At 63.1% G+C, this 364,525-nt stretch carries 333 protein-coding genes, 2 tRNA genes, 1 other RNA gene, 2 pseudogenes and 1 riboswitch; of the genes and pseudogenes, 170 read left to right on the top strand and 168 right to left on the bottom strand.

Translation table 11 applies throughout. From position 1 onward, the window contains the following. From D0Y60_RS14875 to D0Y60_RS14850, 6 genes are all read right to left on the bottom strand, one after another. On the bottom strand, positions 1-484 hold a 484-nt coding region (locus D0Y60_RS14875), incomplete at its 3' end, for an aldehyde dehydrogenase family protein (protein ID WP_117370728.1). A gap of 10 nt (positions 485-494) precedes the next feature. Next, complete coding sequence (gene hpaD / locus D0Y60_RS14870; RefSeq protein ID WP_117370727.1) at positions 495-1,475, bottom strand: 3,4-dihydroxyphenylacetate 2,3-dioxygenase; 981 nt, start codon at positions 1,473-1,475, stop codon at positions 495-497. Positions 1,476-1,592: 117 nt separating this feature from the next. Then, positions 1,593-3,110 (bottom strand): 5-carboxymethyl-2-hydroxymuconate semialdehyde dehydrogenase, encoded by a 1,518-nt coding sequence (hpaE, locus tag D0Y60_RS14865; protein WP_117370726.1) that lies wholly within the window; start codon positions 3,108-3,110, stop codon positions 1,593-1,595. A gap of 11 nt (positions 3,111-3,121) precedes the next feature. Continuing rightward, positions 3,122-3,508, bottom strand: coding sequence for a 5-carboxymethyl-2-hydroxymuconate Delta-isomerase (locus tag D0Y60_RS14860; protein ID WP_117370725.1), 387 nt, complete (start codon positions 3,506-3,508; stop codon positions 3,122-3,124). 74 nt (positions 3,509-3,582) lie between these two features. Further along, positions 3,583-4,095, bottom strand: a complete 513-nt coding sequence (locus D0Y60_RS14855; protein ID WP_117370724.1) for a flavin reductase — start codon at positions 4,093-4,095, stop codon at positions 3,583-3,585. A 10-nt stretch (positions 4,096-4,105) separates the two neighbouring features. Further along, a complete protein-coding gene (locus tag D0Y60_RS14850; protein WP_117370723.1) occupies positions 4,106-5,665 on the bottom strand; it encodes a 4-hydroxyphenylacetate 3-hydroxylase N-terminal domain-containing protein in 1,560 nt (519 codons plus the stop codon). A gap of 94 nt (positions 5,666-5,759) precedes the next feature. Here D0Y60_RS14850 and D0Y60_RS14845 point away from each other — a divergent pair, with 94 nt between their 5' ends. Then, positions 5,760-6,641, top strand: coding sequence for a helix-turn-helix domain-containing protein (locus D0Y60_RS14845; protein ID WP_117370722.1), 882 nt, complete (start codon positions 5,760-5,762; stop codon positions 6,639-6,641). On the opposite strand, the gene D0Y60_RS14840 is transcribed toward D0Y60_RS14845, so the two are convergent. Both D0Y60_RS14840 and D0Y60_RS14835 read right to left on the bottom strand, forming a co-directional pair. Further along, positions 6,642-6,926, bottom strand: coding sequence for a DUF2218 domain-containing protein (locus tag D0Y60_RS14840; RefSeq protein WP_117370721.1), 285 nt, complete (start codon positions 6,924-6,926; stop codon positions 6,642-6,644). Continuing rightward, entirely contained in the window at positions 6,926-7,486 is a 561-nt protein-coding gene (locus tag D0Y60_RS14835; protein ID WP_199564194.1) for a PadR family transcriptional regulator, read from the bottom strand. Before D0Y60_RS14835 ends, D0Y60_RS14840 begins: the two co-directional genes overlap by 1 nt. 144 nt (positions 7,487-7,630) lie before the next feature. Here D0Y60_RS14835 and D0Y60_RS14830 point away from each other — a divergent pair, with 144 nt between their 5' ends. After that, on the top strand, positions 7,631-8,464 hold the full coding sequence (locus D0Y60_RS14830; protein WP_117370719.1) for an amidohydrolase: 834 nt from the start codon (positions 7,631-7,633) through the stop codon (positions 8,462-8,464). Here D0Y60_RS14830 and D0Y60_RS14825 read toward each other — a convergent pair whose 3' ends face one another. From D0Y60_RS14825 to D0Y60_RS14740, 18 genes are all read right to left on the bottom strand, one after another. Then, positions 8,465-9,070 carry a thiamine phosphate synthase gene (locus tag D0Y60_RS14825; RefSeq protein ID WP_117370718.1) on the bottom strand — a complete coding sequence of 202 codons (606 nt, stop codon included), beginning with the start codon at positions 9,068-9,070 and terminating at the stop codon, positions 8,465-8,467. It abuts the gene before it with no gap. Then, positions 9,067-9,840, bottom strand: coding sequence for a thiazole synthase (locus tag D0Y60_RS14820; protein WP_117370717.1), 774 nt, complete (start codon positions 9,838-9,840; stop codon positions 9,067-9,069). Before D0Y60_RS14820 ends, D0Y60_RS14825 begins: the two co-directional genes overlap by 4 nt. Position 9,841: 1 nt before the next feature. Then, the gene (gene thiS / locus D0Y60_RS14815; protein WP_117370716.1) at positions 9,842-10,039 is read right to left on the bottom strand and encodes a sulfur carrier protein ThiS; all 198 of its coding nucleotides are present in this window, start codon (positions 10,037-10,039) and stop codon (positions 9,842-9,844) included. After that, positions 10,036-11,016, bottom strand: coding sequence for a glycine oxidase ThiO (gene thiO, locus D0Y60_RS14810; RefSeq protein WP_199564193.1), 981 nt, complete (start codon positions 11,014-11,016; stop codon positions 10,036-10,038). Before thiO ends, thiS begins: the two co-directional genes overlap by 4 nt. A gap of 2 nt (positions 11,017-11,018) precedes the next feature. After that, positions 11,019-12,830: a phosphomethylpyrimidine synthase ThiC gene (thiC, locus tag D0Y60_RS14805; RefSeq protein WP_117370714.1), complete on the bottom strand. Its 1,812-nt coding sequence runs from the start codon at positions 12,828-12,830 to the stop codon at positions 11,019-11,021. 91 nt (positions 12,831-12,921) lie between these two features. Further along, a riboswitch (TPP riboswitch) is annotated at positions 12,922-13,037 on the bottom strand. Positions 13,038-13,172: 135 nt separating this feature from the next. Beyond that, on the bottom strand, positions 13,173-13,889 hold the full coding sequence (locus D0Y60_RS14800) for a Bax inhibitor-1/YccA family protein (protein WP_117370713.1): 717 nt from the start codon (positions 13,887-13,889) through the stop codon (positions 13,173-13,175). Between the two features lie 27 nt (positions 13,890-13,916). Next, complete coding sequence (locus D0Y60_RS14795; RefSeq protein WP_117370712.1) at positions 13,917-14,690, bottom strand: anti-sigma factor; 774 nt, start codon at positions 14,688-14,690, stop codon at positions 13,917-13,919. After that, on the bottom strand, positions 14,677-15,222 hold the full coding sequence (locus tag D0Y60_RS14790) for a sigma-70 family RNA polymerase sigma factor (protein ID WP_117370711.1): 546 nt from the start codon (positions 15,220-15,222) through the stop codon (positions 14,677-14,679). The genes D0Y60_RS14795 and D0Y60_RS14790 overlap by 14 nt, the downstream gene beginning before the upstream one ends. 53 nt (positions 15,223-15,275) lie before the next feature. Continuing rightward, a complete protein-coding gene (locus tag D0Y60_RS14785; RefSeq protein ID WP_117370756.1) occupies positions 15,276-15,713 on the bottom strand; it encodes a YqaA family protein in 438 nt (145 codons plus the stop codon). Positions 15,714-16,167: 454 nt separating this feature from the next. Beyond that, on the bottom strand, positions 16,168-16,392 hold the full coding sequence (locus D0Y60_RS14780) for a hypothetical protein (RefSeq protein ID WP_117370710.1): 225 nt from the start codon (positions 16,390-16,392) through the stop codon (positions 16,168-16,170). 106 nt (positions 16,393-16,498) lie between these two features. Continuing rightward, positions 16,499-17,227 carry a TfuA-like protein gene (locus D0Y60_RS14775; protein WP_117370709.1) on the bottom strand — a complete coding sequence of 243 codons (729 nt, stop codon included), beginning with the start codon at positions 17,225-17,227 and terminating at the stop codon, positions 16,499-16,501. Continuing rightward, complete coding sequence (locus D0Y60_RS14770; RefSeq protein WP_117370708.1) at positions 17,224-18,408, bottom strand: YcaO-like family protein; 1,185 nt, start codon at positions 18,406-18,408, stop codon at positions 17,224-17,226. Before D0Y60_RS14770 ends, D0Y60_RS14775 begins: the two co-directional genes overlap by 4 nt. Before the next feature lie 54 nt (positions 18,409-18,462). Continuing rightward, on the bottom strand, positions 18,463-18,723 hold the full coding sequence (locus D0Y60_RS14765; RefSeq protein ID WP_117370707.1) for a hypothetical protein: 261 nt from the start codon (positions 18,721-18,723) through the stop codon (positions 18,463-18,465). Between the two features lie 30 nt (positions 18,724-18,753). Further along, on the bottom strand, positions 18,754-20,565 hold the full coding sequence (locus D0Y60_RS14760; RefSeq protein ID WP_117370706.1) for a hypothetical protein: 1,812 nt from the start codon (positions 20,563-20,565) through the stop codon (positions 18,754-18,756). Positions 20,566-20,572: 7 nt separating this feature from the next. After that, the gene (locus D0Y60_RS14755; RefSeq protein WP_117370705.1) at positions 20,573-21,016 is read right to left on the bottom strand and encodes a helix-turn-helix transcriptional regulator; all 444 of its coding nucleotides are present in this window, start codon (positions 21,014-21,016) and stop codon (positions 20,573-20,575) included. 134 nt (positions 21,017-21,150) lie between these two features. Beyond that, complete coding sequence (locus D0Y60_RS14750) at positions 21,151-21,912, bottom strand: amino acid ABC transporter ATP-binding protein (protein WP_117370704.1); 762 nt, start codon at positions 21,910-21,912, stop codon at positions 21,151-21,153. Beyond that, positions 21,909-22,589 (bottom strand): amino acid ABC transporter permease, encoded by a 681-nt coding sequence (locus tag D0Y60_RS14745; RefSeq protein ID WP_117370703.1) that lies wholly within the window; start codon positions 22,587-22,589, stop codon positions 21,909-21,911. Before D0Y60_RS14745 ends, D0Y60_RS14750 begins: the two co-directional genes overlap by 4 nt. Positions 22,590-22,700: 111 nt before the next feature. Further along, complete coding sequence (locus D0Y60_RS14740; protein ID WP_117370702.1) at positions 22,701-23,474, bottom strand: amino acid ABC transporter substrate-binding protein; 774 nt, start codon at positions 23,472-23,474, stop codon at positions 22,701-22,703. 278 nt (positions 23,475-23,752) lie between these two features. Between D0Y60_RS14740 and D0Y60_RS14735 the strand changes: the two genes are divergently transcribed. The 5 genes from D0Y60_RS14735 to D0Y60_RS14715 all read left to right on the top strand — a co-directional run bounded on the left by D0Y60_RS14735 (position 23,753) and on the right by D0Y60_RS14715 (position 30,311). Continuing rightward, complete coding sequence (locus D0Y60_RS14735; RefSeq protein WP_117370701.1) at positions 23,753-25,348, top strand: peptide ABC transporter substrate-binding protein; 1,596 nt, start codon at positions 23,753-23,755, stop codon at positions 25,346-25,348. Positions 25,349-25,407: 59 nt separating this feature from the next. Then, positions 25,408-26,331: an oligopeptide ABC transporter permease OppB gene (gene oppB / locus D0Y60_RS14730; protein WP_117370700.1), complete on the top strand. Its 924-nt coding sequence runs from the start codon at positions 25,408-25,410 to the stop codon at positions 26,329-26,331. Then, on the top strand, positions 26,324-27,448 hold the full coding sequence (locus D0Y60_RS14725; protein WP_117370699.1) for an ABC transporter permease subunit: 1,125 nt from the start codon (positions 26,324-26,326) through the stop codon (positions 27,446-27,448). The genes oppB and D0Y60_RS14725 overlap by 8 nt, the downstream gene beginning before the upstream one ends. 1 nt (position 27,449) lies before the next feature. Beyond that, positions 27,450-29,063 (top strand): ABC transporter ATP-binding protein, encoded by a 1,614-nt coding sequence (locus D0Y60_RS14720; RefSeq protein WP_117370698.1) that lies wholly within the window; start codon positions 27,450-27,452, stop codon positions 29,061-29,063. A 105-nt stretch (positions 29,064-29,168) separates the two neighbouring features. Continuing rightward, on the top strand, positions 29,169-30,311 hold the full coding sequence (locus D0Y60_RS14715) for a gluconeogenesis factor YvcK family protein (RefSeq protein ID WP_245409182.1): 1,143 nt from the start codon (positions 29,169-29,171) through the stop codon (positions 30,309-30,311). Here the strand turns inward: D0Y60_RS14715 and D0Y60_RS14710 are convergent. Further along, positions 30,289-32,955 carry an EAL domain-containing protein gene (locus D0Y60_RS14710; protein WP_117370754.1) on the bottom strand — a complete coding sequence of 889 codons (2,667 nt, stop codon included), beginning with the start codon at positions 32,953-32,955 and terminating at the stop codon, positions 30,289-30,291. The genes D0Y60_RS14715 and D0Y60_RS14710 overlap by 23 nt on opposite strands. Before the next feature lie 203 nt (positions 32,956-33,158). On the opposite strand from D0Y60_RS14710, the gene paaX reads away from it, so the two are divergent. From paaX to D0Y60_RS25030, 11 genes are all read left to right on the top strand, one after another. Further along, positions 33,159-34,052: a phenylacetic acid degradation operon negative regulatory protein PaaX gene (gene paaX, locus D0Y60_RS14705; protein ID WP_117370697.1), complete on the top strand. Its 894-nt coding sequence runs from the start codon at positions 33,159-33,161 to the stop codon at positions 34,050-34,052. A 183-nt stretch (positions 34,053-34,235) separates the two neighbouring features. Beyond that, positions 34,236-35,441, top strand: coding sequence for a 3-oxoadipyl-CoA thiolase (pcaF, locus tag D0Y60_RS14700; protein WP_117370696.1), 1,206 nt, complete (start codon positions 34,236-34,238; stop codon positions 35,439-35,441). A gap of 22 nt (positions 35,442-35,463) precedes the next feature. After that, positions 35,464-36,468 (top strand): 1,2-phenylacetyl-CoA epoxidase subunit PaaA, encoded by a 1,005-nt coding sequence (gene paaA / locus D0Y60_RS14695; RefSeq protein WP_117370695.1) that lies wholly within the window; start codon positions 35,464-35,466, stop codon positions 36,466-36,468. A 12-nt stretch (positions 36,469-36,480) separates the two neighbouring features. Next, complete coding sequence (gene paaB, locus D0Y60_RS14690; protein ID WP_068399310.1) at positions 36,481-36,765, top strand: 1,2-phenylacetyl-CoA epoxidase subunit PaaB; 285 nt, start codon at positions 36,481-36,483, stop codon at positions 36,763-36,765. Continuing rightward, positions 36,765-37,520 carry a 1,2-phenylacetyl-CoA epoxidase subunit PaaC gene (gene paaC / locus D0Y60_RS14685; RefSeq protein ID WP_117370694.1) on the top strand — a complete coding sequence of 252 codons (756 nt, stop codon included), beginning with the start codon at positions 36,765-36,767 and terminating at the stop codon, positions 37,518-37,520. The genes paaB and paaC overlap by 1 nt, the downstream gene beginning before the upstream one ends. Before the next feature lie 9 nt (positions 37,521-37,529). Further along, complete coding sequence (paaD, locus tag D0Y60_RS14680; RefSeq protein WP_117370693.1) at positions 37,530-38,054, top strand: 1,2-phenylacetyl-CoA epoxidase subunit PaaD; 525 nt, start codon at positions 37,530-37,532, stop codon at positions 38,052-38,054. A 121-nt stretch (positions 38,055-38,175) separates the two neighbouring features. Continuing rightward, complete coding sequence (gene paaE, locus D0Y60_RS14675; RefSeq protein ID WP_117370692.1) at positions 38,176-39,252, top strand: 1,2-phenylacetyl-CoA epoxidase subunit PaaE; 1,077 nt, start codon at positions 38,176-38,178, stop codon at positions 39,250-39,252. 11 nt (positions 39,253-39,263) lie between these two features. Then, entirely contained in the window at positions 39,264-40,019 is a 756-nt protein-coding gene (locus D0Y60_RS14670) for a Phenylacetic acid catabolic protein (RefSeq protein ID WP_117370691.1), read from the top strand. Between the two features lie 12 nt (positions 40,020-40,031). Continuing rightward, positions 40,032-42,089: a phenylacetic acid degradation bifunctional protein PaaZ gene (gene paaZ, locus D0Y60_RS14665; protein ID WP_117370690.1), complete on the top strand. Its 2,058-nt coding sequence runs from the start codon at positions 40,032-40,034 to the stop codon at positions 42,087-42,089. A gap of 4 nt (positions 42,090-42,093) precedes the next feature. Then, positions 42,094-42,594 (top strand): acyl-CoA thioesterase, encoded by a 501-nt coding sequence (locus tag D0Y60_RS14660; RefSeq protein ID WP_117370689.1) that lies wholly within the window; start codon positions 42,094-42,096, stop codon positions 42,592-42,594. A 104-nt stretch (positions 42,595-42,698) separates the two neighbouring features. After that, positions 42,699-42,947: a hypothetical protein gene (locus tag D0Y60_RS25030; protein WP_117370688.1), complete on the top strand. Its 249-nt coding sequence runs from the start codon at positions 42,699-42,701 to the stop codon at positions 42,945-42,947. Positions 42,948-42,959: 12 nt separating this feature from the next. On the opposite strand, the gene D0Y60_RS14650 is transcribed toward D0Y60_RS25030, so the two are convergent. From D0Y60_RS14650 to paaG, 4 genes are all read right to left on the bottom strand, one after another. Next, a complete protein-coding gene (locus D0Y60_RS14650; protein ID WP_117370687.1) occupies positions 42,960-43,556 on the bottom strand; it encodes a TetR/AcrR family transcriptional regulator in 597 nt (198 codons plus the stop codon). Positions 43,557-43,652: 96 nt separating this feature from the next. Beyond that, entirely contained in the window at positions 43,653-44,963 is a 1,311-nt protein-coding gene (paaK, locus tag D0Y60_RS14645) for a phenylacetate--CoA ligase PaaK (protein WP_117370686.1), read from the bottom strand. A gap of 45 nt (positions 44,964-45,008) precedes the next feature. Beyond that, positions 45,009-45,449 (bottom strand): hydroxyphenylacetyl-CoA thioesterase PaaI, encoded by a 441-nt coding sequence (gene paaI, locus D0Y60_RS14640; protein ID WP_117370685.1) that lies wholly within the window; start codon positions 45,447-45,449, stop codon positions 45,009-45,011. Beyond that, positions 45,446-46,234 (bottom strand): 2-(1,2-epoxy-1,2-dihydrophenyl)acetyl-CoA isomerase PaaG, encoded by a 789-nt coding sequence (gene paaG, locus D0Y60_RS14635; protein ID WP_117370684.1) that lies wholly within the window; start codon positions 46,232-46,234, stop codon positions 45,446-45,448. The genes paaI and paaG overlap by 4 nt, the downstream gene beginning before the upstream one ends. A gap of 100 nt (positions 46,235-46,334) precedes the next feature. Here paaG and paaN point away from each other — a divergent pair, with 100 nt between their 5' ends. The 10 genes from paaN (at position 46,335) to D0Y60_RS14585 (ending at position 59,140) form a co-directional block, all read left to right on the top strand. Beyond that, complete coding sequence (gene paaN, locus D0Y60_RS14630) at positions 46,335-47,996, top strand: phenylacetic acid degradation protein PaaN (RefSeq protein ID WP_117370683.1); 1,662 nt, start codon at positions 46,335-46,337, stop codon at positions 47,994-47,996. A 48-nt stretch (positions 47,997-48,044) separates the two neighbouring features. Further along, on the top strand, positions 48,045-49,184 hold the full coding sequence (locus tag D0Y60_RS14625; protein WP_117370682.1) for an ABC transporter substrate-binding protein: 1,140 nt from the start codon (positions 48,045-48,047) through the stop codon (positions 49,182-49,184). Positions 49,185-49,254: 70 nt separating this feature from the next. Beyond that, positions 49,255-50,127: a branched-chain amino acid ABC transporter permease gene (locus tag D0Y60_RS14620; RefSeq protein ID WP_117370681.1), complete on the top strand. Its 873-nt coding sequence runs from the start codon at positions 49,255-49,257 to the stop codon at positions 50,125-50,127. A gap of 1 nt (position 50,128) precedes the next feature. After that, positions 50,129-51,085 (top strand): branched-chain amino acid ABC transporter permease, encoded by a 957-nt coding sequence (locus D0Y60_RS14615; protein ID WP_117370680.1) that lies wholly within the window; start codon positions 50,129-50,131, stop codon positions 51,083-51,085. Beyond that, positions 51,082-51,867, top strand: coding sequence for an ABC transporter ATP-binding protein (locus tag D0Y60_RS14610; protein ID WP_117370679.1), 786 nt, complete (start codon positions 51,082-51,084; stop codon positions 51,865-51,867). Before D0Y60_RS14615 ends, D0Y60_RS14610 begins: the two co-directional genes overlap by 4 nt. Continuing rightward, complete coding sequence (locus D0Y60_RS14605; protein WP_117370678.1) at positions 51,854-52,555, top strand: ABC transporter ATP-binding protein; 702 nt, start codon at positions 51,854-51,856, stop codon at positions 52,553-52,555. Before D0Y60_RS14610 ends, D0Y60_RS14605 begins: the two co-directional genes overlap by 14 nt. A 4-nt stretch (positions 52,556-52,559) precedes the next feature. Next, on the top strand, positions 52,560-54,620 hold the full coding sequence (locus D0Y60_RS14600) for a 3-hydroxyacyl-CoA dehydrogenase NAD-binding domain-containing protein (protein WP_117370677.1): 2,061 nt from the start codon (positions 52,560-52,562) through the stop codon (positions 54,618-54,620). Between the two features lie 69 nt (positions 54,621-54,689). Next, positions 54,690-55,613 (top strand): helix-turn-helix domain-containing protein, encoded by a 924-nt coding sequence (locus tag D0Y60_RS14595; RefSeq protein ID WP_117370676.1) that lies wholly within the window; start codon positions 54,690-54,692, stop codon positions 55,611-55,613. 115 nt (positions 55,614-55,728) lie between these two features. Continuing rightward, a complete protein-coding gene (locus D0Y60_RS14590; protein ID WP_117370675.1) occupies positions 55,729-57,135 on the top strand; it encodes an aldehyde dehydrogenase family protein in 1,407 nt (468 codons plus the stop codon). A gap of 25 nt (positions 57,136-57,160) precedes the next feature. Continuing rightward, positions 57,161-59,140, top strand: a complete 1,980-nt coding sequence (locus D0Y60_RS14585) for a tyramine oxidase (protein ID WP_199564192.1) — start codon at positions 57,161-57,163, stop codon at positions 59,138-59,140. A 58-nt stretch (positions 59,141-59,198) separates the two neighbouring features. Here D0Y60_RS14585 and D0Y60_RS14580 read toward each other — a convergent pair whose 3' ends face one another. Together D0Y60_RS14580 and D0Y60_RS14575 are read right to left on the bottom strand one after the other, a co-directional pair. Further along, the gene (locus D0Y60_RS14580) at positions 59,199-60,575 is read right to left on the bottom strand and encodes an FAD-containing oxidoreductase (RefSeq protein ID WP_117370752.1); all 1,377 of its coding nucleotides are present in this window, start codon (positions 60,573-60,575) and stop codon (positions 59,199-59,201) included. Continuing rightward, complete coding sequence (locus D0Y60_RS14575; protein WP_117370751.1) at positions 60,572-61,039, bottom strand: DUF4126 domain-containing protein; 468 nt, start codon at positions 61,037-61,039, stop codon at positions 60,572-60,574. The genes D0Y60_RS14580 and D0Y60_RS14575 overlap by 4 nt, the downstream gene beginning before the upstream one ends. A 322-nt stretch (positions 61,040-61,361) precedes the next feature. Here D0Y60_RS14575 and D0Y60_RS14570 point away from each other — a divergent pair, with 322 nt between their 5' ends. Genes D0Y60_RS14570 through D0Y60_RS14555 form a run of 4 tightly spaced genes read left to right on the top strand, consistent with a single transcriptional unit; the run spans position 61,362 to position 65,163 of the window. Beyond that, positions 61,362-62,273 carry an ABC transporter substrate-binding protein gene (locus tag D0Y60_RS14570; protein WP_117370674.1) on the top strand — a complete coding sequence of 304 codons (912 nt, stop codon included), beginning with the start codon at positions 61,362-61,364 and terminating at the stop codon, positions 62,271-62,273. 54 nt (positions 62,274-62,327) lie between these two features. Next, entirely contained in the window at positions 62,328-63,488 is a 1,161-nt protein-coding gene (locus tag D0Y60_RS14565) for an ABC transporter permease (RefSeq protein ID WP_117370673.1), read from the top strand. Continuing rightward, positions 63,485-64,423 (top strand): ABC transporter ATP-binding protein, encoded by a 939-nt coding sequence (locus D0Y60_RS14560; protein ID WP_117370672.1) that lies wholly within the window; start codon positions 63,485-63,487, stop codon positions 64,421-64,423. The genes D0Y60_RS14565 and D0Y60_RS14560 overlap by 4 nt, the downstream gene beginning before the upstream one ends. Continuing rightward, positions 64,420-65,163: an ABC transporter permease gene (locus tag D0Y60_RS14555; RefSeq protein ID WP_117370671.1), complete on the top strand. Its 744-nt coding sequence runs from the start codon at positions 64,420-64,422 to the stop codon at positions 65,161-65,163. The genes D0Y60_RS14560 and D0Y60_RS14555 overlap by 4 nt, the downstream gene beginning before the upstream one ends. Here the strand turns inward: D0Y60_RS14555 and D0Y60_RS14550 are convergent. The 8 genes from D0Y60_RS14550 to D0Y60_RS14515 all read right to left on the bottom strand — a co-directional run bounded on the left by D0Y60_RS14550 (position 65,160) and on the right by D0Y60_RS14515 (position 73,720). Further along, a complete protein-coding gene (locus D0Y60_RS14550) occupies positions 65,160-65,477 on the bottom strand; it encodes a Dabb family protein (RefSeq protein WP_117370670.1) in 318 nt (105 codons plus the stop codon). The two genes, D0Y60_RS14555 and D0Y60_RS14550, sit on opposite strands and share 4 nt — an antisense overlap. An 8-nt stretch (positions 65,478-65,485) precedes the next feature. Beyond that, a complete protein-coding gene (locus D0Y60_RS14545; RefSeq protein WP_117370669.1) occupies positions 65,486-67,141 on the bottom strand; it encodes a GMC family oxidoreductase N-terminal domain-containing protein in 1,656 nt (551 codons plus the stop codon). A 20-nt stretch (positions 67,142-67,161) separates the two neighbouring features. Continuing rightward, positions 67,162-67,932: a 3-ketoacyl-ACP reductase gene (locus D0Y60_RS14540; protein ID WP_117370668.1), complete on the bottom strand. Its 771-nt coding sequence runs from the start codon at positions 67,930-67,932 to the stop codon at positions 67,162-67,164. Beyond that, a complete protein-coding gene (locus D0Y60_RS14535) occupies positions 67,929-69,428 on the bottom strand; it encodes a GMC family oxidoreductase (RefSeq protein WP_117370667.1) in 1,500 nt (499 codons plus the stop codon). The genes D0Y60_RS14540 and D0Y60_RS14535 overlap by 4 nt, the downstream gene beginning before the upstream one ends. A gap of 9 nt (positions 69,429-69,437) precedes the next feature. After that, on the bottom strand, positions 69,438-70,553 hold the full coding sequence (gene ugpC / locus D0Y60_RS14530; RefSeq protein WP_117370666.1) for a sn-glycerol-3-phosphate ABC transporter ATP-binding protein UgpC: 1,116 nt from the start codon (positions 70,551-70,553) through the stop codon (positions 69,438-69,440). A gap of 5 nt (positions 70,554-70,558) precedes the next feature. Then, entirely contained in the window at positions 70,559-71,440 is an 882-nt protein-coding gene (locus D0Y60_RS14525; RefSeq protein ID WP_117370665.1) for a carbohydrate ABC transporter permease, read from the bottom strand. Continuing rightward, positions 71,437-72,318, bottom strand: a complete 882-nt coding sequence (locus D0Y60_RS14520) for a sugar ABC transporter permease (RefSeq protein WP_117370664.1) — start codon at positions 72,316-72,318, stop codon at positions 71,437-71,439. The genes D0Y60_RS14525 and D0Y60_RS14520 overlap by 4 nt, the downstream gene beginning before the upstream one ends. Positions 72,319-72,469: 151 nt before the next feature. Next, the gene (locus D0Y60_RS14515; protein WP_117370663.1) at positions 72,470-73,720 is read right to left on the bottom strand and encodes an ABC transporter substrate-binding protein; all 1,251 of its coding nucleotides are present in this window, start codon (positions 73,718-73,720) and stop codon (positions 72,470-72,472) included. A gap of 332 nt (positions 73,721-74,052) precedes the next feature. Here D0Y60_RS14515 and D0Y60_RS14510 point away from each other — a divergent pair, with 332 nt between their 5' ends. Further along, the gene (locus tag D0Y60_RS14510; RefSeq protein WP_245409181.1) at positions 74,053-75,105 is read left to right on the top strand and encodes a LacI family transcriptional regulator; all 1,053 of its coding nucleotides are present in this window, start codon (positions 74,053-74,055) and stop codon (positions 75,103-75,105) included. A 47-nt stretch (positions 75,106-75,152) separates the two neighbouring features. On the opposite strand, the gene D0Y60_RS14505 is transcribed toward D0Y60_RS14510, so the two are convergent. Genes D0Y60_RS14505 through D0Y60_RS14485 form a run of 5 tightly spaced genes read right to left on the bottom strand, consistent with a single transcriptional unit; the run spans position 75,153 to position 81,101 of the window. Further along, positions 75,153-76,658 carry an aldehyde dehydrogenase family protein gene (locus D0Y60_RS14505; protein ID WP_117370661.1) on the bottom strand — a complete coding sequence of 502 codons (1,506 nt, stop codon included), beginning with the start codon at positions 76,656-76,658 and terminating at the stop codon, positions 75,153-75,155. After that, complete coding sequence (locus D0Y60_RS14500) at positions 76,658-77,437, bottom strand: enoyl-CoA hydratase/isomerase family protein (protein WP_117370660.1); 780 nt, start codon at positions 77,435-77,437, stop codon at positions 76,658-76,660. Before D0Y60_RS14500 ends, D0Y60_RS14505 begins: the two co-directional genes overlap by 1 nt. Continuing rightward, positions 77,430-79,043: an acyl CoA:acetate/3-ketoacid CoA transferase gene (locus D0Y60_RS14495; protein ID WP_117370659.1), complete on the bottom strand. Its 1,614-nt coding sequence runs from the start codon at positions 79,041-79,043 to the stop codon at positions 77,430-77,432. Before D0Y60_RS14495 ends, D0Y60_RS14500 begins: the two co-directional genes overlap by 8 nt. 19 nt (positions 79,044-79,062) lie before the next feature. Further along, entirely contained in the window at positions 79,063-80,064 is a 1,002-nt protein-coding gene (locus D0Y60_RS14490) for a Gfo/Idh/MocA family oxidoreductase (RefSeq protein WP_117370658.1), read from the bottom strand. Beyond that, on the bottom strand, positions 80,061-81,101 hold the full coding sequence (locus D0Y60_RS14485) for a LacI family DNA-binding transcriptional regulator (RefSeq protein ID WP_117370657.1): 1,041 nt from the start codon (positions 81,099-81,101) through the stop codon (positions 80,061-80,063). The genes D0Y60_RS14490 and D0Y60_RS14485 overlap by 4 nt, the downstream gene beginning before the upstream one ends. Before the next feature lie 303 nt (positions 81,102-81,404). On the opposite strand from D0Y60_RS14485, the gene D0Y60_RS14480 reads away from it, so the two are divergent. Both D0Y60_RS14480 and ung read left to right on the top strand, forming a co-directional pair. Then, positions 81,405-82,571 (top strand): dihydrodipicolinate synthase family protein, encoded by a 1,167-nt coding sequence (locus tag D0Y60_RS14480; RefSeq protein WP_117370656.1) that lies wholly within the window; start codon positions 81,405-81,407, stop codon positions 82,569-82,571. Between the two features lie 96 nt (positions 82,572-82,667). Beyond that, complete coding sequence (gene ung, locus D0Y60_RS14475; protein ID WP_117370750.1) at positions 82,668-83,363, top strand: uracil-DNA glycosylase; 696 nt, start codon at positions 82,668-82,670, stop codon at positions 83,361-83,363. A 46-nt stretch (positions 83,364-83,409) separates the two neighbouring features. Here ung and D0Y60_RS14470 read toward each other — a convergent pair whose 3' ends face one another. Both D0Y60_RS14470 and D0Y60_RS14465 read right to left on the bottom strand, forming a co-directional pair. Beyond that, positions 83,410-84,360 (bottom strand): nucleoside hydrolase, encoded by a 951-nt coding sequence (locus tag D0Y60_RS14470; RefSeq protein WP_117370655.1) that lies wholly within the window; start codon positions 84,358-84,360, stop codon positions 83,410-83,412. Between the two features lie 41 nt (positions 84,361-84,401). After that, entirely contained in the window at positions 84,402-85,637 is a 1,236-nt protein-coding gene (locus D0Y60_RS14465) for an FAD-binding oxidoreductase (RefSeq protein WP_117370654.1), read from the bottom strand. Positions 85,638-85,861: 224 nt separating this feature from the next. On the opposite strand from D0Y60_RS14465, the gene D0Y60_RS14460 reads away from it, so the two are divergent. After that, complete coding sequence (locus D0Y60_RS14460) at positions 85,862-86,152, top strand: hypothetical protein (RefSeq protein WP_117370653.1); 291 nt, start codon at positions 85,862-85,864, stop codon at positions 86,150-86,152. Here the strand turns inward: D0Y60_RS14460 and D0Y60_RS14455 are convergent. From D0Y60_RS14455 to D0Y60_RS14440, 4 genes are read right to left on the bottom strand one after another with little or no spacing between them, the layout of a single operon-like run. Then, entirely contained in the window at positions 86,146-87,027 is an 882-nt protein-coding gene (locus tag D0Y60_RS14455) for a metal ABC transporter permease (protein WP_117370652.1), read from the bottom strand. The genes D0Y60_RS14460 and D0Y60_RS14455 overlap by 7 nt on opposite strands. Then, positions 87,024-87,896 carry a metal ABC transporter permease gene (locus D0Y60_RS14450; protein ID WP_117370651.1) on the bottom strand — a complete coding sequence of 291 codons (873 nt, stop codon included), beginning with the start codon at positions 87,894-87,896 and terminating at the stop codon, positions 87,024-87,026. Before D0Y60_RS14450 ends, D0Y60_RS14455 begins: the two co-directional genes overlap by 4 nt. After that, complete coding sequence (locus D0Y60_RS14445; RefSeq protein ID WP_281048145.1) at positions 87,893-88,762, bottom strand: manganese/iron ABC transporter ATP-binding protein; 870 nt, start codon at positions 88,760-88,762, stop codon at positions 87,893-87,895. Before D0Y60_RS14445 ends, D0Y60_RS14450 begins: the two co-directional genes overlap by 4 nt. After that, a complete protein-coding gene (locus D0Y60_RS14440; protein WP_281048149.1) occupies positions 88,759-89,601 on the bottom strand; it encodes a metal ABC transporter substrate-binding protein in 843 nt (280 codons plus the stop codon). Before D0Y60_RS14440 ends, D0Y60_RS14445 begins: the two co-directional genes overlap by 4 nt. A gap of 260 nt (positions 89,602-89,861) precedes the next feature. Here D0Y60_RS14440 and D0Y60_RS14435 point away from each other — a divergent pair, with 260 nt between their 5' ends. Then, positions 89,862-90,620: a hypothetical protein gene (locus D0Y60_RS14435; protein WP_117370649.1), complete on the top strand. Its 759-nt coding sequence runs from the start codon at positions 89,862-89,864 to the stop codon at positions 90,618-90,620. 125 nt (positions 90,621-90,745) lie between these two features. Here D0Y60_RS14435 and lysS read toward each other — a convergent pair whose 3' ends face one another. The 4 genes from lysS to D0Y60_RS14415 form a co-directional block, all read right to left on the bottom strand. Next, positions 90,746-92,242, bottom strand: coding sequence for a lysine--tRNA ligase (gene lysS, locus D0Y60_RS14430; RefSeq protein ID WP_117370648.1), 1,497 nt, complete (start codon positions 92,240-92,242; stop codon positions 90,746-90,748). Continuing rightward, complete coding sequence (locus D0Y60_RS14425) at positions 92,239-92,535, bottom strand: hypothetical protein (RefSeq protein ID WP_199564191.1); 297 nt, start codon at positions 92,533-92,535, stop codon at positions 92,239-92,241. Before D0Y60_RS14425 ends, lysS begins: the two co-directional genes overlap by 4 nt. Then, entirely contained in the window at positions 92,532-94,001 is a 1,470-nt protein-coding gene (gltX, locus tag D0Y60_RS14420; RefSeq protein ID WP_117370647.1) for a glutamate--tRNA ligase, read from the bottom strand. Before gltX ends, D0Y60_RS14425 begins: the two co-directional genes overlap by 4 nt. A gap of 130 nt (positions 94,002-94,131) precedes the next feature. Next, positions 94,132-95,904 (bottom strand): SLC13 family permease, encoded by a 1,773-nt coding sequence (locus D0Y60_RS14415; protein WP_117370646.1) that lies wholly within the window; start codon positions 95,902-95,904, stop codon positions 94,132-94,134. 385 nt (positions 95,905-96,289) lie between these two features. Here D0Y60_RS14415 and D0Y60_RS14410 point away from each other — a divergent pair, with 385 nt between their 5' ends. After that, positions 96,290-97,447 carry a porin gene (locus D0Y60_RS14410; RefSeq protein WP_117370645.1) on the top strand — a complete coding sequence of 386 codons (1,158 nt, stop codon included), beginning with the start codon at positions 96,290-96,292 and terminating at the stop codon, positions 97,445-97,447. 55 nt (positions 97,448-97,502) lie between these two features. Here D0Y60_RS14410 and D0Y60_RS14405 read toward each other — a convergent pair whose 3' ends face one another. The 3 genes from D0Y60_RS14405 to D0Y60_RS14395 form a co-directional block, all read right to left on the bottom strand. Then, on the bottom strand, positions 97,503-98,252 hold the full coding sequence (locus tag D0Y60_RS14405) for a TerC family protein (RefSeq protein WP_117370644.1): 750 nt from the start codon (positions 98,250-98,252) through the stop codon (positions 97,503-97,505). A gap of 99 nt (positions 98,253-98,351) precedes the next feature. Beyond that, positions 98,352-99,203 (bottom strand): AraC family transcriptional regulator, encoded by an 852-nt coding sequence (locus D0Y60_RS14400; protein WP_117370643.1) that lies wholly within the window; start codon positions 99,201-99,203, stop codon positions 98,352-98,354. 110 nt (positions 99,204-99,313) lie between these two features. Next, complete coding sequence (locus D0Y60_RS14395) at positions 99,314-99,973, bottom strand: TetR/AcrR family transcriptional regulator (RefSeq protein ID WP_117370642.1); 660 nt, start codon at positions 99,971-99,973, stop codon at positions 99,314-99,316. 144 nt (positions 99,974-100,117) lie between these two features. Between D0Y60_RS14395 and D0Y60_RS14390 the strand changes: the two genes are divergently transcribed. Together D0Y60_RS14390 and D0Y60_RS14385 are read left to right on the top strand one after the other, a co-directional pair. After that, complete coding sequence (locus tag D0Y60_RS14390; protein WP_117370748.1) at positions 100,118-101,308, top strand: HlyD family secretion protein; 1,191 nt, start codon at positions 100,118-100,120, stop codon at positions 101,306-101,308. 74 nt (positions 101,309-101,382) lie between these two features. After that, positions 101,383-102,975 (top strand): DHA2 family efflux MFS transporter permease subunit, encoded by a 1,593-nt coding sequence (locus tag D0Y60_RS14385; protein ID WP_117370641.1) that lies wholly within the window; start codon positions 101,383-101,385, stop codon positions 102,973-102,975. Here D0Y60_RS14385 and D0Y60_RS14380 read toward each other — a convergent pair whose 3' ends face one another. Further along, positions 102,976-103,854 carry a PhzF family phenazine biosynthesis protein gene (locus tag D0Y60_RS14380; RefSeq protein WP_117370640.1) on the bottom strand — a complete coding sequence of 293 codons (879 nt, stop codon included), beginning with the start codon at positions 103,852-103,854 and terminating at the stop codon, positions 102,976-102,978. Between the two features lie 202 nt (positions 103,855-104,056). Between D0Y60_RS14380 and D0Y60_RS14375 the strand changes: the two genes are divergently transcribed. The 5 genes from D0Y60_RS14375 to D0Y60_RS14355 all read left to right on the top strand — a co-directional run bounded on the left by D0Y60_RS14375 (position 104,057) and on the right by D0Y60_RS14355 (position 110,866). Further along, on the top strand, positions 104,057-105,091 hold the full coding sequence (locus tag D0Y60_RS14375; RefSeq protein WP_245409188.1) for a metallophosphoesterase: 1,035 nt from the start codon (positions 104,057-104,059) through the stop codon (positions 105,089-105,091). An 85-nt stretch (positions 105,092-105,176) separates the two neighbouring features. Next, positions 105,177-106,217 carry a LacI family DNA-binding transcriptional regulator gene (locus D0Y60_RS14370; RefSeq protein ID WP_117370638.1) on the top strand — a complete coding sequence of 347 codons (1,041 nt, stop codon included), beginning with the start codon at positions 105,177-105,179 and terminating at the stop codon, positions 106,215-106,217. Between the two features lie 9 nt (positions 106,218-106,226). Beyond that, the gene (gene xylB, locus D0Y60_RS14365; RefSeq protein WP_117370637.1) at positions 106,227-107,681 is read left to right on the top strand and encodes a xylulokinase; all 1,455 of its coding nucleotides are present in this window, start codon (positions 106,227-106,229) and stop codon (positions 107,679-107,681) included. Between the two features lie 27 nt (positions 107,682-107,708). Continuing rightward, the gene (xylA, locus tag D0Y60_RS14360) at positions 107,709-109,019 is read left to right on the top strand and encodes a xylose isomerase (protein ID WP_117370636.1); all 1,311 of its coding nucleotides are present in this window, start codon (positions 107,709-107,711) and stop codon (positions 109,017-109,019) included. A 338-nt stretch (positions 109,020-109,357) separates the two neighbouring features. After that, complete coding sequence (locus D0Y60_RS14355; protein WP_117370635.1) at positions 109,358-110,866, top strand: globin-coupled sensor protein; 1,509 nt, start codon at positions 109,358-109,360, stop codon at positions 110,864-110,866. Positions 110,867-110,875: 9 nt separating this feature from the next. On the opposite strand, the gene D0Y60_RS14350 is transcribed toward D0Y60_RS14355, so the two are convergent. Further along, positions 110,876-111,907: a LacI family DNA-binding transcriptional regulator gene (locus D0Y60_RS14350; protein ID WP_117370634.1), complete on the bottom strand. Its 1,032-nt coding sequence runs from the start codon at positions 111,905-111,907 to the stop codon at positions 110,876-110,878. Between the two features lie 208 nt (positions 111,908-112,115). Between D0Y60_RS14350 and D0Y60_RS14345 the strand changes: the two genes are divergently transcribed. The 7 genes from D0Y60_RS14345 to D0Y60_RS14315 all read left to right on the top strand — a co-directional run bounded on the left by D0Y60_RS14345 (position 112,116) and on the right by D0Y60_RS14315 (position 122,175). After that, on the top strand, positions 112,116-113,642 hold the full coding sequence (locus D0Y60_RS14345; RefSeq protein ID WP_117370633.1) for a sugar ABC transporter ATP-binding protein: 1,527 nt from the start codon (positions 112,116-112,118) through the stop codon (positions 113,640-113,642). Between the two features lie 47 nt (positions 113,643-113,689). After that, positions 113,690-114,700, top strand: coding sequence for an ABC transporter permease (locus tag D0Y60_RS14340; protein ID WP_117370632.1), 1,011 nt, complete (start codon positions 113,690-113,692; stop codon positions 114,698-114,700). A 104-nt stretch (positions 114,701-114,804) separates the two neighbouring features. Further along, complete coding sequence (locus tag D0Y60_RS14335) at positions 114,805-115,755, top strand: substrate-binding domain-containing protein (RefSeq protein ID WP_117370631.1); 951 nt, start codon at positions 114,805-114,807, stop codon at positions 115,753-115,755. A gap of 193 nt (positions 115,756-115,948) precedes the next feature. Next, positions 115,949-117,001 carry a sugar phosphate isomerase/epimerase gene (locus D0Y60_RS14330; RefSeq protein ID WP_117370630.1) on the top strand — a complete coding sequence of 351 codons (1,053 nt, stop codon included), beginning with the start codon at positions 115,949-115,951 and terminating at the stop codon, positions 116,999-117,001. Between the two features lie 13 nt (positions 117,002-117,014). Then, entirely contained in the window at positions 117,015-118,199 is a 1,185-nt protein-coding gene (locus tag D0Y60_RS14325; protein WP_117370629.1) for a Gfo/Idh/MocA family oxidoreductase, read from the top strand. A 315-nt stretch (positions 118,200-118,514) separates the two neighbouring features. Then, positions 118,515-119,891, top strand: coding sequence for a GH1 family beta-glucosidase (locus D0Y60_RS14320; RefSeq protein ID WP_117370628.1), 1,377 nt, complete (start codon positions 118,515-118,517; stop codon positions 119,889-119,891). A gap of 91 nt (positions 119,892-119,982) precedes the next feature. Beyond that, on the top strand, positions 119,983-122,175 hold the full coding sequence (locus D0Y60_RS14315; protein ID WP_117370627.1) for a bifunctional diguanylate cyclase/phosphodiesterase: 2,193 nt from the start codon (positions 119,983-119,985) through the stop codon (positions 122,173-122,175). Here the strand turns inward: D0Y60_RS14315 and D0Y60_RS14310 are convergent, their stop codons facing one another. Both D0Y60_RS14310 and D0Y60_RS14305 read right to left on the bottom strand, forming a co-directional pair. Then, positions 122,176-123,123 (bottom strand): rhodanese-related sulfurtransferase, encoded by a 948-nt coding sequence (locus D0Y60_RS14310; RefSeq protein ID WP_117370626.1) that lies wholly within the window; start codon positions 123,121-123,123, stop codon positions 122,176-122,178. A 61-nt stretch (positions 123,124-123,184) separates the two neighbouring features. After that, on the bottom strand, positions 123,185-123,670 hold the full coding sequence (locus D0Y60_RS14305; RefSeq protein WP_117370625.1) for a CYTH domain-containing protein: 486 nt from the start codon (positions 123,668-123,670) through the stop codon (positions 123,185-123,187). Between the two features lie 154 nt (positions 123,671-123,824). Here D0Y60_RS14305 and D0Y60_RS14300 point away from each other — a divergent pair, with 154 nt between their 5' ends. From D0Y60_RS14300 to D0Y60_RS14285, 4 genes are all read left to right on the top strand, one after another. After that, the gene (locus D0Y60_RS14300) at positions 123,825-124,463 is read left to right on the top strand and encodes a 2-dehydro-3-deoxy-phosphogluconate aldolase (RefSeq protein WP_117370624.1); all 639 of its coding nucleotides are present in this window, start codon (positions 123,825-123,827) and stop codon (positions 124,461-124,463) included. Positions 124,464-124,594: 131 nt separating this feature from the next. Then, positions 124,595-125,293: a tellurite resistance TerB family protein gene (locus D0Y60_RS14295; protein ID WP_117370623.1), complete on the top strand. Its 699-nt coding sequence runs from the start codon at positions 124,595-124,597 to the stop codon at positions 125,291-125,293. A gap of 100 nt (positions 125,294-125,393) precedes the next feature. Beyond that, positions 125,394-126,086: a GNAT family protein gene (locus tag D0Y60_RS14290; protein WP_117370622.1), complete on the top strand. Its 693-nt coding sequence runs from the start codon at positions 125,394-125,396 to the stop codon at positions 126,084-126,086. Beyond that, the gene (locus tag D0Y60_RS14285; RefSeq protein ID WP_117370621.1) at positions 126,083-126,295 is read left to right on the top strand and encodes a hypothetical protein; all 213 of its coding nucleotides are present in this window, start codon (positions 126,083-126,085) and stop codon (positions 126,293-126,295) included. The genes D0Y60_RS14290 and D0Y60_RS14285 overlap by 4 nt, the downstream gene beginning before the upstream one ends. Here the strand turns inward: D0Y60_RS14285 and D0Y60_RS14280 are convergent. The 3 genes from D0Y60_RS14280 to D0Y60_RS14270 form a co-directional block, all read right to left on the bottom strand. Further along, positions 126,292-127,317, bottom strand: a complete 1,026-nt coding sequence (locus tag D0Y60_RS14280; protein ID WP_117370620.1) for a nickel/cobalt transporter — start codon at positions 127,315-127,317, stop codon at positions 126,292-126,294. The two genes, D0Y60_RS14285 and D0Y60_RS14280, sit on opposite strands and share 4 nt — an antisense overlap. After that, entirely contained in the window at positions 127,311-127,952 is a 642-nt protein-coding gene (locus D0Y60_RS14275) for a DUF1007 family protein (RefSeq protein WP_117370619.1), read from the bottom strand. The genes D0Y60_RS14280 and D0Y60_RS14275 overlap by 7 nt, the downstream gene beginning before the upstream one ends. Positions 127,953-128,073: 121 nt before the next feature. After that, a complete protein-coding gene (locus tag D0Y60_RS14270) occupies positions 128,074-128,979 on the bottom strand; it encodes a LysR family transcriptional regulator (protein WP_117370618.1) in 906 nt (301 codons plus the stop codon). Between the two features lie 599 nt (positions 128,980-129,578). Here D0Y60_RS14270 and odc2 point away from each other — a divergent pair. After that, positions 129,579-130,712 (top strand): ornithine/lysine decarboxylase, encoded by a 1,134-nt coding sequence (gene odc2 / locus D0Y60_RS14265; RefSeq protein ID WP_117370747.1) that lies wholly within the window; start codon positions 129,579-129,581, stop codon positions 130,710-130,712. A 93-nt stretch (positions 130,713-130,805) separates the two neighbouring features. Then, on the top strand, positions 130,806-131,393 hold the full coding sequence (locus D0Y60_RS14260) for an N-acetyltransferase (RefSeq protein WP_117370617.1): 588 nt from the start codon (positions 130,806-130,808) through the stop codon (positions 131,391-131,393). A gap of 57 nt (positions 131,394-131,450) precedes the next feature. Here the strand turns inward: D0Y60_RS14260 and D0Y60_RS14255 are convergent, their stop codons facing one another. After that, complete coding sequence (locus D0Y60_RS14255) at positions 131,451-132,083, bottom strand: LysE family translocator (protein ID WP_117370616.1); 633 nt, start codon at positions 132,081-132,083, stop codon at positions 131,451-131,453. Positions 132,084-132,319: 236 nt separating this feature from the next. Between D0Y60_RS14255 and D0Y60_RS14250 the strand changes: the two genes are divergently transcribed. Beyond that, positions 132,320-132,766: a glyoxalase superfamily protein gene (locus D0Y60_RS14250; protein ID WP_117370615.1), complete on the top strand. Its 447-nt coding sequence runs from the start codon at positions 132,320-132,322 to the stop codon at positions 132,764-132,766. A 4-nt stretch (positions 132,767-132,770) separates the two neighbouring features. On the opposite strand, the gene D0Y60_RS14245 is transcribed toward D0Y60_RS14250, so the two are convergent. After that, a complete protein-coding gene (locus D0Y60_RS14245; protein ID WP_117370614.1) occupies positions 132,771-133,934 on the bottom strand; it encodes a hypothetical protein in 1,164 nt (387 codons plus the stop codon). A gap of 249 nt (positions 133,935-134,183) precedes the next feature. Here D0Y60_RS14245 and D0Y60_RS14240 point away from each other — a divergent pair, with 249 nt between their 5' ends. Then, on the top strand, positions 134,184-134,486 hold the full coding sequence (locus tag D0Y60_RS14240; RefSeq protein ID WP_117370613.1) for a hypothetical protein: 303 nt from the start codon (positions 134,184-134,186) through the stop codon (positions 134,484-134,486). A gap of 62 nt (positions 134,487-134,548) precedes the next feature. On the opposite strand, the gene D0Y60_RS14235 is transcribed toward D0Y60_RS14240, so the two are convergent. From D0Y60_RS14235 to D0Y60_RS14220, 4 genes are all read right to left on the bottom strand, one after another. Then, positions 134,549-134,944, bottom strand: coding sequence for a VOC family protein (locus tag D0Y60_RS14235; protein ID WP_117370612.1), 396 nt, complete (start codon positions 134,942-134,944; stop codon positions 134,549-134,551). A 25-nt stretch (positions 134,945-134,969) separates the two neighbouring features. Continuing rightward, the gene (locus tag D0Y60_RS14230; protein ID WP_117370611.1) at positions 134,970-135,959 is read right to left on the bottom strand and encodes a WD40 repeat domain-containing protein; all 990 of its coding nucleotides are present in this window, start codon (positions 135,957-135,959) and stop codon (positions 134,970-134,972) included. Next, positions 135,959-137,083, bottom strand: coding sequence for a GTP-binding protein (locus tag D0Y60_RS14225; RefSeq protein ID WP_117370610.1), 1,125 nt, complete (start codon positions 137,081-137,083; stop codon positions 135,959-135,961). The genes D0Y60_RS14230 and D0Y60_RS14225 overlap by 1 nt, the downstream gene beginning before the upstream one ends. A gap of 91 nt (positions 137,084-137,174) precedes the next feature. Beyond that, positions 137,175-137,978 carry a creatininase family protein gene (locus D0Y60_RS14220; RefSeq protein WP_117370609.1) on the bottom strand — a complete coding sequence of 268 codons (804 nt, stop codon included), beginning with the start codon at positions 137,976-137,978 and terminating at the stop codon, positions 137,175-137,177. A gap of 92 nt (positions 137,979-138,070) precedes the next feature. Between D0Y60_RS14220 and D0Y60_RS14215 the strand changes: the two genes are divergently transcribed. From D0Y60_RS14215 to D0Y60_RS14200, 4 genes are read left to right on the top strand one after another with little or no spacing between them, the layout of a single operon-like run. Next, complete coding sequence (locus tag D0Y60_RS14215) at positions 138,071-138,607, top strand: MarR family transcriptional regulator (protein WP_117370608.1); 537 nt, start codon at positions 138,071-138,073, stop codon at positions 138,605-138,607. Between the two features lie 48 nt (positions 138,608-138,655). Next, a complete protein-coding gene (locus D0Y60_RS14210; RefSeq protein ID WP_117370607.1) occupies positions 138,656-139,684 on the top strand; it encodes a LacI family DNA-binding transcriptional regulator in 1,029 nt (342 codons plus the stop codon). Between the two features lie 25 nt (positions 139,685-139,709). Further along, on the top strand, positions 139,710-140,699 hold the full coding sequence (locus D0Y60_RS14205) for a 2-hydroxyacid dehydrogenase (RefSeq protein WP_117370606.1): 990 nt from the start codon (positions 139,710-139,712) through the stop codon (positions 140,697-140,699). Positions 140,700-140,759: 60 nt separating this feature from the next. Beyond that, entirely contained in the window at positions 140,760-141,164 is a 405-nt protein-coding gene (locus tag D0Y60_RS14200; protein ID WP_117370605.1) for a hypothetical protein, read from the top strand. Here the strand turns inward: D0Y60_RS14200 and D0Y60_RS14195 are convergent. Next, the gene (locus D0Y60_RS14195) at positions 141,142-141,606 is read right to left on the bottom strand and encodes a helix-turn-helix domain-containing protein (RefSeq protein WP_117370604.1); all 465 of its coding nucleotides are present in this window, start codon (positions 141,604-141,606) and stop codon (positions 141,142-141,144) included. The genes D0Y60_RS14200 and D0Y60_RS14195 overlap by 23 nt on opposite strands. 105 nt (positions 141,607-141,711) lie before the next feature. Here D0Y60_RS14195 and D0Y60_RS14190 point away from each other — a divergent pair, with 105 nt between their 5' ends. Beyond that, positions 141,712-142,911 (top strand): MFS transporter, encoded by a 1,200-nt coding sequence (locus D0Y60_RS14190; RefSeq protein ID WP_117370746.1) that lies wholly within the window; start codon positions 141,712-141,714, stop codon positions 142,909-142,911. On the opposite strand, the gene D0Y60_RS14185 is transcribed toward D0Y60_RS14190, so the two are convergent. Further along, the gene (locus D0Y60_RS14185) at positions 142,898-143,695 is read right to left on the bottom strand and encodes a gamma-glutamyl-gamma-aminobutyrate hydrolase family protein (protein ID WP_117370603.1); all 798 of its coding nucleotides are present in this window, start codon (positions 143,693-143,695) and stop codon (positions 142,898-142,900) included. The two genes, D0Y60_RS14190 and D0Y60_RS14185, sit on opposite strands and share 14 nt — an antisense overlap. 455 nt (positions 143,696-144,150) lie before the next feature. Here D0Y60_RS14185 and D0Y60_RS14180 point away from each other — a divergent pair, with 455 nt between their 5' ends. The 6 genes from D0Y60_RS14180 to D0Y60_RS14155 all read left to right on the top strand — a co-directional run bounded on the left by D0Y60_RS14180 (position 144,151) and on the right by D0Y60_RS14155 (position 150,946). Further along, positions 144,151-146,460, top strand: a complete 2,310-nt coding sequence (locus D0Y60_RS14180; protein ID WP_117370602.1) for an EAL domain-containing protein — start codon at positions 144,151-144,153, stop codon at positions 146,458-146,460. Positions 146,461-146,638: 178 nt separating this feature from the next. After that, positions 146,639-147,409: a hypothetical protein gene (locus tag D0Y60_RS14175; protein ID WP_117370601.1), complete on the top strand. Its 771-nt coding sequence runs from the start codon at positions 146,639-146,641 to the stop codon at positions 147,407-147,409. 248 nt (positions 147,410-147,657) lie between these two features. Further along, positions 147,658-147,882 carry an aa3-type cytochrome c oxidase subunit IV gene (locus tag D0Y60_RS14170; protein WP_117370600.1) on the top strand — a complete coding sequence of 75 codons (225 nt, stop codon included), beginning with the start codon at positions 147,658-147,660 and terminating at the stop codon, positions 147,880-147,882. 88 nt (positions 147,883-147,970) lie between these two features. Next, positions 147,971-149,125, top strand: a complete 1,155-nt coding sequence (locus tag D0Y60_RS14165; protein WP_117370599.1) for a Re/Si-specific NAD(P)(+) transhydrogenase subunit alpha — start codon at positions 147,971-147,973, stop codon at positions 149,123-149,125. Beyond that, positions 149,125-149,535 (top strand): NAD(P) transhydrogenase subunit alpha, encoded by a 411-nt coding sequence (locus D0Y60_RS14160; RefSeq protein ID WP_023515780.1) that lies wholly within the window; start codon positions 149,125-149,127, stop codon positions 149,533-149,535. Before D0Y60_RS14165 ends, D0Y60_RS14160 begins: the two co-directional genes overlap by 1 nt. A gap of 10 nt (positions 149,536-149,545) precedes the next feature. Next, entirely contained in the window at positions 149,546-150,946 is a 1,401-nt protein-coding gene (locus D0Y60_RS14155; RefSeq protein WP_117370598.1) for an NAD(P)(+) transhydrogenase (Re/Si-specific) subunit beta, read from the top strand. A 123-nt stretch (positions 150,947-151,069) separates the two neighbouring features. Here D0Y60_RS14155 and D0Y60_RS14150 read toward each other — a convergent pair whose 3' ends face one another. Both D0Y60_RS14150 and rpsU read right to left on the bottom strand, forming a co-directional pair. Then, positions 151,070-151,900: a tetratricopeptide repeat protein gene (locus D0Y60_RS14150; RefSeq protein ID WP_245409187.1), complete on the bottom strand. Its 831-nt coding sequence runs from the start codon at positions 151,898-151,900 to the stop codon at positions 151,070-151,072. A 279-nt stretch (positions 151,901-152,179) separates the two neighbouring features. Continuing rightward, complete coding sequence (rpsU, locus tag D0Y60_RS14145) at positions 152,180-152,410, bottom strand: 30S ribosomal protein S21 (RefSeq protein WP_117370596.1); 231 nt, start codon at positions 152,408-152,410, stop codon at positions 152,180-152,182. A gap of 438 nt (positions 152,411-152,848) precedes the next feature. On the opposite strand from rpsU, the gene D0Y60_RS14140 reads away from it, so the two are divergent. The 4 genes from D0Y60_RS14140 to D0Y60_RS14125 all read left to right on the top strand — a co-directional run bounded on the left by D0Y60_RS14140 (position 152,849) and on the right by D0Y60_RS14125 (position 158,045). Then, positions 152,849-154,102, top strand: coding sequence for a sarcosine oxidase subunit beta family protein (locus tag D0Y60_RS14140; protein WP_117370595.1), 1,254 nt, complete (start codon positions 152,849-152,851; stop codon positions 154,100-154,102). 67 nt (positions 154,103-154,169) lie between these two features. Then, the gene (locus tag D0Y60_RS14135; protein ID WP_117370594.1) at positions 154,170-154,514 is read left to right on the top strand and encodes a sarcosine oxidase subunit delta; all 345 of its coding nucleotides are present in this window, start codon (positions 154,170-154,172) and stop codon (positions 154,512-154,514) included. After that, on the top strand, positions 154,511-157,504 hold the full coding sequence (locus D0Y60_RS14130) for a sarcosine oxidase subunit alpha (RefSeq protein ID WP_117370593.1): 2,994 nt from the start codon (positions 154,511-154,513) through the stop codon (positions 157,502-157,504). The genes D0Y60_RS14135 and D0Y60_RS14130 overlap by 4 nt, the downstream gene beginning before the upstream one ends. Further along, the gene (locus D0Y60_RS14125; RefSeq protein WP_117370592.1) at positions 157,497-158,045 is read left to right on the top strand and encodes a sarcosine oxidase subunit gamma; all 549 of its coding nucleotides are present in this window, start codon (positions 157,497-157,499) and stop codon (positions 158,043-158,045) included. The genes D0Y60_RS14130 and D0Y60_RS14125 overlap by 8 nt, the downstream gene beginning before the upstream one ends. A 2-nt stretch (positions 158,046-158,047) precedes the next feature. Here D0Y60_RS14125 and D0Y60_RS14120 read toward each other — a convergent pair whose 3' ends face one another. From D0Y60_RS14120 to D0Y60_RS14050, 15 genes are all read right to left on the bottom strand, one after another. Continuing rightward, positions 158,048-158,572: a GNAT family N-acetyltransferase gene (locus D0Y60_RS14120; RefSeq protein ID WP_117370591.1), complete on the bottom strand. Its 525-nt coding sequence runs from the start codon at positions 158,570-158,572 to the stop codon at positions 158,048-158,050. Beyond that, positions 158,569-159,057 carry a MaoC family dehydratase gene (locus D0Y60_RS14115; protein WP_117370590.1) on the bottom strand — a complete coding sequence of 163 codons (489 nt, stop codon included), beginning with the start codon at positions 159,055-159,057 and terminating at the stop codon, positions 158,569-158,571. The genes D0Y60_RS14120 and D0Y60_RS14115 overlap by 4 nt, the downstream gene beginning before the upstream one ends. Before the next feature lie 63 nt (positions 159,058-159,120). Then, entirely contained in the window at positions 159,121-161,091 is a 1,971-nt protein-coding gene (gene glgX, locus D0Y60_RS14110; protein ID WP_117370589.1) for a glycogen debranching protein GlgX, read from the bottom strand. 1 nt (position 161,092) lies between these two features. Beyond that, positions 161,093-162,724: an alpha-D-glucose phosphate-specific phosphoglucomutase gene (locus tag D0Y60_RS14105; protein WP_117370588.1), complete on the bottom strand. Its 1,632-nt coding sequence runs from the start codon at positions 162,722-162,724 to the stop codon at positions 161,093-161,095. A 9-nt stretch (positions 162,725-162,733) separates the two neighbouring features. After that, the gene (glgA, locus tag D0Y60_RS14100) at positions 162,734-164,167 is read right to left on the bottom strand and encodes a glycogen synthase GlgA (RefSeq protein WP_117370587.1); all 1,434 of its coding nucleotides are present in this window, start codon (positions 164,165-164,167) and stop codon (positions 162,734-162,736) included. A gap of 7 nt (positions 164,168-164,174) precedes the next feature. Beyond that, positions 164,175-165,437 (bottom strand): glucose-1-phosphate adenylyltransferase, encoded by a 1,263-nt coding sequence (glgC, locus tag D0Y60_RS14095; protein WP_117370586.1) that lies wholly within the window; start codon positions 165,435-165,437, stop codon positions 164,175-164,177. 19 nt (positions 165,438-165,456) lie between these two features. After that, positions 165,457-167,655 carry a 1,4-alpha-glucan branching protein GlgB gene (gene glgB, locus D0Y60_RS14090; protein WP_245409186.1) on the bottom strand — a complete coding sequence of 733 codons (2,199 nt, stop codon included), beginning with the start codon at positions 167,653-167,655 and terminating at the stop codon, positions 165,457-165,459. Between the two features lie 26 nt (positions 167,656-167,681). Continuing rightward, positions 167,682-170,138 (bottom strand): glycogen/starch/alpha-glucan phosphorylase, encoded by a 2,457-nt coding sequence (locus tag D0Y60_RS14085; RefSeq protein ID WP_199564196.1) that lies wholly within the window; start codon positions 170,136-170,138, stop codon positions 167,682-167,684. Positions 170,139-170,346: 208 nt separating this feature from the next. After that, positions 170,347-171,558, bottom strand: coding sequence for a pilus assembly protein (locus D0Y60_RS14080; RefSeq protein WP_117370583.1), 1,212 nt, complete (start codon positions 171,556-171,558; stop codon positions 170,347-170,349). Between the two features lie 137 nt (positions 171,559-171,695). Next, positions 171,696-172,583 (bottom strand): transglutaminase family protein, encoded by an 888-nt coding sequence (locus tag D0Y60_RS14075; protein WP_117370582.1) that lies wholly within the window; start codon positions 172,581-172,583, stop codon positions 171,696-171,698. Between the two features lie 22 nt (positions 172,584-172,605). Continuing rightward, positions 172,606-174,999, bottom strand: a complete 2,394-nt coding sequence (locus D0Y60_RS14070; protein WP_245409185.1) for a circularly permuted type 2 ATP-grasp protein — start codon at positions 174,997-174,999, stop codon at positions 172,606-172,608. Between the two features lie 33 nt (positions 175,000-175,032). Then, complete coding sequence (locus D0Y60_RS14065) at positions 175,033-178,353, bottom strand: transglutaminase family protein (protein ID WP_117370581.1); 3,321 nt, start codon at positions 178,351-178,353, stop codon at positions 175,033-175,035. 127 nt (positions 178,354-178,480) lie between these two features. After that, positions 178,481-179,257: a VOC family protein gene (locus D0Y60_RS14060; protein ID WP_117370580.1), complete on the bottom strand. Its 777-nt coding sequence runs from the start codon at positions 179,255-179,257 to the stop codon at positions 178,481-178,483. 25 nt (positions 179,258-179,282) lie between these two features. Continuing rightward, a complete protein-coding gene (locus tag D0Y60_RS14055) occupies positions 179,283-180,017 on the bottom strand; it encodes a thioredoxin family protein (RefSeq protein WP_117370579.1) in 735 nt (244 codons plus the stop codon). Between the two features lie 81 nt (positions 180,018-180,098). Next, positions 180,099-180,560, bottom strand: a complete 462-nt coding sequence (locus tag D0Y60_RS14050) for a MarR family transcriptional regulator (protein ID WP_117370578.1) — start codon at positions 180,558-180,560, stop codon at positions 180,099-180,101. Positions 180,561-180,645: 85 nt separating this feature from the next. Here D0Y60_RS14050 and D0Y60_RS14045 point away from each other — a divergent pair, with 85 nt between their 5' ends. Further along, positions 180,646-181,050 carry a GFA family protein gene (locus D0Y60_RS14045; protein ID WP_117370577.1) on the top strand — a complete coding sequence of 135 codons (405 nt, stop codon included), beginning with the start codon at positions 180,646-180,648 and terminating at the stop codon, positions 181,048-181,050. A 44-nt stretch (positions 181,051-181,094) separates the two neighbouring features. Here the strand turns inward: D0Y60_RS14045 and ilvD are convergent, their stop codons facing one another. Then, positions 181,095-182,930 carry a dihydroxy-acid dehydratase gene (gene ilvD / locus D0Y60_RS14040; RefSeq protein ID WP_117370576.1) on the bottom strand — a complete coding sequence of 612 codons (1,836 nt, stop codon included), beginning with the start codon at positions 182,928-182,930 and terminating at the stop codon, positions 181,095-181,097. A gap of 205 nt (positions 182,931-183,135) precedes the next feature. On the opposite strand from ilvD, the gene D0Y60_RS14035 reads away from it, so the two are divergent. Together D0Y60_RS14035 and D0Y60_RS14030 are read left to right on the top strand one after the other, a co-directional pair. Then, positions 183,136-184,173, top strand: a complete 1,038-nt coding sequence (locus D0Y60_RS14035) for a GntR family transcriptional regulator (protein WP_158565491.1) — start codon at positions 183,136-183,138, stop codon at positions 184,171-184,173. Between the two features lie 10 nt (positions 184,174-184,183). Then, a complete protein-coding gene (locus tag D0Y60_RS14030) occupies positions 184,184-184,537 on the top strand; it encodes a VOC family protein (RefSeq protein ID WP_117370574.1) in 354 nt (117 codons plus the stop codon). Here D0Y60_RS14030 and D0Y60_RS14025 read toward each other — a convergent pair whose 3' ends face one another. Then, the gene (locus tag D0Y60_RS14025; RefSeq protein ID WP_117370573.1) at positions 184,538-186,067 is read right to left on the bottom strand and encodes an altronate dehydratase family protein; all 1,530 of its coding nucleotides are present in this window, start codon (positions 186,065-186,067) and stop codon (positions 184,538-184,540) included. It abuts the gene before it with no gap. A 161-nt stretch (positions 186,068-186,228) separates the two neighbouring features. Between D0Y60_RS14025 and D0Y60_RS14020 the strand changes: the two are divergent. Continuing rightward, positions 186,229-186,974, top strand: a pseudogene (locus D0Y60_RS14020) (FadR/GntR family transcriptional regulator). 139 nt (positions 186,975-187,113) lie between these two features. On the opposite strand, the gene D0Y60_RS14015 reads toward D0Y60_RS14020, so the two are convergent. Further along, a complete protein-coding gene (locus tag D0Y60_RS14015) occupies positions 187,114-187,518 on the bottom strand; it encodes a GFA family protein (protein WP_117370572.1) in 405 nt (134 codons plus the stop codon). Positions 187,519-187,767: 249 nt separating this feature from the next. Here D0Y60_RS14015 and D0Y60_RS24760 point away from each other — a divergent pair, with 249 nt between their 5' ends. After that, on the top strand, positions 187,768-187,905 hold the full coding sequence (locus D0Y60_RS24760; protein ID WP_158565489.1) for a hypothetical protein: 138 nt from the start codon (positions 187,768-187,770) through the stop codon (positions 187,903-187,905). 28 nt (positions 187,906-187,933) lie between these two features. On the opposite strand, the gene D0Y60_RS14010 is transcribed toward D0Y60_RS24760, so the two are convergent. From D0Y60_RS14010 to cpdR1, 4 genes are all read right to left on the bottom strand, one after another. Next, the gene (locus tag D0Y60_RS14010) at positions 187,934-188,962 is read right to left on the bottom strand and encodes a histidine kinase (protein ID WP_117370744.1); all 1,029 of its coding nucleotides are present in this window, start codon (positions 188,960-188,962) and stop codon (positions 187,934-187,936) included. 151 nt (positions 188,963-189,113) lie between these two features. Continuing rightward, positions 189,114-190,598: a nucleobase:cation symporter-2 family protein gene (locus D0Y60_RS14005; RefSeq protein ID WP_117370571.1), complete on the bottom strand. Its 1,485-nt coding sequence runs from the start codon at positions 190,596-190,598 to the stop codon at positions 189,114-189,116. A gap of 675 nt (positions 190,599-191,273) precedes the next feature. Further along, a tRNA-Val gene (locus tag D0Y60_RS14000) sits at positions 191,274-191,348 on the bottom strand. A gap of 95 nt (positions 191,349-191,443) precedes the next feature. Beyond that, the gene (cpdR1, locus tag D0Y60_RS13995) at positions 191,444-191,806 is read right to left on the bottom strand and encodes a response regulator CpdR1 (RefSeq protein WP_069061148.1); all 363 of its coding nucleotides are present in this window, start codon (positions 191,804-191,806) and stop codon (positions 191,444-191,446) included. Positions 191,807-191,997: 191 nt separating this feature from the next. Here cpdR1 and D0Y60_RS13990 point away from each other — a divergent pair, with 191 nt between their 5' ends. Beyond that, on the top strand, positions 191,998-192,882 hold the full coding sequence (locus D0Y60_RS13990; RefSeq protein WP_117370570.1) for an N-formylglutamate amidohydrolase: 885 nt from the start codon (positions 191,998-192,000) through the stop codon (positions 192,880-192,882). 270 nt (positions 192,883-193,152) lie between these two features. Then, positions 193,153-193,926, top strand: coding sequence for a histidinol-phosphatase (gene hisN / locus D0Y60_RS13985; protein ID WP_117370569.1), 774 nt, complete (start codon positions 193,153-193,155; stop codon positions 193,924-193,926). A 5-nt stretch (positions 193,927-193,931) separates the two neighbouring features. Here the strand turns inward: hisN and D0Y60_RS13980 are convergent, their stop codons facing one another. Beyond that, a complete protein-coding gene (locus tag D0Y60_RS13980; RefSeq protein ID WP_117370568.1) occupies positions 193,932-194,894 on the bottom strand; it encodes an alpha/beta hydrolase in 963 nt (320 codons plus the stop codon). A 284-nt stretch (positions 194,895-195,178) separates the two neighbouring features. Next, positions 195,179-195,712, bottom strand: coding sequence for a GNAT family N-acetyltransferase (locus tag D0Y60_RS13975; protein WP_117370567.1), 534 nt, complete (start codon positions 195,710-195,712; stop codon positions 195,179-195,181). A 248-nt stretch (positions 195,713-195,960) separates the two neighbouring features. Between D0Y60_RS13975 and D0Y60_RS13970 the strand changes: the two genes are divergently transcribed. Continuing rightward, a complete protein-coding gene (locus D0Y60_RS13970; protein ID WP_117370566.1) occupies positions 195,961-196,422 on the top strand; it encodes an Hsp20 family protein in 462 nt (153 codons plus the stop codon). Between the two features lie 61 nt (positions 196,423-196,483). On the opposite strand, the gene D0Y60_RS13965 is transcribed toward D0Y60_RS13970, so the two are convergent. Next, entirely contained in the window at positions 196,484-197,530 is a 1,047-nt protein-coding gene (locus D0Y60_RS13965; RefSeq protein WP_117370565.1) for a low specificity L-threonine aldolase, read from the bottom strand. A 517-nt stretch (positions 197,531-198,047) separates the two neighbouring features. Here D0Y60_RS13965 and gltB point away from each other — a divergent pair. Together gltB and D0Y60_RS13955 are read left to right on the top strand one after the other, a co-directional pair. Then, positions 198,048-202,769: a glutamate synthase large subunit gene (gltB, locus tag D0Y60_RS13960; RefSeq protein ID WP_117370564.1), complete on the top strand. Its 4,722-nt coding sequence runs from the start codon at positions 198,048-198,050 to the stop codon at positions 202,767-202,769. Between the two features lie 135 nt (positions 202,770-202,904). Next, positions 202,905-204,362 carry a glutamate synthase subunit beta gene (locus tag D0Y60_RS13955; protein WP_117370563.1) on the top strand — a complete coding sequence of 486 codons (1,458 nt, stop codon included), beginning with the start codon at positions 202,905-202,907 and terminating at the stop codon, positions 204,360-204,362. 68 nt (positions 204,363-204,430) lie between these two features. Here the strand turns inward: D0Y60_RS13955 and D0Y60_RS13950 are convergent, their stop codons facing one another. Continuing rightward, complete coding sequence (locus D0Y60_RS13950) at positions 204,431-205,396, bottom strand: calcium-binding protein (protein ID WP_117370562.1); 966 nt, start codon at positions 205,394-205,396, stop codon at positions 204,431-204,433. Positions 205,397-205,442: 46 nt separating this feature from the next. Next, positions 205,443-205,706 carry a PepSY domain-containing protein gene (locus D0Y60_RS13945; RefSeq protein ID WP_117370561.1) on the bottom strand — a complete coding sequence of 88 codons (264 nt, stop codon included), beginning with the start codon at positions 205,704-205,706 and terminating at the stop codon, positions 205,443-205,445. Positions 205,707-205,817: 111 nt separating this feature from the next. Between D0Y60_RS13945 and D0Y60_RS13940 the strand changes: the two genes are divergently transcribed. From D0Y60_RS13940 to D0Y60_RS13930, 3 genes are read left to right on the top strand one after another with little or no spacing between them, the layout of a single operon-like run. Next, on the top strand, positions 205,818-206,162 hold the full coding sequence (locus D0Y60_RS13940) for a PepSY domain-containing protein (protein ID WP_158565487.1): 345 nt from the start codon (positions 205,818-205,820) through the stop codon (positions 206,160-206,162). Beyond that, positions 206,162-206,827 carry a response regulator transcription factor gene (locus D0Y60_RS13935; protein WP_117370559.1) on the top strand — a complete coding sequence of 222 codons (666 nt, stop codon included), beginning with the start codon at positions 206,162-206,164 and terminating at the stop codon, positions 206,825-206,827. The genes D0Y60_RS13940 and D0Y60_RS13935 overlap by 1 nt, the downstream gene beginning before the upstream one ends. After that, entirely contained in the window at positions 206,824-208,167 is a 1,344-nt protein-coding gene (locus D0Y60_RS13930; protein WP_117370558.1) for a HAMP domain-containing sensor histidine kinase, read from the top strand. The genes D0Y60_RS13935 and D0Y60_RS13930 overlap by 4 nt, the downstream gene beginning before the upstream one ends. 1 nt (position 208,168) lies before the next feature. Here the strand turns inward: D0Y60_RS13930 and D0Y60_RS13925 are convergent, their stop codons facing one another. Next, positions 208,169-209,302 (bottom strand): DUF459 domain-containing protein, encoded by a 1,134-nt coding sequence (locus tag D0Y60_RS13925; RefSeq protein ID WP_245409180.1) that lies wholly within the window; start codon positions 209,300-209,302, stop codon positions 208,169-208,171. A 143-nt stretch (positions 209,303-209,445) separates the two neighbouring features. Further along, positions 209,446-210,666 (bottom strand): lytic murein transglycosylase, encoded by a 1,221-nt coding sequence (locus tag D0Y60_RS13920; protein WP_117370556.1) that lies wholly within the window; start codon positions 210,664-210,666, stop codon positions 209,446-209,448. Positions 210,667-210,865: 199 nt separating this feature from the next. Between D0Y60_RS13920 and galU the strand changes: the two genes are divergently transcribed. Beyond that, positions 210,866-211,753: a UTP--glucose-1-phosphate uridylyltransferase GalU gene (gene galU / locus D0Y60_RS13915; RefSeq protein ID WP_117370555.1), complete on the top strand. Its 888-nt coding sequence runs from the start codon at positions 210,866-210,868 to the stop codon at positions 211,751-211,753. Here the strand turns inward: galU and D0Y60_RS13910 are convergent, their stop codons facing one another. After that, positions 211,754-213,235 carry an outer membrane beta-barrel protein gene (locus tag D0Y60_RS13910; protein ID WP_158565485.1) on the bottom strand — a complete coding sequence of 494 codons (1,482 nt, stop codon included), beginning with the start codon at positions 213,233-213,235 and terminating at the stop codon, positions 211,754-211,756. A 166-nt stretch (positions 213,236-213,401) separates the two neighbouring features. Between D0Y60_RS13910 and D0Y60_RS13905 the strand changes: the two genes are divergently transcribed. Next, entirely contained in the window at positions 213,402-214,397 is a 996-nt protein-coding gene (locus D0Y60_RS13905; RefSeq protein WP_117370553.1) for a KpsF/GutQ family sugar-phosphate isomerase, read from the top strand. 3 nt (positions 214,398-214,400) lie between these two features. Here D0Y60_RS13905 and D0Y60_RS13900 read toward each other — a convergent pair whose 3' ends face one another. The 9 genes from D0Y60_RS13900 to D0Y60_RS13860 form a co-directional block, all read right to left on the bottom strand. Beyond that, positions 214,401-214,856 carry an NfeD family protein gene (locus D0Y60_RS13900; RefSeq protein ID WP_117370552.1) on the bottom strand — a complete coding sequence of 152 codons (456 nt, stop codon included), beginning with the start codon at positions 214,854-214,856 and terminating at the stop codon, positions 214,401-214,403. A 2-nt stretch (positions 214,857-214,858) separates the two neighbouring features. Continuing rightward, on the bottom strand, positions 214,859-215,887 hold the full coding sequence (locus D0Y60_RS13895) for an SPFH domain-containing protein (protein WP_117370743.1): 1,029 nt from the start codon (positions 215,885-215,887) through the stop codon (positions 214,859-214,861). A 106-nt stretch (positions 215,888-215,993) separates the two neighbouring features. Next, entirely contained in the window at positions 215,994-217,025 is a 1,032-nt protein-coding gene (hemH, locus tag D0Y60_RS13890; protein ID WP_117370551.1) for a ferrochelatase, read from the bottom strand. A gap of 136 nt (positions 217,026-217,161) precedes the next feature. Further along, positions 217,162-219,093: a 5'-nucleotidase C-terminal domain-containing protein gene (locus tag D0Y60_RS13885; protein WP_117370550.1), complete on the bottom strand. Its 1,932-nt coding sequence runs from the start codon at positions 219,091-219,093 to the stop codon at positions 217,162-217,164. Between the two features lie 212 nt (positions 219,094-219,305). Further along, entirely contained in the window at positions 219,306-219,677 is a 372-nt protein-coding gene (gene omp10 / locus D0Y60_RS13880) for an outer membrane lipoprotein Omp10 (protein WP_117370549.1), read from the bottom strand. Positions 219,678-219,847: 170 nt separating this feature from the next. Then, positions 219,848-221,299, bottom strand: coding sequence for a homospermidine synthase (locus D0Y60_RS13875; RefSeq protein WP_117370548.1), 1,452 nt, complete (start codon positions 221,297-221,299; stop codon positions 219,848-219,850). Positions 221,300-221,429: 130 nt separating this feature from the next. After that, positions 221,430-222,080: an aminotransferase class IV family protein gene (locus D0Y60_RS13870; protein ID WP_117370547.1), complete on the bottom strand. Its 651-nt coding sequence runs from the start codon at positions 222,078-222,080 to the stop codon at positions 221,430-221,432. Continuing rightward, positions 222,065-223,222 carry an aminodeoxychorismate synthase component I gene (locus tag D0Y60_RS13865; RefSeq protein WP_117370546.1) on the bottom strand — a complete coding sequence of 386 codons (1,158 nt, stop codon included), beginning with the start codon at positions 223,220-223,222 and terminating at the stop codon, positions 222,065-222,067. The genes D0Y60_RS13870 and D0Y60_RS13865 overlap by 16 nt, the downstream gene beginning before the upstream one ends. Before the next feature lie 17 nt (positions 223,223-223,239). After that, positions 223,240-225,093 carry a M3 family oligoendopeptidase gene (locus D0Y60_RS13860; protein WP_117370545.1) on the bottom strand — a complete coding sequence of 618 codons (1,854 nt, stop codon included), beginning with the start codon at positions 225,091-225,093 and terminating at the stop codon, positions 223,240-223,242. A gap of 163 nt (positions 225,094-225,256) precedes the next feature. On the opposite strand from D0Y60_RS13860, the gene D0Y60_RS13855 reads away from it, so the two are divergent. Together D0Y60_RS13855 and D0Y60_RS13850 are read left to right on the top strand one after the other, a co-directional pair. After that, positions 225,257-226,795 carry a sigma-54 dependent transcriptional regulator gene (locus D0Y60_RS13855; RefSeq protein WP_117370742.1) on the top strand — a complete coding sequence of 513 codons (1,539 nt, stop codon included), beginning with the start codon at positions 225,257-225,259 and terminating at the stop codon, positions 226,793-226,795. Between the two features lie 196 nt (positions 226,796-226,991). After that, on the top strand, positions 226,992-228,785 hold the full coding sequence (locus D0Y60_RS13850; RefSeq protein WP_117370544.1) for a DUF882 domain-containing protein: 1,794 nt from the start codon (positions 226,992-226,994) through the stop codon (positions 228,783-228,785). A 139-nt stretch (positions 228,786-228,924) separates the two neighbouring features. Here the strand turns inward: D0Y60_RS13850 and D0Y60_RS13845 are convergent, their stop codons facing one another. The 5 genes from D0Y60_RS13845 to D0Y60_RS13825 all read right to left on the bottom strand — a co-directional run bounded on the left by D0Y60_RS13845 (position 228,925) and on the right by D0Y60_RS13825 (position 232,494). Continuing rightward, a complete protein-coding gene (locus D0Y60_RS13845) occupies positions 228,925-230,022 on the bottom strand; it encodes a hypothetical protein (RefSeq protein WP_117370741.1) in 1,098 nt (365 codons plus the stop codon). A 147-nt stretch (positions 230,023-230,169) separates the two neighbouring features. Then, positions 230,170-230,787 (bottom strand): histidine phosphatase family protein, encoded by a 618-nt coding sequence (locus D0Y60_RS13840; protein ID WP_158565483.1) that lies wholly within the window; start codon positions 230,785-230,787, stop codon positions 230,170-230,172. A 184-nt stretch (positions 230,788-230,971) separates the two neighbouring features. Beyond that, a complete protein-coding gene (locus D0Y60_RS13835; RefSeq protein ID WP_117370542.1) occupies positions 230,972-231,238 on the bottom strand; it encodes a DUF2312 domain-containing protein in 267 nt (88 codons plus the stop codon). Between the two features lie 117 nt (positions 231,239-231,355). After that, positions 231,356-231,661, bottom strand: coding sequence for a DUF1244 domain-containing protein (locus D0Y60_RS13830; protein WP_117370541.1), 306 nt, complete (start codon positions 231,659-231,661; stop codon positions 231,356-231,358). A gap of 2 nt (positions 231,662-231,663) precedes the next feature. Continuing rightward, positions 231,664-232,494, bottom strand: a complete 831-nt coding sequence (locus D0Y60_RS13825) for an N-formylglutamate amidohydrolase (RefSeq protein ID WP_245409179.1) — start codon at positions 232,492-232,494, stop codon at positions 231,664-231,666. Positions 232,495-232,717: 223 nt separating this feature from the next. Between D0Y60_RS13825 and D0Y60_RS13820 the strand changes: the two genes are divergently transcribed. After that, positions 232,718-233,125: a DUF1036 domain-containing protein gene (locus D0Y60_RS13820; protein WP_348627861.1), complete on the top strand. Its 408-nt coding sequence runs from the start codon at positions 232,718-232,720 to the stop codon at positions 233,123-233,125. Further along, positions 233,125-234,564, top strand: a complete 1,440-nt coding sequence (gene pyk / locus D0Y60_RS13815; RefSeq protein ID WP_117370539.1) for a pyruvate kinase — start codon at positions 233,125-233,127, stop codon at positions 234,562-234,564. Before D0Y60_RS13820 ends, pyk begins: the two co-directional genes overlap by 1 nt. Positions 234,565-234,571: 7 nt before the next feature. Here pyk and D0Y60_RS13810 read toward each other — a convergent pair whose 3' ends face one another. The 6 genes from D0Y60_RS13810 to D0Y60_RS13785 form a co-directional block, all read right to left on the bottom strand. Further along, positions 234,572-235,579, bottom strand: coding sequence for an alpha/beta fold hydrolase (locus D0Y60_RS13810; protein ID WP_117370538.1), 1,008 nt, complete (start codon positions 235,577-235,579; stop codon positions 234,572-234,574). A gap of 93 nt (positions 235,580-235,672) precedes the next feature. After that, positions 235,673-236,290, bottom strand: a complete 618-nt coding sequence (locus D0Y60_RS13805) for a tetratricopeptide repeat protein (RefSeq protein WP_117370739.1) — start codon at positions 236,288-236,290, stop codon at positions 235,673-235,675. An 81-nt stretch (positions 236,291-236,371) separates the two neighbouring features. Next, positions 236,372-236,497, bottom strand: a complete 126-nt coding sequence (gene ykgO, locus D0Y60_RS13800; RefSeq protein ID WP_024271182.1) for a type B 50S ribosomal protein L36 — start codon at positions 236,495-236,497, stop codon at positions 236,372-236,374. Positions 236,498-236,667: 170 nt separating this feature from the next. Continuing rightward, on the bottom strand, positions 236,668-237,726 hold the full coding sequence (locus D0Y60_RS13795; protein WP_117370537.1) for a 5-(carboxyamino)imidazole ribonucleotide synthase: 1,059 nt from the start codon (positions 237,724-237,726) through the stop codon (positions 236,668-236,670). Next, positions 237,723-238,190 (bottom strand): 5-(carboxyamino)imidazole ribonucleotide mutase, encoded by a 468-nt coding sequence (gene purE, locus D0Y60_RS13790; protein WP_117370738.1) that lies wholly within the window; start codon positions 238,188-238,190, stop codon positions 237,723-237,725. The genes D0Y60_RS13795 and purE overlap by 4 nt, the downstream gene beginning before the upstream one ends. A gap of 51 nt (positions 238,191-238,241) precedes the next feature. Then, on the bottom strand, positions 238,242-238,445 hold the full coding sequence (locus tag D0Y60_RS13785; RefSeq protein WP_117370536.1) for a DUF465 domain-containing protein: 204 nt from the start codon (positions 238,443-238,445) through the stop codon (positions 238,242-238,244). Between the two features lie 214 nt (positions 238,446-238,659). On the opposite strand from D0Y60_RS13785, the gene D0Y60_RS13780 reads away from it, so the two are divergent. Further along, positions 238,660-238,833, top strand: coding sequence for a DUF465 domain-containing protein (locus D0Y60_RS13780; RefSeq protein ID WP_117370535.1), 174 nt, complete (start codon positions 238,660-238,662; stop codon positions 238,831-238,833). A 186-nt stretch (positions 238,834-239,019) separates the two neighbouring features. Here the strand turns inward: D0Y60_RS13780 and D0Y60_RS13775 are convergent, their stop codons facing one another. Next, on the bottom strand, positions 239,020-239,280 hold the full coding sequence (locus D0Y60_RS13775; protein ID WP_117370534.1) for a metalloregulator ArsR/SmtB family transcription factor: 261 nt from the start codon (positions 239,278-239,280) through the stop codon (positions 239,020-239,022). 62 nt (positions 239,281-239,342) lie between these two features. After that, positions 239,343-240,113 (bottom strand): sulfite exporter TauE/SafE family protein, encoded by a 771-nt coding sequence (locus tag D0Y60_RS13770; protein ID WP_117370533.1) that lies wholly within the window; start codon positions 240,111-240,113, stop codon positions 239,343-239,345. 93 nt (positions 240,114-240,206) lie between these two features. On the opposite strand from D0Y60_RS13770, the gene D0Y60_RS13765 reads away from it, so the two are divergent. The 6 genes from D0Y60_RS13765 (at position 240,207) to D0Y60_RS13740 (ending at position 246,993) form a co-directional block, all read left to right on the top strand. Beyond that, the gene (locus D0Y60_RS13765) at positions 240,207-240,860 is read left to right on the top strand and encodes a thiamine phosphate synthase (RefSeq protein WP_117370532.1); all 654 of its coding nucleotides are present in this window, start codon (positions 240,207-240,209) and stop codon (positions 240,858-240,860) included. Between the two features lie 51 nt (positions 240,861-240,911). Then, positions 240,912-242,012 carry a tetratricopeptide repeat protein gene (locus D0Y60_RS13760; protein ID WP_245409177.1) on the top strand — a complete coding sequence of 367 codons (1,101 nt, stop codon included), beginning with the start codon at positions 240,912-240,914 and terminating at the stop codon, positions 242,010-242,012. Between the two features lie 183 nt (positions 242,013-242,195). Further along, the gene (locus tag D0Y60_RS13755; RefSeq protein WP_117370737.1) at positions 242,196-242,996 is read left to right on the top strand and encodes an inositol monophosphatase family protein; all 801 of its coding nucleotides are present in this window, start codon (positions 242,196-242,198) and stop codon (positions 242,994-242,996) included. 112 nt (positions 242,997-243,108) lie between these two features. Then, a complete protein-coding gene (locus tag D0Y60_RS13750; RefSeq protein ID WP_117370530.1) occupies positions 243,109-244,191 on the top strand; it encodes a MotA/TolQ/ExbB proton channel family protein in 1,083 nt (360 codons plus the stop codon). Positions 244,192-244,193: 2 nt separating this feature from the next. Further along, positions 244,194-245,225, top strand: a complete 1,032-nt coding sequence (locus tag D0Y60_RS13745) for a peptidoglycan -binding protein (RefSeq protein ID WP_117370529.1) — start codon at positions 244,194-244,196, stop codon at positions 245,223-245,225. 124 nt (positions 245,226-245,349) lie between these two features. Further along, positions 245,350-246,993: an FAD-binding dehydrogenase gene (locus tag D0Y60_RS13740; RefSeq protein ID WP_117370528.1), complete on the top strand. Its 1,644-nt coding sequence runs from the start codon at positions 245,350-245,352 to the stop codon at positions 246,991-246,993. Between the two features lie 19 nt (positions 246,994-247,012). On the opposite strand, the gene D0Y60_RS13735 is transcribed toward D0Y60_RS13740, so the two are convergent. Next, positions 247,013-248,005 (bottom strand): tripartite tricarboxylate transporter substrate binding protein, encoded by a 993-nt coding sequence (locus D0Y60_RS13735; RefSeq protein ID WP_117370527.1) that lies wholly within the window; start codon positions 248,003-248,005, stop codon positions 247,013-247,015. Positions 248,006-248,098: 93 nt separating this feature from the next. Continuing rightward, positions 248,099-249,922: an ABC transporter transmembrane domain-containing protein gene (locus D0Y60_RS13730; RefSeq protein ID WP_117370526.1), complete on the bottom strand. Its 1,824-nt coding sequence runs from the start codon at positions 249,920-249,922 to the stop codon at positions 248,099-248,101. 190 nt (positions 249,923-250,112) lie between these two features. On the opposite strand from D0Y60_RS13730, the gene rpmE reads away from it, so the two are divergent. After that, complete coding sequence (gene rpmE / locus D0Y60_RS13725) at positions 250,113-250,334, top strand: 50S ribosomal protein L31 (RefSeq protein ID WP_117370525.1); 222 nt, start codon at positions 250,113-250,115, stop codon at positions 250,332-250,334. A gap of 128 nt (positions 250,335-250,462) precedes the next feature. Here the strand turns inward: rpmE and D0Y60_RS13720 are convergent, their stop codons facing one another. The 3 genes from D0Y60_RS13720 to D0Y60_RS13710 form a co-directional block, all read right to left on the bottom strand. After that, on the bottom strand, positions 250,463-250,981 hold the full coding sequence (locus tag D0Y60_RS13720; RefSeq protein ID WP_117370524.1) for a DUF1465 family protein: 519 nt from the start codon (positions 250,979-250,981) through the stop codon (positions 250,463-250,465). Between the two features lie 368 nt (positions 250,982-251,349). Then, positions 251,350-251,538 (bottom strand): DUF1192 domain-containing protein, encoded by a 189-nt coding sequence (locus D0Y60_RS13715; RefSeq protein ID WP_117370523.1) that lies wholly within the window; start codon positions 251,536-251,538, stop codon positions 251,350-251,352. Beyond that, positions 251,535-252,818, bottom strand: coding sequence for an MFS transporter (locus tag D0Y60_RS13710; protein ID WP_117370522.1), 1,284 nt, complete (start codon positions 252,816-252,818; stop codon positions 251,535-251,537). Before D0Y60_RS13710 ends, D0Y60_RS13715 begins: the two co-directional genes overlap by 4 nt. Before the next feature lie 152 nt (positions 252,819-252,970). Between D0Y60_RS13710 and D0Y60_RS24870 the strand changes: the two genes are divergently transcribed. Continuing rightward, positions 252,971-253,126: a hypothetical protein gene (locus D0Y60_RS24870; protein WP_199564188.1), complete on the top strand. Its 156-nt coding sequence runs from the start codon at positions 252,971-252,973 to the stop codon at positions 253,124-253,126. Positions 253,127-253,448: 322 nt separating this feature from the next. On the opposite strand, the gene D0Y60_RS13705 is transcribed toward D0Y60_RS24870, so the two are convergent. The 3 genes from D0Y60_RS13705 to tkt form a co-directional block, all read right to left on the bottom strand. Then, complete coding sequence (locus D0Y60_RS13705; protein ID WP_117370521.1) at positions 253,449-254,648, bottom strand: phosphoglycerate kinase; 1,200 nt, start codon at positions 254,646-254,648, stop codon at positions 253,449-253,451. Positions 254,649-254,729: 81 nt separating this feature from the next. Next, entirely contained in the window at positions 254,730-255,740 is a 1,011-nt protein-coding gene (gene gap, locus D0Y60_RS13700) for a type I glyceraldehyde-3-phosphate dehydrogenase (RefSeq protein WP_117370520.1), read from the bottom strand. 85 nt (positions 255,741-255,825) lie between these two features. Continuing rightward, positions 255,826-257,808 (bottom strand): transketolase, encoded by a 1,983-nt coding sequence (tkt, locus tag D0Y60_RS13695; protein ID WP_117370519.1) that lies wholly within the window; start codon positions 257,806-257,808, stop codon positions 255,826-255,828. A gap of 329 nt (positions 257,809-258,137) precedes the next feature. Between tkt and D0Y60_RS13690 the strand changes: the two genes are divergently transcribed. The 4 genes from D0Y60_RS13690 (at position 258,138) to D0Y60_RS13675 (ending at position 259,567) form a co-directional block, all read left to right on the top strand. After that, positions 258,138-258,410: a DUF4164 domain-containing protein gene (locus D0Y60_RS13690; RefSeq protein ID WP_117370518.1), complete on the top strand. Its 273-nt coding sequence runs from the start codon at positions 258,138-258,140 to the stop codon at positions 258,408-258,410. Between the two features lie 18 nt (positions 258,411-258,428). Next, positions 258,429-258,800: a cell division protein ZapA gene (locus D0Y60_RS13685; RefSeq protein ID WP_117370517.1), complete on the top strand. Its 372-nt coding sequence runs from the start codon at positions 258,429-258,431 to the stop codon at positions 258,798-258,800. Positions 258,801-258,891: 91 nt separating this feature from the next. Next, a non-coding RNA gene (gene ssrS, locus D0Y60_RS13680) (6S RNA) lies at positions 258,892-259,050 on the top strand. A gap of 301 nt (positions 259,051-259,351) precedes the next feature. Continuing rightward, positions 259,352-259,567: a hypothetical protein gene (locus D0Y60_RS13675; protein ID WP_117370516.1), complete on the top strand. Its 216-nt coding sequence runs from the start codon at positions 259,352-259,354 to the stop codon at positions 259,565-259,567. 121 nt (positions 259,568-259,688) lie between these two features. Here D0Y60_RS13675 and D0Y60_RS13670 read toward each other — a convergent pair whose 3' ends face one another. Both D0Y60_RS13670 and tal read right to left on the bottom strand, forming a co-directional pair. Then, positions 259,689-260,090 (bottom strand): hypothetical protein, encoded by a 402-nt coding sequence (locus tag D0Y60_RS13670; protein WP_117370515.1) that lies wholly within the window; start codon positions 260,088-260,090, stop codon positions 259,689-259,691. 155 nt (positions 260,091-260,245) lie between these two features. Further along, a complete protein-coding gene (gene tal, locus D0Y60_RS13665; RefSeq protein ID WP_117370514.1) occupies positions 260,246-261,208 on the bottom strand; it encodes a transaldolase in 963 nt (320 codons plus the stop codon). A gap of 288 nt (positions 261,209-261,496) precedes the next feature. Here tal and D0Y60_RS13660 point away from each other — a divergent pair, with 288 nt between their 5' ends. Further along, on the top strand, positions 261,497-262,483 hold the full coding sequence (locus tag D0Y60_RS13660) for a sugar-binding transcriptional regulator (RefSeq protein WP_117370513.1): 987 nt from the start codon (positions 261,497-261,499) through the stop codon (positions 262,481-262,483). 6 nt (positions 262,484-262,489) lie between these two features. On the opposite strand, the gene D0Y60_RS13655 is transcribed toward D0Y60_RS13660, so the two are convergent. Then, complete coding sequence (locus D0Y60_RS13655; protein ID WP_117370512.1) at positions 262,490-262,711, bottom strand: transcriptional regulator; 222 nt, start codon at positions 262,709-262,711, stop codon at positions 262,490-262,492. 185 nt (positions 262,712-262,896) lie between these two features. On the opposite strand from D0Y60_RS13655, the gene D0Y60_RS24865 reads away from it, so the two are divergent. Further along, positions 262,897-263,481 carry a 5-formyltetrahydrofolate cyclo-ligase gene (locus D0Y60_RS24865; RefSeq protein ID WP_199564187.1) on the top strand — a complete coding sequence of 195 codons (585 nt, stop codon included), beginning with the start codon at positions 262,897-262,899 and terminating at the stop codon, positions 263,479-263,481. A 9-nt stretch (positions 263,482-263,490) separates the two neighbouring features. After that, on the top strand, positions 263,491-264,315 hold the full coding sequence (locus tag D0Y60_RS24860; protein WP_199564186.1) for a YmdB family metallophosphoesterase: 825 nt from the start codon (positions 263,491-263,493) through the stop codon (positions 264,313-264,315). A 7-nt stretch (positions 264,316-264,322) separates the two neighbouring features. Here D0Y60_RS24860 and D0Y60_RS13645 read toward each other — a convergent pair whose 3' ends face one another. Then, entirely contained in the window at positions 264,323-264,859 is a 537-nt protein-coding gene (locus tag D0Y60_RS13645) for a pyridoxamine 5'-phosphate oxidase family protein (protein ID WP_117370511.1), read from the bottom strand. A 167-nt stretch (positions 264,860-265,026) separates the two neighbouring features. On the opposite strand from D0Y60_RS13645, the gene D0Y60_RS13640 reads away from it, so the two are divergent. Then, complete coding sequence (locus D0Y60_RS13640) at positions 265,027-265,521, top strand: hypothetical protein (RefSeq protein ID WP_117370510.1); 495 nt, start codon at positions 265,027-265,029, stop codon at positions 265,519-265,521. A gap of 144 nt (positions 265,522-265,665) precedes the next feature. After that, positions 265,666-266,412, top strand: a complete 747-nt coding sequence (locus D0Y60_RS13635) for a YebC/PmpR family DNA-binding transcriptional regulator (protein WP_117370509.1) — start codon at positions 265,666-265,668, stop codon at positions 266,410-266,412. A gap of 61 nt (positions 266,413-266,473) precedes the next feature. Here D0Y60_RS13635 and D0Y60_RS13630 read toward each other — a convergent pair whose 3' ends face one another. Continuing rightward, positions 266,474-267,475 (bottom strand): LLM class flavin-dependent oxidoreductase, encoded by a 1,002-nt coding sequence (locus D0Y60_RS13630; RefSeq protein ID WP_117370508.1) that lies wholly within the window; start codon positions 267,473-267,475, stop codon positions 266,474-266,476. A 159-nt stretch (positions 267,476-267,634) separates the two neighbouring features. On the opposite strand from D0Y60_RS13630, the gene ruvC reads away from it, so the two are divergent. From ruvC to serA, 19 genes are all read left to right on the top strand, one after another. Next, a complete protein-coding gene (gene ruvC, locus D0Y60_RS13625) occupies positions 267,635-268,147 on the top strand; it encodes a crossover junction endodeoxyribonuclease RuvC (protein ID WP_117370507.1) in 513 nt (170 codons plus the stop codon). 55 nt (positions 268,148-268,202) lie between these two features. Next, positions 268,203-268,463: an AbrB/MazE/SpoVT family DNA-binding domain-containing protein gene (locus D0Y60_RS13620; protein WP_117370506.1), complete on the top strand. Its 261-nt coding sequence runs from the start codon at positions 268,203-268,205 to the stop codon at positions 268,461-268,463. Further along, positions 268,444-268,860 (top strand): type II toxin-antitoxin system VapC family toxin, encoded by a 417-nt coding sequence (locus D0Y60_RS13615; RefSeq protein WP_199564185.1) that lies wholly within the window; start codon positions 268,444-268,446, stop codon positions 268,858-268,860. Before D0Y60_RS13620 ends, D0Y60_RS13615 begins: the two co-directional genes overlap by 20 nt. A gap of 12 nt (positions 268,861-268,872) precedes the next feature. Beyond that, positions 268,873-269,490 carry a Holliday junction branch migration protein RuvA gene (gene ruvA, locus D0Y60_RS13610; RefSeq protein WP_117370504.1) on the top strand — a complete coding sequence of 206 codons (618 nt, stop codon included), beginning with the start codon at positions 268,873-268,875 and terminating at the stop codon, positions 269,488-269,490. A 40-nt stretch (positions 269,491-269,530) separates the two neighbouring features. Further along, positions 269,531-270,571 (top strand): Holliday junction branch migration DNA helicase RuvB, encoded by a 1,041-nt coding sequence (gene ruvB, locus D0Y60_RS13605; protein ID WP_117370503.1) that lies wholly within the window; start codon positions 269,531-269,533, stop codon positions 270,569-270,571. A gap of 2 nt (positions 270,572-270,573) precedes the next feature. Further along, on the top strand, positions 270,574-271,065 hold the full coding sequence (ybgC, locus tag D0Y60_RS13600) for a tol-pal system-associated acyl-CoA thioesterase (protein WP_117370502.1): 492 nt from the start codon (positions 270,574-270,576) through the stop codon (positions 271,063-271,065). Between the two features lie 304 nt (positions 271,066-271,369). Continuing rightward, positions 271,370-272,086: a protein TolQ gene (tolQ, locus tag D0Y60_RS13595; RefSeq protein WP_117370501.1), complete on the top strand. Its 717-nt coding sequence runs from the start codon at positions 271,370-271,372 to the stop codon at positions 272,084-272,086. Positions 272,087-272,113: 27 nt separating this feature from the next. Next, entirely contained in the window at positions 272,114-272,566 is a 453-nt protein-coding gene (tolR, locus tag D0Y60_RS13590) for a protein TolR (protein WP_117370500.1), read from the top strand. Positions 272,567-272,575: 9 nt separating this feature from the next. Next, the gene (locus tag D0Y60_RS13585) at positions 272,576-273,688 is read left to right on the top strand and encodes a cell envelope integrity protein TolA (RefSeq protein WP_117370499.1); all 1,113 of its coding nucleotides are present in this window, start codon (positions 272,576-272,578) and stop codon (positions 273,686-273,688) included. 22 nt (positions 273,689-273,710) lie between these two features. Beyond that, complete coding sequence (tolB, locus tag D0Y60_RS13580; RefSeq protein ID WP_117370498.1) at positions 273,711-275,015, top strand: Tol-Pal system beta propeller repeat protein TolB; 1,305 nt, start codon at positions 273,711-273,713, stop codon at positions 275,013-275,015. A gap of 303 nt (positions 275,016-275,318) precedes the next feature. Then, positions 275,319-275,855 (top strand): peptidoglycan-associated lipoprotein Pal, encoded by a 537-nt coding sequence (gene pal / locus D0Y60_RS13575; RefSeq protein ID WP_117370497.1) that lies wholly within the window; start codon positions 275,319-275,321, stop codon positions 275,853-275,855. Positions 275,856-276,009: 154 nt separating this feature from the next. Continuing rightward, positions 276,010-277,020, top strand: a complete 1,011-nt coding sequence (gene ybgF / locus D0Y60_RS13570) for a tol-pal system protein YbgF (RefSeq protein ID WP_117370496.1) — start codon at positions 276,010-276,012, stop codon at positions 277,018-277,020. 20 nt (positions 277,021-277,040) lie between these two features. Next, entirely contained in the window at positions 277,041-278,330 is a 1,290-nt protein-coding gene (tilS, locus tag D0Y60_RS13565; protein WP_158565481.1) for a tRNA lysidine(34) synthetase TilS, read from the top strand. A 198-nt stretch (positions 278,331-278,528) separates the two neighbouring features. Continuing rightward, the gene (gene ftsH / locus D0Y60_RS13560) at positions 278,529-280,451 is read left to right on the top strand and encodes an ATP-dependent zinc metalloprotease FtsH (RefSeq protein ID WP_117370494.1); all 1,923 of its coding nucleotides are present in this window, start codon (positions 278,529-278,531) and stop codon (positions 280,449-280,451) included. Between the two features lie 285 nt (positions 280,452-280,736). After that, the gene (glmM, locus tag D0Y60_RS13555) at positions 280,737-282,089 is read left to right on the top strand and encodes a phosphoglucosamine mutase (protein WP_117370493.1); all 1,353 of its coding nucleotides are present in this window, start codon (positions 280,737-280,739) and stop codon (positions 282,087-282,089) included. 262 nt (positions 282,090-282,351) lie between these two features. Then, a complete protein-coding gene (locus D0Y60_RS13550) occupies positions 282,352-283,185 on the top strand; it encodes an outer membrane protein (RefSeq protein WP_117370492.1) in 834 nt (277 codons plus the stop codon). Positions 283,186-283,394: 209 nt separating this feature from the next. Next, a complete protein-coding gene (locus D0Y60_RS13545) occupies positions 283,395-284,231 on the top strand; it encodes an outer membrane protein (protein ID WP_117370736.1) in 837 nt (278 codons plus the stop codon). Positions 284,232-284,409: 178 nt separating this feature from the next. Then, positions 284,410-285,591, top strand: a complete 1,182-nt coding sequence (locus tag D0Y60_RS13540; protein WP_117370491.1) for a phosphoserine transaminase — start codon at positions 284,410-284,412, stop codon at positions 285,589-285,591. A 78-nt stretch (positions 285,592-285,669) separates the two neighbouring features. Beyond that, positions 285,670-287,265: a phosphoglycerate dehydrogenase gene (gene serA / locus D0Y60_RS13535; RefSeq protein WP_117370490.1), complete on the top strand. Its 1,596-nt coding sequence runs from the start codon at positions 285,670-285,672 to the stop codon at positions 287,263-287,265. 82 nt (positions 287,266-287,347) lie between these two features. Here the strand turns inward: serA and D0Y60_RS13530 are convergent, their stop codons facing one another. After that, entirely contained in the window at positions 287,348-289,159 is a 1,812-nt protein-coding gene (locus D0Y60_RS13530; protein ID WP_117370735.1) for a methyl-accepting chemotaxis protein, read from the bottom strand. A 132-nt stretch (positions 289,160-289,291) separates the two neighbouring features. Then, the gene (locus tag D0Y60_RS13525) at positions 289,292-290,185 is read right to left on the bottom strand and encodes a DMT family transporter (protein ID WP_117370489.1); all 894 of its coding nucleotides are present in this window, start codon (positions 290,183-290,185) and stop codon (positions 289,292-289,294) included. A gap of 224 nt (positions 290,186-290,409) precedes the next feature. Here D0Y60_RS13525 and D0Y60_RS13520 point away from each other — a divergent pair, with 224 nt between their 5' ends. Together D0Y60_RS13520 and D0Y60_RS13515 are read left to right on the top strand one after the other, a co-directional pair. Beyond that, a complete protein-coding gene (locus D0Y60_RS13520; RefSeq protein ID WP_117370488.1) occupies positions 290,410-291,705 on the top strand; it encodes an adenylosuccinate synthase in 1,296 nt (431 codons plus the stop codon). Positions 291,706-291,774: 69 nt separating this feature from the next. Beyond that, positions 291,775-294,036 (top strand): hypothetical protein, encoded by a 2,262-nt coding sequence (locus tag D0Y60_RS13515; protein ID WP_117370487.1) that lies wholly within the window; start codon positions 291,775-291,777, stop codon positions 294,034-294,036. Positions 294,037-294,106: 70 nt separating this feature from the next. On the opposite strand, the gene rpoH is transcribed toward D0Y60_RS13515, so the two are convergent. Together rpoH and D0Y60_RS13505 are read right to left on the bottom strand one after the other, a co-directional pair. Beyond that, a complete protein-coding gene (gene rpoH, locus D0Y60_RS13510) occupies positions 294,107-295,012 on the bottom strand; it encodes an RNA polymerase sigma factor RpoH (RefSeq protein ID WP_117370486.1) in 906 nt (301 codons plus the stop codon). A gap of 239 nt (positions 295,013-295,251) precedes the next feature. Further along, positions 295,252-296,295 (bottom strand): RluA family pseudouridine synthase, encoded by a 1,044-nt coding sequence (locus D0Y60_RS13505; RefSeq protein ID WP_117370485.1) that lies wholly within the window; start codon positions 296,293-296,295, stop codon positions 295,252-295,254. Between the two features lie 35 nt (positions 296,296-296,330). On the opposite strand from D0Y60_RS13505, the gene D0Y60_RS13500 reads away from it, so the two are divergent. Both D0Y60_RS13500 and D0Y60_RS13495 read left to right on the top strand, forming a co-directional pair. After that, positions 296,331-296,726 carry a hypothetical protein gene (locus tag D0Y60_RS13500; protein ID WP_117370484.1) on the top strand — a complete coding sequence of 132 codons (396 nt, stop codon included), beginning with the start codon at positions 296,331-296,333 and terminating at the stop codon, positions 296,724-296,726. Positions 296,727-296,732: 6 nt separating this feature from the next. Further along, on the top strand, positions 296,733-297,563 hold the full coding sequence (locus tag D0Y60_RS13495) for an RNA methyltransferase (RefSeq protein WP_117370483.1): 831 nt from the start codon (positions 296,733-296,735) through the stop codon (positions 297,561-297,563). A gap of 6 nt (positions 297,564-297,569) precedes the next feature. Here the strand turns inward: D0Y60_RS13495 and D0Y60_RS13490 are convergent, their stop codons facing one another. The 3 genes from D0Y60_RS13490 to D0Y60_RS13480 all read right to left on the bottom strand — a co-directional run bounded on the left by D0Y60_RS13490 (position 297,570) and on the right by D0Y60_RS13480 (position 299,808). Beyond that, positions 297,570-297,953, bottom strand: coding sequence for a hypothetical protein (locus D0Y60_RS13490; protein ID WP_117370482.1), 384 nt, complete (start codon positions 297,951-297,953; stop codon positions 297,570-297,572). Between the two features lie 18 nt (positions 297,954-297,971). Then, complete coding sequence (locus tag D0Y60_RS13485) at positions 297,972-299,114, bottom strand: hypothetical protein (protein ID WP_117370481.1); 1,143 nt, start codon at positions 299,112-299,114, stop codon at positions 297,972-297,974. Between the two features lie 169 nt (positions 299,115-299,283). Then, positions 299,284-299,808, bottom strand: coding sequence for an EipA family protein (locus D0Y60_RS13480; protein ID WP_245409176.1), 525 nt, complete (start codon positions 299,806-299,808; stop codon positions 299,284-299,286). Positions 299,809-300,081: 273 nt separating this feature from the next. On the opposite strand from D0Y60_RS13480, the gene D0Y60_RS13475 reads away from it, so the two are divergent. Together D0Y60_RS13475 and D0Y60_RS13470 are read left to right on the top strand one after the other, a co-directional pair. After that, positions 300,082-300,735, top strand: coding sequence for a histidine phosphotransferase family protein (locus D0Y60_RS13475; protein ID WP_117370479.1), 654 nt, complete (start codon positions 300,082-300,084; stop codon positions 300,733-300,735). Positions 300,736-300,849: 114 nt separating this feature from the next. After that, entirely contained in the window at positions 300,850-301,212 is a 363-nt protein-coding gene (locus tag D0Y60_RS13470; protein ID WP_117370478.1) for a response regulator, read from the top strand. A 138-nt stretch (positions 301,213-301,350) separates the two neighbouring features. Here the strand turns inward: D0Y60_RS13470 and ctrA are convergent, their stop codons facing one another. Next, positions 301,351-302,049 carry a cell cycle two-component system response regulator CtrA gene (gene ctrA / locus D0Y60_RS13465; RefSeq protein WP_117370477.1) on the bottom strand — a complete coding sequence of 233 codons (699 nt, stop codon included), beginning with the start codon at positions 302,047-302,049 and terminating at the stop codon, positions 301,351-301,353. 529 nt (positions 302,050-302,578) lie between these two features. On the opposite strand from ctrA, the gene D0Y60_RS13460 reads away from it, so the two are divergent. Continuing rightward, positions 302,579-302,929, top strand: coding sequence for a flagellar export protein FliJ (locus D0Y60_RS13460; protein ID WP_117370476.1), 351 nt, complete (start codon positions 302,579-302,581; stop codon positions 302,927-302,929). A 127-nt stretch (positions 302,930-303,056) separates the two neighbouring features. Here D0Y60_RS13460 and D0Y60_RS13455 read toward each other — a convergent pair whose 3' ends face one another. After that, entirely contained in the window at positions 303,057-303,338 is a 282-nt protein-coding gene (locus tag D0Y60_RS13455) for a GNAT family N-acetyltransferase (RefSeq protein ID WP_117370475.1), read from the bottom strand. 141 nt (positions 303,339-303,479) lie between these two features. Between D0Y60_RS13455 and D0Y60_RS13450 the strand changes: the two genes are divergently transcribed. Beyond that, positions 303,480-303,932, top strand: coding sequence for a paraquat-inducible protein A (locus D0Y60_RS13450; protein ID WP_117370474.1), 453 nt, complete (start codon positions 303,480-303,482; stop codon positions 303,930-303,932). A gap of 67 nt (positions 303,933-303,999) precedes the next feature. On the opposite strand, the gene D0Y60_RS13445 is transcribed toward D0Y60_RS13450, so the two are convergent. After that, positions 304,000-304,275, bottom strand: coding sequence for a DUF1153 domain-containing protein (locus D0Y60_RS13445; RefSeq protein ID WP_007769470.1), 276 nt, complete (start codon positions 304,273-304,275; stop codon positions 304,000-304,002). A gap of 438 nt (positions 304,276-304,713) precedes the next feature. Between D0Y60_RS13445 and D0Y60_RS13440 the strand changes: the two genes are divergently transcribed. From D0Y60_RS13440 to D0Y60_RS13430, 3 genes are all read left to right on the top strand, one after another. Beyond that, the gene (locus tag D0Y60_RS13440; RefSeq protein WP_117370473.1) at positions 304,714-305,463 is read left to right on the top strand and encodes a LuxR family transcriptional regulator; all 750 of its coding nucleotides are present in this window, start codon (positions 304,714-304,716) and stop codon (positions 305,461-305,463) included. Positions 305,464-305,682: 219 nt separating this feature from the next. Continuing rightward, positions 305,683-306,879, top strand: coding sequence for a tRNA 2-thiouridine(34) synthase MnmA (gene mnmA, locus D0Y60_RS13435; protein ID WP_117370472.1), 1,197 nt, complete (start codon positions 305,683-305,685; stop codon positions 306,877-306,879). A gap of 133 nt (positions 306,880-307,012) precedes the next feature. Then, a tRNA-Met gene (locus D0Y60_RS13430) sits at positions 307,013-307,089 on the top strand. Positions 307,090-307,378: 289 nt separating this feature from the next. Here the strand turns inward: D0Y60_RS13430 and D0Y60_RS13425 are convergent. Continuing rightward, positions 307,379-308,812 (bottom strand): recombinase family protein, encoded by a 1,434-nt coding sequence (locus D0Y60_RS13425; RefSeq protein ID WP_199564184.1) that lies wholly within the window; start codon positions 308,810-308,812, stop codon positions 307,379-307,381. Further along, on the bottom strand, positions 308,713-310,059 hold the full coding sequence (gene lhgO, locus D0Y60_RS13420) for an L-2-hydroxyglutarate oxidase (RefSeq protein ID WP_199564195.1): 1,347 nt from the start codon (positions 310,057-310,059) through the stop codon (positions 308,713-308,715). Before lhgO ends, D0Y60_RS13425 begins: the two co-directional genes overlap by 100 nt. A gap of 286 nt (positions 310,060-310,345) precedes the next feature. Here lhgO and D0Y60_RS13415 point away from each other — a divergent pair, with 286 nt between their 5' ends. The 4 genes from D0Y60_RS13415 (at position 310,346) to D0Y60_RS13400 (ending at position 314,243) form a co-directional block, all read left to right on the top strand. Next, positions 310,346-311,422, top strand: coding sequence for an MraY family glycosyltransferase (locus tag D0Y60_RS13415; protein WP_117370470.1), 1,077 nt, complete (start codon positions 310,346-310,348; stop codon positions 311,420-311,422). Between the two features lie 11 nt (positions 311,423-311,433). Continuing rightward, positions 311,434-312,267, top strand: coding sequence for a glycosyltransferase family 2 protein (locus tag D0Y60_RS13410; protein WP_117370469.1), 834 nt, complete (start codon positions 311,434-311,436; stop codon positions 312,265-312,267). A gap of 180 nt (positions 312,268-312,447) precedes the next feature. After that, positions 312,448-313,659: a hypothetical protein gene (locus D0Y60_RS13405; protein WP_117370734.1), complete on the top strand. Its 1,212-nt coding sequence runs from the start codon at positions 312,448-312,450 to the stop codon at positions 313,657-313,659. Beyond that, positions 313,656-314,243: a putative colanic acid biosynthesis acetyltransferase gene (locus tag D0Y60_RS13400; protein ID WP_117370468.1), complete on the top strand. Its 588-nt coding sequence runs from the start codon at positions 313,656-313,658 to the stop codon at positions 314,241-314,243. The genes D0Y60_RS13405 and D0Y60_RS13400 overlap by 4 nt, the downstream gene beginning before the upstream one ends. Before the next feature lie 5 nt (positions 314,244-314,248). Here the strand turns inward: D0Y60_RS13400 and D0Y60_RS13395 are convergent, their stop codons facing one another. Genes D0Y60_RS13395 through D0Y60_RS13385 form a run of 3 tightly spaced genes read right to left on the bottom strand, consistent with a single transcriptional unit; the run spans position 314,249 to position 317,942 of the window. Then, entirely contained in the window at positions 314,249-315,454 is a 1,206-nt protein-coding gene (locus D0Y60_RS13395; RefSeq protein WP_117370467.1) for a glycosyltransferase, read from the bottom strand. After that, positions 315,451-316,683, bottom strand: a complete 1,233-nt coding sequence (locus D0Y60_RS13390) for a glycosyltransferase family 4 protein (protein ID WP_117370466.1) — start codon at positions 316,681-316,683, stop codon at positions 315,451-315,453. The genes D0Y60_RS13395 and D0Y60_RS13390 overlap by 4 nt, the downstream gene beginning before the upstream one ends. Beyond that, complete coding sequence (locus tag D0Y60_RS13385; protein ID WP_117370733.1) at positions 316,680-317,942, bottom strand: glycosyltransferase family 4 protein; 1,263 nt, start codon at positions 317,940-317,942, stop codon at positions 316,680-316,682. The genes D0Y60_RS13390 and D0Y60_RS13385 overlap by 4 nt, the downstream gene beginning before the upstream one ends. Positions 317,943-318,236: 294 nt before the next feature. On the opposite strand from D0Y60_RS13385, the gene gmd reads away from it, so the two are divergent. After that, positions 318,237-319,307, top strand: a complete 1,071-nt coding sequence (gene gmd, locus D0Y60_RS13380) for a GDP-mannose 4,6-dehydratase (RefSeq protein WP_117370465.1) — start codon at positions 318,237-318,239, stop codon at positions 319,305-319,307. Next, positions 319,291-320,280, top strand: coding sequence for a GDP-L-fucose synthase (locus tag D0Y60_RS13375; protein WP_117370464.1), 990 nt, complete (start codon positions 319,291-319,293; stop codon positions 320,278-320,280). The genes gmd and D0Y60_RS13375 overlap by 17 nt, the downstream gene beginning before the upstream one ends. Here D0Y60_RS13375 and D0Y60_RS13370 read toward each other — a convergent pair. Continuing rightward, entirely contained in the window at positions 320,271-324,590 is a 4,320-nt protein-coding gene (locus tag D0Y60_RS13370; RefSeq protein WP_117370463.1) for a chemotaxis protein CheB, read from the bottom strand. The genes D0Y60_RS13375 and D0Y60_RS13370 overlap by 10 nt on opposite strands. 428 nt (positions 324,591-325,018) lie before the next feature. On the opposite strand from D0Y60_RS13370, the gene D0Y60_RS13365 reads away from it, so the two are divergent. The 4 genes from D0Y60_RS13365 to D0Y60_RS13350 all read left to right on the top strand — a co-directional run bounded on the left by D0Y60_RS13365 (position 325,019) and on the right by D0Y60_RS13350 (position 329,652). Continuing rightward, positions 325,019-325,642, top strand: a complete 624-nt coding sequence (locus D0Y60_RS13365) for a response regulator transcription factor (protein WP_117370462.1) — start codon at positions 325,019-325,021, stop codon at positions 325,640-325,642. 103 nt (positions 325,643-325,745) lie between these two features. Continuing rightward, positions 325,746-327,122: a glutamate-1-semialdehyde 2,1-aminomutase gene (locus tag D0Y60_RS13360; RefSeq protein WP_117370461.1), complete on the top strand. Its 1,377-nt coding sequence runs from the start codon at positions 325,746-325,748 to the stop codon at positions 327,120-327,122. A 130-nt stretch (positions 327,123-327,252) separates the two neighbouring features. Continuing rightward, complete coding sequence (locus D0Y60_RS13355) at positions 327,253-328,323, top strand: SDR family oxidoreductase (protein WP_117370460.1); 1,071 nt, start codon at positions 327,253-327,255, stop codon at positions 328,321-328,323. A gap of 9 nt (positions 328,324-328,332) precedes the next feature. After that, positions 328,333-329,652: a DUF4910 domain-containing protein gene (locus tag D0Y60_RS13350; RefSeq protein ID WP_117370459.1), complete on the top strand. Its 1,320-nt coding sequence runs from the start codon at positions 328,333-328,335 to the stop codon at positions 329,650-329,652. Here D0Y60_RS13350 and rfbC read toward each other — a convergent pair. Continuing rightward, positions 329,643-330,188, bottom strand: a complete 546-nt coding sequence (gene rfbC / locus D0Y60_RS13345; RefSeq protein ID WP_117370458.1) for a dTDP-4-dehydrorhamnose 3,5-epimerase — start codon at positions 330,186-330,188, stop codon at positions 329,643-329,645. The two genes, D0Y60_RS13350 and rfbC, sit on opposite strands and share 10 nt — an antisense overlap. Before the next feature lie 289 nt (positions 330,189-330,477). On the opposite strand from rfbC, the gene D0Y60_RS13340 reads away from it, so the two are divergent. From D0Y60_RS13340 to D0Y60_RS13315, 6 genes are all read left to right on the top strand, one after another. Continuing rightward, on the top strand, positions 330,478-331,773 hold the full coding sequence (locus D0Y60_RS13340) for a class I SAM-dependent methyltransferase (RefSeq protein ID WP_117370457.1): 1,296 nt from the start codon (positions 330,478-330,480) through the stop codon (positions 331,771-331,773). Next, positions 331,770-332,582, top strand: a complete 813-nt coding sequence (locus D0Y60_RS13335) for a glucose-1-phosphate cytidylyltransferase (protein WP_117370456.1) — start codon at positions 331,770-331,772, stop codon at positions 332,580-332,582. The genes D0Y60_RS13340 and D0Y60_RS13335 overlap by 4 nt, the downstream gene beginning before the upstream one ends. After that, complete coding sequence (locus tag D0Y60_RS13330) at positions 332,579-333,232, top strand: PIG-L deacetylase family protein (protein WP_117370455.1); 654 nt, start codon at positions 332,579-332,581, stop codon at positions 333,230-333,232. Before D0Y60_RS13335 ends, D0Y60_RS13330 begins: the two co-directional genes overlap by 4 nt. A 67-nt stretch (positions 333,233-333,299) precedes the next feature. Beyond that, the gene (locus D0Y60_RS13325; RefSeq protein ID WP_117370454.1) at positions 333,300-334,103 is read left to right on the top strand and encodes a response regulator transcription factor; all 804 of its coding nucleotides are present in this window, start codon (positions 333,300-333,302) and stop codon (positions 334,101-334,103) included. 28 nt (positions 334,104-334,131) lie between these two features. Next, complete coding sequence (locus D0Y60_RS13320; RefSeq protein WP_117370453.1) at positions 334,132-335,655, top strand: GumC family protein; 1,524 nt, start codon at positions 334,132-334,134, stop codon at positions 335,653-335,655. Between the two features lie 13 nt (positions 335,656-335,668). Then, positions 335,669-336,913: a polysaccharide biosynthesis/export family protein gene (locus D0Y60_RS13315; protein WP_117370452.1), complete on the top strand. Its 1,245-nt coding sequence runs from the start codon at positions 335,669-335,671 to the stop codon at positions 336,911-336,913. Between the two features lie 3 nt (positions 336,914-336,916). Here D0Y60_RS13315 and D0Y60_RS13310 read toward each other — a convergent pair whose 3' ends face one another. The 3 genes from D0Y60_RS13310 to D0Y60_RS13300 form a co-directional block, all read right to left on the bottom strand. Continuing rightward, positions 336,917-337,888, bottom strand: a complete 972-nt coding sequence (locus D0Y60_RS13310) for a glycosyltransferase family 2 protein (RefSeq protein ID WP_117370451.1) — start codon at positions 337,886-337,888, stop codon at positions 336,917-336,919. 3 nt (positions 337,889-337,891) lie between these two features. Beyond that, positions 337,892-339,367, bottom strand: a complete 1,476-nt coding sequence (locus tag D0Y60_RS13305; protein WP_117370450.1) for an oligosaccharide flippase family protein — start codon at positions 339,365-339,367, stop codon at positions 337,892-337,894. A gap of 111 nt (positions 339,368-339,478) precedes the next feature. After that, positions 339,479-340,714, bottom strand: a complete 1,236-nt coding sequence (locus D0Y60_RS13300; RefSeq protein WP_117370449.1) for a polysaccharide pyruvyl transferase family protein — start codon at positions 340,712-340,714, stop codon at positions 339,479-339,481. Positions 340,715-340,932: 218 nt separating this feature from the next. Between D0Y60_RS13300 and D0Y60_RS13295 the strand changes: the two genes are divergently transcribed. The 3 genes and pseudogenes from D0Y60_RS13295 to D0Y60_RS13285 form a co-directional block, all read left to right on the top strand. After that, entirely contained in the window at positions 340,933-342,132 is a 1,200-nt protein-coding gene (locus D0Y60_RS13295; protein ID WP_117370448.1) for a glycosyltransferase family 4 protein, read from the top strand. Between the two features lie 27 nt (positions 342,133-342,159). Continuing rightward, complete coding sequence (locus tag D0Y60_RS13290; RefSeq protein WP_117370447.1) at positions 342,160-343,506, top strand: DUF4038 domain-containing protein; 1,347 nt, start codon at positions 342,160-342,162, stop codon at positions 343,504-343,506. 676 nt (positions 343,507-344,182) lie between these two features. Then, a pseudogene (locus D0Y60_RS13285) lies at positions 344,183-344,515 on the top strand (hypothetical protein); the annotation flags it as partial. 144 nt (positions 344,516-344,659) lie between these two features. On the opposite strand, the gene D0Y60_RS13280 reads toward D0Y60_RS13285, so the two are convergent. The 4 genes from D0Y60_RS13280 to D0Y60_RS13265 form a co-directional block, all read right to left on the bottom strand. Then, positions 344,660-344,947 (bottom strand): hypothetical protein, encoded by a 288-nt coding sequence (locus D0Y60_RS13280; RefSeq protein WP_117370732.1) that lies wholly within the window; start codon positions 344,945-344,947, stop codon positions 344,660-344,662. A 609-nt stretch (positions 344,948-345,556) separates the two neighbouring features. Then, on the bottom strand, positions 345,557-346,600 hold the full coding sequence (locus D0Y60_RS13275; protein ID WP_117370446.1) for an HWE histidine kinase domain-containing protein: 1,044 nt from the start codon (positions 346,598-346,600) through the stop codon (positions 345,557-345,559). Positions 346,601-346,689: 89 nt separating this feature from the next. Beyond that, on the bottom strand, positions 346,690-347,043 hold the full coding sequence (locus tag D0Y60_RS13270) for a response regulator (RefSeq protein WP_245409174.1): 354 nt from the start codon (positions 347,041-347,043) through the stop codon (positions 346,690-346,692). Positions 347,044-347,220: 177 nt separating this feature from the next. Next, the gene (locus tag D0Y60_RS13265) at positions 347,221-347,550 is read right to left on the bottom strand and encodes a hypothetical protein (protein ID WP_117370445.1); all 330 of its coding nucleotides are present in this window, start codon (positions 347,548-347,550) and stop codon (positions 347,221-347,223) included. Between the two features lie 378 nt (positions 347,551-347,928). Between D0Y60_RS13265 and D0Y60_RS13260 the strand changes: the two genes are divergently transcribed. From D0Y60_RS13260 to D0Y60_RS13250, 3 genes are all read left to right on the top strand, one after another. Then, positions 347,929-348,219 (top strand): hypothetical protein, encoded by a 291-nt coding sequence (locus D0Y60_RS13260; RefSeq protein ID WP_117370444.1) that lies wholly within the window; start codon positions 347,929-347,931, stop codon positions 348,217-348,219. A gap of 144 nt (positions 348,220-348,363) precedes the next feature. Continuing rightward, a complete protein-coding gene (acpP, locus tag D0Y60_RS13255) occupies positions 348,364-348,612 on the top strand; it encodes an acyl carrier protein (RefSeq protein ID WP_117370443.1) in 249 nt (82 codons plus the stop codon). Between the two features lie 56 nt (positions 348,613-348,668). Then, a complete protein-coding gene (locus D0Y60_RS13250; RefSeq protein ID WP_117370442.1) occupies positions 348,669-348,863 on the top strand; it encodes a hypothetical protein in 195 nt (64 codons plus the stop codon). Positions 348,864-348,992: 129 nt separating this feature from the next. Here D0Y60_RS13250 and D0Y60_RS13245 read toward each other — a convergent pair whose 3' ends face one another. After that, positions 348,993-349,334: a hypothetical protein gene (locus D0Y60_RS13245; protein ID WP_117370441.1), complete on the bottom strand. Its 342-nt coding sequence runs from the start codon at positions 349,332-349,334 to the stop codon at positions 348,993-348,995. 411 nt (positions 349,335-349,745) lie between these two features. On the opposite strand from D0Y60_RS13245, the gene D0Y60_RS13240 reads away from it, so the two are divergent. From D0Y60_RS13240 to D0Y60_RS13220, 5 genes are all read left to right on the top strand, one after another. After that, the gene (locus D0Y60_RS13240; protein ID WP_117370440.1) at positions 349,746-349,997 is read left to right on the top strand and encodes a DUF1488 family protein; all 252 of its coding nucleotides are present in this window, start codon (positions 349,746-349,748) and stop codon (positions 349,995-349,997) included. A 107-nt stretch (positions 349,998-350,104) separates the two neighbouring features. Next, positions 350,105-358,717 carry a glucoamylase family protein gene (locus D0Y60_RS13235; RefSeq protein ID WP_245409173.1) on the top strand — a complete coding sequence of 2,871 codons (8,613 nt, stop codon included), beginning with the start codon at positions 350,105-350,107 and terminating at the stop codon, positions 358,715-358,717. A 423-nt stretch (positions 358,718-359,140) separates the two neighbouring features. Continuing rightward, positions 359,141-359,593 carry a pyridoxamine 5'-phosphate oxidase family protein gene (locus D0Y60_RS13230; protein ID WP_117370439.1) on the top strand — a complete coding sequence of 151 codons (453 nt, stop codon included), beginning with the start codon at positions 359,141-359,143 and terminating at the stop codon, positions 359,591-359,593. A 126-nt stretch (positions 359,594-359,719) separates the two neighbouring features. Then, positions 359,720-361,636 carry an ATP-binding cassette domain-containing protein gene (locus D0Y60_RS13225; protein ID WP_348627860.1) on the top strand — a complete coding sequence of 639 codons (1,917 nt, stop codon included), beginning with the start codon at positions 359,720-359,722 and terminating at the stop codon, positions 361,634-361,636. A gap of 158 nt (positions 361,637-361,794) precedes the next feature. Next, the gene (locus D0Y60_RS13220) at positions 361,795-362,166 is read left to right on the top strand and encodes a hypothetical protein (protein ID WP_117370438.1); all 372 of its coding nucleotides are present in this window, start codon (positions 361,795-361,797) and stop codon (positions 362,164-362,166) included. A gap of 134 nt (positions 362,167-362,300) precedes the next feature. On the opposite strand, the gene D0Y60_RS13215 is transcribed toward D0Y60_RS13220, so the two are convergent. Next, a complete protein-coding gene (locus D0Y60_RS13215) occupies positions 362,301-362,672 on the bottom strand; it encodes a response regulator (RefSeq protein ID WP_117370437.1) in 372 nt (123 codons plus the stop codon). Positions 362,673-362,766: 94 nt separating this feature from the next. After that, positions 362,767-363,801: a PAS domain-containing sensor histidine kinase gene (locus D0Y60_RS13210; protein WP_117370436.1), complete on the bottom strand. Its 1,035-nt coding sequence runs from the start codon at positions 363,799-363,801 to the stop codon at positions 362,767-362,769. A gap of 534 nt (positions 363,802-364,335) precedes the next feature. On the opposite strand from D0Y60_RS13210, the gene D0Y60_RS13205 reads away from it, so the two are divergent. Beyond that, positions 364,336-364,525: cold-shock protein (locus D0Y60_RS13205; protein ID WP_147324527.1), on the top strand; the 190-nt coding region annotated here is incomplete at its 3' end.

Raw genomic sequence — 364,525 nt, 5'->3', positions numbered from 1 at the left:
TCATGGCGTTCGGGAAGTTCCACGGCGTGATCGCCGCCACGACACCGATCGGCTGCTTCATCACGAGGATGCGCTTGTCCTTCTGGTGACCGGGCACGATGTCGCCATAGAGGCGACGGGCCTCTTCTGCGAACCATTCGACGAAGCTTGCGCCATAGACGATCTCGCCGGTGGCTTCCGCCAGTGGCTTGCCCTGTTCCATGGTGAGGATACGGCCGAGATCGTCCTTGTTGTCGATCATCAGCTCGAACCACTTGCGCAGGATGCCCGAGCGTTCCTTGGCAGTCCTCGCCGCCCAGCCCTTCTGGGCTGCTGCGGCCGCGTCGATGGCTTCCTTCGTCTCGGCCGCACCGAGTTTCGGCACGTAACCGACGAGTTCACCCGTCGCCGGGTTCTTCACCGCGATGCCGCTACCATCCGCTTCGATCCAGCGCGTGCCAACCAACGCCGCCTGCCGCAAAAGGCTCGGATCTTTCAAGGTCATGGTCATTTCCTTATGGCGCAATGATCGGCTGGGACTTCAGCTTGGCGTCCTCCGGCTCGACGCCCTGGAACAGGCTGCCGTGCTCGAACCAGGATTTCGGCGCCGGCGCACCCCAGAGGGTCTGGCGCTGCGGGTCCTTGAGGTCCCACTTGATCGGCTCGAGATCCGGATCGACGGTCTGGTAGTCCGAGCAGTAGATCTCGATGCGGTGACCATCCGGATCGAGGATGTACAGGAAGAAGGCGTTGGAAATGCCGTGGCGGCCGGGGCCGCGCTCGATGTTGGAAACCCAGCCGGTCGTCGCCATCAGGTCGAGCAGGTCGATGATGTTGAGAGGCGTCGGCACCCAGAAGGCGGTGTGATGCAGGCGCGGGCCGCGGCCGTTGGTGAAGGCGATGTCGTGCACGCCGCCCTTGCGGTGCGTCCAGGCGGCCCAGAGGCGGCCGGTTTCGGCATCCTCGGTATATTCGGTCACGCGGAAACCGAGCTCGTTGTAGAAGGCAACGGAAGCGTCGACATCGGGCGAGAAGCAGTTGAAGTGATCGATGCGCAGCGGCTTCACGCCGCGATAGAGCGCATATTTCTGGTGGATCGGCGGCAGGCGGTCCATCTTGGTGTAGAATTCCAGCGGAATGCCCATGGGATCGCGGGTGCGGAAGGTGCGGCCCTGATAGGGGCGCTCGACCCATTCCACCGGCAGGTCATTGCCCTTGAAGAAATGCACGGCCTTGTCGAGATCGTCCTCGTCGAAGACCTTGAAGCCGAGGTCGCGGGCCTCGGGTTTGTCGGATTTCTTGAGCACGATGCAATGGTGGCCGCGCTCTTCCATGGCGCGCAGATAGATCGTGTCGGCGGTCTCGTCCGTCACCTGCAGGCCGAGCGTGTCGACATAGAAGGCACGCGACTTGGCGAGGTCGGTGACGCCGAATTCGACATGGCTGAGGCGCACGATGTTGAAGGGCGGGTAGAGATTGGGCTGCGGTACGGGCATGTTGTCCTCCTCAAGCCCGCCTCGTGACACGAGGACGGGCGCAGTCTTGTGGAATAAGCGGGATCAGCCGCCAAGTTTCTGGCCAGCGGCCTAACCGCCGAGTTTCGGGCCGGCGGCTTAACCGCCGAGTTTCGGGATGGCGTGGGCGCGGGTGGCGAAGGCGATGTTCTTCGTTTCCATGTAGAAATCGAAGGACCAGTCGCCGCCATCGCGGCCGATGCCGGAATTCTTGACGCCGCCGAAGGGTGCGGGCAGGTGGCGGACGTTTTCCGAGTTCACCCAGATCATGCCGGCATCGAGATGATCGGTGAAGCGGAAGGCGCGGGTGACGTCAGATGTCCAGAGATAGCCGGTGAGGCCGTACTGGACGTCGTTGGCAAGTGCCAGCGCTTCCGCCTCGTCCTTGAACGGAATGGCCGTCAGCACGGGGCCGAAGATTTCTTCCTGGGCGATGCGCATCTGGTTGTTGGCGCCGGTGAAGAGCGTCGGCGAGACATAGCAGCCGCCGCCAGGACCCGCGAATTTCTCGCCACCGGCTGCAACCGTCGCACCCTCGGACTTGCCGATCCCGATATATTCGAGAACCTTCTTCTCGTGCACCGGATGGATCAGCGGGCCGACGACGGTTTCCGGGTCGAGCGGATGGCCGACCTTGATACGCTTGGCCTTTTCCGCGACCAGAGCGGTGAACGTGTCATAGATGCTCTCTTCCACCAGGAGACGGGAGGAGGAGGTGCAGCGTTCGCCGTTCAGCGAATAGATCATGAAAACGGCGGCATCCGCAGCACGCTCCAGATCCGCATCGGCGAAGACCACGACGGGGTTCTTGCCGCCGAGTTCGAAATGCACGCGCTTCAGGCTATCGGCGCCCTGCTTCATGATCATCGAGCCGGTGCGGCTTTCGCCGACAAAGCCGATGGCCTTGATGAGGGGATGCTCGGTCAGTGCCTTGCCAGCATCCTCGCCGAAACCGTTGACGAGGTTCCACACGCCCTTCGGCAGGCCGGCGTTTTCGGCGATCTCGACGAGCAGGCGCGCCGTCAGCGGCGAGAATTCGGCCGGCTTATGCACGATGGTGCAGCCAGCGGCGAGCGCCGGTGCGATCTTCCACGTGGAGAGCATGAAGGGCGTGTTCCACGGTGTGATGATGCCGACCGGGCCGATCGGCACGCGGGTCGTCATGTTGACCTGGTTTTCCGTGCGCAGCGTCTTGCCATCGCGGGCTTCCGGCGCGCGGTCGGCGAAGAAGCGGAAGTTCTCCGCGCCACGCAGGGCGGCCTTGGCCATGAAGCGCAGCGACTGTCCGGTGTCCATGCATTCGACGAAGGCGATTTCTTCGGCGCGCGCGACGATGGCGTCGGCGACCTTGTGCAGGAGCTTTTTGCGTGTGTCGCCCGGCATTGCCGACCATTCCGTGAAGGCGGCCTTGGCGGCCCTGGCGGCACGGTCGATATCGGCCGCCGTGCCGCGCGCCACCGCCGCCAGCGGCTTCAGATCGATGGGAGAGATGCTTTCGAAGGTCGCGCCGTCGCCGCCGGCCACATCCTCGCCGGCGATGCGGTTCAGCACGCCCTGTTCCTTGAAGCGGGCAAGATAGGTTTCCGCCTTCGCGATGTTTTCCTGAAGTTTCGACATGGGGTTTCCTGTTATTTGCCGCGCAGGCGCGGATGAATGGCGTTCTTCTTCCAGCTCAGCTCCGCGTCGATCTCGCGGATTTCGAGCGAGAGCGCGAAATGCGGCGTCTCAAAAAGAGGGGCGAGCAGCCGGCCGGCGGTGGAAAACAGCGCCTCGCCGGTGCGCTTCTTCTCTTCCGCGCTGCGGCCTTTGCCGATGCGCAGGTTGAGGTCGATGAAGGCGTTTTCGGCCAAGCGGTCGGCGATGGCATAGTGATCGGCCTTGAGGGCGCGCACGCGCACGGCGCCAACTTCGAAGAGACCGGTTTCCAGCAGCGTTTCGAGAAGCGCTCCGCAGAGCGCGTCAAGGTCGGTGCGGCCTTCTAGGTTGGCCGAATATTCGACGGTGAGATGCGGCATTCTTCCTCCCCACATGCAGTCTTTTATTTAACATGTTAAATAGAGGGGCGCTTGTCAAGAGGATTGTATCGTCATCAGCCGCCGAAGCTGCCGGCCTGCGTGGGAACATGCACATAGTTGCGGTCGAAATAGATGAGCGCATGGCCGTCGCGCCGGCAGCGGATGTCTACGACCTCGCCGATGAGGATATTGTGCGTGCCGACGAGGCGCGCCTCCGTAAGCCGGCAGTCGAAGGAGACGATCGCGTCAGTCAATGCCTGGTTGCCGGAGGGAAGGTCCGTCCAGGTCGCATCCGCATAACGCGCCTCCATGTCCGCCTGCTGCCCGGCGAAGGAGGCGGCCAGCGCCTTGTGCTCCTGGGTGAGCACGTTGACGCAGAAGCGGCGGTTCTCGATGAACAAGCCGGTTTGCGCCGAGCGGCTGTTCATGCAGACGAGCAACGTCGGCGGCTCGTCCGTCACCGAGCACATGGCGGTGGCGGTGAAGCCGCCACGACCGGCGGCTCCCTTGGTGGTGATAACGTTGACGGGGGCGCAGACCCGGGCCATCGCATTGCGGAATTCGGTCTTGGAGACATTGATGTCCATGACACGGCCCTCATTCGGCAGCGTTGGGCAGGGCGTCATTGCCGAGCGGCGGCAGCCAGGTGTCGCCCGTCCAGCCGCTCTCGTCATAGTCGGCCATGCACTGGTCGACGAGGGCTTCCATCTCCCGGAGACGTCCGCCGCGTTCGGCGCCTTTCAGTACCTGCAGGCGAACCTCTTCCGGCGCGCCGGCATAGTTCAGCTCGTAGAGTGCGTGGCGGCCGCCGAATTCCGTGCCGGTCGCATCCCAGAGCAGCTTCATGATCTTGATGCGCTCGACATGACCCATATTGTCGGAGCCGCGGACATATTGCGCGAGATAGCGGTCGATATCCGGATTGGCGAAATCCTTGGCCGAGGAGGGCAGGTAGATGAGGCCCGAAGCCACCGTGCGGCGCACGATGTCGATGACCTTCGGATAGGCCTCCGACATGAAGGTGCGGTAGCAGAGTGCGGCTTCAAGGTTCGGCAGCACGGCGCCGTTCGCCCAGGGGATCGGGTTATAGGCCATGGCGTTGGAGAAGGCCCAGAACTGGTGGCGGATCGCGATGACCTCGCCGAGCATCGCCTGGTTGCCGCGGAAGGCATCGCCGCCGGTGGCGCGCAGCGCCTTGGCAAGCAGGCCGGCCAAAAAGTCCATCTTCACCGCCAGGCGCGTGCAGCCCTGGAAACAATAGCCGTGCATGAAGCCCGACGCCGGGTGGAAGGACAGGATTTTTGCCGCATCGCGCAGCACCAGCACGTCTTCCCAGGGCACGAAGACATTGTCGAGCACGAGGATGGCGTCGTTCTCGTCAAAGCGTGAGGACAATGGATAATCGAAAGGATGGGCCGCCGTGTTGGCGGTCTGCTCGTAGGAGACGCGGCAGAACATCTTCACGCCCGGAGCATTCATCGGCAGGATGAACATGACCGAGAGCGATGGGTCTTCGGTGACGGTCGCCGAGCTCTGGGCGAGGAAGTTGTAGTGCGTCAATGCCGAGGAGGTGGCGACGACCTTGGCGCCGGAGACATAGATGCCGGCATCCGTCTCCTTGGTGATGTGCACGAAGACGTCCTTCACCGCGTCCGCCGGCTTGTGGCGGTCGATGGGCGGGTTGACGATGGCGTGGTTCATGAACAGCACGCTTTCCTGCGCGCGCTTGTGCCAGGAAAGGGCGTTGTCCTTGAAGGGGCCGTACCAGTCGGCGTTCGCGCCGAGCGTGTTCATCAGCGCGGCCTTGTAGTCGGCCGTGCGGCCCATCCAGCCGTAGGACATGCGCGCCCAATCGGCGATCGCGCCCTGCTGGGCGACAAGATCGGCCGAGGAATGGGCGACGCGGAAATATTTGTGCGTGTAGCCACCGGAGCCGGTATCGGTCGGCGAGGTCAGCCGTTCCTGACGCTTCGGGTCATGCAGCGCATCATACATGCGGGCGATGGAGCGGGCGGAATTGCGCATGGAAGGGTGGGTGGTGACGTCGGCGACGCGCTCGCCGTTGATATAGACCTCGCGCCCGTCCCGAAGGCTTGCGAGATATTCGGCGCCGGTGAACGGTCGGGTCTTTTCGCTGCGATGATCTTCAGCGCGCATGGGGTATCCTCCTCAAAAATCCTGACAAATGCTAGGTCGGGAACAGCGGATGCGCCATGGACAAAGCGGGCAATTCGCTGGTACTTTTTCCGGCATGACCGCGAGCCGCGATATTCCAGCCTTTTTCGTTTATGGTGAACCGAGCCGCGCGCTCGATGTCGGCTTCCTGCACGTCGAGACGGTAATGGAGCGCAGGAGCCTGCATTTCGGACGGGTGGCGCCGCACAAGCATCCGCTGATGGGGCAGATCACCTATTGGTTCAAGGGTGCGGGCCGCTATCGGATCGAAGACCGGACTTGGAATTTTTCCGCTCCGGCGATCAGCTTCGTGCCGAGCAACGTGGTGCATGGTTTCGAGGTGGACGAACAATCCGATGCCATTGTCGTGTCGATCTCCGACGATCTCCTGCGGGCCATGGCTTCGCAGGTGGATCTGTCGCTCGCAGCACCCGTGCTGCTCTCCGGCGAAGCCGACGCGCCGGGATTCTCGCGCATCGGCACACTGCTTTCCATGGTGATGGACGAGTATCGCGGTGGGGCGGCGGCGAGCGAACGGGTCATGGCGGGACTGATTGGCGTCGTGCTGTCGCTTATGGCGCGGCTTGGCGGCAACGCCGGCTTTGCGGCGCCGGAACCTGTTGTCGCGCTGGGGCTGGAGCTGCGCCGTGCCATCGACCGGCATTATCGCGAGGACTGGCCGGTCGGGCGTTATGTCGAGACCCTGGCGACGACGCCGCACCTGCTCGACAAGGCGGCGCGCACGGTGTTCGGCCAGACGGTGAAGGACATGGTGCTGGAGCGGCGCCTGCTGGAGGCCAAGCGGCTGCTGCGCTTCACCATACGCCCCATGGAAGATATCGGCCGGGAGATCGGTTTCGAGGATCCGGCCTATTTTTCGCGCTTCTTCCGCAGGCGCACGGGCTCGTCGCCCACGGATTGGCGCCGGCAGAACTCGGAAGCCGCCGGCGCCATCTGATCAGGCATCGTGCCAGGTCGGCGACAGCTCCTCGCGGAAGGCGAAACGCACGAGGTGGCGGATCACCACGTCCTTCAGCTGCTCCATATCCTCGGCATTGGGCGCCGTGAGGTCGATGCGCAATGCGCCGTCCTCCGTCTTCAGCCGGCATTCGCCGATGGAGAAGGTGATCGAGCCGGCCTGTTCATCGAAGGTGACGGCGAGCTTGTGGGCAAAATGCTTGCAGAGCTGCTGCAGGTATTTGCTGGCATGCTCGGTCGGGATGGCGGTCGTGCTTTTGGTCATCAGCTTTTCTCCACGGTCTGGGCGGCAAGGTCGAGAGCGGCGGCGATGGCTTCGGCCGAGGCCGCATCGAGATCGCCGCGTCGCAACCGCAGCCGCAAGGCGAGTTTCAGGTTTTCCATGGCGCGAACCACGGGGGCGGGCACGCCCTCGCGGCCGCCGGGGCCTCCGCCGCCGGCCCGTGCCATCAATTCGTCGATGGCGGCCCGGTTGGCGGCCAGGAAGGCCTTGCCCTCCGGCGTAATGCTGTAGCGCTTGCGCCCGCCTTCGGCCGGCTCGATGGCGGCGTAACCCATGTCGTCGAGCCAGGCGAGCGTCGGGTAGATGACGCCGGGGCTCGGGCTGTAGCTGCCGCCGAAGCGCTCCTCGACGGTCTTGATCAGCTCATAGCCGTGACTCGGCGCATCCGAAATGATGGCGAGCAGCAAGAGGCGCAGTTCGCCATAGTCGAAGAGGCGCCCGCCATGACGGCCGCCCCGGCCTGGACCATGGTGCCGGCCGCGATGGAAGGGACCCGAACGGTCGTCGGGCGGTGAAAAGTGGCGGTGAGGGCCGCATCCCATTCTGTGTCTCATGGTTCCGATATAATTTCGATATATCGGAAATCAAGATATATCGAGATTTATGTCTTCTTCGACTTTTCAAGAATTCGTATTTGAATGGACCATTCTTCTGTGGCAGTCTCCGGGTCCTTGAGGAGGTCCTGAATGATCGTCGATACCCATCTGCATCTCATCTACCGCGACCGGCTCTCCTATCCCTGGCTTTCCAGCGTGCCGCCGCTCGATGCGGATTTCACGCAGGATCTCTATGCGCGCGAGGCGCGGCGGCTCGGCATCGTCGCGGCGCTGCATATGGAAGTCGACGTCGCCGAAAGCGATATTCCGCGTGAAACGGACATAGTGAGGGAACTTGCCGGCGCGGAGAGCAGTCTGCTTGTCGGCGCTATCGTCTCCTGCCGGCCGGAATCGCCGGATTTCCCCGCCTATCTCGAAACGGTTCTGGCCAATCCCTTCGTGCGCGGTTTCCGCCGCGTGCTGCATGTCGTGCCTGACGATCTGTCCGAGGGCGCGCTGTTTCGCGAAAACATCAAGCGTCTGGCCGGCACCGGCCTGAACTTCGATCTCTGCGTCCTGCCGCACCAGATCGACAGGGCGATCGCGCTGGCCGATCTTGCACCGGATGTCTCCTTCGTTCTCGACCATTGCGGCGTGCCCGACATCAAGGGCGGCGGCTTTGATGCCTGGAAGGGACCGGTCGCGGCGATCGCACGCCGACCGAATATGACCGTGAAACTCTCGGGCATCCCGGCCTATGGTTCGGAACATTGGACGCTGGAGGACCTGAAACCCTATTTCGCCCATGTCGCTGATAGCTTCGGCTTCGACCGCATGGTCTGGGGCAGCGACTGGCCGGTCTGCACGCTGGGCGGCGGGCTGTCCACCTGGATCGGCGCGACGCAGGCGCTCCTCTCCGGTGTCAGCCTGGAGGAGAAGCGCCGCGTGTTTTCCGAAAACGCCCGGCGGCTGTGGAAGCTCTGATCAGCGCCAGCGCGCGGTGCGCGCGATCCATTCGCGCGTGCGCGCCTCCGGGTTGGCATTCAGCGTGATATCCGTGACCACGGCCGCACTGTCGGCGCCGTTTTCGAAAACGACTTGCAGGCGATCCGGGTTTAGGCCGCCGATGGCAACGAGCGGGATCGGCGCGATCCGCTCCTTCCAGTCCCGAAGCTTTTCCGCCCCCTGCGGCGCCCATTTCATCTTTTTGAGGATCGTCGGCCAGACCGGGCCGAGCGCGATATAATCGGGTCTTGCCGCAAGCGCCGTGTCGAGCTCGCCCTCGTCATGGGTGGAGAGGCCGAGTTTGAGCCCGGCAGCGCGGATGGCGGCAATATCGGCCTCCGCAAGGTCCTCCTGACCGAGATGCACGAAATCGCAGGCCTCTTCGATGGCGATCTGCCAATAATCATTGATGATGAGCTGGCATCCGTGTGCAGCGCAGGTGGCCTTGGCGCGACGGATTTCGTCGCGCAGGCGGTGCTCCGGCACGTGCTTCATGCGCAGTTGCACGAGCTTGACGCCGACGGGCACAAGGCGGTCGATCCAGTCGGCGCTGTCGACGATGAGATAGAAGGGGTCGAGCTTCACGAGAAGACTGCCTTTCCGATGACGGGTGTGGAAGGAACGGCCATGTCGCGCGGTTCCAGCGGCACGGCCTTGTGCGCCAGCCGGCCGGCGGCGATGGCCAACGCAAAAGCCTCGGCCATGGCGGCGGGATCGCCGGCACCGGCAACGGCGGTGTTGAGCAGCACGGCATCATAGCCGCGCTCCATGACCTCGGCGGCATGCGAGGGCCGGCCGATGCCGGCATCGACGATCAGCGGCACGTCGGGGAAATGCGCGCGAAAACTCTTGAGTGCCGTTGGATTGACCGGCCCCATGGCCGAGCCGATCGGCGCGCACCACGGCATCAGCACGCGGCAACCCGCTTCGAGCAGCCTTTCCGCCACGACGAGATCGTCCGTCGTATAGGGGAAGACCTTGAAGCCCTCGCCGGTCAGGATGCGGGCCGCCTCGACGAGGCCGAAGACATCGGGCTGGAGCGTATCGTGATGGCCGATGACTTCGAGCTTGATCCAGTCGGTACGGAAGACGTCGCGCGCCATCTTCGCGGTCAGCACCGCTTCCTTCACGCTGTGGCAGCCGGCGGTGTTGGGCAGCACGCGCACGCCGAGATCGCGGATCAGCTCGAAGAAGGCTCCGCCCGATTTGCCGCCGGATGTCTCGCGGCGCAGCGAGACCGTGACGATCTCCGTTTTCGAGCGCCGCACCGCCTCCGCAAGGATGGAAGGGGAGGGATAGCGGGCCGTGCCGAGCAGCAGGCGCGATTGCACGTCGATATCGTAGACTTTCAGCATATCAGCCCCCCTGCATGGGCGAGAGGATTTCGATGCGGTCAAACGCGCCGAGCGGGAAGGCCGCGCGGTCCTCCCGGTGCACCAGTTCGCCATTGACCGCGGTCGCCAGCCATTCGCCCTCGTAGTCGAGGGCGAGCAGCAGGTCGGCAAGCGTTTCGGCGGCAACGTCCTGTTCCTCGCCGTTGATGATGAGGGTCATGAGGCCATCCTTTCCGGCTGGGCATGTCCGGCCAGAAGTCGGCGCGCGACTTCGCCCGCCATGGCGGGCGCGAGCAGGAAGCCGTGGCGATAGAGGCCGTTCACATGCAGGGTGTCGCCTTCTTCCGTCACCTGCGGAAGGTTGTCGGGATAGGCGGGGCGGATGCCGGCACCTGTATCGACCAGCCGCGCCTCGCCGAAGGCGGGATGCAGGGCGTATGCGGCGTTCAGCAGTTCCATCAACGAGCGGGCGGTGATGGGGCCGGCATCGTCGCTTTCGATCATCGTCGCGCCGACCATGAAGTGATTGCGCTCGCGCGGCACGATGTAGATCGGGTGGCGCGGATGCAGCAGGCGGACGGGACGGGAAAGGCTGATGTCGCTGGTTTCTAGCCGCAGCATCTCGCCGCGCACGCCCCGCAGATTAGGCACGTGCCCGATCCGCGCGGCCCCCGTGCAATCGACGACCCGGTCATGGTGGGCCGCGCCGTCACCGGGACCGAAGAGGAAGCGCATGCGTGCCTCCTCCAGCCCCGCCGTCAGCGCGGAGAGCGCCTTGCGCGGATCGAGATGCGCCTCCTGCCGGAAGAACAGCGCCTTGCGGAAGCGGCCAGCGAGATTCGGCTCAAGCGCGGCGATGGCCTGCTCATCCAGCCATTCCCAGCCGCTGGTACGCCTTGCAAAACGGTCCAGTTCTCCGGCATCGCGGCCGCCCGCCACGACCAGTGTGCCGCGCCGCTGCACATGGCCGGGAAGCGCTGCCTCCCACCAGTCGGCAGCGAGGCGGCCGAGCGTCAGCACGGGCTCCTCGGCACTTTCCCGCTCGCACCAGGGGGCGAGCATGCCGCCAGCAAATCCGGAGGCGCCCTGGCCGACCTTTTCGGCCCGTTCGTGGATGGTGACGTCGAAGCCGTGGCGATAGAGCTGCCACGCGACCGTCAGGCCGGCGACGCCGGCACCTTTGACGAGGATGCGCATGGTCATTCTCCCGCAAGTGGCATGTAGAGATCGCCACCCTCGCGGAACTTCTGGGCCATGGCCTCCAGCCCCTCCTTCTGCGCTTCTGAGCGGATGTCGTGCGAGATGCGCATCGAGCAGAATTTCGGGCCGCACATGGAGCAGAAATGCGCCACCTTGTGCGCCTCCTTCGGCAGCGTCTCGTCGTGGAAAGAGCGGGCGGTGTCCGGGTCGAGCGAGAGGTTGAACTGATCTTCCCAGCGGAACTCGAAACGGGCGCGCGACAGCGCGTCGTCGCGGATTTTTGCCGCGGGGTGCCCCTTGGCGAGATCGGCGGCGTGGGCGGCGATCTTGTAGGTGATGACGCCGACTTTGACGTCGTTGCGGTCGGGCAGACCGAGATGCTCCTTCGGCGTGACGTAGCAGAGCATCGCCGTGCCGAACCAGCCGATCATCGCTGCCCCGATGCCCGAAGTGATGTGGTCGTACCCCGGCGCGATGTCCGTCGTCAGCGGTCCCAACGTGTAGAACGGAGCTTCGCCGCAGGTCTTCAGCTGCTTGTCCATGTTCTCCTTGATCTTGTGCATCGGCACATGGCCGGGGCCTTCGATCATGACCTGGCAGTCTTTTTTCCAGGCAATCTGCGTGAGTTCGCCCAGAGTCTCCAGTTCGGCGAACTGTGCTGCGTCATTGGCGTCGGCAATCGAGCCGGGGCGCAGGCCATCGCCGAGCGAGAAGGAGACGTCATAGGCGCGGCAGATGTCGCAGATTTCCTCGAAGTGTTCGTAAAGGAAGCTTTCCTTGTGGTGATGGAGACACCACTTGGCCATAATCGAGCCGCCGCGCGAGACGATGCCGGTGACGCGGTTGACGGTGAGCGGGATGTAATGCAGCCGCACGCCGGCATGGATGGTGAAATAATCGACGCCCTGTTCGGCCTGCTCGATCAGCGTATCGCGAAAGACCTCCCAGGTCAGGTCCTCGGCGATGCCGTTGAACTTTTCCAGCGCCTGGTAGAGCGGCACGGTGCCGATTGGGACCGGCGAATTGCGGATGATCCATTCGCGGATGTTGTGAATGTTGCGGCCGGTCGAGAGGTCCATGACCGTATCGCCGCCCCAGCGGATTGCCCAGACCATCTTCTCGACTTCTTCCGCCATGGAGGAGGTGACGGCGGAATTGCCGATATTGGCGTTGATCTTCACCAGGAAATTGCGGCCGATGATCATCGGTTCGGCTTCCGGATGGTTTATATTGGCGGGGATGATCGCCCGGCCGCTCGCGACCTCCTGACGGACGAAGTCCGGCGTGACGAAATCGGGGATATTTGCGCCAAAACTCTCGCCGTCACGAGCAAGTGCCTCCTTCGCGGCCTTGCGGCCGAGGTTTTCTCGGATAGCGATGAACTCCATTTCCGGTGTGATGATACCGGCGCGGGCATAGGCGAGCTGCGTTACCGCCTTGCCGTCCTTCGCCCGGCGGGGATGGTTGCGAACCGGAAACTCCGGTGTCAGCCGCTCGCCGGTGGCAAAGCCGTTGTCCTCGGGACGGACATGGCGGCCCTCGTACCCCTCGGTGTCACCACGGGCGATAACCCAGCTTTCGCGCAGTCTTGGCAGGCCGGCATCGATGGCGACGACGTGGTTGGGGTCGGTATAGGGACCGGAGGCGTCGTAGACGATGACGGGCGGCTCGCCCGAGGTCGGGTGCAGTGAAATCTCGCGCATCGGCACGTGGATGTCGGGATGCTGGTCGCCGGCAATGTGGATCTTGCGGGACGCGGGAAGGGCACCGGTTGTGACGGTCGGGGTAAGCTTTTGAGCGGCAATATTCATCGTGAGGCTCCAAGTGTTCGTTTGGAGACCCAGTCCTAGAGCCGGAATGATGGAAGGACGCCGAGACGGAATCCGGGTTCACGGATGTCCTGCCACAGCGCTTGCACCGTCCCTACGCCAGTATGAACTGGATCAGGTTCAACGGGTCACTGCGCTGCGAAGCCAGCAGTATCTCAGCCCCTTGTCGGGACCCCCCTGGTGAATGCCCTAAGCAAAAACGCTGCGGGGCGATTTGTCAACGGGGGTATTTTGCGTAAGTATTTTCTTACGTTTTTTGCGCTGCGCACAAAAAGAAACGGCAGAGATAAGCCCCGCCGTTCCCGTTGAAATCATTCGCGAAAACTATTCGCGCTCGCCCGTGAAATTCAGCAGAAGCTGGAAGATGTTGACGAAGTTCAGGTAGAGCGAGAGCGCACCGAACACGGCCATCTTCTGGCTCGATTCCTGGTCGATGTTTTCTGCATACTGCTCCTTGATGTTCTGCGTGTCCCAGGCGGTCAGGCCGACGAAGACGACGATGCCGATCACGGAAATCGCAAACTGCAGCGCGCTCGAACCGAGGAAGATGTTGACGATCGAGGCGATGACCACGCCGATCAGACCCATTATCAGGAACGAGCCGAACTTCGACAGGTCACGCTTCGTCACATAGCCGTAGAGGCTGGTGGCGCCGAACATCGTGGCGGCGATGAAGAAGGTGCGCGCGATGCTCATGCCGGTGAAGACGAGGAACACCGAAGCGAGCGACAGGCCCATGACGGCGCAGAAGGCCCAGAAGGTCATCTGTGCGGTGCTGGCGGACATCGTCTGGATCTTGAACGAGAAGAAGAAGACGAAGGCGAGCGGGGCGAGCATCACCACCCACTTGAGCGGGGAGGAGAAGATCGGCACGTAAAGCGCCGGCGTCGAGCCGACGATGAAGGCGACAAGGCCGGTGATGACGAGGCCGGCGCCCATGTAGTTGTAGACGCGCAGCATGTGCTGGCGCAGGCCCTCGTCGAAGAGGGCGGCCGACTGCGCCTGCGCGCCATAGCCAAATCGCTGTTGTACGGGTTCCATCTGAAATCTCCTTATGGAAACGGTTGATCAGTAGAGCGTGCGGGAAAGATCCCGCGCGGTTTCGGCCAGATCGTCGGCCTTGCGGCTTTCCGACACCAGCGCATAGGCGACATCGCCGATCTGCCAGTAGGCAGCGCGGGCATTGTCTGCGTGGAAGAGCAGCACATGCTGAACGGCAAAGGAGCCGGGGCGCACGGCGAAGAGCGACAGGCGCTCATCCTTGCGGGGCTCCAGTACCAGCTCGACACTCGGGCCATAGGCCGAGGGAAAGACCTGGGTGTCGACGACACCCCAGCCCTTCGGCAGGTCCGGCAGGACAATCGCGGTCGCGGAGCGGATCTCGGCGGGGTCGAAGCTTTCCGTTTCCGGCTGTGACGCCATGGAATCGCGCAGGAGTGTGGTCTTGTGTGCCCGAACCGCCTCCTCCACGAAGGCGGGTGGCGGCGTCGATGCCACGACCTCGGTCGCGCCGAAGGGGCCGAAGGCCGCGTGCGCCACCCAGCCGGCGGCGACGAAAAGCGCGATGGTTGCAGCACGGCGCAGGAAACCGAAGACACGGCGACGCGACAGCGCGCGCTCGAGCAGACGGGCGGCCTCGCGTGTTTCCTGCCGGATCACCGTCCGATGGTCGGCCAGCGCCAGGCGCAGCTCGTCGCGCACGCGCAGGTCCTTCATGATCTGCGCGGCGGTATCAGGCCGTTCCGAAAGGTAGGCTTCCACCTCAATGCGCCGGCCGACGGCGAGCTGGTCGTCGACATATGCGTTGAGATCGGCCTCTAGGATTGGGTCATTGCTTGTCATCGCCAGTGCCTCCGACGATTTTGAGATGGGTGACAGTCGCGGCCGGGCCGCTCTGTTCGAAGGTGCGCAGCCGTTCGCGGGCGCGGGCAACGCGCGACATCAGCGTGCCAACCGGGATCTTCAGCGTATCGGCCGCCTCCTGATAGGAGAGCTCTTCGATGGCGACGAGATGCAGCGCCGCGCGCTGGTCCTCCGGCAGGCCGAAAAAGGCATCGCGCAGCTGCGTCAGCCGCACCGAATGATCCTGGTTGGCCGGCATCGCGCGCTCGGCGAGATCGGCCGCTGCATCGTGGCGGCGCTCCAGCGAGCGGCGCTGGCGCAGGCGGTCGATATGCGCATTGTGCAGGATCGACATCAGCCAGTTGCGCACATTGGCGCCGGTGCGGAAGCTCGATTGGCGTTCGTAGGCCTTGACCAGCGCATCGTGCACCAGATCTTCCGCCTCGTCCGGATTGCGGACGAGCGACAGGGCATAGCGCCTGAGCGCCGCAAGCTGTCCGATCACGTTGAAGCCGGGTGTCTTTCCGTTCATGACCCCATATACGAAAGCTGAGCGGCGCTCATTCCATCGTCACTGCAAAAAAATCACAGCCATTGTAGGACCGCCGCGGCGAGGGCGATATAGCGGGCGAATTTTGCGATGGTAACGACCAGAAGGAAGCGCAGGAAAGGCTCGCGCATGATGCCGGCGGCAAGCGTCAGGGGATCGCCGATGATAGGCAACCAGCTCAAGAGCAAGCTCCACCAGCCGTAGCGGCGATACCAGTACCCGGCACGCTCCAGGCTTTTGGTACTGACGGGAAACCAGCGCGCCGCGCGATACCGCTCGATGCCGCGCCCTATCAGCCAATTGACCACGGAGCCGAGCACATTGCCGATGCCGGCGACGAGAATGAGCAGGGCGGGCGAATAGTGGTCGATGGCGAGCAGGCTGGCGAGTACGGCCTCGGACTGCGCGGGAACAAGGGTTGCGGCAAGAAAGGCCGCGAGGAAAAGGCCGCCATAGGCCGCAAGCGCGCTCACGGCGCACGCCATATTTTCAGAGGCTGGTGCTCGGCACGGATGCGGTGCTGCCGGTCCTCCAACCTGTTTCGTGAAGGCTCCCGCAGGACGAGCATGCCATTCTTCCCTTCGGTTGCCGGGATGGCCGCCTTACCTGCCTGCCTAAGGCTTGACGGCACCGAGGAAAAGGCCGCAAAAGCGATTTTCAGCGTGGATGTGGAGGGATGACGTGGTTGTGAACGGAATGGCCGTCTATTGCGCTCGGCTACCGGCCGAAACATGCTGCAGAGCCGGAGATCGGCGGCGGCCCGCAGGTTCGGGCCGCCCGCACGATCGGCGCCGTGGAGGAGACGGCGGCTGGAGCATTTCCAGCCGAAGCGAACTCGCTTCGACCTCTGATAATGCGATTAGAACAAATCCTAGAGCGTTTCCGCTGAAACGGAGTTCGCCGCAAAAGCTCTAGGTCTGGTCGCGTTCAGCACAGTGGTGACCGGTTCATGAGCACGATATCGCTTGCTGTCAGCGTCATGCGGGCCGGTTCGTCGATCTGGTCGAGCACGGCGCGAAGCGCCTTGTCCAGGCAAAATTCCACGACTTCGGCGTCCAACGATTTGGCGGATTCGATTGCGAAGGCCACGAGGCGTGCCAAGGCGATCAGCTCGGTGCTGCGGTCTTCCGTTTCGACGATGTCAATTTTCATGTCCCATGCCCCCAGAGCAATGCTCATCTCAAACCCCTGCCTGAACTATAGGCGTGACTCCGGGGTTTTGCGCGTGACTCAGGCGTGACACACGCGGAATGGGAAACTACACGTTTTGCTTCTTTCCAGGTTGATCGGCTGCGGTGCGCCAAAGCGTCGTTGCCCGAAAGGTCCAGTTTCCCTGCTTGGCAGGGCTTACCGGCTCGAAATTGCGCATCGCCTCGACGAGGAGAAGCGCGTCCTCCCGCTTCTGGTTTACGTTTGTTGCATGGAGAAGTTGCAGGAGGTGTCCCCTGTCGTCGTTCTCAAACGCTGCTTTTACGATCGCGGACCAGGTTCGGTCCTTGTAGAACAGCGCGTCGGCAACGGTGCGCAGTCGTGATATGTCAGACGTTGCAACGACATCCAGCATCTGCAGCCGGTCCAGCGTTGCATCGACATTGACAAGGGGAAGCGACAGCGCGGGGTAGCCCAATTCGGCCGGACCATGCAACAGGGCGACGTCTGCGTCATCAAGCCGGCGGCCGGCTGCATAATCCTCATACACGCGGCCAATCCCGATCATGCCGAAGGCGTCGCATTCGGCTGCCCGCAGGGCGCCCATGCTGGCGGCACCAAGGACGGACACACCTACATCCAGCGCGTGGAGGACCTCCTTGTGCCAGACAGGCGCAACGTGTTCGAAATTACCGTCGATGATACCGATGACTGTTGCGCCCGCCCGCACGGCCGCCAGCACGTCGCCATGCGCTGCCGGCGGCAGAACCTCAATGGCGTCACCGCACATGGCACTTGCATCCGGAAGGCTTGGGCCGACGAAAAGGATTTTTCTCATGTCGATCCGAACAGCATGATTGAGAGCGCACGCGAGCCAACCGTGTGCCGGCGCGCGCCCTCGGGATTTTCAAGGGCGGGGACGACGACCTTGACGACGGAGATCGGCAATGAGGCATCGCAGAGCGGCACGGCGACGACAGGTGTGATGCCGGCATGCGCCAGTTTTTCGAGGCAATGAGCAAGCAAAGCCGCGGCGTCGCCTTGCGGCGACGGATAGGTTTTGGCGGGACCGGGCTGGGCACCGAACAGAGCAAGCGTTTCCGGCGCCAGCGGCCGCGTGAACGTCTCGGCAAAAAGATCGTCGCGGGCGCCGCTGATATAGGTCAGGCGCGATTGCGCGACCTCGGTGAGGGCGCGGATGACGGCGCGCACCGCGACCGGATGCGTACCGTAGCCGATCGTCGCGTCGTGGAAGAGCGGCTGCTGCTTTTCCGCAAGGCCCTCGTTTCCGAGCACGGCGGCATAGGTGGGAATGGCAAGATCGCTGGTAATGTCGAAGAGCTTCAGGTCGAGGCCGGCATCGCGGATGCGCCCGACGAGATCTGCAACGACGGGATCATCGATGGTGGCGGGATCGATGGCGCAGGCAAGGCGCTTGGCCCGCGGCAGCAGGCGCCAGAGCCGATCCGCGTCCCGCTCGATGCGCTCGAGCAGGCCATGCAGGATCGCCTCGGATTCGGAATTGCCGGAGGCGAGACCGTCGGAAGATTGCCAGAAGCGCGGCGCCGGATTGGTCCGGTCGAGGCAGATTGCTTCTCGTGGCACGAAGACGCGCGCCCCGCTCACGACGTCATGGCCGGCAAGCCAGTCGATCTCTTCGCTCTCGGCGATGAAAGGCTGGCCGGCGGCCACGAAAATATCGAGCGGCAGGCACGCCTCGCCGGCTGCGGCCAAGGCACGGCGCGTGGTTTTTCGCACTTGCACAAGCGGATCCCCGGCAATCGCCCGCTCGAGGCCCTCCATCGCGGCGGAAACCCGGGCATCGATATCGGTAATGCCCTTGCCCTGGTTTATGACGATGGAGCGTGCATTCGGGCTGACGCAATTCCACACGGGAATGCCGAGCCGGTCGAGGCCTGTCAGGCGGGAAAGACGCGTGATACCGAACCGAGGCAGCAAGGCCTCGATCCGGCTCCACGTTTCTTCAGGACCGCAGATGCGGTCCGAATAGGCTGTCATGCGATGAGCCGTTTGACGCTCACCTGCTTTACCAGCGTACCAGTGGGCATCGGCTTATTTATCCATATATCCACCGTCGGTGTCCATATATCCGCCACCCGCATCCATGTAGCCACCGGAAGCGGCTTCTGCTGATGTCGCAAGGGCTGCAAGATTGACACCCTTGGATATGGTGGCGCCTGCCTTACGCAAATCATCGGCCGCCTTCAGAGCGCCTGTCGTAGGTACCGGCAGGGCCGTCACAGTGCCGGCGCCGAGATCGACCATCCACAATCCTTCCTCCCCCTGCAAGCCCAGCACAACTATATTTGCCATATTGCGTTCCCTTTCTATGGAGTGGCACTTTCAAAAACCGGCCTTCTTCAATCCTTCAAAATAGTGCTGACGCTGCCATTCTTCCTTGAAGGGAACGATTGCCATCCAGCTTTCGAGATCGAAGTTGGGATGTACGCTGTACGTGCGACGGATAAATTGCCGCGCCTTTCTGGTATCGCCAAGCATGCCGCAGCTTGCCGCAGCAAGGCGATCAGCTGGTACCCGATCCTTCATGCGGGAGATGTAATCAAGTGCCTGTTCGTACAGGCCTATCGAGTAACTCGCACCGGCGGCGATCCAGAAATAATCGTCCGGCGGCAGAGGATTGAGGTCGATTGCCCGCCGAATTTTTTTTATGCCAAGGTCCGGTCGGGAACCCTGCACCAGCGTGTCGGCGTAGCTGGCAACGGCGTTTGCATGGTTCGGGCTCAGTGTTTCGGCTCGTTCCAGATGCTCGGCGCTCTCATCGAACTGACGGGCATAGAGTTTGGCAACGCCAAGCTCTCGATAGGCGGAGGGCAAATATCTATCCGTGCGAACAGCTTCTTCTGCCTGCTGTTCGGCTTTCTTCAAGAGGTCCGCATCGCCGCGTGCCGTGACGAGCCACTCAAGAAAGTAGCTGCGTGAAAGCCCACCCATTGCCGGTGCAAAATCAGATTTCAGTTGAAGGGCGTCACGGAAACTCCTGCGGGCCCGGCGAATATCACGCAGGTCGAGCTTTTTCAGGAGGCTCTGGCCAGTCAGGAAGCTCCGATAGGCATTGGCGTCGCCCTCGTAGTCACTGCGCACGAGCTCGTTGCGTTCTATCTCGGTGGCAATCGCGCCCGCGATCTGATGCGCGATCATCTGGCGTGACCGGGCGAGGCCTTCGGCGGTCAGCGGGAAGCGGTCTGCCCAAATGACCTCGTCGCTGCCGAAGAAGATCAGCTGGGCAAAGAGCGTATGGCCGTCGCCTTCGTCGCGCAGCCGCGTTTCCAGGATGTAGCTGATCTTGTGGCGTTCGTAGGTTGCGGCGCGGTCGGTCTGGAGCGAGATCTGGGCTGCGGTGTGCGGCGCGATGATCGAGATGGAGCGCAAGGCGCAGAGCCCGATCGTCACGTCTTCAATCAAGGCTTCGGAGAAACGTGCGGCATTGCGAGCCGCAAGCGTGGTGACGGGCGGCAAGAGCACGACGCGCGGCGGGTTGTTGCGAGGGGGCGAAATCTCGTGTTCGTGCGGCGTCAGCACCTGGATCGACGGTTTAAGCGTCATCAGAGGCGGATGTATCGCCGGTCGCCCCGTCAGTACGGCGCGGATTTCGTCGTCATCGGGATTGTCTTCCAGAAGGCGAAGGGCCGCGGCGGAGCGCGCCTGCCGTGACACGCCGTTTTCGCTTGCATGTCCGCTCAGCAGCGTGCTGCGCAAAAGCGCCATATGCGCGGTTCGCTGCAATGCGATCCAGCTCGTCAGCCCGCGATTGCCCGACCTTGTATATTTCAGGAAATCCTCGCTCAGGAGGTCCGTCAACGTGCCGAGTTGCGCGCCGTCGCGAACCTGGCCGACATCGCTTTCGATGGATTCCGGCCCGAGCGAGACCGTGGTGTCGGTAAAGGTGAGATACGATCGGCCCAGCTCGCGCTGGCGCTTCTGGACGCGGGAGACGGTCTGCCGGAGATTGGCAAAGGCGCTGGCGCTGTGCTCATCGTCCCAGAAAAGGTTTGCAGCCTCTGCACGCGGCATTTCAGAAATGCCGCGTGCCAGAAGGTAACAAAGGATCAAGAGCGCCTTTTCGGGAAAGGCGATGTCGTTGCCGCCCTCGTCGAGCAGGCGCAGATGACCGAACGTCTGCAGCCGTGCCGGCATTCTGGGTTCAGATCCGAAGTTCCGGTGCGTTTTCTGCGCGGTCGCCTGCCGTATCGGCAGCGCTTGCCTTGGAAAGCGCGGTCGCGAGCTGGATGATCGACTTGCGCACGCCGGCATCTTCGATCTTCAGGAAGGCGCGGTTGAGGTCGAGGCCTTCCTTGGAGGAAACGAAGGTCGAGACGTCGCCCGTTTCATGTCCGGCGCCGGCGGCCGGTGCGGTGCTTTCGTCGTCCTGGAAGAAGAAGCTTGGCGGCACGCGAAACACATCGGAGATCGCCTGGAGGCGGCTCGCGCTGATGCGGTTGGTGCCCTTTTCGTATTTCTGAACTTGCTGGAAGGTTACGCCCAGCCGGTCGGCCAGTGCCTCCTGGCTCATGCCCACCATCAGCCTGCGCAGGCGGACGCGGGAACCGACGAAAACGTCGATCGGGTTCGGCACTTTCTTGTTCATGAGACTTTCTCCCCTTGGGGCATGCCGGGGCATGGCGAGACACGATGATCGTCGTACTCTGCTTGAATCGCCAGGCGGATGCAACTGCCGCGTCGCGTATTTAACCACTACCGTAACGTGAGGTCGCGTGCAGTCTATATGTCATAGTTCTGCGGTGCGCTCAGCGAAGCGATGAATTTTTTCGTGCGCTCCCGCTCGGGTGCGGAGAAGATAGAGCGCGGCGGGCCCTGTTCGACGATGACGCCGCCGTCGAGGAAAACGACGGCATCGGCGACGCGTGAGGCCAGACGCAGATCATGCGTCGCCATGACCATTGTCGTACCTTCACGGGCGAGCCGGCTCAGCACTTCAACAACCTCCTCTGCAAGCTCCGGGTCGAGCGCCGAGGTGGGCTCGTCGCAAAGCAGAACGCGCGGCGAGGGGGCAAGCGCCCGGGCGATCGCCACGCGCTGCTGCTGGCCACCGGACAGCGTCGCCGGCCACGCATCCGCCTTATGCGCCATGCCAACCTTTTCGAGCAGTTCCAGCGCACGGGCGCGCGCCTTGTCGGCGGGCCATTTCAAGACGGTGACGAGGCCCTCCATCACATTGGCGATGGCCGTCTGGTGCGGGAAGAGCTGGAAATTCTGAAAGACCATGCCGGTCTGCCGGCGCAGCTTCTGCACCGCATCCCAGCCGACCTTGCGGCCGGGGGCGAATTCGATCTTCTCGTCGCCAAGGCGGATAGAGCCCGAGGTCGGCGTCTCCAGAAGGTTGATGCAGCGCAGAAGCGTGCTCTTGCCGCCGCCCGAGGGGCCGACCAGCGCCGTCACGGTGCCTTCCGCAAGGCTGAGGCTGATGTCGCGCAGGACATGATTGTCGCCAAAGCGTTTTTCGATGTGGCTGAGCTCGATCATGTGCGGGCCTCCAGGAAGCCGCCATAGCGGGCAAAGCGCTTCTCCAGCCGCACCTGCAGGGCCGAGAGCACAGAGCTCAGCGCCAGATAGATCAGCGCCGCCTCGATATAGAGGATGAGCGGTTCATAGGTCGTGGCGACGATGCGCTGCGCCGTCTGGAAAAGTTCCGGCACGGTGACGGCGGCGGCCAGCGAGGTGTCCTTCACCAGCGAGATGAAGGTGTTGGAAAGCGGCGGCACGGCGACACGCGTCGCTTGCGGCAGGATGGTGCGGCGCATGGCCTGCGACCAGCTCATTCCGATCGAATAGGCGGCCTCCCACTGGCCGCGCGGCACGGACGAAATGACGGCGCGGATGATCTCCGACGTATAGGCGCCGACATTCAGCGTGAAGCCGATGAGGGCCGCCGGGAAGGCGTCGAGCAGGATGCCGACGCTCGGCAGGCCGTAGAAGATGACGAAGAGTTGCACGAGCAGCGGCGTGCCGCGGATCACCCAGACATAGAAGCGGGCGACGGCGACCAGCGGTTTCGGCCCGAACAGCCGCGCGATGGCGGTTAGCAGCCCGAGTGTCAGGCCCAGCACGAAGGACAGGAGGGTGAGCGGAATGGTGAAGACAAGCGCGGCCCACAGAAGGGGCGCAAGCGAGTCCAGCATCAGTTGAAGCCACGGCGGCACGGGAAACCCTCCGAAATGCGGCTGGCCGGAGTGATCCCCGGCCAGTTGGTCGTTTCATCTATAGGACAGGAACGGGCCGCCGCGAAGCGGCCGCCCTCAATGATCTCGTGATTACTTCGAGACGTCCTGGCCGAAATACTTGTCGGAGATCGCCTTGTAGGTGCCGTCGGCCTTGATGTCGACGAGCGCCTTGTTGATCGCTTCCAGGAGTTCCGGCTCGCCCTTGCGGATGATCACGCCGGAATAGTCGGCGTTTTCCTGCTCGGCGGCGATCTTCACATTGGCATCGGGCTTGTGCTTCTTGAAGTCGAGGAAGGACAGGCTGTCGTTGATCGTGGCGTCGGCGCGGCCGGTCAGCACGAGCTGGATCGACTGGTCGAAACCGTCGGTTCCGACGAGTTCGGCGCCAGCTTCCTGGGCGATCTTGCCGAAATTGCTGGTCAGCGACTGGGCGGACTTCTTGCCCTTCAGGTCGGCGAAGCCCTTGATGCTGTCGTCGTCGGCGCGCACGATCAGCACGGCCTTGGAGGCGATATAGGGCTCGGAGAAGTCATACTTCTGCTTGCGTGCCTCGGTGATGCCGACCTGGTTGATAACGGCGTCATAGCGGTTGGCGTCGAGGCCGGCGATCAGGCCGTCCCACTTGCCTTCCAGGAACTCGGCCTTGACGCCGAGTTTCTTGGCGATGGCTTCGCCGATCTCGACATCGAAGCCGACCAGCTTGCCGTCGGTATCATGGTAGGTGAAGGGTGCGTAGGTGCCTTCGGTGCCGATCTTCAGCGCGCCGGCCGACTTGATGGCGGCGAGGTTTTCGCCGGCATGGGCGGGGGCGAGAATGGCGGCCTGGAGCGCTGCGGCGGCAGCGAGGGTCTTCAACCAGTTCATCGTGGGACTCCGTTTCTGGCTCGTGTTCGATGGCGGATCAATTGCAGAAATTCGTGCAAAACGGTGGGCAGAAAACTGCGAATAATTTGGGCAAATGGAAATATTCTTCTCACCCGTCCGGTCTTCGCAGCGCTTAAGGCCGTGTTTTTCCTGCTTTTGCGGGCTTCGCGCAGGTTGTAGGCGAACGCTGTATTTCCTGTTTTTAGGGTCTTGCCAACGGACAAAACAGCGACAATTGATTGTGCACCCAAAAAACAACAACGGGGAAGGATAACAAAATGGCAAACAAAATGATCGGTTTTCGTGCAGCGCTACTGGCCGGCGCGATCCTCATCGGCGCAAGCCCGGCGCTCGCCGAAGCGGTGCTCCACCGCGGCAATGCCGGCGAGCCGCAGACACTCGACCAGGCGCACACCTCCATCAATATCGAGGAATTCATCCTCAAGGATCTCTATGAAGGCCTGACAATCTATGACGCCGCCGGCAAGATCGTGCCCGGTGCGGCCGAAAGCTGGACCGTTTCCGACGACGGCACGGTCTATACGTTCAAGCTGCGCGAAAACGCCAAGTGGTCGGACGGCTCGCCGGTGACGGCGGAGGACTTCGCCTTCTCCTTCACCCGCGTCGAAGATCCGAAGACGGCGGCCGGTTACGCCAACATCCTTTACCCGATCAAGAACGCGGAAAAGGTCAACAAGGGCGAGCTCGGCCTCGACCAGCTCGGCGTGAAAGCCGTGGATGCAAAGACCGTGGAAATCACGCTGGAGCGCCCGACGCCCTTCTTCCTTGAACTGCTCGCGCATCAGACGGCGCTGCCGGTCTCCAAGGCGAGCGTAGAGAAGAACGGCGCCGACTTCGTCAAGCCCGGCACGATGGTGTCGAACGGCGCCTTCAAGCTCGTCAGCCACGTTCCGAACGACAACCTCGTCGTTGAGAAGAATGCCGATTATTGGGATGCCGCGAACGTCAAGCTCGACAAGGTGGTCTTCTACCCGATCGACGACCAGGCCGCATCCGTGCGCCGCTTCGAGGCCAGGGAAATGGACCTCGTCTATAATTTCTCCGCCGACCAGATCGAGCGCCTGAAGAAGAGCTATGGCGACCAGGTGCATGTCTCGCCGACGCTCGCCACCTATTACTACGCCTTCGACACGCGTCAGGAACCCTATAGCGACGTGCGCGTACGCCGTGCGCTCTCCATGGCCGTCGACCGCGACTTCCTGGCCAAGGAAATCTATTCCGGCTCGCAGCTGCCGGCCTATTCCATGGTGCCTCCGGGCATCCAGGGTTACACGCCGGCGACCGCCGATTTCGGCACCATGTCGCAGCTCGACCGCGAGGACGAGGCGCTCAAGCTGATGAAGGAAGCGGGCTATGGCGAAGGCGGCAAGCCGCTGAAGATCGAGATCCGCTACAACACCAACCCGAACCACGAGCGGGTGGCCACCGCCGTGGCCGACATGTGGAAAAACACCTTCGGCGCCGATGTGTCGATGGTGAACCTCGACGTATCCTCGCACTACGCCTATCTGCAGGAAGGCGGCAAATTCAACGTAGCACGCGCCGGCTGGGTCGCCGACTATGCGGACCCGGAAAACTTCCTCGGTCTCAGTGTCAGCACCAACAAGACTTTTAACTACGGCCAGTTCAACAACGCCGAATACGACGCTCTGATGAAGAAGTCGTATGAAGAGCGCGATCCCGCGGCGCGCGCCAAGGTCCTGCATGATGCCGAAGCGGTGCTCATGAAGGAGCAGCCGATCGCGCCGTTCCTCACGCAGGCCGATCTGTGGCTCGTCTCCGGCAAGGTGCAGGGCTGGCAGGACAATGCCGCCAACCAGCACCTCAGCCGCTTCCTCAGCGTTTCCGAATGATCTAACGTAAGTGCGCGACCCGGAAGGGCCGCGCACTGCGTATCTGGGGAGACCTGGTCATGCTTGCTTTCGTTCTGCGGCGCCTTGCCAGCGCCGTGCCGACGCTATTCATCGTCGTCACGATTTCCTTTTTCCTGATGCGCTTTGCGCCCGGCGGTCCGTTCAATCTCGAACGACCCTTGCCGCCCGCCACGATGGAAAACCTGATGCGGGCCTATCAGCTCGATCAGCCGCTCTGGCGGCAATATCTCACCTATATGAGCAACGCGCTGACCGGCGATTTCGGTCCGAGCTACATCTACAAGGACAACAGCGTTGCCGAACTGATCGGCAAGGGCCTGCCCTATTCGATGGAGCTAGGCTTCTACGCGCTGCTGCTGGCACTGGTCGGCGGCGTCATCGTCGGCACGATCGCCGCGCTCCGGCAAAACAGCGCGCTCGATTTCGCGGTCATGTCGGTCGCGACGGTCGGCGTGACGGTGCCGAACTTCGTCGTCGGTCCGGTGTTGACGCTGATCTTCGCCATCACGCTTGCCTGGTTGCCGGCCGGCGGCTGGGGGGACGGATCGCTGCGCTTTCTCATCCTGCCGATGATTGCGCTCGCGCTGCCGCAGCTTGCCGTCTTTGCTCGTCTCACGCGTGGTTCGATGATCGAGGCTCTTCGCACCGACCATATCCGCACCGCGCGGGCCTATGGCTTGCCGGCAAAATCGGTGGTCGTGGTACATGCCATGCGCGGCGCCATGCTGCCCATCGTCTCCTATCTCGCGCCCTGCGCGGCGGCACTCCTGACCGGCTCGGCGGTCGTCGAGACGATCTTCACCATTCCCGGCGTCGGACGCTATTTCGTGCTGGGCGCGATAAACCGCGACTATACGCTCGTCATGGGCACGGTCGTGCTGATCGCCATCTTCGTCATTGTGTTCAATCTGCTGGTCGACATTCTCTATGGCCTGCTCGATCCGAGGGTTCGCCATGACTGATGCCCTCCTCTCCGCCGTGCCCGAGGTCAAGGGCCGCAGCCTCTTTCAGCTTGCCGTCATGCGCTTTCGTCGCAACCGTCCCGCCATGGCGGGAGCGGTCATGCTGGTGCTGATCGCCTGCTTATCGTTCTTCGGGCCGTTCTTCATCAGCCACAGCTACGATCAGGTCTTCTCCTCCTATGTCACCATCCCGCCGAGCCTCGAGCCGCGACCGGGCGAGGACACGCTGGAAGAGGCGATGAAGGGTGTGGCCACGCGCGCCCGCGTCGAGCTGCAGTCCTTCTCCGTCGAGGGTGAGACCTTCACGGCCGTGATCACCGCCAAGGATCCGATCGATCCGCGTGCCACGCGCTATTTCGACCGGGCCAACGAGTTCGACAAGACCGAGGTGGCGGCGACCGAGGACGAGGGCCGCAAGCTCACGCTCAAGGGCGTCGTCGATCGGGAATATTTCCTGTTCGGCACGGATACCAACGGCCGCGATCTCATGGCGCGCGTCATGCTCGGCGGGCAGATTTCCATCGCCGTCGGCCTGCTCGCCAGCCTCGTCTCGCTCGGCATCGGCGTCACCTATGGCGCGATTTCCGGCTATATGGGCGGGCGCGTCGACAATGTCATGATGCGCTTCGTCGAAATCCTCTATTCGCTGCCCTTCGTCTTCCTCGTCGTGGTGCTCGTCGTGTTCTTCGGGCGCAGCTTCATTCTGATCTTCCTCGTCATCGGGGCGGTGGAATGGCTCGACATGGCCCGTATCGTGCGCGGGCAGACATTGTCGCTGAAGCGGCGAGAATTCATCGGGGCGGCGGAAGCACTCGGCCTGACGGACTGGCAGATCATCCGCCGGCACGTCATCCCCAACACGATCGGCCCGGTCGTCATCTTCGTCACCGTCATCGTGCCGAAGGTGATCCTGCTCGAAAGCTTCCTCTCCTTCCTCGGGCTTGGCGTTCAGGCGCCGCTGACGAGCTGGGGTTCGCTGATCGCGGAAGGCGCCAACAATATCCAGTCGGCACCGTGGCTGCTCATCTTCCCCGCCATCTTCTTCGTCGTCACGCTCTTCTCGCTGAATTTCGTCGGCGACGGGCTGCGCGACGCGTTCGACCCGAAGGACCGCTGACATGGAAAACACAAAGACCATGGAACCGATCCTTGCGGTGCGCGACCTGAAGGTCTCCTTCACGACGCCGGATGGCGACGTGAACGCGGTGAAGGGAATCAGCCTCGACGTTCGGCCCGGCGAGACACTGGCTGTCGTCGGCGAATCCGGTTCCGGCAAGAGCCAGACCATGATGGGCATCATGGGCCTGCTCGCCTCGAACGGACGGGTGACGGGCTCCGCTCGATATCGCGGGCAGGAGATGGTGGGCTTGCCGCCGAAGGCCTTGAACGAGATCCGCGGTGCGAAGATCACCATGATCTTCCAGGAGCCGATGACCTCGCTCGATCCGCTCTACCCGATCGGCAAGCAGATCGCCGAGGTGATCGTGCATCACCGTGGCGGCTCGCAGAGAGAGGCGCGGCCGCGCGTGCTGGAACTGTTGAAGCTCGTCGGTATTCCCGATCCGGAGCGCCGCATCGACAGCTACCCGCATGAAATGTCGGGCGGCCAGCGCCAGCGCGTGATGATCGCCATGGCGCTCGCCAACGAGCCGGATATCCTGATCGCCGACGAGCCGACGACGGCGCTCGACGTGACCATCCAGGCGCAGATCCTCAAACTGCTGCGCGATCTGCAGAAGCGTTTCGACATGGCGATCGTGCTCATCACGCACGATCTCGGTATTGTCCGGCACTTCGCCGAGCGTGTCGTCGTGATGCGGCGCGGCGAGGTGGTGGAGCAGGGCGCGACGGCCGAGATTTTTGAGAACCCGAAGGCCGATTATACGCGCATGCTGATCGAGGCCGAGCCGCATGGCCGCAAGGTGGCACCGGCGGACAACGCGCCGATCATCCTCGAAGGCCGCAATGTCGTTGTCGATTACAAGATCGACGGCGGCTTTCTGAAGAAACGCGCCAACACTTTCCGCGCCGTCGACAATGTCAGCATCAGCCTGCACGAGGGGCAGACGATCGGCATCGTCGGTGAGTCCGGCTCGGGCAAGTCGACACTCGGGCGGGCATTGTTGCGCCTCATCGCCAGCAAGGGTGCCTACCGGTTCGGCAAAACGGATATTTCCGAACTCGACCGGGCAGGCATGCGGCCGCTCCGCCGCAGCATGCAGGTGGTCTTTCAGGACCCATACGGTTCGCTCTCGCCGCGCCAGACGGTGGGCGAGATCATCACCGAAGGCCTTTATGTGCACGAGCCGCAGCTTTCGCGCGCTGAGCGCGACAAGCGGGCGATCGAGGCACTGAAGGAGGTCGGGCTCGATCCTTCGGCGCGCAATCGCTATCCGCACGAATTTTCGGGCGGCCAGCGGCAGCGCATCGCGATTGCCCGCGCAATGATCCTCAAACCCCAGGCGGTCATTCTCGACGAGCCGACCTCGGCGCTCGACCGTTCCGTTCAGGGCCAGGTGATCGAGCTTCTGCGCGATCTCCAGTCCCGCCACGGCCTGTCCTATGTCTTCATCAGCCACGATCTGTCGGTGGTGCGCGCCATGTCGGATTATGTCGTGGTGATGAAGGACGGCAGGATCGTCGAGGAGGGGCCGACGGACGCGATCTTCAACGCGCCCAAGGCGGACTATACCAGGACCCTGATCGGCGCGGCCTACAATATCGGACCCTGACAACAGGGATTTTCGCTTTCCCTCCATCGCGAAAAGACCGTAATTGTATCGAGAGTTCCACCCCGGAAACCGCAGTGCGTTTCCGGGGTTAGTCTGGGAGACCGCATGGCCGCCGATCGCTTGCCGCATATCGTGCTCTTTTCCGGCGGCACGGCCTGCCGCTCCACCAATCTGGCGCTCTGCGCCAGGCCGGTGCGGCTCACCCGTATCGTGCCCGCCTGGGATAGCGGCGGCAGTTCCAAGGTGATCCGCGAAAGCCTCGACGTGCTCGGCGTCGGCGATATCCGTCAGGCGCTGATGACCATGGCGCATGGAGAGGGCCGGGCGGGCGACGTGGTGAAGGTCTGCAATGCGCGCCTTACCAGCAGCAGCCTTGCCGATGCCGGTACCGAATTCGCACTCTATGCCGAAGGCCGCCATCCGCTGCTGGAGCGGATGGAGCCCGGCCTGCGCGGCGCAATCCTCAACTACCTGCGCACCTTCCGTGCGGCCATCGGCGCGGATTTCGATTTCCGTAACGGCAGCATCGGCAACTTCATCCTGACCGGCGCGCATCTCGCCCATAACAGCGATATCAACACCGCCATTTTCGTCTTCCGCAAGCTCTGCGACATCGCTGGCCATGTCTGGCCCTCGACGGCCGAAAGCAGCGCCGATCTCTCGGCCGTGCTGAAGGACGAAACGGTCATTGCCGGGCAGCACCGGGTGACGGCGCTCCCCGAGGAGCAGGGCAGGACCGGCATTCGCGAGATCGCCCTGTTCGGCCGCAACGGTGTATCGGTTTCGGCCAACGAGGCGGTGATCGAAAGCCTGGAAAGTGCCGATGTCGTGGTCTTCGGGCCGGGCAGCTTCTATACCAGCGTGCTGCCGCATTTCCTCGTCGAGGGCATCGTGCCGGCCATCGCCCGGAATGTGCACGCTCGCCGCGTCTTCATCGGCAACATCCTGCAATGCCGCGAAACGCGCGGTCTCGACCTCGCCCAGATGCTGCAGACTGCCGCATCGGTCTGGCGCGAGCACGGTGGGGTAGATGTGCGGCCCTTCACCCATGTGCTGGCGAACCGCCAGCTCCTGCCCTTCGAAAAGACTGTCGGCGCCTTCGCCTATCTCGGCAACGGGGCGCTGGAGGAGACCTGCGCGCGGCTTGGCACCGAAGTGGTCATCGGGGAGTTCGAGGATGCCTGGCAGCGTGGCCAGCACGACGGTGTGGCGGTTGCCGACAGTATCAGCTCGCTTTTGCGGGCGTGATCCCGGCGTCCGGCATCCAGCTTCGCCCCTTGGCGAAGGCGAGGAAATCATCGGCGGCCATGGGCCGGGCCAGCGCATAACCCTGTAGGGTGTGACAGCCGAGGCTGCGCAGCAGCGCGGCATGGTCCAGCGTCTCGACGCCCTCGGCGACGGTCTCGATATCGCGCACCTTGCCGATATCGATGATCGAGCGCACGAGGCTCTGCTGCGCGGTGGATTCCAGCAGCGGCTGCACCAGCCGGCGGTCGATCTTCAGGCGTTTCGGCGAAAGCTCGAGCAGGCTGACGATGGAGGCGTGGCCGGTGCCGAAATCGTCGATCTCGATATCGATGCCGAGCGCCTTGATCTCCTCGATCACCTGGCGCAGCCCGTCGTCGGCGGTGTCGAAGGAGATCGACTCCAGCAGTTCGAAGGTCAGCGCGCCCCGGCGGATGTTCATCGCTTTCAGCTTGTCGATCAGGCCCTCGTCGCGCAGGCGCTGACAGGAGACGTTGACGGAGACGCGCGGGATGCCGAGCCCTTGGCCTTCCCAACGCGTCGCCTGAAACAGCGCCTGGTCGAGGATCGTCTCGTCGATGCGGGCGACGACATTCAGGCTTTCTGCGACCGGCAGGAAGACATCGGGAGCGATGAAGCCGCGCGTCGGATGCTCCCAGCGGGCAAGCGCCTCGACGCCAACGATTTCAAGCGTTTCCGCATCGAACTGCGGCTGGAAGAACGGGCGGAATTCGCCGCGTTCGAGGCCGCGCAGGATATCGTCGCTGAGACGCTTCACCTCGACAGTGCGCAGGCGCAGTTCGTCGTTGAAGGCCTCGACGCGGTTGCGGCCGCGCCGCTTGGCCTCGTAGAGCGCGATGTCGGCATTGACGAGAAGCTGCTCGGGGGATTCGTCCGCGTCGTTGCGGGTGGCGATGCCGATGCTTGCGCCGATGCGACAGTCATGGCCTTCGATGAGTATCGGCTCGCTGATCGCCTCGATGAGGCGGGCGGAGAGGGCGGTGAAGTCGGCCTGCGCGGGATCGCGGCGCGACAGGAGCACGAACTCGTCGCCGCCGATGCGGGCGATGAAGTCTTCCAGCGGAATATGGGCGCGCAGCACGCCGGCGGCGTGTTTCAACACTTCATCGCCGGCAGCGTGACCGAGCGTATCGTTGATATCCTTGAATCGGTCGAGGTCGATATGCAGCAGCGTCAGCGGGCGCCCGTCGCCATTGCCGGCAAGACCGAGTTGCTGGTCTAGAAAGCGGCGGTTCGGAAGCTGCGTCAGCGCGTCATGCAGTGAATTGTGCTCCATGACGCGGCGCGCGTCTTCCAGCGCGCGGTTCTGCGTCTCGGCCGTCAGTTTGGCCTGAAGCAACTCCGCCTGCAAAAGGGCGTCCTCCGTCACGTCCCAGTTTGCCCCGACGATGCGCTTTGCGCCGGAGGAGGTGCGGTAGGTCATGGCGTGTTCGAGAATATGGCGGATGCCGCCGTCGCCCGTCCGTACACGGAATTCGGTCGTGTAGGGTTTTTCTGTTTCAATCGTGGCCTCGAATATCCGCTCGGCCCCTTCGACGTCGTCGGGATGGACTGCGCGGCGCCAGTCGTCGTAGACGCAGGTCTCCCGCTCCTGGGGCACGTTGTAGAGCGTCCGCATACGGGCGTCCCAGGAGAGTGCGTGACTCTCCGTATCGTATTCCCAAACACCAGCCTTGGAGGCGTCGAGCGCAAGCTGCAGGCGCTGGGAGACGGTTTCCAGGCGATCTTCGCGATCCTGCAGGGTGAGGATGTGCTTGTGGCGCTCCTTCATGAGATAGCCAACCCAGAACATCGGTGCGACGATGATCATGGCGAGGAGGGCGAGGCCGGCACGGAAGGCGCCGAGATCGGCGGAGGGCTGCTGCCAGCCTTTCAGCGGCGAGGCCGACATGGTCCAGGTCTCGTGACCGATATCGATCGTCATGTCGACGGGATTGGCGTCGACCGTGTCGGGCGTGGCAAAAAATATCTGCGCTTCCCCGCTGTCGTGCGGCTTGCTGGAGAGCGTGACCGCGATCTTGAGATCATCGTTGAAGCCACTGCTGGCGAGGAGCTTGTCAAGATTGATGACGGCGGAAGCGATGCCGAAGAAGGCATTGTCCTTGCCGGCATGAATGGGATAGCGGGCGATCACCCCGCGGCCGCCCTGGACCAGATCGACCGGACCTGTGACGATCAGCCGGTCCTGCTCCATCACCTGGAGGGCGGCGGCGCGCTGGCGCTCGTTCTTGCGGTAGTCGAGGCCGAGGCTGCGTTCGTTGCCCTTCAATGGAAAGACGCGGTTGACGACGAAATCCGGCGCGATGGCGAGGCTGCGCAACTGATTTTCTTCGCGGAAGATGCGGCTCAAAAGATCGTCGAAATGCGCGGGCGACATGTCAGGCTCGGTCGAGAAGGTCGCGACAAGGCCCTGCACGAGCTTGATATTGCCGAGGATATTGCCCTCCAGCCGGGAACGCAGCAGGCCGAGCTGTTCGGTGGTGGAGGAGCGCAGATATTCCTCCTCCAGCCGACGCTTCTGGGCATCTGCAAGCAGGACGGCGATGAGCACCGCAAACGCGACCACGATGGCGGGGATGTAATATCCGAGCCCTCGAAAGGAGGATTTCGCATTGCGATCGTTCATTTCCGTCAGTTCGTCCCCGTGCGCTCGTGCCGCCGGCAGGCGGCTCTTGGGCATTTGGCGAACGATGGCAGATGCTACTTAATATTTGCTGACGAGGCGGCGGCCGGTTCTGAGCGGTTTGGGGGAAGCAGTTTCGCGCTGGCTCTTTCCGTTGGCATCCGTTCGCGCTAGTCCTCGGCGCAATCGAAGCGAAGGAGGGCAGGGTGCCGTCGCAACAGGACAGAGCGGAAAGTGCTTTCGGCGCGCTGATCCGCGGGATTGTCGAGGAGAGCCCGCTGAAGGCGGCCGGTTTCATCGTCACCATCTATGGCGATGTGGTGGAGCCGCGCGGCGGCGTGGTCTGGACCGGCAATCTCATCGAGACCTGTGCGGCCGTCGGCATCAGCGAGACCCTCGTGCGCACAGCCGTCTCGCGGCTTGTCGCCGCCGGCCAGCTCTTGGGAGAACGGGAGGGCCGGCGCAGTTTCTATCGTCTTGCTGCGCCTGCCCGCGCGGAATTCGCCGCCGCCGCCCGTCTGCTGTTCGGGCCGGCGGAGGCGGCGGACTGGCATTTCGTGCAGCTGACCGGTGATGCGCCGGACGAAGCGATGCAGGTGCTGGAGCGAGCGGGTCACGCCCGGCTTGGGCCCCGGCTTGCCGTCGGCGCCCGCGCCATGCCGGCGCTGAAACAGCCTGCCGTCATTTTCCGTGCGGAGGTGGTGAGCGGCGAGGGCGATCTTGGGGTGTTTGCCGCCGATCACTGGAACCTCGCGCAGCATACAGAGGCCTATCGTGGTTTCATCGACCGGTTCCAGCGTCTTGCCAATCTGCTGGCAGGCGGTGCGCGTCTCAGCGCGGCCGAAAGCCTTGTGGCGCGGCTGGTGCTGGTGCACCAGTTTCGTCTCGTTGTGCTGCGCGATCCGCGCCTGCCGCAGGCCGCGCTGCCAGCGGATTGGCCGGGCGAGCCGGCGCGCAGCCTGTTCACCGATCTTTATCTCCGTCTTTCACCGGAAGCGGACCAGCATGTCGCACGCCATTTCGTCACAGTGGATGGTGGCTTGCCAGAGATGAGCGAGGCGACGGCGCGCCGACTTTCACTGTTGCGCGGCGCAAACTAAACGCACAATTTGCGGGAAAAAACCGGTCTCTGTGCTATGATACGAACTGTCGGGATAAAGTGTCACAGAAAATATGAAAATTGCCATTGATTTGTGATGTGTCTGCTGATAAATAAGTAACCGATCGGTCGGTTAATCTTTCGAGGAAAGGGAAACCGGCCTGGATGCTAGGGAGGAAGCCGCGTGTCCGAAGCCTTTATCTGCGATGCTGTCCGCACACCCATCGGCCGCTATGGCGGGCTGCTGTCGTCGGTGCGCGCCGATGATCTTGCCGCCCTGCCGCTTGCCGGCCTGATGGCGCGCAACCCCGGCGTCGACTGGTCGACGGTGGATGACCTCATTTATGGCTGTGCCAACCAGGCCGGCGAGGATAACCGCAATGTCGGCCGCATGGCCGTGCTCTTGTCCGGCCTTCCCGTTTCCATTCCCGCCACCACCGTCAACCGCCTCTGTGGTTCCGGCATGGATGCCGTCGGCATGGCGGCACGTGCCATCCGTGCCGGTGACTGCGATTTCGTCATCGCCGGCGGCGTGGAAAGCATGAGCCGTGCGCCCTTCGTCATGCCCAAGGCCGAAAGCGCCTTCTCGCGGGCCAATGCCGTTTATGACACCACGATCGGCTGGCGCTTCGTCAATCCGAAGATGAAGAAGGTGTTCGGCGTCGATTCCATGCCGGAGACGGCCGACAATGTCGCCGCCGATTTCGCCATCAGCCGCGAGGATCAGGACGCCTTTGCCGCGCGCAGCCAGGCCCGCTGGGCGGCCGCGCATGCAGCCGGCGTCTTCGCCGACGAGATCGTGCCCGTCTCCCTACCGCAGAAGAAGGGCGATCCGCTTGTCATTGATACGGACGAGCATCCCCGCCTCGGCACAACGGCCGAACAGCTTGCCAGGCTGAAGGGTGTCAACGGCCCGGATCTCTCTGTCACGGCCGGCAATGCGTCCGGCGTCAATGACGGTGCGGCCGCACTCATCATCGCCAGCGAAGCGGTCGCGAAGGCGCAAGGCCTGACGCCGAAGGCGCGAGTCGTCGCCATGGCGGCGGCGGGGCTTGAACCGCGCATTATGGGCTTCGGCCCCGCACCGGCGGTGCGCCGGGTGCTGAAGCGTGCCGGTCTCACGCTCGACCAGATGGACGTCATCGAACTCAACGAGGCCTTCGCCTCGCAGGCGCTCGCCGTGCTGCGTGATCTCGGCCTGCCGGACGATGCCGCGCATGTGAACCCGAATGGTGGTGCCATCGCCATTGGACACCCGCTCGGCATGAGCGGCGCGAGGCTCGTCACCACCGCTGCCTACCAGCTCCAGCGCCAGGGCGGACGTTATGCACTGTGCACCATGTGCATCGGCGTTGGCCAGGGTATCGCCATCATTCTCGAACGCGTCTGACGCGCAAACCGGAGGAAAGACCATGTATGCCCAGATGGTGAAGACCGATGCCGCCCGCGTCCGGTCCCTCGACGAGATGGAGCCGCAGGAGCGCGCCTTCCAGGAGCGCATCGATGCCGGCCAGAAGATCGAGCCGAAGGAATGGATGCCCGAGGGCTACCGCAAGACGCTGGTACGCCAGATCAGCCAGCACGCCCATTCGGAAATCGTCGGACAGCTGCCCGAGGGCAACTGGATCACCCGCGCGCCGACGTTGGAGCGCAAGGCGATCCTGCTCGCCAAGGTGCAGGACGAGGCGGGCCACGGCCTCTATCTCTACTGCGCTGCCGAAACGCTCGGCATCAGCCGCGACCAGATGTACGAGCAACTGCATTCCGGCAAGGCGAAGTATTCCTCGATCTTCAACTATCCCACACTGACCTGGGCCGATATCGGCGCGATCGGCTGGTTGGTCGATGGCGCGGCGATCATGAACCAGGTGCCGCTGCAGCGCTGTTCCTACGGCCCCTATGCGCGGGCCATGGTGCGCATCTGCAAGGAAGAAAGTTTTCACCAGCGTCAGGGCTATGACGCCCTGATGCGCATGGTGAAGGGCACACCGGCCCAGAAAGCCATGGTGCAGGATGCGCTGAACCGCTGGTGGTGGCCGTCGCTGATGATGTTCGGCCCCTCGGACGACGCTTCCGTGCATTCGGCCCAGTCCATGGCCTGGAAGATCAAGCAGAACTCCAACGACGAACTGCGCCAGAAATTCGTCGACCAGACGGTGCCGCAGGCGAAATATCTCGGCCTCACCATTCCCGACCCGGACCTGAAGTGGAACGAGGAAAAGGGCGGCCACGATTTCGGCGAGCCGGACTGGGAAGAGTTCTTCAACGTGATCGCCGGCAACGGCCCGTGCAATGCCGAGCGCCTCGACGCCCGCAAGAAGGCCTGGAATGACGGCGCCTGGTTCCGCGACGGCCTGACGGCCCATGCCGAAAAGGCCGCCGACCGCCGCGCCGCCGCCAAGATCGCCGCTGAGTAAGGGAGAGAGAACATGTCCAGCGAATGGCCGCTTTGGGAAGTCTTCATCCGGGGCCAGCACGGCCTTAACCACCGCCATGTTGGAAGCCTGCACGCGCCCGATGCCGAGATGGCCGTCAACAATGCCCGCGACGTCTATACTCGCCGCAACGAGGGCGTCAGCATCTGGGTGGTGAAATCCTCCGACATTACCGCCAGCGCCCCGTCGGAAAAGGGCCCGCTCTTCGATCCGTCGAATTCCAAGGTCTATCGTCATCCGACCTTCTTCGACATTCCGGATGAAGTGGGGCATATGTGATGGCGGGCGCGGCGCTTCTCGAATTCCTGCTGCGCATCGGCGACAACACGCTGATCCTCGGCCATCGCGTTTCCGAATGGTGCGGGCACTCGCCCGCGCTGGAGGAGGATATCGCGCTCGCCAACACCGCGCTCGACCTGATCGGCCAGACGCAACTCTGGCTCGGCCTCGCCGGCGAGGTGGAAGGCAAGGGCCGTTCCGCCGATGACCTCGCGTATCTGCGCGACGGTTACGAATTCCGCAACATCCTGCTCGTCGAGCGCCCGAACGGCGATTTCGGCAAGACGCTGATGAGGCAATTCCTGTTCGACGCCTGGCATTATCTGCTCTTGAAAGCGCTGAAGGGGTCTTCCGACACCCGCATCGCCGAGATCGCGGAAAAGGCGTTCAAGGAGGTCTCCTACCATCTCGACCGCAGCCGCGATCTCGTCATCCGCCTCGGCGACGGCACGGCGGAAAGCCACCGCCGCATGCAGGAGGCGCTGGACGAACTCTGGCCCTTCACCGGCGAGATGTTCATGAGCGATGCGCTGGATGCCGAACTCGTCGGAGAGGGCATTATTCCCGCACCCGAAAGCCTCAAGGCCGGCTGGGACGAGATTGTCGCCGAGGCACTGACCGAGGGCACGCTGAAGAAACCCGCCGATGGCTATATGCACAAGGGCGGCCGGCGCGGCGTGCATACGGAACATCTCGGCTTCATCCTGACCGAGATGCAGTTCCTGCAGCGCGCCTATCCGGGCGCAACTTGGTAGGCGGCGGCCATGGAACCGGCACTCCGCCCCTCGCTGGATGAGGTCTGGCACTGGCTGGCCCAGGTGCCGGATCCGGAAATCCCGGTCATCTCGCTGACCGATCTCGGCATCATCCGGGATGTGGAATGGCGGGACGACACGCTGGTGGTGACGGTGACGCCGACCTATTCGGGCTGTCCCGCCACCACGATCATCAATCTCGATATCGAGACGGCGCTCACCGAAAAGGGCCTCGACAAGGTGCGGCTGGAACGCCGGCTCTCGCCCGCCTGGACGACGGACTGGATCAGCGCCGAGGGCCGGGAAAAGCTAAAGGCCTACGGCACCGCCCCGCCGATCGACGGTACGGCGGCCGACGGCATCCTGATGAAGCGCATCGACCGGCTCTCCGGCCGCTCGAACCTGACGATCGCCTGTCCGCGCTGCGGATCCGTGAATACCGAGAAGATCAGCCAGTTCGGCTCGACGCCCTGCAAGGCGAGCTATCGCTGCACCGACTGTCTGGAACCGTTCGACTACTTCAAGTGCATCTGACCAAGAGCGTGTCCGGCAAACCCGGTTCGCCTGACACGCTCTGGTTTCTTGTTTTACCGCATTGTCCGACGCCGAAGCGGTGCTGCTTCGGCTGGAAATGCTCTAGGGAGAGGGCCCGCGCATGGCACGTTTTCACCCCCTGACCGTGACCGACGTTCGCCGCGAGACGCGCGATGCGGTGGTCGTCACGCTCCGCCCCGCTGACGAGGACCGCGCCGTCTTCGATTTCACGCAAGGCCAATACCTGACCTTCCGCCGCAAATTCGAGGATGAGGAGCTGCGTCGCTCCTACTCGATCTGCGCCGGCAAAGACGAGGGCGTGCTGAAGGTCGGCATCAAGCGCGTCGATGGCGGCTGCTTCTCCAATTGGGTCAACGAGAGCCTGAAGGCCGGGGACACGCTGGAGGCCATGCCGCCGATGGGCGCCTTCTTCACCACGCTGGAGCCCGAGGTTTCGAAACACTATCTCGGCTTTGCCGGCGGCAGCGGCATCACGCCCGTTCTCTCGATCATCAAGACGGTGTTGTCGCGCGAGCCGCGCGCCCGCTTCACGCTGGTCTATGCCAACCGCCAGATCAGCTCGATCATGTTCCGCGAGGAGCTGGAGGACCTGAAGAACCTCTATCTCGGCCGTTTCTCCGTGCTGCATGTGCTGGAGAGCGAGGCGCAGGAGATCGACCTCTTCACCGGCCGCATCGACGGCGAGAAGTGTGCTGCGCTGTTCAGGAGCTGGATCGACCCGAAGTCGGTGACAACCGCCTTCATCTGCGGCCCCGAGCCGATGATGCTGGCGATTGCCGCCGCGCTGCGCGAGCACGGCCTTCGCGACGACCAGATCAAGTTCGAACTCTTTGCCTCCTCGCAGCCCGGCCGGGCGCGTGCCAAGGTTGAGAAGGCGAACGGCGCGGATCAGGGCGCAAGCTGCGAGGCGACCGTCACGCTCGACGGTGCGACGCGCATTTTCAAGTTCCCAAAACAGGGACAGAGCCTGCTCGACGCGGCGCTCGAAAACGCCATGGACGCGCCCTATGCCTGCAAGGCCGGTGTCTGTTCCACCTGCCGCGCCAAGGTCATCGAGGGCGAGGCCGAGATGGAGGTCAACCACGCGCTCGAGGATTACGAGGTGCGTCAGGGTTATGTGCTGACCTGCCAGTGCTACCCGCTCACCGACCGCATCGTCGTCAGCTACGACCAGTAAGGGGATACGCCATGTCCGATACGATGCCGATCGAGGATTATCTCGCCCAGGGCGGCGTTCTCTCGTCTCCCGCCAATGTGCCGCCGCGCTACCGTGGAGAGTTGCTGCGCCTGATGGCGAGCTTCGTCGACAGCGAGCTCGCCGGTTCCGCCGGTTTTGCCGATACGATCAACGATGCGCCGGGCATTCAGGAACGCATCTCCGCCGCCCGCATCGTGCTGGAAAAAGCCGACCATGCCGGCAAGGTGTTGCAGGTCATGGAGACGTTCGGTGCGGATGGCGGCCGCTACGCCGTGCATCATCCGTGGGCCGAGCGGCTGACCCGTGCGGCCGATATCGGCGCGGCGCGGCAGGGCGGCGATATGCGCCTTTCCGTCTTCCACTATCCGCTGGAGGGCTGGGTGGATGCTGTCGTCATGAACGTGCTGATGGGCCGGGCAAGCGTCGTACAGCTCAAGGAGCTATCGCGTGTCTCCTACCAGCCGCTCGCCGAGGTTTTCCGCGCCATCCTGCCGCGCGAGACGCGCCACGCCGAACTCGGTCTCGCCGGCCTCGTGCAGATCGTCGATGATGCGGAAGGCCGTGCCAGGGCGAAGGCCTCGGTTGCCTATTGGTATCCGCGCGTTGCCGTGAGCTTCGGCCATTCCGGCTCGGCCCGTTTCGAGACGCTATCGCGCTTTGGGCTCCGGCACACGCAAAACGAGACCCTGCTTGCCGAATGGCGGGCCGAGGTCGATGCGCAGCTTTCCGCGCTTGGCCTGAATTGAAAGGACGATAAGATGAACGTCATGGCAAACCGGCCGCGCCGGCTCGAAAGCTATGTCGGCGGCCAGTGGGTTGCCGGCGCGAAGGAGGGCGTGCCACTGCTCGACGCCTCGACGGGCGCGCCCGTCGCCTTCATCGATTCCACCGGCATCGACTTCAAGGCGATCCTCGCCTACGGCCGCGACAGGGGCGGCCCGGCGCTACGCCGCCTATCCTTCCACGAGCGCGCCGCGATGTTGAAGGCGCTCGGGCAGGCGCTGATGGAGCGGAAGGAAGAATTCTATGCGCTTTCGACCGCCACCGGCGCCACCCGCGCCGACAGCTGGGTCGATATCGAAGGTGGCATCGGCACGCTCCTCTCCTATGCCTCCAAGGGCCGGCGTGAATTGCCGAACACCCGCGTGCTGCTCGATGGCGACGTGGAGCTGCTCTCCAAGGACGGCACGTTTTCCGCGCAGCATATCCTGAGCCCCTTGCAGGGCGTGGCGGTACATATCAACGCCTTCAACTTCCCCTGCTGGGGCATGCTGGAAAAGCTGGCGCCGACGCTGCTGGCCGGTGTTCCCGCCATCGTCAAGCCGGCGAGCCAGACGGCCTATCTGACGGAACTCATGGTCCGACGCATCGTCGAGACCGGTATTTTGCCCGAAGGCGCCTTGCAGCTCGTCTGCGGCTCTGTCGGCGATCTGCTCGATCATGTCGAGGGACAGGATGCCGTGACCTTCACAGGCTCAGCCTCCACGGGCCAGCGTCTCAAGACGCACAAGGCCATCGTTCAGAATTCCGTGCGATTCACCATGGAGGCCGATAGCCTCAACGCCGCCGTGCTCGGCCTCGATGCAGCGCCCGGCACGGAGGAATTCGACCTCTTCGTCAAGGAAGTCGCCCGCGAGATGACGGTCAAGGCCGGGCAGAAATGCACCGCGATCCGCCGCGTCATCGCCCCGCGTTCCTACAGCGAAGCCTTGATCGAAAACCTGCGCGCGCGCCTTGGCAAGACCGTCATCGGCAACCCCACCGACGAGGCCGTCCGCATGGGTCCGCTCGCCAGCCTCGACCAGCGTGAGGAGGTTCGGGCCCGTATTCGCGATCTCTCGGTGGACGCCGAAATCGTCGCCGGCGATCCCGATAATGCTAATATCCAGTCCGGCGATGCCGCGGCCGGCGCCTTCCTCAATCCGGTGCTGCTCTATTGCGAGAAGCCGGGTTCGGCGCGCGCCATCCATGATGTCGAGGCTTTCGGTCCTGTCAGTACTATCATGCCCTATGACACGGCGGAAGAAGCGGTCGATCTCGCCCGCCGCGGCAAGGGTAGCCTCGTCGCCTCGGTTTTCACCAACGATCCGGCTTTCGCCGAAGAGGTCGTGCTGGGCCTAGCGCCCTTCCACGGCCGCGTGATGATCGGCAACCGCGTCAGCGCTAAATCCTCCACCGGTCACGGCTCGCCGCTGCCGGGCCTCGTGCACGGCGGCCCCGGCCGCGCGGGTGGCGGCGAAGAGCTGGGCGGCATGCGCGGCGTCAAGCACTACATGCAGCGCACCGCCATTCAGGGCGCGCCGACCATGCTTTCGGCCGTCACCGGCCGCTGGCTGCCGGGTGCGGATGCGCGGGCGGGTGGCGAGCATCCTTTCCGCAAGTCGCTTGCGGAACTCAAGATCGGCGACCAGCTGATCACCGCATCGCGCACGGTGACGCTCGAGGATATCGAGCATTTCGCCAACTTCACCGGCGACACCTTCTATGCCCACATGGACGAGGAGGCGGCCAAGGCGAACCCGTTCTTCGACGGGCGCGTCGCGCATGGCTATCTCATCGTCTCCTTCGCCGCCGGTCTCTTCGTCGATCCGGCGCCGGGTCCGGTGCTTGCCAATTACGGTGTCGACAACCTGCGCTTCCTGACACCGGTCAATCCCGGTGATACGCTGAAGGTGCAGTTGACCTGCAAGGAGATCAATCCACGCGCCAATGCCGAGCACGGCGAGGTGCGCTGGGATTGCAACGTAACGAACCAGAGCGGGGCAACCGTCGCGCAATACGACGTCCTGACGATGGTGGCCAAGACGAGAGAGTGACCGAATGGACCCGCGCCGCCTGGAAATGACCGTTCTGATGACGCCTGACATGGCGAATTTTTCCGGAAAGGTTCACGGCGGCGCGCTGCTCAACCTGCTCGACCGTGTCGCCTTCTCCTGCGCCTCGCGCTATTCGCAGCAATATGCCGTGACGCTGTCGGTCGATCAGGTGATGTTCAAGGAGCCGATCCATGTCGGCGAGCTCGTCACCTTCCGCGCTTCCGTCAATCACACCGGCCGCACCTCCATGGAGATCGGCATCCGCGTCGAGGCGGAAAACATCCGCTCCGGCGGGCGCCGGCACACCAATTCCTGCTACTTCACCATGGTCGCCGTGGACGATGCGGGAAAGCCGGTGCGTGTGCCGGAACTGCAGCCGAAGGACGCCGTGGATGTCAGGCGCTACAAGGCGGCCGAACTGCGCCGCACGCTGCGACGGGAGTTTGCCGAGCGGTTGGAGTCGGTTGCCGCGACGGGCAAGGATGTGGAGAAGGACGGCGCGTAAGCGTTCCAGCGCGGTGCCCGGCTTGTCGCCGTACGCTTGGCAGCTACTTTGACGATGCCTTCTGCGAGGTGTACTCTATTCACCTTCGTCCGGAGGCATCGATCATGCATCTTGGAGCGCTCTTATTGGGTCTGGCCTTGGCCCTGACCGCCACGGTGGCGGATGCCCACAACTGCAAATGCCGAAATCGCGGCGTCATGTTCGAACTCGGGCAGACCTCCTGCCTGAGGGTCGATGGTGGCTCTTATCTCGCGCGTTGCGAGATGAAGCTCAATGTCTCGTCCTGGACAAAGATCGAGGGAGGCTGCCCGGTGACGGAACGTACACTGTTGCGGCCGACACGTGTCAATTAGAATGTGTAAGCCTCAGGTTACGGCCTTGACGCCTTCGAGGATCAGCGTCGTCGCGATGTCGGCATATTCGTCCCTCGTCACCGGCCCGTTCGGGCGGAACCACATATAGACCCAGTTCATCATGCCGAAGAGCGACATGGTGACGGGCATCAAGAGCGGGCGGTCCTTATTGAGGTCGGGATTGATGTCGCGGATCACGCCGGAGAAGCGCTTGACGATCTGTCGCTCGATCGCCTGCAACTCCGAGAGCTGTTCGGGCGAGAGCGCGCTGGTGCCGTTGAGCTGTACCTTGTGCTCGTTGTCGCGGCCTTCGTAATTCGCGAGAACCGCTTTCACCAGCAGGCGCAGGCGCGCCTGCGGGGCGACATCCGGCTGGTCGGCCGTCTCGATGGCATTGGCCAGTTCCGTCAGATGCGTGCGCACGATGTCGAAGATCAGCGCGTCCTTGCTCGGATAGTAGTGGTAGAGCAGGGCCTTCGAGACATTGCTGTGCGAGGCGATCTGCGACATGGACGCCTTCTCCATGCCCATTTCGGCGAAGACCGCCGCGGCGCTGGAGAGAATGCCACGCTGTTTTTCCTCGAAATCGACTGCGCGCGTGCGTGCCATGGTTCCTGCTCTGCTTATTCCGGCTCAAGGACCGCGTCGGGAGGGCGGCCGCCCTCCCTATACACAGTCAAGCCGGTGCCGGGCTATCCCGGCGTTTCACTCTTTTGGTCGATTATCGACCACCCGTTTCGCCTTGCCCTCCGAGCGGGCGACGCCGCCCGGCTCGTGCACGGTGATCTTGGTGGAGACGCCGACGATGCTCTTGATGTGGTGTGCGAGTTCCTTGGCCGAGCCGGCGCGGGCGCCCTCGTCCGCCATCTCGACGGTACATTCGACATGAACCGTCATATTGTCCATACGGCCCGATCGTGTCAGCTCGATCTGGAAATGCGGGGCAAGGCCGCGGCATTTCAGGATCTGCTCCTCGATCTGCGTCGGGAAGACGTTGACGCCGCGCAGGATCATCATGTCGTCGGAGCGGCCGGTGACTTTTTCCATGCGGCGCATGGAACGGGCGGTGCCGGGCAGCAGCCGCGTCAGGTCGCGCGTGCGGTAGCGGATGATCGGCAGGCCTTCCTTGGTGAGCGTGGTGAAGACCAGCTCGCCGATCTCGCCGTCCGGCAGCACTTCGCCGGTCTCGGGATGGATGATTTCAGGGTAAAAATGGTCTTCCCAGATGTGCAGGCCATCCTTGGTCTCGACGCATTCATTGGCGACGCCGGGACCCATGACCTCGGAGAGACCGTAGATATCGACGGCATGCATGTCGAAGGCCTGCTCGATTTCCTCGCGCATGGCGTTCGTCCAGGGCTCGGCGCCGAAGATGCCGACGGCGAGCGAGCTTTCGCGCGGGTCGATGCCGTGTTTGCGGAATTCGTCGAGAATGGAGAGCATGTAGGACGGCGTCACCATGATGATGCGCGGCCTGAAATCCTGCATCAGCGTGACCTGGCGCTCCGTCATGCCGCCGGAGATCGGCACGACGGTGCAGCCGAGCTTTTCCGCACCATAATGGGCACCGAGGCCGCCGGTGAACAGGCCGTAACCATAGGCGACATGCACGATATCACCGGCGCGGCCGCCTGAAGCGCGGATGGAGCGGGCGACGACGGTTGCCCAGGTGTCGATATCGTTCTTAGTGTAACCGACGACGGTCGGCTTGCCCGTGGTACCGGAGGAGGCGTGGATGCGGGCGAGCTTTTCACGCGGCACGGCGAACATGCCGAAGGGATAGGTGTCGCGCAGGTCCTTCTTGGTGGTGAAGGGGAATTTTGCCAGATCGGACAGCGTCTTCAGGTCCGAGGGGTGCACGCCCGCTTCGTCGAAACGCTTGCGGTAGAAGGGAGAATTTTCGTAGGCGTGGGTCAGCGACCACTTCATGCGCTGAAGCTGCAGCGCGGAAATCTCATCGCGCGAGGCGGTCTCGATCGCTTCGAGGTCTCCGGGGCGGGGGGACAGGTCTTCCATGAAATTCTCCTCCAAGAATACGGGCAAGAATGGGGGATGATCTGCTCACTCCGGCAGATGCGTGCCCTTGACTGTTCGCGAGTGGCCGCGGAATTCCGCGATCGCCTCGCCCTCCTGATTGGTGATGCGGATATCGTAGATGCCGCCGCGCCCGCGGCGCGATACCTCGCGCGCCGTGGCAGTCAGCCTGTCGCCCTTGAAGGCCGGTGCGAGGAACGTCACCGAACAGTGCTGCGCGACCGTGCGCTGGTTGTAGGTGTTGCAGGCGAAGGCGAAGGCCGAATCCGCCAGTGTAAACATGTAGCCGCCATGGCAGGTGCCGTGGCCGTTGGTCATGATCTCGGAGACGGTCATGACGATGGTTGCCTCGCCGGGGGCGATGGAGGCTACCTCCATGCCCAGATGGCGGGTGGCGTTGTCGTCGTCCCACATGGCCTTGGCGCAGGCTTCCGCCAGCGCTTGCGGGGAAAGGGTTGCGGCGCTCATTTGCCCTTGAACTCCGGCTTGCGCTTTTCGAGGAAGGCGGAGACGCCCTCGGCATAGTCGGCGCTGCGGCCGGCCTCGCGCTGAACATCGCGTTCGAGGTCGAGCTGCTGATCCAGCGAATTGGTGGCGGCGGCCTGGATGGCTCGCTTGGTCATGCCGAGGCCGCGCGTCGGGCCGGCGGCGAGGCGGGTGGCAAGCGCGTTTGCCTCGTCCATCAGCTTGTCATCGTCGACGGCGCGCCAGATAAGGCCCCAGTCGGCGGCGGTTTCCGCGCCGAGCGGTTCGGCCGTCAGCGCCAGCGCCTTGGCGCGGGCCTCGCCGATCAGCCGCGGCAGGCTCCAGGTGCCGCCGGAATCGGGAACAAGGCCGATCTTTGCAAAGGCCTGGATGAAGCGGGCGGAGCGGGCGGCAAGCGTGATATCGCAGGCGAAGGCGATGTTGGCGCCCGCACCGGCGGCCACGCCGTTGACGGCGCAGATGACAGGCTTTTCAAGGCTGCGGATCAGGCGCAGCAGCGGGTTGTAGAAGGTCTCGATCGTGTGGCCGAGATCCGGCACGCCCTTCTTCGGGTCGCGGTCGCCGAGATCCTGGCCCGCGCAGAAGCCGCGGCCGGAACCGGTCAGCAGCACCGCACGGACGGCGTCATCCGCATGGGCCTGCTCGAAGCCGGCGCGCAGCGCAAGATGCATCTCGTCGTTGAAGGCGTTGAGCTTGTCGGGGCGGTTCAGCGTGAGGGTGAGAACGCCATCGGCAAGCGCCGACAGAATGGTGTCGGAATTGGACATTTTTCCTCCCTGTCGCCCTTCCCAGCGGCGACCGTAAAAAAACTCTTGCATAAACCGACCGGTCAGTCAATTATAAAAGCACTGACTGGGAGGACAGATCATGACCGCACTTTTCGAGCGCCATCGCCCGACATTGGAAGCCGCCTTGCAGGCCGCCGCCAAGCGCGGTTTCTGGTCCGCCTATCCGGAAGTGCCGAGCGGCAAGATCTATGGCGAGACCGCCAAGGACGACGGCCTTGCAGCCTACAAGGCGCGTCTCGGCCAGCCCTTCGCGCTCACCGATCATCCTTCCGAAGGCACCGTTGGTGCGGAAGTCTCGCCTTACGGACCGTCTCTCGGCATCACCTATCCCACCGCCTCCGTGGACATGCTCGTCTCGGCCTCGCGTGCTGCAGCTCCGCAATGGGCCGCTGCCACGCCGGAAACCCGTGTCGGCATCTGCCTCGAGATTCTCGCCCGCCTCAATGCGCGCAGCTTCGAGATGGCCAATGCCGTCATGCATACGACCGGCCAGGCCTTCGCCATGGCGTTTCAGGCCGGTGGCCCGCATGCGCAGGATCGCGGCCTCGAAGCCGCCACCTATGCCTATGCCGAAATGACCCGCACGCCGGTAACCGCGATCTGGACCAAGCCGCAAGGCAAGGGCGAGCCCATCGTCATGGAAAAGCACTGGCGCATCGTGCCGCGCGGCGTCTCGCTCGTCATCGGTTGCAACACGTTCCCGACCTGGAACAGCTATCCGGGCCTTTTCGCCAGCCTTGCCACCGGCAACACCGTCATCGTCAAGCCGCATCCCGCCGCGATCCTTCCGCTTGCCATCACCGTCGAGATTATCAGGCAGGTGCTGGTGGAAGAAGGCTTTGCCGCCGATACCGTGCTGCTCGCCGCCGATGCGCCCGGTTCCGAAATCACCAAGGACCTCGTGCAGCACCCGGCCGTCGCCATCGTCGATTACACCGGATCTAACAGTTTTGGCGCCTGGGTGCGCGAAAATGCCGGCGGCGCTGACGTGTACACCGAGGAGGCGGGCGTCAATTCCATCGTGATCGGCGCCACCGACAATTTCGCCGGCATGTGCAGCAATATTGCCTTTTCGCTCTCGCTCTATTCCGGCCAGATGTGCACGGCCCCGCAGGATATTTTTGTCCCGCGCGGGGGCATCAAGACGAATGAGGGGCACAAGAGCTTCGACGAAGTGGCATCCGGCATCGCCGCTGCCGTCGATGGCCTGCTTTCCGATCCGGCCCGCGCTGCCGGCGTCTGCGGCGCCATCGCCAATCCCGCGACACTCGCTCGCATTGCTACCGTTCGCGCGCTCGGCCGTCTCGTGCGCGATTCCGCGCCGATTGAGGGCCTCGGCGAGGCGCGCACTGCAACGCCTCTGATCCTCGCCGTCGACGCGGCAGACGGCGAAACCTATGCGGAAGAACGTTTCGGCCCCATCGCCTTCGTCGTCGCGGTCGACGATGTCGTCGATGGCGTGAACCGCGCGGCCGAGCTTGCCGAGCGCAAGGGCGCGATCACCGCGGCCCTCTACGCCACCGACGAGGCGCAGATCCTCGCCGCCGCCGATCGGTTTGCCACGGCGGGCGTCAATCTTTCGGTCAACCTGACCGGCGGCATCTATGTGAACCAGAGTGCTGCCTTCAGCGATTTCCACGTTACCGGTGCCAATCCGGCTGGCAATGCCAGCCTGACGGATGCGGCTTTCGTCGCCAACCGGTTCCGCGTGGTCATGTGGCGCCGCCCAGCGGCGGCGTGAGAGGAGTTTTCGTTTTAACCCTTTGTCTTGTTGGGAGGAGAAACCGACATGAAACTTTCGCTTACCACCACCGCGCTTGCGCTCGTCCTGGGTCTTGCCGCGCCTGCTCTTGCCGATATCAAGATCGGCGCAACGGTCTCGGAGACCGGCCCGGCATCCTTCCTCGGCGATCCCGAGGCCAAGACGCTGAAGCTGCTGGTCGAGGAAATCAATGCCGCAGGCGGCGTCAACGGCGAGAAGCTGCAACTCGTCATCTATGACGACGGCGGTGACCCGAACAAGGCGCGCACCTTCGCCACCCGCCTCGTCGAGGACGACGAAGTGGTCGCCGTGATCGGCGGCACGACGACCGGCACCTCCATGGCCGTCATTCCTGTTTTCGAGGATGCGGAAGTGCCCTTCATCTCGCTGGCGGGAGCCATCGAGATCATCGATCCGGTCAAGTCCTATACCTTCAAGACGCCGCACACGGACCGCATGGCCTGCGCAAAGATCTTTGAAGACATGAAGAAGAACGGCATCACCAAGATCGGCATGATCTCCGGTTCGGACGGTTTCGGCGCCTCCATGCACAAGCAGTGCCAGGCCATCGTCGGCGATTACGGCATCGAGGTTCTGGCCGACGAGACCTACGGCCCGACCGATGCCGACATGACGCCGCAGCTCACCAACATCAAGGGCAAGGAAGGCATCCAGGCCGTGCTCAACCCCGGCTTCGGCCAGGGACCGGCCATCGTGACGCGCAACTATGCCCAGCTCGCCGTCGGCCTGCCGCTCTACCAGTCGCATGGCGTTGCCTCTGACGGTTTCATCGAGCTGGCAGGCGCGGAAGCGGCCGAAGGCGTGCGCCTGCCGGGCACGGCACTGCTCGTCGCAAAGCTGCTGCCGGAAAGCGATCCGCAGCGCGCCGTCGTCACCGCCTATAAGGACGCCTATGAGAAGGCGACCGGCAAGCCGGTCTCGACCTTTGGCGGCTATGCGCACGATGCGCTGCGCATCCTTGTCGACGCGCTGAAGCGCGCCGGCAGCGCCGAGCCGTCCGATATCCGCGACGCCATCGAAGCCACCAAGGGTCTCGTCGGCACGACAGGCACCGTCACCATGACGGCCGAGGATCACCTCGGCCTCGACCTCTCGGCCTTCCGCATGCTGCAGATCGAAAAGGGCGGCTGGAAGATCGTCGAGTAATCGAGCCTGCCGGCCCGCGTCTTTAAGGCGCGGGCCGGCGGATACCGTCGTGCGCGAAGCGGAGGCATCCATGCCCGAACTCCTGCAATTTCTCCTGTCCGGGATCACGGTCGGCGCGGTCTATGCGTTGGTCGCCCTCGGCTTCACGATCATCTACAATGCCTCCGACGTCGTGAACTTCGCCCAGGGCGAGTTCGTCATGCTCGGCGGCATGATCACCTTCTTCGCGCATGCCGCCGGCCTGCCGCTGCCGCTCGCCGCCCTCATCGCCATCATCGTGACGGCGGGGATCGGCGTGGCGCTCAACAAGCTCGCCATCGAGCCTGCGCGCGGCGCGCCCGTGGTGTCGTTGATCATTATCACCATCGGTGCCTCCATCTTCATCCGCGGGGCGACGCAACTCGTCTTCGACAAGCAGCTGCACCGCTTCCCGGCCTTTTCCGGTGACCAGCCGATCCTGATCGGCGGCGCGACCATCCTGCCGCAGAGCCTGTGGGTCATTGCCGGTGCACTCGCCGTCTTCGTCTGTCTCTGGCTGTTCTTCACACGCACGCTGATCGGTCGCGCGGTGCTGGCGACGGCGAACAACCGCATCGCCGCGCAGTTGGTCGGGATCAATACCAATTATGTGATGACGCTCTCCTTCGCCATGTCCGCCGCCATCGGCGCGCTCGCCGGCGTGTTGGTGACGCCGATGACGCTGACGGGCTACGATGTCGGCCTCGCGCTGGCGCTGAAAGGTTTTGCAGCCGCCATGCTCGGCGGCATGGGCAATCCCAAGGGTGCGCTGGTCGGTGGTCTGCTGCTCGGTGTGCTCGAAGCCATGACGGCAGGTTACATCAGCTCGCAATACAAGGATGCGGCGGCCTTCGTCGTCATCCTCGCGGTGCTGTTTGCCATGCCGCAGGGCCTGTTCGGCCGCAAGTCGACGGATCGGGTGTGACATGCGGCTCTCCAGCAAGGTTACCACACTCCTCATCCTCGCCGCGGTCATCGCGATCGCGCCGGTCTTCTTCCCGTCGTCCTACTATTTCCGGGTGGGATCGCTGATCTTCGTCAACGGCCTGGCGGTGACGGGCCTCGTCATCCTCATCGGCTATGCCGGTCAGATCAGCTTGGGACATGCCGGTTTCGCCGGCATCGGCGCCTATGCCTGTGCGCTGGCGCCGGTTCATCTCGGCCTGCACCCGGCCTTTGCCGCGCTGCTTGGCGCAGCGCTTTCCGCCGGCATTGCCTTCCTCGTCGGCCGGCCGATCCTGCGGCTCAAGGGTTATTATCTCGCCGTCGCGAGCCTCGGTTTCGGCATCCTCGTCTCCATGGTGCTGTCCAATGAGGCGCAGCTGACCGGCGGGCCCGACGGCATGGCGGTGCCGGAACTCGGCCTTCGCGGCGCGCTGAAGGCCATCGGCATCGATCTGTCCAATACCGAATTCTGGTATGCCTTCTCCGGTTTCGTGCTGGTGCTGGGGGCCTGGCTCGCGCTCAACCTCCATCACAGCCCGACCGGCCGCGCCCTTCGCGCCCTGCACGGTTCTGAGGTCGCGGCACGGACGGTCGGCGTCGATGTCGCGCATTACAAGCTCGTCGCCTTCGTCCTCTCGGCGGTCTATGCCTCCGTGTCCGGTTCGCTGCTGGCGCTGCAGAACAAGTTCATCACGCCCGATGTCGCCGGCTTCATGCATTCCATCGAGATGGTCACGATGACGGTGCTCGGCGGGGCCGGTTCCGTGCTCGGCGCCATTCTTGGTGCCGCGATCCTGACGACGCTGCCGCAGGTGCTGACGATCTTCCAGGAATACGAACAGCTCATGCTCGGCCTCGTCATGATGCTGGTGATGATTTTCATGCGCGAGGGGCTTCTGCCGTCCATCACGCGCCGTATCCGGGGGAGGGGAGAATGAGCCTGCTTCAGATCGAAGGCCTGGGCATTGATTTCGGCGGCCTGCGCGCCGTCAACGATGTCGGTTTCTCCTTGAAACCCGGCGAGATCGTCTCCGTCATCGGCCCGAACGGTGCCGGCAAGACGACGCTGTTCAACATGATATCAGGCGTCTATGCCCCGGCGCGCGGCCGCGTCGTGCTCGATGGAGAGGATGTCACGCGCATGCCGCCGCATCTTCTGGCGCGCCGCGGCCTGTCGCGCACCTTCCAGAACCTCCAGATTTTTCAATCGATGAGCGTCTTGGAAAACGCCGTCGTGGGCCATCATCTGCATGAGCGCGGTTCGGTATTTGCCGATCTCTTTTCGCTCCCCGCTGCACGGCGCCGCAGCAAGGCATCTGAGGACAGCGCCCGCGCGCTGCTCGACCGCGTCGGTCTTGGCCGCGCCGCCGAGCAGGAGGCGGGTTCGCTCTCCTACGGCGCGCTGAAGCGGCTGGAAATTGCCCGCGCGCTGGCGCTGAAACCGCGCGTGCTGCTGCTCGACGAACCCGCCGCCGGCTGCAATGCCGTCGAGACGGAGGAGATCGATCACCTGATCGCGCAGGTCGCGGCCGAAGGGGTGTCGATCCTGCTGGTGGAGCACGACATGAAGATGGTCATGCGCATTTCCAACCATATCGTGGTGCTCGATCACGGCGAGAAGATCGCCGAAGGCGAGCCGGCGGCGATTGCGCGCGATCCGCGTGTCATCGAGGCCTATCTTGGTGCCCAGGCGACGGAGGCGAAGCATGCTGACGGTTGAGGGACTGCGCTCGCGCTACGGCCGCATCGAGGTGCTGCACGGCATCGACCTCGATGTCGCCTCCGGTGAGATTGTCACGGTGGTCGGCGCCAATGGTGCGGGCAAGACGACGCTGCTCAAATGCCTCTCCGGCATCCAGCCGGTTTCGGCGGGCTCCATCCTGTTTCGCGGCGAGGCGCTGACGACGGTGTCAGCACACCGTCGCGTGCAGCGCGGCCTTGCCCAGTCGCCCGAGGGCCGGCAGATCTTCACCAACCTGACGGTGGAGGAGAACCTGCGTCTCGGCGCCTATCTCTTCGCCGACGAGAAGGTGGACCGCGACATGCAGGACGCCTTCGTCATGTTCCCCATCCTCAAGGAGAAGCGGAACCTCGCGGCCGGCGGCCTCTCGGGTGGCCAGCAGCAGATGTTGGCGATTGCCCGCGCGCTGATGGCCCGACCCTCCTGCCTGCTGCTCGACGAACCGAGCATGGGCCTTGCACCGATCCTCGTCGCGCAGATCTTCGACGTGGTCAAAAGCATGAAGGCGCTCGGCGTCACCGTGCTGCTCGTCGAGCAGAATGCGTTTGGCGCGCTGTCCGTCGCCGATCGGGGTTATGTCATGGAGACGGGGCGCATCACCATGTCCGGCCCCGCCGCCGAACTGATCGCCGACGAACGTATCCGCGCCGCTTATCTGGGAATTTGAGATCATGACCGTCACCATCGCCCGAGAAGGTTCCATCGCCGTCGTCACCGTCGACAATCCGCCCGTCAATGCGCTGTCGCAGGCGCTGCGCCAGGCGCTTGTCGAGGCGGTGGTGGAACTGGACGCGGATGCGACGGTGAAGGCCGTGGTCCTGATCTGCGCAGGCCGCACCTTCATCGCGGGGGCTGATGTCAGCGAATTCGGCAAACCGCCGCGGCCGCCGCATCTGCCGGATGTCGTGGCGGCTATCGAGGGGGCGAAAAAACCGTGGGTCGCGGCGATCCATGGCAGCGCGCTCGGCGGCGGCCTCGAAGTGGCGCTCGGCTGCGCCTATCGCGTCGCCGTCTCCTCGGCCAGCCTCGGCCTACCGGAGGTGAAGCTCGGCATTATTCCCGGTGCCGGTGGCACGGTGCGTCTGCCGCGCCTGATCGGTGCGGCGGCGGCCGTCGATCTGGTGACGGGCGGCAGTCCGGTCGGTGCGAAGAGGGCGGAAGGCCTCGGGCTTGTCGATGTCGTCATCGACGGGGATCTGCGCGCGGGTTCTATGGCTTTCGCTGAGGGCATTGCGGAAAAATCGCTGCCGCAGCCGATCTCGAGCCGCGCCGTTCCTGCCGCCGAAGCGGGTTTCTGGGAGAGCGCGGAAAAGGCCGTCGCGGCCAAGGCGAAGCGCGAGATCGCGCCGCTCCGGGCGCTCGCCTCCATCCGCAAGGCCTGCGAGACGGATTTCGCCGAGGCCATGGCCTTCGAGCGCGAAACCTTCCTCGCTCTGCGCGGCTCCGAACAGGCCGCAGCCCTGCGCCATGTCTTCTTCGCCGAGCGTGCTGCACCCCGCCCGCCGGAACTCGCCGGCATCACCCCACGTGACATCCGTTCGGCTGCGGTGATCGGTGGCGGCACGATGGGGGCGGGGATCGCCGCGGCCTTGCGCGATGCCGGTCTGCCGGTGGTGTTGATCGAGCGCGACGCCACGGCGGTCGAGCGTGGGCTTGCCAATGTAAAGGCGATCTACGACGGCTCGGTTAAGCGCGGACGCCTGACGCAGGCGGTTGCCGACCAGCGCATGGCGGGCGTGGCAGGCGGGGATGACTACGGCCTGCTTGCCGATACGGACCTCGTCATCGAGGCCGTCTTCGAGGATCTCGCCGTCAAGCGCGCCGTCTTCGAAACGCTCTCGGCGGTCTGCCGTGTGGATGCGGTGCTCGCCACGAATACCTCCTATCTCGATCCTGGCGCGATCAGCGACGGCATTGCCCATCCCGAACGGTTCCTCGGCCTGCATTTCTTCAGCCCGGCGCATGTCATGAAGCTGCTGGAAATCGTGCCGACGGAAACGACGGCGCCCGAGGTTCTGGCGGCGAGCTTCGCGCTCGCCCGCCAGCTTGCGAAAATTCCCGTCCGCGCCGGCATCTGCGATGGTTTTATCGGCAACCGCATCCTGAAGGTGACGCGTGCCCAGGCCGAGCGCCTGCTGCTGTCGGGTGCGACACCCTCGGCGGTCGATGCCGCCATGCGCGCTTTCGGCCTGCCGATGGGGCCGTTCGAGGCGCAGGATCTTGGTGGCCTCGACATCGCCGCTTTCCAGCGCAAGGCGGCGCGCGAGCGGGGTGAAACACCCTTTGCCCCCGTCGCGGAGCGGCTTTGCGCGCTTCAGCGCTTCGGCCAGAAAACCGGCGGCGGCTGGTACGATTACCAGCCGGGTGATCGTGCGCCAAAACCCTCGGAAACCGTGGCGGCGATCATCGCCGAAGAGGCGGCGGACCGGCCGCAACGAGCATGGAGTGAAGCCGAGATCGCCGACGCGATCCTGCTGCCGATGGTCAACGAGGCGACGCGCATTCTGGCGGAGCGTGTGGCGCTTCGGGCCGCCGATATCGATCTCGTGAAAATCCACGGTTACGGTTTTCCGCGCTGGCGTGGCGGGCCGATGCACTATGCCGAGGCGCGTGGGCTTGCGGATGTGGTGGCGGTGCTCGACCGGCTCGCGGCGGAGGGGCTTGCCGAGGCGCCCTCGGAAGGCCTGCGCCGGGCGGCGGCAGCCGGCGGTTTTTCAGCACTGGAACGATAGGCAAGCGCTGCGGACTGTGATGAGATAGTTTGGGAGTAAAGGCATTCTGCGGGAGCCGGGGAGGGCGCAATGCAGTCGCTGATGACACCGGGGCACAAGCCGGTACAAGTGGAAATTCTCGAGGCGGAAATCCGCAAGGTCTGCGGCTCCTTCGATCTGGAGCCCATGCGGCGCACCGGCGTCATCAATGGTGACGTGACCACGCGGCGCGTCGGCCCGTTCGATACGGCGATCGTCGCGCTCGATGCTTCCGAGGTCGCCCGCAGCACCCGCTCCATCAAGCAGGATCCCGGCGAATATTTCTTCCTGCTCGTGCAGGATGCCGGTCAGTGTCGCGTCGAACAGGGCGATCACGTGGCCGAGCTCCTGCCGGGAGACATGTTCCTCGTCGATTCGGTCAAGCCCTCGACTTTTCTTTATCGCGGCGAGCGCTCCAACCAGGTCTCGCTGCACATTCCGCGCGAAGAAGTGGTGCACCGTTTCGGCAATGCCTGTGCCGGGGGGCTTTCGATCTCGCGGGAGGACCCGCTCTGGGTCGCCATGCGCGCTGTCATCGCAAAGATGCTGCTGGAGGATGGCGCGCAGGCGCAGCTTGGCGAGGCCTTCCTGTGCCTGATGGGCGCCTACCTGCATTCCAGCCGGGTTGCCGGCGTCGCTGCGTCGACCGAGACCCTGCTGTCGCGCGCTTTGGCGATGATCGACCGGCACCGGGCGGACCCCGGCTTCGGTCCGCGCGAACTCGCCACCCGCCTCAATGTGTCTGAGCGCATGCTGCAACGGCATTTCCGGCCGCTTGGCGAAACGCCCGGCCACCGGCTGCTCAATCGCCGGCTGGAATTGGCGCATGCCCGGCTGACGGCGCGGCGGGAACAGCCGTCGGAAGGCGTCACCGCCGTCGCCTTCGATTGCGGCTTCAACGACCTCTCCTATTTCTACCGTGAGTTCCGCAAGAAATACGGCGCCACGCCGGGTGCGGTTGCGCGCTGCCATTGACGCTTTTGTCCAAAAATCGGGACGGCGCCGTCCAAGTCTGATGCCGCGCCCGCTTCTATTCTCTGCCACCAGATAGGACCGCCGGAGGAGGTGGCCTGCCATAGAGGAGGCGGAAATGATGGAATTCCAGGCGACCATCGGCGGCAAGCCGGCCGCTGTCGGTACGGACTTCGCCGTGCTTAACCCGGCGACGGGCGAGGAGGTCGGCCGTGCGCCTGATATGGGCGGCGTCGAGCTGGATGCGGCCGTTGCGGTCGCCAAGGCGGCGTTCGTGTCGTGGTCGGCGCAGAGCGATGCGGCGTTGCAGGCGGCTTGTGCGGCGGTGACGGCGAAGATCGAGGAACATGCGGCGGAGCTTGCCGAAATCATCACGCTGGAACAGGGCAAGCCGCTCAACGGCTTGGGCTCCCGCTGGGAGGTCGGTGGCGCCGTCGCCTGGGCGGGGTATACGACGGGACTTTCGATCCCGGTCAAGGTTTTGCAGGACAACGAGCAGGGGCGGGTGGAGCTGCATCGCAAGCCGCTCGGCGTCGTCGGCTCGATCACGCCGTGGAATTTCCCGGTGATGATCGCCGTCTGGCACATCCTGCCGGCGCTACGCACCGGCAACACGGTCGTCGTCAAGCCCTCGCCCTACACACCGCTGTCGACGCTGCGGCTTGTACAGATCATGAACGAGGTGCTGCCGCCCGGTGTCGTCAATGTCGTGACGGGCGACGACAAGGCGTTTAATCTCGGTGGCGCCATGTCGGCGCATCCGGATATAGCAAAGATTGTCTTCACCGGCTCCTGCGCCACCGGCCAGAAGGTCATGCAGTCCGCCGCATCGACCATGAAGCGCCTGACGCTGGAAATGGGCGGTAACGATGCCGGCATCGTGCTGCCGGATGCCGATCCGCAAGCGATTGCCGAAGGCCTGTTCTGGGGCGCCTTCATCAACAATGGCCAGACCTGCGCGGCGATGAAGCGGCTCTATGTGCACGACAGCATCCACGACGCGGTCTGCGATGCGCTCGTCGCCTATGCGAAAAACATCCCCGTCGGCAACGGCATGGAGGAGGCGAGCATTCTCGGCCCGATCCAGAACCGCATGCAGTTCGACAAGGTTTCGCGGCTCGTGGCGGATGCCAAGGGACGCGGTAAGGTGCTGCTCGGCGGCGAACCGGGCGAGGGCCTGTTCTTCCCGCCGACCATTGTCACCGGTCTGCACAATGGCGATGCGCTCGTCGACGAGGAGCAGTTCGGGCCGGCGCTGCCGGTCATCCGCTATTCGGATGTCGAGGAGGCGATCCGGCTGGCGAACGACAGCCCGAACGGGCTCGGCGGCTCGGTCTGGTCGTCGGATATCGCGGCGGCGAAAAAGGTGGCGAGCCGTATGGCCTGCGGCTCCGTCTGGATCAACAAACATGGCGCCATCCAGCCGAATGCGCCCTTCGGCGGCGTCAAGCTTTCCGGCATCGGCGTCGAGTTCGCGGAAGAGGGCCTTGCCGAATACACCGACATCCAGGTGGTCTTCGCCTGAGAAAACAACAGAAGAGGGAACGATCATGAGACTGACGAGATATCTTGCCGCTACGGCGCTGGCCTTCGGCCTGACTGCCACCGCCGCGGCCTCCCATCCGCTGGATGGCCTGACCGCCGAGGAATACCAGAAGATCAACCAGATCCTGCGCGAGCAGAAGGTTGCCGACGACACCACGCTCTATCCGCTGATCGAGCTGAAGGAGCCCGCCAAGGCCGACGTGCTCGCCTGGAAGGAGGGCGACAGCCTCGACCGCAAGGCGACCGTCTACCTGACCAGCAAGGAAGGCTTCAGCGAGGCCGTGGTCAACATCACCAAGGGCGCGGTGGAGAGCAACGAGAAGACCAAGGGGCAGCCGATGGTGCTGTTCACGGAATTCATGGGGGCGCTGGAAGGCGTGCTCGGCAATCCCGAAATGGTGGCCGGCCTTGCCAAGCGCGGCCTGAAGCCGGAACAGGCCTTCTGCCTGCCGCTCACCGCCGGCAATTTCTTCACCGACGAATACACCAATTCGCGCCTGATGAAGGTGCCCTGTTATCAGGTGCCTGACGGCTCCAACTTCTATGCCAAGCCGATCGAGGGCCTGTTTGCGCTCTACGACATCGGCAAGAAAGAAGTGCTGCGTGTCGTCGATACGGGCGTGCTTGATGTGCCGAAGGACGGCTGGGGCTATACGGAGGAGGAAGTCGCCAAACGCACACCGCTGCGCGCCGAGACGAACCCCGTCAAGCTGGTGCAGGAGGGAGGGCCGAACTACAAGATCGATGGCAGCCATCTCGAATGGGATATCTGGCGCTTCAACTTCCGCGTCGACAAGCGTCCGGGCCTGGTGCTCTCCAATCTCGACGTCAACGATGACGGCACCTGGCGCTCGGTCATCTATCAGGCGCATCTCTCGGAAGTCTTCGTGCCCTATATGGACCCGTCGGAAGGCTGGTACTGGCGCACCTATATGGACAGCGGGGAATATGGTTTCGGCCTGTTCCTGACGCCGCTGCGCGCCGGCATCGATTGCCCCGCGCATGCCACCTTCCTGCCGGCGACGATCGCCGACGACAAGGGTCAGCCGCTGGTCATTCCCGATGCCATCTGCGTCTTCGAGCGCAGCAACGGCGATCCGGCCTGGCGCCATTTCGAAGTCTTTGCCCAGACACCGGAAAAGCCGATCCCGGCGGAGGGACGCCCGGCGACGGAGCTCGTGGTGCGCACGGCCTCGGAAGTCGGCAACTATGACTATCTCATCGACTACCGCCTGCAGCAGAACGGCCAGGTCAACATCTATGTCGGCGCGACCGGCCTCGATGCGGTGAAGGGCGTTGCCTCTACCTCGATGAAGGATGCGACGGCCAAGGCCGATACGGCGCATGGCACGCTGATCGCGCCGAACCTCGTTGCCGCAAACCACGACCACTACTTCAACTTCCGCATCGACTTCGACGTCGACCAGCCGATCAACCACTTCTCGACGATGGATATCGTGCCGGCCAAGCTCGATGCGTCGAGCCCGCGCAAGTCGATGTGGACGGTCGAACACAAGATGCCGATGACGGAAATGGAGGCGCGCTACAAGCTCTCATCCTCGCAGCCGCGCTACTTCCACATCTCGGATCCATCGCGTGAAGGCTATCTCGGCCATGAGCCGGGCTACATGATCCACCATGGCGACGTGTCCTACGGCCCGTTCGACTTCGAGAACGACCCGCCGATGAAGCGCAACGCTTATATCGAATATTCGGTGTGGAACACGGTCTATGACCCGGAACAGCGCTATGCCGGCGGCAAGTTCGCCATGCAGAGCGACGGCTCGGATACGCTCGCCGAATGGGTGAAGAAGGACCAGAGCCTGATGGGCAAGGACATCGTCACTTGGTTCTCCGCCGGCTTCCACCATATCCCGCGCATGGAAGACTGGCCGGTCATGTCGACGGAATGGAAGACCGTGCACATCATGCCGCACAACTTCTTCGCCCATAACCCGGCGCTGACGATCCGCAATCCGAAGTGACGCGATGGGGATATTGTGATCTGAAAAATGAAAGGCCCGGGAAATTCCCGGGCCTTTCTCATTTTGCCGGCTGCATCTCGCCGAAGACGGTCGGGATCAGTTCCGATATGGTCGGGTGGATGTGTACGGCATGCGTGATGGTCGTGTAGGGCCTGCCGGAATACATCACGTCGAGAATGCTCTGCACGGCCTCGTCGCAGCCGGTGCCGAGAAGCGAGGCGCCGAGGATTTCCTTCGTCTCGGCATCGGCGATCACCTTCATGAAACCGAGCGTTTCGCCCTTTTCCTTGGCGCGGCCGACGCGCGTCATGGGCCGTGTCCCGATCAAAAGCTTGCGACCGGTCTTGCGCGCCTCCGTTTCGCTCATGCCGGCGCGGCCGAGCGGCGGGTCGATATAGAGCGCATAGGTCTGGATGCGGTCGCTGACCTTGCGTGGTTCGTTGTCGAGCAGGTTCGCCGCGACGATCTCGAAGTCGTTGTACGAGGTGTGCGTGAAGGCGCCGCGGCCGTTGCAGTCGCCCATGGCGAAGATGCCGGGCACGTTGGTTTCCAGCCGCTCGTCGACGGTGATGTAGCCGCGCTTGTCCACCGCCACGCCCGCCTTGTCGAGGCCGAGATCGTCGGTGTTCGGCCGCCGTCCGGTGGCGAGCAGGAGATGCGAACCGGTGATCTCGGGCGCGCCGGCCGTACAATCGACGCCCACCCCGACACCGTCGCCGCTTTTGAAGAAGCGGATGCATTCCGCCCCGGTCCTGACAGCGATGCCCTCGCGCTCAAGGATATCGCGCACGGCGTCGCTGATATCAGGGTCTTCCCGCGCAATCAGCCGCGGCCCCTTTTCGACGACCGTAACCTCGGCGCCGAAGCGGCGGAACATCTGGGCAAATTCCAGCCCGATATAGCTGCCGCCGATGACGACGAGGTGTTTCGGCACCTCCGTCAGCTCCATGATCGAGACATTGTTGAGGTGCGGTACCTCTTCCACGCCGGGAAAATCCGGCACGACGGCGCGGCCGCCGACATTGAGGAAGATCTGGGGAGCCGACAACAGATCGTCGCCGATGCGGATTTCCGTCGGGCTTTCGATGCGGGCATGGCCGCGGATGAAGGTCAGGCCCTCCATGCTTTCCAGCCAGTCCTCGTTACCCTTGCGGGCATCGAAGCGCACCTTGTCCTTGCGCGCCATGACCTTAGCGAAGTCGATGGCGACAGGGCCCGTCACCACGCCGTAATCGGCGCCGCGGCGGGCGAGGTGGGCAGCATAGGCGCTGGCGACCATGGCTTTGGTCGGCATGCAGCCGGTGTTGACGCAGGTGCCGCCGACAAGCTTGCGCTCGATGAGGGCGACCTTCCGGCCGGCGGCCGTCAACCGTCCGGCGAGCGACGGGCCGGCCTGGCCCGCACCAATAATGATGGCGTCGAATGTCTGCATCAGAGAACCGACGAAACGACGAAGAGGCCGAGCAGAACGGCGACGGCGTCTTCGAGAAGCGCGATGGGCAGGTCCTTGCCGCCGGTCGCAGCGACGAGGCGATGGCGGGCCTCCGCGCCACCCAGCGTGCCGATGATCGCGCCGATCACGCCGGCCACCAGCCCGCCGATCAGCGCACCACCGGCCGTGCCAATGACGGCGCCACAGAACGCGCCGCTGACGATGCGGGCGCCGAACTGCTGCGGCACCTTGCGGCTCGGCGTGCTCGGCAGCTGGTCGGTGACGAATTCGATGAGCGCGAGCGCGCCGAAAATATAGGGCGTGAAGCGATAGCCCATGAAGGCGGCCCAAGTGCCGGAAAGTGGCAACCAGCCAAGGGCGGCACCGATGCTGACGGCTGCGGGCGCCGTCATGGCGCGAAGCCCTGCCACGACACCGATCAGCAATGCGAGGATGTAGATGCTCATTGTCCCCTCAAAAATCTGCGCCGGACATCGGGCCCGGGATGGTTCCCGGCAGAGATGAAATGCATTATCGAAATGGAGGATGGGCCGGCTGGAAGACTGTCGGATGGCATGGCTGATTGCAACGGGTTTCTTTTGCCTGATAGTTTCTTCCGGCATAAATTTTAAAGCGCTTTGGACGCGGCAACAAACACCGTGTCATGTCCTGTCTTCGCAGTCTGTTTTTTGCGATTTGCTGACATATATGGAATGCTTTGCCCGGACGGGCTTTCTGAAACGTGGTGAAACTGTGGCCACGAATTGCCGCACAAGGAGAGGTTTTCACATGCGCCCAGTCGTCAAGTTTATCGGAGCAGCTCTGGCCCTCGGTCTGGCCGCCGGTGCCGCCCACGCCCAGGTTGTCGTTTCCTCGAAGATCGATACGGAAGGCGGCGTTCTCGGCAACATCATCCTGTCCGTGCTGAATGCCAACGGCATCCAGACGACGGACCGCGTGCAGCTCGGCGCGACGCCGGTCGTTCGCCAGGCGATCATCGCTGGCGAAATCGACATCTATCCGGAATATACCGGCAATGCCGCCTTCTTCTTCGAAAAGGCCGACGACCCGGCCTGGAAAGATGCGGCCAAGGCCTACGAACTCGCCAAGACGCTCGACTATGACGCCAACAAGATCGTCTGGCTGCAGCCGTCGCCGGCCAACAACACCTGGGCGATCGCGCTGCGCAAGGATGTAACCGAGCCGAACAAGCTCGTCACGCTCAGCGACTTCGGCAAATACGTTTCTGGCGGTGGCCAAGTCGTTCTCGCGGCCTCCTCGGAATTCGTGAACTCGGCGGCCGCCCTTCCGGCCTTCCAGACCACCTACGGCTTTACGCTGAAGCCGGAACAGCTGATCACGCTCTCGGGCGGTGACACCGCAGCGACGATCGCCGCCGCTGCCAACCAGACCAACGGCGCGAACGCCGCCATGGTCTATGGCACGGATGGCGGCATCGCGCCGTCGGGCCTCGTGGTTCTCGAAGACGACAAGGGCGTGCAGCCGGTCTACCAGCCCTCGCCGATCATCCGCGAAGAGGTTCTGAAGGCCAATCCGCAGATCGAGGAACTGCTGAAGCCCGTCTTCGAAAAGCTCGACCTCGTCACGCTGCAGGATCTCAACGGCCGCGTTCAGGTCGGCGGCGAGCCGGCGAAGGCAGTTGCCGAAGACTTCCTCAAGAAGAACGGCTTCATCAAGTAAGCCGCGATCACCCTTCGCCCGGCCGGGCGGAGGGTTCTCCCTAGAAAGGCTTTCATGCGGTTCAGGATCGACAAGCTCGGCGTGGTGATCGCCTTTTTGCTGGCCTACGGCGCCTTTCTGGCGCCGTTTGCCAATTTCCGGGCCAATCGTATCGTGCCGGGTGAGCCGCGGGCAATCCTCGATGCATTGCCATCCGGCCTCGGTGCTGCACTGCTTGCCTTTGTTGTCGCCGCTATCGTGCTCATCGTCCTGAGGACGCCGACGCTGCTGCGGCTGCTGCTCGGCCTTGCAGCTCTAGCGCTCCTCTCCATTCTCATCGGCATCTCCGCCGGCCATCTGACACCGCCGGAAAATACCTATGCTCGTGTTTCGCCGGCCTCCGGTTTCTGGTTCACCATCTTCGCCTTCGCGCTCCTGACCGCCGATGCGCTGGCGCGGCTGAAACTCGCGCCGCTTGCGCGGGTAGCGCTCTTGGCGGCGGTTGCCGTCGCCATTGCCGCTCTACTGATGTCCGGCGCCTGGGACGGGCTTTCGATCCTCAAGGAATATGGCAGTCGCGCCGAGACCTTCTGGCTGGAGGCTGGCCGGCACGTCGTGCTGGCGCTCGGATCGCTGGCGGCGGCGACATTGATCGGCCTGCCGCTCGGCATTCTCTGTCATCGAGTGGAAGGCTTGCGCGCCGGCGTGCTCAATGTGCTGAACATCATCCAGACGATCCCTTCGATTGCGCTGTTCGGCCTGCTGATCGCGCCGCTCGGCTGGATCGCGCTCAACGTGCCGGGGGCGGCGGCCATCGGCATTCGCGGCATTGGCGCGGCCCCTGCCTTCGTCGCGCTGTTCCTCTATTCGTTGCTGCCTGTCGTCGCCAACACGGTGGTCGGCCTTGCCGGCGTGCCGCGCGATGCCAATGATGCGGCGCGCGGCATCGGCATGACGAACGGCCAGCGGTTGTTCGGCGTCGAGTTGCCGCTTGCCTTCCCGGTCATTCTCACGGGCATCCGTATCGTGCTGGTGCAGAATATCGGGCTTGCCACCATCGCTGCCCTGATCGGTGGCGGCGGCTTCGGCGTCTTCGTCTTCCAGGGCATCGGCCAGACTGCCATGGACCTCGTGCTGCTCGGCGCGGTGCCGACGGTCGCGCTCGCCTTTGCGGCCGCCATCGTGCTCGATGCCGCAACCGAACTTTCCCTCTCCAAACCCGGCAGGGCCGCATGATCCAGATCGACAGCATCACCAAGCGCTATGGCGACAACACCGTGGTCGACAATGTCTCGATGACGATTGCGCCGCGCACGATCACCGTTATCGTCGGCACGTCGGGCTCGGGCAAGACGACCCTGATGCGCATGGTCAACCGTCTGGTCGAGCCGACCTCGGGCACCATCCGCATAGACGGCGAGGACAACCGGTCGATGCCCAGCTACGAACTGCGCCGCCGCATCGGTTATGCCATCCAGGGCCATGGCCTCTTCCCGCACCGCACGGTCGCGGAAAATATCGCCACCGTGCCCGGCCTGCTCGGTTGGGAAAAAAGCCGCATCGACGCCAAGGTGAAGGAGCTGCTCTCGCTCTTCCAGCTCGACCCCGCCGCTTTCGGCCCGCGGTATCCGCATGAATTGTCGGGCGGCCAGCAGCAGCGCGTCGGCGTTGCCCGCGCGCTCGCCGCGGAGCCGAACATTTTGCTGATGGACGAGCCCTTCGGCGCGCTCGATCCGGTCATCCGCGCCAAGGCGCAGGACGATCTTCTGGCGATCCAGAAACATTTCGGCACGACGATCATCCTCGTCACGCATGATATGGAGGAGGCCTTCCACCTCGCCGACAAGATCGCCGTCATGGACAAGGGCCGGATCGTGCAATACGCCGCCCCCGAGGAGATGCTGGTCAAGCCCGCCACGGATTTCGTCGAGACGCTGATCGGCGCCGGCGAGCGGCCGTTCCGGCTTCTCTCGATCGGCACGGCCGGCGATGCCGCCGAAGCGGGCGCTGCGGATGGCGAACCGCTTGCGGCGGCGACCAGCCAGCGCGAAGCGCTGTCGGCGTTGCTGTGGTCCGGCCGCGATGCCCTGCCGGTCGTCGGTGCGGATGGCGCAGCCCTTGGCCGCGTGACGCTTGCCGGCCTTGCCCGCCGTGCCGCGAGGCCGCAATGAAGCGGCTTCTGCCAAATCTCCTGCGGCTGGCGGCGCTGATCATCCTGATCACCTTTCTCGTCCAGCCCGGCCTATACGAGCCGTTGCTCAAGCCGCTGGTGCAGGCCAATGCGCCGGCGATCTACAATCAGGGCAGCCTGTTGTCGCTGACGCTGTCGCATCTTGCGACAGTCTTCACGGCGACGCTTGCCGCAACTATCGTCGCCGTCGGGCTTGCCATTCTCGTGACGCGGCCCATCGGGGCCGAATTCCTACCGCTGTCGCGCAGCCTCGTGAATATCGGCCAGACCTTTCCGCCGGTCGCCGTGCTGGCGCTTGCCGTCCCCGCCGTCGGCTTCGGCGAGAAACCGACGCTGATCGCGCTTTTCCTCTATGGCCTGCTGCCGATCTTCGAAAACTCCATGACCGGCCTTTCCACCCTGCCGCCAGCCATCGTCGAGGCGGCGAAGGGAACCGGCATGACGGCGTGGCAGCGGCTGACCAAGGTGGAGCTGCCGCTGGCGCTGCCGATCATTCTCGCCGGCATCCGCCTTTCGGTGACCATCAGCCTGGCCACGGCCACTATCGGCTCGACGGTCGCGGCAAAAACCCTCGGCGAAGTCATCATCGCCGGCCTGCAATCCAACAACCTTGCTTTCGTGCTGCAGGGCGGTCTCGTGGTCGCGGTGCTCGCGGTGCTAATCTACGACGCCTTCTCCGCGCTCGAGCGCATGCTTTCGCGCCGGGCGGGTCGAGTCTAGTCGTCGGTTTCTAGGTCATAGACGAGGATGCCGGCGACGCCGCCCTCGGCGGCCGCAACCAGGCGACCACCCGTCTGCTTATGCTCGGGATCCTCCAGATAGGCATCACGCGAAAAGCTGTCGGCGAAATCGACGATGAAGCCGTCGGAAAAGCCCTTGTCCATGCCGGTTTCCGGGCTGACATTGGTGCCGATATGCACGGCGACCATGCCCGGAAGGCGGTCCTTCAGGGCATCGATCTCGTTGAAAAGCTCGGTCTTGTAGGCGACGGAAATGGTCGGCTTGAAGCGGATGAAGACGCAGTGGCGGATCATGGTTCCCCCTATCGGATGTTGGCGCGGGCGCGCGGACGCTGGTCGTTGCGCTCGTATTGGAAGACCTGGGCCGGCAGCGCCGGCAGGCCGCGGATGATGTCGGCGCCCTTCTCGCCCACCATGATGGTCGGCGCATTGGTGTTGCAGGAGGGAACGCGCGGCATGACGGAACTGTCGCAGACGCGCAGTCCGTCAAGCCCATGCACCTTCAAATCGAGCCCGACGACGGCATCCGCGCCCGTGCCCATCTTGCAGGTGCCGACCGGGTGATGGTCGGTCTTGGCATTGGCGCAACCATAGTTGAACAGGTCCTCATCGGTCACGACCTTCGGCCCCGGCAGGCGCTCGGCCATGACGAAGGGTTTCAGCGCAGCCTGCTGCATGATCTCGCGGGCGATCTTCAGGCTCTCGATCGACATTTTCCGATCGTGCGGGTCGTCCCAGTAGTTGGGGTCGATCAGCGGCGCGGCGGCGGGATCAGCGGAGGCGAGCCGCACCGTGCCCTTCGAGCGGGGATGCAGGTAGGCCGAATTCAGCGTCACGCCTGCATTCTTCAGCTTCTCCACGCCCGCCTCGATGCCCGAGCCGAGGCCGAGATGGAACTGGATATCCGGCGAACGGGCCTCGGGGTCCGCATACCAGAAACCGCCGGTCTCGAAGAGCGAGGAGGCGACGGGGCCGGAGCGGAAGAGCACATATTGCAGCCCGGCCCACAGCGTGCGGTGCAGCTTGGCGACGCCGTCATAGGTGTGGTCGCCGGTGCATTCGGAGATGACGAAGAGATCGAGATGGTCCTGCATGTTGGAGCCGACGCCCGGGAGGTCGTGTTTCACTGTAACGCCGACCGAACGCAGGTGATCGGCCGGGCCGATGCCCGATTGCTGCAACAGTTTCGGCGAGCCGATGGCGCCGGAGGAGACGAGCACCTCACGCTCGGCCCGGATGGTCTCGACGCTGCTACCGCTGACGACCTCGACGCCGACGGCGCGCGTGCCTTCCAGCACGATGCGGGCGACGCGCGCGCCGGTGCGGATGGTGAGATTTTTCCGATCCTTGATCGGCGAGAGATAGCCGAGCGAGGCGGAGGAGCGGCGGCGGTTGCGCTGGGTCAGCTGATAGAAGCCGACGCCGGCCTGCTGGCGGCCGTTGAAATCGTGATTGTAGGGAATGCCGAGTTCCTGGCCGGCGCGGATATAGGCGTCGCAGATGGGCAGCGCCGAGACCGGCATGGAAACGCCGAGCGGCCCGCCATAGGAATGGTAGTCGTCGGCGAAACGCTGGTTGTCCTCGGCGCGCTTGAAATAGGGCAGGATTTCCCGGTAGCTCCAGCCCTCGCAGCCGTCTTCGCTGGCCCAGAGGTCGTAGTCGGCGGCATTGCCGCGCGTGTAAAGCTGCGCGTTGATCGAGGAACCGCCGCCGATGACCTTGGCCTGCGTATAGCGCAGGACGCGGCCCTTCATGTGCTTCTGCGGCACGGTCTCCCAGCCCCAGCTTGCGACGCCCTTGGTCATCTTGGCAAAGCCGGCCGGCATGTGGAACAGCGGGTTCCAGTCGCCACCGCCGGCTTCCAGCAGCAGCACGCGAACGGTCGGATCCTCGGAAAGCCGGTTCGCCAGCACGCAGCCGGCGGGGCCGGCGCCGGTGATGATGTAATCGTAGGTCATGCCTTGGTCCTTAACAGTTTTCAGAGCCGGCCGATCGACAGCCCGCCGTCGAGATTGATCACCGAGCCGGTGGCGAAGGCGAATTTGCCGGATGCCAAGGCGGCTGCGACGGAACCGATATCGTCAGGCTCGCCCCAGCGCTTCATCGGCACAAGGCCGCCTTCGATCAGCGCGTCGTATTTCGTGGAGACGGTGGCCGTCATGTCGGAGCGGATGATGCCCGGGCGGATTTCGAAGACGGAGATGCCGGTATCGGCGAGCCTGATCGCCAGCCCCTGGCTGAAGGCGGCAAGGCCGGCCTTGGTCATGCAATAATCGAGCCGCTCGGGCGAAGTGAGGCCGGCCGAGACGGAGGTGATGTTGATGATCGCGCGTGGACCGGCCGCCTGTTTCGACTGCAACATCGCCTTCAGCACGGCTTGGGTGAAGAACACTGTGCCGCGCAGATTGGTCGAGACGATCGTGTCGAAATTCTCCGGCGCCAGATCGAGGAAATCGCCGCGCACGACGGAGGCGATACCGGCATTGTTGACGAGGCAGGCGATTGCCCCGAGCCGGTCTTCGATGGCCGCGACGGTGGCCGCATGGCCGGAGAGATCGGCAAGATCGCCCTTGAGATAGATTGCATGGGCGCCGAGCCGGGCGAGGTCGGCGATCATCGCGTCGGTGGTGGTATCGCTGTCGCCGATACCGGTGACGGCGATGTCGAAGCCTTCGGCGGCGAGGGCTTTCGCGATGCCGAGGCCGATACCCCGGCGGCCGCCGGTGACGATGGCGACGGGGCGGGTCATGCCGAAAGCTCCTTTGCGCGGATATGGTCGGCGACGCGCAACGCCTGGGCGGCGATGGTGAGCGCCGGATTGACGGCTGCCGAGGTCGGCAGGCAGCCGCCGTCGACGACGTAGAGATTGGCGTGATCGAAGGCGCGGCAATAGGGGTCGAGCGGGGCGGTGGCCGGATCAAGGCCCATGCGCACCGTGCCGCACTGATGCGAGGGGGTGCGCTTGTCGAAGGGCTGCGTGAGGACGATCGGGTAGCCAGCGGCCTTGAAATGAGCGCGCATTTTCGCCTCCAGGCCCGATAGCGCCTCCATGTTGGAACGCCGCCATTGCATGACGATGCCCTTGCCGTCGACCATGATGCGGCTTTCGGGATTGGGCAGGTCCTCGGTCATCATGTACCAGTCGATTGCGTGGCCGGCCATGAAGTCGAGCGCGAAGCGCGGGGCATAGACCGGCGCGTTGGCTTTCAGGATGTCGCCGTTGATCTTGCCCAGCAGCTGGACATTGCCGAGCGGCAGGCCGTCGCGACCGCCGGTCAGGTAATAGTCGTTCAGCATCAGTGTCTTCTGGTAGATGCTGTCGTTGCGCCGGAACGGGTTGATCGCGAGCATGGCGCTGCAATTGTGGTTCATGAAGTTGCGGCCGACCTGGTCGGAACTGTTGGCGAGCCCCTTGCCGTTGCCGGAGCGCAGCAGGATCGCGGCCGAGTTGATCGCGCCCGCCGACAGGATGACGAGTTTCGGGGAAAGCCGCTTCCTCTCTCCGCCGTGGGTGTAGTGGATCGCGGTGATCCGGCCGTCCGGTCCTTCCTCCAGCGTATCGACATGGGCGGAGGTGACAAGCGTAATGTCAGGGTCGAGCAGGGCGGCGGCGAGCGGCGCGGTCTCCGCATCCCTCTTGCCTTGGCCGGCGTTGGGAAAGCCGTCCCAGGGCGTGCGCCCGCCGGCAAGCCATGTGTCGATATCGACGCCGAGCGGCAGGGTCGCCGGATTGAGCCCCTGCGCCTTCAGTTCGGCGCGGGCGCGGGCGATCGCCGGCTCGTCCGGCACGGGGCCGTGCGGATAGGGCGTGGAATGGTGCGGTTCGGTCGGGTCCTGGCCCAGTTCGCCGCGCACCTCGAACAGGCGCTCGGCCTTTCCATACCACGGCTCCAGCTCCTCGTAGGGGAAGGGCCAGGCCGGCGAGACGCCGCCGAGATGCTGCATCTCGGTGAAATCCTCGGCGCGATAGCGCAGGAGCACCGCGCCGAAGAGCTTGGAGTTGCCGCCGACGAAATAGAAATTGCCCGGATTGAACGCCGTACCGTCTGGCTCGCGCCACATCTCCTTCGGTCGGAAATGGCCGTCGACGAAGATCGAGCGGTAGCTGCGCGTCTCGGGTGTATCGGGCAGGCGCTCGCCGCGCTCGAGGATGACGATGCGCGCGCCCGAGCCGGCGAGGGCGGCTGCCATGGTGGAGCCGCCGATGCCCGATCCGATGATGACGATGTCCGGCTGCGTGGTCATTGAAAAATCTCAGGCGATGCGAAGCTGGCTTGCGGGGTCGAAGAACACCGCCTTGTCGAGGTTGAAGGCAAGGCGTGCGGTCTGGCCGGCGGTGATGCGCACGTCAGCACGCAGGCGGGCGACGATCTCCTTGCCGCCGAGATGGGTGACGGCGAAGGTGTCAGCGCCGGCCGGCTCGACCACCTCGATCAGGCAATCGCCTTCCGCGACGGTTCGGGCATTGCGGTCCGCGCCGTCAGGGTCGGTCAGGGCTTCTGGGCGAATGCCGAAGATGACCTCCTTGCCCTTGTAGGCGGAAAGCCCGCCGGGCGCGTTCGGCACGGAAAGCACCAGCGGGTCGGCCTGGTGGCGGGCAAGCGAGACCGCCATGTCGGCGCCGTTCTGTTCGATCTTTGCCGAGAGCAGGTTCATTGCCGGCGAGCCCATGAAGTCGGCGACGAAGATGTTGGCCGGGTTGTTGTAGATTTCCGAGGGCGAGCCGAACTGCTGCAGCACGCCGTCCTTCAAGACCGCGATCTTGGTGGCGAGGGTCATCGCCTCGATCTGGTCGTGCGTCACATAGACGATGGTGGTCTTCATGCGCTGGTGCAGGCGCTTGATTTCCGTGCGCATGTCGACGCGCAGCTTGGCGTCGAGGTTGGACAGCGGCTCGTCGAACAGGAAGAGTTTGGGGTCGCGTACCAGCGCCCGGCCCATGGCGACGCGCTGGCGCTGGCCGCCTGAGAGCTGGCCGGGCTTGCGCTCCAGCAGGTGGCCGATCTGCAGCATGTCGGCGACCTGCTTGATCGCTTTGTCGCGCTCGTCCTTCGGCACGCCGCGGATCTCCATGCCGAAAGCGATGTTTCCGGCGACCGTCATGTTCGGATAGAGCGCGTAGGACTGGAAAACCATGGCGATGTCGCGCTTGGAGGGGTGCAGGCCCGCGACCGAGCGCCCGTCGATGGCGATGTCGCCCGAGGTGATCGGCTCCAGGCCGGCGATCGTGTTGAGCAGCGTGGACTTGCCGCAGCCGGAGGGGCCGACGAGCACGAGGAAGCCGCCCTGCTCGATCTCCAGGTTGATATCCTTCAGGATTTCGAGCGCGCCGTAGGACTTGCGCAGATTGCTGATCTTGAGGAACGACATGAGCGTTATCCTTTCACGGCGCCGGACATCAGGCCGCGCACGAAATACCGTCCGGAGACGATGTAGACGATGAGGGTGGGCAGGGCGGCGAGGATCGCGCCCGCGAAATGCACGTTGTATTCCTTCACGCCCGTCGAGGACTGCACGAGGTTGTTGAGCGCAACGGTCATCGGTGTCGTGTCCGCGCCCGAGAAGGAGGCGCCGAACAGGAAGTCGTTCCAGATATTGGTGAACTGCCAGATGACCGAGACGACGATGATCGGGCCGGAGGAGGGCAGCAGGATGCGGTAGAAGATCTGGAAGAAGCTCGCGCCGTCGATCTGGGCGGCACGCACCAGCTCGGTCGGGAAGTTTTCGTAGTAGTTGCGGAAATAGAGCGTGGTGAAGCCGAGGCCGTATATGATGTGCACGAAGGTGAGGCCCCAGATCGAGCCGGCGAGCCCGATCGTGCCGAGAATGCGCGCCATCGGAATGAGCACGATCTGGAACGGGATGAAGCAGGAGAGCAGCAACAGGCCGAAGAAGACGTTCGAGCCCCTGAACTGCCACTTGGTCAGCACGTAGCCGTTCAGCGCGCCGATGATGGTGGAGATCGCGACGGCCGGCACGACCATCAGGATCGAGTTGATGAAGAAGGGGCGAAGGCCCGTCGGCTGTACGCCGATCTGCGCCGTCGACCAAGCGGAGATCCACGGTTCGATGGTCCATTGCTGCGGCAGGTTCAGCATGCCGCCCTGGCGGATTTCCTCCAGCGGCTTCAGCGAGTTCACCAGCATGACGTAGAGCGGCAGCAGGTAATAAACCGCAAACAGGATGAGGGCGGTGTAGATCAGCGCACGCGTCAGCTTGTTGTGCGAGATGACGTTATCGGGATTGGAAACGCTCATCGGCCTTTGCCTCCGCGGATTTCGGAATAGAGGTAGGGGATGATGATCGAGAAGATCATGACCAGCATGATGATCGCGGAGGAGGCGCCGATGCCCATCTGGTTGCGGGTGAAGGTGTAGGAATACATGAAGGTCGCCGGCAGCTCGGTCGCCTGTCCCGGCCCGCCGCCCGTCAAGGCGACCACGAGGTCGTAGGCCTTGATGGCGAGGTGGGCGAGCACGACAAAGGCCGACAGGAAGACCGGGCGCATCAGCGGAATGATGATGCGGCGGTAGATGGTCGAGGTCGAGGCGCCGTCGATCTGGGCGGCTTTGATGATCTCGTTGTCGACGCCGCGAAGCCCGGCGAGGAACATAGCCATGACGAAGCCGGACGACTGCCAGACGGCGGCGATGACCACGCAGTAGATGGCGTAGTTGCGGTCCTTGATCCAGTTGAAGGAAAAGCTTTCCCAGCCCCAGAGATGCATGGTGTTCTCAAGCCCGATGCCGGGATCGAGGAACCACTTCCAGGCCGTGCCTGTCACGATGAAGGAGAGCGCCATTGGGTAGAGATAGATCGGTCTGAGTATGCCTTCGGCGCGGATCTTCTGGTCGAGCAGGATGGCGAGCGCCAGGCCGAGCACCGAGCAGATGACGATGTAGAGCGAGGCGAAGATCGCAAGGTTGGAAACCGCCCGCCACCAGTGCGGCAGCGCCCAGAGCTTGGAATAGTTGCTCAATCCCACGAAATTGTAGGAGGGCAGCATCTTGCTGTCCGTCAGCGACAGGAAGCCCGTATAGGCGATGAAGCCGTAGACGAAGACGAGCACGATGAGGAAACTGGGTGCCAGCACGAGCTTCGGCAGAAGCTCCTGCAGCCGGCTTCGGCTATCCATGGTCGATACCACCGTTGAAATCGGGTTGCAGGGCGGCGCGTGGCCCCCTCATCCGGCTGCCGCCACCTTCTCCCCGCGGGGAGAAGGGCTTTGCCGCGACGTTCAAATCCCTCTCCCCAGCGGGGAGAGGGTAGGGTGAGGGGCTGGCCCCTTATTTCGCGGCCTCGACGGCGGCCTTGAGTTCCGTCACGGCTTCCTCGGAGGAAAGCTCGCCGTTGAACTGGCGGGTCACGACGTCATAGATCGCGTTCTTGACGGAGGCCGGGTTTGCGTGGCCATGCGCCATGGAGCCGAACAGCGTGCCGTTGGTGTTGGCTTCCGCGAGGTCCTTGATGGCCTTCTTGCCGCAATCGTCGAAGGCTTCATCCGAGACGTCGGTGCGGGCCGGGGCCGAGCCCTTGACCACGTTGAAGGCCGACTGGAAGGTCGGGTTCTCGATGGCCGAGGCCATGACGAGCTGGGCCGGAACCTTCTCTGCGGCAACCTTGAACATCGCGAACTGGTCGGAGTTGAAGGTGACCGAGCCCTGCGTGCCCGGGAAGCGCATGCAGACGAAATCCGAGCCCGGCTTCTTGCCGGCCTTGATGAATTCGCCCTTTGCCCAGTCGCCCATGAACTGCAGACCGGCCTTGCCTTCGATGACCATGGCAGAAGCCAGGTTCCAGTCGCGGCCCGAGAAGTTGTCGTCCACATAGGAGCGCAGCTTCGTCATGCGGTCGAACGCTTCCTTCATCTGGGCGCCGCCCAGCGTGTCCGGATCGAGATCGATGAAGGCCTTCTTGTAGAAGTCGTTGCCGAAGGAGAGCACGACCGCGTCGAAGATCGTCGCGTCCTGCCACGGCTGGCCACCATGGGCGACCGGCGTGATGCCCTGTTCCTTGAACTTGTCGAGCAGGGCGACGAGTTCGTCCCAGTTTGCCGGCTCCTTGCCGCCGGCCTTGTCGAGGGCCGCCTTGTTGATCCACATCCAGTTGGTGGAGTGGACGTTGACGGGAGCCGCGATCCAGTGGCCATCATATTTCGAGAACTGCTGCAGGGCGGTCGGGATTACCTTGTCCCAGCCTTCCTTGGCGGCCACTTCGTCGAGATTGCCGAGCGCGCCTTCCTTGGCCCAGTCGAGAATGTCGAAACCGAGCATCTGCACGGCGGTCGGCGCGTTGCCGGCCGTGACGCGGGCGCGCAGAACCGTCATGGCTTCCGTCCCGCCACCGCCGGCAACCGGCATGTCGGTCCAGGAAATGCCCTTGGATTCGAGGTCCTTCTTGAGAACGTCGAGAGCGGCAGCTTCACCGCCCGACGTCCACCAGTGCAGAACCTCCACATTTTCAGCGGCGCGAGCGGCCGTGCCGCCTAGGCCCATCAGCACCGCAATCGCTGCAGTGGTCGTCAGAAACTTGCGCATTGTATTCCTCCCGTTTGCAAGTTCGAGGGCGAGAGCCTCCTCCCGCCGATATGACCGAGGCCCTTGAGAGCGTCGGAATCCAGTCTATGGCTCAAAGCGCCGCGCCAATTTAAAACGTTGTAAATTTGCGGAGTCAAGTCGCCACGGAAAGGTGCGGCAACTGTCTTTGAGATTGCGATAAATTCAGGCGATTTCAGCGATTTCTTAAAAACGTAACGCTTTGTGCGATGCATCGAAAACGTTTTAAATTCTGTGCAGCGCAAGATTGCCCAGGGGCGAGACGCTCGATATGGTGCCGGGAATCGACGTTCCCCATCCGAAGAAGCCTGCCCGTGTCCCGCATCGAAAAGCCCGCCGACAGTGAAACCGCCCGCAACCCGCTTCGAGCCGGCAAGCCGACGCTGAAGACGATCGCGGAACTGACGGGGTTTGCGATCACCACGGTGTCGCGCGCGCTCGGCAATGCGCCCCAGATTTCCGAGAGCACAAGGCGTCGCGTGCACGAGGTGGCAGCCGAGATCGGCTACCTGCCGGACCGCGCCGCGCAGCGTCTCAAGACCGGCCGCACCAATGTCATTTCCGTCCTGCTCGATCCGCACGAGGAAATCCTGGGCTTCGGCACGTCCATCATGCACGGCCTGGCGCGGGCGCTTCAGGCGACGCCCTACCATCTCATCGTCACGCCGAATTTTCTCGACGGCAGCAATGTCGATGCGGTCAACTACATCATCCGCAACGGCATGGCCGACGGCCTGATTTTCTCGCGCACCGAGCCGTTCGATCCGCGTGTGCGGCTGCTGCTGGAAAACGGCTTTCCCTTCGTCACGCACGGCCGTACGGAGTTCTCCACCCCGCATGCCTTCGTCGACTACGACAACTTCGCCTTCGCCTACGAGGCCACCAAGCGGCTGATCGTCAAGGGCCGGCGCAAGGTCACGATCATCCTGCCGCCCAAGCGGCTGACCTTCTGTCAGCACATGCTGCACGGCTTCATGACCGCCGTGCGCGAGGCCGGCGTCGCCTACGAGATTCCCGAGGCGCTCGATCTCGACAGCCCCGCCGACATGATCCGCGACTACATGCGCCGCCGCAGCACGGAGCCCGATGCGCCGGATGGATATACCTGTCCTGGCGAAGTTTCCGCGCTCGCCACAATTACCGGCATGAGCGACAACGGCCTGTCGCTCGGTGTGGAATACGACATCGTCGCCAAGCAAACGTCGCGGCTGCTCAGCCAGATCCAGCCGAAGGTCGAGACCATCTACGAGGACCTGAAGGCGGCCGGCGAAGGCATGGGCAGCTTGCTGTTGCAACGCATTGCCGGCGAGCCGGTCGAGGGCCTGACGATCCTGCAAAGCCCGCAATTCAGCTTCCCGACGCCCTGAGCGGGCGGCGGAGCCAGTCCCATCCATGGTTGTCGGGAAGGGTCTTGTCATCGCGGCATCCACCAGCCGGTGCGGGCGCCGATATGCATGTTGAGCGTCTTGGTCTCGGTATAGTCCTCCACCGCATGGCGGCCGAGCTCGCGGCCGAGGCCGGACTGGCGATAACCGCCGAAGGGCAGTTCTGATGCGCCGTCCATGAAGGTGTTCATCCAGACCGTGCCGGCGCACACCTTGCGGCCGACCGTCAGGCAGGTGTCGAAATCGCGGCTCCAGACGCCGGCCGACAGGCCGTAGTCGATGGCGTTGGCGATGCGGATCGCTTCTTCCGTCGTCTCGAAGGTTAGGACGGAAAGAACCGGACCGAAAACTTCTTCACGGGCGACGGCCATGTTCGGCTGCACGCCGGAAAGGATGGTCGGTGCCATGAACTGGCCGAGCCCGAGATCGAGGGCAGCACCACCCAGCGCCACAGAAGCGCCTGCCTTGGAAGCGCCATCGACATAGGTGGCGATCTTTTCGAGATGCTGGGGCGTGATGATCGCGCCGACCTGCGTCGTTGGGTCGAGCGGATCGCCGACCTTGACCTTCTTTGCAAGCTCGGCGATGCGGGCCGTTACGTCGGCGGCGATGGATTTGTGCAGGATCAGCCGCGAGCCGGCGTTGCAGCATTCACCGGCGTTGAAATAGGCGCCGAAGACGGCGGCATCGATGAAGGCGTCGAGGTCGGCATCCGGGAAGACGATCTGCGGGTTCTTGCCGCCGAGTTCCAGCGACACCTTTTTCAGAGTCTGCGCTGCATTGGCCATCGTGAGACGGCCGACACCGGTGGAGCCGGTGAAGGAGACCATGTCGACATCGGGGTGCGTGGTCATCGGCGCGCCGACTTCCGGGCCGGTGCCGGTGATGATGTTGACGACACCGGCCGGCACGCCGGCCTCGATGAGGATTTCGCCGAGGACGAGCGTCGAGCCGGAGGTGAGTTCGGACGGCTTGACGACGGTCGTGCAGCCGGCGGCGAGCGCGAAGGGCAGCTTCTGGCTGACGATCAGGAAGGGGAAATTCCACGGCGTGATGATCGAGACGACGCCGATCGCCTCGCGCAGCACGACGCCGAGCGTGCCATCGCCCAGCGTGTTGTAGCTTTCGCCGTGCAGATCGCGGGCAAGGGCTGCGGCATAGCGCCAGATATCGACGGCGCCGCCAAGCTCGGCCTTGGCCTGGCTGATCGGTTTGCCGGATTCGATGCAGTCGAGGAAGGCGAGATCGTCGGCACGGGCGGCGATAAGTTCGGCGGCCTTGAGCAGGATATTGGAGCGCTCGGCACCCGTCATACTCGGCCACGGGCCATTGTCGAAAGCCTTGCGGGCAGCCGCGATGGCGCGCTCCGCGTCGGCCTTGCTGCCAGTCGGGTAGCGGCTCACCACGACGCCATGGCCAGGAGCGACGCGCTCAAGCGCATTGCCGGAACCTTCCGTCCAGACGCCGTCGATCAGCATGCGAAAATCGCGTGCCTTGAAATTGTCAAGCGCCTTGGGTTTCACATGCGCGGTCATTACCAGTCTCCCTTGAACTCTGCGGGGCGTTTTCCGGTGAAAGCGGCGACGCCTTCCTTCAGGTCCCCGGTCTTGGCGACGAGGATCGAGCCCAGGGCCTCCACCGCCGCACCATTGTCTTCGCCGTTCGCCACCGCGATCATCAGCTTGGAAATTTCCGTTGCCGCCGGGCCGCGCGCCATGATGCGTGCTGCATAGGTCTTCGCGGCGTCCAGCACCGCTCCGGTCTCGACGACCTGATCGACGATGCCGAGTATCTGCGCCTCGTCTGCCGTCAGCACTTCACCGCCGAGCAGCATGCGGCGCACGGCCTGCGCGCCAAAACGCTTCACCAGCCGCTGGGTACCGGACCAGCCCGGAACCATGCCGAGGCCGGCTTCCGGCAGGCCGATCTTCACCTGCGTTTCGGCGATGCGAATGTCGGCGGCAGCCGCCAGTTCCAGCCCGCCGCCCAGCGCATGGCCGTTGACGGCGGCGATCAGCGGCATGCGCAGCGTCGCCAGCCGTTCGAAGACGCGGTGGCCGAAGCGCACCCAGGCATGGCCGAATTCATTGGCCTCCATGCCGGCCCAAGCCCGGATATCGCCGCCCGCCGAAAAGGCCTTGCCCTCGCCGGTCAGGATGGCGACACGCACGGCGGCATTGGCTTCGACGTCGTCGCAGGCGGCTGAAAGCTCCTTCAGCATGTCGATATCGAAGGCATTCGCCTTTTCCGGCCGCGCGACTGTAATCGTCGCGACAAAGCCGTCGACGGAAATACGGATGCGCGGCTCAGCCATGGAACGCTCCCGCAAGCTGGCGCGCCGGCTTCTGCGGCAGCGTCAGGCCGATCGGCGCGTCGGTGAAGAGAGCGGCGTCCATGACCTTGAGATCGGGTGAGATGAGGAGGTCGAATTCCGATTGGTCGAGGATATGCGCCTGAAGATCGACGCCCGGCGCGATCTCGGTGAGCACGATGCCATCAGGCGTCAGCTTCAGCACGCAGCGCTCGGTGACATAGGTGATGTCCTGCCCCTGCGCCACGCCGCGCGGGCCGGAGAAGGTGACGTGCTCGACTTCATTGACCAGCTTCTTCAGCTTGCCTTCCTTCTCGATCACCAGCTTGCCGTTCTCGATGCCGAGCTTGGCGCCGGCATTGAACATGCCGGAGAAGACGATCTTCTTCGCACGCGCCGTGATATCGACGAAGCCGCCGCAGCCTGCCGTCACATGCGGCCGGAAGGAGAGCTTCGAGACATTGACCGAGCCGTCCTTGCCGATTTCCAGGAAGGAGAGCAGCGAGGCGTCGAAGCCCGCACCCTGGAAATAGGTGAATTGGTAGGGCGAGGGCATGAAGGCATCGGCATTGGAGGCACAGCCGAAGGCGAAGTCGAGCAGCGGCACGCCGCCGACGGCGCCCTGTTCGATGACCCAGGTGACGGCGCCATGCAGGCCTTCTTCCATCAGGATGCGCGGCACGTTTGCGGAAATGCCGAAGCCGAGATTGACCGCGCTGCCGGCCTCGAGTTCCTGCGCCACGCGGCGGGCGATGACCTTCTGGATGTTGAACTCCGGCACCCGGAATGAGTCGAGCGGCCGGAAGATTTCGCCGGAAATGGCAGGGTCGTAGAGCGTCTGCGTCGTCTGCTTCTGCTCCGGATCGACCACGATGTAATCGACCAGCACGCCGGGCACGCGCACGTCATGCGGTTTGAGCGAGCCTTCCTTGGTGATGCGCTTGACCTGCGCGATGACGATGCCGCCATTGTTGCGGGCGGCAAGCGCCTGGTCGAGACCGCCGAGATACGCGCCTTCATGCTCATAGGTCAGGTTGCCGCGTTCGTCGGCCGTGGTGGCGCGGATGATCGCCACCTGCGGCGCGATGGCCTTGAAATAGAGCCAGTCCTCACCAGCGAAGGTGATCTTCTCGACCACAGGCTCCTCAGCGGCGGCGGCATTCATCGCGCAGCCTTCCCGGCGCGGATCGACGAAGGTTTCCAGCCCCACCTTGGTGATGACGCCGGGGCGCTTGGCGGCGGCCTCGCGGTGCATGTCGAACAGGATGCCGGAGGGAATATTGTAGGCCGGAATCTCGTTGCCGGTGATCATCTGCCAGATCAGTGGCGGTTCGGATGTGGAGGGGCCGGAGGGATAGGAGCCGCCGATGATCTTCTTCAGAAGGCCTTTCTTCGCGATGTAATCGACACCCTTGATGCCGCTCATGTCGCCGGCCGCGATCGGGTGCACCGTCGTGAGGCTCTGCGGATGGCCCGTCTCGTCGAAACGCTCGCCGATGGCTTTCAGCGTCAGGTCCGGGCAACCGAGGCCGGAGGACGAGGAGACCGATACGACGGCGCCGTCTGGAATGAGGTCTGCGGCCTGGCGTGGAGTGATATGCTTGCTCATGGTCTTTTCCGAATAGTCCTCAAAGGCCCGGTGCGATCTTGACCGTTCCGCCGGTGCGCGCGGCTTCGACTACGGCAAGTCCCGTTGCCAGCGACCAGATGCCATCCTCGCCCGTCGCGGACGGCTTTCCGTTGCCGTCAACGGCGGCATGGAAGGCGGCAAGTGCGGTCTCGTAGAGATTGCGGGGATCGAGCGGCAAATCCTGTTCACCGCTGGCGTCGCGCAGCGTCACGGTGCCGATGGGGCGCTGCGTCATGACGTTGCGGCCGATCAGCGAGCCCTCGGAACCGTGGATTTCCAGCCCGGTCTCCGCGAATTTCGTGGTGAAGCCGTCGTGGAACTGCGCGATGACGCCATTTTCGAAGCGCAGCACGCCCATAACGGCATCCTCCAGTCCGGCCTTGCCCATGCCGCCGGCCTGGGCGAAGGCGATGGCTTCGACCGGGTCGCTGTCCAGCACGAAACGCAGCGTATCGGCGTCGTGCACGGTGATGTCGAGGATCACGCCGCCGCCCGCCTCCGGCTTGTCGAGGCGCCAGCCCTGCAGGTGCGGCGGCAGATAGACGGAGTGGAAGACGCGGGCCGACAGCGGTGTGCCGATACGACCGGCCCTGATAGCCTCGCGCATCGCGCGGTGCGTGGCGGCATTGCGCAGATGATGATTGGTCGCCATGACGACGCCGGCGTCCTTCGCGGCCTGCACCATGGCGCGGGCATCGGCAAGCGACATGGCGAGCGGCTTTTCGCACAGGATGTGCTTGCCGGCCTTGGCGGCGGCGAGCGCCTGGTCGCAGTGCAGTTCGTTTGTCGTGGAGATATAGACCGCGTCGACATCGGGGTCGTTGACGAGGTCTTCGAGTGTCGTCACCGCCTTGGCGATGCCCTGCGCCTCGGCATAGGTCTGGCCGCGATCGGCGCTGGTGCTCATCACGGACACGACTTCGCCGCCCGTTGCACGGATCGCTCCGATCACCCACTCCCTGGCGATCGTGCTTGCCCCGATCAGACCCCATTTCGTCATGCCGACATCCTCCGCGTCTTTTCCCCGGCACCGCAGCTCTGGCGCACGACAAGGCGCACCGAACCGACGATTGCCTCTGGCTCCACCCGGCCCGCATTGATCTGTTTCAAAAGCAGTTGCGCCGCCCGCCGGCCCATGCCCTGCGGATCGACGGAAACCGTCGTCAGCGCCGGCACGGCGGTCTCGGCCTCGATCACATCGTCGAAGCCGACCACGCCGAAATCGCGGCCCGGCTCCTTGCCGGCGGCGCGTAGGCCGTCGCAGACCCCGAAGGCGGCCGCGTCGTTGAAGCAGAGGGCCGCCGTCGGCGCGTCCTGCAGCGAAAGCGCGCGCTCGATTGCCGCGACGCCGCCGGCGCGCGAAGCCGTCGAGCCGATGACCAGCGTATCGGGCGCGGCGAGGCCGGCCTCGGCCAGCGCATCGCGCCAGCCCTGCACGCGTTCGGCGAAGACGGTGGTGTTGGCGATGCCGCCGAGGAAGGCAATGCGGCTATGGCCGAGCGAGACGAGGTGGCGGACCGCATCCTTCGCGCCGGCATAGTTGTCGGAAAACAGCGTGGAGACCTTCGCGCCGACCACGTTGCGCACCACCGCGACGACCGGGATGCCACTGGCCGCCAACGGCTTCAGGTCGACGGCCTCCGTGCCGCGTGCCGGCGAAATGATGAGCCCGGCAATGCCGTGTTCGCGCATGGAGGCGATGACCTCGCGCTGGCGATCGACGCTTTCGGCGGAGTTCGACAGGAATTGCACGTAGCCGGCCGATTGCATGACCATGTCCATGCCGACGGCAAGCTCCGCGAAGAAGGAGTTGGTGAGATCGTTGACGATGATGCCGATGATCTTCGAGGAGGCCGACTGGCGCAGGTTCGCCGCGCCGCGATTATACACATAGCCAAGCTCGCGGATGACCGCATTGACCTTGGCGCGAGTGGCCTCGTTGACGAGGGGGCTCGCTTGAAGAACGAGGGAGACGGTCGACTTCGACACGCCGGCGGCGCGCGCAATATCGACGACGGTCACCCGGCCCTTGTTCACGATTTTCCTCCCTGTGCGGACAGGTTTCGTCCGCTTGTTGATACTAGATAATTGGATCGTTCCAAATTTGTCAAGTGATGCTCCTCATATTCATGCTGAGGTTTCTGCCGCCTATTTTCGGTCTCGCTCCTCGTGAATTGAGACCTGCTCGCCTTGATACTTCTAGTATCGGCCAATTATTCGACGTTTGCAGATACTTGGGTCGAGCCCGAGGATGACGAAGGAAAAGGGGCGTCGATTAAAATCACCCTTGAAATTTGGAACGATCTAAATTATTGCCGTGAAAAACCTTGGGAGGATTTCATGCCGATCAGCCTGTCCCTGCCGCGTGCCGATGGCGGCGTCGAAGCCTATTCTCTCGTGGGCACGCCAACGGCACGGCCGGCTTCCACGCCCATGTTCAACCGCATTGCCTATGCGGCAGCCCATGTCGTTTCCGATCCGCGCCGCGACACGCGGCCGTGGGAGGCGCCGGCGGTGGACTGGGAGCGGACCATGGCCTTCCGACACCATCTCTGGTCGCTCGGCTTCCGCATCGCGGAGGCGATGGATACGGCGCAGCGCGGCATGGGGCTCGACTGGCCCGGCGCGCAGGAACTGATCCGCCGCTCGCTTGCCGAGGCGAAGACGGTGCCGGGCGCAGACCTCGCCTGCGGCGCCGGCACGGACCATCTCAACCCCGCCGATGCCCGGTCGCTGGATGACGTCATCCGCGCCTATGAGGAGCAGATCGGCTTCGTCGAAAAGCATGGTGGCCGGGCGATCATGATGGCGAGCCGGGCGCTTGCCCGTCTTGCCACGTCGCCCGACGACTATCGCAAGGTCTATGGCCGCATCCTTGGCCAGGCGAAGGATAAGATCGTGCTGCACTGGCTGGGGGATATGTTCGACCCGCAGCTTCGCGGCTATTGGGGCTCCGAAAGCTTCGAGCCCGCATTGGATGCCGTACTCTCCATCATCGAGGAGAACCGGGCCAAAGTCGAAGGCATCAAGATCTCGCTGCTCGATAACGCTTATGAGATCGCGCTCCGCAACCGGTTGCCGGAGGACGTGCTGTGCTTCACCGGCGATGATTTCAATTATGCCGAACTGATCGAGGGCGACGGCAGCAAATACAGCCACGCTCTGCTCGGCATTTTCGATGCCGTCGCGCCGCAGGCTTCCAAGGCGCTTGCCTTGCTTGCTGCCGGAGACGTCGATACGTTCCGCGCGGTCATCGAGCCGACAGTGCCGCTGTCGCGCAAGATTTTCGAAGCGCCGACGCAATATTACAAGGCGGGCGTCGTGTTCCTCGCCTGGCTGAACGGCCACCAGGATCACTTCACCATGCCGGCGGGCATGCAGTCGGCGCGCGGTGTCACGCATTATGCCGATGTCTTCCGCCTCGCCGATCGGGCCAATGTGCTCGACAGGCCGGAGCTTGCCGCTGCGCGCATGAAAAGCCTGATGACGGTTCTCGGCGTCGCCTGAGATTGGCTTTGATGCGATTTGCTGTGGATGACCGGCGCGCGCGCCGGTCTTTTCTGGATGTCCGGCGTTAAGCTCCTCTCATCGAAGGAGATGACGATGGTCGCGACGGATGTGAAAATCGGCGAAAGCTGGAAGGAGCCGCTGGCTGCGGAATTTTCCAGCCCCTATATGGCCGATCTGAAGGCTTTCCTGCTGGAGCAGAAGCAGGAGGGGCGCCGTATCTTCCCGAAGGGGCCTGAGTATTTTCGCGCGCTCGACCTCACGCCGCTCGATGAGGTGCGCGTCGTCATTCTCGGGCAGGACCCCTATCACGGCGAGGGGCAGGCGCATGGCCTGTGCTTTTCGGTACAGCCCGGCGTGCGCATTCCGCCGTCGCTCGTCAATATCTACAAGGAAATGCAGGACGATCTCGGCATCCCGCCGGCCCGTCATGGCTTTCTGGAGCATTGGGCCAAACAGGGCGTGCTTTTGCTGAACAGCGTGCTGACCGTGGAAATGGGCCGCGCCGCGTCCCACCAGGGCAAGGGCTGGGAGCGGTTCACGGACGCCGTCATCCGCGCGGTCAACGAGCAGGAAAAGCCCGTCGTCTTCATCCTCTGGGGCTCCTACGCGCAGAAGAAGGCTGCCTTCGTCGACAGCAAACGCCATCTCGTGCTGCGCTCACCGCATCCCTCGCCGCTCTCGGCGCATAACGGCTTCTTCGGCACGAAACCGTTTTCGAAGGCGAATGCCTTCCTCGAAAAGCACGGACGCAAGCCGATCGACTGGCAATTGCCGGGTACGGCGCAATAGTTGCGGACGGGATGCGGCCGGTGGCAGTCACCGGCCGCGGTAGGGTTCAGCGGACGAGTGTTTCGTCGAGCAGCGCCATCACCTTGTCCGCATCGATGCCGATGCAGGCGTGCTGGCTCGGCAGATCATCCCAGTTGCCGGGCGGGAAACTGCGAGCGTCGGGCTTCTGGATCGTCTGGCCGTCGGCGATCCCGCCGGCCACGACGCGGATCGCGCCGCTGCGGGTGGTGAAGAGCTCGGGCGCGACGAGATAGATGCAGGCGCAGCTGTCATGCACCACCATGCCCTCGTCCTTCACGTGCCGGCCGTAGAAGTCGATATAGAACTGCGAGATGTCGGAGAGCAGCTTCAGATGCGTGCCGTTCTGCGCGGTGAGTTCGGCCAGCCGCCGGCGCGTCATGACGGTCTTCATCGTCACGTCGAGGCCGACGACGACGACTTTCCATGGTGCGGTCATCACCGCATCGGCGGCTTCAGGGTCGCCGTGGATATTGGCTTCGGCGGCGGGCGTGATGTTGCCGGGCACGTCGAAGGCGCCGCCCATGATGATGACCTGCTTGACGAGGCCGGCAATCTCCGGGTCTTCCCTCAGCGCATAGGCGAGGTTCGACATGCGGCCGACGGCGATCAGCGTGACCTCGCCGGGATTGGCGCGCACCGTCTCGATGATGAAGCGCGGCGCGCTGCGCGGATCGACCGGCAGGTCGATCGTCTCGGGCACGTTGATGTTGCCGAGCCCGTCATGGCCATGGATCATCACCGGCCAGTCGACCGGGTTGCGCATGGGATTGTAGGTCTTGCCTTCACCACGCGCGACCGGCGCCGAAATGCCCCATTCGCGCTTCAGGAACAGCGCGTTGCGCGTCGTGGTCTCGATTGCGGCATTGCCGAAGACGGTGGTGATGCCGATGAGGTCGATATCGGGGTGATTGTGCAGGAAGAGCAGGGCCATGGCGTCGTCGACGCCGGGATCCGTATCGAAGATGACCTTGTGCATGGCGGGACCTTTCTTGTTGTTTTTGTGAAGGGATCGCGCGCTTACTGGAAGCGGGTGATGGAAAAGGGGACAAGCGCGCTTTCGCCGTCACCGGCCAGCAGCCGCGCTACATGGCGGCCGGTGGTTGCCGAGAGCGTCAGGCCGAGATGACCGTGGCCGAAAGCGAAGGCGATGCGCGGATCGCGCGGATGCAGGCTGATGACGGGGATCGAGTCCGGCGTGGAGGGGCGGCGGCCCATCCATTCCGTCCCGCCGTCTTCCTGAAGGTCCGGCACGTAGCGGCGCATCTTCCGGCGCATGGCGGCGGCGCGTTTGTAATTGGCGGGCGCTTCCGGCGCGGCGAGCTCGACGGCACCGCCGATGCGCAACGCGTTTTCGAAGGGTGTCGCGACGAAGCCATGGTCGCCGAAGAAGACGGGCATTTCCAGCGTGGTCGACGGGTTCATGAAGGTGGTGTTGTAGCCGCGCTCGGTTTCGAGCAGCACCTTCAGGCCGAGATCGGCCACGAAGCGGCGCGACCAGATGCCGGCGGTGATTGCCAGCTTGTCGAAGGTGAATTCGCCCCCGCCTTCGGTGCGCACGAGGACACCACTCTCGGCCTGGGCGACGGAGGAGACGGTGGCATCGACCAGAGCGGCGCGCTCGCGCAGCGCTGCTTGCAGGCGACGCAGGAAGGTCAACGGATATTCGAACGTCTTGTGTCCGTCGTTGAAGATCGCGCCGGCAAAGGCGCCCTGCAAAGCCGGCACGCGGCGGCGGGCTTCTTCCACATCGAGCTTTTCGACATTGCAGCCGATCAGCTTCGCGTTCTCGGTCTCATGCGCAAAGACCTTGTCGCGGGTGGCGGCGTTGTCGAATACCGTCATCGCGCCGGTGTCGCGGATATGGCCGGAAATTCCGACGAACTGACCGAGGCGCAGATGATCGGCCTCGGCGGTCTTCATGAGATACAGCAGGGCGGCGCGGCTGGCGGCGACCTTGCTTGCGCGGGCCGAAAGCAGGAGCCGGATGAGCCAGGGCGTCAGCGCGGGCAGGTCCTGCCAGCGCAGGGTGAGTGGGCCGAGCGGATCGAGCAGCCATTTCGGCACGGACAGCAACATGTCCGGCCGCGCGATCGGATCGATCTCCGGCGTTGCGAGAATGCCGGCATTGCCGACGGAGGCCGGCAGGCCCCCGGCATCCCGTTCGAGAATGGTGACGGTGTGGCCCTGTTCGAGCAAATGCAGCGCTGAGGCGCAGCCGATAAGCCCGCCGCCGACGATACCGATATGCGCCATGGTGTCCCGTATGCGTTGGTATTCTGGTCTTTTGCCGCCGGATGCGATGTCCGGCGGGCGATTGCGGCGGACGATAGACGGAAAAGGCAAAGCTGTCGACCGGCGCTTCCCTATGCCGCGACGCTGGCCATGTGCCATGGGGAACAGCCGGAAATGGCGGGTTATGCGATCTTTCTTCTCACGGAACGGACAATCCTGTTCCCCCTTAGAGAGGAGAAAGTCCCATGAAAAAATCGATCGTAACCATCCTTGCCGTCGCAACCTTCGCATCGTCCTTCGCTGGCGTCGCCATGGCTCAGAGCCGGGGTGACAATGGTGGAGGCCGTGGCGGCAACGGCGGTCACGGCAGTGACGGCCAGGAGTACCTGCGCGTCATCAACCAGCGCCCTCGCTATGTGAAGGTCAAGGGTGACGTCTTCTGCATGGTCGAGAAGGTCCGTCGCCACGACGCCTACGGCAATCTCTACTTCGAGCATGTCCGCAAGTGCGAGAACCGGGTCGTCGACGTCTATTGATCCGATGCCTGTGATGACATCGTCGCCCGTTGCCCGGCCTTCGCGCCGGGCTTCCGGTTTTGCAGCGCTTGCCGCAGGAAGGCGATAACAAACAGGATGGTCATGAGCAGAACGATCGTCGGTGCGGGGGCACTGTCGATGATGAAGCTTAGCCAGATGCCGAAGAAGGAGGCGCCGACCGCCACGCTGACGGCGACGAGCAGCATGCTCGGGAAGCGCCGGGTGAGCAGGGCGGCGATGGCGCCGGGCGCCACAAGCATGGCGATGGCAAGAATGATGCCGACCGCCTTCAACGCGCCGACGACGACCAGCGACAGCACCGCCAGCAGGCCGTAGTGCAGCAGGTTCACCGGCAGGCCGATGGCCGAGGCGTGCTGGCGGTCGAAGGCGTGCACCAAAAGGTCCTTGCGGAAGATGAGGATGAAGCCGGTCGAGGCGAGGGCGATCACGCCGGTTTCGATGAGGTCCGAGGCGGCGATGCCGAGCATGTCGCCGAAGAGGATATGGTCGAGATGGATATCCGGCTGGATCTTCACATAGAGGACAAGGCCGAGCGCGAACATGCCGGAAAAGACGATGCCGAGGACGGTATCCTCCTTCACGCGGCTGTTGTCCTTGAGGTAACCGGCGGCGAGCGCGCAGGTGAGGCCGGCGACGAAGGCGCCTGCGGCGAAGGGCAGGCCGACGACATAGGCGATGACGACGCCCGGCAGCACGGCATGCGAGACCGCATCCCCCATCAGCGACCAGCCCTTCAGCACGAGATAGCAGGAGAGCAGCGCCATCGGCACGGCAATGGTCAGCGTCACCAGAAAGGCGTTCTGCATGAAGGCGAGCTGGAAGGGCAGGAGGGCGAGTTCGAGCGTCTCGGTCATGGCTGGGCGCCTTGTGCGGTTTCAAGCGCCAGCCGGCTGCGGCGGCGGGCGGCGAGCAGGCCGTGTTTCGGTGCGAAGAGGAAGGCGAGGAGGAAGATCGCCGTCTGCAGCACGACGATGATGCCGCCGGTCGCGCCGTCGAGGAAATAGGAGGCGTAGGCGCCGAAGAAGCTGGTGCCGGCGCCAAGGGTTGCGGCAATCACCACGAGGCGCTGGAAACGATCGGTCAAAAGATAGGCCGTCGCGCCCGGCGTCACCACCATGGCGACGACGAGGAAGGCGCCGACCGTCTGCATGGCGGCGACCGTTGAGGCGCTGAGCAGCGTGAAGAACAGGATTTTCAGGCCGGTCGGATTGAGGCCGATCGAGCGGGCATGGCTCTCGTCGAAGAAGGTGACCATCAGGTCTTTCCATTTGAGAAGCAGGATGACCAGCGTCACCACGCCGATGACGGCGAGCTGGATCGTGTCCTCCGGCGTGATCGCCAGGATATTGCCGAGCACGATGGTCTGGATGTTCACCGGCGTTGGCGAGAGCGACACCATGAACAGGCCAAGCCCGAAGAAGGAGGAGAAGATCATGCCGATGATCGCATCTTCCTTGAGCCGCGTCTGGCGGTTGAGAAAGAGCATGGCGGCGGCGGCAAGCCCGCCGGAGAGGAAGGCGCCGGCCGCGAAGGGTAGGCCCAGCATATAGGCGCCGGCAACGCCCGGCACGATGGAATGGGAGAGCGCATCGCCGATCAGCGACCAGCCCTTCAGCATGAGATAGGCCGACAGGAAGCCGCAGATGCAGCCGACGAGCGCGCTCACCCACATGGCATTGACCATGTAGCCGTAGCCGAAGGGTTCCAGCAGGGAGTCGATCACGGCGTCTTCTCCTGCTCGCGATCGCTGTAGATGACGAAGGGGCGCTCGTCGTCGGTGATGACCTTAACGGAGCGCTTGTCCTCGTCGTCGTGCAGATCGTGGCCGCCGAGGATGAAATGGCGCAGCACGCCGCCAAAGGCGCGCTCCAGATTGGCCTCGGTGAAGGTTCCCGCCGTCGGGCCGGACGCGATGACCGTGCCTTTGACGAAGACCGTGCGGTCGCAGAAATCCGGCACGCTGCCGAGATTGTGGGTGGAGACCAGCATGACGCGGCCTTCGTCGCGCAGCTTGCCGAGCAGTTCGATAATCTGCTCTTCCGTCGTCACGTCGACCCCGGTGAAGGGCTCGTCGAGCAGGATGACCTGGCCCTCCTGCGCCAACGCGCGGGCAAGGAAAACGCGCTTGCGCTGGCCGCCGGAGAGTTCGCCGATCTGGCGCTTGCGGAAGGCGGACATGTTGACCCGCTCCAGCGCTTCCTCGACCATGTCATGGTCGTGTTTGCTCGGGATGCGCAGCCAGTTCATATGGCCGTAGCGGCCCATCATGACCACGTCCTCGACCAGAACAGGGAAAGTCCAGTCGACTTCCTCAGCCTGCGGCACATAGGCGACGAGATTCTTCTTCAGCGCCTCCCGCACGGAAAGCCCGAGGATTGTCACCTTGCCGGCGGCAATCGGCACAAAGCCCATGATCGCCTTGAACAGCGTGGATTTGCCGGCGCCGTTGACGCCGACCAGCGCGGTGATCGTGCCCTTCGGCACGGAGAAGCTGGCATGGGTCAGCGCCGTGTGGCCGTTGCGATAGGTGACGGTGACATCCTCGGCGACGATCCCGTCGACCTTCTTCGTCTTGCTGCCCATCATCATTGCGAAAGGCCTTTCACGATGGTCTCGGAGGTGACGCGCAGCAGGTCGAGATAGGTCGGCACCGGACCGTCGGCCTCACTCAGGGAGTCGACATAGAGCACGCCGCCATAGGCCGCGCCCGTTTCGGCGGCGACCTGCTTGGCCGGATCGGCCGAGACGGTGCTTTCGGAGAAGACGACGTGGATATTGTGCTCGCGCACCGCATCGATCACCGCCTTGACCTGCTTGGGCGTGCCCTGCTGGTCGGCATTGATCGGCCAGAGGAAGAGTTCCTTCAGGCCGAAATCGCGCGTGAGATAGGAGAAGGCGCCTTCGCTGGTGACGAGCCAGCGCTTTTCTTCCGGCAGCGCGCCGATCTTCGCCTTCATCTCCTCGCCGAGCGCTTTGATCTTGTCGCTGTAGGCCTTGGCGTTGGCGTCATAGGTCGCGGCATGGGCCGGGTCGAGCGCGCCGAGCGCCTTGCGGATGTTCTCGACATAGATGAGTGCATTGTCCGGCGACATCCAGGCATGCGGGTTCGGCTTGCCCTGGTAGGGGCCTTCCACGATGCTCATCGGCTGGATGCCGTCGCTGACGGTCACGTTCGGCACGTCGCCGAGATTGCGCAGGAACTTCTGGAACCAGAGTTCGAGGTTGAGGCCATTCCACAGAACGAGCTTGGCGTCCTGCGCCTTCAGGATATCGCGCGGCGTCGGCTGGTAGTTGTGGATCTCGGCGCCCGGCTTGGTGATCGATTCCACGGTTGCCGCGTCGCCCGCCACATTCGCCGCGATGTCGGCGATGATGGTGAAGGTCGTGACCACCTTGGGCTTCTCCTGCGCGAGCGCGGGGGTGGTCATCACGAGGGGCAGGCTTGCAAGAAGGGCATTGAAGGATCGGCGGAGCATAGGATGTCCTGATCTGCTTTTGCGAATGAGTTGCATTAAACTATAGGGGGCTTTTGCCGACTGTCAACGCTATTGCAAATCATTCGCAAAAACCGTCTCGAAATCGGACGCTGCCGTTTAAAACTTCCGAAACGCGATTGCCTGTAGAGTGCGCAAAGTTCGCGCGCTCTCGGCGCGTTCGTGTTCCTGCGTTTTAAGAGAAGTTGCCGCCCGTGAAGCTGCTCCCGACGTCCTTTCGCCTGTCCCGCAAGCTTCTGATCATCGTCGCCGGTGTCATGGTGCTGACCGGCGCCTCGGGTGCAGCCGCCATCATCGTCGGGCGCGAAGCGCTGCTTGGGCCGCCGGCCGAGCAGGTGTCCGGTGCGGCCTGCACGCTCGTCACCACCGTGCGGCTGGATCGCAACGGCCAGCAATGGCTACGCCGATATGTGCGCTCGGAGGCCAAGGAGGCGGACGTGCGCATCAAGACGGCGCTGCGTGTTGCCGGTGCCGTTTCCAATCATGAGAAGGCCGATCTCTACCAGGTTATCCTGCTCGATGCCGCAGGCCCGCAAAACCGTGCCGACATGCGCGGCCGCGCCATCGGCGCCGAAGTGCTGTTCGCCCGCAATCCCGCCGCCATTCCCGGCATGACAGCACCCTTCGTCGCTCGCTATACGGACGGGAAGCCCGCCGAGAATGGCGAGTTCTACGGTGCGCGCAAGGAACTCTCGCTGGACGAGATCAAGACCATCGTGACCGCCATGGAAGAGCGGGAGGATTGTGTCGACCCCAATGCCGTTGCCGAAGAGGGCGGGCATGGCGAAAGCGCCGGCCACGGCGAAGCGAAGGCGGAAGGCGGCCATGGCGAGGCGGCCGAGGGTGGGCACGGCGAGGCTGCGGAAGGCGGCCACGAGGCGCCGGCCGAAGGTGGCGACCACGCCGAGGCGGCCGAAGAAGGCTCGCACGAGGTCGCTTCAAGCGAACACTGACGCCTGAGCTTAGACCGCGCGCCTCTGCGCGGCGAAGACCCATTTCAAAATTCAGCCCAAAACAAAAATGCCGCCATCTCGTTTCACCGAAGTGGCGGCATCAATGTCTGCGCGTCTTGCTGACCTTAGTCGGCCTTTGCCCGGCGGGCCGGGAAGAGGATGACGTCGCGGATCGACGGGGCATTGGTGAGCAGCATGATCAGGCGGTCGACGCCGATGCCGAGGCCACCGGCGGGCGGCATGCCCTGATCGATAGCGTCCAGGAACTCGTCATCGAGCTGCTTGGACTTTTCACCGCGGGCATGCGCCTGTTCGAGCTGCTCGACCATGCGGGCGCGCTGCTCTTCCGGGTCGTTCAGCTCAGAGAAGGCGTTGCCGAGTTCCCAGGTGTTGCAATAGGTCTCGAAACGCTCGACGAGGCGCGGCTCGCCCGGCACTTCCTTGGCGAAGGGCGAGATGTCCTTCGGGAAATGCGTGACGTGGCTCGGCTGGATCAGCGTACCCTCGACCTTCTCCTCGAAGATGAAGGCGAGGCATTCGCCCCAGGTCCAGTCCTTCTCGACTTCGAAGCCGGCAGCCTTGGCGGCGGCGCGGGCTTCCTCGTCCGTCTTGATGGCGAGGAAATCGATGCCGGTCGCTTCCTTGACGGCGTCGGGCATCGGCACGCGCTTGAACGGGCCCTTGAAGGAGATTTCCTTGTCGCCATAGGCGAACTCGGTCGAGCCATGGATCTTGACGGCCAGCTCGGCGAACAGACGTTCCACGAGGTCCATGATGTCCTCGTAGTCGGCATAGGCCCAGTAGCACTCCATCATCGTGAATTCGGGATTGTGCCTCGTCGACACGCCCTCATTGCGGAAGTTGCGGTTGATCTCGAACACCTTGTCGGTGAGGCCGGAGACCAGCGTGCGCTTCAAAAACAGTTCCGGCGCGATGCGCAGGTACATGTCGAGCTTCAGCGTGTTGTGGTGCGTCTTGAAGGGCTCGGCCGTCGCGCCGCCGTACACCGAGTGCAGCATAGGCGTCTCGACTTCCATGAAGCCGTCGTTTTCCATGAAGCGGCGGATGCCCGAAACGATCTTCGAACGCTGCTGGAAGCGCAGCTTCGATTCCTCGTTGCTCATGATGTCGAGGTGACGCTTGCGATAGCGGATCTCGACGTCGGCAATGCCGTTCCACTTCTCCGGCATGGGAAGAAGCGACTTGGTCAGCATGACGATCTCTTGCGTGTTGATCGTCAGTTCGCCGCGCTTGGTGCGGCGCACAGTGCCGGTGACGCCGATGATGTCGCCGATGTCGATCATCGGCAGCAGCGCACGGGCTTCCTCCGGCGTCGTGTCCTTGTGGCTGAAGATCTGGATCTTGCCCGAGGCATCATGGATGTCCATGAACATGCCGGAATTGCGCGAGGAATAGACGCGGCCGGCGACCGTCACGGTGTCGCCGCTCTCGGTGTCGGGCTCCAGGCCCTCATATTTCTCCGCCAGTTCCGCATTGGTCATCGTGCGGTGGAAATGCGCCGGATAGACGTCGCCGATCGTCTCGCGCAGCTGCGCGAGCTTTTGGCGGCGGACCTCCGTCGGATCGGAGGAAAGGGCGGTTTCTGTCTTCGTGTCGGTCATTGGTCGTTTCCGTCGGCGTTTTTCGGTTCGATCGTCGTAGAGCCGTCACGGGCTATCTGGTCGTATTCGATTTCCCCGCTGAGGATGTTTTGAAGGTAATCTTCGTCTTCAACGTCCTCGTTGCCCAGGAACTGGGATACTTCCATATGGTCGTCGTCAAAGACGGCGACCTCAATGCGCTTGCCTACGATCGTGATTGTAACATCTATTGTGTCTGGCCTGTGCCGCTGCAGGTTATAATGAAGTCCGGCGTTATCCAGCTGTTTCAAGAGCCTGTATATTGCCGCGGTCATTTCCCGCTGCCAACCATCGAGGCCACCACCTGTGCGGCGACCTTCAGGCGCTGGCGCACGACGGAACGGCCGAGGATGGCCATCGAGTCGAACAGCGGCAGCGAGCGCGACGAGCCGGAGACGGCCACGAACAGCGGGGCGACGACAACCTTGAGCTTCTTGCCGAGCCGGTCGGCGCTGGCGCGCAGTTCCGCCTCGATGCTCTCGACGGTCCATTCCGGCATCTTTTCGAGGTCCGGCTGCACCTGGTTGAGCACGTCCAGAATTTCTTCCGGGGTGGATTTCACCTTGGCAAAAGCCTCCGGCGTCAGGCCGAGATCGGACTTCAGGAGGAAGCCGGCGAGATCGGGCAGTTCGCCGAGCTTGGAGATGCGCGACTGCGACAGCTTCAGGCCCTGGCGGATGCGATCGTTTTCCATCGCCCAGTTCAGCACGCGGGCGGCGAATTCCTCTTCGGTCAGCTTTTCGCGCAGCCAGCGGCCGTTCAGCCAGTCGAGTTTCTGGATGTCGAAGATCGCGCCGGCCTTGGAGAGGTTCTCCGGGTCGAACTTTTCGGCGAGCTGATCCATGGTCAAGAGCTCTTCGCCCTCGGCGATCTGGATGAAGAACAGGCCGAGGAAGTTCATCAGCGCTTCCGGCAGGTAGCCAAGCGCCGAATAATAGGAGATCGAGGTCGGGTTCTTGCGTTTCGACAGCTTCGACTTGTCGTGATTGCGCATCAGCGACAGGTGCATGAAGACCGGCGGCTCGAGGCCGAGATATTGATAGATGAGGATGTGCTTGGGCACGGAGGCCAGCCATTCCTCGCCGCGCGCCACATGGGTGATCTTCATCATGTGGTCGTCGACCACGTTCGCCATGTGATAGGTCGGCATGCCGTCGGCCTTGAGCAGGACCTGCATGTCGACGGCTTCCCACGGGATTTCGACCGGGCCGTAGACGCCGTCGACGAACTTGCAGGAGCCCTCGGTCGGGATCTTCATGCGCACGACATGCGGCTCGCCGGCGTCGACGCGCTTGGTGACTTCTTCTGCCGTCAGATGCAGGCAGAGGCCGTCATATTTGGGCGGCTTGCCGGCGGCGCGCTGGGCCTCGCGCATCTGCTCCAGCCGCTCGGGCGTGCAGAAACACTTGAAGCCATGGCCGTTGGCGACGATCTTGTCGACGTAGGGGCGATAGATGTCCTTGCGGTCGGACTGGCGATAGGGACCGTAGGGGCCGCCGATATCGGGACCTTCGGACCATTCCAGGCCGCACCATTTCAGCGCATCCAGCACCTTCTGTTCGAATTCCGGCGTCGAGCGCGTGGCGTCCGTATCCTCGATGCGCAGGATGAAGGTGCCGTTGTTCTTCTTGGCGAAGAGATAGTTGAACAGCGCGATATAGGCGGTGCCGACGTGGGGTTCGCCGGTCGGGGAGGGTGCGATGCGTACGCGAACGCCGGACGCGGTTCCGGAAGTGCTCATGATGGGGCCCGTCTTGACTTATGGGAGGAAGAGCCCGGTTTTGCGCCGTTTTACATGGGCGGAAGGGGCTTTCCGTTGGGCTGGTTGAGACCATATTCAGCCCGGCGCGTCAAGAAAAACTCCGCCTGCGCTATTGCAGCGGCCAGACGACGAGCAGTGCTGGAATGCTGACGAGCACGATGAGGAAGGAGAGCGGCAGGCCGACGCGCGGATAATCGGCGAATTTGTAGCCGCCCGGACCCATGACCAGCGTGTTGCACTGGTGACCGACGGGCGTGAGGAAGTCGCAGCCCGCGCCGATCGCCACCGCCATCAGGAAGGCCTCTGGCTTGTAATGCAGGGCGCCCGCGAAACTCGCGGCAATCGGCGCCATGACGAGCACGGTCGCGGCGTTGTTGAGGAAGGGTGTCACCGCCATGGCGGTGAGCAGGATAAGTGCGAGCGCGCCGAAGGGCGGCAGGTGTACGGCAACCGCGCCGAGCCAGCCGGCGATGAGTTCGCTGGCGCCTGTCGTGCGCAGGCTGTCGGAAACGGGAATGAGGGCGGCGAGCATCACGAGGATCGGTCCGTCGAGCGCTCCATAGGCCTCGCGCAGCGGCACGGCGCGAAACAGCACCATCGCGACGGCGGCGGCGAAGAAACCGGTCGCGACCGGCACGAGGCCGAGCGCGGTGGATGCCATGGCGGCAATCAGGACCAGCACGGGAATGATCGCTCGGCGCGGCGAGCCGAGCAGAATTTCGCGTTGCGCTAGCGGCAGCAGGCCGAGTTCCGGCAATAGGGTTGGCAGCGCCCGGTTGTTGCCCTGAATGACGATCACGTCGCCGGGGCGCAGCCGCACGGCGGAGAGCTTTTCGCGTAGGCGCTGGCCCTGGCGGCTGACGGCGAGCAGATTGATGCCGTAGGAATGGAAGAGGGCGATGGAGCGGGCGGAGATGTCGATGAGACGGGATTCGTTGCCGACGACCACCTCGATGGCGCTGATCTCGTCGGCTTCGCCGCGACCGGCCTGGATCGGCTTGCCGGAAAGCGCCAGGCCGGCGGCGGAGACCACCTTGTCGAGCGCGCTCGCCGTGCCCTCCATCAGTATCGTGTCGCCTGCGGCGAGCCGCACGTCGGGGAGCGGCGTGAGATGGACGTGGCCGCGAATGATGGCGGTGGCGATCACGTCGCCGTCGCCGTTGCGCAGCACTTCATTGAGGGATTTTCCGACCGAGGGCGAGCCTTCCTCAACCGTTGCATCGGAGGAATAGGCAGAGGCCTCCAGCGATTCCTCGATGCTCGCATTGCCGTTCTCCCGCTCCGGCACGATGCGGTTGAAAAACAGCATAAAGAGGATGCCGCAGGCCGCCAGCACCGCGCCGACGGGCGTGAAGTCGAACATGGTGAAGCTCTCGCCGGTGATTTCCTGGCGCAGCCGCGAAACGACGATGTTGGGCGAGGTGCCGATCTGGGTCATCAGGCCGCCGAGGAGAGCGGCAAAGGCCATGGGCATCAGGAATTTCGAGGCCGACGTACTGGATTTCTTGGCGAACTGGAAGGCGAGCGGCATCATGATGGCCAGCGCGCCGATATTCTTGATGAAGGCCGACAGCACCGCGACAGAGACGAGCAGCAGCGCGAGCTGGCTCTGTTTCGAGATGAGATTGGGAAAGAAGCGCTTCACCGCCAGATTGACGATGCCGGAGCGGGCAACGGCCGCGCTCACCATCAGGGCGCTAGCGACGATGATGACGATATCGTCGGAAAAGCCGGAAAAGGCCTTGTCGAAGGGAACGATGCCAAGCGCCAGCGCCAAAAGAAGCGAACAGCAGGCGACCAGATCGTAGCGGAACCTTCCCCATATGAACGCCGCCATCATAAGCGCGATGACGACGAAGGCGAAAGTCTGCTCAAGGGTCATGTCGGGGTCCGTGCGGCGGGACGATGTTCGGATGGAATTCCGTCGACGCCTTCGGGTTCCGTTGACCGGCAACGGAAACACATACGCTCTTTTTGGAACAATTCCTCCGAACCGAGGTTTGCCAAGGGAAGACGGGCCGTGTCAACCGGACATGACGGAGATGGAGAACGCAGGGATTTTTCCGGTTTCTCCCTGCGGCCAACGAAACGGCAGGCGAGCTCCCCACCCGCCCGGCCCGTCTTCGACCCCTTGATCTGCTGATTTCTCTTATCTTTGTGAAAGTTGGTAGTTCTTCAGCTATTGCGCCTTCAGCAAGCAATTGTCTTATAATAATTATGTGCGATAGTTTTGAATGAATGTTCAGTTAATAGTGTGGGGGCTTACCATGACCGAAAGTGAAGGCAAAGCGCGTAGGCTTACATCGGCGAGGGGGAAAAATCCGCTGCTTCTCGGAGCAGTTGCGGTGGGTGCGGTGTCGGGGTCCGCGCGTGCAGCCGATGCCATCGTCGCAGTCGAGCCGGAGCCGATGAACTATGTCCGGGTGTGCGACGCTTTCGGCGTCGGCTTCTTCTATATTCCAGGCACCGAGACATGCCTGAAGATCGGCGGCTATGTGCGGTTCGATATCGGCGTGGGTGATATGCCCGACTACGGGCTTGGTGCAGATGCGCCTGACGATATCGACACGGATGGCGACGGGATTGCCGATATGGGCGATGGACGCGGGGATGCATCCTACCAGCAAGCCCGCTTTGCGCTTGATGTCGATGCACGCAGCGATACCGAATATGGAACGTTGCGCGGCTATACGCGGTTGCATTTCAACTACGATCAGGATGCGACCAGCAGTTCTCACTATATTGAGGTGGAATACGCCTATATCGAGCTCGGTGGCTTTCGTGTCGGCATGAACGACTCGCTGTTTTCCACTTTCCCGGCCTATGCCGGCTATGTGATCAGCGACGACTTGGGCGTCCCCTACGGGCCCTTCGAAATCAGCCAGATCGTCTATACTCATACCGGCGAAGACGGTTTTTCCGCTGCCGGCGGTCTCGAGCTTCCGGGCGACGGCGCCACCAATTCGGACTACATGCCAAACGTCGTCGTCGGTGCGTCGCTCACCAGGGATTGGGGTGCGGTCACCTTCATTGCGGCCTATGATGCGGTGGCGGAAGAGGGGGCGGCCAAGCTGCGGCTCGACCTGACGCTGAGCGACAAGCTGTCCGTCTTCGCCATGGCCGGCTACAGCACCAACGATCCGGCCGGCACCGGCGTCGGCAATTCGGATGCCAACAATTATTATGCCCAGTGGAACGGTGATTGGGCCGTCTGGGCGGGCGCCAATGTCCAGCTCACGGACAAGCTCGCCTTCTATACGCAGGCCGCCTATGACGAGGACGAGAATTTCGCCTTCGTGGCCGACCTTCCCGTGACCGTCGTCGACGGCTTCACCGTGACGCCCGAACTGGCCTATCGCGACAATTTCGACATCCCGGATGCCGATGCCTGGGGCGGGTATCTCCGCTTCGAGCGTACGTTCTGACAGGATACGCCAAGAAAAAAGGGCCGGTGTTGAGCCGGCCCTTTCGTTTGTCTCGTCAGTGCCCGCCTGACTTGTTCCTTTGCCGCGCATTGCGCGAGATCATGTTCAAGACCTCGACGAGCGCCGAGAAGGCCATGGCAGCGTAGATGTAGCCCTTGGGCACATGCAGGCCCATGCCTTCAGCGATGAGCGTCGTACCGATCATCAGAAGGAAGGCAAGCGCCAACATGACGATCGTCGGGTTCTTCTCGATGAAGTTGGCAAGAGGCGTGGCGGCCAGCAGCATGACCGTGACGGCGGCGAGAACGGCGACCACCATGATTGGCAGATGCGGCGTCATGCCGACGGCGGTGATGATGCTGTCGATCGAGAAGACGAGGTCGAGCACCAGGATCTGGCCGATGGCCGAGGCGAAGCTCGTCGTGACCGCGCCGCCCACCATGTCTTCCTTGTGATCGACAGGGTCCACATTGTGGTGGATTTCCTTGGTCGCCTTCCAGACGAGGAAGAGACCACCGGCGATCAGGATCATATCCTTCCAGGAGAAGGGGTGGTCGAAGAGCGTGAACACCGGGGTGGTTAGCTGGACGATCCACGCGACGGTGCCGAGAAGGGCAAGACGCATGACGAGCGCTAGGCCGATGCCGATGCGGCGGGCGCGCTCGCGATGTTCGGGTGGCAGCTTGTTGGTCAGGATCGAAATGAAGATAAGGTTGTCGATACCGAGAACCACTTCCATCACGACGAGCGTGACAAGGGCAATCCACGCGGCCGGGTCTTGCATGAGTGCAAGAATGCTGTCCATCCGGTCTTCCTCTCCTTTGAATACGGTTTGAGAATGGACTTCCGTATGTATGGAGATTTCGGCCGCTGGCAAGCGGACCGGCCGCCAATCGCCCTTATATCACGATTTCGTCATCTGATCGGCGAGTGGCAGCCAGATTTCGACGCGACCGAGCCCGGTTTCCGGGTCGAAATCCTCGCCGTAGAATTCGAGCACGTCCGGAAACCCGCCGACTGTGCGGCCTGATGTTGGCAGCCAGGTGCGGAAGGCGGCGTCGACCGTCGCCGGAATGCCGTTGACATGGCCGTGGTGCTGGAACATCGCCCAGGTCAGCGCCGGCACGGCGGTGACGTCGAATTCGGCCGGAAGGTCGTCGCGGCGCGACACGCGCGCACCGGCGACATAACGAAAGCCTGGTTTTCCCGGCTGCATGGTGCAGAGGCCATAGGCGGTCTTATCCACCTGGCCGGGAATATGGCCGAAATAGGCGTTGAACCTTTGCCAGAGGGCCGGAATGCCGGCGGCCTTGCCGGGTTCGAAATCACTGCCGAGGCCGGCGATGATGAAAGCGTCGAGCGTTTCGATGCGTGGCGAGGGAAGGCTGCTCTTCTCGATGGTTGACATGCGGATGGGCTCCTGAAGCGTGAGGCCGGAAAGATCGCGCCGGGCGCGGAGCGTTTCGGGTGCCAGGCCGAATTCCTCGCGGAAGGCGCGGGTGAATGCCTCATGGGAGCCGTAGCCGGCATCGAGTGCGACGGTCAGGATGTTGTCCGCTCCGCCGGCAAGCTGGCGGGCGGCCTCCGAAAGACGGCGGGCGCGCAGATAGCGGTTGAGGTTCTGCCCCGTCATTTCGCTGAAGCGCCGCGACAGGTGATGCCGCGACATGCCGGCCATATCGGCGATTTCGGACAGGGCTATGGCCCGCCCGAAATGGCTTTCGATGAACCAGATGGCTTTCGCAACGGGATGCATGGATGGCGTCGCTCCTCATGGACAGCCATCTTATGGCGTCGCTAGCTACCCGTCACTTGATCGTGGTTGCGCAAAATCGCAAAGCGGTTCTGCGTGCGGAAGGCGAAACGCTAGGATTTCACGCCATAGGCCGCAAGGAACATGCGGATCGCGGAAAGGACGTTCTTCTCGATCGTAGCCTTCGCCGGCACCTCTTCCATGGCGCCGAAGATGCGGGGCTTGAACAGGCCGACGGTGGTGAGCTCGAGGAACTGCTTGGCCGCGTGCATGGTGTCGTCGCAGATCAGGATGCCGGCTGCGACTTGGCGGTCGAGATAATCCTGCAACACAGAGACCGGGTTGATTGACGATGTCGAGAAGAAGCGGCTACAGAGGCTCGGCAGGCGGTGGTTGGCGGCGATCACCATGCGCATGGCGCGGATCGTCTGATCCGCCGTCATATGCGCGGCAAACAGCATGCCGAATTCCTTGAGTACTTCGTCGAGCGGTTGGCCGCTATCCAGCGCATGGCGGATCGTTTCGGTGAGCCGGCGGCGCTCGCGCTCGATCATGTCGCCGAACAGGTCTTCCTTGTTCTCGAAATAGACATAGATCGTACCCTTGGAGACACCGGCGGCACGCGTGATGTCGTTCATGCTGGCGGCCTCGAGGCCCTGCTCCATGAACACGCGTTTGGCCCCGTCGAGAATCTGCTCGCGCTTGGCCGGGTCTTCACCCGCTGCGCGGCGACCCGAGCGCGGGGCAGCCAGTCTGTCTTCCGTGGTGTCCATCGGCCTTTCCAGCTGAAACGGTGCGGTTAACTATTTCGAACCGCCTGGTTCGATTTCACTTGATATGCGGGATAAACAGGTCTATGTCAAATCGAACCGAACGGTTCAGTTCATTTTTCCATCCCAGAGAATGGTGGCATGCGCATGTCGACTTCCCATGGCGCCGGCACGGCGAAGGTTCGCCCGGTTAACGATGATTTCCAGGCTGAAACCGCCGAGGCAAATCCGGTGACGACCGCCGAGGCGCCCGCGCCTGCCGCTGCCGTATCGGAGCCCGAAAAGAAAAAGGGCGGCCGCCGCTTTATGCTGCCGATCGTCGGCCTCGCGCTGCTTTCCGCCGCCGGCTGGTACGGCTACCAGTGGTGGACGCATGGCCGCTTCATGATCTCGACGGATGATGCCTATATCGAAGGCGACATCGCCTCGATCTCGCCGAAGGTTTCCGGCTATGTCGCGGCGGTGAATGTCGTTGCCAACCAGGCGGTCAAGGCCGGTGATCCCTTGGTCACGCTCGATGACGGCGACTACCTGCTCGCGCGCGAACAGGCCGAGGCCCAGATCGCCACGCAGAAGCTGGCGCTCCACCGCATTGACGCGCAGATCGAAGGCGCCAAGGCGGCGCTCGCTCAGGCCGAAGCGCAGAAGACCGCTTATCAGGCCGCGCTCAGCGGCGCGGAAGTGGCGGAAAAGCGTGCCAAGGAACTGGCTAACAAGGAAGTCGGCACCACCGCCTCGCTCGACAGCGCGACCGTAGCGCTCGATCAGGCCAAGGCCAATCTCGTCGGTGCGGATGCCAACATCGTGTCCGCCAAGGCGAGCATCGCGGTGCTTCAGGCACAGCGCGCCGAATCCGACAGCGGCATCCGCTCGCTGGAGCTGGCCCGCGACAAGGCGGTGCGAGATCTCGGCTTCACCGTGCTGAAGGCGCCTTATGATGGCGTCATCGGCAACATATCGGTACAGGTCGGTGACCTCGTTTCGGCCGGCGGCCGCCTGGCGGCCCTCGTTCCCGTGAAGGATCTCTATATCGAGGCGAACTTCAAGGAAACGCAGATCGCCCATCTCGTGCCGGGCTCCAAGGTGCACTTGCATGTCGATGCCTATGAGCAAGACGACATCATCGGCACTGTCGACTCCATCGCGCCGGCGTCCGGCTCAGTCTTCTCGCTTTTGCCGGCGGAAAACGCCACGGGCAACTTCACCAAGGTCACCCAGCGCGTGCCGGTCCGCATCGCGATCCCGCAGGATGTGCTCGACACCGGCAAGCTGCGGGCAGGCCTCAGCGTCGTCGTCGATGTCGACAGCCGCACCGCGCCTGGCGCCAAGGCCGAGTAAAGACTGCAAGCATTGTTTTGACCGCATTGCGCAGCCGGCATCTGGCTGCCGTGCATCCAGAAGGAACGCGGGCCATGGCCGCGACCGCTCAACCGACCGCCGGCGCCCTGATGGCGGCTCCCGCGCAGACCGATAAAGTTCCCGTCCGCCGCGTCATCGCCTTCTTCGCGATGGTCTTCGGCATGTTCATGTCGATCCTCGACATCCAGATCGTCTCCGCCTCGCTGTCGGAAATCCAGGCGGGCCTGGGCGCCGGCGCGGACGAGATCGCCTGGGTGCAGACCTCCTATCTGATCGCCGAAGTGATCATGATCCCGCTATCGGGCACGCTGGCGCGGATCGTCTCGACGCGTATCCTGTTCAGCTTCTCCGCCGCGGGCTTTACGCTGGCCAGCGCGCTCGCCGCTACCGCGACGAATATCGACCAGATGATCGTCTACCGAGCCATCCAGGGCTTCATCGGCGGCGGTATGATCCCCTCCGTCTTCGCAGCGGCCTTCACCATTTTCCCACCTTCCAAGCGCTCCGTCGTCTCGCCGATGATCGGCCTCGTCGCGACGCTGGCGCCCACCATCGGCCCGACGGTCGGCGGCTACCTCAGCCACGCCTTCTCCTGGCACTGGCTGTTCCTCGTCAACATCATCCCCGGCATCATCGTCACGGTTGTCACCTTCAACCTGATCGATTTCGACAAACCGGAATTTAATCTGATCAAGCGTTTCGACTGGTGGGGTCTCATCTCCATGGCGGTCTTCCTCGGCTCGCTGGAATACGTGCTCGAAGAAGGCAACAACAAGGACTGGTTCAGCGACGAGCATATCGTGCTCGGTTCCGTCGCGGTGGTCATCGGCGCGACCGTGTTCTTCTGGCGGGCCTTCAAGGTGCCATTTCCCGTGGTGGACCTGCGTGCCTTCGCCAACCGGAATTTCGCCTTCGGTTCGATCTTCTCCTTTGTGATGGGTATCGGCCTCTATGGCCTGACCTATCTCTATCCGCTCTATCTTGCGCGCATCCGCGGCTACGATTCGCTGATGATCGGCGAAACCATGTTCGTCTCCGGCCTTGCCATGTTTCTCACCGCGCCGATCGCCGGCATGATGTCGTCACGGCTCGATCCGCGCGTCATGATGATGATAGGTTTCGGCGGCTTTGCACTCGGCACGTGGTCGATGACGGGCATGACGGCCGACTGGGATTTCTATGAGCTGCTGGTGCCGCAGATCCTGCGCGGCTGCTCGCTGATGATCTGTATGGTGCCGATCAACAACGTCGCGCTCGGCACGCTGCCGCCGGACCGTATCCGCAATGCGTCCGGCCTGTTCAACCTGACGCGCAACCTCGGCGGCGCCGTGGGGCTGGCGGTCATCAACACAATCCTGACCCAACGCTCGCAGGAGCACTATCAGCGCCTGTCCGAACATGTGCAATGGGGCAATCCGGAGGCTGTCGACCAGCTGCGCAACATGGCGGCGAATTTCACCGCCCACGGGCTCGACGGTCAGACGATCGCGATCAAGAAGATGGCAGGCATGGTGCAGCAGCAGGCTTATATCCTGTCCTTCATCGATATCTTCCTGCTGCTGACGGGCCTTTTTGCGACGCTCATCGTCTGCGTGCTGGCGATCCGCAAGCCGCAGGCTGTCGGCGGTGGCGGCGGCGGCCATTGATCAGACGCTGAGCGTGCCGCTCATGACCGGCACACACGCGCCGCCGATGTGAACCCCGCCGTCGGCGTCGACCGTGACGGCCAGCAGGCTCGGCCTTCCCATATCGATGCCCTGCGCCACCTCGAAACGGCGCGCCGCGCCGCCTGCCAGTTTGGCCAGAAGCGCGCAGGTTGCCGCCGTGGCGCTTCCCGTCGCCGGATCTTCCGGCAGGCCGTCGAAGGGCGCAAACATCCGGGCGGTGAAATCCACCGCGCCGTCCTCGTCCGACAGTTCCCGGCAATAGAGATAGATCGCGTCGGCATGATCCGTCGGCAGGATGGCGGAGAAGGCGGTCATGTCCGCCTTGGCGCGCCGCAGGGCATCGCGTGTCGCGATCTCCACGACGATGAAGCCGAGGCCGACAGAGGCGATGCAGGGCTGGTGCACGGCAAGTGCGATATCCGCCTCGTCAAGTGACAGGCAGGCCGCGACGCTGGCCGGCGGGAAGGTTTTGCCAACGCTGAGGGGCTGCGGCGCGGTCAGCTCTACGGCATCGACCTCGCCGTCGATGCGCAGGATTTTCGCCCGCACGAGACCTGCGGCTTCCTCGAAGACGAATTCTTCAGCCGCGTCATCGGCGAGCGCCAGCGTATAGGCGGTACCGACATTGGGATGGCCGGCAAAGGGCACTTCGACGGTCGGCGTGAAGATTCGCACATGGGCTGTGTGGGTCTCGTCTTTCGGGCGCAGCACGAAAGTCGTTTCGGAATAGTTGAATTCGCGGGCGATGGTCTGCATCTCCGCGTCCGTCATGCGGTCCGCATCGAGTACCACGGCCAGCGGATTGCCGCCGAAACGGGTCCGGGTGAAGACGTCAAGCGTATGGTAGGTGAGTTTCATCGGGGGCCTCCGTCACCGTTTTGGTAGCAAGTCCGTCCTCACCCCTCAAGCGGCGCTGTACCTTGGCGTCATCCTGATTCAGAATGCAGTCCTCTGTTCTTTTCATCGGAGCGTCCGCATGCCCATCCATCTCACGCGCCGCCATTTCCTTATCGGAGCAGGCGGTCTCGGCCTGTCGCTCGCTTTGCCGCGCCTTGCGGCGATGGCGCAAGGCGCGCGGCCCGCGACGGATGCGACCTTCCTGTTTTCCTGCGACGTGCATGCCTGTCTCGTCTCGGCCGATAGCCTGAGCCCGAACTGCGCGGCCGAGGGCAAGACCGATGCGGCGCTGCTGCGCCATGTCGCTGCGCTGAATTCGGTCGGCGATCTCACATGGCCCGCCGAGATCGGCGGCAAGCCCTCGGGTCTCGCCAGTGCCGGCATGCGGATCGCGACACCGCTCGGCCTGGTGCTTGGCGGCGACATGACGGATGACGGCGGCGGGCAGGTGAAAGTGCCGGGGGAGGGGCGCCAGCTGCAGCAGTTCGCCAGCCGTTACCAGCAGGGCACCGGGCCGGACCGGGTGCACTATCCCGTCTATAACGGCCTCGGCAATCACGATCTCGACCAGGACGGCGTGGCGCCGCATATCGACTGGTACCGGCGCGAGTTGCGCGATTATGTCGAGTTGAACCACCGCTCCACCGTATTCTACAAGGCGCCCGTGCCGGCCGGGAATTACGACATCGATTCCGACAACTATTCCTGGGACTGGGGTGGCCTGCATCTCGTGCAGCTCCAACGCTTCGGCGGCGACGACACAAAAGATGCCGTCAGCGGTCTTGCTTGGCTGAAGCAGGATCTTGCGGATGCCGCGGCTGATGGCCGCCCGGTAATTCTGTTCCAGCACTACGGCTGGGACCAGTTCTCCACCGAGCACTGGGATCCCGCGGCGAAGACGTTCGATCCGCACGGGGCAGGTCCTGCCCATTGGTGGACGGATGCGGAGCGCGCAGCCTTGCTCGATGTACTCCAGGGCTACAACGTCGTCGCTATCTTTCACGGCCATGAGCACCCGACCCCGATGATCTACACCAGCGCAGGCCATGATATTTTCAAGCCCGTCGCCGCCTTCCTCGGCGGTTTCGCGCTGGTGCGGGTGACGGACGGCTTTCTGGATGTCGTGCTCGCACAAGCCAATGAAAATTCGGGCGAAATCACCTTTACCAATGCCTTCAGCAAACGCCTTTCCGGCTGAGAAAATCCATGTTGGAAACGGCGTATGCAAATTTCTGATTTACGTACATCAAAAATTCCTCTAAGGGTCTCGGCACGGAGGAGCGATGAGGCCCACAGTCCATGACATTGCTGCGGAAGCGGGCGTGAGTCTCGCCACCGTCGATCGTGTTTTGAACGATCGGCCGGGTGTGCGCGGCGTCACCAAAGCCAAGGTCGAGGCGGCGATCGCTTCGCTCGGTTATGTGCGCGATGTCGCAGCGGCCAACCTCGCCAAGAGCCGCGTCTATCCGCTCGTCTTCATCCTGCCCGAGGGCGACAATCCCTTCATGCGTGGCCTGGAAGCGGAAGTACGACGCACCGGCCTCCACTCCGCCATCGAGCGTACCCGTCTGTCCGTCGTGACGGTTCCAGCCTTCGATGCGGCAGCGCTGGCGGCAGCGATGGACGCTGCCATCGCCGAGGGCGTTTCTGGCATCGCGGCCGTGGCCGTCGATGCACCCGAGGTCTTTGCCGCGATCGACCGTGCGCGGGAGGCGGGCGTTCCGGTCGTCACCCTGGTCTCGGACCTCTCGGGTTCGGGCCGCGATCATTTCATCGGCGTCGACAATATCGCCGCCGGCCGCACTGCCGGTAGCCTGATGGGCCGTTTCCTCGGCAACCGGCCAGGCCCCGTGGCGGTGCTCGCCGGCTCGATGCGGGTGCGCGACCATGGCGAGCGCCTCGAAGGGTTTCTTGCCGCCATGTCGGCCATGCCGAACACCCGCGCGATCCTGCCGGTGCTGGAAGGCCAGGACGATCCGGACCTGTCTTTCAAGCTGATCGCCAATTGCCTCGCGGCCGTGCCCGATCTCGCCGGCATCTACAATCTCGGTGCCGGCAACCGCGGTCTGTTGAAGGCGTTGGCAGCACACGGCACGGATCTGTGCGTGATCGTACACGAACTTACCGGCGAGACCCGTGGTGCGCTCGAAAGCGGGGTCATCGACGCTGTGCTCAATCAGGATGCCGGCCACGAGGTGCGCAGCGCCATTCGCGTGCTGCGCGCCAAGGCGGATGGTCTGTCGGTCAATGCCGCGCAGGAGCGCATCCGCCTCGACATTTTCATCAAGGACAACCTTCCGCCGGCCGGTCCGGACGAGGAATAGGAGAGCCACATGTATCTTGGGATCGACTTGGGCACGTCGGGCGTCAAGGCCATGCTCATCGATGGCGACCAGCGCGTCGTTGGCTCGGCGACCGGCAAGGACGTTGCCACCGCGCGCCCGCATGCCGGCTGGTCCGAGCAGGACCCGGCCGACTGGATTCGCGCGACGGAAGAGGCGATTGCCGGACTTCGCGCTGCTCACCCAGCCGAGCTTTCGGCCGTGCGCGGCATCGGTCTGTCCGGCCATATGCACGGCGCGACCCTGCTCGATGCCGAAGACAAGGTGCTGCGGCCCTGCATCATGTGGAACGACACGCGCAGCCATCGCGAAGCCGCAAGTCTCGATGCCGATCCGCGCTTCCGCAAGATCACCGGCAACATCGTCTTCCCCGGGTTCACCGCGCCGAAGCTCGCCTGGGTGAAGAACAACGAGCCGGATATTTTTGCCAAAGTCCGGTGGGTCCTGCTGCCGAAGGACTTTTTGCGCGTCTGGCTGACCGGCGAGCATCTGTCGGAAATGTCGGATTCCGCCGGCACCTCCTGGCTCGATACCGGCGCCCGCAAATGGTCCAGCGAGCTTCTCGCCGCGACGGATCTTGAAGAGCGCCAGATGCCGGGGTTGGTTGAAGGCACGGATGCGGCAGGCACTCTTCGCCCGGAGCTTGCCGCCAGGTGGGGCCTCGGTGAAAGTATCGTCGTGGCCGGCGGGGCGGGCGACAATGCGGCCTCGGCCTGCGGCATGGGCACGGTGCGCGAGGGTGCAGCTTTCGTGTCGCTTGGCACCTCGGGCGTGCTGTTTGCCGCCAATGCCCGTTATCTGCCGAACCCGGAAAGCGCGGTCCATGCCTTCTGCCATGCGCTGCCCGACACCTGGCACCAGATGGGCGTCATCCTCTCCGCGACCGATGCCCTGAACTGGCATTCGCGCGTCACCGGCGCCTCCGCCGCCGACCTGACGAAGGAACTCGGCGAGACGCTGCGGGCGCCGTCCGGCGTCACCTTCCTGCCCTATCTCTCCGGCGAGCGCACGCCGCACAATGATGCCGCCATCCGCGGGGCCTTTCTAGGACTTGGTCATGAGAGCGGCCGCGTCGTGCTGACCCAGGCGGTGCTGGAAGGCGTGTCCTTCGCCATCCGCGACAGCCTTGAAGCCCTGAAGTCCGCCGGCACTAAGTTGTCGCGCGTCACCGCCATCGGCGGCGGCTCACGCTCGCGCTACTGGCTGAAATCCATCGCGACCACGCTCGGCCTTCCCGTCGATCTCCCGGCGGACGGCGATTTCGGCGCTGCTTTCGGTGCTGCCCGCCTCGGCCTAATCGCTGCGACCGGCGCAGACCCCGTCGCCGTCTGCACGGCGCCTAAAACGGCCGAGACCATCGAACCCGAGGCGGCGCTCGGCGCTGCCTTTGAGGATGCCTATCAGCGCTATCGCCGGCTCTATCCGGCCATCCGCGCCGCTTACTGACCCCAGAACATTTCAAGAGGAGACACCATGGCTACCGGCTTTTTCGGCGATATCGCCAAGATCAAATATGAAGGTCCTGACAGCACCAACCCGCTGGCCTTCCGCCACTATAATCCCGACGAGATCGTCGCCGGCAAGCGCATGGAAGACCATCTGCGCTTTGCCGTCGCCTATTGGCACACCTTCGTCTGGCCGGGCGGCGACCCCTTTGGCGGCCAGACCTTCGAGCGCCCGTGGTTCGAGGACTCGATGCAGGCGGCCAAGCTGAAGGCCGATGTCGCCTTCGAGTTCTTCCAGCTGCTCGGCGTTCCTTTCTACTGCTTCCACGACGCGGATGTGCGCCCCGAGGGCAAGGACTTCGTCGAGAACACGAAGAACCTGAACGAGATCGTCGATTATTTCGCCAGGAAGCAGGCGGAGACCGGCGTCAAGCTTCTTTGGGGCACGGCGAATCTCTTCTCCAACCGCCGCTACATGGGCGGTGCGGCGACGAACCCGGATCCCGATGTTTTCGCGTTCGCCGCCGCGACGGTGAAGACCTGCATGGACGCCACGCACCGTCTCGGCGGTGACAACTACGTCCTGTGGGGCGGCCGCGAAGGTTATGAGACGCTGCTCAACACCAATCTCGGCCAGGAGCTCGATCAGCTCGGCCGCTTCGTCAACATGGTCGTCGAATACAAGCATAAGATCGGCTTCAAGGGCGCGATCCTGATCGAGCCCAAGCCGCAGGAGCCGACCAAGCACCAGTACGACTACGATGTTGCGACGGTTTTCGGTTTCCTCAAGAAATACGGCCTTGAGAACGAGGTGAAGGTCAATATCGAGCAGGGCCACGCCATCCTGGCCGGCCATTCCTTCGAGCACGAGCTGGCGCTGGCCAATGCCCTGGGCATCTTCGGCTCCATCGATATGAACCGCAACGACTACCAGTCCGGTTGGGATACCGACCAGTTCCCCAACAACGTGCCGGAAATGGCGCTCGCCTTCTATCAGGTTCTCGCCGGCGGCGGCTTCACCACCGGCGGCACGAATTTCGACGCGAAGCTGCGCCGCCAGTCGATCGATCCGGAAGACCTGCTGATCGGCCACATCGGCGGAATGGATTGCTGCGCGCGCGGCCTGAAGGCCGCGGCGAAGATGATCGAGGACAAGGCGCTGTCCGGTCCGCTCGCCGACCGGTATGCCGGCTGGCAGTCCGCGGAAGCGCAGAAGGTTCTTTCGGGCGGCTCGTCGCTGGAAGCTTTGGAGGCCTATGTGCTGAACCACGGCGTCAATCCGAAGCCGCGTTCCGGCAAGCAGGAACTTCTGGAAAACGTGGTCAACCGCTACGTTTGATCCCTGCCGACATCAGCTGAAATTCGAAGGGCGTCCTCGTGGCGCCCTTTTTGTTTCACTGCAGAGCGTTTCGCCCTCACGTAGGGTGAGGTTTATTCTCTTGTTGTATTTAAAAAACATCAGTTTCCATTGATTTTATCGGTGTTGTTTATAACAATAATTCGAACTTATCAGATATTTTTGGCTAAAATTTGCCATTCATCAATTTCATGGAAAGTATCACTGCTTTTCTTATATTGTTTTTTTACTATCGACTGCAAAAAATCACGACACACGGAAAGCCGGTCTCCTGATTCGGGACTTGGAACAGTTGTCCTCCGCAGCAAAGGATTTTTTGGATGTCGGCGCACGATAGCAAAACCCAGCAGCTCAACGAACGTCTCCAGTTCGTCAATTTCGATGCGTCACAGCGCGATGCGCTGAAGAGCGCCTTGCCGACGATCTCGGCATCACTCGATGGTGCCCTCGATATCTTTTACGCCAAGGCCCGCGCGACACCCGAAACGGCCCGGTTCTTTGCCAACGAGGCCCACATCCAGAGCGCCAAGGGGCGCCAGGTCAAGCATTGGGAAGTGATCGGCTCGGCGAAATTCGACACGCAGTATGTCGATGCCGTCACCACGATCGGTAAGACCCATGCCCGTCTCGGCCTCGAGCCGCGCTGGTATATCGGCGGCTATGCGCTGATCCTGGAGGCAATCGTCGAGGGCGTCATTGCCAAGCATCTCGAGGGTTTTCTCTACCGCAAGAAGGCGGCGGCGATCAGCGGTGAGATCAACGCAATCGTGAAAGCGGCGCTTGTCGATATGGACTATGCGATCTCCGTCTATTTGGAGGCCCTGCAGGAGGAGCGCGAGAAATCGGAAGCCGAGCGGCAGGTTCGCAACGCCGAGCAGGAGGAGGCGCTGAGCGCGCTCGACACCTCGCTCAACCGGCTTGCCGGCGGTGATCTCACGGCCTCCATCACCAAGCCGCTTGCCCCGCAATTTGAGCGCCTGCGCTCCAATTTCAATGCCGCCATCGAGAAGCTGGATGATACGCTCGGAGCTATCGTGACGGCGGCCGAGGACGCGGCCGGCAATTCCGGCGAACTGGTCAATGCCACGGACGACATGGCCAAGCGCACCGAACAGCAGGCGGCTTCGCTGGAAGAGACCGCGGCGGCCGTCGAGGAGATCACCACCATTTCCCGCGAGGCTGCGATCCGCGCCGAGGAAGCCCGCCGTGTCGTCGGCAGCGCGACGGAAGAGGCAAAGCGCTCCGGGCAGATCGTTGAGCAGGCCGTGACCGCCATGGGGGCGATCCAGGAATCCTCGGGCAAGATCACCCAGATCATTAGCGTGATCGACCAGATTTCCTTCCAGACCAACCTTCTGGCGCTCAATGCCGGCGTCGAGGCGGCGCGGGCGGGCGAGGCCGGGAAGGGTTTCGCCGTCGTGGCGCAGGAGGTTCGGGAACTCGCTCAGAAATCCGCGGAAGCGGCCAAGGAAATCAAGGCGCTGATCGACAAGTCCTTCGAGGATGTGCAGCTCGGTGTGTCCCTGGTCCACAAGACCGGCGAGGCGTTGCATCACATCGGCGAGCAGGTGGTGCATATCAATGCGCATATCGACGCCATGAGCAATTCCGCCCGCGAGCAGTCGGCCGGCATCTCCGAAATCAACACGGCGGTCGGCAGCATGGACCAGATGACCCAGCAGAATGCCGCGATGGTCGAGGAAACCAATGCGGCCACACACAATCTGATGCAGATCAGCACGACGCTGAAGGGGCTGGTCGACCGGTTCACCGTCTCGGCGGCCCGCGTGCAGCGCACGGCGAAGCCGGCGCATCGCCGCTACGGCTAGAAATGCGCTCTAGCGGCGCACGAAGCGCCGCGCGGGCGTAGAAACCGAATTGCGCACGATCAGGTCCGGCCGAAGCAGGATTTCCGTTTCGGCCGGCTCGTTGTCGGATAGCAGTTCGAAGAGCAGCGCCATGGCGCTCTTGCCAATGGCAGTGCGCGGCTGGCGGATCGTCGTCAGCGACGGTGTCATGAAACTCGCCTGCGGCACGTCGTCGAAACCGGTCACGGAAAAATCGGTCGGAATGTTATAGCCGCGCGCGCTAAGCCCTATCATCACGCCGATGGCGGTCTGGTCGTTGACGCACATGAAGGCGCTCGGCAGCGTGTCGCGCATGAAGAGCTGTTCAAGCGCAAGGCGTCCGCTCTCGATCGTGCCGTCACCTTCCAGGATGGTCCGCTCGTTGACCGGAACACCAGCGGCATCCAGTCCGGCGTCGTACCCCTGCCGGCGGCGGCTATAGGCGAGGCGTGTGCGCGAATCGCCGATGAAGGCGATCTTGCGGTGGCCCTCGGCGATCAACAGGTCGACGGCCTTGCGCGCGCCCTCGATATCGTCGACCCCGACATAGGGAATGCCGCCGTTATAGACCGGCTCGAAGACGCCGACGCTGGGCGGCAGGCGTGCAGTCATGCTCTGGTGGCCAAAGGGCAGGATGCCGGTGAACAGGATGAGCCCGGCGGCCTGATTGGAATTCAGGAATTTCAGATATTCCAGCCCGCGCTGCGGATCGTTCTGCGTATGGCCGATCAGGATGCCGTAGCCATGCGCGCGCGCCTCGTTTTCCAGGCCGACGAGAATGTTGGAGAAGTTCGGGTCACCAATGTCAGGCGCGACGACAAGGATCATGTTCGACCGGCCAAGCCTCAGGCTGCGCGCCATGGCATTGGTCGTATAGCCGGTAATGGCAATCGCCTGGTTGACCTTCAGCCTCGTCGAATTCGCCACTTTTTCGGGTGTGTGGATGGCCCGCGATACGGTCGCAATCGAGACCTGCGCGATGCGCGCGACGTCCTCGATCGTGGCGGGGCTGGATGACGACAAACTGGCTCTCACTGGGCGGTGGCAATGCCAGTCTGGCGATCTGGAATTGCTGAAATCAAACGAAGTGCGGGGACACTACACAGACTGGACCGGTGGTCAAACGGCGCTTGCTGAAAATTCCTGATATCCCATGATGTAAACCTTTACATAGATCGTGTAAAGGTTTACATCATGCTCACGTGGTCGAGGAGCCGCAGGGAGGAAATCGATGAATCCGGACGCTGTCGACGGGGCTCCCGTCGTTCTTTCTGCGCGCCGTATCAGCAAGTCGTTCAACGGCGTGCAGGTCCTGTTCAGCGTGAATTTCGAGCTTCGCGCCGGTGAGGTCCATGCGCTGATGGGTGAGAATGGCGCGGGCAAGTCGACGCTGGTAAAAATCCTCTCGGGTTTCGAGCAACCGACCTCGGGCGAGATCCTGCTGGACGGCCAGTCCGTTAAGCTGCCACCGAACGGCCAGGCCGAGCATCTCGGCATTGTCATCATCCACCAGGAATTCAACCTCGCCGAACACCTGACAGTCACCGAGAGCCTGTTCCTCGGACGCGAGGTCACGCGTTTCGGCGTGCTCGACCGCAAGTTCATGCGCGCTGAAACGCGCCGCGTGCTCGACCAGCTCGGCTCGCATGTTGACGAAAATGCGATGATCAGTTCGCTCTCCATCGCCGACAAGCAGATGGTGGAGATCGCGAAAGCCATCAGCCGCGATGCGCGCATCATCTTCATGGACGAGCCGACCGCCGTGCTCTCCCGTGAAGAGACCAACTACCTCTTCCGGCAGGTTCGCAAGCTGCGCGAAAAGGGCACCTCCTTCGTCTTCGTCTCGCATAAGCTGGACGAGGTCATGGAGCTGACCGACCGCGTCACCGTGTTGCGTGACGGGCAATGGATTAAGACGGCACCGACCAGCATTCTCGATGGCGAGTCCATCGCGCAGCTGATGGTCGGTCGCGAGCTCTCCAGCCTCTATCCCGGCAAGCAGGAGCCGAGCGTCGACGAGGAAGTGACGCTCGCCGTCTCCGGGCTGACGACGCATTATGTACAGGATGCGAGCTTCGAGGTGCGCAAGGGCGAGATTCTTGGCTTTTCCGGGCTGATCGGCTCCGGCCGCACGGAGCTGATGGAGGCGGTCGCGGGCCTGCGGTCGCGGGTTTCAGGCGAGGTCACGGTGCGTGGTGAAAGGGTGCCGGCCGGCGATGTGCATGCCGCCAACCGCGTCGGCATCGCCTATATGACCAAGGACCGCAAACATAAGGGCCTGCTGCTCAACTCGCGCATGACGGCGAACCTGACGCTGCAATCGCTCGATCAGCATGGCAAATTTGGTTATCTCAGCCCGAAGAGCGAGGCCGCGGCGCTGGAGCGCGCGCGCCGCCGCTTCGATATCCGCGTGCGCGACGGGCGTGTTGTCGCCGGCCGCATGTCGGGCGGCAACCAGCAGAAACTGCTGCTCGCCAAGGTCATGGAGACCGAGCCCGACGTCATCATCATCGACGAGCCGACACGCGGCATCGATGTCGGCACCAAGCAGCAGATCTACCATTTCATTTCCGCACTCGCCCGCGACGGCAAGTCGATCATCGTCGTCTCCTCGGAGATGCCGGAGATCATCGGGTTGTGCACCCGCGTCGCCGTCATGCGCGAGGGGCGGATCGTCGGCATTCTCGAAGGCGAGGAAATCTCCGAGCAGGAGATCATGCGCTATTCGGCAGGGTTGAAGAAGAAGACCGCCGCCTGAGCGTCAGCCGGCTGCGAAACAACAACGATTTTGGGTTGGGGACGAACATGACCGCAGGCGAAGATACGGTTGAAACAAAGGCGCGCAGCCGAAGCTGGCGGGATGTTGATCTGAGAGCCGTGGCGCCCTTTGCGGCGCTGGCGCTGCTGCTCATCGTCGGTGCGCTGGTCAATCCGAATTTCATCGGCCTCAACAACCTGGCGAACGTCGCGACCCGCAGCGCCTTTATCGCGATCATCGCCGTCGGCGCCACCTTCGTCATCTCGTCCGGCGACCTCGACCTCTCGGTGGGCTCGATGGTCGCCTTCGTCGCCTCGATCATGATCATCTTCATGAATTCCGGCGCGATTGCCGATCCGGGCCTGATGCTGGCGGCCGCCGTCGTGCTGACCATGGTCATCGGCGCGGCCTGTGGCCTCGCCAATGGCCTCATCACCACTGTCGGGAGGATCGAGCCGTTCATTGCCACGCTCGGCACGATGGGCATCTATCGCGGCCTCACCACTTGGCTGTCGCAGGGCGGCGCGATCACGTTGCGCGAGCCGGAATTGCAGGCGCTCTATCGCCCGGCCTATTTCGGCTACATCCTCGGCGTGCCGGTGCCGATCGTCGTCATCCTCGTCGTCACCGCGATTGCCGCCTTCATCCTTTATCGCACGCGCTATGGCCGCCATGTCGTCGCCGTCGGCTCGAATGCGGATGTCGCGCGCTATTCCGGCATCCCGGTCAACCGCGTGCGCACCATCGCCTTCGTCATCCAGGGGCTCTGCGTGGCGATTGCCGTGCTGCTCTATGTGCCGCGTCTCGGCTCCACCTCCGCCACCACGGGCATCCTTTGGGAGCTGCAGGCGATCACGGCCGTCGTCGTCGGCGGCACGGCGCTGAAGGGCGGGGCAGGGCGCGTCTGGGGCACGATCTGCGGCGCCTTCATTCTCGAACTGGTCGGCAACATCATGCTGCTCTCCAACTTCATCAGTGAATATCTGATCGGGGCCATCCAGGGCGCGATCATCATCATTGCGATGCTCGTCCAGCGCTCGCTGGTACGGAAGTCGTGAGACCAGGCAGGGCCGGCACGCGCAAAGCGGCCGGGCCTGCGGGGAGGTAGCCGGGTCCACAGGTCCCCGGTGAAGAACGAAGACCTGCTTTTGGGAGGAAACTCATGCGCAAGAAACTTTTGGGCCTGACCGTTGCGGCGATGGCGCTGATCGCCGGTGCCGTTCATGCGGAAGACAAGAAGGTGACGATCGGCGTCTCCATTCCGGCCGCCGACCATGGCTGGACCTCCGGCGTCGTCTATCACGCCGAGCGTGTCGCCAAGCTCCTCATGGAGCGCAATCCGGGCCTCAACGTCATCGTGAAGACCTCGCCGGATCCGGCAAGCCAGGCAAATGCCGTCCAGGACCTTGAAACGCAGGGCATCGACGCGCTCGTCATCCTGCCGACCGATCCGGATCCGCTGGTCAACGCCATCAAGGAAGTCAAGGGCAAGGGCACCTTCGTCGCGCTCGTCGACCGTGCGCCGAGCACCAACGACAATTCCGTGCGTGACCTCTATGTCGCCGGCAACAACTTCGCGCTTGGCCAGACGGCGGGCGAATACATCAAGACCACGACGCCGGACGCCGAAGTCGTCGTTATCAGAGGCATGGCGATCCCGATCGACCAGCAGCGCCAGGATGGTTTCGACAAGGGCATCGAAGGCTCCAACGTCAAGGTTCTCGATCGCCAGTACGGCAACTGGAATCGCGACGATGCCTTCAAGGTCATGCAGGACTACCTGACCAAGTACCAGAAGATCGACGTCGTATGGTGCCAGGACGACGACATGGCTGTCGGCGTTCTTCAGGCCATCGAGCAGGCCGGTCGCAAGGACATCCAGTACGTCATCGCCGGTGCCGGTTCGAAGGACATGATCAAGAAGGTCATGGACGGCGACAAGATGATCCCGGTCGACGTGCTCTATCCGCCGGCAATGGTTGGCACCGCGCTCGAAATGACCGCCGCCAATTTCTACGGCCAGGTCCCGGTTCGCGGCGTCTACACGATCGACGCGACGCTCGTCACGAAGGACAACGCGAAGGACTTCTACTTCCCGGACTCCCCGTTCTGATCTGACGACATGAAGGCCGCCCGGGACATGATGATCCGGGCGGCTTTTCTTTCGCCTTTTCGTGGGTCTCATCCGCACTTTCACATTGCCCGATCCGCCAAAGGCCGATAGCTTTCCACGCGCTGTGGTACGTACCGCAAAAATTTCTGAGACAGGCCGCGAGGATCGGCCGAGTTCCTGGGAGGACGCAGATATGAAGACGATCAAGGGCCCGGCCCTGTTTCTTGCGCAGTTCGCGGGCGATGCCGCGCCGTTCAACTCCTGGGATTCGATTACCAAATGGGCCGCCGATATCGGCTATAAGGGCGTACAGGTTCCAAGCTGGGACGGCCGCTTCATCGACCTGAAGAAGGCAGCGTCGTCCAAGGACTATTGCGATGAATTTGCCGGCAAGGCGCGCGAGAACGGCGTCGAGGTCACGGAACTTTCGACCCATCTTCAGGGCCAGCTCGTTGCCGTGCCTCCCGCCTATGACGAAGCCTTCGACGGCTTTGCGGCGCCGGAAGTGCGTGGCAATCCCAAGGCACGGCAGGAATGGGCGGTCGAGCAGGTGAAGCTCGCGCTGACCGCCTCGAAGCATCTGGGCCTCGACGCCATGGCCAGCTTCTCCGGCGCGCTCGCCTGGCCCTTCGTCTATCCCTGGCCGCAGCGCCCTGCCGGCCTGGTCGAGACCGCCTTCGACGAACTGGCGAAACGCTGGAAGCCGATCCTCGACCACGCGGAGGATTGCGGCGTCGATGTCTGCTACGAGATCCATCCGGGCGAAGACCTGCACGACGGTATCACCTACGAGATGTTCCTGGAGCGCACCGGCAACCACGCCCGCGCCTGCATGCTCTACGATCCCTCGCACTACATCCTGCAGTGCCTCGACTATCTCGACAATATCGACATCTACAAGGACCGCATCCGCATGTTCCATGTGAAGGATGCCGAGTTCAATCCGACGGGCCGGCAGGGCGTCTATGGCGGCTATCAGGGCTGGGTGAACCGGGCCGGCCGCTTCCGCTCGCTCGGCGATGGCCAAGTCGATTTCGGCGCCGTCTTCTCCAAGATGGCCGCGAACGATTTTGCCGGCTGGGCCGTGGTCGAATGGGAATGCGCGCTGAAGCATCCGGAGGACGGTGCGCGTGAAGGGGCGGAATTCGTGAAGGCCCACATCATCCGCGTGACCGAAAAGGCATTCGACGATTTCGCAGACGGCGGCACCGATCAGGCCGCGAACCGGCGCATGCTCGGACTTTAAGGAGGAACACCGCATGGCAATCGAAGGAAGCGCAAGCGAAACGCGGCAGCCCCGCATCCGGCTCGGCATGGTCGGCGGCGGCTCGGGCGCCTTTATCGGCGCGGTGCACCGCATCGCGGCCCGGCTCGACGACCACTATGAGCTGGTCGCCGGCGCGCTGTCGTCCTCACCGGAAAAGGCCGAGCAGTCGGCGCGCGAACTGGGGCTCGACCCGTCGCGCAGCTACGGCAGCTTCAAGGAAATGGCGATCCGCGAGGCCAAGCTGAAGAATGGCATCGAGGCCGTGGCGATCGTCACGCCGAACCACGTGCATTACGAGGCCGCGAAGGAATTCCTGAAGCGCGGCATCCATGTCATCTGCGACAAGCCGCTGACCTCGACTTTGCCGGATGCGCGCAAGCTGAAGAAGCTCGCCGAGGAAAGCGATGCGCTCTTCGTTCTCACGCACAATTACACCGGCTATCCAATGGTTCGGCAGGCGCGCGAGATGGTGGCCAATGGGGAACTCGGCTCGATCCGGCTGGTGCAGATGGAATATCCGCAGGATTGGCTGACCGAGGACATCGAGAGCAGCGGCCAGAAGCAGGCCGCCTGGCGCACCGACCCCACCAAGTCCGGTGCCGGCGGCTCCACCGGCGATATCGGCACCCATGCCTATAATCTCGGCTGCTTCGTCTCCGGCCTGGAGCTGGAAGAGCTGTCCGCCGATCTCGACAGCTTTGTGCCGGGTCGCAAGCTTGATGACAACGCCCATGTCATGATGCGTTTCAAGGAGAAGGACGGCGCGCGCGCCAAAGGCATGCTCTGGTGCAGCCAGGTCGCGCCCGGCCATGAAAATGGTCTCAAGGTGCGCGTCTATGGCACCAAAGGCGGTCTCGAATGGGTGCAGGCCGATCCGAACTATCTCTGGTACACGCCCTTTGGCGAGCCGAAGCGCCTGATCACTCGCAACGGTGCCGGCTCCGGTGCCGCTGCCGCCCGTATGAGCCGCGTGCCCTCGGGCCATCCGGAAGGCTATCTCGAAGGCTTCGCCAATATCTATTCGGAAGCCGCCCGCGCGATCTATGCCAAGCGCAACGGCGCGAAAGTCGATCCCGCCGTCACCTATCCGACAGTGGATGACGGGCTCAAAGGCATGCTCTTCGTCGATGCCTGCGTGCAGTCTTCAAAGAAGAATGGGGCCTGGGTCAAGGTATAGGCCATCCACCCTCGCGGTGCGGCGGTCTGCCGCCGCATCCGGGGGCACGGCAATGCCTCTCATTCTACGACAGGTTGATGGCCCTGCGTTCTACAGCCTACTCACCAAGGTGGGGACCGCGCCGCACCCCTTGTTACCCTAGAAACCGCGCCGTATTTTACCCTCCGCGCGGATCCGCCAACCCCACCATCGCAGAGAGACCGGAGTGGCGGGAAAAAACCGCCGCGTGGGCGTCGCCGCGCGCCACGGACGCATTGACTTTCAGCAAAACAGCGTTACTGCAACGTTGCAGATTTCAAGACTCCGAGAGATACCATGATCGACCCCAAGGCTCTTGCCGACCGTTTTCCCGGCGATTTCGTGTTCGGCGTGGCAACCGCCGCTTTCCAGATCGAAGGGGCATCGAAGCTGGATGGCCGCAAAGCCTCGATATGGGATGCTTTCTCCAACATGCCGGGCCGGGTCTACGGCCGCCACAACGGCGATGTCGCCTGCGATCACTACAACCGGCTGGAGCAGGATCTCGATCTGATCCAGTCGCTCGGCGTGGAAGCCTATCGGTTTTCCATCGCCTGGCCGCGCATCATTCCCGAGGGCACGGGCGCGGTGAACGAGAAGGGTCTCGATTTCTACGACCGGCTGGTGGATGGCCTGAAGGCCCGCGGCATCAAGGCGTTTGCGACGCTTTACCATTGGGACCTCCCACTGATGCTGGCCGGCGACGGCGGCTGGACGGCGCGGCAGACGGCCTATGCCTTCCAGCGTTACGCGAAGACGGTCATCGCCCGCATCGGCGACAGGCTGGATGCGGTGGCGACCTTCAACGAGCCATGGTGCTCCGTCTGGCTGAGCCACCTCTACGGCATTCATGCGCCGGGTGAGTGCAATATGGATGCAGCCCTTCATGCGCTGCATTTCACCAATCTGGCGCATGGTCTCGGTGTCTCGGCGATCCGTGCCGAACAGCCGAAGCTTCCCGTCGGCCTCGTGCTGAACGCCCACTCCGTCTACGCCGGCAGCGACAGCCTGCCCGACCGGGATGCCGCGGCGCGCGCCCATGATTTCCACAACGGCGTCTTCTTCGGCCCTGTCTTCAAGGGCGAATATCCGGAACGCTTCCTCTCGGCGCTCGGCCATCGCATGCCGGAAATCGAGCCGGGCGATATGGAGACCATTGCTCAGCCGCTCGACTGGTGGGGCCTCAATTACTACACGCCGATGCGCGTTGCAGACGATCCCGCCGAAGGCGCGGAGTTTCCCGCCACCGTGCCGGCCCCGCCGGTGTCCGAGATCAAGACCGATATCGGCTGGGAGGTTTTTGCGCCGGCGCTCGGCGATCTCATCCGCAAGCTCAACGCGGATTACACGTTGCCCGATTGCTACATCACGGAAAACGGCGCCTGCTACAATATGGACGTGGAGAATGGCATGGTCGACGACCAGCCGCGCCTCGACTATATCGCCGACCACCTCGGCATTACCGCGGACTTGATCGGCGAGGGGTATCCGATGCGCGGTTACTTCGCATGGAGCCTGATGGACAATTTCGAATGGGCTGAAGGCTACCGGATGCGCTTCGGTATCGTGCATGTCGATTACGACACACAGGTGCGCACGGTGAAGAAGAGCGGGCAATGGTACGGCGCGCTTGCCGGTCATTTCCCGAAGGGCAACCACAAGCCGGCTGCCTGATCGTGATATCAGAAATTACTGATATTGATGTTGTGAACGTAAAGGATTCATAACGCTTCTTCCGCATCATCTCTCCCGGTTGGAGACCCTGATGCGGCGGCTTGCGCACCACCTTTCCGGATTGCTAGGGACCCGGCGGCTTACGGTCGTTCTCGGGGTGCTTGGCTCGTTCGCGATCGTCGTCAGCCTTGCAACCGTACTTGTCATGATGGCGCTTGGTTTCCTCGCCAACAGGGCAAACGAGCTTGATGAGGAGCGCACGCGCCAGACCGTGTTCGGCGCACTCTCCTCCATGCGCAGCTCCATCGTCACCACGGTGCGCGACTACTCGGTCTGGGACGATGCGGCCGAGAATGTTTACGGCACGCCCGATATGCCGTGGCTCGTTACCAATTTCGGTCTCGCAACCGAAGGCGGGCCGCTGTTCGATACCGTCTTCCTCGTCGACGAGAAGGGCGGCACGATGCTCGCCTATCGCAATGGCGCTCCCTTCGAGATGGATGCCAGGACATTCGGCGGCACGGCTTTCGAAACGATGCGCCGGGAGGTGGTTGAAGCGGGGCTCATGCCGGGCAAGGAACTCGGCGCCTTCCTGCGCACATCGAAAGGCCCGGCTGTCGCCGCCGTTTCCGCCATCCGGCCCGCCTCCGATGCGGTCAAGGCACCGGAAGCCGGCCTGCGCATCCTTTTCATCCTTCGACACCTGACGCCCGCCCGCATCTCGAAGATATCCGACAATTTCCTCGTGTCCGGTCTTCTCCTGACGGACAGCGTGCCTGCAACCGGCGATGCCGTCGCGCTCAACGGCCTCGATGGCAAGCCGCTCGGATATCTCTCCTGGACACCGGAAGCGCCGGGCGACAAGAGCTATGATCAGGTGCGTCCGCTCGTGCTTTTGGCGCTGGCCGGCGTTGTCGTTTTTTTTGCTCTTCTCGTGCTGACGGGGGCTATCTTCGCCGTCCGGCTCAAGGCGGATGAGAACAGCGCGCGTATGCAGGCGCTGACCGACCGGCTGAGTGGGCTTCGCAACCGCACCGGCCTTTATCTCGGCCTCGACGAGTTGAACGCGCGGGCCGTTGCGGAAGCGCGCGATGTGCTGATGCTCTATCTCGACCTCGACGGTTTCAAGGACGTCAATGATTTCTATGGCCATGCGGTCGGCGACCGGCTCATTCGTGGCGTTTCCGCCGGCCTGACCCGCCTCGTGCCTGAAGACGCCATGCTCGCCCGCATCGGCGGCGATGAATTCGCCATCGTGTTCCTTGCCGGTGATGACGGCGCGGAAACGGAGCGGCTGACCCGCGCACTTCTCGATTTCTTCACCGAACCCTTCGCCATCGGCGAGCGCGTCGCCATCGTCGGGGCGAGCATCGGCATTGCGGTTTCGCATCGGGGGGTGGTCGCTGGCGAAGAGCTGTTGCGGCGCGCTGATGTCGCCATGTACCGCGCCAAGCATGCCGGCCGCGGCCGTGCCATGTATTATGAAACGCTGATGGACGACGACCGCGATATGCGGCGCGAAATGGAAGAGGCTCTCAGGGCGGCGGTCGGGCGCGGCGAGATCGATGTCGTCTATCAGCCCATCGTGCGCGCCCGCGGACGTGACATCTGCGGCGTCGAGGCGCTGGCCCGCTGGAAGCGGGACGGACAGCCCGTGCCGCCGGATGTCTTCATTCCGCTGGCCGAGGCGACGGGCATCATCGACGCGCTCGGGCCGCTAATTCTGAAACGGGCCTGCGAGGCGGCGCGGCAATGGCCGGATCTCGGCGTTTCGGTCAACGTCTCGCCGGCGCAGTTCCGCAATCCCTTTTTCCCGGATCAGGCGCTGGCGATCATTACGCAAGCCGGCATCGAGCCGGCGCGCATCACGCTTGAAATAACCGAGGGCTATTTCATCCAGAATCCCGGCCGGGCGAAGCTTGTCATGGATCGGCTGAAGGCGGGCGGCGTGCGCATTGCGCTTGACGATTTCGGCGCCGGCTTCTCGTCAATCGGCTATCTCATCCGCTTCGGTTTCGACCGCATGAAGATCGACCGCTCGCTCACCATGGCCGGGCAGCAATCGATCAAGGGCGGCGCGATGCTGCAGGCGACGGTGGCGCTGGCCGCATCCTTCGACATGCCGGTCACGGCCGAGGGCGTGGAGACGGCCGAGCAGGCGGCCTTCCTGCATCTCTGCGGCTGCGACCAGCTGCAGGGCTATTTCTACGGCCGGCCGATGAGCGAAAAGGCGATCTGCGACCTCATAACCCCGCCGGCCACTTCCCAGAGCATTGCCGGCTGATCATTTGCCGAGATGGCGTTCGCCGCGTTGTTTGGCTAGATCCATCTGCTTCTGCCGCTGGCGAAAGCGCATGCGGTCTTCTTCGCTGCGCGTGCCGTGGCAATGCGCACAGGACACGCCGGCCTCGTAGAGCGGAGACGCGATCTCTTCTGCCGTCAGCGGGTGTCGGCAGGCGCGGCAGAGCTTGAGATCGCCTTCTTCCAGGCCATGCAGAACGGAGACGCGTTCGTCGAAGACGAAGCAGGCGCCTTCCCAGAGGCTTTCTTCCGGCGGCACCTCCTCGAGGTACTTCAGGATGCCGCCCTTGAGGTGGTAGACTTCCTCGAAGCCTTCCTGCTTCATGAAGGCCGTCGCCTTCTCGCAACGAATGCCGCCGGTGCAGTACATCGCGATCTTCGGCTTGTTGTGCAGGCCGGTATTGTTGCGCACCCAGTCCGGAAACTCGCGGAATGTCTTGGTATTCGGATCGACCGCGCCTTTGAAGATGCCGATCGCCGTCTCGTAGTCGTTGCGCGTGTCGATGACGATGGTGTCGGGATCGGAGATCAGTGCATTCCAGTCCTGCGGGTCGACATAGGTGCCGACGGAGCGCGTCGGGTCGATATCCTCGACGCCCATCGTGACGATCTCCTTCTTGAGACGCACCTTCATGCGCAGGAAGGGCATGGCGCTGGCATGGCTTTCCTTGTGCTCCAGCCCGGTGAATTCCGGCTGGCTGCGCAGGAAGGACAAGACGGTATGGATGCCGGCGGCGGGGCCGGCGATCGTGCCGTTTATGCCTTCATGGGCAAGCAGCAGCGTGCCGCGCACGCCGTTTTCCTCACAGAGCGCCTGCAAGGGGTCGCGCAGGTCCGCAAAACGCGGAACCGAGACGAAATGGTAGAGCGCGGCAACCAGAAAGCCGTCATTCGCCGACGGCGAAGGAATTTCATGTGCGATGTCTGTCATGGGGTCGCCACATACAGCTTTCGCGCTTTTCAGGCAATGCGGCGCAAAAGCACGCTCGTCTCTACGCCAGCTGGTGGAGCCGCGCGCCGTCGCTGTTGCCAAGCGCCATGGACTGGTTGGAATACTGGCTTTCCCCCGTCACTTCACGGCCGACCCAGTTCGGCAGCTGCGGGTCGTCGTGGATGGAGGAGAGTTCCACCTCGGCGATGACAAGGCCGCGATGGGCGCCGCTGTAGACATCGACTTCCCACACATAGCCATCATGCGGCACCTTGTAGCGCACCTTTTCGATGATGGTGCCGACGGCATGACGCAGCATGTCTTCGGCCTCGCCGCGGCTGATCTCGACTTCATATTCGTCGCGGACGAGGGCAGTATGGCCGACCTTGATGGTGAGGCGGGCACGCCCATCGCTATAGATGCGAACGCGCAGCGACCGGTCGTCCTGGGCCACGATATAGGCTTGCCTTATGGCGACGCCTTCGTTTGCGAAGGTGCGCCATCTTTGGCCCGACACCAGGAACTTCCGCTCGATCTCTTTCGCCATAGGCACGCTTTCGCTGTCTCTGAGATGGGCTTGGGCGAGCGAAGACTACACGATACGTGTGTCATGACAAGTCCATGAATCAGGCTTAAGGCTCGACACGAGGTCGCAGACGCGCTATGTCGAGCAAAATTCAATCGTTTTAAAGGGCCGCGCCATGAGCGAGAAGAACACCAAGCTCCTTTCCGTCCTGAAGTTGCAGCCGGTGGTGCCGGTGCTGGTCATCGACGACCTCAAGACGGCCGTGCCGCTGGCGCGCGCACTCGTCGCAGGCGGCCTCAAGGCGATCGAAATTACGCTGCGCACACCGGCCGCTCTCGAAGCGATCCGCGCGGTCGCCAACGAGGTCGAGGGCGCCGTCGCCGGTGCCGGCACGATCCTCAATGCCGCGCAGTTCGAAGCCGCCGTCGAGGCCGGTTCGCAGTTTATCGTCAGTCCCGGCACGACGCAGGAACTGATCGACGCGGCCGCCGACAGCGAAATCCCGTTGCTGCCCGGTGCGGCCACCGCGAGCGAAGTCATGGGCCTGCGCGAAGAGGGTTACCAGGTGCTGAAGTTCTTCCCGGCCGAACAGGCTGGCGGCGCCGCCTATCTGAAGTCGCTGTCTTCGCCGCTCGCCGGCACGCTGTTCTGCCCGACAGGCGGCATCTCGCTGTCGAATGCCCGCGATTACCTCTCGCTGCCGAACGTCGTCTGCGTCGGCGGTTCCTGGGTCGCGCCGAAGGACCTCGTCGCCAAGGGCGACTGGGCGGGCATCGAGAAGCTTGCCGCCGAAGCCGCCGCACTCAAGGGCTGAACAAGGTCCAATGGATTTGCTAGCGGGCGGCCACCGGTCGCCCGTTATGCGTTTGTAATCGGGCGCGCGCCTTCCTATCTTGCCCTTGCAGTCGGCCCTACGACGTGACGAGAGAAACGGAGACGCTCCCCATGTTTGACGCCAAGAAGTTGCTTGACCAGTTCCTCGGTTCGCAGGTGCCCGGCGCCGGAGGAACCGTGCGCGACCGCGCCGGGCAGGTCACCCAGCTCGCCAAGGACAATCCGCTCGCTTCCATCGCCATTGCCGGCGTGCTGCTGGGCACGGACAGCGGCCGCAAGGTCGCGGGCTCGGCGCTGAAGCTCGGCAGCCTCGCCGCCATCGCCGGCTTGGGTTATCAGGCCTACAAGAACTACAAGGCCGGTCAGAACCCGGTCGAGACCGCGCAGGCCGGCACGCCCGAGCTTCTGCCGCCGCCGACCGATTCCGGCTTTCATCCCGAGGCCGTCAGCACCGACTTCGCGCTCATCCTCGTGCGCGCCATGATCGCTGCCTCGCGCGCCGATGGTCACATCGACGATGCCGAGCGGACCCGTATCATGGACAAGCTCAAGGTCTCGGGTCTGGGGGAGGATGCCGCGAAATTCCTCGAGGACGAGCTGGCCCACCCGATCGACCTCGACGCCATCGTCGCGGCCGCTACGACCGAGGAGCAGCGCGTCGAACTCTATACCGCCTCGCGTCTTGCAATCGAGCCGAAGACCCGCGCCGAGCGCGGCTATCTCGACCTGCTCGCCGGCCGCCTCGGCCTTGCCGATGCGCTGGTCGATCATATCGAGGCGACTGTATCGGCCGCGACCGTCGCCGCCTGACGCGACGTTTCGGGAGCGGCCGAACGCCGCTCCCTGCTTTCCACATTGCTTCGCGCCGCCCGCTGTTCTATCCCTTCGGCAAGACCGAAGGAGGATTTTCATGCGCAATCTCAAGGATTGGAAGGGTTGCCCGCCGCCGGCGCCCGTGACGCTCGAGGGCAATTATGTGCGCATCGAGCCCTATGACCGCGAAAAGCACCTTCAGGCCCTTTGGGATGCCTTCGGCGGTATGCAGATCAATCCGCTGCTGCGCTATTTCGCCCAGCCCGATTTCACCGGCATCGAGGATTTCGATGCCTGGTCGGGATCGGTCATCAAATCCGGCTGGGTGCGGGAAGTGATCGTCGACAAGGCGAGCGGCAAGCCTGTCGGCATGGCGCATTACATGCGGCCGGACCCGGCAAACGGCGTCGTCGAGATCGGCGGCATCGCTCATGGCGGCGGCATGTCGCGCTCGCCGTTGTCCACCGAGGCGCAATATCTGCTCGCCAAGCACATGTTCGAGGACCTCGGCTATCGCCGCTACGAGTGGAAGTGCAACAACGACAACGCGGCGAGCAAGCGCACCGCTACCCGCCTCGGCTTCAGCTTCGAAGGCGTCTTCCGTCAGCACATGCTGTCGAAAGGTGAGAACCGCGATACGGCCTGGTTCTCGATCATAGACGGCGAATGGCCGGTCATCGCGAAGGCTTTCGATGCCTGGCTGTCGCCGGATAATTTCGACGCGGACGGTCAGCAGAAGCGCAGGCTGGAAGACATCCGCGCTGAGATCGCCAAGGCGGATGCGGCATGAGCGAGGACGGCAAGGGGAAATCCGCCGCGCTTGCAGCGCTCGTCATCCTCATCGGCACGGGCGTGGTGTTCTATTTCTTGCCGCGGGTAATGATCGCCATCGGCGGCTTTTCGCCATGGCTTGCCGGCGCCTTCGGCGCTCTGCTGGTGCTCGGCTTCTTCCTGCTCTTCTGGCTGCGTGCCCGCTATCAGCGCAATCGCGGGAATTAAGCCTGCAAGGACGCGCCGAGCAGCAATAGTCCCAGGATCATCACCATGAGTGCGCCGCCGATCTCGATGGCGGTGCCGATGCGCGCGGCGGCCGACCCGTTGCCAGCGAAGCGCAACGCCGCGCCCTTGGCGGTAACGGCCAGCGTGGCGAGCGTCGAGACGGTGATCGCCGTCCCGATCGACATGGCGAGTACCGACAGCACACCACCGAAGTAGAGGCCGTTGAGCAGCGCGAAGCTCAGCACGATCAGCGCGCCGGAGCAGGGGCGAAGCCCGACGGCGACGATGGCAGACCAGGCCTCGCGCAGCGCAAAGCGCTCGCCCTTCAGCAGAGACGGGTCCGGTGCATGCGCGTGGCCGCAGGTCGAGCAGATCTCCCCCGCGTGATGAAGATGGTGATGGTGGCCATGGTCGTGGTGGCGATGGTGGTCGTGCGCGCTGTGCACCTCGACGGCCTGCGCGCCAAGGGCCGAGACACGGCGTTCAGCTGGCCGCAGCTTCTTGAACAGAAGCCAGGCGCCGAAGAGCGCGATGAGAGCATAGCTGCCGGTTTCGAGCGCGCGGGTGGCATCCGTCATCGAGACCGTGGTGCCGCGCAGGAAGAGATAGGCGGCGCCGACCAGCAGGATGGCGACAACGCCCTGCAGGATGGAAGACAGGAAGGACAGGAGCACGCCGCGCTTCAGCTCCACCTCGTTTGCCAGCATGTAGGAGGAGATGACAGCCTTGCCGTGGCCGGGGCCGGCGGCGTGGAAGACGCCATAGGCGAAGGAGAGGCCGACCAGCGTCGAGGCGGCCCACGGGTTTTCCCGCATGTCTTTCAGCGCACCCGTCATCAGGCGGTAAAAGCCCTGCTGCTGAGCGTTGATCCAGCTGAACAGGCTGCCGAAGGTGCCGGTCGTGTTGAAACCGGGTTCCGCCGAGCCGATGCCGAGTGGGGAGGCGGCATGCGCGAGACCGGCGGTCGCGATGACGGCGACGGTCAGCGTGAGGAGGGTGAGGGTGCGGCCGCGGCTCAGCATGTGACTTCCAGGCGGGTGGCGAAGAGTTTGGTCATGTCGGTGCCGGTCGGATCGTTGAAGAAGGCGTCGGTCAGCTTGTCCTGGTTCTGCGCCAGCACCTCGTCGGCGTCGGGCCGCACGACAGCGTGTTTGCAGGCGGCGAACTTGTCACCCACCGCGACGAGGTCGTCATCTGACGAAAAATCCATCGAGGCATACATGGTCGGATCATAGACGCCGAAGGTCAGCTTGCCCTTGAGCGGCATGGCCTCACCGGGTTTAACGGTGAAGAACATCAGGAGCTGACCGTCCTTGTAATCGACATTGATCACGTCGGGCTTGGCGACCTTGATGGTCCGGCCGTCCTCGGTGATCGTCGTGTAGTAGCTGAACTCCTCCAGCGACTCGAGCACCGTCTTGCCGACTTCGGCGAGTTCATCCGGATCGAGCTGAGAATTGCTGTTCTTGTCGAAGTCCATCACGACGCTTGCGGAAAACATTTCGTCGAAGCGCCAGACATTGCGCAATTCGCTGATCATGCCGTCATCGCCGGCCACCACTTCCAGCCGCGCCTCCGCGAAGATATGCGGATGGGCGAGTGCCGCCGCCGGGGTGAGAAGGGCAGTGCCCGCGGCGAGAAGAGGAAGGAATCGCATCAGTTTCAAGCCTCTTGCAGCGCGGAAGCGGGCGTCGGAATCGATCGTCTGAATGGAGCCAAAATGGGTCGGAATTGGGACTTTTGAAGACAATTCCAAACGCAACCGCTCTCCGCGATTGTCAGGCTTCGATACCCGGATTGCGGCGGAACCAGGCATGCAGGAAATCGACGAAGGTGCGCACCTTTGCCGGAAGGTAGCGGCGGTGCGGATAGATCGCGTAGATGCCGCGGTCGGTCGGTAGATAATCCTCGAGAATCGAGACGATGCGGCCGGAATCGAGGCAGGAACGGGCGATGAAGGCCGGGACCGAAGCGACGCCGAGGCCGCTTGCCGCCGCGCGCACGGCCGCCGTCGGGCTGTTCACCTCGATATGGCCGCTGACGGGAACGGAAAAGCCGGCGCCCTTCTCGTCGATGAAGCGCCAGTTGCTGTGCGACTTGCCGTTGGTGTCGATGATGCACGGCAGGCGGGCGAGATCGCTCGGGTGGTTGATCGGGCCGACCCGGTCGAGAAACTCCTGGCTGACGCACATCTTCAGGTAAAAATCGCCGATCTTGCGGGCGATCAGCGCCGAATCCTCAAGCCGCGTGATGCGCACGGCGACGTCGAAGCCTTCCTCGACGAGATCGACGAAGCGGTCGTCGGAGACGATTTCCAGCGAGAGTTCCGGATGCTCCTTGCCGAAATCGATGAGCGATTGCCCGATATCGGCATCGACGAAGGTGCGCGGGGCAGAGACCTTCAGCTTGCCGCGCAGGTCGGTGTTCTTCTCGCGCACGAGATCGGCGAGGTTGTCGATTTCCTTCAGGATGTCGGAGGCGGTGCGGTAATAGGTGTGGCCGGGTTCGGTCATCGAGAACTGGCGGGTGGTGCGGTTGAGCAACAGCGCGCCAAGTTCGTCTTCGAGTTCGCGCACATATTTGGACAGAAGCGCCTTCGATCGCCCGGTCTTGCGCGATGCTGCGGAAAAGCCTTCGGCATCGACGACGTCGATGAAGGCCCGGATTCGGGTCAATGTATCCATGTGTCCCCACTTGAATGATGCGCCGCGCGTGCCTGTTTTCAGGGGGTGCGGCGCATGCCCGGCGGCCTGACGGCCGGGCGCATAAAGAAATGCAACGAAAACCAGTTCCGCGAATGTCGTAGCTTGGAGAATATTTTCAATAGGAGGCCGCAAAAAACCTCTTGATTACGACAGCGATTCTTCTTATCTCACCGTTGCCCAAAGTCGCACGTGCCTGTGGGTGTCCGCCGACCCTCGATTTGGTGAGGAATTCGGTAAGGTACCTGGAATTAACCCCTCCAGTCGTTTCTCCGGCCAACCGGAAGAGCGAGGACATCTTGAAGCAACGACGGTGCGGGCCTTTCTGGTGTCTGCCGGCTTTCCAACAGCCGGGGTTACTGAAGAGGCACACCTTCATTGCCGGACGTGCGGTCGGGTTCTCCCACCAATCAATGGCAGACAAAGCGAATTGAAGCCTAGGCAGGCTTCGGTTCATCGTTCGCGCATGATGCGCATGCTTGGTTCCGGGGTCTCCACCGGCTGGTTCCATCGCATGCCCGCATCTGCCCTTTGTCCTCTGGGATTGCTCCCGGAGCAATCTGGATATGGGGAATACCGAGATGGCTTCTGCACGTATTATCGACTTCCTGAACACCCGACGTCCCGACGGCCCATGCCTCGTGGTCGATCTCGATGTCGTGCGCGACAATTTCAAGGCATTCCGCCACGCGCTGCCCGACAGCTCGATCTACTATGCCGTCAAGGCCAATCCGGCCCCGGAAGTGCTGCGCCTGCTCGCCTCCATGGGTTCCAACTTCGATTGCGCGTCCGTCGCAGAAATCGAAATGGCGCTCGATGCCGGCGCGACCCCGTCGCGCATTTCCTTCGGCAACACGATCAAGAAGGAACGCGACGTTGCCAAGGCGCATGCGCTCGGCGTCTCGCTCTTCGCCGTCGACAGCCATGAGGAAGTCGAAAAGATCGGCCGTGCCGCTCCCGGTGCGCGCGTGTTCTGCCGCGTCCTGACGGACGGCGAAGGGGCCGAATGGCCGCTGTCGCGCAAGTTCGGCTGCGTGCCGCAGATGGCCGTCGACGTACTCGTCTATGCCCACCAGAACGGTCTCGTCTCCTATGGCGTGTCGTTCCATGTCGGCTCGCAGATGACGAAGGTCGACGCCTGGGATTCGGCGCTTGCCGATGCCAAGCGCGTCTTCGTGCAGCTGAAGAAGCAGGGCATCGAGCTCAAGATGGTCAATATGGGCGGCGGCTTCCCGACGAAGTACCTGCGCGACGTGCCCTCGGCGGAAGCCTATGGCAAGGCGATCTTCGGCGCGCTGAAGAAGCACTTCGGCAACCAGATCCCGGAAACCATCATCGAGCCGGGCCGCGGCATGGTCGGCAATGCGGGTGTCATCAAGGCGGAAGTCGTTCTCGTCTCGAAGAAGTCCGACAACGACAACCATCGCTGGGTCTTCCTCGACATCGGCAAGTTCGGCGGTCTCGCCGAAACCATGGACGAGGCGATCCGCTACCCGATCCGCACGGCGCGCGATGCCGACGCGATGGAGCCCTGCGTGCTCGCCGGCCCGACCTGCGATTCGGCCGACGTGATGTACGAGAAGAACATGTACCCGCTGCCGGTCTCGCTTTCGATCGGCGACGAGGTTCTGATCGAAGGCACCGGCGCTTACACGACGACCTATTCGGCCGTCGCCTTCAACGGCTTCGAGCCGCTCAAGGCCTACGTCATCTAAGTCTACAGGCGCTCCCGTTTCGAGCGGGAGCGCCAAATTCACAATTCCTGCCAGACACCGTTTGAATCGGTTTTGAGTTCGGGAGGCCCATGGATGGCCACTGTTCTTGATTCTGTCCGCGCGTTCTTCGCGCATGCCGCCTTCACCATCGACCAGGAAAACGCCGGCGATATCGTCGCGCGCGAGCGCCTGCTCGACCGCGTGATGGGCGAGGCCCGTTTCCGCAAGTCGTCGGAAAAGATCCGCCGCGGCCGTCTGCCGGCCGAAGGCCTGGCGCTGGTTGCGCGGGATCCGGACGGCCATGTCATCGGCACGGTGCGGCTGTGGAATGTCGAAGCCGGCGTCGATTCCGACGGCAATGCCGTTTCCGCACTGCTGCTCGGCCCGCTCGCCGTCGATTGCCAGCATGAGGGCAAGGGTATTGGCGGTGCACTGATGCGGGCAGCCATCATCGAGGCGCGCGATCGTGATCACGGTGCCGTGCTGCTGGTCGGCGACCCGGAATATTACGAGCGCTTTGGCTTCTTCGCCGACAAGGCGCAGCACCTCGTCATGCCCGGCCCGTTCGAGCGCCGCCGCTTCCTGGCGCTGGAACTGCAGGACGGCTGGCTCTCGGGTGCGGCCGGCATGCTGGTCGCCAGCGGCCGGCGTCTTGCCTCGGATGTCCGCAAGGCTGCCTGATACCAGACGTTGTCGCTGTTCAGAATGACGGCGGAGCCCGCTCCATTGGAGCGGGCTTCAACTTGCCGCGCGGCGATAGAAGGCGAGCGAGCCCGCCAGCGCCAGAAGCGCACCGCCGCAGACCCGGTCGAGCCAGATGGCACCCGATGTCCCCAGCATCCGCACGGCCTGCGAGCCGAGGGCTGTATAACCGAACATGACCGTGAAATCGATCACCGCGAAGACGAGGGCGAGCAGCATATATTGCTCGGCCTGCGGCATGGCGGGGTTGATGAACTGCGGCAGGAAGGCCGAGAAGAAGAGGTAACCCTTCGGATTGGTGACGGCGACGAGGAAGCTCTTTGCGAAGATGGCTTTCGGCGCGCCAATGCTCGGGCTTGACGCGTCGAGCGCCTTGCCGAGCGAGCCGTTGGAGCGCAGCATCTGCACACCGAGAAAGGCGAGATAGGCCGCACCCAGCCATTTGACGACGGAGAACCAGAATTCCGAAGCCGCCAGCAGCGCGCCGAGGCCAAGCGCCACCGCGCCGATCAGCACGAAATCCGACAGCACGGCGCCGACCATGCCGGGAAGCGCGCGGCGGATGCCGTAGCGCGAGCCGTTGGTCAGTGCAAGAAGCACGGTTGGGCCAGGGGTGGCAATACCGATGAAGGCGACCGCGGCGAAGGCGATGAGGGTAACGGATGTCATGATGGTTCCTCCCGTGGAAGTGCTCCCACGCTTTTGGGCATCGCGCAAGCGGTGGATTTGACGGACGGGCCGTGAGCGCCTATATGCGGGGCAGGGTGAGAGCCCCCGCCGTCCGCGAGCGCAAGCTTTGGTGAAGTCTCTCGTTTCAGACAATCGGTCTTCCAGCTTCATGCATGCGAACCGGTGGCAATGCGGGCTCCCTCCGAAATGACGCATGCAACGACTGGAGTCCCGACATGCGTCCGACATCGACGCCCCTTCCATCCCTCGATGCCCTGAAAGATCAGGCGAAACGTCTGCGTGCGCGTTTTGCCGCCGATGGCGAAGCCATTTCCCATTCCCGCGCGCTGGAATTGATTGCCGCGCAATACGGCTTTCGCGACTGGAATACGTTGCATGCGGCCGCCGGAAACCGGCCGCCCTTCAATCCGTGGATGCTCGGCTCGCGCGTGCGCGGCCACTATCTCGGCCAGCCCTTCGACGCGACGGTGCTGGGTGTGCAGGCGGTGACGAGTCAGCCCGGCCTCTACCGCATGACCCTGCATTTCGACGAGCCGGTGGACGTGGTGACCTTCGACAGCTTCTCCGCCTTCCGCCAGCGCGTGAACTGCACCGTCGACGAGACGGGACGCACGGCGGCGAAGACATCCGACGGGCGGCCGCATCTGGAACTGGAATGGTGAGCGGTCAGAACGAGCCCGTCATCCGCGCTGCAAGGCCGTCGACTTCGAAGTTGGCGGCTTTGTCTTTTTCGCGGCGCGCGAGGCGGCTGTATTCCAGCGCCAGCGTCGCGCCCTTGCTCAGCGTGTAGGCGAGCGTCGCCGACGCGGTTTTCGAGCGCGTGCGATAGTCGTAATAGAGCCAGTCGCTATAGGCTTGTTCATAGGCAAGCGTCAGTTTCAGCTTTTCCGTCAGCGCTTTTTCCAGCGACAGGCTGATCGTGCGCACATCCTCACCCAATGCGTCGTCGATATCGGCGAGCTGGATATCGCGCCCGATTTTTGCTTTTAGAATGGCCTCGCGCGGCAGCTGCCATGCGGCCTCGCCCTTCAGGAAGGGGCGCAGGCGCTGCACGCTCTTGCCGAGATCGGGGCTTGCGACCCCGACGATGCCGGCCTCCGCCAGCAACGTGAGATTTCCGAAGACACGGCCATAGGCGAGCGAGCCGCGCAGCGTCTCGGCGGGAAACCGCGCGAAAGTCTTTTGCTCGGACCGGTCAATGTGGTTGGTGCGATATTGCAGCGTCGCCCCCATCTCGCCGCCCAGGAGGGGGCGGATATGGCCTGCCGTCAGGTCATAGAGCCGGTTGCCGGCTTCGAGCTGCGTGGGGCGCAGCCCCGCCAACGTGAAATGCGCCCGACCGCGGTCTAGGCTGGAAAGCGAGGCGGTGAGATGGCTCTTGCCGCCATTGTGGGTGACGGTAACGCCGATGCTTCCCGCGGCCGCGATATCGGCCTTGCGGTAGCCGATCAGCAGGCCCGGCAAGGCAAGAAAGATATCGCCGGAGCGCCGGTGCTCGATGCCGCCCTTGAGGGTGAGTTTGATCGCCTCGCCGATGTCCCTGGTGAGGCCAAGCTCTATTCCGGCCGTGCTCTGGCTGGCGAAGGGGTACTTCGCGACGCGCTGCACGCTTGCCGCAAGTCCATAGGCCAGCTGGGTCTCCTCCAGGGCCAGCGATCCCCGCAAGGCCACCTTCGCCTCGCCAAAAGCGGCCGAAAGCGTCGTCGGATCCTTGAAAATGTTCGAAGTCCAGCCGCTACCGATGCTGTAATCGATGGTTGAATCGGCATTTGCTGGGTTGTGTTGGGCCAGCAGAAAAGCCGCGCAGACCAGGCCTTGAAGAGAACGCATCGGAAACCGCCCTTGTCCTTTAATGGAACGGAATCCTACGGTTGCATGGTTAAAAATTCTCCTAAAGGTTGATTTTCGCCTAGGTACTGCAATTTAGTTTACTAGAAGTTGTATCCGGTCAGGATTTGTTAAACTTGTCTTTGTTATGGTTAACTCTTTGCTATGACTGGCAAATCCGGTTGTGTAAATCGCAGTCTACTTTACCTTTGATTGTGTACCAATGAGGTGCACAACCGAAGGAGAGAGATCATGAACAAGACCCGCATCATCGCAATCGCTACCGTCATTGCTCTCGCCGGCGCCGGTCAGGCATCGGCCGGCGGCCTGCTCGGCCTCGGCATTCTCGGCAACAAGACCGGCGGTATCGTCATCGCCCCCAGTGTCGGCGTCGGTGTCGGCAATGTCCTCAGCGACAACGACGGCAACAGCATCCTGAACGGCGTTCTCAACAACAACCTGAACGGCACCCTGTCGGGCGTGCTGAACGGCAATGTGCTGGGCATTCTTAGCGGCGGCGGCAGCGACTGTGGCTGCAAGAAGCGCAATCACTGACCGCACCATCCCCGCTCTTGCGGTCGGTGGGCCCGGGAGAGCTCCGCTCTTCCGGGCTTGCTCTATTCCAGGTTCAGTTGCCAGGAGATGCCGAAGCGATCCTGCACCCAGGTGAAGAGGCGGCTGAAACCGTAGTTGTCCACCGGCATCAGGTCCGTGCCCTCGGCGCCGAGGGCGGCGTGCAATTCGCGCAGCCGGGTTTCCGACTCGCATTCAACGAAGAAAGAAAAGGACGGCGTGAAGGTGAAGCCGTGGGCGGCCGGGCTGTCGATGCACATCACGGACTGGCGGCCGAGGCTGAAGCGGGCGCGGAAGACGGAACCCTCCTTGCCGGCCTCGTCCGGTCCGTAGCGCTGGATATCCTCGATGCGGCTGTCCGGGAACAGGCCGATATAGAAGGTCATCGCCTCTTCGGCGCGACCTTCGAACATCAGGAACGGCGTGATCGATGACACCATGACAACCTCCTTCGGGGAGGCGGCATTATCCGGCGATGTCGATCACACCGCAATCGCCGGCTTCGCTGGCAAAGGCGATGAGCTTGCCGCTTTTGCTCCAGGCCATGGAGGTGATGGCGCCCTTCCCGGCGCGGCGCAGCAGCACTTCGCGGCTATCGGCAAAACGCGCGGCGAGCACCATGCCGTCGGAATAGCCGATGGCGACGACGTCTTCGGCCGGGTGGCAGGCGACGGCTGTGACCATCACATCCGCACGGGTGCCGAGTTCCAGCGGCGGCTTGCCCATCGGGCCGTCCTTGGCCGAGAAGGGCCAGACGATGGCGGCCGGCGCACCCGAGGAGGCGAGCCACTTGCCCTTGGCGGACCAGGAGAGCGACTTCACCTTGGCGGGATAGCCGGTCATGCGCATGTGGCGCGTATCGGCGCCCACCTTGGTGTCGAGCTTCCAGCCGTGCAGGGCGTTTTCCTGCATGCTGGTCACGACGAAGCGGCCGTCCGGCGAGAAAGTGACGCCGGTATGGGCGCCCTTCCATTCCAGATCAACCGGTTGGCCGGCCATGGCTACCCAATGCAGCGAGACGCCGTTATAGCGGGCAACACCGAGGCGCAGTCCCTTCGGTGCGAAGGCGATGCCTTCGACCGAGCGGCTTTCGGTGAACTCCTTGATCGTGCCGTCGGCGAGACGCACGCGCGCGGTGCGTCCCTCGGCGAAACCAACCGCACCCTGCGGGCCGGGGGCGACGACAGAGATCCACTTGCGTGGCACCTCGGCGATGAGCGTCGCGCTGCCATCGGCCGCGATCCGCTGCACCCTGCCGTCCTCGCCGCCTGTGATCAGCGTGTCGTTCGCCTCGTCGCGCACGCAGGCGAGCAGCCCGTCATGCGCCTCCGTGACCTTCTGGCCATGATCGAGGCGGTGGATGGCGCCGGTGGCAGACGCGAAGAACGGCACATCGCCGAGAAAGGCGGCCGCGATAACGTGGCCGTCGAGATCAAGAGGCGCAACCGTCGGCATCAGTTCTTCTGTGCCTCGCAGGCCTTGAAGCTGCGTTCGATCTTCTCTCGATCGAGATCGCGGCCGATGAAGACGAGGCGGCTTTCGCGCTTCTCGCCGTCTTTCCAGGCGCGCTGGTGGTCGCCTTCGACGATCATGTGCACGCCCTGCACGACATAGCGCTCCTCATCACCGGCAAAGGCGATGATGCCCTTCAGGCGCAGGATGTTGGGGCCTTCCGTCTGGGTGATCTTCTGGATCCACTGGAAGAAGCGGTCCGGGTTCATCTCGCCGCCGCGCAGCGAGATCGACTGCACCGTCACGTCATGGATCGGGGAAACGCCGTGGTCGTGGTGGTGGTCATGATCATGGTGGTGATCGTGGTCGTGATGATGATCGTGATCATGGTGGTGGTGATCATGATCGTGGCCATGGTGATGATGGTCGTGGCCGCAATCCGGGCCGCAGACATGGTCTTCGTGATCATGGTCGAGGAAATGTGGATCGTTTTCCAGCGCCCGTTCCAGATTGAACGCGCCCTGGTCGAGAACCTTGGTCAGGTCGATTTCGGAGCGGGTCGTGCGGTGAATGCGGGCGGACGGGTTGATGGCGCGCACTGTCGCTTCGATCTTCGCCAGCTCGTCGGCGCCGACGAGGTCGGTCTTGTTGATCAGCACGACATCGGCAAAGGCGATCTGGTCCTCGGCCTCGCGGCTGTCCTTGAGGCGCAGCGGCAGGTGTTTTGCATCAACCAGCGCCACGACGGCGTCGAGTTCGGTCTTCTGGCGCACGTCGTCGTCCATGAAGAAGGTCTGGGCGACCGGCACCGGATCGGCAAGGCCCGTCGTTTCGACGATGATGGCGTCGAAGCGGCCGGGGCGGCGCATCAGGCCTTCCACGACGCGGATCAGGTCGCCGCGCACGGTGCAGCAGATGCAGCCGTTGTTCATTTCATAGATTTCTTCGTCCGACTCGACGATCAGGTCGTTGTCGATGCCGATCTCGCCGAACTCGTTGACGATGACGGCGTATTTCTTGCCGTGGTTGCCGGTTAGGATGCGGTTGAGGAGCGTCGTCTTGCCGGCACCGAGATAGCCGGTGAGCACGGTGACGGGAATGGGCTTTGCGGGGGCTGTTTCGGTCATGGGAACCTCGAACAAGGACGGGGACGCTGGGAAGCATCCGGTTGGGTCTGATATAGGAGATCGGATGGGCCAGCGCAAATGCCGGATGCGGCTATAACAGCGTCTTTGCGTCGAAGGCTGCGACATCTTCCAGCAGCTCGACGAGGCCGCGCAGTGCGTGTGTGATCAGCTGCTCGCCCTTTTCGGCCGTGGCGGCGCTGGCGTCCCCCGCCACGCCTTTCGGGTTGAGGTCGGACATTTTCCAGCCGAAGGCGTGCGGGCCATAGGCGCGCAGATGCGCGAAACGGGCGGCGAATTCCGCCTGGCGCGAGCCGAAGCGCTCGGCCTTCGTCATATCCACCCGCTCGGGGTGAAGGGCGAGCATGACGGAGGTTTCGATATCGCCACCATGGATGTCGATGGCCTTGTCCTCCTGGGAGATCCAGCCCTCAGGCTGACCGAAGCGGGTCCAGGCGGTGGCGACGACGAGCATGCCGAAGCGCACGCGCGCTTCCGTCGCGACGATGGTCATCAGGGGAGAATTGCCGCCATGGGCATTGAGCAGCACCAGCTTGCGTATGCCGAAGCGGTCGAGGTCCTCGGCGATGCGCAGCCAGCGCTCGATCGCTTCGCCATAGGGCAGGGAGCGCGTGCCGGGCACGTCGAGATGTTCGGGCGAGTAGCCGATGGGCTCGACGGGCAGGACCGTGACGGGCAGGTGTTCCGGCAATACGGCGGCCAGCCGTTCCGCAATGCCTTCGGCGATCAGCGTGTCGGTTTCGAGCGGCAGGTGCGGCCCGTGGCCCTCATGCGCGCCGAGCGGCAGCACGGCGATCCACTCCGCGCGGTCTTCCGGGGGCAGCATGGGGTCGTTTTCAGTCCACCGCCTTTTCGGACGCGCCCGGATATGCGCCATACCGATCCTCCCTTGCAGCCGGCCTTCTTCCTCTGTCATACAGGGCCGGGCCCGCGATGCAAGGTATCGGCGGGCGGTGCAGGAGGCGATGGATGGGCAAGAAGCACAAGGACGGCAAGGACGCCAAAAAGGGCAAGAAGAAGAAATCGCACGAGGATGTGTCCGGTGCAGGCCTTGCCGCCGCCGTCGTCAATGCTGCCCGGTCCATGCGCACCGTGCTCTCGCGCAATCTTCTCGCCACCGGCCTCTATGCCGGGCAGGACGGCGTGATCCTGGCGCTTTCGGAAGAGGGCGGTCTGACCGCGGGCGCGCTCGCCGCTCGCCTTGGCGTTAAAGCGCCAACCATGACTCGCACCATCGGGCGGCTGGAGGCGCAGGGCTTCGTCGAGCGCCGGCCGGACGAGACGGACGGGCGCCTGACCATGGTGCATCTGACCGAAGCGGGCCGGTCCTCCGTCGATCGCATTTCCGAAGCCGGGCGGCTCAGCGAGCGGCAGGCGGCCGAGGGACTGAGCGAAAAGGACGTGCGTCATCTCCTCAAGCTGCTGCGTGCCATGGACGAGAATCTGCATGTCTCCGCGCCTGATACGGCGGAGAATGGCGCAAAGCCTGTTGCCGACGACATTTAAACTGTTTAAATAAACTGTTTTAAAGGATGCGTTGCTGCGGGAGGGTTCGTGGCACAGAAAATCAAGCTTTCCACCATCGCGGAGACGCTCGGCGTTTCCACCGCGACGGTATCGCTTGCGCTGAGAGACAGCCCGCTCGTTGCTGCCGCGACGCGCGACCGGATCAAGGAACAGGCGCGGGCGCTCGGCTATATCTACAACCGCCGCGCCGCCAGCCTGCGCACCTCCCGCTCGGGCATTATCGGCGTCGTCGTGCACGACATCATGAACCCGTTCTATGCGGAAATCCTGAAATCGATCGAAAGCGAGCTCGATCGCGATCGGCAGACCTTCATCCTGTCCAACCACTACGATTCCGTCGAAAAGCAGCGCAATTTCATCGAGACGCTTCTGCAGCTCGGTGGCGACGGCGTGATCATGTCGCCGGCCATCGGCACGCCGCCGGAGGATATCCAGCTTGCCGAAGAGAACGGCATGCCGGCGATCTTGATAGCGCGCTCCATCGACGGGCTCGATGTGCCGATCTTCCGCGGTGACGACAGTTACGGCATTTCGCTGGCGACAAACCATCTGATTGGGCTTGGCCACCGCACCATCGCCATGGTGGGCGGCACAGACCAGACCTCGACCGGCCGCGACCGCTATCAGGGCTATGTCAACGCGCTGCGCAAGGCCAATATCGAGGTCGATCCGGGCTTGCGCATTCCCGGCCCGCGCACCAAGCAGGGCGGCTTCGAGGCGGCAGTGCATTTCCTCTCCCTGCCGCAGAAGCCGACGGCGGCCGTCTGCTGGAACGATCTCGTCGCCATCGGCCTGATGAACGGTATCGCCCGCGCCGGCCTCGTGCCCGGTCGCGACGTTTCCGTCACCGGCTATGACGATCTCGAGGAGGCGGCGATCGCGACGCCGGCCCTCACCACCGTCTGGAACGGCCAGTCGGAAGTCGGCCGCAACGCGGCGCGCGCGCTGCTCGACAAACTCAAGGGCAGCCACGAGCCGGACGGCATCCATCTCATCAAGCCGGAAATGCGCATCCGGCAATCCACCGGACCGCTGAAGCCGCATCCCGAAGGCTGAAGCCGCAAGAGCAGACGAGGTTTCCATGTCGGCCAAGACACGCATTCTCGTGCCCGGACCTATCCGCGAACGGGTGCTGGAGCGGCTGAAGGACCGCTTCGATGTCGTGCGTATCGAGAGGGCTGATCCGGCACTGCTCGCGCGCTCGGAGGCTGCGGCCATTTCCGGTGTCGCCGTCTCGGGCAGCTTCAATGCGGCTTTGATCGAGCACCTCCCGTCGCTGGAGATCATCGCGAGTTTTGGCGTCGGCTATGATGGCGTGGATGTCTCCGCCGCCGCTTCCCGCGGCATCGCCGTTACCAACACGCCGGATGTGCTGAACGACGAAGTGGCCGACACCGCCATCGGGCTGCTGCTCAACACGCTGCGCCGCTTTCCGCAGGCCGAAACATGGTTGCGCGAGGGGCGCTGGAAGCGCGAGGGCGCGTTTCCGCTGACGCCGCTCACTTTGCGCGGCCGTACGGTCGGCATCTATGGCCTCGGCCGCATCGGCCTTGCCATTGCCGAACGTCTCAAAGGGTTCGGTGTCGGCATCGCCTATCACACACGGCGTCCGCGGGCGGACGTGCCCTATGCCTATTATCCGTCGCTGATCGAGATGGCAGACGCGGTCGACACACTGATCGCCATCGTGCCGAAGACGGCGGAGACCCATCGCACTATCGACGCGCCCGTGCTGCGGGCGCTTGGGCCGAACGGCGTGCTGATCAATGTCGGGCGCGGCTGGACCGTCGATGAAGAGGCGCTTGCGCAAGCGCTCGAGAACGGCGTCATCGCCGCGGCCGGGCTGGATGTCTTCTACGACGAGCCCCATGTGCCGGAGGCGCTGCTGGCGCTGCCGAATGTCGCTCTTCTGCCGCATGTCGCCTCGGCCTCCGTTGCGACACGTGATGCCATGGCCGATCTGGTGGCCGACAATCTCCGGGCCTGGTTCGATACTGGCATTGCCCTGACTCCGGTGCCCGAAACGCCCTTTACGCGAAAAACCGGGGCGGGGCCGGAAAGCCTTCGTTAACCCTTCGGCAAGTTTGGCGGCGCATGATCCTTCCGACGAGTCGTTGCGAAGGAGAATGCCATGAAGATGCTGATGATGGTCGCCGCAGTCGGTGTGGCCTCGTTCGGTCTCTGGAGCGTGGCCCATCACCAGGCGCCCGATATCGATCCGGTCGTCTCGAATTCGATCCCGGCTACCGCGACCGACCACGCCTATACGATCTCCAACGTCGCGGCGAAGACGGCCTGCCTTGCCGAACGCGGTACCCGCATTTCCAGCCGTAGCGAACGCTTCACCGCGAATGCCGATTGCGACGCGGTCTGGCCGGGCCTTTCTGCGGCGCGGACCTGGATCAACAATGGCGATGGCACGGTGGTCGTTGCGGATGCGCGCGGCGAGCCGATCCTAACCGTCGTCGACGGCGACGGTGCCTATGAGACGGTCGAGCCCGCCGATGCCATGGTCACGATGATTTCCGCGGATTGATTTCAGCGGCCTCGACGCGGGTGTCGGTCCAATCGAGCCGGCGGCCGTCCGAGGCGCGCAGCCCTAGCGGCGCGATCGGCTGGCCCTTTTCGGCGTCCACCAGAACGGATCGCGGCTCATCCTCGCGGTAGAGATTGTCTTCTCCCCATTGCCGCAGCGCGACAATAACGAGGAAGAGGCCGCGGCCTTTTTCCGTGAGGGCATATTCCTGATAGGCGCTGCCGTCCGATGCCGGCACGAGTTCAAGCACACCGGCGTCCACGAGATCCCGCAGGCGCGTGCTCAGCATGCCCTTGGCGATGCCGAGATTCTGCTGGAAGGCGCCGAAGCGTTTGATGCCGTCGAAGGCATCGCGCACGATCAGCAGCGACCACCAGTCACCGATCGCATCCAGAGTGCGCGCCACAGGGCACTCGGCTTCACGAAAACTCTTGCGCTTCATGCTCGTCTCTCCAAACGAAATCCGGTCCTAAAATAGAACTGGAATGATTGTGTCGCAAGTGGTCTCATCATAGGACTTGATGAATGAGGAACGATCATGGACACAATGACCGATACCGCCCGCCGCGCTGTTGAAACGGCGCCGCTTCTCTCCCGCGGGATGCTGCTGCTTTTCGCGGTGACCTGCGGAGCGAGCGTCGCCACCATCTACGCCCCCCAGCCGCTTCTCGACACGATCGCGGCGAGTTTCGGCATTGCACCCGGTGCTGTCGGCCTTGTCGTGACGTTGACGCAGATCGGTTATGCGGCGGGGCTCATCCTGATCGTCCCGCTTGGCGATATCGTCGATCGCAGCAAGCTGATCCTCGTCCAGACGCTGCTATCCGCAGTAGCCCTCTCTACCGTCGCGCTTGCGCCGAATGTGTTCGTGCTGTTCGGCGGCATGATCGTCGTGGGGCTGCTGGCGGTGGTGGTTCAGGTGCTGGTGGCGATGAGTGCGGCCCTGGCGCGACCGCAGGATCGGGGCCGGTTCGTCGGGCTGGTCACGAGCGGCGTCGTCATCGGCATCCTTGCCGCCCGTTTCGTTGCCGGGGTGCTGGTGGATCTTGCCGGCTGGCGGGTCGTCTATCTCGTTTCGGCGGGCATCATGCTGCTGCTCGGCCTTCTTCTCGCCCGCGTTCTGCCGCGTGATGTGCCCGTTGCGAGCACGGAGCGTTATTCGGCGGTGCTGAAATCGATACCGCGGCTTTTCCTGCGCGACCCTGTGTTGCGTCTGCGCGCCGGCTTTGCCTTCCTGGTCTTTGCGAGTTTCAGCACGCTGTGGACGGCGATGGTCCTGCCGCTCAGCGCCGCACCGTTCTCGCTTTCGCACATGCAGATCGGCCTCTTCGGCATTGCCGGGCTTGCTGGTGCGTTGGCGGCGGGCAGGGCGGGGCGGCTGGCCGACAAGGGGTGTTCCGGGCGCGTGACGGGGGTGTCGCTTGTGCTGCTCTCCCTGTCATGGCTGGCGATCGGGTTTCTGCCCCGCTCCCTTGTCGTTTTTGCCATGGGGGTGGTGATGCTCGATTTCGCCGTTCAGGCGGTGCACGTCACGAACCAGAGCCTGATTTTCGCGCGCCGCCCGGAAGCGCGTAGTCGTCTGGTCGGCGGTTACATGGTGTTTTACTCGGCCGGCAGTGCGCTAGGAGCCATCACGTCGACGGCGAGCTATGCGCATTTCGGCTGGGCGGGCGTCTGCGGTGTGGGCGCGGCCTTCAGTCTGGCCGCGCTGCTTCTTTGGCTGCTGGATACGATCAAGCGGACTTGACGGAGCCGAAGGGCAGAACGTCGGCCTTGTGGCCCTGCTTAGCGGCGGCATAGTCACGCACGGCTTTACCGAAGGCGGCAAACAGCTTGTTGGACGGCTGGTCGGAGCCGACCCAATATTCCGGATGCCACTGCACGCCGACCGCAAAGGCCTTCGCGCCGATGACGGAGACGGCCTCGATCGTGCCGTCTTCGGCGACCGCCTCCACTGCTAGGCGCGGCGCCCTTTCCGAGATGGCCTGCCGGTGCAGCGAGTTCACTTGCACGTCGCCTGCGCCGACAATGCCGGCCAGGCAGCTGCCTTCCTTGACGGTCACCGTCTGGCGAATGCCGTAGGCGACGTCGAGAACCGGCGTATCGGGCTTGCGATGATCCCACATGCCCGGCTGTTCCTGGATCTCGTTGGCGAGCGTGCCGCCGAGCACGACGTTGAGTTCCTGAATGCCGCGGCAGATGGCGAGGAGCGGAATGCCGCGCTCGAGCGCCCGCTCGATCAGCGGCAGGCTGGTTGCATCGCGCGCCCGGTCGTAGGGGCCTTCCGCATCGGTCGCTTCCTTGCCGTACAGCGAGGGGTGCACATTGGTGCGCGAGCCGCTGACGAGGAGCCCGTCCACCCGGTCGAGAATGCCGTCGAAATCATTGTCGTCCTCGAGCGCCGGCACCAAGAAGACGGTGACATCGGCGCCCTTTACGGCAGCGCGGACATACTGGTTAGGGGTGGCCTGCCAGACGTTGCCTTCGATCTCCCTGATATCGGCGGGGATGGCGACGACGGGTTTCGACATGATGGGCTCCAAAAAAGAAATACCAAAACAGGATTTGATATCAAATCTTGCTTCAGTCAATTCCCCTTTTCAGGCGAAATGACGGCGAAAGCCTCGAAAAGAGGCGGTAGGAGTCTAGGCCCGCGCGGTGGGACTGGCAAGATTTTAAGGTTCGCAATATGCAGGCTGTTAACCATGCATTTGCAAACAGCGATTGCACGCTTGAGAATTTTCTGCCGCAGTCCGGCGCAATACTATATCGCCTTGGAGTCAGGAAGTTGCGCAAAGCGCCTATGAAAAGTTGAGTATGACGCAAGGAAAGGCTTATTTATACAATATTGGGTTGAATGTCTCTTCCATCGATTGAACAGGCGTGCAATAATGCCTGACGCCACCCTTGTTATTGGGTAATTTCCCGAAATCATTCATTAAATGTTGGCCGGTAACCCTCACTCGTCATAGGGAGTGCCGAGTCCATGAAGGATAAGGGTCAAAACACACTGCCAGCTGATGTGTACCTTTCGTTCGTCAGCTCGCTGTACGGGAATCGCCAGACCCTTTTCGTGGGCATGATCTCGCATGTCATCACGTTCTCCTTCGTTTACGCCAAGACTGCCGATCCGTTCTTTCTTGCCTGCAGCGCGCTGGTCGTGCTCGTCTGGTCGCTGCGCGCGCAAGGCATGCGTCGCTTCGACCGCGTGGAAAAAAACGCGCTCGACATGGATGGCATCCGCTTCTGGGAAAACTGGTACAATACCGGCGCCGTTGGTACGACGGTCGTGCTCGGTTCGGCCTGCGGCTATAGCCTTCTCGTCAGCCGCGACAGTTTTGCTGAACTCGCTTGCATTTCGGTGACGCTCGCCACCATGGTTTCGGTGGTCGGTCGCAACTACGGTTCCCGGCGCGCCGTGGACTACATCACGCTGTCGGCCTGCATCCCGATGGTACTCGGCTTCCTCGGCCTGCAGGATTTCTACCATGCGGTGCTCGCCGTCCTCATCCTGCCCTTCATCCTGACGACGCGCATGATGGCGAATGGTGTGCGCGCGTTCCTCTATGAGAACGTGCTGGCCGCCCGCGAGATTTCGACGATCGCTGACCGTTTCGACACCGCATTGAACAACATGCCGCACGGCTTGTTCATGCTGGATGCTGATCATCGCATCCTCGTGGCCAACCGCCGCGCCTGCGAACTCCTGCATCTCGGTAGCCAGGAACGGCTCAAGGATTGCCATCTCGACGTCGTGCTGCGTTTTGGCGTGCGCAACACCTTCTTCAACGCCGATCAGAGCAAGGCGATCCTGCGCCAGCTCGACGAGCTGTTGAGAGGCGAGCGCTCGCGCGCACTCGTGCAGGTTACGGATGGGCTCTATCTCGAATTCACCGCGTCGACGCGGGAAAACGGCGGCGCCGTCTTGATCTTCGAGGACGTCACAGCGCGTGTCCGGGCGGAAAACAAGATCCTGCATATGGTGCGCTACGACAGCCTGACCGGCCTGCCAAACCGCACCTATTTCGCCGATCTCGTCCAGGAAGCGCTGGCCGAGCGCAAGAAGCCCGGTACGGTCGGATTTATGGTCCTCGATGTCGACGACTTCAAGCACGTCAACGACATGAAGGGCCATGTTACCGGCGACCGGCTGCTCTGCGCCATTGCCGAGCGCGTACGTCGCCTGACTGGCGACAAGGTGCTGGCCGCCCATCTGATGGGCGACGAATTCATTCTGTTCTTCCCCAACGAGAGCAATCGCCGCGACCTTGAAACGCGCATGCGCCGCGTCCACGAGCAGCTGCGCGGCACCTATGCCATCGACGGCCTGACCCTTCAGGTCTCCTTTTCCGCCGGCGGCGTCACCGTGCCGAGCGAGGATTTCCGGTTGGAAGAGATGCAGATCCGCGCCGATCTTGCGCTCTTCGAGACCAAATCGCGCGCCAAGGGCGGTTTCACACTCTTCGAACAGGAGATGGACGCGCGCTATGTCGATCGGCAGAAGCTGAAGGATGACTTGCGCAAGGCGATCAAAGACAATGCGCTGTCGGTCGCCTACCAGCCGATGTTCGTACCGGATGGCTCCCGCATCGAATGCTGCGAGGCGCTATCGCGCTGGACGCATCCCGAACGTGGGCCGGTCGCGCCGAACGTCTTCATCCAGATCGCGGAGGAGATAGGCATCGTCTCCGACATCACGCGTTTCATGATCATGCGCGCCTGCGCCGACTGCGCAACGTGGCCGGCGCACATGAGCGTTTCGGTCAATCTTTCGGTGCAGGATTTGCGTGGCACCGGTATCGTCGACCTCGTTGCCGAGGCGCTGGAGGCGGCCGGGCTCGAACCGCACCGGCTGCATCTGGAAGTCACCGAAAGCTGCCTGATGGAAGAGCCGGTGAAGGTGCAGGCGATTCTCCAGGAACTGCGCGCCCGCGGCATCACGATCGCCATCGACGATTTCGGCACCGGCTATTCCAGCCTAAGCTATCTCGACCAGCTGCCGCTCGACCTCATCAAGATCGACCGGTCCTTCGTGCGCAATATCGGCGAGGACGCCCGTCGCTTCAAACTGCTGCGCGGCACGGTCAACCTGTCGCGCGAACTGGGCCTGCGCATCGTCATCGAAGGTGTGGAAACGCAGGAGCAGCTGGCGCTCATCAACAAGTATGAGTGTGCCGATCTCGTGCAGGGTTATGTCTTTGCGGCCCCGATGTCGCTCAGCGCGCTGCGTGATCTCTACGAGACGCTCGGCGGCACACCCGGCAATTCCCATCGTAGCGGCCGTCGCGTCGCCTGATTTTCTTCAGCTTTTTTCGGCGGCGTATAAAATCGATACGCTGCATTAGTTTATTCAAAATTAGCGTTAACCACATATTAAGGTTAATGAATGGTATTTTACACAAATTGTCGTATATCGACGATTGTGGTGATGGCAGCGCGGTGGCTGCCGGCTTTCAATCGGGGATGTGCGCGCAATGGCGAGCGTGGATACGGCGACCAATCGTTTTTCGGACAAGCTTCTGGAACTGCTCGACCGGGTGGAATACCGCCGGGTGGAAACGGGCGAAGACATGGAAGAGGTCGCGCGCATCCGCTTCAAGGCCTACAAGATGGCCGACATCCTGCCGCTCAAGGGCAACACGCTGATCGACGACATCGATTTCGACAGCCACGCCTATGTCTTTGGCATCTACTATGAAGAGCGCCTGATCTCGACGGTGCGGTTGCATCATGTGACGCCGGAGCATCGCGTCAGCTCATCAGGCTCGATCTTCCCAAAGGAGATAGACGCCTTTCTCGACGCCGGCATGTCGCTGATCGACCCGGTGCGGTTGGCGGCCGATCCGCTGGTGCTACGTGAAATGCCGGCGATCCCGTACCTGACGTTGCGCATCGCTACCATGGCGACGGACTATTTCGCTGTCGACCGCTGCCTGCAGCTCGTCAAGCCGCAGCATGCCGCCTTCTACAAGCGCGTCTTCGATGCCGACACGATCGTTGAGCCGCAGAAAGATTGTGGCGATTACAACATCGATCTCACGCTGATGGCGACCCGCACCAAGGAAACGCTGCCGCCGCTCTACAAGCGCTTCCCGTTCTTCAAGTCGGAAGCCTATGAGCGCCGGATGATGTTCGCGCGCGGCGGCGACATGTCGTTCAGCCCGCTGACCGTGCGTCCGACGGCTCGCCGCGCCCATTTCGGCCATGGCCAGATCCAGATTTCGGGCAACGCCTACGCTGGCTGATACGCGCGTAATGATGTCGCAGACGGGCCGGTTTCGAAGGAAACCGGCCCGTTGCGTTTCGGAAACGATACAGGTGCCAAACCAGCCCCGTCCTTGCCGTTGCGCTTTGTCTATCCATTGTGTATGGCCTGAAAGACATTGCGTTTTGGCGCATGAGGGAAAAGCGGGCCGCCTTGGGTCTGGTGAAATTAGGCGCTCATCGGGTGGAGTGTTCCGGCTGGGGGTGCAGGTGCTTAGGAGAAGGTATCATGGCTGAACATCATTCCGGACCGGTCGAAATGGGCGCTCCGATGGACTATCCCGAGCACGAGAAGACCTACAACCTGTTCATTGCCGGCGCCAAGTACGGCACGCTGTTCTGCGTCGCCCTGCTGATCGCCATGGCTGCCGGTTTCTTCACCAGCGCCGGCTTCTTCAGCGCTCTGCTTCTGCTCATCATTCTCAACGTCGTCGGGTTCATCCTGCTCCGTTGATCTGAAAATCTGCATTTCATTTGCAGCTTTTCGCGGCGCCATCCGGCGCCGTGATCCAACACGGCCAGTCTCGGGGGAGGACCACGGTTTGAGTCAGTGTGTTTTTATAGCACGGGAAAGCGATGCAGCGGAGGGCCGCGTCGCGGGTTCCGTTGAAACAGTCAAGAAAATGAAGAGCTTGGGTCTCGACGTACTCGTCGAGACCGGCGCGGGGCTTCGGTCCCGAATCCTGGATGCGGACTACGAGGCTGCCGGTGCGCGCATCGTGGGGGCGGGCGAGGCGAATGCCGCCGACGTCGTCCTGAAGGTGCGCCGGCCGACGTCGGCGGAGATCTCCACCTACAAGTTCGGCGCCATCGTCATTGCCACGATGGATCCCTACGGCAACGAAGCCGCCATCGCCGAGATAGCCAAGGCCGGTCTCACCACCTTCGCCATGGAATTGATGCCGCGCATCACGCGGGCCCAGTCGATGGACATCCTGTCCTCGCAGGCCAACCTTGCCGGCTATCAGGCCGTCATCGACGCGGCCCATGAATTCGATCGCGCCATGCCGATGATGATGACCGCCGCCGGCACCGTTCCGGCCGCCAAGGTTTTCGTCATGGGGGCAGGCGTCGCCGGCCTTCAGGCCATCGCTACAGCCCGCCGCCTCGGTGCGGCCGTCTCCGCGACGGACGTGCGCCCGGCCGCCAAGGAACAGGTTGCCTCGCTCGGCGCGAAGTTCATCGCCGTCGAGGACGACGAGTTCAAGGCTGCAGAAACCGCCGGCGGCTATGCGAAAGAGATGTCCAAGGAGTATCAGGCGAAGCAGGCGGCCCTCGTGGCTGACCATATCGCCAAGCAGGACATCGTCATCACGACCGCGCTGATCCCCGGCCGCCCGGCCCCGCGTCTCGTGACGCGCCAGATGCTGGCCGCCATGAAGACCGGCTCCGTCGTCGTCGACCTCGCGGTCGAACGCGGCGGCAATATCGAGGGCTCCGAGCCCGGCAAAGTCGTCGAGGTCGAGGGCGTGAGGGTCATCGGCTATCTCAACGTGCCGGGCCGCATCGCGGCCTCCGCATCCGCGCTCTACGCCAAGAACCTCATCACCTTCCTCGAGACCATGGTCGACAAGGAAACGAAATCGGTTTCGGTCAATGTCGAGGATGAACTCGTCAAGGCGACGATGCTGACCAACGGCGGTGCCGTTGTGCATCCGAACTTCGGCGGCTCCGTTCAGCAAGGGGAGGGTAAGTGATGGCGAACGAACTTCTCGACAAGGCAATCACCGATCTCGAACGCGCTGTGGAAGCCGTTCGCGCGGCGTCCGAATATGTACCGGACGCGGCTGCTGCCGCAGCGCATGGCGTTTCCGGCGGGGCCATCGATCCTTTCGTCTTCCGTTTGGCGATCTTCGTGCTGTCGATCTTCGTCGGCTATTATGTCGTCTGGTCGGTGACGCCCGCGCTGCACACGCCGCTGATGGCCGTTACCAACGCGATTTCCTCGGTCATCGTCGTCGGAGCGCTTCTGGCCGTCGGCATCTCGCTTTCGGGTGTTGCGACCGGCTTCGGTTTCGTTGCGCTCATCCTCGCCTCCGTCAACATCTTCGGCGGCTTCCTCGTCACCCAGCGCATGCTGGCGATGTACAAGAAAAAAGAGAAGTGAGGGCGGATTGATGAACGTTAACTTCGCAGCCTTCCTCTACCTCGTTTCCGGGGTGCTCTTCATCATGGCCCTGCGCGGCCTGTCGCATCCGACGACCAGCCGCCGCGGCAACATGCTCGGCATGATCGGCATGGGCATCGCTATCGGCACGACGCTGCTTCTGGCGACGCCGTCCTTCGGTGGTCTCGTGCTGATCGTGCTCGGCCTTGCCATCGGCGGCGGTGCCGGCGCCTATATCGCCCGCTCGATCCCTATGACGTCGATGCCGCAGCTCGTCGCCGGCTTCCACTCGCTCGTCGGCCTTGCCGCCGTGCTGGTTGCCGCTGCCGCGCTCTACTCGCCGGTGTCCTTCGGCATCGGCCAAGTTGGCGAGATTCACGGCCAGGCGCTCGTCGAAATGGCGCTGGGTGCGGCCATCGGCGCGATCACCTTCACCGGCTCGATCATCGCCTTCCTGAAGTTGGACGGACGCATGTCCGGCAAGCCGATCATGCTGCCCTACCGGCATGTCATCAACATCGTGCTGCTTGCGGCAATCGTCTTCTTCATCGTCGGCCTGACGCTGTCGGAGAGCCATTTCGACTTCTGGCTGATCGTCGTGCTGGCGCTGGCGCTCGGTGTGCTCCTGATCGTGCCGATCGGCGGAGCGGACATGCCGGTCGTCGTCTCCATGCTCAACTCCTATTCGGGTTGGGCTGCGGCCGGCATCGGCTTCACGCTCGGCAATCTCGCGCTGATCATCACCGGCGCGCTGGTCGGTTCGTCGGGTGCGATCCTGTCCTACATCATGTGCAAGGGCATGAACCGCTCGTTCATCTCGGTCATCCTCGGCGGCTTCGGCGGCGACAGCGGGGCTGCGGCCGACGATGACGGCGTGCAGCGCACGGTCAAGCAGGGTTCGGCCGATGACGCGGCCTTCCTGATGGCCAATGCTTCCAAGGTCATCATCGTGCCGGGTTACGGCATGGCGGTGGCGCAGGCGCAGCATGCGGTTCGTGAATTGGCCGATGCGCTGAAGAAGAACGGCGTCGAAGTGAAATACGCGATCCATCCGGTTGCCGGCCGCATGCCAGGCCATATGAACGTGCTGCTCGCCGAAGCGAACGTGCCCTATGACGAAGTCTTCGAGCTCGAGGACATCAACTCGGAATTCGCGCAGGCGGATGTGGCTTACGTCATCGGCGCCAACGACGTGACGAACCCGGCCGCGCGCGACGATAAGTCCTCGCCGATTTATGGCATGCCGATCCTCGACGTCGACAAGGCGAAGACCTGCCTCTTCGTCAAGCGCTCGCTCGGCTCCGGCTATGCCGGTATCGACAATACGCTGTTCTACAAGGACGGCACGATGATGCTGCTCGGCGATGCCAAGAAGATGACGGACGATATCGTCAAGGCCATGAACCACTAACACGCATACCCGGCGCCTAAGCATTGCTTCCGCGCCGGGTTAGAGCAACGAACGAAATGCTCCGAAATGAAAAAACCCGCGAGACGATCGCGGGCTTTTTTGTTTCTTCCATCGGGCTTGATATCAGCTTGGCTGGGCGCCGCCTTTCGAGCGGGCGAGGCCAGCCTTGGCCGGTGAATAGTTCGGGTCGAGGCGCAGCGCCTGCGCATAGGACTTCGACGCCTTGCTCATCTCGCCGCGGCGCTCATAGATCAGCGCCTGGTTCGCCCAGGATTCCGCCAGCTTGCCGTCGAGATTGATGGCGGTGTTGAAATCCTGGAACGCGTTGTCGTCGTCGCCCTTGGCGGCGTAGGAAATGCCGCGGCCGTTATAGGGTTCGGCCGAGTTCGGCGAGAGCGAGATGGCCTTCGAGAAGTCCTCGATCGCCTTGTCGTGCTGGCGGCGTGCCTGGAAGATCAGGCCGCGATTGTGGTAGGCGCGCGGATCGGTCGTGTCGAGTTCGATCGCCTTGTTGAAGTCGCGGAAGGCTTCGTCGAGACGGCCGGCCTGGCGATAGAGATTGCCTCGTCCGATATAGGCGACGTCATAGCTCGGGTTGAGCTGCAGCGCGGTGTTGTAGTCCGCCGCCGCCTGCGCCTGATCGCCCATGTTGCGCTCGACGAGCGCGCGGTTGGCATAGGCCTGGTAGAAACGCGGCTTCAGTTCGATGGCGCGGTTGAAGTCGTCGAGCGCGCGGCGGTGCTCGCCGGCGCGGCCATAGGCCGATCCGCGCACGTTATAGGCTTCCGGATCCTGTGGATTGGCGGAGATAACGGCCGAGAGCGAGGCGATGTTTTCCTGCGAGCCCTGGGCGCGTTCTACCTTCAGCACATCCGTCGAGGTCGTCGACTGGCAGCCGGCCAGAAGGAGCGCAAGCGACGTGGCGGCCACGGCGGCCATCAGGGGGCGGCGCATGCGGGCAGCCGAGGAGGGGAGACGATCGATCGGGAACCCGGTAGATGCAGCCATGTCCAAGTGCGAATCCTCAAAATGGGCGTCTTCGACGCTTCATGCGTGAAGACATACGCTACGGCCTTGAAGGCAATTCCGGCAAGAGTGCGTAGCGGTTTAGCCCGGAATTGCACGGTAAGTCTTTCACAACAGTGAAAACCTTCCGTTCACATCAAAAAAGGCGGCGGCGAAATATTCGCCCCCGCCCGGTCTTTCATCCGAAAACGTCGAAAAGACGACCGATTAACGGGCGCCCGGACGAGCGGAGACGCCGCCAGCTTCACGCTGGGCGCGCTTGCGGGCCAGCTTGCGAACGCGACGAACGGCTTCAGCCTTTTCACGTGCACGCTTCTCAGACGGCTTTTCGAAATAGTCGCGCATCTTCATTTCACGGAAGATGCCTTCGCGCTGCATCTTCTTCTTGAGAGCGCGGAGAGCCTGATCAACGTTGTTATCGCGGACAAGTACCTGCACGAGAATCCCGTTCCTTTGGTTTTGTTAGCCCCGCGAACCCTTGTCGCCAGGCAAATAGACTACGTTCGCGCAGCCTGCAGGCTGGCAATTGGGGCGTCCGATACCAGATGATGACGGGGAAGTCCAGCCCGAAGCCCCCCTCCGTTAAGGATATTTGCGTCAAAGGCCCGCAAATCGGGTGGATGGCGGGGCGTGCGAGTGTGCCTCTGGGCATTTGCGCCGTAGCAATGTCAGCGGAAGCCGGTACCCAATCAGGCTTTCCTTTAAGTGTGCCGGCACTTTGATGGTCAACTGCAAACACGCGACACCGGTCATGTCGCATGTGGTACAAGGTGCGCCTGAATGCGTCGCAAAGGATACGGCGTCCGGCGTCAGGATTTGCTTTCTATCGAGGCAGGAAACAGTCGGCTGCGGCCGGCGAGCGTTTGAGGATACGGGATGCGCAAATATTCGGTTTTCGCCGTGGCCCGCGAGGCGATGCGTGGCCACAAGGGGTGGGAGGCGCAATGGACCTCGCCCGAGCCGCGCAAGGAATACGACGTGATCATCGTCGGCGGCGGCGGCCATGGTCTGGGCGCGGCCTATTACCTCGCCAAGGAGCACGGCATCACCAATATCGCCGTGATCGAGAAGGGCTGGCTCGGCGGCGGCAATACCGGCCGCAACACGACCATCATCCGCTCGAACTATCTCTATGACGAGAGCATGGATATCTACGAGCATTCCCTGAAGCTGTGGGAAGGCTTGAGCCAGGATCTCAACTACAACGTCATGTACTCGCCGCGCGGCGTGATGATGCTGTCGCACAATGTGCATGACAAGCAGTCCTTCCAGCGGCACGTCCATGCCAACCGTCTCTACGGCATCGACAACGAATGGCTGACGCCGCAGCAGGCGAAAGAGTTCGTGCCGGTCCTCGATATCTCGGCCTCGGCCCGCTATCCGATCAATGGCGCGGCCCTGCAGCGCCGCGGCGGCACCGCACGCCACGATGCCGTCGCCTGGGGTTATGCCCGTGCGGCCTCCGACCGCGGCGTGCACGTCATCCAGAACTGCGAAGTGAAGGGCATCCGTCGCGGTCCCGATGGTGCGGTCACGGGTGTCGAGACCTCCAAGGGCTTTATCGGCGCCAAGAAGGTTGCCGTGTCGGCCTCCGGCCACAACTCGGTCATTCTTTCCATGGCCGACGTGAAGCTGCCGCTGCATTCCGTTCCGCTTCAGGCGCTCGTCTCCGAGCCGATGAAGCCGATCTTCCCCTGCGTGGTCATGTCCAACTCAGTACATGCCTATATCTCGCAGTCGGACAAGGGCGAGCTCGTCATCGGCGCCGGCACGGACCAATACAATTCCTACTCCCAGACCGGTGGCCTGCAGATCATCACGCATACGCTCGACGCCATTTGCGAACTCTTCCCGATGTTCCGCCGAGTCAAGATGATGCGCCAGTGGGGCGGCATCACCGACAACACCCCGGATCGCTCGGCGATCCAGGGTGTGACGCCGGTCAAGAACCTTTTCGTCAACTGCGGCTGGGGCACCGGCGGCTTCAAGGCGACACCGGGTTCGGCCCATCTCTTCGCGTATCTCATCGCCAAGGGTGAGCCGCACCGGCTGGCCGCCGGCCTGACGCTGGACCGCTTCCGCACCGGCCGTCTCATCGACGAGGCCGCCGCCGCGGCCGTGGCTCACTGAGTTCCCATTTTTCACCCCGCGCGTCCGGCGGCCGAAGGGCCGGCCGGCGCGGGACAGGAGAAACCCGATGCTTCTCATCTACTGCCCCTATTGCGAGGAAGAGCGCTCCGAGCTCGAATTCCGCCATGGCGGCGACGCCCATATCGCACGGCCGACCAATATGGCCGATATTTCCGACGAGGAGTTCCAGGAATTCTTCTTCCTGCGCGACAACCCGAAGGGACTGATCTTCGAACGCTGGCGCCACATCCATGGTTGCGGCCGCTTCTTCAATGCGGCGCGCGATACAGTGAGCGACAAGTTCTACATGAGCTACAAGGCCGGTGAGCCGAAGCCGGACATTCCCGGCGTGACCACCGCCACCGAGAAAACCGTCGAAACCTATGAAGCCACGGAAGGAACCGCGAAATGAGCGGTGCTAATCGTATTGCCGGTCAGGGCCGCCTGACGCCCGCCAAGACGGCGCGTTTCACCTTCGACGGAAAGACCATCGACGCGCTGGTGGGCGACACCGTCGCTTCCGCTCTGCTCGCCAACGGCGTGCATCTCGTTGGCCGCTCCTTCAAGTATCACCGCCCGCGCGGCATTCTTTCTGCCGGTCCGGAAGAGCCGAACGCGCTGATCGACGTGTCCCGCGACGCCGCCCGCCGCCAGCCGAACGTGCGTGCGCCGGTGCAGGAAGTGTTCGATGGCATGAAGGTGGAATCGCAGAACCGCTTCCCCTCGCTTGCCTTCGATATCGGTGGCATCAACAACCTGCTGTCGCCGTTCTTCGCCGCGGGCTTCTACTACAAGACCTTCATGTGGCCGAAGGCCGCCTGGGAGAAGGTCTACGAGCCTTTCATCCGCAAGGCTGCCGGCCTCGGTGTTTCGCCGACGGAAGAGGATCCGGACCACTACGCCAACCGCTACGCCCATTGCGACGTGCTGGTTGCCGGTGCCGGCGTTGCCGGTCTTTCGGCAGCCCTTGCCGCCGCTGAAGCCGGGGCCCGCGTCATCCTTGTCGATGAACAGCCGGAAGTCGGCGGAGCGCTGCACTTCGACACCTCCGTCAAGATCGACGGTCAGAGCGGCTATGACTGGGCGCAGGCGACGGCCGCGAAGCTGAAGGCGATGGAGAACGTCACCGTTCTCACCCGCACGACGGCTTTCGGCTACTACAACCACAATTTCGTCGGCCTCGTCGAACGCGTCACCGATCATCTCCCCAAGCCGGACAAGAAGCTGCCGCGCGAGCGTCTGTGGCAGGTTCGCGCCAAGCGCGTCATTCTCGCGACGGGTTCGATCGAACGCCACATGGTGTTCGCTAACAACGACCGCCCTGGAATCATGCTTGCCTCGGCCGCGCGCACCTATCTCAACCATTTCGGCGTCGCCGTCGGCCGCAAAGTCGGCGTCTATACGGCGAACGATTCGGCCTATGAGGCGGCCTTCGACCTGAAGCGTGCCGGCGTCACCATCGCCGCCATCGTCGATAACAGAGACAAGCCCGGCGATGCCGTGCTGACGGAAGCCCGCAGGCTCGGCATCGAGGTTCTGACCGGTCACTCGGTCATCGACACCAAGGGTAAGCTGCGCGTCTCCTCCATGTCGGTCGCGCGCAATGGCGGCGGTTCGGCGCGCTCGATCGCGATCGATGCGCTGCTGATGTCGGCCGGCTGGACGCCCTCCGTCCACCTCTTCTCGCAATCGCGCGGCAAGGTGGCCTATGACGCCGCTACCGGTCGCTTCCTGCCGGGCACCTATGCGCAGGATTGCCTCTCCGTCGGTTCGTGCAACGGCACCGACGGCCTGCAAGCCACCATCGAGGAATCGCTGGCGGCCGGCGAGCTGATGGCCCGCGCCACCGGCAATGAGGGCGGCAACAAGCTCGAACTGTCAGGCGAAAACGCCTTCGAATGGACCGGCGGTATGGCCGGTGCGGCGGAAGGGGCCGGCATCGACACGACGGTCAAGGCCTTCGTCGACTTCCAGAACGACGTGTGCGCCAAGGACATCCGCCTCGCCGTGCGCGAAGGCATGCACTCGATCGAACATATCAAGCGCTTCACCACCAATGGCATGGCGACGGACCAGGGCAAGCTGTCCAACATCCACGGCCTTGCCATCGCGTCCGAAGTGCTCAACCGAGAAATCCCGAAGATCGGCCTCACCACCTTCCGTGCGCCCTATACGCCGGTGACCTTCGGTGCGCTGATCAGCCACTCGCGTGGCGACCTGTTCGATCCGGCCCGTAAGACGCCTATGCATGCCTGGGAAGAGGCGCATGGCGCCGTCTTCGAAGACGTCGGCAACTGGAAGCGCGCCTGGTATTATCCGCGTTCGGGCGAGACGATGCACGATGCGGTCAACCGCGAATGCCGCACGGTGCGTAACGCCGCCGGCCTGTTCGATGCCTCGACGCTCGGCAAGATCGAAGTCGTCGGCCCCGATGCCGCCGAATTCCTGAACCTGATGTACACCAATGCCTGGGATACGTTGAAGCCCGGCCGCTGCCGCTACGGCATCATGCTGCGCGAGGATGGCTTCGTCTATGACGACGGCGTCGTCGGTCGTCTGGCCGAAGATCGTTTTCATGTCACCACAACGACGGGCGGTGCGCCGCGCGTCATGAACCACATGGAAGACTATCTCCAGACGGAGTTCCCGCATCTCAAGGTCTGGCTGACCTCGACCACCGAACAGTGGGCGGTCATCGCCGTGCAGGGCCCGAAGGCGCGCGAAATACTCGAGCCGCTCGTCGAAGGCATCGACATCTCGAACGAAGCCTTCCCGCATATGAGCGTTCGCGAAGGCAAAATCTGCGGCGTGCCCACCAGGCTCTTCCGCATGTCCTTCACCGGTGAAGCAGGTTACGAAGTCAACGTTCCTGCCGATTATGGCCAGGCGATCTGGGAAGCCATCTGGGCCCGCGCCGAACCGCTCGGCGCCTGCGCCTACGGCACCGAGACCATGCACGTGCTGCGCGCCGAAAAGGGCTATATCATTGTCGGCCAGGATACGGACGGCACGGTGACCCCTTATGACGCGAGCCTCGGCTGGGCCGTCTCCAAGAAGAAGACGGACTTCGTCGGCATCCGCGGCCTCAAGCGCCCCGACCTTGTCAAGGAAGGCCGCAAGCAGCTCGTCGGCCTGCTGACGAAGGATCCGAACGTGGTTTTGGAAGAGGGGGCGCAGATCGTCGCCGATCCGAACGAGCCGAAGCCCATGAAGATGCTCGGTCACGTGACCTCGTCCTACTGGTCGGAAAACTGCGGCCGGTCGATCGCCATGGCGCTCGTCGCCGGTGGCCAGGCCCGTCTTGGCCAGACGCTCTATGTGCCGATGCCCGACCGCACGATCGCGGTCGAGGTCAGCGAAATGGTCTTTGTCGACAAGGAAGGAGGCCGCCTCAATGGCTGATCAAGCTCTTCGCAAGGCGCCGCTCGCCGGTCGCCATGGTGGTTCTTCCGGTGCGCGCGTCACGCCCGCCGACCCAGCAACGCGCCTTGCGCTGCGCGCCGGCCCCGACGCTATCGGCACGTTGTCGCTGGCCTTCGGCCTCGAACTGCCGCAGCGGCCGAAAACCTCGGCCTCCGTCAGCGGCCGTCATGCGCTCTGGCTCGGCCCGGACGAATGGTTGCTGATCGACGAGAACGGCGCCGACCTGATGGGCATCGCCTCGGGCGTCTCGGCGCTGCATTCGGCGACCGACGTCTCCCATCGCAACACCGCGATCCTCGTCTCCGGCCCTGACGCGGCTGCTGCCATTGCCGCGGCCTGCCCACTCGATCTTGGTAAGTCGGTTTTCCCGGTCGGTGCCGCGGCCCGCACCGTTCTCGGCAAGATCGAGATCGTGCTGCTGCGCACGGGCGAAGAGGATTACCGCGTTGAATGCTGGCGTTCGTTCTCGTCCTATGCCTTCGGCATGCTGGTCGAGGGCGCAGAAGACGCCGGCCTCTGAACTCAGAGAAAACGGTAGAAAAACAGGGCTGTCTCCCGCGTGCCGGGGGACAGCCCTTCGTATAGGTACCGATCATAGCCGCCGAGCGTGAAACCCTGGCGCAGATAGAAGCGGCAGGCGGCGACATTGTTCGTCTGCGTTTCCAGCCGAATGCCGGGCAGGGCTTTTCCGCCCGTCCACTGGACGGCTTGCTGCATCAGCCGTTGCGCCGCGCCGGTACCGCGCCATTCGGCATCCACGGCGATATCGTCGATGACGGCGAAACCATTCCAGCCAACCGACAGCGCCAGATAGCCGACGGGTGTTTCATCGCCGAGAATGACGAACAGCGCCTTGTCCTCGGCGGGCAGTATTTCCGCCAGTTCCGCCGGATCAAAGCCGTAGCTCTTGGGGTAGGGTTCGACCGGTCCCGCATGTGCCAGCCAGTCGCCCTCGAAGGGCGGTATGGCCTCGCGCGTTACGAGGAAAGAGAAGTCGCAGGCCGCGAGGACCGGCAGGTCCTCGGCCAAAGCAGGGCGGACCTTCACACGTCCTCCGGCCGATCCTTCGGGTCGAACTGGATGATGGTGATCCAGTCGGCTGTCAGCGCCGGCTTGGTCTCGTCCTCGATCTCGACGGATACGTCATAGCGGATCGTCACCATGCCGGCGCCGCGGAAGCGGGCTTCGGCGAGCACGAAACGGCCGCGCACCCGCGCACCGCTCTTGACCGGCGCCATGAAGCGCACCTTCTCGAAGCCGTAATTGATGCCCATCGTCTGTTCGATGATGCGCGGCACGCAATCGTAATTCATCGCCGACAGCAGCGAGAGCGTCAGGAAACCATGGGCGATCGTTCCGCCGAACGGGGTTTCGGCAGCGGCGCGCACCGGATCGGTATGAATGAACTGATGGTCTTCCGTCGCCACGGCGAATCGGTCGATCATGGTCTGGTCGACGGTAAACCAGCGCGACAGGCCGATTTCCGTGCCGACAAGGGCGGTGATGTCCTTCAGATGAATGCTGTCTGGCATATGCTTTCCTGCCGCTCGATTCGGCGCCTCTTCTAAAGAGCCGGTTTGTCCGGGCAATGAAGTTCAGTGCTTTTCGACAAAAATTTCGACGCTGCGAGGGTGAAGCAGTCCGACGGGCGGTTGGTTGACGGAGATGAGGCTCACCCAGCCGTGTCCTTCGGACGGCGGCAGAGCCAGCGCCTGCTCACCGTGCGTACGGTTGATGGCGATTGCGAGGCGGACGCTCTGTTGCTGTTGAAGATCCGCTGTCCTGAAAAGTGCCAGCAGCGTGCCGTTGAACGGTGCTTCCCAGTCGGCGATGCTCATCGGATGACCGGCAAGCGTCAGCCACTCCACATCGCCGTCGCGCAGGAAGGCGGTTTCGGAGAGGGCGGGAAACCGCTTGCGGATCGCCGAGAGCATGGCTGTGTGTTCGATCAGGCCGTCATCCAGCCGGTCCCAATGCATCCAGGTGATCGCATTGTCCTGGCAATAGGCATTGTTGTTGCCGCCTTGGCTGCGGCCGCCCTCGTCGCCGGCGGTCAGCATGATGGTGCCGCGCGAGAGGAACAGGCTGGAGATGAGGGCCTTCACATCGGCTCGGCGGGCGGAAAGCACGGCGCCATCGGTAGTGGCGCCCTCCGCGCCATTGTTCCAGGAATGGTTCTCGTTGTGGCCGTCCCGGTTGTCCTCGCCGTTCGCGCCATTGTGCTTCACGGTATGGGAGACGAGGTCCATCAGGGTGAAGCCGTCATGGGCGGCAAGGAAGTTGACGCTGCGTGTCTCCTCCCCGCCGTGCCTCGAGAAGATATCCGAGGAACCAGCGAAGGCGGTGACGAAGGCGCCGAGACGATGGCTGTCACCGCGCCAGAAGGTTCTGGTGTCGTCGCGGTAGCGGTCGTTCCATTCGAGGAAGGGCGCCGGGAAATTGCCAAGCTGGTAGCCACCGGGGCCGATATCCCAGGGTTCGGCGATCAGCACGCGATCCTTCAGCAGGGGATCGGCGCAGATTTCGGAGAGTAAGGCCGAGCGGGCGGAAAAGCCGTCCGCCTCGCGGCCGAGAATGGTGGCAAGGTCGAAGCGGAAACCGTCGACGCCGGCGTGGCGCACGAAATGGCGCAGGCTGTCGAGCACGAGCTGGCGCACGGCTGGGTGTTCGCCGGCAATGGTGTTGCCGCAACCAGTGTCGTTGATCAGCTCGCCGGGGCGGTCCGCCACGTGGCGGTAATAGGTGAGGTTGTCGAGGCCGCGCATGGAGAGTGTCGCGCCATGGCGGTCGCTTTCGCCGGAATGGTTGAAGACAAGATCGAGGATCACGCCGATGTTTTCGGTACGCAAGGCCGCGACCGTGTCGGCCAGCTCCTTCATGCCGCCGGGCACAAGGCGCGGGTCGAGCGCCATCAGGGCGATTGGATTGTAGCCCCAGCTGTTGGAGAGACCGAGCGGCGGCAGGTGGCGCTCGTCGATCCAAGCGGTGATCGGCATCAGTTCGACGGCATCGACGCCGAGCCGTTTCAAATGGGTGAGCACGGCGGGATGCGCGAGCGCCGCGACGGTGCCGCGCATCGCCTCGGGCACCTCAGGATGCAGCATGGTGAAGCTGCGCACGGCGACCTCGTAAACGAAGCCGCCGGGGCGGAAGATCGGCGGCTCTATCGCGACCGGCCGGTCCCTGACGACGACGGCCTTCGGCACGATATCCGCCGTGTCGATGCTGAAGACGGCGAGGCGGCCATCGTGCCGGAAGGCACGGTCCAGTTGCTTGGCATAGGGATCGACCAGCAGCTTTGCCGGATCGAACCACAGGCCGTGGTCCGGTGAATAGATGCCGTCGGCTCGGAAGCCGTAGCGCGTGCCCTCCGTGGCGCCTTCCACGAAGACCCGGTGGAAGCCGCTTTCGTCCCGCCCCATGGCGAGGCGGGCAAGTTCCTTGTCGCCTTCATTGTCGAACAGGCAGAGTTCGACGCGGGCGGCATCGCGGGAATAGACCGCGAACTCCACCCCGTCCCCGGAGAGCGTGGCGCCCGGCGCGAAGGAGGGGACGGTTATGGTCATGTCAGGTGATCACCGTCGGCTCGTTGCGGCCTGTCCGTGTCTTGATGCCGGCGATCTCGTCGGCGACGGCGATGAGGTCGGCCAGCGCCTCCTGTGTGTCGATATCGTGGCGGGCGGCATCGGGCTCGAAGCGCTCGATATAGACACGCAGGGTGGCGCCCGACGTGCCGGTGCCGGAGAGGCGGAAGACGACGCGGGAGCCGCCGACGAAGAGGATGCGGATGCCCTGATTCTTGCTGACGGACTGATCGACCGGGTCGTTATAGGCGAAATCGTCAGCTGTCTCGACGGTGAGCGCGCCGAAAGTCTTGCCGGGCAGCGTGGCAAGCTGATCGCGCAGGTTCGCCATCAGGCCGTTGGCCGCCTCGGTATCGACCTCTTCATAGTCGTGGCGGGAATAGTAGTTGCGGCCATAGGTCGCCCAGTGCTGTTCGACGATGGCGAGCGTGCTTTCCTTGCGCACGGCGAGAATGTTCAGCCAGAGCAGCACGGCCCACAGACCGTCCTTCTCGCGCACATGGTTGGAGCCAGTGCCGGCGCTTTCCTCGCCGCAGATCGTGGCGAGGCCGGCATCCAGAAGGTTGCCGAAGAACTTCCAGCCGGTCGGCGTCTCATAGATGCCGATGCCGAGCTTCTCCGCGACACGGTCTGCGGCACCCGAGGTCGGCATGGAGCGCGCGATGCCGGCAAGGCCCTTCGCGTAGCCGGGGGCAAGATGGGCGTTGGCCGCAAGTATCGCCAGGCTGTCGGAGGGCGTGACGAAGATGCCCTTGCCGATGATCAGGTTGCGGTCGCCGTCGCCGTCGGAGGCGGCGCCGAAGTCCGGCGCGTCGTCTGCCATCATCGTCTCGTAGAGAGCGCGGGCATGAACGAGGTTCGGGTCGGGATGGTGGCCGCCGAAATCCGGCAGCGGCATGAAGTTCAGCACCGAGCCCTTGGCCGCGCCGAGGCGGTTCTCCAGGATTTCCTTGGCATAGGGGCCGGTGACGGCGCTCATCGCGTCGAACACGATGCGGAAGCCGCTAGCCAGATGCTGGCGGATCGCGTCGAAGTCGAACAGGCTTTCCATCAGTTCGGCATAGTCGGCAACGGGATCGATGACGGAGACCGTCATGCCCTCGATTTCATGGCTGCCTTCCAGGTCGAGATTGATATCGGCGACATCGGCGATCCTGTAGCTGTCGATGGTCTTGGTGCGGGCGAAGATGGCGTCGGTGATCTTTTCCGGCGCGGGACCGCCATTGCCGATATTGTATTTGATGCCGAAGTCTTCGGTCGGGCCGCCGGGATTGTGGCTGGCCGACAGCACGATGCCGCCGAAGGCATTGTATTTGCGAATGACGTTGGAAGCTGCGGGTGTCGAAAGAATGCCGCCGCGGCCGACCAGAACGCGGCCGAAACCATTGGCGGCCGCCATCTTGATGGCGAGCTGAATGACCTCGCGATTGTAGAACCGGCCGTCGCCGCCGATCACCAGCGTCTGGCCGGCAAAGCCTTCCAGGCTATCGAAGATCGACTGGATGAAGTTCTCCGCATAGTTCTTCTGTTGGAAGACGGGGACCTTCTTGCGCAGGCCCGACGTGCCGGGCTTTTGGTCGCCGTAGGGTGTGGTGGAGAAGGACTTGATGGTCATGGCTTACACTCACGAAAGAAGGCTGGAATAGAGGTCCGCATAGCGCGCGGCGCTGTTTTCCCAGGAAACGTCCGATTTCATGCCCTGGTTCTGGATACGACCCCAGATTTTCGGTTCGTTATAGGCTTTGAACACCCGGCGCAGCGCCTGGCGAAGCCCGTCGGCATTGATCGGCGTGAACTGAAAACCTGTCGCGACGCGGGCGGATAGCGCCGCCTCGTTGGCGTCGATGACCGTATCGGCGAGGCCCCCGGTGCGGGCGACGACGGGTATACAGCCGTAGCGCAGGCCATAGAGCTGGGTGAGGCCGCAGGGCTCGAAGCGCGAGGGGATGAGGATGGCGTCGCTTCCGGCCTGCATAAGGTGCGACAGTGGTTCGTTATAGCCGATGACGATGCCGATGCGACCGCGATGACGCGAGGCGGCTGCCAGCAGTGCGCCCTCCAGCGCTTGGTCGCCGGAGCCGAGCACGGCAAGCTTGCCGCCCTGCTCGACGATCCAGTCGGCGACTTCGGCGATCAGATCGATGCCCTTCTGCCACGTCAGCCGGCTGATGATGCAGAAGATCGGGCCGGTGTCATTCTCCAGGCTGAATCGCTCGGCAACGGCCTGCCGGTTGACGGAGCGCTGCTTCAGCGAGCCGGCGGCATAGGGACGGGCGATATTGGCGTCGGTCTCGGGGTTCCACACGGCGGTGTCGATGCCGTTGACGATGCCGACGAGATCGTTGGATCGTGCATTGATCAGGCCCTCAAGGCCCATGCCGTATTCCGCCGTCATGATCTCGTGCGCATAGGTCGGGCTGACCGTGGTGATCGACCAGGCGGTGCGAAGCCCGCCCTTGAGATAGCCGACATCGCCGTAATATTCGAGCCCGTCCATGGTGAAGGCCTCGGGCGGCAGGGCGAGCTCCGCGAAGATATCGGCGCCGAACTGGCCCTGAAAAGCGAGGTTGTGCACGGTGATGACGGTGGGAATGTGCTGCAGCCCGGTATAGCGCATGTAGACGGCGGTCATTGCCGCCTGCCAGTCATGCGCATGCACGATGTCCGGTCGCCAGTCGGGCAATAGACCACGAGCGATTTCGGCGCCTGCGAAGGACAGCGCCGCGAAGCGCCGCCAGTTATCGGTAAAATCCTTGCCCATGGCATCCACATAGGGACCGCCCGGCCGGTCGTAATAGGCCGGCGCGTCGAGCACAAGGATATCGAGGCCCTCATGGGTGGCGGCGAGAATGCGCGCGGTTTCGCCGAGCAGATCGTCGAAACCGGCGACCACCTCGACCTTGCCGAGCCGCTGCATGACCGCGGGATAACCGGGCATCAGCGTGCGCATGTGCATGCCATGCCCGGCAAGCGCGATCGGCAGCGCGCCGGCGACGTCGGCGAGGCCTCCCGTCTTGATGAGCGGGAATACTTCGGATGCCACCGAAAGGATGTTCATGACGCGGCTAGAGCTCCAGCTTGTCGATCATCGGTTGGGTGATGAGGCAGATGCCATTCTCCGAGCGGCGGAAGCGGCGGGCATCGAGCTCCGGATCCTCACCCACGACAAGGCCTTCAGGAATGACGACGCGGCTGTCGATCACGACGTTCTTGAGATTGGCATGGCGGCCGATCATAACGTTCGGCAAGACAACGGCCCCTTCCAGGCGGGAATAGGAATTCGCCCTGACCCCGGTGAACAACATGCTGCGGTTCAGCGAGGCGCCGGAGATGATGCAATCGCCTGAGACAAGCGAGGAGATCGCCGAGCCGCGGCGGTTCTCGTCGTCATGCACGAACTTGGCCGGCGGCTTGATTTCGGCAAACGTCCAGATCGGCCAGGAGCTGTCGTAGATATCGAGTTCAGGGGTAATGTGGGTCAGGTCGATATTGGCCTGCCAGTAGGCGTCGATCGTGCCGACGTCGCGCCAGTATGCTTCGCGCTCGAAATTCGAGCGGACGCAGGATGCATTGAATCGGTGGGCGACGGCTTTGCCGTTCTGCACGATATAGGGAATGATGTCCTTGCCGAAGTCGCGGCTGGAGGTCGGGTCGGCGGCGTCGCGGCGCAGCAGGTCCATCAGGAACTTGGTGTGGAAGACATAGATGCCCATGGAGGCAAGCGCGAAGTCGGGATTGCCGGGAATGCCGGGCGGGTCGGCCGGCTTTTCTACGAAGGCGATGATCTGGTCCTTGTCATCGACATGCATGACGCCGAAACCCGTGGCTTCCATGCGCGGCACTTCCAGGCAGCCGATCGTCACCTGCGCGCCGGAATCGACGTGTTGCTGGAGCATCAGCTCATAGTCCATCTTATAGATGTGGTCGCCGGCGAGGATGACCATGTATTCGACGCCGTAATCCTCGATGATATCGATGTTCTGATAGACGGCGTCGGCGGTGCCCTCATACCACTGCGTCTCGGAGACGCGCTGTGAGGCCGGCAGGATATCGAAGCTTTCGTTACGCTCCGGGCGGAAGAAGTTCCAGCCGCGCTGCATGTGGCGGATCAGCGAATGCGCCTTGTACTGGGTGGCGACACCGATGCGACGGATACCGGAATTCAGCGCGTTGGAGAGCGCGAAATCAATGATGCGGGCTTTGCCGCCGAAATGCACTGCCGGCTTGGCGCGGCGGTCAGTCAGTTCCTTGAGGCGGCTTCCCCGTCCGCCGGCCAGGACATAGGCCATCGCGTCACGGGCGAGGGGTTGAATACGCTTTTGCTCCATAGGTCGCCTCCCAGCTCTGTTATGCGTCCAGCTCGAACATCACGGTTGCCAGCGGCGGCAAAGTGATGGTGGCTGCTATTCTTTCGTTGCCGTGTTTTCTGGCTTCGACGGCGCCGCCGTTGCCCTTGCCGCTGCCGCCATAGATCTCCGCGTCGCTGTTGAGGATCTCGCGCCACCGGCCCTCGATCGGCAGCGGTATCCCGTAGTTCTCTCGGTAGACGGGCGTAAAGTTGGTAACGACGGCGATCGGCTTTTCGCCGGGCGCCTTGCGCAGCCAGGCGAAGACCGAGTTTTCCCTGTCATCGGCGATCAGCCACTCGAAGCCGTCGCCCTCGCAGTCGCGGGCATGGAGTGCCGCCTTACGGCGGTAGGTGCCGTTGAGATCGCGCACCAGCCGACGCATTCCCTCATGCAGCGGATATTCGAGCAGGTTCCAGTCGAGCGAGCGGCTTTCGCTCCATTCCTGCCACTGGGCGAACTCTTGGCCCATGAACAGCAGCTTCTTGCCTGGATAGCCCCACATGAAGCCGTAATAGGCGCGCAGATTGGCAAATTTCTGCCAATCGTCTCCGGCCATCTTGGCGATCAGCGAGCCCTTACCGTGCACCACCTCGTCGTGGCTGAGCGGCAGCACGAAGTTTTCCGAAAAGGCATAGATCAGGCCGAAGGTCATGTCGTTGTGGTGGAACTTGCGATGCACCGGCTCGCGCGACAGATATTGCAGCGTATCGTGCATGAAGCCCATGTTCCACTTGAAGCCGAAGCCCAGGCCTCCGGCGTGCACGGGGGCGGAGACCTTCGGCCAGGAGGTGGACTCTTCGGCGATCGTCAAGATGCCGGGATGGGCGGCATAGACGCGGGCATTCATTTCCTGCAGGAAGCGCACGGCGGCGAGATTTTCGTTGCCCCCATATTCGTTCGGTACCCATTCGCCGTGTTTGCGCGAATAGTCGAGGTAGAGCATGGAGGCAACCGCATCGACGCGCAGGCCGTCGAGATGGAATTTCTCCGACCAGTAGAGCGCGTTGTTGATGAGGTAGGACAGAACCTCGGCCCGGCCGAAATTGTAGATCGCCGTGTTCCAGTCCGGATGAAAGCCCTGACGCGGGTCCTCATGCTCGTAGAGCGCCGTGCCATCGAACTTGCCCAGCCCATGCGCGTCCGTCGGAAAATGCGCCGGCACCCAGTCGAGGATGACGCCGATTCCGACCTTGTGGCAGCCGTTGACGAAACGGGCAAAGCCTTCGGGCTCGCCGAAGCGCGCCGTTGGCGCATAGAGGCCGGTCGTCTGGTAACCCCAGGAGGGATCGAAGGGGAATTCGGAGATCGGCAGGAATTCGATATGGGTAAAGCCCATATCGACGCAGTAGGGGATCAGTCGGTCGGCAAGCTCGTCCCAGGTCAGGAAGCCGCCGCGGTCGTTGCGCTGCCAGGAGCCGGCATGAACCTCATAAATCGAGATCGGCTGGCGGCGGGCATCCACGGTTGCCCAATGCTGGAGATGCGCCTCGTCTTCCCATGTCTGGTTGATCGGCCCCGTCGTCATCGAGGCATTGGCGGGCCTTAGTTCCGAGCGGCGGGCGAAGGGGTCGGCCTTCAGCGGCAGGACCTCGCCGTTGATCCCAACGATCTCGTATTTGTAGGCATGGCCTTCGGTGATGCCGGGTAGGAAGATCTCCCAGATGCCGGTGTCGCGGCGTAGCCGCATGGCATTGCGCCGCCCGTCCCATTCGTTGAAGTTGCCGACGACGGAGACGCGCTTGGCGTTGGGTGCCCAGACGGCAAAGTGAAAGCCGTCGATGCCGTCGAGCGTCATCGGATGGGCGCCGAGCTTGTCGAAGAGGCGGAGATGCGAGCCTTCGCGGATATAGTAGTCGTCCATCGGCCCGAGAACGGGACCGAAGCTGTAGGGGTCGATGACAACCCATTCGCCGCCGTCGTTGCGGGCGCGGTAGCGGATCGGCTGCTGTTTCTTCACCGCGATCTCACCGGCGAAGATGCCGGCCGGATGGATCTGCGTGAGCGCGCCGATCTCTTTGCCTGACAGCGTCTCTGCCGTCACTTCGGCGGCACCCGGCAGGAAGCAGCGGGCGACATAGGTGTCGCCCGCCGCATGGACGCCGAGCACGGCGAACGGGTCCCAGTGCCGGCTTTCCAGGATTGCATCGATGTCCGCCTTCGCCAGAAGCTCTGACGGGAGATTGGGCCGGGTGGCCATCGTCCCTTTGTTCGGCGGTACGGTCATCAGGCTCTCCAGATTTCCTTGGCATATTGGCGAATGGTGCGGTCGGAGGAGAACCAGCCCATGCGGGCTGTGTTCCGTATGGTTTTCGAAAACCAGGCGTTTTTATCCGTCCAGATACCGTCGACCTCGCGCTGGGCCTTGGCATAGGCGTCGAAATCCGCCGCCACCATGAACCAGTCGTGATTGTAGATGCCGTCGACCAGACCGGTGAAGCGGTTGCGATCATCGGGCGAGAAGACGCCGGAGGAAATCGCGGCGAGTGCCTGCGACAGCTCCTTCGACTGCTCGATGATGGCGCGGGGGTTGTGCCCTTCGGCCCGCACCTTCGCCACTTCCTCGGCGGTCATGCCGAAGATCACGATGTTCTCCGCGCCGACATGGTCGCGCATCTCGACATTGGCCCCGTCGAGTGTACCGATCGTCAGCGCGCCGTTCAGCGCAAACTTCATGTTGCCAGTGCCCGATGCTTCCATGCCGGCGGTCGATATCTGCTCGGAAAGGTCGGCGGCGGGAACCATGATCTCGGCGAGCGAGACATTGTAGTTCGGCACGAAGACGACCTTGAGCAGGCCGCGGACGGCGGGATCGTTGTTGATCACGCGCGCCACGTCGTTGGCGAGTTTGATGATCAGCTTGGCATTGTGATAGCTCGGCGCCGCCTTGCCTGCGAAGAGTTTGACACGCGGCACCCAGTCCAGCTCGGGGTGCGAGCGGATCTGATCGTAGAGGGCAACGGCCTCGATGATGTTGAGGAGCTGGCGCTTGTATTCATGGATACGTTTGATCTGGATGTCGAACATGGCAGCGGGATCGATGCGCACACCCATACGGCTGCCGACGAGATTGGAAAGCCGGTTCTTGTTCTCGCGCTTGATCGCGGCAAACTTCTCCTGGAAATCCTTGTTATCGGCAAAGGCGTCGAGCGCCTTCAGGGCCTCGGCATCGTCCATGAAGCCGTCGCCGATGGACTCGCGGATCAGGCCGAACAGGCCCGGATTGCACTGCATCAGCCAGCGGCGCGGCGTGATCCCGTTCGTCTTGTTGTTGATGCGCTCGGGATAGAGCTTGTGCAGGTCGGCGAAGACCGTTTCCTTCATCAGCTCGGTGTGCAGCGCCGACACGCCATTGGTCGAGTGGGAGCCGACGAAGGCGAGATTGCCCATGCGCACCCGGCGCTCACCCGATTCTTCGATCAGCGAGATGTTGCGAATGCGCTGATCTTCGAAGCCCTTCTCCTTGCGGGCCTCGACGAGGATTTTGGCGTTGATCGCATAGACGATCTGCATATGGCGCGGCAAAAGCCGCTCGAACAGCGGCACCGGCCAGCTTTCCAGCGCCTCGGGGAGCAGCGTATGGTTGGTGTAGGAGAAGGTGCGGCGGCCGATATCCCAGGCTGTGTCGAAGTCCAGCCCGTGCACGTCGGTCAGCAGGCGCACGAGTTCGGCGACCGAGACCGCCGGATGGGTATCGTTGAGCTGGATGGCGACGGCGTCCGGCAGCGATGTGAAGTCCGGATACTGCTGGAGATGGCGGCGCAGGATGTCCTGCAGCGAGGCGGAGCAGAAGAAGAACTCCTGGCGCAGGCGCAGTTCCTGGCCGGCCGGCGTGGCGTCGGCCGGATAGAGCACGCGCGTCAGGCTTTCCGCCCGGTTGCTTTCCTTCAGCGCGCCGATATGGTCGCCGGCATTGAAGGCTTCGAGCAGGATCGGATCGATCGGGTTTGCCGCCCAGAGCCGCAGCGTGTTCACGCGCTTGGCCCGCCAGCCGACGGCCGGCGTATCATAGGCCGTCGCGATGACGCGCTCGGCCGGCTTCCAGACGAAGCGCTGCTTGTCCTCGCCGATATTGATGGTCTCGACACCGCCGCCGAAGCCGATCTCGTAGGAGCTTTCGCGGCGTTCGAATTCCCAAGGATTGCCGTGGGCAAGCCAGGTTTCCGGCAACTCGACCTGCCAGCCGTCGGCCATCTGCTGGCGGAAGAGGCCATGTACGTAGCGGATGCCGTAGCCATAGGCCGGCACATCGACGGTTGCCATGCTTTCCATGAAACAGGCAGCAAGTCGGCCGAGACCGCCGTTGCCCAGCGCCGCATCCGGCTCGAGTTCGGCGATGACGTCGATATCGACGCCGTGCATGGCGAGCGCTTGGCGCATTTCGTCCATGATACCGCTATTGGTCATGGCATCGCGCATTAGACGGCCGATGAGAAATTCGAGCGATAGGTAATAGACGCGCTTGGCGCCCGTCGCGTAGGTGCGCCGGGTCGAATCCATCCATTTGTCGGTGATACGATCGCGCGCAACCAGGATCGCTGCCGTCAACCAGTCATGCGGCTTGGCGACTTTCGGATCCTTGCCGATGCGATATTTGAGGCGTTCGAGCAGTTCCGTCGCGAGCTGTTCGACATCCGAGGATCGTAGAGCGGGTGCGAGATCGTTGTTGGTAACCCGGTTCATCATCGGTGAACTTTGCCCCCTCGCATTCAATGCGTTCGTTCGTTCGAAATCGCGTTTAAATCAATTTATGCATCTATCCGAAGCGCTTGCAATATACCTTTTCAAGAAACGCCTCATGCATTTTCGACATGTCTGAAACACGGCAAAAATGCTAAAAAACCCGCTGCGTTGGTCGCAGCGGGTTCAATTTTCCGGCCTTGTGGCAGGATTATTTCGTCAGGCGGGAGACCACGGCGGAGGTGCGCTCACCGATCACCTTGAAGGCGGCAACGAGGGCGGACATGTTCGTCGCTTCGAAGTAATGCGAGCCGTCGGTTGCGCAGGCCTTCAGAAGGTTCTGGCCGGCAGTCGGTGCCATGAAGGCGACGGTGTAGATCTCCATGCCGTCCTTTTTCGCGCTGGTGCAGGTCGCCAGTGTGCTGGTGTCGTCGCTTGAGTTGTTGTTCGCACCGTCCGTCATGAAGACGATATACTTCGTCGGCACCTGTCCGTTCTTGGTCTTGTGTGCGGTGTTTTCCGTGGCTGCCTTCAGCTTGTCGTAGGCGGTTTTCATGGAAGCGCCCGAAGCGGTTCCTCCGTCTGCGACCAGCTTATTGACATAGGCGAGCGACGCTGTGGATCCCCACGCAAGTTCGCTCGGCGTGTAGCTTGCAAGGTCATAGGAGATCGCCCCGGTCCGCACGAAGGTATTCGTCGGGTCTGCGAGGGTGAACTGTGTAAAGAGGCTTGCGACGGCGAGTTTCAGGGCCCCCATCTTCGAGACGTAGCAGGGGCTCGTCGCCTTGACCTTAGAACTGCCCCAATTCTGCTCTGTCCAGTTGATGCACGAGGTAAGGGTCTTGTCCTTCTCGTTGGTGATCCACGCCATCGAGCCCGACTTGTCGAGGACGAGGAACATTGAAAGCGCGTTCTTCGATTCCGTCGCGCTTTCGGCTGTGCTCTTGGCGTTCATGACAGTCGATTGCTGACCGAGCAGACGGGTAAAGGCGTTGAATTTAACTGTATATTTCGTCGAGATGTCGACTTTGTAGGACTTACCGTTTCCGAGCATCGCGGTTTCCGTGATGGTGATGTCGGTGCCGGTTGCGATTTGCTGGTCGCTATCGGACTTCGCAGCCTTAGAGCCTTCATCGACAGCGAGCCCGCCGTTCATCTGTGTCTTGAGGAACTGCATAGCGAGGAGCTTGGCCTCCGCCTTGCTCTTGCTGTCGTTTGCCAGTGCCGAGGCTGCGGCAAGCGCGGCGGAGTCGGCTGCGTCCTGCAGGGTCGTCCGCGTCATCACTATCTTGGTAAGGTCGATCGCCACCCCACCGGCAGCTATGATGAGTGGGCAGACAATGGCCGTCATCATCGCGAAATTGCCGCCTCGATCGCCGAGGAGCCGCGCGATCAGGGTTTGTTTTTCCGTCTTCTTCGTCATGAGACTACCCACCATTGTCATAATGTGGGCTGAAGCTAGCAACGAAATGTTATTTAACGGTTCGGGGCCGTGGTATAGTTTTCGTAAAAGTTTAGAGGCCTTGGTTTTCCGGGTTTTCCCGCTGTTTCCAATCGGGATTACGCCGTCTGCCGTACCGGAACGACATCGACCGCCTGGGTCGTTTTGTGCTGCCCGTATCCTTTCAGGACACCGATGACGGGCGCGACATCGGAATAGTCCCGGCCATAGGCGACGACGATATGGTCAGTGCCGGCGGGAATGTCGTTGGTCGGGTCGAGTTCCATCCAGCCGTTCACCCGGCCGCACCAGTAGCGTACCCAGGCATGCATGGCGTCCGCCCCTTCCAATCGCTCCTTGCCCGGCGGCGGGATGGTGCGCAGGAAGCCGCTGACATAGCCAGCAGGAATGCCGAGGCTGCGCAGCGCCACGATCATCACATGGGAAAAGTCCTGGCAGACGCCGCGCTTCAGCTTGAAGGCCTCGCGCGGGGTTGTGTCGACGTTCGTCGCTTTCGGATCGTAGGTGAAGTCCTCGTGGATGCGTGCGCAGATTGCCGTCGCGATCGCACGGATCGTCATGTCGGGCTTGGCGATAGATCGGGCGTATTCGGCGATCTCGGCACAATCCTTCAGCCGCGGGCTCGGGCCGGTATAATGGTGCGGCGAGCCGGCATCGAGCGACCAGTAGCCGGCGATATCCTCGGGCAAGTCCGAAACACGAGGGGAAAAGTCTGCGGCCGGTTCCGGCACATCGACATGCACGCGCGCCTGCATGCGGATATCCAGGCGCTCATGGGCGTTGCGGAAGAGGATGGCGCTCATCGGGTTTTGGAAGAAATCGTTGTGATCGACCCGTTCGCCCGGACCCGGCGTCACGCCGACCGTGCCGGCGACGAGCCGCTGGCGCCCGCCGATCGACAGCGGCAGGACCCGCACGATATGGCGCCCGCCGGAGACCGGGGTGTCGTAGAGGTAGCTGATATGAAGGTTGACGTCGTAGAGCATGATTTCGGCGCCTCCCTTTCGCTTAGCTCAAGTAGGTTTGCGCGAGAATGTCCGACAGCTTCTCGAGTTCCGCCTCGAAGCGCTGGTAGACGGCATCCGTCATCGTTTCCGGTGTCATCACCGCGAGCCCCGCATGCAGGCGCATCGCCTCGCGGTAGAAGGGCGACATCTGGCCGTTGGAATAGGCGTTCGGCAGCTGTTCGACCTCGTTCTTGATCTCGTTCAGCTGATAGAGGATCGAGCGCGGGTTGAGCGGGTCGAGCGCCAGAAGGTCGGTGACGGTGAGGCGCGCGGTCGCCACATTGTAGCGGCGGCGATGGGTCATCACGCTGTCGCCGATCTCGAGCAGCATGTCGAGCGCGCCGTCGGGTGCATCCTCGCCGGACATATGGCCGAGCAGGCGCGTCATGTGCAGGCCGCGTTCGAGATAGCGGCCGATGGAGAGGAAGCGCCAGCCGGTGAAACGGTACATGTTTTCATGCACCAGACCGGCAAAGCCCGCGAGCTTGCGCAGGAGAACCGTCATGGCGCGCGTGGCATCGTCGCCAGGTTCTACACTGACATGGAACCGACGGGCCGTCTTCGACAGGTCGTTCAGCGCCAGCCAGCCATCCGGCGAGAAGCGGTCGCGGATGTTGCTGGCGGAGAAGACGGCGCTGTCGATATTGCGGATGAGGCTTGCCGGTACGGCTTCCGACGTGTCGATGTCGAGCGCGTCGAGATAGGTGCTGACATCCTTCAGCAGGGGCTGTTCGGGATTGGCATATTCGGCGTAGCGGCCATGCCAGGCGCGCAGGATGCGCAACGCGCCTTCCGCCCGCTCGATATAGCGGCCGAGCCAGAACAGGTTATCGGCCGCACGGCTCGGCAGGCTGCCGGGCATGTTGCGGGTAAAGACTTCCTCGGCCGGCAGCAGCGAGGTGCGCTCGACCGGTTTCCGGCTGACAATCCAGACGTCCGCCGCCGAGCCGCCTTCCTGCATGGCGATGGCCGACACATTGTCGCCGGCGCCGATGCGGGCGAAGCCGCCGGGCATGATCTGCCAGCCGTCGCGGGTGCGGGCGGCGAAGACGCGCAGCGACATCGGCCGCGGCACCAGCTTGCCGTCGACGAAGGCGGGCGTGGTGGAGAGCGTGACCGCTTCCTGGCCGACCAGCTTGGTGCCGTCGCTCGCCAGCCATTCGGCAATCGAATGTTTTGCCGTGTCGCGCAAAGTCGAGCCCAGCACGGACTGTTCGTTGTCGTCGAAGAACGGGCGTGTCGAATAGGCCGGGCCGATGACCATGCGCTCGATGTTGGCCGCGACGTGTTCGCGTTCCTCCTTTTGACCGCACCACCAAGTGGCGATCGACGGGAGGCGCTGCTCTTCGCCGAGCAATTGCCGGCAGATGTTGGGCAGGAAGGCGAGCATGGCGCGCGTCTCGACAATGCCGGCGCCCAATGCATTGACGAAGGTGACGGAACCGGAGCGCAGCGCCTCGACCATGCCGGGCGTGCCGATATGGGAGTTCTGGTTGAGCTCCAGCGGATCGGCGAAGGCCGCATCGAGGCGGCGCCAGAGCACGCCGATGGGTTTCAGGCCGGCGACCGTTCGCACCATGACCTTGCCGCCGACCACCGTCAGGTCCTCGCCCTCCAAGAGCATGAAGCCGAGATAGCGGGCGATATAGGCATGTTCGAAATAGGTTTCGTTGGCAAGGCCCGGCGTGAGGACAGCTATGCGGTCTTCTGCTGACTTTTCCGCCTGCAACGTGTTGCGGAAAGCGCCGAAGAAGCCGGCGAGGCGATGCGCGTGGGTCTCGGCATAGACATCGGAAAAGGCGCGGGTCGTCGCGACGCGGTTTTCCAGCGCGAAGCCGGCGCCGGACGGGGCCTGCGTGCGGTCGGAAAGCACCCACCAGTTGCCATCGGGCCCACGGCCGATTTCGAAAGAGACGAAGTGCAGGAAATGCCGGCCGTGCGGCTGCACGCCGACGAGGGGGCGCAGGAATTCGCTGTTGGAGGCGACGAGCGCCGGCGGCAGGAGGCCGTTGGCGACCAGTTCGTTTTTGCCGTAGATATCGGCGACGACGGCTTCAAGCAGTTCGGCGCGCTGAACAAGGCCGCGCGACAGATCTTCCCATTCGGTTTCATCGATGAGCACGGGAATGTGGGAAAGCGGCCAGGCGCGATCGCTGTTCGCTTCCTTGCCATAGGCGCGGTAGAAGACGCCGGCATCGCGCAGATACCGGTCGGCGCGTGCGAAGCGACCAGCGAGGTCCGTCTCGTCCATGCGTTCGAGCGCGGCGAGGAAGTGCCGCCAGACCGGTCGCACCTCGCCTTGCGTGTCGACCATCTCGTCGGCGACATCAGGAAGCGGAGCATAGGCACGGGCAGGCGCCTGCGCCGTTTGGGCCTCGATCAGCTCTGCCTCCACACTCGTGGTCTTCAATTACTGTCTCCTAGTGGGCTAGATGCCGGGCGGCCTGCGCAAATCCAGCGTCAGCGGAAAATCCGCCGGTGGATTTTCCGGCTGCAAGAGATAGCCGCCCGTCTTGTGCCCCCAGGGCTCGAACCGCGCCAGCCGGCGCGCCTCGGCCTCGTTTCCGTTCACCGGGAAGGTGTCATAGTTGCGTCCGCCCGGATGGGCAACGTGGTAAATGCAGCCCCCGATCGCTCGCTTCGACCATGTATCATAAATGTCGAAAGTAAGCGGTGTGTTGACGGGCAGCACCGGATGCAGGCCCGAGGCGGGCTGCCACGCCTTGTACCGCACGCCGGCGACCGAAACACCTTTTGTGCCCGCGCTTTTCAGCGGCACGGGCCGCCCGTTGCAGGCCACGGTGTAGCGTTCGGGATTGACGGTCTCAAGCTTCACCTGAAGCCGCTCGACCGACGAATCGACATAGCGCACGGTGCCACCGATCGCGCCTTCCTCGCCCATGACATGCCAGGGTTCCAGCGCCTGGCGCACCTCGAGATTGGCGCCTTCGTATTCGACCTCGCCGCAGAAGGGGAAGCGGAATTCGAGCTGGGCGGCAAACCATTCCGGCCTGAGGTCGAAACCGTTCACCCGGAGGTCGGCGAGCACATCCAGGAAATCCTGCCAGACATAGTGCGGCAGCATGAAGCGATCATGCAGGGTGGTGCCCCAGCGTACGAAACCGCCCTGGGCCGGATTCAGCCAGAAGCGGGCGATGAGAGCGCGGATCAGAAGCTGCTGGGCCAGGCTCATGCGGGCATTCGGCGGCATTTCGAAGCCGCGGAACTCGACGAGCCCGAGCCGGCCGGTCGGTCCGTCCGGGGAGAACAGCTTGTCGATGCAGATTTCCGAGCGGTGCGTGTTGCCGGTGACGTCGGTTAGGAGGTTGCGGAACAGCCGGTCGACGAGCCAGGGCAGTGGCGGCACGCCCTGATTGGGCGCCGGCACCTGCGACAGCGCGATTTCCAGCTCGTAGAGCGTGTCGTGCCGCGCCTCGTCGATGCGCGGGGCCTGGCTGGTTGGGCCGATGAACATGCCGGAGAAGAGGTAGGAAAGCGACGGGTGGCGCTGCCAATGAAGCACGAGGCTTTTCAAAAGATCCGGCCGACGCAGGAACGGGCTGTCGTTCGGGTTCTTGCCGCCGACGACGACATGGTTGCCGCCGCCCGTGCCGGTGTGGCGGCCGTCGATCATGAATTTGTCGGCGCCCAGCCGCGACTGGCGCGCCTCTTCATAGACGGCGGTGGTGATGTCGACGCAGTCCTGCCAGTTGGAGGCGGGATGAATGTTGACCTCGATGACACCCGGATCGGGAGCGACACGGATGACGTTGAGGCGCTCGTCCTGCGGCGGCGCGTAGCCTTCTATATGGACAGGAAGGCCAAGCCGGTCTGCGGCACGTTCCGCCGCAGTCACCAGTTCGAGATAATCCTCGACGCGCTCGACGGGCGGCATGAAGATGCAGAGCCGGCCGTCGCGGGCCTCAACGCTCATCGCGGTGCGCACGGTGCCGACGATTTCGCTGCGCACCTGTTCGATGCGATCCTGTCCCGCCTCGCTCGCTTGGAACGAGGCTTCTACCATGGCGCGGCCGGTCTTGGCGAAATCCGGTAGCGGGGGTTTGTCCTCGGAGGGATCGGCCGGATTGATATAGGGGTAGTTTGAGGGTGAAAGGTAGGGCAGGGCGCCGAGCGGCAGACGGTAACCCACAGGGCTGTCGCCCGGCACGAGGAAGATCTTGCCGCGGCGCGTGCGCCATTTTTCGCTGATCCAGCGTTTGCCGTCAGCCTTGGCATTCCAGGCTTGAACCGGCAGGATATGGCCGGTCGGCGTGGTCAGGCCACGTTCGAAGACGCGGGCGATGCGGTTGCGCTCTTCGGGGTCCTCCAGCTTGGAGTTCGACGGGTCGACATTCTCGGGAAGATTGCCTTCCTTGATGATCCACTCGGCCGGGTCTTCGTAGGCTGGCTGGACCATATCGGCGGCAATGCCGAGTTCATCTGCAATCCCTAAAAGCACCGCCGCGGCATCGGCCTCGCCGACGCCGGCATCGCTGCCCTCCTCGGCAATGAGCTCGGGATTGTGCCAGATTGGCTTGCCGTCGCGTCGCCAGTAGAGCGAGAAGGTCCAGCGCGGCAGGGTTTCGCCGGGATACCACTTGCCCTGGCCGTAATGCAGGAAGCCGCCGGGGGCGAATTTTTCACGCAGCCGCCGTATGAGTGTGTCGGCCTTTTCGCGCTTGGTCGGGCCGACGGCGGCGGTATTCCATTCAGCGGATTCGAAGTCATCGATGGAGACGAAAGTCGGCTCGCCGCCCATGGTGAGACGGACGTCATTTGCCGCCAGCACGGTATCGACATCACGGCCGAGTGCGTTGAGCGCATTCCAGCTCTCGTCGGAGAAGGGTTTTGTGATGCGGGGATGCTCGGCCACGCGGGTCACCGTCATGGCGAAGTCGAACTCGGTGTTCGCCTCGCCGAAATAGCCGCCGCTGATCGGCGCGGCATTGCGGTAATGCGGCGTGGCGGCCAGCGGGATGTGGCTTTCGCCGGTCAGGAGGCCGGAGGTCGGATCCAGGCCGATCCAGCCGGCGCCGGGCAGATAGACTTCGCACCAGGCATGCAGGTCGGTGAAATCGACCTCGGTGCCGGAGGGGCCGTCGAGGGCCTTCAGGTCTGGCGCGAGCTGGATGAGATAGCCCGACACGAAGCGGGCGGCGAAGCCGAGATTGCGCAGAATTTGCACAAGCAGCCAGCTCGAATCGCGGCACGAGCCAAGTGCGGCCGTCAGCGTCTGTTCCGGCGTCTGCACGCCCGGCTCCATGCGGATGACATAGCCGATCGTCTGCTGGAGCCGGGCATTGAGGCCAACGACCATGTCGACGGTGCGCTGTTGCGGCGTGCGGTCTATCGTCTTCATGAAGGCTTCGAGCGCAGGATCCATTGGCTCGGGCGTGCGATAAATCTTGAGGTCTTCGCGCAGGTCCTCAGGGTACTCGAAGGGCCAGTGTTCGGCCTCCTCCTCTACGAAGAAATCGAAGGGATTGTAGACCGTCATGTCGGCGACGAGGTCGACCTCGATCTTCAACTCGGTGACCGGATCGGGAAAGACGTAGCGGGCGAGATAGTTGCCGTAAGGGTCCTGCTGGAGGTTCACGAAGTGATTTTCGGGCGAGACCTTCAGCGAGTGACTGATGACCTTTGTCTTGGAATGCGCCGCCGGCTTGAGCCGGATGATCTGGGGTCCGAGGCGGACCGGTTTGTCGTAGATATAATGGGTGAGGTGGTAGATACCGGCCTTGATCGACATGCGCTCTCTTGTTCCCCTCGGGCGGTCTTAAGCCGCCATCAGGAAGAGTTTGTGCAATGCGAAGAAAGATTGCAAGCAGGAATGGAGGCGGGGTGCCGGGGACCTTGGCACCCCGCTTGCTCGTGGATCAACGGTGCATCGCGACCAGCGAGAAATGCGCGCCCTGCGGATCGGCGCAATTGATGATCCAGGCGCCGCCGGGTACTTCCATTGGCCCCATGAAAATCTGGCCGCCGCCATCCGTGACGCGCTTTCCGGCGGCATCCAGCCCTTCGACGACGAAATAGTAGCCCCAGACCGGCGGGACGGGCGAGCCGGGTGGGTTTGTCATCATGCCGCCGATCGAATTGCCGCCCCGGACCGCAAAGGTCTGGTAGGTGCCCATGCCGGCGTCCGACATATCGACGGCCATGTCCTTCGTCCAGCCGAAGATTCTCGAATAGAAGGCCCAGGCTTCGTCGAGATCGCCGGCCATCAGTTCGTGCCAGCCGACGCGCTGCGGTTCCATCATCCCCGGATCGGCCGGGCCTTCGTCCGCGGTGGAAAACAGCGAGAAGACGGCGCCATGCGGGTCGGCGGCAACGGCAAAGCGGCCGACGCCGGGAATGTCCTGCGGCAGGCGATGCACGCTGCCGCCATTCGCCGTGATGTCCTTCAGCGTGCTCTCGATGTCGTCGCTGAAGATATAGCCCATCCACATTGCCGGCATCTCTCCGGCCTCGGCGGGTGGCGACATCAGGCCGGCGACCTGGTTTTCGCCGGCATAAGCGAGGGTGTAGTTCATGCCCTCCATGCCGGAATCGCGCATCGACCAGCCGACGACCGACGCATAGAAACGTTCGGCGGCGGGCACATCCGGCGTGATCAGTTCGTACCAGCAGAACTTGCCGTAATTTTTGTGCATGCGGGGTCTCCCGTTTGTGTCTTGTTCAGTCGCAGCAGGAATGCGCCTTGGGGGCTTGCGCATACTCGTCCTTGCGCTTGACGAAGCTCAGCGTGCCAGTCTCGTTGCGGCCCTTCGGCGCCCGGTCCAGGATCATCAGGGTTCCCAAGGCTTCCTCACCACCGCGGGCGTAGTCGGAATACGTGTGGTAGACCGTGCCGTCTTCGTCCCTGGCGAAGGCGCTGAGGCCGGGCAGTTCGTCATGCGCATCGGCGGACGGCGTTTCGCGGTAATTGTACAGCACCTTGCCGCTTGCCAGCTCCTCCTTGGTGAAGGAGACGTGGTAGTCGAAATTGAAATCGCTGCCGAAGGACGACACCCAGGGGAATTTCCAGGCCATACGCTTTTTGTAGGCGGCAAGCTTTTCCAATGGTGCGCGCGAGATGGCGATCAGAGTGACGTCGTGGTTGTTAAGATGCGGCAGCATGCCGTCGATGTGGTCGGCCATGAAGGAGCACCCGGGGCACCCGGCCTCCCATTCCGGACCAAACATGAAGTGGTAGACGATGAGCTGACTGCGGCCGTCGAACAGCTCGGTCAGCGTCTTGCGGCCGTCGGGGGTCTCGAAAGTATAGGTCTTGTCGACCTTGACCCAGGGGAGGGTGAGGCGTTCGGCACGCACCTTGTCGCGCAGTTTCGTTTCCTCCTTCTCCATGGCCAACAGCGCCTTGCGGGCTGTCAGCCATTCCTCCCGGGATACGACCTCGTGGTTCGGTCTCATGCTCGGAACTCCTCTTTCTCGGGCTTTCGACAAATGCGTTGGTATCAACATTTTTAGCGCATGTCAAAGTGCAAGCGGGTCTCATCCTTCCGGTAGGGACTGTTTCTCGATGGCCTGTAACGCGGCGGTGACGATTTGTGTTGCCGATGCGATTTCTTTTTTGCCGAGTATTTCGCCCAGCGCATTGGCCCAGACGGCTTGCCGCGCCTGAATTGTTTCGAGTGCTGCCTTGCCGCTCTCGGTTAGTGCCATCAGCTTGGCGCGCTGGTGTGCGGGATTGTCGGCGTAAGTGATAAGGCCGTCCTTTTCGAGCAGGTCGGCGACGCGCTGTACGCCCTGCCGGCTCATACCCAGCGCGCGCCCGGCATCGGCGACGGTCATCGGTGCGTGATCGGCGGCGGCCAGAACTTGCCAGCGGGCGCTCGTCTGGCCGGCGGGTTTGGCCAACGCATCACCGGCAGTCTGCAGATGGCCGGCAAGGCGCAGGACGGAAATGGCGAAGGTGGCGAAAGCGTCGCCTGCGGGAGTACGATCCGGATTCATATTGACAGCATGTTGTCGTTTTGCGATGGTGAGTTTGACAACATATTGTCATTTAACGCCTGACGACGCAAGCGAGGAGCCAGCGATGCTGAAGACCTACAAGGGAAGCTGCCACTGCGGAAAAATCCGCTACGAGGCGGATATCGATCTTTCGGCCGGCACGGGCCGCTGCAATTGCTCGATCTGCTCGAAGAAGCGCTACTGGGGCGCTCAGATCAAGCCGGATGCCTTTCGCCTGCAATGCGACGAGGCGGATCTCGGCGACTACCAGTTCGGTACGATGAGCGGCCATCACCGCTTCTGCAAGAATTGCGGCATCGCGGCCTTCGGCCACGGCTATGTCGAAGAGATCGGTGGGGAATATGTTTCGATCAATGTCGCCTGCCTCGACAACATCGAGCAGAGCGAACTGGCGGAGCTGCCGATCCAGTATTTCGACGGGCGAAACAATGCCTGGTGGAACACGCCTGAGGTGACGAAGCACCTCTGAAAAGTAAACCGGGCGCGGAAGAGATGTCCGCGCCCGGCAAAAGCTTATTCCGGCAGGATGCGCACGGCACCCTTGTCGGCGCTCGCGGCGAAGGCGGCATAGGCCTTCAGCGCCGTCGTGACGTTGCGCTTGCGCGGCGCGGCCGGCTTCCAGCCGAGCTTGTCCTGCTCGGCGCGGCGGGCGGCGAGTTCGGCTTCCGGAACCGCGAGGTTGATCGTGCGGTTGGGGATGTCGATCTCGATGATGTCGCCATCGCGTACGAGGCCGATCGTGCCGCCCTGTGCCGCTTCCGGCGAGGCATGGCCGATCGACAGGCCCGAGGTGCCGCCGGAGAAGCGACCGTCGGTGACGAGCGCGCAGGCCTTTCCGAGGCCTTTCGACTTCAGGTAGCTCGTCGGATAGAGCATTTCCTGCATGCCGGGGCCGCCCTTCGGGCCTTCGTAGCGGATGACGACGACGTCGCCGGCCTTAACTTCGTTGCCGAGAATGCCCTTCACGGCCGCATCCTGGCTTTCGAAGACGACGGCGGGGCCGGTGAACTTCAGGATCGATTCATCGACGCCGGCCGTCTTCACGATGCAGCCGTCGAGCGCGATGTTGCCCGAGAGAACGGCAAGGCCGCCATCCTTCGAGAACGGATGCTCGACGGAGCGGATGACGCCCTTTTCGCCGTCAGTGTCCAGTTCGTCCCAGCGGGCTTCCTGGCTGAAGGCGACCTGGGTCGGGATGCCGCCGGGCGCGGCGCGGAAGAAGGTGCGCACCGTCTCGCTCGTCGTGCGGGTGATGTCCCAACGGTCGATGGCGTGGCCGAGCGTTTCGGAATGCACGGTCGGCGTGTCGCGGTGGATGAGGCCGCCGCGATCGAGTTCGCCGAGGATGCGCATGATGCCGCCGGCGCGATGCACGTCTTCCATGTGCACGTCGGCCTTGGCGGGCGCGACCTTGGAAAGGCAGGGAACGCGGCGCGACAGCTGGTCGATGTCATCAAGGTCGAAATCGATGCCCCCTTCATAGGCCGCGGCAAGAATGTGCAGAACGGTGTTGGTCGAGCCGCCCATGGCGACGTCGAGCGACATGGCGTTTTCGAAGGCGCGCTTGTTGGCGACGTTGCGCGGCAGGATGCTCTCGTCTTCCTGTTCGTAGTAGCGGCGCGCGAGATCGACGATCAGGTGGCCGGCCTCGACGAAGAGGCGCTTACGGTCCGCATGGGTGGCGAGTGTCGAGCCGTTGCCGGGCAGCGACAGGCCCAGGGCCTCGGTCAGACAGTTCATCGAGTTGGCCGTGAACATGCCGGAGCAGGAGCCGCAGGTCGGGCAGGCGGAGCGCTCGATGACCTTGACGTCCTCATCGGAGACCTTGTCGTCGGCGGCGGCGACCATGGCATCGACGAGGTCGAGCGCGTGGGTCTTGCCGTGCAGCACGACTTTGCCGGCCTCCATCGGGCCGCCGGAAACGAAGACGGCGGGGATGTTGAGGCGCATGGCGGCGTTCAGCATGCCGGGCGTGATCTTGTCGCAGTTCGAGATGCAGACCATGGCGTCGGCGCAATGCGCGTTGACCATGTACTCGACCGAGTCGGCGATGATTTCGCGCGAAGGCAGCGAATAGAGCATGCCGTCATGGCCCATGGCGATGCCGTCGTCGACGGCGATCGTGTTGAATTCCTTGGCGACACCGCCGGCCTTTTCGATTTCGCGGGCGACGAGCTGGCCGAGGTCCTTCAGGTGCACGTGGCCGGGCACGAACTGGGTAAAGGAGTTCACCACCGCGATAATCGGCTTGCCGAAATCCGAATCCTTCATGCCGGTCGCGCGCCAGAGGCCGCGAGCACCGGCCATGTTGCGGCCGTGGGTGGTGGTTCGGGAGCGATATGCGGGCATGGTCAATTCCTCGAGGTGGATGTGGCTGGCATATGGGCGTCTTCAAGCCGGATTGCGAGCCTTACGAGGGTTTCCCTAGCGCAAAACGCCCCGCACGTCACGAAAGGAATGACGATTTTTTGACGGTGCGACGCAATTTCCTTGCCGGCGGCCGCCGGTGTCGCGACCGTTGTCGGCATGGTGCATTCATGCCATGGTCCGCGCCATGAACGGCACGGGACAGGATTTGGCGGAAGCGGGCGCTGAGAGTGCGGAGGCGGGGCTCGACAAGAGCCCGCTCTATCTGCGCATTCGTGACGTGCTGGCGCAGGCGATTTCCGCCGGCCGCCTGCCCAAGGGCGCGCTGCTGCTGGAAGGCCCCGTCGCGACCCTCTTTGCCTCCACCCGCACGCCGGTGCGCCAGGCGCTCGCCCTGCTGGAGGAGGGCGGCATGATCAGGCGTTTCGACGGACGAGGTTTTCTGGTCGGGCAGGGCCGCAGCGGGCCGAAGCGCGTGGCACTGACGCCTGACATGCTTGGGCTGAGCGAGGAAGCGCCGGGGCTGCGTAAGGCGCCGGGCTGGGAAGCGATCTATGAGAGCCTGGAGCGGGAGATGGTGCATCTCTCCGTCTTCGGCCGGCATCGCATCAACGAGGTGGAGCTGGCGCGCGCCCGCGGCGTTGGAAGACAGGTGGCGCGCGATGCGCTGACGCGGCTCGAAGCGCTCGGTATCGTGGAGAAGGATGAGCGCATGCGCTGGACGCTGGTGCCGCTCGACGAAAGCCGCATGCGCGATCTGCACGATATCCGCGTCGCGCTGGAACCCGTGGCGCTGATGCAGGCCGCACCTTTCATTCCTCCCGCCGAGCGGCGCATGATGAGCGACCGGCTGGAGGAAGCGCTTGCCGCCTATCCCGACCTGTCGGTCCAGGCGATGGACGATCTCGAAACCGACCTGCACATCACCTGCCTCGGCTATTGCCCGAACCGGGAGCTGCTGATTGCGCTACGCCGTGCGCGTTTCATGCTGAATGTCAGCAAGCACATCATCGGCGTCTCGCACCGCATGCCCGCCGCAGAACCCTTCATCGCCGAGCATCTCGCCGTGTTCCGCGCGCTCGACGTCGAGGATATCGCGCGGGCGGCGGAGACTTTGCGCCATCACATCGTCGTCTCGCTGCCCAAGGTGATCAGCCGTGTCGCGGAACTGCGCGAGGCGCATCGCCCCGCCATTCCCGCCTATGCGATCCCGGTCGCGCGCTGAGGAGTTCCCCATGAAGGTCAAACGCATCGTCGCCAATATCGAGACGGCGGATCCGGGCACGGTCGCCCGGTTCTATGCGGAAGTGCTCGGGCTGGATTTGCTGATGGACCACGGCTGGATCGCCACCTATGGCAGCAATGGTACCATGCCATTGCAGGTGAGTTTCGCCTCGGAAGGAGGATCCGGCACGCCGGTGCCGGGCCTTTCGGTGGAGGTCGACGATATCGAGGCGGCCTATCAGGCGGTACTTGCCGGCAACTATGCCGTCGAATATGGACCGGCGGACGAGCCCTGGGGCGTGCGGCGGTTTTTCGTGCGCGATCCCGCCGGCACGCTAGTCAACATCGTCATGCACACGCAATAATCAGGTAATCGCGCCGACCTGCCAGGGCACGAATTCGTTGTCGCCGTAGTCGAAAGCTTCGCTGGCCGTCTTGCGGCCGGAGGCGGTCTCGATGACGAAGTCGAAGATGCGGCGGCCGGCCTGTTCGATGGTCTCGGTGCCGTCGACGATCGTGCCGCAATTGATGTCCATGTCCTCCTTGATGTGCTCGTACATCGGCGTGTTGGTCGCGATCTTGATGCAGGGCGCCGGCTTGTAGCCGGAGACCGAGCCACGGCCGGTGGTGAAGGCGACGAGGTTGCAGCCGCCGGCGATCTGGCCGGTCACCGCAGCCGGGTCGTAACCGGGGGTGTCCATGAAGACGAAACCCGGCTCCGTAACCTCCTCGGCATATTCATAGACGGCGTTGAGCGGCATGGAGCCGCCCTTGGCCACCGCACCGAGCGATTTTTCGAGGATGGTGGTCAGGCCACCGGCCTTGTTGCCGAAGGAGGGGTTGTTGTTGAGCTCGGCGTCGTTCTTCGCCGTGTACTCTCGCCACCATTCAATGCGGGCAAGCAGTTTTTCGGCGACCTCGGGTCGGGCGGCGCGGCGGGTGAGGAGATGTTCCGCGCCATAAATTTCCGGCGTTTCGGATAGCACGGTGGTTGCCCCCTCCTGCACGAGAAGGTCGGAGGCGATGCCGAGTGCCGGGTTGGCGGAAATGCCGGAATAGCCGTCCGAGCCGCCGCATTCCAGCGCCAGCTTGATGCCGGAGAGCGGCTGCGGCGTGCGGCGGATGCGGCCGACATCCGGCAGCATGTCGTCGATCATGGCGCAGGCCGCCTCGATCGTTTTGCGCGTGCCGCCCTGTTCCTGGATCATCATCTTGCGGAAGGTTTTTCCCTCCTCCAGCCCGGCCTCCTCGATCAGTGGGCCGTATTGGAAGGTCTCGCAGCCCAACCCGATCATCAGGATGCCGCCGAAATTGGGATTTCGGGCATAGCCTTTGAAAGTGCGCGTCAGGATGCGGCCGCCCTCGGATTTCAGGTTCAGCGCGCAGCCGCCGCCGTAGGTGAGCGCCACCACGCCGTCGATGTTCTCATGACCGGTCTCGCGGAATTTGCGGGCATAATGCTCCGCCACATAACGCGAGACCGTGGCGGAACAGTTTACCGTCGAGAGGATGCCGATATAGTTGCGTGTGCCGATGCGGCCATTGCCGCGGTCGTAGCCGTCGAAGGTGCGCCGTTCGGCCTGCGGCACCATGACGGGCGAGGCATTGTCAACGCAGAATTCATGTTTGAGTGCCACGTCGAGAATGGCGAGGTTCTGCAGGTGCACATGCTCGCCGGGGCGGATCGCCTTCGTCGCATAGCCGATGATCTGGCCGTATTTGAGCACCGGCGCGTTTTCGGCAATCGCCGCAATCGCGACCTTGTGGCCGCGCGGGATGCGTTCGACAGCGGCCACGCCGTTCACCAGCGTCCGGCCGGCATCGACATTGGCGGGCACCACGCCGACATTGTCTTTCGGGTTGAGCACGAGCACGGCGGGCACGTCGGCGAGCATAGTGTTTCTCCTAATGGGTCGGCGCATTATGCACTTTGCCGGCAAAAGTCAAAGACCGGAATTTTCATCGGCGTCAAACGGGGCCGTGGTCTCCCCCATCGGCATATTCTATGATTATCGCGTAATTGTACGATAATTTGAAATGCGAATTCGGAGGTCGCTTGGCGGAGAAAGCAAGGAGACAGGCCCAGCGGCCGCTGTCGCGCCGTCCCCGTGTACGCCATAATGTGACGGCGGCGATCGGCAGGGACATTTGCGGCGGGCGTTTTCCGCCGGGAACGGTGCTGCCGCGCGAAAGCGACCTTTGCGAGACCTATGGCGTCAGCCGCACCGTCATCCGCGATCCTTGAAGGTTCTGGAGACCAAGGGTCTTGTGCGCGGCCGCCCCAGGGTTGGCACGCTGATTTGCGACCATGCGGACTGGAACGTGCTCGACGCGCAAATCCTCGAATGGATGGGGCCGGATGTGCTCTCGGCGGAGCTTTTGGGTTCCATTCTGGAAGCGCGCCGCACGGTCGAGCCGGCCGCCGCCTTCCTCGCCGCCGCGCGCGCCACCGCGCAGGACATCGCCGATCTCGAACGGGCCTGCGACGAGATGGGCGAGGCGGAGGGTGATCTCGAAACCTTCACCGCGGCGGATGCCCGTTTTCACGAGACCCTGCTCCGGGCAAGCCACAACAAGGTCTTTCACCAGCTCTCCTCCATCATCCATGCCGCGCTTTCCTATGCGCTGCACGCCTCCAACCGGGCGTCGGCGAAGCGTGACGAGGCGCTGGATGTGCACCGCGAGCTCGTGGATGCGCTGCGGCTTCGCGACGGTGCGCGGGCCGAATCCTGCTCGCGCAATATTCTCGACCTCGCCGCGCGCGACCTGTCGGCGCTGATGGGCAAGGCGGACGAAACCTGACGCATCTCCTGCCGCACCGGCATTCCGTGATGGAGGCGGGCGAAAGCATCGGACAACGCGCCGATGGTAGAGGGCCGCGCGCTGGCCGTCGAAACCGCCGTGCACGATCTAGGATAATCTCCCGCCTCCGCATTCCGTGTCAGCCGCCCGGCAGTCCCTGCAGGTGCTCCATCGTCTCATCGAACGTGACCCAGCTGTGTTTCGATTGCTCGAAGACCGAGAGGCTGGGCGGTGCAAAAGCCGGATCGGCGAAGGCGCCGACGGCCACGCCGATCCAGGACGGTGCCGCTTCGGCTTTCCAGAAGACGGTCGAGCCGCAGGTCGGGCAGAAATGCATCCGGACGCTGCGTCCGCTTTCGGCAACGCGGATGAATTCCGTGCTCCGCCCTGAAACTTCAACGCAATCACTTGCATAGAAGGCATTGGCGCTAAACGGCGCGCCTGTTCGCCGCTGGCATGCCAGGCAATGGCAGAGTGCCGTCAATTGCGGCGGCTCGCTGAATGTCAGCCTGAGCGCGCCGCAGGCGCATTGGGCATCAGTCATGGAAGGTCCTCCCGTTGATAGGGTTCACGATGATTGGATGGAGGCTGAAGGTGCAGGCCTGCTGTGCAGGTGGTGCGAGGGGCAGAGGCCTGAACGATTTCAGGCGCGCCGTATTTTCAGATAGGGCAGGTGAGGCCGAAGTCCAGTCGGGGACCGGTTCCGAGCACGCCAGACTTTTCACCCACTATTGCGGTGGACGGAATCACCTGCGGCCCCTATCTCTTATGGGCACTATCCAAGGAGAGATTCATGCGCGCCACTTCCGGTATCATCATTGTCGCACTCGCCGTCCTGGCGCTTGCCGGCTGCAGCACCACGGCCGCCGACAACACGACCTATGCCCGCCCGGCAGCATCTGGCGGCGCGGTTTCCATCCCGCTGAACTGATCGGCGGCACCGAAAGACCTGAACGCTTCTAGACCTTGCGGAGCGGCAGGCTGATGGCGGCCCGGTAGCGGCCGCCGTTCACCGGACCGGACGTGAACCGCCACCGTTTCCCGAAACGAGCTTGCAGCCGGTCGGTGATATTCCTGAGGCCGATGCCCATGCCGGCCGCCCTGCGCCCTCCCTGTTCCACCGGGAGGTCGTTTTCGACGCTTAACACCACATGGTCCGTCTCCCGACGTGCTTCCAGCACGATGGTGACGCGTCTCGTTGATGGCCCGACGCCGTGTTTGACGGCATTTTCGATCAAGGGCTGAAGAATGAGGTTCGGTACCAGCGCGGCCTCAAGCTCCATCGGCAGGCGGATATCGAAAGCCATGCGCTCCCCGAAGCGTTCGCGCTCGATTTCGAGATAGTCACGTTGCAGCGCGATCTCCTGAGCCAGCGGCACGTCGTGCAGCGGGTTAATCGACAGAGTCGTTTGCAGGAAACGCGACAAGGACAGCACCATGCGGTCCGCCCGCCCTGCCGATCCCTCCTCGATGAGACCGGCGATGGAATTCAGCGTATTGAATAGAAAATGCGGATTGAGCTCATAGCGCAGCGCTCGCATTTCCGCGTCCAGCCTGCGGCGTTGCGCATTGAGCAGCGAAAGTGCCGCCACATAGAACCCGAAGACGATGACGTTCCAGATCATGCTGAACCGGAACTGCAGGAGGGCTTTCTCCCAAGTGTTGGCAATCGCAAAACCGGGAACGCTGTTGCCGCCGGGCAGGACATGCGGGCCGGCCAGCATGATGATGGCGATGTCGAGCATGGCCTGGCTAATGCCGGCAAGGACGACGGCGAGGATGCCCAATCCGATGGCCAGTCCTTTCGGCTGGTTTTGAAGGTGCTGGAGTATCCTTGCCAGAACGAGGGCGAGCAGGATGCTGCTCAGCCAGCCCGGAGCGATGAGCGGCAGGCCGCCCGGCAGCATCAGAATGTCGTTGATGGACAGTGCTGTCCACAGGGTGACCGCCAGCACAAGCGCCTCTCGCCCACTCAGCATGCCTGCCATGAAAACTCCCGAGCTGCCGTTCCGGCCGTCGATCAAACGCCGTGCTTTGCTATGCATTGGAAGCGGGGAGAGGAAAATGCCCTTGTAACCCTTTTGCACGAAAACCCGGCTTGCGATCGCAAGCCGGGTTTCGATGGAGTGCGGACGACGCTTAGTGCGAGTCGGCCATGCGGGCTGCTTCCACTGCGGAGGACTGGCTGAATCCGATGCCGTTGAAGAAGGCGTTGAGGATGACGGCGACGATGGAGGCAAGCACGATGCCCGATTCGATGATCGGGTGGATCGCATGCGGCATCCACATCAGGTAGTTCGGTGCCAGAAGCGGGATGAGACCGAAGCCCACGGAGACGGCAACCACGAAGAGGTTGTTGCGCGAGGACTTAAAGTCGACATTGGCGAGGATGCGCACACCCGTTGCCGCGACCATGCCGAACATCACCAGGCCCGCGCCGCCGAGCACGAAGGTCGGAACTGCCTCCACGAGGGCGCCCATCTTCGGGATGAGGCCGAGGATGATCATGATCACGCCGGCCGCCACGCAGACATAGCGGCTCTTCACGCCGGTGACGCCGACGAGACCGACATTCTGCGAGAAGCTCGTATAGGGGAAGGTGTTGAACAGGCCGCCGATCATCGTACCGATGCCGTCGACGCGCAGGCCCGAGGTCAGCTGCTGCTGGCCAATCGGCCTGTCGGTGATTTCGCCGAGTGCCAGGAACATGCCGGTCGATTCGATCATCACGACGATCATGACGAGCGCCATGGTGGCGATCAGCACGGGTTCGAAGATCGGCATGCCGAAGCGCAGCGGCGTGACAACGGCGAACCAGCCGGCGTCACCGACGCGGTCAAAATGCATCAGCCCGAAAATCGTGGCCGCGATGCAGCCGATGACGACGCCGGCAAGCACCGCGATGTTGCTGATCAGGCCCTTGCCAAAGCGGGCGATGAGCAGGATCGAGATCAGCACAAGGGCCGAAAGTGCGATATGGCTCGGCTCGGCATAAACAGGGTTGGAAATGCTCGGCGCGATGGCAAGCCCATCTGGAACGGCCGGACCGCCTGTCTTGGCGAGTTCCTTCATCTGCGTCAGCCAGGCGGCATGCGCCGGGTCGATCAGCTTGGGCGCCGTCGGGCCGAAGGGATTGCCGAAGGTCCAGTTGATGCCGACGCGCATCAGCGACACGCCGATGACGAGGATGATCGTGCCCGTCACGACGGGCGGGAAGAACCGCAGAAGGCGTCCCATGAGGGGAGCCAGCAGCAAGGCGATGAAGCCGGCGCCGATGATGGCGCCAAAGATCATGCGGGCTCCGTCCGGGCCGGGATTGAGCGTGGCCATGGATACCATGGGGCCGACGGACGCAAAGGTGACGCCCATCATGACCGGCAGGCGGATGCCGACATGGCGGCCGACGCCGAGCGACTGGATGATGGTGACGAGGCCGCAGACGAAAAGGTCGGCCGAAATGAGGAAGGCCACGTCCTGCGGGCTGAGCTGCAGAGCCCGGCCGACAATCAGCGGCACGGCGACAGCGCCCCCATACATGACGAGGACATGTTGGATGCCCAGCGTCGCGAGCCTGCCAACGGGCAGTTTCTCGTCCACCGGGTGTATGCTGGATGCGTCGCTCATGGATACTCCTCCTATCACGTTGACCCTACCTGTCCCGTCCTCCAACGGGCGGGGCATCCTTTGCACGGCGATTGTGCGCTGCAAGCAGAGTCAGGCGATAAACACTTTACGTGTTTCAGGGGTAATCCCGCAGCCGGGACGTGCCGCTATTTTCTGAGCAAAGCTTAAATATCGACGCATTTTCAGGAGGTTGACGCCAGATTTCTCTAGGAAACGGCTCTTCTTTTTTCTTATTTCAACGCACAAGATGAGCCGCCGTCAACTGTTTCCTGCGCGGCATATGTGTATTTCCCGCATCTGCCCCGCTGTCGTGCGAGACGCCCAACCGAGTGTCGTGAGAAGTGAAAATCCGCCTGAAAATCAGGCTTTCCGTGCCCCAAGTGGCGAAGTTACGGCGCCGCTGCCTTTTTGGGGGCGGCTTCTATCAATATGCATGCGCACGTATTCGATTCAAGAATGCCCCCCGCTGGGACGCTCGACGACGCCGGAACCCGGGAAGAAAGCATCGTTATGTCGAAGCGAGGCCTCGCCTGCGATCCTATTCTAAAATGTTGAGCGCCAGTGATCGGTCTTTGCCAGTCATGACATCACCGAATAAAAACAGAAGGAAGTTCCTTTGCTTTTCTGCAAATGCGAAAGACCTCGACGGTTTCCCGACGAGGCCTTTAATTCGAATGGTGGGCGTGACAGGGATTGAACCTGTGACCCCTACGATGTCAACGTAGTGCTCTCCCGCTGAGCTACACGCCCATCCGATGAGGGGCATAGACCACAAAACATCCGGCGGCGTCAATAGGCTTTTTGTAGCTTTTTTTATACGCCGTTTTTGTGGTCTTTTCCGTGGCTTAGGCGGCCAGCATCTTGTTGACTTCGTCGACGAGGTCACGCAGATGGAAGGGTTTCGACAGGACCTTGGCGTCCTTCGGAGCCTTGGAATCCGGGTTCAGCGCGACCGCGGCGAAGCCGGTGATGAACATCACCTTGAGATCGGGATCAAGCTCGGTGGCACGGCGCGCCAGCTCAATGCCGTCCATTTCCGGCATCACGATGTCGGTGAGCAGAAGCGAGAAGGGTTCCTCGCGCAGCCGGTCATAGGCGCTGGCGCCGTTGTCGTAGGACAGCACCTGGTAGCCTGCCTTTTCGAGCGCCTTCACCAGGAACCGGCGCATGTCGTTGTCGTCTTCGGCGAGGAGAATCTTGGGTGTCATGGAGTTCGGGAACCATTGCTGAAGGTTGTCGGCCCGCGGACGGGCGGTTCTGATACACAAACGTATTCCGGTAAATATCCGGTGAATGTGGCAGGGCAAGGCCTATGCCCAATGTTCTCAGTATGGACAGGCGGGCATGCCGCTGGCAACATGGGCGACGCAATGATTTCACGGCATGGTAAAGGACGATAATGGCGGGGGCCCAAAGCGAAAACAGCCATTTCGAAGTGCTGGAGCCGGTTTCGCAGAGCGTGCCCCTCGTCTTCAACTCGCCCCACAGCGGCCGCCGTTATCCACAGGGCTTCCTCGCGCAGTCGCGGCTGGATGCGCTCGGTATTCGCCGTTCGGAAGATCATTATGTCGACGAGCTGTTTTCTGTCGCGCCGGCGCTGGGCGCACCGATGCTGATCGCGCATTTCCCGCGCGCCTGGCTCGACGTCAACCGCGAGCCCTACGAGCTCGACCCGCGCATGTTCGACGGCGCGCTGCCCTCTTATGCCAATATCAATTCCATCCGCGTCGCCGGCGGTCTCGGCACCGTACCGCGGGTCGTGGCGGAGAATATGGAGATTTACCGTCATCGTTTTCCCGTCGAAGAGGCGCTGGAGCGGGTAGAGACGGTCTACAAGCCCTATCACGACTGCCTGCGCCGCCTCGTCGTGCGCACGCATCTCGCCTTCGGTTTTTCGGTGCTGATCGATTGCCATTCCATGCCGGGCAATATCCGTGTGGCGGGCTCGGGGCTTCGGCCGGATTTCATTATCGGCGACCGCTACGGCACCAGCGCCTCGGGCGACCTGTCGCGCACGGCCATGCGACTGCTGGAGGACATGGGCTTTACCGTCGTGCGCAACAAGCCCTATGCCGGCGGCTTCATCACCGAGCATTACGGTCGGCCCGCCAAAGGGCTGCACGCCCTGCAGATCGAGGTGAACCGCGCGCTTTACGTCGATGAGACGACGCTCGCCAAGCGGCCGGACTTTGCTGTGCTGCAGACGGCGATCTCCGCCTTCCTGCAGGACTTTTCCGAGCATGTCGAGGAATATGCCGCAGACCGGGCGCTTGCCGCCGAATAGGCTTGCTTCCCTTTCAAAAAAAACCGCGCTTGCGGCGCGGTTCAAGTCTAGGGAGGAAACACCCAAGGAGGGTATTTACAGTCGGTGAAGACTGTAAGGAAAAGATAATGTTGCGCCGCACAAGAGTCAAGCGCAACTGCGGGATAAGTTTGCAAATCGGTAAGCAAGATTATTGCGTCCGCCATCAGGCCGTTTTTGCGTCAATCCGGTTCCGTTTTGCCCATCGATGCCGTATTGAGAGGCGTGAAAAATCCCTTCGAGAGAGCCTCCATGTTGCCTGATCGTGCCTTTTTCGACCTTCTTGCCGAGGCGGCCAAGAAGGAAACCCTGCCGCGCTTTCGCGTCGGCGCCGATGTCGTCAACAAGGAGGCAGCTGGTTTCGACCCCGTGACGGAGGGCGACCGCAACGCCGAGACGGCGATTCGCGCGCTCGTCGAACAGCATTTCCCCGATCACGGCATTCTCGGTGAAGAGCATGGTTCGGTCGGCCTCGATCGCGAATATGTCTGGGTCATCGATCCGATCGACGGCACACGCGCCTTCATTTCCGGCGTACCGGTCTGGGGCACGCTGATCGGCCTCTATCGCAACGGTGAAGCGGTGATGGGTCTGATCGACCAGCCCTTCACCGGCGAGCGTTATTTCGCCGATGGCAAGGCCTCGCATTATGCCGGGCCCGACGGCAAGAAGGTTCTCTCGACGCGCGCCTGCAACAGTCTGTCGGATGCGATCCTGTTCACGACGTCGCCGCATCTGTTCAAGGATAGCGGCAGGACTCGATTCGAGGCCGTACAGGACAAGGTGCGGCTGTTCCGCTACGGCGTCGATTGCTACGCCTATGCGCTTCTGGCGGCGGGACATATCGATCTGGTCGTCGAATGCGGGCTGAAGCCCTACGATGTCGGTGGCCTCATACCCGTCATCGAGCAGGCAGGCGGCATCATCACGACCTGGGATGGCGGGCCGGCGGAAAATGGCGGCGAGATCATCGCGGCCGGCAGCCGCGCGGTCTACGATCAGGCCATGGCCATCCTGAATCCTTGATGTGATCAGGCGCCGAGGTTGGTTTCCTCGGCGTCGCTGCCGGGAATGAAGGCGTCGATCGCAGCCAGAGCCTGGGCGCGGAACCGGTCGGATTCCTGGAACAATTCATGTTTTGCGCCGTCGATCTCGATGAGGCGGGCGGCGCGGAAAATGCGGGCGAGGTTGCCGATCGTTTCGCGCGGCACCAGCTTGTCGGCGGTGGGGCAGAGAATGAGGGTCGGGATGCGGATGCGCGTCAGGTGATCCTGATGCGTCACGCGCGCCATGGCCTTCAGCGTCTCGTTAAGCCAGCGCGCGCTCGGCCAGCCGATCGAGAGTTCCGGATGTTCGGTGAAGATCGCCGTGTTGCGGGCGAAGCGCCGCGCATCCGACGTGACGACATTGTTTGCGAAATCGAGCGATGGGGCGCCCTTGCGGAAGGTGCGCCGGCCAAGGCCGAACAGCGAGGCGAGGCGGGCGATGACGGTGATCTTGCGCTGGCTCATCGACTGGCCGCCGAGCGCGATGAAGGGGGCGGCAAGCACCATGCGCTCGATGCGGTTTTCCAGCTCCGGCGCCTGCGAGAGGGCAACGAGGGCGCCCGTTGAATGGGCGACGATGTAGAAGGGCAGGCGGGCATCCGGCAGCACAATCTTTTCGAGGAAGAGCGCGAGATCGGCCTCGTAGTCGGAAAAGCGGGCGACATGGCCGGCGGGGCTCGGAGAGAGCAACCGGTCCGAACCGCCCTGGCCGCGCCAGTCGAACGTGGCGACCCACAGGCCGCGCGCCGTCAGGTCGTTGATCGTCTCGAAATATTTTTCAATGCATTCGCTGCGGCCGCCCAGCAGCACGACCGTGCCCTTGGCTTCGCGCTGTTTAGAGCGGAACACGGCATAGCGGATCTTCACGCCGCCGCGGCCTTCCATAAACCCGGCGAAGTGGTTTTCAGGAACCGGATTGTCGGCTGTGGCGTGGAGGATGGGATCCATCTGGCAGACAGGTCTCGGCAAGCGTCGATGAAAGATGGTGTTATGGAAGATGGATAGGCGCTCGCTCCGGCGCCGTCAAAGAAAAAAGCCGGATGCATGTGGCAACGGGGGTGGCGCACATGCAGTCCGGCCGCAATTTAACCGGGGAGGAAGGGACGTTACACCCCGGTCGTCAGAAGTTTTCGCTTCCGATGCTGCGGTTCTAGCAGCGCGAAGCTGAACGCTGTCCGAAGCGGCCGTTCATCCGGCGTTCATCTGCCGAAATCTTTTGAGGGAATAAGAGGTCAAGTGCCGCGCCAATCCGCGCGGGCCAGCTCGTACCAGACCTCGCCCTGCTCGCTGCCGGGGATGGGATCGGGCCAGTCGATGTGTTCGGTGCGCGTGTGGCGCATGCCGAGCTTTTCCATCACGCGACGCGAGGCTTGGTTCACCGCCATCGTGGTCGCCACGATCCTGTCATAGCCACCGCCCTCGAAGCCCCATTCGACCAGGGCTCGTGCCCCTTCCGCTGCCAGCCCCTGGCCCCAGTCCGCCCGGCGCAGGCGATATCCGAGTTCGGCCAGCGCTGTGCTCTCCGGCCACAGGCAGAGCCAGCCGATGAAGGCGCCGTTGGCTGTGCGCCGCGCCGTCCAGACATAGGGCTCGGTGCCGTCGGGCATCAGGAACGTCGCGTTGGGATCGGCATTCGCACGATCGACGGGGTTGCCGCCGTTGAGAAAACGCATGACATCAGGATCGCGTTCGAGCGCGATGAAATCGGCGCAATCATCCGGCGTGCAGGGGGTAAGCGTCAGCCGGTTTGTGTGCAAAACGGTCATATCGTGGCTCTCCAGCGCAGGAGCACTATGCCGGGATTCGTGCCCGGTTCCAGATCCAATACAATTTGCATTGTGCCTCTTGAACGCCCGAAAACGCGTTCCCATCTCATCGTCACGGGCGCCGAAAGGGTCCGTCGAGGTTTCCGTCGCCACTTCAAGGGACGGAGCCGGATGAACCGGCCGCACCCTTTTTGAAATCAGGGGCGGCTTTTTGGAAGATCGCAACCGTTGCTCTGAAGGAGGACACCATGCGTCACGTCGATTTCTCCCCCCTTTACCGTTCCACCGTCGGTTTCGACCGTCTCTTCACTATGCTCGACAGCCTCGGCCAGCCCGATCAGGCCCAGAGCTATCCGCCCTACAATATCGAACGCACCGGCGAAAACACCTATCGCATCACCATGGCGGTAGCCGGTTTCGACGAAAGCGAATTGTCGATCGAGGCGCGCGAACATGCGCTGACCGTCAAGGGCGAGAAGAAGGACGAAACGGCTGACGAAAGCCAGTATCTCTACCGCGGCATTGCCAAGCGCGCCTTCGAGCGCCGCTTCCAGCTCGCCGATCATGTGGAAGTCCGCGCCGCTTCGCTGAAGAACGGCCTTCTCCACATCGATCTCCTGCGCGACATTCCGGAAGCCGCAAAGCCCCGCCGTATCGAGATCGCCGCCGTCAGCCGCGAAGCCAAGCAGATCGAAGCCCAGAGCAACTAAGCTCCGGCCTTTCGATTGGGAGTGAAGAGGGCGGTGCCGCAGGGCACCGCCTTTTTTCGTGTCAAAGTGCCGAGAGGAAACTGTCGACGTCGGCTTCCGTTGTCGCAAAGCTCGTGACGAGGCGGATCAGCGTTTCGTCGTCGCGCATCGTCGCCTTGACGTCCGGCCCGGCCGGCCAGTCGTAGAAGACGGCGCCCTTGTCCTGCAAAGCCTTCATCGCGTCGTTGCGGATGATGACGAAGAGCTCGTTGGAGCCCGTCGGCCAGGCGAGGCAGGCGGTGTCGGACGTGGCGAAGCCGGCGGCAAGACGGGCGGCCATGCCGTTGGAATGGCGGGCGAGCTCAAGCCACAGGCCGTCGCGGAAATAGGCGTCGAATTGCGCCGCGATGAAGCGGGACTTCGAGAAGAGCTGGGCGGAACGCTTGCGCAGGAAATGCATCTGCTGCGCCTTGGACGTGTCGAACAGCACCAGCGCCTCGGCGCACCAGCAGCCGTTCTTCGTGCCGCCGAAGGAGAGGATGTCGACGCCGCGCTTCCAGGTCATGTCCGCCGGCGTCGCGCCGAGATGTGCAAGCGCGTTGGCGAAGCGCGCGCCATCCATATGGAGCGGCAGGCCGGCTTTTTTCACGACATCGGAAATCGCTGCAATCTCATCCAGCGTATAGGCGGTGCCGGCTTCGGTGGCCTGGGTGATGGTGACGGCCATCGGCTGGCCGCCATGCACGAAATTCGGCGGGAAGCGGCCGATGGCGGCGGCAAGGGCGTCCGGCGCGATCTTGCCGGCCGGGCCGTCGATCGGCACCAGCTTGCTGCCGGCGGCGAAAAATTCCGGCGCATTGCATTCGTCGACATTCACATGCGCTTCGCGGTGGCAGAAGACCTGCCCGCCCGGCCGGTTGAAGCTCGCCAGCGCCAGCGAATTGGCCGCCGTGCCCGTTCCGACAAAGAAGACGGCGACATCGCGCTCGAAAATCTCCGAGAAGGTCTTTTCCACACGCTTGTCGAGATCGCTCGTGCCATAGGCGGAGGCGAAGCCGCCGGAGGCATCGACGAGGCTCTTTGCGATGTCGGGATGGGCGCCTGCCCAGTTGTCGGAAGCGAAAAACATACTGTTTCCAATGCGAATTGACGGTTTTCGACGACCATAATGCAGAAACACCGTCAATCAATCGGCGTATCGGTGTGAAAAACGCGCTTTCCCAAATATTGAAACTTCCGGAAATTTTTTTGAGCGGAGTCGTAATTAAATTTCAAGGCTCCGAAAAAGTGGGTAATTTTTCTTCATGAGGTGGTGTTTATTTGGCATGATGGTCTTGTGGTGGCGGGAGGTTTCTGGCATAGGACTCGTGAAATAGGACAGGGCTACTGTCCTATTTCGGTCAAAAGACCGAAACGGCGCCGTCCTGCAGGGATGCGGATGCGCCGGACATGGCCCGGACAGGGAGCAGCGCGCTCCACACCGTTCGACGCCGGGATGGTCCGATGATCGTTATCTGGTCGGCCATCCGTTCGATCAGGCTCAGGAAGAATGCGCTCGGTGACGGGCTTGCCGGAAGGCAGGTCGCTGTCACACGGGCGAAAACGAATGTCCGCAGGATGCGGGCCCCACAGAAGGGACGACGACGATGGAGAAGACCCAAGCATATGATTTGCGGCAGACCCGTGCGCAGACGACTGCGACGGGCGCCAAAACGCGCGCTTCCGCTCCGGGTCTGCCAAAAAAACAGGGACTCTACGATCCGCGTAACGAACACGATGCCTGCGGCGTCGGTTTCGTGGCGCATCTGAAAGGCAAGAAGTCGCACCAGATCGTCAAGGACGGGCTTTTCATGCTCGAGAACCTGACGCATCGCGGCGCCGTCGGCGCAGATCCGCTGATGGGTGACGGTGCAGGCATTCTTGTCCAAATTCCGGACCGCTTCTTCCGCGAGGAGATGGCAAAGCAGGGCATCACCCTGCCGAAGGCGGGCGAGTATGCCGTCGGCCACATCTTCATGCCGCAGGACGAGAAGCTCGTTGATTATTTCAAGAAGGTCATCGGAGATGTCGTTGCCGAAGAGGGGCAGGTCCTCATCGGTTTCCGCGACGTGCCGGTTGATAATTCCTCGCTGTCCAAGGCACCGGAGATTGCCGCCACCGAGCCGCGCCATGTCCAGGTCTTCGTCGGCGCCGGCCGCGAGGCCGCGACGAACGGCGAGTTCGAGCGCCGCCTCTTCACGCTGCGCAAGGTGATCTCCAACCGCATCTATGACGAATACGAGGGCGAAGAGAGCAACTTCTATCCCGTCTCGCTCTCTTCGACGACTATTGTCTACAAGGGCATGTTCCTCGCCTATCAGGTCGGCGCCTATTATAAGGACCTCGCAGACCCGCGCTTCGAGTCCGCCGTCGCTCTCGTGCACCAGCGCTTCTCGACCAACACCTTCCCGTCGTGGAAGCTCGCGCATCCGTACCGCATGGTCGCCCATAATGGCGAGATCAACACGTTGCGCGGCAACGTCAACTGGATGGCAGCCCGCCAGGCCTCCGTGTCCTCGCCGCTGTTCGGCGAAGACATCACAAAGCTCTGGCCGATCTCCTACGAGGGCCAGTCGGATACGGCCTGTTTTGACAACGCGCTCGAATTTTTGGTGCGCGGCGGCTATTCCATGGCGCATGCGGTCATGATGCTGATCCCCGAGGCCTGGGCCGGCAACCAACTGATGAGCCCCGAGCGGAAGGCGTTTTACGAATACCACGCCGCCCTGATGGAGCCGTGGGATGGCCCGGCTGCCGTCGCCTTCACCGACGGTCGCCAGATCGGCGCGACGCTCGACCGCAACGGTCTGCGTCCGGCCCGCTATCTCGTCACCGATGACGACCGCGTCATCCTCGCCTCCGAAGCAGGCACGCTGCCGGTCAAGGAAGAGAGCATCATCAAGAAGTGGCGCCTGCAGCCGGGCAAGATGCTGCTCATCGACATGGAAGAGGGCCGCATCATCTCCGACGAGGAGGTGAAGTCCGCGCTTGCCGAGAAGCACCCCTATCGCGACTGGCTGGACAACACCCAGATCATCCTGGAAGATCTCGGCCCGGTCGAGCCGCGGGCGCTGCGCCGTGACGTTTCGCTGCGCGACCGCCAGCAGGCGTTCGGTTATACCCAGGAAGACACCCGGCTGCTGATGTCGCCCATGGCGACGACGGGGCAGGAGGCGATCGGCTCCATGGGCACGGATACGCCGATCTCGGCCATGTCCGACAAGACCAAGCTGCTCTATACCTATTTCAAGCAGAACTTCGCGCAGGTGACGAACCCGCCCATCGACCCGATCCGCGAGGAACTGGTCATGAGCCTCGTCTCCTTCATCGGCCCGCGCCCGAACATCCTTGACCATGGCGGTGCCGCCAAGGCCAAGCGCATGGAAGTGCGTCAGCCGATCTTGACCAACGGCGACCTCGAGAAGATCCGCTCGATCGGCCATGTCGAGGACCTGTTCGACACCAAGACGCTCGACTTCACCTATGACGTCTCGCGCGGTGCCGAAAGCATGCCGGAAATGCTCGACCGTCTCTGCGAGCGCGCCGAGCAGGCCGTCGGCAGCGGTTACAACATCATCGTGCTCTCCGACCGCCAGATCGGACCGGACCGCGTGGCGATCCCGGCGCTGCTGGCAACGGCCGCCGTGCACCACCACCTGATCCGAAAGGGGCTGCGCACCTCGGTGGGCCTTGTCGTCGAGACCGGCGAGCCGCGGGAAGTGCATCATTTCTGCCTGCTCGCCGGTTATGGTGCGGAAGCGATCAACCCTTACCTCGCCTTCGACACGCTCACCGATATGCACAAGCGCGGCGAGTTCCCGAAGGAGGTGGATGCGGAGGAAGTCGTCTACCGCTACATCAAGGCGATCGGGAAAGGCATCCTGAAGGTCATGTCCAAGATGGGCATCTCGACCTACCAGTCCTATTGCGGCGCGCAGATCTTCGACGCCATCGGCCTGTCGTCCGAGCTGGTCGACAAGTTCTTCTTCGGCACGGCGACGACCATCGAGGGCATCGGCCTCGAGCAGATCGCCCGGGAGACCTTCAATCGCCACAAGGCCGCCTTCGGCCGCGACCCGCTGCTGGCCAACACGCTCGATATCGGCGGCGAATATGCCTATCGTATGCGCGGCGAGGAGCATGCCTGGACGCCTGACGTCATCGCCTCGCTGCAGCATGCCGTTCGCGGCAATGCCGCCGACCGCTACAAGGAGTTCGCCGAACTGGTGAATGCCTCGTCGCTGCGCATGAACACGATCCGCGGCCTGTTCTCTATCAAGGGCGCGGAAGCGGCCGGCCGCAAGCCGATCTCTATCGACGAGGTCGAGCCGGCGGTCGATATCGTCAAGCGCTTCTCGACGGGGGCCATGTCCTTCGGCTCGATTTCCCGCGAGGCGCACACGACGCTGGCCGTCGCCATGAACCGGATCGGCGGTAAGTCGAACACCGGCGAGGGCGGCGAGGAAGCCGACCGTTACCTGCCGCTGCCGGATGGCTCTTCGAACCCCGAGCGTTCAGCGATCAAGCAGGTCGCGTCGGGCCGGTTCGGCGTGACCACCGAATACCTCGTCAATGCGGACATGCTGCAGATCAAGGTCGCGCAGGGTGCCAAGCCCGGCGAGGGCGGCCAGCTGCCGGGCCACAAGGTCGATGCGACGGTCGCCAAGACCCGTCACTCCACGCCGGGTGTCGGCCTCATCTCGCCGCCGCCGCACCATGACATCTATTCGATCGAAGACTTGGCGCAGCTCATCTACGATCTGAAGAACGTCAACCCGGAAGCCGATATCTCGGTCAAGCTCGTCTCGGAAGTCGGCGTCGGCACGGTTGCCGCCGGCGTCGCCAAGGCGCGCGCCGACCATATCACCATCGCCGGCTTCGACGGCGGCACGGGCGCCTCGCCGCTCACCTCGCTGAAGCATGCTGGTTCCCCCTGGGAAATCGGCCTTGCGGAGACGCATCAGACGCTCGTCCTGAACAAGCTGCGTTCGCGCGTCGCCCTTCAGGTCGACGGTGGCCTGAAGACCGGCCGCGATGTCGTTATCGGCGCGCTGCTCGGTGCCGACGAGTTCGGCTTCGCCACCGCGCCGCTGATCGCGGCCGGCTGCATCATGATGCGCAAGTGCCACCTCAACACCTGTCCGGTCGGCGTTGCGACGCAGGACCCGGTTCTGCGCAAGCGCTTTAAGGGCACGCCCGAGCACGTCGTCAACTACTTCTTCTTCGTTGCCGAAGAGGTGCGCGAAATCCTGGCTTCGCTCGGCGTCCGCTCGCTGAACGAGATCATCGGCGCCTCCGAACTGCTCGAGAAGGAGACGATGATCTCGCACTGGAAGGCCAATGGTCTCGACTTCAGCCGCATCTTCCACAAGGTCGATGCGCCGAAGGAAGCGACCTACTGGACCGAGCGGCAGAACCACCCGATCCACGACGTGCTCGACCGCAAGCTCATCGAGCAGGCCAAGCCTGCGCTTGAGGCCAAGACGCCCGTCGCCTTCGAAGTCGATATCAAGAATGTCGACCGTTCGGCCGGCGCGATGCTGTCGGGCGAGGTCGCCAAGCGCTACGGCTTCAAGGGTCTGAAGGACGACACGATCTCCGTGAAGCTGCACGGCACGGCCGGCCAGTCCTTCGGCGCGTTCCTGGCGCGCGGCGTAACCTTCGATCTGGTGGGCGCGGGCAACGACTATGTCGGCAAGGGCCTGTCGGGTGGCCGCATCGTGGTGCGCCCGCCGGAAGGCAACCGCGCGGTGCCGCATGAATCGATCATCGTCGGCAACACCGTGCTCTACGGTGCGATCTCAGGCGAGTGCTACTTCAACGGCGTGGCCGGCGAGCGTTTCGCCGTGCGCAACTCCGGTGCGGTCGCCGTCGTCGAGGGCGTGGGCGACCACGGCTGCGAATACATGACGGGCGGCGTCGTCGTCGTCATCGGCCAGACGGGGCGCAACTTCGCGGCCGGCATGTCGGGCGGTGTCGCCTATGTGCTGGACGAGGAGGGGGATTTCGCCCGCCGCTGCAACATGGCGATGGTCGAGCTCGAGCCCGTGCCGGAAGAGGACGATATGCTGGAGAAGCTGCACCACCACGGTGGCGACCTCATGCACAAGGGCATGGTCGACGTGTCCGACGACATGACGCGCCATGACGAGGAACGGCTCTATCAGCTGGTCTCGAATCACCTGCACTATACGGGCTCGCCGCGGGCCAAGGAGATCCTCGACCACTGGGCCGAGTATCGTCCGAAATTCCGCAAGGTGATGCCGGTCGAATACCGCCGCGCGCTCGAAGAGATGGAGCGCATGAGGATGGGGATCGCTGCCGAATAGGCGGCGGTCCACTCCCTTCACTGACCGGCTGCGCGGGAAGCGGCATCCGGATCGAATTCATCTTAGCCGGCGCGACAGGGGAGCTGCGCACCGGTCCGGGGCCGCAAGGCGCCGTCTTGAGCAAGGATTATTGACGTGGGCAAGGTTACTGGTTTCATGGAAATCGACCGGCAGGTGGCGAAGTATCAGCCGGCCTCCGACCGCATCCGCCATTTCCGCGAATTCACTATCCCGATGTCGGACCCCGAGGTCCAGAAGCAGGCCGCGCGCTGCATGGACTGCGGCATTCCCTATTGCCACGGCCCAACCGGGTGTCCCGTGCATAACCAGATCCCGGACTGGAACGACCTCGTCTATAACGGCAACTGGGAAGAGGCGATCCGCAACCTGCATTCGACCAACAACTTCCCGGAATTCACCGGCCGCGTCTGCCCCGCACCCTGCGAGGAGGCCTGCACGCTGAACCTCGAGGATGCGCCGGTCTCCATCAAGACTGTCGAGCAGGCGATCGCCGACAAGGCCTATGAGATGGGCTATATCGTGCCGCAGCCGGCAACAGTGAAGACCGGCAAGAAGGTCGCGGTCATCGGCTCCGGCCCCGCCGGCATGGCGGCTGCCCAGCAGCTTGCCCGCGCCGGCCACGAGGTCCATCTCTACGAACGCGAATCCAAGGCCGGAGGCCTGCTGCGCTACGGCATTCCGGACTTCAAGATGGAGAAGAACTTCATCGACCGCCGCGTCGACCAGATGCGTGGCGAAGGCGTCACGTTCCACTACGGCGTCAATGTCGGCGTCGACAAGCCGATGGACGAGATGCTCGCCGAGCATGATGCCGTGCTCTATTGCGGCGGCTCGGAGACCCCGCGCGATGCCGGCATTCCCGGCGTCGACCTCGTGGGTGTGCACGACGCCATGCCCTATCTGGTGCAGCAGAACCGCCGCGTCGGCCGTGAGAACATCGACAGCGTCGGCTGGCCGTCCGATCCGATCGTGGCCGGTGGCAAGCACATCGTTGTCGTCGGCGGTGGCGATACGGCGTCCGACTGCGTCGGTACGGCGTTCCGACAGGGTGCGGTGAAGGTCACGCAGCTCGACATTCGCCCGCAGCCGCCGGAAAAGGAAGACAAGCTCGCCGTCTGGCCGTTCTGGGCCACCAAGATGCGCACCTCCTCCTCGCAGGCAGAAGGGGCCGTGCGCGAATTCCAGGTCGGCACGCTCGAATTCGTCGGCGACGAGGATGGCGTGCTCACCGGCGTGAAGTGCTGCCAGGTGGACGATCGCCGCAAGCCGATCGCCGGCACGGAGTTCATCATCAAGGCCGACCTCGCCTTCATCGCCATCGGCTTCCGCGGTCCCTTTACCGACAGCGTGCTGAAGGATCTCGGCGAAAAGCTTGCGATCAATACCGACAAGCGTGGTTCGTCCAACGTCATCGCCAACGACCGCGACTACAAGACCTCGGTCGAAAAGCTCTGGACGGCCGGCGACGTGCGCCGCGGCCAGTCGCTTGTCGTCTGGGCGATCCGCGAAGGCCGTCAGGCCGCCCGCGCCATCGACGAAGCCCTGATGGGCGCAACCACGCTGCCGCGCTAAGCTCCTGAAAACATGGAAAGGGCGCGCCGGGAAACCGGCGCGCCCTTTTGTTTTGCTCGAAAATATCCTTAGACGAAGAGGAAGTCCGAGGCCGAGAGTTCGGAAAACTTGGTATCTTCGAGACGCAGTTCGTGCTTGCCGAAGTCGAGCACGAGATCTTCGCCGCCATCGGCCGTGCGGGCGAATTTCGAGAGGCCGGCAAAGCTCGATACGCCGAGCGACTTGGCGATCTCGATGGTGTCGTAGCCGGCCTTGAAGTCGTCGATCTCGGTCTTGCCCGTTGTGAAGACGAAGGTGTCGCGACCGGCGCCGCCTTCGAGTTCGTTGACGCCGGAGCCGCCATTGAGACGGTCGTTGCCGGCGCCACCTTCCAGCTCGTCATTGCCGGCACCGCCCGAGAGGTAGTCGTTGCCCGCGCCGCCATCGAGCTCGTCATGGCCGTTGCCGCCATAGAGCTTGTCGTTGCCGCTGTCGCCGTTCAGGCGGTCATTGCCGTTGAGACCCTTGATGGTATCGTTGCCAGCGCCGCCGGAGATCGTATTGGCCTTAGCGTTGCCGGTCAGCGTGTCATTGCCCGACAGCGGGTCCTTCGGTTCTACCGTATCGACATTCTGGAAGGTGAAGTGGCTGGCCTTCAGGCTGGACAGCTTGGTGTCCTCAAGCGTCAGCGTGTTGCCCTTGCCGAAGTCGAAGCGCACGTCCTCGCCCCCATCGACGACCTTGGCGGTCTTCATCAGGTCGGCGAAGGACTTGATGCCGAGCTTGGTGTCGATGACGATCTTGTCGTCACGGGTGGAGAAGTCGTCGATCTCGTCGCGGCCGCTGGAGAAGACGAAGGTGTCGCGGCCGGCGCCACCGGTCAGCTCGTCATTGCCAGTGCCGCCATGCAGCCAGTCATTGCCGGCGCCGCCGTTCAAATCGTCGTCGCCGCCGAAGCCGAAGAGCTTGTCGTTGCCGGCATAGCCGTAGATGTCGTCAGCCGTGGACTTGCCCTTGAGCGTGTTCGCGGCGGAGGTGCCTGTGATCTTGGCCATGAGATTTATCCTTTTCGAATGATGGTCTGGAGAGGGGAGGGAGGGATCAGTGCTTGCGCTCGAGGCGCAGGATTTCGCCGGTGACGCCGTCGATCTTGGCTTCGCTGACGATGTTCTTGGGGTCGATCACGGTCGCCTCGAAATGGCCGTCGTCCATTTCAATCTCCCGGATCGCATAGCCCTTGGCCGAGAGGTCGGCGACGACCTGCTCCAGCGTCTTGCGGGCAGGCGTCGTCTCGGCGAAAGCGGGTGTGGCCACGGCGAGGCCGAGGAGGCCTGCGGCGAGAAGGCCGATCGTTCTGGTGCGCATTGGCGTGTCCTTTCCTGTGCTGTCGGAAAGGGGTTTCGCATGCGGCGCCTGTTGCTTGCCTGACAGTGTCTGTCAGCGAATTGTCAGCTTCATGCGCGTATGAACGAGCCCATGATCAAGAAGCTCCTTTCCCCCCTCCCGACGGCTCTCGTCTTCCTGCTTGCCTTCTCGCTGGCACCTTCCATCGGTGCGCCCGCAAAGGAGGGCGATGACGATGATGATGCGCTGGAGCATGAACAGGCCCGCCAGGCGCTTGAACAGGGGCTGGTGCGGCCGCTGGAGGAGATCATCGCGGAGGCGCGCAAGCACGTTCAGGGCGATCTGATCGAAGTGGAGCTTGAGCGCGAGGACGGGCGCTATATATACGAACTGGAGTTCATTCAGCCGTCCGGCCAGATCGTCGAGCTGCAGCTTGATGCCAAGTCGATGGCGATCATTGAGGACGATGCCGACTAATGCGCCTGCTTCTCGTCGAGGACGACGCCCGCATTGCGGCTGACATTTCCGCCGTACTGACGGGTGCCGGCTATACCGTCGAAATTGCTGCCGATGGCGAGAATGCCTGGTTCCTCGGGGATACCGAGGATTACGATCTCATCGTGCTGGATCTTGGTTTGCCGGGCATGGACGGTATGTCGGTGCTGAAGCGCTGGCGCGGCAATGGCCGCCATATGCCCGTGCTCGTGCTGACGGCGCGCGGCAGCTGGGCCGAGCGTGTCGAGGGCATCGATGCCGGGGCGGACGATTATCTGCCGAAACCCTTCCAGTTCGAGGAACTGCTTGCGCGCGCCCGTGCGCTGATCCGCCGTTCCGTCGGCCATGGCGCAGCGACCATCGCCGTCGGGCCGCTGTCGATCGATACGCGCGCCATGCGCGTCAGCGTCAACGGTGTGCCGCAGGCGCTGACGCCGCTCGAATACCGTCTCGTCAGCTATCTCGGCCATCATCGCGATCGTATCGTGCCGCCGACGGAGTTGCAGGAACATCTCTACGGCGACGATTTTTCGCGGGATGCCAACGCGCTGGAGGCGCTCGTCGCAAGGCTGCGCAAGAAACTCGGTGCGGTGGCGATCGGCACGCGCCGCGGCTTCGGCTACTATATGGGCGAAAACGCGCCATGACGCGGCGCTCGCTGCGCCTGCGGCTTGCCCTTGCCGGTGCAGCCTCCATCGTCGCCGCCCTCGTGGCGGCTTTCTTCGTTCTTTCCACCTTGTTCGAGCGGCATGTCGAGCGGCGCATCGCCTCTGAACTGGTGCTGCATCTCAACCAGATCATCGCCGGCATTGCCGAGCAGCCGGGCCCGGCCCTCGATCTCGTCAAGCCACCGGTCGATCCGCGCTTTGATCGGCCGCTTTCGGGCCTCTACTGGCAGATCGAGAGCGACGGGAAACGGCTGCGCTCGCGTTCGCTCTGGGACGATGTGCTGACGATGCCGGATATTGCCGCCGGCGTCGTGCATATGGAAACCGTGATGGGGCCGGGCGGCGTGCAGCTGCTTCTGGTTGAGCGTGAGGTGGTGACCCCGGCGCAGGCCGGCGCCAAAACGATGCGGGTCGCGGTCGCCATAGACCGGAGTGATATTTCCCGCGCGACCGATGAATTCGAGGGTGATCTGCTACCCTATCTCCAGGTGCTTGCAGTGTTGCTTCTGGCGGCGAGCTTCGTGCAGATATTCGTCGGCCTGCGACCGTTGGCGACGCTGACCGAGCGCCTTTCGGCCATCCGCGCGGGCAAAGCGGAGCGGCTCGGCAGTGATTTTCCCGACGAGGTCCTGCCGCTGACCGGCGAGGTGGATGCGCTGCTTCAATCGCGGGAAAACCAATTGCGCAAGGCTCGCGAGCGTGCGGCCGACCTGGCGCATGGCTTCAAGACCCCGCTGCAAATCCTCTCTGGCGATGTGCTGCGTTTGCGCGAACGGGGAGAGGAGGCGGTGGCGCGCGATATCGAGGCGATCATTCTGCGCATGCGCCGCCATGTCGATCATGAAATGGCGCGCGCCCGGCAGGCAGAGCGAAGCCATGCGGCGCGCAGTGACCTCGGTCGCGTCGCCGCGCAGGTCGTTGGTGTCGTCTCGCGCACGCCGGCGGGGCGTGATCTCGACTGGCAGCAGGAGATCGAGCCCGGGCTCGTGCTGCGCATGGATGCGGAGGACCTTGCCGAGGTTCTCGGCAGCCTTGCCGAAAATGCTGCCCGCTACGCCCGCACCACGATCAGTATTTCCGGCCGAGCGGACGAGGAGACAGCGATTATCGAGGTCAGCGACGACGGTCCCGGCATACCGGAAAGCGAAATCGGCTTCGTGCTGAAACGGGGTGGGCGGCTCGATACGACAAGCGAAGGCGCGGGGCTCGGGCTTGCCATCGCTGAGAGCTTTGTCGAGGAGGCGAACGGCGTGCTCGTGCTCGAAAACCGCAATCCCGGCCTTTGCGCCCGGATCACGCTGCCACGGATCGTTGCCTGAATCAGGGTGTCGCGGTTTTCTTCAGCTGGAAATCATCCACGCGGCCAAGCGGTGCATCGGCGATCTCGCCCTTTTCGACCAGCTTTTCGCGCAAGCTCTTGCCGTTGCCTTTGACGACGGTGCCGCCGAGCAGTGCCGTGCCGCTGTCGAGCGCCGGATCAGCGATGCCAATGGGCTGGGTCTTGGTGATCTCCGTGTCCTCGGTCCCAGGTGTCGCGACGATCAGATCCTTGAGGTCGCCCTGCTGGCTGACGCCGCTTGCGGCATCGCCGAGTATGCGGCGGATTTCCTTTTCCGCATAGAAGGCGAGCTTGCGCTTGCCGGCCTTGGTGAAGTTGATGCCATCGGAGCCACGCAGACGCACCTGCTGGCCGTTGATGTCAGAGCCCGACGTAACGAACTTGCCGTTCTCGTCGACGAAGCCGTCCCAGATGTCGATGAACTCGCCACCCGCCTTTTCCACGCCGGCGCGGTAGAGGTTATTCAGCGTTGTCATGTCGGCAGTCTGGGCGGAAGACTGGAATGCCGGCATGCCTATCCACAGCAGCGGCTTGCCGTCCTTGCGCACGAGGCTTGCGATACGGTCCACGCGCGCTTCATATTCCTTCGTCCAGGCCTCGGAGCGGAACTTCTCTTTCTGGCCGGCGACGGACATTGACTGGCGATCGTTTGCGCCCATGCTCACGACGACGAGGGCCGGCTTCGTTTCGGAAAGGAGCGCCGGCAGCGCGGTAGACCAGTCGTAATAGTCCTCGCGCACGATACCAGAAGAGCCGTTCGTGCGGCGTTCGACCACGATGCCGGGTGTCGCTTCGAAGGCGGTGATCAGGCCTTCACCCACACTGCCGGCGATAAAATCCCCAACGACCAGCACAACCTTGGCGTCCGGCAGTTTTTCGATGGCCGCTGGCTCCGGCGTCGTTGCCACGGCCGCCGGCTGCTTCTTCTTGCGGTTGACGGTGCGTGGCTTCCTGATCTCTGGCTCGGGCTCGATAACCTGGCGCTTGGGTGTGCCGAAAAGCAGCTGGAGGATCGATTTGCGCTGAACGCGCTCCTGGGCGCTGGCCGGCACGACCGGCGTCACCACGCTTGCCACTAGGGCAAAGGCGAGGCCGAGGCGTACAATCCGGGTCATCGTCATGCTCATCGCGAAGCTCTTTCATCTGCACCGCGATCCTGCCGGAGCGCGGTGGCGGCATGATGGCAAAAGCCGGCGGCAAGAGGAAGCACCTCACAGCAAAAGGGGCGCCGAAGCGCCCCGATTTCGGTTTGCCGGGATTATCGGCGCAGAACCTTCAGCAGCTTCTGACTCGGCTCGCCATCGGCATCCATGCCCATACGGCTCTGGAAGGCCTGGATAGCGGCCTTGGAACCCGAACCGAAATTGCCGTCGACTTCGCCTTCATAATAGCCGAGTTCCTTGAGGCGTGTCTGCAGCTCGAATTTCTCCGTCATGTCGAGCGTGCCGTCCGGCCGTGGCCAGCGTTGCTTGACACCGCCATAGCCGGCGATCTGGTCGGCCAGCATGCCCACACCCATAGCGTAGGAGTCCGAGGCGTTGTAGCGCTTGATGACGAAGAAGTTCTTGGTCATCAGGAAGCCCGGGCCGCCGTTTGCCGGCAGTTTCAACTCAGCGCGATCGGCGCCATTCTTGAAGCCGCTACCATTCGGACGCAGAAAACCGAGCTTGGCCCATTGGGCAAGCGTCTTGGTCTGGCCGGAATATTTGCTGCCGCCGTCAGGCACGACGATTTCGTAACCCCAGGTCTTACCCGCCTGCCAGCCGTTCTTGGCCAGCAGGTTGGCGGCCGTTGCCAGCGCGTCCGGAACAGAGTTCCAGATGTCGCGATGGCCGTTTCCGTCAGCGTCGATAGCGTAGAGCAAGTAGCTCGTCGGGATGAACTGAGTATGGCCCATGGCGCCGGCCCAGGAGCCCGTCATGTCACCCGCATCGATATCGCCGCGCTGGATGATCTTCAGTGCCGCAATCAGCTGCGTGCGGGCATATTTCGAGCGCTTCTTGTCTGCATAGGCAAGCGTCGCTAGCGCCCGCGGCACATAGTGCAGCCGGTCGTCCTTCTTCAGGACGGCGCCGTAGTTCGATTCCATCGACCAGATGGCGAGCAGGATATTGCGGTCGACGCCGAAGTGGCGCTCCAGCGCGGCAAGTGTCCGGCCATGCTTGGCGGCCATTTCCTGGCCGATGCGCACCGTATAGGGATTGACGCGCGAATCGAGATAATCCCAGATCGTGTGCTTGAATTCCGGCTGGTAGGCGGCCTTTTCAAGGACTTCCGGATCGGGGGTCTTCACACCGGAAAAGGCGCGCTGGTAGGTCGATTTGCTGATGCCGGCGTCGGATGCCGTCTGGTAGAAGTCGGCGATCCATTTCTGGAAGCGGGCGTCGGCGCGGGCGGCCGTCGCCTGGGCGAAAAGCCCGGCCGAGAGGAGCAGGGTAAGCGCAGATAGGCGCAGAACGGTCTTCAGATTCTGTGTCATCGGCTGTCGTGTCCGTTTCTCAAATTTCGGTACGATGGCGCGGAACCACCGGCTGAGCGCAAAACTTATAAAAACGAAGTCAACAAATTCTTTACCATCAAACTTTTGTCTCGTCTCTCTTCGCAAAAAAATAGTAATTCGATTCTATTCGGCACAAACAGACCCGGTCATGAGGGCCATGGGCGCAACGAGGTGATGAATGTCGCAGACACGTAAGGTTCGCAAAGCAGTGTTTCCAGTGGCCGGTCTCGGCACGCGCTTCCTTCCGGCCACCAAGGCCGTGCCGAAGGAAATGCTGACCGTCGTGGACAAGCCGGTCATCCAGTACGTCGTCGACGAGGCGCTGGACGCGGGCATCGAACACCTCATCTTCGTCACCGGCCGCTCCAAGGCCGTTATCGAAGACTATTTCGACATCCAGGTCGAACTCGAGCAGACGCTGCGCCAGCGCAACAAGACCGCCGAGCTGAAGCTGCTGGAAAGCATCCTGCCGGTTGCCGGCTCGACGAGCTTCACCCGCCAGCAGGAGCCGCTCGGGCTTGGCCACGCCGTCTGGTGTGCCCGCGAGCTCGTTGGCAACGAGCCATTCGCATTGCTCCTGCCTGATATGATCATGAAGGGCGAAAAAGGCTGCCTCAAGGGCATGGTCGAGCTTTTCGAGCATAGCAATGCCAATGTCATCGCCGTCGAGGAGTGTGCGCCTGACCAGGCGCACAAATACGGCATCGTCGGCGTCGGCGATAAGGTGGGTGATGGTTTCGCCATTACTAAGATGGTCGAGAAGCCGGCTCCGGGCACGGCGCCCTCCAATTTCTTCATCAACGGCCGCTATATCCTCCAGCCGGAAATCTTCCCGATCCTCGCCAATCAGGAGCGCGGTGCGGGCAACGAGATCCAGCTGACGGACGCCATGGTGAAGCTTGCGAACGACCAGCAGTTTGCCGCCTATCACTTCCGCGGCGAGACCTACGATTGTGGCGCCAAGGATGGTTTCATCCTCGCCAACATTGCATTCGCACTGGCACGCGCCGATATCCGCCCGTCGGTGGAAGGTCCGCTGAGAGAACTCGTCGCCGGCTTGAAGTAATCAGCGGCGAAGCGTCAGACCGATGCCGGCGCGCGTGACGCTGGTGTCGGACGCGCGCGCTTGGCGCGTCAACTCGTAGGAGACATCACCGGTCATCGCCAGCCAGCGGTTGATATTCCAGGTCAGGCCCGTTCCGACCAGATAGATGTTCTGATCGGGACCGAGCGCTTCCGGCAGGTTGCGCCACGTATAGGCGCCACTCAGGCGGGCCACGAGATTGTCGCGCAGTTCGTGCGTCAGTTCGGCATTGGCCGCGTAGCTGACATAACCGCTTTGGCCGCCAGTCGTGGACGGTTCGATCTGCGTTTGCAGGCCGAGCCTCAGGTCCGTGCCGCGCTGCGGCGACCAGAAGACGGAGCCATCGACCGTCAGCGCACGGATCGCCTCCAGGCGATTGTCGGCGAACGAGGCTTGCTCATAACCGACGCCGAGATCGCCGCGCAGTTTTTCCCCGAGGTCCACCTCCACCCCAGCGCGGCCGCCAAGCGTCGTGGCGGAGCGTTGGTAGCCGAGCGAATCGGCCTTGTCGTCGTAGAACGAGCGTCCGACGGATGCTTCGAGATAGGGAATGAGAGCAGGCGAAATTTCGTAGCCGATACGGCCCGTCACGGTCGCTTCCGTATAATTGCGATCGGAAAGATCCAGCTTGCTGCCGTCGCTGAGCGTCGCTGAACCGTAGGTGCGGCGTTGGATCTCGGTGCCGAGTGTGCCGCGAATCAGGCCGAAATCGCGCGTGACGCGCACACCGCCGGTCAGCGTCTGCAGGCCGGACTGGACGCTCGCACCATCGACTGCATTGGGATCGTTAGAGCTTTCGCGCTCGAACGCGTAGCCGCCGGTGATGTTGGCGATCGTGTCGTCACTGAGATCGAGGCGGAGATCGCCGTTGATGCGGACCTGCGGTTCGGTTTCCCCCGTGCCGCTGATGTTGCGCTGGTAAATACCCTCGGCATCAATGGTCAGCTGGTGACGGGACCAGTCCGAGGTTAGCGAGCCCCGGATGCCGGTCTGAGAGAAGGTGCGGCTCGTCGACGTGTTGCCGGAGCGGTTGCGCTCATAGCCGAGACCCTGCGTCAGAGACGGTTTCAGCACGAAGGTGCCGAACCTGATCCCGGTCGGTTCATAGGGATCGTCGGCCGCGCGCCTGCGCAGATCGTCGACCGATCCTTCCGCCAGGTTCAACCGTTCGGAGTCCGGAGCCGTGCGGCGTATCGCACCGGTCACGTCCTCGTCGGCAATTGCTGACTGCTGGGCGGCGGAAAGGACCGGCGTCGTCGTGCCGGGTGTCGTATCCGTCCCGGTCGCCGCCGCCTCTTGGCCGCTGGCGACGTCGGTCTGTGTTCGCAGACGTTGGCTAAAGGCCGTCGTGTCGCTGCCGGTCGCATCCTGGGCAAGGGCGGGCGTTGCGGCAAGCACCGTCCCGGCGAGCAGAAGCCCGGCCAGACGCCGCGACGGGCGGGACAGACGTGCCCCGCGATCCATTCTGTTTGCCTTTGCCATGATTGCGGCCTGCGATCTTCCCGAATTTCCTAAGCGAACGTAAACCGTCGTGGTTAACGGTTGGTTGATTTGGGGAGATTCACCTGCCGTAACGGCGTGCCTTCATTCGTGCATGGACAATGACAAACAAAGGGTCTAACGAGGCCGCATGATCAAAAGACAGGCAAAAGTTGACGGCGACGGCGCTATCGCGTCTGCAATTCGGACGGTGGAGACGGAAAAGGCCGGGCTCGTCGCCCTTGCGGCCGCGCTCCAGGGTGGGCTCTACGACGCGTTTTCTGAGGCTGTGCGCCTGATCGGCGACATCAGCGGGCGCGTCGTTGTCACCGGCATCGGCAAATCGGGTCATATCGGCGCGAAGATCGCGGCGACCTTCGCCTCGACGGGCACGCCCTCGTTCTTCGTGCACCCCGTCGAAGCCAATCATGGCGACCTCGGCATGATCGCACGCGACGATGTTATCCTGGCCTTGTCATGGAGCGGCGAAAGCGCCGAGCTTCAGGGCATCATCAACTATTCGCGCCGCTTCCAGATCCCCCTTATTGCCATCACCTCTGGCGAACGCTCGGCTCTGGCGCGCGAGGCCGATACGCTGCTGCTGCTGCCGAAGGAGCAGGAAGCCTGCCCGCACGGCCTGGCGCCGACGACCTCGACGCTGATGCAGCTGGCGCTCGGCGATGCGCTTGCCGTCGCGCTTCTTGAGGCGCGCGGCTTTACCGCGACCGATTTCAAGACCTTCCACCCCGGCGGCAAGCTGGGCGCGAGCCTCTCGCATGTCGGCGATATCATGCACAGCGGCGAGAACATGCCGCTCGTCGCGCTCGGCACGTCCATGCCTGATGCCATCATGACGTTGGCGCAGAAGCGCTACGGCTGTGTCGGCGTCATCAACGACGAGGGCATCCTCGTCGGCATCGTCACGGACGGCGATATCGCCCGCAATCTAACGCGCAACCTCGCCGAACTCGATGTCGATGCCGTCATGACGCGCAACCCGAAGACCGTGAAGCCGGCAACGCTGGCAACGGCGGCACTCGGCCTGCTCAACCAGCACAACATTTCGGCGCTGATCGTCACCGACGAGACCTTCCGTCCCGTCGGCGTCGTGCATTTCCACGACCTGCTCCGGATCGGCGTCGCCTGATCGTCAGACCAGTTCGACGGTAAGATCGCGGCCATTGCTGGCCGTGACGCGCACGCGGGCCCCGATCGGCAAGTCGGGCCCCTCGACGCTCCACATCGTATCATCGAGACGGATGCGGCCGCGCCCTTCGGCGATCGGCTGCTCCAGCGTCGCCGTACGGCCGATGAGGCTCTGGCCGCGCTGGTTCAGGTGCGGCTGGTCGGAGGCCAGGCGAGTGCTGACGATCCGGCGGCCGATGAACAGGGACGCCAGAGACAGCGCGGCGAAAACCAGCCACTGAACGTGCCATGTCCAGAAGCCGGCTTCCCAAAGCAGCAGCGAGAGCGCGCCGGTGACGACTGCCGCGATGCCGATCCAGACCAGGAAGACGCCTGGCATCAGCACTTCGAGGATGAGAAGGACGATCCCCAGAACCCACCAGGCCCAGGGGCCGAGTTCCGTGACGATGCGCTGGATCATGCTCACGTTCCCTGTGGCGGTGTGTCGAACGGATTGCGGAAGGCGGGCGTCGAGGCGGTCGTGACCGGTGTCGTCTGGCGGGCGCGCGGCGTGTTGACCGGCTGGGCGGCAGAGCCGTCGCCACCGAAGACTTCGCGCGCGATGGCGCCGATGCCGCCGAGCGAGCCGATCAGCGAGGAGGCCTCCATCGGCATCAGCACGATCTTGGCATTGTTCGCCTTGCCGATCGAGGCCATGGCCTCGGTGTATTTCTGCGCGACGAAGTAGTTGATGGCCTGCACATTGCCGGCGGCGATGGCTTCCGAAACCATCTTCGTCGCTTTGGCTTCCGCCTCGGCGAGACGTTCGCGCGCTTCGGCATCGCGGAAGGCGGCCTCACGCGTGCCTTCGGCCTCTAGGATGGCGGATTGCTTGGCACCCTCGGCACGGAGAATCTGTGCGTTGCGCGCGCCTTCGGCTTCCAGCACCTGTGCGCGCTTCTCGCGTTCGGCCTTCATCTGGCGGGCCATCGAATCGACGAGGTCCTTCGGCGGCGCGATGTCCTTGATCTCGACGCGGGTGATCTTCACGCCCCACGGATGGGCGGCTTCATCGACGACGCGCAGCAGCTGGTCGTTGATCTTGTCGCGGTTGGACAGGAGCTCGTCGAGATCCATCGAACCCATGACCGAGCGGATATTGGTCATGGTGAGATTTATGATGGCGTGTTGCAGATTGGCGACCTGATAGGCGGCCTGGGCGGCGTTGAGGATCTGGTAGAAGGCGACGGCATCGGAAGCGACGCTTGCATTGTCGCGGGTGATGACTTCCTGCTGGGGGATGTCAAGCACCTGCTCCATCACGTTCAGCTTCGCGCCGATGCGATTGACATAGGGCGTGATGAAGTTGAGGCCGGGCTCCAGCGTGCGCGTATAGCGGCCGAACCGTTCGACCGTATATTGATAGCCCTGCGGGACCGTCTTGATGCCGGCAAACAACGTCACGATGACGAAGAGCACGAGCGCGATGACAACGATATCCAGTCCGGCCAATTCCATATTCCTTCTCCCCAACAGGCAGCGATGCGGCGCGAGCCACTTTTAAGGAATACGGCTCGCGACGCCAGTCTATTTGGACGAGAGGAGGATTTATCCCGGATCAGATCCAGCCGGAAAGCTCGCGCCTCACGACTTTCTCCAGAACAGCCATGCCTTCAGCAGAATCGTTCAGACAGGGGATATGGGCGAATTTCTCGCCGCCATTGTGCAGGAAGCTTTCGCCCGCCTGCTCGGCGATCTCTTCCAGCGTTTCCAGGCAATCGGAAACGAAGCCGGGATTGAGTACCGCGATACGCTTGATGCCGTCTTGCGCGAGTTTTTCGACCGTCTTGTCCGTATAGGGCTGCAACCATTCTTCTGGCCCGAAGCGGGACTGGAAGGTGACCATCAGCTTTTCCTGCGACCAGCCGAGCCTTTCACGCAGCAGGCGCGCGGTCTTCTGGCACTGACAGTAATAGGGGTCGCCCTTATCGAAATAGCTCTGCGGGATGCCGTGGAACGAGGTCAGCACGCGCTCCGGCTCCCAGTCGAGGGTCGCCAGGTGCTTTTCGATCGAGACGGCGAGCGCGTCTATATAGGTCGGGTCGTCGTGATAGGGCGGCACAGTGCGCAGCGCGGGCTGCCAGCGCTGCTTAAGCAGGAATTCGAAGGCCTTGTCATTGACGGTAGCGGTCGTCGCTGCCGCATATTGCGGATAGAGCGGGAAGACGAGGATGCGCTCGCAGCCCTGCTTCTGGAGAACCTCCATGCGCGAGGCGATGGACGGCTGGCCGTAGCGCATGGCCCAGTCGACGACGACGTGGCTGTGTTCGGCAAGCGAGGCGGCCATCAGCTCGGCCTGGCTGCGGGTATAGGTGCGCAGGTAGCTCTCGTTCCTGTCCTTGTTCCAGATCGCCTCATAGGCCTTGCCCACCTTGCCGGGCCGGGTGTTGAGCACGATGCCGAACAGGATCGGATACCAGGCGATCTTCGGCCATTCGATGACGCGCTTGTCCGTCAGGAATTCCTTCAGGTAGCGGCGCATGGACGTGTAGTCGGTGCCATCAGGTGTGCCGAGATTGACGAGCAGGACGCCGACCTTGCCGTGCTTGACGGGCGGATGGCTGGCGGGCTTGGCGGCGATGTCCTGCATGTTTCGGTCCTGTGCGTGCGGTTGGCGTTCGATGTTCTTCTACGCGGCGGAGGGCCGTCCGGTTCGGAATGGTTCTAAAAAGAAATGCCGGTCCGGGAAAGCCCGGACCGGCAGAAATAGTGGAGACAAATTGTCCTTATTTCGCGGGGATAGACAGTTCTTTGCCGACATGCAGCGCGCGCGGACGCGGATTGCCGTTGGCTTCCGCGATCTTGCGCCACAGCGTGCCGTCGCCATAGGCGGCCTTGGCGAGATCCCACAGCGTATCGCCACGGGCTATGACATGCTTTCCGCCGGCCGTAGCGGCTGCCTCGGTCGTGGTCGCCGCCCCCTCGGTGGCCGACTTAGCGGTCGTGTCGGTCGAGGGTTTGGCTTCGGTCGTTGTTGCAGCGCCCTCCGTCGACTTCGCAGCCGTTTCCGTCGATGTGGCCGGCTTTGCCTCGGTGCCGGTCGCGGCTGTCGAGGCAGCGACTTCGGTGATGCGGCCGTCCGTATAGGGCTTATAGGGCTGGTGCGCGGCAAGATAGTCGGCGACGACCAGCTCCAGGTTGGGGCCGAAATCATAGGCGTTCTGGCCGGATTTCGCGAAGACCGAATAGCCGTCACCGCCCGAACGCATGTAGTTGTTCGAGACGACGCCGTAGGTCTTGGCCGGATCGAGCGGCACGAAGGCGTCGCCCTGTTTCGCTTCGACGGAGACGACGCGGCTGCCTGCCGGCTTCGACTTGTCGAAGGAATATTTGAGACCGGAGACCTGCGGGAAGCGGCCGGCACCCTCCTCGATCTGGCTGAGGCCGTTTTCCAGGGCGGCGACGAGGTCGGAGCCCTTGAGCTGGAAGGTCGCGACGGTGTTCTGGAAGGGCAGCACGGAGATCACCTCACCCATCGAGACCGGGCCGCCATCGATGGAGGCGCGCAGGCCGCCGCCATTGGTGATGGCGATGGTGATGCCCTGATCCTTGGTGCGGTCGAGGATCGCATCCGTCACGAGATTGCCCATGGCGCATTCGGCGGCGCGGCAGGTTTCGCGCGAGCCGTCGATCGGGGCGGCACTTTCGGCGACGATCTTGTTTTTCAGTTCCTCGATCGGGCCGGAGAGTTCCTTGATGCGGGCGAGCACGGCCTCATCCGGCTTGATCTTGGAATCGATCAGGATCGGCTCGCCGGAGGCTTCCTTCACCACGCCGGCATCGTCGAACACGACTTTGAGGTCACCGAGATATTTCGTATAGGCACCAGCCTGCACGACGGGCACCTTATAGCCGCCGGGATTGTCGACCAGCGTCGGATAGGGGCCTTCCGCCTTGTCCGAGGTATTGGAGAGGAACGTGTTGGTATGGCCGCCGACCACCACGTCGACGTCCGGGATCTTGGCGATCGCCGCGAGATCGCGCGGATAGCCGACATGGGTGAGCGCTATGATCTTGTTGACGCCCTGCTTCTTCAACTCACCGATGGCGGCGGTGATATCGGCGACATCGTCACCGATCAGCACGTTCGGACCAGGCGATGAGAGTTCCCCCGTGTCGTTGGCGACCGCGCCGACGATGCCGATCTTCTGGCCACCCTGTTCGAGCACGATGAAGGGCTTGATACGGTCCCCGAGCTTCGAGGCCGCACCGGCGGCGACATTGGCGGTGACGACGGGGAACTGCACCTTGTCGAGGAAGGCGGCAAGGCCATCCTCGCTGTCGTCGAATTCATGGTTGCCGACGGTCATGGCGTCGAACTTCATGAGATTGAGGAATTCCGCTTCGGCCGCACCCTTGTAGGTCGTGTAGAAGAGCGAGCCCTGGAAATTGTCGCCGGCATTGAGGAGCAGCACGTTCTTGCCCGACAGCGCCTGGCGCTGGGCGTCGATCGCCGCCTTCAGGCGCGCCACGCCGCCGAAGCATTCGCCCTTGCCTTCCTCCTCGGCCGAGCAGGTCGAATCGAACTTGTTGATCGCCTCGATGCGCGAATGCAGGTCGTTGATATGCAGGATGTTCAGCTCGTAATCGGCAAGCGCCGAGCCGCTGGAGAGCGCGATGATGGAGGCGGCGAGAAAGCCGGATCGGAACATCGTCATGGTCCTCATCTCCTGGTTTGTGCCGGCGCTGGAGAGCGCGGCAGGGGCCGTCCATTTCGCCTCGGAGCGGAAACGTGCAGCCGGCCTAGAGGATGTTTTCACCGCTCGACGGCAACTTCAAGAGAAAAGAGGGCGGAGCGAAATCGGGCGAGGCTTATCAGCCGAAACGAAAAAAGGGCCTCGCGGCCCTTTCGTTCGATCTCTGCCTGACGCTACGTGCGGCGGGCGAGCGAGAACTGCGCGCCTTCTGCGGTCGTGCAGTTCAACTGGCGCTGGCTGATGAGCGCACAATTGACCTTGGACTGGGTGTTGCGCACCAGCGAGGTCATGTTGATCTCGACCAGCGTGGGTGAAGACTTAACATAGGTGCCGGATGCCAGGAGCTGGTTGGTATCGGTCGTGCGCGTCGAGAAGGTGCCGGCCTGGAACGTGGAGACGATGCCGTTCGGATCGACCCAGGCGCCCTCGACGCCGGTCTGCTGCGGCTGCTGGATCGGCGGCAGCTCGCGCGGTGCGCGTTCGCTCTGGCAGGCGGAAAGGGCAACGGCGGCGGTCAGCAGGCTGAGGACTGTGATCGGCTTCATAGGGTTCTCCAGGGTCACGGCGGCAAACCGCCCGTCCAATTCGGCAAACCATGCCGTGAAGAGTCTGCGAAAGCAAGATACGCACGGTAGCGAACGGGCATTATCCCATTGAAAGCGAAGACGCCCGCGGTTCGGCCGCGGGCGTCTGCCATTCGGTTTTATAGGCTGGTTCAGCGAACGAGGATGTTCTTGAACTGCCACGGATCCTTCGTGTCGAGGTCCTCGGGGAAGAGGCCCGGACGGCCGTCGAGCGGGGTCCAGTCGGTGTAGTGGCCTTCGACCGGGCCGAGATAGGGCGTCTGCACTTCCAGGCAGCGCTTGTAATCGACCTCGTCGGCCTCGACGATGCCGGCCTTCGGGTTTTCCAGCGCCCAGACCATGCCGGCGAGAACGGCGGACGTTACCTGCAGGCCGGTGGCGTTCTGATAGGGGGCGATGCGGCGGGTTTCCTCCAGCGACAGGCGCGAACCGTACCAGTAGGCGTTCTTGTCATGGCCGTAGAGCAGCACGCCGAGTTCGTCGATGCCGTCGACCAGCTCGTTCTCGTCGAGCACGTGCAGGACCGGCTGCTGGTTGCCGCCATTGCCGAACATTTCGTGCAGCGAGATCACCGCGTCGTTAGCCGGGTGATAGGCATAGTGGCAGGTCGGACGGAAGGTGACGTGGCCATCCTTGTCGCGCACCGTGAAGAAGTCGGCAATCGAGATCGATTCGTTGTGCGTGACGAGGAAGCCGTATTGCGGGCCGGGGGTCGGGCACCAGGAGCGCACGCGCGTATTGGCGCCGGGCTGCTCGAGATAGATCGCGGCCTTGCAGCCCTTCTTGTGCTTCTTGGCGTTCTTCGGCATCCAATTCTCATGGGTGCCCCAGCCGAGTTCAGCCGGCTGCAGGCCTTCCGAAATGAAACCTTCTACCGACCAGGTGTTCCAGAAGGTGTTGAACGGCTTCGGGTTCTTGGTGCGCTGGGTGTCGCGCTCGGCGATGTGGATGCCCTTGACGCCGACTTTCTTCATCAGCTTCGCCCAGCCTTCGCGGTCGTCCTGCGCGGGCTCTTCGAACTTGATCCCGAGATCGTTGGCGAGATTTAGGAGAGCCTGCTTGACGAACCAGGAAACCATGCCGGGATTGGCGCCGCAGGTCGAAACCGCGGTGGTGCCGCCCGGATTCTTTTCCTTCTCCTTGCGCATGGTTTCGCGCAGCGCATAGTTCGTGCGGTCGGCGTTCTTCATGTCCTTGTCGAAATAGAAGCCGAGCCAGGGCTCGACGACGGTATCGATGTAGAGAACGTCGAGCTTGCGGCACAGCTTCATCAGGTCGACGGAGCCGGTATCGACCGACAGGTTGACGCAGAAGCCCTGGCCTTCGCCTTCCGTGAGGAGCGGCTTCAGCAGGTCCTTGTAGTTGTCCTTGGTGACATGGGCCTTGATGTGGCGCACGCCATGGCGGGCATAGATTTCGGCGTCGGCGGCGTCTTCGCGCGGCTCTATGACGATCAGCCGGTTCCGGTCGTACTTGAAGTGGCGCTCGATGAGCGGCAGGGTGCCGCGTCCGATCGAACCGAAGCCGATCATCACGATCGGGCCGGTGATTTCGCCATGTACCGGATAGGTGCTGTCTGCCATTTGGTTCTCCTGCGGACGGCCGCTTTGCGCTAAAATCGGGGCTTTGTCGCGCCCCATAGCATAATGGCAGCGCTAGAGCACAGATTTCTGTCACAATAAAGGGAAAGCGCGGTTTTCTGCCGTGATATTGTTAACCGGCGTTAATCCCAGGCATTTTGCCCTGGGAAAGCCCGGCTCTGATGAGCCCGCGTAGCGAATTTCCGACGAAGATTCGGCCCTTCGACAGGTCCTCCGGCTGCAGAACGGCCTCGACGGCTTTCCCGTTTTCCAGCAGTTCGGCACGCAACACGCCGGCCAGCAGACCGGCGGCGAGCGGCGGGGTTTTCAGGATGCCGGAGCCGTCGTCGAGGAAAAGCGAGGTGATCGTGCCCTCGCAGAGCTCGCCGCGTTCATTGAGCAGAATCACCTCGTCGGCCTCGCTTGCCGGGAACTCCGCCCGTGCCGCGGCATAGAGGGCGCGGCGCGAGGTCTTGTGGCGCAGCAGGAGGTCGGTGGAGGCGAGACGCGTTTCGGCGATCGCCAGTCGCCATGTGGTATCCGGCGCGAGCGGGGTGAAGGCTGCGGTCTGGACTTCGATCCGGCCGTCGGCGAAGAGTTCGAGGCGGATGCGCAGAGGTGTTTCGGAACCGGCAGGGGCTGCGGCCAAAGATTCCACGGCCTTTTCGGCCTTGGGCAATCCCAGCGCCGCCGCTGAATACGCCAGCCGCGCAAGGTGCCGTTCCAGACGCACCAAGCCGACCTCGGGCTCCCAGCGCAGGGTCTCGATCAGCGAGAGATCCATTGGTCCCCCACGGCGAAACGCGCCTTGAGCAGGCACTCCTCATATTCCGCCTCGGCGGTGGAATCGAAGACGATGCCGCCGCCGACATTGAAGACGGCCTTGCCATCTTCGAAGATCGAGATGGTGCGGATGGCGACGTTGAAGCGCATGGTGCCGTCGGGCGCGATCATGCCGATGGCGCCGCAATAGGCGTCGCGCGGGCCGTCCTCCAGGTCGTGCAGGATCTTCATGGCACTCATTTTCGGCGCGCCGGTGATGGAGCCGCAGGGGAAGAGCGCGGCGAAGATATCGCGGATGGAGATGTCGGGCAGAAGCTTCGCCCGGACATGGCTCACCATCTGGTGCACGGTGGGGTAGGTCTCGACGGCGAACAGTTTGGGCACATGCAGCGTGCCGACCTCCGAGATGCGCGAGATATCGTTGCGCAGGAGATCGACGATCATGCGGTTTTCTGCCTGCGACTTCGGATCGGCCTGCATGGCGGCGATGATGTCCGCGTCCTCGGCTGCATCGCCGCCGCGCGGGGCGGTGCCCTTCATCGGGTGGGTCTCGATCCAGCCGCCCCTGTCGACATCGAAGAAGAGTTCCGGCGAACGGGAGAGCAGCAGCGGCCCATCGAGCGAGACGAAGGCGCCGTAGCGCACCGGCTGGCGCTCGATCAGCGACCAGAAGGCGGCGAGCGGATCGCCGGTCCAGCGGGCGCGGATCGGCATGGTGAGGTTCGCCTGGTAGCAATCGCCCTCGCGCAGATGCCGGTGGAGGCGCTCGAAGCGGCTGCGATAGGTCTCGAAATCCCAATGCGCCTTCGGTTCGGTGAGAAACGGCTCGTTTTCGGTGCGCTGGCGCGGCTTTGCCAGCGGATGGTCGTCCGACGGCTTTTCAAAGATGCCGAAGCTCATCAGCGGCGTCGGGCGGTTTTCTTCGGCAAAGCCGGCCAGCTTCTCCTCGAAGAGATGGCCGGCCTCATAGCTCATGAAGCCGGCGATCCAGTGGCCTTCCTCATGCGCCTTCTGGAGCGCCGTGAAGGCGGCCTCGAAGCCGGCGCGATCGCGCACGGTGACCACGGCGAGCGGATCGGCGAAAACCACCGTCCGGTCCTCGCGGTCGTCCCTGAGGAGCACAAAGCGTTCGCGATCGGTCATGCTGCTGTCCGGCTCTTTTAAGAGGAGGCCTTATCAAGCGCTTCCAGCTCGTCGATAAGCCCTTCGATCATCGACAGTCCCTTGCTCCAGAACGACGGATCGCTGGCATCGAGGCCGAAGGGTTTCAGCAGTTCCGAGTGATGCTTCGTGCCGCCGGCCTTGAGCAGGTCGAAATACTTTGCCTGGAAGCCGGCTTCCGCCTGCTGGTAGACGGCATAGAGCGAGTTCACCAGGCAATCGCCGAAGGCATAGGCATAAACGTAGAAGGGCGAGTGGATGAAGTGGGGGATATAGGCCCAATAGGTCTCGTAGCCCTCGGAAATCCGGATTGCCGGACCGAGGCTTTCGCCTTGCACGGAAAGCCAGAGTTCGCCGATCTGCTCGGCGGTCAGCTCACCTTCCTTGCGGGCGGTGTGCACCTTACGCTCGAATTCGTAGAAGGCGATCTGGCGCACGACCGTGTTGATCATGTCCTCGACTTTCTGGGCGAGCATGGCCTTGCGCTCGCGCTTGTCCTTCGTCTTGTCGAGCAGGCTGCGGAAGGTCAGCATCTCACCGAAGACGGAGGCCGTTTCGGCGAGCGTCAGCGGCGTGGAGGCCATCAGCGCGCCCTGGCCGCCGGCCAGAACCTGATGCACGCCATGGCCGAGTTCGTGGGCGAGCGTCATTACGTCGCGCGGCTTACCCATGTAATTGACGAGAACATAGGGGTGCGCGGAAGGCACCGTCGGATGGGCGAAGGCGCCCGGCGCCTTGCCGGGACGGACCGGCGCGTCGATCCAGCCTTTGTCGAAGAATTTTTTGGCGATGTCGGCCATTTCGGGCGCGAAGGCACCGTAGGCGGAGAGCACGGTGTCGCGTGCTTCGGTCCAGGGGATCGTCGCATCGGGTGTCTCGGGAAGGGGCGCGTTGCGATCCCAGAACTCCATCTGCTCCATTCCGAGCCACTTTGCCTTCATCGCATAGTAGCGGTGCGACAGGCGTGGATACGCTTCGCGCACGGCTTCCGCGAGTGCGGCGACCACTTCCGGCTCGACGCGGTTCGCCAGATGCCGGCTGTCGGCAATGTCCTCGAAGCCGCGCCAGCGGTCGGAGATTTCCTTATCCTTGGCGAGTGTGTTGGTGATCAGTGAGAAGGTGCGGATATTGTCCTTGAAGGTCTTTGCCAGCGCCTGCGCGGCCTTGCGGCGGGCCTCCCGGTCGGGCGACTGCAACTGGTTGAGGGCGATTTCGAGCGGCAGCTCCTCGCCGTCGATCGTGTAGCGCAGCGAGGCCATGGTCTCGTCGAACAGGCGGTTCCAGGCGGCCGCCGCGGTCATCGACTTTTCAAGGAACAACTGTTCGGTCTTGTCGTCGAGCTGGTAGGGCTTGTCCTTGCGCAGGTCTTCGATCCAAGGGCGATAATGCGCGGCGAGCGCGTCTTTCACCAGCGCCGCTTCGATTCGCTCGTCCGCTATCCTGTTGAGTTCAAGCGAGAAAAACAGGAGATGCGCGCCAAGATTGGTCAGCTTCGCCTGCACGTCGCCGTAGAATTTGCCGTTGGCCGGCTCGGTCGTGTTGGTGAAATAGGTGAGGCCGGCAAACGAGATGAGACGGCCCATCACGTCTTCCAGCGCCTCGAATTCCTTGACCGCCGCGCCAATACCCTCGTCGCCGTTTTTTTCCGTGGCGGCGTCGAGCTTGCCCTTCCACTTGGCTTCGAAGGCGAGCGTTTCCGCCTCGGCCTTCTTCATGTCGCCGATGAATTCCGGGGAGGTTTGCGAAGCATAGAGATCGCCGAGGTTCCAGCCGGGAAGATCGCCCAACTCGGCGCTTGCGGCGGCGTCCGCCGGGGCGAAGGCGATGCGGGGGGCGGGGAAATTACGCGTCATCTCTATCTCTCTTCCTGGTGGGCCGATCAGCCCCTTGCTTGCGTCGGCATTGGTTAAAATGCAAGCCTTTCTCAAAACGGCATGTTCAACCCTTCCTGTCATGGTCCGCTGGTGTTCAGTTCCCTTCGGCGTGCATGACGCACGCCTGGGCAAGGAGGTTCCAGTGACGGCCCATATTCTTGTCATCGACGATGATCCTGTCCAGCGCAGGCTGCTGAAGAACATGATCGAGCGTTCCGGCCATGTCGCCCATATGGCGGAAAACGGTCGCGCGGGTCTCGACATGCTCGATCGCAAGGGCGGCCTGATCAATGTGATCCTGCTCGACCTGATGATGCCGGAAATGAACGGCACCGCCTTTCTTGACGCGCTCGCCGAACGCGAGAACACGATCCCGGTGATCGTGCAGACCGGACAGGGCGGCATCGAGACCGTCGTCATGGCCATGCGCGCCGGCGCCTTCGATTTCGTGGTGAAGCCGGTTTCACCCGAACGCCTGGGAGTCGCGCTCGGCAACGCCCTGAAGGTCGACCAGCGGGAAGGCCGCGGCCGCGGCGGACGTCGCAACCGCAACGAAACCGTGCAGTTCGACGATATCGTTTCAGCCAGTTCCGAAATGCTGCGCGTCATCGAGCTCGGCCGCCGCGCCGCCCAGTCGAACATTCCGGTCGTGCTGGAAGGCGAATCGGGCGTCGGCAAGGAAATGGTGGCCCGCGCCATCCAGGCAGGCAGCGACCGCGCCCACAAGCCCTTCGTTACCGTCAATTGCGGTGCCATTCCGCACAATCTCGTGGAAAGCATCCTCTTCGGCCACGAGAAGGGTGCCTTCACCGGTGCCACTGAGCGACACACCGGCAAATTCATGGAGGCCGATGGCGGCACGCTGTTCCTCGACGAGATCGGCGACCTGCCGCTCGACGTGCAGGTGAAGCTTCTACGTGCCGTGCAGCAGGGCGAGATCGAGACGATCGGCGCGCGCTTCCCGCAGAAGGTCAATGTGCGTCTGATCTCGGCGACGAACCGCGACCTCATCAACGAGGTGCGCGAAGGCCGCTTCCGCGAGGACCTGTATTACCGCCTCAACGTCTTCCCCATCACCATTCCGGCGCTGCGCCGCCGCAAGGAGGACATTCCGGTTCTGGTGCGCGCTTTCGTTCAGCGTTTTGCCGGCGAGCAGAAGCTCGCCCGGCCGCTTTCCGTCTCCGCCGGCGCCATGGCACTTCTGACGGCCTATGACTGGCCGGGCAACATCCGCCAGCTGGAAAACGCCATCTTCCGCGCCGTCGTGCTATCGGAAGGGGCGGAGCTCAACGCTGCCGACTTCCCGCAGATAGCCGCGCAGGTGCCAGGCTACGGCCTTGCCGAGGACGGTGCGGTGACCTGGGAGGCGGCGTCCGCCCATGCGCCGGAGCTTTCTGGCGATGCACGCCTGCCGAGCGTCTATCCGGATTTCCGGCCGAGCGAATCGGTCTCGTCGGATGTCCACGGCACGCCCGACAACGCCATTCCGAGCGTCGACAAGGGCGGCCATGTGCGCAAGCTGGCCGATGTCGAGGAGGAACTCATCCGTTTCGCCTTGAAATTCTATCATGGCCAGATGAGTCAAGTTGCCCGCAAATTGGGCATCGGCCGCTCGACTCTCTATCGCAAACTCAAGGATTACGGCATCGATCCGGACAATCCGCTGAAGGAAGCTGCGTAAAAACCGTTGGAATCCCGGCCGTTTGAGATTTCGCGATTGCCGTTTATTCCCTGTTAGTGGATTGTTCACTATAACGGGTGCGCGATGACGAGTGTGGCGAATTTGCCATGCTCTCACCGCAATTGGCAGTCATCTGGGATAACGGACGTTCGTTGTCCTTCGGACGGGGAAAGAGTTGGCAAATTTGTTCGCATCGATGAAGCGCCGGGGGAGCACCCTTGGCAGCCTCTGCAAGACAGTGTTGCAAAAGCTGCCCAAGGCTTTGTCCACGGCTGTGCTTTCTGCTGCCCTCATTCTGCCGACGGCCATTCCCGCGACGGTTCAGGCCGAGAGCGGCAACCGCACGCTCAAGCTCTTCTTCATCCATACCAAGGAAAAGGCCGAGATCACCTTCAAGCGCAACGGTCGTTATGACCAGCGCGGCCTGAAGCAGCTCAACACCTTTCTGCGCGACTGGCGCCGCAACGAGCCGACGCGCATGGATCCGCGCCTGTTCGACCTCGTCTGGGAAGTCTACCAGAAGGTCGGCGCGACGGGTTACATCAACGTCGTTTCCGCTTATCGCTCGCCGGCCACCAACGGCATGCTGCGCTCGCGCTCCAAGGGTGTCGCCAAGAAGAGCCAGCACATGCTCGGCAAGGCGATGGACTTCTATATCCCGGGCGTGAAGCTCGCGACGCTGCGCGCCACTGCCATGAAATTCCAGGTCGGCGGCGTCGGCTTCTACCCGACCTCCGGTTCGCCCTTCGTGCATCTCGACGTCGGCAGCGTGCGCGCCTGGCCGCGCATGAGCCGCCAGGAGTTGGTGCGCCTCTTCCCGGACGGCAAGACCATGCATGTGCCGACGGACGGCAAGCCGCTGCCGGGCTACCAGCAGGCCGTTGCCGATTACAAGCGCCGCGTCGGTTCCGACGCCATCCAGGTTGCCGGCGGCGGTTCGACGCCGACCGCGTCGAAGCGCAAGGGCGGCTTCCTCGCCGCGCTCTTCGGCGGCGGTGGCGACGAGGATGAAGAACCCGAAATGATCGCGAGCAGCAATGTCACGATCGCCGATTCCTTCGATGAAGGCGGCGAGACGGGCGGCGCGCCTGCCAAGGCTGTTGCCGACCAGAAGCCGGTCGCGACCGAAGCCGAGACCGAGCTTGCCTTCAACGCGCCGGTCCCCGGCAGCCGTCCCGCCTTCAAGGCGGCCGAGACGACCAGCGAGCTCGCCCTTGTCGCACCGACGACGAGCGGTGCCGTCGCGGCCCTCGAAGCGGCGACGACGACGGAAGAGCAGAAGCCCGAATTCGAAGACTTGGCGGCCTACAAGGTTCCGCTGCCCGTCATGCTGGGTGCCCGCACCCAGGCTGGCGATGCGCAGCCCGGTGAAGCCCAGTCTGGCGAAGCCATGACGGCGGCTGTCGCAGCCGCGGCCGCGGAAGACGGCGAGGAACTGGCCATGGTGCCGGTGCCGGGCCTTCGCCCGCAGGTCGAGCTTGATGACCAGTCGCAGACGGCGCTGATGGCGGCGGCCGAGGCCAAGGTTGCACTCCCGTCCACCGCGGACCGTTCGGGCCTTGCTGCCCTTGCCGATCCGACGACGGGCGACGATCAGGGCAACCCGGTCGAGATGGCTGCGCTGGTGTCCGACAATGCCGGTGCCACGCGGTCGCTGGCGGGCGTCGATGCCTTTGACGGCAAGGCTGCCGAGGAAACGCCGTCGAAGGGCGGCCGTCCGAAGAAGAAGGATGCCGATGCCGCAAGCCGTGGCGCGATCCGCACCGAGCCGAAGCTGACGCAGAAGATCATCTCTCAGTGGGCGCTCGAGCAGGGCAACATGGCGACGCTCTCCAAGCCGGTCAAAGCGCCGCGCTTCGTGAGCCGCACGCTGCGCGCCGCGCCGACCACCGTCTACATGGCCGGCTTCCAGCCGGAGGGCAAATCCATCGACAGCGCCCGCTTCAGCGGCAATGCGGTCAACTTCATGGAAGTCCGCAAGTTCGACTGAGCCTCTGAATACCGAGATCACAAAAGCCCGCCGGAGCGATCCGGCGGGCTTTTGTGTGTTAGCGGGGCGAACGCGTCGGCGATGGTTTCATCTCAACTGCATCAGGAACAATGGTCGTCGCTCTGCCGAGACGCTTTTGTCATTTCCAGCTCTGATAGTCCGCCGCCGTGCAGCCAAAGGGAGCAGGGCCGTCGCCGAAGCGGCTTTGCAACTGGCTGCAGCCCCAGCGGTTGAGCGCTTCGGGCATCATGTTGTTGATGTCCATCCCCGGCGAGTTGTATTGCGAGGGCGCGCTCGTCACGTACCATAGCCAATAGCCGAATATGCCGCCAACGATGAGGACAAGCAGAAGCAGGAAGAGGCCGAGCCGGCGCGCGAGTGACATGCCTTTTTTTGCCGGAGCAAGCGCGACGGCGCTCTGATGGTCGGCTGTCGTGGCGGCGGCGTGAAGAGGGGCCAGCGCTTCCGCCCGTTCCTGCGCGGTAAGGTCGATGCGCTCCAGCCGGTCGTCGAGCAGCACGGGCAGCGCTGTCGTACCGTGCCAGACGGCAAGGGCAACCGCATTGCTGCCGGCATCCCCAACGATGATCGGCTCTTCCCCGCTCTGGAAGCGGGTGAAGGCGACGCGCTTGGTCTTCCGCTCGCTTAGCCGGTCTGCATAAGTCACCGAAAGGCGACCGCGCTTGTTGTCCATTCCCGTGATTTCGACGGGGATGACGGTGAGCGGCGCGGGGTGGCGCAGCTTGCCGCGGACACGCAGGATGCGCAATGCGAGGAAGATCATCGCGATACCCCCGCCGCCAAGCAGAAGCGCGAAGGCCGCCAGCGTGATGATCCGGTTCCATAACATGTCCAGCCCGAGGCTGATGGTCGCGAGTTCAGGATGATCGGCCGAGATGACGAGGCCCGTCTCATAGTCGCCGGTGTGGAAATCGACGAACATGACCTCGACCTCCTTCTCGTAACGCTGGCCGTCATGCTCGTAGGAAAGATCCACTTCGCAGGTCGTGAAAACCGCTTTGCGCGTCGTGCAGTTGCCGCCGATCGTGCCGTCGATGACAAGCGGGTTCTGGCTGATCGTAAAGTCGCGCAGAATGCCCGGTCCTTCCGTCATCACCATGAAGACCGCGATGGCCAGCAGAATGGGGGTGGAGAAGTAGTAGGCGAAGGGAATGGAAATGACCCGGCCCTCGATGGCGAGGGGGCGGGCGGGAAGCTTGATTGTGGGGAAGGTCATCGTCTGCCTGAAAATGATTTCAATGAGGGGCTGATGGAGGAGGGACGGCGCAGGCCGACCGTTCATTCGCAAAGAAATTTTGCATTGCGACATACTCGTTAAAGCGTGGCGTATGTCGTTCTAACTCGGCTGCGGCTCGCTGTGCTCTTAAAAACTGTCAATCGCACCCGCTCCAAACCCGCGAAGGGCCCAGCGTTTGCCATCACTGCTCAGGGCCAGCATGCCGAGGGGCGCGACGTCGATGCGCCAGATCGACGTCAGCGGCGCGCCGACCACGTGGAGGAACAGCAACTTGATGATGATCGCATGGCTTACGGCCAGCGTGTTGCCGCCCACCGCGTGATAGCCTTCGAGCCACTCGGCCGACCGGGCTTGTGCCGCTGCGAAAGATTCGCCGCCATGCGGGGCCGATGCGGGGTCCGCCGACCAGTGTTCCAAGTCCTCAGGCCAATGGTGTGTGACCTCCGCGACCGTCCGGTTCTCCCATGTCCCATAGGCAACATCCCTGAGGAGCGAGCACGCGTTCGCCTCGGTGGAGAAGGCGGCGGCCGTTTCGGCGGCAGCGCGTTCGGGCGCATGCAGGACCGTATCGAAAGCGCGAAGCTTGCCGGCAAGTGTCTTTAGCCGCGCCTGCTCCTTGGGTAGCAGCGCATCGGTCGCGGAAAACCGCGATTGCTGGTTGGCCGACGTGGCGCCACGGCACAAAATCGTCAGGTGGGTCGCCCGACCGGTCACCGGCTTCGGGACTTTGACTTTGCTGCTCAAGGTCTGTCTATGCTCCACACCATCAAGGGGCAGGGATGTTCGCCGCGCGCCCGAGAGCATTCATATCATGTCAGCAGGCCAGCGAAACTCTGAAGCGACCGCGGTTTGCCGTGAGGTTCAAGCGCAGTCAAAGAAAAGGGGCGCGTCGCGCCCCTTCATCTCCATGCCGTAAGATCCGTCCCGCTTATTCGGCATCCGGCGGCAGGTCGATCATGCCGAGGGCCTGCAGGTAGGTGTCGAGGATGGCTTCCTGTTCCATGCGCTCGTCCTTGTCCTGCTTGCGGATCTGGATGACCTTGCGCAGGATCTTCGTGTCGAAGCCGGTGCCCTTGGCTTCGCCATAGACGTCCTTGATATCGTCGGCGATGGTTTTCTTTTCCTCTTCGAGGCGCTCGATGCGCTCGATGAATGCGCGAAGCTGGTCGCGTGCGACGCCGTGGGCATCCGACATGGTCTTCTCCTTGGGTGGTCCTAGTATGGCTAGAATTCGAAGGCCGTGACTTGCCGCGAACTTCCGGCAAGATCAAGACCTATCGCACGGCGTTTCGGTTTTTCATGTCGTTGCCGCTCATTCTTTCGGGCGGTTGACCTCGAAGGCGGTCTTCTGCGCGTCATTCGCTTCACGCTGGTAGCGCGCGCGCCATTCCTCATAGGGCATGCCGTAGACGATCTCGCGTGAGGCCTCCTTATCGAGCGCGACGCCCGCTTCATTGGCCGCATCGCGATACCAGTTGGACAGGCAGTTGCGGCAGAAGCCGGCGAGATTCATCATGTCGATGTTCTGCACGTCCGTGCGCTCGCGCAGGTGTCTGACTAGGCGCCGGAAGGCGGCGGCTTCGAACTCGGTCTGCTGTTCTCTGGAAAGCTCTGTCATCGTCAATAGGGTCCGGTGCGGGAAGGGTGTATCTCGTATGTGTGCAGGGCGGGATCGGCATTCAACCGCGAAAAGATCGGGGCGAGGCGGTCGACCCAGCTGGCGATGCCCACCGCATCGCCGATCTCGTCCTGGCGGATTTCGATGAGCGCATGTGCGATGCCCGGTTTCATGCAGTGACGAAACATCGTGTCGCCACGCAGCGCCCCATCATAAGGTTCGTTGTCGCCCACCATGACATCGCCGAGGTTTTCCAGTTCGGCAAGCAGCGGGCCGACGGCGCGGTGGTCGTTGTCCCAGAGCACGGTCACCTGCCAGGGGCGGGGCGTGCCCTTCCAGGCCGGGGTGAAGGAATGCATGGACATGACGAGCGGCGCCTTGCCCGTGCGCCCGGCCACCGTGTCGATCATGCGGGACACGGCATCGTGATAGGGTCGGTGATAGGTCTCCAACCGGTATTGCCATTCTTCCGGCGTGATCGGGTGGTTGCCTGGAATGATCGCACCGTCGGAAATGCGCATTACGAGCGTCGGGTCGTCTTCACCACGGTTGGGGTCGATCAGCAGGCGGGAGAAGCGGCTCATCACGACCGGCGCGTTCAACCGGGCGTTCAGGCCACGCACCACGCCTTCGACGCCGATGTCGTAGGCGATGTGCCGTTCGAACGCGCTCTCCGGCAGGCCGAGGCGGCCATAGTGTTCGGGCACGAGATTGGTGGCATGGTCCGCCAGGATGACGAGCCCGAGGCCGAGGTCGCCGTCAATGATCTCGAAGGAAGGATGATCCTGCATGCCGTTAGCCGAAATTGTACCGTTGATGCCGACTGATCGCATGGGGCGATCCGGCCCGCAAGCCGCGGGGCCTGCGCTTGCAGGAAAGATTCCTTCTCCTTTCGTGAAATTGTAATCGATTAGTGTTGCGTTGACATTCATGCCCCGCCGTCGCAAGAAAGCGCATATTCAAATCAACGGAGTTCCATTGGAAGCCGTGCGAGCCAAGAGCCACAGCCCCTTCGTCCCGAAAGCCACGCGCCTTCTCCAGGCTGGCCTTTTCACTATTGCGGGCTTTCTCGCCCTTTCCCTGCCCAATGAGGCGAAAGCCGAGTTCCGTGTCTGTAACGGCACGCAGAACCTCGTCGGCGTCGCCATCGGCTATCGCGCCAAGGAAGGCTGGATGACAGAGGGCTGGTGGCAGGTGCCGGCCACGACCTGCGCCACGCTGATCGAGGGCGAGTTGCAGTCGCGTTACTACTATCTTTATGCCGAAGATGCCGCCCGCGGCGGACGCTGGACCGGCGACGTCAACATGTGCGTCGCCGAGAACGAGTTCAAGATCACCGGCGTGCAGGACTGCTTTGCCCGCGGTTTCCAGCGCATGGGCTTCAAGGAATATGACACGGGCCGACAGGGGAGCTGGATGGTGCAGCTCTCCGATACGCCAGGCACCCAGGAAAGCCAGAACTGATGAGACGGAACAGAAGAGCCAAAATCCTCGCCACGCTCGGACCCGCATCCTCCGACGAGCAGATGATCCAGAAGCTGCATGAGGCGGGCGCAGATCTGTTCCGCATCAATATGAGCCACGCTAGCCACGACGTGATGCGCACGCTGATCAGCCGCATCCGCGCTGTCGAGGCCCGCTGCGGCCGTCCCATCGGCATTCTCGCCGATCTTCAGGGGCCGAAGCTGCGCGTCGGCAAGTTCGCCAACGGTTCGGAAGAGCTGAAGCCCGGCCAGACCTTCACGCTCGACAGCAAGGATGAGCCCGGCGACAACAGCCGCGTCTTCCTGCCCCATCCGGAAATTCTCGAAGCGGTGAAGGCGGGCGATCGCCTGCTGATCGACGACGGCAAGTTGCACCTGCGCGCCGAAAAATCCGACGGCAAGTCGATCGTCTGCACGGTCGTTTCGGGCACCAAGATCTCCGACCGCAAGGGCGTCAGCCTGCCCGACACGCTGCTTCCGGTCGGCGCGCTGACGGAGAAGGACCGCATCGACCTCGATGCGGTGCTTGCGACCGGCAGCGTCGACTGGGTGGCGCTGTCCTTCATCCAGCGCCCGGAAGACCTGGCCGAAGTGCGCAAGATTTCGCGCGGCCGCGTCGGCCTGATGTCGAAGATCGAAAAGCCGCAGGCCATCGAGCGGATCGACGAGATCATCGACCTCTCGGACGCCCTGATGGTCGCGCGTGGCGACCTCGGCGTGGAAATGCCGCTGGAGGCCGTTCCGGGCCTGCAGAAGCAGCTCATCCGTGCCTGCCGCCGCGCCGGCAAGCCGGTCGTCGTTGCCACCCAGATGCTGGAATCAATGATTTCGGCGCCCGTCCCGACCCGCGCCGAAGTGTCCGACGTCGCGACGGCCGTCTTCGAAGGCGCTGACGCCGTCATGTTGTCGGCCGAATCCGCCTCGGGTGCCTATCCGGTCGAAGCCGTCTCCACCATGGCCTCCATCGCCAGCAAGGTTGAGCGCGACCCGCACTATCCGGGCATCATCTACGCCCAGCGCACGCCGCCGGAAGCGACCGGCGCCGATGCCATCTCGCTTGCCGCTCACCAGATCGCCGAGACGCTGAAGCTTGCGGCCATCGTCTGTTACACCTCGTCGGGCACGACGGGCCTGCGCGCCGCGCGCGAGCGGCCGGAAGTGCCGATCCTGGCGCTGTCGCCGGTCATCGAGACGGCGCGCCGTCTCTCGGTCGTCTGGGGCCTGCACTGCGTCGTCACCGGCGATGCGGAAGACCTCGACGACATGGTGAACCGCGCCTGCCGCATCGTCGTGACGGAAGAATTCGGCAAGCCGGGCGACCGCATCATCATCTCGGCCGGCGTGCCGCTGCGTACCCCCGGCGGCACGAACATGCTGCGCATCGCCTATATCGGCGCCGACGGCGTCAGCGGCGTCTGAGGCTGCGCTACTTCTCGTGATCCTTCGCAAGGCGGGCTTCGGCCCGCCTTGCTGATTCCTGGAGGTCGCGTTTTGCGCCCGCGATCTTCTCGAGCGCCTCGACGGCAAGATCCGTCACCACGTAATCCGGTTTGTGGCCGAGATTGTGTATCCAGACGAGCTCCGATCCCGCGATGTCGCGCGCCAGCCCGCGTGAATGGATTTCCTCATAGACCACGCCGTCCGTGTCGCCGGTGACGATTATCGTCTGTGCCCGGATCTCGGGATAGCGCGGCTGCATGCGGCGAACGTAGTCCAGGAGATTGGCGACGTCGGTGGCATTGTTGCGGAAGGCGGCGGGACGCAGCACGAGGGCGGGTGCGGTCGCTTCGATGTAGTCGTCCGGGCGCGGGTTGGGGGCAAAGACGAAACGGGTGCCGCTGTCGATGCGCGACAGGCCAACCGGTAGGGCGACGATGCGCGTGAACAGCCAGCCGACAAAAGGCGCTCTAGCGAGATCGTAATACCAGTCGACGCCGCCCGGCCAGGGATGGGTTGCCGGGGCGAGGAACAGCAGGCCGGCGGTCTTTTCCGGGTGCTCCAGCGCAAAGCTTGCGGCAATCGCGCCGCCGAACGAATGGGCAACGATGATCGCCTTGTCGATGCCGCGCTTTTCCATCAGGCGGGCAATGGCGTTGGCTTGCCCGTCCGGCCAGGCATTTTCCGGCCCCCCGCGCTCGGAGTAGCCGTGGCCCGGCCGATCGACGAAGAGCAGGGTCGCACGCCCTTCCAGTTTCGCGCGGAAGGCATGCATCTGGTCGCGCAGGTTGCCGCTTGCGCCGTGGATGAAGACGAGTGGCGGCAGGTCGGCCTTGTCGCCCGCCGGGACCAGCACGCTGTTCATGCGAAAGCCGCCGACGTCGATCAGCTCGCCGACATTGGGAAACTGCTGCTCGATCGTGCGGGCCTTCCACGCCGTGAAGGTGTAGCCGGCGAGTGCGATGGCGAAGGGAGCGGCGAGAAGGGCTGTCAGCATGAGGCGGAGCGGGGAGGGCAAGGAAAGGTCCGGTCGACGATGGAGATAGCTGGTCTACGCAGGTGGCGCCATGCCGGTTCACCCGAATGGGAATCAGGTGCGCTGGCCGGTCAGCTTTTCCGCGAGGTCGCCCATTTCCTTCTGTGCCTGCCGTTCGGTCGGGTAGATATCGAGGAAGCGTTCCCAGGCCTTCATGGCCAGTTCGTCGCGGCCGGTCTGGGAGAGAATCGCGGCCATGCCGGCGAGCGCGCCGAAGTGGCGGGGTTCGATCTTCAGCACCTGGTTTATGTCGGACATCGATTTGCGATAGTTGCCCATCTTGAAATGCAGCGTCGCGCGGCGGTTCCAGCCCTCGACATAGTCGGGCCTCAGGCGGATCGCTTCATCGAGGAAATCGAGCGCCGCGGCATTCTTGTCGTCCGTCATGGCCTTGTCGGCCCACTGGATCAGGAGGTTGATGGTCGCGCTGCCGGAATCCTGCCATTCGCGGCGAATCTGGTTGGCGATGCCAGTCGCTGCATCCGGGTCGGCCTCGCGCTTCAGGTCACCGAACAGCTTGTCCAACCGCTGCGCTTGCGTGGTGAAGGCACCGGACGTCTTGTCGAGCGAAGCCTTGTCTGCGGCTTGCGCGAAGGCGGCGGAGGGCGCAGCCATGGCGAAAGCAAGGGGAAGGCAAAGTGCGGAAAGCATGAAAAAGCGCATGGCGGTTATGGTAAACCGCCATGCGCTCAACTTCAATTGTATTTCTCGATCAACGCTGTCCCTGACGGGACAGGCAACCGCGACGCCGTATCAGCCCTGACGAGCCTTGAAGCGCGGGTTCTGCTTGTTGATGATGTAGATGCGGCCCTTGCGGCGAACGAGGCGGTTTTCGCGGTGGCGAGCCTTGAGCGACTTGAGCGAATTCTTGATCTTCATGTTTTCGATCCGCGTATTGCAGGGCGACACGAGTTCGCCGGATTTCTTCAATCAAAAACGCGCCGTTTCGGGCGCGCTTTCACGTTGGGCAGGCATGTAACCCGGGACATTTGCGCTGTCAACCATAGGCGGCGGGTTTTCCGCCGCTGTGTCTGGTTTTCCAGTCCGTTTCAGCCGAAAACCTGGGTAATATGCCCCATCTTGCGGCCCGGTCGGGCTTCCGTCTTGCCGTAGAGGTGGACGAGTACGCCGGGCTTGGCAAGCCAGGCGGGCACGTCATCGATGTCGTCGCCGATCAGATTCTGCATCACACAGTCCGAATGACGGCGCGGATCGCCGAGCGTGTGGCCGGCAACGGCGCGGATATGCTGCTCGAACTGCGAGACGACGCAGGCCGCCTCCGTCCAGTGGCCGGAATTGTGTACGCGCGGTGCGATCTCGTTGGCAACGAGCCCGCCATCCGGCAGCACGAAGAATTCCACGCCGATGACGCCGACATAGCCGAGGCTGTCGAGGATGGCGCGTGCCGCCTTGCGGGCCTGGTCGGCCGTCGCCTCACTGACGCTCGCCGGCAGCGTCGAGGTGTGCAGGATGCCGTTGAGATGGACGTTCTCGGCCGGGTCGTAGCAGGCGATGGTGCCGTCGCGGTCGCGCGCGGCGATGATCGACACTTCGCGCTCGAAGGGCACGAGGCTTTCGAGGATCAGCGGCACGCCGCCCAGCGCCTCGAAGGCGCCTTCGCGGCTTTCGGCCGGAGAGCGGAAGAGGCGCTGGCCCTTGCCGTCATAGCCGAGGCGGCGGGTCTTCAACACGCCGACGCCGCCGAAGCGGTCGAGCGCCACCTCAAGATCGGCCTGGCTGTCGACGGCGGCGAAGTCGGCGGTGAGGATGCCGCAATCGCGGATGAAGCTCTTTTCGACGAGGCGGTCCTGCGAGACCTCCAGCGCGCGCGACGGCGGATAGACCGGGACGGCCTTGGCCAGCGCGGCGGCGGCGGCGACGGGCACGTTCTCGAATTCGTAGGTTACGACATCGCAGATGCGGGCAAGCTCGGCGAGCGCCTCGGCGTCGTCATAGGCGGCGACGATCTGAGCGTTGGCGACCTGAGCTGCCGGACAATCGGCCTGCGGTTCGAGGATGACGGTGCGCAGGTTGAGGCGCGCGGCCGCCATGGCCAGCATGCGGCCGAGCTGGCCGCCGCCGATGATGCCGATGGTGCGGGCGCTCATAGCGGGCCGTCCACGGGATATTCGGCGATGGCGTTGGACTGGCTCTCTCGCCATTCATCAAGGCGATGGGCGAGCTCGGGGTCGTTGAGCGCCAACACGGCGACGGCGAGCAACGCGGCATTGACCGCGCCGGCCCGGCCGATGGCGAGCGTACCGACGGGAATGCCGGCCGGCATCTGAACGATGGAAAGGAGGCTGTCCTGGCCGGAGAGTGCCTTCGACTGGACCGGCACGCCGAAGACGGGCAGCGGCGTCATGGCCGCGGCCATGCCCGGTAGATGGGCCGCACCGCCGGCACCGGCGATGATGATCTTGAAGCCTTCCGCCTTGGCGCCGCGGGCGAAGCTGTAGAGCCTGTCGGGCGTGCGGTGCGCCGAAATGATGCGGGCCTCGTAATCCACGCCAAGCGCATCGAGCGTATCGGCGGCGTTCTTCATCGTCTCCCAGTCGGACTGGCTTCCCATGATGATGGCGACGGGGGGCGTTTCGGTGGTGTCCAAGGCGTCTCGTCCGGTTCAGGCGATGATATCGGGAATGATCTGGTCTTCCAGCTTGGAAAGCTTGTCCTTGAGGATCAGCTTCTTCTTCTTCATGCGCTGGATTTTGAGGGCTTCGCAGCCCACCTGGATCATGGCGTTGATGGCGGCATCGTAGTCTTCATGCTCCTGGCGAAGCCGTGCGGCGGCAAGCCGCAATTCAGCCTGTTCCTGATCTGCCATGCTCTATTCCCCGTCGTCGGGAGCAGCGGTCCGCCCGCCTGTCCCAGTCTGTATAAGCCTGCTCCTATCACGAAAGCCCCGGTAACGGGAAGTTATCCCTTGCCACGTTTTCGCCTTCGACAAATGAAAAATGACATGGCACACTGACTTTGTTGCAACCTGGATCATCCGGCACGCAAGTGACCGGGTGCAAGCAAAAGGAAGGAACTGTCACATGACGATTGAGGCCCACCTGGCTACGCTGGAAAAGAAGCATTTTGCTCTTGAAGAAGAGCTGCATGCTGCAATCAAGCAGCCCTCTTCGGGTGATGATGCGATTGCAGACATCAAGCGTCGCAAGCTGCGCATCAAGGATGAGATCGAGCGCATTCGCTCCTCAGCTCACTGAAACGACAGGGATTTTTCCAAAGGAATTATAGGGAGGCAAGTCGCGGAACAGATGGTCCGTATGGGAGGACCGGGGTAGGAGCCCATTTCGCGAAACCGCTTTCGAAAACGAAATCATAGATGTCATGACGCCCTGGCAAATCGGAAGGTCTGCCGGGGCGTTCTATTTCAAAATGACACAGCGGGTTCACGACCAGAATTGATCAAGCCAGAGATTGAGCCTGTCGAAGCCCTTGGCATTGATGGCATAGATGCGCTTCGTTCCCTCGGCTTTGACGCTGACCAGGTTGGAATCGAGCAGCGCCTTCAGGTGTTGGGAGACCGCCGGGCGGCTGATCGGCAGGCCCTCGGAGAGTTCGTTGACCGTGCGTGGAGCGCGACGCAGCTCCTCCAGCAGGAACCTGCGGTTGGGATCGGCAATCGCAGCAAATGGGTCTGGGTGCGCCATGGCCGAACGCTAGGGCAAAGAAGCATGTGCGGCAAGTATTTTGTGCGGTGCGAAGTAAGCCGTCAGAGAAGGGCCAATACGCCGTCATAGACGAGCTTCAGACCGGCGATCAGCGCCATGGAATACATGAAGGGATAGAAAACGTCCGGCTTCATGCGCTTGACCAAGAAGCCGCCGAAGGCGGTGGCGACGATGGCGAGCGGCACGAGTGTTGCCGAGATTGTGAGATTGGTCGTGTCGAGTTGCCCCAGCGCGAAATAGGGGCCGAGCTTGACGACGTTGAGAATGGCGAAGAAGCGGACGGCAGCCCCGGTATAGTCGCGCGGCGGCAGCTTCAACGGCAGGCCGTAGACCTGAAACGGTGCGCCGCCTGCATGGGCCACGAAGCTGCCATAGCCGGACAGCGTGCCGAAGAAAGCGGCGGGGATGAGCCGGTGCGGTTTCGGCTCGATGACGTGACCATGCCGGACACGCCAAGTGTTGTAGAAATAGCGTAGCACGAAGAGCACGGTGATCAGGCCGATGATGAGGCGCAACGCGTCACGCGGCACATAGGCCGAGGTCGCCCAGCCGATAGCGATGCCGATGAGTGCACCGGGCAGCAGCATTTTCAGAAGCGTGCGGTTGTTGTGTTCGCGCCAGATCCAGAGCGACACGCAGTCCATCACCACCAGGATCGGCAGAAGAATGGCGGCGGCCTGCACCGGCGGCACGGCCATGGCCAGCAAGGGCACGCCCATCAGCGCCAGTGCTTCGCCCATGCCGCCCTTCGTCAGGCCGACCAGCAACACGGCGGGGATGGCGACATAATAAATCGAGGGGTCGATGGACATGGAAGGTGATTGATCCTGTTCGTCCTTCCGTCTATCCGCTTTGATCTGTTATGACGAGACCAGAGTGCCGCAATTCAAGGAAAGTGCCCATCCATGTCCAACGCCGATAACCGCTGCCGTCTCGTGCTGATCCTTCCCGAGGGCGAGGACCTGTCCGCGCGGACCGCCATGCTTGAGGGCGCTCTGAAGGGCGGCGACGTCGCTTCGGTGATCATTCCGCAATACGGCCTAGATGACGGCGTGTTCCAGAAGCACGCGGAAGCGCTGGTTGAAATTGTCCAGCGTGCCGGCGCTGCCGCGCTCGTTGCTGGTGATACACGTGTGGCGGGTCGGGCGAAGGCCGACGGCATCCATGTGACCGGCGGACTCGAGGAGTTTGCCGAAGCGGTGGAAAAATTCACGCCTAAGCTCATTGTCGGCGGCGGCAATGCCACGGATCGTCACAAGGCGCTGGAGATCGGCGACATCCAGCCGGACTATATCTTCTTCGGCAAGATCGGCGGAGACATCAAGCCGGACGCGCATCCGAAGAACCTGGCGCTTGCCGAATGGTGGGCCTCGATGGTGGAGATCCCCTGCATCGTGCTCGGCGGCTCCGATCCGGACTCCGCCCTTGCCGTGGCCGAGACCGGCGCGGAGTTCGTGGCGCTCGACAAGGCGGTCTTTGCCGACCCTGCGCAGGCGCCGCATGTGATTGCTGCGGTCAATGCTCTTCTTGACGAAAAAGCGCCACGGTTTGAGCAATAGTAGGCGCTCATGATCAGGGCCCTTCTTTCACAAGCTTGCCGTATCGCGCCGGTGGCATTTTTTGCCACGGGCGTTCTCGTTGCCGCGCCGTCCCTTGCCGAGACGGCGAAGAAGGGTCCCTCCGTCACCGCTGGCGATGTGAAGGCGGAGGAAAAAGAGCCGGTCGTGGATGTGAAGCCTGATATTCTTGACGATCAGCCTGACGAGGCCAAGAAGGACGAGAAGAAGCCGGTCGACGGCCCGTCGACGGGTCTTTCGGTGCTTGACCGCATGGGGGCCGATCTGCCAGCGCTGCCGGCCGAAAAGCCGTTTGCCGGCAAGGTGGATGATGCCTATGGCGCCTTCCAGCGTGGCCGCTACCTGACGGCGATGGAGCTTGCCCTTCCGCGCGCCCAGCTCGGCGATCCCGCCGCACAGACCCTGGTCGCCGAAATTCTCGATCGTGGCCTCGGCGTGAAGCGCGATCGCAAGCAGGCGCTGTTCTGGTATGAGCAGGCGGCCAATGGCGGCGACCCGACCGGCATGTTCAAATATGCGATCCTCCTCATGGAGCGCTCGGCCTCGCCGGAGGACCGCAAGAAGGCCGACGAGCTGATGAAGAAATCGGCCGATCTCGGTAATGCCTCCGCGCAGTTCAACTATGCGCAGGTGCTGGTGGCCGACAGCCCGGGCGACAAGGGGCTGCGCGACGCGCTGCCCTATTACGAGAAGTCGGCGGAGCAAGGCATCGCGGATGCGCAATATGCCGTGGCGCAGATCTATGTGAACCTGAAGGACCTGCCGGAAGAGAAGACCAAGCGCGCCCGTGAATGGCTGCTGCGGGCGGCCCGCGCGGGCTTCGATACCGCGCAGCTCGATCTCGGCATGTGGCTGGTGAACGGCACAGCGGGCGAGCGCGATTACGAAACCGGCTTCAAATGGCTGAAGCGCGCGGCCGATGGCGGCAATGTCGTAGCCCAGAGCAAGATCGCGCAGCTTTACATCCACGCCATCGGTACACGGCCGGACCCTGTCGAGGCGGGCAAGTGGTTCGTTCTGGCGCGGCGTGCAGGGCTCAATGATCCCTCGCTCGAAGACTTCTATCTCGGCCTGACGGACGAGCAGCAGAAGGCGGCGATCACGGCAGCCAACAAGTACCGTTCGGGCTCGTAAGGCGCGCCGTATTTACCCTGTTGCACGATCGCACACCCTGCATTGCAGCCCATGCAGGGGCTGAAGACTTGAAACTTCGCGGGATTTGTGGTCTTGAAGCCCGCACATCCGGTCCCCGTGCATTTGCGCGCCGCGGCTTTCGCCGTCCCGATGCGCCGGACATTCCCGAAGGACATTCATTTCATGGCTCGTTCAGCTCTTCTCAACGTTATGGTTCAGGCCGCCTTTAAGGCCGGCAAGTCGCTCTCGCGTGATTTCGGCGAAGTGCAGAACCTGCAGGTTTCGCTCAAGGGCCCGGCCGAATATGTCGCGCAGGCGCACCGCAAGGCCGAGAAGCTGATCCGCGAAGAGCTGATGAAGGCCCGCCCGACCTATGGCTTCCTGGCCGACGATGCCGAGGAGATCATCGGTACGGACGGTGCGCACCGCTGGATCGTCAACGCGCTCGACGGCACGACCAACTTCCTGCACGGCATCCCGCTCTTTGCCAGCACGATCGCGCTGGAGCGCAACGGTGAGATCGTCGCGGCCGTCGTTCTGAATGCGGCAACGGACGAGCTCTTTACCGCCGAGCGTGGTGGCGGCGCCTTCCTCAACGATCGCCGCCTGCGCGTGGCTGCCCGCAAGGCGCTGTCGGATGCCGTCATCGGCTGCAGCGTGCCGCATCTCGGCCGCGGCAACCACGGCAAGTTCCTCATCGAGCTGCGCCATGTGATGGGTGAAGTCGCCGGCATGCGCCGTCTCGGCTCTACCGCGCTCGATCTCGCCTATGTCGCCGCCGGCCGTTTCGACGGCTTCTGGGAGCGTGATCTCGCGGAATGGGACATGGCGACCGGCATCCTACTGATTCGCGAAGCCGGCGGTTACGCCACCGACTTCGACGGTGGTAATGATATGTTCAATGCTGGCGAGGTGGTTGCCGGCAACGAATATATCCACAAGGCGCTGCGCGACGTGCTGCACCGCCCGGTGCCGACGCGCTGAGGCAGGCTGAGGACGGCGGCGTACCAAAGCGCCGCTGTTGCCTCTAAGCCCTTCAATTCCACACAATCTTCCTCTAGTCTCCGCCCCGACGAGAAAGCGGAGATGCGACTACATGGCTAAGCTGGCGCTGTCGGGCTGGGGAGGGTCGTCCGAGACCGGGGACGACTACCCGCATAAACTTTCGAGCCCCATGGCGTTCTTCTGGACGATGGTGATCTTCCTCATCATCGTCGGCTTCGTGGCCGCCATCCTCTTCCGCCAGGCGCAGACGGCGTTCCTCTCCAATCCCGGCCTCAACGGCCTGATCCTCGGTGTGCTCTTGATCGGCATCCTGCTGGTCTTCAACCATGTTCTGGCGCTCCGGCCGGAAGTGCGCTGGTTCAATTCGTTCCGCGCGGCCGGCAGTGCCGAAAAAGTTGGACGCGATCCGGTGCTTCTGGCGCCGATGCGTGCGCTGATCGGCCGACGCCATTCGCTGGCGCTCTCGACCGCCACGCTGCGCTCGATCCTCGATTCCATCGCCACGCGCCTCGACGAATCGCGCGATACGTCCCGCTACCTGATCGGCCTTCTCGTCTTCCTCGGCCTGCTCGGCACCTTCTGGGGCCTGCTCGGTACGATCGGCTCGATCAGCGCGGTCATCCAGTCGCTGGATGCCGGCGGCGGGACGGCGAACGACATTCTGACGGCGCTGAAGCAGGGCCTTTCCGCGCCGCTGGAAGGCATGGGCACCGCCTTCTCGACCTCTCTCTTCGGCCTGTCCTCTTCGCTCATCCTCGGCTTCCTCGACCTGCAGGCCGGCCGCGCGCAGAACCGTTTCTACACGGAACTGGAAAACTGGCTATCATCAGTGACGGATGTCGGGTCCGAGGTTCAACCGTCCGCCGAACTCGCCGCCACATCCTCAACCGATGTGCAGGCGCTTGCAGAGCAGATCCTGAAGCTCGCGCAGCAGGAGGGCGGCGGCCATCGCTCGACGGCGGCCATGGCGAGCCTTGCCGAGGGTATTCAGGGTCTTGTCAAGAACATGCGCAGCGAGCAGCAGATGCTGCGCGACTGGATCGAGGCACAGCAGGAAGAGGCGAAGGCGCTGCGCCGCACGCTTGACCGGCTCGCCGCGCGCTCCGGTGAACGGCCCGTCGAAAAGTTGCCCGAACGCGCGGCCGAGAAAGCCCACAGGACCGGGGGCGAATAGAGATGGCGCTCGCCCGCAACCGGCGCAGCCAGCGCACGGTCGATTACTGGCCGGGCTTTGTCGATGCGCTCTCGACGCTGCTGCTTGCCATCATGTTCCTGCTCACGGTCTTCGTGCTGGCGCAGTTCTTCTTGAGCCGTGAAATCTCCGGCAAGGACGACGTGCTGAACCGCCTCACCAGCCAGATCAACGAGCTGACGCAACTTCTGGCGCTGGAAAAGAGCGGCAAGCAGGATCTGGAAGACGCGCTCGCCAATCTCCAGGCCTCGCTCGCCCAGTCCGAAAGCGACCGCACGCGCCTTCAGCAACTGCTGGACAGCGGTTCCGGCGCCTCCGACGCCGCCAATGCCCGCGTAACGACGCTGGAAGGAGAGCTGGATTCGGAAAAGCAGGTGAGCGCGCGAGCCGCAAGCCAGATCGAACTGCTGAACCAGCAGATCGCCGCGCTGCGCAGCCAGATCGCCGCCGTGGAGGAGGCGTTGCAGGCCTCCGAGGCCAAGGACAAGTCCTCGCAGACGAAGATCGCCGATCTCGGCCGCCGCCTCAATGTCGCGCTGGCGCAGCGCGTGCAGGAGCTCAACCGCTACCGTTCCGACTTCTTCGGCCGCCTGCGTGAAATCCTCTCCGACCGCGAAAACATCCGCATCGTCGGCGACCGCTTCGTCTTCCAGTCGGAAGTGCTGTTCCCCTCCGGCGGCAACGAGCTGAACGAGGCGGGGCAGGCGGAGATGAAGAAGCTCGCCGCGGCCTTGCTCGATCTTGCCAAGGAAATCCCCGCCGAGATCAATTGGGTGCTGCGCGTCGACGGCCATACCGACAACGTGCCGCTGTCCGGCACCGGCCGCTACCGTGACAACTGGGAGCTCTCCTCGGCCCGCGCGACGTCGGTCGTCAAATTCCTCATCGCCAACGGCGTGCCGGCCAACCGGCTCGTCGCGGCCGGCTTCGGCGAATTCCAGCCGATCGCCGAGGGCAATGACGACGCGGCAAAGGCGACCAACCGCCGTATCGAGCTGAAGCTGACCGAACGATAATTTCGTAGGGCGGGCAGAGGGCGCGACTGTGCTGGTGCTTGCCTGCCCCGCTAGCTCTTCCGCTCTCTTGATCTGACGTGAACGTCAGCGTAAGTTTTCGCAACTTGTGACGGGAGGCGTTGGGATGGATTGCGATCTTCTTGTCATCGGTGCTGGTCTTGCGGGCCTCGTCGCGGCGACGGAAGCGGCGGGCCGTGGGCTCAGGGTGATCATGCTCGACCAGGAAGGAGAGCAAAGTCTGGGCGGGCAGGCCTTCTGGTCGCTGGGCGGCCTGTTCTTCATCGATAGTCCGGAGCAGCGCCACATGCGCATCCGCGACAGCCTCGCCTTGGCGAGGCAGGACTGGATGGGTTCCGCCGGGTTCGACCGGCCGGAGGACCACTGGCCGCGCTACTGGGCGGAGGCCTATCTCGATTTTGCAAATGGCGAAAAGCGTGCCTGGCTACACGCCATGGGCATGCGCTGGTTCCCGGTCGTTGGCTGGGCAGAACGGGGCGGCGGGCTCGCGACCGGGCATGGCAATTCCGTGCCGCGCTTCCATGTGACCTGGGGCACCGGCCCGGGTGTCCTGGCGCCCTTCCTGCGGCGTGCGGAAGCGCTTCGGACCGAAAGCGCGATTGCCTTTCGCTTCCGCCATCGCGTGGATGGCCTGATCGTCGAGAACGGTACGGTTGTCGGCGCCCATGGTGCGGTGCTGGCGCCGGACCACGCGGCGCGCGGTGGACCGACATCGCGCGAAGTGGTTGGCGATTTCCGGTTTCGCGCCGGTGCCATTCTGGTGTCATCAGGCGGCATCGGCGGCAATCAGGACCTGGTGCGCCAAAGCTGGCCGCGCAGCCGGCTCGGTGAGCCACCGGCCTTCATGGTGAGCGGTGTGCCCGCCCATGTCGACGGCCGCATGCTCGCCATCGCGCAGCAGGCTGGCGGCTCGGTTATCAATGGCGATCGCATGTGGCACTATACCGAGGGCCTGCGGAACTGGGATCCGATCTGGCCGGGCCATGGCATCCGCATTCTGCCCGGTCCGTCCTCGCTGTGGCTCGATGCGCACGGTCGCCGCTTTCCCGCGCCGGCCATGCCGGGCTTCGACACGCTGGCGACGCTAAAAGCCATTCGCGCAACCGGCCACGACCACAGCTGGTTCATCCTGACGCGGGCGATCATCAAGAAGGAATTCGCGCTGTCCGGCTCCGAGCAGAACCCGGATTTGACCGGCAAAGACATCCCGCTGTTGCTGAAGCGTCTCGGCAAGAACCCGCCCGGCCCGGTGCAGGCGTTCATGGACAAGGGGGCGGATTTTGTCGTTCGCAACACGCTCGATGACCTCGTTGCGGCGATGAACGGATTGACCGACGCGCCGTTGCTCGATGTGGAACGCGTACGCGCCGAGGTGGAGGCGCGCGACCGGGAAATCGACAACCCGTTCTCGAAGGATGCGCAAGTCACGGCTATCCACGGCGCGCGCAACTATCTCGGCGACAAGCTGATGCGCACGGCGCGGCCGCATCGCCTGCTCGATCCCAAGGCCGGACCGCTGATCGCGGTGCGCCTCAACATTCTCACGCGCAAGACGCTCGGCGGGCTCCAGACCGATCTGTCCGGCCGGGTGCTGGAACTGTCAGGCAAACCGGTGCCGGGCCTTTATGCGGCCGGCGAGGTCGCCGGTTTCGGTGGTGGCGGGCTGCATGGCTACAATGCGCTGGAGGGCACCTTCCTCGGCGGCTGCCTGTTTTCCGGCCGCGTCGCGGGCCGGGCGGTCGGCGCCTGAGGCGCCGGCCTTACGCTGGTCAATCCATCTGGATCTTAGCGCCTTCGACGACGGGTTTCCATTTTGCGAGTTCGGCCGTCACGTGTTTGCCGAGTTCTTCCGGCGTAGAGCCGACGATCGTGGCGCTGAATTCCTTCATGCGCTCGATGACGGCGGGGTCCTTCAAGGCGGTGTTGGCGGCTTCGTTGAGCTTGGCGACGACCTCCTTCGGCGTTCCGGCCGGCGCGAAGAGCGCGTTCCACGTATAGGTCTCGTAGCCGGGAATGCCGGATTCGGCGATGGTCGGCACATCCGGGAAGGAGGCGGCGCGTTCCTTGGTGGTGACGGCCAGCGCGCGCAGCGTGCCGGCCTTGATATGGCCGGAGGAGGAGGGCAGGTTATCGAACATGATGGGGATCTGGTTGCCGATCACGTCGTTCAGCGCCGGGCCGGAGCCCTTGTAGGGCACGTGCTGCATACTGACGCCGGCCATCGACTTGAAGAGTTCGCCGGAGAGATGCAGCGGCGTGCCATTGCCGGAGGAAGCATAGCTGTAGCCCTCCGGATCGGCCTTCAGTAAGGCGAGCAGTTCCTCGACATTCTTGGCCGGCAGTTCAGGATTGACCACCAGCACGTTCGGCACGATCACCAGCAGCGAAACCGGTGCAAAGTCCTTTTCCGCGTCATAGGGCTTGGTCTTCAGGATCAGCGGGTTCAGCGCATGGGTGGCAACCGTCGCCATCAGGATCGTGTAGCCGTCCGGCTCCGCCCGCGCCACGCGATCCGCCCCCAGGCTGCCGCCGGCACCGCCGACATTCTCGACGATAATCTGCTGGCCGATATTCTCCGACATCTTCTGCGCAATGATGCGGGCCACCACATCCGTCGACCCGCCTGCCGCGAAGGGCACGACAAGCGTGATGGTGCGGTCGGGAAACTGCTGAGCGGCGGCGGGCGTGCCCAGCGTCAGCGCTGCAAATCCAGTAGCGCCGAGCGCCATCAGGGTCCTGCGGGTGATCGTCGAAAATGCCACGGTGGTCTCCTCCCAAGGTGACGTTAGGTCCGACACCTCAGGATAGGGCGCTTGGTCTCTGCGACAAGGGCGACGATGGTAGGGGCAGGCCGGTCAACCCGCCGCGCGATCCTCGCCGAGGAAAGCCTGGCCGCCATGATCAAACTGCAGCCGCGCAAGGCGGGCATAGAGGCCGCCCTCCCGGATCAGCGATTGATGCGTGCCCTCTTCGACGATCCGGCCGGCGTCCATAACGAGGATGCGGTCGGCCTTCAGCACGGTTGCAAGGCGGTGGGCGATGACGATCGTCGTGCGCTTGCCCATCTGGCCGTCCAGCGCCTTCTGCACCAGCGTCTCGCTCTCGGCATCGAGGGCGGAGGTCGCCTCGTCGAGCAGCAGGAGCGGCGCATCCTTGAGGATGGCGCGGGCAATGGCTATGCGCTGGCGCTGGCCGCCGGAGAGCGTCACGCCGCGCTCGCCGACCATGGTGTCGTAGCCCTTGTCGAGGCGGGTGATGAACTCTTCGGCCTGCGCGGCGCGGGCGGCGGCGCGGATCGCCTCGTCGCTGACATTGGTCATGCCGAAGGCGATGTTGTCGCGGATCGTCGCGGCGAAGATGGTGACATCTTGCGGCACCAGCGCGATGCGGCGACGCAGCTCTTCCGGGTCGGCGGTGCGCAGGTCTACCCCGTCGAGCCGTACGGTGCCGGCATCGGGGTCGTAGAAGCGTTCGACCAGCGACAGGATCGTGCTCTTGCCGGCGCCCGACGGGCCGACGACGGCCACGGTCTCGCCCTGCTTCACGGCGAAGGACAGGCCGTTGATGCTGCGATAGCCGGGGCGGGCGGGATAGGAGAAATGCACATCCTCAAAGGTCAGCTCGCCGCGCGACGGTACGGGCAAAGCGACCGGATTGGCAGGGGCCGCGATGGCGGGCTTTTCGGCGAGCAGCTCGGTGAGGCGCTCGGCGGCGCCGGCCGCCTGCGAGAGTTCGCCCCAGACCTCGGAGAGTGCGCCGAGGCTGCCGGCGGCAAAGACGGCATAGAGCAGGAACTGGCCGAGCGTGCCGGCCGAGATCGTGCCCGACAGCACGTCCTGCGCGCCAAACCACAGCACGGCGACGACCGAGCCGAAGATCATGGCGATGGCGAAGCCCGTCAGCAGCGAACGGGCGCGGATGGCGGAGCGGGCGGCCTCATAGGCGCTCTCGACGGCACCGAAGAAGCGGGCGCGGGCTGCTTCCTCGGCATTGAAGGCTTGCAAGGTGCGCGTCGCGCCGATCGCTTCGCCGGCATAGGCGGAAGCCGCCGCGAGCGTATCCTGCGCCTCGCGCGAGCGGCGGCGCACCGAGCGGCCGAAGGCGACGAGGGGAAAGACGATGATCGGGATCGCGCCGATGACAAGGCTGGAGAGCTTGGGGCTGGTATAGACCATCATGGCGATCGCCCCGAGACACAGGATGAGGTTGCGCAGCGCGACGGAGGCGGTGGCGCCGACGGCGGACTTGATCTGCGTCGTATCGGCCGTCAGCCGCGAGACGATCTCGCCGGACTGGTTGACGTCGAAGAAGGCCGGCGACAGCCGCGTCACGTGGGCGAAGACCTCGCGCCGGAGATCCGCGACGATGCGCTCGCCGAGCGTGATGACGAAGTAGTAGCGCATGGCGCTCGCCAGCGCGAGCAGGCCGGCCAACACGAAGAGCATCGTGAAATAGGTGTTGATGAAGCCGGCATCCGCACCCGAGAAGCCGTGGTCGATCATGCGGCGCACGGCGACCGGCAGAACCAGCGTGGTGACGGCGGCCATGACGAGCGCGACAAGCGCGCCGCAGACGAGGCCGCGATAGCGGCTTATATAGGGCGTGAGCCTTCCGAGCGGACGAATGTTTCTGCGTGCGGGCTTTTCCTGCGCAGCGTGCTCTGTCACTGTGGACACCATACCCCCATTCCCAGCGCCTTGCGGCACGAATTGTCTTTCGGCTCTTGTTATCCAGACGGCCTTCATGTATAGGCTCGCCATCGAATTGGGAAGCCGCAGGTCCGACCGGCCGCGGCTTCATTTACGTCTTTGGCCTCGCTGCCGCAATGCGTTGCGACAAATGGCCCCCGGAACAAGCAGGAAGAGTGTCATGAAGGCTGATATCCATCCCGACTACCACGTCATCAAGGTCGTCATGACCGACGGCACCGAATACGAAACCCGTTCGACCTGGGGTTCGGAAGGCGCAACGATGAACCTTGAAATCGATCCGAAGTCGCACCCGGCTTGGACCGGCGGCAACCAGCAGATGCTGGACCGTGGCGGCCGCGTTTCGAAGTTCAAGAAGCGCTTCGAAGGCCTCGGCCTCTAATCTGCGTTTCGCAGACAGTTTTGAAGAACCCGGCTTCGGCCGGGTTTTTTATTGCCTAAATTTCTTCGGAATACACGCAACAAAAAACCCGGCCGAAGCCGGGTTGGTGTCGTCATGCCGTGTGCCGTTCAGTTGTTGCCGAAAGCGGTCTGGAGCAGGTTGATCTGGGCCTGGACGCTGTTCTGGTTGTCGGGTGCAAAGGCCTGGACATCCTGCGGGCGGTAGATTTCGCGGTCGAGCAGGGCGATGCGATTCTGCAGGCGCAGCGAGCGCTCGATGAGGTCGCGGAAGGCTTCCGGCAGATCGTTCCAGCCCGGGGCGGTCTTGTCGACGTTGAAGCTGTCGAGGCGGACCTTGTTCTTTTCCGAAAGCACCTGATCGCGGTTCATCTCGCCATTGTTGACGGCGCGCTGGAGCAGCAGCCAGGAGGCCATCTGCATCAGGCGGGTGGTAAGACGCATCGATTCCGCTGCATAGAGCACCGATGCCATGCGCGGCAGCACCTTGGAGGCCTGACGGCCAACGCCGTCGAGATAGCTTGCGGTTTCTTCAACGAGACCCATGCCTTCGGCGTACAGGGACTTGAACTGCGCCGACGACGCAACGTGGCCAGCGAAGCTGACGGTATTCAATCCTCTTTCGGACATGGTTTCATCCCTGTTGAACGCACGACTTGCAGGTAACGGAAGGTTGGCTCGTTCGGTTCCAAGCCGCCTTTTGATGTCTGGAGGATGATCCCATAACCTAATTCGCGCAAGGGTATTCTTAAGAAAGGGTTAATCTCCACAATTCTTTCGGGACAGTGCACAGGCGTGTGGCCGTGCAAATAAAAAAAGAGCCGCGGAAAGCGGCTCTCAAGGTAAAACAGGGAGAAAAATCAGACCGATACCCCAAAGGGAGAAAATGTCTGAACCCGGAAGGACCGGATGTGCCAGTAATAACGTGTAAGGCTTAACGGCCGGTTAACTCTATTGTCGGTTTGCCTGTTTCTGTGCTTTTTCGGCAAAGCGCGTCTCTAGCGAAACAGGTTCTCGGCCGCCGAGCGGCTGGCGCCTTTTTTCACCTTCTCTGATTCGAGGCGGGCGATCTCTGCCTTGAGAAGCTCAATTCGCGCGGAAAGCTCGTCGACAGAGAGCAGCGCGAGGTCGCTGCCGATCTCGTGTGCGATCTTCTTCAAAGGACGGTCGTCGTCGAAGAGACTCATGCCGTCTGCTCCTCCTGTTGTTGCTCGTCACCTACGGCGTGGGGCTGGGGCAGGGCGCGCGGCGAAAGCTGAAGGCTCTCCGGCGTGGTCAAAGTGCCGGGATTGATTGTCGTATAGGCATCGCGCATCTCGGCGGGCTTCGCCTTGCGGCGCTGGCTGCGGAAGATGGCATAGGCCGTAATCAGGATATGCGCGCAGCAGGTGACGAAGAACAGCGCATAGGGGCCGATCGCCGACATGACCGGGCCGCCGAGTGTCGGGCCGATGATCGTGCCGATGCCGTAGAGCAGAAGCAGACCGCCGGAGACCTTTACGAAATCCTCGGGACTGGCGAAGTCGTTGGCATGGGACACGGCGATCGGGTAGAGCGCATTCGCCATGGCGCCGTAAAGCGCGGTCAGCACGAGCAGTACGGTGACATTGGCCGGCTGGAAGACGAAGATGGCAAGGCCGGCAACGGCGGCAACGGCCGAGAGCGAGGCCAGCACGATACGGCGGTCGATACGGTCGGACATGCGACCGGCGGGAAGCTGCATGACGGCGCCGGCGAAGATCGCCACGCTCATCATGGTCGCGATCATGCTGGATGACAGTCCGACCTTGGCGCCGAAGACCGCGCCGAGCGTACCGAAGGCGCCGTTGGCAATACCAATCAGCACGATGCCAACGCAGGCGATCGGCGAGGTGCGAAAGAGGGCAGGGATATCGAGGCGCACCTGCTTCAACGGCTGCGGCGATGCGGCGGTCGACAGCGTCGTCGGCAGCATGGCGAAGCAGTAGAGAATCCCGGCGAACATGAAGAGGATCGGTGTCGTCACGTCGCCGAGCGCCACGGTCATCTGGCCACCGACGGTGCCGACCAGCGTGATGGCGATGTAAAGCGAGAAGATCAGGCCGCGGCTTTCGTTTGTGGCGCGCTCGTTCAGCCAGCTCTCGATGATCATCGATGTGCCGGCGATCGAGAAACCCGTAATGGCGCGCAGCGCGATCCACCAGAACGGATCGATGAGGATGCCGGTCAAAAGGGCAATGATCGCGATGAGCGAGGCGAAGCCGGAAAAGGCGCGCACATGGCCGATGCGCTTGACAATGGTAGGTGCCAAGAGGCAGCCGAGCACGAAGCCGGAGGCCCAGGACGTGCCGAGCAGGCCGAGCATCGTCGTCTCATAGCCTTCGAAGGCGCCGCGCATGGGAAGCAGCAGGCCGTGCAGGCCGTTCCCGAGGAACAGGAACAGCGTGCCCATAAGCAGCGCGAAAACGGATATGAGGTTATTGCGCATGTGATTTCCGAAGGTTCGCCGATGCAATAGGAATAACGCGCCGCGTGCCGATTGCCAGATGCAAAGGCGACATGGCGCAGGATTTTCACCCCTTGCGCTGATCGCTTGGAAAAATGTCCCGGGTGTGACAGGAAAGGCCAGGAAAGGCCGTCATGTCAAAAATCCTCCCCGTCCTCCTGCTTGCCGTCATGCTGCTGCATCTCATCCGCCCCATCGGCCTGCCGGGGCTGCGGCGGCGCGCGGATTTCTGGAAGATCGCGGTCGGCGCCATCGCGCTGATGATGCTGACGGTGCTGATCCGACCGTAGGGGAGGGATAACAACTTTTTCTCCGCCATCTTCGGGTCAAGCCCGAGGGTGGCGTTGGAGAGGAGGTAGGCTGCTCACTACCTTCGGAAACGCAAAAGGGCCACCCGAAGGTGGCCCCCATGAGGTTTGGTCCGGTGCGGACCCGGGTCTTGCGACCCGAAGGAAGGCGGTATCAGAACGAGGGCTGCCTCGTTTCGCTCACCACAATTCCCATGCCCGAAGCCAAGACCGAAATCTCATTAGACATTGGATCACCTTCCTTTCTGTTCGTTGACGTTACAGAGAATGTAGGCGATCCCGCGCCAAGCGCAAGGGGCCGTCGTTATTTCTGCTGGTGCAGGATATCGACTCCCGGCAGCGGCTTGCCTTCCATCCATTCCAGGAAAGCGCCGCCGGCGGTCGAGACATAGGTGAAATCGTCGGCCACAGCGGCATGGTTGAGCGCCGCCACCGTATCGCCGCCACCGGCGACGGAGACGAGCTTGCCCGCTTTGGTCTGTTCTGCTGCATGTTTGGCGGCAGCGACCGTCGCGGTGTCGAAGGGGGCGATTTCGAAGGCGCCGAGCGGGCCGTTCCAGACGAGCGTCGAAGCGCGGGAAATCCAGGCATTGACGGCTTCGATGGTCTTCGGGCCAACGTCGAGCATCATTGCGTCGGCCGGAATGGCGTTGACGTCGACCACCTCGTTTTCGGCATTGGCCTTGAACTCGCGGGCGACGACGCCGTCTTCCGGCAGAACGATGGCGCAGGTCGCGGTGGCGGCCTCGATCATGATCTGCTTGGCGGTGTCGGCGAGGTCATGCTCGCAGAGCGACTTGCCGACATTGGTGCCGCGGGCGGCGAGGAAGGTGTTCGCCATGCCGCCGCCGATGACCAGCGCGTCGACCTTCTTCACGAGGTTCATGAGCAAGTCGATCTTGGTGGAGACCTTCGCGCCGCCGACGATGGCGACAACCGGGCGGTTCGGATTGCCAAGGCCCTTTTCGAGCGCTTCGAGTTCCGCCTGCATGGTGCGGCCGGCATAGGCGGGCAACAGATGGGCGAGGCCTTCGGTCGAGGCATGCGCGCGATGCGCGGCCGAGAAGGCGTCGTTGACATAGATATCACCGTTGGCGGCGAGCGCTGCGGTGAAATCCGGGTTGTTCTTCTCTTCGCCCTTGTGGAAGCGGGTGTTTTCGAGAAGCAGGATGCCGCCATTGTCGAGGGCTGCGATGGCGGCAGCGGCGGTCTCGCCGATGCAGTCGGCGGCGAAATGCACCTTCGTGCCGAGCACGTCGTTCACCGCAGGCAGGATCTGCTCCAGCGACATGTCGGCGACGACCTCACCCTTCGGGCGGCCGAAATGGGCGAGCAGGATGACCTTGGCACCCTTCTTCGAGAGTTCCTGGATGGTCGGGGCGACACGCTCGATGCGGGTCGCATCGGTGACCTTGCCGTCCTTGACGGGCACGTTGAGATCGACGCGGACAAGCACGCGCTTGCCGGCGATGTCGGTGAGGTTGTCGAGGGTCTTGAAGGTCATGGAGGCCGCTCCTGGAAATATTCTGCCGTCAGGTCACGAAAAAACACCCGGGCATCGCTGCCCGGGTGTTTCGATTTGGTTTCAGATCAGCTTTGCGAAGGCGACAGCCGTGTCGGACATGCGGTTCGAGAAGCCCCATTCGTTGTCGTACCAGGTGAGGATACGAACGAAGTTGCCTTCGAGAACCTTCGTCTGGTCGGTCGCGAAAATCGACGAGTGGCTGTCGTGGTTGAAGTCCTTCGAGACGAGCGGCTCGTCCGTGTAGCCGAGAATGCCCTTCAGCTTGCCGTTGGAGGCAGCCTTGATGGCTTCGTTGATCTCGGCGGCCGTCGTGTCGCGCTTGGCGACGAACTTGAAGTCGACGACGGAGACGTTCGGCGTGGGAACGCGGATCGACGTGCCGTCGAGCTTGCCCTTGAGGTGCGGCAGGACGAGGCCGACAGCCTTCGCAGCACCCGTCGAGGTCGGGATCATCGAAAGGGCGGCAGCGCGTGCGCGGTACAGATCCTTGTGCATCTGGTCGAGCGACGGCTGGTCGTTCGTGTAGGAGTGGATGGTCGTCATGAAGCCATGGTCGATGCCGACGAGGTCGTCGATGACCTTCACGACGGGCACAAGGCAGTTCGTCGTGCACGAGGCGTTGGAAATGACGAGGTGATCCTTCGTCAACTGGTCATCGTTGACGCCGTAAACGACGGTCAGGTCGGCACCGTCGGCCGGAGCCGAGACGATGACGCGCTTGGCGCCGGCCGTCAGGTGGGCGGCGGCCTTGTCGCGGGCGGTGAAGATGCCCGTGCATTCCATCGCGATGTCGACGCCCATCTCGCCATGCGGCAGGGTAGCCGGATCCTTGATCGCGGTGACCTTGATCGGCTTGCCGCCGCCGACGGTGATCGTATCGCCGTCCACTTTCACTTCAGCCGGGAAGCGGCCGTGGATCGAGTCGTAGCGAAGCAGGTGCGCGTTGGTCTCGACCGGGCCGAGGTCGTTGATGGCGACGACTTCGATGTCGGTGCGGCCGGATTCGACGATCGCGCGCAGCACGTTGCGGCCGATGCGGCCAAAACCGTTGATGGCAACTTTCACAGTCATGTGGGGTCTCTCCCTATGGATAAACTGGGCCCTATGGATAAACTTTGGGCGGTGTGAGGCGCGGCCGGGGCCGCGCCATCAGGCATCAGCCGAGCTTGGCTTCCGCAGCGGCGACGACAGCCTCCGGCGTGATGCCGAAATGCTTGTAGAGTTCCTTGTACGGGCCGGATGCGCCGAACGAGGACATGCCGACGAAGATGCCGTCCGAGCCGATGAAGTGGTCCCAGCCCTGGCGGATGCCGGCTTCGACGGCGATCTTGACCGGCGAATTGCCGATGACCGCCTTCTGGTAGGCTTCCGGCTGCTCGGCGAAGAGCTCGACGCAGGGCACGGAGACGACGCGGGTCGAAACGCCCTTGGCCGAAAGCGCCTGTTGGGCCTTTACGGCGATTTCGATTTCCGAGCCGGAGGCGAAGATCGTCACCTGGGCGTCGCTGGCCGAGACGAGGTCATAGGCACCGCGGGCGCAAAGGTTTTCTTCCTCATATTCCAGGCGGACCGGTATGAGGTTCTGGCGGGTCAGCGCGATGGCCGACGGACGGTTGTGGCTTTCCAGCGCCAGCTGCCAGCATTCCGCCGTTTCCGTGGCGTCGGCCGGGCGGAAGACAAGGAGGTTCGGGATGGCGCGGAGAGCGGCCATGTGCTCGACCGGCTGATGCGTGGGGCCGTCCTCGCCAAGACCGATGGAATCGTGCGTCAGGACGTGGATGACTCGGATGCCCATCAGCGCGGCAAGGCGGATCGACGGACGGCAATAGTCCGAGAAGATCAGGAAGCCGCCGGAATAGGGAATCAGACCGCCATGCAGCGCGATACCGTTCATAGCAGCCGCCATGCCGTGCTCGCGCACGCCGTAGTGGACGTAGCGGCCGGAGAAGTCGGTCGGGGTGATCGACTTGGTCTGGCTCGTCTTGGTGTTGTTGGAGCCGGTCAGGTCGGCCGAGCCGCCAAGCGTTTCCTGCAGAACGCCGTTGATGACTTCAAGCGCATCTTCCGAAGCCTTACGGGTCGCCGGGTTCGGCTTGGTTTCGGCGAGCTTTTTCTTATAGGCGGCAATGGCCGAGTCGAGGCTGCTTTCGAGGTCGCCGGCGAAGCGGCGGACGAACTGTGCCTTCTTTTCGGCCTCCGTCTTCTCGAGGCGGGCTTCCCATTCCTTGTGGGCCTTGGCGGAGCGAAGGCCGGCCAGGCGCCAGGCGTCGAGCACGTCGGAAGGAACGACGAAGGCTTCCGATTCCCAGTTCAGCGCCTTGCGGGTGGCGGCGATTTCTTCCGCACCGAGCGGCGAACCATGCACCTTGTGCGTGCCGGCCTTGTTCGGCGCGCCGAAGCCGATGGTCGTCTTGCAGGCGATCATGGTCGGTTTGTCGGACTTCTGGGCTTCCTCGATGGCAGCGGCGATCGCGTCCGGATCATGACCGTCGATGGCGATCGTGTTCCATTGGCTGGCGCGGAAGCGGGCGTGCTGATCGGTCGAGTCGGCAATCGAGATCGGGCCGTCGATCGAGATGTTGTTGTCGTCCCAGAAGACGATCAGCTTGTTGAGCTTCAGGTGGCCGGCAAGCGAGATGGCTTCCTGGCTGATGCCTTCCATGAGGCAGCCGTCACCGACAAGCGCGTAGGTGTAGTGCTCCATGAGGTCGGAACCGAACTCATCGCGCAGCTTGCGCTCGGCGAGCGCCATGCCGACGGCATTGGCAATGCCCTGGCCGAGCGGGCCGGTGGTCGTCTCGATACCGGCGGCATGGCCATATTCCGGATGGCCGGCGGTCTTGGCGCCCAGCTGGCGGAAATTCTTGATCTCGTCGATCGTGATGTCCTCGTAGCCCGTCAGATAGAGCAGCGAGTAGAGCAGCATCGAGCCGTGACCGGCCGACAGCACGAAACGGTCACGGTTCGGCCAGGACGGGGTCTTCGGATCGAAGGACAGGAAGCGGGTGAAAAGAACCGTTGCGATATCTGCTGCGCCCATGGGCAGGCCGGGGTGACCCGAGTTCGCCTTTTCCACGGCATCCATGGAAAGGAAGCGAATTGCGTTCGCCATCCGGTCGTGTTTTTCGCGAGAGATCATGACTGTTCCGTCTTCTTCGGAGTGTTGGGCCCGACGCCTTTTGGGGTATCGGTTAGGAAGCGGGAGACACATAGCAGGTGCATCGTCGGAGTCAACGAATTCGGCGGTTTTTCCGGCATTTGAGCGCCCAATCCGCCGCCTTTTTCAGCCTTTGCGAAAAGGTGTCACAGACGCTCTTTGCAACCGGCCGAAGGGCTGATCCACAGCGGGTTTGCGGCGGTGCCTGCCGCGCTGTTGACGCTTATGCCCGCAGTTGAATACTGTCAAAGCGAGAGAACCGGCGCTGGCGGCGGCGATTCGCGTTTTTTGAGAGTGCCGGTGAAGGCTTTATGACCAACGGGGAAACAGTTCGGGCGGCAATCGAGGAGCTTCGCAAGGCGCTCAGCAGTCTGGACAATGCGCTCGACATGCGCTTCGAGCGCGAGCGTGATCGCGGCGACGTGGAGGGCGAAGTGCGGCGGGTCAACACCGACCGCTCGCGGCTTGCCCAGGAGCTTGACCAGTCCGAATTCCGCGCCAACCGGCTGGAGGAGGTCAACCGCGAGGTTTCCCGCCGTCTCGTCACGGCCATGGAAACGATCCGGGCTGTGCTCGACCGCTAATCATCAGAAAGAATCCGCATGGCACAGGTAACCGTACAGATTGATGGCAAGGCCTATCGCATGGCCTGCGAAGAGGGCCAGGAGGCGCATCTCGAGGAGCTTGCCGCCGGCTTCGATCAATATGTCGGGCACCTGAAGAGCCAGTTCGGCGAGATCGGCGACCTGCGCCTGACCGTCATGGCCGGCATCATGGTCATGGACGAATTGAACGATGTGAAGCGCCGGCTCGGCAAGCTCGAGAAGGAAGCCGAGGATTTGCGCAAGGGCCGCGAAGGCGTGATGGGCGAGGTTTCGCGCAGCGAGGAAGCGATCGCACAGGCGCTCGGCGAGCTGACCAGCCAGATCCAAGGCATGGCCGCGAAACTCAACGGGAAGCCGCCGGCCAATTGAGCTGGCGCATTCCCGGACGCAAAACCGTTCTTGCCGGCATGCTTAGACGATTGCCACTGGCGAAACGCCGGTTTTCATCCTATATCTCGGATGCGGTCTGCGCTTCCCGACAGGAACCACAATCCCTGGGGCCATACTCGATCCAAAGGGAGCTGTCCCTGACCAGGCCCGTGGGCTTGGACATATGGCGCCCACCTACGTTTGTAGGCACCCAGGATCGTAAATCTCCATCGGTCGCCGTGGATCGCACCTTTCCCTGCTGCTTCAATGATTTCAGCTGAATGCTGGCATTTGACACCGGTGTCAAAATTGACCTTGTCGCCTCCGGCGATCGTTGTTGACGATCTTCATTTAGACGATGCCGTGCGGCTATCAGGCGGTGCGATAAATACGCGGGCAAGTGAGCCTCAATGCCTATCGGCGGCGCCGTATGTCTTAGTTAATAGCGTCCGCTTCCATGCCGGCCTACTATACACAGATCGGCAGCATTCTGTGCGCTTCATCAAATCCACAAAAAGCGCTGTGTTTTGCCGGTGAAGAAGGAGGCTTTCATGCACTCCAATTCCTTTCAGCCTGAAGAGCTGACAGCGGTCAAAGCCGTGTATGACGATATCGTCGCGCAAGACTGGTTCGACCAGACCGAGGAAGCGCGGTTGTCATTCGCGCGCTATCTGATCGACACATATTCGATTAGCGCGATTACATCTGAGCGGTTCCGCAAGATTGTGGAGTGCTCCGCGCGAACACACTACAGCCGCAAAAGGTAATCATCCGGGGGCGGAAGCAAAGGGACTCGGTTTCACAAGGAGCCGGGTCCTTTTTTTTACGTGGGCACCTCGATTTCCGGGCATTTCGAAATCGCTTGCCACTATGGCGCCCACCTCCTCCTTAAATCTTGAGGTGTTCGACGCGCTGGAACACGCCCTTGATGGTGCGGCTCCGGCCGCGGTTCGGCTCGGTGCGCATCAGCATGATCAACTCGTCCGCATCGTTTCGGCGAAGCTTGATGTCGAAGCTCTTGCTGGAATAGGTTTTTCGCGTTCCCCGCTTCCAGAAGCCTGCCCCGCCGGCCGTCTTTGCGCCGCGGGTCTCGGCGATGGCGGTCCAGTCGTTGTTTGCGATGATCTGAAGGGATGCGCCGGTCTGGCGAATGGTGATGCGGCAGCTCGGGCAGTCTCCGGCATTGGAGGCGATCTGCTGCCATTCGCCGTGGAAGGTGTCTTCGGCTGCGGCCGGCGCGGCGAAGCCTGCCGTGCAAAACAGGATAATTGCTGCCAGAAAACGCTTCATATCGGGACCCTCGCCATTTCGTCACGATGTGATCTAGGCGTGCAAGGCGGGCTTCGCGAGTCCCATCGCATGGGTTTGGCCATGCATGGTTAAGCGGGCAAAAAGAAAGGCCGCCTAGAGGGCGGCCTTCGTATTTCCAGGACTGTCGGCACGCCTCAGGCGGCGGCCTTCAATTCCTTGTCGATCATGGCGCGCAGGCTTCCGAGGTCCTTGGCGAAAGCGCGGATTCCTTCGGAGAGCTTTTCGGTGGCCATGGCGTCTTCGTTGAGCATCCAGCGGAAGGTCTTTTCGTCGATCTTGATCGGCGAGACCTTGGCAGCCTTTTCCGGCGAGAGCTTGCGCTCCAGCGTGCCGGTGGCGGCGTCGAGTTCTTCCAGCAAGGCGGGGCTGATCGTCAGGCGGTCGCAGCCGGCCAGCGCTTCGATTTCGCCGGTGTTGCGGAAGGAGGCGCCCATGACGATCGTGTTGATGCCGTTGGACTTGTAGTAGTCGTAGATCGCGCGGACCGACAGCACGCCCGGATCGTCTTCCGCCGTGAAGGTCTTGCCCGATGCCTTGACGTGCCAGTCGAGGATGCGACCGACGAAGGGCGAGATGAGGAAGGCGCCGGCGTCGGCGCAGGCAATCGCCTGGGCCTTGTTAAAGAGCAGCGTCAGGTTGCAGTCGATACCCTCATTCTGGAGGACTTCCGCAGCACGGATACCTTCCCAGGTGGAAGCGAGCTTGATGAGGATGCGGTCACGGGAAATGCCGCGCGCCTCATAGGCCTTGATGATCTCGCGGCCCTTGGCGACCGAAGCTTCGGTGTCGAAGGACAGGTCGGCGTCAACTTCCGTCGAGACGCGGCCGGGCACGAGTTCGGCAAGGGCTGCGCCGACGGAAATGGCGAGACGGTCGGCAACGGCCGAGACGACGCCCTCGCGGTTGCCGCCCTGCGACTGTCCCCAGCGTACGGCTTCTGCCACGGTGTCGGCGAACATCGGCGTGCCGAGCGCCTTGAGCACGATTGTGGGGTTGGTGGTGCAATCGACCGGCTTCAGGCGGCGCACGGCTTCGATATCGCCGGTGTCAGCCACGACGGTCGTCATCGCGCGAAGTTGTTCAAGCTTGGACGTCATATCGAAATCCCGAATGGTTGTTGCGGGCCGTTTTCCGTTGGAAACGCCAGGCCCTCCTCCATGTTCCCTGTGAAAGCGCACCCGGCGACCGTGCTTCCTGTTTCAGTCGCCGTGTGTGCTGGCACACCCAATCTTCCGGCGGAATTCCGCCAGCGGATCTGAGGCGGACTATCATCGCTTCCGAGGATAAAAGTCAAGCACTTTTGCTTAATCTTGTGAACATATGTCGCATTTCCGCTTTGCTGTGCTAAGCTGACCCTAGAACGATTGCAGACAGATGGAGGCGACGTGGCCAGACTTCGGCGCGATACCCATACGGCCTATTCGGAATCGGCGGCTTTGCGGCTTCGAGCCGCATGGCTCTATTACAATCAGGGCCTCACCCAGAAGGACGTGGCGGAGAAGATCGGTGTCAGCCGCACCACCGTCGTCCGCATGCTCGACGAGGCGCTGAAGCGTTCCGAGGTGCAGATCTGGATCAATGAGGGCGTCGGCGATTGCGTCGAGCTCGCCGTGCGGCTCGAAAAGGCCTATGGGCTGGACGAAGCCGTGGTGGTGCCGGCCGCCGAGAGCGCGGAGGCGACAGCCAAGGGTGTCGGTCTCGCGCTCGGCCAGTTCCTGACGGAAGCCATCCCGGACGATTGCACCGTCGGCGTCGGCTGGGGGCGCACGCTGACCGCTTCGCTTGCCAGTTTCCGCCCGGCGCGGCGGGAACGGGTGAAGGTCGTCTCGTTGCTCGGCGGCGTGGTCGAGGCGCATCACATCAACCCGATCGAATATACCTGGCGGCTGGCGAGCCAGCTCGGGGCGGAATGTTATCTCTTCCTCGCGCCGCTGCTCGTCGATTCCCGCGAGACCAAGCGCAGCCTCATCGAGAAATGCGGCCTCAGGACGCTGTTCGACCTGGCGGAGAACATGGACATCGCCGTGGTGAGCTGCGGCGATATCGGCCCGCGCGCCAGCTCCCTGTCGCGCGATTTCATCGCCAGGCACGAGCTGGAGGAGCTGATCGCGGCGGGCTGCGTCTGCGATACGATGTGCAATTTCCTCGATGCGGAGGGTCGCACGATCGACCATCCGATCCGTCACCGCGTCATGTCGATCGATCTCGATACGGTGAAGAAGGCGCGGCATATCGTGCTCGTCTCGGGCGGCGCGCATCGGGCACCGGCCATCCGTGCCACCATCCGGCGCATCGGCTGCAACACGCTGATCACCGATGAGGGGGCGGCACTGGCGATGTTGCAACTGGCGGAGGCTTCAGCCGCCGCCTGATGCCAATCAGAGCAGGTCGAGGCGGATGGCGCGGGTGATGGCGCCGGTCACGTTGCGGGCGTCGAGCTTGTCGATGGCGCTGCGCATGGCGTCAGCCACGCGCGGCATCGTCAGGTCTGTTTCAAGCACGATTTCGGCCGGCGTCCTGCCGTGGGCGGCAAGGGAAAGACAGCGTCTTTCGATTTCGGTCAGTTCCGGCAGGCGGGAAAGATCATTTTCCGAGGACATGCGCCCCGCTTAGGGGCTCGCTTTGTCATCGGAAAGCTCAAGCTGTTCCAATGCTTAACAGGAGTAGGCGGTTTTTCGCCTCCCTGTGCCATTGTGGGGCAGGTCCGTCATGTCGCAAAAGGAGGGGGATTTGCTTTCCTTGCCTGCTAGCTGGTAAAGGCACGCGAAACAGGCCGGAGACGACAGTGACATCGAGGGTAGAGAAGGCATCGATCCGCAACGAGCGGCTGGCGCTGCGCGACGCGATGACGCCGCAGGCGCGCATCGAGGGCAGCCTTGCCATGGTGGAGCATGCCGGTGACCGGCTGGAATTCGATCCCGGCACGGTCATTTCGGGCTTCTGGCCGATCCGCTCGGAGGCCGATATCCGTCCGCTGATGGCGCACTTCCGTACCCGCGGTGCGCGGCTTTGCCTGCCCGTGGTGCTCGATCGCGAGACGATCATCTTTCGCGAGCTGGTTGTTGGCGCGCCGGTCGTGAAGACGGGTTTTGGCACGACGGGGCCGGGAGAAGAGGCCGCCGTGCTCGATCCGGATATTCTGCTCGTGCCGCTCTCGGCCTTCGACCGGGCAGGCCATCGCATCGGCTACGGCGCAGGGCACTACGACCGCGCCATCGACCGCCTGAAGGCCCGAGGCCACAGGCCGAGACTCATCGGCATTGCCTTCGACTGCCAGGAAGTGGCATCAGTACCCGCGGAACCGCATGACGTCGCGCTGGATGCGATCCTCACCGAGAGCGGCTTCCGTTTGTTCCAACCGGTTTCGTAAGGCAGTCAGATGCGGTTTCTTTTTCTGGGCGACATGGTGGGCAAGACCGGGCGGACGGCCGTCTGGGAACGCCTGCCGGGGCTGATCAGCGATTTTAAGCTGGATTTCGTCGTCGTCAACGGAGAGAACGCGGCCGGCGGTTTCGGCATCACCGAGGATATCTTCCTGCAGACGGTCAATGCCGGCGCCGACGTGGTGACGACGGGCAACCATGTCTGGGACCAGAAGGAAGCCGTGGGCTTTGCCGGCCGGCACGACCAGTTCCTGCGTCCTGCCAACTATCCCGCCGGCACGCCCGGCCGCGGCGCCAATCTCTTCATCGCGAAGAACGGTGCCCGCGTGCTTGTCGCCAACATCATGGGGCGGGTCTTCATGCATCCGGAACTCGACGATCCCTTCACCGCGGGCGAAGCGATCCTCGCCTCATGCCCGCTCGGCGAGCAGGCCGATGCCGTGATCTTCGATTTCCATGCGGAGGCGACGAGCGAGAAGCAGTGCTTCGGCCATTTCGTCGATGGCCGCGCCAGCGTCGTCGTCGGCACTCATACCCATGTGCCCACGGCCGATTGCCAGATCCTGAACGGCGGCACGGCCTATATGTCGGATGCCGGCATGTGCGGCGACTACGATTCCTCGCTCGGCATGGAGAAAGAGGAACCGCTCAACCGCTTCATCTCGAAAATGCCGAAAGGCCGCTTCGAAGCGGCCTCCGGTCCGGCGACGATCTGTGGTCTTGCGGTCGAGATTTCCGACCGCACGGGGCTTGCCGAGAAGGTCGCGCCGCTCCGGCTCGGCCCGCGTCTCGCCGAGGCCCTGCCGGAATTCTGGCGTTAGCCTTCTATCAGACCATGTGACGCAGATGATCGGCGGAGCCGCCGCTCAGGTTGATATGCGTCTTGACGCCGACATCCGGCTCCTCTTCGGGGTTGAAGTTCGCCTTGGCGATCTCCCAGCCGAATTTCAGCTTGCTGCCGGTCGAGGCCCAGATTTCGACGTCTTCGATTTCCAGCGCCAGCATGGTCAGCTTCGGATCGTCCTTGCCGTGGTCAAACCAGGCCTCGACGACCGAACTCCAGTATTCGTCGATCTTCGCCGAATCCTTGCGCACCATGATGCGGCCGGCGACGCAGGCGTGGTAATCATGATCCTTGCCGACGACGCAGAAATGCGCGCGGGCGCCCGGCACGACGGCATCGACAATATCGGCATCCGTCTTGGTGAAAAACCAGATGGTCGCGGTCTGCCGGTCGAGCTGCGGCGCCATCGGCTGCATATGCATGTGGCTGCCCTCGATGCCGAGCATACCGGCATGGATGCGGTCGATCTCGTCGAAAAGCTGTTCTTTGGGATTTTCACGGGCACGGGTGAGATTGGACATCGCTATTCCTCTCAAGCGTTGGATTTGAGGACAGGGAACGTGAGGGCGCAAACAAGGTTCCCATAAAAGCGTTCAACCGGTCGTGACCGCCGCTGCATAGATGCCTCGTCCCTTGCCGAAATAACCGCCGGTTCCTATTGTCTGCTCTGCCTTATCTGGAGTTTTCGATGCGTTTTCCCATTGCCGCCTGCGCCGTCCTGTTCTCCGCTGCTTCAGCCTTCGCGGCGAGCGCGCCGACTCCAGACGGGCCCGGTGCCGACAAAGGAAAGCCGAGCCAGGCGGAGACACAGCCCGTCGAAAAGGCGCCTGTGCGCACGCTCGGCGTCGCGCAGACCTTCGTCATGCCTTCGGGCAATATCGCGTGCATCTACATCCCGGAAGGTGGGACCGATGTCTACCAGCCGGCCGATGGCGGGCCGGAGCTTTCCTGCGATCGCATGGAGCCGAAATATGTGCGCGCGACGCTAGGGCGTAGCGGCAAGGCGGTGATCCTGTCCAATGTAGGCGATCAAGGCTGCTGCGGCGGCGACCGGACCGTCGATTACGGTGAAACCTGGTCGGCGGGGCCATTCACCTGCCATTCGGAACGGACGGGGCTGACCTGCGAGCGCGATGATGGCCATTCCTTCCTGCTGAGCCGTGCCCGCATTCGCGCCGATTGAAGGTGCTGGACGCCGCACGACAATGAAATTATAAGGCGGCATTCCAAAAATCGGGGCAGCAAGCTGGCGCGTTCCCGCGCTCAGCATGCCCCATGAACTGAACGGCGACCCGCAAAGGGGCGCCAAAATCGAGACAGGGGTGCCATGGCTGGCCATTCACAGTTCAAGAATATCATGCACCGCAAGGGTCGGCAGGATGCCGTGCGGTCGAAAATGTTCTCCAAGCTTGCCCGTGAAATCACGGTTGCGGCCAAGACCGGTCTGCCAGACCCGGCCATGAACGCCCGCCTGCGTCTGGCGATCCAGAACGCCAAGGCGCAGTCCATGCCGAAGGACAATATCGAGCGCGCCATCAAGAAGGCCTCCGGTGCCGACAGCGAGAACTACGAAGAAGTCCGCTACGAGGGCTACGGTCCGGGCGGCGTCGCCGTCATCGTCGAGGCGCTGACTGACAACCGCAACCGCACCGCGTCCTCCGTTCGCTCGACCTTCTCCAAGGCTGGTGGCGCACTGGGTGAAACCGGTTCGGTGTCCTTCTCCTTCGACCGCGTCGGCGAGATCACCTACAAGCTTTCGGTCGGCTCCGCCGATGCCGTCATGGAAGCCGCAATCGATGCCGGCGCCGAGGACGTGACGACGGACGAGGAAGGCCACACGATCATCTGCGGTTTCGAAGATATCGGCGAGGTCTCCAAGGCGCTGGAAGACAAGCTCGGCGAAGCCGAGACCGTCAAGGCAATCTGGAAGGCGCAGAATACCGTGCCGGTCGACGAGGAAAAGGCGCAGTCGCTGATGAAGCTCATCGACACGCTGGAAGACGACGACGACGTGCAGAACGTCTATTCGAACTTCGAAGTCTCCGACGAAGTCATGGCCAAGCTTTCGGCCTGATCGGTCGGATCACCTGAAGTTGAAAAGGCCGGGCGTCCCATGGGCGCCCGGCCTTTTTCGTTCATGCGGCGAGCGAGAGGCTCTGCTGCGCGTCGGCAAAGAGCCGAACGGATTTCAACCGGGCCTCCATGTCGTAGATCGGCATGGAGACGATCAACTCGTCGGCCTTGGTGAGGTCGAGGAAATCGGCGATGCGGGCCTGGATCGTCTGCGGCCCGCCGACCACGGCGTATTGCAGCGTGTGCTCGACCATTATGCGCTCCTGCTCGTTCCAGAAGGTACTCATGTCATTGACCGGCGGCGGGAAGGCATCCGGCGTGCCGCGGCGCAGGCGCACGAAGGATTGCTGCATGGAGGTGAAGAGGTGGTTCGCCTCCGCATCCGTATCGGCGGCAGCCCCCATCACGCCGACCATGGCATGCGGTCTGTCGAGATATTGCGAGGGCGTGAAGCGCTCGCGGTAGATTTCCAACGCCGAAAGCAACATGTCGGGCGCGAAATGCGAAGCGAAGGCGAAGGGTAGGCCGAGCATGCCGGCCAGATGCGCCGAATAGTGGCTGGAGCCGAGCAGCCATACCGGCACGTTGCTGTTGGCGCCGGGAATGGCGACGACCTTTTGCTGCGCGCCCGGCGGGCCCATCATCTGCATCAGCTCGACGACATCCTGCGGGAAGTTTTCAGCACCACTGTCGAGATTGCGACGCAGCGCCTGCGCGGTGCGCATGTCGGTGCCCGGCGCGCGGCCGAGGCCGAGATCGATGCGATCCGGAAAGAGCGCCGCCAGCGTGCCGAACTGCTCTGCAATGACGAGCGGCGAATGGTTCGGCAGCATGATGCCGCCGGAGCCGACACGGATCTTTTCCGTGCCGGCTGCGACATGCTGGATGACGAGGGAGGTGGCTGCGCTGGCAATACCGCGCATGCCGTGGTGTTCGGCAAGCCAGAAACGCTTGTAGCCGCAGGCTTCCGCTTCCTGTGCGAGGCGGCGGGAGTTGGCCAGCGACTGGGCGACGGTGCCGCCTTCGATGACCGGGGACAGGTCGAGGATGGAAAAGGGCACCATGGGAGCGGCCTCTGTAAGGGAATTTGATTGTCCTCCCATGTAGGTTCAGTTTTGCGAAATCCAAGAAAGCCGCGACGGGTTTTCTCGTGTCGCCGTCGATGTTTTTGTTTTGTTCACATTTCGCTGGCAGGGTCCAATGGACAGAGCTAGGATTTTCGCATGCAGGAAACGATTCGCATTATCGGCATCGACCCGGGGCTTCGACGCACCGGCTGGGGCATCATCGAGACGCTCGGCAATTCGCTGCGCTTCGTTGCCTCAGGCACCGTAACATCCGATGGTGACATGGATCTCGCCTCGCGGCTCTGCCAGCTGCATGACGGCCTTGCCGAGATCGTGCACAGCTATCAGCCGCAGGAAGCCGCGGTCGAGCAGACCTTCGTCAACAAGGATGCAACCGCCACGCTGAAGCTCGGCCAGGCCCGCGGCATCGCCATGCTGGTGCCCGCGCGCGCCGGCCTGCGTGTTGCCGAATACGCCCCGAATGCCGTGAAGAAGGCGGTCATCGGCGTCGGTCACGGCGAGAAGCAGCAAATCCACATGATGCTGAAGGTGCTGATGCCGAAAGCCACTTTCATCGGCAACGACGCCGCCGATGCGCTTGCCATCGCCATCTGCCACGCTCACAATCGCCAAGGCCTCTCCGGCCGCCTCGCCAAGCTCGCCGGCTGATTTGTTCTTGACTTGTTCCGGTTGCGGCGATAAGTAATACCTCAGAGGTATTACCATGCGTGTGACGGAAAAAGGTCAGGTGACGATTCCCAAACCCATTCGGGACCGGCTCGCTATCGAGCCGGGCTCGGAGGTCGATTTCGTCGTGTCCGACGAGGGCGTGATGCTGGTCAAGGTCGGTGACGGCAAGGCGGATTTCGACGATTTCGAAGCCTGGGCGGCGAGCGTCAAGGGAACCTGGGATTTCGACGGTATGACGCCGGACGAATATTTCGAATGGCTGCGAGGGCCGCGTGATGACCTCGACCCTCGTTGATACGAATGTGCTGATCGATATGCTAGGGCCGGATCGGCCGCAGCGGGCCTGGTCCTTTGCTGCACTTAAGCGGTGCCTGGAAGAAGGAGAATTGGTCCTCAATTCCATCGTCTGGTCCGAGCTTGCGACGTCGCCGCTTAGTGAACTCGAGCTGAATCTGGCTTTCGGCTGGCTGCGCATGCGGCGCGAGGCTTTGTCCTATGAAGCGGCTTTTGCCGCCGGCAAGGCGCATTACGCCTATCGGCGGGCAGGCGGGCTGCGCGAGAGGACACTTCCGGACTTCCTCGTCGGCGCGCATGCCGCAGCGCGCTCCCATCGCCTCCTCACCCGCGATGCCGCCCGCTACCGCAGCTATTTCCCCGCCCTCGACATTATCTCACCCGAAACCCATCCCTGACGGACACCCATCATGATCGGCAAACTCAAAGGCACCATCGACGAGATCGGCGACGACCATGTGGTGTTGGATGTGCACGGGGTCGGCTATGTCGCGCATTGTTCGGCGCGCACGCTCGGCAAGCTCGGCTCGGCCGGCGAGGCGGCGGTGCTGTTCATCGAGACCTATGTGCGCGAGGACCAGTTCCGCCTGTTCGGCTTCCTGACAGCGCTGGAGCGGGAGTGGTTCCGGCTGTTGCAGAGCGTGCAGGGCGTCGGTTCCAAGGTGGCACTGGCCGTGCTCTCGACGCTGACGCCGGGAGAGCTCGCCAACGCCATCGCGCTGCAGGACAAGACGGCGGTGTCACGGGCGCCCGGCGTCGGGCCGAAGGTCGCCGTGCGCATCATGACGGAACTGCGCAACAAGGCGCCGGCCTTCGCAGGCGAGGCGGCCGCATCGATCGGGCTCAAGCAGGAGCTTGGCGAAGGTGTGGCCTCCGCACCGGTTTCGGATGCCGTTTCGGCGCTCACCAATCTCGGTTATTCGCGCGACCAGGCGGCCAACGCCATCGCGGCAGCGCTGAAGAACGGCGGGGAGGGGGCCGACAGCGCCAAGCTCATCCGCCTCGGCCTCAAGGAATTGTCGCGGTGAGGCAGTTGCCTTCCTGGGCCGGGAATGGGATTAGGGCGCGATGAGCGACGAGAACAGACTGCTTGCGCCGGAAAAGCGTGGCGAGGACATCGATACCGCCTTGCGGCCGCAGACGCTGGACGATTTCACCGGCCAGGCAGAAGCGCGCGCCAATCTGAAGATCTTCATCGAGGCGGCGAAGAACCGCGGCGAGGCGCTCGATCACGTGCTCTTCGTCGGTCCTCCGGGTCTCGGCAAGACGACGCTCGCCCAGATCATGGCCAAGGAACTCGGCGTCAATTTCCGCTCGACCTCCGGCCCGGTTATCGCCAAGGCCGGTGATCTCGCCGCACTGCTCACCAATCTGGAAGAGCGCGACGTGCTTTTCATCGACGAAATCCATCGCCTCAACCCGGCCGTCGAGGAAATCCTCTATCCGGCTATGGAGGATTTCCAGCTCGACCTGATCATCGGCGAAGGCCCGGCCGCGCGCTCGGTGAAGATCGACTTGTCCAAGTTCACGCTTGTCGCGGCCACCACCCGCCTCGGCCTGCTCACCACGCCGCTGCGCGATCGTTTCGGCATTCCGGTACGATTGAATTTCTACACCGTCGAAGAACTGGAATCGATCGTGCGCCGCGGCGCGCGGCTGATGGGGCTCGGCATGACGGATGAGGGCGCGCGCGAGATAGCGCGGCGCGCGCGCGGCACGCCACGCATCGCTGGTCGCCTGCTGCGCCGTGTGCGCGACTTTGCCGAAGTGGCGCGGGCGGATGCAGTGACGCAAAAAATCGCCGACGAGGCGCTGACGCGGCTGCTCGTCGACAATATGGGCCTCGACCAGCTCGACCGCCGGTATCTCTCGATGATCGCCCACAATTTCGCCGGCGGCCCCGTCGGCATCGAGACGATCGCGGCGGGACTGTCCGAGCCGCGCGATGCGATCGAGGACATCATCGAGCCCTACATGATCCAGCAGGGCTTCATCCAGCGCACCCCGCGCGGGCGTGTTTTGACCGTAAACGCCTGGAAACATATGGGACTGACGCCGCCGAAGGACTTGGAGGCGACGCAGTTCCGCCTTTTCTCCGAAGACGATTGAGCATGAGCGACGCGAACCGGAATTCCACAGACCATCATCTTTCCGGCGAGCTGACCGAAGCCGGCCACCGGCTCGTGCAGCGGGTCTATTACGAGGACACGGATTTTTCCGGCGTCGTATACCACGCCCGCTACCTGCATTTCCTGGAGCGAGGCCGGACGGACTATCTGCGCCTGCTCGGCGTGGAGCAGGGCAACCTGGTTCTGGAGGAGGATCGCGAGGGGCTGGTCTTCGTCGTGCACCGCATGGAGATCGACTTCAAGGCGCCTGCGCGCATGGACGATATCCTGACCATCCAGACTGCTACCGAGAAGGCAGGCGGCGCGAAGATGATCCTCAACCAGGAAATCCGCCGGGGTGAGCAATTGCTGATCGCTGCCCGCGTCATCATCGCCGTCATCAATTCCGCCGGGCGACCGCGCCGCCTGCCGGAAGGTTTGGCGGCCCGGTTTCTTGCCAAAGTGCAAGAAGTATCAGGCGCGCCTTCGCGGTAACACTCCCTTAACCATAATGATGTCTTACTCGGTTCGTGAGGATTTTGTGCACTGCACGTCATCCTTTAACCAAAATTGCCGTGAAGAAGGCAGGTTGTAAGCGTTTGACCGGCATGGCAGCCGGCGGCATCAACCGGACATTCTTGACGGATATGCGAAGCGGATGGGGCAAAACCCCACGAGCGACGTTCGTTCTGTGAATGCCGGTGCGGCTCGACCTCCCAGGAGACCGCACGGCGTGAATGTGACCCGGTTCGAGCCGCAACGGCCCGTGCCGGGTGTTTGGATTCGGGGACATAGGTCTATGGAACAAGTGGGTTTGGAAGCGGCTGCGAATGTTTCCCTCTGGGGTCTCTTCATGCAGGCCGGATTCATCGTGAAGCTGGTCATGCTCGGCCTTCTTGCCGCGTCCGTCTGGACCTGGGCGATCGTCGTCGACAAGGCCGTGAGCTACGGCAAGGCGCGTCGCCAGCTCGACAGTTTCGAACAGGTCTTCTGGTCGGGCCAGTCGCTTGAAGAGCTTTACCGCACGCTGTCGGATCGCCAGACCTCGGGCATGAGCGCCATCTTCGTGGCTGCGATGCGCGAATGGAAGAAGAGCTTCGAGCGCGGTGCGCGCTCGCCGATCGGCCTGCAGATGCGTATCGACCGGGCGATGGACGTGACGCTGTCGCGCGAATCCGAAACGCTTGAAGCGCGCCTCGGGTCGCTTGCCACCATCGGCTCGGCGGCGCCCTTCGTCGGCCTCTTCGGTACCGTCGTCGGTATCATGACGTCGTTCCAGGCGATCGCCGGCTCCAAGCAGACCAGCCTTGCGGTCGTGGCTCCCGGTATCGCGGAAGCGCTTCTCGCAACGGCTATCGGCCTCGTCGCCGCAATTCCGGCGGTTATCGCCTACAACAAGTTCTCCGCCGATGCCGGCAAGCTGACGGCGCGTATGGAAGGTTTTGCGGACGAATTCTCCGCCATCCTGTCGCGCCAGATCGACGAGAAGCTGCAGCCGCGCGCCGCGGCGCAGTGATCGGCTAGAACAGACGGAGACGACCCCATGGGCATGTCAGTCGGAGCAAAGAATTCGGGCGGCGGGCGCCGCCGCCGCGGGGGCGGCAAGAAGGCCCCGATCAGCGAGATCAACGTGACGCCGATGGTCGACGTCATGCTCGTGCTGCTCATCATCTTCATGGTCGCAGCGCCGCTGATGACCGTTGGCGTGCCGCTCGACCTGCCGAAGACGCAGGCCAAGGCGCTGAACGCCGACACCCAGCCGATCACCGTCTCGGTCAAGGCCGATGGCCAGGTCTATCTGCAGGAAACCGCAATCCCGATCGATGAAGTGGCCGCCAAGCTGCAAGCCGTGGCGACGACGGGTTATACCGAGCGCATCTTCGTGCGCGGCGACGGCAATGCGCCTTACGGCATCATCGCCGACGTCATGTCGCGCATCCAGGCCGGCGGCTTCACGAATATCGGTCTCGTCACCGAGCAGAAACCGGACAGGTAATCGCACGCCATGAAGGGCAGCCTTGCCACATCCGCCGTCATCCACGCCTTGGTCCTGACCTGGGCGCTGGTTGCACTCGGCAGTCCCGAAAGTTTTGAGGTCGCCGACGTCGAGGCGCTGCCGGTCGATATCGTGTCGATCGAGGAGCTGACGCAACTTCAGCAGGGCGAGAAGACGGCCGAGTTGAAGGAAAAGGCTGCCCCCATTCCGACCAAGAGGGAAACATCCGTCGAGAATGCGGAAAATGCCGGTGACAACAAAGTCGACTTGAAGAATCTGCCGACGCCGGAGGAAAAGCCGCGCGACATCGAGACGGCCGCTGCGCCGGAAAAGGCCGAGAAGGCCGTGCAGACGCCGGATACCAAGCCTGTTGAGGACGTAAAGCAGGAACAGCCTGCGAGTGAGCCCACGACAGAGGTCGCAGCGGTTGCCGAGAAGAAGCAGGACGTCAAGCCGGATCCGAAGCCTGAGGCGACACCGTCCGAAGAGAAGCCGACGGTCGATCCGGAAGCCGAAGCGCTGCCGGACAAAATCCCGCTTCCCGAGATGAAGCCGAAGCTCGAGACGAAGAAGACCGAGACGGCGGAAAAGCCGGCCGAGAAGAAGGTGGAAACGGCCAAGGCCGAGACTGCCAAGACGCCCGACCGAAAAAAAGACGAGAAGAAGAAGCAGGAAAAAGCAAGCTCGACGAACGAAACCGAATTCAACTCGGATGAGATTTCGGCACTTCTCAACAAGGAAAAGGCAGCCGGTGGCGGCGCCAAGAGTTCGAAGCAAGAGGCTGCACTCGGCGTCAAAAAACCGTCGACGGGCGCCAAGCTTTCGATGAGCGAGATGGACGCCCTGCGCGGCCAGATCCAGAACAACTGGTCGATCATTCCCGGCATGGCCGACGCGTCCGACGTGCGCATCAAGGTGACGATGCAGCTCGATCAGAACGGCGACATTATCGGCGAGCCGGAAGTGACGGCGACCGGCGGCTCGGAAGCCGCCCGCCGTGCCCTTGCCGGCGGCGCCCGCCGCGCCATCATGAAATCACGGCCCTTCAAGGGGCTGCCGCCTGAAAAATATGACGCCTGGAGCGAAGTCGTCGTGAACTTCGACCCCAGCCAGATGATGTAAGAACTAGGAAGGCCTAGAAAAGATGTTCAGACGCACTCTCCTCCGTATGCTGGTCGTGCTGACCGGCCTCGCGGCTTTCCTGCCGCAGGCCTGGGCGGTCGTGGAAATCAACATCAACAAGGGTAATGTCGAGCCGCTGCCGATTGCGGTTACGGACTTCATTGCCAACGGTGATCTCGGCCAGCGTATCAGCGACGTGGTCGCGGCGGACCTGAAGCGGTCCGGCCTTTTCGCGCCTGTCAACAAGCAGGCCTTCATCGAGAAGATCTCCAATCCCGATCAGGCGCCGCGTTTCGAGGACTGGAAGGTCATCAACGCTCAGGCCCTCGTGACGGGACGCGTGACGCAGGAAGGCGACGGCCGCCTGCGTGCCGAATTCCGCCTCTGGGACACCTTTGCCGGCCAGCAGCTGACGGGTCAGCAGTTCTACACGCAGCCGGAAAACTGGCGTCGTGTGGCCCATATCATCGCCGACGCCATCTATGAGCGCCTGACCGGTGAGAAGGGCTACTTCGACACGCGCATCGTCTATGTCGCCGAAAGCGGCCCGAAGACGGCCCGCAAGCGCCAGCTCGCCATCATGGACCAGGACGGTTTCAACGCCCGCGCGCTCACCAATTCCAATGAACTGGTTCTGACGCCGCGCTTTTCGCCGAACCGCCAGGAAATCACCTACATGTCCTTCGAGGGCAACCAGCCGCGCGTCTACCTGCTCCAGCTGGAGACCGGACAGCGCGAAGTGGTCGGCAACTTCCCGGGTATGACCTTCTCGCCGCGCTTCTCGCCGGATGGTCAGAAAGTCATCATGAGCCTTCAGCAGGAAGGCAATTCCAATATCTACACGATGGACCTGCGTTCGCGCACCACGACGCGTCTCACGTCGACGGCGGCCATCGACACATCGCCGTCCTATTCGCCCGACGGTTCGCAGATCGTTTTCGAAAGCGACCGTGGCGGCAAGCCGCAGCTCTATGTGATGGGCGCCGACGGCTCCGGCCAGCGCCGCATCTCCTTCGGCGACGGCTCGTACTCGACCCCGGTCTGGTCTCCCCGCGGCGACCTCATCGCCTTCACCAAGCAGTCGGGCGGCAAGTTCTCGATCGGCGTGATGAAGACGGACGGTTCGGGCGAACGCATCCTGACTTCGGGATTCCACAATGAAGGCCCGACCTGGGCGCCGAACGGTCGCGTGCTGATGTTCTTCCGCCAGGGCGCGGGTGCCGGCGGTCCGCAGATCTATTCGATCGACCTCTCCGGTTATAACGAGCAGCAGGTCCAGACGAAGGGCTTCGCCTCCGACCCGGCCTGGTCGCCGCTGCTGGAATAGGACCACAGGGTCACAGATAAGGCGCGTCTGCCGCGTTCTTGCCGCAAAGTCCTGTAAATCAGGCTTCACGGCGAGACGCGGCAGACGCGTTTTTGCATGACGCCCATCGCGCAGGCGCGACATGAAATCGCGGCGGGGTGGGTGAGGAAAAGAGAATGCGAGGGGCCGGGGACGGTCTTACAAGCAATCGTTAACCATAATCGTTGAGTGCGGATTAACCGACTGCGGTTACAGTCTGGCAACCCTGATTGAAAACCGTGCTTCAACGAACTTGACGCAAAACTGATGCAAGGAGACCGGCTCATGAGCCGCATTCATTCCCCGGCCGCTGGCCGTATGCAGACCATCGCCCGCAACCCGGTGATGATCGCGCTCGTCATGACGCTTGCCCTCGCAGGCTGCGCCTCCAAGAAGAACCTGCCCAACAGCGCGGGTGACCTCGGCCTGAACGGCGGTGCTGGCGCCGCAACGCCGGGCTCGCAGCAGGACTTCACGGTCAATGTCGGTGACCGCATCTTCTTCGACACCGATTCGTCGTCGGTCCGTGCGGATGCCGCCGCCACGCTCGACCGCCAGGCCCAGTGGCTGCAGCGCTATCCGAACTACGCCATCACGGTCGAAGGCCATGCCGACGAACGCGGCACGCGTGAATACAACCTTGCACTCGGCGCACGCCGCGCTGCGGCGACCCGCCAGTACCTCGCGTCGCGCGGCATTCCGGCAAACCGCATCAAGACAATCTCCTACGGCAAGGAAAAGCCGGTCGCTGTCTGTGACGACATTTCCTGCTGGTCGCAGAATCGCCGCGCCGTCACCGTTCTCGGTGGCGCTGGCATGTAATTCCTCGAAAAAGGGGAAAGCATCGGAAGGCGGCCTCTCGGCCGCCTTTCTTTTTTCAACACACTTTGGCCGAACTCCGTTGCTTTTTAAGTGCATTTGGAAAACTCTTGCGCCAGCGCTTCGGCGTGTAACGGCACCAACAGGACGAACATAGATGAAGAAACTTGTCGCGGCAGGCGTTTTCAGTCTCGCAGCGGTAGCAGGCATGGTCGGGCCGATCAGCGCATCGCCGCTCTCGACGCTGACGAATGGCTTCCTGCCGGCGCAGAACGAGCGCGCGGCGAAGGGCAATGTGGTTCTGGCGCAGGCCATGGATCCGCGTGTCGGTGAGCTCGAAGAGCAGATCCGCACCCTCAACGGCCGAATCGAGGAAATGAGCTACCAGCTCCTGCAGATGCAGGAACAGCTCCGCAAGACGCAGGAAGACAACGAATACCGCTTCCAGGATCTGGAAAGCGGCAAGGGCGGCGCCAAAGGCAAGAGCGGCGCTCTCGACAAACCGGTCGATGGCGGTACGGCCGACCAGCAGACCGCAACGAACCAGGTTCCGGCGGATGACGCCGCCGGAACCGACAGCCAGAGTGCTTCCAATGGCGGCACCGGCGCGCAGCCGCAGGAGCTGGGTTCTATTCGCTTCGACGAAAACGGTAACCCGATCGGCGCTGCTTCCAATCCGGACCTCAACAACCAGAGTGCTGCGATCGGCAACGACAACGAATTGCCGGGCGTCGACAGCGGCAACAATCTGCCTGCGGCATCCGAATCGTCCACCGCATCGCTCGACAATCCCGACGATCTCTACAATGTCGCCTATGGCCATGTGCTGACCGGTGATTACCAGATGGCCGAGCGCGAATTTCGCGATTATCTCGACATCTTCCCGAAGGGCGAGAAGGCGGCGGACGCCAATTTCTGGATGGGCGAAGCCCAGTATTCCCAAGGCAACTACAACGATGCGGCCAAGACATTCTTGAATGCGCACCAGACCTTCAGCAAGTCGAAGAAGGCGCCGGAAATGCTATTGAAGCTCGGCATGTCGCTTGCTGCGCTCGATAACCGCGAGACGGCATGCGCAACACTGCGCGAAGTCGGCAAGCGCTACCCGAACGCCTCCAAGGCCGTGAAGGGTAAGGTCGCGTCCGAACAGAGCCGTTTGTCCTGCTGATTGCGGACGAAAATCAGGCCGTGGCCCGCGCGGAACACTCCGTCGTCGCGGCAGCCGGCCACTTCCTCGACAGTTTCAAACATCCGGCGCGCCTGCTGATCGCCATTTCCGGCGGCAGCGATTCCACCGGCTTGCTCGTGGCGCTGGCTACGCTCTGCGCCGCCGGGCACTATCCTGATATCAGCCTCTTCGCCTGCACCATCGACCACGCGCTTCGTCCCGGCTCCGCCGATGAGGCCACGACGGTGTCGGCGCTCTGCGCCCGATATGGTATTCCGCACATCATCCGTCGGTGGGATGGCGACAAACCCGCGACCGGCGTTCAGGCCGCGGCGCGGGCCAAGCGCTATGAGTTGCTGGTGGACGCTGCGGGTGCGGCAGGTGCCGACGCCATCTTGTCCGCACATACGCGTGACGATCAGAACGAGACCATCGCCATGCGCGCCGAGCGGTCGGCCGCGGGCATAGGGTTGTCAGGCATGGCGGACGCCGTTCTGTTGAACAGTTCCGTCTGGCTTTTGCGGCCGTTTCTCGGCGTGGATCGGGCCGCAGTTCGCGCCTTTCTTGCCACGCGAGGCGAGACATGGATCGACGACCCGAGCAATCTCAACCCTCTCTTCGAGCGTGCGCGCATTCGCCAGCGGGAAGAGGTGCCGACGTGCGGCCGCGAGGCGGGCGACAGACTGGCTTTGTCCGAGAGGGCTGCAGAGTTTTTGGCGCAGAACGTGTTCAAGGAACACGGAGCCTTCGCACTGGGTGCGGATGCAATCGAGATGGTTTTCCGCGATCCCGCCGCCTGGCGCGGCCTTTTGATGCTCGCTGCGACGACCGGTGGCCGCGTTCACATCATGGAAGCGGCATCGGCCGAGCGCCTGCGCGGCTTTCTTGCCAGCGGCAGACTGTCGCGGCTCACCGTCGGTCGCGTGGTGTTCGACCGTCGGCGAGAGGGGCTGTTTCTCTATCGCGAATGCCGTGGCATCGAACCCATGTTGTTGACGCCGGGAATGGCGGCGATCTGGGACGGACGCTACCGCGTGACCAACAGGACTCATGAGGCGTTTGTCATCGGCGCTGTCGGCAATGAGGGCGATGACCTCGGCGAGAACCTTCACGGGCCTGCTCTGCGCGCGCTCAAGGCTATGCCGCGGCTGAAATCCGAGGTCGGGACGACGGTCACTGACGGTGCCGACTTCATGCAGGCCGTCATTGCGCCCTATCGACTTTTCCTGCCGCGTTTCGAACTGCCGCTTGCCAATGCACTTGCGGGTATCTGCGACATTACGGCTTTTCCGCCTCCGCCGAACGAATGAAGGCGCGGGCCTGCGCGTTGTGCTAGGATACCGCCAGACTTGGATGAGGGGCTTTGGAGATAACGCTTCTCGTTGACGATAGCGTGAGAAATGCCCGTCGCCCGTGCGCTTTGCCTTGGCAAGGCCGCAAGGCGACCCTATGTTAAGCGCAAAGAAGCGGTCGGGAGAGCCTGGCCGGGAAAGTACCTGGAACGTTCGATGAATCCCAATTTTCGCAACTTCGCACTCTGGGCGATCATAGCCCTCCTGCTGATCGCGCTGTTCAGCATGTTCCAGACGAGCCCGGCGCAGACCGGCTCGCGGGAGATTCCCTATTCGCAGTTCCTCAAGGAGGTTGACTCGAGCCGGGTGAAGGAAGTGGTGATTACTGGCGAAAAGATCGTCGGTAGCTATGTCGAGAGCGGCGCGACCTTCCAGACCTATGCGCCGACCGGCGACAATTCGCTCGTCCAGCGCCTTGAGGCAAAGAACGTCGTTGTCAGTGCGCGCCCGGAAACGGACGGCTCCTCTGGCTTCCTCTCCTATATCGGCACGCTGCTGCCCATGCTGCTGATCCTCGGTGTCTGGCTCTTCTTCATGCGCCAGATGCAGGGCGGCTCGCGCGGCGCGATGGGCTTCGGCAAGTCCAAGGCCAAGCTTCTGACCGAAGCGCATGGCCGCGTCACGTTCGCCGACGTCGCCGGCGTGGATGAGGCCAAGCAGGACCTGGAGGAGATCGTCGAGTTCCTGCGCGATCCGCAAAAATTCCAGCGGCTTGGCGGCCGTATTCCGCGCGGCGTGCTGCTCGTCGGCCCGCCCGGTACCGGTAAGACGCTGCTCGCACGCTCCGTCGCGGGCGAAGCCAATGTGCCGTTCTTCACCATTTCCGGTTCGGACTTCGTGGAAATGTTCGTCGGCGTCGGCGCAAGCCGCGTGCGCGACATGTTCGAGCAGGCCAAGAAGAACGCGCCCTGCATCATCTTCATCGACGAAATCGATGCCGTCGGTCGTCATCGCGGTGCCGGTCTCGGCGGCGGCAATGACGAGCGCGAGCAGACACTGAACCAGCTCCTCGTCGAGATGGACGGTTTCGAGGCCAATGAGGGCATCATCCTGATCGCCGCGACCAACCGTCCGGACGTGCTCGACCCGGCGCTGCTGCGTCCCGGCCGCTTCGACCGCCAGGTCGTCGTGCCGAACCCCGATATCGTCGGCCGCGAGCGCATTCTCAAGGTTCACGTGCGCAACGTGCCGCTGGCGCCGAATGTCGACCTCAAGATTCTCGCTCGCGGTACGCCTGGCTTTTCCGGTGCCGACCTCATGAACCTCGTCAACGAGGCTGCCCTGATGGCGGCGCGTCGCAACAAGCGTCTCGTCACCATGCAGGAATTCGAAGACGCCAAGGATAAGATCATGATGGGTGCGGAGCGCCGCTCCTCGGCCATGACCGAGGCGGAAAAAAAGCTCACCGCTTATCACGAGGCCGGCCACGCCATCGTGGCGCTCAAGGTGCCGCTCGCCGATCCCTTGCACAAGGCGACGATCATTCCGCGTGGCCGTGCGCTCGGCATGGTGATGCAGTTGCCTGAGGGCGACCGTTACTCGATGAGCTACAAGTGGATGGTCTCGCGCCTCGCCATCATGATGGGTGGTCGTGTTGCCGAAGAGATTACCTTCGGCAAGGACAATATCACCTCCGGTGCCTCCTCGGATATCGAGCAGGCGACGAAGCTTGCCCGTGCCATGGTCACGCAATGGGGCTTTTCCGACCAGCTCGGTCAGGTCGCCTATGGTGAAAACCAGCAGGAGGTCTTCCTCGGTCATTCGGTTGCGCAGCAGAAAAATGTCTCGGAAGCCACGGCCCAGAAGATTGATAACGAGATCCGCCGCCTGATCGACGAGGCTTATTCCGAGGCCAAGCGCATCATCACCGAGCAGAACCACGAATTCGTGGCGCTTGCCGAGGGCCTGCTCGAATACGAAACGCTGACGGGCGATGAGATCAAGGCGCTGATCCGCGGCGAGAAGCCGGCGCGGGACTTGGGTGACGATACGCCGCCCAGCCGTGGCTCCGCCGTTCCGAAGACTGGCCACAAGAAGGGCGGCGAGGCGGAAGGCGGGCTGGAACCGCAGCCGCAATAAATCATCTGCAAAGATCAGAGGAACGGCCGGGAAGACATTTCCGGCCGTTTTCTTTCGGTAACGGACTGTAATCATTTCTGATCTGCGAGGTGGATGCTATTTGCCGGCTTATATGGCAAAGAAACCGCACATCTGCCGTTCCATTAAGGTTAAGGCAGGGTTACGGTTTTAAAGTATTCCGTCTATTAGCAGCTTGATGTATGGCCCGGCTAGGCTGGGTGCATAGACAGCCTCGAGCCGGCGCAGCAAAGAATGCCGCCAGCCTGGCGATTTTCAGGAGCACATATGAAACGTCGTTATTTCGGCACGGATGGCATCCGCGGGCAGTCCAACACCTTCCCGATGACGCCTGATCTCGCCATGCGGGTCGGCATCGCCGTCGGCACGATCTTCCGCCGGGGTGCACATCGCCATCGTGTTGTCATCGGCAAGGACACGCGCCTTTCCGGCTACATGCTGGAAAACGCGATGGTCGCCGGCTTCACGGCCGCCGGCATCGATGCCTTCGTTCTCGGCCCGATCCCGACGCCGGCCGTTGCCATGCTGACGCGCTCGCTGCGTGCAGATATCGGCGTGATGATCTCGGCCTCGCACAACCCGTTCTACGATAACGGCATCAAGCTTTTCGGCCCCGATGGCTACAAGCTCTCCGACGAGATCGAGATGGAGATCGAGGAGCTGCTTGAGAAGGACATGATGGCGCAGCTCGCCAAGTCGGCGGAGATCGGCCGGGCCAAGCGTATCGACGGCGTGCACGACCGGTATATCGAACATGCCAAGCGTACGTTGCCGCGTGATGTCACGCTGCAGGGCCTGCGGATCGCGATCGATTGCGCAAACGGTGCCGCGTACCGCGTGGCGCCGGCCGCGCTCTGGGAACTCGGCGCTGACGTCGTCACGATCGGCAACGAGCCCGACGGTCTGAACATCAACCTCGAATGCGGCTCCACCCACCCGGAAACCTTGCAGCGCAAGGTACATGAAGTGCGCGCTGATATCGGCATCGCGCTGGACGGCGATGCAGACCGCGTGCAGATCATCGACGAGACCGGCAAGATTATCGACGGTGACCAGCTAATGGCGGTGATTGCCGAAAGCTGGGCCGCCGACGGCATGCTCCGCGGCAACGGCCTCGTTGCCACCGTCATGTCCAATCTCGGCCTGGAACGCTTCCTGACCGACAAGGGCCTCGGCCTCGAGCGCACCAAGGTCGGCGACCGCTATGTCGTCGAACACATGCGCAACCACGATTACAATGTCGGCGGCGAGCAGTCCGGCCATATTGTTCTTTCCGATTTTGGTACGACAGGGGACGGCCTTGTCGCCGCCCTTCAGGTCCTCGCCTGCGTCAAGCGCAGCGGCAAGACGGTGAGCGAGGTGTGCAACCGCTTCGAGCCGGTGCCGCAAGTGCTGAAGAATGTGCGCATCAAGGCTGGAAAGCCGCTGGAGGACGCGACCGTGCGTCAGGCAATCGCCGATGCGGAAAGCGAGCTGGCAAAGAATGGCCGTCTGCTGATCCGTCCGTCCGGTACGGAACCCTTGATCCGCGTGATGGCGGAGGGCGACGATCGCAGCCAGGTGGAGCGTATCGTTGACGAACTGGTGAATGTCATCGGTTCCGTGCGCAGCGCCGCCTGATTCGGTATTGTGAGTTTTTTAAGAAGGCCGGTGCATTCCGCCGGCCTTTTCTTTGTTTTGCAAGTTAGCGTTTGAAATCCAGCGCCTCTATCGCGGTTTTTATTCAAATTTTACCAAATTCGTGAACGCTTGTTAATGAATACGGTAAATCTTTGTAGTTAATCGGCCCTTAACCTTTCCTCTCCATTATCCAGTCCTGATCGAGGGACTTGGGGACCGGCGCACCGGCCGCGCCAAGTTGAAAGCCTATTGGAGCAAGGCCATGAGGAAAGTTTTGAGTGGCGTCGTCGCCGTCCTGCTGACGGGCTCGTCGGCCTATGCGGCCGACATCTATCAGCCGGATGTCATTGAGGCACCGGTTCAGGAAGCCGTCATCGAGACGGGCGGCTGGTATCTGCGCGGCGATATGGGCTGGGCTTATAACAAGAGCCGCGGTGCGAAATATTTCCAGGGCTCGAACGGCAGCGTCCGTGAATTCGACTCCACACGCCTCAAGAGCGGCTTCACGCTCGGTGGCGGCGTCGGTTACCAGATTAACGACCACCTCCGTACGGACGTGACGCTCGATTATATGTTCAAGTCAGGTTTCCGTGGCTCAACCTCCGGCGGCTGCGGCGTGGCGGTCAGCTGCACGTCCACCGACGTCGCGTCCCTGACAGCGCTGAGCCTGCTCGCCAACGCCTATGTCGATATCGGCCACTACGGCGTCTTCACGCCTTACGTCGGCGCCGGTATCGGTGGCACCTATGTTCGCTGGGACAACCTGAAGAACACTTCGTGCGAAGACGGCGACCCGACCAACTGCGACCCGACCTTCGTTCACCGCGGCAAGAAGAACTGGCGCTTTACCTACGCCCTCATGGCCGGTACGGCGATCGACGTGACCTGCAATCTGAAGGCCGATGTGGGCTACCGTTTCCGCCATGTCACCAAGGGTGGTATGTTCGGTTACAACGAGGGCGGCGGTCCGGGCTACGACAAGGGCTTCTACAGCCACGAAGCCCGCGCCGGTCTGCGCTACTCCTTCAACGGTTGCGACCAGCAGGCCTATATTCCGCCGGCGGAAATCCCGATCGAGCAGCCGGTCTACAAGTAACCCTTTCGCGGGACAAACAGCCAGGGCCGCCCTTCGGGGCGGCCTTTTGCGTTTCGGCGTCTGGTTCCGGTTCGCCGGATTTAGGCACTTAACCGTTTTTTCATTCCTTAACAGCTATGGTTAATCAACGGTATAAGGCAGCAACATCTTCGTTTGCGCCCAAGCCGACCGCAACCGCCGGCATGCCCGGGCTCAAGGGGATCGAAGCCATGTTTCGACGTATCGCACCGCTTGGTATCGCCGTTTTCGCCGGCCTTCTTGCAACGGGCGCGCTTGCGAGCGATCTCGACATCATCAATGCACCTGAGATCGACGTGTCCGGTAGCGCCATCTCCGAGGGCTGGTATCTACGTGGCGACCTCGGCTATTCCGGCTGGATGAAGGGCGGCAAGCCGGACTACAAAACGTTCGCCTCGGGTGGTGTAACCTCGCAGGAAAGTTTCGACAGCGCGCGCTTCTCCAAGCCATTTTCCTACGGTGCGGGTGTAGGCTACCAGTTCAACAATTTCCTGCGCACCGACCTGACGACCGATTTCTTCAACGGCACGCTCAACGGCGGCTCGAATGTCGCCCGGCGTTGCAGCGCGAGCGAACCGGTGGGCACGAGCTGCAGCTACAGCCATGAGGCCGACTACAGTGCGACCAACATCATGGCCAACGGATATATCGATCTCGGCACCTATGCCGGTTTCACGCCCTATCTCGGCGCGGGCGCTGGTGTAACCTACGTCCGCTGGGACGACACCAGCTTCAATCCCTATTGCAAAAACGGCACCGGTACCTGCTCTGGCACGGACTATGTCAACGACAAGGCGGAGGGCGAGGACAGCTGGCGTTTCACCTATGCGCTGATGGCTGGTGCCTCGGTGGATCTCACAAACCGGATCAAGCTCGACGTCGGCTATCGATATTCGGACACGGCCGGCGGCAAAATGTTCAAATATCGCCCGGCGGAACAGGACATCGGCGCCAGCGGTACGAAGGGGCGAGACGACGGTTTCCAGAAGCATGAAATCCGCGCCGGTATCCGCATCACCACTTGGTAATGCCTCTCCATTCGATCCATTCAGCGGCGCGTCGGGCAACCGGCGCGCCGTTTCCATTGCGGCGGATTATTTTTCGTTCGCGACATATTCCTCTTGACGGAAAAGCGCCTCTCCCATATTCACGGCGGCGGGACACTCCTCCCCAACGAGGAGCTATCTATCTGGAAGGATAGCGATCATGACGAAGACCGTCACCGCGCCGGACGTGCGTCCGAACAATACTCATTTCTCTTCTGGCCCGTGCTCGAAGCGCCCCAACTGGTCGCTCGAAGCGCTTTCCGATGCCCCGCTCGGTCGTTCGCACCGCGCCAAGATCGGCAAGACCAAGCTCAAGCAGGCCATCGATCTCACCCGTGAAGTTCTCGAAGTCCCGGCGGATTACCGCATCGGCATCGTGCCTGCTTCGGATACCGGCGCCGTCGAAATGGCACTGTGGTCGCTGCTCGGCCCGCGCGGCGTCGACATGGTCGCCTGGGAAAGCTTCGGTTCGGGCTGGGTTTCCGACGTCGTCAAGGAGCTGAAGCTTCCCGACGTTAGAAAGATTACGGCCGATTACGGCCTTCTCCCCGACCTTTCCACGATCGATTTCGATCGTGACGTGGTCTTCACCTGGAACGGCACGACCTCGGGCGTCCGCGTCGCCAATGCCGACTTCATCCCGGCCGATCGCAAGGGCCTGACGATCTGCGATGCGACCTCGGCCGCCTTCGCGCAGAACCTCGATTTCGCCAAGCTCGATGTCGTCACCTTCTCCTGGCAGAAGGTTTTGGGCGGTGAGGGTGCACATGGCGTCATCATCCTGTCGCCGCGTGCCGTCGAGCGTTTGGAAAGCTATACGCCGGCCTGGCCGATGCCGAAGATTTTCCGCATGACCAAGGGCGGCAAGATCATCGAGGGCATATTCCAGGGCGAGACGATCAATACGCCCTCCATGCTCTGCGTCGAAGATTACATCGATGCGCTGCTCTGGGCCAAGAAGGTCGGCGGTCTCAATGGGCTGATGGCCCGCGCGGATGCCAATGCCAAGGTCATCTTCGATTTCGTCGAACAGAACGACTGGATCGCCAACCTTGCCAAGGACCCGGCGACGCGCTCCAACACCTCGGTGTGCCTGACGATTGCCGACAAGGACGTGCTGGCGCTCGATGCCGACGCCCAGGCGGCTTTCGCCAAGGGCCTCGTGTCCCTTCTCGACAAGCAGGGTGTCGCCTATGACATCGGCGCCTATCGCGATGCCCCCTCGGGCCTTCGCATCTGGGCTGGTGCCACCATCGACACCGCCGATCTCGAGGCGTTGATGCCTTGGCTGACCTGGGCTTTCGAGACCCAGAAGGCGACGCTTTCCAAGGCTGCGGCCTGATTTTTCGCGACCGGCTTCGTCCCCTGGGCGAAGCCACCTTTGATCTCATTTCCCCTGTTTCATTGAAGGAGGCCTCTCATGGCACCTCGCGTACTCGTATCTGACGAACTGTCGGAAACCGCCGTCCAGATTTTCCGCGATCGCGGCGTCGAAGTCGATTTCCAGCCGAAGCTCGGCAAGGACAAGGAAAAGCTTGCCGAGATCATCGGCAACTATGACGGTCTCGCCATCCGCTCGGCCACCAAGGCGACGGAAAAGCTGATCGCAGCCGCGACCAACCTCAAGGTCATTGGCCGCGCCGGCATCGGCGTCGACAATGTCGATATCCCGGCTGCATCGCGCCGCGGCATCATCGTGATGAACACGCCCTTCGGCAACTCGATCACGACCGCCGAACACGCCATCGCGCTGATGTTCGCCGTTGCCCGCCAGCTGCCGGCCGCCGACCAGTCGACCCAGGCCGGCAAGTGGGAAAAGTCGAAGTTCATGGGTGTCGAGATCACCGGCAAGCTGCTCGGTGTCATCGGCGCCGGCAATATCGGCGGCATCGTCTGCAAGAAGGCCATCGGCCTTGGCATGCATGTCATCGCCTATGATCCCTTCCTCTCGGCCGAACGCGCCCAGGAAATGGGTGTGGAGAAGGTGGAACTGGACGACCTGCTCGCCCGCGCCGATTTCATCACGCTGCATGTGCCGATGACCGACAAGACCCGCGGCATCCTGAACAAGGAAGCGCTCGCCAAGACCAAGAAGGGCGTTCGCATCATCAACTGCGCCCGTGGCGGTCTGGTCGATGAGGCAGCACTTGCCGAAGCCATCAAGTCCGGCCATGTCGCCGGTGCCGGCTTCGACGTGTTCGAAGTCGAGCCCGCGACGGAAAGCCCGCTCTTCGGCTTGGAAAACGTCGTCTGCACGCCGCATCTCGGTGCCTCGACCACGGAAGCCCAGGAGAACGTTGCCCTGCAGGTCGCCGAGCAGATGTCGGATTACCTCGTCAAGGGTGCGGTCTCGAACGCCATCAACATGCCGTCGATCACCGCCGAGGAAGCGCCGATCCTGAAGCCGTTCATCCGCCTTGCGGACGTGCTCGGCGCCTTCGTCGGCCAGGTCACCGAAAGCGCGATTAAGGAAATCGAGATTCTTTATGACGGCGCGACCGCTTCGATGAACACCAAGGCGCTGACCAGCGCCGTGCTTGCCGGCCTCATTCGTCCGCAGGTCGCCGACGTCAACATGGTCTCGGCACCGGTCATGATCAAGGAAAAGGGCGTCATCCTTTCGGAAGTGAAGCGCGACAAGTCGGGCGTCTTCGACGGCTACATCCGCCTCACGGTCAAGACGGATAACCAGACCAGATCCATCGCCGGTACGGTCTTCTCCGACGGCAAGCCGCGCTTCATCCAGATCAAGGGCATCAACCTCGATGCCGACGTGGGCAACCACATGGTCTACATCACCAACACCGACGTCCCCGGCATGATCGGCTTCATCGGCACGACGCTCGGCGAAGCCGGTGTGAACATCGCAAACTTCCAGCTCGGCCGCGACAAACAGGGCGGCGACGCTATCGCACTGCTCTATGTCGATGCCGCGGTCTCGGAAGATGTGCTGAACAAGCTGCGCGCAAATCAGGCCATCCGCCAGATCAAGCCGCTGGTTTTCAACGTCGACTGATCTTCGTCCTCCCAAGACGATAGAAGAAAGGCCCGCCGGATTGCTCCGGCGGGCCTTTCGGTTTGAGGTGAGCCTTTTACGGTCAGGCCGCGCGGCGCATCTGGCCGCTGCCGTGGCCGGCGAGCTGGAAGTGGGCAATGCGGCTGGCGAGTTGCCCGCTTTCCTGCGCCAGCGTCTGGCTTGCGGCGGAGGTCTCTTCCACCATGGCGGCGTTCTGCTGGGTCATCTGGTCCATCTGGTTGACAGCCGTGTTGATTTCGCGGAGGCCGACGGCCTGTTCCTGTGCGGCGGTGGCAATCGAAACGATGCGGTCGTTGATCTCATTGACGCGGCGCTCGATATCGCTGAGCGACGAGCCGGTTTCCTCGACCAGCGAGACGCCGGCCGAGACCTCCGTCGATGAGGCGTTGATCAGCGCCTTGATCTCCTTGGCGGCATTGGCCGAGCGTTGCGCAAGCTCGCGCACTTCCTGCGCGACGACGGCAAAGCCCTTGCCGGCTTCACCGGCGCGCGCCGCCTCGACACCGGCATTCAGCGCCAGCAGGTTCGTCTGGAAGGCGATGTCGTCAATGACGCCGATGATCTCGCCGATCTTCGACGACGAGCTTTCGATGCGGCCCATCGCGTCAATGGCATTGCGCACGACCTCGCTCGACTTTGCAGCACCCGCACGGGCATCGGAGACCATGCGCTTGGCTTCCTCGGCGCGGGTGGTGGAGTTCTGCACGGCCGCTGTGATCTCGTCGAGCGCGGCGGCGGTTTCTTCCAGCGAGGCGGCCTGCTGTTCGGTGCGCTGCGAGAGGTCGTTGGCCGCGCGGCTGATCTCGCCGGCACTCCCGTTGACGACGGCGGTGGACTCGGCAATCGCCCCGATGGTGGATTTGAGTGACGCGACGGCGTCGTTAAAGTCCCGGCGAAGCTTTTCGTATTCGGCGCCAAGGGCCGGAACGGAGACGGTGAGGTCGCCCTGGGCGAGGCGCTCCAGTGCGGAGCCGATCGTGTCGACGACACGCGATTGCCCGCGCGCGACGGAGGCCTGGCGCTCCTCGTTGGCACTGCGCTCGTCGTCGAGAATCCCCTGTTGCTCACGCTGGCGGATTTCCAGCGCATTGCGTTCGATGACCGAGTTGCGCAACAGCACGAGGGCGTCCGCCATATTGCCGATCTCGTCTTTGCGTTCGGTATCCGGCACGGTGGACTGTGTCTCGTTGCGCGAGACCTCGAGCATCACGTCCTTAAGACGGTTGAGCGGGCGGCTGATGGAGCGGCCGATAAGGAGGGCGGCGGCGAGCGTCGCGATGCCGGCGAGCAGAGTGATGATGACGGTGGTGGTCATCGACGTATAATATTGTGCCGCAAGGTCATCGGCATAGACTCCGGTGCCGACACCCCAGCCCCAAGGCTTGAAGCCCTGGATATAGGAGAATTTTTCGACCGGTTCGCTCTGGCCGGGCTTGTCCCAGACATAATCGACGAAGCCGCTGCCGGGGTTTTGGGCTAGATTGATGAGCTCGACGTTGAAGGCCTTGCCGTTAGCATCCTTCAGGCCGCGTACATCCGTGCCGATGAGCTTGGCGTTCAGGGGATGAGCGATCATCATGCCGTCGAAGCCGTTGATGAAGAAGTAGCCGCCTTCGCCGAAGCGCATGGCCATCACATCGGCGATCGCACGTGCCTTGGCGTCCTCGACGGTCAGCGCGCCTTCGCTGGCGAGCTTCTCGTAGGAGGCGATAACGGAGATGGCGGATTCCGTCACGTTGCGCAGCATTTGGCGGCGTTCGTCATTCACCTCCTCGTTGGCGGCCTGGGTCTTGTAGATCATGGCGGCAGCCATGAAGACGAGCGCCATGGCGGTGAGAAGATAGATGCGGGTGGCGATGCGGATGTTTTTCACGACTTGAACCTGAAGAGAATTATAGTGCGCGAACTGCACCATTAAAAATCTAAACAAGGTTTAAAGAGCGGCGTCAGTTTTAGGGAGGAAGACACTTTGAATACAAGGATTTACCGACGAATTCTTGTGGCGTCAGACCTTTTTCTCCTTCGGGCGGCCCCATTCGGCAATCGCAATGCCGCCCAGTACAAGGAGGAGAGCAAGGAAGTGGAAGGCGTGGATGGTCTCGCCGATCAACAGTACGGATAGCAAGGTACCGAAGACCGGGATGGCATTGATGAACAGCCCGGCGCGGTTGGCGCCGATCATCTCGACACCACGCACATACAGGACCTGCGAGAGCAGCGACGGGAATATGCCGGCATAAAGCACGATCATCCAGCCGGTCGTATCCGGGAAGATGGCGGCGTCACGCGACAGTTCCCAGAAGAACAACGGAATGGCGCTGAGAAGCGCACCGAAGGCGGGCGCGGCGATGAAGCTTTGCCAGTGCAGCGCCGGCTTCCAGCGCAGCGAGACCGTATAGGCGGCATAGACGATGCAGGCGAGCAGCATCAGTGCATCGCCGAAATTGAACTCCAGTTCCGCCAGTGCCGAGAATTCGCCATGAGCGGCTGTTACCAGCACGCCGATGAGTGTGACGGTGAAGCCGATCACCTGGGCAATCGAGGCCTGAATGCGGAAAAGCACGAAGTTGAAGACGAAGATCAGCATGGGAATGCCGGCCTGCTCGATAACGGCATTGATGGCGCTGGTATAACCGAGCGCGGTGTAGAGCAGCGCGTTGAACGCGGTAAAGCCGAAGACGCCGTAGAGCAGAAGCTGGAGCCAATGTTTGCGGATGACCGGCCAGTCACGCTTCACCTGGGGCGTCATGAGCGTCAGGATGATAGTGAGGGCCACGATCCAGCGGAAGGTCGTCAGCACCATGGGGCTGACATGGCCGACCGCCATTTTGCCCGCGACCGAGTTAGCGCCCCAGAAAAGCGAGGTCACGCACAGGTAGAAATAGGCTCTCGTGTTCAAGGCGGCAGGATCCGGATGCTGAAAGAGGAGGGGCAGTGTGCGCCGGCGGGTGGCCCAGATAAGGTGAAAAAGCAGACAATGTCATTCAAAAAGCGGAGGTGGGCCGTCATAACAGGGTCGCATTCCCAAAGACAACACAGTATAGATGCGCGGGTTTGTGTCAGGCGCACGCTTGCGTGTGCGTAAACGGTTGCGCGTTTTCGCGCGAAAACGGGATAGGTGAAATGGCGAGTGTCGTAGTTGTCGGTTCTCAATGGGGTGACGAAGGCAAGGGCAAGATTGTCGACTGGCTTTCGGAACGAGCCGAGGTAATCGTTCGCTACCAGGGCGGCCACAATGCCGGCCATACACTTGTCATCAACGGTGTGAGCTACAAGCTCGCTCTGCTGCCGTCCGGTCTCGTGCGCGGCAAGCTCAGCGTCATCGGCAACGGCGTGGTCGTCGATCCGCACCACTTCGTCACGGAAGTCGAGAAGCTGCGCGCCCAGGGCGTCGCTGTCACGCCCGAAGTGCTGCGCATCGCAGACAACGCGCCGCTCATTCTCTCCCTGCACCGCGACCTCGATGCGCTGCGTGAAGACGCCGCCTCCGCGACCGGCACCAAGATCGGCACCACCCGCCGCGGCATCGGCCCCGCCTATGAGGACAAGGTCGGCCGCCGCGCCATTCGCGTGATCGACCTTGCCGAGCCCGAGACGCTGCGCCCGAAGATCGAGCGCCTGCTGACGCACCACAATGCGTTGCGCCGCGGCATGGGCCTTGCCGAAATCTCCGTCGAGTCCATCGAAGAGGAATTGACTTCGGTCGCCGGCCACATCCTGCCCTATATCGATCGCGTCTGGGATCTCCTCGACAAGCAGCGCCGTTCCGGTGCGCGCATCCTGTTCGAAGGCGCGCAGGGTGCGCTGCTCGACAACGACCACGGCACCTATCCCTTCGTGACCTCGTCCAATACGGTCGCCGGCCAGGCCGCTGCCGGTTCGGGCCTTGGCCCGACGGCGATCAACTACGTGCTCGGCATCACCAAGGCCTACACGACGCGCGTCGGCGAAGGCCCGTTCCCCTGCGAGCTGAACGACGAGATCGGCAAGCACCTGGCGACCGTCGGCCGTGAGGTCGGTGTCAACACCGGTCGTCCGCGCCGCTGCGGCTGGTTCGATGCGGTTCTGGTGCGCCAGACGGTCAAGACCAACGGTATCACCGGCATCGCGCTCACCAAGCTCGACGTTCTCGATGGTCTTGACGAGCTGAAGATCTGCGTCGGCTACAAGCTCGACGGCAAGGAGATCGATTACCTGCCGGCCAGTCAGACCCAGCAGGCTCGCGTCGAGCCGGTTTACATTACGCTCGAAGGCTGGAAGGAATCGACGGTCGGTGCCCGCAGCTGGGCGGACCTGCCGGCCCAGGCGATCAAATATGTCCGTCAGGTCGAAGAGCTGATCGGTGCGCCGGTCGCCCTGCTTTCGACCAGCCCGGAGCGGGACGACACCATACTTGTGACGGACCCGTTTGAGGATTAATCTCAAGCCTAACACCAGTTCCGCGTCGTATTCCAATGGGATAGCGCGCGGACACCACGGAAAGTTCTGATGGCGGATTTTGTAGCAGTCATTCGAAGGGCCGTTGACGGCCTCTCGGACAACAATGCCGAGATGCGGCAGAAGGTTTACGAGAAGGCCCGCGGCGCTGTCCGCCGGCAGCTCGAATCCATGAACCCGCGCCCTTCCGATGACCTCGTGAAGCGTCAGCTCGACAAACTCGAGATGGCGATCAGCGATGTCGAAGGCGAGCACGCGGAGGCGCTGCCTGCCGATGATCTTGCATCCACAACCGCTCAGGCCCCCGTTGTTGAGGTCGCAGAGCCGGAGCCCGTGGAAGCGGCGGCGGAAGAGCCCGCGGCCGTTGACGAGCCGGAACAGCAGCCCGTCGAAGCGGTATCTGCCGCGGAAGAGCCGGTAGCGCAGTCGGCTGATAACGCCCAGCCGGAGCAGCCCGGAGAAGAAAACAGGGTGGAGGACCGTCCGGTTGAAGAGACGGTGGCCGAAACCGTTGCCGTCCAGGACCAGGTTTCCGAGCCTGCGCCGGAACCGGAACCGGTGGCGGAGACCGTGGCGGAAGCGCCTGTTGTCGATGAGCCCGAAGAGCGGCCGGCCGTCGTCGAGGAGCATGTGGAGCCGTCCTGGCAGGTCGAGGCCGTGCCCGCAGACGAGTACGTTCCCTCCTGGCAGGAGCAGGAGCGGCAGGACGAGGCGCAGCCTGTCGACGCTGCCGCTGTCGTAGAGCCGGTTGCCGAGGCCTACCCGGTACACGACGAGCTGCTGCCGGATGCGGCACCCGTGGCGGACGCCCGGATGCCCGCTGCCGAAGCGCAGTGGGACTGGAGCGATGTCGCCCCGGTTACGACGCCGGCCAACAAGCAGGAACCTGCGGTTGCCGCCGCCACCGATCCGATGGCCTGGGAATGGCCCGAAGAGAAGACGGCACAGGCCGAAGAGCCCAAGCAGGCGCAGCCCGCGCAGAAGAGCGAATGGGGTGATCTTGACGATCTCATTGGCTTTACGCCGACTGCCGGCGCTGCCGCTGCCACGGCGTCCTCGTCGATGGAGCAAGCCGGCCTCGCCGATGCCGCGACCAAGACGCCAGCCATTGAAGCCCGCACGCCGCAGCGCTCTTTCCGGGCCGAGCCGCGCAAGTCGCGCATCAATTTCGGCGCCATCGCCGCGCTGATCGGCGTTATCGCCATCGCGGGCGGCGCGGGTGCCGGTTACTGGTTCAACCGCGATGCGGTCAATGACTGGGTCAACGAGCGTATCGCCTCCCTGACGGCATCGTCGCCGGCCACCAAGGAAACGCCTGAAGCCACGACCGAGAGTGCAGAGGGTGGCCGCAATCTGCCGGCCACCACGACGACCAACGACACGACCGCCGCGGGCACGCAGACCGACGGTGCTGCGACGAAGCCGGCGACAGAGGTCGCCTCGGCCGACCAGAGCAGTGGCAAGTTCACCCAGCGTCTGCTGACTGACGGTACCGAGGTCGACGAAGGCCCGGCGGCGGCCCCTGAAGGGGTCTCGACCGAAGAGGGCAAGTCCGTCGCCGCCCAGACGCCGGAAACAGCGGAGGCGACCACCGAAACCGGCGCCGGCACCGCCGCCGGCACGACGGGCGGCGCGACGACGCCGGCCACCGGCACCGATGGCACGACGCAGACGCCTGTGACGACGACCGATACGGGTACAGCGACGACAACCGACACGCAGACGCCTGCTGCCACCGGCGAGCAGCCGGCGGCAATCGGCGTCGCGCAGAAGATGTTCCTCTATGAGGAGCGCCTCGGCCAGACCGCGCCGACGGCCATCGAAGGCACGGTTGCGTGGTCGAGCGCCGAGGAATCGCCGGGTGGCGATGCCAAGCCGGAACCCGTCGTGCGCGCTCAGGTCAACGTGCCCTCTAAGGGCCTGACCGCGCTCATCACCTTCCGCCGCAACGCCGACAAGTCCCTGCCGGCGAGCCATATCGTCGAGCTGGTCTTCTCACTGCCGGAAAACTTCGAAGGCGGCGGCATCGAAAGCGTGCAGCGCGTGGCGATGAAGCGAACCGAGCAGGACCGCGGCGACGCGCTGATAGCGGTGCCGGCGAAGATCACCGACGATTTCCACATGATCGCCCTCAACGACTTCCCCGAGGCGATCGCCAAGAACACTGAGCTACTGCGCACCCGCAGCTGGATCGATATTCCGATCACGTACCGCAACGGCCGCCGCGCGCTGATCACCCTCGACAAGGGAACAGCCGGTGCCGAAGCCTTCGACAAGGTGATGAAGGCTTGGTCGACGGCGGGCACGCAGTAGGAATAAGACGCAAAGAAAAGGCCCGGCAGCAATGCCGGGCCTTTTTTGTTTCAGTGCCTTGTGCGAAGCCTCAGGCGTCTTCAATAACGCGCACCGCACGGGCCTCTTCGGCTGCGAATCTTTGCACGGCTTCCTGCACCTTCTCGAAGGCGCGGACCTCGATCTGGCGCACGCGCTCGCGGCTGATGTCGAACTCGGAGGAAAGCTCTTCCAGCGTGACGGGATCCTCAGCGAGGCGGCGGGCCTCGAAGATACGGCGTTCGCGGTCGTTCAGCACGCCCATGGCACGGGCCAGCATGGCGCGGCGTGTGTCGAGCTCGTCCTGCTCGATCAACGTCTGCTCCTGGCTGTCATGGTCGTCGACAAGCCAATCCTGCCACTGGCCGGATTCGCCTTCGCCGGCCTTGATCGGCGCGTTCAGTGAGGCGTCGCCGGAGAGGCGGCGGTTCATCGAGACAACTTCGTCCTCGGAAACCTTGAGTTTGGTCGCGATTTCCTTGACCTGGTCGGGCTTGAGGTCGCCATCGTCGATGGCCTGGATCTTGCTCTTCATGCGGCGCAGATTGAAGAACAGGCGCTTCTGGTTGGCCGTCGTGCCCATCTTCACCAGCGACCACGACCGCAGGATATATTCCTGGATCGAGGCCTTGATCCACCACATGGCATAGGTCGCAAGGCGGAAACCGCGCTCCGGATCGAACTTCTTGACGGCCTGCATCAGGCCGACATTGCCCTCGGAGACGACTTCGCCGATCGGCAGGCCGTAGCCGCGATAGCCCATAGCGATCTTCGCCACGAGGCGCAGATGGCTGGTGACGAGTTCGTGGGCGGCGGTACGGTCGCCATGCTCCTGATAACGCTTGGCGAGCATGTATTCCTGCTGCGGCTCAAGCATTGGAAATTTGCGGATTTCATCGAGATAGCGGTTGAGACCACCTTCTCCAGCCGTGATCGACGGCAGCGTATTGCGGGCCATTCAGCACCCCTTTCTGAGTAGGCTTCCATATCGGCAAGCCTTGGTACGGAGCTTGATCCTGAAAACCGGATCCCCGTCAGCAACCATGCTCCCCGTGGGACATGGCCGTCCCACCGATCATAAAGATAGGTATGGCGAAACAATGGTTCAAGGCACCGCGGCCTTCACGGCTGCGTGAAGGCGGGAGGACGAAATGGATTTTGCGACACTCTGCTAAAGTGGGGAGCGAGACCCGGAAATCAAGGCTTGGAAGGTTCGTCGATAGAGCGGAAAGCCTCGATCAGCTTTTCCATATCCTTGGCCGGCGGGCTTTCGAAACGCATGGTCTCGCCGGTCGAGGGATGCTCGAACTGCAACAGGAAGGCATGCAGCGCCTGCCGGCGGAACTTGTCGACGACCCTCTTCGGACCTTCGGGCAGGCGGTTGGCCTTGGTCTTGAAGGCGGCGCCATATTCGGGATCGCCGACGAGCGGATGGCCGATATGGGCCATGTGCACGCGGATCTGGTGCGTGCGGCCGGTTTCGAGATGGCACTCGACCAGCGAGGCGAGGCTGGTGCCGTCCTCCGTCTCGCCGTAGCGCTCGATCACCTCGTAATGGGTGATGGCCTCGCGGGCGTCGTCGGCATCCTCATTCTTGACGGCGCGCTTGGTGCGGTCATGGCCGCGGCCGAGCGGCGCGTCGATCGTGCCCTTGATCTGGCGGGGGCGGCCCCAGACGATGGCCTGATAGGCGCGCTCCAGCGGGCCGGTACGTCCATGGTCGGCGAACTGGTCGGAAAGGTGGCGGTGGGCGAGGTCGTTCTTGGCGACGACCATGACGCCGCTCGTCTCCTTGTCGAGCCGGTGCACGATGCCGGGGCGGCGCACGCCGCCGATGCCCGACAGGCTCTCGCCGCAATGGTAGATCAGCGCGTTGACCAGCGTGCCCGTCCAGTTGCCGACGGCGGGATGCACGACGAGGCCGGCAGGCTTCACCAGCACGATGACGTCGTTATCCTCATAGAGCACGTCGAGCGGGATATCCTCGCCCTTCGGCTCGGGATCGCGTGGGGCGGGCATGGTGAATTCGACGACGTCGCCGGGGCGCACCTTGCGCTTCGGTTCGTTCATGACCGTCCCGTTGACAACCGCAGCGCCTTCCTCGATCAGCGCCTTGATGCGGCTTCGCGAGAAATCGCCGGCGAGCGTTGCGGCAAGCCATGCGTCGATCCGCCCTTCGGCATCATCCGGCACCGTCAGGACTTTCAATGTGGCGTCGGCTTCTTTAAAGGGGTCGGTCATCGTTCAATCTACTCATTGCCGGAAGGGCGTTCGCCATGTCCAATATCGAAAACGACGATCAGGAAGACAAGCCGCTCGACCCCGTCATGGAAAATGTGCGCCGCAAGATGATGCGTCTGCAGCTTGTCTCGGGCGGCATCATGTTCCTGATGTTCCTGGCGGTGCTCGCGGCCATTGTCTACAAGATCAACACGCGGGAAAGCAAGCCGGACGCCGCCCTTTCCGCCGCTTCGGGCGGGCTTGCCGTGCCGAGCGACGCTCCGGTCAAGGCAACCGCAACGCTGCCGGACGGTTTTGCGCTGTCCGCGGTGTCGAATTCGGGCGGGCAGATCCTGTTCTACGGCGTGATGGCCGATGGCGCGCGCAAGGCTTTTGTCTTCGACATCGCCGCCGGCCGCACCGTCGCGGAAATCGACATCAAGGGCAACTGACCCGGAATGGCAGGCGAACCGGTCCGCATCGACGATCCCGCCGATCCGCGCATCGCGGGCTTCGTGTCGATCCGCGAGCGGGACCTGACGGGGCGCGACGGCCGCTTCATCGCCGAGGGCACGGTGGTGCTGCGCATGCTGGGCAGCGCGCCGGCTAGGGCGAATGGCTTTGGTTGCGAGGCGATCCTGCTCCTGGAAAACCGGCTGGCGGGCCTTGCCGATGTGCTCTCGGCCTTCGGCGACGACGTGCCGGTCTATGTCGCGTCGGCTGCGGTTTTCGATGCCGTGGCCGGCTTCAACATGCATCGCGGCGTGCTGGCGCTCGGCCGCAAACCTGCAGTGGAAATTGGAAACGCGCTTCTGGCAAAATTGCCGGAGACGAGCCTCGTGCTTGCCGGCTGCGGCCTGTCCAACCATGACAATGTCGGCTCGATCTTCCGCAATGCCGCGGCCTTCGGCGCGGATGCCGTCTTTCTCGACGAGACCTCCTGCGATCCGCTCTATCGCAAGGCGATCCGGGTTTCCGTCGGCGCGGTGGTGAGCGTGCCGTTTTCACGCGGCCTCGGCGCCTGGGCGATGCTCGAGGGGCTGGCGGCTGCCGGCTTCGAGATATGGGGATTGTCGCCGCGCGGTGCGGTTTCAGTCGCCGCCATTCCGGCGGCGCGCCGGATCGCGCTGGTGCTGGGCACGGAAGGCGAGGGGCTGCCGCAAAACATCCTCTCCCGTTTCCATACGGCGCGCATTCCGCAGAAGCCCGGCCTCGACAGCCTCAATGTCGCGACGGCGAGCGGAATTGCGCTCTATCAGATCGCGCTGGCGATGGGCCGTGTCGACTGACGCCGCTCAGCAGCGCACGCCATCCCACAATTCGTTCGGTGCGCCGGACTGGTCGCGCCATTTGCCGGTAAAACCGCTGTAGTCGGGTTTGAAGGTGAGGGTAAGCTTGCCGCTGCCGTATTTGTCCTGCCAGTCCAGCGTATGCTCGAGACCGGTGACCGGGGCGGGTTCATCAAGTGTGCCCGCGGTCATCGTGCCGACATCGGCAAATTGATAGGTGCCGGTCAACCGGCCGTCGCTTTCCGTCTTGAATTCGGTGTTGGTCTGGACGAGAGCGCCATTGCTCCACAGCCGCCCGCAATACTGGCCGGCGGCGGTCGCTTCCTGTTTCGGCGACGGCGCGTTTGCGCCGCTGAGGCTGAGCACGAGGGTGAGAACGACGATTTTCATAGCACGCTCTCCCCGCGGTCAGGCCTCGTCGCGTCCAATCTGCTGACGCACCCGCCGGGCAAGGCTGCGGTCGTCGTCTAGGCTCGGGTCGAGTGCCGCGATGAGGTCGTGCACCGGCGAGTTTGCGCCTTCGCGCGCGGCGGTAAGCACAATCATCTTGCTGGCGAGATCGGCCATCTCTTCGCGCAGGGCCGTGTCATTGTCGCCAACCTTGGCGGCGAGAAGCCGCTCGGAAAGGGCTGTGCCCTGGCTGCGCACGTCCTCTTCCAGCGCGACGATGTCGATGGGCGGCACGGCTTTTTCGGTGCGGCGCGGGGTAACCCGGCCCGGTGTCAGGGCGCTGGTGATACCGGCGGCGCGGGCCGCTTTGGTGGCCTCCTTGTTTTCGGCGGTCAACGCCTTCACCTTGTCGCGCAGGCGGGTGATTTCCGCGATCCGCCGTTCGATCGCATTGTCCTTGTCGGCGGCGCCGGCAAGTTCGCGCGTCAGCCGGGCCTCCAGCTGGCGCACGCGGGCCTCTTCGCGGCCGAGGCGCAGTTCCAGTGACTTTGCCTTCTCGCTGGCGGCCTTCAGGTCCTCGCGCGCCTTTTCGCGTTCGTCTTTCAGGTTGCCGATGCGGCTCTTCAGGTTCTCCATCGTCGTCTCCTGCGTCGCGGTGTCGATCTTCATCGCGTCGATATCGGACTGGAGATGGGTAATAGTGACGTTGAGCTTGTCGATCTCGGCGAGGCGGGCGCGCAGCTCGCGGTCGGCACTGGCGAGAGCCGTCTTCAGCTGCTCACCCTTCATTTCTTCGCGGCGAACGGCCGAGCGCATGTCGCCGGCCTCGATGTTCATGTCGGCGATCTGCGCATGCAGTTCGGCATTTTCCGTCCCGATGGCGGCGGCCTGGGCAAGAAGCTTTTCGTTGCGTACCATTTCCAGCGTCAGCTTCTCGCGCTCGCGGCGCACGCTCTGGGAAAGCCGCGCGTTTTCGGCGGCAAAGGCGGCGCGGGCCATGTCCTTCTGCGCACGCACTTCCTGTGGGCTGAGCGGCATGGTGGCTTTCATGCGGGCTTCGGTGAACTTGACGATACGTCTCTGGATCGCCGGAGCGATGAGCAGTCCGGTCAGCGTGGCGGCGAGGAAGCCAAGCGCAAAGAGGAGGGCATACTCGATCACGGATCAACTCGCTTCAAAACGGGTCCCAGTCCAAAGAGGCGGGTCCAAACGGGATGTCGGGCAGGGCAGTATAGCCGCTTGCCCGGATTTGCGGGAGGGGTCGCTGCCGCGAAATCAACTCTCGGTTAACCAGACGGCCGAGCCGCCCGGTTCATTCGGAAGCGGGCTTTCAGAAGGGGTTCCAGGTCGGCTGGCGGGTGAGCTTGAGATAGCCCGCATTGATGCCGAGACGGGCGCCGACGCCGGTGCGGATCGGCACGAGAACGATATCGCGGTTGACGTTCACCTGCATGCCGAGGCCGGCGATGACATAGGCCGAGCCCGAGACGCCGCCGAAGCGGTCGTAGAGCGCATTCACGTCGGGCAGGTTATACACGAGCATCATTGTGCGGCTGCCCTGGCCGCCCCAGTCGAGGCCGAGCGACGGGCCCTGCCAGAACACGGAGTGCTGCCCGGCATTCTTGGTGTTGAGCGTGCCTTCGCCATAGGTGAGGCCGGCGACGAAGGCGCCGGAGCCTTCCTGGCCGAGAATGTAGCCGTTCGGCAGGCCGTAGGATTCGAACGCGCGCTCGACGAGCTTGGCCAGTCCGCCCGAGGTCTCGCCGAAGAAGCCGTGGCCGGCATCGACGATTTCCTGCATCGAATACTGGCTGGACTGCTGGGCCTGTGCAGGCACGGCAAGGAGCAACGCCATGAAAGCCGCGATTGCGAACCTGAATCTCGTCGTGACCAGATTTGTAACAGCCATGTCCCGTTTGCCTTCCTTGATGTCTCGGCCCCGTTCCATGCTGCAATTTGATCTTATGGTCTTAACAATCGGTTTACCAAATGTGGTGTCATTATGGCTGTCTTCAAAACGAGCACGCCTCGCGCAATCATGGCGTGCTATGCGTCGCGCGGAATGGTCCCGCGTGCGCCTTCACACGGCGGCCCGCGATGAAAGAATGCGTGGATCCAGGAGAAATTTATGGCGAAAAATCCGAACCTCACGCTGACAGGTCCCGATCTGGCAGCGCTTCTGTGCAGCCGCGTCTGCCATGATGTCATCTCACCGGTCGGTGCGATCAACAACGGTCTCGAACTGCTTGACGAGGGCGGTGCCGATGCCGAGGCGATGGACCTCATCCGCACCAGCGCGCTGAACGCCTCCGTCCGTCTCAAATTCGCACGCCTTGCCTTCGGTGCCTCCGGCTCTGTCGGTGCGTCGATCGATACGGGCGAGGCCGAAAAGGCCGCACGCGATTTCGCCGCCGCCGAAAAGAAGACCGAGATCACTTGGAACGGCCCGCGCGCCATCATCCCCAAGAACCGGGTGAAGCTGCTGCTCAACCTCTTCCTCGTCGCCTACGGCGCCATTCCGCGCGGGGGTTCGGTCGATGTAACTCTGGAAAATCCTGAATTCGACGCGGTTTTCAAGCTGGCGGTGAAAGGCCGTATGCTGCGCGTACCGCCGAAGTTCACGGAAATTCTCACCGGAACGCCGGAAGAATCGGTCGATGCCCACTCTATCCAGCCCTATTACACGGTGCTTCTGGCCGACGAGGCCGGTATGGAACTCGATGTGGCGACCAGCCCGGAAGAAATCGTCTTCAGCGCCCGGATGATCCCGGCTGCCGAATGATGCAAAAGCGGCCTGGCGTTAACCATGGCCGCTAACGCTTTGTTTGCCAGTGGACGGTAGTATCGCTTCCTGTACTGTTCCCGCTTAACGAGCGGGAGACCTTAGGAGCAGCTAATGCAGCGGTTGATGATCGCCGACGGTTCCGATGTCGTCCGCAAGGTCGGCAAACGTATTCTTACCGGGTTCAATTTCCTCGTGCTGGAAGCCTCGAGTTCGCTCGAAGCGCTGGTACGCTGCGAGGCGGAGCTTCCCAACATCCTGATCGTCGATGCCACGATGGACGGTGCGCTCGAACTGATCGGCAATGTCCGCAACCTGCTGCAGGGCAAGTCGGTGCGCATCTATTATTGCGTCGTCGAGGCGGACCTGAAGAAGATGATGATGGGCAAGCGCGCCGGCGCGGACGATTTTCTTCTGAAGCCGTTCGACCGCAAGATCCTGACTCAGGTCTTCAGCAACCTCTCGATCGCTGCCTAAGCATACAATCCGATACCGTTTTCGAACGCGGCCGCTCGAAGGAGCCGGCCGCGTTTTGCTTTTCCGGCACGCGTCCATCGGGACAAAGAAAAACCCGCCGACAAGCGGCGGGTTGAATCGTGGGCGGAGGAGGGCGGATTACGCGCTTTCTGCGTAGTCGCCATCGGGCTCGCGCAGCACATAGCCGCGGCCCCAGACCGTCTCGATGTAGTTGGCGCCACCGGCGGCGTTTGCAAGCTTCTTGCGCAGCTTGCAGATGAAGACGTCGATGATTTTCAGTTCCGGTTCGTCCATACCGCCATAGAGGTGGTTGAGGAACATTTCCTTGGTGAGTGTCGTGCCCTTGCGCAGCGAGAGCAGCTCGAGCATCTGGTATTCCTTGCCCGTCAGGTGCACGCGCTGGCCGCCAACTTCGACGGTCTTGGCGTCGAGGTTGACGATCAGTTCGCCCGTTGCGATGACCGACTGGGCATGACCCTTGGAGCGGCGCACGATGGCGTGGATGCGGGCGACGAGCTCATCCTTGTGGAATGGCTTCGTCATGTAGTCGTCAGCACCGAAGCCGAGGCCGCGCACCTTGTCTTCGATACCGGCCATGCCCGACAGAATCAGGATCGGCGTCTTGACCTTAGATAGGCGCAGCGTGCGCAAAACTTCATAACCCGACATGTCGGGCAGATTGAGATCGAGCAGGATGATGTCGTAATCATACAACTTGCCCAGATCGACACCTTCCTCGCCGAGGTCGGTGGTATACACATTAAAGCTTTCGGACTTCAGCATCAGTTCGATGCTCTGCGCTGTCGCGCTGTCGTCCTCAATGAGTAGAACCCGCATATCTGTCCCCTTTTCCGCCGCTCAAGGTACCTGGCCCCCTACGCGATACGGATCCAGTCGTTGCCTGATTTGGAGGCTGCCACGAATTGGTTAACAAATCCTGATTCACTTTGGCAAGGTGTATCGATCTGTTAATTATTTTAGGCAGACTCCTGATTTCTAATGTGAATCGGAAATGTGTTTCTTAAATTTTCTCGTTAAGAAACAACGCTAACCGACTCTTTAGACTCATCAATGCGGGCCACCATGTTTTTTGCGAACCGCATTTACCGAGCCTTAAATCATCGAACCTATGATTAACGATGCCCGTAAACGAAAGGTTACCAGCGGTAGGGATTCATTAATTCTCGCTAGGTTTTTTTTAACGCTCGGCGTGTTTTGTCGAGCTTCGGGTGGAAGGATCGGTTCCGATAGACGGTGAAAGCCGCATTTTGGCACTGATTTGGAATGCCGGGTTAAGCGTTCGCCATCGTGTTCGGCGGCCGCCAGCCTTTATGCCGGGGTCTCGCTATCCACGGGAGTATTGCGTATGAAGTCGCGTGAGAGCCTAGTTCGCCTGAAAGAATTTCAGGTGAAAGACAAAAGACGGCAGCTGTCTCAGTTGCAGCTCATGATGTCCGAATTCGAACGGATGTCGAAGGAGCTGGAAAGTCAGATCGCTATCGAAGAGAAGAAATCCGGGATTACCGATCCCAATCACTTCGCTTACCCCACCTTCGCCAAGGCGGCGCGGCAGCGCTCTGACAACCTGCAGGTCTCGATCCGGGAACTGAAGGTGCAGCAGGATGCTGCGGAACTGGCGCTGGAAGAGGCCGAGGCGGAGTTCGCCAAGGCTTCGGCGCTGGAAGAGCGCGACAACGCGGTCCGGCTTCGCGCCTGATCCCGTTTCGGTTCTGAAGAACCCTCGCGAGCGGCCGCAAGACCGCTCACGAGGGCTCTTCGCGTTTTTTCACGGCAATTCCGGCAAAGCGCCGAGCGGTTTTGCGCACACGGCTGCCGTGCGAAGATCAGAGATTGACGACGTCCGCCCAGTCCTTGTGGCGCAGCGCCTGTGCCTTGAAGAACGGGCAGAGCGGCATGATCTTCCAGCCGCCCTTGCGTGCCTCCTCCACCGCATGGGCCGCCAGCGCCTGGCCGACGCCTTTGCCGCGCAGCGCATCCGGCACGCCTGTATGGTCGACGATCACGAGTTGCGGCGAGGCGCGGGAATAAGTCACTTCGGCCTCATGGCCTTCGACGGTAACGGAATAGCGGCCCTTCGAGCCGTTGTCTTCATGCCGGATATCCATGGTCTGCTCCTCGCTGATGATGTGTCGGCGTCATCCTTTCCGGTTTGACCAGATCCGGCAAGTCATGAGGATGTGAACAGTCCGTGCTGCATCGGAACGAAACGGATGCTATGCAAAGCGAACTCAAACGCGAAGCCTTGCATGATCCTCGTCGTACCCGCCCTTCTGGTTCTTTCCAGCCTTTGCCTTGCCTTCGGGCTGGTTTTGCCGCTCGTTCGCTTCGAGAAGCTCTATTTCTTCACCGAGACGCCGTCGCTGATCGATATCGTCGTTTCGCTCTGGGGGCAGGGAAGCGGCGGGCTGGCTGTGCTCGTTGCGCTGTTTTCCGTCGTCTTTCCCGTCATCAAGCTTTTCGGCATGGCGCTGGAGGCGACAGTCCCCGCGCAGGTGGGCGGCAGAAAGGCGAATTGGCTGGCCCGGCTGCTGCCGGTGCTCGGGAAATGGTCGATGATGGATGTGATGCTGGTGGCACTGGTTATCGTGGCCGCCAAGACAAGCGGCATGGCCTCCGCCTTCACGCAGCCGGGTCTCTGGTTCTATGCGGCGTCGGCGATCATTACGGGCGTTTTGCAGATGAAGCTCAGGCCGAATTAAGTCACAGGGCGCAATAAAACAGCGGCCGCGTTAAACGCGACCGCTGCGGTCTTGATCCAGAATGGGTCTAGTGGCGATACTGCTGGATACGCGTGGTGCGCAGTCCGGCAAGGCCGTGATCGTTGATGGAGGACTGCCAGGACAGGAATTCTTCGACCGTTAGCGTATAGCGTTCACAAGCTTCTTCGAGGCTCAAAAGCCCGCCACGCACGGCGGCGACGACTTCTGCCTTCCGGCGAATCACCCAGCGCCGCGTATTGGCTGGCGGCAAATCGGCGATCGTCAGTGGGCTGCCATCGGGGCCGATGACGTATTTAACGCGGGGTCGTATCAGTTCGGTCATTGGACTCTCTACATAAACTCAAGACCATATGACGGAACTCTAGCCCGCCACATTTAAGATTTGCCTAAGCGCACACTAACAATTTTCTAATCTTTTGAGCGGCTTCACACTTGGCGTTGGCTTGGGGAAGCACTGGTTTCCGCTACGTTGGGCAAAAGGCTCGTTCCCGGCTGCCGCATGGGAGGCATGCAAATATTTCATTTCCATTTTATTCGAATACTGCTAATACGCCCCCAAATTTAAGGGGGCGGCATCGGGTCGATGCCACCGGAGCTCCCTGGAAGCATCCACATGAATTCCTTCCGCGCGCTGTTTCCATTGGGAATACGGCGGCCGTGGCGTTTTTTGACGTCGCCTGCCTGAGGGATGCTCCAAGATTTTTCCGGATCGAGAATACACACGAGCCGGGCGCATCGCGCCGGCGGTTGGAAACGGAAAATGAGAGATCCAGACAACATGCTCCTGCAGCAGGGCTGGTCGCCCGAATTCTTGTCCACGGCGAATTTGGAGACGGTGCAGACCGAATATGAAGTGCTGCACCTGATGCGCCAATGCGCAAATCACTTCCGCTTCAGTCATTTTCTTGTAGCGCGCTTTCCGGCCAATGAGCAGCAGCGGTTTGCCGAGCGCCTGCTCGTCAGCAACTGGCCGGCAGATCTCGTGCGCAAATATGACGCGATGGCGTTGTTTCACATCAGCCGGCTCGCCATCGAGGCCGGCGCGACCAAGCTGCCCATCCAGGGCGACAGCACGCTCCTTGCGCCGTCCGATTGGGAAAACACCCAGGCCGGAAGCGCAATCGCATTGGCTGAAGGCCACGGCCTGACCTCATCCATCGCCTTCCTTCTGCATTCCACGACCGGCGATCCCTATCTAATGGTGTTTTCCGGCACGCGCGCGCCGCTTGCCCGCGCTGAGCTGACGGAACTGCATTTCTCTGCCCTGCAACTGTTCGAATGCCTCGAAAAGACCTTCGTCTCGGTCACGGCCGGTCGGGAAAAACTGTCCAGCCGCGAGGTCGAATGCCTGCGCTGGGCGGCGGCCGGCAAGAGCAGCGACGAGATCGCCATCATTCTCGGCATCTCGGTCTATACGGTGAGCAGCTATTTCAAGAGCGCGACCCGCAAGCTGCAGGCGGTCAACCGCATGCAGGCGATCGCGATTGCACTGCGCCTTCGCCTCATCTGATTTCCCCTTACACTGTGATCGGTCTTTCTGCAGGCCGTAAGGACGGTTCCATGCGGCCGGGAAGACGAGGTTTCCGGCCTTCTCTTGCTCTCGGTGCGGCAAGTTTCTATATGTCGCCCGAAGGACGCTCCGACGTTGCGGAGCGCAACAACGGCCGGTTTCGGCCTCAAGCCAAGGTGTGTCGTGGCAAAGAGGCCACATCACCGGAACGGACCTCGCGTGAACAGTCTCGATTTCGATCGCAAGCCGGAAGATACCCGTGTCGTCGTCGCAATGTCGGGCGGCGTCGACAGTTCCGTCGTGGCCGGTATCCTGAAGCGCCAGGGCTATGACGTTCTCGGCATTACCCTCCAGCTCTACGATCATGGTGCCGCCGTGCACCGCGCAGGCTCCTGCTGTGCGGGCCAGGACATCGATGATGCGCGCCGCGTCTGCGAAACGCTCGGCATTCCTCACTATGTGCTCGATTATGAAAAGCGTTTCCGCGAAACGGTGATCAATCCCTTCGCCGAAAGTTATATTGCCGGCGAAACACCGATCCCCTGTGTGGCCTGCAACCAGACCGTCAAGTTCGCCGACCTGTTGGCCACCGCCAAGGAGCTTGGCGCCGACGCGCTCGCCACCGGCCACTATATCCGCTCGCGCCCGAACCCGCAGCCCGACGCCCCCGCGCGCCGCGCGCTCTATCGCCCGGTCGATGCCGAGCGCGACCAGAGCTACTTCCTCTTCGCCACGACGCAGGAGCAGATCGACTATCTGCGTTTTCCGCTTGGCCACCTTTCCAAGGCCGAGACGCGCGCGCTCGCCGAGGAGATGGGCCTCGTTGTCGCCAAGAAGGCCGACAGCCAGGACATCTGTTTCGTGCCGCAGGGCAAATACACCGACATCGTCAACAAGCTGAAGCCGAATGCGGCCTTGGCCGGCGAGATCGTGCATATCGACGGCCGCGTGCTCGGCGGCCATGACGGCATCCTGCACTATACGATCGGCCAGCGTCGCGGCATCGGCATCGCGACCGGCGAGCCGCTCTATGTCGTCTATCTCGACGCCCGTTCGCGACGCGTCATCGTCGGTCCCAAGGAGGCGCTGGAAACGCGCCGGCTCTATCTGCGCGACATAAACTGGCTTGGCGATGGCGATCTCGCGTCCGTGGCTGCCGGCGGCTTCGACTGCTATGCCAAGGTCCGCTCGACCCGCCCGCCGCGTCCCGCGCGCCTCGCTGCCAACGAGCACGGCATCTATGTCGAGCTTTCCGAAGGCGAAGCTGGCGTCGCGCCAGGCCAGGCCTGCGCGCTCTATTCCGGCGAAGGCGAGGACGCTCGCATCTATGGAGGCGGCTTCATCCAGCGTTCGGAACGGGAGGCGGCCGCCGAAGACGCATTGAAGCGCATCCTCGCCACCCCGGCCGCCGCCTGAAAAGCCGGGTCTCCTCAGGCCTTTGCGGACAAAGCGATTTTTCCTGCAAAGGTCGCTTGACACCCGCAGGAGCCGCCCCTTATAAGCCGCGCACCGGACGGAAAATGGACCACGGCCCAATCGTCCTTCGGTCGGCGGAGTAGCTCAGTAGGTTAGAGCAGAGGAATCATAATCCTTGTGTCGGGGGTTCGAATCCCTCCTCCGCTACCAAAAATCTCACGCAAAATAGCGCTCTCCCTGAATAACATAAGTTATCTATATTTTTCAGTGAGTTGTTGCGGTCGAACCTTGTTGAGGCGCTTAATTCCCATCCTGATACGGCTCGGCTTCCTGCTAAATCGCTGTGCCGTCTCAGTTGGGCAGTTCGCGCAGCCAAAAGTTTCAGAGATTTGGCTGGCGGTTTCTTGAGAACAGTTCGCTTGCTTGGCACTCACACCACGGGGGCCTGATCAACGCTGGTCGCCCGAGGTAGCCAGAACGACGTCGGCTCGTCTTCCTGTTAGGTCGACAAGCCAATTTGTTTCGCCGGGTTATGTCCGTTTTTAGTCATCAGCAGCGCGTGCTGGTCTTTCCACCCAATCGGCAAATCGAGCATGCGGGTGAGCTTGGCGATGCTGAGGTCGACCGGCTGCTGCCCGGTGAGAATCGCTTCAGTGATCTTTGGCGATAGAAACGCCATGGGTAGGATGCGACTGATGTCGGGGCCGTGTGCGTTGAAGCGTGCCGCGATGTCGGCATGGCTGGCATTGGCGCCATCGGTGAGGGCCTCAAGATAGAGATGGGCTCTGGCAATCATGCCGATCAACATCGGGTCTTTCCTCGCTGGGAGCGTTGTCGCGCCCTGCAGCACGATCCGACTTTCGATCCCTTTTCGCTTCAACTGGACGGGGACGACGATTGTGAGGACGTCGTTCTCGTCGCCGTGCTTCACTGCTACTGACCGGTCACCAGCAAGTGTCGCGAATAAGGTGCGGGGCGATATTTCAAACGTGATCGTGTCTGGTTTGAGAATGATCCTATGGAACACGCCGCGCAGGATTTCCTGCTTCGTTACGTGATCGTCAAGACGCTGGTATCGCCTGTTGAGTGCCACTGCGGCTGCCGCGACATCCTCAATAGGCTTTGCCTGATGAAGATCCTCGGACCACCGTGACAATTGCAGTTTGTCGTTTAGTAGATCGCGAAGCTGCTGTTCAACGATCGGCTCGATCATGCTTGATGATAGCCGCCACCGAATGCCCTTGGCCTCTGCATCGTCAGGGCGCGACGCGTAGTAACGATAACGACGGCTGTGATTCTGCGCGTGGGAAAGCAGCAGGCTTCGGCCCTTGTCATCGCAGAGGAGTCCACCAAGCAGATGGCGATCTCGGGTGTTCGTGGCGGACCGTCTGTTCGGTGCCAGGATCGCTAAAGCGGCTTGCACCTGGTTGAAGAGGCTGTCGTCAACAATCGGCTCGTGTTCGCCATCATAAACCGCATCCTTGTGGCGAATCTTGCCGACATAGATCGGATTGGTGAGCAGATGATGTAGCTTGCCGCGGCCAAAGGGTGTCTCCGTCACCTTCCTGGTTTCGCGGCGGTGAAGCCCGATGGAATGTGCTTCTTGCGATAGGGCGGTCAGGGAACGGAGATCGAGGTAACGGACAAAGAGCCATCGTACTGACCGCGCTTCCTGCTCGTCTATCACTAGCTCGCGCTCTACCGCCCGGTACCCAAGGGGCACATTCCCACCCATCCACATTCCCTTCTTCTTGGAAGCTGCCACCTTGTCGCGAATGCGCTCGGCGGTGACCTCGCGTTCGAACTGAGCGAAGGACAGAAGTACATTGAGGGTCAGGCGGCCCATGGACGTGGTCGTATTAAACTGCTGCGTGATGGAGACGAAGGAAACGTCATGCCGATCAAAAATTTCGACAATGCGGGAAAAGTCCATGAGCGAGCGGGTGAGGCGGTCGATCTTATAAACGACAATGATGTCGATCTTCCGGCTCCGCTGGTTTCGAATAGGCGGGTCACGATCATGTCCGCAATCGGGATCGCCGAGGTCGCTGCGGGCGAAGGCGCGTTGCAGACATGGAGCATGCGGTCGGTTTGGGCGAAGAGGAAATCGTGGATGAGGGTGCCGTCGCGATGGACGGCCTGGGCGCGGATGCCGGCCTGGTGCGGCAGCAGGTCGGAAAGGGTGAGGCTTGGGCAGTATTTCCGGCATTCCTCTAGGTAGCCGCGTTTCCAGAGCGAGTTTCTGAGCTCGGTCATGGCGGATTTGCGGTGGGCGAGGACGGTTTTCCAGAAGCCGGGAAACCGGGCATAGTCGGCCATGTCGGACAGATTGACGGAGAGGCGGGGATAGCCCTCGCGGGCAAAGCCGATCACGGCGTTCGGGCCGACCGTCACGCTGCCGTCGATCATGCGCGTCAGGTGGACGCCGAGGAAGGGCAGGTCGGGGTCGGGGATCGGGTAGATGAGGTGGCGCACGATCTGGTTCTTGTCCGCCGGCAGGCGGTAATATTCGCCGCGGAAGGGGACGATGCGGTGCTCGATCGCAAGGGCGGCGAGGAGCGCCAGCCGGTCCGATTGCAGCCCGGCGCAGGCCACCAGCTTTTTCGCCCGCCAGCTCTCGCCGTCCGACGCGATGTCGACGGCCTCGACCGTTTCGCGAAGGCCGGTGACGCGCGTCGACAGGCGGATCTCGCCGCCGAGCGCCGCGATGCGCCGCCCCATGGCCCGGCAGATTTCGGCATAGCTGACGATGCCGGTGGACGGGACGAAGAGCGCGCCGAGGCCGCGGATGTTCGGCTCCCGTTCCTTCAGGTCTCCCTCGCTGAGGCGATGGATCTCGATCGTGTTCTGCTTCGAGCGTTCGTAGAGGGCATCCATGCGCTGCATCTCGAGATCGGACGTGGCAACGAGCAGCTTACCGCAGACCTCGAAGCGGATGTTATTTTCCGCGCAGAACGCCTTGGTGGCCTCTGCGCCCTCGCGGCATAGCTCCGCCTTCAGGCTGCCGGGTGGATAATAGATGCCGGCATGGATGACGCCGCTGTTGTGGCCGGTCTGGTGCCGGCCGAGCGCGTCTTCCTTTTCGAGGAGGAGGAGGCTGCTGCCGGGATAGGTTTCGAGCAGCCGCATGGCCGTTGCCAGGCCCACGATACCGCCGCCGATGACGCAATGGTCGTAAATCATGCCGAACTCTGGTTGCCGCGATTGGGTGCTGTGCGCGAGGAAGGCGACGGTAACCTTTTCGTGTGCCGAAAGCCACGTTGCCACCTTCGGCCAAAGGGAGGAGAGGGAGGTGGAAAGGGGGTAGACGAGGGTGGGCAGTCCGATGAAATTCGCCTTTCGCGCCGGTCGCTTCGGCCTTTTGCCCAAATGGTCGGAGCGGCGAATCAAACGCTATGCTTGCATCGTCGCCCATGCGACCTGACCGCTGACGGTAAGGGCATCGGCGCGATTGCAGGGGCGTCAGATGATCTTCTTGCTGCTCGAAAGTTCGGCGTCTCTCGCGCTGAGCGCCTTTTTCGTCGTCCTGTTGCGCTGGCTGTCGGTGCCGCTTCATCTCCTCGATCTGCCGGACCACCGGAAGATCCATGAAGGCGCCGTTCCGCTGTGCGGCGGGATTGCGATCTTCCTGGCCTTTTCAGGCATGAGCCTGCTCACCGCGAACGCGATGGATGTCGGGCCGGGCTTCTGGTCGGCGACGCTGCTCGTCGTCACGCTCGGGGTCATCGACGATCGCTTTGCCCTGCCCGCACGCTTCCGTTTCGCCGCCCAGGTCCTGATCGCCGTGGCGCTGATCGCCGCGGAGGGCCTGGGGCCGATTTCGCTCGGCGATATGCTGCCGGTCGCGGGCATCGGCGGCCATGCCGTCCTCCTCGTCGTCTCCGTCGCCTTCGTCGTCGGGCTGATCAACGCCTGGAACATGGTGGACGGCGTCGACGGCCTTGCCGGAGGTAGTGCTGCGGCCACGCTCGTCTGGATCCTTCTGCTGGTGCTCCATGCGGGCGAGGACGGGCTCGTCTTTCCGGTTGCCGCACTGCTGGCGGCGGTCGGCGGCTTCCTCCTCTTCAACCTGCGCAGTCCCTGGCGCGCCCGTGCCTCCGTCTATCTCGGCGATGCCGGCAGCACGGCGCTGGGCGCGATCATCGCCTATCTGATCCTACGCCTGTCGGATGGCGCGGAGAGCCTGCCTTTCCCGTCCCTGCTGTGGCTGGTGATCCTTCCGGTAATCGATACGTTGAGCCTCATGGTGCGCCGCCTGCTCGATCATCGCAGCCCCATGTCGGCGGACCGCCGGCACCTGCACCATCTGCTGATCGATTCCGGCCTCTCGCCGGCGGCCACCTGCTACGTCATCGTCCTCATTTCCTTTCTGTGCGGCGGCATCGGCTATCTCGGGCTGCTGTTCGACGTGCCGACGCCGGTGATGGTGGTCGGCCTGGTGCTCGTCGCCGCTGCCCACAGCGCTTTTGTGCTTGCCGTCGAAAGCGCCACGCACCGGCGGGGCCATCGGGCTGCACGTCCGTCCATCAAGTTGCAGGTGTAGGGAGGACCGCAATGTCGATTTCCGTACTGATCATGACGTTGAACGAGGAGAGGAACCTTCCCGCCTGCCTTGCCTCGCTGGACTGGTGCGATGATATCGTAGTGCTCGATTCCTATTCCACCGACGCGACGTTGGAGATTGCAAGGGCTGCCGGCGCGCGGGTCTACCAGCGGGTGCACGACACGGAATCGCACCAGCGCACCTACGGGCTGAAGGAGATCGAATACAAATACGCCTGGGTCTACACACCCGATGCCGACGAGATTACCCCGCCCGACCTGCGCGACGAGATGCTGGCGATCGCCCGCGATCACACGCGGCCCGAAAGTGCCTTCCGCATTCGCTACAAGAACATGTTCATGGGCCGCTGGATCAAGCACTCGAGCCTCTACCCGACCTGGATCACGCGGCTGGTGCGGCCCGATCGCGTGCGCTACGAGCGCGATGCCCATTCGCGCTGCCTGACCGAGGGCCCGGAAGGGCGGCTCGAGGCGCATTTCATCCATTACAGCTTCAACAAGGGCATGAACGCCTGGTACGAGAAGCACAACCGCTACTCCTCGTCGGAGGCGCGCGAGACGGTGATCAGCCTGCGCGACAAGCGCGTGCCGTGGCGCGACGTCCTGAGCGGCGTGCCGGAGGTGCGCCGACGGGCGCTGAAGGAACTGTCCATGCGCCTGCCGTTCCGGCCGGCCGCGCGCTTCCTCTACATGTACGTGCTGCGCGGCGGGTTTCTCGACGGGAAGGAAGGCTACCACTACTGCCGGCTGCTCGCGGCCTACGAATACATGATCGTCATCAAGACCGAGGAACTGCGGCGGCGGGAAGAAGGCTTGCCGGTCTGATCGTTCGTCGCGGACGGCGCTGCCTTCCCGCGACCGCCGTCGGGACTGGGGAGACACGAGGCTTCCCCTTCCGGCGGTTGATGTTTCGCGATCCCGCGCTTTCGGGAAGGAGGCCCGCCCGTGAACCTGCTGTTGACCTGTCTCCTCTGCCTGACGGTCGCGCTGCTGCTTCTGTGGGGCATGATGGCGCCGGGGCGGATCTACCAGCTGCCCTTCCTTGTCGGCGTCATGGCCGTGAGCTTTCTCCTGCCGCAAATTCCCGGATTGATGGACGACCGATTCCTGCCGCGCGGCGCCTACGAGCGGATGGCGGCGTTCACGATCCTGTGCCTTGCTGCGGCCTGGCTCGGCTGGTCTTCCACGCAAAAGCCGGTCGCCTTCCTGCGCCGCAATTTCGGCGAGCGGCGTCTGCTGATCGTCTCCGCCGTGCTCTCGGTCATCGGCGCCTATTTCTACTTCAAGCTGAGCCGCCTGCCGGGTGACATGGTCGTCGGCGTGCAGATGAGCGGTGTGCCGGTGATATACCTCTTCGTCGCACGGCTCATGACCTATGGGCTTGCGCTCGGCGTTCTTTGCCTTGCGAGGCGGACGTCGCTCTTCGCATTCTCCATCGTCGCCTTCGATCTCGTCTTCTATCTCGACCGCATCGTCGTCACCGGCAAGCGGGCGGAAGCCATCGAGCTTGTCGCCATCTTCGCCGTCGCCTTCTGGTTCCATAGGGGATGGCTGGCGCCCCGGACGATCGCGCTCGCCGGCGTGCTGCTCGGCACGTTCCTCATGAACAGCATGGGCGACTACCGGGCGATCACGCGGGCGAATTCCGGCCCGATCTGGCAGGATATCGGCCAGATCGACGTCTCCGCGAATTTCCGGGCGACGTTGCAGGAGGGCGGGCTGGAGGTGCGCAATGCGATCCTGCGCATCGACCATGCCGCGACCTCGCTGGAATTCGACTACGGCAAGTTCCACTGGAATCGGCTGGTGTTCAACTATGTGCCCTCCCAACTCGTCGGCGAGGCGGCAAAGCGCTCCCTGATGCTGAAGACGCCGCCCATGGCGCGCGATTACAACGCGCTCACCGGGACGACGGAGACCGGCATGGCCGATGCGTTCCAGTCCTTCTGGTATTTCGGCGCGGCGAAGTTCTTCCTGATCGCCTATCTGCTGGCAAGGCTCTGGGCGAGCGCCAAGGAGGGGCAAGCGGCGGGCCAGCTCGTCTACATGCTGTCCGTTGTGCCGGCGATGCATGTCGTCTCGCATCAGACCGACTGGGTGATCATGGCCTGGGTGCATATGGTGCTGTTCCTCGTGCCGTCGCTGGCGCTGGCGGTCGTCCCCGTCAGGCGCCCCCATGCCGATCCGCTTGCGCCAGGGAGGCTCGTCCATTCATGAAATCGCGCTATGACGATCCCGCTTTCAATGCTACCGGCCTTGCGACGCCGCTTCTTGGCGGTCCGACCTTCGCGCTGCGGTTCCGGCTGATGCGGCTTGCCTGGCTCGTTACCTGGCGGTGCCTTGCGGCCTGGACGCCGTCGCCGTTCCATCCCTGGCGCAACCTCCTGCTGCGCCTGTTCGGTGCGAAACTCGATCCGACCGCCATCGTGCATGGCAGCACGGTCATCTGGTGGCCGGGCAATCTCGTGATGGGGCGCAACGCCTCGATGGGGCCGGGCGTGATCTGCTACAATGTGGCACCGGTGACGCTCGAAGCTCTGGCCATCGTCTCGCAGCGCGCGCATCTGTGCACCGGCACGCATGATATCCAGCAGGCATCCTTCCCGCTGGTGGCGCGGCCGATCGTGCTGCGCCGCAAGGCCTGGGTCGCGGCGGAAGCCTTCGTCGGGCCGGGAACGGAGGTGGGCGAAGGCGCGGTGCTCGGCGCGCGCGGCGTGGCGGTCAAGGCACTGGAGCCCTGGACGGTCTATGCCGGCAATCCGGCGCGTGCCGTTGCCAGTCGTCGATCGAGCGACACCTGACGGGTTCAGGAGCAGCTATCGTTGGCGGCGGTCAGGCCGATGCTCGCGGCTGCCGGCCGATAGGCCTCGTAGAGGCCGAGCGTCCGATGGGCGATGCGCGGCCAGGTGTAGTTCTCGAACACCAGCCGGCGGCCGTTATATCCCATGGCCGTGGCTGCGAGAGGATGCAGAAGCACGTCGATCATGGCCTTGGCGATGTCCATCGGATCGAGGCTCACGACCGCGCCCGCGCCGGCGGTTGCGACTTCCGGAAAATGGCAGGCATCGCTGATGACGACGGGCGTGCCGCAGGCAAGCGCCTCGGTGATGGCGATGCTGAATCCTTCCTGCCGGCTGGGCAGGCAGAAGCAGGCGGCGGATACGAAGGCCTGCAGCTTGGTCTCGCCATAGATCGGCCCGACCATGAAGACCCGCCTTTCGAGGCCGAAGCGGCGCACGAGATCGCGGAAATCGTCCTCCGCGCCGCCATCCGGCCCCGCGACGACGAGATCGACGTCGGGGCATTGCCGTGCCACCAGCTGGAAGGCGTTCGCCAGAAGATCGAGCCCCTTCTTGTAGTGCAGCCGCGAGAGGAAGAGCACGAAGCGCCGCTCCACCGGCAGGCCGATCAGCGCGGGAAAATCCGCGGTGGACGGAAGGCGTTCGAATTCCTCGACGAAGATGCCGTTGGGGATGATCTCGGCCGGCGCCTTCAGGTGAAGCGGGCGCATCAGCTTCACCTCGTCGTGGTTGAGCGCGTGGAGGAAGGCCGCGCCGTCGAGCATCCGGCGGCAGCCCATGGCCAGCGCGAGGCGCTTTCTCCAGGGCTTTTGCGCAAGGCTCCAGGTGTCGAGCATGCCGGCGGGGCAGACGCAATAAGGCACGCCGTTGCGCGCGGCGATGGCCGCCGCACAGGCAAGGATCGGTTCCCACACGCCGTGCAGATGCACATGCTGGGTATCGGCGAGAATCTGTGTCAGGAACGGGCGTGCCTTGAGGCACAGGATGGCCTCCACCACGCCCGGCGGCGGCAGGATGTGCCAGACGACCTGCGCAAAACCGGGGATCGCCGCGCCGAGCCGGGCGACGCGGGCAAGTGTACGGTCGTCGGCCTGGCTCACCACGCGGACATCGTGGCCAAGGTTCGCCTGCGCGGCGGCGAGCCGCATGACCACGGCCTGTGGCCCGCCGCTGTCCGGATCGATCGAGGTGATGACGTGGACGATCTTCATGGGGGGGATCCACGCAGCCCCGAGAGAACGCCGAGCAGGCGGGCGCCATATTTGTCGACGGTGTATTCCCTCGCCCGCAGCCGGGCATTCGCCGCCATGGTCGCCCGCAGATATTCGTTCTCCGCAAGGTAGCGCACCGCATCGACGATCGCCTGCGGATCGCGCTCCGGCACGATCAGGCCCTCCACGCCGTCGCGCACGACGCTTCCCGTGCTGTAGGTGGTGATGGCCGGAAGCCCCGAGGCCAGCGCCTCGTAAACGACGGTCGCCGATCCCTCGCAGAGCGACGGCAGCAAAAAAACGTCCGCCCAGCGGTATTCCTCGGCAATGGCCGCGCGTGGCACGATGCCCCGAAGCTCGATCGAGCGGCTCAGCCGACGATGGACCGACGGGGGAAGCCGGTCGGGACCGGCCATGCGCATGCGCACGGCGGTGCCGAGGCGTTCGGCGGCTTGCAGCACATAGGGCGATCCCTTGCGCAGGCCGATCTCGCCGATCGTCAGGACGCGCAGCGGCCCCGGTGCGCGAGTCGTCGCGCTGGACCGGTCCTTCACATCGACGCCGTAGGGAACGACGACGCAACGCTCCGCCGGCCCGCCTTCCGCGATGACATGGTCGCGCACGAACTCGGACGGGCAGACGATGCGGTCGGCCAATGCCCATTCGGCGCGCTCGCGGTCTGCGAAGGTCTCGGCATGCGGGTTGGGCAACGGCGGGCCGGCCCAATCGGGAAAGCGCCGCATCTCCTCGGCGAGAATTGCCTCCACGACGGTGCGCGGCGCGATCATCTGCTCGACGGCGACCCACAGGCCTTGCCGCTTTGCCGCCCGCATCTGCTCCAGCGCATCGCCGCTATAGGCGTAGAGGCCGGCGGCATCGTGGAAGCCATGGGCGGCGACGAGCATCGAGAACCGGCTGCCGGCCCAGACGGCGTGCGACGTCTCTTCCGCGGCATCCTCGATGCGCAGGCGCCGGATGGCGGAACGCACGCCGAAAAGCGGAAAATCCGTGATCAGTTCCGGCGGCACGCCGCTCGGAACCCGCCCGACCAACCGCTGCACCGGACGCGGCAGCAGGTTGGGCGGCAGCTTGCGCAGCAGCGCAGGCCAGCTCTTCGTGCCGCAGATATCGGTGAAGAAATGGCTGAGCCTTCCTTCCTTTGCGAGGATGCGCGCGACGGCGTAGTGCATGCGGGCGCCGAGTTGGCTGACGACGATAGTCCCAGTCATGACGGTCGCTGCTCCAGCATGACGGCCCCTGCGGGCGCGCGGCCGCGTTCGGCAAGCTCGGCGAGAAGGGTGCTCCAGGTGGCGAGCGCGCGGTCATAGGCATAGTCGGCTTCGAGCACCGCCCTTGCGGCCACCCCCATCGCCGCGACCCGTTCGGGGGCGGCGGCGAGATCCGATATCGTGCGGGCAAGCGTCTCCGCGTCGCCGATCTCTATGGTCACGCCGCATTGCTCGGCGGCAACGACCGCCGCGACGCTGCCTTTGGGATCGCCGATGAAAAGCGTGGGCTTGCCGGCGGCGAGGATGCCGTAGAACTTGCTCGGAATGATGCAATGTTCGAGACAGGGCAGCAGGGAGACGACGTGCAGGTCCGGCACACCGAGGCTTTCAGCAAGGTTCCTTGCCGGTTGCAGCGGCTTGAAGGCGACATTGGCAAGGCCGCGCTCCCGCACCGCGCTTTTGACGGACTGAAGCTTGTAGCCGCCTCCGACCATGAGGAAGCGGATATCCGGGTGGTCCTTCAAGAGGGTCGCCGCCTCGATCAGCGTGGCGAATTCGTGGGCGCGGCCGAAATTGCCGGAATAGCCGACGACGAACTTGCCCACATAGCCCCAGGCGGCGCGCAGAGGGTTTTCGTCCTTCGGGACGGGGCGGATTTCGGCGGCGTCGGACCAGTGATGCAGCACGCGGACGCACGCCGCCGGAACGCCCCGCGCCGTCAGATACTCCGCCATCCGCTCCGTCGGGCAGACGGTCAGCCGCGACCGGGCGATCGACCGGTCGCGCAACCACGCGGCAAGCCGCCCGAGAAATGGCGCCTTGCCGAGGAACCCGAGTTCGACCGCGGTCTCGGGAAACAGGTCCATGATCCAGTTGATCATCCGCCCGCCGCGCAGCCGGATCGGCAGTGCGCAGGCAAGCGAGATCAGCGGCGGATCGGTACACACTACGACGACATCGCCGCGCCGGATGTTCCGGGAGAGCCAGCCAAAGGCCGCGAGATGGAAGGACAGGTAATCGGCGGCGCGGCCGGGCAGGGTGCCCCGGCCGAAACGCGAGGTGGAAAGCCGCACGACCTCCACGCCGGAACAGGTTTCGCGGCCGGCGAGTATGGAGTCGTTGCCGTCGTGGAGGGTGCGGCTGGCGAGGACCGTGACCGCCCCTCCCTGCCGGACGAGGCCGAAAGCCAGCGCCGACACCATGCGGCTCGTCGCCGACTGGTCGGGATGGAAATACCGGTTGACGAAGATCGTCCTCATGGAGCCGCCCCGCATCGTTGGTCTTCAACGTGCGATCCTGCCAGCCGGCGGGCGGGCGGCAAGCTCTCCAAAGGCGCTAGGAGGAATGCCGCCTCACCACCCTACCTACGCCTTCCGCCCGAACGGCATGGACCTTCGGCGTAGGGGACGACGGCGTCGCCCGGCCGGCCGGCGGCGGATCGTCTCCTGTCCCCCGAACGGCCACCTTGCCGGTCCACCCGTCCCATCGCTAACTCTCGGGCCGACGGGGTACGAAGCGTCGTGCCCGGCGTCTCCTCGTGCGAAAGCGGACCCATGTCTGAGAAAACTGCCTTGATCATCGGTGTGACGGGCCAGGACGGCTCCTACCTGACGGAGCTGCTGCTCGCCAAGGGATACCGGGTGCACGGCCTCAAGCGGCGCTCGTCATCCTTCAACACCGCCCGCGTCGACCACCTCTATGTCGATCCGCGTTCGCCGGACGTGCGGTTCCACATGCATTTCGGCGACCTGACGGATGGTACGAACCTCTGCCGGGTGATCCAGGAGGTCTGCCCGGACGAGATTTACAATCTCGGCGCCCAGAGCCATGTGCAGGTGAGCTTCGAAACGCCGGAATATACCGCCAACACCGACGCGCTCGGCACGTTGCGACTGCTGGAGGCTATGCGTCTCCTGAAGGTGGGCGATCGCTGCCGCTTCTACCAGGCATCGACCTCGGAGCTGTTCGGCGGCATCGGCGAGACGCCGCAGCGGGAGGGAACGCCCTTTCATCCGCGCAGCCCCTACGCCGCCGCCAAGCTCTACGCCTACTGGATGACGGTCAACTATCGCGAGGCCTACGGCTTCCACGCCTCCAACGGCATCCTCTTCAACCACGAAAGCCCGCGTCGCGGGGAAACCTTCGTCACGCGCAAGATTACGCGGGCGGTGGCGGCGATCGAATGGGGGCTTCAGGACAAGCTTTTCCTCGGCAATCTCGACGCCCGGCGCGATTGGGGCCATGCGCGCGACTATGTCGAGGGCATGTGGCGGATCCTTCAGCAGGAGGCGCCGGACGACTATGTGCTGGCCACGGGCGAGGCTCATACCGTCCGCGAATTCGTCGAGCGCGCCTTCGATGTCGTCGGCAAGTCCATCGAATGGGACGGTACAGGCGTGGACGAGATCGGCTACGAGCGCAAGAGCGGCCGCGCGCTGATCCAGATCGATCCGCGCTATTTCCGTCCGGCGGAAGTGGACATCCTGCTCGGCGACGCGCGCAAGGCACGAGACCGGCTCGGCTGGCGCCAGACCGTGTCCTTCGAGGACCTCGTCTCGGAAATGGTGGAATCGGACCTGCGCGTCATCACGAGGGAGGAAGGCCGCAATGATCTCCACGGCTGAAAAGGCCACGGTATCGTACGACCTGCGCGGCAAGCGCGTCTGGGTCGCCGGACATTCGGGCATGGTCGGTTCGGCGCTGCTGCGCCGGCTGAAACGGGAGCGTTGCGACATACAGGCGGTCTCGCACGGGGAGGTCGACCTGACGCGCCAGTTCGATACCGAGAACTGGATGCGCAAGGCGCGGCCGGAGGCGATCTTCATCGCCGCCGCGCGGGTCGGCGGCATCGGGGCGAATGCGCGCTATCCGGCGGAATTCCTGTCCGAGAACATGCTGATCCTCGTCAATGTCATCAAGACCGCGTCGGAACTCGGTGTCGAGAAGCTGATGTGCCTGGGGTCGAGCTGCATCTACCCCAAGCATACCGAGCAGCCCATCCATGAGGACGCCCTGCTGACGGGCAGCCTGGAGCCGACCAACGAAGCCTACGCGCTCGCCAAGATCGCCGGGATCAAGCTCGCCGCCGCCTATGCGGAGCAGCACGGGCGCCGTTTCATCTCCGTCATGCCGACGAACCTCTACGGCCAGAACGACAATTTCGACCTCGACCATTCCCATGTCATCCCGGCGCTGATCCGCAAGATGCACGATGCCAGGGTCACCCATCGCGACAGCGTCGTCGTCTGGGGAACGGGCACGCCGAAACGGGAATTCCTGCATGTCGACGACCTTGCCGACGCCTGCGTGTTCCTGATGAAGGAATATGAGAGCCCCAAACCGATCAATGTCGGCTCGGGAGAGGAGATCTCCATCGGCGAGCTCGCCTTCCTGATCGCCGATATCGTCGATTTTCGCGGCCATATCGTCTTCGACGCCTTCAAGCCGGACGGCACGCCCCGCAAGCTGCTGGACAGTTCCCGTCTGCGCGCGCTCGGATGGTCGCACGAGACCGAGCTTCGCACGGGAATCCGGGATCTGTATCACCGGTGGCGGGACAGCGACCGCAAGCCGACCGGGCAGCAGGATTATCCCTGAACGTCCGACGCATCGCTTTCCGCCAGCACCACCAGCCGCGCCAGCGCCGGCAGGGAGCCGACCTGCATCCGCCGCATGATCGCGGCCCGGTGCGCTTCTACCGTGCGTTGGCTGATATCAAAATCCTGCGCGATCACCTTGCTGGGCTGGCCGGCAAGCACCCGGTCGAGGATTTCCCGCTGGCGTCCCGTCAGGCGCGCCAGCCGGGCCTTTGCGTGCCGCTGCCTTATGTCCTGCAGGCCCGTATTGCGGCTGTTCGCCAGGGCCTTGGAAACGCACGCCAGCAAATCGGACGGCCCTATCGGTTTTTCGATGAAATCGGATGCTCCCGCCTTCATCGCCAGCACGGCCGTCGCGACATCGCCGGCGCCCGTGATCATGACGATGGGCAGCCTGACCCCGCGTCTGCGCAGGGTTAGCAGCACGTCCAGGCCGCTTATTCCCGGCAGCTTGACGTCCATGACGAGGCATCCGACCGACGCGTCGTCGAAGGCGGCGAGAAAGGTTTCCCCATCTGAAAACGCCTTCACGCGGCGTCCGTCGGCCTCGAAGGTTTCCTGCAAGGCTTCGCGGATCGAGCGGTCGTCGTCGATAACGAAGATCGCAGGCTCGGCGGATGGCGATGCCTGCGGCTCTTGCCGCGTGCCTTCGGGTTCTATCCCGCTGGCGTGCAGCAGGAGCTGGATTGCCCTCAAGATATCGGCGAGGCTCACGGGCTTGGGCATGTGCAGGCAATCCTCGGCCGAGAGGATGCGCAGCGTCTCCGCTGTGATGTCGCCCGTCAGGATGATCGCGGGGATGTTGCGGCCGAGGATCGCGCGAAGCTCCCTGGTAACATTGATGCCGTTGGTGTCATTTGGGAGATTGTAGTCGGCGAGGATGAGCGTGGGGATCACCCCGCCGCCGGACACCAGGTTGATAGCGGCCGTGCCATTGTCCGCGGCATAGACCAGATGCTGTTCGTCACGCAGCGCGATCTCGATCAGGTTGCGGATCTTCTGGTCGTCCTCCACGACGAGCACCGTGCCGCGCACCGGCGGCGCCTCCAGGTTTTTCTCGACCGGCGTCCGTTCCTGCTGCGGATCCTCCTTGCCGAGCGCGACATGGATCGAGAAGACCGAGCCCTTGCCAGGGATTGAGCGGACCTGGATCCGGTGGCCGAGCAATGCGCTGAGGCGTTTGACGATGGACAGGCCGAGGCCAAGGCCGAGTTCGGCCTCGGCTCCGTCATTGGCCGCCTGATGGTATTCGTCGAAGATAGCCTGGAGTTCGTGGGCCGCGATGCCGATGCCGCTGTCCCAGACTTCGATGGTCAGCGCATCCTTGTGGCGCCGGCACCCCAGCAGGATCTTGCCTTCCCGCGTGTATTTGAGCGCATTGGCCAGAAGGTTGCGGATCATCTGCTCCAGAAGGCGGGGGTCGGTGCGTACCAGCTGGCTCGATGGGACGAAGCGGAGGGAAATGCCTTTCTCCATGGTGCTGTAGCCGAACTCGTCGTTCAGGCGTTGCAGCACGTCGTTGACCTTGCACGTCACGATGCGCGGATAGACCGTTCCTGCCTCTATCTGGTTGATGTCGAGGAGGGCATTGAGCATTTCGGACATGGAGCCGAGCGTATCGCGGAAGCTCCTGACCAGTTTCTGGGGCTTCTCGCCGTCCACCGATTTCTCCAGCAGGCCCTGGAGCAGCACCAGCGATTGCAGGGGTTGGCGCAGATCGTGGCTTGCCGTGGCGAGGAAGCGGGATTTTGCCGCATTGGCGCGTTCAGCTGCCCGTTTCGCCCGGTCGAGCGCTTCATGGGCACGGTGCTGGGTGGACACGTCGGCAAAGGTGATGACCACGCCCTCCGTGCCGCCCTCCTGGGTTCGGTATGGCATGACGCGACGCATGTACCAGGTGCCGTTCCCGGTCCTGACCTCGCGCTCCTTTGGGGGGCTGCCTTTCAGGACGGCAGCGGCGTCGCCGAGGAGCGTCGGATCGGGCACACGCGCGTTGAGGTCCGCCAGCGGCCTGCCGATGTCGCCCATGATGACGTTGAAGATCGAGCGCGTCGCGGGCGTGAAATAGCGAATGTTCAATCCGGGATCGAGAAAGATCGTGGCAACATCTGTGCTGTACAGCACGTTCTCGAGATCGTTCGCCGTCGCGCGCTGGCGTTCCAGCGCCTCCTGAAGCTGGGCGTTGAGCGCGGTCAGCTCCTCGTTCAGCGATTGAAGCTCTTCCTTGGAGGTCAGCAGCTCCTCGTTGGCGGATTGATATTCCTCATTGAGCGATAGGGTCTCCGAATTGATCGCCTTCTGCTCTTCCGCTGCATTCTCCAGGTCCCGGATAGCGGCCTGGAGTTCGGTGCGGGTGGTTGCCAATTCCCGCTCCAGCGTGCCCGACCGGTCGTCGTGGCTGGGCTCCGGGAGATCACCCGCCTGGGAGGGCTGGGCGACGTCGAGGAAGCTGACGAGAAACAGCTCCTCGCCTTCGCTTATGACCGGCTGCACCGCGATCTCGTAGCGCGAAAGGGTATCGGCTGCGTCATGGTAGAGACCGATCGCCACGGTGCGGACCTTCTCCTGCTGGGCGCGGTGGAGCGCCGATCGGAGCTTGGTGTGCACGCTGCGCGGCGTCATCGTGAAGAGGTCCTGCGTCGGATAGCCGGGCGCGATGCGCAGGTAGCGCTGCACGGGGCCGAGCGAATAAAGATACTCGTATTTCCGGTTGATCAGCACGGTGGCCGGGGCGTAGCTGTCTAGGATCGTCCGGCGGGTGAGTTCGGCGAGCGCGGCCTGCCGTCCTGGGACTTGCCCCTGCTGCGCCGGCACCCGGACATTATCCGATGCGTTGACGGCAAAGCCGTAGCGGCCGCGCTGGCCCTTGCGGCGAAAGATTCGTGCGGACTTGTCGATCACGTCGAAGCGGTTGGTTGCCGCCCCCACCGTTTCCGTATTGCCCAGCAGCAGGATACCGTTGTCGTTGAGGGCGAAATGGAAAAGCCCGATGACCTTCGCCTGCGCCTCCGACCCCAGGTAGATCAGGAGGTTGCGGCACGAGATGAGATCGATATTGGAAAAGGGCGGATCGCTGAGCACGTTCTGGACCGCGAAGATGATCGACGACCGAAGCTCCGAGGCAATCCGGTAGCCGTGCTCTTCCTGGGAGAAGAAGCGTTGCAGTCGCTCGGGCGACACGTCCATCTTGATCGTCAGCGGATAGACGCCGTCGCGCGCAAACGCCACCGCTTCCTCATCCGCATCGGATGCGAAGATCTGCATCCGGATATCGCGCCTGGTTTGCGAAATACATTCCTGGACGAGCATGCCCAACGAATAGGCTTCCTCGCCGGTGCTGCATCCCGCGACCCACAAGCGCAGCGTCCGCCCGGGCGGATGGTTCGCGACGAGGTCCGGCACGATTTTCGTGCGCAACCGCTCGAAGACCTCGGGGTCGCGGAAGAAGTTCGTGACGTTGATCAGGATATCCGCCGCAAGCTGAGAGAGTTCCAGCGGATTTTCCTCGAGAAAGCTGAGATAGCGGGCCGTGTCGGAGGAGGCGATGCCGGCCATAGCCATGCGCCGTTCCAGCCGGCGATGGAGCGTTCCCTGCTTGTAGAGGGCGAAATCCTTGCCTGCCGATACGCGCAGTATAGTCAGGATCCTGTCCACGATCGCCTGTTTAGAGAGCGGGCCGGCGTCGGCGGTTGCGGACGGCGGCCTGTGCAGGGCCTGCGCGATGGCCGCGAGCGGCATGACATGTTCGGCCATTCCTGAATCGATCGCGCTCTTTGGCATCCCGTCATAGTCGGCTTCATCGGGATCCTGCACATAGACCTGGCCGCCCGCCTCGCGGATAAGCCGGATGCCGATGCTTCCATCGGTCCCGGTGCCGGACAGGACGACGGCGGTCGCGCGCGCGCCGTACTCCGCGGCGAGCGAGCTCAGGAGGAAATCATAGGGCATGCGCATGCCATGGCGGACGGGCGGCACGGTGAGGCGGATCGTGTCGTCCTGCACCGCGATGTAGCAGCCGGGCGGAATGATGAAGAGGTGATCCGGCTCCAGTCGTCGGCCGTCCTCGGCCTGCACGACCGTCATGGTCGTGTGGCTGGAGAGGAGTTCGGCCAGCAGGCTCTCATGAACAGGATCGAGATGCTGGACGAGGATGAAAATGTTGCCGCCGCCCGACGGCATGGCCTCGAGAAGGGCGCGGCAGGCATCAAGCCCGCCAGCCGACGCGCCGATCGCAATGACGCGACCGACAGCGCTGCCGGAGCTATTATCAAAACCCGACGAAGCGCGCGAAAAGGGATGGCTCGAAGTCATGGATGCAATCTCGGGGATTCTGCACACATTTTGAGCGGTCAATGTGCATGTGCGGGTTCTGGCACAGTATAGGCATCCCTGTCATGATTGCATACCCTCGGCTGTACGTATTTTCCGAGTCTGTTCGCGGCCAAATTTTTTGATATAGATTTACGATTGCAAAAAAGTATCGATAAAAAAATGGCTGTTGTTTTGGAAATTTCTACAAACAACACCACGATGTGAAGTATTTATGCGAAATTATTAGTTGTGACGGAAATAAATTTTCCTGTTGTTAACCGTTAATTCTAGGGGCTCCTGCTGTGGTCGAGGTCAGAGGAATAAACGGGTTGAGCCGCGGGAGGGTCTTGAACGGGATCGCGCGGCTGCCAGCTTTCACGCCCGTCAATCCGGCAAAGACTGCTTTGGCAAATACGCGGATACTGGACATGATCGACGAACGGACACTTGATCGCGAGTGTCTTTCCCAAAGTCTTGTCTCGCACGGTCTCGATATGACGATCGTGCTCTTCAACTCCATCGAAGCCTGGATGTCGAAATATGTCGAGGCATCGAGCGGTGTGCTGATCAATGTCGGCAGCCGCGACTGCACCGAGCCGCGCATCGAAAACGACCTCCGCATGCTCGTTTCGCGGTTCCCGGATCTGCCGGTCATCATCCTTTCGGACAACCATGACCTGCGACAGGTCCTGACGGCGCTCGATCTCGGCGTCAGAGGGTTCATTCCCTCGGCCGTGGGCATTTCAGTCTGCGTGAAAGCAATCTCGCTGGCGCTTTCGGGCGGCGTTTTCATCTCCACCGAGAGCCTGCCCGAACTGCGCAGGCTGATGTCGGCCGCCGACCAGCAGGAGCGCAAGCGGGCCGAAATCTTCACCTGCCGGGAAGAGGACGTCATCGCGATGCTCAAGCTCGGCAAGGCCAACAAGATCATAGCCTATGAGCTCGACCTGCGCGAAAGCACCGTTAAGGTCCATATCCGCAACATCATGAAGAAGCTCAAGGTCCGCAACCGGACGGAAGTGATCTTCAAGCTCAACGACCTCTACGACTGACCCCCTACGCCTATCGGTCATACCCCATCCACCAAGAGCGCGGATGCGCGCGCCGCGGAGCGGGCGATAGTGCCCAAGAGGCCGGAATGCAGAGGAGATTGCGATGGACGCCTTCATTCAGGACTTCGAGAACTCCGACAGGCTGCGCCGGCGTGCGCACCAGATCATCCCGGGCGGCGCGCATACCTATGCCAAGGGCGACGACCAATATCCGGTCCTGTCGCCGGGCTTCATCGTCAATGGCTACGGCTGTCATGTGTGGGACGTCGACGGCAATGCCTATATCGAATACGGCATGGGCAACCGTGCGGTCGGTCTCGGACATGCCTATCGTCATGTCGTGGAGGCCGTCGCACGCCAGCTGGAATTCGGCTGCAACTTCACGCGGCCTGCGCGCATCGAGATCGAATGCGCTGGGACCTTCCTCCAGATGGTTGCGGGCGCCGACATGGTCAAGTTCTGCAAGGACGGCTCGGACGCGACCTCGGCGGCGGTGCGTCTTGCGCGGGCGGCAACGGGCAGGGACCTTGTCGCGCGCTGCCGGGACCACCCGTTTTTTTCGACTGATGATTGGTTCATCGGCACCACCGATATGAATGCCGGCATTCCCGAGGCTGTCCGCGACCTGACACTTGGCTTCCGTTACAACGACCTCGACGACGCGCGCGATCTGTTCGCCCGCCATCCGGGCAGGATCGCCGCCCTCATTCTCGAGGCCTCGCGCGGGGACGAGCCGGTTGAGGGCTATCTGCAGGATTTGCAGGCGCTTTGCCACCGCAACGGCGCGCTGTTCATTCTCGACGAGATGATTACCGGCTTCCGCTGGGCGCGGGGCGGCGCGCAGGAGTATTACGGGCTGCGGCCGGACCTCTCGTGCTTCGGCAAGGCGCTCGGCAACGGCTTCGCCATCTCGGCGCTCGCTGGCAAGCGTGAATTCATGGCGCTCGGCGGCATCGAGCAGACCGAGAGGCCTCGCGTCTTCCTGCTGTCGACCACCCATGGCGCCGAAACCCATGCTATGGCAGCGGCGATCGCGACCATGCATGTCTATGCGCAGGAGCCTGTCATCCCGCATCTGCGTAGCCAGGGGCTAAGGCTCAAGGCCGGCATCGAGCAGGCGATCGCCCGGCACGGCCTCCAGCGCTTCGTCGGTGTCACGGGCCATCCCGCCTGCCTCTCCTATTTCGCGAAGGACAGGACCGGCACGCCCTCGCAGGCGTTCCGGACGCTGCTATTGCAGGAAACCATCCGCCGCGGCGTGCTCGCGCCGTCGCTCGTGGTGAGCTACACGCACGGCAACGACGAGATCGACCAGACGGTGGAGGCCTTCGACGGCGCGCTCGGCGTCTATCGCCTCGCCCTCGACCACGGCATCGAGTCCTACCTGGTCGGACGCCCCTCCGGCGTCGTCTTCCGCCGCTACAACACCGCGCCCGAGCCTTGCACCGGCGAGCCGGTGGCGAAGGCGAAGACCGCCTGACCTGTCCGAAAGCGGTAGGGCGGGCCGTCGATACGCCTTTCGGGTAATTGCCGCCGTCTTTGTCGTCAATCGTGGTCCGCCCTGCCGCGCCGTAGCATCTCTTTCAGCAACGAAGCCGGGAGATGCGGACATGAAGGTGCTTGTGACGGGACACCAGGGTTATATCGGCGCCGTGATGGTGCCGATCCTCCTTCGGGCTGGGCATGAGGTGCACGGTTACGACAGCAAGCTTTACCGGCGCTGCGCCTATGCGCCGGGCGGGCCGATGACCGAGGTTCCCTCAATCCTGAAAGATGTCAGGGACATCACGCCCCAGGACCTCGAAAGCTTCGATGCCGTCATCCATCTTGCGGCGCTGTCGAACGATCCGCTGAGCAATCTCGATCCCGACGTCACCTACGACATCAACCACAAGGGCAGCGTGCGCGTCGCGCGGGCGGCGAAGGAGGCGGGCGTCGCCCGCTTCCTCTTCGCCTCCTCCTGCAGTAACTACGGTCTCGCCGGTGAGGACCTCGTTGCCGAGAACGCGCCGCTCAATCCCGTGTCGGCTTATGGCCGCTCCAAGGTGATGGCGGAAGCCGATATTGCCGGGCTGGCGGATGCCGGCTTCTGCCCGGTATTCCTGCGGCCAGCGACGGCCTACGGCCTGTCGCCCATGCTGCGCTTCGACATCGTGCTGAACAATCTTGTCGCCTGGGCTGTCACGCGGGGCGTCATCCTCTTGAAGTCGGACGGCACGCCCTGGCGGCCGATCGTCCATGTCGAGGATATTTCCGGCGCCTTCCTGGCAGCCCTCGAAGCGCCCGCGGAAGTAGTCTTCGCCGAGGCGTTCAATGTCGGCCGCACGGAACACAACTACCAAGTCCGCGACATCGCCGACGTCGTGGCGCGCACCGTGCCGGGCTGCCGGCTGGAATATGCCAGCGAGGCCGGGCCGGATGCGCGCTCCTACCGCGTCGATTTCGGCAAGATCGCGCGGACACTTCCGGCCTTCCGTCCGAAATGGGACGTGGTCGCCGGGGCCGAGCAGCTCCATGACGCCTATCGCGGCGCCGGCCTCACGCTTCAGGAGTTCGAGGGGCCGCGCTACCAGCGCATTGGCCATATCCGCGCGCTTCTCGCCAGCAACACGATTGACCGGCACCTCAGGTGGCGGCCGGCGGCCAAGGCCCCGGCGGATATGCTGGCGGTGCGCGCCTGAGGGATGGCAATGAACGAGGCGGCCCGGATTTCCCCATCGGTGGACGGCGCGGCCGATATCGGCGACGAACTCCATGCGCTCGTCTCCCGGCTCTTTCCGATCGGCCGCAGCATCACCGGAGAGGGCGTGCGCCGCACGCTTGCGATCCTGTCGGAACACGTCGATCTCGCGGTCCGCGAAGTGCCCACGGGCACCGAGGTCTTCGACTGGACGGTGCCGCAGGAGTGGACGGTGCGCGACGCCTATGTCCGCGCGGCGAATGGTAAGGTCGTGGTCGATCTTGCGGCATCCAACCTGCATCTCGTCGGCTACAGCGAACCGGTGGCGCGGCGCATGCCGCTCGCCGAGCTTCGCCCTCATATCCACACGCTGCCGGACCAGCCGGATCTCATTCCCTACCGGACAAGCTACTACAGCCGGAGCTGGGGCTTCTGCATGGCGCACCGCGACTATCTGGCACTGGAGAAGGGGGACTACGACGTCTTCATCGACACCACGCTCGCCGCCGGCGCGCTCACCTATGGCGAGGCCTTCCTGCCGGGCGAAACCGAGCGCGAGGTGCTGCTGACCGCCCATATCTGCCACCCGTCGCTCGCTAACGACAATTGCTCGGGCCTCGCGGTGCTCGCACTCGTTGCCAGGGCGCTTGGCCGGCGGCGCAGGCGGTTCGGCTATCGTTTCCTCTTCGCGCCCGGCACGATCGGCGCGCTCTGCTGGCTTGCCGCAAACGAGGCGCGGCTTTCGCGCATCGACCACGGCCTCGTCGTCTCCTGCGTCGGCGATGGCGGCGGGCCGGTCTACAAGCGCAGCCGCCGCGGCGATGCGACGATCGACCGGGCCATGGAGGCGGTCCGGTGTGACGGCCGCAGGGTGACGATGCTCGATTTCAGCCCTTTCGGCTATGACGAGCGGCAGTTCTGCTCGCCGGGCTTCGATCTGCCGGTCGGCCTTCTCCAGCGCAGCGCCTTCGGAACCTTTCCCGAATACCATACCTCGGCGGATAATCTCGATATCGTGCGGCCGGAGCATCTTGCCTCCTCCTTTCGCATGATCATGGACATCGTCGATGTAATCGAAACCGACCGGGTACCCCTGAACCTCTCGCCGAAGGGGGAGCCGCAGCTCGGGCGGCGGGGGCTCTACTCGGCGACCGGCGGCCACAAGACGACGTCCGATATCACCATGGCCTATCTCTGGGTGCTGAACCTTGCGGACGGCCGCCATTCGCTGCTCGATATCGCCTGCCGCTCTGGTTTGCCGTTCTCGGCTATTGCCGCCGCCGCGACGCGGCTTGAAGAGTGCGGGCTGCTGGGCGACGCTCAGGCATAATGGTCGGATTCCGCAAGGAGCGGCCAATTCCTGTCCTTTTCCGACATCACCGCCGGTTTTGCCGGCCAGTCTATCGCAAAGGCGGGATCGTCGTAGCGCGCACCGGCAGCGGACGCCGGGTCGTAACGCGCGGATATGAGGTAGCCGACGACGGCATCCTCCGTCAGCGACAGGAAGCCGTGGGCGAAGCCTTCCGGAATATAGAGCTGGCGCATGTTGTCGGCGCTGAGTTCCGCCGCCGTCCAGCGGCAATAGCTGCGCGATTGCGGGCGCAGATCGACGGCCACGTCCCAGATCACCCCCTTCAGGCAGGACACCAGCTTGACCTCCTGGTGCGGCGCGCGCTGGAAATGCAGGCCGCGAAGCGTGTGCTTCTTGACCGAGCGGGAAAGGCTGTGTTGGACGAAACGATGTTCGAGGGCCAGCGCTTCCATTTCGTCGATACAGAAGGTCCTGGCGAAGGAACCCCGCTCGTCTGTCAAGGGCGACGCTTCGATCAGCCACACGCCGTCGAGATCGGTCCTGGTGAACAGCATCGGCTTGTCCTTTCCTGCCTCCCTCGATCCTGACGGATGAAATCCTTCTGCCAAGTGCGGTTTCCGGCGTATTGCAAAGGCCGAGGCGGTAGGATGGTGAAGATTCGCTTAAGCACGTTTCATAGTGCTACGCCTTTCGGACAGGTTCGGTGTTCGCAAAGTAGTATGGCAGGCTTCGTATTCCACGCCTAATCTGGCACCACGTCGAGAAACGGTCCCTTTGCGGATAGGCTATCTTCGATCGCCTCCTCCTTCGGTCTGGACCGGGTATTCCCTTGGAGGCGTTGCCATGAGTTTTCAGGCCAGCCATTCGCTTGCGCAATCTCACAGCCTGTCGCTCAGGCCGGCCTGCCGGCTGTGCGGCAGAACCTTGAAGCACACCGTCGTCGATCTCGGCATGTCGCCGCCGTGCGAAAGCTTCCGCCAGGAAAGCGAACTCGGCCTGATGGAGGCATATTATCCCTTGCATGTGCGCGTGTGCGAGGAGTGTTTGCTGGTGCAGCTGGAGGAATATGTCAGCCGGGAGAGCATCTTCGAGGAGTATGCCTACTTCTCCTCTTACTCCACTAGCTGGGTGGCGCATGCGGAGCGCTATTGCGACCGCATGATCGATCGCTTTGCCCTCCACGCGCGCAGCTTCGTGGTCGAGATCGCCAGCAATGACGGCTATCTCCTGCAGCATTTTGTGGCGCGGGGCATTCCCGTGCTCGGCATCGAGCCGGCGATCAATGTCGCGGAGGTGGCGATTGCCCGTAACATCCCGACGAAGACCGCCTTCTTCGGCAAGCGAATTGCCGGCGACATGGCGGCAGCCGGCCAGAAGGCCGACCTGATCGTCGCCAACAACGTGCTCGCGCAGGTCCCCGACCTCAATGATTTCGTAGGCGGCATGAAGCGCATCCTCAAGCCCGAGGGTGTCGTGACGCTGGAGTTCCCCCATGTCGCGACGCTGATCGCGCAGAACCAGTTCGATACGATCTACCACGAGCACTTCTCGTATTTTTCCCTGTTCACGGTACAGGTCGCCGCCCGGCTGCACGGCCTGGAGATCTTCGACGTCGAGGAACTGCCGACCCATGGCGGGTCGCTGCGCGTTTATCTCGGCCATGCCGGGCGCTCGGGGGTGATCAGCCCAAATGTCGCTGCGCTCCTTGAACGGGAACGTCGCTCCGGCCTGCATGGCGTGGAGGCCTATACCTCCTTTGCCGTGCGCGCGCGGCAAGCCAAACGCAACCTCCTCTATTTCCTCATCAGCGTGAAGGAGCGGGGGGCGAGTATCTGCGGCTACGGCGCGCCCGGCAAAGGCAATACGCTTTTGAACTATTGCGGGATCGGCACGGATTTCCTCGATTTCACCGTCGACCGGAATCCCTACAAGCACGGCCGGTTCACGCCGGGCATGCACATTCCAATCCTGCCCGTCGAGGCGATCGATCGCCACCGGCCAGACTATATCCTGATCCTGCCCTGGAACCTCAAGGCCGAGATCGTCGCCCAGATGCGCCATGTCGGCGAATGGGGTGCCAAGTTCGTCGTTCCCATTCCCGAGGTCGCCATCCTCGATCCGCTGGAGGATCTGTCATGAAGGTCGTGCTCTTCTGCGGCGGGCGGGGAACGCGCCTCCGCGAATATTCGGAAGCCGTGCCCAAGCCCATGATCCCGCTCGGCGCGCAGCCGATCCTGCGCCATGTCATGCAGTATTACGCCTCCTACGGCCACGACGACTTCACGCTCTGCCTCGGTTACAAGGCGAATGTGATCAAGGACTTCTTCCTGAACTGCCGGCCGCAGACGTTTTCGGATTGCATCGTCTCCGGTGAGGGGCGGGTCGAGCTGCTCGGCGAAGCGCAGGAGCACTGGCGCATCGCGCTGATCGATACCGGCATCTGGCGCAATATCGGCGAACGGCTGTGGGCCGTGCGCGAGCAGGTGAAAGGCGAGCGTATCTTCCTGGCCAATTACAGCGACGGCCTGACCGACGTTGACCTCGACGACATGGTCGCCCGGTTCGAAGCGAGCGGCAAGCTCGCCTGTTTCCTCGCGGTCCGGCCGCCGCTCACCTACCATCTCGCCGATATAGACGAGGTGGGCCGTGTCCGCGAATTCCGCTCGTCGGACACGTCGGAGATCTGGATCAACGGCGGCTATTTCCTGATGCGCAACGAGATCTTCGACTACATGCGCGAGGGCGAGGAGCTGGTGCTCGAACCCTTCGAGCGGCTGATCAAGGACGACATGCTGATGGCCTACAAGCACGAGGGCTTCTGGCGCTCCATGGACACGCTGCGCGACTGGCAGATGCTGGAGGAAATGGTCGAGCGCGGCGAGATGCCGTGGGTCCGCCAGACGGAGGGAGAGCGCATATCCAGGCTGCGCAGGGTCGGCCGGCCATGAAGACGCTGCCCCTCGCTTCCGCCGGACATCGTTTGCGGGTCCTCTGCCTCGGCGCGCATGCCGACGATATCGAGATCGGCGCGGGCGGCACGATCCTTGGCCTGATCGCGGCCGGCGTGGAACTGGAGGTCCATTGGTGCGTCATGAGCGCGACGCCGGAGCGGGCCGCCGAAACGCGCCAGGCTGCCGCCGCCTTCCTCGCAGGTGCCATCTCCACCACGGTCGAGGTCTGCGGGTTCGAGGACAGCTACTTTCCAAGCCAGAGCCGCGAGATAAAGACTTTCATGCTGGCATTGCGTGATAGGGTCGAGCCGGACGTCATCTTCACCCACAGCCGTCGCGATGCCCATCAGGATCATCGGGAGCTAAATAAGCTGACAACGAATATATTCCGGGACCACTTCGTCTTAGAATATGAAATCCCGAAATGGGATGGCGACATCACGGAGCGCAATGCCTACGTGCCTCTGCCTCCGGATGTCATCGATCGCAAGATCGATCTGCTCATGGAACATTTTGCGACGCAACGGTCCAAGGACTGGTTCCACGCGGATGTCTTCCGGGGATTAGCCCGCATGCGCGGCATGGAGTGCCGATCGCCCTCGCTTTTCGCGGAGGCTTTCACGGTGCGCAAGATGGCCCTCGCATAGGGCAGACAGCACGGATCGACGCAGACCCAGACTCGTAATTCTGACCAGGAAATTAGTGAGGGGTACCATGGCGAGAGACGACGAAGCGGATTTCGACGAAGAGTCGATCGATATTTTCCGGACAAGGAATTCGATCGGCAGCGACCCGCGCGCCGAGTCCAGGGAGTACATCGACCGGCAACAGCCTCAGCAATATGCCGCAAGCGACTATGTCGCGATCTTCGACAAGCGGAATCTCGACCGGGAATGTCTCGCCAACAGCCTGCATTCGCATCGCATCGGTATCAGCGTCTTCACCTTTTCAGGACTTGCCGCCTGGCAGCAGGGCAAGGCCAACCTCGGCACTCTTCGCGCCAGCCTCGTCAATATCGGCAGCAGGAATGTCTCCGAGCCCGATCTCAGGGATGAGATCACGCAGCTCCTGACGACGCTGGAGCCGGTGCCGGTGGTGGTGCTGTCCGACAACCAGACACTCGACCATGTTCTCGAGGTCATCGACCTCGGCGTCCACGGCTTCATTCCAAGCTCCGTCGATATCGATATCTGCATCGAGGCGATCGGGCTTGCCATTGCCGGCGGACAGTTCGTTCCTGCCAGCAGCGTGCTTGCGATGCGCGGCCTTCTCGGCAGCTATCCGCAAAAGGTCTGCGGCCGATCCGCCTTCACGGTGCGCCAGGCCGCGGTCGCCGAAGCGCTGCGCCGGGGCAAGGCGAACAAGATCATCGCCCGCGAACTCAACCTTTGTGAAAGCACGGTGAAGGTTCACATCCGCAACATCATGAAGAAGCTCGGCGCGACCAATCGCACGGAGGTCGCCTGCAAGGTCGGCGAGATCATGTCCGACGAGACCTATCAGAACAGCCGGGCGTGAACCCGGCTCCCATAACAGGAATTCAGTCATGATCTGGTCAGAGAAACCGGCCGCCCCGGAGGAGTTCGTCCTACCCCGGGTCCTTACCGTCATTGTCGACCGCCGGTGGCCCATTCTGGCCTGTCTTGTCGCGGGTGTAGCGATTGCGGGCATCGGCTATCTCGACCAGCCGTCGCGCTACAATGCGGAGGCGGTGCTGGCGCTGGACATGCGCAAGTTCCAGGCCTTGCCGACGGAATCCGTCGTTTCGCCGCTGCCGCAGGAAAGCCCGGTGCTGCGCACCGAGGTCGATATCATCAGCTCCCGTTCCATGGCCGAGAGGGTTCTGGCCGATCTGCAGGCGGAGGGTATCGATGCCGCCAAGGACTTCGGCCTGACGGCGGAAAACGGGGCCGGCCAGGCGGCGCTGTCCGACCGTATGAACCGCGCCGGCACCGATCGGCGTGTCCTGCTCGACAGCCTCATCTCCGGCGTCCGCGTCACCAATGACGGCCGTTCCTACACGATCTATGTCGCCTTCAGCGGCATGGAGCCCGAATTCACGGCCGCAGTCGCCAATGCCTATGCCGAGGCCTACATCAACTATCAGGTCGATGTGCAGACGACGGCGACGCGCCGGGTCAGCGACTGGCTTGGAACGCGCCTCGTCAGCCTGCGCAGCGAGCTGGAGCGCTCGGAACATGCGGCGACTTTGTTCCGCGAGAAATCCGGCATTGCCAAGTCGAACGGCACGACCCTGCTGTCCCAGCAGATCGCCGGCCTGAACACCGAGCTGGCGCGGCTGAGGGCCCAGCTTGCGGGGTCGGTTGCGCGTCTTGCGACGGCGGTTGACATGTCGGATGGAAAAACTGGCCTTGCCCTTCCGGAGGTGCTGAATTCAGTGGCGATCCAGCAGCTGCGTACCGAGGAAGCCCGTCTCAAGCGCCAGCTTGCCGCGATCAGCGAAAGCGGCGCGGTCAAGAACCCGCAAATTCCGGAGCTGACCTCGCAGCTGGAGACGATCCAGGCGCAGATCGGCGCGGAGGTGGAGCAGATCGTCGATAGCCTGCGCACGGAAATCGAGGTCACGCGACGCCAGCAGACCGGCCTGGAGGCGAGCCTGAAGCAGCTGCAGGCGGAGATGTCGAACGCCAACGAGGCGATCGTGCAGGCCGACCAGCTCGACCGCGAGGCCAGCGCCAACCGGGCGATCTACGAGAGCTATCTCACGCGCTACAAGCAGACGATCGAGCAGGACGGCATCGCGATGGCGGAGGCGCGCATCATTTCGCGCGCGGTGCCGTCCGGATCGCCGTCGAGCCCGAGCGCGTCCGCCTGGCTAATCGGCGGGCTGGTGTTCGGCCTCGCGGGCGGTGCGCTTGCGGCGCTGCTTCTCGAATTGCGCGCCAGCTTCCTGCGCCGTCCCCATTCGGGCGAAAACCGTGCCGTCATCCCGCACGATCTCGGAATGCCGGAACGTCGTCCCTTCATCGCCGACTATCCCGGCCCGGCGTCCGAGGTCAGAAAACGTATGGAAACGCCTGTCGACAGGCCCTCTATCGTCGGGATGTAAGGTTAAAAGCACCATGGCACGCATCCAAGCCAATCATCACGCCCAGCGGCGTATTCTACGCCCAGCCGTTTTTGCCTGCCTCCTGCTCCTGGCGGCTTCGGTGACGCCGGCAAGCGCCCAGAACCAAGGCTACACGGTGGCCAGCGGCGATGTGCTGCGCGTCACGGTCTATGGCGATCCGGGATTGAGCGGGTCCTTTCCCATCGGCACGGACGGCACGATCGGCTATCCGCTGCTCGGCAACGTCGCCGTGACCGGCAAGGGCGTCGACGAGGTCCGCCAGGCCATCGATGCCGGGCTGAAGGAGCATATCGCCAACCTGTCGGTCGCGGTCGTCGTGGAAGCCTATGCGCCGGTCTTCGTCGTGGGCGAAGTCCAGAAGCCCGGGCGCTACGAGTTCCGCCCCGGCATGATCGCGCTCGAGCTTTTCGCGCTCGGCGGCGGGCAGAAGGAGGTGCTGGCGCAGGGCGACAATGCCGGCGTGCGGCTTGCCGGACTGCGGCAGGATTATGCCGATCTCGGCGTGCAGCTTCTCGGGCAGGACGTGAAACGGGTTCGCCTCGAGGCGGAGCTGATCGGCCAGCCCTTCACCTATCTGCCGAGTGAGGAGATCGGCACCCCGGACCCGCGCATCGTCCGCCAGGTCGTGGACGCCGAGCGCACGCTGTTCGAGCTGCGCCGCGCGACGCTCGACGCCGAGCTGAAAAGCCTGGAGCAGCAGAAACTCGGCTATCTCGACGAGATCGACACGCTGGAGAAGAGCGGCAAGCTGCGCGACGGCGAGCTCACCCTGCTGGACGAGGATGTCAAGCTCGCCCAGAGCATGGTGGAGCGCGGCCTGACGCCGAAGACGCAGCTGCGCGACAAGCAGCGGGAAATATCGGCGACCAACCGCGACGTGCTAGAATTCGGCTCCTTCCTCGCCCGCGCCCGGCAGAACCTGACGGTGATCGATGGCCGTCTCAAGTCGCTGCGCGGGCAGCGCCGCGGCGAAGTGGCGGCGGAGCTGCGGGAGTTGAACATTGATATTCTGCGCCTTCGCCGAAAGATGACCTACAGCCTGCAGGCGATGGCCGAGGCCGGCATCGCCTTTGACAAAAAGGACGGAACGCGACAGGCGGCCTACCGCTTCTCTGCTGTGCGGCTGGTCGATGGAAAGTACAGCGAAGTAACGGTCGGCCAGACGGATCCGGTGCGTGCCGGCGACATCCTGCGGGTGAGCCTTGACCTTGATGAAGGCGACGTTGCGGCGCGCTGAAGTCTATCGTAGGACCTTGGAGAGAAGGGAGCGCATGCGCGGCACCGTATCGGGCCGGTGCAGCAGATAGCCGAGCGGCGGCAGCACGGCGGTCGCCGGCGCCATGCGGAAGGCGAGCATCAGCAGCTTCCACGCCTGCCTGTTTCCCCGGAGCGCATGCGACACCGCCGACCAGTAAGCGCGCTCGGCAATGCCGCGCCGGGCGCGGCGGCGCAACGTCTCCGCCCCGTCGAGCCAACGTCCCTCATGGTAGAAGAAACTCTCGGCCGCATCCGCCGTATGGCGGATGTGCAGTATCTGGTGCGCCCAAAGGTCCGTGGACCGGTTCGCATTGTGCGAACGGATGCCCGCCTGGATGCAATCCAGTTCGGCGACGGTTCCGTGCAAGGCAAGCCGCAGCCAGAGTTCGTAGTCGTCGCTGTGCGGCAGGGCCGGCCGATAGTGGCCGGCGCGTTTCTGCACGCTCGTGCGCACGACGATGGACGGTCCGGGGATCTGGAAGACACCGAGGCGGCAGAAGCGCTCGATGAAGGCCCGCCCCGTCATCAGCGTCACCGGCGGGGCGGCGGGCTGCGCTTCGATCTCGGGGATCGGCGCATCGCCCCGGATCGCGACGTCGCGGCCGTAGGAGAAGGCGATGGCGCGGTCCCGTTCCATGACGGATGTCGCCCGGCGCAGTGCGCCCGGCACCAGGAAATCGTCCGCGAAGAGCAGGAGGAAGTAGTCGCCCCGCGCCCAGTCGATCCCCGCATTGAAGGAGGCGTGGGGGCCGATGTTTTCCGGCCGCAGCAGCAGTTCCACCCGCGGATCACCGAAGGCGAGGCGTTCGGCGACCGCGACGCTGTCGTCCGTCGAGGCATTGTCGACGATCAGGACGCGCACATCGTGCATGTCCTGCGAGAGCACGCTTTTCACGCAGGCTTCGAGATAGCGGCCGTAATTGTAGTTCGGAATGACGACGTCGACGCTCGGCATGGCTCAGGCCCCCGATGCGACGAGAAACCGGCGCAGGCGGCGGGCATGGTCGCGGCCGGCGGCGAGCAGGATGTGCAGTTCGGCGAGGAACGGGTGGCGCGTGGCGAGCAGCCCGATCAGCCAGCCGATGCCGGCAAGGAGGATCGCGGCGCAAAACCCGGGCAGGCCCGCGTCTGGATGTCCGGGCAGTGCCAGCAGTACGACCGGCCCTGCCAGCGAGAAACCGGTGACGACGGCGCTCGGCATCAGTGCTGTGAGAAGGCCAAGCAGGGAAAAGCGAACGTGGCGATGCACGAAGACGAGCGCGACCAGCATTTGGAGGGGAAGCGAGACGAACTGGCTGAGCGCCATTGCCATCACACCGTAGAGGCTGGCGGCGCAAAGGATGCCGGCGGCAAAGCAGCGCGAGACAAGGCTTGCCAGGAACGCGTCCCTGTTGCGGCCGAGCGCCAGGAGAAGCGGCCCCGTCACGATAACGGGCAGCCAGAAAACGGCGGCGAGCGCCAGAACGCGCACGACCGGCACGGCTTCCGCCCATTGCGGGCCGAGCACGATGCCCACGATCGACGGCGCGAGAAGCGAGATCAGCGCCGCACCCGGCCAGTAGAGAACCGACAGATAGGCGAGCACGCCGAGATAGGTCTTCTCGATGTCGTGCCCCTCCCGCACGCGGCTTGCCAGTGCTGGGAAGGCCATGCTGTGGAAGGCTGACATGATGATGCGGTCGGGTATGCCGCACAGGGCGTTCGACCGGTTGTAGAGCGCGACCGAGGTCATGGAGGCGATCCGGCCGAGGATCAACTGCGGCACGGTCTCGTGAATGCGCTCCACCACGAGTGCGGCCCCCTTGAACAGGCCGAAGGCCAGCACCTCGCGCCAGCGCGCAAGGCCTGGGCGGAAAATCGCCGCTGCGGGAAACGGCGAACAGGCAACGGCCAGCATCGCGAGCGTGAGCGACCCCGCAAGCATGCCCCATGCGAAGCTGACGGGACCGAAGCCGAGGATGGCGAGCGCGATCGTTACAAGCGCGGTCGTCAGCGAAACCGCCGTGCGGATGCAGGCGAGCGCGCCAAAACCCATCTCGCGCCGGAGCAGGGCGATGACGGGCTGGGCCTGGGACTCGGCCAGTCCCGCCGCCGCAGCGAGCAAAAGGAAGAAGGAGAGGTCCGGCGCGGCATAGAAGCGGGCGACGAGGCCCGACACGGCGACGAGGCCGCCAGCGATCACCGCGCTGACGGCGACTTGAAGCGTCAGCGCTGTGCGCAGCGCCTCGGCATCGACGGTGCTGCGCTGGATGAGGAATTCCGGCGTCACGAATTCGCGGGCGGAGAAGGCGACGACGGCGACCGCGAGACCCGTCACCGCCTCGCCGATTTCGCCGGGCGTCAGGATGCGGGCCATGATCACCAGCACCGTGAAATTGATGAGCAGCGCGAAATACTGCTCCAGCGATGCCATAACATAAGCGCGTCGGACCATGCTGCTCACGCTTTCCGGAAAGGGCTGGGGGCTTCTGGTCTCTGGGGCATGGCTTCACTCCGCCGGTTGCAACGAGGATAGGCGCATGGGGGACGGTGGCCACTTGTCCATTCAGCGTAGGGCATCCTGTGCAAGGGGTAGGCTTTTCCCGCCGCGAGCGACCAGCACCTGCGAGAGAAGCAGGTCCTGCTGCCGGACAAGCTCCGAGCGGATCGCTGCGTTGCGGCGGGCAATCGCGCTTTCGGCGGCGGCGAGGTCGGCGAGCACGGTGTCCACCTGCCGCAGGACCTGCTCGACGTCGAAGGTCTCGATGTGGTGGCAGAAATCGGCCCGGCCGAATTCGGTCATGAGTTCGTCGTTCTTGTCCGCATAGCCGAGCGACAGCGCCGGCCGGTCGAGCTTAAGGGTGCAGAGCAGGTTGTGAAAGCGCGAGACGATGGCGAGATCGACCTTCAGGATCTCATCCATGACCGCATGCAGCGAGACGGTGCGCGCTGCCGAAAGGTGGCCGTGGGTGCCGTTTTCCGGGAGGGCGGCGAGGATATCGTCGAGGGCCCGCTCATCGGATGTGTCGCCCATGAAGAGGCGCACGTCATGCCCGTCGTCGAGCAGCCGGCGCGCGATCGCCGCGATCTTGTCCACGTAGGTGCGGTAGATGGCATTGCCGTCCGCATGGTCGCGCTCCCATCCCCGATAGCGCATGACGCCGATGCCGATTGTCGCGGGTATTTGTCGGCGCTGCATCGCATTGGGGCGGACGGGCTCGCGCAATCCGAAGGCAAGGTCGGGGAAGCGGTGGTCCGAAGCGGTATCGATGCCCAGGCCCTGGACGTAACGGAGCGAAAAGTCGTCGCGGTAGGAACGATAGGTGGCCATTCGCGCCGCGGATGTGAGAAACCAGCGGCTGAGGGCGCCGCGGATCGGGCCGGCGCCGATGCTGACGAAGGCGATGCGGGCGCCGCGCAGCCTGGCGGCAAGGCACCACCAGTAGACGATGAACGGCCAGCCGAACGGCGTCTCCTGGAAGTCGTCGAGGATGCCCGTCCCCGGGATGACCATCACGTCCACGCCGCCGAGCACCCGCAGGATCGAGACCAGGCCGGTGAGCCGGCCGTGGATCCGTCCGAGCCTCCCATCGAACCAACGCAGCAACGGGTGGACGAAGGCCGCGCCGCGAAGGCCGGTCACCTCAAGCGCGAAGCGCTCGCCGATCGCCACGGGATTGGAGCAGATGCACAGCAGGGCCGCATCGGGGCACGCACGGCGCATGAAAACGAGCATCGCTTCCAGCGAACCGTCATTTCCCGAGTTTCCGGACCCGAACTGCCCGAGCAAGGCGATCTTCATGGAATGTCCACCGCTGTCGATTGGGATCTGAAGGGATTGCCAAAGCGGCCGCACTATCGCGCCGTGACGCGGTGCGGAAAACGCGGATATTTGGCGACCGGACCTCCGCCGAAAGAGGTAGGGAACCGGCCGTCTCCTGCGAAGGGCCGCTTGCGCCGTCCAAGGCCCAGCTTCCGTGACGGCGCATCCGGTTGGACAAGGGAGGCAGAGGGCCGCCCATGAAGATCGCCTATTTCGTCCTGCCGCATCTCGGCGGCACCTATACCGTGTTCCGGCATCTGCGCGCCGGCCTGGCGCCTGATGGCATCGAGCTTTGCTGGCTCGGCCTGACACTTGCCGGGCAAGGCCTTCCCGCCGGCATGGAGCGGGAGGCCGCGTTCGGCACGCTCGTCGAGGCGACCGCCTCGGACGATGGGAAGAGCACCGCCCGCCTGATGGAGCGGGCAATCTTGGCCGGCGGCTTCGACGGCGTCGTCGTCAACGTGCTCAGCGACCGTGTGCAGACCAATATCGTGCGCTATCTTCCCCCCTATCTCCTGCGCCTTATGGTCGTGCACAACATCACGCCGGGAACCTATGCGGCGGCGGAGGCGATCCGGCCCTATGTGCATGCGACGGTCTGCGTTTCGCAGCGCTGCCGCGACGACCTCGTGAAACGCCATCAATTCCCCGCCGGGCGCACCTTCGTCATTGCGAACGCCGTTTCCCTGGACGCCTTTCCCGCAGCCGACCGGCCGGCGCGGCCGATCGGGCAGGGGCTTCGCCTCCTGTTCCTCGGGCGGATCGAGGATGCCTCGAAAGGGATCCTGTGGCTGCCCGATATTCTGGAGCGGCTGCCTGCGTCATCGACATTGACGATCGCTGGCGATGGTCCAGATCTCAAGCGGCTGAAGGCCACCATGCCGGGGGTGACGCCGCGCGTCGTCTATACCGGGGCCGTCGCGGCGGATGCCGTGCCGGCGTTGCTGGCGGCCCACGACGTCTTCCTCATGCTGTCGCGCTACGAGGGCCTGCCGATGGCGCTGGTGGAGGCCATGGCCGCCGGATGCGTGCCTGTCGCCTCGGCGCTTCGCGGCGTCACCGACATGATCGTGGAGAATGGACAGGACGGGCTGCTCTTTCCGGTCGGCGATACCGCGAGGGCCGCCGCCATCGTCCGCGCGCTGGACAAGGACCGTGCGCAGCTTCACGGTCTTTCGCTCGGCGCGCGCCGCAAGGTCGCGGGCGCCTTCACGGTGGAGCGCATGGCGGCGCAGTATGCGGCGGTGCTGCGCGATATCGCGGCAAACCCGCCGCCGCTCGCTGCCCCCCTTGCGCTGGACGGCTGGTCGATGCCGCGCGGCCTGCGGGCCGGCCTGCGCACCTTCCTGCCATCACCCCTGAAGAACTGGCTGCGGGGTGTGCGGGAGCGGCTTTGAACCGCGGCGCCGGCCAAGGGAGCGGATATGATGCGAACCATTGCCTTTTCCATGCGGCTCTGCCTCGTGCTGCTTGCCTTGCTGGCCGGCGACGCCCCGCCCGCCAGCGCCGAGGTCCGCTTTCCACTGCGCATCGCCGCCGCAGGCACCTATCTGGAGGACGCGGCCGGAAAACCCTTTCTCATTACCGGCGATGCGGCCTGGTCGCTGATCTCGGACCTGCCGGCCGAAGACGCCGATCTCTACATCGCCGATCGCAAGGCGCGCGGCTTCAACACCATCCTGGTCTCGCTGATCGAGCATGAATTCGCCCGCAACGCGCCGAACAATGCCGCTGGTATCCCCCCGTTCCTGGTGCCCGGCGATTTTACGCGGCCGAACGACCGCTATTTCTCCGATGCCGAACATGTGCTCGACGCCGCATTCCGGGCCGGCATGCTGGTCCTGCTGGCGCCCGCCTATGCCGGCGCGAACGGCGGGCCGCAGGGTTGGTATGCCGAGATGGCGGCCGCCGGTCCCGATGCGCTGCGCGCCTACGGACGCTATGTCGGCAAACGCTATGCCCGCTATCCCAATATCGTCTGGGTGCAGGGCGGCGATTACGATCCGCCGGACCGCGCGCTGGTCGAGGCGCTGGCGGAAGGCATCGCGGAGGGCGCGCCCGGCGCGATGCAGACCGTGCACGGCAACCGCGACACTGCGACTGCCGCCTATTGGCCCGATGCCAGATGGCTGGCGCTCGATACGGTCTATACCTACGAGGACGTCGCCGCCGCCGTGCAGGCGCGCTATCGCGCCGGCCCGCATCGACCCTTCTTCCTGATCGAAGCGCGCTACGAAGGCGAGCATGGGGTGGAGGCGGCCGAGATCCGCAAGATCGCCTATGGCGCCCTCCTGTCGGGCGCGAGCGGCCAGGTCTTCGGCAACAATCCCGTCTGGCATTTCGGCGGCCCCGCGCTTTACGACACGCCCGCGGAGTGGCGTGAGGCGCTTGCCAGTCAGGGGGCCGTGAGCATCGGCCATCTGGCGGGCCTGTTCGCGCGTTTTGACTGGTGGAAGTTGAAGCCCGATGACGGCCGGTTCATGCGCCATGTCGAGGGGGCGCCATCCGTCTCCACCGTATCAGCCGTTGCGGACGACGGGACCTTCGCTGTCGTCTATATCGACGGTGCGGTCTCGATCGACCTTGATCCATCTGTTCTTACTGCATTGACCGGGTCCATCGAATGGTACGATCCTTCAACCGGAGCGAGAATGCTGACGAAGCCTGAAGCCGATTTGCGACGATTGGTGGTTCCCGCATTGTCGCGTGCATCACATGTTGAAGATTGGCTTGTAGTTTTGCGGGCGGAAAGCCGGTTACGGAGCGAATAAATTATTCGACGTCCCTAACTTTGGGGGCTTAAATCCGTCTAACCAGGTGATTCCTATAAGTATTAATTTCCGCGCAGGTCAAAAGCCGATCGGTAGCAACAGAAATTCCGTATGTTTACTGGGGCGCCAGCGCGGATCGATGGCTGTACGATAACAGGCCTTAGCTTTTCGTTGCCGCCGGCGACCGGCTGGCACGGAATTGATTTGCGACGCGGAATGCGCCAGTCGCTGCTGCACCTCATCTCGTCGGGTCCCAGTTCTGGCTTAACATTTCCCAGGTGCCAATTCAGCAATTCCCTGTTCGAGCTGTAAGGGAATGTCATGCAAAGCCCCAATTTTAATTAGTTAAATTTTGACGCGCGGCCTAGAGGAAGGCAGAATCCGGAAAAATCCCTATAAATAGCCTCTTATCAGGGAAAGTCGGCTTCTGAGACGCGTTCGCGTCAGACTGCCTCCGCTACCAAAAATCTCACGCAAAATAGCGCTCTCCCTGAATAACATAAGTTATCTATATTTTTCAGTGCGTTATTGCGGGCGAACCTTGTTGAGACGCTTAATTCACATGCTGATACAGCTCGGCTTCCTGCTAATCGCGGTGCCGTCTCAGTCGGGCAGTTCGCGCAGCCAAAAGTTTCAGAGATTTGGTTGGCGGTTTCTTGAGAACGGTTCGCTTGCTTGGCTTGCCGCCACGGCGGCGGGCGCAGTGGCAGCCGCGGTAGCCGGCGGCGCAGCAGGCGGGCTGATCGGCGCGCTCACGGAATCCGGCGTCTCCGAAGACGATGCACATGTCTATGCGGAGGGGGTTCGCCGCGGCGGAACGCTCGTGACGGCGAAGGTTGACGAAAGCCTCCAGGCGGAGGCCGAAGCCATCCTTCGCAAGTCAAACTGGGTTGATCCCGATCAGCGGCGCGCAGCCTACGCCGAAGAGGGCTGGACCCGGTTCGATGACAGCCTCGCCCCCTACGGGCCGGCGGAAGTCGAACAGGAGCGCCTGCGCTATAGACGCTGAACCATCTCGGAAAAGGCCGGCATTCGCCGGCTTTTTTTATCGAAGTGGCTCGGAAACCTTCGGGTGACCATGATGGGTGGACGACCGATAGTCGAACGACGTAGCGCCCTCATGAGCATTCCCGACTGTCAATCAATCTTGCAATCAGGAAAAGTCACGCGGGGCATCATCCTGGCCAGTTCCATCGCTTTCCAACGCCGCGTCGATCTCTTGCTGGGAGACCTGAAGAAACTGGCGCCTATTGATCGCGACCGAGATCGCGGGAATCTCAAGATGGGTCGCCACCCTCCGATACGCCGTGAAGCTCAGACCTTCTATCAACTCCTCGTCTACGACCAGGCGATAGGTGCCCGCTTCCAGAGGCTCCGAAAGGGACTCCAGGTGAAACGGATACGTGAATGTGATTTCGGTTTCTGTGGTTCTTTCGGTCATTTTGAGCACCGCTTTCTCGCCCTCTTTGTATTCAAGGCCATCAAAGCCATCCCACGGTCAGGATATAGATGACCATGAGAAGGCTCGCAGCGGTTACGACGTAACCGGCTACGGTCGCGAAATCGTGTTTCTTCGGTTGTTGGAATAGGGAAGACATCGTGTCCTCCTCGCTTGGGGCTAGGGTAACAAACCCTCAAACAGCAGCGTCCGTAAAATGGCTGCTGGAGTAATTACAGTGAACCAGTTCCCCTCCTTTGGCAACAACTGGTTTCTGTAATTTAAAGATGCAGTTGACTGCCAATTTTGTGATATTTAATAAGACATGTTGATTGCACTTGTTTTCGACACAATGAAAATCTATATTATTATTGGAATTGCTAATGAGCGCTGGAAAATCTCTGCCGCTCGCAATTGCTGCCATTGCTTCATGCTTTTGACCACGGATGTACTGGCACTGGTAGACAAGCGATAATGAGGAAGGTCGGTGCGGTTTCGCCCCGGCCTTTTTTGTTGGCTTGTCCTGCGAGTGAAAGATCATGTTCGTCGAATGGAGCTGAAGCTGCGAGAAAGGCCTACAGGTTCCGAATATCCAGGAAAGATGCGGTCGTGTCAGCGCGGCGCGGGTTCAATCGCAGACAAGTCGCTTTGCAGCTGGATTCTCGCGAGCGGTAGCGCGGCAAGGAGGACGAACCCTTCTTGCCGGTAGGAAACGGATGCCTCCCCAAAGGCTTGCAGGCTAGAAACGATGAGGCGCGAACCAAAACCCTTGCGGTCCGGTTCGAAATTGACAATGGGCGGGCCATTTATCTCCCGCCAACACACGATGAGAGTCTCCATTCCATCGCGGTGCTCTAAGTCCCAAGATATCTCGACACACCCCTCTTCGTTTGACAAGGCTCCATACTTTGAAGCGTTTGTCAGAAGTTCGTAAAAAACCATTGCAAACGATAGAGCGGCCTGGGGGCCGAGCCGAACATCAGGCCCGTCTGCCCTGATACGGGAGTTCCCCTCCATCCCGATGTTCATGCTGGCGGCCGTCACAAGGTCTGCAAGCGTCGCGCTTACCCAGTCCCTCTGCAACAGGATTTCATGGGCCTTGGCATAGGCGGCAATACGCAACTGAAGTTTGTCGCTCGCATCGTCGAGCGAAACGGCATTCCGCAGCGACTGCGTCACGATCGCTTGGACGACGGACAGCGTATTCTTCATACGGTGAGCAAGTTCATACATGAGGAGGCGTTCACGCTCCGCCCGTTCACGTTCCCCGGTCCTGTCGCGAAGGATCTTGATGAAGCCGATGATCTTGTCATCGGGCGCTCGCAAAGCCATCATCTCGCCTGAAGCCCAGAACATCGTGCCATCGGCGCGCAGATGCCATCGCTCGTCATTGCCCCGGCCCCGGTTGAGGGCAGCGGTCATCTCCTTCTGCGGAACACCGTTTTCCCTATCTTCCTGTGTGAAGAAGACCGTAGCCGGTTTCCCGATCATGTCCTCGGCTTCCCAGCCCAGTATCTTTACCGCGCCTTCGTTCCAGCTCGTTACGAGGCCGTCGAGATCCATGGATATGATGGCGTAATCGATCGCGCTTTGCACGATCGCTTCAAGGAAGCGCTCTCGTGATGAAATCGTTCCGGTATCGCCTGCGATCTTCATGAAGCTATCTCGAACTCGGCCCAGCGAGTTATGCCACGGATCATATCGCGTGCGCAGTCATATATGTGCATCTGGAATGCGGCCGAAATCTAGGCGCGATTCATCGCTTTGAAGCATTCGATGATCTGGTCGAAACCGAATGGCTTTGAAAAGAACTTTGCTCCGGGCGGTAAATCCGTGCTCGCCGGCTTTATCCGGCCGGACGCCACGATGATTCCGGCATCGGGAAAACGCTCGGCAGCTCTATAGGCGACATCAAGGCCGGTCAGCTTACCTGGCAACTGGATGTCCGTAAAAAGCAGATGGATCGTCTGTTCGTTTATGATCTCGATAGCATGCTCTGCCGAGCCGGCATCTAGAACATCGAAGCCCGCCTCATGCAGTGCGTCAACCAATGTCAAGCGGATCAGCACTTCGTCTTCGACGACCAGAATTTTGCACACGATACTCTCCTGCCAATGCTCACCAACCCTTGGAAGCACGCAACGTTCCGTCGTTGATCAAAGTCGCTGTGCATCATCGTGGGTCTTGTGGTTGTCGGGAAAAGGTCGCGCCGGGGGAACCATTTCCGTGCATCCGGGCGACTTCACGCCTTGCTGCCATAGGGAGCACGCAGTTGCTCAGGCATCGAACCGGCACTTTTTTACTATTAATTCCAGCACCGGCATACCGTCCTGGATGTGGTAGGCGTTTGTAACCGCGTCCAGGCACAGCGCCGTAACCACGCCGCCACGAAGAATGTGAGCGACGTCATCAACGACAGATAGCAACAGAACAACCTGGATGCGCCTGAAGCCAGCCTTATCAAATGTCTCGATGACGATGTGTCTCTTGTCTTCATGCGACCGGACAGCGCGTCTTATCGGCTGGACTCCAAAGTTGTTAGAGGGATCAGCCGTGATGTTGTTGCTTGGTTTCGAAAACAGCAGGGGAATTCGCTTGATGCGCATTGTTGCTACACGCCTTGTTGGGGCGGAAGCCTTGCGACCTTCAGCGGTGGCGTCCTTGTCAAAAGCCAACGATGACGAACAGTCCGCGTCGCCGTCTCATCCGTCGACCACTAACTTCGAGGCGCTACCGGCATGAAACGGCCTCAATTGATGGCTTGCCAACGCGTGGTATCGGGCGCAAGCTCGATGTTCCAGCAGCCATTGATAAGGGCGCTGCTGTTTGAGGGTTGGTTACCCTGGCCCTGAAATGAAGGAGGACTCAATGTCTTCCGCATTCTTCCACGAACAGCACAGACATGTATGGACCACTGAGGGCGGCTATGTGTTTTTTGCAGTCAGCCTCACGATGATGCTCGTCCTCCTTATGGAGGGTTGGCTATGGTAATCCTCATCTTCAAAGGGCCCGATATTCCGGGAACGCACCACCGAACTGTCCTTCGGCAGGTTCTCAAGAATGCCGATTATGAGACCCACAGCCTTGCGCCTGGACAGGAAACAAAGAATGAGGACGCGGCAAATCTTATCCGATTGATCAAGTCGGCGACGATCGATGCCGGAAACTATCCTCTATCCCGCAAAGCCCGCGCGCAAGAACAGCGCGCCGGTGTCGAGGTTTGGGAAAATGAGGGCGGTTCCACCGCAGCGTGGCCGCGATGCCCAATCGTCTGACAGCCATCCTTGTCGCATTGGTTTTGACGGTCGGGTTTGTTTGGGCCTACCGCCCGGACCAAAGCCGCTATGATCGCCTTCATCCCTCCCAGTCGCGTCAGCCGGAAGCGTCCCAGTAATTATTCTTCATCAGGACACCTCGCCATGGAAGACGGAAGAGCCGATATTGCCGAGCGTGTGAAAAACATCATCATTGGACAGTTGGCCGTCGAGAAATCGAAGGTCGTCGATGATGCTTCAATTGTCGATGACCTCGGTGCTGATTCCCTGGAGATGGTCCAAATCGTAATGCTCATCGAAGACGAGTTTGGCATCGCCGTTCCTGGCGAGCCGGCCGAGGAATTCCTGACGGTTCGGGACGCCATCGACTTCGTGGTCGCCTCACAGTCGTGAAAGATAAGCGGACGCCTGGATGACGATCAGTCGTTGCGGGATGAAGGAGTTGACGGATGACAGCGAATAGCGAACGGTTTTTCAAGCCGACAAAGACCACTGCGCACAAAAAGGCGTCGGAGACCAACTTGGTCGCCTGGAGGATCATCGACCAGGAGACGACAGCGCGAGAGAAGAAGACCGATAAGTTGCGCACGCTCCGCCTGACCAACGAGATGGCCAGTCCTACGCCGTTGCCGAAGCGAAAATAGCAATCCGAAACATGCGGGTCGAAGATTCTCGGCAGGAACGGCCACCGGCTTGAATATTCAAAATTTTATCAAACCGAAAGCCGAGGGCGAAAACGCCTCCGGCTTCGCATCTTGCGAATTTCGTGCTTATCAGGACAAAGTGCGCCCGCAATCGAAGGTGACCTTGCTGAGGAGATCCGCCGGCACCTGGATATCCGCCATCGCGGCGGCGACGAGTTCGTCCCGCTTCGCACGGTTTTCGTATCCTTTGTAGGTTGCCAGATCGGTGCTGCTGGCGGTGGCGATGCGACCGGCCGTGGCAGAGCATATGCCCGCCAAAGTCTCTACCCGTGCGGTCCTGATCGCCTCGGTGCGCGCGCTGGTGGTCGAAACCCATCCCGCATTGAAAGCGATAATCGGTGCAGCCACGAGGCCAAGAACGAAACCCACTAAGTAGGGTTTTGCTTTTTCCATGTTCAGACTGAATGACATGACTTTACTCCCTATAATCGATGATTATCGGGATCGATAAAGGCCCGCGCTCGGACCTGGAGCCAATGGCAATCCGGACAGTTTCAGTGTGCGCTTTAACGGGCATAAAGCAAATGAAATTAAAGATTTTTCTTTGGTGTTTCGTGATTTTTTCTCGTCGTAAAATAAAAATCAGGATTTTAATTTCTGTGATATGATGAATTCGATCGAAAAACGTATGGACTCATGGGTTGTCGACGAGTATTTACAGTCATGAGTCTAATTTTTTCTTTGAATTTCCGAGAATTTATGCGGTCTGCATCACGTTTTTGGATGACATTATTTCTTTGAAGGGCGCCGGCGCGACTGTTTCCGGTGCTCACGGCGGCTTTTCGTAGCGAAGAGGCAGCCGTCCACCACGAGGAACGTTCCATGAGTCTCAGTTTTCCGAACCCGAGCAGAAGCTACGAAGAGGCGGGCAAGCGCATCCGCTTCATCGGTCATGACGGCGTGTTTGCAATCCCGTTCTTCGCGGCGACGGATATCTTTCCGACGGCGACCTCCGAAGCGGGTTATCTCAAGGCTTTCGACGCCGCCCGCGCCGCCATCGACACGGCCGCCCGCCGCGCCTATTCCGCCGCCCGCAAGCCGGCCTACGTCCTGACGCGCGCCGATTTCGGCTGAGAGCGCCTAACACTGGAGCGGAGCTTCGGCGACCCTTCACATCCCCAGAACGATTGCCGGGTTTCGCCCGGCCGGCTGCCTGGCCGCATCCGGGCAAAGGAATGATTATGGCCAGAGGCCAAGAGCGTGGCGTGGAAGACATTGGCAACTCGGAGACCGCTGTTGTCGAAAGAACCGGGGCCGAACGGATCCTCCACACCGAGGCGGGTTCCAAACCGCCGCCGGAGCCGCCAGCGGCTGCGGACGGGAAAGGCGACGGCGACCGTCCGTCGTCCGGCTTCGGTTTCCGCCGCACGCCGGACGGGCCGTGGAACGATCCCATGCCGGTACGGGAGGAACTGTTCGGCATTGAAAGGCTCGAGCAGCACGCAGCGACCCTAGCGCTGGCCCAGCCGGTAACGAAGCGGCCGCCGTCCGTCCAGTCGCTGCACAAGCGCCTGAAGACCAACGCAGCGGTCCTGCTTGCCGCCTATCGTGCCAGCGCCCTGGAGGTGGAAAACGAGCGAGGGGTCGTACCGGCGGCCGAATGGCTGCTGGACAACTACCATCTGGTCGAGGAGCAGATCCGCGAGATTCATGATGACCTGCCGCCCAACTATTACAGGCAGCTGCCAAAACTCGCCGAGGGGCCGTTCGCCGGATATCCACGCGTCTTCGGCATTGCCTGGGCCTTCGTCGCGCACACCGACAGCCATTTCGATCCAGAGACGCTCGTCCGCTTCATAGCCGCCTATCAAAAGGTCCAACCCCTGACGATCGGTGAATTGTGGGCTGTGGCGATCACCCTGCGCATCGTGCTCGTCGAGAACCTGCGCAGGCTTGCCGACCAGATTACCGCCGGGCGCCGCATGCGTGCCGAGGCGGATGCGCTGGCCGACAGGCTCTTGGCGAACGAGGGTCACGGCAGCGCGCTTGAAAGGGTCTCCGCCGACCCCCTGCCCGAACTCTTCGCGGCCCAGCTTGCCAAACGGCTGCGCGACCAGGACCCCAGCACGACGCCGGCGCATGGCTGGCTGGAGGCGCGGCTGGCAAGGCAGGATAGCTCGGTGGATGCCGTGGTGCGGCATGCCCAGCAGCGCCAGGGCGCGTCGAATGTCACGATCAGGAACATCATCACCAGCATGCGGCTGATCAGCGATGTTGACTGGGCCGATCTTTTTGAAAAAGTCAGCCTCGTCGATGCGTGCCTTTCGGCCGACGGCAGCTTCGCCCGCATGGATTTCGCCACGCGCAACCTCTATCGCAGCGCCCTCGAAGACCTCGCCCGCGGCTCGGACCTGTCGGAACTCGACATTGCCGGGCAGGCGGTGAAAGCGGCGCAGGCCGCACCGTTCGCGGGGGACACCGCCTCGCAGGCCGAACGTGTCGGCGATCCGGGCTACCACCTGATCGCGGAAGGCCGGCCGGCTCTAGAGCGCGCGGTCGGGTTCCGCCCGCCCCGGCATCTGATCGCTGGGCGGCTGGCGGCGCGCACGGGCATTGCCGGTTATGTCGGGGCGATCGGGCTCGTGACGGCGATGCTTCTGGTGCTTGCGCTATGGCTGCTGTCCATCGCCGGTCTCTCGGCGCCCGGCTTGATCGTCTTCGCGGTGCTGACGCTGTTGCCGGCAAGCGATATCGCGACGGCGCTCGTCAACCGCTTCGTGAGCTGGAGCCACAGCGCGACCGGTCTGCCGGGACTGGAACTCGCGCAGGGCGTCCCATCGTCGTCACGCACGCTGGTCGTCGTGCCGACGCTCCTGAGCAATCGTGCCGACCTGCTGGAGCAGATCGAGCGGCTGGAGGTCCATCATCTCTCGGGCGCGGGCGGCGACCTGAGCTTCGCTTTGCTGACCGACGGAAAGGACGCCTCGCAGGAGACCGTCGAGGGCGATGGCGCGCTTCTCGCGCTCGCTGTTGAGACCATGGCCGACCTCAACCGCCGGCACGGGCCGGGTCCGGCCGGCGACCGCTTCCTGCTGCTGCATCGAAAGCGCCGGTTCAATGCCAGCGAGAATGTTTGGATGGGCTGGGAGCGAAAGCGCGGCAAGCTGCACGAGCTCAACCGCCTGCTGCGCGGCGCCACCGACACCAGCTTCATGGCGCTTGGCGGAAAGTCGCCATCCGTCCCGCCGGACGTGCGCTATGTCATCACCCTCGACGCGGATACGAAATTGCCGCGCGACACGGTCCTGCGGCTGATCGGCAAGATGGCGCATCCCCTCAACCGGCCGCGCTTCGATACCGTGCAGCAGCGGGTCGTCGACGGCTATGCGATCATCCAGCCGCGCGTCACCCCGTCGCTTCCCATCGGCCGCGAAGGCTCGCTCTACCAGCGGGTCTTTTCCGCGCCCGGTGGCATGGATCCCTATGCGGCGGCCGTTTCCGACGTCTATCAGGACCTGTTCGGCGAGGGTTCCTATACCGGCAAGGGCATCTATGACGTCGATGCCTTCGAGGCGGCGCTGGCTGGCCGCATTCCGGAGAATACCCTTCTCAGCCACGATCTCTTCGAGGGCACGTTCGCGCGGGCGGGGCTCGCCTCCGATGTCGAGGTGGTCGACGATTTTCCGTCGCGCTACGACGTTGCCGCCCGGCGCCAGCACCGCTGGACACGCGGTGACTGGCAGCTGCTACCGTGGATATTCGGGCGGCGGGCACTTCCCGCACTCGGCCGCTGGAAGATGCTGGACAATCTGCGCCGCACCCTCATCGCGCCGTCGACATTCGCAGCACTCGTGGCTTGTTGCGCGATGCCGTTGCAGGCGGGCGTGACCGCGGCGCTGCTGGTCGCTTCATGCATCGTCTTTCCCGCCTTCCTGCCGGTGGCCTTCGCCATCCTGCCGCGCCGCAGCGGCCTGCAACTGAGCAGCCATGCCGTCAGGCTTGCCGGCGATATCAAGCTCGCCGCGATGCAGGCGGCGCTCGGCCTCTTCTTCCTGCCCGATCAGGCCTGGCGCAATTGCGATGCCGTGCTCAGAACCGCCGGTCGGCTGCTGGTGACGCGCAGGAAACTCTTGGAGTGGACGACCGCCGCGACATCTGGAAACCGGATGCGGCTGACGCTTGCCGGCTTCTACCGTGACATGGCGGGCGGCAGTGTCGTCGGGCTGGTCCTCCTGGCCGCTGCTGTCGCGTTTTCGCCGGTCGCCTGGCCTCTGGCGCTGTTGCTGGCACTCCTCTGGTCGGCCGCGCCCGCCATCGCGCTCTGGGTCAGCCGGTCGCCGACGGCACGGCCGGGCAGGGCGCTTTCGAATGCCGATGCGGCGGAACTCCGGCTCGTCGCGCGGCGCACATGGCGGTTCTTCGAAACCTTCGTCACGCCGCTGGAAAACATGCTGCCACCGGACAATTTCCAGGAAACCCCGCTGCCCGCCATCGCCCACCGGACCTCGCCGACCAATATCGGCCTCTATCTTCTCTCGACGGTCGCTGCGCGCGACTTCGGCTGGGTGGGAACGCTTGAAGCGCTCGAAAGGCTGGAGGCGACTTTTTCGACGCTCAAGCGGCTCGACCGGTTCAACGGGCATTTCTTCAACTGGTACGATACGCGCGATCTCAGAACCCTCGCTCCCCCCTACGTCTCCTCCGTCGATAGCGGCAATCTCGCAGGCCATCTGATCGCGCTGGCGAATGCCTGCGAGGAGTGGGCCGCGACGCCGCCGGCGGAAGACGGCCAGGGTTTCGGCGATACGCTGGCGCTCGCCCGCATGGCCCTTGGCGAGACGGCCGGCAATCCCGGTGCCAGCCTGGCAGCCATTCTTGACGAGGCTGAAACCCTCGTGCGTGGCCCGCAATCCATCGAGGCCGCAACACCCGCATTGACGCGGCTTCTGGACAAGGCCCTGAAACTGGCCGAGCAGGCAACACCTGCCGATGACGGCACGGCCGCCGATCTTACGTTCTGGATCGGCGCGCTCGCCCGTTCCGTCACACAGGCCGCGCGCGACCGACAGGTCTTCCGCGATGATGCCGCCTCCGTGAAAGCCCGGCTTCAGGCGCTTGCGGACACGGCCCGCACCATGGCGCTCGACATGGATTTCGCCTTTCTGTTCGATCCCGACAGGAAGCTCCTGTCCATCGGCTATTCGCTCGCCGACAACGGGCTCGACCCGAACTGCTACGATCTTCTCGCTTCGGAAGCCCGGCTTGCGAGCTTCTTCGCCATTGCCAAGGGTGATATCGGCACGCGGCACTGGTTCCGCCTCGGCCGGGCGGCGACGCCGCTCGGCAGCGGCTCGGCGCTGATCTCCTGGTCGGGCTCGATGTTCGAATATCTCATGCCGTCGCTCGTGATGCGCGCACCGGCGGGAAGCCTGCTCGACGACACGAACAGGCTGATCGTCGCTCGGCAGGAGGCCTATGGGCGGTCGCGGCACGTGCCTTGGGGCATATCGGAATCCGCCTTCAATGCGCGTGACATCGAGTTCACCTATCAATATTCCAACTTCGGCGTGCCGGGGCTCGGCCTCAAGCGCGGGCTGTCAGGCAACATTGTCATCGCCCCCTATGCCACCGGCCTTGCCGCCATGGTCGATCCCCATGCTGCGCTCGAAAACTACCGGCATCTCGAATCCCTTGGCGCGCGCGGCGTGCACGGCTTCTACGAGGCGCTGGACTTCACCCGCGCCCGCCTGCCAGAAGACGCCCGCGTCGAGATCATCCGCAGCTACATGGCCCACCACCAGGGTATGACCATCGTCGCCATCGCCGTCCTCCTGCAGGACGGGCGTATGCGGGCGCGGTTCCACCGCGAGCCCATGATCATGGCCAGCGAACTCCTGCTGTCGGAACGCATGCCGCGCGACGTGGCGATCGCCCGCCCGCGCGCCGAGGAGGTCAAGGCATCCGCGGGCATTTCGCTGAACCCGGCGCCGTCGGTGCGCCGGCTCTCGCTGCCCGTCGCCGGCGCGCCGGTCACGCATCTCCTGTCCAATGGGCGCTATGCGGTCATGCTGACGGCCTCGGGCGGCGGCTACAGCCGCTGGCGCGATATCGCCGTCACGCGCTGGCGCGAGGATGCGACCCGCGACGATTGCGGCGCTTTCATCTTTCTCAGGGACATGCAGACCGGCACGATCTTCTCCCCCACGCTCCCGGTAGTCGGCGACAGGGCCGAGGCCTCGGTGGTCTTCGGCGAGGATCACGCGCAATATATTCGCCATGACGAGACGCTGACGACGGAGATGGATGTCATCGTCTCCGGCGAGGACGACGGCGAGGTGCGCCGGATCTGCCTCACCAATAGCGGGCGGCGGGCGCGCGAGATCGAGCTGACCTCCTATGCCGAACTGGTGCTTGCCACGCCGGCAACCGACAACGCGCATCCCGCCTTCGCCAAGATGTTCGTCGAGACCGAGCATCTGGCCGAATACGGCGCGCTCATCGCCACGCGCCGCCGCCGGGCGCCTTCGGAGGCCGAGATCTGGGCCGCCCACTTTGCCGTGGTTGAGGGCGATGCGATTGCCGATCCGCAATACGAATCCGATCGCGCCCGTTTCCTGGGCCGCGGCCGTTCCATCGCCAACGCCGCCGCCATCCACGACGGGCAGGCGCTTTCCAACACCGCGGGAACCGTGCTCGATCCGATCTTCGCGCTACGCCGCAGCGTGCGGGTGCTTCCCGGCAAAGTGGCGCGCATTGCCTTCTGGACGGTCGTCGCACGGTCGCGAGAAGAGCTTCTTGAACGCATCGACAAGCACCACGACAGAAGCGCCTTCGAGCGGGCGAAGACGCTCGCCTGGACCCAGGCGCAGGTGCAGCTTCACCATCTCGATATGGATCTGGAGGAGGCATCGGACTTCCAGCGTCTTGCCGCGCCCATCCTCTATGCCGACGCGCGCTTCCGTCCCGCCTCGGATGCCATCCTCGCCGGTGCCGGGCCGCAGTCGGGCCTGTGGCCCTACGGCATTTCCGGCGACCTGCCGATCGTGCTGCTGCGCATCGAGGATACCGAAGACCTTCCCCAGCTGCGCCAGATGCTGCGCGCACACGAATACTGGCGCATCAAGCGGCTCGCCGTCGATCTGGTGATCGTCAACGAACGTGCCGCCTCCTATGTGCAGGACTTGCAGAACGCCGTTGAAGCCGCCGTGCGCTCCAGCCAGTCCCGCCCGCGTTTCGGCGACATGCCGGCGCAGGGCGCGGTGCATGTGCTGCGCGCCGATTTCCTGAACCAGGAGACGAAGAATCTCCTGAACGCCACCGCGCGCGTCGTGCTGTCCGCCCATCATGGCCTCATCGCCGATCAGCTCGCACGCCTTTCTGCTGGCGTCGAGCGCTCGGCTCCTCTGCCGCCATCCTTTCCCTCGAAATCCTCGGCCGAGATGGTCGCGCCACCGGTGGATCTGGAATTCTTCAACGGGCTGGGCGGGTTCGATCGGAACGGCACGGAATATGTGACCGTGCTGGAAAACGGCGCGATGACCCCGATGCCCTGGATCAACGTCATCGCCAATCCCGCCTTCGGTTTCCAGGTGTCGAGCGATGGCAGCGCCTATAGCTGGGCCGAAAACAGCCGTGAGAACCAGATCACCCAATGGTCCAACGACCCGGTCGGTGACCCCTCCGGCGAGGCGCTGTACATCCGCGACGAGGAGACGCTGGAGCTCTGGAGCCCGACGGCCCAGCCGATTCGGGACAACGGACGGTATGTGGCGCGTCACGGCTTCGGCTATAGCCGTTTCGCGCATCGGGCGCACGGGATCGAAAGCGACCTGCTCTCCTATGTGCCGCTTGCCGATCCCATCCGCATTTCACGGCTGACGCTGACCAACCATTCGTCGCGGCCGCGCCGCCTGTCGGTCACGAGCTATGCCGAATGGGTGCTCGGCACCCTGCGGGGTGCAAACGCGCCGTTCATCGCCACATCTCTTGATGCGGAGACCGGCGCGATCTTCGCCCGCAATCGATCCGCAATGGGATTTCCCGGTCGCATCGCCTTTGCCGATCTCGGCGGCCGGCAGACCGCATGGACTGGCGACCGCGCGGAATTCCTCGGGCGGGGCGGCAGCTCCGCGCGACCGGCGGCGCTTACAAGAAGAAAGCCCCTCGGCGCCAAGGTCGGCGCGGGTCTCGATCCGTGTGCCGCATTGCAATGCACGATCGATCTCGACCCGGGCGAAAGCATCGAGCTCGTCTCCTTCCTCGGCGAGGCCGCTTCGGCCGAGGAAGCCTGCGCGCTGATCACCCGCTACCGCGCCGCCGATCTCGATACGGTTCTTGCCGACGTGACCGAGCATTGGCGGACGCTGTTGCAGACCGTGCAGGTCAGGACGCCGGACCGAGCGATGGATATCATGCTGAACGGCTGGCTGCTCTACCAGACGCTCGCCTGCCGCATCTGGGCGCGCTCGGCCTTCTACCAGGCCAGCGGCGCCTATGGCTTCCGCGATCAGTTGCAGGACGGCATGGCTTTGGCCTTCGCCCGGCCGGAGGAGACGCGGGCGCATATCCTGCGCGCCGCCGGTCGGCAGTTTGCCGAAGGCGACATGCAGCATTGGTGGCTGCCCCATTCGGGCGCGGGTGTTCGCACGCGGATTTCCGACGACCGCATCTGGCTCGCCTTCGCCACCGCGACCTATATCGGAACGGCCGGCGACGCGCCGATCCTCGATGAAGCCATCCCTTTCCTAGATGGGCCGGTCCTCGCCGAGGGAGAACACGATGCCTTCTTCCAGCCGACGCCCTCCGATGAGACGGCCTCTCTCTTCGAGCATTGTGCCCGCGGCCTTGACCAGGCTGTCGCGCTCACCGGCCGGCATGGCCTGCCCTTGATGGGAACCGGCGACTGGAACGACGGCATGAACCGGGTCGGCGAGGGCGGCGAGGGCGAAAGCGTCTGGCTTGGTTGGTTGCTTACCCGCGCGATCGACCTGTTTGCGCCGCTTGCGGAGCGCCGCGACCCCGCGCGCGCCGCGCGCTGGAAGGCGCATGCGGAGAAGCTCAAGGCTTCCATTGAACAGGAAACCTGGGACGGGGCCTGGTACCGGCGCGCTACCTTCGATGACGGCTCATGGCTGGGATCGAAGGACAATGACGAATGCCGGATCGATAGCATCGCCCAATCCTGGGCGGTTCTATCCGGCGCCGCCGATCCCGCCCGTGCCGCCGCCGCCATGGCGTCGCTGGAGCGCCACCTGATCCGCAGGGAGGACGGGCTTGCGCTTCTCTTCACGCCGCCTTTCGACGCAACCCCGCGTGATCCGGGCTACATCAAGGGCTATCCGCCAGGCCTGCGCGAAAACGGCGGCCAGTACAGCCACGCTGCCATGTGGGCGATCCTCGCCTTCGCCCGGCTGGGGGAGGGCGACAAGGCGCACGGTCTCTTCGCGCTCCTCAACCCGATCAACCATGCGGGCACGCCGGAGGCGGCGCTGCGCTACAAGGTCGAGCCCTATGTGGTGGCCGCCGACGTCTATTCGGTCGCGCCGCATATCGGGCGCGGCGGCTGGACATGGTACACCGGCTCCGCCGCCTGGATGTACCGTGCCGGCATCGAGGGCATCCTCGGCCTGCGCCGGCAAGGCGGAGTGCTCGTGATGGACCCTTGCCTGCCGGCATCATGGCTGCAGGTCGAGGTGACGGTCAAATTGGGAGACACTTGCTACAATATCGAGGTCAGACGGGCTTCCGATCAACCACCCTCCGCGACGTTGGACGGCTCTTCATTGCCCCACGCCGGCGGCCCGATACGTTTGCCCGTGGATGGTGACAGGCATGTTCTGGTGCTGGTTGAATGAACTGTCGATGAAGCTCGAAAGTCGCGTCCGCCTAGAATTTATCACGGTACAAACGGCGAGCTTGGTGTTCGAGGCTGGATTGCCCGGCTCGCTAGCGCAGGCCGGGCATAGGGAACGATGTGGCTCAATACCAGCGCCCACGGCCATAAAAGCCGCCGCCCAAGAGAACGACGACAAGGAGGATGATAACAAGGGTGGTGATGTCCATGACAGGCTCCGGTGAGTGCTCGTGATCGTCTTGCCGTAGGTGGCATGTGCGGACGGCACTTCACTTCACCTCAACGCTCCATGACCGCCCTTGTTCCAGAGCAAACCCGCCGTGTTGCGGCTGTTTGCCACAGCGCTTGAAAAGGCGCAAAATCGATTGCAGGCGGCGGACGTCCATCGCCCCGCTTTCCATGGCAGCCATGCCGGGAGGTCGAAATGATTTTGCGGGATATGACAAGGGCGGAATGCGAGGCCACGCTCTCGACGAACTCCATCGGCCATCTGGGATGTATCTCCGGCAAACGGCCCTATGTCGTGCCGATCCGCTACGTCTATCAGAAACGCGTCTTCTACAGTTTTTCACTGCGGGGAAAGAAGATCGACAGCCTTCGCTTCAATCCGCGCGTCTGCGTGCAGGTCGAACAGCTGGTGACCTCGGAGGAATGGAAAAGCGTCCTTCTGGAGGGCCTCTATCGGGAATTGCCTGACGACGAAAAGGACCATGGCGAACATATGCGCGCCTGGCAGCTCCTGCAGGAGCGCGGCAACTGGTGGGAACCGGGCGCCTACAAGCCTGAAGGGGTTGCGCATCCGGATGCGCAAACGCGGCCGGTCTTCTATCGCGTGGAGATTGACACATTGTCGGGGCGGCAAGCAACGATGACCTGACGGCAGGCGGGGGTATTCATGTGAGCGAGCCTCAAGGTCTCGGCGCTCGGCTCGTCGTCTCGATTTGACAACTGCGGCGCCTGCGCCAGATTTCTGCTTGCATCGGTTCGGGGAGATCAAGTCGCCATGCGCAGTCATGCCCGGCGAATAGGCTCATCCGTCAGAAGGATGATCGGCGGCGAGACGCGCGGCCATACAAGCCCGGTTTCGTCAATGCGCAGCTTCTGGGGCCTGATGCGCGCCTACTGGTTTTCCGAAAGCTGGCGCGAGGCATGGGGACTGACATGCGCCATCCTTGTGCTGACGGCATTGTCCGCCCAGGCCAGCGTCTGGTTCGCTGTCACCTCGGGCGAACTGATCAACCGGATCGCCAATTTCCACCATCCGACCACACCCACCACGCCCACGGCCCTGTTGACAACAGCGGCAACGCTTGCCGCGATCGCGATCATGAAGGACGTGTGTTTCACGGCAGTCCGCCATTTCTTTTCGACCACGCTCCACCGCAAGTGGCGCGAATGGCTCGACCGACGCTTCAACGAAGCCCTGCTCGATACCAACCACACGCATTTCCATCTTCAGCAATTCGGATCCGGCGCGGCCGGATCGGCTACCCCCGCGCCTGACAATGTCGATCAACGCGTCCAGGAATCGATCAAAGGCATGACCGGGGGCGCAATCGGGCTCGCGATGGGCATTGCCGGCGTCGTGCTGTCCCTTGGCTTCGTCGGCAGCAAGCTCATCGAGATGTCGAGCCATGTCAGAGGGCTCGCGTTCCTGGGCAGCTATGGCGGCGCGTTCCTGGCCTTCGCGGCGGTCGCGATTTACGTGTCGCTCAACACCGTCGTCGCGGCGAAGCTCGGTGGGATCCTCCAGCGCCTGTCGGTGCGCATGCAATGGGCCGAGGGCAGCTACCGCGCCGAATTGAACACCCTGCTGCATCGCAGCTTCCATGTTGCCGTCCTCCATGGCGAAAGGGCCCAGAAGGTCGTCAATGCGCGCCGGTATCTCGACATCGACAAAACCTGGGCCAGCCTGAACCGGGTGACTGCCGGCTATTTGGGGTTCGAGCTCGTCCACAATTTCATCGGCTCGCGGATCGTCGCCTATGCGCCGGGCCTGATTCCCTACATGGACAACAAGGTCAGCCTGCAGCATTACGTTACGGGTGCCGAGCTGGCCAATGCACTCATCAACGAGTGCTCGTGGTTTATCCACGTCATGCCCGACATTGCGACGCTCAGGGCGAACGCCCGCCGCATAACCGATCTCGCGGAGGCGATCGAAACCGTTCAGCGGCCCGAGGCTTTCTATTCGCAAACCGGCCTATACGAATTCCAGTATACGAAGCAGGATTCCGCGCTCGGCCTCGCTCTTCGGCGGATCGAACTTCTGCATGCGGGCGCCGATCTTCCTTTTCTGGCCGCCGCCGACCTCCGTTTCCTGCCGGGCGAGTGGACCTTGGTCGTTGGCGAGTCGGGGAGCGGCAAGACCTCGCTTCTCAAGGCGATCAACGGTCTATGGGCGCATGGTCGCGGCACGATCGCAATGCCGAGGCATGTCAGGACCCTGTATGCCGCCCAGGACGTCAAGCTTCAGGCCGTATCCTTGAAGGATCTCGTCTGTCTTCCGGATGCGGCCGAGGACTACCCGGATACGCGTGTCGCGGTGGCGTTGCACGAGGCGGGGCTCGGCGAACTCATCGACGAACTCCTGAAAGATGGCCGCGACGGCCAAAGCTGGGATCTGCTTCTGTCCGGAGGCCAGAAGCAGAAGCTCGTCCTTGCCAGGATCCTTTTGCTCCGGCCGGGTCTTCTGTTTCTCGACGAGGCAACGAGCGCGCTCGATACCCAGGCAGTATATGCGTTCCATCAGGCGATCAGGGATCATTGCCCGGAGGCGACGGTGATCGCCGTCATGCATGATGTTTCGCCCATACGATCCGCGAGCGGCGCCGATTTCTTCGACAGCGTGCTCGCCGTCGAGAACGGCAGGGCGGAAAAAACACCCATCGCGGCGTGGCGTCAGGCGGAGGCGGGGTGACGGCGGTCGGGCCGGTTCAAATTTTCAACGCCCGATGCCGTTTTTGAGCGCTCCGATTGGGTGATGCCAAATGGAACCTCGTCCATCCCTGATGGGCTTCTCCTCGTTAGATCGGGCGCTACCGGCATTCCGCCGGCACTCCCAAATTGGAGAATGTCATGAGAACGATGCTGATTGCGATTGGCCTGGTATCTGCTCTGGGCGGGTCGGCTTTCGCAGCTGAGCCTGCCAAGATGGTCGACACCAAGATGGGCAAGGCTTTGGCCGACGAAAAGGGGATGATCCTCTATACCTTCGACAAGGATGCCAAAGGCAAGTCCAACTGCGATGCGGATTGCCTGAAGAAATGGCCGGCATTCCACGCCGCCGTGAGCGCCAAGGCTGAAGGAGAATGGTCGCTGGTCAAGGCGGCGGACGGCATGGAGATGTGGGCCTATGAAGGCAAGCCGCTCTACACATATGCCGAGGACAAGAAGGCCGGTGAAGCCAACGGCGATGGCGTCGGGGGTGTTTGGCATCTGGCCAAGTAACCAATCCACGATATCTTGAGCGGGCGGTCTTCGGATCGCCCGCTGTTCAGCGAAAGAATGACGGAGCCGGCAATTTTCTCAGTCGAAGGTGCCGCGTTTGTTGGTGGATGTGTCTCCGGGATGCACGGGTCTCCCTATGGGCTCGACAGCATACGGGCAATCGCGTCTGCGATTGCGTGATCTTCGTAGGGTTTCGCGAAGAACCGGCTACCCGTTGGCAGGGTGCTGTCTTCGATGATTGCTTGGCCGGACGCGACGATCAACTTCACCGGCGGCCATCGGTCGCGGATGTAGTGCGCCAGTTTGATGCCGTCTATCGTTCCTGACATCTGTACATCCGTAAACACCAGGTCGATGTCCGCTCTCGCTTCCAGGATGCGAATGGCCTCGTCGGCGTCCCGGGCCTCAAGGGCCTCGTAACCGGCAGATAGCACCAGATCGACGGCGCTCATCCGGATGAGTGCACTGTCTTCGACCACGAGGATGACCGCCTTGCCGTTGAACATCTGAGCCTCATCAGGGCATCGTTTGAAGCGAAGCCTGTCCGCTCCCTGATAGAGCGTTCCAATTGTAGATACGTTCCGAGGCGGCGGCTGGAAGTTAGGTTTGGCGGCGCGCGTTTCCTCGGTACCTGATGATCACGGCGGTGCCGGGATTTGCGTCGCTCACCTGGATTTCACTCTCCAGGTTCCTGGCAAGCGCTTCTACGATGCCGGTCCCCAGGCCAGATTTTGGGGCAAGGCTGCCGGTCGGTATACCGATGCCGTCGTCAGCGACGGAAAGCGTCCAGTCGCTGCCTGTCGAGCAATAGTCGATGACGATCGTGCCGATCTGTTGCCCCGGGAAGGCATGCTTGAGCGCGTTGATCACCAATTCTGTCACGATGAGCCCGAGGCTGACAGAAACGTCGGCCTCTACCACGCTGTCATCCACGTTCACCGATATCGAAAGCCGGTCGTCGTCCGCGATCATTGACGCGCCGAGGCTTTCGCAAAGCTGCGTGAAGTAGGTGTGCAGTTCAACGTTGCCGGCGCTGGACATAGAAAGCTGCCGTTGCACGGCCGCGATCGACATAACCCGGTGGTGAGCGTTGTGAAGGTGGCCGCGCGCTTCCTCAGATTGAATCTGGCGTGCGCTCTGCATGAGCACGCTGGCAGTGATCTGAAGGCTGTTTGCGACCCGGTGTTGGACCTCCTGCATCAGGATGGCCTTTTCCCTGATAAGGTCATCCTTCAGTTTCGCTTCGGCACGCGCGTCCGTTACGTCGGTGATGGCCAGCAGCAGCCGGATACGCGCCGTGTCGCCGTCGTCGAGAATCTGCGCATTGACGATCAACTGTCGCGTTTTGCGGTTTGGCCGCTGGAGATCGATTTCATAGGCCTCGATCCGCGCGCTTCCGGACGCGGTCGCCTGCAGGAGGGAGGCGAGCTTGGGCATTGCCCATTCGCCGTTTCCAAGCGAAGCGAGCGTTCTGTCGGGGATTGTCGCAGGATCGATTTCGAACGTCCGGCAGAACGATGTGCTCGCTGCTATGACCTTCTGGTCTCTGGAAAGGAAAAGCAGCGGCTCGTTCGATGAAACCACCACGGCAAGCGTACTCGCCGCTTCGAAATGAACTATTGGTGCGTTCGACATAGAAATGGCCCTCGAGGGCCGAAAACTCGCGGGGCACGAGCCATCAGTCGGCAGGAAAGTCGCCGGATGCAAATCCTCATGCGACGTTCAGAGACATCATATCATATCGAACCCGAACAGGCACGGCACTTAATGGGCATGCTCGTTGATATGTGGAGCGGAACGGTAGAGTTGCCGGTTCGAAATCCTCAAGAAAATAACGACGCGTTCAGCGTGGTCAACAATTGAAAACCTACTTACAAGTTCAATACTTTATGAGGAACCCAGCGACTTTGATATGGTTACCGCACCCATGTCTTTTTCAGGAATTTGATGCGGCGTTTGATCGGCGCAACCTATGGGCGAGATAGCGCCCAGTGAAAACTAATCGTTGACGTGACAATCTCAATACCCTATAGATGCGTAATCGATCTTTTGCTTGCCGAGCTTTGTCTACCGCGCGATTGGCACCGCGCTCTATTCGAACCTTCTCTCTCAAAAATAGTCGTATCACCGTCCGCGAAGCATCGCTTCCGCCGACCCTCACTCTATGCTTTGAAAGGGTTCATCATGACCACTGGCACAGTAAAATGGTTTAATTCCACCAAAGGCTTCGGCTTCATCCAGCCTGACAACGGCGGCGCCGACGCGTTCGTTCACATCTCGGCCGTCGAACGCGCCGGAATGCGCGAACTCGTCGAAGGCCAGAAGATCGGCTTCGAGCTCGAGCGCGACAACAAGTCGG

It is taken from the genome of Shinella sp. WSJ-2, from assembly GCF_003432075.1.
Classification (GTDB): Bacteria; Pseudomonadota; Alphaproteobacteria; order Rhizobiales; family Rhizobiaceae; genus Shinella.
The sequence above is the reverse complement of the archived record's forward strand: the minus strand, read 5'-3'. Positions and strand labels throughout refer to the sequence as shown.

Coding starts and splice junctions, on each gene's coding strand:
- hpaD (WP_117370727.1), bottom strand. CDS start 1,475: ATGCCCGTACCGCAGCCCAATCTCTACCCGCCCTTCAACATCGTGCGC.
- hpaE (WP_117370726.1), bottom strand. CDS start 3,110: ATGTCGAAACTTCAGGAAAACATCGCGAAGGCGGAAACCTATCTTGCC.
- D0Y60_RS14860 (WP_117370725.1), bottom strand. CDS start 3,508: ATGCCGCATCTCACCGTCGAATATTCGGCCAACCTAGAAGGCCGCACC.
- D0Y60_RS14855 (WP_117370724.1), bottom strand. CDS start 4,095: ATGGACATCAATGTCTCCAAGACCGAATTCCGCAATGCGATGGCCCGG.
- D0Y60_RS14850 (WP_117370723.1), bottom strand. CDS start 5,665: ATGCGCGCTGAAGATCATCGCAGCGAAAAGACCCGACCGTTCACCGGC.
- D0Y60_RS14845 (WP_117370722.1), top strand. CDS start 5,760: ATGACCGCGAGCCGCGATATTCCAGCCTTTTTCGTTTATGGTGAACCG.
- D0Y60_RS14840 (WP_117370721.1), bottom strand. CDS start 6,926: ATGACCAAAAGCACGACCGCCATCCCGACCGAGCATGCCAGCAAATAC.
- D0Y60_RS14835 (WP_199564194.1), bottom strand. CDS start 7,486: ATGGGATGCGGCCCTCACCGCCACTTTTCACCGCCCGACGACCGTTCG.
- D0Y60_RS14830 (WP_117370719.1), top strand. CDS start 7,631: ATGATCGTCGATACCCATCTGCATCTCATCTACCGCGACCGGCTCTCC.
- D0Y60_RS14820 (WP_117370717.1), bottom strand. CDS start 9,840: ATGCTGAAAGTCTACGATATCGACGTGCAATCGCGCCTGCTGCTCGGC.
- thiS (WP_117370716.1), bottom strand. CDS start 10,039: ATGACCCTCATCATCAACGGCGAGGAACAGGACGTTGCCGCCGAAACG.
- thiO (WP_199564193.1), bottom strand. CDS start 11,016: ATGCGCATCCTCGTCAAAGGTGCCGGCGTCGCCGGCCTGACGGTCGCG.
- thiC (WP_117370714.1), bottom strand. CDS start 12,830: ATGAATATTGCCGCTCAAAAGCTTACCCCGACCGTCACAACCGGTGCC.
- D0Y60_RS14800 (WP_117370713.1), bottom strand. CDS start 13,889: ATGGAACCCGTACAACAGCGATTTGGCTATGGCGCGCAGGCGCAGTCG.
- D0Y60_RS14795 (WP_117370712.1), bottom strand. CDS start 14,690: ATGACAAGCAATGACCCAATCCTAGAGGCCGATCTCAACGCATATGTC.
- D0Y60_RS14790 (WP_117370711.1), bottom strand. CDS start 15,222: ATGAACGGAAAGACACCCGGCTTCAACGTGATCGGACAGCTTGCGGCG.
- D0Y60_RS14780 (WP_117370710.1), bottom strand. CDS start 16,392: ATGAAAATTGACATCGTCGAAACGGAAGACCGCAGCACCGAGCTGATC.
- D0Y60_RS14775 (WP_117370709.1), bottom strand. CDS start 17,227: ATGAGAAAAATCCTTTTCGTCGGCCCAAGCCTTCCGGATGCAAGTGCC.
- D0Y60_RS14770 (WP_117370708.1), bottom strand. CDS start 18,408: ATGACAGCCTATTCGGACCGCATCTGCGGTCCTGAAGAAACGTGGAGC.
- D0Y60_RS14765 (WP_117370707.1), bottom strand. CDS start 18,723: ATGGCAAATATAGTTGTGCTGGGCTTGCAGGGGGAGGAAGGATTGTGG.
- D0Y60_RS14760 (WP_117370706.1), bottom strand. CDS start 20,565: ATGCCGGCACGGCTGCAGACGTTCGGTCATCTGCGCCTGCTCGACGAG.
- D0Y60_RS14755 (WP_117370705.1), bottom strand. CDS start 21,016: ATGAACAAGAAAGTGCCGAACCCGATCGACGTTTTCGTCGGTTCCCGC.
- D0Y60_RS14750 (WP_117370704.1), bottom strand. CDS start 21,912: ATGATCGAGCTCAGCCACATCGAAAAACGCTTTGGCGACAATCATGTC.
- D0Y60_RS14740 (WP_117370702.1), bottom strand. CDS start 23,474: ATGAACTGGTTGAAGACCCTCGCTGCCGCCGCAGCGCTCCAGGCCGCC.
- D0Y60_RS14735 (WP_117370701.1), top strand. CDS start 23,753: ATGGCAAACAAAATGATCGGTTTTCGTGCAGCGCTACTGGCCGGCGCG.
- oppB (WP_117370700.1), top strand. CDS start 25,408: ATGCTTGCTTTCGTTCTGCGGCGCCTTGCCAGCGCCGTGCCGACGCTA.
- D0Y60_RS14725 (WP_117370699.1), top strand. CDS start 26,324: ATGACTGATGCCCTCCTCTCCGCCGTGCCCGAGGTCAAGGGCCGCAGC.
- D0Y60_RS14720 (WP_117370698.1), top strand. CDS start 27,450: ATGGAAAACACAAAGACCATGGAACCGATCCTTGCGGTGCGCGACCTG.
- D0Y60_RS14715 (WP_245409182.1), top strand. CDS start 29,169: ATGGCCGCCGATCGCTTGCCGCATATCGTGCTCTTTTCCGGCGGCACG.
- D0Y60_RS14710 (WP_117370754.1), bottom strand. CDS start 32,955: ATGAACGATCGCAATGCGAAATCCTCCTTTCGAGGGCTCGGATATTAC.
- paaA (WP_117370695.1), top strand. CDS start 35,464: ATGTATGCCCAGATGGTGAAGACCGATGCCGCCCGCGTCCGGTCCCTC.
- paaB (WP_068399310.1), top strand. CDS start 36,481: ATGTCCAGCGAATGGCCGCTTTGGGAAGTCTTCATCCGGGGCCAGCAC.
- paaC (WP_117370694.1), top strand. CDS start 36,765: ATGGCGGGCGCGGCGCTTCTCGAATTCCTGCTGCGCATCGGCGACAAC.
- paaD (WP_117370693.1), top strand. CDS start 37,530: ATGGAACCGGCACTCCGCCCCTCGCTGGATGAGGTCTGGCACTGGCTG.
- paaE (WP_117370692.1), top strand. CDS start 38,176: ATGGCACGTTTTCACCCCCTGACCGTGACCGACGTTCGCCGCGAGACG.
- D0Y60_RS14670 (WP_117370691.1), top strand. CDS start 39,264: ATGTCCGATACGATGCCGATCGAGGATTATCTCGCCCAGGGCGGCGTT.
- paaZ (WP_117370690.1), top strand. CDS start 40,032: ATGAACGTCATGGCAAACCGGCCGCGCCGGCTCGAAAGCTATGTCGGC.
- D0Y60_RS14660 (WP_117370689.1), top strand. CDS start 42,094: ATGGACCCGCGCCGCCTGGAAATGACCGTTCTGATGACGCCTGACATG.
- D0Y60_RS25030 (WP_117370688.1), top strand. CDS start 42,699: ATGCATCTTGGAGCGCTCTTATTGGGTCTGGCCTTGGCCCTGACCGCC.
- D0Y60_RS14650 (WP_117370687.1), bottom strand. CDS start 43,556: ATGGCACGCACGCGCGCAGTCGATTTCGAGGAAAAACAGCGTGGCATT.
- paaK (WP_117370686.1), bottom strand. CDS start 44,963: ATGGAAGACCTGTCCCCCCGCCCCGGAGACCTCGAAGCGATCGAGACC.
- paaI (WP_117370685.1), bottom strand. CDS start 45,449: ATGAGCGCCGCAACCCTTTCCCCGCAAGCGCTGGCGGAAGCCTGCGCC.
- paaG (WP_117370684.1), bottom strand. CDS start 46,234: ATGTCCAATTCCGACACCATTCTGTCGGCGCTTGCCGATGGCGTTCTC.
- paaN (WP_117370683.1), top strand. CDS start 46,335: ATGACCGCACTTTTCGAGCGCCATCGCCCGACATTGGAAGCCGCCTTG.
- D0Y60_RS14625 (WP_117370682.1), top strand. CDS start 48,045: ATGAAACTTTCGCTTACCACCACCGCGCTTGCGCTCGTCCTGGGTCTT.
- D0Y60_RS14620 (WP_117370681.1), top strand. CDS start 49,255: ATGCCCGAACTCCTGCAATTTCTCCTGTCCGGGATCACGGTCGGCGCG.
- D0Y60_RS14615 (WP_117370680.1), top strand. CDS start 50,129: ATGCGGCTCTCCAGCAAGGTTACCACACTCCTCATCCTCGCCGCGGTC.
- D0Y60_RS14610 (WP_117370679.1), top strand. CDS start 51,082: ATGAGCCTGCTTCAGATCGAAGGCCTGGGCATTGATTTCGGCGGCCTG.
- D0Y60_RS14605 (WP_117370678.1), top strand. CDS start 51,854: ATGCTGACGGTTGAGGGACTGCGCTCGCGCTACGGCCGCATCGAGGTG.
- D0Y60_RS14600 (WP_117370677.1), top strand. CDS start 52,560: ATGACCGTCACCATCGCCCGAGAAGGTTCCATCGCCGTCGTCACCGTC.
- D0Y60_RS14595 (WP_117370676.1), top strand. CDS start 54,690: ATGCAGTCGCTGATGACACCGGGGCACAAGCCGGTACAAGTGGAAATT.
- D0Y60_RS14590 (WP_117370675.1), top strand. CDS start 55,729: ATGATGGAATTCCAGGCGACCATCGGCGGCAAGCCGGCCGCTGTCGGT.
- D0Y60_RS14585 (WP_199564192.1), top strand. CDS start 57,161: ATGAGACTGACGAGATATCTTGCCGCTACGGCGCTGGCCTTCGGCCTG.
- D0Y60_RS14575 (WP_117370751.1), bottom strand. CDS start 61,039: ATGAGCATCTACATCCTCGCATTGCTGATCGGTGTCGTGGCAGGGCTT.
- D0Y60_RS14570 (WP_117370674.1), top strand. CDS start 61,362: ATGCGCCCAGTCGTCAAGTTTATCGGAGCAGCTCTGGCCCTCGGTCTG.
- D0Y60_RS14565 (WP_117370673.1), top strand. CDS start 62,328: ATGCGGTTCAGGATCGACAAGCTCGGCGTGGTGATCGCCTTTTTGCTG.
- D0Y60_RS14560 (WP_117370672.1), top strand. CDS start 63,485: ATGATCCAGATCGACAGCATCACCAAGCGCTATGGCGACAACACCGTG.
- D0Y60_RS14555 (WP_117370671.1), top strand. CDS start 64,420: ATGAAGCGGCTTCTGCCAAATCTCCTGCGGCTGGCGGCGCTGATCATC.
- D0Y60_RS14550 (WP_117370670.1), bottom strand. CDS start 65,477: ATGATCCGCCACTGCGTCTTCATCCGCTTCAAGCCGACCATTTCCGTC.
- D0Y60_RS14545 (WP_117370669.1), bottom strand. CDS start 67,141: ATGACCTACGATTACATCATCACCGGCGCCGGCCCCGCCGGCTGCGTG.
- D0Y60_RS14540 (WP_117370668.1), bottom strand. CDS start 67,932: ATGACCCGCCCCGTCGCCATCGTCACCGGCGGCCGCCGGGGTATCGGC.
- D0Y60_RS14535 (WP_117370667.1), bottom strand. CDS start 69,428: ATGACCACGCAGCCGGACATCGTCATCATCGGATCGGGCATCGGCGGC.
- ugpC (WP_117370666.1), bottom strand. CDS start 70,553: ATGTCGTTCCTCAAGATCAGCAATCTGCGCAAGTCCTACGGCGCGCTC.
- D0Y60_RS14525 (WP_117370665.1), bottom strand. CDS start 71,440: ATGAGCGTTTCCAATCCCGATAACGTCATCTCGCACAACAAGCTGACG.
- D0Y60_RS14520 (WP_117370664.1), bottom strand. CDS start 72,318: ATGGATAGCCGAAGCCGGCTGCAGGAGCTTCTGCCGAAGCTCGTGCTG.
- D0Y60_RS14515 (WP_117370663.1), bottom strand. CDS start 73,720: ATGCGCAAGTTTCTGACGACCACTGCAGCGATTGCGGTGCTGATGGGC.
- D0Y60_RS14505 (WP_117370661.1), bottom strand. CDS start 76,658: ATGACCGCGCATGTGAAACCCAAGGCGCTTGACAATTTCAAGGCACGC.
- D0Y60_RS14500 (WP_117370660.1), bottom strand. CDS start 77,437: ATGGCTGAGCCGCGCATCCGTATTTCCGTCGACGGCTTTGTCGCGACG.
- D0Y60_RS14495 (WP_117370659.1), bottom strand. CDS start 79,043: ATGAGCAAGCATATCACTCCACGCCAGGCCGCAGACCTCATTCCAGAC.
- D0Y60_RS14490 (WP_117370658.1), bottom strand. CDS start 80,064: ATGACGAAATGGGGTCTGATCGGGGCAAGCACGATCGCCAGGGAGTGG.
- D0Y60_RS14480 (WP_117370656.1), top strand. CDS start 81,405: ATGCCGATCAGCCTGTCCCTGCCGCGTGCCGATGGCGGCGTCGAAGCC.
- ung (WP_117370750.1), top strand. CDS start 82,668: ATGGTCGCGACGGATGTGAAAATCGGCGAAAGCTGGAAGGAGCCGCTG.
- D0Y60_RS14470 (WP_117370655.1), bottom strand. CDS start 84,360: ATGCACAAGGTCATCTTCGATACGGATCCCGGCGTCGACGACGCCATG.
- D0Y60_RS14465 (WP_117370654.1), bottom strand. CDS start 85,637: ATGGCGCATATCGGTATCGTCGGCGGCGGGCTTATCGGCTGCGCCTCA.
- D0Y60_RS14460 (WP_117370653.1), top strand. CDS start 85,862: ATGAAAAAATCGATCGTAACCATCCTTGCCGTCGCAACCTTCGCATCG.
- D0Y60_RS14455 (WP_117370652.1), bottom strand. CDS start 87,027: ATGACCGAGACGCTCGAACTCGCCCTCCTGCCCTTCCAGCTCGCCTTC.
- D0Y60_RS14445 (WP_281048145.1), bottom strand. CDS start 88,762: ATGATGATGGGCAGCAAGACGAAGAAGGTCGACGGGATCGTCGCCGAG.
- D0Y60_RS14440 (WP_281048149.1), bottom strand. CDS start 89,601: ATGACCACCCCCGCGCTCGCGCAGGAGAAGCCCAAGGTGGTCACGACC.
- lysS (WP_117370648.1), bottom strand. CDS start 92,242: ATGACCGACACGAAGACAGAAACCGCCCTTTCCTCCGATCCGACGGAG.
- D0Y60_RS14425 (WP_199564191.1), bottom strand. CDS start 92,535: ATGACCGCGGCAATATACAGGCTCTTGAAACAGCTGGATAACGCCGGA.
- gltX (WP_117370647.1), bottom strand. CDS start 94,001: ATGAGCACTTCCGGAACCGCGTCCGGCGTTCGCGTACGCATCGCACCC.
- D0Y60_RS14415 (WP_117370646.1), bottom strand. CDS start 95,904: ATGACCCTTGAGCAGACTTTCGCCTTCGTCGTCATCGCGCTTATGATG.
- D0Y60_RS14410 (WP_117370645.1), top strand. CDS start 96,290: ATGACCGAAAGTGAAGGCAAAGCGCGTAGGCTTACATCGGCGAGGGGG.
- D0Y60_RS14405 (WP_117370644.1), bottom strand. CDS start 98,252: ATGGACAGCATTCTTGCACTCATGCAAGACCCGGCCGCGTGGATTGCC.
- D0Y60_RS14400 (WP_117370643.1), bottom strand. CDS start 99,203: ATGCATCCCGTTGCGAAAGCCATCTGGTTCATCGAAAGCCATTTCGGG.
- D0Y60_RS14395 (WP_117370642.1), bottom strand. CDS start 99,973: ATGGACACCACGGAAGACAGACTGGCTGCCCCGCGCTCGGGTCGCCGC.
- D0Y60_RS14390 (WP_117370748.1), top strand. CDS start 100,118: ATGTCGACTTCCCATGGCGCCGGCACGGCGAAGGTTCGCCCGGTTAAC.
- D0Y60_RS14385 (WP_117370641.1), top strand. CDS start 101,383: ATGGCCGCGACCGCTCAACCGACCGCCGGCGCCCTGATGGCGGCTCCC.
- D0Y60_RS14380 (WP_117370640.1), bottom strand. CDS start 103,854: ATGAAACTCACCTACCATACGCTTGACGTCTTCACCCGGACCCGTTTC.
- D0Y60_RS14375 (WP_245409188.1), top strand. CDS start 104,057: ATGGCGCAAGGCGCGCGGCCCGCGACGGATGCGACCTTCCTGTTTTCC.
- D0Y60_RS14370 (WP_117370638.1), top strand. CDS start 105,177: ATGAGGCCCACAGTCCATGACATTGCTGCGGAAGCGGGCGTGAGTCTC.
- xylB (WP_117370637.1), top strand. CDS start 106,227: ATGTATCTTGGGATCGACTTGGGCACGTCGGGCGTCAAGGCCATGCTC.
- xylA (WP_117370636.1), top strand. CDS start 107,709: ATGGCTACCGGCTTTTTCGGCGATATCGCCAAGATCAAATATGAAGGT.
- D0Y60_RS14355 (WP_117370635.1), top strand. CDS start 109,358: ATGTCGGCGCACGATAGCAAAACCCAGCAGCTCAACGAACGTCTCCAG.
- D0Y60_RS14345 (WP_117370633.1), top strand. CDS start 112,116: ATGAATCCGGACGCTGTCGACGGGGCTCCCGTCGTTCTTTCTGCGCGC.
- D0Y60_RS14340 (WP_117370632.1), top strand. CDS start 113,690: ATGACCGCAGGCGAAGATACGGTTGAAACAAAGGCGCGCAGCCGAAGC.
- D0Y60_RS14335 (WP_117370631.1), top strand. CDS start 114,805: ATGCGCAAGAAACTTTTGGGCCTGACCGTTGCGGCGATGGCGCTGATC.
- D0Y60_RS14330 (WP_117370630.1), top strand. CDS start 115,949: ATGAAGACGATCAAGGGCCCGGCCCTGTTTCTTGCGCAGTTCGCGGGC.
- D0Y60_RS14325 (WP_117370629.1), top strand. CDS start 117,015: ATGGCAATCGAAGGAAGCGCAAGCGAAACGCGGCAGCCCCGCATCCGG.
- D0Y60_RS14320 (WP_117370628.1), top strand. CDS start 118,515: ATGATCGACCCCAAGGCTCTTGCCGACCGTTTTCCCGGCGATTTCGTG.
- D0Y60_RS14315 (WP_117370627.1), top strand. CDS start 119,983: ATGCGGCGGCTTGCGCACCACCTTTCCGGATTGCTAGGGACCCGGCGG.
- D0Y60_RS14310 (WP_117370626.1), bottom strand. CDS start 123,123: ATGACAGACATCGCACATGAAATTCCTTCGCCGTCGGCGAATGACGGC.
- D0Y60_RS14305 (WP_117370625.1), bottom strand. CDS start 123,670: ATGGCGAAAGAGATCGAGCGGAAGTTCCTGGTGTCGGGCCAAAGATGG.
- D0Y60_RS14300 (WP_117370624.1), top strand. CDS start 123,825: ATGAGCGAGAAGAACACCAAGCTCCTTTCCGTCCTGAAGTTGCAGCCG.
- D0Y60_RS14295 (WP_117370623.1), top strand. CDS start 124,595: ATGTTTGACGCCAAGAAGTTGCTTGACCAGTTCCTCGGTTCGCAGGTG.
- D0Y60_RS14290 (WP_117370622.1), top strand. CDS start 125,394: ATGCGCAATCTCAAGGATTGGAAGGGTTGCCCGCCGCCGGCGCCCGTG.
- D0Y60_RS14285 (WP_117370621.1), top strand. CDS start 126,083: ATGAGCGAGGACGGCAAGGGGAAATCCGCCGCGCTTGCAGCGCTCGTC.
- D0Y60_RS14280 (WP_117370620.1), bottom strand. CDS start 127,317: ATGCTGAGCCGCGGCCGCACCCTCACCCTCCTCACGCTGACCGTCGCC.
- D0Y60_RS14275 (WP_117370619.1), bottom strand. CDS start 127,952: ATGCGATTCCTTCCTCTTCTCGCCGCGGGCACTGCCCTTCTCACCCCG.
- D0Y60_RS14270 (WP_117370618.1), bottom strand. CDS start 128,979: ATGGATACATTGACCCGAATCCGGGCCTTCATCGACGTCGTCGATGCC.
- odc2 (WP_117370747.1), top strand. CDS start 129,579: ATGGCTTCTGCACGTATTATCGACTTCCTGAACACCCGACGTCCCGAC.
- D0Y60_RS14260 (WP_117370617.1), top strand. CDS start 130,806: ATGGCCACTGTTCTTGATTCTGTCCGCGCGTTCTTCGCGCATGCCGCC.
- D0Y60_RS14255 (WP_117370616.1), bottom strand. CDS start 132,083: ATGACATCCGTTACCCTCATCGCCTTCGCCGCGGTCGCCTTCATCGGT.
- D0Y60_RS14250 (WP_117370615.1), top strand. CDS start 132,320: ATGCGTCCGACATCGACGCCCCTTCCATCCCTCGATGCCCTGAAAGAT.
- D0Y60_RS14245 (WP_117370614.1), bottom strand. CDS start 133,934: ATGCGTTCTCTTCAAGGCCTGGTCTGCGCGGCTTTTCTGCTGGCCCAA.
- D0Y60_RS14240 (WP_117370613.1), top strand. CDS start 134,184: ATGAACAAGACCCGCATCATCGCAATCGCTACCGTCATTGCTCTCGCC.
- D0Y60_RS14235 (WP_117370612.1), bottom strand. CDS start 134,944: ATGGTGTCATCGATCACGCCGTTCCTGATGTTCGAAGGTCGCGCCGAA.
- D0Y60_RS14230 (WP_117370611.1), bottom strand. CDS start 135,959: ATGCCGACGGTTGCGCCTCTTGATCTCGACGGCCACGTTATCGCGGCC.
- D0Y60_RS14225 (WP_117370610.1), bottom strand. CDS start 137,083: ATGACCGAAACAGCCCCCGCAAAGCCCATTCCCGTCACCGTGCTCACC.
- D0Y60_RS14220 (WP_117370609.1), bottom strand. CDS start 137,978: ATGGCGCATATCCGGGCGCGTCCGAAAAGGCGGTGGACTGAAAACGAC.
- D0Y60_RS14215 (WP_117370608.1), top strand. CDS start 138,071: ATGGGCAAGAAGCACAAGGACGGCAAGGACGCCAAAAAGGGCAAGAAG.
- D0Y60_RS14205 (WP_117370606.1), top strand. CDS start 139,710: ATGTCGGCCAAGACACGCATTCTCGTGCCCGGACCTATCCGCGAACGG.
- D0Y60_RS14200 (WP_117370605.1), top strand. CDS start 140,760: ATGAAGATGCTGATGATGGTCGCCGCAGTCGGTGTGGCCTCGTTCGGT.
- D0Y60_RS14195 (WP_117370604.1), bottom strand. CDS start 141,606: ATGAAGCGCAAGAGTTTTCGTGAAGCCGAGTGCCCTGTGGCGCGCACT.
- D0Y60_RS14190 (WP_117370746.1), top strand. CDS start 141,712: ATGACCGATACCGCCCGCCGCGCTGTTGAAACGGCGCCGCTTCTCTCC.
- D0Y60_RS14185 (WP_117370603.1), bottom strand. CDS start 143,695: ATGTCGAAACCCGTCGTCGCCATCCCCGCCGATATCAGGGAGATCGAA.
- D0Y60_RS14180 (WP_117370602.1), top strand. CDS start 144,151: ATGAAGGATAAGGGTCAAAACACACTGCCAGCTGATGTGTACCTTTCG.
- D0Y60_RS14175 (WP_117370601.1), top strand. CDS start 146,639: ATGGCGAGCGTGGATACGGCGACCAATCGTTTTTCGGACAAGCTTCTG.
- D0Y60_RS14170 (WP_117370600.1), top strand. CDS start 147,658: ATGGCTGAACATCATTCCGGACCGGTCGAAATGGGCGCTCCGATGGAC.
- D0Y60_RS14160 (WP_023515780.1), top strand. CDS start 149,125: ATGGCGAACGAACTTCTCGACAAGGCAATCACCGATCTCGAACGCGCT.
- D0Y60_RS14155 (WP_117370598.1), top strand. CDS start 149,546: ATGAACGTTAACTTCGCAGCCTTCCTCTACCTCGTTTCCGGGGTGCTC.
- D0Y60_RS14150 (WP_245409187.1), bottom strand. CDS start 151,900: ATGCGCCGCCCCCTGATGGCCGCCGTGGCCGCCACGTCGCTTGCGCTC.
- D0Y60_RS14140 (WP_117370595.1), top strand. CDS start 152,849: ATGCGCAAATATTCGGTTTTCGCCGTGGCCCGCGAGGCGATGCGTGGC.
- D0Y60_RS14135 (WP_117370594.1), top strand. CDS start 154,170: ATGCTTCTCATCTACTGCCCCTATTGCGAGGAAGAGCGCTCCGAGCTC.
- D0Y60_RS14130 (WP_117370593.1), top strand. CDS start 154,511: ATGAGCGGTGCTAATCGTATTGCCGGTCAGGGCCGCCTGACGCCCGCC.
- D0Y60_RS14125 (WP_117370592.1), top strand. CDS start 157,497: ATGGCTGATCAAGCTCTTCGCAAGGCGCCGCTCGCCGGTCGCCATGGT.
- D0Y60_RS14115 (WP_117370590.1), bottom strand. CDS start 159,057: ATGCCAGACAGCATTCATCTGAAGGACATCACCGCCCTTGTCGGCACG.
- glgX (WP_117370589.1), bottom strand. CDS start 161,091: ATGACCATAACCGTCCCCTCCTTCGCGCCGGGCGCCACGCTCTCCGGG.
- D0Y60_RS14105 (WP_117370588.1), bottom strand. CDS start 162,724: ATGACCATCAAGTCCTTCTCCACCACACCCTACGGCGACCAAAAGCCC.
- glgA (WP_117370587.1), bottom strand. CDS start 164,167: ATGAACATCCTTTCGGTGGCATCCGAAGTATTCCCGCTCATCAAGACG.
- glgC (WP_117370586.1), bottom strand. CDS start 165,437: ATGGAGCAAAAGCGTATTCAACCCCTCGCCCGTGACGCGATGGCCTAT.
- glgB (WP_245409186.1), bottom strand. CDS start 167,655: ATGGCCACCCGGCCCAATCTCCCGTCAGAGCTTCTGGCGAAGGCGGAC.
- D0Y60_RS14085 (WP_199564196.1), bottom strand. CDS start 170,138: ATGAACCGGGTTACCAACAACGATCTCGCACCCGCTCTACGATCCTCG.
- D0Y60_RS14080 (WP_117370583.1), bottom strand. CDS start 171,558: ATGACGAAGAAGACGGAAAAACAAACCCTGATCGCGCGGCTCCTCGGC.
- D0Y60_RS14075 (WP_117370582.1), bottom strand. CDS start 172,583: ATGCTCTACGACGTCAACCTTCATATCAGCTACCTCTACGACACCCCG.
- D0Y60_RS14065 (WP_117370581.1), bottom strand. CDS start 178,353: ATGTCGATCAAGGCCGGTATCTACCACCTCACCCATTATATCTACGAC.
- D0Y60_RS14060 (WP_117370580.1), bottom strand. CDS start 179,257: ATGCACAAAAATTACGGCAAGTTCTGCTGGTACGAACTGATCACGCCG.
- D0Y60_RS14055 (WP_117370579.1), bottom strand. CDS start 180,017: ATGAGACCGAACCACGAGGTCGTATCCCGGGAGGAATGGCTGACAGCC.
- D0Y60_RS14050 (WP_117370578.1), bottom strand. CDS start 180,560: ATGAATCCGGATCGTACTCCCGCAGGCGACGCTTTCGCCACCTTCGCC.
- D0Y60_RS14045 (WP_117370577.1), top strand. CDS start 180,646: ATGCTGAAGACCTACAAGGGAAGCTGCCACTGCGGAAAAATCCGCTAC.
- ilvD (WP_117370576.1), bottom strand. CDS start 182,930: ATGCCCGCATATCGCTCCCGAACCACCACCCACGGCCGCAACATGGCC.
- D0Y60_RS14035 (WP_158565491.1), top strand. CDS start 183,136: ATGAACGGCACGGGACAGGATTTGGCGGAAGCGGGCGCTGAGAGTGCG.
- D0Y60_RS14030 (WP_117370574.1), top strand. CDS start 184,184: ATGAAGGTCAAACGCATCGTCGCCAATATCGAGACGGCGGATCCGGGC.
- D0Y60_RS14025 (WP_117370573.1), bottom strand. CDS start 186,067: ATGCTCGCCGACGTGCCCGCCGTGCTCGTGCTCAACCCGAAAGACAAT.
- D0Y60_RS14015 (WP_117370572.1), bottom strand. CDS start 187,518: ATGACTGATGCCCAATGCGCCTGCGGCGCGCTCAGGCTGACATTCAGC.
- D0Y60_RS24760 (WP_158565489.1), top strand. CDS start 187,768: ATGCGCGCCACTTCCGGTATCATCATTGTCGCACTCGCCGTCCTGGCG.
- D0Y60_RS14010 (WP_117370744.1), bottom strand. CDS start 188,962: ATGGCAGGCATGCTGAGTGGGCGAGAGGCGCTTGTGCTGGCGGTCACC.
- D0Y60_RS14005 (WP_117370571.1), bottom strand. CDS start 190,598: ATGAGCGACGCATCCAGCATACACCCGGTGGACGAGAAACTGCCCGTT.
- cpdR1 (WP_069061148.1), bottom strand. CDS start 191,806: ATGACACCCAAGATTCTCCTCGCCGAAGACGACAACGACATGCGCCGG.
- D0Y60_RS13990 (WP_117370570.1), top strand. CDS start 191,998: ATGGCGGGGGCCCAAAGCGAAAACAGCCATTTCGAAGTGCTGGAGCCG.
- hisN (WP_117370569.1), top strand. CDS start 193,153: ATGTTGCCTGATCGTGCCTTTTTCGACCTTCTTGCCGAGGCGGCCAAG.
- D0Y60_RS13980 (WP_117370568.1), bottom strand. CDS start 194,894: ATGGATCCCATCCTCCACGCCACAGCCGACAATCCGGTTCCTGAAAAC.
- D0Y60_RS13975 (WP_117370567.1), bottom strand. CDS start 195,712: ATGACCGTTTTGCACACAAACCGGCTGACGCTTACCCCCTGCACGCCG.
- D0Y60_RS13970 (WP_117370566.1), top strand. CDS start 195,961: ATGCGTCACGTCGATTTCTCCCCCCTTTACCGTTCCACCGTCGGTTTC.
- D0Y60_RS13965 (WP_117370565.1), bottom strand. CDS start 197,530: ATGTTTTTCGCTTCCGACAACTGGGCAGGCGCCCATCCCGACATCGCA.
- gltB (WP_117370564.1), top strand. CDS start 198,048: ATGGAGAAGACCCAAGCATATGATTTGCGGCAGACCCGTGCGCAGACG.
- D0Y60_RS13950 (WP_117370562.1), bottom strand. CDS start 205,396: ATGGCCAAGATCACAGGCACCTCCGCCGCGAACACGCTCAAGGGCAAG.
- D0Y60_RS13945 (WP_117370561.1), bottom strand. CDS start 205,706: ATGCGCACCAGAACGATCGGCCTTCTCGCCGCAGGCCTCCTCGGCCTC.
- D0Y60_RS13940 (WP_158565487.1), top strand. CDS start 205,818: ATGATCAAGAAGCTCCTTTCCCCCCTCCCGACGGCTCTCGTCTTCCTG.
- D0Y60_RS13935 (WP_117370559.1), top strand. CDS start 206,162: ATGCGCCTGCTTCTCGTCGAGGACGACGCCCGCATTGCGGCTGACATT.
- D0Y60_RS13930 (WP_117370558.1), top strand. CDS start 206,824: ATGACGCGGCGCTCGCTGCGCCTGCGGCTTGCCCTTGCCGGTGCAGCC.
- D0Y60_RS13925 (WP_245409180.1), bottom strand. CDS start 209,302: ATGACCCGGATTGTACGCCTCGGCCTCGCCTTTGCCCTAGTGGCAAGC.
- D0Y60_RS13920 (WP_117370556.1), bottom strand. CDS start 210,666: ATGACACAGAATCTGAAGACCGTTCTGCGCCTATCTGCGCTTACCCTG.
- galU (WP_117370555.1), top strand. CDS start 210,866: ATGTCGCAGACACGTAAGGTTCGCAAAGCAGTGTTTCCAGTGGCCGGT.
- D0Y60_RS13910 (WP_158565485.1), bottom strand. CDS start 213,235: ATGGATCGCGGGGCACGTCTGTCCCGCCCGTCGCGGCGTCTGGCCGGG.
- D0Y60_RS13905 (WP_117370553.1), top strand. CDS start 213,402: ATGATCAAAAGACAGGCAAAAGTTGACGGCGACGGCGCTATCGCGTCT.
- D0Y60_RS13900 (WP_117370552.1), bottom strand. CDS start 214,856: ATGATCCAGCGCATCGTCACGGAACTCGGCCCCTGGGCCTGGTGGGTT.
- hemH (WP_117370551.1), bottom strand. CDS start 217,025: ATGCAGGACATCGCCGCCAAGCCCGCCAGCCATCCGCCCGTCAAGCAC.
- D0Y60_RS13885 (WP_117370550.1), bottom strand. CDS start 219,093: ATGACGATGTTCCGATCCGGCTTTCTCGCCGCCTCCATCATCGCGCTC.
- omp10 (WP_117370549.1), bottom strand. CDS start 219,677: ATGAAGCCGATCACAGTCCTCAGCCTGCTGACCGCCGCCGTTGCCCTT.
- D0Y60_RS13875 (WP_117370548.1), bottom strand. CDS start 221,299: ATGGCAGACAGCACCTATCCGGTACATGGCGAAATCACCGGCCCGATC.
- D0Y60_RS13870 (WP_117370547.1), bottom strand. CDS start 222,080: ATGGATCTCTCGCTGATCGAGACCCTGCGCTGGGAGCCCGAGGTCGGC.
- D0Y60_RS13865 (WP_117370546.1), bottom strand. CDS start 223,222: ATGACCGATCGCGAACGCTTTGTGCTCCTCAGGGACGACCGCGAGGAC.
- D0Y60_RS13860 (WP_117370545.1), bottom strand. CDS start 225,093: ATGACGCGTAATTTCCCCGCCCCCCGCATCGCCTTCGCCCCGGCGGAC.
- D0Y60_RS13850 (WP_117370544.1), top strand. CDS start 226,992: ATGAAGCGCCGGGGGAGCACCCTTGGCAGCCTCTGCAAGACAGTGTTG.
- D0Y60_RS13845 (WP_117370741.1), bottom strand. CDS start 230,022: ATGACCTTCCCCACAATCAAGCTTCCCGCCCGCCCCCTCGCCATCGAG.
- D0Y60_RS13835 (WP_117370542.1), bottom strand. CDS start 231,238: ATGTCGGATGCCCACGGCGTCGCACGCGACCAGCTTCGCGCATTCATC.
- D0Y60_RS13830 (WP_117370541.1), bottom strand. CDS start 231,661: ATGACAGAGCTTTCCAGAGAACAGCAGACCGAGTTCGAAGCCGCCGCC.
- D0Y60_RS13825 (WP_245409179.1), bottom strand. CDS start 232,494: ATGCGATCAGTCGGCATCAACGGTACAATTTCGGCTAACGGCATGCAG.
- pyk (WP_117370539.1), top strand. CDS start 233,125: ATGAGACGGAACAGAAGAGCCAAAATCCTCGCCACGCTCGGACCCGCA.
- D0Y60_RS13810 (WP_117370538.1), bottom strand. CDS start 235,579: ATGCTGACAGCCCTTCTCGCCGCTCCCTTCGCCATCGCACTCGCCGGC.
- ykgO (WP_024271182.1), bottom strand. CDS start 236,497: ATGAAGATCAAGAATTCGCTCAAGTCGCTCAAGGCTCGCCACCGCGAA.
- D0Y60_RS13795 (WP_117370537.1), bottom strand. CDS start 237,726: ATGAGCGCCCGCACCATCGGCATCATCGGCGGCGGCCAGCTCGGCCGC.
- purE (WP_117370738.1), bottom strand. CDS start 238,190: ATGGGAAGCCAGTCCGACTGGGAGACGATGAAGAACGCCGCCGATACG.
- D0Y60_RS13785 (WP_117370536.1), bottom strand. CDS start 238,445: ATGGCAGATCAGGAACAGGCTGAATTGCGGCTTGCCGCCGCACGGCTT.
- D0Y60_RS13780 (WP_117370535.1), top strand. CDS start 238,660: ATGACGATTGAGGCCCACCTGGCTACGCTGGAAAAGAAGCATTTTGCT.
- D0Y60_RS13775 (WP_117370534.1), bottom strand. CDS start 239,280: ATGGCGCACCCAGACCCATTTGCTGCGATTGCCGATCCCAACCGCAGG.
- D0Y60_RS13770 (WP_117370533.1), bottom strand. CDS start 240,113: ATGTCCATCGACCCCTCGATTTATTATGTCGCCATCCCCGCCGTGTTG.
- D0Y60_RS13765 (WP_117370532.1), top strand. CDS start 240,207: ATGTCCAACGCCGATAACCGCTGCCGTCTCGTGCTGATCCTTCCCGAG.
- D0Y60_RS13755 (WP_117370737.1), top strand. CDS start 242,196: ATGGCTCGTTCAGCTCTTCTCAACGTTATGGTTCAGGCCGCCTTTAAG.
- D0Y60_RS13750 (WP_117370530.1), top strand. CDS start 243,109: ATGGCTAAGCTGGCGCTGTCGGGCTGGGGAGGGTCGTCCGAGACCGGG.
- D0Y60_RS13745 (WP_117370529.1), top strand. CDS start 244,194: ATGGCGCTCGCCCGCAACCGGCGCAGCCAGCGCACGGTCGATTACTGG.
- D0Y60_RS13740 (WP_117370528.1), top strand. CDS start 245,350: ATGGATTGCGATCTTCTTGTCATCGGTGCTGGTCTTGCGGGCCTCGTC.
- D0Y60_RS13730 (WP_117370526.1), bottom strand. CDS start 249,922: ATGGTGTCCACAGTGACAGAGCACGCTGCGCAGGAAAAGCCCGCACGC.
- rpmE (WP_117370525.1), top strand. CDS start 250,113: ATGAAGGCTGATATCCATCCCGACTACCACGTCATCAAGGTCGTCATG.
- D0Y60_RS13720 (WP_117370524.1), bottom strand. CDS start 250,981: ATGTCCGAAAGAGGATTGAATACCGTCAGCTTCGCTGGCCACGTTGCG.
- D0Y60_RS13715 (WP_117370523.1), bottom strand. CDS start 251,538: ATGAGTCTCTTCGACGACGACCGTCCTTTGAAGAAGATCGCACACGAG.
- D0Y60_RS13710 (WP_117370522.1), bottom strand. CDS start 252,818: ATGCGCAATAACCTCATATCCGTTTTCGCGCTGCTTATGGGCACGCTG.
- D0Y60_RS24870 (WP_199564188.1), top strand. CDS start 252,971: ATGTCAAAAATCCTCCCCGTCCTCCTGCTTGCCGTCATGCTGCTGCAT.
- D0Y60_RS13705 (WP_117370521.1), bottom strand. CDS start 254,648: ATGACCTTCAAGACCCTCGACAACCTCACCGACATCGCCGGCAAGCGC.
- gap (WP_117370520.1), bottom strand. CDS start 255,740: ATGACTGTGAAAGTTGCCATCAACGGTTTTGGCCGCATCGGCCGCAAC.
- tkt (WP_117370519.1), bottom strand. CDS start 257,808: ATGATCTCTCGCGAAAAACACGACCGGATGGCGAACGCAATTCGCTTC.
- D0Y60_RS13690 (WP_117370518.1), top strand. CDS start 258,138: ATGACCAACGGGGAAACAGTTCGGGCGGCAATCGAGGAGCTTCGCAAG.
- D0Y60_RS13685 (WP_117370517.1), top strand. CDS start 258,429: ATGGCACAGGTAACCGTACAGATTGATGGCAAGGCCTATCGCATGGCC.
- D0Y60_RS13675 (WP_117370516.1), top strand. CDS start 259,352: ATGCACTCCAATTCCTTTCAGCCTGAAGAGCTGACAGCGGTCAAAGCC.
- D0Y60_RS13670 (WP_117370515.1), bottom strand. CDS start 260,090: ATGAAGCGTTTTCTGGCAGCAATTATCCTGTTTTGCACGGCAGGCTTC.
- tal (WP_117370514.1), bottom strand. CDS start 261,208: ATGACGTCCAAGCTTGAACAACTTCGCGCGATGACGACCGTCGTGGCT.
- D0Y60_RS13655 (WP_117370512.1), bottom strand. CDS start 262,711: ATGTCCTCGGAAAATGATCTTTCCCGCCTGCCGGAACTGACCGAAATC.
- D0Y60_RS24860 (WP_199564186.1), top strand. CDS start 263,491: ATGCGGTTTCTTTTTCTGGGCGACATGGTGGGCAAGACCGGGCGGACG.
- D0Y60_RS13645 (WP_117370511.1), bottom strand. CDS start 264,859: ATGTCCAATCTCACCCGTGCCCGTGAAAATCCCAAAGAACAGCTTTTC.
- D0Y60_RS13640 (WP_117370510.1), top strand. CDS start 265,027: ATGCGTTTTCCCATTGCCGCCTGCGCCGTCCTGTTCTCCGCTGCTTCA.
- D0Y60_RS13635 (WP_117370509.1), top strand. CDS start 265,666: ATGGCTGGCCATTCACAGTTCAAGAATATCATGCACCGCAAGGGTCGG.
- D0Y60_RS13630 (WP_117370508.1), bottom strand. CDS start 267,475: ATGGTGCCCTTTTCCATCCTCGACCTGTCCCCGGTCATCGAAGGCGGC.
- ruvC (WP_117370507.1), top strand. CDS start 267,635: ATGCAGGAAACGATTCGCATTATCGGCATCGACCCGGGGCTTCGACGC.
- D0Y60_RS13620 (WP_117370506.1), top strand. CDS start 268,203: ATGCGTGTGACGGAAAAAGGTCAGGTGACGATTCCCAAACCCATTCGG.
- D0Y60_RS13615 (WP_199564185.1), top strand. CDS start 268,444: ATGACCTCGACCCTCGTTGATACGAATGTGCTGATCGATATGCTAGGG.
- ruvA (WP_117370504.1), top strand. CDS start 268,873: ATGATCGGCAAACTCAAAGGCACCATCGACGAGATCGGCGACGACCAT.
- ruvB (WP_117370503.1), top strand. CDS start 269,531: ATGAGCGACGAGAACAGACTGCTTGCGCCGGAAAAGCGTGGCGAGGAC.
- ybgC (WP_117370502.1), top strand. CDS start 270,574: ATGAGCGACGCGAACCGGAATTCCACAGACCATCATCTTTCCGGCGAG.
- tolQ (WP_117370501.1), top strand. CDS start 271,370: ATGGAACAAGTGGGTTTGGAAGCGGCTGCGAATGTTTCCCTCTGGGGT.
- tolR (WP_117370500.1), top strand. CDS start 272,114: ATGGGCATGTCAGTCGGAGCAAAGAATTCGGGCGGCGGGCGCCGCCGC.
- D0Y60_RS13585 (WP_117370499.1), top strand. CDS start 272,576: ATGAAGGGCAGCCTTGCCACATCCGCCGTCATCCACGCCTTGGTCCTG.
- tolB (WP_117370498.1), top strand. CDS start 273,711: ATGTTCAGACGCACTCTCCTCCGTATGCTGGTCGTGCTGACCGGCCTC.
- pal (WP_117370497.1), top strand. CDS start 275,319: ATGAGCCGCATTCATTCCCCGGCCGCTGGCCGTATGCAGACCATCGCC.
- ybgF (WP_117370496.1), top strand. CDS start 276,010: ATGAAGAAACTTGTCGCGGCAGGCGTTTTCAGTCTCGCAGCGGTAGCA.
- ftsH (WP_117370494.1), top strand. CDS start 278,529: ATGAATCCCAATTTTCGCAACTTCGCACTCTGGGCGATCATAGCCCTC.
- glmM (WP_117370493.1), top strand. CDS start 280,737: ATGAAACGTCGTTATTTCGGCACGGATGGCATCCGCGGGCAGTCCAAC.
- D0Y60_RS13550 (WP_117370492.1), top strand. CDS start 282,352: ATGAGGAAAGTTTTGAGTGGCGTCGTCGCCGTCCTGCTGACGGGCTCG.
- D0Y60_RS13545 (WP_117370736.1), top strand. CDS start 283,395: ATGTTTCGACGTATCGCACCGCTTGGTATCGCCGTTTTCGCCGGCCTT.
- D0Y60_RS13540 (WP_117370491.1), top strand. CDS start 284,410: ATGACGAAGACCGTCACCGCGCCGGACGTGCGTCCGAACAATACTCAT.
- serA (WP_117370490.1), top strand. CDS start 285,670: ATGGCACCTCGCGTACTCGTATCTGACGAACTGTCGGAAACCGCCGTC.
- D0Y60_RS13520 (WP_117370488.1), top strand. CDS start 290,410: ATGGCGAGTGTCGTAGTTGTCGGTTCTCAATGGGGTGACGAAGGCAAG.
- D0Y60_RS13515 (WP_117370487.1), top strand. CDS start 291,775: ATGGCGGATTTTGTAGCAGTCATTCGAAGGGCCGTTGACGGCCTCTCG.
- rpoH (WP_117370486.1), bottom strand. CDS start 295,012: ATGGCCCGCAATACGCTGCCGTCGATCACGGCTGGAGAAGGTGGTCTC.
- D0Y60_RS13505 (WP_117370485.1), bottom strand. CDS start 296,295: ATGACCGACCCCTTTAAAGAAGCCGACGCCACATTGAAAGTCCTGACG.
- D0Y60_RS13500 (WP_117370484.1), top strand. CDS start 296,331: ATGTCCAATATCGAAAACGACGATCAGGAAGACAAGCCGCTCGACCCC.
- D0Y60_RS13495 (WP_117370483.1), top strand. CDS start 296,733: ATGGCAGGCGAACCGGTCCGCATCGACGATCCCGCCGATCCGCGCATC.
- D0Y60_RS13490 (WP_117370482.1), bottom strand. CDS start 297,953: ATGAAAATCGTCGTTCTCACCCTCGTGCTCAGCCTCAGCGGCGCAAAC.
- D0Y60_RS13480 (WP_245409176.1), bottom strand. CDS start 299,808: ATGGCGTTGCTCCTTGCCGTGCCTGCACAGGCCCAGCAGTCCAGCCAG.
- D0Y60_RS13475 (WP_117370479.1), top strand. CDS start 300,082: ATGGCGAAAAATCCGAACCTCACGCTGACAGGTCCCGATCTGGCAGCG.
- D0Y60_RS13470 (WP_117370478.1), top strand. CDS start 300,850: ATGCAGCGGTTGATGATCGCCGACGGTTCCGATGTCGTCCGCAAGGTC.
- ctrA (WP_117370477.1), bottom strand. CDS start 302,049: ATGCGGGTTCTACTCATTGAGGACGACAGCGCGACAGCGCAGAGCATC.
- D0Y60_RS13460 (WP_117370476.1), top strand. CDS start 302,579: ATGAAGTCGCGTGAGAGCCTAGTTCGCCTGAAAGAATTTCAGGTGAAA.
- D0Y60_RS13455 (WP_117370475.1), bottom strand. CDS start 303,338: ATGGATATCCGGCATGAAGACAACGGCTCGAAGGGCCGCTATTCCGTT.
- D0Y60_RS13450 (WP_117370474.1), top strand. CDS start 303,480: ATGATCCTCGTCGTACCCGCCCTTCTGGTTCTTTCCAGCCTTTGCCTT.
- D0Y60_RS13445 (WP_007769470.1), bottom strand. CDS start 304,275: ATGACCGAACTGATACGACCCCGCGTTAAATACGTCATCGGCCCCGAT.
- D0Y60_RS13440 (WP_117370473.1), top strand. CDS start 304,714: ATGAGAGATCCAGACAACATGCTCCTGCAGCAGGGCTGGTCGCCCGAA.
- D0Y60_RS13425 (WP_199564184.1), bottom strand. CDS start 308,812: ATGGACTTTTCCCGCATTGTCGAAATTTTTGATCGGCATGACGTTTCC.
- D0Y60_RS13415 (WP_117370470.1), top strand. CDS start 310,346: ATGATCTTCTTGCTGCTCGAAAGTTCGGCGTCTCTCGCGCTGAGCGCC.
- D0Y60_RS13410 (WP_117370469.1), top strand. CDS start 311,434: ATGTCGATTTCCGTACTGATCATGACGTTGAACGAGGAGAGGAACCTT.
- D0Y60_RS13405 (WP_117370734.1), top strand. CDS start 312,448: ATGATGGCGCCGGGGCGGATCTACCAGCTGCCCTTCCTTGTCGGCGTC.
- D0Y60_RS13400 (WP_117370468.1), top strand. CDS start 313,656: ATGAAATCGCGCTATGACGATCCCGCTTTCAATGCTACCGGCCTTGCG.
- D0Y60_RS13395 (WP_117370467.1), bottom strand. CDS start 315,454: ATGAAGATCGTCCACGTCATCACCTCGATCGATCCGGACAGCGGCGGG.
- D0Y60_RS13390 (WP_117370466.1), bottom strand. CDS start 316,683: ATGACTGGGACTATCGTCGTCAGCCAACTCGGCGCCCGCATGCACTAC.
- D0Y60_RS13385 (WP_117370733.1), bottom strand. CDS start 317,942: ATGAGGACGATCTTCGTCAACCGGTATTTCCATCCCGACCAGTCGGCG.
- gmd (WP_117370465.1), top strand. CDS start 318,237: ATGTCTGAGAAAACTGCCTTGATCATCGGTGTGACGGGCCAGGACGGC.
- D0Y60_RS13375 (WP_117370464.1), top strand. CDS start 319,291: ATGATCTCCACGGCTGAAAAGGCCACGGTATCGTACGACCTGCGCGGC.
- D0Y60_RS13370 (WP_117370463.1), bottom strand. CDS start 324,590: ATGACTTCGAGCCATCCCTTTTCGCGCGCTTCGTCGGGTTTTGATAAT.
- D0Y60_RS13365 (WP_117370462.1), top strand. CDS start 325,019: ATGATCGACGAACGGACACTTGATCGCGAGTGTCTTTCCCAAAGTCTT.
- D0Y60_RS13360 (WP_117370461.1), top strand. CDS start 325,746: ATGGACGCCTTCATTCAGGACTTCGAGAACTCCGACAGGCTGCGCCGG.
- D0Y60_RS13355 (WP_117370460.1), top strand. CDS start 327,253: ATGAAGGTGCTTGTGACGGGACACCAGGGTTATATCGGCGCCGTGATG.
- D0Y60_RS13350 (WP_117370459.1), top strand. CDS start 328,333: ATGAACGAGGCGGCCCGGATTTCCCCATCGGTGGACGGCGCGGCCGAT.
- rfbC (WP_117370458.1), bottom strand. CDS start 330,188: ATGCTGTTCACCAGGACCGATCTCGACGGCGTGTGGCTGATCGAAGCG.
- D0Y60_RS13340 (WP_117370457.1), top strand. CDS start 330,478: ATGAGTTTTCAGGCCAGCCATTCGCTTGCGCAATCTCACAGCCTGTCG.
- D0Y60_RS13335 (WP_117370456.1), top strand. CDS start 331,770: ATGAAGGTCGTGCTCTTCTGCGGCGGGCGGGGAACGCGCCTCCGCGAA.
- D0Y60_RS13330 (WP_117370455.1), top strand. CDS start 332,579: ATGAAGACGCTGCCCCTCGCTTCCGCCGGACATCGTTTGCGGGTCCTC.
- D0Y60_RS13325 (WP_117370454.1), top strand. CDS start 333,300: ATGGCGAGAGACGACGAAGCGGATTTCGACGAAGAGTCGATCGATATT.
- D0Y60_RS13320 (WP_117370453.1), top strand. CDS start 334,132: ATGATCTGGTCAGAGAAACCGGCCGCCCCGGAGGAGTTCGTCCTACCC.
- D0Y60_RS13315 (WP_117370452.1), top strand. CDS start 335,669: ATGGCACGCATCCAAGCCAATCATCACGCCCAGCGGCGTATTCTACGC.
- D0Y60_RS13310 (WP_117370451.1), bottom strand. CDS start 337,888: ATGCCGAGCGTCGACGTCGTCATTCCGAACTACAATTACGGCCGCTAT.
- D0Y60_RS13305 (WP_117370450.1), bottom strand. CDS start 339,367: ATGGTCCGACGCGCTTATGTTATGGCATCGCTGGAGCAGTATTTCGCG.
- D0Y60_RS13300 (WP_117370449.1), bottom strand. CDS start 340,714: ATGAAGATCGCCTTGCTCGGGCAGTTCGGGTCCGGAAACTCGGGAAAT.
- D0Y60_RS13295 (WP_117370448.1), top strand. CDS start 340,933: ATGAAGATCGCCTATTTCGTCCTGCCGCATCTCGGCGGCACCTATACC.
- D0Y60_RS13290 (WP_117370447.1), top strand. CDS start 342,160: ATGATGCGAACCATTGCCTTTTCCATGCGGCTCTGCCTCGTGCTGCTT.
- D0Y60_RS13280 (WP_117370732.1), bottom strand. CDS start 344,947: ATGACCGAAAGAACCACAGAAACCGAAATCACATTCACGTATCCGTTT.
- D0Y60_RS13275 (WP_117370446.1), bottom strand. CDS start 346,600: ATGAAGATCGCAGGCGATACCGGAACGATTTCATCACGAGAGCGCTTC.
- D0Y60_RS13265 (WP_117370445.1), bottom strand. CDS start 347,550: ATGCGCATCAAGCGAATTCCCCTGCTGTTTTCGAAACCAAGCAACAAC.
- D0Y60_RS13260 (WP_117370444.1), top strand. CDS start 347,929: ATGGTAATCCTCATCTTCAAAGGGCCCGATATTCCGGGAACGCACCAC.
- acpP (WP_117370443.1), top strand. CDS start 348,364: ATGGAAGACGGAAGAGCCGATATTGCCGAGCGTGTGAAAAACATCATC.
- D0Y60_RS13250 (WP_117370442.1), top strand. CDS start 348,669: ATGACAGCGAATAGCGAACGGTTTTTCAAGCCGACAAAGACCACTGCG.
- D0Y60_RS13245 (WP_117370441.1), bottom strand. CDS start 349,334: ATGTCATTCAGTCTGAACATGGAAAAAGCAAAACCCTACTTAGTGGGT.
- D0Y60_RS13240 (WP_117370440.1), top strand. CDS start 349,746: ATGAGTCTCAGTTTTCCGAACCCGAGCAGAAGCTACGAAGAGGCGGGC.
- D0Y60_RS13235 (WP_245409173.1), top strand. CDS start 350,105: ATGGCCAGAGGCCAAGAGCGTGGCGTGGAAGACATTGGCAACTCGGAG.
- D0Y60_RS13230 (WP_117370439.1), top strand. CDS start 359,141: ATGATTTTGCGGGATATGACAAGGGCGGAATGCGAGGCCACGCTCTCG.
- D0Y60_RS13225 (WP_348627860.1), top strand. CDS start 359,720: ATGCGCAGTCATGCCCGGCGAATAGGCTCATCCGTCAGAAGGATGATC.
- D0Y60_RS13220 (WP_117370438.1), top strand. CDS start 361,795: ATGAGAACGATGCTGATTGCGATTGGCCTGGTATCTGCTCTGGGCGGG.
- D0Y60_RS13215 (WP_117370437.1), bottom strand. CDS start 362,672: ATGTTCAACGGCAAGGCGGTCATCCTCGTGGTCGAAGACAGTGCACTC.
- D0Y60_RS13210 (WP_117370436.1), bottom strand. CDS start 363,801: ATGTCGAACGCACCAATAGTTCATTTCGAAGCGGCGAGTACGCTTGCC.